Here is a 456,416-nt window from a genome sequence, read left to right on the forward strand (position 1 = left end):
CCGTGAACACGGTGGAACAGCACCTACGCGTCCAGGGCCAGTACTTCGATGCCAAAGCTGCAACGAACAACCTTTGAAATAAAAAACCTCACCAAGCGGCCTAGTCTCAAACCCCCTCTCACCTAACCCGCCCCAACGTCTCCCCCGGGCACTCCAGAAACAACTCCCGATACGCCTGCGCAAACCTACCCAAGTGCCAAAACGAATAGCTCATCGCAACTTCGGCCACGGTGGTATCCCCCGGCCCCGCTGCCAGCAGCGCTTGGCGCGCCAGGTTGAGCCTGCGCATCCGCAGCCACACTGTAGGCGGCATGCCTACGCATTCGGCGAAGGCCAGGCGTAGTTGCTGGAAAGAGGCGCCGGCGGTTTCGGCCAGTTCCACCGCGCTGAACTGTTCGGTGGGGTAAGCGCTTACACGGTCGAACACCTGCTGCACGATGCGCCTGTGCTTTCGCACCCGGTGGATGGTCGAGGACTGCTGCGCCTGGGCGGATTGTTCCAGTACGAACAAGCAGTCGTCCGCCAATTGCTCGGCGAGGAGCGCGCTGGTCTCGGCGTTTTCGTCGGCGGTGGCGGCGATACGCCCGAGCATGGCGCTGAGCCAACCCATGAACACGGCGCCATGGCTGGATTTGAGCGGGGTGAGCAGCAGGTCTTCGAAGGTGCGGTGCAGGTTGAGCGCGCGTAGCTGGCCCGTGGGCACTACCACTGCGATTTCCCGGTAATTCTCCGGCGTGATCCACAGGTTCTGGGTGCTGGCATCGAGCAGGTACAGCGCGGCATCGGCCATGTCGAAGCTGAACACCAAGGCATCGCCGGGTGCCTTGTAGTACTGCTCGATGCGGGTGTTCATGTGCTCTTCGTATACCTGAACGCCGCCGAGTTCGGCTTCGATCAGGCGGCCCTTGAACTGGCCCGCCGACATCTGCGCGTAGTGCAGGTGCCAGCCGGTGTTGGAGGCGCCTTGTTGGTCCGCGGCAACGGTATCTACGACCTTGACCGACATGGAGACACATTTTGTATTGAGAGGGGAGGCTGCCACCGTAGCAGCCGGGCTTGCCCGCGACAAGGTGTTACCCACCGCTAAGCGGACAACGGCAAGTGCTCCATATGGCGCACTAAAAAAGGGCGAACGCAAACGGCGAAAGTGGATAGACCGCTTGCGCGCCCATCCCCCAGCATGGCCTCAGCGAACCGGCAGCGCGCCGGCGCACCCGCACAATCGCCTAGAAGATGGCAGAGGCCACATGAACAGCAGCGTCAAAGCCCCCCTCACCGAGTGGTTAAGAACTTACGGCATCACCGAAGTGGAATGCGTGGTCAGCGACCTGACCGGCATTGCCCGCGGCAAGATCCTGCCCACCAACAAGTTTCTCGATGAGCACGGCATGCGCTTGCCTGAAAGCGTGCTGCTGCAAACGGTGACCGGCGACTATGTCGACGACGACATCTATTACAGCCTGCTGGACCCGGCCGACATCGACATGACCTGCCGTCCCGATCCGCAGGCCGCGTATGTGTTGCCTTGGGCCATCGAGCCGACCGCGATGGTGATCCACGACACCTTCGACCGTTATGGCAACCCCATTGAGCTGTCGCCGCGCAACGTGTTGAAAAAGGTATTGGCGCTTTACGCCGAGCAAGGCTGGCGCCCGGTGGTGGCCCCGGAGATGGAGTTCTACCTTACACAGCGTTGCGATGACCCGGACTTGCCGCTGCAAGTGCCGTTGGGCCGTTCTGGCCGGCCGGAAAGCGGGCGGCAGTCCTTCTCGATCGAGGCGGCCAACGAGTTCGACCCGTTGTTCGAAGACGTCTACGACTGGTGCGAAGCCCAGGGCCTGGACCTGGACACGCTGATCCACGAAGACGGCCCGGCGCAGATGGAGATCAACTTCCGTCACGGCGATGCCCTCGACCTTGCGGACCAGATCACCGTGTTCAAGCGCACCATGCGTGAGGCCGCGCTCAAGCACAACGTTGCCGCTACCTTTATGGCCAAGCCGATCACCGACGAGCCGGGCAGCGCCATGCACATCCACCAGAGCGTGGTAGACATCAACACCGGTGAAAGCGTGTTCAGCACCGCTGAAGGCGAGGCCAGCGCCCTGTTCCTTCACCACATTGGTGGCCTGCAACGCTACATCCCTGAAGTGCTGCCGCTGTTCGCGCCGAACGCCAACTCGTTCCGCCGCTTCCTGCCGGATACGTCTGCCCCGGTGAACGTGGAGTGGGGTGAGGAAAACCGCACCGTGGGCCTGCGCGTGCCGGGCTCTACGCCACAGGCGCGCCGGGTAGAAAACCGCTTGCCGGGCGCCGATGCCAACCCCTACCTGGCGATTGCAGCCAGCTTGCTGTGTGGCTACTTGGGCATGATGGAAGGCTGCGAGCCGAGCGCGCCTGTGCAAGGCCGAGGCTATGAGCGCCGCAACCTGCGCCTGCCGCTGACCATCGAAGACGCCCTGGAGCGCATGGAAGGCAGCGCCGCGCTAAGCCGCGTACTAGGGGCTAAATTCGTTCAGGGCTACGCCGCGGTAAAGCGCGCGGAGCACGAAAACTACAAGCGGGTCATCAGTTCGTGGGAGCGTGAGTTCCTGATGATGAGTGTTTGACCGGGCCCACCTTCCTACCCTTGTTGGAGGCACCATGAAGTCAGTTGTTGCTGCGTTTTGTTTACCGGCGGTATTGATCGGCGCCATTGCCCAGGCCCATGCCGAGGGCGGCACCGTGAAGATTTACAACTGGACGGACTACATTGGCCCGACCACCCTCGAAGACTTCGAGAAAGCCACCGGCATCAAGCCAACCTACGACGTGTTCGACTCCAACGAAACCCTCGAGGGTAAGTTGGTGACCGGGCACACCGGCTATGACGTGGTGGTGCCGTCCAACCACTTCCTGGGGCGGCAGATCAAGGCCGGCGCCTTCCAGAAGCTGGACCGCAGCAAACTGCCCAACTGGAAAAACCTCGACCCGCAGTTGATGAAGCAACTGGAAGCCAACGACCCGGGCAACCAGTACGCCGTGCCTTACCTTTGGGGCACCAACGGCATCGGTTACAACGTGGACAAGGTGAAGAAGGTACTGGGCGTCGACAAGATCGACTCCTGGGCCGTGCTGTTCGAGCCCGAGAACATCAAGAAGCTGAAGCAGTGTGGCGTGTCCTTCATGGACTCCCCGGATGAGCTGTTCCCGGCCATGCTCAATTACATGGGCATGGACCCGCGCAGCGAATCGCCTGCCGATTACAAACGCGCGGCGGAAAAACTCAAAACCGTTGCGCCTTACGTGACCTACTTCCACTCGTCCAAGTACGTGAGCGACCTGGCCACCGGCGACATTTGCGTGGCGTTCGGTTATTCCGGCGACGTGATACAGGCTGCGAACCGCGCCAAGGAAGCGAACAACGGGGTGAACGTGGCCTACGCCGTGCCCAAGGAAGGCGGCAACGTATGGTTCGACATGCTGGCCGTGCCCAAGGACGCCGAGCACCCGGACCAGGCCATGGCGTTCATCAACTACGTGCTAGACCCGAAAGTGATCGCCAACATCAGCGAAACCGTGGGCTATGCCAACCCCAACCTGGCCTCAAATCCCCTGATGGGCGAAGAGATTACCGGCAACCCGGGTATTTACCCGCCGCCTGAAGTGATGGCCAAGTTGTATATCTCGAAAGAACTCCCCAAGGACGTCATGCGCTTGATGACCCGTGAGTGGATCGACGTCAAACGCACGGGCCGTTGAAGGAATTGCTCATGTCTACCGCATTGCCGCACACCGGCTCTTATTACGCGGCGTCCGTGCCGCCAGCAGCGCCGCGTGCGGCTTTGCAAAACCACGTCACTGCCGATGTCTGCGTGATCGGCGGCGGCTTTACCGGCGTGAACACCGCGTTGGAGCTTGCCGAGCGTGGCTTGTCGGTGGTGCTGCTGGAGGCTCAGCGAATCGGCTGGGGCGCCAGTGGCCGCAACGGCGGGCAACTGATCCGCGGCCTGGGCCACGATGTGAGCCGCTTCTCCGATTTACTCGGCCAGGACGGCATACGCTTCCTGCACGATGCTGGCGCGGTGTCGGTGGACATCGTGCGCCAGCGCGTGGAGCGTAATGGCCTGGCCTGTGACTTGCGCTGGGGCTATTGCGACCTCGCGAACACCGCGCGCCATTGGCAGGGGCTGCAAGAGGAACTGAATGACCTTCAGGCGCAGGGTTATCCACATGCCCTGCGGCTGGTGGAAAAGCGCGACTTGCACGAAGTGGTGGCCTCCGAGGTTTACGAAGGCGGGCTGATCGACATGGGCTCGGGCCATTTGCACCCGCTCAAGCTGATCCAGGCCGAGGCGGCGCTGGCCGAGAAGCAGGGTGTGCGCATCTACGAAGGCAGCTTCGTGCGCCGTATCGAAAAAGGCCCGAAGGTTCAGGTGTTCACCGACCACGGCCAGGTTACGGCCAGCCACTTGGTACTGGGCTGTGACGCATTCCTTGAGAACCTTGAGCCGGCCCTCGAAGGCAAGCTGTTGCCGGCAGGTAGCTATGTGATTGCCACCGAGCCTTTGGGTGAGGAACGTGCAAGGGCGTTGATTCCGCAGAACATGGCGCTGTGCGACCAGCGTGTTGCGCTCGATTACTACCGGCTTACCGCAGACCATCGGCTTCTGTTTGGCGGGGCGTGCCATTACTCGGGGCGTGACCCGGCGAACATCGCCGATTACATGCGGCCGAAGATGGAGCGGGTGTTCCCGCAGCTCAAGGGCGTAGGTATCGAATTCGATTGGGGCGGCATGATCGGCATCAGCGCTAACCGCTTCCCGCAGATTGGCCGATTGCCGAGCGCGCCGAACGTGTATTACGCGCAGGGCTATTCGGGGCACGGCCTTAATGTGACGCACTTTGCCGCGCGGATCATTGCCCAGGCCATCGCCGAGCAGGAAAACCGCGCGGTCGACCTGTTCGGGCGCGTGCCGCACCGGACGTTCCCTGGGGGTAAACGGCTGCGCTCGCCACTGTTGGCGCTTGGGATGCTGTGGTACCGCTGCAAAGAGCTGATCTAACAGCAGGCATGACCCCGTGCATTTCATGCAGCAATGAACTGCATCCGGAGGGAATAGTGCGCTTGGTGCGTAGCAATCATGCTGTCGGTCTCACTCAACAGGAGCCGACTCATGGCCACCGTCATTACGTTCTCCGCTCCGGGCGGGCCTGAAGTACTCGAAGCCCGCGAACAGGACCTTCCCGCACCAGGCCCGGGCCAGGTGCGGATTGACCAACAGGCGATCGGTATCAACTACCTGGACGTCACCCAGCGCAACGGCGCCGTGCCGGTACCCCTGCCTTCGGGCCTGGGGCTGGAGGGCGCGGGCGTGGTCGCCGCAGTGGGCGAGGGCGTAACCTCCACCAAGGTGGGCGATAGAGTGGCCTATGCCACCGGCCCCCTGGGCGCCTACGCCCGCAGCCGGGTACTGCCGGCGGAAAAGCTGGTGCCGTTGCCGGCCTCGGTCAGTTACGAAGACGCCGCCGCCGTGCTGTTCAAGGGCATTACCTCGCAGTACCTGCTCAAGAGCACGTATCCCGTTGGCCCCGGTACCGTCATGGTGCTGTACGGCGTGGCCGGTGGCCTTGGGGCAATCATGGCCTCATGGGCCAAACATCTGGGGGCGACCGTGATCGGGGTGGTTTCCCGCGAAGCGAGCGTGGCCAAGGCCAAGGCGCTGGGTTGCGACCAGGTGCTGGTATTCGATGCCGCGTCGCTCGCCGAGCAGGTGGCGGCGTTCACTCAGGGCCAAAAGGCCGATGTGGTGTACGACCCGATCGGCCGCGACACCTTTGCAGCGTCGCTGGATTGCCTCAAGCCACGCGGCCTGATGGTGTCGTTCGGGGCGTCTTCTGGCGCGCCGGCGGCGGTGGAAGTCAGCACCTTGAACGCCAAGGGCTCGCTATTTCTCACCCGGCCCTCCATCGTGGCCCATACGGCAACCCCGGCCGAATATCAGGCTCGCGCCCAGGACGTGCTCGCGGCCTTGGAGGCAGGGATCATCCAGCCCCGCGTTTGCCGGACCTACCCACTGCGTGAGGCAGCACAAGCCCATGCCGATCTGGAAAGCGGGCGCACGTCGGGGACGCTGCTGCTGATCCCGTGAGTGGGGCTGGGGTATAGTCCGCCAGCTCCCACTTGGTAAGGAACCGCCTGTGCTCACGCCCGACAGCCGCCATACGGATGAAATCGCCGCGCTGCTCGCGGTGGCGGCGCAGGGCTCGTTCGTGGCCGCCGGCCGCCACTTGCAACGGCACGCAACCATTGTGTCCAAGCGCGTGGCCTCCATGGAGGCGCGGCTGGGCGTTCGGTTGGTTGAACGCAGCACTCGTCAGGTTCACCTCACCGATGCCGGCGCACGGCTGGTGGCACGCTTGCGGCTGGCCACCGAGCTGATGGTCGAAGCGCAGCAGGAAGCCGCCAGTGGCGCCGCGCAGGTGGGTGGCCATTTGCGCCTGGCCGTGCCTGCGGCCATGGGGCGGCTTTGGCTGGCGCCTCGGTTGCCGGCTTTTCTTGCCGCGCACCCCGGGGTGACGGTGACGGTGGATTACAGCGAGCGCTTTGTGGATGTGATTGGCGAAGGCTTTGACCTGGCCATTCGTATCGGCGACCTGGACGATAACCGCCTGGTGGCCCGCCGGGTTGGCGAGCACCGTCGCATTCTCTGCGCAGCCCCTTCCTATATCGAGCGCCACGGCTGGCCGCACACGCCGGCCGCGCTGGCGGAACATAACTGCCTGGCATTCAGCGGGCTTGCAGCCTACCCCGACTGGCAACTGTTCAACGGCGCCGAGCGCTGTGTGGTGCGGCCGCAAGGCTCGTTGGTGTCCAACGACAGTGAATCGCTGCTCAGCGCGGCATTGGCCGGTACAGGCATCCTTGGCGCGGGCGCCTGGCTGTTCAGCCGGGGGCTGGCCAGCAAGGCGCTGGTCAGGGTGTTACCGGAGTGGGAGTTGGGCGCCCGGGGCGGGATCTACCTCGTGCGGCCATCGGCCAAGTTCGCCTCTGCCGCTACGCTTGCCCTGAAAGCGTGGCTTGAGGGTCAGTTCGGTAGTGCGGGCGATTGGTAAACGCGGCACGCCGGGGCAGGCGCTGGAAAATCCAGGCACGCCGCTACACCCGGGTTCGCTGCCTCGAAACGCAGCGTACCGTTCAGTTGGCGGCTGAGCGAACGCATGATGGTCATGCCCAGCGAACGCCCCTTGCGAGGGTCGAGGCCCTGGGGCAGGCCTGGCCCGTAATCGCGCACCTGCAAGCAGAAACCCCCTTCGGCCGCCAACAGTGAAACATCCACCACCCCCGCAAGTGCGTCGGGGTACGCGTACTTCAACGCATTGGTGATCATCTCGTTGGCGATCAGGGCCAAGGGCGTGGCGTTGTCCAGCGACAGCGGCAGGGGTTGCGCCTGAAGGTTGAACGCCACCTGAGGGGCCGTCGCCCTGGCGCTCTCGATCACGCCTTCAATGTAGGCGGCGGCATCCACGGCCTCGGCTTCGTCTGCGCGGTACAGCTTTTCATGCACGCTGGCGATACTGGCGATCCGCGCGGACATGTCCAGCAGCGCCGAACGGGTTTCCGCGTGGGTTGCGCGGCGCTGTTGAAGCTGGATCAGGCTGCTGATCAATTGCAGGTTGTTCTTGGTGCGGTGGTTCACCTCGGCCAGCAAGGTTTCGTTACGCCGCAGCACGTCTGCCTGTACCCGCAGCGTGCGGCGTAGCTCCAGCTGGGTCATCACCTGGTTGGCCAAGGTTTTCAAGGCAAAGCGTTGGTCGTCGGTAAGCTCACGCGCAACGGTATCGAGGATGCACAGCGTGCCGATGCCATACCCCTCCGAGGTTTCCAGCAGGCAGCCCGCGTAAAAACGCAGGCCGGCTTCGGCCGTTACCAGTGGATTTTCACGCATGCGTGGGTCTTCGCGCAGGTCGCGGATTACCGTAACGCCTGGTTGCAGCAACACATGACGGCAGATGGAAACATCCAGCGGGGTTTCGCGAATGCCAAGGCCCACTTCGGCCTTGAACCACTGGCGGTGCTCTTCAATCAGGTTCACTACCGAAATGGGCGCGGCGCAGATGCGGGATGCGAGGGCCACCAGATCGTCGAAATCGGCTTCGCGCGGCGTATCCAGAATACCGAAGCCACGAAGCGCGGCGAGCCTGGCCTGTTCAGCGTGCTGAATTTCAGCACCCAGCATTGCGGACATCATGAACCTCGGCACAACTGTGGTGTGCATGGCGGTGAAGTGAACCCTGGAATCAAAGCCTCCACGGCGCTTGGCCCGGGATTGTTTCACAGCCAGGAGGTCGCGTATCGGGGTTGCCGCCCAAAGGCCTACGGCTCGTCGGAGGGCAGCGTCCGGTGCTATTAAAAGGCCTTGAGTCGCCGATACAGCGAAGAGACCACGTGGTGCCCGCTATGATTCGAAAAATTTCAGTCACCGAGCTGACCGTCGGCATGTTTTTACATGAGGCCGCGGGCAGTGGCATTACCCAGTCGCTGTGGAAGGTAGGCTTCAAGGTCCAACACCCTGTGGACCTGGAGCGTATTCTCGCCAGCGGTATCGCCCAGGTGTACATCGACACGTCCAAAGGCCTGGATGTGGCAGCGTGCGTGGCAGCCGTGTCGCCGGCGCCTGCGCCCGCCGTTGGGCTGCAGGCTGAAGTGGACCAGGCGCTCGCCGTGTGTGCCAGGGCCAAGCGGGCAGTGGCCAGCATGTTCAACGATGCCCGCCTGGGGCACGCCATCAGTAACGAGGCGGCCGTTGCGGTCGTCGAGGAAATTGCCGCCTCGGTCATGCGCCACCCTCATGCGTTGATCAGCCTCGCCCGCCTGAAGACGGCGGACGAATACACCTACATGCACTCGGTGGCCGTGTGCGGCCTGATGGTGGCTCTGGCCCGCCAGCTTGGGCAGGCCGATGCGGATGTGCTCGAAGCCGGCACCGCTGGCCTGTTGCATGACATCGGCAAGATGGCCATCCCGCTGGATATTCTCAACAAGCCCGGCCGCCTCACGGACGAAGAGTTCCAGGTCATTCGCGCGCACCCCTTGGGTGGGCTGGACATTTTGCGCCGTAGTGGCTTTTTGAGCGTGGCAGCGATCGACGTCTGCTTGCATCACCACGAGAAATACGACGGCACCGGCTACCCCCATGGGCTGCAAGGGGAGGCCATCAGCCCGATGGCGCGGATGGCGGCCATTTGTGACGTGTACGACGCGGTAACCTCCGCCCGGCCGTACAAAAAACCCTGGGGGCCGGCGCATTCGCTCAAAGAGATGGCCTCCTGGAAGGGGCACTTCGATACCCACCTGTTCCAGGCCTTTGTGCGCACTGTTGGGATTTACCCGGTGGGCGCCCTGGTGCGGCTGGCCAGTGATCGCCTGGCCGTAGTGGCGGAGCAGAACGACGGCGCCCTGCTGGCACCCCGTGTGGTACTGCTGCTGGACTGCAAACGGCGGCAATTGCTGGCGCCGCAAAGCATCGACCTCACCACCGGCGAAGACCGTATCGTGCGGATCGAAACCGCGGAAGCCTGGGGCCTGCCAGAGCTGGATCGAGCCTGGTCGGGCCTTGCCGCGCAGCGCTACCCCTTGTTCGAGTGAAGAAGGGAAGGGGAAACTTGCGCCGCAAGGGTGACTAACGTGCGATAAACCCGCAAAATGGTCAGTCTTTTCGTGGCCCTGGCCATGCTGAACCCTTCGGATTGGACCTGTTGACTCTATGCGAATGCGCCTAATGCTGTTGGGCGGCGGTAGCGCCCTTGGTCAAGCGCTGATTCGCCAAGGGGCGGAGGAAGACATCGGCTTCCTTGCCCCGCGCCCACCGGACACCGGCTGGGACGCCCCGAGCCTGACCCAACTGCTCGACGACACCCGCCCGGATGCACTGGTTAACCTTGCCTATTATTTCGACTGGTTCCAGGCGGGCGAAGTAAGCGAAGCCCGGCTGGCTGGCCAGGAACGGGCCGTGGAGCGGCTGGCCGAACTCTGCCAGCACCACGGTATCGTGCTGGTGCAGCCGTCGAGCTACCGCGTGTTCGACGGCTCGCGCGCCACGGCCTACAGCGAAAAGGACGAGCCCTTGCCTCTGGGTACCCGTGGGCAGGCCTTGTGGCGTATCGAGCAAAGCGTACGCGCCATTTGCCCGCAGCATGTGTTGTTGCGCTTCGGCTGGTTGCTCGATGACAGCCCCGACGGCTTGCTCGGCCGCTTCCTCAGCCGCGCCGAAACCGCTTCGCAGGTGTTGCTGGCCGATGACCGCCGCGGTAACCCGACGCCGGTGGACGATGCCGCCCGCGTCATTCTGTCGGTGCTCAAGCAACTCGATTGCGCCGCGCCGCTATGGGGTACCTATCACTACGCCGGTAACGAGGCTACCACTGCAGTGGCGCTGGGCCAGGCCATTCTGGCGGAAGCCGCTGGTATGCGGCAGTTGAGCGTTCAGGCACCCACCCCGCAAGCGCATGCCGCCCGGGCCGACGCCGCGGACGAGCCGCAGCATGCGGTGCTGGCCTGCAAGAAAATCCTCCATACCTTTGGTATCAAGCCCCGCGCCTGGCGCGCCGGTTTGCACACCTTGCTGGACCGGTATTACCGCCATGGCTGAACGCCCCATACTGATCACTGGCGGTGCCGGTTTCATCGGCTCGCACCTGGTAGATGCACTGCTTGCACGTGGGCACGCCGTGCGAGTGCTCGATAACCTGTCCACTGGCAAGCGCGAAAACCTGCCCATGGGCCATCCCGGCCTGCAACTGTGCGTAGGTGACGCGGCCGATCCCGCCTTGCTCGCCGAGGCCGCCAAGGGTTGCAGCGCCGCCGTGCATCTGGCCGCAGTAGCGTCGGTCCAGGCCTCGGTAGAGGATCCGGTCGGCACCCACCGAAGCAACTTCATGGCCACGCTCAACCTGTGCGAAGCCCTGCGCGCAAACGGCGTCCGCCGGGTGCTTTTTGCGTCCAGCGCGGCGGTGTACGGCAATAACGGTGAAGGCCAGGCCATCAGCGAAGCAGTGCCCAAGGCGCCGCTAACCCCCTACGCCGCGGACAAACTGGCAAGCGAGCATTACCTGGACTTCTACCGGCGCGAGCATGGGCTGGAGCCGGTGGTGTTTCGCTTCTTCAACATCTACGGCCCGCGGCAAGACCCTTCCTCGCCTTATTCAGGCGTGATCAGCATCTTCGCGGAACGGGCCCGGGCCGGCTTACCGATCACCTTGTTCGGCGATGGCGAGCAAACCCGGGATTTCTTCTATGTAGAAGACCTGGTTGGCCTGTTGGTGCAGGCCCTTGAAGGCGAATACGTGGAAAGCGGGCCGTTCAATGTGGGGCTGAACCAAGCCACGTCGCTCAACCGCCTGCTCGAAGCCCTTGGCTCAGTGCTGGGCAGTTTGCCTCCCGTGAGCCACCTCGCCCCGCGGGCTGGCGATATCAAGCATTCGCGGGCGGACAACTCAAGGCTGCTGGCGCATTTCCAGCTGGGCAGCGTTACCCCGCTGGAAACCGGCCTGCGCCGCCTGTTGGGCGATCAGAATTTGTAGCCCAGCCCCACCATGTACACCCAAGGGTCAACGTCCACGTTGACCTTGGTACGGCCCACCCCAAGGGCCGTGGGGCCGTCAACGCTCGCCTTGGTATTGATGTCGGCGTACCACACAGCGGCGTTGAACATCACATGGTCGGTCAGCATGTAATCCACGCCCACCTGGCCGGCCAGGCCGATGGAATCCTGCAGCTTGAAGTGGCTGAAGCCCTGAGCTTTTCGTTCGCTGCTCAAGTCTTCGTCGAAGAACAGCGTGTAGTTCACACCGATACCGGCATAGGGCTGCAAGCGTGAGGTGGGCGCCATCGGGTAGTACTGCAGCGAGAGGGTAGGCGGCAATTGGCGGATATCCCCCAGCTTGCCATCCAGCCCGTCGATGCCGGTGGCCGCGCTGATGCCTTTCACGCCTACACGGTGCTGGAACGGCGTGGCCGCCAACAGCTCCACGCCGATATGGTCCGTGAGCATATAGGCGAAGGCCAGGCCCAGCTGAGTGTCGCCATCCAGTGTGGCGCGGGTGCCACTGATCCGCGCGCCATCGAGCTTCAGCTCGCCGCTGTCCTCGTTGGGCGATACTTTCGCGGCACCGGCGCGGATGATGAAGTCCCCCGCCTGGTGGGCGAACGCGGCGGGGGCAGCCAGTGCCAGGGCAAGGGTAGCGGCACCGAATACAGACGTTTTCATGAAAGCTCCATTGGCAGACGAATGCGTTCAATCCTGAACGCCCGCCGCAGAGCAACCATTGATCCAGCTCAATAAACGCCCGCCGCGCCCCTGCGACAGGGTGCCGCACCGGGCGGTTCAGTCCGGCAGTTCGTAGGCGAAAATCTTCTGCGCTTCCATCTGGTACCCCGCTTCGGCCAGCTCGCTGCTGGTGGTTTTTACCTGCATGGCGCCTTCCACCCAATACGGCTGATACAGCTCTTCCACCTTCACACCCAGCTCGGTCACCACGTGCACGATCTGGTTGGAGGGCGGCGGTGGCACATGGATGCAGGCGCCGTAATACGGCACCAGCAGAAAGTCCGTGGTGCGGCCGTCCTCGTTCACCTCCAGCGGTACGATATAACCGGGAAGCCGCACCTGCTGGCCGTCCAGCGCCTTCACCACCGGCGCATGGGTCGCCAACTGGTGCGCGGCCGGGGCGGCTTCGGCCAGGCCGGTGCCGAGGGTCGACAGGTCGTGCATCGGTGTCATTACCGGGGCGATCTTCGGCGCATCGGGCGGCACCAGTGCTTCCCATGTAAGTACGCGGGTGGCTTCGGCATGGGCGGTACTCGCAACCACCAGCATCAAGGCTAACAACAGGCGCATGAGCGCTCCTGAACAATCAAAAACTACAGGTGGACAGTAAGGCCGTCGGCCAGGGACTGCCGATAGGCGCGCCAGGCGGGAATCGCACCGATCAACACTGCCGCTGCGAATACCAGCCCCAGCAGGGACCATTCATAAGCGCTGGGCAGCGCCAGTGGCAGATACAAACCGTAGCTGGCCTGCACGAAGCCTTGCGCGCTGGCGATGCCCACATACAACAGTGCCACCCCGGCCACGATGCCCGCCAACGCGAGGGCGCCTGCTTCGGCAATCAACAGCAGCGCGATCTGCCAGGGCCGAGCCCCGACCGAGCGCAGGATCGCCATTTCCCGCCGCCGTTCGTTGAGGCTGGTGAGGATAGCGGTCAGCATGCCGATCAATCCGGTAAGCACCACGAACAACGACACCACGAACAGTGCCTGTTCCGCCGTGCCCATCAGGCTCCACAGTTCCTGCAAGGCCACGCCGGGCAGGATCGCCAACAGCGGCTCGTCCAGGTATTCGTTGATTTCCCGCTGCAAGGCGAAGGTGGTCACACGGTTATTCAGGCCCACCAACATGGCGGTAATCGCCCTGGGGGTGAGGTCCATCGCCCGGGCCTGGTCGGCACTGACGCGCTCGGCGCCGCGGGCCGGCATGCCGTTGTGCCAGTCCACATGGATCGCTTCCATGCCCGCCAGGCTGATGTGCAGCGTGCGGTCCACAGGTGTGCCTGTGCGCTTGAGAATCCCCACCACGGTAAAGGGCTTGTCGTCGTGCTTCACCAGGCTGATGGTGGCAACCCCATGGGCCAGCACCAGTTGATCGCCCAGCTTGTAATGCAGTGCTTGCGCCACTTCTGCGCCCAGCACCACTTCGAAAGGGTCGCTGGCGAAGGGGCGGCCCTGCGCCAGCTCCAGCGCCTGGCCGTGGCCGTAGTGGTAGTGCTCGAAGTAATTGTGGTCCGTGCCCATCACTCGGTAGCCGCGGTGGGAATCCCCAAGCGAGATGGGAATGGCCCATTTCACGCGGGGGTCTTGGGCGTAATGCTCGTAACTGGTCCACCGGATATTGTTGGTGGCGTTGCCAATCCTGAATACCGAATACAGCAGCAGGTTGATCGAGCCCGAGCGGGCGCCGATGACCAGGTCGGTGCCGCTGATAGTGCTGGCAAAACTGGCGCGTGCCTCGGTTCGCACGCGCTCCACGGCAAGTAGCAGGCATACCGAAACCGCAATGGCAAAGGCCGTGAGCGCGGCAGTGAAGCGGCGGTTGGCGAGGCTGGCCAACGCAAGGCGTAACAAGGGCATCAAGCCTCCGAAGGGCGCGCGGCGCGGTTGAGGTCAAGGAGCGATTCGGCGCGGTCGAACAAGGGCGCCAGGCTTTGGTCATGGCTCACAAACAGCAGCCCCGAACCCGCGGCCTGGCATTCCTCGAACAGCAACCGTAAAAATGCCTCGCGGGCGTCGCTGTCCAGGGCAGAAGTGGGCTCGTCCGCGATCACTAGTTCGGGTTGCCCGATCAGGGCGCGGGCGGCGGCCACCCGCTGCTGCTGGCCGATGGACAAGGCATCGGCGCGGCGGTCGTACAGCGCTGCGGGCAGGCCCAGATGGCCGAGCAGGGTGTCAGCGGCCTGGTCCAGGCTTCCGTGGCGCTGTTGGGCGCGAGCCAGGCGCAAGGGAGAGAACCTGCACGGCAACCGCACGTTGTCCCTCACCGACAGAAACGGCAGCAGGTTGAACTGCTGGAAGATGTAACCCGTGTGATCTACCCGAAACCGGTCCCGTGCCCCTTGGCGCAGTTGCGCCAGGTCTTGCCCCAACAACCGAACCTGCCCGCGGCCAGGCAGCTGTACGCCACCCAGCAGGCCAAGCAACGTGGTTTTGCCGCTGCCGCTCGGCCCGCGCAGGAACAGGCTTTCGCCGGCATCAAGGCGCAGGGCAGGGAGGTCGAGCAATTCGGGCTGGCCTGGCCAGGCAAAGCCCAGGCCCTGCAGTTCGATCAGTGGCGCCGCCACGTTCAGAACGCCAGCTTGCTGTTGTCCGGCGTGGCGTCTAGCCCCGCCTGCCCATTAGGTGTGATGGCCTGCACCATGATCTTGTGGGTCGCCGGGAAGGTTGCGAAGAACGTGCTCAGGTCCAGCCCATCGAGCGCGCCGGGGTTTTCACAGGTGAACTGGAAATGGCCGTCCACATCGCTGTGCTCATGATGGGGCTCATCGCCGTCGTCGTGTTCGTCGTGCCCGGCGGGTTCGGCGGCAGCATTGCCGAACAATGGGCTGATCAGTTCCTGATGGGTCACGCTGCAATGGGCCGCGGCGGGCAGGCTGAACAGTTGCAGCGGGGCGGCCAGTTGCTCGCGCGCCCGGGCGATAGCCGCGCGGTCCGCATCGCTTCCAGGCGCATGCTCGAAGCCCACCAGGTTCATGCCGGGGCTGTCTAGGTCCAGTGCGAGGGTTTTGCCGTCCAAGGCCACATCAAGCCGGGCCGTGCCATGTTCGTGAGCGCCCAGGCTGCCGTGTGCATGAGCAGGCTCTACGGCCGCTTGGGCAAGCACGGCAAAAGGCAGGAGCGAGAACGAAAGGGCAAGCAGTGCGTGGCGCATGGCATCAACGTCCAGGAAAATTGTTTCGTTATGTTATAACGAATTTTTCCGGTCAACCAGCCCTGATTGAAGCCTGCTGAATCAACCGGGCCGGTGCGCCCATGATAAGGTCACGGCCTACCTGACGAGGTGAAGGGATGATCAGAATCACGGGCACCATCGGCCAATGGCCGGTAGACCTCAACATCGAATTGGACGACAGCGACTGGGCCCGCCTGCGAACGAGCGTCGAACACTCGTCGATCGCAGCGGCCATTGAGGATTCCGCCCCAGCGGCAGCGCCTGCTTCAAGGCCCGCGCCTAACGATGCGCTATGGCAAAACGCCCTGGCGCTGGTACGCACCAGCGGGCAGATCAGCGGGCCGGCATTGTTCGATCAACTGGAAGGCCTGGCGGGCAGCCCGGCGGCGGGCAAGCGCTTATTGGTGCGCTTGCGCCACTGTGATCAGGTGCGCGTGGTGAGCGGCGGCGATGCACCGCTCTACACCTGGGCAGGTCAGTAAAGCGCGGCGAACAGCTTGCGACGGTACGTGGTCACCAGTGGGTGATCGTTGCCCAGCAAGTCGAACACCTGCAGCAGGGTTTTGTGGGGCAAGCCCTCGTTGTAGCCACGGTTGCGCTGGAACAGCTTCAGCAGGCCATCGAGCGCGGCTTCGTATTGCTGGCGTGCCAGTTGACGCACCGCCAACTGATAGGCGGCTTCGTCGTCGCCGGGGTTTTGCGCCAGGCGGGTTTTCAGGTCTGCGGCATCGGGCAGGTCGCCAGATTGGCGCAGGAAGGTCAGCTGGGCCTTGGCACCTGCCAGTGCAGCCTTGTGTTCGTCACCGGTAACGGCATTGAGCACGGTTTCGGCTTCGGTCAACGCGTTGCGTTCAGCCAGGCAACGGGCGTAAAGGATCAGCGCCCCAGCGTTGCTGTTGTCCACGCTGAGCAGCGCTTGCAGCACCCCCTCCGCTTCACCGTAGCGGCCTTCGGCAAACAAGGCTTGCGCCTGTTCATACGGGTCCGCTGCGGCGGGCGCAGGTTCTGCGACATGCGGGGCGAGCAGGGCGCGAATGGCCGATTCCGGTTGGGCGCCAGCGAAGCCATCCACCGGTTGGCCATCTTTGAACAGCACCACGGTCGGCAGGCTGCGTACGCCGAACATGGCGACCACTTGCTGCTCCACGTCGCAGTTCACCTTGGCCAGCAGCAGCTCGCCCTGATAGCCCTCGGTAATCTTCTGCAAGATCGGCATCAACGCCTTGCAGGGCGCGCACCAGTCGGCCCAGAAGTCCACCAGTACCGGCTTGTGGAACGAGTTCTCGATAACCACTTGCTGAAAATTGGCATCGGTGGCGTCGAAAATGTACGGGGTGTCCTGACTCATGGTGAATCTCGAAAGAAGACAAGGTTGGCAACACTATAAAGGCTGCGCTGTCGGGCCGAAAGTCACTGGCGCCGCCCATGGTACAGGCTCACGTGGCGAAATTCGTCCGGTTCGGCCAGGTCCGGCAGGGTGAGGCCCTGAAGTCGTGCCAGTCGGGTGTACCGGGGATGGTGGAAGTCCCGCACCCGCGAATCTGCCACCAGCGCCTCGGCGGCGCGCTCGAAGAAGGCGTCGAGCAGCGGCAGGTTTTCCCGGTCGTACAAAACATCCGCCACCAGCACCAGGTCGAAATCACCGGGTACGCCGAAGAAGTCGTCACAGTAACTTAGCGTGACGTTGTTCAGCGCCGCGTTGGCGCGACAGGCGCTCAGCGCCAGCGGGTCCAGGTCGCAGGCCATCACCTCAGCCGCACCCGCGCGGGCTGCGGCAATCGCCACCACGCCCGAGCCGGCGCCGAAATCCAGCACGCGCTTGCCTTGCACCCAGTGAGGCTGCTCCGCGAGAAAGCTAGCCATCGCAAGGCCACTGGCCCAGCAAAAGCTCCAATACGGCGGCGTGTCGAGAATGCGCCGGGTTTCGTCGCTGCTGAAGGGGCGTGCCATGTGGGCGGGGTCCAGCAGCCATAGGCTCAAGTCGCTTCCGGGCAACGCCGTCGGCGCCAACCGCGCGTCCCCCAGCAGCTCACCCAGTGCGGCATGCAGGTGTTCCAGCGGCATGGGTCAGGGCGCCTTGGTCATTTCCAGCGTACCGAGCGCCTGAGTGGTAGGCCCACCGATCTGCCGCGGCGTGAGGTGCAGGATCAACTGCCCGGACTGGCTTGCCCGGCCGCGCAGCTCCACGCGCGCGTCCTGGGGAAAGGCGTCGGGGTTGAAGCGCAGGCGGAATGGCAGCGGTCGGCCGGTACCGGCCAGCGTGGTATTGGCCAGCAACTGTTGTGGTCGGCCGCGTTCATCGACTACCAGCAACGCGAGTTCCACTTCGGCTCCGCCGGGGATCGCGGTAAGGTTGCCGCTGAGTTCACGCTGGTAGGCAGGCAGCGGGCGGAGGGGTTCGGGATCGCGAATGTCCGGCGCCGCGGCCTTGGCCACGGGTGCTGGCGCGGGTTGTGGCTTGGGCGGCTCGCCGGCGCAGGCGGCAAGCAGGCCGAGGCAGCAGAGCAAGGCAAGTGAACGTACTGTCATGGGAAGCCTGTTCCTGTAGGCATGGGGCAATCGCATCATCGCGCATGGCCTGTATACCGCAAAGGCCTGTCGCTGTCTTGCGGCCAAGGCTGTGTCTTGGGCGGGCGATGCGCTAACATTGGCGTCCATTTCAGAACATGCCGGCCACCATGCACTGTCCCTTCTGCGGTGCCAACGACACCAAAGTCATCGATTCCCGCCTGGTCGCCGAAGGCGAACAAGTGCGGCGCCGTCGCGAATGCCTTGCCTGTGGCGAACGGTTCACCACCTTCGAAACCGCCGAGCTGGTACTGCCTCGGCTGATCAAGCAAGACGGCAGCCGCCAGCCTTTCGACGAAGAGAAACTGCGCGCCGGCATGCAGCGCGCGCTGGAAAAGCGCCCGGTCAGCATCGAGCGGCTGGAGGCGGCGCTGGGCCATATCAAGGGCCAGCTGCGCGCCACCGGCGAGCGCGAGGTCAAGTCTCTGGTAGTCGGGGAGCTGGTGATGGCCGAGCTGCGCAAGCTCGACGAAGTCGCCTACATCCGCTTTGCCTCGGTATACCGGCGCTTTCAGGCACTGGACGAGTTCCGCGAAGAGCTCGATCGCCTCGCACGGGAACCCGCCATCAAATGAGCAACGCCGCGCAGGACGCCCTCGATCACCGCTTCATGGCCCGCGCGCTGGAATTGGCCGAGCAGGGGCTGTACTCCACCGATCCCAACCCGCGTGTGGGCTGTGTCATCGTCCAGGGCGAGCAGGTCGTGGGCGAAGGTTGGCACATGCGCGCCGGCGAGCCCCATGCCGAGGTTCATGCCTTGCGCCAGGCCGGCGAAGCTGCTCGTGGCGCCACGGCGTACGTGACGCTGGAGCCCTGCAGCCATCATGGGCGCACCCCGCCCTGTGCCGACGCCTTGCTGGCCGCCGGGGTAGGGCGCGTGGTCGCGGCCATGCAGGACCCTAACCCTCAAGTGGCCGGCCAAGGCCTGGCCCGCCTGGCAGCGGCGGGTATTGCGGTGCGCGCGGGTGTGCTTGAAGCGCAGGCGCGGGCGCTCAACCCGGGGTTCATCAAGCGCATGGAGCACGGTTTGCCGTTTGTGCGGGTAAAACTGGCGATGAGCCTGGATGGCCGTACCGCCATGGCCAGTGGCGAAAGCCAGTGGATCACTGGCCCCGACGCTCGCCGTGCGGTACAGCGGTTGCGGGCCCGCTCCAGCGTGGTGCTCAGCGCGGCCGATACGGTACTCACCGATGCGGCGCGGCTCACTGTGCGCCCGGGCGAGCTGGGCCTGCCAGAACCCATGGCCACGCTGGCCGCCGGCCGGCTGCCGTTGCGCGTGCTGGTTGACGGCCGTTTGCGTGTGCCCACTACCGCTGCCTTCTTCGCTGCAGGCCCCTCGCTGGTGGTATGCGCTCAGGCTCCCGCCAGCCCGGAAGGTTACGAAGCGGTGGCTGCCGATACTCTGTTGCTTCCCGGTGCCAACGGCCAGGTCGATCTGCCTGGGCTGCTGCGCGAGCTCGCCCGTCGTGGCGCGAACGAAGTGCTTGTGGAGGCCGGCCCGCGCCTGGCGGGTGCCTTCGCCCAGGCAGGGCTGGTGGATGAGTACCGCTTGTTCGTAGCTGGTTTGTTCATGGGCTCCAGTGCTCGGCCCTTGCTGGACTGGCCCTTGGCCACAATGGCCGAGGCGCCAGCGCTGAAAATCGTTCAAATGCGTGCGGTGGGCGACGACTGGCAGGTCATTGCCGTGCCAGCGCCTGCTCGCCCCGTATAATTCCCCGTTTTCCGGAGGTCCTCCATGTTCACCGGCATCATCGAATCCATTGGCAGTATCCGCGCGCTCACGCCCAAGGGCGGTGACGTGCGTGTGTATGTGAGCACCGGGAAGCTGGACCTCACCGACGTGAAACTTGGCGACAGCATTGCGGTGAACGGTGTGTGCCTCACTGCCGTGGAATTGCCGGGCGATGGGTTTTGGGCGGACGTTAGCCGCGAAACCCTGGACTGCACCGCTTTCAACGACCTGAAAACCGGCAGCCCGGTGAACCTCGAAAAGGCCCTCACGCCCAGCAGCCGCCTGGGTGGCCACCTGGTCAGCGGCCACGTGGATGGCGTGGGTGAAGTGGTGGCCCGCAGCGAGAATGCCCGCGCCGTGCAGTTCACCCTGCGGGCGCCGGCTGAACTGGCCCGCTACATCGCTCACAAGGGCTCGATTACCGTAGACGGCACCAGCCTCACGGTGAACGCGGTAAACGGCGCGGAGTTCGAGCTCACCATCGTGCCCCACACCCTTGCCGAAACCATCATGGCCAGCTACCAGCCCGGCCGGCGGGTGAACCTGGAGGTCGACCTCCTGGCCCGCTACCTGGAGCGCCTGCTACTCGGCGACAAGGCCGCCAACCCGGGGCAGGGCGGCATCACCGAAAGCTTCCTGGCCGCCAACGGCTACCTCAAATAATACGCAAGGGGGTGCCGCGTGGCGCTCAACACGATCGAAGAGCTGGTTGAAGACATCCGCCAGGGCAAGATGGTCATTCTCATGGATGACGAAGACCGCGAGAACGAAGGCGACCTGATCATGGCCGCCGAATGCTGCCAGGCCGAGCACATTAACTTCATGGCGCGCTTCGCCCGTGGCCTGATCTGCATGCCGATGACCCGCGAACGCTGCGAGGCGCTGAAGCTGCCGTTGATGGCGCCGCGTAACGGTTCCGGCTTCGGCACCAAGTTCACGGTGTCCATCGAAGCGGCCGAAGGCGTGACCACCGGTATCTCCGCGGCGGATCGCGCGCGCACCGTCCAGGCTGCAGCTGCGAAGGAGGCGGTGGCCGAAGACATCGTCAGCCCCGGGCATATCTTCCCGCTGATGGCTCAGCCGGGCGGTACCCTGGCCCGCGCAGGGCACACCGAGGCCGCCTGCGACCTGGCGCGCATGGCCGGCTTCGAGCCTGCCGGCGTGATCTGTGAAGTGATGAACGACGACGGCACCATGTCGCGCCGTACCGAACTGGAAGCGTTCGCCGCCGAACATGGGATCAAGATCGGCACCATCGCCGATCTCATTCACTACCGCATGATCCACGAGCGCACCGTAGCCCGCGTTTCCGAGCAGCCGCTCGATACCGACCTGGGCCAGTTCAACCTGGTGACCTACCGGGATTCGGTCGAAGGCGACGTGCACATGGCGCTTACCCTGGGCAAGGTTCAGCCCGACGAGCCTACCCTGGTAAGGGTGCACAACATGGACCCGCTGCGCGACCTGTTGATGGTGCGCCAGCCTGGCCGCTGGAGCCTTCGCGCCGCCATGACACACGTGGCCGAAGCGGGCGCCGGTGTGGTGCTGCTGCTGGGTCACCCGCTGGATGGCGACCAGTTGCTGGCGCACATCCGCGAAGTGGCCGAGCACGTGCCGCCGAAAAAGCCCAATACCTACAGCATCGTAGGGGCCGGCTCGCAGATTCTCCGGGACCTGGGCGTGCGCAAGATGCGCCTCATGAGTTCGCCGATGAAGTTCAATGCGATATCCGGATTCGACCTGGAAGTTGTAGAATACGTGCCCTCCGAATAAACAGGCCGCGGCGTCTGCTTTTCGACTTAACTTACCTACAGGCCGCCGTGTGCGGCCTGGCTCTTTAAATACGAGAACACCGAATGACCCTGAAGACCATCGAAGGTACCTTCATTGCCCCCAAAGGGCGCTATGCGCTGGTGGTTGGCCGCTTCAACAGCTTCGTCGTGGAAAGCCTGGTCAGCGGCGCCGTCGATGCCCTGGTTCGCCACGGTATCAACGAAAGCGACATCACCGTGATTCGCGCGCCGGGTGCGTTCGAAATCCCGCTGGTTGCCCAGAAAGTCGCTCAGCGCAGTGAGTTCGACGCAATCATCGCGCTGGGCGCGGTCATCCGTGGCGGCACCCCTCACTTCGAATACGTTGCAGGCGAATGCACCAAGGGCCTGTCCCAGGTGTCCATGGAGTTTGGCGTGCCAGTCGCCTTCGGCGTACTGACCGTCGACACCATCGAACAGGCCATCGAGCGTTCCGGTACCAAGGCCGGTAACAAGGGTGCCGAAGCCGCCCTGAGCGCGCTCGAGATGGTCAGCCTGCTGTCGCAGTTGGAGGCCAAGTGATCAACGACGAAAACGAGCGTTTCAACCCTCGCGAGCCCAAGGACCCAGCCACCGCCAAGAGCAAGAGCGCCAAGCGGCGTGAAGCTCGGAAAATGGCTACCCAGGCCCTGTATCAGTGGCATATCGCGAAGCACTCGCTGAACGAGATCGAAGCGCAGTTCCGTGTGGACAACGACTTCAGCGACGTGGACGGTGCCTACTTCCGCGAACTGCTGCACGGCGTAGCCGCGAACAAGACCGAGATCGACGATCAGCTCAAGCCCTGCATGGAGCTGACCCTCGACGAGCTGGACCCGGTCGAGTTGTCCGTGTTGCGCCTGTCCACGTTCGAGCTGCTCAAGCGGGTGGATGTGCCTTACAAGGTGGTCATCAACGAGGGCATCGAGCTGGCGAAAATCTACGGCGCAACCGACGGGCACAAGTTCGTGAACGGTGTGCTGGACAAGCTGGCGCCGCGCCTGCGCGCGCCGGAAGTCAACGCAAACAAGCGCTGAGTGGCCGTGGCGCTCGGTGAGTTCGAGCTGATCCGTCGCTATTTCGCGGCGGCGGTATGCGCGCGCGCCAGCGACGGGGTGGCGTTGGGTATCGGTGACGATTGCGCCCTGCTTGCCCTTGCGCCGGGCGAGCAGATGGCGGTCTCCACCGACACGCTGGTAGAAGGCGTGCACTTCCCTCATGGCGCGCCGCCTCGCCTGCTGGGGCAGCGCTCGCTCGCCGTCGCCGCCAGTGACCTTGCCGCCATGGGCGCATTGCCGCTCGGTTTTACCCTGGCCCTTACCTTGCCCGAAGTGTCCCCCGCATGGCTGCGCGATTTCGCCGATGGCCTGGACGCCATGGCTGCTACCTGTGGGTTGCGGCTGGTGGGCGGTGACACTACCCGTGGGCCTCTTAGCCTCACGGTCACGGTGTTCGGAACAGTGCCCGCGGGGCAGGCGTTGACCCGAGCTGGCGCCCGGCCGGGCGACCTACTGTGCGTAGGCGGCAACCTGGGTAACGCCGCCGGGGCGCTGCCACTGGTACTTGGCCAGCGCACCGCCAGCCCCGAGCACAGCGAGCCGTTGCTCGACCATTACTGGGCGCCACGCCCCCAATTCAGCCTGGGGTTGGCGCTGCGCGGCCTGGCCTCCGCCGCCCTGGATATTTCTGACGGCCTGCTGGCTGACTGCGGGCATATCGCGCGCGCTTCAGGGGTGGCATTGCATATCGAACAATCGAGCGTCCCGCTGTCAGATGCCTTGCAAGGTTTTGCGGGCGGTCAGGCCGCGATGGAGGCCGCCTTGAGCGGAGGCGACGATTATGTGCTCGCCTTCACCCTGGCGCCTCATCATCTGTCGCCGCTGCGCCAGCGTGGCCATGAACCTGTGGTGATTGGCCATGTGGCAGAGGGTCAAGGCGTGTACGTGCTGGATGACCAGGGCCAGGACATCACGCCCAGGCAGCGCGGCTATCAACATTTTCAGGAGCAACCGTGACAGACCATCCGAACCAGGTGCCCGCAGAGTTCGTACCGCCATCGGTGTGGCGTAACCCGTGGCACTTCATCGCGTTCGGGTTTGGTTCGGGCACCCTCCCGAAGGCCCCAGGTACGTGGGGCTCGATCGTGGCCGTGCCGTTCATCCCGTTATGGCAGATGCTGCCCGACTGGGGTTACTGGCTGATGCTGGGCGTCACCATGCTGTTCGGCTTCTGGCTGTGCGGCAAGGTGGCCGACGACCTTCGGGTACACGACCATGAAGGTATCGTGTGGGACGAAATGGTGGGCATGTGGATTACCCTGTGGCTGGTACCTGAAGGTTGGTACTGGCTGCTTGCAGGGTTCCTCGTGTTCCGCTTCTTCGACATTCTGAAACCGTGGCCGATTCGCTGGATTGACCGGCATGTACACGGGGGTATCGGGATCATGCTGGACGACGTACTGGCGGGCGTATTCGCCTGGCTGGCGATGCAAGGGCTGGTGGTGCTGTTCACCTGAACCATCGGCAAACATGAATTGCGCCAAACGGAGGGGGCAATGTTCAAGTGGGTATCGCCATTGTTGTGTGGCTTGCTGGCTGGCTGGCTGGGTACTGCCCAGGCTGCCAAGCCCGAACCGGGCACCGTCGCCATTGTCAGCGAAGCCTGGAACGACTACACCGGCGCCGACGGTACCGGACTTGGCTGGGACCTGATGCGGATCATTTTCGAGCCCGCCGGTTACAAGCTGGTATGGCGGATAGAGCCCTATCTGCGCTCGGTGGGGCTGGTGCAGCGCGGCGAAGCCGACGCTTGGGTCGGTTCCTACAAGGATGAGCAAACCTCGCTCTATCCGCGTTGGCATTACGATACCGATCATATCTACGCGCTTAGCCTGGCCCGCCTTCCGGTACCTACCCAGGCCAACCTGGGTGACTATCGCCTGGCATGGGTGCGTGGATACGAATTCCAGCGTTACCTGCCGGCCGCCAAGCAATATGAAGAAGTGCGCCGACGCGACGGTATCCTGGAAATGCTCAAGCGTGGGCATGCCGACTACTACATTGATGCCGAGCAGGAAATGGACTATATCCGGGAGCACGCTACGGACTTCTCCCCATTTCGGCTGACGCACCTGATCGACCTGCCGCTGTATCTGGGCTTTGCCAACAATGCGCGTGGGCAGGAGCTGCGTGATGTGTTCGACAAGCGCATGGATCAGCTGGTCGCCAGCGGGGAATTACGGCCCCTCTACAGGCGGTGGAAAATGCCCTATCCGTTCGATCATGAGCCCGCTTCGAAGGCGCCTTGATAGAACCACTCGATAGGTAAGGTCGAAAATTCGAGCTGAGTCAGCGCAAAGCACAGATGTTACAATGTGACATCTCCGGCGCCGCGGCCTGCGCCCATTGCCAGGCCACAGCGCACGTTTTCGGCTTTAACACAGATAGGAGCACAAGGTGCCCGTCGCTTTTGTCGCCGCTTCCAAGCTGCCCACGCCATTCGCCACCTTCATCATGCACGGCTTTCTCGAGAAGGCGACCGGGCGCGAACATGTAATCCTGAGCCTGGGCGATGTTGCCGACGGGCAGCCCGTGCTGGGGCGGGTTCATTCCGAATGCCTCACGGGTGATGCCTTGTTCAGCCAGCGCTGCGACTGCGGCTCGCAACTGGAGGCTGCGCTCCAGGCGATCGCGCGCGAAGGGCGGGGCGTGCTGTTGTATCTGCGCCAGGAAGGGCGAGGCATTGGCCTGTTGAACAAGATCCGCGCGTACGAGCTTCAGGATGAGGGCGCAGATACCGTGGAAGCCAACGAGCGGCTGGGCTTTGCCGCCGACCAGCGGGATTACTCCATTTGCCAGCCGATGCTCGAACACTTGGGTGTGAAATCGCTGCGGCTGATGACCAACAACCCGCGCAAGGTTAAGGCCATGACCGAAATGGGCATCGCCGTGGCTGAGCGAGTGCCACTGCACACCGGGCACAACCCTCACAACAAGTATTACCTGGCAACCAAGGCCGGCAAGCTTGGGCATATGATGGGCAGCTGAAGGGCGGGAGCGAAGCGAAAACCCTTCGCCCGCCACTTACAGCCGTATCATGAACGGTGCGCGGCTACGCCAGCCGCGCCCTGATCGCTGCTTCGATCCCTGCTTCGTCCAACCCGCATTCGGCAAGCATCTGCGCTGGTTTGGCGTGTTCCACATAGGTATCCGGCAGGCCCAGATGCAACAGCGGCACGGCGGTGCCTTCGCTGGCCAGGAACTCGCCCACGGCCGACCCGGCGCCGCCCATGATGGCATTTTCTTCGAGCGTGACCAGCAACCCGTGGTTGCTCGCCATCTCACGCACCAGGCTTTCATCCAGCGGCTTAACGAAGCGCATGTCCACCACGGTAGCGTTCAACCGCTCGGCCACGGCCAGCGCTTCGGTCAGTTGCACGCCGAATACCAGGATGGCCACGCCTTCGCCACGGCGGCGGATCACGCCCTTGCCCACTTCCACGGTACCCAGGCCCGGGGCCAGAGGCGCGTTGGGCCCGGTGCCACGGGGATAGCGCACGGCCGCCGGCCCTGAATAGTGGAACCCGGTGCTCAGCAGCAGGCGCAGTTCGTTCTCGTCGCTGGGCGCCATGATCACCAGCCCTGGCACGCAGCGAAGGTAGGAGAGATCGAAGCTGCCCGCGTGAGTGGGGCCATCCTCACCCACAAGGCCCGCGCGGTCGATGGCAAACAGCACATCCAGACCCTGCACGGCCACATCGTGGATCAACTGATCGTAGCCGCGCTGCAGGAAGGTGGAGTAGATCGCAACCACCGGCTTGATACCGTCACACGCCAGGCCAGCCGCCAGGGTGACCGCATGCTGCTCGGCGATCGCCACGTCGAAGTAACGGTTCGGGAAACGCTCGCTGAACGCGACCAGGTCCGAGCCTTCCTTCATGGCAGGCGTAATGCCCACCAGGCGCTCGTCCGCGGCGGCCATGTCACACAACCACTGGCCAAACACGCTGGAGTATTTCGGCCCGCTGGGCTTTTTCACCGGCACCGCGGCAGGCGCGGCGGGTTCCAGCTTGGTAATGGCATGGTAGCCAATAGGGTCGACTTCGGCGGGCGCGAAGCCCTTGCCCTTTTTGGTGACCACGTGCAGGAATTGCGGGCCCTTGAGGTCACGCATGTTGCGCAAGGTGGCAATCAGCGTAGGCAGGTCATGGCCGTCGATGGGGCCGATATAGTTCCAGCCCAGCTCTTCGAACAGGGTGCCGGGCACCAGCATGCCCTTGGCGTACTCTTCGGTGCGGCGGGCGATTTCCCAGGCGCCCGGCAGGCGCGACAACACCTTTTTGCTACCTTCGCGCATGCTTGCGTAGGTGCGGCTGGAAAGGATCTTGGCCAGGTAGTTGGACAGCCCGCCCACGTTCCTCGAAATAGACATGTCGTTGTCGTTGAGGATAACCAGCATGTCGGCGTTTACTTCCGGCGCGTGGTTGAGCGCCTCGAATGCCATGCCCGCGGTCAGCGCGCCGTCGCCGATTACCGCGATTGCCTTGCGGTCACTGCCTTGCAGGCGGGCGGCGATGGCCATGCCGAGCGCCGCGCTGATGGACGTGCTGGAGTGCCCTACACCGAAGGTATCGTAGGGGCTTTCGCTGCGGCGCGGGAAGGCGGCCAGGCCGTCTTTCTGGCGCAGGCTGTGCATACGCTCGCGGCGCCCGGTGAGGATCTTGTGTGGGTAGGCCTGATGGCCCACGTCCCACACAAGGCGATCCTCGGGTGTATCGAATACATAGTGGAGCGCGATCGTAAGCTCGATCACCCCCAGGCCGGCGCCGAAATGCCCCCCGGTCTGCCCAACGCTGTAGAGCAGTTCCAGGCGCAGTTCATCGGCAAGGCTTTCCAGCTCGGCCTCGCCCAGCCGGCGCAGCCCGGCCGGCGTGTCGGCACGGTCCAGCAGCGGGGTCAGCGGGCGCTCGCGGGGGATCTCTTGGAACGTCGTAGGCATCAGGCAAATCGTTTTGGAAGCCATAAAGGACAAGAGTTTACCCTATGGCGCCGAGCTGTAGGAGCCTGGCTTTCCGCTGATGGCATATCGGCGGCAAGCCAGGCGTCAGTTGCGGCGTTCAACGATATAGCGGGCCAGCTCGCGCAGCGGCTCGGCGCTGGCGTTGAAGGGGCGCAAGGCGTGAAGTGCCTGGTCACACAATTCCTGTGCATAGGCTTTGGCCGCGTCCATGCCCAGCAGCGCCGGGTAGGTCGGCTTGTCCCGGGCGATGTCGGCGCCCTGGCGCTTGCCGAGGGTAGCGGTGTCGCTTTCCACGTCCAGGATGTCGTCCTGCACCTGGAACGCAAGCCCCACGGCGCGGGCGTAAACCTTCAGCGCCTTGAGATCATCAGGGCCGGCCCGTTCGCTGGCCAGCGCGCCGAGCACCACACTGGCTTCGATCAACGCGCCGGTCTTGTGCCGGTGCATTTGCTCCAGCGCGGCCTGGTCGAGCTTGAGCCCCACCGAGCCGAGGTCAATGGCCTGGCCGCCGACCATGCCGGCCGGGCCCGCCCCGGCAGCGAGCGCGCGCACCATGTGCAGCCGTGTGCTGTCACTCAGCGTGTCTGCGCTGGCATCGCTCAGTGCGCTGAACGCCATCGCTTGCAGGCCATCACCGGCCAGGATCGCGCAGGCTTCATCGAAGGCCTTGTGCGTCGTGGGCTGGCCGCGGCGCAGGTCATCGTCATCCATGGCAGGCAGGTCGTCATGCACCAGTGAATACGCGTGGATAAGCTCCACTGCGCAGGCGGCGCCGTCGGCGTTCGCCGCCTGGCCTCCCAAGGCTTCGCAAGCGGCATACACCAGCAATGGCCGCACCCGCTTGCCGCCGTTCATCACGCTGTAGCGCATGGCTTCGTACAGCCTTGCCGCTTCGGCCAAGTGAGGGCGGAACAGATGCTCCAGGGCCGCATCCACGCGGGCCTGGCACTGCGCTTGGTAGCTGGCGATCATTCGGTTTCGTCCACGTCCAGCGGCGCTTCGACAAGTTGGCCGTCACGTTCAAGCAGCTGCTGCACCTTTACCTCTGCCGCTGCGAGGGCATCCTGGCAATCGCGGGTCAGGCGAATCCCCTGCTCGAAGGCGGTCAGCGAATCTTCCAGGGACAGCTGGCCGTTCTCCAGACGCTCTACCAGCGTTTGAAGGTCTGTGAGCGATTGCTCGAAGTCCAGAGCGGTTTTTTTTCGGGCCATGGCGGCATTCTCGGCAGTCTTGATCAACCGCGCGACGTTAGCAGAGCGGGGCAAGGTGGGCAAACCGGGGCAAGGCAGCGCGTCAGTTCTTGATGATCGAAATGCTGCCGTTGCGTTCGAGGATGGCGTAGCGGATGTCCTCCATGCGCTCTACGCCCTGGTTCGACCGCGCGGTTTCCATGATGTCGGCTTCGGTAAGCCGCGCCTTCTCCAGCCGCTTGCCGAGCGGGCGGCCGTTCTCGACGAGGATCATGGCCCCGTCATCCAGTAACCGGGACAAACTGTTGAAGCGCTGTTTGGCCAATGAAAAGCCCACGTCCATGGCGATAAGCGTCGCGATCACCAGCACGGCATTGGTGAAGGAGAAGTCGTCACCCAGCAGCGCTTGTTGAGTGGCTTCGCCAATGATCAGCAGCAGTACGAAGTCGAAGGTAGTGAGGTCGACCAGCGAGCGGCGTCCGGCAATCTTGAACAGGATGATCAGCGCGATATACATCGCACCTGCACGCAAGGCAGCGTCCATGGCAGCTCCGGGGTCAGGGGTAGATAAACTTGGGTACCGCCACATGGGCGCCGGTGGAAAGGGCGATGTCCGCACGGTAAAGCCAGGCGCCATCGCTGCGCAGGGTGAGGTAGAGCGTGGCTGTACCGTTTCCATCGGTGCGCAGTGGAACCACCAGGTCCCTGCCGCGGCTGTGGGCCGGGCCGCTTTCAGGGTACAGCGCTTCGATGCTTACCCCTTCCAGCAGCCTTGCGCCCAGCGTGACTTCAAGCGACTGACCGGGTTGGCCCTTGGCCGTGATCACCATGTTGTCCTGTGCGCCGTTGCGGCTGAAGCGCTCGTACTCTACCCGCAACGTACCGTCAGCACTGGCAACATCCATCGAGGACAACGGGCCCTTGGAGAACAGCCCCAGCAAGGTCAACAGCACAATCAGCATCAGCAGGTACCAGCCGATATGCTCGATGGCCCAGGCGCGGCGTTGCCTGCCCATGTCCTCGACAATGGGGTAGGTACGGTTGGCAAAGTCGTCGTTGTCCATAGTTGCCGGCGTCCTCGGATTTGCCCTTTGAGCCACGCGGAGGGGAAACCGTTCCGCATCCGCGAACACGCAAGCCACTCGTCAGATGTCGCCGCCTGGTTTCGGAACCATCGCGCGTCTTGAGTACCGACAGTAGTAACGGACGACAGGGGTCGCCCGCGCTTTCAGCAATGAGGGATACAACCATGGACTCATTACTTTCCGGGCTGATAGGCCTCGTGATTCTGCTGGCCGACATCTGGGCGATTGTCAGCGTATGGCGCAGTGACAAAGCCTCCGGCACCAAAGTGGGCTGGACCGTGCTTATCTTTATCCTGCCGGTGGTAGGCCTGGTGATCTGGGGCATCATGGGGCCGCGTGCGCTGCACCCCGCGCCTTCCTCTCCAACACACAGCAAGGGCTGACTGCTGCGGTTCACGCCAGCGCTGCACCGGTTGCGAAAGCGCTGGCTACTTCATCGATAACGGCGCGCACCCGGGCGCTGTGGCGCAGGTCCGCATGGGTCACCAGCCACAAGTCGTAGCCGGGTTCCGCGCTGCGGTCGGGCCATACGCGCACCAGGCCGGCCTGCTCCGCAGGTATCACAGGCAGCTCGCCAAGCCCCATGCCCAGCGCAACACACCGACGTACCAGCAGGCTGGAGTTTACGGTGGCTACAAGCTGGCCGTGATCAATGGGCTCACCTACCAGGGTGGCGCCGCCGGCTCGCTCCAGGTAAGGCTGATACATCACCAGTTGATGGCCGGCGAAACGGCTACCGGACGCCGGTTCACCCTGCCGCTCCAAATACTCCGCCGAGGCAAACAAGCCAACCGGCCAGGTGGTCAGCCGCCTGGCAATGAGGTCGGGGTTGTCAGGCTTGACGTTGCGGATGGCCACATCCGTTTCCCGTCGGCTCAGGCTAACGATCCGCGTCGAAGCATCCAGCTGTACCCGTAGCGCGGGATGCCGCGTTGCCAGGCGCGCCATGGCCGGGATCAACACGTCCATGGCCATGGTCTCGGTGCAGGCTACCCGCACCACGCCCTGTAACCGCTCATCCAGCCCTTCCACCTGCCGTTGCAGTGCGAGGGCAGCGTTTTCCATGCTGCGTGCAGCTTCCAACGCAACCTCGCCAGAGGGCGTCAATACGTAGCCTTGAGAGGTGCGCAGGAACAGCGTGGTGTTCAAAGCCTGCTCGAGAGCGGCCAGGCGCCGACCAATCGTGGCCTGGTCCACCTTCAGTGCACGGGCCGCTGCCCGCAGCGTGCCGTGACGGCTGAGCGCCAATAACACCCGAGTGTCATCCCAGTTCATGAGGTGAGAGCGCCGATGAAACCGCTGTGCATAGTGAAGGCTTGTGTGTTGGGCAAGCCGTGAGCCTACGGCGTGCACCGCGCGAACGCCACATAGGCGTGAAGATCCCGGCACGGGCATTCCATGCAGGCACGCCTGTTCAAGCCGCAGGCTCGCCGAGCCGCGATGCTGATCACTATTTCGATGGCGACCTTTAGTGAGGCAATTTCAATGCGTGCGCATCCCTTCCCCTATCCGGCCATTGGCCTGCTGGCGTTGGCCGTTGCAGGGTTGGTTCAAGCCCAACCGGTACCGCCGGTAAAAACTCAGGTGCCGGGGTATTTCCGGCTGGCAGTGGGCGATTACGAGGTAACCGCCCTGTTCGATGGCTATAACGATTTGTCCCCTGACCTGTTGCAGGGCCTGGACAAGGCGCGCATCCGTGAACTGCTGGCTCGCCAGAGCATGGGCGGGCAGGGCATGCGTACACACTTCAATGCGTTTCTGGTGAACACCGGCACGCACCTGGTACTGGTGGATACCGGCGCTGGCCAATGTATCGGTGAAACTGCGGGTAGCCTGGTAAGCAACCTCAAGGCCGCCGGATATGAACCTGCCCAGGTAGACACCATTCTCCTGACCCACTTGCACCTGGACCATGTATGCGGGCTGGTGGATAAAGAGGGTGCCGCCGTGTTTCCGCAGGCGACCGTGCATGTGGAGCAGGCCGAAGCTGACTATTGGCTGAGCCCTGCGGTGATGGCCAAGGCGCCTGCCGCTGCGCAGGAATACTTCAAGGTGGCGCAGCGCTCGGTAGCGCCCTATCAGGCCGCCGGTCGGTTGCAAACCTTCACCCCGCCCGCGAACCCCGTGCCCGAAGTGCAGGCCCGTCTCGAAGCGGGGCATACACCCGGCAGTGCCATCTACCGGTTTACCTCGGGCGGGCAATCCATCGTGTTCATCGGAGACCTGGTGCATAGCCTGGCCGTGCAGTTCGAACACCCTGAGGCGGGGATTCGTTTCGACGTGAGCGGCCCGGAGGCGGTCAAGGCGCGCAATGCGGTGTTTGGCCAATTGGCAGACGAGCACGTGTGGGTTGCCGCGGCGCACTTGCCGTTCCCGGGTACAGGCCACATCACCCGGGCGGGCAAAGTGTTCCATTGGGCGCCAGTGCTCTACGGGCCTTACCAGCCCGCCGCCAAGGTGCCGTTGCTCAAGTAGCGCTCACTGGCCACGCACCTGGCTGGCCGTGCCTGGCGGCACATCGCTGGCCCGCACTGGCCAGCGCGTCGCCACTTCCTGAGCCAGCCACGCCAGTACCAATACGGCACTGGCAATCCCAAACAGCACGCGGTACTGGCCGCCCGTTGCGTTGAATATCACCGAGTAGGTGATACCCGACAGTGCCTGGAAGCTGGCGAAGCTTACCGTCGCGCGGCTCCATGCCACTTGTTGCTGGGCATGAGTGGGGCACAGCTCGTGTACCCGGGCCAGCGCCAGCGGCACGATGCCCGGTGGGAAGGAGCCGATGACGACGGCCACGATGGCCAATAACCAGAACGCCTGCGCCAGGGTCAACACGGCTACGGCGGCCGCTTGGGCAATCAGCACCAGCCGGATCGCCGGGCGAGCCCCCACGTGGTCGGCGAGCGCGCCATACACCATCGGCCCAACAATGGCCCCAAGGCCATAGAACACCCACACAAGCGCCGCTTCGTGAGTACCGCCACCTAGCCCCCGAGCGATGTAATCCACCAGAAACACCATGGCCGGTACCAGCCCTGCGGCCATCAGTGCGTATTGCCCGAACAGCAGGCGCAGCGCCGGGTTGCCGGGCATACGTACATGGCTGGCGGCCGCCTCGCGGTGCGCCGCTGGCCAGCCGAACCAGCTCGAGGCAGTCAGCAGCATTGCCAACCCTCCCAGGCCCAGCCAGGTCGCCTGCAACCCGAATTGAAGCAAGGCAGGCACCAGCGTGCCGGAGGCGGCGATGCCTACGCCTACTCCCATGAAAATCGCACCACTGGCCAGCCCCCTGCGTGCGGCCGGCACATGCGGCAGCACTGTGGCGGCTACCAGCACCATGATCGCGCCACCGGCAATCCCGGACAGCAGCCGCCAGGCAAAAAACCATGGGGTGGAAATCGGCCAGGCACAGGCGAAGAACGACAAGGTTACGCCCACCAGCATCCAGCGCAGCACGGTAGTGTTGGACCAGCGCCTGGCCAGCGGATGGCCCACCAGCGCACCGATCAGGTAGCCCGCCAGGTTGGCCGCGCCCAGGTACACCACTTGGGCCTCGGCGAACCAGTGCGCCTCGATCAGCGATGGAATCAGTGGGGTATACGCGAAGCGCGCCAGGCCGATGCTGACCAGGCTCGCGCAGAGCCCGGCGAAAATGGCCAGCCATGGCGTAACGGGGGCTGTGTGTGGGGAAGAGGCGTGCATGTTCGAACCCTGTCGGAGGAACGGCCCAGGCGACCGTAATGGCTCCATCCTAGGCCTCGAAGCGCAGGGTTTCGCGCAGCGATTTCTCACGCCAGTGCTGCAAAACTGCAGCAGGCGCCGCCGTCATCGCAGACGGCGACGCTCGGGCCCTCAGCGAGAGGTGAGGACGGTGTAGCTGTTCATCAGGTTACGGTAGTTCGGCAGGCGCTCGGAAAGCAGGTTGCCCAGCCCTTCGATATCGTTGCGCCAGTCGCGGTGCAGCTCGCAGGCAACCGAGAACCAGTTCATCAACTGTGCCCCGGCAGCGGTCATGCGAGCCCAGGCCGCCTGCTGCACGGTTTCGTTGAAGGTGCCCGAGGCGTCAGTGACCACGAACACATCAAAGCCTTCGGCGATGGCCGACAGCGTCGGGAAGGCCACGCACACGTCGGTTACAACGCCTGCGATGATCAACTGTTTGCGGCCGGTGGCCTTGATCGCCTTGACGAAATCTTCGTTGTCCCAGGCATTGATCTGGCCAGGGCGAGGGATGTAGGGCGCATCCGGGAAGGCAGCTTTCAGTTCCGGTACCAGCGGGCCGTTGGGGCCCTGTTCGAAGCTGGTGGTGAGGATGGTCGGCAGGTTGAAGAACTTGGCCAGGTCTGCCAGGGCCAGCACGTTGTTCTTGAACTCGTTCGGGGAGAAATCCTGTACCAGCGAGATGAGGCCGGTCTGGTGGTCCACCAGCAATACTACGGCATCATCCTTGTTCAGGCGCTTGTAGGGGGTCGTCATGGTGTTGCTCCTCGGAGTAGTTAAAAAGGGGCGCAAAGGCACGCCCTAGAACGCGAAACACGAGCAGCCGAACGCCCCCCAGAACTCCTGGAAGCGGCTGACAGGTACATTGGAAAGCCTGGCGCGGTCGTGGCTATGAGCGTGCACTGCGCAAGCCCCCTGGCATTGGTGAACAGCCGCCATCGGTGCCGAAGCGGGGCGATAATGGCCCGGTACGAGCGTTACCGGGGACCACTCTGGCACCACCGGGATCGCTGGCGGCGACAGCTCGCGGAAATCACCATCGGCATACACCACCTTGCCGCCAACCACGGTAAGCACTGACTCGATCCACTTGATGGCTTCAGGGTCCACGCTGAAGAAGTCCGCCGAGAGCACCGCCAGGTCGGCCAGTTGCCCGACCTTGATCTGGCCCTTCTTGCCTTGTTCGGACGAGAACCACGCGCTGCCGTGGGTAAACAGCTCCAGCGCGGTGGACCGTGGCAGCCCTTCGGGATACAACTCGAGCCCGCCAACGGTGCGGCCGCTGACCATCCAGTACAGTGAAGTCCAGGGGTTATAGCTGGAAACGCGCGTGGCATCGGTCCCGGCGCCAACCGGTACACCCTCGGCGAGCATACGTTTGATCGGCGGCGTGGCCTCGGCCGCAGACGCACCGTAGCGGTCCACGAAGTACTCGCCCTGGAACGCCATGCGGTCCTGGATGGCGATGCCACCGCCCAGCGCCCGTACGCGCTCTATGTTCTGAGGGGTAATGGTTTCGGCGTGATCGAAGAACCACGGCAAGCCATTGAACGGAATGTCCCGGTTCACCTTCTCGAAAACATCGAGCATGCGCGAAATGGACTCGTTGTAGGTGGCGTGAAGGCGGAAGGGCCAGCGGTGCTCCACCAAGTGGCGCACCACCGGCTCCAGTTCGTCTTCCATGCTCTGCGGCAAGTCCGGGCGTGGTTCGAGGAAGTCCTCGAAATCGGCCGCGGAAAACACCAGCATTTCACCGGCGCCGTTGTGACGCAGGAAGTCGTCGCCCTGGTGCAGCTTCACGCTGCCGGTCCAGTGCTTGAAGTCAGCCAGCTCTTCCTTGGGCTTTTGGGTAAACAGGTTGTAGGCGATACGTACGGTCAGCTGCTGCTCGCTTGCGAGGGTCTGGATAACTTCGTAATCGTCCGGGTAGTTCTGGAAGCCACCACCCGCGTCGATGCAACTCGTCAGCCCTAGCCGATTCAGCTCCCGCATGAACTGGCGGGTGGAGTTCACCTGGTACTCCAGCGGCAGCTTGGGCCCTTTGGCCAGGGTGGCGTAGAGGATCATCGCGTTCGGCCGCGCGATCAGCATGCCAGTGGGCTCACCCCGGCTGTCGCGAACGATTTCACCCCCGGGCGGGTTTGGCGTGTCCTTGGTATACCCGACCACACGCAGCGCGGCGCGGTTGAGCAGCGCGCGGTCGTAGAGGTGCAGCACAAACACAGGGGTGTCTGGCGCGGCCTGGTTCAGCTCTTCGAGCGTGGGCATGCGCTTCTCGGCGAACTGGAATTCGTTCCATCCGCCCACCACACGAACCCATTGAGGCGACGGCGTGCGGTCTGCCTGGGTCTTGAGCATGCGCAAGGCATCGGCCACCGATGGCACCCCTTCCCAGCGCAGTTCCAGGTTGTAGTTCAGGCCGCCCCGGATCAAGTGCAGGTGGGAGTCGTTCAGGCCTGGGATGGCGGTGCGGCCCTTGAGGTCGATGATCTGGGTGGCATCGGTACGTAGGGCCAGCACTTCGGCTTCGCTGCCTACGGCAACGAACTTGCCGCCGCTGATCGCGACCGCGCTTGCGGTTGGCTGTTGGCGGTCGACGGTATGGAAACTGCCGTTGAGGAGAATCAGTTCTGCGGACATGGGCGTTCCTGTAGAGCGGTTGAACGGTTGGCGGCAGGCCCCGGGCCAGAGCACGCGCAGGCCGCCGGGGAGGATAAGGTCATGTTCCGTGAGCCTTCAGCGGGTGGCTTGCATCGGTGTGCTTTGTTTCGGCAGGGACCAGGGGCCGACCGTATCCCTGAAGGTATTATCCCCAGGGGTAACACTCCCGGTGCGCTGGCGCGGCGCCGCGGATATCGAGCCGGCCTGGGCCTGACGCCAGTTCAGCGGGGTACAGCCCGCCAGGCGGCTGAACGTACGGGTAAAGTGGGATTGATCGGCGAAACCACACTCTTCACCGATCTGGGCAATCGGCAGGGGGCTGCTAGCCAGTAGTTGCTTGGCGCGGTCTACCCGGGCGCCTAACAGCCAATCCCGCGGGGACACCCCGGTATTCTTTTTGAAGGCCCGGGAAAAATGGCTGCGCGAGAGGGCACAGGCCTGGGCTACCTCGGCAATGGACAGTGGCGTGGCCATACCCTGGGTCATCAGCTCCTTTGCCTTGCGCTCTTGCCACGGAGCCAGGGCAACCTTGGCCGGAGCCTCGACGGCAGGTGCCGCGTATTGGGCGAGCAAGTGTGCGCACAGCTTCAAACCCTTCTGGTACACGGCCTGTGGCGCGCCGTCGTCCGGTGTGCACAAGGCTTCGCGGAGAGACTCGATGAGGCGGTAGGACACCGCGTCGAGGGTGAGGGTCGACGGCTGCGTAAATGCATTCATGCCCGGGGCTCCTGGCTAGGGGTACGAAGCCAGTGTGGCGGGAGGGGAAGGAAGTACTTTAGAGAACCTTAATTGAGCGGCAAGCTACAAGCCGCGCATGGCTGGCCGCCTCAGTCTTCTTGACGCTTGCCGCTTGCCGCTTGAAGCTTGCGGCTCAGGCCCGGCCCTGGACGGCGGCTTCGATGGCGTTCAACAGTGCCTCGCCGGTGAAGGGCTTGGCGAGAAAGCACACCGCGCCTTCAGCGAGCGAGCGAGCATCGGCGTCGTTGCCATTGGCCGAGATGCACACTACAGGCAGCGCGTTGCCCCGTGCGCGCAGCGCCTGTTGTACCTGATGGCCGGAGAGCCCGGGCATGCACAGGTCAAGTACCAGGCACGCTGCAGTATCCACGGAAGGCGAGGCGAGAAAAGCCTCGCCACTGTCGTAACACAGTGCTTGGTAACCTGCGGACTTGAGCAGGTTGGCGAGGCTTTTTCGCACGGAAAAATCGTCGTCGACGACGCACACCACATGCATGGGCAGGGCTCTTTGCGGCAAGAGGGGGCAGCGGCGGGGGGCCACTCGGTGTGTGCGTCGCGAGCGTTCAGATCAACTCAAGCTCGGCGACGTCAGGCACCATGCCGAGCATTGTGCATAGGTTCACCAACTCGACCAACGTGCGAGCGCGCATTTTGGCCATTACGTGCTTTTTGTGGACCTTGACCGTCACTTCCCGGGTGCCGAGGAGCGCTGCGATCTGCTTGCTTTGCCGGCCCTTGATGAGCCATTCGAGCACTTCCCGCTCGCGTGAGGTCAGCGACGTCAGCCTCTGTGCGACCTGGGAATGGCGGCGGCGTCGCGTCAACGCCTGTCGGGCCTGTTCAATGGCGCTACGTACCACATCCAGCAGGCGGTCATCATTGAAAGGTTTGGTCAGAAACTCCTCGGCGCCCGCTTTCATGGCTTTTACTGACATCGCGATGGTGCCGTAGCCGGTCATGAAAATGATCGGCAGGCAGGCGCCGCGCTTCAGCAGCGCATCCTGCACGTCAAAGCCCGTGCCCTGGGTGAGGTTCACGTCCAGCAGCACGCAACCTGGGCGCTCGCCAGCCCCTTGCCGCAAAAAAGCGGCGGCATCGGTATAGCTCGCCGCTTCAAGCCCTTCGGACCGGAGCAAGCGTGTAATGGCAGCACACACGGCAGGATCGTCGTCGACGATATGTACCAATGGGATCAGGCCATGATCGTCATCGGTCGTGGCCGGCAGGGGCAGGGCCTGTGCAGGGCTCGAGGTCGTTACCGGTACTTGCGACAGGTTCAAGCGATAACCGCGTCGAGGGACCGTTTCGATGACCTGGGTACCTACCTGCAGAACCTTCCGCAGCGTGCAGATGTGCACCTGAACGTTGTTTTCTTCCACCACCATGCCGGGCCACACCTGCTCCAGCAGTTCGTCTTTGGTCACCAGCCGCCCAGGCGCCTGAAGCAGCAGTGCAAGGATGTCGAAGGCGCGGCCTCCCAGGCGCAGGGCCTGGCCATCGAGGAAAGCCTCGCGGCGCTCAAGCGAAATCGACGCATTACCGAGCTGGATCATGGGTTTTCCGCGTTATGCGATTCATTCGGGAGAAGTTCGTTCAATCCCGTGAACGGTAGTGCATGAACTTCGCGGCGGCAATCATACTCAGGGATGACGGCAGGCTTATCAGCAGGCAAATGAGCACAGCCGTGCAAGAAGTCTCAGGGCAGCGTCGGCCATAGTCAGCGCCATTGCAGTTTTCCCTCTGCCGGAGCCCGTCATGCCCTCCAAGGTCACCGCCACTTCCGCCTCCGTGCCTTATCAGGTAACCCTGTCGGACGGCGCCCACCAATGGCTTGCCGACATTGCACAGGAAGGCACTGAAGACGCAGGCCCAGGGCCTCATGAATTGCTGTTGTCCTCTCTGGGTGCCTGCACGGCGATTACGCTGGGCTTGTACGCCCGGCGAAAGCAGCTACCACTTGAAAGCATTCACGTTGCGCTGGAAATCACAGTCGAAGATCCCGCCGCCGGCCTTACTCGGATCGAACGCCAGATCTCGCTGCAGGGTGACCTCGACGATACTCAGCGCCAGCGCCTGCTGCAGGTGGCCAATGCCTGCCCGATCCACCGGCTGCTCAGTGGCACGGTAGACATACATTCGGAGCTGGCTCCCGTTTAAACCGTAAACCACGCACTGGAGGCAAGACGTATGAGCACCTTTACCACCGCTGATGGCACCGAGATCTACTTCAAGGACTGGGGCCAGGGCAAGGCCGTACTGTTCAGCCACGGTTGGCCGCTGGACGCGGACATGTGGGACTCGCAAATGCATTACCTGGCCTCCCGGGGCTACCGCACCATCGCCTTCGACCGCCGTGGGTTCGGCCGCTCCAGTCAACCGTGGACCGGTTATGACTACGACACCTTCGCCGAAGACATTCACCAGTTGATCGAGCACCTGGGCCTAGAGAGCGTAACGCTGGTCGGGTTCTCCATGGGCGGCGGCGACATCAGCCGATACATCGGCCGCCACGGCACGGCCAAAGTGGCTGGGCTGGTGCTGCTTGGCGCGGTAACGCCCATCTTCGGTAAAACCGAAAGCTTCCCTGAGGGCGTGCCCAAGGGCGTGTTCGACGGTATCAAGGCCGGCCTGCTGAAGGATCGCGCGCAGTTCATCAGCGACTTCGCCGCGCCGTTCTATGGCACCAACAAAAACCAGACCGTCTCCGAAGGCGTGCTCACGCAAACCTTGAATATCGCGCTGCTGGCCTCGCTCAAAGGCACCGTGGATTGCGTTACCGCGTTCTCCGGGACTGACTTCCGCGCGGACCTGGCCAAGGTCGACGTACCCACGCTGGTGATCCACGGCGACGCGGACCAGATCGTGCCCTTCGAGACTACGGGCAAGCTGGCGGCCAAGGCGGTGCCCGGCGCCGAACTGAAAGTGTACGAAGGCGCACCCCATGGCTTCGCCGTCACCCATCAGGAACAGCTGAACGAAGACCTGTTAGCGTTCCTGAACAAGTAAGCCCCGCTACAGGTCAAAACGGCCCGCGAACGGTCTGTTCGCGCGCCGATTGCGCTTTGAACCCTAGTGCAAAAATTTTTTCCCCCGCTGTGACGGCTGTCACAATTACCCGAAGCCACGGAAACCGGGGCTTCGGTTCCTGTTTCCGGATTTGCCGGTCCCGCCCGATCCGGACTATTCGCCTGACCCGCATGGTAGAGCGCTCAAGGGTGGGCTACAGTGCTCCTTAACAATAAGAAAACTGTAGAAGGAAGTTTGCCATGCTTGACTATAAGAAAACCCATCGCTGCCTTCTTGCTGACGTAGCCTCCGGTCAATCTACCCATCGCGGGCAGTTGACGCAGACCTTGCAAGCCTTGGTGCTTGCGGGCTTTCTTCGCAGTGAACGCGTGTACAACCCGGATCGGGCCATCGTGTTCAGGCTTACGTTAACCGCTGCCGGTCATGAGTACCTGGCAGGGTTATGGCATTGAAGGTAATCCCCCGGGCCGGCAGGACGCCGGCCCATCGCTGCTTTTCCTCCCCTCTCTCGTAGAAAAGCCTCTGTTGGTAACCTCTGCTCACATAGTCAGCCCGCGTGTTCTTGGGCTCGCTTCGGTGTTGATTTAAGGTAGGCACCTTCTACCTGCGCGAGCAACGGCATGAGCGACACTTCTGTTAGCCCCGGCCTGCCTCCTGAAGGCTACAGCGCCTGGCTTGCCGACCTCAAAAACCGCATTCATGGCGCCCAGCAGCGGGCAACCCTAGCGGTAAACCGCGAGCTGGTACTGCTTTATTGGCACATCGGCCGCGATATCCTTGGCCGTCAGGCCGAGCAGGGCTGGGGTACCAAGGTAATCGACCGGCTGGCACGCGACCTGCGTGCGGCGTTCCCGGACATGAAAGGGTTTTCGCCCCGCAACCTCAAATATATGCGCGCGTTTGCCGAGGCCTGGCCCGACGCGGAGTTTGTGCAACAAGCTGCTGCCCAATTGCCTTGGGGGCATAACCTCGTGTTGCTGGGCAAACTCCCTGGCCCTGAAACGCGACGCTGGTATGCCGCCAAGGCTATCGAACACAACTGGTCGCGAAACGTACTGGTGATGCAGATCGAAGCCCGCCTTCTGGAGCGCACGGGCCAGGCCGTAAGTAACTTCGACAGCCGCCTGCCCAGGGCGCAATCCGACCTGGCCCGGGAGTCTCTGAAAGATCCGTACCGTTTCGACTTCCTCGGCTTGACGGTCGAGGCCCAGGAGCGCGATATCGAAAGCGCGCTCGTTCGGCATGTCACCGACTTTCTGCTGGAGCTGGGCGCGGGTTTCGCCTTCGTTGGCAAGCAGGTACTGCTGGATGTCGGCGGGGACGAGTTCTTCATCGACCTGCTGTTCTACCACCTCAAGCTGCGCTGCTATGTGGTGATCGAGCTCAAGGCTGGTAAGTTCAAGCCCGAGCACCTTGGCCAGTTGAGCTTCTACCTCACCGCAGTGGACGCCCAGCTCAAGCATCCCCAGGACGGCCCCACCATCGGCTTGCTGTTGTGCAAGAGCAAGAACAAGGTGGTGGCGGAATACGCCCTGCGAGACAGCGCCCGCCCCATGGGGGTTGCCGAATATCAACCGGTAGAGGCGTTGCCTGCCGAGCTGCAGGCCAGCCTGCCCAGCATCGAGCAGATCGAGCGGGAGCTGGCCGGTGAGAGCAACCCTGCGGCTTAAGCATCCGCCGAAGGCATCATTGCGATGCCTTCGGCAGCGCGTAGGCCATGATGTAGTCCCCCGCCCGCGTACCCAGCCCACCGTGCCCACCGGCCGCGATCACCACGTATTGCCGGCCATCGGCGCCCTGATAGGTCATGGGCGTGGCCTGGCCACCCGCAGGCAGGCGCTGGAGCCACAGCTCACGGCCGCTGCCGGCTTCGAACGCCCGCAGGTAGTCATCGGCGGTGGCACCCATGAACACCAGGCCGCTGGCGGTGTTCAGGTTGCCGCCGATATTGAAGATGCCCGTGGACAGCGGCAGGTTGAAATGGGTCTTGAACAGGCCCATGTCCCGGGTGGTGCCCACGTCGCGCCGCCACAACAGCTGGCGGGTTTTCAGGTCGATCGAAGCCAGTTGCCCCCATGGCGGTGCCTTGCAGGGCGCGCCCAATACGCCCAGCCAGGGTTCCACGGTGACTACATAAGGTGTGCCGTATTGCGGGTTCACCGCGAACTCTTTGGGGCGAGGCGGTTGGCCTACGCCGTTCCACGGTTCAACGCTGCCATCGGCTTCCGCCTGTTCGCGGGGTACTACCTTGGCCGTGAACGGGATGTAGCTCAGGTTCGCGTACAGGCGCTGCCGCTGCGGGTCCACACTCGCGCCGTGCCAGTCGATCACGCCGTCGAACGCCGGATACACCAGGGTTTTACGCTCTAGGGAGAAGGGCGTGAACGCGCCCTGGTAGTTCAGCCGCTTGAAGTCCAGCCGGCACAGCAATTGGTCCACCGGGGTGATGCCCCACGCATCCTTCTCCTGTACCGGCGGCGGCGCGAAGCTGGGCAGGCCTGCCGAGTAGGGTTGTGTGGGTGCGGTTGGATCATCCGGCAGTCCACCCTGAGGCGCTGGGCGCTCCTCAACCGGAACGATCGGCTCGCCAGTGAGGCGGTTGAGCACAAACAGCTCGCCACGTTTCGTGGTTTGCACCAACGCGGGAATGGGTTCACCTCCAGCACCGGGAATGTCCAGCAGGGAAGGGCCGATAGGCACGTCCATATCCCACAAATCATGGTGCAGCGTCTGGAAGTGCCAGCGCGGTGCGCCGGTATCGATGTCCACAGCCACTACGGAACTGGAGTAGCGCTCATCGAAAGGCCGCCGCTTGGCCCCATAGTAATCCGGCACGGCGTTGCCCGTGGGCAAGTACACCAGCCCATGTTCCACGTCTGCGGTATATACGCCCCAGGCGTTGGGCGTGCCGGGCGTGAACTGTTCGTCCGCCGACGGGTGCTGGACCGCTTCCTCCGGCCGGCCTACATCCCAGGCCCAAAGCAGCTCGCCCGTGACAGGGTCGAACGCTCTCACCGCGCCAGACGGTTCGTTGGTTTTCTGGCCGTCGTAGATCCAGCCGCCAAGTAGCAATTTGCCCTTCGCCACCAGCGGCGGCGAGGTGATGAAGTGGAAGCCCTTGGGGACGTCCCCGAGATGCGCTCGAAGGTTCACGAAGCCGTGATCGCCAAAGCCTTCGCACAGCGCACCAGTGGTGGCATCCAGCGCGAACAGGCGGGCATCCGCGGTCGTAGAAATGATCCGTTGCGGGCAAGGAGTGCCGGTCGGCGCCTGGTAATAGGCAACGCCGCGGCAGGCCAGGTAGGCATTGTTGGAGGTGTCGTTCTGCGGCGTGAAGCGCCACCGCTGCGCCCCTGTCACGGCATCGAGCGCGATGACTTTCCGATGCGGCGTGCAGAGGTAGAGGCTATCGCCCACCTTGAGCGGGGTGACCTCGAAATTGAATTCATACCCGTGGCTGTTCTCGCCTTGCCTGGGCAGGTCGCCTGTTCGGAAGCTCCAGGCCAGCTGCAGGTTATCCACATTGGCCGGGGTGATCTGCCCCAGCGGTGACCAGCGATCACCCGCCGGCGTGCCGCCGTAATAGCGCCAGTCCTGGCCGTCCTGGTTCGCGCCGGTGAAGCCCGCCATTACCTCAGGCAAGCCTCTGGCGGCCGGTTCTGAAGGTTTGTAGGCCACAAGCGCCGCCACCAGCGCCACGCCACATAGTGGTACCCAGACGTAACGCCGGTTGCTCACCGGCCCGCTGCGGTCGAGCCCGCGCTGAACGAAAGGCAGCAGCAGGTATAACCCCAACAAGGTCGGTACCAGTACCCGCGGGAGCAACCCCCAGACATCCAGCCCTACCTCCCAGAAGGCCCAGATAACCGTAAGCAGCCACAGCGTGCCATACAACCGCACACCCAGCCGCCGGCCACACCACAGCAGCGCGCCACTGGCCGCCAGGCCGATACCGGCAAGCACGTAATACCAGGAGCCCCCCAGCGCCGCCAACCAGCCCCCCGCCCCGAGCATCAACAAACCAAACAGGATAAACAGCGCGGCAGTAATGCGCGGAGGAGAGGCGGCCTGGATGCGCATGGCAGACGGCTCCGGTCAAAGGCGTGAGGGTTGGAGGCGCCTGCGAGCGGGAAGGTTCTGAGGGGTTGCTTAATGTGAGCTGAAGCTAGTGAAGTGAATCCCCGTGGCTGGGCAACGCCAATTCGGTAGGAAGCGTTCCAGAGGCCAAATTGCGGACATTAAAAAGCCGGCTTGTGGCCGGCTTCTCGTCGATAAGTCTGGCCTATTTTTGGTAGGCCGTACCTATCTGCAAAAGGTAGGGTGCTGTTGCATCAAGCAATAGCAGGCGGGCTGGCGGGTAGCTGGCTCGCCGGGTACTGGCCCGAAGGCCGGTACCGAAGTGGCGCCATGGTAGCGGCGCAGGCAGGGGTTGGGTAGGGGTAATCGGGCCAGCGGTCGCAAAAAAGCTGCTGCGGCCACGGCCACGGCCTGCCACAAGAACACGTCGAACACTGTAGCAGCACGCCTTGGCGGCGACCCGCCCAGCAGGGCGGCGGATTCGGACACCCCGAATGAGAAAGCCCCGGCACAAGGCCAGGGCTTCTTTTCACTCAACCACGTACTTACTCTTTGTAAGCCGCTACGGATTTGGTGATTTCGGCGCGGGCAGCGTCAGCGTTGCCCCACTCCTTGAGTTTTACCCACTTGCCAGGCTCCAGGGCCTTGTAGTTCTCGAAGAAGTGCTGGATCTGTTGCAGCAGCAGCGGCGGCAGATCGGTGTATTCCTTCACGTCCTTGTACAGCGCGCTCAGCTTGTCATGAGGCACGGCCAGGACCTTGGCGTCGCCGCCACCTTCGTCGTCCATCATCAGCACGCCAACCGGGCGGGCACGAATGACCGAGCCAGGCACAACCGGGTATGGGGTCACTACCAGCACGTCCAGCGGGTCGCCATCATCGGCCAGGGTGTTGGGGATGTAGCCATAGTTGGCCGGGTAGAACATTGGGGTAGCGACAAAGCGGTCAACGAAGAGCGCGTCGCTGTCCTTGTCCACTTCGTACTTGATCGGCGCGTGGTTGGCCGGGATCTCGATAACGACATGGATGTCGTTCGGCAGGTCCTTGCCGGCTGGGATCTTGCTGTAGCTCATCAATAGTGCTCCCGTTAACAGTCGGATCGTTGAGGCCAGTTTTTGGCAAAAGTGGCGGGATTATAGGCATATCGCGAATACGGCGCCACGGTAGGACCGCCATGCGAGCGGTCGGTTGCACGGCCCTCAGGCAAGCGGTTCGGCGGCAGTGGGCACTGCTTGCGACGCGTGCAGGCGATCCAGGGGATCTTGCCGGTAGAACGCCTGAAGTTGCTGGTAAACCTGAGGGTAAGCGGCTACCAGCAGGTCGGGCGCGCTGAAGAAATATTCGCTGGCAACGGCAAAGAATTCCGCCGGGTTTTCCGCTGCGTACGGGTCAATGGCGGTTTCGGCGTTTTCGTCCGCATCCAGCTGGGCATTAAGGTCATCGAAAGCGAGCTGCATGGCCTCGGCCCAATCCTTCACCTGCATGCCCCGGTGCAGTGGAGGCAGACCGTTGGCGTCGCCGTTGAGCATGTCCAGCTTGTGTGCCAGCTCGTGAATCACCAGGTTGTAGCCATCCCACCCACCGCTGGAGCTCACGCCGGGCCAGGCAAGAATGACCGGGCCTTGCTGCCACGCCTCGCCACTGTGCTCGGCGTCCCATTCATGTTCGATCCCGCTGGCGTCGCGATGGCGCTGCGGGCTGCGAAAGTCGTCCGGGTACAGCACGATTTCGTGAAAGCCGTTGTACCAGCCCAGCTCGTCCAGCCCCAGCAGCGGCAGCTGCGCCTGGGCGGCAAGCAGCAGGCAGCCGTGGTCGGTCAGCTCGAGGCCGGGGAGGGTGGTCAGGGTTTTGTCAGCGAGAAACAGCAGGCTACGCTCGCGCAGCGTGTGGTCGTCTTCCGGGCTGATGCCATCGAGTATTGGCAGGGCCTGGCGTACAGCGGCCCACTGAGCCTCGCTGATCGCATGCCGACGCAAGGTGCGCTGGCGTTTCCAGGCCTGCCAGCTCCACATCAGCGGCTGGCAGCCTTCGCCGCGCTGCCTGTGCGGGCGCGGACCAGACCGATGATCATCGGCAGCAACGACAGCCCCACAATGAACAGCACCATCACGGTGAGGTTCTGTTTGATGAACGGAACGTTGCCGAAGAAATAACCCAAGGTGATCAGCCCGCCCACCCAGGCCACGGTACCGGCCACGCTGAAGGCCACGAAGCGCAGGTAGGGCATGTGAGCCACACCTGCCACGAAGGGGGCGAAGGTGCGGATGATGGGCAGGCAGCGCGCCAGGGTGACGGTTTTGCCGCCGTGGCGGTCGTAGAACGCTTGAGTGCGCTGCAGGTAATCCCGGCGGAATACACGAGAATGCGGATTGGCGAACAGCCTTTCGCCAATCGTACGGCCTACCACATAGTTGGTGCTGTCACCCAGGATCGCCGCCGCCATCAATAGCCCGGCGAGCATTACAGGGTCCATGCCGCCGCCGGCCGCTACGGCACCCGCAATGAACAGCAACGAGTCGCCCGGCAAAAACGGCAGCACTACCAGCCCGGTTTCGCAGAAGATCACGGCGAACAAAATAAGGTAAATCCAGCTTCCGTACTGGGTCACCAGCTGGTTCAGGTACACGTCCAGGTGAAGAATGAGGTCCAGCGGGTTGAAGTCCATATACGCCACCTGTGTGCGGCCCGGCAGGGCAAAAGCGGCCATTATACGGGCGATTACCACCGATGTTCAGTCGGTGATCGGCAACACATAGTTCTTGAACTCGTGGTCTTCGACAAACCCGATGGATTCGTACACACGGTGCGCCACTTCATTGTTCACACTGCTGGACACGCGCATACGGACCGAATTGCTGTCACGGGCCAGCTTCCTGGCCGTGCGCATGAGGTTGTCCGCCACCAACATACGTCGTGCATCTTCGGCCACATAGATATCGTTGAGTATCCACACGCGCTTCAAGGCGAGCGAGGAAAAGCTGGGATACAGCTGGCAGAAGCCCAGCAAGCGTTGACTGTCAGCGTCTGGGAATGCGAGGAAAATCACAGACTCCTTGCGCCGCAATCGCTTCTCCAGAAACGTTCGGGAAGCCTCTGGGAACGACAGCTCCCCGTAAAACTCCCGATATTTAACGAACAGTGGGGCAATCAGGTCCAGGTGGTCCAGTGTGGCTTGGATGATATGCATCAGTGCCTCGTCGGTCAGGTTGCGCAGAAACGCAGGGCAATGGCAGGTACGGCGAAGCACCGTGGCAATCGGGCAATGAGCAATAGATAGCGCACCGTGGGCGAAGGGCAAGCCCACCCGGCTGGAAACAGACGGCAGGCGCCCGGGAAGGCGCCCGCCAGAGGGTGGTCAGAAGAAGCCGAGCGGGTTGATGTCGTAGCTCACCAACAGGTTCTTGGTTTGCTGGTAGTGGTCGAGCATCATCTTGTGGGTTTCACGGCCTACGCCGGACTTCTTGTAGCCACCGAAGGCCGCATGCGCGGGATAGAGGTGGTAGCAGTTGGTCCACACGCGGCCGGCCTTGATGCCCCGGCCCATGCGATAGGCGCGGTTGATATCGCGGGTCCACACCCCGGCGCCCAGGCCGAACTCGGTATCGTTGGCGATCGCCAGCGCTTCGGCCTCATCCTTGAAGGTGGTCACGCTGACCACCGGCCCGAAGATTTCCTCCTGGAACACCCGCATGCGGTTGTTGCCTTTGAGCAGGGTAGGCTGGATGTAATAGCCCGTGGACAGGTCGCCCTCTAGCTTTTCCACTTGGCCACCGGCCAGCAGCTCGGCGCCTTCATCCTTGGCGATCTGCAGATAGGAAAGGATTTTGTCGAACTGCTGTTGCGAAGCCTGGGCGCCGATCATGGTGTCGGTGTCCAGTGGGTCGCCACGCTTGATCTGCTCGACCTTCTTCATCACCTCTTGCATGAACGCGCCATAGATCGACTCCTGAACCAGCACGCGGGACGGGCAGGTGCACACCTCACCTTGGTTGAAGAACGCCAGTACCACACCTTCGGCTGCTTTTTCGATGAACGAAGGCTCGGCCTGCATGATGTCTTCGAAGAAAATGTTCGGCGACTTGCCGCCCAGCTCTACGGTGCTGGGGATGATGTTCTCCGCCGCACACTTCATGATGTGCGAACCCACCGGTGTAGACCCGGTGAACGCAATCTTGGCGATACGCTTGCTGGTGGCCAGGGCCTCACCCGCTTCCTTGCCATAGCCTTGCACAACGTTGAGCACGCCCGGTGGCAGCAGGTCGCCGATCACTTCCAGCAGCACCGAGATGCCCAGCGGGGTCTGCTCGGCGGGCTTGAGCACCACGCAGTTGCCTGCCGCCAGCGCTGGGGCCAGCTTCCACGCAGCCATCAGGATCGGGAAGTTCCAAGGGATGATCTGGCCAACCACGCCCAGGGGCTCATGGATGTGATAAGCCACGGTATTGCCGTCGATCTCGGCCGCGCTGCCTTCCTGGGCGCGCAAGGCCCCGGCGAAGTAGCGGAAGTGGTCCGCCGCCAGCGGGATATCAGCATTCAGCGTTTCGCGAATGGCCTTGCCGTTGTCCCAGGTTTCGGTAATGGCCAGCAGTTCGAGATTCTGCTCGATGCGATCGGCAATCTTCAGCAGCACCAGTGAGCGCGCCTGTGCCGAGGTGCGGCCCCAATCGTCAGCTGCCGCATGTGCAGCGTCCAATGCCTTGTCGATGTCTTCGGCGGTTGAGCGAGGGAACTCGGCAATGGGCTGGCCATTGATCGGGGAGGTATTGGTGAAGTACTGCCCTTTCACCGGTTCTACGAAACGGCCACCAATGTAGTTGCCATAGCGTTCCTTGTAGGAAACGGTGGCGCCTTCGGTGCCGGGGTGTGCGTATCGCATGGGTGTCTCCTGGGCTTTTATTGTTGGCGGAACACGCGCGTTAGCGTCTGTAGAGCGTAGAGCAAAGCCCGCGCCACTGCGCTGTGGCCGCCTGTTTCAGGGGTTTCCAGCCTTCGCAGCGCAGCGGTTGTACCGGTTTTTACACGGCCAGGTGACAACGTTGTGCCATATTCGATACACCCGAGGCGCGCATTAGCTGCGGCGTTGCATTGCCGGCAGGGCTGGAGGATGCTGATGCTCCCCCGGCAAGGGAGTACAACAACAATGCACAGCGATCCATCCAACCGCCATGTGCGGCACGTCATCAGCGCTGCCCGAAGCCTGGCCCAGTCACCGGGGCCGGCCGCCGAGTTGGCGGTCACCCGTTCGTGGTTGCGCTGCCTGGATGACTACAAGCTGGACCCTGCCACCCTGGCCGCGCCTTGCGTGGTAGAGCACAGCCGTGTGCTCGACGGTCGCGAGCGCCTCAGGCAGGTGCTTGGCGTGGCAGATGGTGAGATGAATGACCTGCACCGGCAGCTAGGGGGCGCCGGGCACGCGGTGTTACTTACCGATGCCAGTGGTGTGATCCTCAGCTGTGTGACAGCTAGCCCGGAGCGCCGGGTATTCGAGCAGGCTGGTTTGTGGCTGGGTGCGGATTGGAGTGAGGGCTGCGAAGGCACCAATGGCATCGGTACCTGCCTGGTGGAACGCCAGCCCTTGACCATCCACGGTAACGAACACTTCCGCAGCCGCCACACCGGGCTTACCTGCTCTGCCAGCCCGGTGTTCGATCCCAGTGGCGAGTTACTCGCGGTGCTGGACGTTTCTGCCGTGGCCGATGGCAGCCGGCAGAGCCAGTTTCATACCGTAGCCTTGGTAAACCTGACGGCGAGGAGCATCGAAAACGCCTACTTCCTGCGCCAATACCAAAACCAGTGGCTGCTGCGCTTGCAGGTGCGACCCGGGCCGGCCGGTGCATTTTCGGATGGACTACTAGCGTTTGGCGAAGACGGCCGGATAAGGGCGGCGAACCAGAGCGCGATAAAGCTGCTTGGGCAGGCTGGGCTAAAAGGGCGAACGCTGCACGAATTGTTCGACTGCACAGAGGCGGCTTTCTTCGACCGCTCCCGACACGTCACTTCGGCAACCTGGCCATTACGCTGCCGCGACGGCAGGGCGTTGTTCGCGTCTGTCTCCGGCGCGCCCGCCCCGCTATCAAGGGTGACATCGGCGCGCGTGCCGGCGGCGAACGCCAAAGCCGGCATGCCTGCCCAGGCTGGCCCTTGCCTCGAAGACCCTGCCCTTGCCGAGGCGTTTCGCCGGGCCTGCCGGGTTGTGGAGCGCGACGTGCCGCTGCTGCTCAGCGGCGAAACCGGCTCAGGCAAGGAGGCCTTCGCAAGGGCTGTACACTCGGCGAGCAGCCGCGCCAGCCAGCCGTTCGTGGCGCTCAATTGTGCATCCATTCCCGAAGGTTTGATCGAGAGCGAGCTGTTCGGCTATCGCCCCGGCAGTTTCACCGGCGCGAGCAAGGATGGGCAGCGGGGCAAGTTACGGCAGGCACACGGTGGCACCCTGTTGCTGGACGAAATCGGCGACATGCCGCTTGGCCTGCAGACCCGCTTGTTGCGGGTGCTGGAAGCCAGAGAAGTGGAGCCCATCGGCGGTGAGCCGGAGGCACTGGATGTGTGCATCATCAGCGCAAGCCATCGGAACCTGCTGGAGCGTGTAAGGGAAGGTACCTTCCGTGAAGACCTCTATTACCGGTTGGCCGGCCTGACCATTGATTTGCCGCCCCTGCGCGACCGTACCGACAAATCGCAACTGCTCGATCACTTGCTCGCGGTGGAAGCGCCGGATGGCGATATCTGGCTGAGCGCCGAGGCCCGCGCATGCCTGCTCGCCCATTCCTGGCCGGGCAACGTACGGCAATTGCGAACAGTGTTGCGAACGCTGGCTGCCTTGGCGGACGGCGGGGTGATCGACCTCGAAGCACTGCCTGTAGAGTTCAGGCGTGAACCGAGCGTGGCGGCGCCATTGGCCGACGCCGAGCGGGAGGCCCTGCTGACAGCGCTCAAGGCGCAACAATGGCATGTGACCCGTACCGCCGAGGCGCTTGGCCTCAGCCGCAACACGCTGTATCGCAAGATGCGCCGTCACGGCCTGGCCCGGGATCACTGATACCCGCTTCGCCGCGGGTGAAATTCTTCTTGGCCTGGGCTACCCTGCCTCGACGTTTTTCGAGGTCGATCATGCATATCCACATTCTTGGCATCTGCGGTACTTTCATGGGCTCGCTGGCGGTTCTCGCCAAGGAATCGGGGCACCGGGTAACCGGCTCCGACGCCAATGTGTACCCACCCATGAGCACGCAGCTTCAAGCCCAGGGCATCGAGCTAACCCAAGGGTATGACCCCGCTCAGTTGGACCCGGCCCCGGACCTGGTGGTGATCGGCAACGCGTTGTCGCGCGGCAACCCTGCCGTGGAATATGTGCTGAACAAAGGTTTGCCGTACGTCTCCGGCCCGCAATGGCTGGCCGATCACGTGCTGCAAGGGCGCTGGGTGCTCGCGGTCGCGGGCACTCACGGCAAAACCACCACAAGCAGCATGCTGGCGTGGGTGCTGGAGCATGCAGGCATGGCGCCAGGGTTCCTGATCGGCGGCATTCCGCAGAATTTCGAGGTTTCCGCGCGGCTGGGTGACACGCCCTTTTTTGTTGTGGAGGCGGACGAATACGACAGTGCGTTCTTCGACAAGCGCTCCAAGTTCGTCCACTACCGCCCTCGTACCGCCATTCTGAATAACCTTGAATTCGATCATGCAGACATCTTCCCTGACCTGGCAGCGATCGAGCGGCAGTTCCATCACCTGGTACGGACTATTCCGGGCGAGGGGCTGATCATCCATCCACAGAGCGAAAAGGCTTTGGCTCGCGTGGTGGACATGGGCTGCTGGACGCCAGTGCAAACCACCGGCGAAGGCGGGCAATGGCAGGCGCGGCTATTGGCCGAGGACGGCTCCCGGTTTGAAGTGATGTTCGCTGGAAACGCCGAAGGCGTGGTGGAGTGGCCGCTTACCGGGCAGCATAATGTGGCCAACGCTCTGGCATGCCTGGCGGCAGCGCGGCACGTAGGCGTGGTACCGGCGCTGGGAATTGAAGCGCTGTCCCGTTTCCGCAACGTGAAGCGGCGCATGGAAGTTGTAGCCCAAGTAAAGGGTATTACGGTGTATGACGACTTCGCCCACCATCCCACCGCCATTGCTACCACCCTTGACGGTTTGCGCAAGCGCGTAGGGTCCGCACCCATCATTGCCATCGTCGAGCCGCGCTCCAATTCCATGAAGCTGGGCGCTCACCGCGACGGGCTGCCAGCCAGTGTCGCTCAGGCGGACCAGGTGATCTGGTATGCGCCGCCAAACCTGGGTTGGGACCTGGCGGCTACCGCGGCCCAGTGCACGGTATCGAGCACCGTAGCCGATAACCTCGACGCGATCATCGCTCAGGTAAAGGCCCAGGCCACGCTTGGCACCCATGTGGTGATCATGAGCAACGGCGGTTTCGGCGGCCTTCATGGCAAACTGGCTGAGGCGTTGAAATGAGTGGCCCGGAACGTATTACCCTGGCAATGACCGGCGCGTCGGGCGCCCAATACGGCCTGCGGCTGCTGGATTGCCTGGTGCGCGAAGATCGCGAGGTGCATTTCCTGATTTCCAAAGCGGCGCAGTTGGTACTCGCCACGGAAACCGACGTTACCCTGCCGGCCAAGCCCCAGGCGATGCAGGCATTCCTTACCGAATATACCGGTGCCAGTGCTGGCCAGGTGAAGGTTTACGGCAAGGAAGACTGGATGGCCCCGGTAGCGTCTGGCTCCGGAGCGCCCGGCGCCATGGTGGTGGTGCCATGCTCTACCGGCACGCTGTCGGCCATTGCCACCGGCGCCTGCAACAACCTGATCGAACGCGCCGCAGACGTTACCCTGAAGGAACGCCGCCCGTTGATCCTGGTGCCTCGCGAAGCACCGTATTCCACCCTGCACCTGGAAAACATGCTCAAACTGTCCCGGATCGGCGCGATCATCGTGCCGGCTTCTCCAGGCTTTTATCATCAGCCACAGACCATCGACGACCTGGTGGACTTCGTGGTGGCGCGCATTCTCAACCTGCTGGACATCCCCCAGGACATGCTCCCACGGTGGGGTGAGTACCACGTGGGCAATGATGAATAAGACCTCGCTGTTATTGATGCTGGCGCTGGCCACCGGTTGCGCCAGCGTCAAGACCCTGGACGCCGCCAAGCCGGGCGCGCCGCTGGTGTATGCCGGTACGCGGCTGGACCTGTATGCACTGAACGGCGGCTGCTGCGCAATGGACCGCTTTGGCACGGAGCCGCCGGCTTGGCCTGCCGCTGATTTGCCGGCCAGCGCCCTGCTGGATACGGTGCTGTTGCCGTTTTCTCTGCTGGCAACGCTCGGTATCGGCTACCAGGCTCAGGGCGGGCTGTAACCTCGCCCCCGTCTATCGGCCCAGCTTGCGCAGCTCGTCCGATTCCACCACCCGCACGCCGTTGTCTTCCTCCAGCGCCAGCCGCCACAGGGCGCGGGCCAGGTGGCAGGCTTCGATCCCATGGTATTTACCCGGAATCAGCCTGGAGAGCGGGGCGGCGATCTGTTCCGCCAGGCGGGGTTCGCTACGGTTGCCGATCAGGATCGAAGGGCGTGCCAAGGTCAGTTGTGGCCAGTCCTGCTCTCTGAGCGCCAGCTCCAGCTCACCCTTCACCCGGCTGTAGAACACGGACGACGTTGGGTCCGCATCGATGGCGCTAACCACCAGCAGGTGCCGGGCGCCGAGCTCACGGGCCCGCTGGGCGAATGCGATCACCAGGTCGTGGTCGATCGCGCGGAACGCTTCCTGTGAGCCGGCTTGCTTGATAGTCGTGCCCAGGCACGAAAATGCGATATCCACAGGGCCTTCAAGGCGGGGCAAGAGAGCCCCCAACTCACCCACCGGGTTCTCCAGCCGGGCATGTTCCGCCAGAGGGCGACGGGTTGGCGCCAGTACCCGGCTCACCGTTGGCTCGTTCAGTAGCCGATCCAGCAAATGCTCACCCGTAAGGCCGGTGGCCCCCGCCATAAGGATATTTTGCGGTGTGAGGTACATGGTGCCTCCTGCGCTATCAGTGGCTGGCCGCCGGTTGTGATTGCGTGCCATGGTCGGCGCCGCTATGAAGCGCGGCGCTGGCCTGTTGCTGGCGTAACCGGTGCCAGTGGGTCAGAACGCCCTTGGGCGCCCACATCTGGGGCTCCGAGGGCTCGAAATTCTCGGCCTGCTCGCGTTGCGCCACGATGGCGCTGGCCTGATCGAAAGCCGCTTGCAGGTCATCGGTTTCGGTCAAGGCCTGAGCGAACAACGCATCGCCGAAGTAGGTGAAATCGGCCTCTTCGGAACAGCCGAAGGACACTCGGTCTGGCCGGGAGGCGGTGATCACCAGAGTGCGGTCGTTTTTGAGCGGTTCAATGAACCCCCCGGAATAACAGGCAGACACCACGACGATCTTGTCCCTGTCTTTCAAAGGGGCCATCAACACGGCGAGGTCCTGGGCAGAAAGGTCACCCAGTTGCAGCCGGGGTTGCTCCAGCACCAACTCATGCTCCGGCGTGCCGTGGCTGGTGAGGTAGATGAACACCAGGTCTTCCGGGCCGCTGCGTTGGGCTATGGTTTGCACTGCGCGGGCCAGGGTTTCCCGGGTGGCCATCACCCGGTCCACCATATGGTCCCGGTGGTTCACAAGTGTTAATCCACCTACCGCGCCAAAGCGGCTGGCCAGCAGGTCATGCACATAATCCGCTTCTCGCATGAACACGCTTTGTTCCCCATCGCCGCCCACCGTCAAACTATAGAGCTCAACGGTGGGGCTGGAGTTCGGCACCCGCGCCAGGGCACGTTCCAGCAGGCCGCCCTGGGCGAGCATTCCTTGTTCCAGCGGGTCGGGCAGGGCACGGTCATGCTCATCACGTACCCGCCGGCCTTCCAGCCAGTAGCCTTCCTGGCGGTTGCCGTTCGCGAGCACCAAAATGCCCTTGCCTTGATAGGCGTCATTGATGAAGCCCCCGGTGTAGAGGCTGCCGTCCGCGGAAGCCAACTGGCCCTCGCCATGGAAATGCCAGTCGGCAAATTCACCCTGGTAATGGCTACCGTCGTTGGCGAAGAGATCACCCGCCCCGTTGGGTGCACCCTCCTTGAACTGGCCGATCCACACATCCCCCGCCTGGGTTTCGTAACGGCCACGCCCCTCCAGGCGCCCATGGTGAAAGTCGCCGATGTACTGGTCCCCGTCGCCGTTGCTGAAGGTGCCGTGCCCTTCCAGTTGGCCGCCCACGAAGTGCCCGCTGAACTGGTTACCGTCGGCGTCGGTACGCACACCTTCACCATTGGGCTGGCCACGTTCGAAATCGCCCTGATAGGTGCTGCCATCATCCAGGTCGAGATGGCCCGCGCCGGCATACTGGTCATTCAGGAAGCCGCCGCGGTAGCTACGCCCCGGCTCTTTCAAAAAACCTTCACCTTCGCGCTTGCCCCGCTTGAAGGCGCCTGTATAGGTGGTTGCGCCCGTGGTCAGTGTGCCTTGGCCATCGAACAACCCTTGGCTGAACTCGCCGCGATAGATTTCACCGTTCGGCCCATGCCATTCCCCGGTGCCGTTCCACTGGCCATCCTTGAAGGTGCCGGCGTACCAGCTGCCGTTGGGGTAATCCACCCGGCCCTGGCCCTGAAGCACACCATCGACTACATCCCCCCGGTATTGCCCGCCGTCGGGCAGGCGGGCGTCGGCAGGCAGCAGCGGTTTACCTTCGCCGCAAGCGGCAAGGAACAGGCACAGGGCAAGTGGAACGAGTGAGCGCATGACAGGGTCCGGGCAATCGAAGCGCCGAGTATGCCGCACAAGCCATTGTCGCATATAGCCTTTGCCGCCCTTACACGCGCCTGCTCAGACGAAACACAGTGAAAGCGGCTCGGCTACATACGCAGGCTTCTCCTGGCCTTCAATCTCCAGCGTGGCCCGGGCGCGCAGCAACCATTGGCCTGGTCGCTTCTCGCTGGCCTCTACCAGCGCAAGGCGCAAGCGCACACGGGAATTCACCGGCACCGGCTGCATGAAGCGCACCGCTTCAAGCCCATAGTTGACGACCATCTTCAGGCCTTCCGGTAGCACCATGATGCCCTCTAGCAGATGCGGGATCAGCGACAGGGTGAGAAAGCCGTGGGCGATCGTAGTGCCGAAGGGTGTGGCGGCGGCGCGCACGGGGTCGGTGTGGATGAACTGGTGGTCGCCTGTCGCCTCGGCGAACAGATCGATCCGGGCCTGGTCGATAGTCAGCCAGTCGGAGCAGCCTAGCTCCTGGCCAATATGGTCCGCCAGACGGTCGGCGGGTACGTAGCGCATGGTTGAATCCCGAAGGCAAGACAGGGTTGGCAACCACCGCAGCTCATCATGCGGTCGTTGGCACGGTCAAGCGAAGGCTGGCCCAATCCACTCCATGAATACCCGATGCCGTGGCTATAATGCCCGCCGAATCACGGGCTGCCGCATAACGGAGAGAGCGATGTTGTTGAGAGGGCTGACCTGGCTGATCGTATTCCAGTTGTTTGGCACGGCCATCCACGAATTGTTCCTGCCCCTGCTGCCCGGGCCAATCATTGGCTTGCTGTGCCTGCTGGGGTGGCTGATCTACCAGGGCGAAGTACCGGAGCCGGTCGAGCTGGCGGCCTCCAGCCTGCTGCGCTACCTGCCATTGCTGCTGGTGCCGCCGGCGGTTGGTGTAATGGTCTACGCGTCGCTGATCGCTCAACACTTCTGGGCCATTATCGGCGCGCTTGGTATTTCCGTCGTCGCCTCGCTGGGGCTTACAGGCTGGCTGATGAACCGGCTGATCGCCGCCAAGGCGCGTCGCGCTGAGCGAGGCCTTGGCCATGATGCTTGATTGGCAGGGCGCGGCCACGGCCGTTACCCACCATCCCTTGTTCGGGATGGGCGTTACCCTTGCGGCTTACCAACTGGCCATGGCGCTCTACGAGCGGACGCGGCTGGTGTTTCTGCAACCGGTGCTGCTGTCCATGGTGATGGTGGTGGCGGTGCTGCTGCTCTGTGGCTTGAGTTATGCCCAGTACCGGGAAGGTACTGAGATCTTCGCCACCCTGCTGGGCCCGGCCACTGTGGCCCTGGCGGTGCCGCTTTTCCTCAATTTGCGGCGCATTCGACAATTGCTCTGGCCCACGCTTGTCACGCTTGTGGTGGGCGGCGTGGTGGCAACGGCTTCCGGCGTATGGCTGGGGTGGTGCTTCGGAGCGGATCACGAAACCCTCATGACCATGGCGCCGAAGTCCGCTACATCCCCCATCGCAATGCTGGTAGCCGACCAGATTGGCGGGGTACCTGCCCTTGCGGCGGTGTTCGTTCTGGCCACCGGGGTGATCGGCGGGATCTTCGGGCCGGGAATTCTTCGGCTATTGAAGGTCGAAGCACCCGAAGCCCGCGGCATGGCGCTGGGGCTTACATCCCATGCGGTCGGCACGTCGGTGGCCCTGCAGGAAGGCGAAACCTGTGGCGGGTTCGCCGCGCTGGGCATGAGCTTGATGGGTTTGGCCACGGCGGTATTCCTGCCCCTGGCCGTTAGCCTGTTCGTATAGAGGAAAGCCTGATGACGCTGCCGTTATTTCCGCTCAACACCGTATTGTTTCCGGGGTGTACGCTCGACCTGCAGATTTTTGAAGCGCGTTACCTGGACATGATCGGCCGATGCATGAAGCAAGGCGAAGGCTTTGGCATCGTGTGCATCCTGGAGGGCAGGGAGGTCGGCGAAGCGGCCAGCGCCTATGCTGAAATCGGCTGTGAGGCCCGGGTGCTGGACTTCCAGCGCCAGGACAACGGCCTGCTCGGCATCCGTATCGAGGGCGGGCGCCGCTTTCAGGTAGAAAGCGTTGAGGTGCAGCGGGATCAGTTGATCCTGGCGCAGGTGAGTTGGCTGCAGGAGCACCCCGATGTGCCGCTGCAGGAAGAAGACCAGGACCTGCTCGCGCTATTGGCTGCGCTGGCCGACCACCCACTCGTGGCTGCGCTGGACCTCGGTGGCACGCCTACCGGGCGGCAGGGCCTGGCCAACCGCCTGGCGTACCTGCTTCCGTTCGACGAACGGGACAAGCTCGACCTGCTTGAGATGACCGACCCTACCATTCGCCTGGCGATGGTCCAGGAGCTGCTCGAGCGCATGCAGGGTGACCTTCAGGCGTGACCGGCGCTGCGCTTGCGAGCCAATGGCTCAGTACGCATAGCGTGCCAGGGCATCGGCCAGGTCATGCCAGGTAAACCAGGCAAACAGCAGCAGGCATGGAACCAGCAGCAGCACCCAGGTGCGCCAGCCCAAAGGCTCGAGGCGGTGCACCCGTAGTGTGATGGCCAGCCCTGCAGCGCACACGAACACCGCCAGCAGGGCGCCCGCCAGCACGTCGGTCGGCCAGTGGGCACCCAGGTACACCCGCGACAATGCGATCGACAAAGCGGGAATGCACGCCATCAATACCCAGGTGAGGCGCATGCGTGGCGGTTGCCCACGGCTGGCCAGTACCGCCAGTACCAGGAAGAAAGCAAACGACGCGGAGCTGTGCCCACTGGGCATGCTGTAGGTACTCAGGGGTGTGCTGAGCACCTCTGGCCGCGTGCGTGCAAACAGCCACTTCAGCGTGCCATTGCCCAGCGCCGTGCACAGCAGCACGCCGCCGGCAAAGAGTGCATGCCGCCAGTGCCGGGCCACCAGCAGCAGGCTGGTGAGCAGCACGCCTACGCAGAGCTGGGTGCGGAAATCCCCTAGGCGAGTGACCGCCACCACGATGCGGTCGAGCAGTTCGCTGCGGTGCTCCTGCACCAGCGTGACCAGGCCCTCATCGAAATGAGTCAGGTAAGGCCAGCCCAAAAACACCGAAAGCATGAGTACGAAGCTTGCCGCGCTGGTGACGACCGTGGCGCCGGGCTGGCGCCGCAGGCTGCTGTTCACCGCCAGGCCGATAAGCACCACCAGGCCGATCACTACCACCGCCGCCTGCGGCCAGAAGCCCGGCGGCAGCGGCAAGCGTACGGCGGCGCCAGTCATCCAGCCGGGCAGCAGATATGCCACGGACCACCCCGCGGCCGCCACCAGGCTTACCAGAATGAACCGCGGCAGTGGCATTTCGAGCATGCCCGCGACCATCGGCAGCATGGGGCGCAACGGGCCGATGAAGCGGCCTACCAGCAAGCTCGCCACGCCGTACCGCTGAATGAAGGTCTCGGCACCGCCCAGCCACTGAGGGTGGCTGCGCAGGCCAGGCAAGCGCCGGATGTTCTCGTGCATGCCTCGGCCGATGGCATAGGACAACCCGTCCCCCAACAGCCCACCGGCGTAGCCGAGCAGCAAGGTGTCACCCAGGCCGAGCGCGCCACCCCCGGCCAGCGCCGAGACTGCGAACAGCGCGACAGTGCCCGGCACTATAAGCCCGGCCACGGCCAGGCATTCGATACAAGCCACGATAAAAATCGTCGCGCCCAGCCACTGGGGGTTGGCGCCCAGCCATTGGTTCAGTTCGGCCAGCCAGGCGTGCATGGTCAGTGTCCTTGAGTAATCAGCTGATAGTCGCGACCTTCGACTTGCCCCCGTCGCAGCGGGTTCCGGGTACAGAAGCGAGCGTATTGGGCGTCCACGAAGCGGTAGGGCAAATGCTCGTCCCGGCCAAGGGGGATTCCCAGGCGCGTGGTCTGGACCACCACCGGTACCTGGTTGCCGACGTGTTCCACGTAAAGGCCCTGAGGATCGAACCGTCGAGCGTTCCACATGGGAACCTTCAGCCCCAAGGCCCGGCATAGCAAGGTTTGCCCCGCGCATAACCGTTCGGGTGGCCGAGGCTGGCCGCTGGCATCGGGATTGTTGAGGGTCATGCGTGCAAGCGCGTTTTCATCGCTGATGTCATCCACCCAGGGAAAACCCGATTTGATCAGTACGGCGTTGCCGGGGCCATGGGCACTGAGGTTCAGCGAGTCACCGCCCCGGGCGTAGTACATGTAAATGTGACCGCCGTCGAGAAACATGGCCCTGCGGCTTTCGGTGTAGCCCAGGGAGGAATGGCTGCCTTTTTCGGCCTGATAGTAAGCCTCGGTCTCGATGATGCGTGCGGCCAGCCAGTGATCGCCCTGGCGATGACGGATGACCTTGCCCAGCAGCTCGCGGGCTACAAGCTGTGCATCGCGGTCGAAGAACGAGTCGGGCAAAGGAGCGTGAGAGGGCATATCACCAGTACGGCCGATGGAATGAACCCAGATGATAGCAAGCCCGTGGGAAAGGTTTCAGCGCCCCGAGGACGGTTGTTTGTAACCATCTGCCCGGCGCCGCTGTTAGTCGCTATCCGTCGCAGCTATAATCAGCGGCTTTCCTCTTTTCCAAGCCGTGGAATCATGACTGAGCCCGTCCTCGACTACATGCAACGCCTCGGGCACGCCGCGCGCGACGCTGCGCGGGTCATCGCGCGCGCGAGCACTCGCCAGAAAAACCAGGCACTGCTCGCTACCGCCGACGCGCTGCACGCCGCCCGCGAGTCGCTGGCCACGGCCAATCAGCTGGATCTGGACGCCGCCCGTGCCAGTGGGCTGGAACCCGCGCTGGTCGACCGTCTCGCGCTCACGCCGGCCCGCATCGACGGCATGATCGCCGGGTTGCGCCAGGTCGCGGCACTGCCCGACCCGGTCGGCGCCATTCGTGACATGAGCTATCGGCCATCGGGTATTCAGGTCGGCAAGATGCGTGTGCCGCTGGGTGTGGTAGGGATCATCTATGAATCCCGCCCCAACGTGACCATCGATGCCGCCAGCCTGTGCCTGAAGTCGGGCAACGCGACCATTCTGCGCGGCGGCTCCGAAGCCATCCATTCCAACCGGGCCATCGCCGCCTGCGTCAGCCAGGGGCTGGAAGCTGCCGACCTTCCCGCGGCAGTGGTGCAGGTAGTGGAGACCACCGACCGCGCCGCCGTCGGCGCGCTCATCACCATGCCCGAGTACGTGGACATCATCGTCCCCCGTGGCGGCCGCGGCCTGATCGAGCGCATCAGCCGCGACGCCCGCGTGCCGGTCATCAAGCACCTGGACGGCATCTGCCATGTGTATGTCGCCGCCCACGCCGACCTGGCCAAGGCGCAGCGCATCGCCTTCAATGCCAAGACGTATCGTTATGGCATCTGTGGCGCGATGGAAACGTTGCTGGTGGATGCCACCGTTGCCGGCGCGTTTCTCCCGGCCATGGGCGCGCAATTGCGCGAAAAGGGCGTGGAGTTGCGTGGCTGCGAGCGTACCCGCGCCCTGATCGACGCACTGCCTGCCACCGAGCAGGACTGGCAAACCGAATACCTGGCGCCCATTCTTTCGATTCGGGTCGTCAACGGGCTGGATCAGGCCATCGAGCATATCAACCACTACGGTTCGCACCACACCGATGCCATTGTCACCGAGCACCAGGGCGAATCCCGCCGGTTCATGGCCGAGGTGGATTCGGCGTCGGTCATGCTCAACGCGCCAACCTGCTTTGCCGACGGCTTCGAATATGGCCTTGGCGCGGAAATCGGCATTTCCACCGATAAGCTGCATGCCCGTGGCCCGGTGGGCCTCGAAGGGCTCACCTGCGAAAAATACGTAGTGATTGGCGATGGCCAGTTGCGTGGCGAGTCGAACGCCCATTGAGTGACAAGGCACAGGGCGCAAGCCCCCGCCGGATCGGGTTGCTGGGAGGCACGTTCGATCCTGTACATATCGGCCATCTGCGCAGTGCGCTCGAGGTGGCCGACATGCTGGCGCTGAGCGAGTTGAGGCTGGTGCCCAATGCCCGCCCACCGCACCGCGATCGGCCTCAGGTCAGCCCCGAGCAACGGCTGGCCATGGTGCAACAGGCGGTGCAGGGTGTCGCTACGCTACAGGTGGATGGTCGAGAGCTGCTGCGTGAGCGGCCGTCCTATACCATCGAAACCCTGGAAGCCGTGCGCGCCGAGCTTGCCACCGGTGATCAGCTGTTTCTGCTGGTGGGCTGGGATGCCTTTTGCGGGCTACCGGGCTGGCACCGTTGGGAGGAGCTGCTCTGGCACTGCCACATTATTGTGTTGCAGCGCCCGGACGCCGACAGCGAACCGCCCGACGCCTTGCGTAACCTGCTGGCCGCCCGCGCGGTCAGCGCCCCATCCGGCCTCGAGGGCCCGGCGGGAAGCATTGCTTTCGTCTGGCAGACACCCCTGGCGGTGTCCGCTACCCAGATCCGTCAGCTGCTGGCCAGCGGCAAGTCGGTTCGTTATCTGGTGCCAGACGCGGTATTGGCCTACATCGAGGCGCACGGGCTGTACCGTGCGCCCAATTGACCGGGCAGCGACGGAATACTCCGCGCCCCGACCACACGAGTTGATGAGTTTTATATGAAGAAGCACACAATGAAGAGCGAAGACCTGGTCCAGTTGGCGACCGCCGCGCTGGAAGACATCAAGGCCCAGGACATCCTCAGCATCGATGTGAAGGACAAGACCAGCATTACCGATTACATGCTGATCGCGACCGGTACCTCCAACCGCCACGTCAATTCCATGGTCGAGCACGTCCGGGAAAAGGTGAAGGCGCAAGGTGTTCAGCCGTTGAGCGAAGAAGGCAAGGGCGACAGCGACTGGGTGCTGCTGGACCTCGGCGATGTGGTAGTGCATGTCATGACTTCGGCAGCCCGCCAGTTCTATGACCTGGAGCGCCTGTGGCAAGGTGCCGAGCAAAGCCGCGCCCAGCACGCGCCCGACCCGCACGCTGCCGACCAGGAATAAGTACCGCTGTGCGTCTGCGTCTGATCGCGGTCGGCTCGCGCATGCCGAAATGGGTGGAAGAGGGCTGGCAGGAGTACGCTCGGCGCTTGCCGGCGGAACTGCCGCTTGAGCTGGTGGAAATTGCGCTCAATACCCGCGGCAAGAATGCCGATGTGGCCCGCCTGATCCGTCAGGAAGGCGAAGCGATGCTGGCCAAGGTTCAGCCTGGCGAACGCGTGGTTACCCTGGAAGTGCACGGCAAGCCCTGGAGCACCGAGCAGCTGGCTACCGAACTGGACCGCTGGCGCCTGGATGCGCGCACCGTGAACTTCATGGTGGGCGGGCCCGAGGGCTTGGCGCCCGAGGTGTGCGCAAGGGCGGACCAACGCTGGTCGTTGTCGGCGCTTACCCTGCCGCATCCGCTGGTGCGCATTCTGATCGGCGAGCAGGTCTATCGGGCGTGGACGGTATTGTCCGGCCATCCCTACCATAAATAAGCCTTACAAAGCCCTCTTCGATGTCCCAGCCGATCCGCCTCAAGGACCACGAAAAAGACGCCCGCCTTGTGCGTGGGCGCGTGGTCGTGGGCGCGATAGCGGTGGTGGTGCTGATTGCCGTGCTGGTGGCGCGGCTGTATTTCCTGCAGGTGGTGCAGTACGAGTACCACTCCACCCTGTCGGAGAACAACCGCGTCCACGTACAGCCGATCCCGCCAAGCCGGGGCCTGATCTACGACCGTAACGGGGTGATCATTGCCAACAACCGGCCCAGCTTCAACCTGAGCGTGACCCGCGAACGCGCCGGGGATTGGGAAGGCATTCTCGACCTGATCGTGGAAGTACTGGAGCTCACCCCCGAGGACCGTACGCTGTTCGAGAAGCGTATGCGGCAGGGCCGGCGGCCGTTCGAGCCGGTGCCTGTGATGCAGGAACTGACCGAAGAGCAGATTGCGCGCATTGCGGTGAACCAGTTCCGCCTGCCTGGCGTGGAGGTAGTCGCCCAGCTCACCCGGCATTATCCGCAGGGGGCGCATTTTGCACACTCCGTGGGGTACATGGGCCGCATCAACGAGAAAGAGCTCAAGGTGCTCGATCCGGTCAATTACAGCGGCACCCATCAGATCGGCAAAACCGGTATAGAGCGCTTCTACGAACCCGAGCTGCATGGGCAGGTAGGTTATGAAGAGGTAGAAACCAACGCCCGCGGGCGGGTGCTGCGGGTGCTCAAGCGCACCGACCCCGTGCCTGGCAAGGACATCGTGCTTACGCTGGATATCCAGCTGCAAGAGGCTGCCGAGGCGGCGCTTGGCGGGCGCCGCGGGGCCATCGTCGCGCTGGACCCGAGCAATGGCGAGGTGCTCGCCATGGTCAGTCAGCCCAGTTTCGATCCTAACCTGTTCGTCACTGGCATTCCGTTCAAGACCTACGCCGAGCTGCGCGACTCTATCGACCGCCCGCTGTTCAACCGCGTGCTGCGAGGCCTTTACCCGCCCGGCTCGACCATCAAGCCTGCGGTGGCCATCGCCGGGCTCGACAGCGGCGTGATCACACCTTCCAGCCGCGTGTTCGATCCCGGCTATTACACCCTGCCCAACTATGACCACAAGTACCGTAACTGGAACCGCAGCGGTGACGGCTTCGTCGACCTCGACACCGCGATCATGCGCTCCAACGACACCTATTTTTATGACCTGGCGCACAAGCTGGGCATCGACCGCCTGGGCGACTACCTGTCTCGCTTCGGCATAGGCCAAAAGGTTTCCCTGGACATGTTCGAAGAATCGCCCGGGCTAATGCCTTCGCGTGAATGGAAACGCATCACCCGCCGGCAGGCGTGGTTCCCCGGTGAAACCCTCATCCTGGGGATCGGCCAGGGCTACATGCAGGCCACGCCGTTGCAACTTGCCCAGGCGACCGCGTTGATCGCCAACAAGGGCCGGTGGAACCGCCCACACCTGGCGCGGACCATCGAGAATCAGCCGCCGAAAGATCCTTCACCCATGCCCGATATCGTACTGCGCGACCCAAGCGACTGGGCACGCGTTACACACGGTATGGAGCAGGTGATGCAGGGCGCCCGGGGTACCGCGCGCAAGGCGGCGATAGGCTCGGTGTACCGCATTGCCGGCAAGAGCGGTACCGCTCAGGTGGTCGCGATCCGCCAGGGCGAGCGCTATGACCGCAACAAACTCCAGGAACGGCATCGCGACCACGCGCTGTTCGTGGGCTTCGCGCCAGCAGACAACCCCAAAATCGTTGTGGCCGTGATGGTGGAAAACGGCGAGTCGGGCTCTGGCGTGGCGGCCCCGGTGGTGCGCCAGGTAATGGACGCCTGGCTGCTCGGCCCGGACGGTCGGTTGAAACCGCAGTACGCCAGCGCGTCGGCACCTGAGGTAACCGCCCGTGAAGAATAATTTCGACCGTATTCTGTCCAGCGAAGACGTGATGCGCCGCCGCGCCACCTTCCTGCAGCGTATCCACGTGGATGGCCCCTTGCTGATCCTGCTGCTTACCCTGGCCAGCGGCAGCCTGTTCGTGCTGTATTCAGCCAGCGGGAAAAGCTGGGACCTGCTGATCAAACAGGCCACGTCCTTCGGGATCGGCCTGGTGTCCATGTTCGTCATCGCCCAACTGGAGCCCAGGTTCATGGCGCGATGGGTGCCGCTCGCCTATGTGATCGGGGTGGTGCTACTGGTGGTGGTAGACGTAATGGGCCATAACGCCATGGGAGCCACACGCTGGATCAACATTCCGGGGGTGATACGCTTTCAGCCCTCGGAGTTCATGAAAATCATCATGCCGGCAACCATTGCCTGGTACCTCTCCAAGAGAACCCTGCCGCCGCACCTTAAACATGTTGCAATCAGCCTCGCCTTGATCGGCGTGCCATTCGTGCTTATTGTGCGCCAGCCCGACCTGGGCACCTCCTTGCTGATCCTTGCTTCGGGTGCATTCGTGCTGTTCATGGCCGGCCTGCGGTGGCGCTGGATACTCAGCGTGATTGCAGCCGCGGTGCCCGTTGCAGTCGCCATGTGGTTCTTCATCATGCACGACTACCAGAAGCAGCGGATTCTCACGTTCCTCGATCCCGAAAGCGATCCGCTGGGTACGGGCTGGAACATCATCCAGTCCAAGGCTGCGATCGGCTCGGGTGGGGTGTTTGGCAAGGGCTGGCTGCTGGGTACCCAGTCGCACCTGGATTTTTTGCCTGAAAGCCACACGGACTTTATCATCGCGGTCCTCGGCGAAGAGTTCGGCCTTGTGGGCATCTGTGCCTTGCTGCTGATCTATCTGCTGCTCATTGGCCGTGGGCTGGTGATCACCGCTCAGGCGCAAACCCTCTACGGCAAGCTGCTGGCGGGTAGCCTGACAATGACGTTCTTCGTTTATGTGTTCGTGAACATCGGCATGGTAAGTGGCCTTCTTCCAGTGGTTGGCGTGCCCTTGCCCTTCATTAGTTACGGCGGAACTTCGCTCGTGACGCTACTGTCAGCGTTTGGGGTTTTGATGTCGATCCATACCCATCGCAAGTGGATCGCTCAGGTTTGAATAAGGTGAAGATTTCAATGCAAGCAATGCGCGGCTGGGTCGCTCGATACGCTCCTTGGGTCGGCCTGGCTGGCATCCTTGGTACGCCCGCCTCGTCTGTGGCAGGTGACTACGAAGGGTCGCCGCAGGTGGCGGAGTTCGTAGGCGAGATGACCCGGGACTATGGCTTTGCCGGTGAACAACTGATGGGCGTGTTCCGCGAAGTGGAGCGCAAGCAGGCAATCCTCGACGCCATTTCCAGGCCCGCCGAGCGCGTGAAACCCTGGAAAGACTATCGCCCTATCTTCATCACCGATGCCCGTATCGCCCGGGGCGTGGACTTCTGGCGCCAACACGAAGCCGCGCTGGCCCGCGCCGAGCAGGAATACGGCGTGCCCGCCCAGGTGATCGTTGCGATCATCGGCGTGGAAACCTTCTTCGGCCGTAACACCGGCAACTATCGGGTGATCGATGCGTTGTCCACCCTGGGCTTCGACTATCCTCCACGCGCCGACTTCTTCCGCAAGGAGCTACGCGAGTTCCTGCTGTTGGCCCGTGACGAACAGGTCGACCCAATGACGCTCAAGGGCTCATATGCCGGAGCGATGGGCCTGCCGCAGTTCATGCCCAGCAGCTTCCGCGCCTACGCCGTGGATTTCGACGGTGACGGCCACATCAATATCTGGAGCGATCCCACCGACGCTATCGGCAGCGTGGCCAGCTATTTCTCCCGGCATGGCTGGGTGGCCGGCGAGCCTGTGGTCAGCCGCGCCGACGTACGAGGCGCTCGTGCCGATGAAGGGCTGAGCCCTGGCCTGGACCCTACGAAAACCGTTGGAGAGTTGCGAGGGCTGGGCTGGTCGAGTCATGATGCGCTCCGCGATGACTTGCCAGTCGTTGCGTTCAAGCTGGATGGAGAGGCCGGGCCGGAGTACTGGATGGGCCTGAAGAACTTCTACGTCATCACGCGCTACAACCGCAGCGCGATGTACGCGATGGCGGTTCACCAACTGTCGCAAATGCTGGTTCAAGCACGGGGCACCAAGTAATGCGGGCTTTGCCGTTTCGCACATCACTGAAACTGGCGCTCTATGGAGCGGTGGCACTGCTGGTGGCCAGCTGCTCCAGCAGCCGTTCGCCCGAGCCTACCTATACGGTGCGTGCGCAACCCGGCCTGGACATCAACCGTGCCCACAAGGACGGCGCCCCCTGGTGGGACGTGGATGTTTCCCGTATTCCCGATGCGATTCCTACGCTGCACACCGGGCCGTACAAGGCCAACCCTTATACCGTGCTGGGCAAGACCTACTTCCCTATACCGGATGCCAGCAACTATGTGGCTGTAGGCACGGCGTCCTGGTATGGCACCAAGTTTCACGGGCAGAACACCGCCAATGGTGAGGTGTACGACCTCTACGGCATGAGCGCGGCCCACAAAACGCTGCCGCTGCCCAGCTACGTGCGTGTGACCAACCTGGATAACAACCGCAGCGTGATCCTGCGCGTTAACGACCGCGGGCCGTTCTACTCTGATCGCATCATCGACCTGTCCTATGCCGCGGCGAAAAAGCTCGGCTATGCCGAAACCGGTACGGCCCGGGTGAAGGTAGAAGGGATCGACCCACAGCAATGGTGGGCCCAGCGCGGCCGGCCGGCGCCCATGGTGCTGCAGCAGCCAGCGATACAAGTGGCCCAGGCGCGTCCGGCGCTTACCCCGGCCACCGGCACCATCGAACAATATACCCCGCCACCGCAGCAACACGCCTCGGCGGCTGCTCCGGTCGCAATCGACCCAAAAAAAAACGCTTCTGCGCAGGCAACTGGCCTCTATCTCCAGGTGGGAGCCTTCGCCAACCCGGACGCTGCCGAGCTGCTACGGTCGAAGCTGAGTACCATGGTCAAGGCCCCGGCCTTTACCAGCCCTACGGTTCGCAACCAGCAAACGCTCTATCGCGTTCGGCTGGGGCCGATCGGAACCCAGGATGAAGCCCAGCAGGTGCAGAACAGCATTCGCCTGGCCAACCTCGGCTCGCCGAGCATGGTCACGGCGGACTGACCCGCCACCTGTATTGCTTCATGCTCCCTGCGAGCGTGCGCCATGGACGGCACCCACGTAAGCCCTGACAAGGCTTTGAAAAGATTTGCCCACAGGGCCTGTGCCATCAGTAATCTCGAGAGACGGATGAACATCACCAACTTTGCCAAACGCCTGTGCCTGCTTGTTCCCTTGCTGCTTTCCCCCACCGCGTGGGCTGCCGACCAGATGGTACCTGCCGCGCCTCAACTGGCGGCGCGCGCCTATGTGCTGATGGAGGCGTCCAGCGGCAACGTTCTGATCGACAGCAATGGCGATGAGCGGCTGCCTCCGGCCAGCCTGACCAAATTGATGTCGGCTTATATCGCTACGCTGGAAATTCGCCGCGGGCAAATCGGCGAGAACGATCTGGTGACCGTCAGCGAGAACGCCTGGCGCACCGGCGGTTCGCGGATGTTCATCAAGGTGGGGTCGCAGGTGACCGTGAGTGACCTGCTCCACGGGATCATCATCCAGTCGGGCAACGATGCCACAGTCGCCCTGGCCGAGCACATCGCGGGCAGCGAAGATGCCTTCGCCGACATGATGAACGCCACGGCCAAGAAGCTGGGCATGGACAACAGCCACTTCATGAACCCGACCGGCCTGCCGAACCCGGATCACTACGCCTCGGCGCATGACATGGCCATCCTGGCCCGCGCGATCATTCATGAAGACCCTGCTCACTACGCGATCTACTCGCAGAAAGAGTTCTTCTGGAACAACATCAAGCAACCTAACCGCAACCTGCTGCTGTGGCGCGACAAGACCGTGGATGGTCTGAAAACCGGCCATACCCAGGAAGCCGGCTATTGCATGGTGGCTTCGGCGGTACGCGACGGCACCCGCCTGATTGCCGTGGTGTTCGGTACCAACAGTGAGCAGGCCCGCGCGGCCGAGACCCAGAAGCTCCTGACGTACGGTTTCCGCTTCTTCGAAACCCAGACCTTCTACAAGGCAGGCACCGAGTTGAACAAGGCGCCGGTCTGGAAAGGCACCACCAATGAAGTGAAGGCTGGCTTGGCCGAAGACCTCACCATGACCCTGCCACGCGGCCAGTTGAAGAACCTGCAAGCGAGCATGACCATGAACCCGCAGCTCACCGCGCCTATCGAAAAAGGCCAGGTGATCGGCAAGGTGGAAGTGAAGAACGGCGACAAGGTAGTTGAAACCAAGGACCTGATTGCCCTGGACTCCGTCGAGGAGGGTGGCATCTTCCGTCGGTTGTGGGATAGCATTCGTCTATTCTTCTACGGCTTGTTCAACTGACGAACCGTCGGTTACCCCTCCCCAGCCTCCGGCTGCGGGAGGGGTAGCTTTTTTCCACGGCTTGATGAGGCCGTCACTGCCATGACAGACACAGATGTAAAGTCTCATATCATTGAGTTTCCTTGCCCCGACTACCCGATCAAGGTGATCGGCGACACCGTCGTGGGGTTCAAGGATGCGGTCATCGAGATCCTCGCCAAATATGCCAAGGTGGACATAAAAACCCTGGCGGAGCGGCAAAGCAGCAATGGCAAGTACACCACGGTGCAGCTGCATATCATTGCTACCGGCCAGGAGCAGCTGCGCGACATCAACAGCGCGTTGCGGGCCACCGGCTTCGTGCACATGGTGCTTTGATGCCCGGTTGCCTGGGCTTTCGCGAGCTCGGCCTGAAACCCTACCAGCCCGTGTGGCAGGCGATGCGCCGGGTCACCGACGAAGCCCGCGAGCGTAATGTGGGCGACGAGGTGTGGCTGGTGCAACACCCACCGGTGTTCACACAAGGTCAGGCTGGCAAGGCCGAGCATCTGTTGCTGCCGGGGGATATCCCGGTGGTGCAGGTCGACCGTGGAGGCCAGGTGACCTACCACGGCCCCGGCCAGTTGGTCGCCTACTTGTTGCTTGACCTGCGCGAGCGGGGCTTCGGGGTGCGGGAACTCGTTACCCGGATCGAAAACGCGCTCGTGGCGTTGCTCCACAGTTACGGTGTAACCGCCGCGGCGAAGCCGGACGCGCCCGGTGTGTATGTGAATGGGGCGAAGATTGCCTCGTTGGGGTTGCGCATCCGCCACGGTCGTTCGTTCCATGGCCTGGCGCTGAACGTTGACATGGACCTGCGCCCCTTCCAGAGAATCAATCCGTGCGGCTACGCCGGCCTTGCCATGACGCAACTGGCCGACCATGCGCCCGGTGCAGAACTTTCCGAGGTAAGTGCCCGGCTGCGCGCGCAGCTCGTCGAACACCTCGATTATGCTGAGCAGACGACCCTCACGGGCGGAATCGACTGATATGACTACTGCGCAAGACACCGTCGCCAGCCCAGAGGCCGCGATTCAAAAGGCTTCGGCGCCGAAAAAGGTAGAGGCGGGCGTGAAGCTGCGAGGCGCCGACAAGGTGGCCCGCATCCCGGTGAAGATCATCCCCACCGAAGAACTTCCAAAAAAACCGGACTGGATTCGCGTACGCATTCCTGTTTCGCCGGAAGTCGACCGTATCAAGCAACTGCTGCGCAAGCACAAGCTGCACAGCGTGTGCGAAGAAGCTTCGTGCCCGAACCTGGGTGAATGTTTCTCCGGCGGCACCGCCACCTTCATGATCATGGGCGACATCTGTACCCGCCGCTGCCCCTTCTGCGATGTGGGCCACGGCCGGCCAAAGCCATTGGATGTGGACGAACCTCATAACCTGGCCGTCGCCATTGCCGACCTGCGCCTGAAGTATGTGGTGATCACCTCGGTAGACCGCGATGACCTTCGCGATGGCGGTGCACAGCATTTCGCTGACTGCCTGCGCGAAATCCGCAAGCTCTCTCCAGGTATCCAGCTGGAAACCCTGGTGCCTGACTATCGCGGCCGCATGGACGTTGCGCTGGACATCACCGCGCAGGAACCGCCAGACGTGTTCAACCACAATTTGGAAACCGTACCGCGCCTTTACCGCGCCGCCCGCCCGGGTTCGGACTACGAATGGTCCCTGGACCTGCTGCAGAAGTTCAAGCAGCGCGTGCCCACGGTACCGACCAAATCCGGCCTGATGCTCGGCCTGGGCGAGACGGACGAGGAAGTGATCGAAGTCATGCACAAGATGCGCGAGCATGACATCGACATGTTGACGCTTGGCCAGTACCTGCAGCCTTCCCGTAGCCACTTGCCAGTGCAGCGTTTCGTGCACCCGGACACCTTCGCCTGGTTCGCCGAGGAAGGGTACCGCCTGGGCTTCAAGAACGTGGCTTCCGGGCCATTGGTACGCTCTTCGTACCATGCGGACCAGCAAGCTCACGAGGCGAAGATCAAGCTTTGACCGGCGCCTTCGGCCAGCCGGTACCGGCGCTGCTCCCTGGCGATTGCCTGGGGCTGATCGCACCGGCCGGCCCTGCAGAGTTCGACCACGGCGCCGCCCATGCCTGGGCGGAGCGCCATGGTTACCGCCTCAAGATTTTTCCTGGCGTACCCCAGGCCACGGGTTACCTCGCTGGCAGCGATGCCGTGCGGCTCGACGACCTGCATGCAGCCTTTGCCGACCCCGACATTGCAGCCATCCTGTGCGTTCGCGGGGGGTATGGCAGCCCTCGCTTGCTCGACCAGATTGATTACTCCCTGATCGCGAACAACCCCAAACCGTTCGTGGGGTACAGTGACCTTACCGCCCTGCACCAGGCGATTCTGCTCGAAACCGGCTGTATCACCTTCCATGGCCCCATGATGCGCCCGGACCTGCTTACCCCCCGCCTGGCACCGACTGAAACACTGCTGCTGCAGATGCTGCGGGGCGAACTGGGGGAGGGGGATTGCATTCATCACCCGCTGGACTGGCCTTTGACCACGCTTCACCCCGGCGTAGCCGAGGGCCGCTTGGTGGGTGGCAACCTCACGATGATCGGCGCTTCGCTAGGCACGCCCTGGCCGATCGGTACCGACGGCGCGGTGCTGTTTATCGAAGACGTGAACGAGCCCCTGTTCCGCATCGACCGCACGCTGAATCAGCTGCGGCTGGCGGGCAAGTTCGTTGGGCTGCGCGGTGTGCTGCTGGGCGATGTGGCCAAGGTCGAGCTTGGCCCGCTGTTCAAGTTGGTAAAGGCGACCTTTGCCGAACTGGAGATACCGATACTGGCTGGCTGGCGCAGTGGCCATTGCAATCCCAACCTCACCCTGCCCCTGGGGGCACGGGTGGTGCTGGATGCCGATAGCCAGCGGCTTACCCTGGCGCAATCGATTACCCGCTAACCTCCACATTTTAAGCTTCGGGAAGGTCGCGACCAGGCATTAGCGCCTATGTTCGCGGGCTTCGCCGCGCTCACATGCCGCGCAGGCTTTCCAGCAGCTTATGCGTGGGGTAGCCATCCGCGGGCCAGCCACGTGCCTGCTGGGCGGCGCGTATGGCTTTGCGGGTATTGCTGCCGATGATGCCGTCAGGTGTGCCCGCGTCGTATTGAGCTGCGCTCAGCAGGGTTTGCAACTCGATACGCTCGGAACGGCTGAGCGGCAGGTCATCCTTGGGCCAGCTGCCTTGAACGAAACCACCCCCCTCGAAGCGCTGCGATAGCAAGCCTACGCCGAGCGCGTAGGACGACGAATTGTTGTATCTGAGGATGGCTCGGAAGTTGTCTAGCACCAGGAAAGCGGGGCCGCGGTAGCCCGCTGGCAACAACAGGTTAGCCTGGGCCTGGCCAAGGGTAGGCGGCAAGGAGGTGCCGGGCGCGAGCTTCACGCCTTGAGCAAGCCATTCAGCGATAGGCTTGCGCAGGCTGCCATCCGCTTGGGCGTAGTCGAACCCGCTGGGAACCTGCACTTCCAGGCCCCAGGGCTGACCATGCTGCCAGCCGGAGGCTTGCAGGTATTGCGCAGTCGAGGCCAGGGCGTCCACCGCGCTGTTCCAGATGTCGCGCCGGCCATCACCGTCGAAGTCCACGGCATGGGCGTTATAGGTGGTGGGAATGAACTGGGTCTGGCCCATAGCCCCGGCCCAGGACCCCAGCATATGCGCGGGGTCGATGTCGCCGTTTTGCAGGATCTGCAACGCCGCTACCAGCTGCTCCTGAGCGAAACCTGGCCGCCGGCCTTCATAACCCAGGGTAGCCAGCGAGCGAATCACCGACTTGTCACCCTGGAACTGGCCGAAGCTGCTTTCCATGCCCCACACAGCAACAAGTGCCTCCCGGTCAACGCCATAGCGTTGCTCGATGCGCTGCAGCACGTCGGCATATTGGGTAAGAAGTGCCTGGCCCTTGCGTACCCGTATAGGCGAAATGGCGCTGTCGAGGTATTCCCACACCGGCCGGGTGAATTCCGGCTGGCTTCGATCTGCCGTAATCACCGACGGGTCTGGGCTTACGCCGGTGAAGGCGCTGTCGAAAACCTCTGTACGAATGCCGGACTGAAGCGCATGGGCACGAAATGCCGCCTGCCACTGCTCGAAGGACTGCGCGGGCTCTGCATCAGCGGCAACGGCAACGACGCCGGTGGCTGGGCTGGTTGGCAGCGCATCGGCGGCGGTGGGGGTTTCCGAGCAGGCGGCGAGAACAAACAGGCTGGAGGCAGCAATGATCCGGCTGGAGCGACGACGGCAGATACGGCGAAAAAACATGCAATTGCCCAGGCATATGTAAGTGTTGGAAAACCTTAACACGCCGAGGCTGGGGGCCGCCAAGGGGCTATTGCGCGGGCAGTGCGAAACGTTGACCGGCCATCAGTAGCGTGAGCCGGGAAAGCCCTGTCCACACCGAGCCCGGCGCCTGCCCTTTGATCTGCGCGTCCAGGCCTTGGGCATCTTGTAACAGAAGGTTCCACCGTGCCGCCGGGTAACGTTGCATGGCCTTGCCCACGAGTGCGCGGCGTTTGTCCCACACAGGCGGTTTCATCTGGCTGAAGGCTTTATCCAGTGGCACACCCTGGCTGGATAGTTGCGCTACCCCGCCGAGCGTGCGGAGTTCGCGGGCCAGCGCCCAGAGGATGACCGGCGCTTCCACGCCTTCGCCCCGCAGCCCTTCAAGGATGCGCAGCGCATGCGTGGCGTCACCGGCCAGCACCGCGTCCACCAGCCCGAATACATCGAAGCGCGCACTGTCAGCGACCGCCGCCTGCACGGTTTCGAGGGTTACCTGATTGCCGTCGGCAAGCAGCTTCAGCTTTTCCACTTCCTGGGCGGCAGCGAGCAGGTTGCCTTCCACCCTGGCAGCGATCAGCTCTACCGCATCGGGATGCGCCGACAGGCCAGCCTGCGCCAGGCGCTGGTTGATCCATTGGGGCAGCTGGTTCGCATCCACCGGCCACACCTGGATGAACTGCGAGTGGGGAGCATTGATAAGGGCCGACGCCCATTTGCTTTTCTGTGTGCTGCCGTCCAGCTTGGGCAGGCTGATCAACAGCAGCGTGTTCTCGGCAGGGCGTGCCGCATATTCGAGCAGTGCTGCCGAGCCTTTGTCACCGGGCTTGCCGCCAGGCAGGCGAAGCTCGAGCAGACGTTTTTCGGCGAAAAGGGAGAGGCTGGCGCCAGCCTGGAGCAGGCCGCCCCAATCGAAGCTGGCATCGGCATTGAATACCTGCCGCTCATCGAAGCCATGCTTGCGGGCCGCGGCCCGGATGGCATCGGCAACCTCCTGGCATAGCAGCGGTTCGTCACCACTGACTACGTAGATGGATGCCAGAGGGCCCTGCAAGTGCTTGCCCAGCTGGGCCGGAGGCAGTTTCAACGCAGGGGCCTCCGGGAGCTGGCAACCAGGATCACTTGGTGGGCATTTCCATCGGGGACTGTTGCGGGGTTTCGTCGCGGATGCGCTGCGCTTCAGCTTCTGCAGCGGCATCGGCGTCGGCCTTGGCATCCGCCTGGGCCTGACGCTTTTGCAGCTCGGCCGGCGTGAGCTGGCTCAGGCGCAGCATCATGCGCTGGATCAGCTCCCGTCGCATTTCGGTGCGTACACGGGTGGCTTCCTGATCCGAACCGGTCAGGTTGTTACTGTCATGCACGTAGATCTTCTGCACATCCATGTGGTCGTCCAGCAGTACACGCTGCTGGCTGCCGGTAATGGTGTAATCCACCCGCAGGGTCATCTCCACTTCCGAGGTGCGCGCCGAGCCGCTGTAGGTGGCGCTACGGTTTTCTTCCTGCTCGTCGGTAAGCGTCAACGTATAGGGCGCGCCGGCCACGACTTGAACACCGCTGCGCTCGAGTGCGGCACGCAGGTCGGTAATGGTAGTGCCGTAAGCATCGCGAGCCTTGACGTTCAGCTCCTTGATGCCCATTTCATTGGTGCCGGTGCCGCGCAGCTGGAAACCGCAGGCGCTCAGCAGCGTGGCGAGCCCCAGTACCAGCAGGTTACGTACGATCATGGTTGTTGCTCCTTCAAACCTTTTTAGCCGACGCGCCTCGGGGCGCATGGCGCCCGCGAGGCCGGGGATCAGTTGGCGACGATATTGACCAGCTTGCCTGGCACCACGATGACCTTGCGAATGGTCTGGCCTTCGGTAAAGCGCAGTACATTCTCGTTGCTGCGCGCGGCGGCCTCGATCTCTTCGCGGCTTGCACCGGCCGGCATATCGATCTGGCCCCGCAGCTTGCCGTTCACCTGAATCACCAGCGTGAGGGTGTCCTGCACCAGTGCTTCTTCGTCATGGGCAGGCCAGGCGGCGTCGATTATGGCTTGCGCATGGCCCAGGTGATGCCACAGGTCATGTGAAAGGTGAGGTGTGATCGGCGCGAGCAACAGAACCACGGCTTCAAGCCCTTCCTGGAGCAACGCTCGATCCTGCGCATCGGCCTGTGGGGCTTTTTCGAGCACGTTCATCAGCGTCATTACCTGAGCAATGGCCGTGTTGAACTTGTGGTGCTGGCCTACGTCCTGGCTGGCTTGGCGGATGGCCAGGTGGGTGGCCCGGCGCACGATTTTCTGGCCATCGTTGAGCCCGGCGGTGTCCAGCGGCCCTGGCAAGCCCTGTGCCACATGTGCCTGAGCCAGGCGCCATACGCGACGCAGGAAGCGGTTGGCGCCCTCTACGCCCGCATCGGACCATTCGGCGCTCATGTCAGGCGGCGAAGCGAACATCATGAAGAGGCGGCAGGTATCGGCGCCGAATTGGTCGATCATCGACTGAGGATCGACGCCGTTGTTCTTGGACTTGGACATCTTCTCGGTGCCGCCGATCTCCACCGGCAGTCCATCGCTGCGCAGTGTGGCGGCGATGACCTTGGCCTTGGCATCGCGCTCAAGATCCACATCCGCCGGGTTGAACCAGGTTTTGCCGCCGTTGGCTTCGGTGCGGAAGTAGGTTTCGGCGATCACCATGCCCTGGGTGAGCAGGTTCTTGAAGGGCTCGTCCGAGGTGACCAGGCCTTCGTCGCGCATCAGCTTGTGGAAGAAGCGCGCGTACAGCAGGTGCAGGATGGCGTGCTCGATGCCCCCGATGTACTGATCGACCGGCAACCAGTGATTGGCCGCGGCTGGGTCCACCATGCCGCCGGTATAGTTCGGCGAGGCATAGCGCGCGAAGTACCAGGACGACTCTACAAAGGTGTCCATGGTGTCGGTTTCACGACGGGCAGCCTGGCCGCAGCGCGGGCAGGTGCACTCGTAGAACTCGGGCATGCGAGCCAAGGGTGAACCGGCGCCGTCGGGTACCACGTTTTCAGGCAGAACCACGGGCAACTGGTCTTCGGGGACGGGAACGTCGCCGCAGCCGTCGCAATGGATGATCGGGATCGGGCAGCCCCAGTAGCGCTGGCGGCTGATACCCCAGTCACGCAGGCGGTACTGCACCCGGGATTGGCCAAGTTCTTTTTTCAGCAGCGCGACTTCGATTGCATCGAACGCGCCCTCGAAGTCCAGCCCGTCGAACTCGCCAGAGTTGATCAGCTGGCCATGCTCGCCATAGGCGGACTGCCAAGGGGCAGGGGTAGTGTCCCCGGCGCTGGTGCGCACCACGGCCTTGATCGGAAGGTTGTACTTGGTGGCGAACTCGAAATCGCGTTCGTCGTGGGCCGGCACTGCCATCACGGCGCCGTCGCCATAATGCATCAGTACATAGTTGGCCACCCATACAGGGAGTTTCTCGCCGGTAAGCGGGTGTTCCACGAACAACGCGGTGGCACGGCCTTTTTTCTCCTGGGTGGCGACGTCAGCCTCGGCGACGCTACCGGCCTTGCATTCAGCGATGAAGGCCTGCAGTTCAGGGTCGTTCTGCGCGGCGAGGGTGGCCAGCGGGTGCTCGGCGGCCACGGCGACATAGGTCGCGCCCATCAAGGTGTCGGGGCGGGTGGTGAACACCTTGAGCACGCCAGCTTCGCCGATGGAGGCCTGATCATAGGGGAAGCGTACTTCCATGCCCTTGGACTTGCCGATCCAGTTGCGCTGCATGGTCTTGACCTGCTCGGGCCAGCCCGGCAGGTCGTCCAGGCCTTGCAGCAGCTCTTCGGCGTAGGCGGTGATCTTGAAGTAGTACATCGGGATTTCCCGCTTCTCGATCACAGCCCCGGAACGCCAGCCGCGGCCGTCGATGACCTGCTCGTTGGCGAGCACGGTCTGGTCGACCGGGTCCCAGTTCACGGTCCCGTTGCGGCGGTAGATCACGCCCTTTTCGAACAGGCGGGTGAACAGCCACTGTTCCCAGCGGTAGTAGTCCGGCTTGCAGGTAGTGACTTCGCGCGACCAGTCGATCGCCAGGCCCAGGCTTTTGAGCTGGGTTTTCATGTAGGCGATGTTTTCGTAGGTCCATTTGGCAGGCGCGACGTTGTTCTTCATCGCCGCGTTTTCTGCCGGCATGCCGAAGGCGTCCCAGCCCATGGGCTGCAGCACGTTCTTGCCCAGCATGCGCTGATAGCGAGCGATCACATCGCCAATGGTGTAGTTGCGCACATGCCCCATGTGTAGCTTGCCGCTGGGGTAAGGGAACATGGACAGGCAGTAGTAGGTCGGCTTGCCGGGCTCTTCACTGACTTCAAAGGACTTTTGCGCATCCCAGAAAGCCTGGGCGGCGGCTTCGATTTCGCGAGGCTGGTAGTGTTCGTGCATGGCTACTTTTTGCTGGGGAAGTGAGTGACGAGCTGACGTGCGCAGCGGCCAACGATCCAGTGTCTTGATGAACGCCGTAGCATACATGACCCCCGGGGGGCCGTGAAACGCTGATTGCGCCTGAGCCTCCGTTGGTCGCGGCGCCAAGCTGGCGGGGCGGGTGACGCTAAGCTGTTGTGTGGGGCAAGAAGTTTCGTCAGCAGAGAGGTGAGCGGATGGTGGAAACACATCTCACAGCCATTAAACCGGAGCTTTACGAACGCTTGATCGACCGCCTGGGCCTGGCGCTGGACGCTGCGCGCACCTCGGTTCACCTGCGCAAGGAAGTGCCGGCCGAGCTCGAGCTCAAAGGCCTGAGCCGCGCTGAATTCGATTGGCTCAGTGCCTATCTGCATGCAAGCGCCGCCAGCGTGCAATCCGCGCCGGCCCGCCCGATCGTCGAGCGGGCCAGCAACGTGGCGTGGCTCAAGGACAGGCGCCGGCGGGGCAACCGGGGCAGCGCCCAGGCGATGACGTTCGAGTAGATCCTGTTACGATTCGGGCACCCAACCAGCGAGCGGTGCCCGATGTTTTTGCGTTACTTCCTCAAACAACTCTTTTACCCGCCGTGCCTGCTGATCATCCTGTTGCTGCTGGGTTGGCTGCTTCGCCGCCGCGCGCCGCGCCTGGCAACAGGGTGTTTTGCGGCAGGCCTGCTGGGGCTGATCGCCATGAGCCTGCCGGTGGTGACCCAAACGGCAGCAGGTGTGCTTGAGACAGAGCCCGTCTTGCCGATAGCTGCCTGGGCAAACCTGGCACAGCAGGGTGAAGTGATCGTGGTGCTGGGCGCCGGGCGGGAGCGTGGCGACCCGGCTTGGGACGGTGAAGACCAGCCCACCGGGATCGCGCTTGAACGCATGCGCTACGCGGCAACGTTGGCCCGGGCCAGCGGCCTGCCCCTCATGACCTCGGGCGGCCTTCATTACGGCGAGCCACCGAGCGAGGCCGAGATCATGGCCAGGTCGCTCAAGCGTGATTTCGGCATGAGCACACGCTGGCTCGAGCCACAGAGCCGTACCACTTGGGAGAACGCTACCTTCAGTGCTGCGCTGCTCAAGGCGCAGGGCATCAGCAAGGTAGTGGTAGTCACCCAGGCCTGGCACATGGCGCGGGCGCGTTGGAGCTTCGAGCGCGCCGGCCTGCAAGTGGTCAGCGCGCCGGTAGGCTTTCTGAGCCGCAGCACCGGGCGCCCCTTCGGGGGGTGGGTGCCCGATGCCAAGGCGTTCTGGCAGAACAGCCAGCTATTGAACGAGGCGATCGGCCAGTTGGGCTACCGCCTGTTTTATTGAGCCGGTGTGGTGGTAAACACCTGCCGGCGCGCCCTGGAACGCTGCCACAGTGCCCAACCGAAGATGAGCGTGCAGAGGCAGATCAGCGGCCATGAACGCCAGTGAAGGTAAGGGGTAAGCCCGCTCATGGGCACAACGTCCCCATACATTACGCCTGGTTCAAACGACGGCAGCTGCTCGGTGATCCGGCCTTGAGGATCGATCAACGCAGTGACACCGCTGTTGGTGGCCCGGATCATCCACCGTCCGGCCTCCAGTGCGCGCATCCGGGCCATCTGCAAGTGCTGGAGGGGGCCGATCGAGGTGCCGAACCAGGTGTCATTACTGATCGTCAGCAACAGGTCACTGCGTGCAGCCATACCTGCGGCAAACTCGGGATACACCACCTCATAGCAAATGAACGGAGCGATTTCGTAGCCCTTGGCCTGCAGCAATGGCTGATCCGCCGGGCCGCGGGCAAAGTCGGACATCGGCAGGTCAAAGAACGCAATCAGGCCCCTGAGCAGGTCCTGCAATGGGACATATTCGCCGAATGGCACGAGTTTCTGTTTGAGGTAGGTCCCTTCGCCCGCGCCCACCACGGTGATTCCATTGAAATAGCGGCGTTCGTGCCGTACTTCTTGGCGAATCGGTACACCCGTGATCAAGGCCGACTGCCGACTGGTGGCGAAATCACCCAGGCGGTCCAGGTAACCTCTGGCATTGTCCAATAACACTGGCACTGCCGTTTCCGGCCAGATGATCAAGTCGGTACGGCGCGCCTTCAGCGTGAGGTCCTGATAGAGCGCCAATTGGTCGTCGATCTGCGCCGGGTCCCATTTGAGGCTTTGTGCAATGTTGCCTTGCAGCGCGGCAACGCTCAGAGGCTTGCCTGCAGGCGCTGTCCAGGCATGGCCTTGAAGGCTGTAGGCGGCCAGCCAGGGGGACACAAGCAGCACCAGAGCGGTAACCAGAGCGGCCTTGTATTGACGCATGCGCGCAAGGTTGCAAAGGATCGCGGCGGTCAGTGCCAGGCAGAACGACACCAGCCACAAGCCGCCGACAGGCGCCAACCCTCCCAGCGGCCCATCCAGCTGGCTATATCCCGCGTACAGCCAGGGAAAACCAGTAAGGAACCAGCCCCGGAAGGCCTCTTGGGCGACCCACAGCGCCGCAAACCCCAGTGAGTCAGCCAGAGGAGCGTAGGTGCGACGCAGCAGCCGCGCCCACAGCCAGGCGGGCAAGGCAAAAAACAATGCTACCCCGGCAATGAAGCCGAACATCAACAAACCCGCCAGCAGTGCCGAAGCCCCGCCATAGGTATGAATGCTGACGTAGATCCAGCTGGTACCCGCGGCGAAGGTGCCAAACCCGTAGCACCAGCCGCGCAGAAGCGCCTGGCGAGGGCTGAGCTCGCGCAGGCCCAGGTAGAACAGCGCCAGCGACAGCACCGCCAGCGGCCAGATATCGAACGGGGCCAGGGCCAGAGTGGTCAGGCTGCCGGCCACCGCGGCCAGCAGGTTACCGGGCCAGCCGGGGTGGGTAATCCAGCGCATGAAGGTCCTTAGCGGTTGATCGGGGTAATACGCAGCAAGTGAATTCGCCGGCTGTCGGCGTTGAGGATGCGGAAACGGTACTCACCGATCACGGTGGTTTCGTTGCGCTTGGGCAGGTGTCCAAAAGCACTCATGACCAGGCCGCCCACGGTGTCGAACTCATCATCGGAGAATTCGCTGTCGAAAAACTCGTTGAAGTTTTCGATCGGTGTCAGTGCCTTGACGAGGAAGTCACCGCTGGGCAGCGGCTTGATGTAGCTGTCTTCTTCAACGTCATGCTCGTCTTCAATATCACCGACGATCTGCTCAAGCACGTCTTCGATGGTCACCAGGCCTGCCACGCCGCCGTATTCGTCAATCACGATCGCCATGTGGTTATGGTTGGCGCGAAACTCGCGAAGCAGCACGTTCAGGCGCTTGGACTCGGGCACGAACGTGGCAGGGCGCAGCAGGTCCTTGATGTTGAAGCCTTCGGTACTGCCCTGGAGGATAAGCGGCAACAGGTCCTTGGCCAGCAATACCCCGAGCACTTCGTCATGGTTCTCGCCCATGACCGGGTAGCGCGAGTGGGCCGCATCGATGACCGAAGGCAGGAAGTCCTTTGGCGTTTGCACGGCCTTGATGGTGATCATTTGCGAGCGCGGAACCATGATGTCCCGTACTTGCAGGTCGGCGACCTGGATGGCGCCTTCAACGATGCTCAAGGCTTCGCTGTCCAGCAGCTTGTTGCTGTGGGCTTCGCGCAGAAGCTCTAGCAGCTCCTGACGATTCTTGGGCTCATGGACAAAAGCCTGGGTGATTTTTTCCAGCCAGGACCTTTGCCCGTTGCTCGATCGATCTTCGCTCATGGCGTTGTTTACTCGTGTTCCTTGGATACAGCGGATTAGGGGGTAGGGGGCGCAGTGACGGTTTCAGCATACGGATCCGGGTGCCCGAGTTCTGCAAGCAACTCCCGTTCCAGGCTTTCCATCTCTTCAGCCTCTTCATCGTCGATGTGATCGTAGCCCAGCAGGTGCAGGCAGCCGTGGATCACCATATGGGCCCAATGAGCCTCTGGCGCCTTGGCTTGTTCCGATGCCTCACGCTCTACCACTGCGGCGCAGATGACCAGGTCGCCGAGCAGTGGAATGTCCAGCATGTCGTCAGGCACGTCCGCCGGGAACGAGAGTACGTTGGTGGCGTAGTCCCGCTGGCGGTATGTGCGGTTCAACATCTGCCCTTCCGCTTCGTCAACGAGGCGGATCGTGAGTTCCGAATCCGCCGTGCGCTGGCGTAGCGCAAGGTCGCACCATTGGCGGAATTTCGCCTCGCTGGGCACCGGGATTGAAGTGGCCTGCTGAAGGTCGAGCTCAACCATGGGGTGTGGTGTCCCGCGGCTTCGGCTCGTCGAACCGCTCGTAGGCCTCGACGATTCGCTGTACCAGCGGATGGCGGACCACATCCTTGGGTTTGAAGTGGGTGAAACTGATGCCCGGTACGTCCTTGAGCACTTCGATCACGTGTGCCAGGCCCGAGCGAGTGCCCTTGGGCAGGTCGACCTGGGTGATGTCCCCCGTGATGACCGCAGTGGAGCCGAAGCCGATCCGGGTCAGGAACATCTTCATCTGTTCGGTGGTGGTGTTCTGGCTTTCATCGAGGATGATGAAACTGTTGTTCAGCGTTCGGCCACGCATGTAGGCCAGCGGAGCGATTTCGATCACCTGGCGCTCGATGAGCTTGGCCACGTGTTCGAAGCCCAGCATTTCATACAAGGCATCGTAGAGGGGCCGAAGGTAGGGGTCGATCTTTTGTGCGAGATCCCCTGGCAGGAAGCCGAGCTTTTCGCCGGCTTCAACCGCAGGCCTTACCAGCAGAATGCGGCGCACCTGTTCGCGCTCAAGCGCATCCACCGCGCACGCCACCGCCAGATACGTCTTGCCGGTGCCCGCCGGGCCGATACCGAAGTTGATATCGTTGGCCAGCACGGCCTTCACATAGCGCTGCTGATTCAGCCCGCGGGGGCGGATCATGCCCTTGCGGGTACGCAGGGTGACCGCGACCTCGTTGTTGGCCGGGTCGTCCAGCTGCTCAACGGCCGATTCCTGCAGGAACAGGTGAACCAGGTCCGGCGAAAGCTCGGTGGCCTTGGTTTCCCGATACAAGCGGCGCAGAAGAAGCTCGGCGGAGTGGGTATGCCCGGGGTCGCCGATCAGCTCGAACTGGTTGCCCCGGTTGCGGATTTCCACATCCAGGCGTTGCTCAAGCAGGCGCAAATGCTCGTCGAATTGGCCACACAGGTTGGCGAAACGGCGAGCTTCGAAGGGCTCCAGGGTGAAGCGATGGGGTTCTATGGGTGCGTTCAAGGTCGTTTTATGGCCGCTCTACGGCTGAGAAGTTGGGCTCAAGGATAACCCCAGAGCCGGGAAGGGGAAAGCGCAACGCGTGGCGCGCTCGACCGGGGGTGCAATGGGTCACGGTAGTTGCGTGAGCGCTTCGCGGCAAGCACCCAGCGGTGGAATCGGGCAGAGGGCAGCGTGGTATGATCGGCGCCCTTTTTCTTTCCAGCTGTTACTCCTGCCTACGATGACCAAGCGCGAAGAACCTATTTACAAAGTGATCTTCCTTAACCAGGGCCAAGTGTTCGAAATGTATGCCCGGCATATTTACCAGAGCGACCTGTGGGGCTTTCTCGAGGTAGAAGAGTTCGTGTTCGGCGAACGTACCCAGATGATCGTTGATCCGGGCGAAGAAAAGCTTAAAGCTCAGTTCGAAGGCGTTACCCGCAGCTTTGTGCCGGTGCATTCGATCGTGCGGATCGATGAAGTGGAGCGGCTGGGCACCGCAAAGATTTCCGACGCAAAAATGACCGGCAACGTGATGCCGTTCCCAGTGCCCCTGCCCGAAAAATAGCCTACGGAAGCGGAGCGAAGGGGGTGCGCCCGTCCGCGGTCTGCAGCTCAAGCAGGTATTTGCGGAAAATCTGCCCCAGCACCTCGGTAGCGCGTTCGAGGTCTTCGTGGCTCATGCTAGCCGACACCTCGTCGGCGGAGTCCAGTGCATCTTCGGCTCCGTTCACGGCCGCCATTTTCAGCACGATATAGGCCTGGATATTGTTGGCCGGCACCCCTTCGCCCCGGAAAAACATCAACCCCAGGTGATACTGAGCGTCGGCATTGCCCTGCAACGAAGCCTGCTCGAAATAATTCAAGGCCTGATTGAGGTCGCGCTCGGTCTGCTTGCCGTCGTAATAGAACCGGCCGAGTTCGTACTGCGCCTGGGCGTCCCCACCTGCCGCCGCCTGCTGGCATGCCGTAACGGCTTGGGCGAGCGAAGCAGGAGCGGTATCAAGGGTACAGCGGCTGGGGGCAGGCACCAGCAACGAATTGCCGTCAGCTTGAGCCAGCAGCGGACCGAGAAGCAACAGGCAGCCCATGGCGAGGGCGCGGCCGGTGCGGTTCATGGGGATCGATTTACCTCTGAGCGGGCGGGCGGTGCCACCCTCGGGATAACAATGTGCGCATTATGAAATAAGCCGGTCACACCTTACAAAGTCTTTACTCGGATTTTTCCGTGATAGCCACACGCCATAGGGGCGCGTGGCTCGGCGTTGCCCCTTACAGCTGGGCAAAGGCCCGCTCCGCAGCCTCCAAAGTGATCTTCATTTCCGCTTCGCCATGAGCAATGGAGGTGAAGCCCGCTTCGAACGCGCTAGGCGCGAGATAGACGCCACCGTCAAGCATGAGATGGAAGAACCGCTTGAATCGTTCCGCGTCGCTGGCCATCACATCCTGGAACGTGACGATATCGTCGGCACCGCTGAAATAGAGCCCGAACATGCCGCCCGCCTGGGTGGTTACGAAGGGGATCTGTGCCGCGTCGGCGCGCTGCTGCAGGCCGTCCAGCATCGCACTGGTGTAGGCCGTCAATTCGTCATGGAACCCCGGGCGGCTGATCAGCTTGAGGGTAGTCAGCCCCGCAGCCATGGCCAGAGGATTACCTGAAAGCGTACCGGCCTGGTACACCGGGCCCAGCGGTGCGATGTGGGACATGATCTCGCGCTTGCCGCCGAAACAGCCCACCGGCATCCCGCCGCCGATGATCTTGCCGAAGGTGGACAGGTCTGGCGTGACGCCGTAATACGCTTGGGCACCGCCGAGCGCCACGCGGAAGCCGGTCATCACTTCGTCGAAGATCAGTACCACGCCGTGGCGGTCACACAGCGTGCGCAAGCCTTCCAGGAAGCCCGGCGCTGGCGGCACGCAGTTCATGTTCCCGGCCACCGGCTCAACGATGATGCAGGCGACTTCCGAGCCCGACTCGGCGAGGGTTTTTTCAACTTCGTCCAGGTCGTTGAAGGGCAGAGTGAGCGTGTGGCGTGCGAAGGCGGCCGGCACCCCCGGTGAACTTGGCACGCCCAGGGTGAGCGCCCCGCTACCGGCCTTTACCAGCAGGCTATCGGAGTGGCCGTGGTAGCAGCCTTCGAACTTGATGATGCTGTCGCGCCCGGTGAAGCCTCGGGCAAGCCGAATGGCGCTCATGGTGGCTTCGGTGCCGGAGCTGACCATCCGCACCATTTCCATGGAGGGCACCAGCGAGCACACCAGCTCGGCCATGTGGGTTTCCATCTCGGTGGGCGCGCCGTAGGAAAGGCCATGCTCGAGCTGATCCCGTACGGCTTGAAGCACGTCTGGGTGGCTGTGCCCCAGGATCATCGGGCCCCACGAGCCTACGTAGTCCACATAGCGTTTGTCGTCTTCGTCGGTCACGTACGCGCCGGCCGCATGCTTGAAGAACAGGGGCGTACCGCCAACGCTCTTGAACGCGCGGACAGGTGAATTCACGCCGCCGGGGATGTGTTTCTGGGCGGCGGCGAACAGGTTTTCAGAGCGGGACATGGGACAATTCTCTCGATCGGTTCAGGCGCCGAACAGCGCATTGAAAGCGCGGGCGCGGCGGGTGACTTCATTTGCGGTATCGGCGGCGAACAGCGAATGCACGACCGCCAGCAGGTCGGCGCCGCGTTCAAGCAGCAGGGGCGCGTTGTCCAGCGTAATGCCGCCGATGACGCAGATCGGCAGCTTGAGCTGGCGCCGGGCATCGGCCAGCAGGTCGAGGCTGGCCGGCGGCGCTTCCGGTTTGGTGGTGGAGTTGAAAAAGCGGCCGAAGGCAACATAGCTCGCGCCATTGGCGGCGGCTTCACGCGCCAGCTCGAGGTTGGCGTGGCAGGTGGCGCCGATGATCGCGTTGCGGCCAAGCAGGCTGCGCGCCGGAGGCAACGGGCCGTCGGTCTGCCCCAGATGAACGCCAACACCAAGGCGGGCGGCCAGCTCGGCGTCGTCGTTGATGATGAGTTGGGTCTTGTAGCCTTCGCAAAGGCGCTTAAGTGTTTCGGCTTCGCGCAGGCGGCGGGCATCCTCCTGACGTTTGTCTCGATACTGCAGCAGTGTTACGCCGCCATCCAGGGCCGCTTTCACGTAATCGAGAAAATGGCCACTGAGCAACTTGTGGTCGGTGATGGCGTAAAGGCCGCGTAGTTTCATGTCAAACCTCTTGGGGCGTCGAGGAGCGTCCTGCGCCTGGCGTCGCGGATCATCAGGAGCAGAAGTCGAGCGGCAGCCGCCGTGGGACGTACTGCCCCTGGCCCAGGCGTTCTGCGTCACGCAGTGTGCGCCAGGTGTAGTCAAGCGCCGAACGCGCCGCGCTGGGCAGGGTTTCGCCCAGCGCCAGACGGCCGGCCAAGGCGCTGGCCAGGGTGCACCCAGACCCATGGTAGCTGCCAGGCAGTCGCTGGCAAGTGCGTGTTTCTCGCAGGCCGTTACGGCCGTACAGCCGGTTATGGATTTCCTGTTCGTCGCCATGGCCGCCCGTGATCAACACATGGGCGCAGTGCTGGAGCAGCCGTTCGGCACAGGCCTCGGCGCTGCCGTCCGGCAGCTCGGCCAGGATGCGTGCCTCGGGAAGGTTAGGCGTGGTGATGGTGGCCAGCGGCAAGATCCGCTCGCGGATGGCATAGCCCACTTCATCCTTGCCCAGCCGCCCACCCCCGCCCGCGCGCAGCACCGGATCGCAGACCACCGCAACGCCTGGGTTGGCGAGGATCAGCTCGGCGACGGTATCGACCATTTCCAGCGAGCCGAGCATGCCCAGCTTGATTGCGGCGATAGGCGAATCGGCCATGACCGCCTGCGCCTGGGCCAGCACCCAGGCGCGGTCCAGCACGCGGAAGTCGATGACGTCCACGGTGTTCTGCACCGTAAGGGCCGTCACCGCGGGCGCGGCGTGACAACCTTGCGCAAGCAGGGCTTCGATATCGGCCTGCAGGCCGGCACCACCACTCGGGTCATGGCCCGAGAGGCATAGAACAACAGGGCGAGAGGTATAGGTATTCATGGTGCGCGAGCTTACCACCAAACCCGCCGTGCGGCTCGCGAGGGGGCGTACCTGATTTGAAGCCTCTGAGCCCCTGTTCCCGGGCAGCGGCGGTGCATCACAGAGCGGCTGTCGGCAATTGTTGCAAGCAGGATGCAGACGCCGAAGGCTATGGTAGGATGCGGCAAAATTGATAACAGGTTGCCAGCACGTCGACTCAAAGGGAACTGGGGAGGCTTCCCGATGCTGCAGGCGCCTGAACTGGGGCTGTATGCGCTACATTCTCTTTCTGATGCTGTGTTGGTTGCCATCGCTTGCGACCGCCGTCGACTTTGACGACAGTACCCGCAACCTGCCGCTGGGCCGGGAGCTGTCGTACTTCGAAGATAAAACCGGCACCGCGACCCTTGAACAGGTGTTGTCCCAGCCCTTCACGCCCAACACCACCCAGGTGTTGAATGCCGGTTATTCCAGCTCTGCCTTCTGGCTGAAGATCCCGCTGCGCTACCTGCCACGCCAGGATGACAGCGGCGCGCGTACGTGGCTGCTGGAGCTTGCGTACCCGCCGATGGACCACGTCGATCTTTACCTCCAGGATGGCCGCGGCAGCTGGCACCTGGAGGCGAAAACCGGCGATGAACTACCGTGGGACAGCCGCCCCATTCGCCAGAACAACTATGTGTTCAATGTGCCGCTCAAACCCGGCGAAGCACGCACGGCCTTGGTTCGGGTGCAGAGCGAGGGATCGGTGCAGGTGCCGTTGTCGCTGTGGTCCGCCGAAGCCTTTCTGGAGGCCCAGCCCGAACGGCTCTACGTATTCGGTCTGATCTACGGCGTGCTGCTGGTGATGCTGGTCTACAACCTGTTCATTTATTTGAGCGTGCGCGATACCAGCTACCTGTACTACATCCTTTATATAGGCTCGTTCGGCCTGTACCAGGTATCGGTGAACGGGGCGGGTATTCAGTTCTTCTGGCCGAACAACCCATGGTGGGCCAACGCGGCCACCCCTTTCCTGATCGGTGCCGCCGCCTTCTTTGGCTGCCAGTTTTCCCGGCACTTCCTCCGCACGGCGGGCCACGCACGCTGGCTGGATTGGCTGCTCAAGCTGTTGATGGGCGCGGGGGTCGGGGTGATGGCAATCTCCCTGATGGCGAGCTATGGGCTGGCTTTGCGCCTGGCTACCGGGCTGGCGCTGGTGTTCACCGTGGTGATCTTCAGCGCGGGGATCATCGCCTGGTTCAAGGGGCAGCGGCAGGCGCGTTATTTCATGATCGCCTGGTCGGCGTTTCTAGTGGGCGGCATCGTCAACACTTTGATGGTGCTCGGGCTGCTGCCTAACGTGTTTCTCACCATGTACGCCAGCCAGTTGGGCTCGGCGCTGGAAGTGGCGCTGCTGTCGCTGGCCTTGGCGGATCGCATCAACGTGATGCGTGAGCAACAGGCGCAGGTGCTGCTGGATGCCGGCCATAAGCTTGAAGCCCTCAACCAGCGGCTGTCTCAGAGTAATCGCCTGAAGGACGAGTTCCTGGCTACGGTTACCCATGAACTGCGCACGCCAATGAACGGTGTGATCGGGTCCCTTGAGCTGATGCAGACCGTGCCGATGAACGGCGAGCTCAGTTCATATCAGCAAACCGCCACCCGCTCGGCCCGCGACATGATGCGCATGGTCGACGACATTCTGATACTTACCGAGCTGCAAGCTGGCCGGCTGGCGCCGCGGGTGGAACCCTTCCGCCTGCAGGTGTTGCTCGACAGCCTGCACATGCAGTTTGTGGCGCAAGCGAACGAAAAAGGCCTGGCGCTGCGTACCGAAGTGGTCCCAGGCGTGCCTGGGGTTCTGCAGGGCGATTTGAAGAAAATGGCACTGTGCCTGGCCCGTCTGCTGGATAACGCCATCAAATTCACCCGCGAAGGCGGCGTTACCTTGATGGTAGAGGCCGTGGAACAGCATTACAGCGAAGTGCGCGTGGTGTTTCGGGTGATCGACACCGGCATCGGCTTCAGCCTGGACAGCGATGCGTTGTATCAGCAGTTCTACCAGGTGGATGGTTCGATGACTCGCGAGCACGGCGGCCTTGGAATTGGCCTGGCGATCTGTCGACAGCTGGCGACGCTGGTGGGCGGAACCCTGAGCCACCAGTCCACGCCGGGTGAAGGCAGCTGCTTTGAATTGACCCTGAGCCTGGGCGTGGACGCACCGCCCGCCGCCCAACCCGTACGCCCCCGTACTGTTGATAGCGAAGGCGCGATGCGGCGGCCGGGCGATTGCCTGGTGGTAATGATCGAAAGTGAGCGGGTGGATCAACTGTTCACGCGTGGCATGCTGCTGCGGCTTGGTTATGAGGTGCGCACGGTAGAAGGCGAAGCTGCGGCGCTCGAAGCCTTGGCTGCTCACCCTTCAGCCGCATTGTTGCTGGACGGCAACGGCCCGTTGGAACCTCTGGTGGAACAGGCGCGGCGGTTACAGCAAATGGCGAGCAATGCCCAATGGAAACTGTTGGCGGTGATCGATAGCGCCGTGGGCACTGATCGCCAACGCTGCCGCGACGCCGGCATCAGCGGCGTCATCGCCCGGCCGGTACGCTTCGAGGCACTGCAGGCCCTGTTCAGCGAGGTATTGCTGGAAGATGGACGTGCCGCAGAAAGCGGCCAGCAGTATGGCGGGGCGGCGGGGGGGATGGCTTGACTGCGGGTCTGAGTGAGGATCTACGCAGCAGGCCTTCTGCACTTAAAAAGAAGTGAAAAGACCTTCCTCGTCACACGCTCTCATTCCTCGGCTTCACCTTGGCGCCGAGGAACGTCATTGATCCAGGCATAACTTGAACCCTGGTGCCCAAGACGTTTTGCGGCTTGAACCCGCACGAACGTTTCGAGTGCCTTCTGAAACAGCTCGGTTGGCTCCATATCGGGCTCGGCAGCTTCGAGGGCGCTTTTATAAAGAGCGTCATCAATAAATACGCTGATTTTCATTCATTCCTCTACTGCTGGCTCACCCGTAGCTGGCGTTTCACGCACTTTATCGCTCATGGCAGGTCGAGGAAACCATCGAGCAGCGGCGACAACTCGTGCTTCACTGAACAAGCACAGCCAATGCCGCGGAGCCTTCCATGAGCCTGCAACGATTCGCCGAAACCCACGAGGTGACCAATCAGCCGCCGGGCCTGGAGGGCGCCAACCTTTATCGCCTGGACATGCCATTGCAGGAGTGGTCGCGCCGCTTCGGTGCGGGTTGGGCGCAGCCGCGGATCGATGCCTATGGGGCCTTGGCGGGCGGGCCGCTGATGGCGGCTGGGTTTCTCGCCAATGAGCACCCGCCGGGCTTTCATAGCCATGATCGCTACGGCAACCGGATCGACCTTATAGAATTCCACCCGGCCTACCATCAACTCATGGCCGCTGCCATCGAGCATGGCCTGCCGTCGTTGCCCTGGCGGGAGCCACAGCCGGGCGCTCATGTGGCGCGGGCGTCGATGACGTATCTGCATACCCAGGCCGAAGCCGGCAGTGGCTGCCCCCTTACCATGACCTTCGCCAGCGTGCCTGCGTTGCGCTTGCAGCCAGACCTAGCCGAGCGCTGGCTGCCCAAGGTGCTTTCCACCGAATACGACCCGCGCAATATCGAGATCAGCCAGAAGGCCGGTGCGACCATCGGCATGGCCATGACCGAGAAGCAGGGCGGCACGGATGTGCGCGCCAACACCACCCGGGCGTTCGCCGTAGGCCAGCCAGGGCCAGGGCAGCCGTATGAACTGCTGGGCCACAAGTGGTTCTGCTCGGCGCCCATGTGCGACGCCTTCCTTACCCTGGCGTATACCGACGAAGGCTTGAGCTGCTTTTTACTGCCGCGCCATCGGCCGGATGGTAGTCGGAACGCGTTTTATATTCAGCGGCTGAAACACAAGTTGGGCAACCAGTCCAACGCCTCCAGTGAGGTGGAATACCGTGGCGCGCTGGCCTGGATGGTGGGCGAGCCCGGTCGGGGAGTGCCGACGATCATCGAAATGGTCGCCATGACCCGTTTTGATTGCATGGTGGGCTCCAGCGCGCTGATGCGTCAGGCCCTCACCCAGGCGATTCACCATTGCGCGCACCGCAGCGTGGGCGGCCGGCCGCTGGTGCAGCAGCCCTTGATGCAGAACGTACTGGCAGACCTGGCGCTGGAGAGCGAAGCCGCCCTGGCCTTGAGCCTGCGCATGGGCCAGGCACTGGACCGGCTGGATAACCCCGGCGAAGCCTTGTTCGCCCGCTTGGTTACAGCGGTGGGTAAATACTGGATCTGCAAGCGAGCGCCGGGAATGATCAACGAAGCGGCTGAATGCCTGGGCGGCGCAGGGTATGTTGAAGACAGCATCCTTCCCCGTCTGTACCGCGAGGCTCCGGTGAATTCAACCTGGGAAGGCTCGGGCAATGTGCAATGCCTGGACGTGCTGCGGGCGCTATCGAAAGAGGCCGGCGTGCTGGATGCCCTGTTCGCCGAATTGGGAGACGGCCACGGCGACCGTCGGCTTGCTACGGCCATTGAACAATTGAAGGGCGATTTGCGCGATACCGCCGAGCTGCCTTATCGAGCCAGGCAACTCACCGAAAACATCGCCCTCACGCTTCAAGCCAGGCTGTTGCTGGAAGCAGGCAACAGCGTTGTCAGCGATGCTTTTATTGCCAGCCGGCTGGAGCAAAAGGCCGGCGCTTATGGCGCCTTGCCCCGGGGTATCGCCGTCGAGCAACTGATCCAGCGATCCCTCCCTGGCCTGTAGGAGGGGGCAAAGCCCCCGAATGGACTGCGCTGCGGTCCCACAGGCTATCCGAGAACCCGCGGATCAACCTCCCGCCACGCCCCGGGAGGGAGGCCTTCCAGATCGAACGGCCCGATCCGCACCCGCACCAGGCGCAACGTCGGCAGGCCTACCGCGGCGGTCATGCGCCTCACCTGGCGGTTGCGGCCTTCGCGGATGGTAAGTTCCAGCCAGGCCGTGGGCACGCTCTTGCGAAAACGCACCGGCGGGTTTCGTGGCCACAGGTCGGGCTCGGCGAGCAGCCGCGCCTCGGCGGGGAGTGTGGGGCCGTCGTTCAACACCACGCCTGCCCGTAGCTGGGCCAGTTGGGCCTCCTCGGGCTCGCCTTCTACCTGCACCCAGTAGGTTTTCGCCAGCTTGTGCTTAGGGTCGGCAATACGCGCCTGAAGGCGACCGTCGTTGGTCAGCAGCAGCAAGCCTTCGCTGTCCCGGTCCAGGCGGCCGGCGGGGTATACACCCGGCATGTCGAGGTAGTTCTTGAGCGTGTCCCGGCCCTGATCGTCATTGAACTGGGTGAGCACATCGTAGGGTTTGTTGAGCACCACGAGGCGAGGCGCAACAGGCGGGGCCTTGGCAACGCGGCGTGGCGGGGGGCGGCGAGGGGGGGCAGGCATGAAGGTCAACCAATTGCAGCGGGGCCGATAGCATACCAGCCCCGCCGCGGTCGATCAGCGGAAGGGCGGCTCGTCGAAGCTGCGCAGTTTGCGCGAGTGAAGGGCATTCAGCTGCGTGCGCAACAGGTCAAGCGCGGCAATCCCGATGGTAAGGTGCTGGCTCACGGCGCGGTTATAGAACGCATTCGCCGAGCCGGGCAGCTTGATCTCGCTGTGCAGGGGCTTGTCCGATACACACAGTAGCGTCCCGTAAGGCACGCGCAGCCGGTAGCCCTGGGCGGCGATGGTGCCGCTTTCCATGTCCACGGCCACCGCCCGGGACAGGTTGATCAACGGCCGCTCCTGCGCCCAGCGCAGCTCCCAGTTCCGATCGTCGTAGGTCAATACAGTGCCGGTGCGCAGCCGCTTCTTCAGCTCGTCGCCCCGCTCGCCGGTCACCTGGGCGGCGGCTTCCTGAAGGGCCAGTTGCACCTCCGCCAGGGCGGGGATCGGAATATGTGGTGGTACCAGACGGTCCAGAATGCCGTCCCGGCGCATGTAAGCATGGGCCAGCACATAGTCGCCGATCGTCTGCGAGGCACGCAGGCCGCCGCAATGGCCGATCATCAGCCAGCAGTGGGGGCGCAGTACGGCCAAGTGGTCAGTGATGTTCTTGGCATTGGACGGCCCCACCCCGATGTTCACCAGCGTGATGCCGTCGCCATCGGCGGCAATCAGGTGGTACGCCGGCATCTGATAGCGATGCCACACCACGCTGGCCACCAGCGCCTGAGCTTCGCCATGGTCCATGCCTTTTTCGATCACTACGTTGCCCGGCATGACCATGCGCACGAAGCGGGGGTCGCTTTGCAGTTGCTCCAGGCCGTGTGCCACGAACTGGTCCACATAACGGTGGTAGTTGGTGAGCAGAATCCAGGGTTGCACGTGGCGCCAGTCGCTGCCGGTGTAGTGCACCAGCCGGCGAAGGCTGAAGTCCACGCGCGCGGCGTCGAACAGTGCCAGCGGCAGGGGATCGGCGTTGGCCCAGTCGTACAGCCCATCAGCGATGCCATCGGTGGCGGCGGACAGGTCGGTGCTGGGGAATACCCGCGCCAGGGCAGCGGCGGTTACGCCCGTGCCGGCCAGCTCATCGCCCTGTTCAACTACGTAGGGGTAGGGGATGTTCTGTTGGCTGGCGCCTACTTCCAGCACCACGTCGAAGTCCCGCATCAGCGGCACCAGCTGTTCCAACAGGTATTTGCGGAAGGCTTCTGGCTGGGTCACGGTGACCGAGTAGGTGCCTGGCAGCTGCAATTTGGCATAAGCACGCGTGGTGCTGGGCACTTCGCCGTGGGACTGATAGGTGAGCCGCAGTTCGGGGTAACGAAACTGGGCGCGCTCTTCGGCGGTAGGCTCGGTGCGGTCTTTGAGGTAGCGCTTGAGGGCCTGGCTGAGCGCGCCAGTCGCACGGTCATGTAGCCAGGCCAGGCGATCCACAACCTGTTCGGGTGTGTTCAAGGTTACGAATGCATCGGCATCGGTGCTCACAGGCGGATCCTTCTCTTCTGGCAAGTCACTATCTTGCCTGTTCCAAAACGTTTTAACAGTACCGCGCGACACAGGCATGACGGTGCTCAGGGGCGAAGGTGCGCCAACGGCAGCTCGGAGCTCGCCAATACCTGGTTGAGCACAAAGCTGGACCGCACGCTGGTGACGCCTTCAATGCGGGTGAGGTGCCCCAGCAGCAATTGCTGGTAATGGTCCATGTCTTGCACCACCACCTTGAGCTGGTAGTCCGCTTCCATTCCGGTGACCAGGCTGCACTCGAGCACCTGCGGAAGGTTGCGCACGGCGGCCTCGAAATTCTCGAAACGCTCCGGCGTATGCCGGTCCATCCCGATCAGCACGTAGGCAGTAAGGTTCAAGCCCAGCTTTTTTCGGTCCAGCAGTGCCACCTGGCGGGTGATATAGCCGTCGTCTTCCAGCTGCTTCACCCGGCGGGAGCAGGGCGAAGGGGACAAGCCGATCCGCTCGGCCAGCTCCTGATTGGAGATGCGGGCATCGCGCTGTAGCTCGGCGAGGATACTCAGATCGTAACGGTCCAACTTGCCCATGGCACCCACCTGCATTAGTAGAATTGCGGAAGATTATCTGCGCAGGATTTTAAATTGCGCAATAGTCATATTGAAGGGCAATCTTCGCAATCTTCTGCCGCCGGTGGCGCGATAAGCTTTACCCCATGATCACCGCCCGGACATGAGTCCACTGCGAGCCGCCCAATCAGGCCGCTTGCGGCCACCGCCCCCACAGGGTCGAGCTGGCCACCGGGTTGACGCTGGCTCAATCAGGCCGGCCGTAGTGAGCCGCCGCCACAAGCGACGCGCCTGGACGCAGTTCATCAAGGGAGGCCTCGGGGCCTCCTTTTTTTATGGGTGCGATACAGGCGGGCGAGCAGCGGGCGCCATTCATGAAATAAGCGTCACGGCCGATAGCACAACCGAAGCGGCTGTTAGCATGGCCACGAACCGCCCTCGGTTTTCTCAGTCAAACGCTGGTGCACCGCACATAATGAGGATACCCATGAACACCCGCCCGTGGTGCCTTGCCAGTGCTTGCGCACTGAGCCTGTGCCTGGCTTCGCCGACTTTCGCGGACAACAGTTCCAGCGCCCAGGACCAATTGCGCGGCTCGGCGCCCAGTCGTCAGGACCATGGCGGTTATCAGGGCCAGGGCCCTTCGCGAAATCAGGAGCGCCCGTCCGGCTCCAATCCGGGGCAAGGCCCTCAGCGCCCACCGCAGCAGGGCTACACGCGGCCAGATAATGATCGGCCAATGAACACTCGGCCAGACGCTCGACCAGACCCACGGCCAACCAATCGCCCGGATCCTCGCCCCGATAGTGGTCGGCCAGGCCAGAGTTGGCAGAGCAACCCCAATGGGAACGACCGGCCGCAACCTCAGCGCCCGGACAACACGCCCCCTATCCACGGCAAGCCTGGTGAAGTGTGGCAAACCCAGTCGCCCCTGCGCGGCAGCTATCCCGACCTGCCCCGGCAGAACGGCAATCGCCAATGGCAAGCCGGGGGTGACCGCGACCGTGATCCGCGCTGGCACAACGACGGCTGGGGGCCCGGCCCTCAGTATCGCCCTGGGCAGCGCATAGACCGCTTCCCCGGTGACCACTACCGAGTTCCATACCGTGGGGGCGACTACTTCTATTCCAGCGGATACTGGTACCGGCCCAATGGTCCGGGTTACGTGGTGGTAGCACCACCGCGTGGGATTCGGGTGCGCTACCTGCCAGACTACGCCACCCGCCTGTGGATCGGCGGTGGCATGTTCTTCCTGGCGGCGGGCACCTACTACCAGTGGGTCAATGAAACCCAGGAGTACGTGGTGGTCGACGCGCCTGCCGCGCCCATCCAGTCGCAGCCGCAACCCGTACCACAGCCTGCGGCGGCACCGAGCGGGTATGACGTTGCGTTCTACCCCGCCAACGGCCAGACGCCTTCGCAAATGGAGCGGGATCGGTACGACTGCCAGCGTTGGGCCGCACAGCAGACCGGCTTCGACCCCGCCACTGCCACCTACGCGCCTTCCGATCAGGTGGTGTATCTGTTCCGGCAGAACATGGCCAATTGTTTGAGCAGCCGCGGTTACGGCCTCAACTGAGCGGGGTGAACGGCTTCTTCAGGGTCGGCGTGAACCAGCACTTCGGCCTTGGGGAATTTTGCGATGATCGCGGCTTCGGCCTGTTCGCACAGCGCATGGGCTGCAGACAGTGACAGCTGCCCGGGAAGCTCCAGGTGCAGCTGAACGAACCAGTGCTGGCCTGACATCCGCGTGCGCAGGTCATGGGCGCCCAGCACGCCCGGGACTGCACACGCGAGCACAAGCATCTGTTCGCCAACGTCGGGATCAAGCTCCTGATCCATCAGGATGGCCGAGCTCTCCTTGGCGATCTGATAGGCGCTCCACAGGATATAAATCGAGATAGCCAGGCCGAACAGCGCATCCACCTGCGGATACCCCCAGCCGGCAAGCACCAGTGCCAGCAGGATGCTGCCGTTGAGCATCAGGTCGGACCGGTAATGCAGGGAATCGGCGCGCACAGCGGTAGAGCCGGTTTCCTTTACCACTTTGTGCTGGAGAATCAGCAGCCCCACCGTGAGCACCAGTGACAGCACCATCACGGCAATGCCTATTCCGGCCTCGCCGATGGGCTCTGGCGTGCGCAAACGTTCAGCTGCCTGGATAGCGATGAATACCGCGCTCACGCCAATGAACAGTGCCTGGCCCATGCCGGCGAGGGCCTCGGCCTTGCCATGCCCGTAGCGGTGGTCGTCGTCTGCGGGGCGCAGCGAATAGTGAACCGCCAGCAAGTTAAGGAAGGACGCCGCCCCATCCAGCACCGAGTCGGTCAGCCCGGCCAGCAGGCTGACCGAGCCGCTCAAGTACCAGGCAATGGCTTTGCACAGGATAAGCACCGTTGCCACCCCCAGCGACGCGCGGGTTGCCAGGCGTAGCAGGCGGCGATGGCGGGGGGCGACGACCATGCGATCAGGCTGCCGGGCGCAGGCCGTACGCCGCCAGTTGCTCGACGCTGCCGTGGTGTTGGATCAGGCGCGGGTCGTCCAGCGGCAAGTGCTTGCCCAGCTGGCTTTCCAGAATGGCTTGCAAGCGCTTGTTGTCCACGCTGCCATCGGGCTTGACCGCGCCTTTGAGCAGATCAGGGTCGACCTGCGCGTGGGTGCCGCCCGGAAGGTAGATCGCGCCGGTGGCGAAGTCCACGCCAAAGGCGATCAGGCCTGGAATCACATAGAACAGAATGCCGATGGCATCGAGGGCGGCGACTACCGGGTCGATCTTGCCTTCGATCTGCCCACGGCGGTCAGGCCAGAACAAAGTGCCGCACGCGGTGAGCTGAGTGAACACCGAAATAACCAGAACACTGCCGATCATACGAGTAGGGAAACGCATGAATTTCTCCTGGGGTTAAAAGGCTCGGCCATTCGCATAAATGGCCGCTACCGACAACTACGACCGTGGTCGGGCCGTTGCGGTTCGCCGTTATACCTTGCGGCTTGGTGGGGGGCCAGTGACGTGTGCTTGCCGATGGGAGCGGGAGGGTTGGAGGCAAGTCTCCCTGCTGGTGTGGGGTACAGGAAGATTGTAGGGCGCAGAGCGGGGCGACAAAGCGTATCGCCAGAAAAGAGGAGGCCCCGCAGAGCGGGGCCGTCACATAACCTAGTCTCTTCACCGTTTCGTGTAGCACGGGAGTGGAGGTTCCTAGGGCTGCATGCGTAGGTTACCAGCGTCAACCTGCACGTCAATCCCCTTGCAGCATAGAGCCCTGCCTGTACTATCGCGGGCTTGTTTCGTGACGCTAAAGGGAGGTTGCGAGTAGATGGTCTGGCACACATTGGAGGCTAAGCTCTCTGTTCAATCGCCGCGCCTTTCCCGAGATATCCAAACCTCTGATGAAGGTTTTCCACCATTGTCCTAAGCATTTTAAAAACGCGAGTAATATTCGCAGCCGCCTTAACAAGGCCCGAGATCTGCGGAACCGCTGCTTTCATCACGAGCCGCTTTTATGGCAACCGCTTTTTGATCTGCATCAAGACATCAAGGAGGTCATCCAGTGGATTGATCCGGATTTATGCACTTGGATCAAAAGCCATGACCGGGTTCCGACCGCCTTGCTCGATTGGAATACCTGGAGAGAGGCTGCAAAACGGCAACCCCTTGAGTCCGCATCAAGTACCAAGGAAAACGAAGCTTCATAGCCTTCGCCTGATACCGGAAACACCATGACCCCGCTGCCCATCGACACCGTATTACCCGATCTACGCAGCGCCCTGCGTACCCGCCACGAAGCCGTGCTCGAAGCCCCGCCCGGCGCGGGTAAAACCACCCGGGTACCCTTGGCGTTGCTGGAGGAAACGTGGCTGAGCGGCCAGACCATCCTCATGCTCGAGCCTCGCCGCCTGGCCGCGCGCGCCGCAGCGGAGAGGTTGGCCAGTGAGTTGGGTGAGAAGGTGGGCGAGACGGTGGGCTACCGCATCCGCCTCGAAAGCCGGGTTGGCCCGCGCACCCGCATCGAGGTGGTGACTGAGGGCATCCTGGCGCGGCGGCTGCAGGATGACCCGGCGCTCGAGGGGGTTGGGCTGGTTATCTTCGATGAATTTCACGAACGCAGCCTCGATGCGGACCTGGCCCTGGCGTTGGTGCTTAACGGGCGTGATCTGTTGCGCGATGAGCCGCCACTGAAGGTGCTGCTGATGTCTGCCACCCTGGAAGGAGAACGGCTTTCAGCGCTCCTGGAAGACGCCCCGGTGATCAGCAGCCAGGGCCGTGCATATCCGGTGGAGGTGCGATGGGGCCGCGCGCCGCAGCAAGGGGAATACCTGGATGCCAGGGTAGAAAGCGTGGTGCTCCAGGCACTGGACGAGCAGGCGGGCAGCGTGCTGGTGTTCCTGCCGGGGCAGGCCGAGATCCGTCGGGTGGAGCAGCGCCTGGAAAGCGCCTTGGACAGCTACCCCGGCGTTCGGCTGTGCCCTTTGCATGGTGAACTCGATCTGGCTGCCCAGCGCGCCGCCATCGAGCCTGCGCTTGCCGGGGAGCGCAAGGTGGTGCTCGCCACTAATATCGCTGAAACCAGCCTCACTATCGAAGGCGTTCGTGTGGTGGTAGACAGCGGGCTGGCTCGCGTGCCGCGCTTCGACCCCGGCACGGGCATGACCCGCCTCGATACCCAGCGTGTTTCCCGTGCCAGCGCTACCCAGCGCGCCGGCCGGGCAGGGCGGCTGGAGCCAGGGGTGTGTTACCGGCTGTGGTCCGAAACCCAGCATGAGCAACTGGCGGCTTATGACAGCGCCGAGATACTCCAGGCCGACCTGGCGCCGCTGGCGCTGCAGCTACACCGCTGGGGCGCAACGCCGGATCAGCTGCGTTGGCTCGATATGCCGCCGCCCGCTGCGATGTCCCAGGCCGATGATCTGCTTGCCCGCCTCGGCGCCCTTGCTGCGGACGGTCGGCTGACGGCGCACGGCCAAGCGATGGCTGGCCTGCCGGCGCATCCGCGAATCACCCACCTGCTGCTGCGAGCCAAAGCCCTTGGGCTGGAGACCATGGGATGCGACCTCGCCGCCTTGCTGGGTGAGCGCGACATCGTGCGTGACCGTGGCGCCGACTTGCACAGCCGTTTGGCCATGCTCCACAGCGGGGCCCGTGCCTCCCAGCGCATCAAGCAACTGGCCAGGCAGTACCAGGGCCTGCTGCGCGGTCAACCCAATGCAGCACGCCCTGTCGAAGACCCCCAGGCCGACCGCTGGCTTGGCATGTTGCTCGCCCTGGCGTACCCCGACCGGGTTGCCCAGCAACGCCGTGCCGGCGGGGCTGAGTACCGCCTGGCCAACGGCCGCGCGGCCCAGTTCGGTGAGCCAGACGCGCTGATGAAACATGAATGGCTGGTGGTGGCGGACTTGGGCAGCCGCCAAGGCCAGCGCGAGGAGCGGATATACCTTGCCGCAGACCTGGACCCTCTGTTGTTCGATACCGTATTGGCCGAGCAGGTACAGCGCCGGGACGTGCTGGAATGGGATGACAAGGAAGGCACGCTGCGCGCTGAAGCTCAGTGGCGGGTCGGTGACCTGGTGCTGCGTCGCGAGCCGCTTTCAGGCTTGGACGAGGCCGCGCGCGGGCAGGCGCTAGTCGACCTGGTACGACGCAAGGGGCTGGCTCTGCTGCCCTTCACTCCTGAACTGCGACAGTGGCAGGCGCGCGTGCAGCTACTGCGCGATCTGGACCTTGCCAGCGGCCAGACCGAATGGCCGGACGTCTGCGATGAAGGCTTGCTGGTAAGCTTGGAAACCTGGTTGATGCCTTACCTGGGCAAGGTCACCCGGCTGGCTCATTTCAGCCAACTGGACCTCTCCAGCATTCTGCACAATCTGCTGCCCTGGCCATTACCCCAGCGCCTGAACGAATTGGCACCCACCCACCTGAACGTGCCGTCGGGCTCGTCCATCCGGCTCGACTACAGTGAGCATCCGCCAGTACTGGCGGTGCGGCTGCAAGAGCTGTTCGGCCTGGCCGACACTCCGCGCATCGCCGGCAACCGGGTGCAAGTAAAACTGCATTTGCTGTCCCCGGCACGGCGGCCGGTGCAGGTCACCCAGGACTTGGCCAACTTCTGGCGCAGCACCTACAGCGAGGTGAAGAAGGACCTGAAGGGCCGGTACCCCAAACACTACTGGCCGGATGACCCGCTAGTGGCCGAAGCCACCGCGCGGGCGAAACCGAGAGGTACCTGACCCCTGGCGCTGGGTGCACGTTTGCGCCCTAAGTCCCCGGCACTTTCCCCGGCAGCAAAAACCGCCCCATCAACGGCAAATGATCGGAAATCCCAAGGGTGTCTTCCTGCCGCACGTGGGCCTCGAGTTGGCGCACGCGGGGGCTGTGTACGAGGTAGTCCAGGGTGCGATCCGGGCCGTTGGCCGTGGGCGGGAAGTGGGTGAACCAGTCCGCTCGATCGGGGCCGCCGGCTTGCGCGTTGCTGGGGATCAGCGGGTAGCGATCCCATAGCAGGTGCAAATCGTCGGCGGGGGAATAATCTGCCTGCTCACCAGGCTCTAGCCGTCGGTATTGGCCCAGGGGTAGGAGGTTGAAGTCGCCCCCGAGTAGCCAAGGCGTGCCCAGGCTTTCCAGATGGTCTACCCGGTCGGCCACCGCTTGCAGTTGCCGGGCCTGGGCGTCGTTGCCGCGCTTGTAGGGCTCCAGGCGAGTATTGAGCACAGCCAAGTGGCCGCTGCCATCGGTGACGGGCAAATAGGCGCCCAGCATCACCTGCTGAGGGTGGAACCAGCTGAAGCGGCTTACAGGGCGAGGCAATTGCCAGCGTTCGGCCTGGTCAATGCGATAACGGCTAAGCGTGGCGAGCTTGCGCCCCACGCTGCCGAATATGCGCGTATCCGGTACGAACTCGGCTTTCCAGTCAAAGGCTTCCACGCTGCAGGGGTACAGGTCCACCAGGCGCTCTTGCAGCAGGGCGAGCTGGTTCTGGTAACCGGTGGCCTTGGCGCCATCGTCCAGTTCCTGCAATAGCACCACATCAGGCTGCTCGTCGCGGATTACCCGTACTACTTCGTCCAAGTCATGAGCGATGTCCTCGACGCTTGGGCGGTCGTCGTGGCTCTGGCCTTCAGGGGCGCCGTACCAGAAGAGGTACCGCTTGCCGGCCAGGAACTGCACGTTCCACGTCATCACCTTCAGCGGCTGGCCCGGCACCAATGTAGGCGGGTTGCCTCGGCACACTGGCGCTACGGCGGCATGGGGCGCCGGGTGCCACGACAGGTGCCAGGCCAGCGCAGCGAGGGCGGCGGCTATCAGCACAAGGATCAGGAAAGCGTTACGCAGTCGTCGAATCATCGGCTCGGCTACGGCAGCAGGAAGTTCCTGAGCATAACCGAGGCCGCGCGTTGGCCCAAGTCAGCGGCGGGGTTCGCGCAGGGTTGGGTCCGTGACCAACATGAACAGCCGGAACAGCACCACTGTAGTGAGCAATTGCACCAATCCATTGGCGCAGCCCAGCACAAGAGAAATCGCCATGTTGTCGTCATCGGGCAGCACGGCAGCGCTGGCGAAGTCGATCAGCCATAGCGGCACCAGCACTGCCAGCACGCAAGCCAGCACCTGCCAGAAAGGCGCGCGGGTGAGCTCGAAGCTTTGCTTGATCGCTGCCAGCGGAGTCAACCCACGCAACACCAGCAGGTACTCGGCAAATGCCAGACGGGCCATCAGCCACAGCCCCGGCAAAAGGTACAGGGCCATGCCCAGCAGGATCGCCAACGAACAAATGGCCGCGAGTAGCGCAAAGCGCGGCCACAGCCGCAGGCCCATGCCGAGCAGCAGTTTGAGAGGTGGATGCTCCCCATTGCTGCGCGAGTCGAGATACAGAATCAGGGCCGCGGTATAGATGGGGTAGAACAGCAACCCGATGAGGATGTCGAACGCACCACGGGCCTCGGTGGCCACGCTGTGGTCTACCAGCTGTTCGGCCAGTGACTGCAGGGCAACCAGCGGCAAGCACAGCCGCACGATGGCCCACAGGTGAGTGCGGAAGAAATAGAGAGAATCTTTGAGGATGCTGAGCGGGTTCATCACGCCAATGTCTTGGGCCAGGCAGGCCCACCACTGTACCGGATGGGCCCCGCAGGGCAAACGCCTGGCACGCGATTAACAATGTTTCATCCCGGCCAGCCGTTGAATACCCGGGTGTGGCCCCCATAATGGGTTCATCAGGCCCCTTTGGGGCCAGTCAAATTCGGCAATTGAGAGGTCGCCATGAACAGCGAAGAGCAAAGCCTGATCGACGGACTCTTTTCCCGCCTCAAGCAAGCGGAAGCAGACGGCGGCCCACGCGACGTACAAGCAGATCAGCGCATCCGCGAACACGTGGCCAACCAGCCCGCTGCCGCCTATTACATGGCCCAAGCGATTCTGGTTCAGGAAGCGGCGGTCAAACGCCTGGATGAGATGAACCGGCAGCTCAAGGCCGAACTGGAGCAAGCCAAGGCCGCAGTCAGCAAGGCACCGGCTCAGAGTGGCGGGTTCCTTTCCGGGCTGTTCGGTGGCGGCTCGCGCGATCAAGCGCCGGCCCCGGTGCAGCAAGCGCCCAGTGGCGGCGGTTGGCGGGAACCGGCGCGCGGCTATGCACCGCCGCCCGCACCGCCTCAGTACGGCGGTGGCCAGCCGGGTTATCAGCCTGGCTATGCCCAGCCCCAGGCAGCGGGTGGTGGCTTCATGCGTGGTGCGTTGCAAACCGCTGCGGGCGTGGCCGGTGGCATGATGCTGGCGGAAGGGCTGAGCAGCCTGTTCCATCACAACAATGCGCCGCAGGAAATCGTCGAGATCATTCGCGAGGAGCCGGCACCCGCCGCCGATCAAGGCGGGAATTGGGGCGAGGACAACAGCCAGCAGCTGGTGAGCGACAACAGCGACTGGAACAACGACCGCGGGGGCTTCTCGGACGCCGACTACAGCGGCGACAGCGGAGGGTTCCTCTCGGATGACGACGACTACGTCTGAGCCAACGAGCGAGCCCTCGGAGCGTCGGCGGATTGCCCTGTTCGCCGACGTTCAGAACCTCTATTACACCGTGCGCCAAGTGCACGGTTGTCACTTCAATTACGCCGCGCTCTGGTCCCAGGTGGCCGGGCGCGGCGACATTGCGGTGGCGTATGCCTACGCTATCGACCGCGGCGATCCCAAGCAGCAGCAGTTCCAGCGCATCCTCCGCCAGCTCGGCTTCGAGGTGAAGCTCAAACCGTATATCCAGCGCAGCGACGGCTCGGCCAAAGGCGACTGGGACGTGGGCATCACCATCGACGTGCTGGAAGCCGCCGCCGAGGTGGACGAAGTGGTCCTGGCGTCCGGCGATGGCGATTTCGATCTGCTGCTGCAGCGCGTGCACCAGCGTTATGGCGTGCAAACCAGCGTGTACGGAACACCGGGCCTTACCGCAGGTTCCCTGATACGCGCCGCTTCGCGCTATGTCCCTATCGAAGGCGAGCTGTTGCTTCGGCATTGAGCTGGACGGGATCCGTTTCACTCGTACAATGGGCGCCTTTCTCGATTTCGAGCGCCTGCCATGCCTTCCCGTCCTGTGCCTGCCCTGCTGGTCGGCGCCTTTGTGGCGCTGTACCTGGTGTGGGGCTCCACTTATCTGTTCATCCGCATCGGGGTTGAATCCTGGCCACCGCTGACCATGGCAGGCATCCGGTTCCTGGTGGCCGGCGCGATCCTCTACGCCTGGCTGCGGTTGCGGGGGGCGCCGAGGCCCACCGCGCTACAATGGCGTGCTGGCGGGTGGGTCGGGCTATTACTGCTGGGGTGCGGCAACGGTGGGGTGACGCTGGCCGAACATGCCGGTATCGCGTCCGGCGTTGCCGCGCTGGTGGTGGCAACCATGCCCTTGTTCACTCTGCTGTTCGGGTTGCTTTGGGGCCAGCGCAACTCGTGGTTGGAGTGGAGCGGCATCCTGCTGGGCATTGCCGGCATCGCCTTGCTTAACCTTGGCGCCAACCTGCAAGCCAGCCCCGGCGGGGCGGCGGTATTGCTGTTCGCAGCGGCCGCCTGGGCGTTTGGCTCGGTGTGGAGCCGTTACCTGCCGCTGCCCGCTGGCGGCATGGCCAGCGCCGTGGAAATGCTCATCGCCGGCGCAGCCTTGCTGGCTACCGGGTTGATCAGCGGCGAGCGCATGACCAGTTGGCCGCCGCTTTCTGGGTGGTTTGCGCTGGCGTATCTGGTGTTCTTCGGCTCCATCCTGGCCTTCAACGCTTATATGTACCTGCTCAAGCACGTGCGGCCGGCTGCAGCAACCAGCTATGCGTACGTGAATCCTGTGGTGGCGGTACTGCTGGGCGTGCTGTTCGCAGGCGAGCGGATTGGCCCATGGGAGATGCTGGCCATGCTGGTGATCGTCGGTGCGGTGATACTGATCGGCTTGCCGCAATGGCGGCGGCGCTGATCCGGGGTAAACTGCGCGCCTTGCCAGTTCATTTTCAGGTACACCCCGATGACTTTCGCTTCACTGGGCTTGATCGAGCCGCTGTTGAATCGGCTGCAAAGCCTTGGCTACGACAAGCCTACCCCGGTCCAGGAAAAGGCGATTCCCGCCGTGCTGGCCGGCCGCGACCTGATGGCCGCTGCCCAGACCGGCACCGGCAAAACAGCCGCCTTTGCCTTGCCGGTGCTGCAGCGCCTTACCCTGCAAGGCAGCCAGGTAGCGAGCAACAGCGTGCGCGCCCTGGTCCTGGTACCCACCCGCGAACTGGCCGAGCAAGTGCACGCCAACATCAAGGCCTACGCCGCTGATCTGCCGTTGCGCACCTACGCTGTGTACGGCGGAGTGAGCATCAACCCGCAGATGATGGCCTTGCGCAAGGGCGTGGACGTGCTGGTAGCCACGCCCGGCCGGCTGCTTGATTTGCACCGGCAAAACGCGGTCAAGTTCAGCCAGGTCGAAACCCTGGTGCTGGACGAAGCCGACCGCATGTTGGACCTGGGTTTTGCCGAAGAACTGCGGGACGTCTATGCCGCGCTACCCAAGCGCCGCCAGACCCTGCTGTTCTCCGCGACCTTCTCGGATGACATCCGCCTGCTGGCCGGGAACATGCTCGACGAGCCACTGACTCTTGAAATAAGCCCACGCAACCAGGCCGCCACCAGTGTTCGACAGTCTGTGGTGCCTGTGGATAAGAAACGCAAGCCGGAACTGTTCTGCCACCTGTTGCGCCAGCGCCGCTGGAAGCACGTGCTGGTGTTCGCCAAAACCCGTAACGGTGTGGACCAACTGGTCGAGCGGCTGCAGGGCCAGGGCGTAGCGGCTGAAGGCATTCATGGCGACAAACCCCAGGCTACCCGCCAACGTGCGCTGGACAGCTTCAAGGCCGGCGAGCTGACCGTATTGGTGGCCACGGACGTGGCTGCGCGCGGGCTGGATATTCAGGACCTGCCCCTGGTGGTAAACCTGGACCTGCCCATCGTCGCCGAAGATTATGTGCACCGCATCGGCCGCACCGGCCGCGCAGGCGCCACGGGCGAGGCCATTTCGCTGGTATGTGCCGACGAAGTGGAGCAGCTGGCAGCTATCGAAGCCATGACGCGGCAAACCCTCAAGCGTGTCGAAGAGCCGGACTTCGAGCCGGAGCACCGCGTGCCGGAAACCACGGCAGGCGGGCAGATTCTGAAGAAGCCCAAAAAGCCGAAGAAGCCGAAGACCACTGGCGGTAAGGCTACGCTCGGCCGCTGGACCGAAAGCCGCGACGCCGCGGTAGCCGAACCGGCTATCAAGCCCGTGCGCAAGGTGCCGGCGTTCAACACCGGGCCTCGCAAGCGCAAGCCGTAGCGCCCGTTCAACCCAGGTACCGCAAAACCCCCTCGGCGGCGCGGCGGCCGCTGGCAAAACAGGCGGTCAGCAGGTAGCCGCCGGTGGGTGCTTCCCAGTCGAGCATCTCACCGGCACAGAACACGCCCGGTTGGGCTGCGAGCATCAGGTCGTCGGTCAGGGCCGAACGCATCACCCCACCCGCGCTGCTGATAGCCTCGGCCAGTGGGCGAGGGCGCAGCAGGGTCAATGGCAGCGCCTTGATTGCCTGGGCCAGCCGAGGCAAGTCCTGATACACCGAGGCGTCGGTCAACTCTCGCAGCAATGCTGCCTTCACGCCCTCCAGCCGCAGTTGGCCTTGCAGGTGCCGGGCCATGGAGCGAGTTCCGCGCGGTTTGTTCAGCGCCGTTTCAACCTGCGCCAGGCTTCGGTCGGGCAGCAGGTCGATGAGCACCTCGCAGTGCCCATCCCGATTGATCGCCTCTCGTATCGGGGCGGAGAGGGCATACACCAGGCTGCCTTCCAGGCCGCCTTCGGTCACTACGCATTCCCCTTTACGAGGCGCGCAGCCAGCGAGCGAGAGGGCGATGTTTTTCAAGGGCGCACCCGCGAAGCGCTCCTTCAGTACAGCGCTCCAGCCGCTCACTTCGAACCCGCAATTGGCCGGCTGCAGGGGCGCGATGCGCACGCCGCGCTGAGCCAGCCACGGCAGCCAGGCGCCGTCCGAGCCCAGCCGCGGCCAGCTTCCACCGCCCAGCGCCAGCACTGTCGCGCGGGGCTGGATAACCGTTTGGCCGTCAGGATGCTCGACCAGCAAACAACCGCAGGGCGCCCAGCCTAGCCAACGGTGGCGGGTGTGGATAACTACGCCGTTCTCTCGCAGGCGTTTGAGCCAGGCACGTAATAGCGGGGCGGCTTTCATGTCGGTGGGGAAAACCCGGCCGGAACTGCCCACAAAGGTCTCGATGCCCAGGCCGTGTATCCAGGCTCGCAGGGTGTCGGCATCAAACTCGGCCAGCCAGTCGCTTACCCAAGCGGCCTGTTCGGCATAGCGGCAGATGAAGGCAGGCTTGGGCTCGGCATGAGTAATGTTCATGCCGCCTACACCCGCCAACAGGAATTTGCGCCCCACTGAAGGCATGCTGTCGTACACCGTCACGGCATGGCCGGCCTGGCTCAATACCTCAGCCGCCATCAGGCCGGCCGGCCCGCCACCCATGATCGCCACCGTGGGGGTAGCGGAAATCAACGCCATGAACATTCGCCAGAATCATAAAGGGTGGTAGTGTAACCAAGGCGCCTGTCAAATGCCTGCCCGCTGCTGATCAAAAAACAACCAGCTGCCTCGCAGCCTGCGTACAGAAGGCGCCTCGACGTTTTCACTCAGGTTATCCACAGGCGGTTCCACAGCGAATGTGGGTAATTTGCGAAGCAGCGTGGCCCTATCTGATGTCTGCGTCCCACACGCGTGCCGCCACTGTGTGCAAAATGCCGTGCCGCTTCGCCAATGCGTGCCGGTCCTTGCTGTAGCCACCACCGATCACGCCCATCACCGGGATGCCGCGGCCCAGGCAGTGCCGCAGCACGCGCTCATCCCTTGCAGCCACGCCTGCATCGGTAAGTTGCAAATAGCCCAGGGCGTCATCCTTGTGCACATCTACGCCGGCGTCATACAGCACGAGGTCGGGCTTATAAAGCGGTAGCAAGTAATTCAGCGCATCATCCACCACCTGTAGATAAGCGTCGTTTCCCATGCCCCGGGCCAAGGGGATATCCCAGTCGCTCTGTGCCTTGCGCACAGGGAAGTTCTGCTCGCAGTGAAGGGAAACGGTAATGGCATCGGCGGTATCAGCCAGAATGCGTGCGGTACCGTCGCCCTGATGCACATCACAGTCGAAGATCAATACCCGGTTCACCCGGCCGGCTTCCAGCAGATAGCGGCTGACTACGGCCAAGTCATTGAAGATGCAAAACCCTGCAGGGTAATCGTAGTGGGCGTGGTGGGTGCCGCCGGCCAGGTGGCAGGCCAGCCCATGTTGTAGCGCAAGTTGGGCAGTGAGCAACGAGCCGCCCACCGCGCGGATCGTCCGGCGGGCGAGGGGTTCGCTCCAAGGTAAACCCAGCCGCCGCTGGTCCTCCCGGGACAACTCACCGGCCATGTAGCGCTCTATGTAGTCGGGAGCATGCGCAAGCGCCAGTACATCCGCCGGGCAGAGTTCCGGCCGATGCAGGGTTTCGGGATAAGCGATGTCCGTGGCGACCAAGTGATCATGAAGCAGGCGAAACTTCTCCATCGGGAACCGATGTTCAAGCGGGAAGGGCGGGCTGTAGTCTTCGTGATAAACCAGAGGTAAGCGCATGATCCACCGCACGGCACGAAAGCTGCGAGTGTGCCAGCTTTCGCCCGTTGATAACAAAGGAGCCCGGGCATGACTGATCTGCTGACGCTCGAGAGCCCGCGCCTGCGGTTGCGCTTGTGGGAAGATGAAGACCTGGCGCCATTCTCCGCGCTCAGCGCCGACCCTGCCGTGATGCGCTACTTTCCCAAACCGCTCAGCCGCCTTGAGAGCGCGGCCTTCATTGGCCGCGTGCGTGGCCATTTTGCCGAATACGGTTACGGCTTGTGGGCGCTGGAGCGCAAGGATGATGGCGCTTTCATTGGCTTCACCGGATTGTGGAACGTGCGGTTCAAAGCCCCGTTCACGCCCGCCGTTGAAATCTGTTGGCGGCTGGCGCGGGATTACTGGGGGCTGGGTTACGCCAGCGAGGCGGCCTTCACCAGCCTGGGATGCGCCTTCGAACAGCTCGGCCTGAAAGAGGTAGTGGCGTTCACGTCCGAAGTGAACCTGCCCTCGCAAAAGGTGATGCAAGCGATTGGCATGCAGCGCCACGACGCCGAGGATTTTGACCACCCCGCGCTGGACGAAGCCAGCCCGTTGCGCAGGCATTACCTGTACCGCATAGACCGCGCAGGCTGGTTGAAGGCCATGCACGGGTAGCCGGTTGGCTTGCACATCAAGGTATGATGCCCGCTCATGGTATTTGTAAGCCGAGGTAACCCTGAATGAGCCACGTCCTCGACGATCTGGTCGACCTGTTAAGCCTTGAACCCATCGAGGAAAACCTCTTCCGCGGGCGTAGCCAGGACCTGGGCTTTCGCCAGCTGTTCGGTGGCCAGGTGCTGGGCCAGTCCTTGTCGGCCGCCAGCCAGACGGTAGAAGAAGAGCGGCATGTACATTCCTTGCATGGTTATTTCCTGCGCCCGGGCGATGCGTCGCTGCCGGTGGTTTATATGGTTGATCGGGTACGGGACGGCGGCAGTTTCTCTACTCGACGCGTGACGGCGGTGCAGAAGGGGAAAACCATCTTCACCTGCTCGGCGTCCTTCCAGTACGACGAAGAAGGCTTCTCCCACCAAAGCAAGATGCCGGATGTCGTCGGCCCGGAAAACCTGCCCACCGAACTGGAGCTCATGCGCCTGGGCGAGGCACTGATCCCGGAGCACCTGCGCGAGAAACTGCTGTGCCCCAAGCCCATCGAGATGCGCCCGGTGACCGAGCGCGACCCGTACAACCCCACCCCGGGCGACCCGGTCAAATACGTGTGGTTCCGGGCGGACGGCGCCCTGGCGGATACGCCAGCCCTGCACAAGTACGTCATGGCCTATGCGTCGGACTTCAACCTGTTGACTACCTCGCTGCTGCCACATGGCAAGAGCGTGTGGCACCGGGATATGCAGATGGCCAGCCTGGACCACGCGCTTTGGTTCCATGGCAACCTGATCGCGGACGATTGGCTGCTGTATGCACTCGATAGCCCCTGGGCCGGGAACTCCCGCGGCTTCTCCCGAGGCAGCGTGTACAACCGCGCCGGCCAGTTGGTCGCATCTTCGGCGCAGGAAGGGTTGATTCGCCACCGCAAGGATTGGGCGTGATGCTCGGGCATATCCGGCACTGGGTGTTCGATATGGACGGCACACTCACCGTGGCCGCCCACGACTTCGCCGCCATCCGCACCGCGCTGAGAATCCCGGCCGAGGACGACATCCTGCACCACCTGGCGGCCTTGCCTGCCGACGAAGCCGCCGCCAAACACGCCTGGCTGCTTGAGCATGAGCGCGAACTCGCGATCGCCTCCCAGCCTGCGCCCGGCGCGGTAACCCTGGTGCGCACACTGGCGGACCGCGGCTACCGGCTGGGCGTGCTGACCCGCAATGCTCGCGAATTGGCCCATATCACGCTGGCCGCCATTGGCATTGATGACTGCTTCGACCCGAACGATGTGCTCGGCCGCGACGAAGCGGCCTTCAAGCCCAACCCCGAGGGCCTGCTCAAGCTCGCCGCAGCGTGGCAGGTAGCGCCTGCCGAAATGGTGATGGTGGGCGATTACCAATTCGACCTGGCCGCCGGCCGCGCCGCCGGTACCCGTACCGTGCTGGTGAACATGCCGGCCAACCCCTGGTCGGAGCTGACCGACTGGCATGCGGTGGATTGTGCGGCGTTATTGGACGCTCTGTAGACCGGCGGGGGTGGAGGCCTCCTACAGGTGCCGCATTTAGAGCTTTTGCGCGGCGAACGTATCGCACTGCTCCAGCTTGCCGCCCTCGAAACCGGCCTTGAACCAGCGCACTCGCTGCGCTGAGGTGCCATGGGTGAAGGAGTCAGGCACTACCCGGCCCTGGCCCTGTTGTTGAAGGCGGTCATCGCCGATGGCATTGGCGGCGTTGAGCGCTTCTTCCACGTCGCCGGGTTCCAGCCAGTTCAAGCGTTGCTGGGCATGGTTGGCCCAGATACCGGCAAAGCAGTCCGCTTGCAGTTCCTGGCGAACGAGCAGGCCATTGTCACCTTCCAGTTTTTGCCCGCGCTGGCGCGCGGCATCGACCTTGGTGGAAATGCCCAGCAGCGTTTGCACGTGATGGCCTACTTCATGTGCGATCACATAAGCCTGAGCAAAATCGCCTGCCGCTTGGAAGCGCTGGCTCATTTCAGTGAAGAATGTGGTGTCCAGGTACACCTTGTGGTCACCCGGGCAGTAGAACGGGCCCACGGCGGAGGAGGCCAGGCCGCAGGCTGAATTTACCCGGCCACCGAACAGCACGAGGGTTGGGTCTTCATATTGGCGGCCGCCTTCCTTGAAGATGGCCTGCCAGGTGTCTTCAGTGTCTCCCAGAATGGCTTTCACGAATTCTGTCTGCTCATCGTTACCGGCGGGCCTGGTGCGCTGTTGGGTGGGCGCTGGCGCGGTGGCCTGGCCTGTGAGTTGGCCGAGTATCTGAAGCGGATCCTGCCCGGTCAGTAGCCCGAACCCAACGATCAGCACTACCGCACCCAGGCTCAAGCCCTTGCCGCCCACGCGGAACCCGCCGCCTCCGTAACCGCCGCCATTGCCGCCCTCGCCGCGGGCATCGACCACGTTGTCACTGCGCCGGCCTTTTTTCCACAGCATGCTGGTGTCTCCTTGAGGTTTTTTCATAACCATATGGTTATGACGGAACTGCACATTTTCAGTGGTCGCACCGCCCGCTTTGGCGGAAACTGAAGCCAGCGTATTTATCTATGCGACCTTATAAATCCAATAACAGGAGATCGACATGTCTGAACAAGACACCAGTCGCTTCATTATCCGTGACCGCAACTGGCATCCCAAGGCGTTGACCCCCGACTACAAAACGTCGGTACCGCGTTCGCCTCGCCAGGCCTTGGTGAGCATTCCGCAAACCGCAAGCGAAAGCACCGGCCCGAATTTCTCGCACCTCAAGCTCGGAAAGTTCGACAACGATCTTCTGCTGAATTTCAATAATGGCGGCCTGCCGGTGGGTGAGCGCATCGTGCTCGCCGGCCGTGTGATCGATCAATTCGGCAAGCCGGTGCCGCATACCCTCGTGGAAATGTGGCAGGCCAACGCGGGCGGCCGCTATCGCCACAAGAATGACCGCTACCTGGCACCGCTGGACCCGAACTTCGGTGGGGTAGGCCGCACGCTTACCAACAGTGAGGGCTACTACACCTTCCGTACCATCAAGCCGGGCCCGTATCCATGGCGCAATGGCCCGAACGACTGGCGCCCGGCGCACATCCACGTGTCCATCAGTGGCCCGTCGATCGCGACCAAGCTCATTACCCAGCTGTACTTCGAGGGCGATCCGCTGATTCCGATGTGCCCGATCGTAAAATCCATCACCAACCCCGAAGCGGTGCAAAGCCTGATCGCACGGCTGGACATGACCAACGCCAACCCGATGGATTGCCTGGCCTACCGCTTCGATATCGTGCTGCGCGGCCAACGCCAGACCCACTTCGAAAACTGCTGAGAGGAGTGACGCACATGCCTGTTCAATTCCTGCCCGAAACTCCCTCGCAGACCGCTGGGCCCTACGTGCACATCGGCCTTGCCCTGGGCGTGGCCGGTAACCCCACCCGCGACCAGGAAATCTGGAACGAGATGGCCAAGCCGGGCGCACCGGGCGAGCACATCCTGTTGCTAGGTAACGTGTATGACGGCAATGGCCACCTGATCCGCGACTCCTTCCTGGAGTTCTGGCAGGCGGACCACCAAGGCCGCTATGACACCGAGTACAACCTGGAAAAGCCGTTCAACAGTTTCGGCCGCACCGCCACAACCTTCGATGCCGGTGAGTGGACCTTGCACACCATCAAACCGGGCGTGGTAACCACCACGGCGGGCATCCCGATGGCGCCGCACATCAACGTGAGCCTGTTTGCACGGGGGATCAACATCCACCTGCAAACCCGGATCTACTTCGATGACGAAGCCGACGCAAACGCGAAGTGCCCGATCCTCAATCTGATCGAACAACCGCAGCGCCGTGAAACCTTGATTGCACGCCGCTGCGAAGTGGATGGCAAAACCGCCTACCGGTTCGACATTCGCGTGCAAGGCGAAGGCGAGACGGTGTTCTTCGACTTCTGATTCAAGGTCGGGCTCAATCCCACTTGGGAGCGAAGTCCGGGTTCACCAGGCGCTGATCCTTGGCCAGGCCAGCGATCAGCGCACGGTCCTCGTCGTCTAGCTGCACCTTGAGCGAGTCCAGGTTGCTCTGCTGATTCTTCACGCTGGCAGCTTTGGGAACGGCGGCAACGCCGTCCTGATCGAGCAGCCATTTGAGCGCCACCTGGGTGGGCAGCACGCCGTGCTTTTCGGCGATCTGCTTGAGCTCAGGGATGTTCGATACCTTGTTGCGTGCCAACGGGCTATAGGCAGTCAGCGCCAACCCATGCTGACGGCAGAAGTCGAGCAGCGGCTGTTGATCCAGGCTTACGTGGTATTCCACCTGCAACGCTGCCAGCGGTACCTTCAATTCCTCCACTGCGCGACGCATCAGAGGCAGTGGAAAGTTCGCCACGCCAATGGCTCTGGCCTTGCCGCTTTCGTATACCGCCGTCAGCGCCGCCAGGCTACGGTCCATGTCCCAACCCTCGCGCCCCGGCCAGTGGATCAGGAACAGGTCCACGTAATCAGTTTGCAATGCGTTCAGGCTGGCATCGAAGGAGGCCTGCAGGTCGGCTGGGGCCAGCTTGTCCCACCACACCTTGGTCGTCACATGTATCGCTTCGCGTTCCACTGAGGTAGCGCGCAATGCCTCACCCACCGCCGCTTCGTTGTTGTAGGCCGTTGCGGTATCAATGTGCCGATAGCCGAGGTCCAGCGCGCTGAGCACCGCGTCGGTGCACTCCTTGTCGAGCATGGGCCAGGTACCCAGGCCCAGCTTGGGCATCTTCAGGCCGTACGAATTGTCGATGGTTTGCATGTGAGCCTCCTTGGTTGAATTCATTCGCTCTGCGTAACGCCAGCGGCATGGCGCCCGGCGATGTAGCCGAAGGTCATGGCCGGCCCCAGGTTGATACCACCCGCCGGGTAAAAGCCGCCCATGATGCTGGCCATGTCTGTGCCTACGGCATACAAGCCAGCGATCGCTTCGCCGTTGCTATCCAGCACGCAGGCGTTGGCATCGGTTTTCAAACCGGCGAAGGTGCCAAAGCTGCCCGGCCTTACCTCCACCGCATAGAACGGCGGTGTGACCAACGGCGCCACGCAGGGGTTGGGCCCATGACGCGGGTCGCCCTGTTTGCGGTTGTACAGGGTGCGCCCGCGGCCGAACGCTGGGTCTTCGCCGCGCTGGGCGTGCAGGTTCCATTCGGCCAGCGTGTGCGCCAAGCCATCGGAGTCGATGCCACAATTACGCGCCAGTTCTTCTATGGTCGCGCCCCGCTTGAGATAGCTCGAGCGCACGGCCGGTTCAACCGGGAGCGGGAAGGGCCGGGCGATACCCAGGCCATAACGGCGCTGGAAGGCATGGTCGCAGATCAGCCACGACACCACGTTGGTGCCTGGGGCCTTGTCGACCATTGCCTTCGCATAGTCGTAATAGCCGTCGGCCTCGTTCACGAAGCGCTTGCCATCGGCCAATACCCCGAAGATCCCCGGCTTGCCCCGCTCGATGATGTGAGGGAAATGCCCTTGGCTGCCGTCTGCGTAGGGCACCTTTGATACCGGGCACCAGGCGGCCGCGCTGGCAAGATCGGTAGCCACCACGCCGCCCACGCTTTCCCCCAGGCGCAGCCCATCGCCAGTGACCGAGGGCGGCGGCAGCGGCAGGTGCTCCTCGCCGGTCGGCGTGCGCGGAAACAGCGCCTTGCGCCGCTCCGTGTCATGGGCAAAGCCCCCGGTGGCCAGCACCACGCCGCGGCGGGCATGGATTCGTACCTTGCCCTTGGCGGTGTCGATTTCAGCGCCTGCCACCCGTTCGTTCTGTTGCACCAGCCGCACCGCCGCTGCGCTGGGCCACAGCGATACGCCCAGGTCTTCGGCGGACTTTGCCAGCCGCGCGATCAGCGCCACACCATTCACCAAATGTGTCGCTCGGCCTTTGAGCGCGAGGCCAAGCAAATGCGCGCCAAAGCGCCGGGCCACATGGAGCGCCGAACGCCACGAACGGGTGACGCTGAGAAAGGCCGAGAGGTCTGCGCCCGCCATGATCGGCATGCCGAGCACGGAGGTTTCTCGCATCGTCCGCCGCAGGCGGGGCAGGAGCTTGCCCAGGGTGTAGGCGCTGATCGGCGCGGCAATGACCGAGCGGCCGCCCGTACCCGCGGCCGGCGTATCGCCATGGATGTCGGCGATACCATTGCCATCGGCGAATTGCAGCGCGGTGTGCTGCTCGAAAAAGGAAACCATCTCGGGCGCTGCTTTCAGGAAAGCGTCAATCCGGGCGGGATCAAAGCGATCGCCCAGCTCATGCTCCAGATAGCGGCGAGGCTCGCTTGGGGCTTCCACGATGCCCGCGCGGCGTGCCAAGGGGTTGCAGGGTACCCACATCCAACCGCCGGACCACGCACTGGCGCCGCCAAAGACGTCGTCTTTTTCCACCACGATCACGTTCAGGCCATGCCACGCCGCTGTTACCGCTGCAGCCAGCCCGCCCGCGCCGGAACCGATTACCAGCAGGTCGCATTCCACAACGGGAACGGGGTGGGGAAGGCTTGGCATAAGATGCTCCACAGACTTGTTATTTATTGGAACCTTGTTCCAGAATTCTATTGGCGAGTTATCCAAAGGCCAAGTATCGTGCTGAATAAACCGGGCGAAGATCGCACGCTCCGCACAGCCTCACTACAATCGCCACTTTATTTGCAAAGGGCCCACCATGGCCGGAAGTCAGATCGAACGCGCCTTCAGCTTGCTGGAGCAACTTACCCGAGCGCCAGGCGGCCTGCCGCTGCAGGCATTGGCGGATGAAACCGGTATGCCCAAAAGCGCGGCGCACAGAATGCTCGCCGAGCTCGTGCGGCTGGGGTATGTACGACAGAACCCCGAAAGCCTGCGGTACCTGCTGACGACTCGGCTGGTGGCTCAAGGGTTCCGCTATCTGGGCCATAGCGGTGTGGATATCGTGCAGCCGATCCTGGATCGCCTGGCCGAGCATACGGGCGAGCTGATCCGCCTGGGCGTGGTGGAAGGCCGGCGGCTGACTTGGCTGGCGAAGGCTCAAGGTGCCCGCGCTGGCTTGCGCTACGACCCGGACATGGGCCGCGAGGCGCCGCTGTTCTACACCGCGTCCGGGCACGCCTGGCTGGCTACCTTGCCTGACGAAGAGGCGCTCGCACTGGTGAAGGCGCAGGGCATCGCCGCGGCTGAAGGCTTCGGCCCCAACGCGCCGCGCAGCCTCGAGGCGCTGCTGGAGCGCCTTCGCCTGGCCCGTACGTTGGGCTACGCCTGGGTAATGGAGAGCTCGGCTGTTGGCATGTCCGCTCTAGGCGTCGCCGTCCGGCACCCTGGCAGCCAGGCTACCTTGGGTGTACTGAGTGTGGCGGGCCCTACGGCACGCTTGCCTGAAGCCCGGCTTCACGAAATCGCTCCCGCAGCCATGGCCGCCGCGGTCGAGCTGGCCGAAGCAAGCCCGGCTTCCGAATGGTTTCAGTAATATCAGGGCTTGAATTGAAACTGGAACTGGGTTCTAAATAAATAAAACAGGCAACGGGTGGCTCGACCATGACTCAACGCAGCTTTTCCCTGGCAGCCCTTACGGTTTTGGAGCTGTCACCCGTCGAAATGATCGAAGTGGCCGCTCGGGCCGGTTATAGCCATGTGGGGTTGCGTACCGAGCCTGCCACCGCCGAGGAGCATCATTTCCCTCTACTGGCAGACACCGGCCTGCGCCAGGCAACGCTCAAGCGGCTGCGGGACAGCGGAATCAAAGTGCTGGATATCGAAATTCTGCGATTGAAGCCCGGCACAAACGTGGCCGGCTTCGAGCCGCATCTCGCGTTCGCCGCCGAATGCGGCGCCACGGAGCTGCTGGTGGCGGGCAACGATCCGGACTTGTCACGCTGTGCTCAGCGCTTCGCTGAATTGTGTGAGCTGGGCCAACACTACGGTATACACCCCCACCTGGAGTTCATGCCCTGGACCGACGTTCCCGACCTGTCCACCGCAGTGAAGGTGGTCGAGCAGGCCGGGCAGTCCAATGGCTGCATTCTGGTAGATGCCTTTCACTTCAACCGCTCCCGCTCACAGCTGTCGCAACTGGAACAGTTATCCCCAGGCCGTTTGCGCTACGCTCAACTGTGTGACGTTGCCGGGCCGGTGCCGGCCGATATCGAGCGAATCCTCTTCGAGGCGCGGCACGAGCGCTGCCTGCCCGGGGAGGGCGACTGCGATCTGGTGGGGCTGCTCAAGGCCTTGCCGCCTGATATTCCGCTGAGCCTGGAAATACCCACTCGCCGCCTGATGGAGCAAGGGGTAAGCGCGCTGGAGCGTGCCACGCGCGCATTGGAAGCCACTTACCGCGTACTGGAACGCCTTTGACCCATGACTAATGCCAACCTGTCGCTGACCGGCACCAGCCAACCGCTCAAGGGGATGGCGCTGATCGTGGTAGCGACGCTGCTGTTCGCCAGCCACGACGTATTGTCAAAATACCTTTCGGGCTTTTATCCAGTGATGCTGGTGATCTGGGTTCGGTACTTTGTGCATACCTTGCTGATGATGGGGATTTTCCTCCCGCAATCGGGGCTGCGTATCCTGCGCACGCGCAGGCCCTGGCTGCAGGTCGCCCGCGCCCTGTGCCTGTTGGGCACCAGCCTGCTGTTTGTTTCCGGCCTGCAGCATATTCCGCTGGCCGAAGCCACCGCGGTCAACTTCCTCGCGCCGCTGCTGGTCACCGCGCTGTCGGTACCGCTGCTGGGCGAGCGGGTCACCTTTGGCCAGTGGGCAGCGGTGCTGGTCGGCTTTTGCGGTGTGGTGACCATCGTGCACCCCGGGGGCGAACTGTTTACCCCGGCAATCCTGTTCCCCTTTGGCTCGGCGCTGTGCTTTTGCTTCTACCAGTTGCTTACGCGCAAGGTCGCGGAAGTGGACAGCCCCACCACCAGCAACTTTTTCGCGGGCATCTTCAATACCGTGCTGATGTCCGCCGTGGTGCCTTTTTTCTGGCAATGGCCCAGCGTGCTCGACGGGATCTTCATGATCGCCTTGGGCGCTTGTGGGATGACCGCGCACCTTCTGCTCACTCAAGCCTTCCGCCATGCGCCTCCGGCGCTGCTGGCGCCGCTGGGCTATTGCCAGATCGTATTCGCTGGCATTTATGGCTTCCTGGTGTTCAACCACAGCCCTACGACAACTACCATCGTGGGCATTGTGGTGATTTGTGGCAGTGGCATTGCCGCCGCCTGGCTGCAACGTCGGCCGAAAGTGGTGGAACCCTTGGTGGCTGCGTCGGCCCAACCTTCAGCCACGGTGAGTAGCGCGCCGCCCGCGAAGACTGCCTGAGCCCAGAGCAGCGAAGCGGGCGATAATCGAACACAAAACTAACCGGTTGGTACGCTTGCACGGCAGGGTTTTCAGGTATAAACCCTTCCGACAAACCCAAGAATTTCCGGCTGCAGCCAGGCCGGTCAGTAGTGTGCGGGCCACCGGGTCACGGGGCTTTGCTCGCGCCCTCAGGAGTGAACCATGCACCGTTCGATCGCCACCGTATCCCTCAGCGGCACCCTGCCGGAAAAACTCGAAGCCATTGCCGCCGCCGGCTTCGACGGGGTGGAGATCTTCGAAAACGATCTTCTCTATTACGATGGCAGCCCGCGGGAAGTGCGCCAGATGTGCGCCGACCTGGGCATCGCGATCACGCTGTTCCAGCCGTTCCGCGATTTTGAAGGCGTGCCCCGCAATCGCCTGGCCCGCAACCTCGACCGTGCGGAGCGCAAGTTCGAGTTGATGCAAGAGCTAGGCACCGACCTGGTGCTGGTGTGCAGCAACGTGGCCGCCGATTCCGTTGGTGACCACAACTTGCTCGTGGACGACATGCGCCTGCTGGCCGAACGGGCCGCAGTCCACAACCTGCGTATCGGCTACGAAGCGCTGGCTTGGGGCCGGCATGTAAATACCTGGCAGCAAGTGTGGGACATCGTGCGGGAAGCGGACCATCCCAATCTGGGGATGATCCTCGACAGCTTCCACACCCTCTCGCTGCGCGGCGACCCTTCGGGCATCGCACAGGTGCCGGGCGACAAGATCTTCTTCGTGCAAATGGCCGATGCGCCTTTGCTGGCCATGGATGTACTGGAGTGGAGCCGTCACTTCCGTAACTTCCCAGGCCAGGGTGATTTCGACCTGCCGAACTTCCTCGCGCCTATCCTCAAGACCGGCTACCAGGGGCCGTTGTCGCTGGAGATCTTCAATGATGATTTCCGCGCCGCGCCACCCCGTGCCAACGCCGCCGACGGCTTGCGCTCGCTGCTCTACCTTGAGGAAAAAACCCGCGAACTGCTGGCCCGTGAGGCCAACACCAGCGCCAACCTCGATCACTTGTTCGCCACCCCGCCTGCGGCGCCCTATGGCGGTGTCGAGTTTCTGGAATTTGCGGTGGACGAAACCACCGGTGCCAAGCTCAAGCATTGGCTGGGCCAACTGGGCTTCGCCGAGGCCGGGCAACATCGCTCCAAGAGCGTTACCCTGCTGCGGCAGAACGATATCAACCTGATCCTCAACTCCGAGCCCTATTCGTTCGCCCATAACTTCTTCGAAGCGCATGGGCCGTCGCTGTGTGCCACCGCGATCCGCGTAGACAACAGCGCTGCTGCGCTGGAGCGGGCCGTAGACTACAAGGCCCAGCCTTATCGCGGATTGGTAGGGCCTAACGAGCGCGAGCTTGCGGCAGTGCGTGCGCCCGACGGCAGCCTGCTGTACCTGGTAGACCAGGACGCCCAAGGGCGGACCATTTACGACACGGACTTCAACATCAAGCCGGTGCCCGCTACTTCGCCTGTAGGGCTCAAGCGGATCGACCACATGGCGATGGCGCTGCCACCGGACGCATTGGATACCTGGGTGCTGTTCTACAAGACCGTGCTCGACTTTACCGCCGACGACGAGGTGGTACTGCCCGACCCTTATGGCCTGGTAAAAAGCCGCGCCATTCGTAGCCGTTGCAGCGCGGTCCGGCTGCCGCTGAACATCTCCGAAAACCGCGGCACAGCGATTTCCCACGCGTTGTCGTCATATAGGGGGTCCGGGGTTCACCACATCGCCTTTGACTGCGATGACATCTTTGCGGCAGTCACCCAGGCCAAGGAGGCGGGGCTCGCGCTGCTGGAAATACCGCTCAATTACTATGACGACCTGGCGGCGCGTTTCGACTTCGACGACGAATTCCTGAGCGAGCTGGCGTATTTCAACGTGCTGTACGACCGCGACGCCAATGGCGGTGAGCTGTTCCACGTGTACACCGAGCCGTTCGAAAACCGCTTCTTCTTTGAAGTGCTGCAGCGGCGTGGCGGCTATGCCGGTTACGGTGCCGCGAACGTCGCCGTACGCCTGGCGGCCATGGCCAAGGCCCGTAGCGGCGCCGCCCGACACGCCCGGCTGTAATGGCCGGTTTGAAGCCGTTTCGCCTGGAGCGGCTTCCTTCCCAAGGCGGGGCGGCTCATAATTACCGCTGACCCATACAGGCCAAGAGCCCATGACAATAACATCTGACGTGCCCGCTACCAGCGCGCCACGCCGTACCCGAAAGAACAACCCCGAGAAAACCCGCGAAAACATCCTCCAGGCCGCGATCACCGAATTTGTCGCCCAAGGCTTGGCTGGCGCACGCGTGGACGCTATCGCCGAGCGCACGCAAACCTCCAAACGGATGATTTACTACTACTTCAACAGCAAGGAACAGCTGTATGTGGAGGTGCTGGAAAAGCTCTACGGTGATATCCGGCATACCGAAAGCAGCATGCATCTCACCGAACTGGAGCCTTTGGAGGGATTGAAGCGGCTGGTGGAGTTCACCTTCGATCACCACGATCGCAACGTGGACTTCGTGCGGATCGTGTGCAACGAGAACATCCACCAGGGCGAGTACATCAAGCAGTCGCGTTCGATTCGCAGCATGAACCAGACCGTTCTTCTGCAACTGGAGGCGTTGCTGGAGAAGGGCGTGGCCAGCGGTGTGTTCCGCAAAGGCCTCGACGCCATGGATGTACACATGCTGATCAGTTCATTCTGCTTCTACCGGGTGTCCAACAAGCACACCTTCGGCGAAATCTTCCAGGTGAACTTCGACGACCCGGCAACCAGGCAGCACCATCGAAAGATGATCGTCGAAGCGCTGGAGCGTTTCGTCAAAGCCTGACCGGCTCCCCCGCTGCTTTTGTAGAGACGGGGGGCCGGCCATCCGGCGAAGCCACAAGCGTAGCTCGCGAACTGGCGCCCGAATCCTGCTTTCTACCAGCCGGTGCAGCTAGCCATTCATGCTGTGGAAATGCGCGGTCATGCGCTCGGCATCGGCTTGGCGGCCAGTGAACAGTTCGAACGCCTTCACGGCCTGGAAAACCGCCATGGTGCTACCATCCAGCGTACGGCACCCCAGGGCGCGCGCATCGCGCAGGAACTCGGTTTCCAGTGGGAAGTACACAATTTCGGCTACCCACAGGTCAGCGCGCAGCAGTTCCTTCGGCACCGGCGTGCCCGGCAGCTTGGCCATGCCCATCGGCGTGGTGTTCACGATGCCGTCCGCCTGTGCCACGGTGGCGGGAAGGTCGGTGCCCACTTGGGCTGGCTCGCCCGGGAAGTGCGCATTGAGGTTATCCACCAGTGTGCGTGCGCTTTGCGGGTTCACATCGAATACCGTGAGTTGCTTTACGCCTTCCATCAGCAGCGCGTGCGCCACCGCCGAGCCTGCGCCACCTGCGCCCATCTGGATCACCCGGTTGCGCCCGGCATCGGCCAGGCCCCGGCGGAAGCCTTCGGCAAAGCCCAGGCAGTCAGTGTTGTGGCCCACCCGCTTGCCGTCCTTCAGCACCACGGTGTTCACCGCGCCGATCCCTTTGGCTTCTGGCGAAAGCTCGTCTAGGTAAGGGATGATCGCCTGCTTGCTGGGGAAGGTAACGTTCAACCCTGTGAAACCCATGCGCTGCGCGGCGGTGAGCAGCTCCTCCAACGCCTGGTTATCGAGCTTGAGCACGTCCAGGTCGATCAACCGATAAACGTAGCCCAGCCCTTGTGCCTTGCCTTCTTGTTCGTGCATGGAAGGGGTACGGGACAGCTGGATGCCTGAACCAATCAGCCCGGCGAGGATGCTGTTATGAGGGGTCGCAATCATGGTGAAGCTCCATTGTTATTCTTGACCGAAGTCGCTGGCGTTAAATTGTACCAGCCGGTTACTTAGGTCAATCGCTTTACCTGTATTGGACCCCGCCAGTGCTTGGAAATTGGGCGGCAATCGGTCAGCGCTGGCCAGATACCCGTGCGCCTGCATCCCGTGGAAGCTTCCATACATCTATCGCGGCGGCCAGCGTGAGTATCGCCACCGCCACGAACGCCACATGGAAGGCCTGTTCATTGTCGCCCTCAAGGCCCAGCAAGGTTTGCGCGCCGCGCAGCAGAATCACCGCCAGCGCGATCCCCAGGCCGAACGCCAGCTGCTGGGTCATGCTGAACAGCGTATTGGCTGATGTCATCAAGGGTGCGGGCATGTCGGCAAACGCCAGGCTGTGATAGGCCGTGAAGCCCATCGACCGGGCCATGCCGGACACTACCAGCACTGGCACGATCAGCCACACTGGCGTGGCTGCCGTCATGCAAGCGCACGCGAGCGCAGTGGCGGCAAGTACGCCGATGCTTCCCAGCAACGTGGCGCGAAAGCCGAAGCGCCGAAGGATTGCCGACGTCATGGGTTTCATGCCGATATTCCCGGCGAACAGGGCCAGCACCAGCAAGCCCGAGACGAACGGATCGAGCCCGAACGAGAGCTGAAACATCAATGGCAGCAAAAACGGCGCGGTGCTGACCATGGCCCGGTATAGCGAGCCGCCGCGAATGGTGACCGCATAGGTTTGTATATGCAGCGCCTCGAGCCGCAGCAGTGGCGCGGCCGAGCCCCGTAAATGCCGATGGAACCCCCATAGCACCACGCCGCTGGCGGCCAGCCACAGATAGCCGCCCAGCGCTTCAGGTTGTTTGCCGAGCTGCTCCAGGCCATGCACCAGCGCTCCGCAGCCCAGGGCGCAATACGCGAAGCCCTTCAGGTCGAAAGCAGGCGGGGTGGTGTGTGCTTGCGCTTGTGGCATCAATCGCCAGGCGAATGCCAGCGCCAGCATCCCCAACGGCAGGTTGAGAAGAAATATCCAGTGCCAGGAGGCGTAGCGGGTGATGAAGCCGCCCAGGGGAGGGCCTAGCACGGGCGCTACCAGCCCGGGCCAGGTGATCAGCGCGATCGCACCCAGCAGATGCTGCTTTTCCGTGTTTCGCAATACCGCCAGCCGCCCCACTGGCACCATCATCGCCCCACCGACGGCCTGAAGCGCACGCGCCAGAACAAATTGCCAGAGCGTTTGAGCGCCGGCGCACAGCACCGACGCCAAGGTGAAGATCACCAGCGCCGCCATGAATACGCGACGATGGCCGAAGCGCTCGGCCACCCAGCCGCTGGCCGGGATAAATACTGCCAGGGTAAGCACATACACCGTAATGCCGACGTTCACGTCCACGGCGCTTACGCCAAAGGACCGCGCCATGGCCGGCAACGCGGTAACGATCACCGTGGCATCCAGGTTGTCCATGAAAAACGCGGCGGCCACCAGCAGGGCCAGCAACCGTGCCCGGGAAGGCGATAAAACGAAAGCGGATGATGTAGTCACAGGCCCTCCGGTTCAGAGGGCCGATATAACGGGTGCGTGGCTGCGCTTGTCAACCAGCGGCGGCAAGGCCGTGGCAGCTTTGGAACAGGTCCAGCGCCGGTTTGTACACCTGAGTGTGTACGTTGAACAACCCTAGTACCGAGTGGAATACGAAGTCGTGGCTCAGGTCGGCTTCATCCCGTTTAGCCGCCAAGCATGGCCGGGACACGCCGGCATCGCTCAGGGTGTTTTGCCCGAACCACAGCACCATGGGTACATGTTTCTGCGCTTCGGGGGCGATTGCATAAGGTGCCGCGTGCAGGTACAGGCCGTTCTCGCCGAGTGATTCGCCGTGGTCCGACACATACCACATGGCCGTGTCGAATCGGCTTTGATTGGCCTTCAACAAGCCGATCACCCGGGCCAGGAAGTGGTCCGTGTAGAGGATGGTGTCGTCGTACACGTTGTTGAGCGACTCGTTGCTGCAGCTGCCCAGTTGGTTGGTGTGGCACACAGGCGCAAAGCGCGTCATCGCCTGTGGGTAACGCTCGTAGTATTCCGGGCCGTGGCTGCCATCGGAATGAAGGAAAATCGCCGTGTCGCCGTCGAGCTTGTCGATGTCCGCCTGCAGGCCTTCAAGCAAGGACTCATCCAGGCAGGTATGGCCGTCGCAGTATGGGCTGGGCTGGTTTTTCGGGATGTCCCGGTGAGGGCTGCGCAGGCAGGTACCCTTGCAGTCACTGTTGTTCTCTACCCACAACACGTTCACCCCGGCGTGCTGGAGCACATCCAGCAGGCTTTCCACGGTTTTGCCTTTCTTGTCGGTGTAATCCTTGCGGCCAAACATCGAGAACATGCACGGCACCGACACGGCCGTGGACGTACCGCACGAATGTACCTGGCTGTAATCAAGCACATCGAGCTGGCTGAGCTCGGGGTTGGTGTCGCGGCTGTAGCCGTTGAGCGAAAAGTGGTCGGCGCGTGCTGTTTCACCTACCACGAAAATCATCAACCGTTTGCGCGGCGCCTGGGCTACCTGCACCGCATCGGTGCCGATAGGCTGAACCTCTGTGTGCTGCTGCAAGCCCAGCCGCTCCTTGCCGAGCTTGGCGCCTGCGTAAATGAAATTGGTAGGGTTGATGAAGTGCGTGAGCTGATCGTGCTGGCGCAGCAGCGGCCCGTAGGTGGAGTAGAACGCCGCCACCGTGGCCAGCAGCAAGCCAGCCGCCAGTGCCGCGGTCGCGAGCTTGTGCAGCAGCCCGCGCCAGGGCGGGGCGTACCGAACCGGCCACGCCCAGATCAGCACCGCCGGCACCACGCCAAGGCCGAGCAGATACGCCAACATCTTCAGGCTGACCAGGCCCGCGACTTCGCCGGGGTTGGTCTCGACCACGTTCTGTATCATCACGGTGTCGATCGCTACACCGTATTCATTCATGAAATACGCGGCGCCCGCAGCGCCCAGTGCCGCCAGGCTCAGTACCGGCTTGAGCAACGGGCGGAACGAAAAGCCAATGAACAGCAGCGTAAACGCCGACCAGAGGAACACCCCGAATGAGGCTTCGAAGGCCAGGCGCTTGAAGCCCTCCAGCTGAATGAGGCTGGCCAGGGCATGCCAGCTGGCAAGGTTGCAGGCGAGAACGAGAAAGGCGGAAAACAGCATCACCAGGCGGGAAGCGCCAAGGGTGGGAAGGTAGCGCGCGAGGGTCATGAATACTCTGCCACAGAGCATGAATCGGCCCGGGACCGGGGTCGGCGCTGAGGGTAGGCTTGGAGTTGTACGGCAACGGTGAGCAGGAAGTGAAAAAAACGTGAAACCCCGGGGCCGTGACCCCGGGGTTCAGGCTGGGTTCAGCGGCGGACCAGCAGTACCCCAGCTTCCATGTGGTGCGTATAGGGGAACTGATCGAACAAGGCGCAGCGTTCTATGCGATGGCTACTGTTCAGCTGTTCGAGGTTGACCGCGAGGGTTTCGGGATTGCACGAGATGTACAAGATGTTATCGAAGCGCCGCGTGAGCTCGCAGGTGTCCGGGTCCATGCCAGCGCGCGGCGGGTCGACGAATACCGTACCGAAGGCATAGCTGGAAAGGTCCACGCCCTGCAGGCGGCGGAACTCACGCACACCGTTGAGGGCCTGGGTCAGCTCTTCCGCCGACAAGCGCACCAGCTCCACGTTGTTCACGCCGTTGTCAGCGAGGTTATGCAAGGCCGCCGCCACGCTGGTTTTGCTGATTTCGGTGGCCAGTGCCTTACGTACTCGGGTCGCCAGCGGCAGGGTAAAATTGCCATTGCCGCAATACAGTTCGAGCAAGTCGTCATCGCGCTCACCCAATGCCTCATAGGCCCAGCCGAGCATGTGCTCGCACACGGTACCGTTGGGCTGGGTGAAGGCACCTTCGGGTTGGCGGTACGTGAAAGTGCGGCCAGCTACCGTGAGGGCTTCGGTCACGTAGTCACGGCCGATCACCAGGCGTTGCCCGCGGGAGCGCCCGATCAGGCTTACACCCAGCGAAGCGGCCAGCTCGCCTGCCGCAGCTTCCCACTCGGCGCCCAGTGGGCGGTGATAGCACAGCGTGATCAGCGCATCGCCGGCAAGTGTGGTGAGAAACTCCACCTGGAACAACTTGTGCCCCAGCGCTTCGTCGGCCTGCCAGGCGGCCTTGAGCAGCGGCATCAACGCATTGATGCGCTCGCTGGCCACAGGAAACTGCTCGATGAGGATAGGCGTGCGGTTATCACCGGGGGCGAACATCGCGTAATGCCGCTGGCCGCCCTCGCGCCACAGCCTGAACTCCGCGCGTAGCCTGTAGTGCTCGCGCGGGGACTCGAATACTTGCGGCGCGGGAGCATCGAAGGGCGCCAGCAAGGCCTCAAGCCGCGCCACCTTGGCCTGAAGTTGCTCGGCGTACTGTGCCGGGTTGATGGCCGTCATGCGTTGAACCAGCCCAGCTTGATCACGAACAGTACCGACAGGATGATCAGCGCCGGATTGAGGTCGCGGGCGCGGCCGGACACCAGCTTCACGGCGGTCCAGGTGATGAACCCGAAGGCAATGCCGTTGGCGATGGAGTAGGTGAGTGGCATGGCCAGGGCGGTGACAACCACTGGCGCGGCTTCGGTGAGGTCGTCCCAGTTGATTTCGGCCAGGCCCGAAGCCATCAGTACGGCCACGAATAGAAGGGCAGGGGCCGTGGCGTAGGCCGGCACGCTACCGGCCAACGGGGCGAAGAACAGCGCCAGCAGGAACAGTACGGCCACCACGATAGCGGTAAGCCCGGTGCGCCCACCGGCACTCACGCCCGCGGCCGACTCGATGTAGCTGGTGGTGGTAGAAGTGCCCAGCAGCGAACCGGCCATGGCCGCCGTACTGTCGGCGATCAACGCCCGGCCCATTTTCGGCATGTGGCCATCCTTGCCCATCAGCCCGGCGCGCTTGGCCACGCCGATGAGGGTGCCGGAGTTGTCGAAGAGGTCCACGAACAGGAAGGCAAAGATCACGCTCACCAGGCCGATATCCAGCGCGCCGGCGATGTCCAGCTGCAGGAAGGTAGGAGCGAGAGAGGGCGGCATCGACACCAGGCCACCGAAGGGGCTGAAGCCGAACAGGATCGATACCACGGTCACGGCCAGGATGCCGATCAGCACGGCGCCACGCACCTTCAGGGCTTCCAGCCCGACAATCAGGATAAAGCCCAGCGCAGCCAGAATGGCCCCCGGCTGCTTGAGGTCGCCCAGGCCCACCAAAGTAGCGGGGTTGTCCACTACGATGCCGGCATTCTGCAAGGCGATGAGGGCCAGGAACAGGCCGATACCGGCGGCGATGGCGCTGCGCAGGGGCAAGGGGATGCTGTTCACGATCCACTCCCGCACCTTGAAGATCGACAGCAGGAAGAAGCACACGGCAGAAATAAACACCGCGCCCAACGCCACCTGCCAGGTGTGGCCCATGTGCAGCACCACGGTATAAGTGAAGAAAGCGTTGAGGCCCATGCCTGGGGCCAGTGCGATCGGGTAGTTGGCGATCAACCCCATCACGGCCGAGCCGATGGCAGCGGCCAGGCAGGTGGCGACGAACACCGCGCCCTTGTCCATGCCCGTGCTGCCCAGAATGCTCGGGTTCACGAACAGGATATAGGCCATGGCGAGGAAGGTCGTGACCCCTGCCAGGATTTCTGTGCGTACGTTAGTGTTGTGTGCCTTTAACTGAAACAGCCTTTCCAGCATGCCCGCTCCCCGAGGCGCATTAGAAGCGCCGTGAATGATGGCCCATAAGCAAAGCACAATCGTGCCAGTTGGGCCCAAAAAAGCCGCGCATCATACCAGTGTCACGTTGCCACGGTGAACGAGAGATACGGTTTTAAAGGCCTGCGCGACGTTAACGGCGATCAGCGGTTGCCTTCCGGCGCTTCCTTCCTGCACTTCACATTTCACGGTAGCGCCATATCTGTAGTACTTGTATAAATACGGAGTGGCCGTGATCACATTTTCACCGGTCATCTTCCTGGTAATTTTCTGTCATAACGGTCCGACGTGCCTTTTAAAACCTCTTTGGTAATACCTGTTACAGCGCTTCATCCCGGTGTTGAAGGCGCAATTCGTGGTCCTGTGCTGCCCTCGGCCGAGGCCGGTGTAGTGCTATGTCGCCTCGAGTTCAGCGACGGCTCGCTCGCCAACGGTTCTCTCCTTGCCGTGGAGGAGAACGGCTGGTTGCTTTTGGTACATGAATACACCACCACTCAGGGGCGCAGTATTCCTGCAAGAGCCTGGGCACTCGAGCAGCCGACCGGGAATGACCAGGAACAGCCAGTGACTAGCTTCCGCGTGCGCTCGATGCTGCCCGCCGGGCCGGTGTCCGCCACCTGATGCGCTCTGAGCGCCGCGCGGTCTTACTCCTCGCATCGGGCTGAACGAACCCTCTTCACGCAAAGTCGTACTACGAGACGCAGGCACACAGACTTGCGCAGACGACCGTGAGGCTTTCCCGATGAGTGCTCTTTCTTCCAGCGCTGGCGTGGAGTGCTACGCCAGCCATTCGATAAACATCACGCTTAACGGCCAGCCGCGGTCGCTCGATGTCTTGCCCTGGACCACCCTGCTCGACCTGCTGCGCGAGCGCCTGGACCTGGTAGGCAGCAAGAAGGGCTGCGATCACGGCCAGTGCGGCGCCTGCACGGTGTTGGTCAACGAAAAGCGCGTGAACGCGTGTCTGACTCTGGCCGTGATGTGCGATGGCGCAAGCGTTACCACCGTGGAGGGGCTGGCCGACGGCGGTAGCCTGCACCCTCTGCAGGCGGCGTTCATCAAGCACGACGCCTTCCAATGCGGTTATTGCACGCCAGGCCAACTATGCTCGGCGGCGGGTTTATTGAAAGAGGGCCGTGTGAACTCGGCCGATGATATTCGCGAACAAATGAGCGGTAACCTTTGCCGCTGCGGCGCCTACGGCAACATCTTGGCGGCGATCGAAGAGGTGATCCAGGCACCCGGGGAGGGCGACGCATGAACCCCTTCAACTATGCGCGTGCCAGCGACGTCAACGAAGCGCTGGAACTCTATCAACCGGGCAGCCGGTTTATCGCCGGCGGTACCAACCTGCTGGACCTGATGAAGGAAAACATCACCCGCCCGCAGAGGCTGATCGACATTACCCGGCTACCGCTGCATGAGATTACCGAGCTGCCGAATGACCGTATTCGTGTGGGTGCGTTAGTCAGCAATGCGGACCTGGCCCATGATCCACTCATCCAGGCGCGTTATCCCCTCCTTAGCCAGGCCATCCTCGCCGGTGCCTCGCCCCAGTTGCGTAATATGGCGACCACAGGGGGTAACCTCCTGCAACGCACCCGCTGCTACTACTACTATGATGCCGGGGTGCCGTGCAACAAGCGCGAGCCTGGCACGGGTTGCCCGGCCCGCACCGGGCTCAATCGCATTCATGCGATTTTCGGGGCGAGTGACCAGTGTGTTGCCACGCACCCGTCAGACATGTGCGTGGCCTTGGCGGCACTAGGCGCCACCGTAGAGGTGCAAGGCAAGCAAGGTACCCGGGTTATTGAGTTCGCGGATTTCCACCGCCTGCCGGGTGATCAGCCTGAGCGGGATAACCACCTGGCCGAAGATGAGCTGATCGTGGCGATCGAGCTGCCTGCCGAAGGCTTCGCCCCGCATAGCCATTACCTGAAGGTCCGCGATCGGGCTTCGTATGCGTTTGCCTTGGTGTCGGTGGCGGCGGCGTTGAAACTGGAGGGCGATATGATCAAGGAGGCTCGCCTTGCCCTTGGCGGCGTGGCCCACAAGCCGTGGCGCAATACGGCGGTGGAGGCGGCGCTGGTGGGCCAGCCCGTGAGCCATGAAACGTTCACCGCTGCGGCGGAAGCCTTGGTCAAGGACGCCCAGCCACTGGCGGGCAATGCGTTCAAAGTCAAGCTGGCCCGGCGCGCCATCGTGCGGGCGCTGGATGAAGCTACATTGGGAGGGGCACGGCCATGACAGTACTTGGACAACCCATGGACCGTGTGGACGGCGTGCTGAAGGTCACCGGTCAGGCCCGCTACGCGGGTGAATATCCCGAGCAGGGCTTGCTGTATGGGAGCGTGGTGTCCAGCACCATTACCTCGGGGCGGGTGCTACGCATCGATGCCAGCGCGGCCCTGGCACTGCCGGGCGTTGTAGAGGTGATGGACCACGGCAATCGACCGCCCATGGCCGGGGATGACGAAAAATATTCCGATGCCGACGCAGCTGACGGCAAACCCTTCCGGCCTCTGTATAACGACCGCGTGCTCTATAACGGGCAACCCCTGGCGTTGGTAGTCGCCGAAAACCTGGAGCTGGCCCGGCATGCGGCTTCTCTGGTGCGCGTCGAATACGTGGAGCACCCATGGTGTTCCGACCTGCGTGCAGAGCTAGGCAACGCCACGCCCGCGCCCGCCGAGCTGCCCGAGCCACGCGGCGACTTTGACAACGCCTATTCGGCTGCGGCGTACAAGGTGGACTCCACCTATGAAACGCCCATCGAGCATCACAACCCCATGGAGCCGCATGCCAGCACTGTGATCTACAAGGCCGACGGTAGCCTTGAAGTGCATGACAAAACCCAAGGTACGCAGAACTGCCAGAACTACCTGTGCCAGACCCTCGGGTTGGAGAAGGACAAAGTACGTGTGCTGGCGGCCTTCGTTGGCGGTGCATTCGGTTCCGGGCTGCGGCCTCAGTATCAGCTGCCTCTGGCGGCAATGGCCGCGCTCAAACTGCGGCGTTCGGTGCGGGTAACGCTCACCCGGCAACAGATGTTCACCTTCGGCTACCGCCCCCGCACGATCCAGCGCCTTCAACTGGCCAGTGATGCTGGCGGCAAGCTTATGGCTGTCTCCCATCACGCCACGGGCGTGACGTCACGCTTCGAGAAATTCACCGAGCACGTGGTTGAATGGAGCGGCATGCTCTACCACTGCGACAACGTGAAGCTGAGCTACGACCTGGTACCGGTGGACCTGTACACACCTCTGGACATGCGCGCCCCTGGGGCGGCGCTGGGGTTGATCGGGCTGGAATGCGCCATGGACGAGCTGGCCGAACGGCTGCACATGGACCCGGTCACTTTCCGTGAGCTTAACTTCGCCGATAGCAATATGAACGAGGGCAAGCCTTATTCGAGCAAGGCGCTCATTGCCTGCTACAACGAGGGCAAGGCGCGCTTCGGGTGGGACCGCCGCAAGGCCGAGCCGCGTAGCCTGCGCAACGGGCGCAAGCTGGTGGGGCTGGGCATGGCGGGTGGCGTATGGGAAGCCATGCAAATGCCAGCCAGCGCCAAGGCCAGCCTGGGCAAGGACGGGATGTTGACCGTCAGCACCGCAACCACGGATATCGGCACAGGCACCTACACGGCGCTAACGCAGATCGCTGCTCAGGCCGCTGGCCTGCCGCCGTCACTGGTGAAGATCAAGCTGGGGGACTCGTCTCTCCCAATGGCGCCGCTTCAGGGCGGTTCATTCACCATTTCGTCCGTGGGCACCGCCGTGCAACAGGCTTGCGAGGCTCTGCATAAGCAGCTATTGACCGCTGCGGCCAGTATCGACCCGGACTTTGCGACGGTTACGCTTACCCAGGTGAGCTTCACTGAAAGCGCGTTGGTGTGGGGAGATAAGCAGTTGGCGTTTACCGACCTGGTTCATGCCAGCGGTTCAGACGCGATTGAGGTGCAGGTAGATGCACAGCCAGACGAGAAGCGGGAGCAGTACGCCACGGCAACGCACTCGGCAGTGTTCGTGGAAGTGGAAGTTGATGAAGACCTGGGTACGGTGCATGTGACCCGCGCGGTGAATGCCGTGGCGGCGGGCAGGGTGGTGAACCCGAAAACCGCCCGCAGCCAGATTCTGGGTGGCGTGGTGTGGGGCATCGGCATGGCGCTGCATGAGGAAACGCTGACCGACCACGCGTTGGGCCGGCACATGAACCATAACCTGGCGGAGTATCACATTCCTGTTCAGGCGGACATCGGACCTATCGACGTGGTGTTCGTCGAGGAGCAGGACTCGGTGGTCAATGCGCTGGGTTCTAAAGGGGTCGGTGAAATCGGCCTGGTAGGCGTGGCGGCAGCGGTGGCCAACGCCATTTATAACGCCACCGGCAAGCGCGTGCGCGATTTCCCCATTACCTTGGACAAACTGCTGGATAACCCCGCGTAGCATCGCGAATGCAGCCGGGCCGGCGCTACGCCGGCTTTGCCGCCTCTCGCTCGGGCGCTTGCATATGGTCCCGGTTAGCAAGGCTTGGGAAGAGTTTTATCCACACCCCAGTCACCACCAGCGTGCCACCCCCGCCGATCACCACGGCGGGGACGGTGCCGAACCAGTGAGCGGTAAGCCCGGATTCGAATTCCCCGAGCTGATTCGACGCGCCGATGAACAGCCCATTGACCGCACTGACCCGGCCGCGCATTTCGTCTGGCGTTTCCAGCTGTACGAAGGCCCCGCGGATGACCATGCTGATCATGTCTGCCGCACCCAGCACCGCCAGGGTTGCCAGCGAGAACCAGAACGAAGTCGATAGCCCGAACGCGATGGTCGCGACCCCGAATATGCCTACGCCGGCGAACATGGTGCGGCCCACCTTGCGTTCGATCGGGAAGCGCGACAACCAGAACGACATCAGCAGCGCCCCTACCGCTGGCGCCGAGCGGAGCAGCCCCAGGCCCCAAGGGCCGGTGAGCAGAATGTCCCGCGCAAACACAGGCAACAGGGCGGTCGCGCCTCCCAGCAACACGGCGAACAAGTCTAGGGAAATCGCGCCGAGGATGTCCGAGCGGCTACGAATGAAACGAATCCCCGCCATGAGCGAATGCAACGTGGCTCGGCCGGTAGGCAGCGGTGTTTCACGTTTCGGCAGGCTGAGCATCAGGCTGAGCGCCAATAGGTAAAGCACGACCGTTGGCCCGTACACCCACACGCTGCCGAACGCATACAGAAAGCCGCCCAGCGCCGGCGCCACGATGGTCGCGGTTTGCATCGCCGAAGCTGACGCCGCCACGGCCCGGGGGAACAGGCCCGCCGGGACGATATTAGGAAGCAGCGCCTGGGTAGTCGGCATTTCAAAGGCGCGGGCGCCACCGAGGCAGAACGCAAGCACAAAGATCATCTCCCGGCTCACGTTATCCGTGCTGCTACCCACCACCAGGGCCAAAGCCACAATGGCCTGTAGCGTCTGGCAGATAGCCGCGACCTTGCGGCGGTCATAGCGGTCCGCCACATGACCGGTGTGCAGCATGAACAGCACGCGGGGCGCGAATTCGACCAGGCCCACCAGGCCCAGGTCCAGCACACTGCCAGTGAGCTGGTAAAGGTGCCAGCCAATGGCTACGGTCAACATCTGGAAGCCACTTGCCGTGCACACCCGTGCCAGCCAGAACGCAAGGAAGGGGCGGTGGTGACGCAACAGCCGGGGCGCTTCGGTAGCCATGAACGACCAGTGACCTCAGGGAGCAGAAGAGGTTAGCAGCCTATCATTTCCCTGTAACAAACGGTTGCAACTTCACGCGGGCGCTTGCATGAAGCCTGCCGGTTCCCAGGGGTGGGGCAATTGGTCACGCGGCACTGCACCACAGCGTCGACACGCGGGAACGAGGCTACGCTATGCAAGGTCATTGATTTGGATCAATGCCGTGCTCCGTGCCGCCTGTCAGAGGAAACCCTATGTTCGGTTCAGAGGCGCTAGACCTCGCCCGCATCCAGTTTGCGTTCACTGTGTCGTTCCACATTCTTTTCCCAGCCATCACTATCGGGCTGGCGAGCTACCTTGCGGTGCTCGAAGGCTTGTGGCTGAAAAGCGGCAACAGCGTATACCGCGAGCTGTACCATTTCTGGTCGAAAATATTCGCCGTGAACTTCGGCATGGGCGTGGTCTCCGGCTTGGTAATGGCCTACCAGTTCGGTACCAACTGGAGCCGGTTCTCGGACTTTGCCGGTGCGATCACCGGGCCATTGCTCACCTATGAGGTGCTGACGGCGTTCTTCCTCGAGGCAGGCTTCCTTGGCGTGATGCTCTTCGGCTGGAACCGCGTAGGCCGCGGGCTGCACTTCTTCGCGACGGTGATGGTAGCGATCGGCACATTGATCTCCACCTTCTGGATTCTGGCGTCCAACAGCTGGATGCACACCCCTCAGGGCTACCAGATCGTGGACGGCCGGGTGATTCCTGTGGACTGGTTCGCGGTGATCTTCAACCCGTCGTTCCCTTACCGCCTGGCCCACATGGCAACTGCTGCCTTTGTGGCGACTGCGTTTTTCGTTGGCGCCTCCGCTGCCTGGCACTTGCTGCGCGGCCGCAACAACCCGGCCGTGCGCAAGATGTTCTCCATGGCGATGTGGATGGCGTTGGTGGTAGCGCCGGTGCAGGCCATGCTGGGCGACATGCACGGCCTGAATACCCTCGAGCATCAGCCGGCAAAAATCGCCGCCATCGAGGGCCACTGGGAGAACACCAACAACGAGCCTACGCCGCTGGTGCTGTTCGGCTGGCCCGACATGGAAGCCGAGAAAACCCGCTTCGCCGTGGAAATTCCGTATCTGGGCAGCCTGATCCTGACCCACAGCCTGGACAAGCAGATCCCCGCCCTTAAAAGCTTCCCACCGGAAGACCGCCCTAACTCGACCATCATCTTCTGGTCGTTCCGTGTCATGGCCGGCCTGGGCATGCTGATGGTCGCGGTGGGCTTGTGGAGCCTCTGGCTGCGCTGGCGCGGCAAACTGTATGACTCGCCGCTGTTCCTGCGCGTTGCATTGTTCATGGGGCCGTCCGGGCTGATCGCGATCCTCGCGGGCTGGTTCACCACCGAGATCGGCCGTCAGCCGTGGGTGGTGTACGGCCTGATGCGTACCGCCAACGCCTCATCCAACCACGACGTGGGCCAGATGGGCTTCACTCTGGCGCTGTTCGTGCTGGTGTACTTCGCCGTGTTCGGCGTGGGCTTTGGCTACATGATGCGCCTGGTGCGCAAAGGGCCGGCCATTGCCGAGCCGCATAGTCACGGCGGCCCCGGCCAGAAACGCACTCCGGCACGGCCGTTGTCCGCCGCTCACGAAGAAACCGCCGAAGACCACCACGCCACGCCGAGCGAGAGGAACTGACCATGGGCATCGATCTATCGTTGATCTGGGCCATCATCATTATTTTCGGCGTGATGATGTATGTGGTGATGGATGGGTTCGATCTGGGTATCGGCATCCTGTTCCCGTTCACGCCCAAGGAACACGACCGCGACGTGATGATGAACACGGTTGCGCCGGTGTGGGACGGTAACGAGACCTGGCTGGTACTAGGTGGTGCTGGCTTGTTCGCGGCCTTCCCGCTGGCCTACGCCGTGGTGCTGTCTGCCTTGTATATCCCGCTAATCCTGATGTTGATTGGCCTTATCTTCCGCGGTGTGGCATTCGAGTTCCGCTTCAAGGCCAAGGTGGACAAGCGCCACATCTGGGACAAGGCGTTCATTGGCGGTTCGCTGCTGGCCACCTTCTCCCAGGGCGTTGCGCTGGGCGCTTACATTGACGGTATCAAGGTGGCCGAGCGCGCCTATGCCGGTGGCCCGTTCGATTGGCTTACCCCGTTCTCGCTGTTCTGCGGCCTGGGCTTGATCGCGGCTTACGCCATGCTCGGCTGCACCTGGTTGATCATGAAAACCGAGGGTGAGCTGCAGGAGCGCATGCATCAGCTCGGCAAGCCGCTGACTTTCGTGCTGCTGGCGTTCGTTGCCATCGTGAGTGTTTGGACGCCGCTGGCCCACAGCGACATTGCCGCTCGGTGGTTCACCTTGCCGAACCTCTTCTGGTTCATGCCGGTGCCGATTCTGGTGGTGGTGGCGACCTACGGGCTCATCAAAGCGGTGGCGCGCAAGGCGCACTACATGCCGTTCCTGCTTACGCTGTTGCTGATCTTCCTGGGCTATAGCGGCCTTGGTATCAGCCTGTGGCCCAACATCATCCCGCCTGCCGTGAGCATCTGGGATGCCGCGTCTCCGCCACAAAGCCAAGGCTTCGTATTGGTGGGCACGCTGTTCATTCTGCCGTTCATCCTTGGTTACACCTTCTGGAGCTACTACGTGTTCCGCGGCAAGGTGACCACCGAAGATGGCTACCACTAGAGAGGTGCGCCCAGTGATCAAGCCGGTTGAAACGAAAAAGCCCCTCTGGCAACGCCTCGGCTGGCTGGTACTGATCTGGGCTGCCAGCGTGGTCAGCCTCGGCCTGGTGGCCGGGCTGCTCCGGCTGCTGATGGCCGCGGCCGGCATGCGCAGCCACTGACAGGTTTTCCCTTTTTTACGCCCGCGCTCCAGCGGGCTTTTTTATGGGCGCAATTATGAATCGTCAACTTTGAAACTTGGCTACTACCTCGTAGAACTGGGTTGTGAGGGAGAGCACCCGTATGCCGTCTTCGCTCACATACAGGTCGTTCGCTGCACTAAGAGAAGGGTCCTGAATAGCGAAACCTTCATCGCCAAACTTCATATCCCGGCTACCATCGGGAAGCAAACGTACCACCTCCAGCCGGAATGCAATGAAGGGCCCTTCCGCCTCTTTGTCCTGCCTGGTGCCCGCCAGAATCACTCGCCCTTGCGAGTCCAGCTTCAGGTGATCGAGGCGCAGCATCGGGTTGTCGGGATCCTTCCACAACAGCATCAGCGCATTTCCTCCATTGAATTCGGCGCAGGGGCTGCCGTTTTCATTGAAGCAATACACAATGGTGGGATGAAGGCTAAAGTTGCCTGAGCTAGAGAGCCAGATTCTTCCTTTCCTATCGGTGGCCATACCGAAGTTGTTGCCCCGCACCGGGAACGCTTTATAACCTCTGCCATCCAAACGAGCGTCTAGCTCGCCCTCGGCGGTACAGCGCATCAGGACGATTTCATCGCCCGCCAGGCCCAAAACCAGAAAACTGCCGTCGTCGTGAAATTCCACCCGATAGGGTATGACGTTTGATTCGTTGATGCGAGGTAGCGCCCGCAAGCCTTTGGTGGGCGGCAGTTCTCCAGTGTCGGGGTCCAGGAGTGCCAAGTAGGTTGTGTAAGTCAGGCTCTGGGCGGTTTCTCGGATCCCCTGGAAAATCACCCTGATCAGCCCATTGGCGAATCCGGCTTTGGCGGCACCGCGATAGTCAGTGGCCAGGGGCTCAGCGTTGGGCTTTATTTCAAAGGGCTTGATGTCGCTAACGGCGTCCGTCTCGGCCTCAGGTGGTGGAAGAACTGCAAAGCCGTTGTCGCCGAAGTTGCCCCAAGGCTGGAAGTTGCGGTCCAGCTTCGCTACGGCGAGGTGGTAGATGTTTTCTTTTGGGCGCTGATAGACAGGCCGCGATACGGCAAGGTAGCCGTCTCTCCCGCCCTGATGGATTGGCACAATGGCCTCGAAATTGTTCACCAGCTCGATGGTTGCCTCCGGCACAGGCGGCAGAACATGCCCGGTCGCCTCATCCCATCGCCCGTCAGAGAAAAGCCGGGTGAATCGGAAATCTGTAAGCAGCCCATCGGCAGAGGCGTACCCGCCGCAAACGAAGCTGCCATCGCTATCCAGGGTCGCTGCGCGTACCTGCAGTGTTTCGCTGGAGCGTATTGGCAGCAAGTCCGGTATGGGCGCAATACCCTCGCTGCCAAAAAGCGGGTCGAGTGTGCCTGGGTTATATTGAGCCATGAGCCTGATCTCCGGTGTAGGTTTGATAACACTACCTCCGGGCGCAGGCGGGCATAACTGACAGTCTGCCAGGTGGGAGTGCAACAGGCATGCGCAGACTCCCTTTTTATGCCTGTGCTCCAACGGGCGTTCTGTCTTTTCCGGTCGGGACTATAGGCTGTAGGAAGCGGGCGAAGCTCGCGAACAACTTAACGCCGGCTCTACCATCGCTTCCCAAGTTTGTAGCACGAGCAGGCCAAAAGTTCTTCGCGAGCTTCGCCCGCTTCCTGCAAGTTGATCGGTAATAGCGCCTACTTCCTCGCCCGCAACACCACAAACTTGGGGTTCGCCGCCACTTGCTCTACACCCCGGAACAGCCGCGCCAGTTTGGTGTGGTAGCCCAAGTGGCGGTTGCCCACGATGTACAGTGCGCCGCCGGTAACCAGTGCTTCGCGGGCCTGTTGGAACATGCGCCACGCCAGGAAATCACCCACCACCTGTTGCTGGTGGAAGGGGGGATTGCACAGCACCACGTCCAGCGAGCTTGCCGGTTGGCCCGCCAGGCCGTCTCCGGGCTGGATGTTCGCTTCACGCTCGCCGAGGGCCGCGTGCCAGTTCTCTCGCGCCGACTGCACGGCCATGTACGACTCGTCGACCAAAGTGTAATGAGCATCGGGGTTGCTCAAGGCGCTGGCGATGCCGAGCACGCCGTTCCCGCATCCCAGATCCGCCACGCGAGCACTGCCCAGGTTGCGCGGCAGATGGGGGAGGAAGGCGCGGGTACCGATGTCTAGCCCGTCGCGGCAGAAGACATTGGCGTGGTTGACGAGCTCCAGCGCCGGCGTGTCCAGCTGGTAACGGGTAGGGTAGGGCGAGCGGGCCGGTTCACGATGCTGATAGGTCGCCGTGAGCAAGCGGGCTTTCTTTACCGCCAGCGAAGCCTGCACAGGCCCGATGTACTTTTCCAGCAAATCCCCCGCAGCGCGAGGCAGGTGCTTGATCATCGCGCCGGCCACCACTTGCACCCCGTCGCGCAGGTGCGGCTGCAGCCGGATCAACTGTTCTTCCAGCAGTGCCAAGGTTTTGGGAACGCGCACCAGTACATGGTCGAAGGCGCCTTCGAAGGGCTCGCTCGACGGTAGCAGGTTAAGCGCGTCGTAAGCGTGCCCGTTGCTCGCCAGGTTCTTGACCAGCGCCAACGCGCCCAGATGCGAGTCCCCGCTGGTCACCACATCGAAGCGCCCCAGCAAGCTGATGGCCAACGCACCGAAGCCGTCGTTCAACACCAATACGCGTGCTGCGGACGGAAGCTGTTGCTCTGCCAGATGAGCGAGCAGGTAGTCATCGGCGGCATCGAAGGCATACAACGGTTCGTTGGCCATTTCCGGCTGGCGAACCAGGTCGAGTTGGGCGAAGGCGTTGTCGAAGCGGGGCATGTGCAGGCTCGGGCAGGTAAAAAAAGGGCGATTCTACGGGGTTTCCACACGCACCGTCGGTGTTTGTCCGCGCGCAATTGCGCCAAACTACGCGGTATTAAACGTGGAGGCCCCATGACCGACGAGAAGTTCACCCGCCAGCGCCTGCTGGCCGTGCACACCTTGACCCCCAACTTGTTCACCCTGCGCACCACGCGTGATGCAGGCTTTCGCTTTCAGGCAGGGCAGTTTGCGCGCCTGGGCGTAACCAAGCCGGACGGCACCGTCGCCTGGCGGGCCTACTCCATGGTGTCCTCGCCGTACGACGAGTTTCTTGAATTCTTCTCGGTGGTAGTGCCTGGCGGCGAGTTCACCAGCGAACTGTCGCGCTTGCAAGTGGGCGACGAGCTTTTGATAGAGCGTCAGGCATTCGGTTACCTCACACTGGACCGCTTCGCCGATGGCCGCGACCTTTGGCTGTTGGCCACAGGCACAGGCCTTGCTCCCTTCCTTTCCATCTTGCAGGGCTTTGAAGCGTGGGAGCGTTTCGAGCGTATTGTGCTGGTGTACAGCGCTCGGCATGGCCGCGACCTCGCTTATGGAGAGCTGATCGCGGACCTGGAGAAACGTGAGTACCTCGCCGAGTATGCCGGCAAGCTCACCTTCGTTCCCTTGGTAAGTCGGGAGGCCTGGCCAGGTGCCCTGCAGGGGCGTATCACCGACCTGATCGCCAACGGCGAGCTGGAGCGCGCGGCGGGTATCGAACTCACCCCTGAGCATTCCCGGGTAATGATTTGTGGTAATCCGGAAATGATCGACGACACCCGCAAGCTGCTGAAAAGCCGCGACATGAACCTTAGCCTCAGCCGCCGGCCAGGTGCAGTCGCGGTGGAAACCTACTGGTGATTACACCACTGGCGGTTGTACCGATACCGCCGGGGCTGGCTTGCCATTCTGTTCTTTCAGAATGTCGCGGATCTCGCCCAGCAATACCTCTTCCTTGGTAGGCACCGGCGGCAGGCTGGGTGCCCTGGCCTCTTCGCGCTTGAGCCGATTGATCGCCTTCACACCAATGAAGATAGCGAAGGCCACGATGATGAAGTCGACCACGGTTTGAATGAATTTACCGTAGGCCAGCACCACCGCCGGTGAAGCCCCCTCGGCGGGGCGTAGCGTGACGGCAAGGTCGGTGAAGTTGATGCCACCGATCAGCAAGCCGAGCGGCGGCATGATGATATCGCCCACGAAGGACGACACGATCTTGCCGAAGGCCGCGCCGATGATGATACCCACGGCCAGGTCGACCACGTTGCCTTTGACTGCGAAGGCCTTGAACTCTTTAAGCAAGCTCATTGAGTGCATCCTTTTTCAAGTTGAAGAAACGGGTAAGTTTTTTAACCAAATGCTTGAAAATCAGCGCCTTGGCATTCGGGTTACTGTTTTACCAGACCGGCAGCCCACCGATTAGTTTTGTTTCGGCAAGCCCCGGCTGGCCGAGCCGAGGGGTATGATAAGCGCCCTTTCGTTCGATGGAGGCACCATGGCCAAGGCCAAGCGCATGTACGGCTGCACCGAGTGTGGCGCAACTTTCCCCAAGTGGGCGGGGCAGTGCGCCGAATGCGGTGCCTGGAACACGCTGGTGGAAACCATGGTGGAGAACACGCCGGCCGCCAGCAGCAACAGCCGTACCGGCTGGGCGGGCGAGCAGGCCACGGTAAAAACCCTCGCAGAAGTGAGCGTGGAGGAAATTCCACGGTTTTCCACCGCCTCTACCGAACTGGACCGCGTGCTGGGCGGCGGCCTGGTTGACGGGTCGGTGGTGCTGATCGGCGGCGACCCGGGTATTGGTAAGTCCACTATCTTGCTGCAAACCCTGTGCAACCTGGCCGAGCGCATGCCGGCCCTGTATGTGACTGGGGAAGAATCGCAGCAGCAAGTGGCCATGCGCGCGCGCCGGCTTGGCCTTCCGCAGGACAAGCTCAAGGTGATGACCGAAACCTCGATCGAAAGCATCATCGCCACCGCCCGCAGGGAAAATCCCAAGGTGATGGTGATCGACTCGATCCAGACCATCTTTACCGAACAGCTGCAATCCGCGCCGGGTGGCGTAGCGCAGGTGCGCGAAAGCGCGGCCCTGTTGGTGCGCTTTGCCAAGCAGAGCGGCACGGCGATATTCCTGGTGGGGCATGTCACCAAGGAGGGTTCCCTGGCGGGGCCTCGGGTGCTCGAGCATATGGTCGATACCGTGCTGTATTTCGAAGGTGAGTCCGACGGCCGCTTGCGCCTGCTGCGGGCGGTAAAGAACCGTTTCGGCGCGGTGAACGAGCTGGGCGTGTTCGGCATGACCGATCGTGGCCTGAAGGAAGTGTCCAACCCTTCGGCGATCTTCCTCAGCCGCGCCCAGGAAGAAATCGCGGGTAGCGTGGTGATGGCGACCTGGGAAGGTACCCGGCCGATGCTGGTGGAGGTGCAGGCTCTGGTCGATGACAGCCACCTGGCCAACCCTCGGCGGGTGACGCTGGGCCTGGACCAGAACCGCCTGGCGATGCTGCTGGCGGTACTGCATCGGCACGGGGGCATTCCCACCCACGACCAGGACGTGTTCCTTAACGTGGTGGGCGGGGTGAAGGTGCTCGAAACCGCGTCGGACCTTGCACTGATGGCGGCGGTGATGTCCAGCCTGCGAAACCGCCCGCTGCCTCATGGCTTGCTGGTATTCGGCGAGGTAGGGCTGTCGGGTGAGGTGCGGCCTGTGCCCAGCGGGCAGGAGCGGCTCAAGGAAGCGGCCAAGCACGGGTTCAAGCGGGCCATCGTGCCCAAGGGCAATGCACCGAAGGAAGCCCCGGCAGGCCTTGAGATCGTAGCGGTAACCCGTCTGGAGCAGGCCCTCGACGCCCTTTTCGAGTAGCGTTGCAGCTTGACCTGAAGCACTCGCCCGGAGTATCACCTTCTTTTAAGCCGAGCGAGATTTCCCATGGTGAGCGCTTCAACCTCCGCACCGCAGGTAAAGGCTGTGATTTTCGACATGGATGGCCTGCTGCTCGACACCGAGGGCATCTACACCGAAGTCACCCAGTCCATTGCCCAGCGCTATGGCAAAACCTTCGACTGGAGCCACAAGCAGCACATCATCGGCCGTGGCGCGCGAGACCTGGCCACGTATGTGGTGGAAGCCCTGGAGCTTCCAATCACCGTGGACGAATTCCTGGAGATTCGCGCGCCCTTGATGACCGCGCGCTTCCCCGAAGCCTTGGGCATGGCGGGGGCGGAGGCTCTGGTGCGGCACTTGAAGGCCAACGGCATTCCGATCGCGGTAGGCACCAGTTCTTCGAGCACCTACTTCAAGCTCAAGACCCAGCAGCACGAAGCATGGTTTTCGCTCTTTGATACGATCGTGACGGCCGATGACCCGGAAGTGGGCGCTGCCAAGCCTGCCCCTGATATCTTTCTGGTAGCGGCCCGCCGCCTGGGTGTGGCACCGGCAGACTGCCTCGTGTTCGAAGATTCACCCTTCGGCGTGACCGCTGCCAAGGCGGCGGGCATGTACGCCCTGGCCGTGCCGGATTCGGCCATGGACCCAGAGAAGTACACCCACGCCGACGGCCGCCTCGGCAGCCTGCTCGAGTTCGAGCCCAGCGGATGGGGGCTGCCGGCGTTCCCGTAAGGGATCAGCCCACCAGTGCGCCTAGTTCCCGCTCCAGCTCCGCCTCGTCGCCCAGGTTCAGCTCCACCAGGCGGCGCAGATGGCTGATGGAATCCAGGTCGATGTGGGTGCACTGGAAGCCCAGCTGGCCATCGTTGTCGTGCTTGAGCTCGGTTTCCATCTTCACTGGGGCGTCTTCACCCAGCTGCACAGTCACCTGGAACGGTGCGGCAGGGTCGCCTTGCCAGCCGGCTGGCCGTTCAACAAGCAGCCCCTTCAGGGACAGGTCGAGCAGTTTGACCTCCCAGCGATTGTCACCTTGGGTAAGCTCGGTGCGGGCATCGAAGGCAATACGTTTGAAGCGACGACGTTCTTCAGTCATGGGTACTTCCTCAATGAGGCCCGTCAGCGCGGGTCGCTCTCTATGCTGCCGTGCCATGGCGTAGCCGGCAATGCTTGTATACAGGTTTTGCCGAGTGCCTCGCGAAACCGCAAAGGCCAGCCGACAATGGCACAAAACCCCGCGCCATCGACCTTTGTGGGGGGTGTGCTTCCCCGCAAGTGTAGCTAGACTGGAGCCGGGTTTGTTCCGTTGCCATTCGCTGGAATATAAAACATGAAAAACAATAATAGTCTGGCCCGCCATCTGCCATGGCTCGCGCTGGCCGTCATTGGCGCCTGGGCGCTCGGGGTTGTCGCGCTGCGTCGCGGCGAAAGCATCAACGCGCTCTGGATCGTGGTCGCCTCGGTGGCGATCTACCTGGTCGCATATCGTTACTACAGCCTGTTCATCGCTGAGAAAGTGATGCAGCTCGATCCTCGTCGAGCCACCCCTGCCGTGCTCAACAACGATGGGCTGGATTACGTTCCCACCAACAAACATATCCTGTTCGGCCACCATTTCGCGGCTATCGCCGGGGCTGGCCCGCTGGTGGGCCCGGTGCTCGCCGCGCAAATGGGCTACCTGCCTGGCACCCTCTGGCTGATCGCCGGCGTAGTACTGGCCGGCGCCGTGCAGGACTTCATGGTGCTGTTCCTTTCTACCCGCCGTAACGGCCGCTCGCTGGGCGACATGGTGCGCGAAGAGATGGGCCGCGTCCCGGGCACCATCGCACTGTTTGGCTGCTTCCTGATCATGATCATTATCCTCGCCGTACTGGCGCTGATCGTGGTCAAGGCGTTGGCTGAAAGCCCATGGGGCGTGTTCACCGTGATGGCGACCATTCCTATCGCGGTGTTCATGGGCGTGTACATGCGCTTTATCCGCCCGGGCCGCATCGGTGAAATCTCGCTCATTGGCGTAGCACTGTTGCTGGCCTCCATCTGGGCTGGCGGTCAAGTGGCTGCCGACCCGGTATGGGCCAAGGCCTTTACCTTCACGGGCGTGCAGATCACCTGGATGCTTATCGGCTACGGCTTCGTGGCTGCGGTAATGCCGGTGTGGCTGATCCTCGCACCGCGAGACTACCTGTCTACGTTCCTGAAAATCGGCACTATCATCGCCCTGGCCATCGGCATTCTGGTCACCATGCCAGAACTGAAAATGCCCGCGCTCACGCAGTTCACCGACGGCACCGGGCCGGTGTGGAAAGGCACGCTGTTCCCGTTCCTGTTCATTACCATCGCCTGCGGCGCGGTATCGGGCTTCCATTCGCTGATTTCCTCGGGCACCACGCCCAAGCTGCTGGATAACGAAGTGAACGCCCGGTACATCGGCTATGGCGCGATGCTGATGGAGTCGTTCGTAGCCATCATGGCCATGGTTGCCGCCTCGGTCATCGAACCTGGCGTGTACTTCGCGATGAACAGCCCGGCTGCTGTAGTGGGTGGCGACATCAACGCCGTGGCAGCTGCGGTCAGTGGCTGGGGCTTTGCGATCACACCCGAAACCCTACAGGCAGTCGCCCATGACATTGGTGAAAACACCATCCTGGCCCGCGCCGGTGGTGCGCCCACGCTGGCAGTAGGTATCGCGCAGATTCTGCACACGGTACTGCCAGGCGAAAATACCATGGCGTTCTGGTACCACTTCGCGATCCTGTTCGAGGCGCTGTTCATCCTTACCGCTGTAGACGCCGGTACCCGCGCGGGCCGCTTCATGCTGCAAGACCTGCTCGGCAGCTTCGTGCCTTCGCTCAAGCGTACTGAATCGTGGGGCGCCAACATGATTGGCACCGGTGGTTGCGTGGCGTTGTGGGGTTACCTGCTGTATCAAGGCGTGGTTGACCCACTGGGCGGCATCAATACTTTGTGGCCTCTGTTCGGCATCTCCAACCAGATGCTGGCCGGTATCGCGCTGATGCTCGGCACCGTGGTGCTGATCAAGATGAAGCGCCAGCGCTACATCTGGGTCACCCTGTTGCCGGCGGCATGGCTGTTGATTTGCACCACCACCGCGGGCCTCATCAAGTTGTTCGACCCCAGCCCGGCGGTAGGCTTCCTGGCATTGGCGAAAAAGTACAACGATGCGCTGGCGGCAGGGCAGGTGCTTGCTCCGGCCAAGAGTATCGAGCAGATGCAGGCGGTGATCTTCAACGCCTACACCAACGCCACACTCACCGTGCTGTTCCTGTTCGTGGTGCTGGCAGTACTGGTGTTCGCGGTCAAGGTCGGCTACGCGGCGCTGGGCAAGCGCGACCGCACCGACAAGGAAGCGCCATTCCAGGCGCTGCCAGACGCATGAGGACCTGAGCCATGTTCAATGACCTGAGCCGGTTGGGCAAATACCTGGGGCAGGCGGCGCGCCTGATGGTCGGCATGCCGGACTACGACAATTATGTGGAACACATGCGAAAGACCCACCCGGACCAGCCGGTGATGGATTACGAAGCCTTCTTCCGTGAGCGGCAGGAGGCCCGCTACGGCGGCGGCAAGGGATCGCCCCGCTGTTGCTGAACCCTGCCTCGGCCTGATTCGCGAGCGGCCCCCGGCCTTCCGGGGGCATGCGATTCAGGTGCCCGAACCTGATCCGGAGACGTACGTGCCCACCCCTGTTCCTGTAACGGTGCTGACCGGTTTTCTCGGCGCCGGCAAAACCACCTTGCTTCGCTACATGCTTCAGGCCGAGCACGGGCTGAAGTTGGCGGTGATCGAGAACGAATTCAGCGACGCCGGTATCGACACCGAGCTGTTGGGCGACGAGCCCGTGCAGGTGGTAACGCTGGCTAACGGTTGCGTGTGCTGCAGCATCCATACGGACCTCACCAAAGCGTTGTTCCTGTTGCTGGAACGGCTCGATTCGGGAGAAATCGCCTTTGATCGGCTGGTGATCGAGTGCACCGGCCTGGCCGACCCTGCGCCGGTTGCTCAAACATTTTTCATGGAAGAAGAGCTGCGTGACCGTTATGTGCTCGATGGCATTGTGACCCTTGTTGACGCGGCCCACGCTGGCGAGCATCTGAAGCAAACCATTGCCCAGGCCCAAGTGGGGTTTGCCGACCGGCTACTGGTGAGCAAGACCGATCTGGTCACTCCAGAAGCGTTCGAAGCACTCAGTAAACGGTTAGCCCGCATCAATAACCGCGCCTCGATTCGCGTGGTGGACCACGGTGAGATCGACCTGGCGGAGCTGCTGGACATTCGAGGGTTTAACCTCAATGCCGAACTGGGCGCGGGGTTCCGCCCACGGCCAATGGTCATCGGCAAAAGCTCAGATCGTATAACCAGCATGGTGCTGCGCACGGATATGCCGCTGGACATCGACCGCCTCAGCGATTTCATGAACACGCTACTGGAAGAGCACGGCCGGCAATTGTTGCGCTACAAGGGCGTGCTAAGTATCGCTGGCGATCCCCGCAGGCTGGTGTTCCAGGGTGTGCTCAAGCTCTATGGCTTTGACTGGGACACCGCCTGGGAGGAGGGCGAGGCACGCGAGAGCGTGATGGTGTTCATTGCCGATGACTTGCCAGAAGAGGCGATCCGGGAAGCGTTCAAGCGTATGCAGGCTTGCGAGGGCCGGTGAAGTTACTGCTCACCCGGCTCGCTGAGCCATGGGGCACTCACGTTACGCTCAATGATCAATAGCTTCCATATTTGAGCATTCGGATGCTCAACGCCCAGATATTGGTAGCCGGAATGAGCTCGACGGCGTGGGGTAATGGCAGCGCCTTCAGTGCTTAACTTGATGGCGTACTGGCTTGCAGAAACATCTGTCGGATCGAATGGTCGCTCACTGAGGCAGTTCAGCTCTAACAAGGCAGGGGCTCGTTGGTCGGCGGGCAAGACACCAAGAAAACCTCCTTCATCGAGCGCCACCCCTCTGCTGAAATACTTGCCTGGGGAACGCACATACAGTTGGTAGCCTTCGGTTGTCCATTGGAAGTAGAACGCCATGGGCTTGGGCGTTACGCCCGCTTGGCAACTGAGCAAGTGTGAATCATTGCGCACAGTGCTCGCCAGGTGCGGCGCAAGACCTGCCAGGCTTGGGAGGCGGTTGGCCCAGGCGGCTTTACCTAATAATGCGCTTAGTGTGTTGAGTGGGTGGCCATTGAGCCATAAGGCTCCTACAAAGGATTGCTGCTTGACGGTAGGCATGGTTGATACTCCTGCAACTTGCGTGAAGGCCCGTTCGGGCCAGGAGACGGCACCTTAAGTGCGGTCCGCAGGTGGCTGGAAAGTGGAAGCGTTTCTCGAACCCATAAAAAAACCCGGCACGTGGCCGGGTTCTCGTTTACGCCTGACGGATCAGTTGCCGTACACCGGCAGCCGCGCGCAGATAGCCTTGACCTTCTCGCGAACGGCATCGATCACCGCTTCGTTGTTCAGGTCGGCCAGGATGTCGCAGATCCAGCCTGCCAGCTCGCGGCAGTCAGCTTCGTTGAAGCCACGGGTGGTCACGGCTGGGGTGCCGAAACGCAGGCCGGAAGTCACGAACGGCGAGCGCGGATCATTCGGTACCGAGTTCTTGTTGACGGTGATGAACGCGCGGCCCAGGGCAGCGTCGGCATCTTTGCCCGAAATGTCCTGCTTGATCAGGGACAGCAGGAACAGGTGGTTCTGGGTGCCACCGGAAACGACGTCGAAGCCGCGCTCGATGAACACTTCGGCCATGGCCTGAGCGTTTTTCACCACTTGCTGCTGGTAGGCCTTGAATTCAGGCTGCAGTGCTTCCTTGAAGCATACGGCCTTGGCGGCGATAACGTGTTCCAGTGGGCCACCCTGGGCGCCCGGGAACACGGCCGAATTCAGCTTCTTCTCGATCTCGGGATTGCTGCGCGCCAGGATCAGCCCACCGCGCGGGCCACGAAGCGTTTTGTGGGTGGTGGTAGTAACCACGTCGGCGAACGGAACGGGGTTAGGGTACACGCCAGCGGCAACCAGGCCAGCCACGTGCGCCATGTCCACGAACAGGTAAGCACCGACCTTGTCCGCGATGGCGCGGAAGCGGGCGAAGTCCAGCACCTGAGAGTAGGCGGAGAAACCGGCCACGATCATTTTCGGCTTGTGCTCTACCGCCAGGCGCTCCACTTCGTCGTAGTCGATCAGGCCATTGCCGTCGATCCCGTACTGAACGGCGTTGTACAGCTTGCCGGAGGAAGACACCGAAGCACCATGGGTAAGGTGGCCGCCGTGGGCGAGGCTCATGCCCAGAATGGTATCGCCCGCTTGCAACAGCGCCAGGTACACCGCAGCGTTAGCCTGCGAGCCCGCGTGGGGCTGGACGTTGGCGTAGTCGGCGCCGAACAGCTCCTTGGCGCGATCGATGGCCAGTTGCTCAACCACATCCACGTACTCGCAGCCGCCGTAGTAGCGCTTGCCCGGATAGCCTTCTGCGTACTTGTTGGTGAGCACCGAGCCTTGAGCTTCCATGACCGCCGGGCTGGTGTAGTTCTCCGAGGCGATCAGCTCGATGTGCTCTTCCTGACGCAGGGCTTCTTGCTCCATCGCGGCAAAGAGGTCGGCGTCAAACTTGGCAAGGGTCAAATCACGGCTGAACATTGGCGGTCCTCGAGGATCGGCAGAGAGAAAGCCGCCATTCTACCGCATCCACCGGAGGCTGGCACATGAGCGCCCGTCATCCTGGGGATGACCGGGGTTCAGCTGAGGGCCGCGAGCGGCCAGCTGCAGGCCATTGAGCTGCAAGCTGCAAGCCACAAGCTTAAAGGCGCCGCGAACCTTCTTGCCGCTTGTAGCTTGAAGCTCGCCGCTGCGGATCAGTCGAACATGAACAACGCGTCGTTGCTGAATTGCGCTTCGAACCGGTTGGCTTGCATGGGCCGGCCGAACAGATAGCCTTGCACTTCATCGCAGCCGTGTTCGCGGAGGAAGTCCAGCTGGTCGTGGGTTTCGACGCCTTCGGCGATCACCGAGAGGTTGAGGCTGTGGGCCATGGCAATGATTGCGCGGGCGATCTGTGCATCCTGTTCGCCCTCAGGTAGCCCATCCACGAAGGTACGGTCGATCTTCAGCACGTCGATCGGGAACTGCTTCAGGTAGTTGAGCGAGGAGTAGCCCGTGCCGAAGTCGTCAACGGCAATGCTCAGGCCGAGCATTTTCAGGCTGTCGAGGATCTGCATGGCCTCGTTCACGTCCCTCATCAGGATACTCTCGGTCAGCTCCAGCTCAAGGCACGCAGGCGGTACGCCGGTTTCCGCGAGGATGCTCGCAATGCGCTTGCCCAGCTGGCCGTCGGAGAACTGCCGCGCCGATATGTTCACCGACACCTTGGGCACCCGTACCCGGGCCTGATGCCACGCTTTCAACTGGCGGCAGGCTTCGGTCAGTACCCAGTCGCCCACATCTACCACCAGCCCAAGCTCTTCGAGCACGGGGATGAAATCCTGAGGCGGGACCAGCCCTCGCCTCGGGTGGCGCCAGCGCAGCAAGGCCTCGGCGCCAGTAAGCCGTTTTCCATCCCCGCTGAGCTGGGGTTGGTAGTACAGCACGAACTCTTCCTGCTCCAGGGCGTGGCGCAAATCGCTTTCGAGTTCCAGCCGCTCCAGCGCACTGGCATTCATGTCCGCCTGATAGAACTGGAAGTTGTTCTTGCCGCGTTCCTTGGCGTGATACATCGCGGTGTCGGCGTTTTTCATCAGCTGGCTCAGCTCGCTACCGTCCTGCGGGCTAAGGGCAATGCCGATGCTGGCCGTGACGAAGAACTCCCGGTTCTCGAGCACGAAAGGCGCGTGGAGATTACCGAGGATCTCCTCCGCCACGTGGATAGCTCGGGTAAGCGCCGCTTCGCGGCTGCCGCGCGGCTGCAACAACAGGGTGAACTCGTCACCGCCCATGCGCGCGACTGTGTCGTCTTCATCCACGCAGGCCAGCAAGCGCATGGCCATATCCTTGAGCATGCGGTCGCCCGCTGCATGGCCCAGCGAGTCATTGATGGGCTTGAAACGGTCGAGATCCAGGAACATCAACACCACCCAGGCCTTCTGCCGTTCGGCTTGCTGCAACGCGGTAAACAGGCGGTCCTGGAACAATGTGCGGTTGGGCAGGTGGGTGAGGGCGTCGTAGTAGGCGAGCCGGTGGATACGCTGCTCGCTGGCCTTGCGCTCGCTGATATCGCTGAAGAAACAGACATAGCTGGCCAGGTCGCCTTCTTCATCCAGTACCGCAGTGATGCCTACCCAAGCCGGGTAGTGTTCGCCGTCACGCCGTTTAAGGCGTATTTCCCCTTCCCAGCTGCCATTGAGGTGAAGCTGCTTGACCACGTATTGCAGGTGGGCTTCCTGCTGTTCGATGACCGTGAGCAGTGTGGGTAACTGGTCCAGCACGTCTGCGGGCTGATAACCGGTGACGCGGCTGAACGCTTCGTTCACCTGCACGATATAGCCGGCCGGGTCGGTGATGAGGATCGCGGAGGTGGAGTGCTGGAACACCGTAGCCGCCATGCGCAGGTCTTTCTCGGCCCGCCGCTGTTGGCTTACGTCGCGGCCTACGCCGAGGATCCCTTCGAAGTTGTCGTGTTCGTCCCAGATCAATACCAGGCGCAGCTCGATGGGGATCTTGCGGCCATCCGCGCGCAGGCAGTCGAGCATGAACGTCTGGCTTCGCACCTGCGTACGCAATTCTGCCAGCAAAGCCGGCTCGCCCAGGGCGGCGCGTACCCGTTCGAGCAGCGCCTCCAGGCCTGTGACCTGGCTGGGCGTGGCGATGGTGGATTGCCAGCCGTTATCGAACACCGATTGCACGTCATAGCCGAGCACGGTTTGAACGGAGGGGCTGACGTAGTTGAGCCTCAGGCGGCTGTCGGTCGAAAAGATCACGTCACTGATGCTTTCAGCGAGCATTCGATAACGCTGTTCACTGTCTCGTAGCGATTGGCTCGCCTCGATCTGCTCGGTAACGTCCTTGGCCACGCCGATGATCCGCGTTACCCGCCCGGCAGTATCCTCGGTGAGGCTTTGCTCGCGGATGTCGAAACGCCGCCAGCTGCCATCCCTGTGCTGGAAGCGCAGCTGGCATTGCAATTGACCGGCATAACTGGTGTCCCGCTGGTACTGGCGCAGGGCACGGTATTGCTCGGCATCCACCGGATGCATGAGGGCTTCCCAGAACTGGTCGCCCAAGTCCTGAACTTCGCTATGGGTGTAGCCCAGCGTCATGCCCAGGTGATGGTTGCTGTAGAGCATCTTGCGCTGGAGCACGTCGGCCACATAAAGATGATCCGGCACCGCCCGTACCACGTCCGACCAGAACCGCTCGCGCTCTACCAGCGATACCTGGGCCTGCTTGCGTTGCGTGACGTCGTTGAGGCTTAGAATCACTTCATCCACGCTGCCATCTTCAGGCACGCGGATCTGTGCCCACACATGGCGGGCAGCGCCGTCGGAGCCAGGCAGCGAAAACTCGAGTTCCACCGTGGCAGGCGCGAGCAGCGCGACCAGCAATTCGTAGGGAAGGCTCTGGGGCACCAACGTGCTGCTGCCAACCAGCCGCGCCCATACCGCGCTGGCGTCCTGAAGCTGCAGCAGGTTTAGTGCAACCTGGTTGGCTTCGGTCAGGTGCATGGCTTCGCGCAACACCCGATGCTGGGCTGGGTGTGCTTCGAGCCATGGCAGGATGTCCTCGATGCGCCGCAAGCCGGCGAGCGTGACCAATTGGCGCAGGTCCCGCAGGTCGAACACGCAAAGGCCAACCCCGGCACCTTCGAAAATATCCTGATAGCGACGCCGTTGTGCTTGCACTTCCTGCTGCCTGCGGCGCAAGTCACGCAGTACCAGCAAGGGCAGAATGGTGCAGGCGAGCCCTAGCGCAAGCTTGCTGAACAGGCCGGGAAGTAGCGGCAGCCGCGCAAGCTGCGGATCAAACAGCCCATCCAGGCGCCAGCCGCTGCCCGGCAGCGAGTAACTGGCGACGCTGGTACGTTGCTCCTCGGCGGACGATGCCAGAACCGGAGCAGGGGAGGTACCTGCGGTTGCCTCACCCGAGGCCCGGTAGATCGGTCGGCCTTCGGCATCCTTGACCAGCCACTGGGACCAACCGTGGTCGCCCAGGTGGGGCGCCAAAAGGCCATAAAACGACGGAGCGAAGCGTAATACCCAGAAGCCTTGGCTGCGAGGGTCACGCAGGGCTAGCCAGGTTTCAGTGCCGTCCGGGCTGTTGCTGTACCAGTAGCGGGTGTTGCTGGCGTGCTGCGTCAGCTCGGGCAGCGCATTGGATAACGCCGCTGAAGGGCGCTCGCCGGGCAGGGGCTGGCCATTGGCACCCAGATGCACCGTGCCGATCAGCCCGGCCTGCACACCCTGTCCACCCGGCGGCGTTCCCAGCAGCAGCGCGTTGAGGCTGCTCTCGGCAAACAATGCCATGTTCAGGCCCAGGCGATCCGCCAGGCTGGCGCTATGCTCTACGGCAGCGGCGCGTTGCTCATCCTGATTGCGGTGATATTCGTTCAGCACCTGCCACACCAGCAGGCCGAAGAGGAGCAACACCAGCACGGCAAGCGCGCTTTTCAGCGAGCCGGAAAAAGAACCACTGGCCGCAGGGGTTCGCTGGCGCAGGGACGACGACTGATCGAGGTTGCTCAAACTGAAATCCTGCGGTGTTGCGCCGAGACCGCCAGTGGCGCTGCGCGCGTGCCATGGGCCGCGAAAGGCCCATGATAACAGGCGCTGCTGCCGTTGACAGGCTAGCATGCCGCCATGTCTGGCAAAGTGCCAGCCCTCGGGCTGCAAGTTTGCCCTCAATCACGCATTCCGGTAGTTTTGACCGTCTACCGAAACGCGCTTTTCATCTGTGCGCGCCATCATCGTTACCAGTCAGGTTTACCCATGGCCCAATACGTCTACACCATGCATCGGCTGAGCAAGGTTGTTCCGCCGAAGCGGGAAATCCTAAAGAACATTTCCCTGTCTTTCTTCCCTGGCGCCAAGATTGGCGTGCTGGGCCTGAACGGCTCGGGTAAATCCACGCTACTGCGGATCATGGCCGGGGTAGACAAAGAGTTCGACGGCGAAGCCCGTCCGATGCCCGAGCTGAATGTGGGTTACCTGCCTCAGGAGCCCGAGCTGGACCCGAACAAGAACGTTCGTGAAGTGGTGGAAGAGGCCGTGTCCGCCATCAAGGACGCCCAGGCGCGCCTTGATGAGGTGTACGCCGCCTACGCCGAGCCGGATGCCGATTTCGACAAGCTGGCCGCCGAGCAGGCCAAGCTCGAATCCATCCTGCAGGCCTCCGACGGGCATAATCTCGAGCGCCAGCTGGAAGTGGCCGCCGATGCCCTGCGGCTGCCGCCATGGGATGCCCGTATCGAACACCTTTCCGGTGGTGAAAAACGCCGTGTCGCGCTGTGCCGCCTGCTGCTTTCGGCCCCTGACATGCTGCTGCTCGACGAACCCACCAACCACCTGGACGCGGATTCGGTGGCCTGGCTGGAGCGTTTCCTCCATGACTTCCAGGGCACCGTGGTAGCCATTACCCACGACCGTTACTTCCTGGACAACGTTGCCGGCTGGATCCTGGAGCTGGACCGTGGCCACGGCATTCCATACGAAGGTAACTATTCCGGCTGGCTCGAAGCGAAGTCCGAGCGGTTGGCGCAGGAATCCAAGCAACAGTCCGCTCATGAGAAGGCGCTCAAGGAAGAACTGGAGTGGGTGCGCAAGGGCGCCAAGGCGCGGCAGTCCAAATCCAAGGCCCGCCTGCAGCGCTTCGAAGAACTGCAGTCGCAGGAATTCCAGAAGCGCAGCGAAACCAACGAGATCTACATCCCGGTGGGCCCGCGCCTGGGCGACAAGGTGATCGAGTTCAACAACGTCACCAAGAGCTATGGCGACCGGGTGCTGATCGACAACCTTTCGTTCGCTATGCCCAAGGGCGCGATCGTGGGCGTGATCGGCGGCAACGGCGCGGGTAAATCCACGCTCTTCCGCATGATCATGGGCAAGGAGCAACCGGATTCGGGCACCATCGACATCGGCGATACCGTGCAATTGGCATGCGTGGACCAGAGCCGCGAGGACCTGGACGGCAGCAAGACAGTGTTCCAGCAGATCTCCGACGGCTCGGACCAGATTCGCATCGGCAACTATGAAGTGCCGTCCCGCACCTATGTGGGCCGGTTCAACTTCAAGGGTGGGGACCAGCAGAAGTTCGTGAAGGACCTCTCCGGTGGTGAGCGCGGCCGCTTGCACCTGGCATTGACTCTGAAGGAAGGCGGCAACGTGTTGCTGCTCGACGAACCGTCCAACGACCTCGACGTAGAAACCCTTCGTTCGCTGGAAGAAGCGCTGCTGGACTTCCCGGGCGCCGCCATTGTGATCTCCCACGACCGGTGGTTCCTGGACCGTGTAGCCACGCACATCCTGGCCTACGAAGACGACTCCCAGATCGTCTTCTTCGAAGGCAACTACACCGAGTACGAAGCCGATCGCAAGAAGCGCCTGGGCGAAGCCGCGGCGCAACCGCACCGGGTCAAGTACCGCAAGCTGGCGTAACGGAGCACCGCTGCTAGAGGTGTCATCTGTAGCAGCGAGGCTTGCCCGCGACCTGCGACCTGCGCTCAGTCAGGCGTAGCGGAGATAGCCAGTACTTCCAGCACATGTTCACCCGCCGGGCGGCGCCATACCACTTCGTCGCCCACTTTCGCGCCCATCAGGGCGCGGCCGAGCGGAGAGGCCCAGTTGATCAGGCCAACACCTACGTCAGCCTGATCCTCTCCCACCAGGCACACTTGCCGGTGCATGTTGTGCTCATCCACATAACTGACCCAACTGCCGATCTGTACCGTGTCGGTCGCTTGAACCGGCGGCACGACCTTCGCTGTCTGCAAGCGTTGATGGTAGTAGCGCAGGTCACGCTCCAAATCCGCCAGCGCCTGGCGGTCGGCGCGTTCGCCCAAGGCACTCTGCTCCAGGTGTAGCGCCCGGAGCTCATCGGCCCGGGCGCGTAACTGCACCAGGCCCGACTCGGTCACGTAGTTGGGAAGGGTGCTTACCATCCGCTCCACCGGTTGGCTGGCGTGGGCGGCTGCCTGATCTTCATTGACGAATGCGCGGCTCATGAATGTCCCTCCTGGTACGTCTCCTTTGAATAGGCAATAGCTGACCGCCTGGAGTTTCCATTCAATGCCCAACAGTGATCAATTGGAGTGGTAGGCCCGCGCCTTGCCGTTGTCCACGTCGCGCTGCCAGTCCCGATCGCGGTCGTTCAACACTTTGTCGTGAAGATCCTGCCGTTCCTGGTTGGCCAGCGCAGCCTGACATTGACGGAACCCATCGTCCCAGCCGCTGCTGTAGAGTTTGTCGGACAAATAGCGAGGCACGTTCTTGGTATAGGTGCCTGTGATGGAGCCGGCGGCGCCGCGGCCGCTGCCACATCCGTCCTGGTAACCGTCGGCGAAGCCCGGCGGATAACCCTGCTGCAGCAACTGTTCGTGAGTCGTCGTACAGCCGGCGAGCATGATTACGCCGAAGACCACACACCACTGCATCTTCATGTTGGATACCTCAGGCGCCAGGCCAGCTGCCCGGCATAGGTATCAGTTTAGGTGTGTTTTTGTAGATTAAATGTCAATCGTCGGTCAGCGTTTGGTCGGTGCGTCAATAGTGGTACCACTTGAGCTCCAGCAGCACTTCGTTCACCGGCCCGCCGAGGTGGCTGAAGTCTCTCTGCGCCGCGAGCCGCACGCCGAGAGTAGGGCTTAACTCCCATTGCTGGGCCAGGCTCAGCTGGCGCCGCGCTTCACCATTGGTGAAGTAATCGCCCTTGGCTTCCAGGCGCAGATTGCCCAGGCCGTTGCGCCACAACAGCCCGGTGTCAAAGCCTGCCGCTGGCGCCGCGAACGCCGCGAAGTCATTGTTGTGCTCTACCCGCAGCGTACCCAGGGCAAAGCCCAGTACATCCGGCGCGAGCTGCCAGGTTCCTCCCGCGCCACCATTCAAGTGCGTGACCAGCACGTTATCGCCATGTTTGCCCAGCACGCGCTCCAGGCCACCGCTGACTTGCCACGACCAGGGTTTGAGCAGGTCGTTGCGCGGGGACAGTGAGCGGATCGTTGCAAGGTTGAACTGTTGCAACTGCCACTCGCCACCTTCGTACTGGCGAACTTTCAGCCCACCGAGTTCGATCTGCGCGCCCAGCGGGAAGCCGTAGGCGTTGTCCTGCAGGTCGTGATACGCCATGCGCAATCCATATTCGGCAAACGCGCGATCATCGCGGGTACCCAGCCCCAGCTCCCAGGTTCGAGAGGGGTGACCTTCTTCTGGCAACCCCGGGCGTTCTACTGCCAAGGCAGGCGGAGGGTTGCGGTTGATAGCCTGCAACAAGGCGAAGCTGCGCTGGCTTCGCTCGGCATCCCGGGGCTGGCCGGTTGCCTCGTAGCGCTGCAGCCGGTAGGCCGTGTCGAGCACCAGGGCCTGTTGCGCGCGGGGCAGGGCGTTGAACGTTGGGTCGGCCGCAGCCGCTGGCGTATCGGCCATGCGTTTGGCAAGCGCCTGCTCCGAGGCGCTCAAGGGTGTGGCACGGGCCAACAACTCCCGTTCGCGGGAGGGCCTGTAGTCGGTGCGCTGTACCAGCCCGGCGGCTTTTACCGCTTTCACCGTATCGGTGGGGATTGCCGCCAGAGGGAATTGCTCGGTCAGCTGCAAGCCGGGCCGCGCCACTTGCAGGAGTTCCAACAGCCGGTACGAACAGTTTTCGTCGAAAAAGTAGTAATCGAAACGTATCTGCTGCAGCTCCCACACATGCTCTACCAGCCGGCCGGTTTCTTCCGGGGTGAGGTTAAGCTGGTATTCCCACAGGTCCCGATTTTCCAGGCTGCGGTATTCGGCCAGTTTCTGTTGATACGGCACCAGCGAGAACAGCCCGGGGTAGCCACCGGCCAGCCCTTTCCAGGCATAGAGCATGCTGTTGTCACTGCCTTCTACATAGGCGCCGAAGTTGATCGCATAGCTGAGCAGCGCCGTCTGGTCGGCCTGGGTGTCGGCCTGATCGATGCGCAGCAAGGTATGCCCGAACATCGAGGAAGGGCTGTTGAGGTAGGCCGCCGGGAACACCAGCACGGTCGAATGAGGCGAAATGTCGCCGTACCAGTGCTGGAAGTCCGGGCAATCCACCTGGGGCAAATCGTCAAGGTTCAAGCGGGCGCGCAGCCACCGCGTACGTGCAGGAAATACACACTGGGCATGCCGGTTGCCCAGGTTGGCCGGGGCATACAGCGCCCGGAGCGTGGCGGCCAATTCATCGGCCGGGCTGTAGCGGCCGTTTTCTGCCAGGAAAAAACGGCGATCATCCACGTAGCTGTGCCAGCCACGCAGGCGTTTGTATTCGTAATGCCCCAAGGCGATCCAGTTCGGGTCTTGAGCCAGGCGATCCAGGGTGGCGGGGGCTATGGACGGAGCGGCGTTGAGCGAGGTGCAGGCCAACAGGGCCAGCCATAGAAAGCGGGTGAGCATCCCTTGCATCCGGCAAATGACAGAACCCGCCCCAAGCGGGGCGGGGACACGCAGCGACCTTACGCCTGGGTGGCGTACTTGGCCAGACGTGGATCGTTTTTCAGTACATTGAGGGTGTTGGCGTGAACGTCTTCAGCCGTCACGTCAGCGGTTTTGAAAATGTCATTGAAGTGCTGGTGGGTCACGCTGGAGAAGTAAGCGCGGTCTTCAGGTTTTACGCCCAGTACCACTGCATAGGTGGTCAGCGCTTCGCCTTGGCCTTGCGCCATGTCTTCGGACAGTTCGTTCATCATGCCATTCATGGCAATCCACGACTTGCCGCCATAGGTCAGCGCGCCGCTGGTGTTGCAACCGTTGGTTCCGGAGGTCATCCCGAACGTGGCGTTCCCGGAAGTGCCGTTGGTGGTAGAAGCCAGGAAGTGAGCCGGGGTGCCGCGCTGGCCTTCAAACAGCATGTTGCCCCACCCGCAGTCCGGGCCACCGGGGGCCTGGGCAAATGCCTGGAGGGAAGCGACGGTAAACAGGGAGCCAAGCAGAATCCGTTTCATAGCATTGTTCTCGCATGTCGATCAAAATGGCCTGTGCCCTTTCGAGCACCAGGTGCACGCCTGCCGTTGGGCTGGGCGCGCATGTTGGAGTTTAGGCAGGGTTTGCGGTTCCGTCGGCCTTGCTACGCATTTAGCGCACACCGCGCACGCCTTGTGCTTGTCTAGGCAGCGCTCCCTTGCCAGCCGCGCCTTGCGAGCGCCAGAATGCTCAAAGTTTGTAAACCTAAGGAAGCCTGATGCCCGATTCCGTTGCCGCCCGCCTGCGTCTCGCACCTGAAGCCCTGGCGCGGCCGTTCACTGCCGAGCAGTTCAGTTTCGCCAGCACCGAGGACCTGGAGCCCTTCCGCGGTGTGTTGGGGCAGGAACGCGCTGTGGAGGCCTTGCAGTTCGGTGTGGCCATGCCCCGCCCGGGTTATAACGTATTCGTGATGGGCGAGCCGGGTACCGGTCGCTTTTCTTTCGCCAAGCGTTACCTCAAGACTGAAGCCAAGCGCATGCAAACGCCTTGCGACTGGGTGTACGTCAATAATTTCGATGAGCCGCGCAACCCGCGCGCGCTGGAAATGCCGCCAGGCAGCGCTGGTGCGTTCATCAGCGATATCGGCGGGCTTATCGACAACCTGCTGGCGACGTTTCCCGCAGTGTTCGAGCATCCTTCCTACCAGCAGAAAAAAAGCGCCATCGACCGCGCCTTCAACCATCGCTACGACCGTGCGCTGGATGTGATCGAGCGTGCGGCGCTCGAGAAGGACGTGGCCCTGTACCGGGACAGCAGCAATATCGCCTTCACTCCGATGCTCGAGGGCAAGGCGCTGGACGAAGCGGAATTCGCCGGGCTGCCCGAGGCGGATCGCGATCGCTTCCATAGCGACATTGCAGCCCTCGAGGAGCGCCTCAACGAGGAGCTCGCCAGCCTGCCGCAATGGAAACGCGAGTCCAGTAACCAGCTGCGCCAGCTCAATGAAGAAACCATCACCATTGCGCTCCAGCCTTTGCTAGGCCCCTTGTCCGAACGGTATTCGGAGCAGGCCGGGGTATGTGCCTATTTGCAGGCTATGCAAGTGCACTTGCTGCGCACGGTGGTAGAGCAGCTGGTCGACGACCCCAAGGGCGATGCCATCGCTCGCAAGATGCTTGAAGAACAGTACGCGCCCAACCTGGTGATCGGGCACCACGCCAGCGGGGGCGCGCCTGTCGTCTTCGAGCCGCACCCCACCTACGACAACCTGTTTGGCCGCATCGAATACAGCACGGACCAAGGCGCGCTGTACACCAACTACCGCCAGCTGCGGTCGGGTGCGCTGCACCGGGCCAATGGCGGTTTCCTCATACTCGAAGCCGAGAAGATGCTAGGTGAGCCGTTCGTGTGGGATGCGCTCAAGCGTTCCTTGCAATCGCGCCGCCTGAAGATGGAATCCCCGTTGGGCGAGTATGGCCGGCTGGCGACAGTAACCCTGGCGCCGCAGATGATCCCGCTCAATGTGAAGGTGGTGATCATCGGCTCCCGTCAGCTGTATTACGCGCTGCAAGACCACGATCCGGACTTCCAGGAGATGTTCCGGGTACTGGTGGACTTCGACGAAGACATCCCTATGGACGGGGACAGCCTGGAGCAGTTTGCCCAGCTGCTTAAAACCCGTACCTCCGAAGAGGGTATGGCCGCCCTCAGCGCCGATGCAGTGGCCCGGCTGGCGACGTACAGCGCTCGCCTGGCCGAGCACCAGGGGCGTCTGTCCGCCAGGATCGGCGACCTTTTCCAGCTGGTGAGCGAGGCGGATTTCATTCGCCAGGTGGCGGGCGACCCGGTGACCGATTCGGGCCACATCGAGCGCGCGCTCAAGGCCAAGGCCACCCGTACGGGCCGAGTGTCGGCACGCATCCTCGACGACATGCTCGCGGGCATCGTGCTGATCGACACCTCCGGCGCCGCCGTGGGCAAATGCAACGGGCTCACGGTACTGGCAGTGGGCGACTCGGCGTTTGGCGTTCCCGCGCGTATTTCCGCCACGGTGTACCCCGGCAGCAGCGGCATCGTGGACATCGAACGCGAGGTCAACCTGGGGCAGCCCATTCACTCCAAAGGCGTGATGATCCTCACGGGCTACCTGGGCAGCCGCTATGCCCAGGAGTTTCCGTTGGCAATCTCCGCCAGCATCGCGCTGGAGCAATCCTATGGCTACGTGGATGGCGACAGTGCTTCGCTCGGCGAAGCATGCACGCTCATCTCGGCACTGTCGCGCAAGCCGCTCAAGCAGTGCTTCGCCATCACCGGCTCGATCAATCAGTTCGGTGAAGTGCAGGCCGTAGGCGGGGTGAACGAGAAGATCGAGGGCTTCTTCCGGCTGTGCGAAGCGCGTGGGCTTACCGGCGAGCAGGGCGCGATCATCCCCAAGGCCAACGTGGCCACGCTCATGCTCGACGAGCGTGTGGTGAAAGCTGTGCGCGACGGCACCTTCCACGTGTATGCGGTCAGCCAGGCGGATGAAGCGCTCAGCTTGCTGGTCGGCGAAGAAGCAGGCGAGCCCGATGCGAACGGCAACTTCCCGGAAGGCAGCGTGAATGCATTGGTGGTGGATCGCTTGCGGGCCATCGCCGAGGTCATCAGCGAAGAGGAACTGCGTGAAGCCGAGCGAGAGCACAAGGTAGAAGCGCTGGCCGAGGTCAAGCCCTGTTCCTGAGCCATTGGCGCCGGGCGCGATGACCGCTCGGCGCTCATCTGCCCGGTGTACGGATCTTTTTGCGTGGTTGCGGTCTGAGGAGAATCCACCCAGCGGAGGGACCGCAGCATGGATCATTCGCTTAGCCTCACTCGCCAATGCCTTGGGCTCGAAACCCGCATCGAGTGCATCATCCGCCCTGTGGCTGGGAATGTGGGCCACTGGACCCTGCTGTTCGCGGCCGGAATGGCGGGCGAGCAGCCCACGGCAATCAAGGCACAAGGTCCGTTCTACGGGGCCAAAGCCGCGGAATCGGTACTGGATGCCATCGTCGATAGCCTGACGCTACACGGCTACCAGCTACGGCACGACCCGCAAATCTGGGACATTCACTTGCACGGCCAATTGCGCAAGATCAACGCCGAGCGCGGTCGTCACCTGGGCGATCACCTGGCCCGGCCAGACGCCTGAACTTATCTGATAGCGAGCGTGCAATCTCTTGGGGCATTCGACCGCATCCCGCGGCCGGGCCGACATTGGTATACTCACGGCCGATTTTTAAGCTACCTGTGAGTTGCAATGGAACGTCTGATCGAAAGAACCATGTACGCCTCGCGCTGGCTGCTGGCACCGATTTACTTTGGCTTGTCCTTGGGTTTGCTGGCCCTGGCGTTGAAGTTTTTCGAAGAAATCTTCCATATCCTGCCCAATGTGTTCGCCCTCGCGGAGTCCGAGCTGATCCTGGTGCTGTTGTCGCTGATCGACATGGCGCTCGTGGGCGGGCTGCTGGTGATGGTGATGATCTCGGGCTACGAAAACTTCGTGTCGCAGCTGGACATCGACGAAGGGTCGGAAAAGCTCAGCTGGCTCGGAAAAATGGACTCCTCGTCGCTCAAGATGAAAGTCGCGGCTTCCATCGTCGCCATTTCCTCTATCCATTTGCTGCGCGTGTTCATGGACGCCCAGAACATCGGTGCCGACCACTTGATGTGGTATGTGATCATTCACATGACCTTCGTGATTTCGGCGTTCGCCATGGGCTACCTGGATAAGCTCACCAAGCATTGATGTGCTAGGCTGCTCCCCTTTTTGGCTGGCCGGCTTGCCGGCCTTCAACGGAGCAGTGCAATGCCTGAATTGAACTTCACTACTGACGAAACCCGCGTCAGCTATGGCATCGGCCGCCAGCTTGGCGACCAGATCCGCAGCAACCCGCCACCCGGCGTAAGCCTGGACGCGCTGATCGCTGGCCTCACGGATGCTTTCCAGGGCGAGCCTAGCCGTGTGGCACCGGAAGAGCTGAACAACGCCTTCCGCGCCATTCGCGAAGTCATGCAGGAGCAGGAGCGCATGAAGGCCGAAGCCGCCGCAGGCGAAGGCCTGGCGTACCTGGCCGAGAACGGCAAGCGTGAAGGCGTTACTACGCTGGCGTCCGGCCTGCAGTTCGAAGTGCTGACCGCTGGTGAAGGTGCCAAACCTACCCGCGAAAGCACCGTGCGCACCCACTACCACGGCACGCTGATCGACGGCACTGTGTTCGACAGCTCCTACGATCGCGGCCAGCCGGCTGAATTCCCCGTTGGCGGCGTGATCGCTGGCTGGACCGAAGCGTTGCAGCTGATGAACACCGGCAGCAAATGGCGCCTGTACGTACCGAGCGAGCTGGCCTACGGTGCGCAAGGCGTGGGGTCGATCCCGCCGCACAGCGTGCTGGTATTCGATGTAGAGCTGCTCGAAATTTTGTAAGTTCGCGGGCGGACCTGGTCGCGGGCAAGCCCGGCTGCTACGGGCCGGCGTGGCTTGCCGGCGACCCGGTAAACACCGGGTTCAGGCTTGCCCCGATCGGGGCCTCAATGCAACTCACCCGCCGGGCGCAATGCCCGTGCGTAGCAGAACAGGAACAGATTGCGCACCAGCTCCTTCTGTACATGCGGTTCGATAGAGTTCAGCCCCTCGTAATCCAGCTCACCCTGCTCTCGCAGCTCGTCCAGGGCGTCTTCGTGCAGCACCGCGCACACTTCGCCGGTTTCCCGATGGAGAATGCGCAGGTAGGGATGAGTACGGTCGAGCCAGGCGTCGATGAGGTAGGTCACGATCATTCTCCTTGATGGGGTTCAGTGAGAATAATTCGTATTTGCAGTTTTGCAAAGGCCGGTCTCGCCCGGCTGTCGTTACGCCTTGCGAACGAACTCGGACTTGAGCTTCATCGCGCCGATACCGTCGATCTTGCAATCGATGTCGTGGTCGCCATCGCACAAGCGGATGTTCCGCACCTTGGTCCCCACCTTCACCACCAGCGAAGTGCCCTTGACCTTCAGGTCCTTGATCACGGTTACGCTGTCGCCGTCCTGGAGCAGGTTGCCAACCGAATCTTTCACCACGCGTGCGTCATCGTCGCTGCTGGCGGCTTCGCCCGCTGTCCATTCGTGTGCGCATTCCGGGCAGATCAGCTGTGCGCCGTCTTCGTAGACGAACTCGGAGGCGCATTGAGGGCAGGGTGGCAAAGACATGTGGGTTCCTCGAGGTAATGGCGCACGCGGCTGTTACCTCGCCAGCCTGTCAGGCAGGCAGGTAACGCCACTGGGGGGGAGGGTATCAGTAGGTGCGAGCGACGGCGAATTCGCTCAGCTCCACCAGCGCATCACGGTATTCGCTGGCGGGAAGAGCGTCCAGGCAAGCAATGGCGCGGCTGGCGTAACCTTGTGCCATCTGGGCCGTATAGGCTAGGGCGCCGGAAGCCTCGACGGCTTCGCGAATGCGTTCGAGGTCTTCGATACCGCCTTTCTGGATCGCCTGCCGGACCAGGGCCGCCTGCTCGGCGGTGCCTTCGCGCATGGTGTAGATGAGGGGCAGGGTAGGCTTGCCCTCGGCGAGGTCGTCGCCCACGTTCTTGCCGAGGGTGTCAGCGTCGCCCTTGTAGTCGAGCAGGTCGTCCACCAGCTGGAACGCCACCCCAAGGTGGTCGCCGAACTGGCGCAATGCTTCTCGGGCCTGGTCGCTGGCGCCGGCCAGGGCAGCCGCGCTGTGGGTAGCAGCTTCGAACAGCATCGCGGTTTTGCCGCGAATGACCTCCATGTAGGTTTCTTCGGTCGTGCTGGCGTCCCGCACCTTGGACAGCTGCAGCACCTCGCCCTCGGCGATGATGCGCGTGGCCTGGGAGAGGATCTGCATGACCGGCATGGAGCCCAGCTCGACCATCATTTCGAAGGAACGGGAATAAAGGAAGTCGCCCACCAGCACGCTAGGCGCGTTGCCCCACATGGCGTTCGCCGTGGACCGGCCGCGGCGCATGCCGGACATATCCACTACGTCGTCGTGAAGCAGGGTGGCGGTATGCAGGAACTCGATGGTTGCGGCCAATAGCCGCAGGTTGCCCCCCTCGTAGCCCAGGGCTTTGCCGCCCAGAAGCACCAGCAGCGGGCGGAGGCGCTTGCCGCCAGCGGAGATGATATAGTCGCCGATCTTCGATACCAGCGGCACCCGCGAGGTCAGCTGCTGCTTGATGATCTCGTCGACGGCGGTGAAATCTTCCGCCACCACACGATAAAAGGCTTGGGGTTGCATCAGCGACTAACGCTCCATAAAGGTTGCGCGGCATGCTAGGTGTCAGGTCCCGGCCTGTCAAGGCGGCGCCCCCGCGCCACGGGGCCCGGGAGCGCAGGGCAGGGTGCTTCGCTCGTCCAGCGGCCCTTGCGCGGCTACCTTGCGTTGCGTACAATCGCGCACCCTGAACTTCCTGGGCATCACCTGCCTTACGCAATTGCAGTTGGGTCCCCTTGGGGTTTCCCGCCCGCTGCAGCCATGCCAGCCGAGACCTCTTCCTATAAAGCGCTGGGTGAGCAGGATTAACGGAGAAATATCATGTACGCAGTAATCGTTACCGGTGGCAAGCAATACAAGGTCGCCGAAGGTGAATACCTGAAGATCGAAAAACTGGAAGTCGCCACTGGCGAATCCGTTACCTTCGATCGCGTTCTGTTGGTTGCCAATGGCGACGACGTGAGCATCGGCGCACCTGTTGTAGAAGGCGCCAAAGTGGTTGCAGAAGTAATCGCCCAAGGCCGTCACGACAAGATCCGGATCATCAAATTCCGTCGTCGTAAGCACCACATGAAGCGTATGGGCCACCGCCAGTGGTTCACCGAGATCAAAATCACCGGTATCCAGGCCTGATTTTTCCAGCCTGATCCGCACATTGGAGTATTGAACTCATGGCACACAAAAAAGCTGGTGGTAGTACCCGCAACGGTCGCGATTCCGAAAGTAAACGCCTTGGCGTGAAAATGTTCGGCGGCCAGGTCATCAAGGCCGGCAACATCATCGTGCGTCAGCGCGGCACCCAGTTCCACGCCGGCTACGGCGTTGGCATCGGCAAGGACCACACCCTCTTCGCTAAAGTCGAAGGCGTTGTGAAGTTCGAAGTCAAAGGTGCGTTCGGCCGTCGTTACGTAAGCGTCGTCGCAGCCTGATCGCGACCCCGCTGAAAAGCCCTGTCTCGCGACGGGGCTTTTTTGTTTGTAGTGAGTCTCTTGCAAAGCTGTCTGCTTGAGCTCCAGCGCTGTTCTACTCGGTCGTTGATTGGGGCGCTGCGCTCATTTTTGCAAGAGCCTTATGTTTTCTGGCTTATAGGCTCGCCCTGGTGGCGAGAGGCATGATTTATGAAGTTTGTAGATGAAGTATCCATCCGCGTGAAGGCGGGTGACGGTGGTAACGGTTGCATGAGCTTCCGTCGTGAAAAGTTCATCGAGAACGGTGGCCCGAACGGCGGCGACGGTGGCGATGGCGGCTCGGTGTTCCTGGTGGCCGACGAGAACCTCAATACGCTGGTGGACTATCGCTACACCCGCCATTTCGACGCGCAGCGCGGCGAGAATGGCGGCAGCACCGATTGCACCGGCGCCAAGGGTGAGGAGCTGGTATTGCGTGTGCCCGTGGGCACCACGGTGATCGACGCCAGTACCCAGGAAGTGATCGGCGACCTGGTAAAGCCAGGGCAGCGCCTGATGGTCGCCCAAGGTGGCTGGCACGGCCTGGGGAACACCCGCTTCAAGTCCAGTACCAACCGCGCGCCACGCCAGACCACGCCAGGCAAGCCTGGGGAGCAGCGTGACCTCAAGCTGGAAATGAAAGTGCTGGCAGACGTTGGCCTGCTGGGTTTGCCGAACGCTGGCAAAAGCACGTTCATTCGCTCCGTTTCGGCCGCCAAGCCGAAGGTAGCCGACTACCCGTTCACAACCCTGGTGCCAAACCTGGGCGTGGTCAGCGTAGACCGTTGGAAGAGCTTCGTGATCGCCGACATCCCCGGCCTCATCGAAGGTGCTTCGGATGGCGCTGGGCTGGGGATTCGCTTCCTCAAGCACTTGGCGCGCACACGCCTGCTGTTGCATCTCGTGGACATGGCGCCGTTCGATGGCAGCAGTGCCGCCGATGCCGCCGAAGTGATCGTGAACGAGCTGGTGAAATTCAGCCCCTCCCTGGCTGAGCGCGATCGCTGGCTTGTGCTGAACAAGTGCGACCAGTTGCTCGAGGAAGAGCACGAAGCCGCCGTGAAGGAAGTGGTCGACCGCTTGCAGTGGGAAGGCCCGGTATACGTGATCTCCGCGCTGGCAAAGGAAGGCACCGAGCGCCTCAGCCGCGACATCATGCGCTATCTGGAACTGCGCGCCGAGCGTATCGCCCAGGAAGAAGGCTTTGCCGAAGAAGTGGCCGAGCTGGATCAGCGCATCGAGGACGAAGCCCGGGCGCAGCTGCAAGCCCTGGACGATGCCCGTGCCCTTCGCCGTACCGGCGTGAAGAGCGTGCACGACATCGGCGACGATGATGACTGGGACGACGAAGACGACGAGGACGGTCCGGAAATCATTTACGTGCGCGACTGATTGGTTGCAGTACACTACAGCGCCCCGGTTCCGGGCGGGCAGGCAGGCTGAATGGCCCTGGCTCCCGATCGGGCCGGGGCGTTGTCGTTTGTGATTTTTCTGGGTTGGGCAGGCAAGGACAGGAAAGATGCGAAGCAAGGTAACGGGTGCGCAGCGCTGGGTTGTAAAGATCGGCAGCGCGTTACTGACCGCGGATGGCAAAGGCCTCGACCGCAGGGCCATGGCGGTGTGGGTGGAGCAAATGGTTGCCTTGCACGAAGCGGGCGTAGAGCTGGTGCTGGTGTCTTCAGGCGCGGTGGCCGCCGGCATGAGCCGCCTGGGCTGGGCTCAGCGCCCCACCGCAATGCATGAGCTGCAGGCCGCCGCCGCGATCGGTCAGATGGGGCTGGTGCAGGCCTGGGAATCCAGTTTCGCTCAGCATGAGCGCCGCACGGCGCAGATCCTGCTCACTCATGACGACCTTTCGGACCGCAAGCGATACCTGAACGCTCGCAGCACGCTTCGCGCGTTGGTAGAACTGGGCGTGATCCCGGTGATCAACGAGAACGACACCGTGGTCACCGACGAAATTCGCTTCGGCGACAACGACACCCTGGCGGCACTGGTCGCGAACCTGGTCGAAGCTGACCTGCTGGTGATTCTCACCGACCGCGACGGCATGTTCGACGCAGACCCCCGAAACAACCCCGACGCCAAACTCATCTACGAAGCCCGAGCCGATGACCCAAGCCTGGACGCCGTAGCCGGCGGTACGGGTGGGGCGCTGGGGCGCGGAGGTATGCAAACCAAGCTGCGTGCCGCCCGCCTCGCCGCCCGTTCCGGCGCTCATACATTGATCGTGGGAGGGCGCATCGAGCGCGTGCTAGATCGGCTCAAGGCCGGTGAGCGCCTCGGCACGCTGCTGTCGCCAGAGCGCGGCATGCTGGCGGCACGCAAGCAGTGGCTTGCCGGGCATTTGCAAACCCGCGGCACGCTTCAGTTGGACGAGGGCGCCGTGCAGGCACTGCGAGCAGCCAGCAAAAGCCTTCTCCCGGTGGGTGTGAAAGCGGTGCAGGGTGGCTTCCGCCGGGGTGAAATGGTGGTGTGCCTGGCGCCCGATGGTTCGGAAGTGGCCCGAGGCCTTACCAATTACAGTGCCGCGGAGGCCCAGAAGATCATCGGCCAACCGTCGGACGCGATTCATGGGGTGCTGGGCTATATGGCCGAGCCCGAACTGATCCACCGCGATAACCTGATCCTGGTATGAGGGCACACATGAGCGTACTGCGAACCGCGCTGCTGGGGCTGGCTTTTTTGCCCCTGCTGGCTACGGCTGACACCATTGGTGAAGTGTCCACGGTATTCAAGTTTCTCGGGCCCAACGATCGGATCGTGGTCGAGGCATTCGACGACCCCAAGGTCGAGGGTGTGACGTGCTACCTCTCACGCGCCAAGACGGGCGGCGTGAAGGGTGGCCTGGGGCTGGCTGAAGATCGCGCCGAGGCGTCCATTGCGTGCCGACAGGTGGGGCCCATCCGCTTTGCGCAGCCCTTGAAGGATGGCGAAGAGGTATTCAAGGAAAGAACCTCCCTGGTGTTCAAGACCATGCAGGTAGTGCGCTTCTTCGATGAGAAGCGCAACACCCTGGTGTACCTGGTGTACAGCGATCGCATAATCGAAGGCAGCCCGCAGAACGCGGTAACGGCCATCCCGATCCTTCCATGGCCCGTGGGCAGCGGGCGCTAGCTCGCGAATTCGGGGTAAAAGCCAGGCAACAAAAAACCGGCCACATGGGCCGGTTTTTCTTGAAGCGCGTCGCTTAGGCAGCGGCAGCGGTCTTCAGGGCCTTGATGTGGCCATTCAGACGGCTCTTGTGGCGAGCGGCCTTGTTCTTGTGGATGATGCCCTTGTCGGCCATACGGTCGATTACAGGCACAGCCAGGGTGTAGGCAGCTTGCGCTTTCTCGGCGTCTTTGGTGTCGATCGCTTTGACTACGTTCTTGATGTAGGTACGAACCATCGAACGCAGGCTGGCGTTGTGGCTGCGACGCTTCTCAGCCTGTTTTGCACGTTTTTTGGCGGAAGGTGAGTTGGCCACCGTCGAGCTCCTCGAAAGACTTGGGTAATAGCAAACAAATAAGGCCGCGAATCATGCCGATGCGCGGGTTCAATGTCAAGGGAAAGTGCCTTGCATTGCGTGCCTTTTCAGGACGAACGGCAGTGTACAGAAAACCTTCCCTTCCGCCACGTGGGCTGTACACTTTCGGCTTTTTGGCTTGGCGGCATCTCCACCATGAACCTGCTCAAATCCCTCGCTGCGGTCAGTTCGATCACCATGATTTCGCGCGTGCTGGGTTTTGTACGCGATACGCTCGTGGCACGGATTTTTGGTGCCGGCATGGCCACGGACGCCTTTTTCATCGCGTTCAAGCTGCCCAACCTGCTGCGCCGGATCTTCGCCGAGGGGGCATTCTCGCAGGCATTCGTGCCTATTCTTGCCGAATACCGCCAGCAGCAGGGCGATGAGGCCGCCCGCACCTTCACCGCCTATGTGGCGGGTTTGCTCACGCTTGCGCTGGCCGTGGTCACGGTACTGGGCATGCTGGCGGCCCCTTGGGTGATCTGGGCCACCGCGCCCGGGTTTGCCGATACGCCTGAAAAGTTCGAGCTCACCAGTTCGCTACTGCGGGTAACCTTCCCCTATATATTGCTGATCTCGTTGTCGTCCCTGGCGGGTGCGATCCTCAATACCTGGAACCGTTTCTCCGTCCCGGCGTTCACGCCTACGTTGCTCAACGTGGCGATGATCGGCTTTGCGCTCTTTCTCACGCCGTTCTTTCATCCCCCGGTGATGGCACTGGCGTGGTCTGTGTTGGCGGGTGGGCTGGCGCAATTACTCTATCAACTGCCGCACTTGAAAAAGATCGGCATGCTTGTACTGCCCCGGCTGAGCCTGCGCCACAGCGGTGCCCTGCGTGTGCTCAAGCAGATGGGGCCAGCGATCCTTGGTGTGTCAGTGAGCCAGATCTCCCTCATCATCAACACCATCTTCGCGTCCTTCCTCGTGGCCGGTTCGGTTTCCTGGATGTACTACGCCGATCGCCTGATGGAGCTGCCCTCCGGCGTGCTCGGGGTGGCGCTGGGGACCATCCTTTTACCTACGCTGGCCCGTACCTATGCCAACAAGGATCGTCACGAATACTCGCGCATCCTCGATTGGGGACTGCGCCTGTGCTTCCTGCTCGTGCTGCCATGTGCGGTGGCGCTAGGCTTGCTGGCCGAGCCGCTGACTGTCGCGCTGTTCCAGTACGGGCGATTCGATGCCTTCGATGCCGCGATGACCCAGCGTGCACTGGTCGCTTATGCCGTGGGTTTGCTCGGTATCATTCTGATCAAGGTGCTGGCGCCCGGCTTCTACGCCCAGCAGAACCTGCGCACGCCAGTGAAAATCGCTATCGCCACCTTGCTGGCGACCCAGCTGTTCAACCTGGCGTTGATCGGCCCGCTCAAGCACGCCGGCCTGGCGCTGGCGATCAGCGGCGGTGCCACCCTCAATGCTGCGCTGTTGTACTGGCAACTGCGCCGCCAGCAAATGTTCCAGCCCCAGCCCGGTTGGCTGGGCTTCTTCGCCCGCCTGGGGCTGGCAGTGATTGCCATGAGCGGCGTATTGCTGGGCCTGATGGCTGTAATGCCGCCGTGGGCAGAGGGTGACATGCTGGCGCGGTTCCTGCGGCTGGGTGCGCTGGTGATCGCTGGCGCAGCGACCTATTTCCTGGTGCTACTGGCAACCGGCATGCGCCTTCATCAGTTCGCCCGTCGGGGCCTGCATTGAAATTTCTGCCGGTTGGCCGAATATCGGTTTCATCCACCTGTGGCCCACTGCCTGCGCTGTTGCCTGTCGTCGGCGCCCGGGTGTGGTTATAATCGACGACTTTATGAGCAAGAAGCGCGCTATGCAGCTGGTTCGAGGCCTTCACAACCTGCGCCCCCGTCACCGGGGCTGCGTTGCCACCATTGGCAATTTCGACGGAGTGCATCGGGGGCATCAAGCCATCCTCAAGCGCTTGCGCGAGCGTGCCCAGGAACTTGGCGTGCCCAGTTGCGTGGTGATCTTCGAGCCACAGCCGCGTGAGTATTTCACGCCAGAAACCGCCCCGGCCCGGCTCACGCGGCTGCGGGACAAGCTCGAACTGCTTGCGGCCGAAGGCATCGACCGCGTGTTGTGCCTGGCCTTCAATCAGCGGCTGCGCAGCCTGAGCGCCAGCGAGTTCGTTGAAACCATCCTGATCGACGGGCTGGGTGTGAAACACCTCGAAGTGGGGGATGATTTCCGGTTTGGCTGTGACCGCCTGGGGGATTTCGACTTTCTGGTCGAAGCCGGGCGCCGCCATGGTTTCACCCTGGAGGCGGCAAACACCGTAGAAGAAGAGGGCGCTCGCGTGAGCAGCACCCAGGTGCGCCAGGCGCTGGCTTCGGGGGATTTTGCCCAGGCCGAACGCCTGCTGGGCCGCCCTTATCGCATCAGTGGTCGGGTGTTGCATGGCCAGAAGCTGGCGCGGCAGCTGGGCTGGCCCACCGCCAACGTTCAGTTGAAGCGGCGCCGCGTGCCGTTTACCGGCGTTTACCTGGTGAGCACCACGGTAAACGGCCAAACCTGGCCCGGCGTTGCCAATATAGGGGTTCGCCCCACTGTTGCCGGCGATGGCCGGCCACACCTCGAAATACACCTGCTGGACTTCGCTGGCGATCTGTACGGCCGGCATTTGTCGGTGGAATTCCACCAGAAGCTGCGTGATGAGCAGCGTTTCGCCTCACTGGAGGCGTTGAAGTCGGCGATCGACGCGGACGTCGCCGCCGCCCGTGCCCATTGGCAGGGCTAACCGCCTAATGAAGAGCCTGAAATGACCGATTACAAAGCCACGCTAAACCTTCCGGACACCGCCTTCCCGATGAAGGCCGGCCTGCCCCAGCGCGAGCCGCAGATACTGCAGCGCTGGGACAGCATTGGCCTGTACCAGAAGCTGCGCGAAATTGGCAAGGATCGGCCCAAGTTCGTGCTGCACGATGGCCCGCCCTACGCCAACGGCAGCATTCATATCGGTCACGCGGTCAACAAGATCCTCAAGGACATGATCATCCGCTCGCGTACGCTGGCGGGCTTTGATGCGCCCTACGTACCGGGCTGGGATTGCCATGGCCTGCCGATCGAGCACAAGGTCGAGGTCACCCACGGCAAGGGCCTGCCTGCGGATAAAACCCGCGAGCTGTGCCGGGCTTACGCCGCCGAGCAGATCGAAGAGCAAAAGGCAGGCTTCATCCGCCTGGGCGTGCTGGGCGACTGGGGCAACCCCTACAAAACCATGAGCTTCGTCAACGAGGCCGGGGAAATCCGCGCCCTGGCCGAGATGGTTCGGGGCGGTTTCGTGTTCAAGGGCCTCAAGCCCGTGAACTGGTGCTTCGACTGTGGCTCGGCGCTGGCTGAAGCCGAAGTGGAATACGCCGACAAGAAGTCCACCACCATCGACGTGGCCTTCCCGATCGCCGACCAGGCCTCCCTGGCCGATGCCTTTGGCCTGCCGGGCCTGGAAAAGCCCGCCGCCATCGTGATCTGGACCACTACCCCGTGGACCATCCCGGCGAACCAGGCGCTCAACGTGCACCCCGAGTTCACCTACGCGCTCGTCGATATCGGCGACCGCCTGCTGGTGCTGGCCGAAGAACTGGTGGAAAGCTGCCTGCAGCGCTACGGCCGCGAAGGCCACATCATCGCTCGTGCCCCGGGCGCCGCGCTGGAAAACATCAACTTCCATCACCCGTTCTACGAGCGCCTGTCGCCTGTTTACCTGGCCGAGTACGTGGAGCTGGGCGCGGGCACCGGTATCGTTCACTCTGCGCCGGCCTACGGCGAGGACGACTTCGTTACCTGCAAACGCTACGGCATGCACAACGACGACATCCTCACGCCTGTCCAGAGCAATGGTGTGTACGTGGACAGCCTGCCGTTCTTCGGGGGCCAGTTCATCTGGAAGGCCGGCGCCGCCATCGTCGACAAGCTGGCTGAAGTCGGCGCGCTGATGCACACCGAAACCATCACCCACAGCTACATGCACTGCTGGCGCCATAAAACCCCCCTGATCTACCGCGCCACCGCGCAGTGGTTCGTAGGCATGGACAAGCAGCCGGTGACCGGCGATACCCTGCGCCAACGTGCGCTAAAGGCCATCGAACAAACCCACTTCGTCCCGGACTGGGGCCAGGCGCGCCTGCATTCGATGATCGCCAACCGGCCCGACTGGTGCATCTCGCGCCAGCGCAACTGGGGCGTGCCGATCCCGTTCTTCCTGCACAAGCAGAGCGGCGAACTGCACCCGCGTACCGTTGAACTGATGGAAGAAGTGGCCCAGCGCGTGGAACAGGAAGGTATCGAAGCCTGGTTCAAGCTGGACGCCGCCGAGCTGCTGGGCGCCGAAGCCGCCGATTACGAGAAGATCAGCGACACGCTGGACGTGTGGTTCGACTCGGGCACCACCCACTGGCACGTGCTGCGCGGTTCGCACCCGATGGGCCACGAACAGGGGCCGCGCGCGGACCTGTACCTGGAAGGCAGCGACCAGCACCGTGGCTGGTTCCACTCGTCCTTGCTCACCGGCTGCGCCATCGACGATCACGCGCCCTACCGTGAACTGCTCACCCACGGCTTCACCGTGGACGAGAACGGCCGCAAGATGTCCAAATCGCTGGGCAACACTGTGGCGCCGCAAAAGGTCAGCGACACCCTCGGCGCCGACATCATGCGCCTGTGGGTTGCCTCCACGGACTATTCCGGCGAGATGGCGGTTTCCGAGCAGATCCTGCAGCGCAGCGCCGACGCCTACCGGCGTATCCGCAATACCGCGCGCTTCCTGCTTTCCAACCTCAGCGGCTTCGACCCTGCGCGGGACCTTCTCCCGCCGGATCAGATGCTGGCGCTCGACCGCTGGGCGGTGGACCGTGCCTTGCTGCTGCAGCGTGAACTGGAAGAGCACTACCAGGCGTACCGTTTCTGGAACATCTACTCCAAGGTGCACAACTTCTGCGTGCAGGAGCTGGGCGGCTTCTACCTGGACATCATCAAGGACCGCCAGTACACCACCCCGGCCGACAGCGTCGCCCGCCGTTCCTGCCAGACCGCGCTGTTCCACATCGCCGAAGCGCTGGTGCGCTGGATCGCCCCGATCCTGGCCTTCACCGCCGACGAGATCTGGAGCTACCTGCCAGGCGAACGCAACGAGTCGGTGATGCTCAACACGGCCTACACCGGCCTGAGCGAGCTGCCGGAAGGCTTCGAACTGAACCGCGCATTTTGGGACAGCGTGATGGCCGTGAAGGCCTCGGTGAACAAGGAACTTGAAAACCAGCGTACGGCCAAGGCCATCGGTGGCAACCTGCAAGCCGAAGTCACCTTGTATGCGGACGAGGCCGTGCAGGCCGACCTGGGCAAGCTGGGCAATGAGCTGCGCTTTGTACTGATCACCTCCAAGGCAACCCTGGCACCGTTCGCTGCGGCACCGGCCGATGCGGTGGTGACCGAAGTGGCTGGCCTGAAGCTCAAGGTGGTCAAGTCCAGCCACGCCAAGTGCGCCCGTTGCTGGCACTTCGTGGAAGACGTGGGCGCCAATCCGGCCCATCCGGAAATCTGCGGCCGCTGCGTGACCAACATCACCACCGGTGGCGAGGAGCGTCACTATGCCTGACATGGCGGGGCGCTTCGGGCGCCTGGCTTGGCTATGGCTGAGTGTGCTGGTGGTGGTACTGGACCAGGCCAGCAAGTGGTACTTTGAAAGCACGCTGGAGCTGTATCAGCAGATCGTGGTGATACCCCGCTACTTCAGCTGGACGCTGGCCTACAACACCGGCGCGGCTTTTAGCTTCCTGGCCGACAGTTCCGGTTGGCAGCGCTGGTTGTTCGCGCTTATCGCCGTGGTGGTGAGCGCCGTGCTGATCATCTGGCTCAAGCGGCTGGGCCGCGCCGACACCTGGCTGGCCATCGCGCTGGCTCTGGTGCTCGGCGGCGCCATCGGCAACCTGTACGATCGTATCGTCCTCGGCCATGTGATCGACTTCGTGCTGGTGCATTGGGACCGGCAGTGGTACTTCCCGGCCTTCAACCTCGCCGATAGCGCCATTACCGTTGGCGCGATCATGCTGGCCCTGGATATGTTCAAGAGCAAGAAAAGCGGAGAAGCGGTTCATGAGTGATGTTCGGATCGGCCAGCACACCGAGGTGACGCTTCACTTCGCGTTGCACCTGGAAGACGGCAATACCGTGGACAGCACCTTCGACAAGGCGCCGGCCACGTTCAAGGTAGGTGACGGCAACCTGTTGCCCGGGTTCGAGAATGCACTGTTCGGCCTCAAGGCCGGCGACAAGCGCGACCTTACCGTGCCGCCGGAGAACGCGTTCGGCCAGCCTAACCCGCAGAACCTGCAGGTGATGCCGCGCAAACAGTTCGAGGGCATGGAGCTGGCCGAAGGCCTGCTGGTGATCTTCAACGACGCCGCCAATGCCGAGTTGCCGGGCATTGTGAAAGCGTTCGATGATCAGCAGGTCACCGTCGACTTCAATCACCCATTGTCTGGCAAGACCCTGCGTTTCGAAGTCCAGATCCTCGACGTTCGGGCGCTTTGAGCCCACCCAACCGGCGCAGCGCCTCGGAGCCCAGCATGCACATCAAACTCGCCAACCCCCGCGGCTTCTGCGCGGGCGTGGACCGAGCCATCGAGATCGTGAACCGCGCCCTCGAGGTGTTCGGCCCGCCGATCTACGTGCGCCACGAAGTGGTTCACAACAAGTTCGTGGTCGAAGACCTGCGCAGCCGTGGCGCCATTTTCGTCGAAGAACTCGATCAAGTGCCGGATAACGTGATCGTGATCTTCAGCGCCCATGGCGTTTCCCAAGCCGTGCGCCAGGAAGCGGCCGGCCGCGGGCTGAAAGTGTTCGATGCCACCTGCCCGTTGGTGACCAAGGTGCATATCGAGGTCGCGCGCTACAGCCGCGATGGCCGCGAAACCATCCTGATCGGCCATGAAGGCCACCCGGAAGTCGAAGGCACCATGGGGCAGTACGACGCCAGCAATGGCGGCGCCATCTACCTCGTGGAGGATGAAGCCGACGTGGCCACGCTCGCCGTGCGCAACCCGGACAACCTTGCCTTCGTCACCCAGACCACACTGTCGATGGACGACACCAGCCGGGTGATCGATGCCCTGCGCGGGCGCTTCCCGAACATCGGCGGACCGCGCAAGGACGACATCTGTTACGCCACGCAAAACCGCCAGGACGCGGTCAAGCAACTGGCCGACGAGTGCGACGTGGTATTGGTGGTCGGCAGCCCCAACAGCTCCAACTCCAACCGCCTGCGCGAGCTCGCCGAGCGCATGGGTACCCCGGCGTACCTCATCGACGGCGCCGAGGACATGGAGCAAGGCTGGTTCGACGGGGTAGGGCGGATCGGCATCACTGCCGGTGCCTCCGCGCCGGAAGTGCTGGTGCGCGGTGTCATCCAGCAACTTCAGGCCTGGGGCGCCACAGGTGCTGATGAATTGGCCGGGCGCGAAGAGAACATCACCTTCTCCATGCCCAAGGAACTGCGGGTCAAGACGTTGGTGTAGCGGGGCACAGCGGTGTGGGCGGCGGCGACGTGGCTACCCGCACGCGGCCGGAGCGGGCAAGCACTACACGTCGATGGCGATCACTACCTTTCGGGTCGCAAAAGTGTATCGAACCGTTAAGCGCCGCGTGGCTGCTCGACCGTGGAATCCCTAGATAGTTGAATGCGACCTGAGCTTGCATGTTCTTTGTGGCAACAGCCTGTATGCGGGCGTTGCCCCGGCGAATGACAAGGGTGGGATTGTTCGAATCGGCCGACCCTTTTCCGGTTTCATCCACGATGATTCTCCAGCCCTTCGCCCAGTCTTCCTCCATGGCCTGGACGATGACAGTTCTGTTTCGGTTGATGGCTTCCATGCGCGCGGCCCGCAGGCTACTGGACAATTCGTCAGCCAGAAGCTGCCGTTCATGCGTCGCGATAAGTATCCTGAAATTTGGCACGGCAAGCCCTGCGATGGCGACAAGCACAGCAATGGCTACCAAAAGCTCCAGCAACGAATAGCCAAGGCTGGCGGTGTCTTGAGGGTGCATGGCGATCATCCTTGAAATATTCCTCCACAGCGCTTCCTTGCGCTGATTAGTGGGAAATAACCGTATATGCTTTGCTGAGTGGTCCGGCGCCGAAGCTGGTTTATAGTCGGTGCGTCGAGGGGGAGCGTCCAATGCGGCACGGTAACAAGGGATTTACGCTGGTCGAGTTGCTGATTACGGTGGCCGTCCTGATTATCGGCGTGACCATGGTGGTACCTGGCTTCACTACCCTGATCGCCCGCAACCGCAGCGAGGCTGATGCTGCGGAAATCGCTCGGGCACTGAGCTATGCACGCCTCGAAGCGATCAATCGTGGGCTGCGGGTGCGTGTGGCACCGGTCAATACCGGGATATGGACGGGTGACCTGGCCGTACAGGCCATCAGCACCTCTGTAACCGAGTTGCGCCGGTTGCCCGGGCTCGGCGGCAGCCCTACGCTCACCATTGCCGCCGGCACTGTGACTCCTGACTACATTGAGTTCAATAGCCTAGGGGCGCTTGCCGTCCCCACCGCCCAAACCTTGCTTACCTACAAGAATGGCACGATTGTGCGAACCATTCTGGTCTGCGTGAACGGGCGGGTTGTACCCAACGGAGCGGCCTCCGGATGCTGAGCAGGCAGCAGTCAGGTATTTCCCTGATCGAGGTGCTTATTGCCCTGTTGATCATGACGGTGGCACTCCTCGGCGCTGCTGCGTTGCAGATCAATGCCTTGAAATACACGGACAGCGCCGACCTGCGCACCAAAGTCAGTTTCGTTGCCTATGACATGATGGACCGAATCCGGGCTAACCCGAGTGGAAAATACGCCCTTACCAGCCTGGCGGCCGCGCCGACCGGAACCACCTCCCCTACGGTGGCCACCCAGGACCTGATGGATTTCAGGCAAAACGTGACCGACCTCGGCGGCACTAATGCCACCATCGTACTTACCGACACCGTGGTCTACACCATTACCATTACCTGGGACGATTCTCGTGCCGGCAAACAGGTAACGGCCAATGGCTCGGTGGTTGACAGTTCAACGGCCCAGACCTTCGTGCTACGCAGCCGGGTTGCCACAGGTGGAGTGACAACCCAATGACCGGCCGCAGCCAGAGTGGGCTCACCCTTATCGAGCTGATGGTCGCCTTGGTGCTTGGCTTGATCATCGTACTTGGCGTGACCCAGACGTTTATCTCCGCCAAAAATACCTACCTGACCCAAAACGCCGCCTCCGCCATGCAGGAGGACGCCCGCTACCTGCTTTCACGGATGAGCCAGGAAATCCGCATGACGGGAATGTTCGGATGTTTGAGTACAGACAGCATCACATTGCCGGCTACCAGCCCCGCCCTGTTTACTGCTGCCTTGGCGACGCCGATCAGCTGGACGGTGGACGGCACCAACGGTAACCGCCTGCAAATGGTGACCGCTGACGTGGGCACTGCTGGCACAGCCCCAACATGGACCATTCTCACTGACTGTCGAAGCGTCGCGACCGCGACCAACGGTGCGGCCGTGGTGCCCAGCGGGCAAATAGCCTTTCCGTTACGTCAGGTGACATATTCCTTCAAAGATAGCCAGATCCTCACCGGAGCTGTCGGCGCCCAGCAGCCTCTCATCAGTAATGTGAAGGACTTCCAGGTACGCTTTGGCCTGTCGGGCAGTGCCAGCGATACCACGGTCACCAGCTACGTGACAACGGTAACGGCTGCCCAGATGGAGAGGATCCGGACCGTGCGGTTGACCCTTGTGCTGACGGACACAGCGAACCGAACCCGCGACCGTACGTATTCGGTAGTGGCTGCGCTGCGGAACCGCCTGCAATGAGCGGCGCGCGCAAGCAGGGCTCGCCGGTGGCCCCATCCCGCCGCGAACAAGGTATGGCACTGATCGTGGCCTTGGTTTTTCTTTTGCTGCTCACGCTTATTGGTCTGAGCTCCATCCAGAATTCAACCCTTCAGGAAAAAATGAGTAGCAGCGTGCAGTTCCGTAACCAGTCCTTCCAAGTGGCGGAAGCCGCTTTACGCGTTGGGGAAACGGCAGTCAGCAAGGCTACCTATGTGCTCGCCGCCTGTGGCAGCGTAGCCGCCTGCGCGCCACCTTCCGACTCCGCCACGCGAGAAACAGCAGGGCAGGGGGTGAATGCACTTTGGGTGCAGGCGGGTACCGGTGGGCTATATGCTGTGCAGCAGTTGGGGCTTGCCAAAACCGCACTGGGCTGTACCACGGCTGGCTCCGACAATGAATCTCAAACGCTTTATCGCATTACGAGTATCGGCATGGTTGGCAACGCCCGCACTGCGCTGGAGAGCATTTATGCAAAAAACTGCAACTAGGCCGCAGCCCTTCAGCTGGCGCGCCGCGCTTGCTGGCGTGCTATTAGGGCTTTATGCCTCCGTACCCGCGTATGCTGCGTTTACACCGGCAAGTGCCCCGTTGTTGAGCTCCGCCGCAGTCGCGCCGAATGTGATGCTGCTCGTAGACGACTCCGGGAGTATGAACAACATTATACGGGCGACGGCCTTCGACCAGTCTGTCACTCGTACTCAGTTGTACACCTGTACCCGAGATGATAACTGCAGCAATATCGCTGCCCAGGACATGGACAACGAAAACCTATTGCTGAGCAGCCTGTACAAGGGGGGCTGTAGCACTGGGTACTATGGTTTTTATCGATACAGTCTCGGCAGCCGTATCTGCCTCAAGTTGCCCGATCCGGTGGGTAGCGAGGGTACCCGCTATTCAACGCGGTACATTGCCTATCTGATAGGTTTGTTGTCGAACTCAACCACCAGCAAAGACTATACAGACGGCAGCATCCCCACGGACTATCGCATCAACGTCGCCCGTACCGTATCTGCCTCGCTGGTTACCGCCAACCGCGCGTTGCGCATGGGCCTGGCGACCTTCAACTCGCCAACCAACTCCGACCGTGGGCCTGGCGGATACATTGTGCGGTCCATTACAGACCTGCAGGCCACCACGAGCACCACCAGCTCCCAAGCCACGACCAACTACAACAACCTTGTAAGTTCTATCAACGCACTAGGTGCGGTAGCCAACACGCCGCTAGCGGAAAGCTACTACGAAGTCACTCGCTATTTCCGGTCAATGGCCCCGTATTACAACAGCTCACCGAGCACCTACACCAGCCCGATACAGTACCGATGCCAGAAGAATTTCGGGGTGGTCATCACTGACGGCTTGCCCACCTATGACCGTAGTTTCCCGACCAATGATCCGGCAATAACGTCTGCGAACAAACTGCCCAATTGGGATAACGTAAGCAACGACGGCGACAACCCCACCAGCGGGGATGCCGAGGGCGATTCGCTCTACCTCGATGACATCGCCAAGTTCGGGTATGACATAGACCTTCGCACCGCGACCAACACCAGTAACGGTACTGACCTTTCTGGCAAAAGCTGGGACGCCACGGATTTTCCCAAGCAAAACTTGGTGACCTATACCGTCGGATTTACTGCGGCAAACCAAATGTTGTCCGATGCGGCCACCTATGGTTATGGCAAGTACTACCAAGCCACTGACAGCGCTACCCTTACAGCGGTATTAACCCAGGCTTTGAACGATATCAGCTCACGCTCGGGCTCTGGGGGCGGTGGCACCACTGCGTCGTCTACCACCTATAACGCCAACTATTATTACCAGAGCCTCTACGACCCCACGGACTGGCGGGGCACCATCCGGGCGTTCGCCTTCGCCAGCGATAGCACCTTGAACACCACCGGCACACCGGCATGGACCACCAATACCACGATGGCTGCTGGCACCACCGGGGGCAGTTTCGAGTCGTGGAATACGGCTACCAACGCCGCCGTAACCTTGGCCTATGCCAACCTCGCCACAACCCAACAGGCATCTTTAACGACAAGCTTGTCTAGCTTGAGTACGCGGAGCAGTACGGGCGCAAGCGTGACGGGCTCCGATTTGATCGAGTGGGTCAAAGGCACCAGCAGCAAGGCGGGGCTGAAGGTTCGCAGCGTGTTACTCGGGGATATTGTCGACTCCCCCGTGGTGCTGGCCGCACCCACGGACCAGACCGCCACCGATGCAACAGGTGAGTACACCTACAGCAGCTACCTCCCCACCAAGGCCGCTAACATGACAAGCAGCCTGATCGTGAACGCTAACGATGGCTTGACCAACGTGCTGAATGCTAATACGGGCGCACGGCGCTATGGCTTCTTGCCGTCCCCGGCCTTGCCAGGGTTAGTCACCGTTGCTGACCCGACGTACATCAACGGCACCACCCACAAGTTCCTGAACGACGGCCAACTGGCTGTGTTCGATGTAAAGCCCGGCAGCACCTGGAAAACCGTCGCGTTCGGCGGTATGGGGGGGGCAGGCAAGGCCTTCTATGCGATCCAGCTGTTTGATGCAACCGCCGGTAATGCGCTGAAAGCACTGTGGGAGATTCGCGCGCCTGCCGCTGCTAGTGCTACTGACAGTTGGAACGACCTTGGCTACGCCTATGCCAAGCCAGAGGTCGCGCGCTTGGCTGACGGGACTTGGGCAGCCTTTATTTCCAACGGCTACGGCAGTAACAGTGGAGTTGCTGCGCTCTATGTTGTGAATGTGGCGGACGGATCGCTAATCCGCAAGATCGTGATCAATACCAGCGAAACGGACAATGGCTTGTCGTCGGTCAAGCTCGTGGTCAATGCCAACAATGTGGTTCAGGCTGCCTATGCTGGCGACCTTAAAGGCCGGATGTGGAAGTTCGACCTGACTAGTACCAATCCGTCCAGCTGGAAGACGGCGTTTTCCGGCAACCCGCTGTTCACCGCCCCCGGCGGCGCAGCCCAGCCTATCACCGCACCACCCTTGGTGACGACCTACAGCGGCAAAGGCTACATGGTGTATTTCGGCACGGGCAAACTTCTTGAAACCAGCGACAAAACCACCACCGCCACTCAAAGCTTCTACGCGGTGCTCGATGCCACCAGCGCTTCGGGGAACCTGACCGTCAGTAACCTTCAGGCCCAATCCATCACCGGGTCGTTCAGCGCAACCGGGGGGCAGTACCTTACCGTGTCCCAGAACTCGGTCGATTACACCACGAAGAGCGGGTGGTACCTGCCATTAAGCTACAACAACACCTTGGTCGGAGAGCGCGTGATCTACCAGGCTGGTTATACACGCGGGCGAATCCTGTTCACCACTGCAGGGGTCGATACCACCGACCCCTGTGCCAGTCAAGGCTTTGGCAGGCTGGTAGAGCTCTCGGCGCTTACCGGGAATATGTTGACCTATGCTGTGATCGATACCAACGGCGACGGCGTGGTTGATAGCTCCGACGCCATCTCCGCAGGCATGATCTTCGGGGCGGGCATTCCCACGCTGAATGGCGTGGTGGAAGATGCTGCCGGAAATCCGGACACCAAAGTTGTCAACTCCTCCTCCGGATCAGTCACCACGCTCAAGGAAAAGGGACCCCGCAATCCGGCAGATGACCCTAACCCCCCTCCCGACGATGGCGACGGTACCAGCAGCCCCAACAGGCGCATCATGTGGCGACAGATACAGTAAGAGGTAAACATGAAAGGCTCATTGAAGGGTTTTACGTTGATTGAGCTGATGATTGCCGTTGCGATCATCGGCATCCTCGCGGCGATCGCTTACCCGAGCTACACCAAATATGTGCGAAAGACGCACCGGGCGGAAATCGTCCAATTGCTGACGGAATCTGCCCAGACGTTGGAACGGCATTATTCCAAGGCTGGGCAATACAGCAACACCGACAGCATCACCACCGCGAACCCTACCGGAAACGCTTGGTACAACATTGCGGTTGCCCGGGATAAAACCACGTTTACCCTTACCGCAACGCCCGTCAACAACACCATGATGGCGACTGATGTCTGCGGGTCTTTCCAGCTTACCAATACTGGCCAACGGACCAATCCCGGCGCCACGACAGGCGTTACAACCGCCTTCTGCTGGGGCCGCTAAGGTAACGCAAGCCTGATGAGCGAAGAACACATCCTGATCGTAGGCGCCGGCGTGATCGGCCTGCTCACTGCCCTGAACCTGGCCAGCGCAGGCGCGCGCGTGACCGTGCTGGACCGTCAGCAGGCGGGAAAGGAAGCGTCCTGGGCCGGGGGCGGGATAGTCTCGCCGTTGTATCCGTGGCGCTACAGCCCGGCGGTAACTGCGCTGGCCCATTGGTCTCAGGATTTTTATCCACAGCTGGGCGACCACTTGTTCGGGCGTACCGGCGTGGACCCTGAGGTTCACGTCACCGGCCTGTACTGGCTGGACCTCGACGATGAAGCGCAAGCCCTCGACTGGGCGCGGGCTCAGGCCCGGCCGCTGAGCCAGGTACCGATAGAGGAGATTTACCGCAAGGTTCCCGTGCTCGGGCCAGGCTTCAGCCGCGGCATCCATATGGCAGATGTAGCCAATGTGCGTAACCCCAGATTGGTGAAGGCCCTGCGGGCGGCACTGGAGGCGTTGCCCAATGTCACGCTCCGGGAACATGTGCCCGTTACCGGCTTTATCGAGGAGCAGGGGCGCATTGGCGGTGTGCTCACCGATGAGGGTGAGCTGCGCGGCGATCAGGTGGTGCTTACGGCGGGCGCCTGGAGCGGCAAGCTTCTGGGTACGCTGGGGCTGGCGCTGCCCGTTCAGCCGGTAAAAGGCCAGATGATCCTGTTCAAGTGTGCTGAAGATTTTCTGCCAGCCATGGTGCTCGCCCGCACGCGGTATGCGATCCCTCGGCGGGATGGGCACATTCTGGTGGGCAGTACGCTGGAGCATGCGGGGTTCGACAAAACGCCGACGGAGCAGGCGCTGGCTAGCCTCAAAGCCTCGGCAGAGGAGTTGCTGCCCGCGCTACGGGGTGCTGAAGTGGTTGGCCATTGGGCGGGGCTGCGGCCCGGATCACCCGAGGGCATTCCGTTTATTGGCCCGGTCGCCAGCCACCCTGGGCTGTGGCTCAACTGTGGGCATTACCGGAATGGATTGGTGCTGGCGCCGGCGTCCTGTCAGTTGCTGGCGGACCTGATGCTGGGCCGAACGCCGATTGTTGACCCGGCGCCCTATGCGCCGCGATGAGCTTACCCTGTTCGCGAGCTTCGCTCACTCTCATGGAAAAACACTGTTCTGGCGGCGACAGCGGACCCTTGTGGGAAGCGGGCGCCAGCTCGCGAATGGTCATTTTTTCGCGAGCTGGCGCCCGCTTCCCACAAGGGTGGAGGCCTCCTACATATAGCGCCGGTTTCGTCGGCCGGTGTAGGAGCCAGCGAAGCTGGCGAACGGCGTCGCGGCTATTCGAGGCCCAATTTCTTCAACCGATAGCGCATCGACCGAAACGACATGTTCAACCGCTGGGCGGCGGCGGTGCGGTTCCAGCGGGTTTCTTCCAGGGCCTGAAGGATCAGCGTGCGCTCGATGTTCTCCAGGTAATCCTCGAGGTTGTCCACCTCGGCGAGGCTGTGCTCGCCGTTTTCACGGAGGGGGGCGGTGTCTTCCAGGCGAAGGTCGGCCGCTTCGATGATGTCGTTCTCACACAGCGTATAGGCACGTTCGAGCATGTTTTCCAGCTCTCGCACGTTGCCAGGAAAGCGGTACTGACGCAGCGTGGCCTGGGCGTCCGGGGCTAGCCGGGCAGGGGGCAGGCCGCTGCTGGCGGCGAGGCGCTTGAGCACGCATTGGGCAATAAGGTCGATGTCTTCGCGCCGCTCGCGCAAAGGGGGTACCCGCAGCTCGATCACGTTAAGCCGGTAATACAGGTCCTGGCGGAAACGCCCGGCCTGCACTTCCTGGGCGAGGTCTTTATGGGTGGCGCACAGTACCCGCACGTCCACGATCACTTCGCTTTGCCCGCCTACGCTGCGAATGGCTTTTTCTTGGATGGCCCGTAGCAACTTCACCTGCATCGCCAAGGGGAGGTCGGCCACTTCATCGAGGAACAGCGTGCCGCCGTCTGCTGCCTGAAATAGCCCGGGCTTATCCTCCATGGCACCACTGAAGCTGCCTTTGCGGTGGCCGAAGAACTCGCTTTCCATCAATTCGGTGGGGATCGCGCCGCAGTTCACTGGTACGAATGGCCGGTCGCAGCGGGGGCCTTGGTCGTGGATTTGCCGGGCGACCAGCTCTTTGCCGGTGCCGGATTCGCCGCTGATATACACCGGCGCCTGGCTGCGGGCCAGTCGGGCGATCTGCTTGCGCAGGGCCTGCATGGGAGGCGACTGGCCGAGCAACCGGTCGTCGGCCGTAGCTGCTTCGGTGGCACGGTTGACCAAGCGCAGGGCGGTTGCCACCAGCTCTCGCAAGCGGGGCAGGTCCACGGGCTTGGTGAGGAAGTCGAAGGCGCCGGCCTTCAGCGCATTGATGGCGGTGTCCACGTTGCCATAGGCGGTAATCATGGCCACCGGCAGGTTGGGGTGGCGCTGTTGCATGTACTGCACCAGCTCAAGCCCCGTGCCGTCGGGCAGGCGCATGTCGGTGAGGCACAGGTCGAAGGCTTCCTTGCTCAACCAGTCGCGGGCCTCTTTGAGGTTTCGAGCGCCACGCGTATCCAGCTTCATGCGGCCGAGTGTGATCTCGAGCAGTTCGCGGATGTCCGGTTCGTCATCGACGATTAGAATCTTTTGCCGTGCCGTCATGTTCAGGCCTGTCTTCGAGCGTGAGCGAAGGTAATACGCATGCAACTGCCGCCCTGTGCGCCTGGCCGATAATCGAGGTGAGCGCGGTTGCCTTCGCACAACTCCCGAGAAATATACAGACCCAGGCCGGTACCTTTTGTTTCGGTGGTGAAGAACGGCTCGAAGATGTGCTGGAGCTTTTCCGGGGCGATTCCCGGGCCGTCATCCACTACATCCAGTATCGGCAAACCGCTGGCGCGTTCTACTCCCAACTTTAGCCACACCTGCGCCTGCGTGTGATTGAGGCCACTGTAACGCAAGCCGTTCTGAACCAGGTTGGTGACAACCTGAGTGAGGTGGTGCGGGTCCATGCGGGTTTCGATCAAGCCTTCGGAAATGTGCGCATGCAGCCGATGATGGCTGGGCGCCGTTGCCATGAATTCGGTCACGAAGGCGCTCAACCAGGCGGAGAGGTCGAGCATCTCGGGCTCGGCCGGGCGCCGCCTTGATAGCTGCAGTACGTTTTCGATCACCAGGTTCATGCGCTTGGACTGGTCCAGGATGATCTGCACCAACCGCCGGTCGGGGTCGTTCAGTGCGTCTGATTCCTGCAACAGTTGGCCGGCGTGGCTGATAGCACCCAGTGGGTTGCGCACCTCATGGGCGATACCGGCGGTGAGGCGACCCAGCGCGGCCAGCTTCAGCTGCTGGGCCTGCTGGGCGATCTGAGACAGGTCCTCGAGAAAAACCAGCGTCTGCTGGCCGGCCCCCCGGCTTAGCGCGATGAAACTGACCTGCACGGGCGGGCCGTCCGATTGAAGCTTGATGCTCTTCACCCGCAAGGCAGGGTTTACGCGCCATTGCAGCAGGCGCTCGATCAGATCCGGGGCGTGCACGCTGATCAATTGGCCGCTGAGCACCGGCTTGCCAAACAGCGCCAACGCCCCCTGGTTCGCCAGTTGCACGCGGTGCTGCGCGTCCAGCACAAGAATGCCCGTGCGCATGCGCTGCAAGATAAGCGCGTTCAGTTCTTCAAGGTTGGTAACGTCGCTGGCCCGCTGCTCGGCCAGGGTTTCGCTGGTGCGCAGCAGGTGGCTGAGGCCTTGCACGATCAACGCCACGGCAAAGCACAGCACGCCCAGCGAGCCGGCCTGAACGTAATCATTGGCGGCCGAAGGGCGGGTGAAGCTCAGGTAGAACGTCAGGTAGATGATACCGATGGAGGCCAGCGCCGCAATCAGCAGCCCGAGGCGACCGCGCAGCAACAGGTTACTCATCGCCACCGAGGCGATCATCAGGTTGCCAATGCCACTGGCGGTGCCGCCGCCTGCATAGAACAACCCGGCGAGCAGAATCACATCCGCCGCCGACAAGCTGAATACCTTGGCCGAACGGGTAGCGTTGCCGAAGGTAAGGGCTACCAGCAGGTTGAATATCAGATACAGCCAACTGCCTGCGCGGAAGAGTTGGCCGTTGGCGAGCTCCAGCAAGCGGTTGTCCATGTCACTGGAAATAAGCAGCACCAGGCTGATGCCGATCACCAGCCGATACAGGTGGTACAGCCGCAGCATCCGCCGCGCCTGGGCCCTGCCGCTGGCGGAAGCCTCAGTGGTCACGCCGGGCGGGCCCTTGCTCCAGGTGGGCACGGCTGCAATACCAGTTTGGGCCGCTGGCCAGTGCTCGGTCGCTGGGCAGGTGCACGCCGCACTGGGCGCAGCGCACCATTGGCAACGTGTTGCCCGAAGCGCGTGGTGGTTGAGCCTTGGGCGCCTTGAAGGTACGCCATGCCCACACGGCGACGGCGATGATGGCGATCCAGAAGAGCAGGCGAATCATGATGGCGGGGCTTCTGCAAGAAGGAGCGCGCAGTGTAGCCAAGGGAAGCGGGGGAGAGCCAGCGCGGTCGCTCCCGTTGCAGGAGCGACCGTTACATCGGTGATCAGTCGAACAGGCCGAAGGTCAGCCGGCTGAGCCACGAACGGTGCGGCGTGGGCTCGGCGTTTTCGACCGGTGGCTCGTCGGCGGTACCGCCTTCGTCCGCAGGGCGCAGTTCAGCCGGGATATTGTCCTTCGCGTCCTGGTACTGCTTGGCCAGCTCCTGGTTGGCGCGGCTTTCGCTCGGCGGCGGCGGGGTGTTGTCACCCTCGATCAGGCCCAGGGTTGCCTTGGACAGCCACGAACGGTTGTCTGCCTCTTCCTTGAGCGGCGTGAACTGGCCGTCCTGCAGGCTAGGGTGGTCCGGGTAGTTGTACTTCAGGGTTTGCAGGCTGGTGTCGGCGAGGTCGTCCAGGTGCAGGTGCTGGTAGCTTTCGACCATTACCGCCAGGCCATCGCCCACGGCGGGGGTTTCCTGGAAGTTTTCCACCACGTACCGGCCACGGTTGGCGGCAGCCACGTAGGCCTGGCGAGTGATGTAGTAGTGGGCTACGTGAATTTCGTAGGCTGCCAGCAGGTTGCGCAGGTAGATCATGCGCTGCTTGGCGTCCGGCGAGTAGCGGCTGCTCGGGTAGCGGCTGGTGAGCTGGGCGAACTCGTTGTACGAATCGCGAGCGGCGCCCGGGTCACGCTTGGTCATGTCCAGCGGCAGGAAACGGGCCACGATGCCGCGGTCCTGGTCAAAGGACGTAAGGCCCTTGAGGTAGTAGGCGTAATCGACGTTCGGGTGCTGGGGGTGCAGGCGAATGAAACGCTCGGCGGCGGACTTGGCAGCCTCGGGCTCGGCGTTCTTGTAGTTCGCGTAGATGAGCTCCAGCTGCGCCTGGTCGGCGTAGCGGCCGAACGGATAGCGGGATTCGAGCGCCTTGAGCTTGGCCGTTGCGCTGGTATAACTGTGGTTATCCAGGTCGGTCTGGGCCTGCTGGTACAGCTCGGCTTCGCTCAGGTTCTCGTCGACCACTTCCTTGTTCGACGAACAGGCGGCGGTAAGGCCGACAATGGCGATCAGCAGCAGGTGTTTCACTTGCATGGCGGCTTGCGTCCCTTAACGGCCGCTGTCTTGGGCGCGGCCGTCCTGTTATGATGAGCGCCCCGCGAACCTCCGGGGCGAAAGACGCCGTATTTAACCACAAGCGCGCAGCTGAAACCAAAGGCTGTGCGGTCGCGCTGTTTCCCTGTGTAGCCAAGCATGTCTGAGATCATCCGGCTTAGCGCCGAAGTCACCCCCGACCTGGGAGGCCAGCGCCTCGATCAGGTTGCCGCGCAACTGTTCGCGGAATTTTCCCGTTCACGCCTGTCCGCCTGGATCAAGGAAGGCCGCCTGACCGTTGACGGCGCCGTGTTGCGCCCGCGTGACGTAGTCCATGGCGGCGCCGTGCTGGCCCTCGAAGCCGAGCAGGAAGCCCAAGGCGAATGGGTCGCCCAGGACATCGAACTGGACATCGTCTATGAAGACGACCAGATCCTGGTCATCAACAAGCCTGCGGGCCTGGTGGTTCACCCGGCCGCTGGCCACGCCGATGGCACCTTGCTCAATGCCCTGTTGCACCACGTGCCGGACATCGTCAACGTGCCGCGCGCGGGCATCGTGCACCGGCTCGACAAGGACACCACTGGCCTGATGGTCGTCGCCAAAACGCTGCAGGCGCAGACGCAACTGGTCGCCCAGCTGCAAAAGCGCAGCGTCAGCCGCATCTATGAATGCGTGGTGGTGGGCGTAGTTACCGCCGGTGGCAAAATCAATGCCCCTATCGGCCGTCATGGTACCCAGCGCCAGCGCATGGGCGTGATGGACAACGGCAAGCCCGCCGTCAGCCATTACCGCGTGCTGGACCGTTATCGCTCGCACACTCATGTGCGGGTGAAGCTGGAAACCGGCCGTACCCATCAAATCCGCGTGCACATGGCGCATGTGGGCTTCCCGCTGGTGGGGGACCCGACCTATGGCGGCCGCTTCCGCATTCCGCCGGCGGCGAGCGCCAGCCTGGTCGATGCGTTGAAAACCTTCCCGCGCCAGGCGCTGCATGCCCGCTTCCTCGAGCTGGACCATCCGACCACCGGTGAGCGCATGGGCTGGGAGTCGCCGTTGCCTGACGACTTCGTATGGCTTACGTCCCTGCTCAAGCAGGACCGCGAGGCCTTCGTCGGATGACCGACCTTTCCGGCAGCCTGCTTCTGCCGGACTGGCCCGCGCCAGCGAACGTGCGGGCCTGCGTTACTACTCGCGCTGGCGGGGTTAGCCAGGCCCCGTTCGATAGCCTGAACCTGGGCGACCATGTGGGTGACCACCCCGCTGCGGTGGTCGAAAACCGTCGGCGGCTGGCTGAGCTGTACGGCATTCGCCCCGCCTGGCTGCGGCAGGTGCACAGCACTGACGTGGTAGAGGCCGACCCCACCCGGCAGCCAGAGGCCGATGCGAGTTGGTCAGCCACCCCTGGCATTGCCTGCACCGCCATGACCGCCGATTGCCTGCCAGCGCTGTTCACCAACCGCGCGGGTACACAGGTCGCTGCCGCGCACGCGGGCTGGCGCGGCCTGGCCAATGGCGTGTTGGAGGCAACCGTGGCCAGTTTCGACGTGTCGCCCAGCGATATTCTCGTATGGCTCGGCCCGGCCATTGGCCCGGGCGCGTTCGAAGTGGGGGAGGAAGTGCGCGACGCCTTCACCTCCCAGCACTCAGAGGCTGCCGCCGCGTTCGTGTCGGGTGCGCAGCCCGGAAAGCTGATGGCCGACATCTACGCCCTCGCGCGCCTGCGCCTGTCGAGTGCTGGCGTGCAAGCCGTGTATGGCGGCGGGTTGTGCACCGTGACCGACCCGCGTTGGTTCTCTTACCGTCGTGCGGCGCGTACAGGGCGGTTTGCTTCGTTGGTGTGGTTGGCTGGCGAAGGAACTGGAGCCGCGTAACTCTTTGATATACATGCACTACTGATTCCGCCCAGGCTTGCTGACAAACTCCTTGCCTCTCGGCGCCTGCGAAGGCAGAATTCATTTCAACAACTAACCCTCATGACCAGCGTGGCTTGGCCATCAGGTTGGAGGGGGAAAAAGCCGGCGAAAGCCGGTTTTTTCGTTTCTGGAGTAACCCCATGCAAGGAGCGCGGATAGTTAAGCCCCTGCGCACGCGGGTTTATGTAGATGGTTACAACCTGTACTACGGCTGCCTGAAGGGAACACCCTATAAATGGTTGGACCTGGTTTCGCTCTTTGAGCGCCGGATACTACCTTCGGTGTACCTCACCGATGCCCAAGGTTGCCCTGGTTCGTTTTGTCTGGCAGCCCCTCCCGCCATCGAGTTTTTTACTGCGAAGATTCTTCAAAATGTTGCTCGTAGCTCGGATTCGGTGTCATCTCAGGCGCGATACCACACCGCCCTTCGCAAGACATACCCTGACCGAGTCGAAGTGATAGAGGGCTATTACGCCCTTAATCGAATGAAAGTCCGCGTAGTAGACCCAGCCGCTTTGCACCGTGCACCACGCGATTGTGAGGAGGTTCAAGCCTGGAAAGTCGAGGAGAAACAGAGCGACGTCAATCTGGCCCTACATGCGTTCCATGACGCTGTGGTTGGTAATGTCGACCAAGCCGTAATTGTCACGAACGATACAGATATCGCCCCTGCCTTGAAGATGATTCGGGACTTAACGAGCGTTCGCATCGGTTTGGTCGTCCCTACTTCTCGCCATCAGCGGGTACCCAACACGGAGCTGGCCAGCTTCGCTCACTGGGTACGCACCCACATCACCCAGGCAGAACTGTCGGATTGCCAGCTACCTCGGGTCATCCCGGGGCGGCGGCCAACGGTGAAGCCTGAAAGCTGGTACGCGAGGCCAGACCTTTTGGAAAAGGTCTTGATGGCCGCGATACCCATTTGTGGGGATCGCGGCAAAGCTTTCAAATGGCTTGAGACGGTCAACCAGCATTTTGGCAATAAACGGCCCTTGGACCTTTTGGACACCGAGACCGGTATGCTGGAGGTCGTGGGCTATATTCATCGCTGGCTGAATGCGAGAAGCCCAGCGTGAGTGCACGTCGCCCTCAGCAAGCACTGTTCGAATCTCCAGCCGGTCCGCCATGCTCACGGGCCAGGCCCCTTCCTGCAGCCAGTGTTCGGCGCCTGCTGCTTGAATCTTGAACAATCGCCCCTATCTAACCGGTATCTCGGGCAGGTTGTCTCGTCATCTATGCGGAGTTGGTTATCGCTCCGGCCTGCCTTTATCAGGAAGGACTTTCCATGCGTATAGACCGTTTGACCAGTAAGTTGCAGTTGGCGCTGTCCGACTCCCAATCCCTGGCGGTGGGCCTGGACCATCCCGCCATCGAGCCTGCGCACCTGTTGCAGGCGTTGATTGACCAGCAGGGCGGTTCGATCAAGCCGCTGCTGATGCAGGTAGGCTTCGATGTGGCTGGCTTGCGTAAAGAGCTCGCCAAGGAGCTGGACCGCTTGCCGAAGATCCAGAACCCCACCGGCGATGTGAACATGTCGCCGGAGATGGCGCGCCTGCTTAACCAGGCCGATCGCCTGGCGCAGCAGAAAGGTGACCAGTTCATTTCCAGTGAGCTGGTGCTGCTTGCCGCCATGGACGAGAACACCAAGGCAGGCAAGGTGTTGCTCGGGCAGGGCGTGAGCAAGAAGGCCCTGGAAAACGCCATCAATAACCTGCGCGGCGGCGAAGCGGTGAACGACCCCAACGCCGAGGAGTCGCGCAAGGCGCTGGAAAAATACACCGTCGACCTCACTCGCCGTGCCGAAGAAGGCAAGCTGGACCCGGTGATCGGCCGGGACGACGAGATCCGCCGCACCATACAAGTGTTGCAGCGCCGTACCAAGAACAACCCCGTGCTGATCGGTGAGCCTGGCGTGGGCAAAACCGCCATTGCCGAAGGCCTGGCCCAGCGCATCATCAATGGCGAAGTGCCGGATGGGCTCAAGGGCAAGCGCCTGCTGTCGCTGGACATGGGCTCGCTGATCGCTGGTGCCAAATTCCGCGGGGAGTTCGAAGAGCGCCTCAAGTCCGTGCTCAATGAACTGTCCAAGCAGGAAGGGCAGGTCATCCTGTTCATCGATGAGCTGCACACCATGGTCGGTGCCGGCAAAGGCGAAGGCTCGATGGACGCCGGCAACATGCTCAAGCCCGCACTGGCCCGTGGCGAGCTGCACTGCGTAGGCGCCACCACGCTCAATGAATACCGGCAATACATCGAGAAAGACGCAGCCCTCGAGCGGCGCTTCCAGAAGGTGCTGGTGGACGAGCCGAGCGAGGAAGATACCATCGCCATCCTGCGTGGCCTCAAGGAGCGATACGAGGTGCACCATAAGGTAGCGATCACCGATGGCGCCATCATTGCCGCAGCCAAGCTCAGCCATCGCTATATCACCGATCGCCAGCTGCCAGACAAGGCCATCGACCTCATCGACGAAGCGGCCAGCCGTATTCGTATGGAGATCGACTCCAAGCCCGAGCAGCTCGACCGCCTGGAGCGCCGCCTGATTCAGCTGAAGGTGGAATCCCAGGCGTTGAAGAAGGAAGAAGACGAGGCCGCTCGCAAGCGCCTCGAAAAACTCACCGAGGATATTGCCCGGCTGGAGCGCGAATACGCCGACCTTGAGGAAGTGTGGCTGTCTGAAAAGGCCGAGGTGCAGGGCTCTGCGCAAATCCAACAGAAGATCGAACAGTCCCGGCAAGAGCTGGAAGCGGCGCGCCGCCGTGGCGACCTGAGCCGTATGGCCGAACTGCAGTACGGGATCATCCCGGACCTGGAGCGCAGCCTGCAGATGGTCGACCAGCACGGCAAGACCGAGAACCAGTTGCTGCGCAGCAAGGTAACCGAAGAAGAGATTGCCGAGGTCGTGTCCAAGTGGACCGGCATTCCAGTGTCCAAGATGCTGGAAGGCGAGCGGGACAAGCTGCTGAAGATGGAAAGCCTGCTGCACAAGCGAGTGATCGGCCAGAACGAGGCCGTGGTTGCGGTTTCCAACGCCGTGCGCCGCTCCCGCGCGGGGCTGTCCGACCCGAACCGCCCCAGTGGCTCGTTCATGTTCCTGGGCCCGACCGGCGTGGGCAAGACGGAACTGTGCAAGGCGCTGGCCGAGTTCCTGTTCGACACCGAAGAAGCCATGGTGCGGATCGACATGTCCGAGTTCATGGAGAAACATTCGGTTGCCCGGCTGATCGGCGCGCCTCCAGGGTATGTGGGTTATGAAGAAGGTGGCTACCTGACCGAGGCCGTGCGTCGCAAGCCGTATTCGGTAGTGCTGCTGGACGAGGTGGAGAAGGCGCACCCTGATGTGTTCAACATCCTGCTGCAGGTGCTTGAGGATGGCCGGCTCACAGACAGCCACGGGCGCACTGTGGACTTCCGCAACACGGTAGTAGTGATGACCTCCAACCTGGGCTCGGCGCGCATCCAGGAGCTGGTAGGGGATCGTGAAGCGCAACGGGCGGCGGTGATGGATGCCCTCAGCTCGCACTTCCGGCCGGAATTCATCAACCGTGTGGACGAAGTGGTGATCTTCGAGCCACTGGGCCGCGAGCAGATCGCCGGTATCACGCAGATCCAGCTGGGGCGCTTGCGCAGCAGGCTGGCCGAGCGCGACCTGGCGCTGGAGCTGAGCGACGAAGCCTTGGATAAGCTGATCGCGATTGGCTACGACCCGGTATACGGGGCGCGGCCGCTGAAGCGAGCAATTCAGCGCTGGATCGAAAACCCGCTGGCGCAGCTGATTCTGAGCGGGGCTTTCCTGCCTGGCAGCTCGATTCACGCCAAGGTGGAAGGCGAGGAAATCGTGTTCGCGTAAGGTAAATAACGCCAGTGCGTGCAGACCCCTTGCACGCGCTGGCGATGTTATATATCATGCGCCCCGCTCCAGACGTCCTTGGGTAAGCCGGTTTTACCGGTGGCAGAAAAAAGATGGAAATCAGCATCTTACTGCTAAAACAGGGGTTGACAGGGTAAAACGAAGGTGTAGAATGGCGCGCCTCAGACAAGCGAACGTAGCGATACGCGACGCAGGTTGAGATGAAGGCCGAACCCTTCGGAAGCAACAAACGTAGTCCCAGTTGTACCGTTGTATGTAGTTCCGCGATAGCTCAGTCGGTAGAGCAAATGACTGTTAATCATTGGGTCCCTGGTTCGAGTCCAGGTCGCGGAGCCAACTTCGGGGTGTAGCGCAGTCCGGTAGCGCGCCTGCTTTGGGAGCAGGATGTCAGGAGTTCGAATCCCCTCACCCCGACCATTTTTGGGTCGTTAGCTCAGTTGGTAGAGCAGTTGGCTTTTAACCAATTGGTCGTAGGTTCGAATCCTACACGACCCACCATGTAAAGAAAGGCACCCAATAGGGTGCCTTTTTTTCGTCTGCAGATTTTCATTGCCTTATTGTAGGCCCGCGTTCACACGGTGAACGCGAGCACGTCACCTAAGCCATGAAATACCGCCCCACCAACATCACCCCCGATGCCAGCACCACCAGGTTGATCACCTTCAGAAACTGTTCCCGCGACATGTTCAGGGTAATGCGGCGCCCCAAGGTTATGCCTGCGATCATCCCCGGGGCCAACAGCAGCGCCAGCCATAGCAGGCTGGTGTCCAGGTACACGCCCGCCAGCGCGAACAGCACCACGCGGGTGAGTGTGCTGAAGCCGATCAAGGTAGTTTGGGTGAGCCGCACCGAGGTCTTGTCCTGAATGCGGCCGCTCAAATAGATGATGTACACAAACCCGCCACTGCCAAAGAGCGCGCTGAACACGCCGCCTATCAACCCGAAGGGCACCGCGGCCCGCGGTGTGAACTGATGCTGGGGCTTCACGCCGCTTAGTGAATACAGCGCATAGCCGATCGCGAACACGCCCAGGGCCAACAGCAGGATGGCAGGGTGGGCGTGCAACAGGATCGCCGCCCCTGCCAGGCTGCCTATCACCATCAACGGCAGCAGCCTGCGCAGCTCCCGCCAGTTCGCCTTGCGGCCGTCGCGGCCCACGTTCACCACCGCCGCGCAGAAATCCAGCAACGCCAGCAGCGGCACGATTTTCGGAACGGGCACATACAGCGCCAGTACCGGGCTTACGATCAGGGCAGTGCCGAACCCGGCGATACCGAAAATCACGTAGCCGCAGGTGAGCGTAATGAAAATAACCAGGTAACTGGTAAGGCCCATCCCTGTAAGGTCTAACAACGGGTCGCTCCTTGAAGTGCGGGTTTTTTACATGTCCAACCGGCCTTTTTGCCACGCCCGGCAAAGCGCGGCCTACCTATACTCTGGCCAACCTTGATCACACAACAACAATAAGCAGGCCTTTTCCATGCACGCATCCGCATCGCTTTCGCCAGCCTTGGCGCCGGCCGCCGCCTTCATTCAGGCCCGGGATCTATTGTTGCGCCATCGCACCGACTACGACGCCGCCGTCGCTGAATTCCAATGGCCCACGTTGGGCCGCTTCAACTGGGCGCTGGATTACTTCGATGAGATGGCCCTTAACAACCCGGCCCCGGCGCTTCGTATCGTCGATGAACACGGCAACGATCACACCCATAGCTACGCCCAGCTGCGTGCGCGCTCGAATCAGGTCGCCAATTACCTGCGCTCGCTTGGCGTGAAGCGTGGGGAGCGGGTGTTGCTGATGCTGGGTAATGAGGTGGCGCTGTGGGAGGTGATGCTGGCGGCGGCGAAGCTTGGCGCCGTGGTGGTGCCTGCCACCGCCTTGCTCGCCCGGGAGGATCTGGAAGACCGGCTGACCCGTGGGCGCATCCGCCATATCGTCGCGGCCGAGGCGCACACGGCCAAGTTCGACGGCCTTGGGGAGCACTGTACCCGGATTGGAGTAGGAAGCGTGTCACCAGGCTGGCACACGTTCGAACAGGCCTATGCATTGAGCAAGGCGTTCGAGCCGGATGGCCCGACCGAGGCGACAGACTCCTTGCTGCTGTATTTCACTTCCGGGACCACTTCCAAACCGAAAATGGTTTTACACAGCCATCAAAGTTACCCCGTGGGCCACCTGTCCACCATGTACTGGATCGGCCTGCAGCCAGGGGACCTGCACCTGAACATTTCCTCGCCCGGTTGGGCCAAGCATGCGTGGAGTTGCTTCTTCGCACCGTGGAACGCTGGTGCCTGTGTGTTTATCCACAACGTGGAGCGGTTCAGTGCCAAAGGCTTGCTGGCGGTATTGCAGGCTTACCCGATCACCAGCCTGTGCGCGCCTCCCACGGTGTGGCGCATGTTGATCCAAGAGGATTTATCAACTGTAAGGGAAGGGTTGTCGCTGCGAGAACTCGTAGGGGCTGGCGAACCTTTGAACCCGGAAATTCTCGAGCAGGTGTACAACGCCTGGGGGCTGTGGTTGCGAGATGGCTTCGGGCAGTCCGAAACCACGGCGATCATCGGCAATACGCCGGGGCAGGTATTAAAGCCCGGTTCCATGGCCGGCCGCTGCCGGGCTATCGCTTGAGCCTGCTCGATGCCGATGGCGAACTGGCTACCGAGGGCGAAGTGGCGCTGCCGCTGGAGCCTTCGCCGCTGGGCTTGATGTTGGGGTATGCCGACGCACCGGAGAAAACCGCCGAAGCGATGCGCGACGGCTACTACCGCACCGGCGATACGGCCCAGCGTGACAGCGACGGCTATGTGACCTTCGTGGGCCGCGCCGATGATGTATTCAAGTGCTCGGATTACCGCATCAGCCCGTTCGAACTGGAAAGCGCGCTAATCGAGCACCCTGCTGTGGTAGAAGTGGCCGTGGTGCCCAGCCCGGATCCGCTACGCCTGAATGTGCCCAAGGCGTACCTCATCATCGCCGCCGATCACGTGGCTGACGTCACGCTCGCCGAAGCCATCTTCGCTTTTGCCCGCGAGCAATTGGCGCCTTACAAGCGGGTGCGGCGAATCGAGTTCGTGAACGAACTGCCCAAGACAATATCCGGAAAAATCCGCAGGGTAGAGCTGCGCCAGCGCGAACAGCGGTGCCAGGCGCAGGGGCGGAGTGCGTTGGAATTTTACGAGGAGGATTTCGCCCCGGCGCGCGTGGCCGTGCCAGGGGCTTGATCAGAATTGCTGTGGGACCGGCGGTCCCACAGACCCTTCAAACGCGGCGGTTACGCCACGAAATCGCTCTGGTGCAGCTCCTTCACACCCACCAATGAGATCTCGAACTCGGCGCTGGCGTCGGCGTTCACGCTGCCATACAAAATGCCGTTCTCGAAGCGCAGCTGGCCGGCGGCGTTGGTGCTGTCGAAGGCCTGGCTACCGATGAAGGTGAAGCTTTCCTTGGCTTCGGTGGAGGCGTTGGCGTCGATGCCGGTCAAGTCCAGTTTGTCCCCCTCGGTGGTCTTGAACCCTGAAATCACATCCCGCAGGCTACCCAGCCCCAGGTCGCCAAGGGCTTTGAACAGGTAGGTGTCCGCACCCGTGCCGCCGGTAAGCGAGTCGGTGCCCGCGCCGCCGATCAGGATGTCGTCACCGCCGCCGCCCACCAAGGTGTCGTCGCCGTCGCCTCCGTCGATCACGTTCGCGGCACTGTTGCCGGTCAAGGTGTCGGCGAAGTGGCTGCCCGTCACATTCTCGATGGCCTTGAGGGTATCGAGGCCCGAACCGAGGGTGTCCTGCTGCGCCGAGGTATTCAGCGCAATGGTCACCCCCGCCGTGGCATACAGGTAGGACGCGGTGTCAGAACCGGTGCGGCCGTCGAGCAGGTTATTGCCACTGCCCGCGAACAGCGTGTTGTCCAGGCTGTTACCCACGGCATTGGCGGCGCCATCGGTATTGATCACCAGGTTTTCCACGTTGCTGCCCAGGGTAAAGGTCGCCAGGCTGCTGTACACCGTGTCGATGCCGCCGATGTCGCTGTCGCTGTTTTTCTCCACCACGGTGTCGTCGATGTTATCCACGTAGTACGTGTCGGAGCCGTTGCCACCGGTCATGCTGTCGGCGCCGGTACCACCGTCCAGTACGTTGGCGGCATCGTTACCGGTCAGGAAGTTGCGCAAGCCGTTACCGGTACCGTCGATGGCGGAATAACCGGTAAGCACCAGGTATTCCACGTTATCCCCAAGGGTCCAGCTGACCGAGGACTTCACGGTGTCGACCTGCGTGGCCGCAGCGTTGGTTTCGATCACCACGTCGAACGCATTGTCGACGATGTACACATCCTTGCCGCCCCCGCCACTCATGGTGTCAGCGCCAAGGTCGCCGTCCAGAGTGTCGTTGTAGGCGCTGCCTACCAGGGTGTCGTCCTGGTCGGTACCCAGGATATAGCCGCCTCTCTGGCTGGCCACTTCGTCATACACATCCTGCGCGGTACGGTTGTCGGTCGGGTCGCCCTGGAAGCCCAGGTCACCGGCGATGTAATCGGCCAGGCGCTGGCCCACGATCTCGGCAGACTCTTCGTGCAAGTGCCACACGTCATCGGGGTAGGTGACAGGGTCGGCTTCCTGGCGCAGCGGCAGGTCGTTGTAGTCGGCAGCCAGGTCCACATCGGCGCGTTCGGCGGCGATGGCTTCCTGTACGGCGCGAACGGCGACCACGCCGTTCTGGATCGAGGCGATCTTGGCCTCGTCGTAGCCACGTACCCGCGCGGCATCGGCGTCGTAGTGGCCGGTTTCCATGATGTACACCTTGAAATCGCCCAGCTGCGCGTGCAGGTAGTCGAACACTTTCAGGGTGTCGGCCTTGTATTTTTCGGCGTAGGCGACAGGGTCGGCGGCGCGGCCGATTTCCTGCGCGGCTTCTTCGCCCTGGCCCCAGATGATGCCCATGGTCACGTTATCGATGGCCTTGAGCGAGGCCAGTTGTTCTTGCAGCAGGCCAACGGCGCGCAGCAGCGCAGGGCCTGGCTGGTTGGTGTCGGTCAGCCACCAGCACAGCCGCAGCTCCTCGGGGGTGCCCGTGGACAAACCACTGACGGTGCTGCCGCCTACCGCCACGTCAATGCCATTGTCATCGGCGTCGGTGAACTGGCTGCGTACGTCGTAATCGGTGTACTTGCTCAGGTCCTTCACCATCTCGGTGATACCGGACTGGTCGTCGTCCTCGGTCATGCGCATCAGGCGAGCGTTGGACTGGCCAAGGGTAGGCAGGAACAGAATGTCTTGCTGGGCCCGCTCGGCGAAAACAAAGTCACTGGCGCTCAAGGTGCTGCCGTAGTTGCCCTGCAGCGCAATTTCGAAGCGGTTGCCGTCACTGTCGGCTTCGGCGGATTTGACGTAGGTTTTGCTGCCGTCGTCGCTGGTGGTGATGTACAGCGTGTGGTTGCTGCCGTTACCCAGCCCCAGAATGCCGAGCGCGCTGACGTCGATCTTGTCCACGCCCACGGTAAAGTCAGTGATGGTATCGCTGGCGGTGATGCCACCGGTGTCGTAGTCCCGGTAGCTGTCGCTCAGCGCGGTGTAGCGGAAGGTGTCCGAGCCGGCGCCACCGGTGAGATTGTCACGGCCAGCGCCGCCGTCGAGCACATCCGAGCCACCGCCGCCGTTGATTGTGTCGGCGCCCCCAAGGCCCAGGATGAGGTCGCTGTGGCTGGTGCCGGTGAGGGTTTCACCTGCATCGGTACCAGTGACGGTAGTGGGCGGGGCATCGGCGACAGTGAGCGCAAAAACATCGCTGGCCGAGGCGCCCTTGGTATCGGTCGCGGTAACCAAGAAGTTATACACGCCCGCAGCGTCGTCGTCCGGTGTGCCGCTGAAGGTACGGGTGGCGGGGTCGAAGGTCAGCCAGGAGGGCAGGGGCGTGCCGTCCTGCAGCGTGGCAGTGAAGGTGAGCGCATCGCCATCGACGTCAGTGAAGGCGTTCTGGGCGATGGTGTAAGTGAACGGCGTATTTTCAGTGGCGTTGTTATCCAGCAGCGGGTCGGTGACGACCGGCGCGTTGTTGAGCGGGATCGTTTCGGAGCTGAAGACGAAGTTCGATGCCTTGAGCGTGCTCAGGTAATTGCCCTGCAAGGCCAGCTCGAAGCGGTTGCCGTTTACATCAGCGTCGCGATCCTTGATGTAGGTGCGGTCGGTGCTGCTGTTGTACGAAATGTTCAAGGTGCCGCTGTAGCCGTTGCCCAGGCCGGTGAAGCCGAGAGTGGAGACGTCGATCTTGTCGGCGGCAACGTCGAAATCGGTGATCAGGTCAGTGGAACTGGTGGTATCGGTGCGGTAGCTGTCCAGGGTGGAGGTAAAGCGGAACACGTCCGCGCCCGCGCCCCCGGTAAGCTTGTCCGCCCCCGTGCCGCCTACCAGTATGTCGTTGCCCGCGCCACCATTGAGCGTGTCCGCGCCACCCAGGCCGAACAGCTGTTCATTGGCGGCGGTACCGGTCAGGGTGTCCTTGCCGGAGGTACCGTTGATCACGCCGTTGCCCTGTGGCACATCTTTCACCGCCAGGGTAAAGGTGTCGCTGGCGGTTCCAGCCTTGCCATCGCTGGCGGTGACAGTCACGTTGAAGGTGCCCGACGCCGTGCTGCCAGGGGTGCCACTGAAGGTGCGCGTGGCGGCGTCGAAGGTCAGCCAGGAGGGCAGGGCGCTGCCGTCCGCCAGCTTGGCGGTATAGGTGAGGCTGTCGTTGTCCGAATCGCTGAAGCTTGTAGCCGGCACTACATACGAGAACGGGGTGTTCTCACTGGCGTTCTGGTCGACCAGAGGGGTGGCGACCACCGGCGCGTGGTTCACAGGGGTAACCGTGGAAAAAACAAAGTTGGCCGCGGTGAGGCTGGTGGTGTAATTGCCGTTCAAGGCGATTTCGAAACGGTTGCCCGAAGCATCGGCCTCAAGGGATTTGATGTAGGTCTTGGTACCAGCGCTGTTGAGCGTGAGGTACACCGTGCCGTTCTTGCCGTCGCCCAGGCCTGTGAAGCCCAGCGCCGAGAGGTCGATCTTGTCGTTGGCGACATCGAAGTCCGTGACCAGGTCGGTCACGGTATCGCCACCGGTGTTGTAGTTGCGGTAGCTGTCCAGCCGGCTGGTATAGATGAAGGTATCGGCCCCAGCACCGCCAGTGAGGGTGTCCGCGCCCGCGCCGCCATTGATGCGGTCGTTGCCGGCGCCAGCATTGATGCTGTCCGCCCCCGCCAGGCCGTTGAGGGTATCGGCGCCACTGGTCCCGGTGAGGGAGTCACTGCCGCCGGTGCCTTCGATTACCCGTTGGAACACGAAGTTACTGGCCTTGAGGGTGGTGGCCAGGTTGCCTTCCAGAGAGAGCTCGAAGCGGTTGCCATTGGCATCGCCGTCGTAGCTTTTGATGTAGGTGCGGTTGGTGCTGCTGTTGTATTGCACCAACAACGTGCCGTTGTAGCCGTTGCCCAAGCCTTTGAAACCCAAGTCCGCTACATCGATGGTGTCCTTGGTTACGTCAAAATCAGTGATCTGATCGCTGAAGGTGGCGCTGGCGGTACGGTAGCTGTCGGTCAGGGCCGTGAAACGGAAGGTATCCGCACCGGCCCCGCCGGTGAGTTTGTCCGCCCCCGCGCCACCGACCAGAATGTCGTCGCCCGCTCCGGCGTTGATAGTGTCCTTGCCCGCGCCAGCCAGGAACAGCTCGTTGCCAGCCGTACCGGTCAGCGTGTCCGCCCCGCTGGTACCTTCGACGGTCAGGGTGGGCAAGGTTGCGCCTACATAGGTACCGTCGCCATAGGTCAGTGTGGAGCCCTTGGTGGTCTGGCTGATTGCATTGCCCACGATGGTGTTGTGATCGGTGCCGTCTTCATTACGCTCGGCCACTCCATAGGTGGAATTGGCGCCGCCGGTGATGGTGTTGCCCAGTATCTGGTTGTCGCTGCCGGGGAAGAATTTGCCGGACACACCGGTGGTGTCGTCATAGCTCTGGATGATCACTTCCGGCACGGGGGCGTTCAGTGCGTTGTTGGTCAGGGTATTGTTGCTGACCACCACGCCGGTGCTGCCATAGATGCGCACGCCAGCGCCGCCGTTGTCGTGGATATCTACCCCGGTCACGGTCACGTCACTGGACAGTTTCACCAACACGCCTTCGGCGCCGTTGCCGTACACGCTGCCGCCTTCGATGGTGACGTCGTACGGTGAGGGAATGTTCTCGCTGCCCCGCTGCACCACGATACCGTTGCCGCCGTTGCCGTAGGCCACGTTGCCGGTCATGGTGAAGTCGTTGGTGCTGGTGACGATGTTGAACCCGTGGCGGTCGTTGTCGTACGCCACGTTGTTCACATATTTGGTGTCGATCATGTAGTCCGCGACAAAGCCGTCGAGGCCGTTGCCATGGGACACACAATTCTCGATCAGCATGTTGATCGTTTGCTCGTGGGGGTCGAAGCCGTAGCCCGAGCAGTCCTTGATTTCCACGCCGCTGAGGGTAACGTTGCTGTCGTGGCCGTCCTTCCCAGGGATGTAGCCGTTGAACCAACCGTCGATCTTGCCGGTGGTGTTGTCCCGGTTGCCGTCGATGGTCAGGTTACTAAGGCCGAAGTCGTGGGTTTCCTCGCCATAGGCCGAGCGGATCACCCCGGTGATCTTGGTGTCGGAGCCATCCGCTACCTTCACCGTGGTTTTGCCGGCACCGGCGCCTTCCATGTATACGTTGCTTTTGAGCATCAAGCAGCCGTCCGAGGGTTCTTCCCCGGCCGAGACGATAAAGGTCCCGGTTGGCACAAATACCGTTCCGCCCCCAGCTGCGGCTGCTGCGTCAATAGTTGCCTGGATAGCGGCTGTATCGTCCGTGACACCGTCACCGACAGCGCCAAAATCCTTTACGTTGAAAATCATGATGTTGCTCCGGTCCTGGGAAGGGAATTGGTATCAATGCCAATAACTCAGCGCGTGGTACCGGATTTGTATGACACAGTTCACATATCTCAATTCGCCCTTCCATCGACTGCCGTCGAAGAAAGTGAAAATTTCGTAAAAACGTCAGTTTCCTGTCGATTTGTTGGCGACGGCTCCTTTGTAAGCACCCTGATACAGCGCGTTGCGTCAAATAAACCTATGCGGGCTTATTCTTTTTTTGGCGCATTTGGGTCGGCGGAAAGCGAAGCGCTATGCCAAGGCGTGAGGAGGTCAAGCGCGGGGAATAAGAGGATTTCATGAGGGTACGCGAGCCGCTGCAAGGCAAGCGGAAGCGGAGGCGGAGGCCTAGAAGGCCCCCGCCGCTTTATAGTCAGAAAATTGAAGATCGGTAGGTTGGCGAAATTCTGTCAGGGGTTACAAACACGTTGCCAAAGGACTGTCACTCGGCGGTCACGCCTGCCCGGCCTAGCAAGGCTTCGCAGCGCTGGGAGAGGTTGATGAGCTGCACGTCGCGCCCCAAGGTTCGGTAACGCGCCAGTAGCGCTTCGAGCGCAGCAATGCCGGAGTGGTCGGCTACCCTGAGCCCGGCGCAGTCGATCACCACCCGCGCCGGGTCGGCCGCTGGTGTGAACAGGGTCTGGAAGCGGGTGGTGGAGGCAAAGAACAGCGTGCCGTACAGGCGGTAGTAACGTTCTTCCCCGCCATCGGCGAACTCTGCCCGAATTTCGTGGGCATGCTGCCAGGCGAACCCGAGCGCACTGATCACCACCCCGCACAGCACGGCGGTGGCGAGGTCGGTGAACACGGTAATGAGGGTCACGGCCACTACCACCACGGCGTCTTGCCGGGGGATTTTGCCCAGCACTCGCAACGAGCCCCAGGCGAAGGTTTGTTGGGCAACCACGAACATTACGCCTACCAGCGCGGCCAGCGGGATCTGCTCGATCCACGAAGACAGGAATAGGATGAACATCAGGATCATCAGGCCGCTGACCACCCCAGACAACCGACCGCGCCCACCCGAAGACAGGTTGATCATGGTTTGGCCGATCATGGCGCAACCGCCCATGCCGCCGAACAGCCCTGACGCCAGGTTCGCCGCGCCCAGGGCAACGCATTCACGGTCCGGTTGGCCCCGTGTTTCAGTGATCTCGTCGGTGAGGTTAAGCGTAAGCAGGGTTTCCAGCAGGCCTACCGCCGCCATCAGTACGGCGTAGGGCAGCACGATGCGCAAGGTTTCCAAGGTCAAAGGCACGTCCGGGAAATGCCATTGCGGCAGGCCGGCGGCAATGTGGGCCATGTCGCCCAGCGTGCGCGTTGGCAGGCCAAGCCATACCGTCAGCACGCCCACGCTCACGATAGCCACAAGCGCGGGTGGCACCGCACGGGTGAGGCGAGGCAGCAGCCACACAACCGCCATGGTGACCGCCACCAGCCCTATCATCACCCACAGCGCAGTGCCCTGCAGCCAGTGCTCGCCCTCCTTGAAGTGCTCCAGCTGGGCAAGGGCGATCACGATCGCCAGGCCATTCACGAAGCCCAGCATCACAGGGTGCGGAACCATGCGTATCAGCTTGCCCAGGCGCAGCGCGCCGAACAGCATCATCAGCCCGCCGCCCAGCATCACCGTGGCTAGCAGGTACTGCGCCCCATGCTGCACAACCAGGGCCACGATCACCACGGCCATGGAACCCGCCGCCCCGGAAATCATGCCCGGGCGCCCGCCGAGCAGGGCAGTGAGCGTACAAATAAAGAAAGCGCCGTAAAGGCCCATCAGCGGATTGAGATGCGCAACCAGCGCGAAGGCGATGCATTCGGGAACCAGCGCGAACGCCGTGGTTAGCCCGGCCAATGCGTCGCGACGCAGGGAAGTGAAAGCCATAAAACCCCATCAAGCAAAAGGCACAAAGCCCCCGTGCACCGCTGGGAGGCCAGGGCGAAAGGAGGCTTTTGTTGGAATGCCCGCACTATAGGGAAAGGCGCGCAGCTTGAACAGCGCTTCAGCCCTCGAACGGGCCCGCCGCGACGAAGGCGCCGCCTTGGTAAATACGCAGCGGGTCGCCTTCAGCCAAGGCCGGTTGCGCTTCGATAGCGGCACGCCACGGCTCGGAGCTGTCCTTTGGATGGTAGGCCAGGTGCTCGGCGTAGCGGTTGTCCCACCACACATTCTTGTTCGCCGAGGCGCCATACACGAGGGTATGGCCGACGTTCTCGGCATACAGGCCGCGCTCGATCAACTGAACCAAGTCATCATAGCTCAGCCAGCTGTCCAGCATTCGACGGTTTTGCGGTTCGGGGAACGACGAGCCGATACGGATGCTCACGGTCTCGACGCCATACCGGTCGAAGTAGAAGGTGGCCATGTCCTCGCCAAACGCTTTCGACAAACCGTAATAGCTGTCGGGCCGGCGAGGGCTGCGCGCATCCAGGCGCTCGCTCTGCTTGTAGAAGCCGATCACGTGGTTGGAGCTGGCAAAGATCACGCGTTTCACGTTATGGCGGCGCGCGGCTTCGTAAAGATGGAACACCCCGCAGATGTTCGCGCCGAGGATGGCTTCAAACGCATGTTCGGTGGACACCCCGCCAAAATGGAGGATGGCATCGCAGCCTTCCACCAGGCGATCTACCGCAGCCTTGTCCGCAAGGTCGCACGTTACAACCTCTTCGTGTGGGCCGGTCGCTGCTGGCATGTCGCAGATGTCAGACAGCCGTAGCACTTCAGTGAACAGTTGTATCCTCTCACGCAGCACCTTCCCTAGCCCACCGGCAGCGCCTGTCAAGAGGATGCGGTTGAAGGTTTGCCGCTCGGATGTGCTGGTTTGGGCCATGGGATGTGCTCTCGATTATTTTTTTAATATCGCGGTAGGTCGTCGTACAACTCGGTTAGATTATCAAAGTGCGGTTGCCGCGTGTCAATGATTCCGCGCCATGGTCAAGGCAAACCACCGCTTTTGCGGCGTTTCATCGCTCCCTTGCCTCAATCATGAAATCGTACAGGCGGTAGCGCCGCAGGCCCAATATCCGTTTGACACCCTTGCGGGTTAGCCCTATAAAATGCCGACAAGTACGACGACATATGTCGTTACGCTTTATCTCGACAAAAACAATACAAAGAGTGTCAGCCTATGAAAATCAAAGGCATCCGTTGGTGGATGGTCGGCCTGGTGACGGCCGGGCTTATCGTCAACTACCTCGCCCGTAATACCCTCTCGGTGGCCGCGCCCACCTTGATGAAAGAACTCACTATTTCTACCGAGCAATACGCCCATATCGTGGTGGCGTGGCAGCTGTGCTATGCCTTCATGCAGCCGGTGGCGGGTTACATCATTGATGCCATCGGCACCAAGATGGGCTTCTTCACCTTTGCCCTGGCCTGGTCGGCCGCGTGTGCCGCAGCGGCTCTGGCCACTGGCTGGCAGAGCATGGCGTTCCTGCGCGGGTTACTGGGCCTTACCGAGGCCGCGGGCTTGCCGGCTGGTGTCAAGGCCACCACCGAGTGGTTCCCCGCCAAGGAGCGCTCGGTCGCCATTGGTTGGTTCAACATCGGTTCGTCCGTGGGTGCCTTGCTCGCGCCGCCGCTGGTGGTGTGGGCCATTCTGCAAAGCGGCTGGCAGCTGGCGTTCCTTATTGTTGGCGGGCTGGGCATTGTGTGGAGCTTCCTCTGGCTGGTGCTTTATAAGCACCCTAGAGATCAGCGCCGGCTGGCCGACTCGGAGCGTGACTACATCCTTTCTGGCCAGGAAGCACACTTCAAGGACACACCCGCGCAGAAAGGTAGCTGGAAAAAGATCATCAGCAGCCGCAACTTCTACGCGATCGCTTCGGCACGGATTCTGTCCGAGCCGGCCTGGCAGACCTTCAACGCCTGGATTCCGCTGTACCTGATGACCGAGCGCCACATGAACATCAAGGAAATCGCGATGTTCGCCTGGTTGCCGTTCCTCGCCGCAGACCTTGGCTGCGTGCTCGGCGGTTACCTGAGCCCGTTCTTCCACAAGCATTGCAACGTGTCCTTGTTCACTTCTCGCAAGCTGGTGCTGCTGTTCGGCGCGTCCTGCATGATCGGCCCTGCCTGCATTGGCCTGGTGGAAAGCCCGTACACAGCCATCCTGCTGCTGTGCATCGGTGGCTTCGCTCACCAGACCCTCTCCGGAGCGCTGTACTCCATCACGTCCGACTCCTTCGGCAAAAACGAAGTGGCCACCGCCACCGGGATGGGCGGCATGTTCGGCTACCTGGGCGCCGCGGCGTTCACTATGGTGTTCGGTGTACTGGTGACCAAGATCGGCTACAGCCCTCTGTTCGTGGTGCTGGCCGTGTTCGACATCGTCGCCGCCATCATCGTCTGGACCGTAGCCCGCGAACTGGTGCGGCCTCCGGAGCCTACCGTGCACACCGACGTTGAAGGGCGCCCTGCTGTCGCCTGACTGTATGCCGGGGCAAGGCGCGTTCTGTGCCTTGACCCCGGCGAACCGCTGTGAACTAATTCCCCTCGCACACGGCTTCGGCCAACCAAAATCACTAGAATGCCACCGAGCGTCGGTCAGGCAAGGCGGAGCCAGGCGAGGAAGCGGAGTTGACTGACTGTCAATGAGCATTCCGAGCCTGGCTCCAACACAGCATTACCGGCGCCCGGGGGTATTTTTCCCCTGAGGTGGATATGTTCGAACACTTGCCCCTGTACGCTGGCGACCCGATTCTGGGGCTGATGGGGGAGTTTGCTGAAGACCCACGGCCCAACAAGGTCAACCTGGGTGTCGGCATCTATTACGACGAATTGGGCCGCGTGCCGCTGTTGCCCTCGGTGCAGCGCGCCGAAGAGCTGCTCGTTGCCGAACATCAGCCACGCAGCTATCTGCCCATGGAGGGCGGCCCGGCTTATCGTCGAGTGGTCGAGCAACTGCTGTTCGCGGGTAGCGTGGACGCCAGCCGCCATAGCGTCGCGATCATCCAGACCGTAGGCGGCTCCGGCGCGCTGAAGGTAGGCGCCGACTTCCTGAAAACCGCCTGGCCCGATTCTCAAGTATGGGTATCGGACCCCACCTGGGATAACCACCTGGGTATCTTCCAGGGCGCCGGTTTCAAGGTGAACCGCTACCCGTACTTCGAGCCCAACCGCAAGCTGTTCGACTTCGAGGGTGCGGTAGAGGCGCTAGAGAAGGTGCCGGCCAAGACCATCGTGTTGCTACACCCGTGCTGCCATAACCCTACCGGCATCCAGCCAGAGCGCGAGCATTGGGTAAAAATCCTCGACGTGCTGCAGGCGCGAGACGCCATTCCGTTCCTCGACATCGCATATCAGGGGTTCGGCAAAGGCTTGGACGACGATGCCTGGCTGATTCGCGAATGCGCGCGCCGTGGCATGGAATTCCTCGTATCCAGTTCGTTCTCCAAAACGTTCTCGCTGTACGGCGAACGCGTGGGCGCGTTGAGCGTGCACACGGCTCGCGACAGCCATGCCCAAGTGTTCGGCCAGCTCAAGCTGCATGTCCGTCGCAACTACTCCAGCCCGCCGATGTTCGGCGCCAGCATCGTGGCCCGTGTGCTGGGCGACGAAGCGCTGAACAAGCAATGGCAAGGGGAGTTGGCGCAAATGCGCGAGCGCATCACAGCCATGCGCGCTGCGTTGGTGGAGGGTTTGACCAAGCGCCTGCCAGAGCGGGACTTCGGCTTCCTTGCTCACCAGGAAGGCATGTTCGCCTACACCGGCCTGAGCGCGGACCAGGTGCGCAAGCTCAAGGCCGAGCATGGCGTGTACGCCGTGGAAACCGGCCGCATCTGCATTGCAGGGTTGAGCCCGAGCAACCTTGACCATGTGATCGAGGCGTTCGCCGCGGTGATGTAAACCGCACCCACCAAAAAGGCGCCCGCGGGCGCCTTTTTCGTATCCGGTCGAAATCAGTCGACCTTCACGATCCAGCCTTGTGGGCCTTCGATTTCGCCGGTCTGGATGCCGGTCAGTTCCTTGTACAGGCGCTGAGTGACCGGGCCGACTTCCGTTTCGCTGTGGAACACGTGCAGCTTGCCTTTGTACTCGATGCCGCCGATGGGCGAGATCACCGCAGCGGTACCACAGGCACCCGCTTCGGCGAAGCGGTCGAGCTGGTCGATGTGCACGTCACCTTCTACCACTTCCAGGCCCAGGCGGCTGGCCGCGAGTTCCAGCAGTGACAGGCGGGTGATGCCTGGCAATACCGAGCTGGATTTCGGGGTAACGAACTGCTTGCCGTCTTTGGTGATACCAAAGAAGTTGGCCGAGCCCACTTCTTCGATCTTGCTGTGAGTTTGCGGGTCGAGGTAGATGCAGTCGGCGAAGTTATGCTTCTTCGCTTCAGCGCCGGGCATCAGGCTGGCGGCATAGTTGCCACCTACCTTGGCCGCGCCGGTACCGTTGGGTGCGGCGCGGTCATAGCCGGAAATCACGAAGTTATGAGGCTTCATGCCACCTTTGAAGTACGGGCCGACCGGGACGGCAAAGACCGCGAAGATAAACTCCGGCGCGGTGCGCACGCCGATGTTGTCGCCCACGCCGATCACGAACGGACGCAGGTAGAGCGCGCCGCCAGTGCCGAACGGAGGGATGAACCGCTCGTTGGCCTTCACCACCTGCTGGCAAGCGTTGATGAACTGCTCGGTGGACACTTCCGGCATGAGCAGGCGCTGGCAGCTGCGCTGCATGCGCAGGGCGTTCTGATCCGGGCGGAACAGGTTGATGGTGCCGTCTTTGGCGCGGTAGGCCTTCAGGCCTTCGAAGCATTGCTGGCCATAATGCAAGGCCGTGGAGCCTTCACTGATGTGCAGCACGTTGTCTTCGGTGAGCTCGCCGGGCTGCCAGGCACCGTCGCGCCAGTAGGAGAGGTAGCGCAGATCAGTCTTGATGTACTCGAAACCCAGCTTGTCCCAGTTGATGCTTTCGTTGCCCATGACACCCTCGATCGACTATTTCGGCCCGCTCACCACTGGCCGTTCTTCACCTTGGGATAATAATGATTTCTACGGATTTGTCCGAAGCTTTCGCACGCCAATCGGGCGATTGGCGCGGCTATCGAACCGAACCTGGGTCATTCGCCCCGTGATAGCGCCTGCGCGCGTTCGGCGGCGGCAGTAGCAGCACGCTGTACCAGTGAGCGCAGGGCGCCATCGGCTTCGAAAACGTCAATGGCCGCAGCGGTAGTGCCATTGGGTGAGGTAACGGCTTGGCGCAGGGCGGCCAGGTCGGCATCGGGCTGACGTTGCAAGGTGGCAGCGCCGAAGGCCGTATCTACCGCGAGGCGTTTGGCCAGCTCTGCATCCAGCCCCAGGGCTACGCCTGCCGCGGCCAGTGCTTCACTGAACAGGTGGTAATACGCCGGGCCGCTGCCGCTCAGGGCGGTCACGGCATCCAGCTGATGCTCCTTTTCTACCCACCAGGCACTGCCCACGGCCTGGAACAGTTGGCTGACAAGTGCTCGCTTCGCTTCCGGCAGCCCAGCCTCGGCAAACAGCCCGGTGCAGCCAGCGCCCAGCAACACCGGCGTATTGGGCATTGCCCGCACTAGGTCGCAGCTATCGCCTACGGCGCTACGCAAAGTTGGCAGCGTGACCCCGGCCGCTACCGATACCACGACCGAGCCAGTGAGCAAGTGCTTGGGGAGCGCCTCCAGTACGGTGGCGGCCAGCGCCGGCTTCACGGCAAGAATGATGCAGTCGACCGATACCTCGCCCAGCTCGGCTGCGTTGCTCACCACTACGGCTTGCTCGCTGGCAGGAAGGCTGGGGTCCACAGCGTACACATGGCTGGCCAGCCCTGTCCCAAGCCACGCTTCACCCATTGCGCTACCCATACGGCCATAGCCTAGAAACAACACTTTCATTGCTGATCTCCAACGGCCTGTAGCCGTATTTTTTATCAGCCTATAAGTAAATACCGATAAGATGCAACCCGGTTGCTCGCCTTGATTTCGGCTTAATCCATTCAGCTTTTATGAACCGTTTTGGTGCTCTTTAGGCTTAAAACGTGAATTAATGGTTTGTAACAGTGCATAAACCTATAAATTTCGCTTATTTTAAAAATATTTTCAGGACTATCGTTCCAGCCTCTTGCGGCCACTACAAATGGGTGAATACCATCGGCGCCCTCGGGTGCAACTGGATAAGCAGTATGGGTTGCTCCTCGGGTATTACTAATAACAATCCGGAGTGTTCCATGGCCTTACCCAATTCGAGAGCCGCCCCTGCGGGCGGAGGGCGTGCATTGATCGCCAGCCTTACAGGCAGCTCGATCGAATGGTTCGACTACTTTCTCTACGGCACTGCCGCCGCCCTGGTCTTCAACAAGCTGTTCTTCCCAAGCTTCGAGCCGGTAGTGGCGTTGTTGCTCTCATACCTCACGTTCTCCCTCACCTTCTTCATCCGCCCTATTGGCGGGGTAGTGTTCGCCCACATCGGCGACCGCATCGGCCGCAAGAAAACCCTGGTACTCACGCTCTCGCTCATGGGTGGGGCAACTGTGGCGATCGGCCTGCTGCCTACGTATTCGGCCATCGGTATCGCGGCACCTATTCTGCTGGTCACGCTGCGCGTGATTCAGGGGCTTGGCATCGGGGGCGAGTGGGGCGGGGCGCTGTTGCTGGCATATGAATATGCACCAGCGCACCGCAAAGGCTTGTTTGGCAGCATTCCGCAGGTGGGGGTAACCATCGGCATGCTGCTGGCGACCTTGGCGGTCAGCCTGATGGCGCTGTTGCCCGAAGAGGATTTTCTAAGCTGGGGCTGGCGCGTGCCGTTTCTGTTGAGCGCCGGCCTGGTGTTTCTTGGCCTGTGGATTCGCTCGGGCATCGGCGAAACCCCGGATTTCGAAGCTGCGAAGGCCACGGGCAATGTGGCCAAAATGCCTATCGTCGAAACCCTGCGCAATCACTGGCGTGAAGTACTGATCGCCGCTGGTTTGAAGGTGGTGGAAACCGCGCCGTTCTATATCTTCTCGACGTTCGTGGTCAGCTACGCCACTGGCAACCTTGGCTACAGCAAGGTCGATGCGCTGCATGCGGTGATGTGCGCGGCAGTGGTCGCCTCCGTGATGATCCCTGTGATGGGCTGGCTGTCCGATAAGCTGGGCCGCCGCACGGTGTATACGCTGGGCATCGTGCTTAGCGCCGCCTTCATCTACCCGTATTTCATGCTGCTCGATACCCGAAGCGTGTGGGGCATCACCACGGCTACGGTCATCGCCCTCGGGTTGCTGTGGGCGCCGATCACTGCGGTATTGGGTACCTTGTCTTCGGAAATCTTCAGCACCCGTGTGCGCTATACGGGCATCACGCTCGGCTATCAACTGGGGGCGGCGCTGGCCGGCGGCACGGCGCCGCTGATCGCAACCTGGCTGCTGGGCAAGTACCAGGGCGCCTGGCAACCGGTCGCGATTTACCTGCTGGTGACTGCGGCTATCTCGTTGGTTGCTGTGATGTCGGTGCGTAAACGCAAGGCCGAGCCGGCGGCGGTTCGCGTGCCAGCCCGGTAAGCGTCAGGCGTTATACAACCGCCCCACCGGCATCCACGCCTCGAAGGCGCCGCCTTCGACCCAGGCTCGGGCGCAGGCGATGTCGGGAGCAAAGTAGCGGTCTTCGTGGTAATGGTCCACTTGCGAGCGGATCAACTCCATCACGGCCTTAAGCTGGGGCGAGGTTTTCAGGGGGGCCAGCAGGTCGATGCCCTGGGCTGCGCCGAGCAGCTCGATGGCCACCACCGCGCTGCTATTGCCGGCCATGTCCTGCAACCGGCGAGCAGCGAAGGTGGCCATGGACACGTGGTCTTCCTGGTTGGCGGAGGTAGGCAGGCTGTCCACCGAGGCGGGGTGAGCCAGGGTCTTGTTCTCCGACGCCAGCGCCGCGGCGGTTACCTGAGCGATCATGAAGCCGGAATTCAGGCCGCCTTCTTTCACCAGGAAGGCTGGCAACCCGGACAGCGCAGGGTCTACCAACTGAGCGGTACGGCGCTCTGACAATGCGCCGATTTCCGAGATGGCCAGCGCCAGTACGTCCGCCGCCATGGCTACGGGCTCGGCGTGGAAGTTACCGCCCGACAGCACGTCGCCGTCCGCGCTGAACACCAGCGGGTTATCTGACACAGCGTTCGCTTCGCGCAGGAATACGCTGGCGGCGAAGCGCATGTGGTCCAGGCAAGCGCCCATCACCTGTGGCTGGCAACGCAACGAGTACGGGTCCTGCACGCGCGGGCAATCCCGATGGGATTCCCGGATTTCGCTGCTCGCCAGCAATTCCCGGTAAAACGCGGCTACGTCGATCTGCCCTGGCTGGCCGCGCACGGCCTGGATGCGTGGGTCGAACGGCACGTCCGAACCTCTGAGCGCTTCAACAGTGAGGCTCCCAGCCACCACCGCCGCGCTGAACAGGCGCTCGGCCGCGAACAAACCACGCAGTGCCAGGGCCGTGGAAACTTGTGTGCCGTTGATCAGGGCCAGGCCTTCCTTCGGGCCAAGCTCCAGCGGTTTCAGGCCGGCAATGGCCAGGCCTTCGGTGGCGTCCATTTCACGACCTTCATGCCGTACCCGGCCCACGCCGATCAGCACAGCGGCCAAGTGCGCCAACGGTGCAAGGTCCCCCGAAGCACCTACCGAGCCTTGCGACGGCACGCAGGGGTAAACCTGCGCGTTATAGAGTGCGCTCAGCCCTTCGATCACCTGCCAGCGCACGCCCGAAAAGCCCCGCGCCAGCGAAGCGACCTTCAATGCGAGTATCAGGCCAACGGTTGCATCATCCAGCAGCGGGCCCGTCCCGGTGCAATGGCTGAGCAGCAGGTTGCGCTGCAGCTTGGTCAGGGATTCTTCCGGGATGGAAGTACGCGCCAGCAGCCCAAACCCTGTATTGATGCCATACACCGTACGCTTGCTGGCAATGATCCGGGTGACCGTCGCCGCCGCTTCGTCCACGGTTGCCCGGGCGCCCGGATCAAGCTCGAAAGGCACCCGGGAATGGTAGATGTCACGCAGTTGAGCGAGGTCGAACGAGCCGGGCTGGATGGTGAGGGGCGCAGGCATGGAGAAGTATCCTGGTACGTGGGCAATGCCTGTTATCTAAACCTGTATATACAGGTATGGCAAGCGGCATTTTTCCAGCTGGATACCACATGATGTAGGAGTCGGCGAAGCCGGCGAACAGCACGCTCCTGGTTGCAAGGCGGGCACGTTCGCCGGCTACGTCGGCTGCTACATCTCAGTGCAGCTTGAGCCGTGGCTCGGTGCCGCGCCCCAGGCGGCTGCCCAGCATGGACATGGCAGTACGGAACGGGCCATACAGCGCCATCTGGTGCATGCGGTACAGCGACACGTAGAACATCCGCGCCAGCCAGCCTTCCAGCATCACGCTGCCGGTAAGGTTGCCCATCAGGTTACCCACCGCCGAGAAACGGCTGAGGGAAATGAGCGAACCGTAGTCGGTGTAGCGATATTCGGGCAGCGTGCCGCCTTCGAGCCGAGCCTTGAGTGACTTCACCAGCAGCGAGGCTTGCTGGTGCGCGGCCTGGGCCCGTGGCGGTACGTTACGGTCGCTGCCGGGCTGCGGGCAGGCGGCGCAGTCACCGAAGGCGAAGATATTGTCATCCAGCGTGGTTTGCAGGGTAGGGCGCACCTGCAACTGGTTGATGCGGTTGGTTTCCAGGCCGCCGAGGTTTTCCAGGAAGGCTGGGGCACGAATGCCTGCCGCCCACACCTTCAGCCGCGCCGGAATCACCTTGCCGTCGGTGGTGTGCAGGCTGTCGGCGGTCACCTCGCTTACGGCGGCACCGGTGAGTACCGTTACGCCCAGTTTTTCCAGGGTGCGGTGCACCGGTGTGCTGATCCGCTCAGGCAAGGCAGGCAATACCCGTGGGCCTGCCTCGATTACGGTGATGCGCATGTTTTCCGGGCGAATACGGCCCAGGCCATAGGCGGCCAGCTCGTGGGCGGCATGGTGCAGTTCGGCGGCGAGTTCTACGCCAGTTGCGCCCGCGCCGACGATGGCCACGGTGATCTCTTCCTGATGCGAGTCTTCCTGCGCGTGGGCCCGCAGGTAGGCGTTCAGCAGCTGCTGGTGGAAGCGCTCGGCCTGCTTGCGGGTGTCCAGGAACAGGCAATGCTCGGCCGCGCCCTTGGTGCCGAAATCGTTGGTGGTGCTGCCCACGGCGATCACCAGCGTGTCGTAGGCCAGTTCACGCTCCGGTACCAGCTCGGTGCCGCTGTCGTCCAGCGTAGCGGCCAGGGTGATCCGCTGGTTGGCGCGGTCCAGCCCACTCATACGGCCCAGCTGGAACTCGAAGTGGTTCCACTTGGCCTGGGCGAGGTAATTGAGCTCGTCGCCGGACGAGTTCAAGGAGCCCGCCGCCACTTCGTGCAGCAGGGGTTTCCAGATGTGGGTCAGGTTGGCATCCACCAGGGTAACGCTGGCCTTGCCGCGTTTGCCCAGGGTTTTACCCAGGCGGGTCGCCAGTTCCAGGCCGCCGGCGCCGCCGCCAACGATCACGATGCGATGTTTCATGGAGGTATCTCGTAAGGTTGAAAAATCCGTGCTCCCTGGCCGCAATGGGCGGCGAGGGCGACTGGACGGGGCGAGCGCAAGGCAGCTTCGAGCGCCCATCCAGGCTGAGGCAGTGTTCAGGTTGCGCGAATAGACCGCGGCGCCGGGCAAAATGTTGCACGCAGCGAGCTGGCATTTTTCCAGGGCTGGAAGAGGAGGGCAGCGGTGCGGTAAGGCGAGGGGCGGGCATTCGACAGGCCGGCAGGTGTACGCAATGCGCTAGTTTTAACACTGTCCCGGGCGCGGCGCCATGGGCGCGGTTGTCACAGGGTTATCCCCACGTCGAACAGAATGCTTCGGCCCAGGTTCGCCCGCAGAAAGTCGGGCGCATCCGGGTGGGCGAACAGCACCCGCGCAAAGTTGGGCCCCACCAGCGACAACGACCGCCAGCCCTGGCGCAGGTACTCTGTGGGTGGGGGGAAATGGCTGTTGAGGTTGAGCACGTCGCGCTTGAGGCTGGCGAAGGCGATCATGTCCAGCTCGCCCAGGTCCAGGCCTCGTTCCAGGTAGTTGTGGGCTTTCTTGCGCAAGGTAGGCCCCAGCCGCGTCAGCAGCTCCGGGGCGCGGATGCGTTTGGGCCGAGCTTCCCGGCGTACTAGCTGGCTGAGGGAGAAGGCGCTGCGGCGGCGTTGCAACTCCTCGCGCCACTCATCATTGAGGCGGCGGCCTTCGTCCAGCACAAAGAACACTTCGAAGTTGGCGTCGCGAAACAGCACGTCGGGCGGCTCCTGGCCTACCGGCAGGAACTCCTCCGTGCTGTAGGCGATGTTCAGGCCTTGCAGCAGCCGCTGGCACACCCAACGCTCGCGCTCCCACTTGCGCGCATTGGAGAGCAGCGCGTTCGCTTCTTCGGCCTGGGTGGTCAACAGGCGCAGGTAGTCGGAATCGTCCATGGCCTTGCCTCATGTGCGGCTTGGGCTATTCGTAACAGCCATGGCGAAGGACGACAAGCCCTGAACAGCAGGCTTAGTGATGGCTGGGCGGCAAATCGCCGGAAAACAGCTCATCCTCGGACTCTTCGCGGCCGGCAATCTTGTGCTCTTCGGACGCCCAGGCGCCCAGGTCGATCAGCTTGCAGCGGTCCGAACAGAAGGGCCGGTTGGGGGAGGCACTGCTCCATTCCACAGGGGCCCCACAGGTGGGGCAATTGACGAGGGTGGGTTGGGTCATGAATGCATTCCAGCTAAAGACAAGTAAACAAGGTGCAGGCGGTCTACCTCCGCCTGGAGGTGTTCGAGGGTATTGTCGTTGAGAATAACGTCATCGGCCAAGGCCCGGCGGTCCTCCCGGGTGGCCTGGGCGGCCAGTATGGCGTCGATCTGCGTCTGGCTGCTGCCGTCCCGCCGTAAGGTTCGTTCGACCTGAAGCTCCCGCGGGGCGTCGATCACCAGCAGGCGGTTGGCCAGGCGGTACTGCCCGGACTCGATCATCAATGGCGAAACAAACACGGCATACGGCGATTTCGCCGCCTGCAGGCGCTGGGCAATTTCCGTGGCAATCAATGGGTGCAGCAGCTTTTCTACCCACAGGCGCTCGTCGGTGCTTTCGAAGATGCGCTTGCGCAGCTCGGCGCGGTGCAAGGTGCCGTCCGCCTGCACAATGCCCTCGCCAAAGTGCTCTGCCAACGCCGCCAGCGCCGGCCGGCCGGGTTCTACCACCCAGCGCGAGGCCTGGTCGGCGTCTACCACTTCCAGCCCCAGCTGGGCGAAGCGGTCCGCCGCCGCGCTTTTGCCGCTGCCGATACCGCCCGTAAGGCCTAGCACCCAAGGGTGCGATTTGCTTGCGCTCATTGGCCGAACCCCGCGAGCTGAAGATAGGACGTGGTTATTTCATCACCCCAGATCAGCGCGATCCAGCCGGCAACCGCCAGGTAGGGCCCGAAAGGGATGGGCGCGGCATGGCTGGCACCCCGGGCGCGCAGCATGAGCGTGCCCAGCACGGCGCCCACCGCACTGGAAAGCAGTATGGTCAGCGGCAGCACTTGCCAGCCACCCCAGGCGCCAATCAGCGACAGCAGCTTGAAGTCCCCATAACCCATGCCTTCTTTGCCAGTAAGCAGGCGGAATACCCAGAACACCAGCCACAGGCTGAGGTAGCCGGCCACGGCCCCCCACAGCGCATCCGCCAGCGGCACGAACAGCCCAAGGGCATTCACGATCAGGCCCAGCCACAACAACGGCAGCACCAAGGTATCAGGCAGCAGCTGGTGATCCACGTCGATCATGCTCATCGCCAGCAAGCCCCACGTGAGCAGCGACATGGCCGCCCCCTGCCAGGTAGCGCCGAAGTGCCAGGCGATAAAGGCCGACAGCAGCCCGCACGCCAGTTCTACCAGCGGGTAACGGCGTGGGATGTGTGCCTGGCAGCCCGAGCAACGTCCGCGCAGCCAGAGGTAACTCACAATGGGGATGTTTTCCACAGCGCTGATGCGATGGCCGCACTGCGGGCAGGCCGAGCGCGGCACCATCAGGTTATACACAGGCCCTGGGGTTTCCTCTTCAAGCTTGAGGTATTCCCGGGCCTGCTTGCGCCAGTCGGCGTTCATCATGATGGGCAAGCGGTGAATCACCACATTGAGGAAGCTGCCCACTAGCAGGCCCAACAACAGCGCGCAGAGGGAGGTGGCCAGCGGTGAGCTGGCCAGAAGGTCGAAAGCAGGCATTTAAACGACAGAACCGAGCTGGAAGATGGGAAGGTACATGGCGATCACCAACCCGCCGACGAGTACGCCGAGCACAGCCATGATCATGGGTTCCATGAGGGTGGTGAGGTTGTCGACGGAATTATCCACCTCGCCTTCAAAATAACTGGCAACCTTGTCCAGCATGCCGTCCAGCGCGCCGGACTCTTCGCCGATGGACGTCATCTGGATTGCCATGCTGGGGAACGCTCCGGTGTTTCGCATCGAGACATTGAGTTGCATGCCCGTGGAAACATCCTGGCGGATTTGATAAACCGCGCGCTTGAACACCACGTTGCCCGTGGCCCCAGCGACAGAATCCAGTGCCTCAACCAAGGGTACGCCCGCTGCGAACGTAGTCGATAGGGTGCGAGCGAAGCGGGCCACTGACGATTTGTAGAGAATGCCGCCCACGATAGGGATCTTCAGAAGGAACCTGTCCACACTATCGCGGAACCGCTGGTTGGTTTTATGCAAACGGCGGAACACGTATATCACCCCAACGATTCCCGCCAGGACGATATACCACCACGCCTGCAAGGCCTCGGATAGGTTGATGACCATCTGCGTAAACGCCGGGAGTTCAGCCCCGAACCCTTCGAATACACTTTTAAACTGCGGAACCACCTTGATCAGCAGGATCGCCGAAACCACACAGGCAACAACGAGAACGGCGATAGGGTAGGTCATCGCTTTCTTGATCTTGGCCTTCAATGCCTCGGTCTTTTCCTTGTAGGTCGCCACCCGGTCCAGCAGCGTTTCCAGCGCACCGGCCTGTTCGCCGGCATTTACCAGGTTGCAATACAAATCGTCGAAGTATTCGGGCTTGCGCCGCAGAGAGTTGGCGAAACTGTTACCCGCCGCAACTTCCTGCTTCAGTTCGTCGACCAGCTTCTTCATGTTGGGGTTATCCACCCCCTCGATGATGATGTCGAAGGACTGCAGCATGGGCACGCCGGCTCGCATCATCGTCGCCATTTGGCGAGTAAAGAAGGCGATGTCCAGCGGCTTGATCTTTTTGCCTTTGCCGAACAGTGACGTTGCTTGTTTTTTAACCTTGCCGGGATTGATGCCCTGGCGCCGCAGTTGCGCTTTCACAAGGGCAACGCTGGCCGCAGACATCTGCCCACTGACCTTCGCACCCTTGCGGTCGACACCCTGCCAGCTGAATACGGACGGCTTGATTGGCTTTACTGCTTTTACGGCCATGGCTTAGTCCTTGGTCACCCGGTTGACTTCTTCCAGGCTGGTTACACCCTGTATCACCTTCGCTAACCCGGACTGGCGCAGGTCGCTGAAACCTTCAGCCCGCATTTGCACGGCAATATCGATGGAGTTCGCAGCTTCCATGATCAGCCGTTGTAGCGCCGGGGTGTTTTTCACCACCTCATAGATACCCTGTCGGCCGCGGTAACCATTGTTGCACTGGTCACACCCTTTGGGCTCATACACCTTGAACGTGCCGATGCTTTCCGGCGGGAAGCCTTCCTCGATCAATACGTCACGGGGGATATCCGCCTCTTGCTTGCAGTGCGGGCACAACTTGCGCGCCAGCCGCTGGGCGATGATCAAGTTCACCGAGGTTGCGATGTTAAAGCCGGCCACACCCATGTTCTGCAAGCGGGTGAGGGTTTCCGCCGCGCTGTTGGTGTGCAGGGTGGACAGTACAAGGTGGCCGGTTTGCGCCGCCTTGATGGCGATTTCGGCGGTTTCCAGGTCGCGGATTTCCCCCACCATGATCACGTCAGGGTCTTGCCGGAGGAACGAGCGCAGCGCCGAGGCGAAGTCCATCCCCTGCCGCGGGTTCACGTTCACCTGATTGATGCCTTCCATGTTGATTTCCACCGGGTCCTCGGCCGTGGAGATATTGATGTCCACCGTATTGAGGATGTTAAGGCCGGTGTACAGCGACACGGTTTTACCCGAACCGGTAGGCCCGGTTACCAGGATCATCCCTTGAGGCTGGCTGAGCGCGTCCAGATACAACTGCTTCTGGTTTTCCTCATACCCCAGTGCGTCGATACCCAGCTGGGCGCTGGTGGGGTCCAGGATACGCATCACGATCTTCTCGCCCCACAGCGTGGGCAAGGTGTTGACCCGGAAGTCGATGGCCTTGCTCTTGGAAATGCGCATCTTGATGCGCCCGTCCTGGGGCTTGCGGCGCTCGGAAATATCCAGGCTGGCCATCACCTTCAGGCGCGCGGCAATCCGCCCCGCCAGGCTGATAGGGGGTCGGGCAATCTCCCGCAGCATGCCGTCGGTACGGAAGCGCACCCGATAGGCCCGTTCGTAAGGCTCGAAGTGAAGGTCGGATGAGCCGCTGCGGATCGCATCCAACAGCATCTTGTTCACGAAGCGAACCACCGGTGCGTCGTCGGCGTCCCCACCCGGCGCGTCGTCGCGCTTGTCATCGGTGGATTCGATATCCAGGCCATCGAGGTCCACATCGGCCAGGTCCTCAAGGCCAGTGTTGCTCTCGAAGAAGCGGTCAATCGCGTCGCTGAGCTTGTCGTCCTCTACCAGAATGGCTTCTGCGTTCAGCCCGGTGTTGAACTGGATGTCTGTGATGGCTTGCTGGTTGGTAGGGTCCGACAGAGCAATGAACAGCTTGTTGCCCCGGCGCCACAGCGGCAAGGCCCGATGCTGGCGTACCAGCCGCTCGTTGACTACACCTTGCGGGAACGCGTCCTTGTCGATGGTGGAAATATCCAGCACCGCCATGCCGAACTGGTCCGCCGCCAGCTCCGCGATGTCCCGCCCACGCACCAGCTTCGTTTGCACGAGGTAATGCACCAGCGGGATCTTGTTGCGTTGGGCCTGCTGGAACGCCTGCTGGGCGTTTTTCTCGTTCAACAGTTCTGCAACGACCAACTGCTTGGCCAGGCCGGTTAGGGCGATGTCATTCATGGGTAGCCAGACTCCTTCGGTCGCTCGTTTATAGCCTAGTCCACCTGCGGGTGCCAAATGATTGGGGCAAAGTGACAAAAAACGTCAGTTAGCGACGAAGCGGAGGTATGGGCAAAATGATGGCCATTGCCGGTGTTGGGCCGGAAACGTTGCCCTCTGGCGCTTGGCATGGCGGTTGCTCCATGGCTTTCAGGTCACAAGGCCTTGTCGCATTAGGAGAACGAGTATGAAGAATCAGAAGGGTTTTACCCTTATTGAATTGATGATCGTGGTTGCGATCATCGGTATTTTGGCGGCGATTGCTATTCCGGCTTATTCGAAGTATCAGGCGCGGGCAAAAGTCTCGGCTGGGTTTGCCGAAATTTCTGCCATGAAAACTAACTTCGAAGATCTGCTGAATAACGGAGCAACAAGTGCCGACGCGGCAGCGTTAGGCGTAGCAGCTTCGTCCGCGAACTGTACTTATGGGATCACTTTCAGCCAAACGGGAACGCTCACTTGCACGCTGCTTAACGCTCCAGCTGCAGTTGCAGGCGGTACTATAACGCTTACCCGTACTGCGGCGGCGGGTTGGACCTGTGCTACCAACACCAGCATCGCTGAAGAATACAGGCCTAAAGGCTGCACCGGCAGCTAACTGGCAGATATCAAGGCTCGTTTCCGGGCCTTGATTCTTTGCAGGGAGCGCAGCCGTGAAAAGCGCAAAAGGCTTTACCCTGATCGAGTTGATGGTCGTAGTAGCGATAATCGGCATACTCGCGGCGATCGCGATTCCCGCATATACGTCTTACCAAGCCCGAGCCAAGGTGTTGGCAGGCGTGGCGGAAACGTCCGCGCTCAAAGCCGGTTTCCAGGACCGTCTCGAATCGGGCAGCAACGTAACCGCCCCAGGCGAGATCGGTGGCCAGGCGTCGACCGGAACCTGCGGCACTATTGCAGCGAGCGGTACGGCCGCCACTGGCCTTGGCACTATTGTCTGCACCATTACCAATGCCCCCGCTTCGGTGGATGGCCAAACCATCACCTGGACACGGGACGCAACGCCGGCCTGGACCTGCGCCACCACTGCCCCAGCCGCCTACGCCCCGAAATCCTGCCCGGGCGCCTGAAAAAGCCAGCTTCTACAAAGGCTTGCCCGTGCGCCCGAGCGGTGATAGCGTACACACCCGAAACACGCCGGTGTAGCTCAGTCGGTAGAGCAGCGCACTCGTAACGCGAAGGTCGCAGGTTCGATTCCTGTCTCCGGCACCATCTCCCCCGCGGCCTCGCCCGCAATCGCAACGCCCAACCTCACTCCACCACCAGCTCCGCAAACGGAATCACCTCGCCCGGCGGCGTAGCCCCATTCAAAGCTCTGCGCCAATACCCTACGTCATGCCATTTGCCGTGCTTGAACCCGACTTCCGGGTAGGTGCCGATGTGCACGAAGCCTAGCGCTTCATGCAGCCCGATGCTCCCAGCATTCGGCAGGGCAATACCCGCGTAGGCCGCATGAAACCCTTGGCGTTCCAGCAAGGGCAGCAAGCGCTGGTAGAGTGCACGGCCGATGCCTTTACGGTGGGCGTTTGACGCAACGTACACCGTGACATCCACAGACCACCGATACGCGAGCCTCGCCCGGTGCGCGCTGGCATAGGCATACCCCATCACCTGGCCATCCTCTTCGGCAACCAGGTACGGAAACATCGGCAACGTAGCCGTGATCCGCTGCGCGATCTCTTCGACAGAGGGCGGCGCCAGTTCAAAGGAGATCGCCGTGTGTTCCACCACGGGCGCATAGATCGCCTGGATGGCCGCAGCGTCTGAAGGGGTGGCTACGCGGATCTGGCAATCAATGGCCATGGTTATAACGCCCCAATCCGATCCAGCGCCTGCTTCAAGTCGGCTGCGCTCATGCTTGCGAAGTCCAGCGCAAAGAACGCCTCGAAGCGTCGGCGAATATGCGCCACGGTGTCATCGAACGCCGCCTGCACCTGCTCATCATCTCCGGCTACCTCGGAAGGGTCTTCCAATCCCCAATGGCTTTTTACCGCTGGGCCAAAGTAAACAGGGCAGGGCTCGCCGCTGGCCTTGTCGCACACGGTAATCACGATGTCGGGCGGGTTGTGCTCAAAGCTGTCCGAGCCCTTGCTGTACAACGGGGCCGTGTCCACGCCCAGCGCCCGCAACGTGCTGATGGCGCGCGGGTTCAGCCGGCCGCTGGGAAAGCTGCCCGAACTCACGGCGGTCATGCCGGAGGGCGCCAGGTGATTGAACAGCCCTTCGGAGAGCACGCTCCGGCAGCTGTTGGCGGTGCACATGAACAGAATTTTCATCGCTTGCTCTCAGGGGTGGATGCTCAGCCGCAGCGCCAGCGCAGCCAGGGTAACCAGTAAAATGGGGAGGGTAAGTACGCTGCCAACCTTGAAGTAATAACCCCAGGTAATGCGGATGTCCTTCTTCGCCAATACGTGAAGCCATAGCAGCGTGGCGAGGCTGCCGATGGGCGTGATTTTCGGGCCGAGATCGCAGCCGATGACGTTGGCGTACACCATGGCCTGATGCACTACACCGGTGGCATGGCTGCCCTGAATCGAAAGGGCGCCGATCAGTACGCTGGGCAGGTTGTTCATCACCGAGGACAGCAGCGCGGCGATCATGCCGGTACCTAGCGTGGCCGCCCACAACCCCTGTTTGCCCAGCGCGTCGAGCACCGAGGCCAGGGCGTCGGTAAGGCCGGCGTTACGCAGCCCGTACACCACCAGGTACATGCCCAGCGAGAACACCACGATATGCCAGGGCGCGTGCCTGATCACCTTACGGGTGGAAATGCGGTGCCCTTTGCCGGCAATCAACAGCAGTATCACCGCACACACCGCAGCCACCGCACTCACGGGCACACCGAGCGGTTCCAGTGCGAACAGGCCCAACAGCAATAGCGCCAGTACCCACCAGCCGGCCACGAATGTGGCGCGGTCATGGATAGCTTCAGCGGGTTTGCGCAGTGCTTCCGACGCGTACCGGGCCGGGATGTCCTTTCGGTAGAACACCCACAGCATCAGCAAGGTGGCCGCCACGCTCACCACATTCACTGGCCACATCACGGAGGCGTATTCGCCGAACCCGACCTTGAAGAAGTCCGCCGACACGATATTTACCAGGTTGGACACCACCATGGGCAGGCTTGCCGTGTCCGAGATAAACCCCGCCGCCATCACGAACGCCAGCGTAGCCGCCGGGCTGAAGCGCAGCGCGGTGAGCATGGCGATCACGATCGGGGTAAGGATCAGCGCGGCGCCATCGTTGGCGAATACCGCGGACACGGCCGCGCCGAGCAGCACCATCAGCGCAAACAAACGGCTGCCGTTGCCCCGGCCCCAGCGGGCCACGTGCAAGGCAATCCACTCGAAGAACCCCGCTTCATCCAGCAACAGGCTGATGATAATGATCGCAATGAACGTGGCCGTGGCGTTCCACACCACATGCCACACCGCCGGCACATCGCCCAGGCTCACCACCCCTGTCACCAGCGCCAGCACGGCGCCGCCCGCCGCACTCCAACCTACCCCCAGCCCCTTGGGCTGCCAGATCACCAGCACCAGGGTGAACACGAAAATCGCTACGGCAATCAGCATTGTCAAACCTCAGCAACAGGACGTCTGGCGAACGGGGCGGCTTTGCATCGAGGCAAGCCTGTGAGCGTCATGGTCGATCCAGCCGTGATTGGCCTTTAGCGTTACAGCCAGCACTTCCCGCACCCAGTCGGGTAGTTGTGAGTGCAGCTGATAGTAGATCCACTGCCCTTGGCGGCGATCTTCAAGCAAGCCGCAATTACGCAGCTGCGCGAGGTGGCGGGAGACCTTTGGCTGGCTATCGTCCAGCGCCCAGATCAGCTCGCACACGCAAAGCTCGCCTTGGGCCAACAGCATCAGCATGATCCGCGCCCGGGTTTCGTCTCCCAGGCATTTGAAAACAGTGGAAGGGGAGAGGCTCACGGGGGATTCCTGTATCTGCTAATTCGTATATTCGAATTTACGCATATTAAGGTCGAAACGAAATCCCTGCTATCTGCTCGCCGCTTTCTATTGCTGAAAAAACTATCGCTCCGCCTCACACCTCAAACCGCCCGATCGACGCCTGCATGGCCGCAGCTGCCGCGTTCAGCTGCGCAGCCGTTTCCTGCAACAGGTGCATCGAAGCGCTATAGCTGCGGGAGCGCTCGGCGATGGCAGTCACCCGGCGCGCCATCTCATCGCTGGCCGTGCTTTGCTCGCTGATGGTGCTGGATATGTCTTCAACGCGCTCGGCGGCGTTATGGGCGCCGCTTCTTATCTCGTTGATCGACACCCCCGCTTCCTGTGCCAGGGCAACGCCTTCGTCTACGCGGGCCACGCAGGCCTGCATATTGGTGGCGGCGTCCCGGGCGCTGCCACGCAGGCGCTCGATCATGGCGGTGATTTCCTGCGTGGACTTGGAGGTGCGCGCCGCCAGCCCGCGTACTTCGTCCGCAACCACGGCAAAACCTCGCCCTGCTTCGCCTGCCCGGGCTGCCTCGATCGCGGCGTTGAGCGCCAGCAAGTTGGTTTGCTCGGCAATGCTTTTGATCACCTGGATGATCGAATGGATTTCCTCGGAGGACGCGTCGAGCGAAACAATGCTGTTGGATGACTGGCTGACCACCTCGGCGATGCGCGTCATGCTGCCCACCACCCCGAGGATGACCTGGCCTCCGCTGCCAGCCAACGCCTCCGATTGCGCCGACAAGCCGCGGGCAGTGTCGGCATGGTCCGCCACCTGGGTGATGTTCGCCATCATCTGTTCCATGCTGGCCGCCACGCTGGTGGCGTTATCGGCCTGTTCGTCCGCGCTGGCCACCACGTCTTCCGCCGTTTGCCCCAGCTGGCGCGAGGCGCTAAGCAGCGCCTGGCTCTCATGCCGAACCGTGCCGATCATTTCCCGCAGACTGCCCTGCATCTCTGCAATGGCTTGCAACAGGTCGCCCATTTCGTCCCGGCTGGCGTGGCGCGGCGGCGCCTGCCGGAGGTCACCGCCGGCAATGGCTTTGGCCGAGGTAATGATGCCGGCCAGCGGGCGCAGTACGCCGCTGAGTACCTGGCGGCAGAGAAAGCCCAGCGCCACCACAATCATCACAACGCACAGCGCCAGCCAGCGTGCCGCGGCCAGCAGGGTGGCGGTCTGTCGCTCACTGCTGGCGCTGGCATTGGCCTCGATCAAATCGCTGAGTTTTTCGTTGCTGGCTTCCATCGCCTCAAACGCCGCGTTGAAAGCCGGGCGCAGTGGTTGAGCACGTGCGGGGTCTGAAACCGCTACGTCGATCAATGCGCTAGCGCTCTGGATATATCGCTCGGCCTGCGCGGGCAATGATTGAAGCGCGGTGGAAAGTTCACCTGGGAGGGGCGCCTGGGCATTGGCGCGGGTGGAATCGCGCATGCTTTGCGCATGTTCGTTGAAGCCTTCGCGCACCGCCGCCGCGCCTTGGTTATCCCCGGGTGCGGTGAGCAGCGCGGCCAGCACGTCGCCGCGGATGGCGTCATGCATCATGTCCGCCTGCATATGCTGCCGTATCGCCAACAGGCTGGTTTCGTTCTCTTTCAGCGCGGCCACGATCTGCTGATAGCACAGCGTGCCGATCACCGACAGCAACACTACCGAGAACAAGGTGATCAAGCCTGAAGCGATGATCTTTGTGCGGATCTTCACGCGTGCCAGCCCTCGATTTACTGCATGTGGGGGAAGTCTAGCCGCCCGGCCCGCCGCCGCCAGCGTTCGCGGCGGCAGGGCCGGCCGGGATCAATTACCCAGGCGTGCCGTCAGGGCATTCAGTTGCCCAGACAAGTCATGCAGCCGCCCACTGGCGCCCTCCGTATCCTGCACGCTTTGCTGGTTGGCCACGGCGATGGTCGTGATCTCGGTGAGGTTGCGCGAGATGTCCTCGGCCACCGCAGTCTGCTCTTCGGCGGCTGTGGCGATCTGCTGGTTCATGCCGCGGATCGCTTCGATGGCGGAGGTAATACGCTGCAACATCGCCCCGGTCTTGTTCACGTGCTCCACGCTTTGCTCGCTGCGCTGTTTGCCGCTCTCGATCGCCCGCGCCGCATCGGTGGTTCCCAGTTGAACGGCATCGATAATCTGGTTGATCTCGCTGATCGAAGAGGACGTACGCTGGGCCAGGCTGCGCACTTCATCCGCCACCACCGCGAAGCCGCGCCCAGCCTCTCCGGCGCGTGCCGCTTCGATCGCAGCGTTCAACGCCAACAGGTTGGTTTGTTCAGCGATCCCGCGAATCACCTCAAGCACCTTGCCCACCCGGCCGCTGTCGTTTTCCAGCTTGCGGATCACCGACGCCGTGGTTTCGATTTCCACCCGCATATGGTCGATTGCCTCGATGGTCGCCTGCATCACCTCACCGCCCTGGTGAGCGGAGTGGTCCGCATCTTCCGCAGCCCGAGCGGCTTCCTGCGCATGGTGGGCCACTTCCTGGGCGGTGGCGGACATCTCATGCATGGCCGTGGCGACCTGGTCGGTACGAGTAAACTGCTCCTCGGTGCCGGTGGCCATCTGCCGGGCGATCTGGTGGAGCGCGGAGCTGGCGCCGTCGAGCTCGCTGGCGTTGCGCTTGAGCCGGGTAAACGTTTCGTCGAGGAAATCGCGCAAGGTGTTGGCGGCTATCGCCAGCTGGCCCAATTCATCCTGGCGATCGTTATGAACGCGTTCCGCGAATTTGCCTTTGCTCAGGTCGGCCACGTACGCGATCAACCGGGTAACCGGCGCTACCAGCCGACGGGTCACCAGCCACAGGCTCAGGCAGGCGACCAACAGCGTGGACACAACAAGAATCGACAGGCCAAGCCAGAGGATTTGCTCGGCCCGGGCGCTGATGAGGGTGGCCTGGGTGCGGGCATCCTTGCTCATGTCCTCAGCCAGCTGGCTGAGCTGATCGGTCAGTGCCCGGTCGACCCCTTGCACGGCGCGGTCGCCGGCTACCGGGTCGGCACCCGTGGCAACAAACGCATCGCGGCCCTTACTGTAGGCCGCCAACAAGGCCTGATGCCCCTCGCGCACCTGGGTAGCGCGCTGCTTCAACGCTGCGGGCATATCGGGCTCGGCAATCAGCTCGGCGAGCAGCCCCTGAACGGCACGGTGGCGATCTTCGAACTGCCCCCAGTACTTGGCCAGATCAGCCGGTTGCTTGCCGCGCAGCAGTACGTTTTTCCATTCCTGCACCTGCACCTTGAACTGCAGGTTGGTTTCTTCCACAAGCTGGGCGGCCCGCACGGGGCCATCCACCAGGGCGCGGTAATCCTGTACGGCGTGAGACAGGAATTGGAAACAGCCCAACGCAATCAACAGGATCGCTAACAAACTGCTGCCAATCAGCAGCAACATTTGGGCCTTCAGGGAGGTCTTCAAAGACATGGTGGTTTCTCGCGCGGAGCATGGGCCGGTTTCGTGTAGTCGGACCCTCCTTGTCCCTCGCTATCCACATCGGCCACAGGATGTTTCGCTTTAATACGACAGCCCCCGCTTGTCGGGCGGCATGCAAGAACTTGCGGCTGCGGCCGAGAAAGCTGAACGCAGGCGGGCAAGCTTTTAGCGCCCTAGGGGCTCGCCAAGATGATGCCTAAGTGACACTATTGAACGATTGTATCTGGAGGAACATATGGCCAGGCCCCTATTCGAACAGCCTTTCGTGCCGGTCGGGTGCGCACAGTGTCGTGCGCTCGAGAAGCTCGATTTCGAGTTCACAATGGCGTTTCAGCCCATTCTGGACGTTCCCCGCGGGGTCCCGTTTGCCTACGAAGCCCTGGTTCGTGGCGTGCGGGGCGAGGGCGCAGGGCAAATACTGGCGCAGGTGAACGACACCAACCTTTATCGGTTCGACCAGGCATGCAGGGTCAAGGCCATTGAACAGGCGGCCAGCTTGCGCCTGCAGGACCTCCCTGATTGCAAGCTGAGCATCAATTTCTTTCCCAACGCCGTGTACCGCCCGGAAACCTGCATCCGTGCCACGGTCGAGGCCTCGCGCCAGTTCGGCTTCCCGTTGAACAGGTTGATGTTCGAGGTGATGGAAGGCGAGCGGGTGGAGGAGCCTGATCATCTGAAAGGTATCTTCGCCGAGTACGAACGCCAGGGCTTTACCACGGCCATCGACGATTTCGGTTCGGGGTACTCTGGCCTGAACCTGCTGGCAACCTTCCAGCCCCACGTGATCAAGCTGGATATGGTGCTCACCCGCAGCATCGATACCGACAAGGTTCGTCAGGCAATTGTGGGTGGGATCATTCTGGCAGCCGGCCAGCTGAACATCCGGATCGTTGCCGAAGGCGTGGAAACCGAAGCCGAGCGCGACACCTTGCTCGGCCTGGGTATCGAATTGATGCAGGGCTACCTGTTCGCGAAGCCGGAAATCGGGCGGTTGCCGCTGGCCAACTTCTGACCCGCGGCCGCGCTCAGAAGTTGGCCGGGGTATTGGCGCTGATGATCTCGGCTTCGTCCGGCCCGATGTTCTTGAAGCTGTGGGGCAGGGTGGTAGGGAAGTAGTAACCATCCCCTGGCTGCAGAATGCTCACCTCGCCATTGATGGTGAGTTCGATGGTGCCTCGCGTTACCAGCCCGCATTCCTCCCCCTCAGGGTGAACGATGGGCTCGCCGCTGTCTGCGCCAGGTGCGTACAGCTCGCGCAACATGCGCATTTCCCGATTCTTCACGGTTGCACCCACCAGCAGCAGGCGTACGCCATGGCGGCCGAGGTCTGGCTGGGTGGCTGCACGGAAGATATGCGGGTTTTCCACCGGCACTTCATCAGCCGTGAAAAAGTCCGCCAGCGACATGGGAATGCCTTCGAGCAGCTTTTTCAGCGAGCTGACCGAAGGGCTGACGCGGTTCTGTTCGATCAGCGAAATCGTGGCGTTGGTAACGCCGCTGCGCCGGGCCAGTTCTCGCTGGGAGAGCTGGTGGCGTTCACGCACCATTTTCAGTCGTGGCCCGATGTCCATAGCACCCTTATCGATGGGAAAGAAAACGCGGCCGGGGCCGCTTACAGGCTCAGGCGCATCGACAGGTCGACCGCCTTCACATCCTTGGTGAGGGTGCCGATGGAGATGTAATCCACCCCCGTTTCCGCCACCTCACGCAACGTGCTGTCGTTGATGCCGCCGCTGGCTTCGAGCTTGGCTTTGCCTGCGACAAGGCGCACGGCCTCGCGCATGTCGGCCAGGCTCAGCTCATCGAGCATGATGATGTCCGCGCCGCCCGCCAATGCCTGGTTCAGCTCATCGAGGCTTTCTACCTCGACCTCTACCGGTTTGCCTGGCGCGATGGCACGGGCGGCGGTAATGGCAGCAGCAATACCGCCACAGGCGGCAATGTGGTTTTCCTTGATGAGGAAAGCATCATAGAGGCCGATCCGGTGGTTATCACAGCCCCCGCAGGTAATGGCGTACTTTTGCGCCAGACGCAACCCAGGCAGGGTTTTGCGTGTGTCGAGCAGGCGCACCTGCGTGTGAGCGACCTGATCGGCATAGTGCCGTGCGCGCGTAGCCACCCCAGACAGCAACTGAAGGAAGTTCAGCGCCGAGCGCTCGCCGGTCAGCAACGAACGGGCAGGGCCTTCTACACTGAACAACACCTGGCCCGGCAGGGCGCGGTCGCCGTCGACTACTTGCCAGTGCACCGCAACGCGCGGGTCCAGTTGGCGAAACACCGCATCGACCCAAGCCGTACCGGCTACCGTGCAGGCCTCGCGAGTGATCACGCTGGCACGCGCCAGGCGCTCGGCGGGAATCAGCTGCGCGGTGATGTCGCCGGCACCTACGTCTTCAAGCAGTGCTCGCCGCACATTGGCTTCGATTTCCGCAACCAGGTCAGCGATCCGTACGTTCGGCATGAAACACTCCGGGGGCAAATTCGGGGGCGATTATAGGGCAGTGCCTTGCTGCTGCGTACCCCGCAAGCAGGCGGAGCGGCAATTTGGTTTTTTTAGGAGGTGGCTGGGAGCTTTTCCCATTCAGCGCGGTCTATGCGTCATTGAGCCATTGGTGAATCAGCGCCCTCTTCGGCATTCGGGATCTAGTTCACAACACAGCACGTCTGGTAATTGACGTCACAACTTTGGCGCTTCATGCTCATGGTAGCTGAGTTCGGCAGGCATCTTTCTTTACAGCCACGCCGCAATGAGTCTGCCAGGGGCAGTGCATTGGACAATTTTGTATATCGAGTGCCCGACCTTTCTTACCAGGAGCCCGCCATGCCCACAGATGGCAAAGTGGTACCCCTCAAGGTACCTGCCGACCAGGCGGCGGTAACCCCTCTTGCCCGCTTGCCGGTCGTACTGTTGCAGGTGCGCGATAAAGCCGCGCAGCAACTCAAGGACGGCCTGCAGGCGTTGTTTGATAACGCGGATGACACCTTGTTCGAAATGGCTGACAAGGCCCAGAACAATGTGGACCAAAACACCTTTTTCGAAGCCATGCGTGACCTTCGTCTCAAGCGCAAGAATATTGAGCGCGGGTTTCTGGAAAAATTCTATGAATCGTTCGTGCGCATCGGCCAGTACGAAGTAGGGGACATACCTTCACCTACGGTGGCCTATGACAAGCTGGCGCTGGTCCCCCATGACGAACTCGAGCGTACGGTGGCGCTGGATGCCATGGTGGGCAAGGTGCTGGCCCGCGATGGCCTGGCCCTCGGGCAGCTCACTACTCGCCTCAATACCCTGGTGCCACGCAAGCTGAACGACGAGAGCAACCCGCTGGGCCCTGCCATGTTGTGTGAGTTTTTCCTGCAAGCCGGGCGCAGCCTGGGCGTGGAAATCAAGGTCAAGCTGATCATTCTCAAGCTGTTCGACAAGTATGTGCTCAGCGACACCGATCATCTCTACGCCGACGCCAACCAGTTGCTGATCGCCACGGGTATTCTTCCAGAGCTGAAGGCCGCACCCAGCCGTCGCGCCGAAGACCGCCCGGCCAGTGCCCGAAAGCGGGAGGCGGATGCATCGCCCCACGCTCCAGTCGGCCGCCAGCCCGCGCACACCCAGGCGCCGCTGGATGAGAGCGTTCGGGAGGTGTTTTCTGCCCTTCAAGACCTGTTGCACGCTGTGCGCGGCAGCGTCGCTCCCAAGCTCGATACCCCGGTAGAGGCGCAGCCTATCTCCACCAACGACCTGCTTCGGCTGTTGTCGCACTTGCAGCAATACGTGCCTACCCACCCCACCAGCCACGAAGACTACGACCTGCGCTACCAGTTGGAGCAGCTGCTTACGCGGGTAAGTGTAAAAAGCGGCAAGTTCCGAGTGGTTGGGGGCGTGGATGAGGACGTCATCAATCTGGTAGCAATGTTGTTCGAGTTCATTCTCGACGACCGTAACCTGCCGGATTCGCTTAAAGCCCTGATCGGCCGCCTGCAAATCCCCATGCTCAAGGTAGCGGTGCTCGACAAAAGCTTCTTCAGCCGTGGTGCTCACCCGGCAAGGCGCTTGTTGAACGAGATCGCCAGTGCCGCCATGGGCTGGAGTACCCGGGACGAATCACAGCGCGATGCACTGCATGCCCGCATCGAGCAGATTGTGCAACGCCTGCTCAACGATTTTGTCGACGACCCGGCGCTGTTCTCCGAGCTGCTGGTGGACTTCCTTGCGTTCACCGGCGAAGAGCGCCGCCGCAGTGAGTTGCTGGAGCAGCGCACTCGCGATGCCGAGGAAGGCAGGGCGAGGGCCGAAATGGCCCGGATGCAGGTGCAACACGAATTGAACCGCCGGCTGATGGGCAAGACCCTGCCGCAGATGGTGGTGAGCTTGCTGGAAGAGGCGTGGAGCAAGTTCCTGCTGCTGACCTGGCTCAAGCACGGGGCGGATTCGGAAGAATGGAAAGCTGGCCTGGCCACCATGGACCAGCTTATCTGGAGCGTGGCACCCCACGACGACCCCCAAAGCCGCCTGCGCTTGCTGGAGCTGGTGCCGGGGCTGCTCAAGTCGCTGCGTGAAGGCCTTACCAGCTCGGCGTTCGACCCCTTTGCCACCAGCCAGTTTTTCAGCCAGCTCGAAAGCCTCCATGTACAAGCGTTCCAGCGCGAAACGCTCGGCGCCAGCCTTCCGGACCCGGCCAACGATCCGTCCATGGTGCAAGTGGTGGACGAGATCGTGCTGGGGGGCAGTGAGCCTTCCGCCCCCCGGGAGGTGGATACGCAAGTAGCCGAGGGTGACCCGGCGCTGCAACAGGTAGACGCGCTGCGGCCGGGCCTGTGGGTAGAGCTGGAGGAAGAGGACGATGCCCGCTTGCGCTGCAAGCTCACGGCAATCATCGAAAGCACGGGCAAGTACGTGTTCGTCAACCGCACCGGTATGAAGGTGCTGGAAAAGACCCGCATGGGGCTGGCGCTGGAGTTCCAGCAAGGCCGCATTCGCGTGCTCGATGACAACCTGCTCTTCGACCGCGCCCTGGATGCCGTGGTAGGGAAGTTGCGTCAGCTGAAAAGTTGACGCCTCGCCTGGTCGGCGCGCTGCGCTCATTGCCCGAACAAGGCATACTGCGCGCCTGAACCAAGCCTGCAAGGAACCCTTATGCGTCTCGATGAGGTCCGTCTGGATCCCGTCACCGGGTGGTGCGATGGCGTGCGCCATTGCCCCTCGCCCAACTTCAACACGCGGCCCTGCGATGAAGTGTCGCTGCTGGTCATCCACAACATCAGCTTGCCGCCGGGGGAGTTCGGCACGGGCAAGGTGGTCGAGTTCTTCCAGAACCAGCTGAACCCTACCGAGCACCCCTATTTCGAAAGCATTGCCGCGATGACGGTCTCGGCGCACTTCCTGATCGAACGCTGCGGCGCGATCACGCAGTTCGTCTCGTGCCGGGACCGTGCCTGGCATGCGGGCGTGTCGACGTTCGACGGCCGCGAGGGCTGTAATGATTTTTCCTTGGGGATCGAACTGGAAGGCACGGACGACCAGCCCTACACCGATGTCCAATACGCCAGCCTGCAGCACCTGAGCGAGCAGTTGCTGAGTGTGTACCCGGCCATCCTGCCTTCGCGTATCCAGGGCCACTGCCACATCGCGCCGGGCCGCAAGACCGATCCGGGGCCGGCTTTCGACTGGCCCCGTTACCTTTCCTGCCTGTCACCTGTCGAGGAGGGGCGCGCGTGAGCTTTCTGGTATTGCTGATCGTTGTATGGGTCGAGAAGTTTTCTGCCTGGCGCTCGCGCATTCAGCGTGATGGCTGGCTGATACGTGAACTGAAAGCACGGGAGCGCCAGCCGAAGGCTGAGCAACGGCCCTGGTGGCTGCTGGCATTGCTGGTAGGCCTGCCGGTGGCGTTGATAGCCGTGTTGCTGTGGGCGCTCAGCATGATTGCTTATGGCTGGCTGGCATTGCCGGTGCACTTGCTGGTGCTGCTTTACAGCCTGGGCCGGGGTGAGCCCAAGGCCGCCATGGGGCCGCTGCGTGACGCCTGGCGCCGCGGCGACGCCCAGGCGGCCTTGCATGTGGCCGAACGTGATCTGGGCGTAAGCGCGCAAAGCCCGCAGGGGCTGTCCGAGCAGGTGGAGGGATGGCTGCTGTGGCAGGCGTTTCAAAGCTTCTTCGCGGTGGTGTTCTGGTACAGCCTGCTCGGGCCTGCGCTGGCATTGGCGTATCGGCTGACGGCACTGGTTGCCGAGCACAGCGAAACGCCGGCCCTGACAGAGCGGGCCCGGTTGCTGCGGCATGCCCTGGACTGGCTACCGGCCCGCCTGTTGGCCGCAAGCTTCGCGCTGGTGGGCAACTTTGTAGCGGTGTGCCGCTGGATGCTCCATGAGCTATTGGACTGGCACGGCGCGGCTTCGCGGTTTGTAGCGCACACCGGCCGGTTGGCCGCAGACCTCGCTACGCCCGTCAGCGATGCCGAGCCGGTGGCCGGCCTCGATGCGCTCTGGGCCTTGCTGCAACGGGCGGCGGTGTTGTGGTACGCGCTGTTCGCGCTGTGGACGTTGTTGTATCGAGGGTAGAACTCTACCGCGCCCAGCCCAACACCTCATAGGCATTGCGGCTGCTGGCGTCGGCCAATTGTTCAGGGCTGATCCCGAGCAATTCGGCGAGCGCCCGGCAGATGTCCGGCAAATGCACAGGGCTGTTCCGCACGCCGGCGTGCATGCTCGGCGCCATGTCGGGGGCGTCGGTTTCCAGCACGATGCTGTCCAGCGGTAACCGGGGCACTACCTTGCGCAGGCGCAACGCCTGGGGCCAGGTAGGCGCGCCGCCAAGCCCGAGCTTGAACCCCAGCTTCAGATACTCGCGCGCCTCTTCCCAGCTGCCGGCGAATGCATGTATCACACCGCGCCGGGGCAGCTTGTAGCGCTTGAGCGTGGCGATCACCGCCGCGTGGCAATGCCGAACGTGAAGCAACACCGGCAGGTTGAAATCCACCGCCATCTGCAGTTGCGCCTCGAACAGCCATTGCTGGCGCTCCCGGTCCAGGTCCTTGAGGTAATAATCCAGCCCGAACTCACCCAGCGCACACAGGCGCTGGTTCCCGGCAAGCCGCTCAAGCCATGCTCGCAATTCATCCACATGCGCCTGGGTATGTTCATTGAGAAATACCGGGTGCAGCCCCAGCGCCGCATACAAGCGTGGGTCTTGCGTTGCCATGTGCCATACCCGGTCCCAGTTGGCGCGATGAACCCCCAGCACCACCACTCGCTGCACGCCCGCCGCTTGCGCGGCATCCAGCAGCGCGCCACGGTCGGCGTCGAAATCCGGAAAATCCAGATGCGTGTGAGTGTCCACCAGGTTCACAGGCTACTCGTCGATGCGTTTCTTGAAGGTACGAGGAATGGCATGCAAGCCGGGCCGATACTGCTTTTCTTCCAGTGCCGTAAGTGCGACGTCCAACGCACGGGTGGCAATCAGTTCGTGCTGTTGGGCCATGGCATTGATCGGCAGCGGTAGAAAATCCAGCAACTGAGTGTCACCGAAGGTGCCCAGGCGCAAGGCGCGCTCGGCGGGGGCTCGCTCTTTGAGAACATCGAACACCCCCTGAAGCAAAACATACGAGGTGGTCACCAAGGCGTCCGGCAGGCCACCGAGCTCAGCGATCAGTTCGTTCATCAGGCGCTGCCCGCATTCCCGGCTGAAGGCTTCGCCCTCACGCACCAGCACCTTGCCCGAAAAGTCGGCCAGCGCCTCCCTGAACCCACCCGCGCGCTCCTCGCTGATGCTCAGCTCCGGCCGAGCGCCAATCAGCGCGATATGCCGGGGCGCAGGCTTGAGCAGGCTTGCGGTGAGCAAGCGCGAAGCTTCGCGATCATCACTGATCACCGAGCAGAACTGGGCGGGGTCCATCTGCCGGTCGATGGCAATCACCGGCGTGCCGCGGCTTTGAATTTCCCGGTAGCAGCCATCGTTGGCCGGCAGGCAACTGGCCACGAACAATGCGTCGCAACGGCGCGCGCGGAACAGCTTCTGCAGCTGGCGCTCGCTGTCCGGGTCGTCGTCAGAGCTGGCAATCAGCAACTGATACCCACGGGCACGCGCCTGTTGCTCCAGAATCTTGGCAATGCGTGCATAGCTGGGGTTCTCGAGGTCTGGCAGGATGAAGCCCAGCGTGCGCGTGCGTTGGCTACGCAGGCCGGCGGCTTGCGGGTTGGGTGTGAAGCCGTGCTCATCCACGACGGCGCGCACCCGGGCAACGGTCGTCTGGCTGATGCGCTGCTGCACCGCCTTGCCGTTTATGACGTAGCTTGCGGTGGTCACCGAGACCCCGGCCAGCCGAGCAATATCGCTGAGTTTCAAGCAAAGGTTCCTTGTATGACGGCCCCGGCACCCCTGTGCTCAAAAGCCAGAGCCAGACCGCATTGTCGCCGATCCTGGCCCGGAGCGGCAGGGCCACGTATTCGATACTGCCCGACGGCGGGCTTTCCATTGCTGAGCGAATTCGAGTAACGTTCGCTGCTTGATAGATTAAACGTTTCAGCTTGAGCGTCCGCGATGAAATGCTGTCCTGCGGGTCTCAACTTTAGCGGCACGCCGCAGCGGTAGGGCGGGGCATTGCTCACCAATGAGAATAGCCTCGCGAACTGAAACACTCACAACAATACCTGAGCGCCCGTCCAGCGGCGCATGAAAGGAGTCAGGCATGCTCGAGCTCACCTCAGAGCAGATTTCCATGGGGCAGGCTGCCGCCGATAAACCTGCCGCGTTGCGCCTGCTGGCCGAGCGGCTGGTCGCCGATGGGCTGGTTGCTGAAGGTTACCTGCAAGGCCTGCAAGACCGGGAGGCGCAAGGTTCGACCTACCTGGGCCAAGGCATCGCCATTCCCCATGGCACACCCGCTACGCGTGATCAGGTATTCACCACCGGCGTGCGGCTGTTGCAGTTCCCCGAAGGGGTGGAGTGGGGCGACGGCCAGCAGGTGTACCTGGCGATCGGTATCGCGGCCAAGTCGGATGAACACCTGCGCCTGCTGCAACTGCTCACCCGCGCGTTAGGTGAAACCGACCTGGGTGAAGCGCTGCGCCGTGCGAGTACGCCTGAAGCACTGCTCAAGCTGCTGCAGGGCGCGCCCCAGGCCCTGGCCCTGGATGCCCAGATGGTAGGGCTGAGCGTGCCCGTCGAGGATTTCGAAGAGCTGGTATGGCGCGGCGCTCGCTTGCTTCGCCAGGCCGATTGCGTGAGCTCAGGCTTTGCTGGCGTATTGCAACAGCTGGCGCCTTTGCCGCTGGGCGAGGGCCTGTGGTGGCTGCATAGTGAGCAAGGTGTGAGCCGCCCCGGCCTTGCGTTTGTGACCCCGGAGCGGCCGCTGGCCTACGAAGGGCAACCGGTGAATGGGCTGTTCTGTCTCGCCAGCCTGGGTGAGGCCCATGAGGCGCTGCTTGAGCGGCTATGCGCCCTCTTGATTGCCGGTAGAGGTGAAGAGCTTTTCCATGCCGCCAACAGCCGCGCCGTGCTCGAAGTGTTGGGCGGCGATGTTCCACCGGATTGGCCCAGCGTGCAGGCAACCCTGGCCAATGCCCATGGCCTGCACGCGCGCCCCGCAAAAGAACTCGCACAGTTGGCCAAAGGCTTCGAAGGCGAAATACACGTGCGCCTGGTAGGCAGTGGCGAAGCGGCTGTGTCGGCCAAAAGCCTCAGCCGCCTGCTGAGCCTGGGTGCCCGTCGCGGGCAGGTACTTGAACTGGCGGCCGAACCTTCCATTGCCGCCGATGCCTTGCCTGCGTTGTTGGCAGCCATCGAGCAAGGGCTGGGCGAAGAGGTGGAACCCTTGCCGGTTGCCACGCCCGACGCGTTGGAAGCAGCCCCGAGTGCGCGCGTCGATGTTCCTGCCCCTGCGGCGGGCTCCATCCTCCGCGCCGTGGCCGCGGCGCCCGGCATCGCCATCGGCCCCGCCCACGTGGACGTGCCACAACACTTTGACTATGCACTCCGCGGCGCGTCCCCGGCCGCTGAACAACAGCGGCTGGAAGGCGCTGTCGGCGCGGTGCGTACAGACATTCAACAGCTGGTTGAGCGCGGCGCGGCGCAGTCGATCCGCGATATTTTCATTACCCACCTGGAAATGCTCGATGACCCGGCCCTGACTGAGGAGGTTGCCCAGCACTTGCGCCAGGGGGACAGCGCCGAGGCCGCGTGGGTAACCGTGATCGAAACGGCCGCCAAGCGCCAGGAGGCCTTGCACGATGCGTTACTGGCCGAGCGCGCCGCCGACCTGCGCGACATCGGCCGGCGGGTACTCGCCCAACTGTGCGGGGTAGAAGCCCGCCGGGCCCCGGATGAGCCGTATGTGTTGGTGATGGACGAAGTAGGGCCATCCGACGTCGCCCGCCTGGACCCTGCCCGAGTGGCGGGCATCCTCACCGCCCGTGGCGGCGCGACCGCCCACAGCGCCATTGTTGCCCGCGCCCTGGGCATTCCCGCGGTGGTGGGTGCGGGCGAAACCGTACTGCGCATCGCCCCGGGCACCACGCTATTGCTTGACGGCCAGCGCGGCCTGGCGACCGTGGCCCCGGCCGAAGCGGTGCTGGTGCGTGCCCGTACCGAGCGTGACGAACGTGCTGCCCGGTTGGCGGCGGCGGCCGAGCGCCGGCATGAACCGGCGGTCACGCAGGACGGCCATGCCGTGGAAGTGTTCGCCAACATTGGCGAGGCGTCGGCCGTGGCCAAGGCGGTGGAGCAGGGGGCGGAAGGTATTGGCCTGCTGCGCACCGAGCTGATTTTCATGGCGCACCCGCAAGCGCCGGACGAAGCGACTCAGCGCGCCGAATACCTGCGCGTGCTCGAAGGCCTGGAAGGGCGCCCGCTGGTGGTGCGCACCCTGGACGTAGGCGGCGACAAGCCGTTGCCTTACTGGCCTATCGCGGCGGAAGAAAACCCCTTCCTGGGCGTGCGCGGCATACGGCTCACGCTACAACGCCCGGATGTGATGGAAACACAACTGCGTGCCCTGCTGCAGGCCGGGCAAGGCCGCCCGCTGCGCATCATGTTCCCGATGGTGGCCACCACTGAAGAGTGGCGCCAGGGGCGGGCCATGGTGGAGCGCCTGCGCCTCGAACATCCGGTCGAGGATTTGCAGGTGGGCATCATGATCGAAGTGCCTTCGGCCGCGCTGCTGGCGCCCGTGCTGGCCGCCGAAGTGGACTTCTTCAGCATTGGTACCAATGACCTTACCCAATACACCCTGGCCATGGACCGCGGCCACCCTACGCTGTCTGCCCAGGCGGATGGGCTGCACCCTGCCGTGTTGCAACTGATCGACATTACCGTGCGCGCCGCCCATGCCCATGGCAAGTGGGTAGGCGTGTGCGGCGAGCTGGCCGCCGACCCCGTGGCGGTACCGCTGCTGGTGGGGCTTGGTGTGGACGAGTTAAGCGTGTCGGCGCGCAGCATCGCCGAAGTGAAGGCAGGCGTACGCGCCCTGACCCTGACCAAGGCGCAAGCGCTGGCGCGGCAGGCACTGACAGCCGCGAGCGCGGGCGACGTACGTGCCCTGGTGGAGAATGCATGATGGCAAGGATACTGACGATTACCCTCAACCCCGCCCTGGACCTCACCGTGGAGTTGGCAACCCTGCGAGTTGGCGAGGTGAACCGTGGCGACGCACTGCATGTGCACGCTGCCGGCAAAGGCCTGAATGTGGCACAGGTATTGGCGGACCTCGGCCATGAACTCACCGTGACCGGCTTTCTGGGCGATGACAACAGCGCACGCTTCGAAACGCTGTTCCGCGAGCGCGGCTTTACCGATGCCTTCGTTCGAGTGCCCGGCGAAACCCGTCGCAACATCAAGCTGGCCGAACGCGACGGGCGCGTGACCGATGTGAACGGCACCGGTCCTGACGTATCCCTGGAGGCCCAGGCGCACTTGCTGGCACGGTTGCCCGATATTGCCAAAGGGCATGATCTGGCGATCGTGGCCGGCAGCCTGCCGCGCGGCGTGAGCGTGCAATGGTTGCAGCAACTGCTCGACACTTTGCGCGGGCTGAATATCCGGGTAGCGCTGGACACCAGCGGCAGCGCGCTGAAAGCAGGCCTGGCGTGCCAGCCCTGGCTGGTCAAACCCAACACGGAAGAGCTAACCGAAGCGCTTGGCGCCTGCGTCGAGAACCTCGCCCATCAGGGCACTGCCGCCAAGGCGCTGCATGCCCGCGGTATCGAGCACGTGGTGATTTCCCAGGGCGCCCAGGGCGTGAGCTGGTTCCGGCCTGGCCTTGCCCTGCACGCCTTGCCACCCACGGTGGCGGTAGCGAGCACGGTAGGGGCCGGGGATTCGCTGTTGGCGGGGATGGTCCATGGCCTGTTGACCGAGGCTAGCGCAGAGAACACGCTGCGCACCGCTACCGCCATTGCCGCCATGGCCGTGACCCAGATCGGGTTCGGCATTGCTGACCGCGCTGCGTTGGCCGGGCTGGAAAGCGGGGTGAGCGTTCGCCCCCTGGCAACTGTCGAGGAGGTGTCGCCATGAAGCTCGCCATTATCACGGCCTGCCCGAACGGGCGTATTTCCAGCGTGCTCAGCGCTCGCCTGCTCGATGGCGCCGCCCAGCGCAGGGGCTGGAGCACCTGCGTGGAAATCTACGACCCGCAGCATCCGGAACGGCACCTTTCGCCGCTCAACATCGAGGAAGCGGACTGGGTGCTGGTGGTGAATACCGGCCCGGTGGACCTCGGCCGACTGCGCGGCAAACGCGTATTTCAAAGCACGCCGGCTGAAGCGCTGGGCAATGTGGACGTCTTCCTCGACCGTGCGATGGCCGAGGCAAGGCCCTTTGAGCCTGGCGCCGAAGCCCCTGCGGCCAGCGCCGCCGAGCAGCCTCGGCTGGTCGCGATCACCGCGTGCCCCACCGGCGTAGCGCATACGTTCATGGCCGCCGAGGCACTGCAACAGGCGGCAACGCAGCTGGGCTATTCACTGAAGGTTGAAACCCAGGGCTCGGTGGGCGCGCGTAACCCGCTCAGCGCCGAGGATATAGCGGCGGCGGACGTGGTGCTGCTGGCCTGTGATATCGAGGTGGCCACGGAGCGTTTCGCCGGCAAGCGGATTTTCCGCTGTGGTACCGGTATCGCCCTCAAGCAATCCAAGGCCATGCTGGACAAGGCCCTGGCCGAAGCGCGGGTGGAAGGTACCGCAGCGGCGGGTGGCGCCGCGCCTGCCAGCCAGGAAAAACGCGGCGTGTACAAACACCTGCTCACGGGCGTGTCCTTCATGCTGCCGATGGTGGTGGCCGGTGGCCTGTTGATCGCGCTGTCGTTCGTGTTCGGGATCGAGGCCTTCAAGCAGCCGGGTACGCTTCCGGCAGCCCTGAAACAGATCGGCGATGCCGCGTTCACGCTTATGGTGCCGTTGCTGGCGGGCTACATCGCATGGTCCATTGCGGACCGCCCCGGCCTTGCCCCTGGCCTTATCGGTGGGCTATTGGCGAGCACGCTCGGCGCTGGCTTCATCGGCGGCATTCTGGCGGGCTTTATTGCCGGGTACAGCGCCAAGGGGATCACCCGGGCGGCGCGCCTGCCGGCCAGCCTGGAATCGCTCAAGCCCATTTTGATCATCCCCTTGCTGGCGAGCCTGTTTACCGGCCTGGTCATGATCTACGTAGTGGGCGCGCCGGTGGCCGGTATGCTCCATGCCCTCACAGACTTCCTCAACAGCATGGGCACCACCAACGCGGTGCTGCTGGGCATTCTGCTGGGCGGCATGATGTGCGTGGACCTCGGCGGCCCGATCAACAAGGCCGCGTATGCGTTCTCCGTGGGGCTGCTGGCCGGGCAGACCACCGGCCCGATGGCAGCGACCATGGCCGCCGGGATGGTGCCGCCGATTGGCCTGGGCCTTGCCAGCCTGCTGGCGCGCAGCAAGTTCGCCCAGGCTGAAAGAGAAGCGGGCAAAGCGGCGGTCATTCTGGGGCTGTGCTTCATTTCCGAAGGCGCCATCCCGTTTGCCGCCAAGGACCCTCTGCGGGTTATCCCGGCTTCGATGCTGGGCGGGGCCCTTACCGGCGCGCTGTCGATGTACTTCGGTTGCAAGTTGGTAGCGCCGCATGGCGGTTTGTTCGTGCTGTTGATTCCCAACGCTATCAACCACGCCCTGCTGTACCTGCTGGCAATCGTGGCGGGCAGCCTGCTGACCGCAGTGGTGTACGCGTTGCTCAAGAAAGCCGAAACGGCCCCCTTGGTAGTACCTGAAGCTGCATGAACCACGGCCGGCCTGGGCGAGCCTGGGCCGGCCGTACATGTTGCTGTCATCTTTGTGCCGTTAATTAGGCTCCTTCATACCCCAGGAAGGAGCGCCCCATGAGTGAATTCCCCATTGCCCGCCGTCGCCTTCTCCAAGGCGTGGGCGCAGGCTTGCTGCTGCCTGGCCTCGCACCGGCGGTGCTGGCATCGGTCAAGGATCGGCCGCAGCTGACCGATGGGGTGCAGTCGGGCGACCCGCTCGGTGACCGGGCCATGATCTGGAGCCGCTGCGACCGCCCCGCCAAACTCGTGGTGGAGTGGGATACCCGCAGCGTGTTCAGCCAGCCGAGGCGGGTGACCTCGGCGTTGGTAGATGCCAGCAGCGACTTCACTGGCCGCGTGGAATTGACCGGCCTGCCGGCGGGGCAGGCGATTTTCTACAGGGTGTGGTTCGAAGATGGCAACACGGGTGTAGCCAGCGAGCCATGGTTCGGGCACTTGCGCAGCGTGCCTGCCCAGCCGCGAAACATTCGCTTCGTGTGGAGCGGCGATACCGTGGGGCAGGGCTTCGGCATCAACCCGGACATCGGCGGCATGCGCATTTATGAGGCCATGCGCCTGCGCCTGCCGGATTTCTTTATCCACAGCGGCGACACCATTTACGCTGATGGGCCCGTACCGGCGCAGCTCACCACCGAAGACGGGCGCATCTGGCGCAATCTCACCAGCGAAGCCAAGAGCAAGGTGGCCGAAACGCTGGGCGATTACCGCGGCAACTATCGCTACAACCTGATGGACAAGAACGTGCGCCGCTTCAACGCCGAGGTGCCGCAGATCTGGCAGTGGGACGACCACGAAGTGGTGAATAACTGGTCGCCTAGCAAGCAACTGGATGAACGTTACCGCACGCGCGACATCCAGCAGCTGGTGGCGCCGGCACGCCAGGCCTGGCTGGAATATTCACCGATGCGCCCGCAGCAGGGCGACGGCGGACGGCGGGTTTACCGGCGTATCCCGTACGGGCCTACGCTGGACGTATTCGTTCTGGACATGCGCAGCTACCGTGGCGGCAACGATGCCAACCTGGGAGAAACCCTGAATGCTGACAGCGCGTTCATGGGGCGCGAGCAACTGGATTGGCTCAAGGCAGAATTGGCCGCATCCCGCGCACAATGGAAGGTGATCGCCGCCGACATGCCGATTGGCCTGGGTGTGCCTGATGGTGAGGTAAGCCCCGGGGTAGGGCGCTGGGAAGCGATCGCCAACGGTGACAACGGGCCGGCCAAGGGGCGAGAGCTGGAGATGGCCGAACTGCTCGGCCACCTGCGCCAACAGCAGGTGAAGAACACCGTATGGCTGACGGCCGACGTGCACTACTGCGCCGCCCACCACTACCACCCCGATCGCGCGGCGTTCCAGGATTTCGACCCGTTCTGGGAGTTCGTGGCGGGCCCGTTGAACGCTGGCAGCTTCGGCCCCAACCCGCTGGACCTCACCTTCGGCCCTGAAGTGGTGTTTCAGAAGGCACCTGCGAAACAAAACGCCTCGCCCTTTGCCGGGTACCAGTTTTTCGGCGAAGTAAACATCGAAGCCCAGAGCGGCGAGCTTACGGTCACCCTGCGCGACCTGGACGGCGTGGCAGTGTTCGAGCAGAGATTGCAACCCGCGTGAATCAGTAGCCTCCCTGATTGCGCAGCTGGATGCAGCGTCGACCGCCTGTAAAGGCGGAAGATCCCACTCCCACAGCGCTCCAAAACCACCTACGGCCCAAGCTTGTAGCGCCGAGTCTGTTCCCAAATCACTGTCTCAATTTTCTAGAAAATTGAAATGCTATGCCTTACGCTGTCTCAAACCGAGGGATTTTTGAGATGAGCTTGATCAAATCGCCACCACCGCCGCTGGGTAACCCCTTCAGTGTGCTTCTGGAAAAGTATCCGGGCCGGCTAGGGGAGTACATGGAATTTAGCCATCCCCTTGACTCAAAGGGTCGGTATCTTCATTTCGACAGATTTAGGTTCAAGGTCAAGAAGGATATCGATGTAGAGCTTGCTTGGTCTATTACGAAGATGGCTAGGCGGCAACAGCTTTCACCGATATTAGAGCTGGGTGAGCCTCCTCGGATGTGTAATTTTTTATATACTCCCGCTACTCATATGGCTATATCGGCATGCGACCAGCATACAACCACAGCCGCTTTGGAATGGATGTGCTCTAATATTGATGAACGCAAGCATATACAATATTTGTTGAACGATCTCGTTGAGGACGAAGCTATAAGTAGTAGTCAGCTTGAAGGCGCCGCAACTACAACAAAGGCGGCCAAGGATCTACTAAAAAGAACGAAAGGGCCTAGAACTCCTGACGAGAAAATGATCCTGGGAAATTTCAAAATGATGAACTGCGCATGGGAGGCGCGTAACAAAGATCTTACGTTGGAATTGATAGCCGAGTTTCATCAGACGGGGGTGGAAGGCATTGATGATGAGAAATACCATCCGGGAGAATTCAAGACTGACGATGATGTGGTCGTTGGGGATGGGAGCGGGGGTATCGCTCATCAACCGCCACCGGTGTCGAACCTTGACGGCCGCTTGGCTGCGGTCATTGAGTGGATAAATTTCAATCATACGGATATGAACACCAAGCATTACATTCACCCTTTGGTGAAGGCAATCGTCATCCACTTCATTATTGGCTACGAGCACCCATTTAATGACGGTAATGGCCGCGTAGCGCGAGCACTTTTTTATTGGTATTTGTTCAAGAGTGGCTTTGGTGCTTTCAGGTACATCGCTATCAGTTCGTTGTTAAAGTCTGCGCCGATACAGTATGGAAAGAGTTATCTATATACCGAAACCGACGACATGGATCTGACCTATTTTATAGATTACCAATGTAGGATTATCGTCAGAGCGGTAACGCAATTCCGAACTGCATATGAGAAGGCAGTTGAAAGCATGGCGAATTTCAATGCGTTTCTCTATCAGTCCGGGCTGTATTCAAAACTTTCTGAGAAGCAGAGGGTGGTATTCAATGTCGCGAAATCAGGAGTTGCGCAGGAATTTACCATAACAAATGTAAAAGAAAATCTGGGGTGCGCCTATAATACGGCGGCCACGGTGCTGAATGGCCTTGTTGACCTGAAGCTTTTTAGCAAGAAGAAATATGGTAATGAGTGGGTGTTTTCAATGAACGATGCTAGCCAGATTGTTAGCGGTTGGAAAACCGTATGAGGGCCAGCAGCAACCTACTCCGATCATTCGTTGCAGGCCCGGCCAAAGGCTGCATGCCTTAGGCCCTGTAAGTGGTATGTCAAGCAAGCACCGCCCCTATACTCCAGCCTACCCAGTTCTAGGGCAGTGCCTGCTTCTCAGAGGCAGGTATCAGTACACATCCCGCCGATACCGCCCACTGGCGATGAGCGCATCTGCCTCGGCGTCGCCCAGTACTTCACGCAGGGCGGCGTCCACGCCCTGGGCCATGCCTTCCAGGCTGCCGCATACATAGATCGAGGCGCCGTCTGCTACCCAATGGCGAAGGCCGGTGGCGGCCTCTCGCACCACATGCTGCACGTAGCGTTTCTGCGCTTGATCGCGGGAGAACACTGTGTCCAGGCGAGCCAGGTCGCCACTGGCGTGCCAGCCCTTGAGCTGGGCCTCATGGAAGAAATCCGTGGCGCTGTTGCGCTCGCCGAAGATCAGCCAGGTGCGCCGCTGGGCAGCCTCCATACGCGCCTTGAGCAGGCCCAGCAAACCGGCCAGCCCGCTGCCGTTACCGATCAGGATCACCGGCCGGTCATCCTCTGGTAGGTGGAAATTGCTATTGCGCCGTACCCGGGCCTCTATCACGGCGCCCAAAGGCGCTGCTGTGGTGAGCCAACCGGAGCACACGCCCAGGCGGCCGTCGCTCAGGCTATGCTGGCGCACCAGCAGTCGCACGCAGCCTTCGCTCGGCAACGACGCAATGGAATAGGCCCGGGGTTGGGTAGCAAGCGCCTGGCCTGGCGGCAGGATTTCCACTACGTCACCGGCCTGCCATGTGGCTTGCGCAGGCGGCGCGAGTTCCAGTTCGAACAGCGGGGCGCCCGCACTGCCGGGGTTAAGCAATGTGCGCTGGGCCAGCCGCCACTGTCGCCATGGGGCCGGCCCTGTTTGTGTGGCGTCGGCCGCGCAATACGCCGCCAGGTTAGTGCTCCATTGCTCCAGGTTCGCGGGGCTGCCGCTGTCCACCTCAACCGTTGGGAACAGCGCCCGCGCGCCTTGGGCGTCGAGCCAGCCTGCGAGCCTGCGGCCAAAACCGCAGAAGTTTTGGTAACCCCGGTCGCCGAGCGCCAACAGGGCATATTCCAGTTGCGGCAACGGCCATTGGCGTACCGCCAACTGCTTTTCGAATAGCCGAGCCGAGTCCGGGGCCTCGCCGTCGCCGAATGTGCTCACTACAAACAACGCCCGTTGCGCGTTTTTGAGGTCGCTCTCGCTTACGGCCGCCAGTGCTACAACGCGTGCGCCCTGGCCTCCGGCCTGCAGCCTGGCGGCGGCCTGCCATGCGAGCTGTTCGGCGAAGCCACTCTGGCTGGCAAACACAACAAGCCAGCCTTCCCGGTGGCCGCCCAGCCCTTGCTGGCTGAGGCGGATGTGGCGCTTGTTGCGTCGGCGGTCCAGGTACAGCAGCCAGCCGGTGATGAAAAACAGCGGCATGCACAGGCTGGCCGCGGTCATCAGCAGGCGGCCGGGCAGGCCGAAGAACGCGCCGGTGTGTACCGCGTAGTTGCTCGAAAACAACTGCTCCCCAAGTGGTTTGTCCGCATAGCGTTCATGCTTGAGCACCGCGCCGGTGACCGGGTTGAGCACCATCTGGTTGAAGGCACGGTCATGGGGTGAAGTCGTCAACAGATAGAAGCCATTCGCGGGCTGGCCGGGCGCTGCCGGCAGGCGCAGGTTGATGCTGCTTGTGTGGGGGCCACCGGCCTGCTGGATCGAAGCCCAAATCGCATCCCAATTCACTTGTGGCGCGGGGCCCGGGGCAGGGCGGCCTCGGGCTTCGCCACCGCGTTGCGCTATCACCGTACCGGTCAGCACGCGGGAGGCCCCATCGCGGAACCAGTCGTAAGACCAGATCAACCCGGTAACAGCGGCTATTAGATAGAACAGCAAACACCAGGTGCCCGCCACGGCGTGCAGGTCCCAGTTGAAGGCCCGGCCCTTTTTCGCCCAGTTGAACGTGAGCCAGGTACGCCAGCGCAGCGGGTTTTTCGGCCAGCGCAGGTACAACCCGGAGAGGCAAAAGAACAGCAGCATCAGCGTGCAGGCCGCGGTGATTTGCTTGCCGGTTTCACCGATGGCAAGGAAGCGATGCAGCTGCAGTACAAAGCCGAAGAAACCTTGGCCCACTACGCGGCCTTGCAGCTCGCCGGTGTAAGGGTCGAAATACCGCATGGGCCCGCGCCGCTGGCCGGGCGCCGGGGCATAGAAGGCCTGTGACGCTTTGCCGGTGCCGATATGCACCCACATGCCGGTGACCTTGCCGGCGCCCTCGGCTTCAAGCCGCTGCACCAGTTCGGAAGCGGGCAATAGGCCTGTTTCCCGCTCCTGTACTTGCGAGGTATCAGGGTTCAGCGCCTGCAGTATCTCTTCCTGGAAGGAATACAACGCGCCGGTGAGGCCCATCAGTGAAAGCACCAGGCCTGCGGTAATACCGAATAGCCAGTGAAGTTGAAAAATGGTTTTCTTGAACACGACGCCTGCCTGCTGGCTGCAATTTGCGAATGGCCCGAACAGCAAAAACCCCGCTGACCGAAGTGAGCGGGGTGGTTCGCCGGGTTGGCTTAGAAGTGGAAGTTGGCGCTCATCAGCGCTGCCCGGCCCGGTGCAACGTGAGCATAGTGCGTGGAGAATACCTGGTCGAAGTAACGCTTGTCGGTCAGGTTCTGCACGTTCAGTTGCAGGTCTACATTTTTGGTCACGCGGTATTTAGCCATTGCGTCGTAGCGCCAGTAGGACGGGACTTCCACGGAGTTCGCTTCGTTACCGAACCGTGAATCCACGAAGGTCGCGCCGGCACCAATGGTCAGTTCCGGCATGATGTCGTACGTGGACCACAGGTTGAACGAATTACGTGGCGTGCTAGGCATATGGTTGCCCTCGTCGGCCTCGTTCGTGGTTTTTACCAACTCGCTACGCATGTAGGTATAGCCGCCATACACCTTCCACTGCTCGGTCAGTTTGCCGCTATAGGTCAGCTCGATGCCGTCCACCCGTTGCTTGCCGTCCAGCACTTGGTAAGTCGTGTTGTCGGGGTCGGTGACTCGGGCATTGGTTTTATCGGTGCGGAACAACGCGGCCGTCAGCGACAGGTTGTCGTCGAACAGGTCCCACTTGGTGCCGATCTCGTAATTGCGGTTACGTTCCGGATCGAGATTGCTGTTCGCGGTGCTCAACTCCAGCCCACCGTTACCGCTGGTTTCGCCTGCCGGGTTGCTGGAAGTGGACCAGGCGGCATAGATGCTGCCGTTAGGCATCACGTTGTAAACCACGCCCAGTTGGTAGTTCCAGAGGTGGGTCTTGTTCTCGCGCGAGAAGGTGCCCGCCGGAGAACCCCGACCGCCTGTAGAGTAACCGCTGGATTTGGTTTCGTAGTCGTCGTAGCGCAGGCCCGCGTTGACCGACCATTGCTCGTTGAACTTCAAGGTATCGAACACATAGGCCGCAGACGTTTTGGTGTCTGTATCGGTGTACGCCGCGCTGTCGGTGATGGTCCCGTTCCAGGCATCGTTCGGCGAGGGATTGTTCAAACTGGTGCAATCGCCCGCTGGGATAACACCCGTTCGGCAGTTCGAAGTGTTTGAAACCACATACGCGCGGTTATGGGTGTCCTGATAGCTCACTTCCACACCGCTGTTCAGTGTGTGCTCGATAGTGCCGGTGTTGAAGCGCAGCGTCATGTCCGTCTGGTTCACAAACCCTTCAGACGTGGAGTTACGGCTTTTCGGCGAACGCGATACCAGGCCCGCAGCGACGTTGCCACGGCTGTCATCGGGGTTGGTGACGATGTAGTCGAGGGTGGAGCGCGACATGCGGAAGCTGTTACCGATGGTCACGTTTTCATTGAGGTCATGCTCGATGCGAACGGTACCGCTGTCGTTGGTGCTCTTCTTGTAGTCCCGGTCGTCGAGCCCGTAGAAGTTGCTTTTGCTTACATCCGCAGGCTTGTCGACGTGGTACTTGGAACGGTTGGCGCTCGAGGTCAACGGAATGCCGTAGTCGGGCATGTCGTCCGTGGACAAGTGGTAGTAGCCCACGGTCAGGCGGGTGTCAGTCCCCAGGCCAAACGCGAACGAAGGCGCAAAGCCCCAGCGGCTGACATCCACATCATCGCGGCCAGCCACGTTGGCCTCATGCTTCATGAGGTTCAAGCGAAACGCCGAGGTGTCGGTCAGCTGCTTGTTGACATCGAGCACAGTGCGCTTGGTCTGGTCCGAGCCCCAAGTGAAGCCGCCGTTATAGGCGTCGCCGAGCTTCGCGGATTTGGTAATCAGGTTAAGGCTGCCGCCGGTAGAGCCTGCGCCGGTATAAGCCGAACCTGGCCCCTTGCTCACTTCCACGGACTCTACGTTGAAGATCTCACGGCTTTGCGCGGCTACGTCGCGCATGCCGTCCACGAACACGTCACTTTCCGCGCTGAAGCCACGAATGATCGGGCGGTCGGCTGCGGGGTTGCCGCCTTCACCGGCCCCGAAGGTAATCCCGGGGGTGGTTCGCAACGCCTCGGTCAGTGAGGTAGCGGCAGTGTCTTCGATGACTTGGCGAGGAATCACCGTGACGCTTTTAGGGGTTTCGCGCAGGGGAGCGGTGTATTTGTTCGAAGCCGAGGTCTCGGTTTTGTACGAGGTTGTATCCGCCTTCTCGGTAACCGAGGTAGCGCCCAGGGTGACCGCGTTGTCTTCAGTTTCCGCGGCTTGCGCCATTTGCGCGGCGGAAAGGGACGTAATAGCGACCCCGACTGCGGAGGCAATCAGCCGTGGCGAGCCTTGGAATGGTTTAAAATGGCGTGACATTGGATTCCCTCCCCGGGTCTTGAGGCGGCGGAGGATAGGTCAAATGATTATTTGTAACAATTGAGAAACGATATTGTTTGTCAAAAATTTACATTCTTTACATTTTGAGCAGAAACCTCCGAAACGCTTCACCCTGCGAGACCGCTTGCGGTTGTGAACTGGGAATCAATATCATTGCGCCCTGTTCGTACGAGGCGTCGCCATGCTGATCCAGATCCCTGCCGTTTTTGCCCCGGATGAGGTCGCCCGCATCCGCGAGGCGCTTGCCGCCACCGATTGGGCGGATGGCAAGCTCACGGCCGGGTACCAGTCTGCCAAGGCCAAGCACAACCTTCAGTTGCCCGAAGACCATCCATTGTCGCGGGAGATAGGCGCCGCCTTGCTGGAACGGCTGTGGGCCCATCCGCTGTTCCTGTCCGCGGCGTTGCCCCACAAGATTTTCCCGCCGCTGATCAACTGTTACCGAGATGGCGGCAGTTTCGGTTTCCACATTGATAACGCCGTGCGCCAGCCGCGAGGCGGTGGCGAGCGCCTGCGTACCGACCTGTCCTCCACGTTGTTTTTAAGCGACCCCGCCGACTACGACGGCGGCGAGCTGGAAATACAGGACACCTTCGGTACCCAAGCCATCAAGCTGGCGGCCGGGGACATGCTGTTGTATCCCGGTACCAGTTTGCACAAGGTTCGGCCGGTGACCCGAGGCGCGCGCTATGCGGCGTTCTTCTGGACGCAAAGCCTGGTGCGCGAAGATGCCCAGCGGGCATTGCTGTTCGAGATGGACGGCGCAATCCAGTCCCTGACCGCCGACGTGCCGGACCATCCCGCGTTGCTTCGGCTCACTGGCAGCTATCACAACCTGCTGCGCCGCTGGGTGGACGTGTGAGCGGCTGGACGCTTCGCCGCGAAAACACCCTCGATGCCGCGCAGTTGAAAGACCAGTTAGCGGATACACCTGCCCGGGCGGCACAGGCCATCCTGGCTGCGGCGAGTGCGGGTGCCGTGGAAGCGCAAGCGCTATTGGGGCAGATCCTGCTAGACGGCCGTGGCATCGAGCGTGACCCCGCCCTGGCGCTGCGTTGGTTCCAGATCGCCGCCGATGCTGGACACCTGATGGCCATGAACATGTTGGGGCGCTGCTATGAGCACGGCTGGGGCTGCGAGCCAAACCTGACCCGGGCGGCAGCGGGGTACCGCGCCTGTGCTGAAAAAGGGCTGGATTGGGGGCTTTATAACCTCGCCAACCTGCTGGCCACCGGGCGCGGTGTGCTTAAAGACGAAGCCGCCGCCGTGGCGTGTTACCGCCGCGCGGCCGAGCTAGGGCATGCCAAGTCCATGAACCTGTATGGCCGGTATCTTGAAGAAGGGGATGCACTGCCTCGGGACGTTGCAGCCGCCCATCGCTGGTATCAGCGTTCGGCCGAGCATGGGGATTTTCGCGGGCAGTTCAGCCATGCCGGTGTGCTGATCTCCCAAGGCAGGCTGGAAGAGGGGATGGCCTGGCTGGAAAAGGCCCGCCTCGGTGGTCACGAACGGTTTCGCCGCACAGCCGCCGAAGCGTTGGCCCAGGCGCGCCAGCCGGAAATCCGGGCGTTGGCGGCGCGCTGGGCCGAAGCTGCTGCGAGCGAAGCTTAGAGGTAGTAGGACTTCAGCGGCGGGAAGCCATTGAATTCCACGGCGCTGTAGCTGGTGGTGTAGGCACCAGTGGACAGCCAGTACAAGCGGTCGCCGCTGGCCAGGTTCAGCGGCAGGCCGTACTTGTAATGCTCGTACATGATGTCGGCGCTGTCGCAGGTTGGCCCGGCGATCACCACTTCTTCCACTTCGCCCTTTTTCTCCACCCAGATCGGGAACTTGATGGATTCGTCGGTGGTTTCGATCAGGCCCGAGAACTTGCCCACGTCCGTGTACACCCAACGCTCCACCGCGGTACGCGACTTGCGGGCCACCAGCACCACTTCGCTCACCAGGATACCGGCGTTGGCAATCAGCGAACGGCCCGGCTCCAGAATGATTTCCGGCAGGTCATCGCCGAAGTCTTCCTTGAGGAAGCGAATGATTTCCTCGGCATAGGTTTCCAGGCTGTTGGTGCGGGTGATGTAGTTGGCCGGGAAGCCACCGCCCATGTTGATCAGCTTGAGTTCGATGCCGTCTTCTTCTTTCAGGCGCTCGAAAATCACTTTTACCTTGGCGATCGCGGCATCCCATACGCTGATGTCACGTTGCTGCGAGCCTACATGGAACGACACGCCATAAGGCACCAGGCCCAGGTCGCGCGCGAGGATCAACAGGTCCATCGCCATGTCGGTCTGGCAGCCGAACTTGCGCGAGAGTGGCCAGTCCGCCGTGGTGGAGCCTTCGGTCAGGATGCGTACGTACACTTTCGAGCCCGGCGCGGCCTTGGCGATATTGCGCAGGTCGGCTTCAGAGTCGGTGGCATACAGGCGCACGCCCTTCTCGTAGAAGTAGCGAATGTCCTTGGCTTTCTTGATGGTATTGCCGTAGCTGATGCGCTCCGGGCCCACGCCGCGGCCCATCACCTTGTCCAGCTCGTAGATCGAGGCGATGTCGAAGCTCGAGCCCTTGTCGCGCAGCAGGTCGATGATCTCCACGGCCGGGTTGGCCTTGACCGCGTAGTACACCTTGGCGAATTCGAAACCCGCGCGCAGGTCGTCGTAAGCCTGGCTGATGATCTGGGTATCGATCAGTACGAACGGGGTTTCCTGAGTGTCGGCGAAGGCCTTCATTTTCTGGAAGGTTTCGCGAGGGTAGTAATCTTCAACGTTGATCGACATGGAGACTCCTCGGGGGAAGCGTGAATGAAAGTGGCTGTACTGAACGCCCTCCGTATCCCCACTTTGGTTCGCCTACTTCCCAAGGCATGTCGCCGAAAGCAAAAAGGTCACCCCTGGAAGCGGCTGAGCCTGGCCTTGTGTGGCCTGCGCTCGCCGGCTTCCGAAATAAGGAAGTGACCTTGCTGTCTCGTCGTCAGTACTTGAGCCGGATGGATCGTTTCCAGCATGGACGTTCGGCGCGCACTGTAGGGCGTAAGGGAAGTGAGATCAACTGAAAATGTCGCGTTTAAATAAATTCAACGCCGCATTTAAATAAATTAAACAGCTCTGAGGCTTTGTTGTTACGACTGCGATCACAAGAGGGTGTTCTTGGTATCCGACCCAAGCGCCCTTTCCTACACCCAGGGGTGGCTTACCAGTCTTCGAGCAGTGACGCGGCGGCGTGCAGACTTTGCGGCTCCACACATACAAGGAGGTTTTCCTGTGTTTATCAAAGACCCGAGCCGTTCATTCATTGCCACTGTTGCCACGCAAGCCTTGGGCAACCCTGGCTGGTGGGATTGCCGCGATGTGCAGATCGTCGGCGAGAAGGTCGCCTATACGGCCGTTCCCTGGCTTACCGTGCTGGATGCCCCGGGAGCCGAGCCCGCCAAGTTTCGTTTCGACTATTACCGGGACCCGGACACCGGCAAATGGGGTTACGAGGTGCTGTCTTGGGATTTCCTGCATGGAAGGGGCTTCGCATCCCTGGGTGTCAAGTTCGGCCTGAGCGTCAACAACTATGTGGGGCTTTACCCGGCCTCCCGTGAAGTCGGCGGACTGTGGAAACTGTTTGGTGCCGACGGCCACGGGTTCGATCAGGTACCGGCACTTGGGCCCCTTTCTGGCATGCACCTGCGCTCGCCGCGCAAACGAATGCTCGGCGCTCATGGCTGTGTTGCGGTAGGTGACCATTGGCTAAGCTATGTGGTCGATGACAGCGGCGTGCCGATGGACTTGACCCTGGATGTGGTGCTGGTGGGTGAGGAACCGATCGACGATCACTAGTGCGCTCAACAAGGTCGCCCGGCCCGCCCGGGCGACCTCACAGCCTCACCCTACCGCCTGCTCCGCCGGCGACACGATGGAAGTCTTCATCCTGCGCGAACGCCCGGAGCTGAGGTAGGCGGCAATGGACTCTTGCGTGACCTCGCCCTGGAACACCTGCTCGGCGTTCATTACCGGCAACCACGAGCGGTTGAACTCGTACATGCGCGACAGCAGGATGCGACAGTTCTCCTCGGAAGCCGCCGTGGCCGTGAACGGGCGCAGGAAGCTTTCGCACTGCCCTTGCTGGCGGTGCAAGTCGCGGCGGCGCACGTAACCCAGGCCGCGGTTCTGCGCGTCGGTGACCACCACGTAGCGGCGATCGTGTTCGTCCATCAGCTCCAGGGCGTCGGCCACCGGGGTATCCGGGCTTACGGATGGCGCGTTGTCGGCCGCTTCTTCGGCCTTCACCAACAGCAAGCGCTTGAGGGTGCTGTCCTGGCCCACAAAGTTGCTGACGAAATCGTCCACCGGGTGGGCGAGCAGGGTGTCGGGGTGGTCCAGCTGCAACAGCTTGCCCGCGCGGAATATCGCGATCTTGTCGCCCAGCTTCAACGCTTCGTCGATGTCGTGGCTGACCATGATCACGGTCTTGTTCAGGGCCCGCTGCATCTCGAAGAATTCGTTCTGGATCATCTCGCGGTTGATCGGGTCCACGGCGCCGAAGGGCTCATCCATCAGCAGCAGGGGCGCATCCGCCGCCAAGGCACGAATTACCCCGATGCGCTGCTGCTGGCCGCCAGACAGTTCGCGCGGGTAGCGGCTCAGGTACTGCTTGGGCTCGAGCTTGATCATGCTCATCAGCTCCCGGGCACGCTCGCGGCAGCGGTCCTTGTCCCAGCCCAGCAGGCGCGGTACCACGGTAATGTTCTCTTCGATGGTCATGTTCGGGAACAGGCCGATCTGCTGGATCACATAGCCGATCTTGCGGCGCAGTGTCACTTCATCCAGCGAGCTGGTGTCCTCGCCATTGATCAGCACTTTCCCGGAGGTGGGCTCGATCAGCCGGTTGATCATCTTCAAGGTGGTGCTTTTGCCGCAACCGGAGGGGCCCAGGAATACGCAGATCTCGCCCTCGTTCACGGTCAGGCTCACGGCGTCCACGGCGCGTACGTCCTTGCCGTTGCTGTTGAACGTCTTGGTCAGGTTCTGGAGTTCGATCATTTGAGCAATCCTTTTGGTGTCAGCGAGCGTTGCAGCCATTGCAGGAAGAGGTCGGCGACGATGGCGAGCAGGCTCACCAATACCGCGCCCACGACCAGCATCGACATGTCGCTGCGGCTGATGGAAGTCAGGATAAGTACCCCGAGGCCGCCGGCCCCGATGGTGGCGGCGATGGTCATTACGCCGATGTTCATCACTACGGCGGTACGCACCCCGGCCAGGATCACCGGTACCGCAATTGGCAGTTCCACCATGCGCAAACGCTGGCCGAAGGTCATGCCGATGCCCTTGGCCGCTTCTCGGATGCCAGGCTCCACGCTGGTAAGCGCCAGGTAGGTATTGCGCAGGATCGGCAGCAGTGAATAAAGGAACACGGCGGTGATCGCTGGCAGCGGGCCGAGGCCTTGGCCGAACTTCGAATAAAACGGCAACAGCAGGCCGAAGAGGGCGATGGACGGGATGGTCAGCAACACCGTGGCGGCCGCCTGTAGCGGGCCAGCCAGTACGGGGAAGCGCGTCATCAGGATACCCAGCGGTACGCCGATCAGGATGGCCAGGCTTACGGCTATCCCTACAAGCATCACGTGCTGGCCGGTGAGGTGCAGCACCTGCTGCCAGTCGATGTGCTGGAAGGTCGCGAGCATGTTCATTTCGCCTCCTTCAGTTCAGGGTGCTGGGCGAGGAACGCATCGGCCACCGCGCCGGGGTTTTCATGGTCCACGTCCACGCGCGCGTTCAACTGGCGCATGGTGGCGTTGTCCAGCAGTTCGGCCAGCGGCTTGAGCAGCGTTGCCAGCTGCGGGTACTGGTCCAGCACGGCCTTGCGCACCACGGGCGCGGCGGTGTAGTCGGGGAAGTAATGGCGGTCGTCTTCCAGCACTTTCAGCTTGAAGGCATCCAGCCGTCCATCGGTGGTGTACACCAGGCCGGTGAACACCTGGCCGTTGCGCAGGGCGGTGTACACCAGGCCGGCATCCATCTGGCGAATGTCGCGGCGGTCGAACGCCAGGCCGTAGGCCTGGGTAAGGCCCACCAGCCCGTCCGGGCGGTTGGCGAACTCGGTGTCCAGTGCAAGCACGTGGTCCTCGTCCTTCTCGCGGTTCACCAGCTCGTTCAGCTGGCTGATGGTGTTCACTTCGGGGTAGCGCTGGGCAACCTTGTCGGGGAACGCCAGGGCGTAGGTGTTGTTGAACTTCGAGGGCGCCAGCCACACCAGGCCCTTTTGCGCGTCCAATGCTTTTACACGCGCATAGGTAGCGTTGCTGTCGAGCTTTTCGTTGACGTGGTTATAGGACACCAGCGACACCCCGGTGTATTCCCACAGCAGGTCGAGCTGCCCGCTTTCCTGGGCGCTGCGGGCGATATTGCTGCCCAGGCCGCCGGTGATTTCAGTACGGAAGCCCTTGGTGGCCAGGTACTTGGAAGTGAGCGTGGCCAGTACGGTCTGCTCGGTAAATACCCGTGCGCCGATGCGCAGCAGGGGTTGTTCGTCCGCCGCCTGGGCAATGCCCGAGAACAGCAGGGCTGCCGCCAGCAGCCAGCCTGATTTGGTCATGTACGTGTCCTTGTGTCAGCGGGCAGGGGCGAGGCCGCGTTCCAGCCAGGTACGGCTGATCACCAGCACCAGGCCATCGAGCACCAGTGCCAGCAGCGCGGTACAGGCCGCGCCCAGCACCAGCTGAGGCTGATTGTTCAGCGCAATGCCAGGGAATATCAGGCTGCCGAGGCTGTTGGCGCCGATCAGGAACGACAACGGCGCGGTGCCCACATTGAGCGCCAGCGCTACCCGTACCCCACCGATGATGATCGGCACGGCGTTGGGCAGCTCCACTTGCCACAGCACCTGGCGTGGGGTCATGCCGATACCGGTGGCGGCTTCCTTCAGCGAGCCGGGAACGTTCTTCAGGCCTTCATAGGTGTTACGCACGATGGGCAGCAGCGAGGCAAGGAACAGCGCCAGAATGGCCGGGCCGCTGCCAATGCCGAGAATGCCAAGGGCAATGGCGAGCACAGCGAGAGGCGGGACGGTATTGCCGATGTTGAACACTTGCATGAAGCGTTCGGCGTGCCTGGCCATGGCCGGCCGGCTGAGCAGTACACCCGCGGGAATGCCGATCAACAGAGCGGCGAACATGGACACCAGCACAAGCACCAGGTGGGCTTGCAGGTAGAACAGCAGGTCTTGCTGGTAATGCAGCACGGTTTCAACGCCGATCCAGTGGATCAGCAGGGCCAGGACGGCGAGCACAGCGGCGCACCCTACCAGGCCCGTTCCATAGCGTGTGGCCATAGAAACTCCTGTTTATCGGTCTGCGCCAACACGCTCGGCGATGCCCGGGGAGGGATGCGTTCGGGTGTTGGCGCGAAGTGTGGTTCGGGCCTGGGCGGCAAGCGCCTGGCGAACCCTGAGCACGACCCCGTCAGGTCGCGAATTGCCAATATTGCTGCCGCGCAAGCGAAGCGGTTACGGGGCAATGGACGGCTCCAGTGTTTTAAAGGTTCCCATACACAGGCTGGTGTGGGAACCCCGAATGTTGCTGGACGGTTCAGCGCAGGCCCGGTTCTGGGCTATAATCCGTACCCTTTTTTGTTTAGCTCCCGGGCGATTTTCCATGACCCAGCAGGCCGCCGAAGTCGCGAAGCGCCGTACCTTCGCAATCATTTCCCACCCCGACGCCGGTAAAACCACCATCACTGAAAAGCTGTTGCTGATGGGCAAGGCAATCGCGGTGGCCGGTACGGTCAAGTCGCGCAAATCGGACCGCCACGCCACGTCCGACTGGATGGAAATGGAGAAGCAGCGCGGCATCTCCATCACCACGTCCGTGATGCAGTTCCCCTACCGCGATCACATGATCAACCTGCTCGACACCCCGGGCCACGAAGACTTCTCCGAAGACACTTACCGCACCCTCACCGCGGTGGACTCGGCGCTGATGGTGCTCGACGGCGGTAAAGGGGTAGAGCCGCGCACCATCGCCCTGATGGACGTATGTCGCCTGCGTGACACGCCCATCGTGAGCTTTATCAACAAGCTGGACCGCGACATCCGCGACCCGATCGAGCTGCTGGACGAGATCGAGGCGGTATTGAAAATCAAGGCCGCGCCCATCACCTGGCCAATCGGTTGCTACCGGGATTTCAAGGGCGTGTATCACCTCGAAGGCGATTACATCATCGTCTACACCCCTGGCCACGGCCATGAGCGTACCGAAGTGAAAATCATCGAGAAGCTGGATTCGGACGAAGCCCGCGCCCACCTCGGTGACGAATACGATCGGTTCATCGAGCAGCTGGAGCTGGTGCAGGGCGCCTGCCATCCGTTCGACCAGGACGAGTTCATGAATGGCCAGCTCACGCCGGTCTTCTTCGGTACCGCCCTGGGCAACTTCGGTGTGGACCACGTGCTGGACGCGGTCGTGAACTGGGCACCGCGCCCGTTGGCTCGTGTAGCGCACGAGCGTACCGTGGAGCCTGTCGAAGAGAAGTTCACCGGCTTTGTGTTCAAGATCCAGGCGAACATGGACCCCAAACACCGCGACCGTATCGCCTTCATGCGCATCTGCTCGGGCCGCTACGACCAGGGCATGAAGATGCGCCATGTGCGCACCGGCAAGGACATGCGCATCGGCGACGCGCTTACGTTCTTCTCCTCCGAGCGTGAGCAACTGGTAGAAGCCTTCGCGGGCGACATCATCGGGTTGCACAACCACGGCACCATCCAGATCGGCGACACCTTCACCGAAGGCGAAAGCCTTGGCTTTACCGGTATTCCGCACTTCGCTCCGGAGCTGTTCCGCCGCGTGCGCCTGAAGGACCCGCTCAAGTCCAAGCAACTGCGCCAGGGCCTGCAGCAATTGGCCGAGGAGGGCGCCACCCAGGTGTTTTTCCCTCAGCGCAGTAACGACATCATCCTCGGCGCGGTAGGCGTGCTGCAGTTCGACGTAGTGGCCAGCCGCCTCAAGGAAGAATACAAGGTGGAATGCGCCTACGAGCCGATCACCGTGTGGTCGGCCCGCTGGATCGCCTGCGACGACAAGAAGAAGCTCGAGGAATTCGAGGTCAAGGCCATGGAAAACCTGGCCATCGACGGCGGCGGTCACCTGACTTACCTGGCCCCTACGCGGGTGAACCTGTCGGTCATGGAAGAGCGCTGGCCGGACGTGAAATTCCGCGCCACCCGCGAGCACCATTGATTCATCACCAATAGCGCTTATGCTTGGGCCTTTCTCAATGACGAAGGGCCCTCGCATGATCAAGGTTTCCGTTCTCTACCCCAACGCCAACGGCGCCACGTTCGATCACGATTACTACCTGAACAAGCACATGGCCCTGGTGTGCGAACGCCTCGGCCCCAGCCTGCTCTCGTACAGCGTGGATAAAGGCGTGGTGGGTGACGAAGCTGGCACCCCGCCGTTGTACGTGACCCAATGCAACCTGTATTTCGAATCCATGGCCAGCCTGGCCACGGTGATGGGCGCCCATGGCGGCGAGCTGAACGACGACGTGCCCAACTTCACCAACATCACCCCGGTGACACAGGTGAGTGAAGTGTTGGTGGACACCCGGGGGGCATAAGCCTGGCCCCTGTGCGATAGGCCACCCCGCCCGCGACAATGAAGCTGCCCAGCATCAGGAACATCCACGATGCTGGCGCGGCGCCGAGCACCTAGCTACACGCCGTGTGGGTGAGATTAACCGCGGCTGCCCTGTATGCCCTGTCCTGCGTCTACCGGCTCATGCACGCTACCTGAAGTCGCAGGCGCCGGCGGATGCATTTCGATCTCGCCTTTTTCCGTAAAGATCCCGGTGAGCCGCTCGTTGATACTCGGCGCCACGCGGTGCCCCCAGTACGCCAGCTTTGCCTTGTATCCCACCCGGATCTCTTTGATGGGTTCGAGGCAGGCACGAATGATCGCGTTCACTACTTTCTCTGGGCCATCCATGGTTGGCATTCGAGCCTCATGGCCGGTGTAGTTGCCGGCATGCTCCCACAAGGGGGTATCCAGCGCCCAAGGCATCACGGTGCAGACATGAATGTCGCGGCCCTGGGTGAGGCGCAGCTCTTCATTGAGTACCCGGCCCAGCATCAGCACACCGGCCTTGGAGGGCGAATAGGCGCCTTGGTACGCATGGGGGATTTCACTGTCCACCGAGCCAACGTTGATCAAGGTGCCATGCCCTTGGGCGCGGAAGTGCTTCATCGCAAGGTAGCTGCCGATCACCTGGCCCTTGAGGTTGATGTCCAGCAAACGCAGATGGTCTTCGAGAGGGATGTCTTCAAACCGCCCTACGGTGACCACACCTGCGTTGTTGATCCAGCCGTCGATATTCCCGAATCGTTCAATAGCCTGCTCGCAGAGGTGCTGCATCTGTGCGGTATCGCTGACATCGGTCGCCACGGCGAGGGCTGTACCGCCTGCACGCTGGATCTCGGCCGCCAGGCTTTCCAAGGCGTCCAGCCGGCGCGCGGCAAGCACCACATTCGCGCCGCTTCGGCCAAGCTCCAGCGCAGCGCCGCGGCCTACGCCGCTGGAAGCCCCGGTGACGACGAACGTTCTGCCGGCGAGCCTGGCTTTGTCAGCAGGCCGGGGTGGGCGGGTGGTACGGCCGGAAAGCAGAACGGCGGCAGCCGGGAGGGCGAGCAACAGGGGCCAGGCACGCAAGGACATGGGTTTGATCTCTCATGACGGGGGCTATGCATCCTGACCGGCTCGGTTGGGTCGAGTTGTACGGCACGGCGCGATGGGCGACAGGCGGCGGGAGGGCTGGTAGCCCCGTGCTATATCTTCACGCGGCAGGCCACGGCGTTGCTCCCTTTTGGCGCCTCGCTTGTTTCTTTCGCGTGAATTCCTTGGTCTCGCTTGCCTTCATGCCTCGTCAACTGGGCGTTACAGCAGCTGCTGACCAAAATGCGGCGCTGTGGCGCGCTCTTTGCTGAATAGTAATGCTGACTGCGCGGTCATGTTTTCCGCGCGAGCAAAAGCTATAAAGGTCCTGTCATGCAGCTTTGGCGCAAAAGTATTCAGTCCCAATTAACGCTGAGCATGGGCGCTGCCCTGGTGATCAGCAGTTTTATCATCATCGCCATCTACGCCGTTGCGGTGAACCGGCTAACCGACCGCTACTTGCTTCAGCAAGCCATGCCTGCCAGCGTCACGGCGATCCGCAATGATCTGGAGCGCCTGCTGGCGGCGCCGATGACCGCCGCTACGGACATTGCGGACAACACTTTGGTCAGCGAATGGCTTGGCGACGGCGAAGACCCTGCACAGCAGGCCGCCTTCATCCGCTACTTGAGCAAGGTGCAGGCGCGTCATAACGCACTCACTACGTTCATCGTCGCAAGAGAGAGCGGCCATTACTTCACTGACAAAGGCCCGGACCGTACGCTTGCCCGGGGGCCGGCCGAGAACAATTGGTTCTACGGTTTTATCGACAGTGGCAAAGAGCGTTCGCTGGACATCGATATCGACCAAACTACGAAAGTGCCCACCCTGTTCATCAATCAGCGGATCGAGCACAACGGCACTGTTGTAGGCGTCGCCGGTCTGGGCTTCAGCATGACGGCATTGTCGGACATGATCCGCAACTTCCGTTTCGGCAACCAGGGCCGGGTGTATCTCGTGGGGCCGGACGGCAAGGTGAAAGTACACCCTGACGCTCAACTGAACGACGTGGCCACGCTGGCGCAGCTGTCAGGCGCAAGCGCTGCTCAGCACATGTTGGCCCCAAGCAGTTCGGAAAAGGATGCCCTGCGCTTCGATCGTGACGGGGAAACCTGGCTGGCCGTCGCCCAACCTGTGACTTCGCTGGGGTGGACGCTTGTCAGCGAAATTCCGTTGGCGGAAGTTTACGGGCCTGCCCGGGACGCCCTCACACTGATCAGCTTGATCAGCCTCGCGGTGGTGTTGTGTTTTCTCGGTTTTGTAGCCTGGATCGCCCGCGGCATCGTGCGGCCCATTCGCCAAGTGACCGCAGCGCTGGTGGATATTGGCGGTGGCCAGGGCGACCTCAGCCGCCGGCTGGATGATCACCGCGAAAATGAACTCGGCGACCTTGCCCGTGGGTTCAACCGGTTTATTGAAAGCTTGCGACAGTTGATCGGCGACGCACTCAACACGAGCGAGCAATTGCGCCATAGCGTGAAAGATGTGGCGCTGGTGGTAGATAGCACCTCAACGCGCGCCGCGCGCCAGCAGGAAATGACCGACATGGTTGCCACCGCTGTGCACGAAATGGGCCTGACCGTGCAAGAGATTGCCCGCAACGCCGCCGGGGCGGCCGGCGTATCGCGCAACACACGTGACGAAGCCGTTTCCGCCCGAGGTGTGGTGAGCGATTCGATCATCAATATTGAGCACATGTCTGATGGCATCGGCGCGGCCGCCGGCGCGGTGGAACAACTGGCCACGCAGATCGCCACGGTGGATCAGGTGCTGGCCACCATCCGGAGCATTTCCGAACAAACCAACCTGTTGGCGCTGAACGCCGCCATCGAGGCGGCGAGGGCGGGGGAGATGGGCCGCGGCTTCGCCGTGGTTGCCGATGAAGTTCGAACGTTGGCGGGCCGAACCCAAAGCGCGACGGGGGAGATCCAGACGATGATGAGCCAACTCAAATCCGGCGCCGAGCAGGCCGTGGCGTCCATGCGCTCTGGCCAGGCTGCCACAGGCACCGGGGTGGCCTCGAGCCGGCGCACTGGCGAATCATTGGACCAGATCGCCGGTTACGTCGAAGCCTTGGCCGATCGCAATCAGCAGGTAGCTGCTGCCACCGAGGAGCAAAGCAGCGTAACCGAAGAGATCAATCGCAACGTGCAGGGCATCGCGGACCTCGCTCAATCTACCTCTCGGGACGTACAGGCGTGTTATCAGGACTGCCAGGAACTTATCCGATACGCGGAGCACCTTGCCTCGCAGATGGCGCGTTTCAAACTGTGAAGTTCCAATAATCCGGCCAGCACATCATGTCAAAATGCCTTTTTCCCATGTTGCAGAACACCATGGGAAAAGGGGCAACATCCCGCATTTTGCATGATCAACAAATCTCCTTTTGCCGGTAAACCGCTGTTTTTGTTAGCAGGCCCTTATTTGAGGCGCTGGCACGCCCACTGCATTCGCCTTGAGTGACGGACTTATTGCTAACTAAAAAAGGCCTCACTAAATGATCACTTCTGCCGAATATCCATCTGCCGTTTCTGACGGCCCCAACCGCTCGGGAGTCTCCTGGGCAGCCATCTTCGCGGGCGCCGCAGGTGCCGCAGCGTTGACATTGATCCTGGTAGTCGCGGGCGCGGGGTTGGGCTTCGCTGCAACATCACCATGGGCGAACGAGGGGGCCAGCGCGAAAACACTGGGTATTTCCAGCATTCTGTGGCTGCTGGTCACGGCTATCCTCGCTTCTGGGCTGGGCGGCTACCTGGCCGGCCGGTTGCGTGTGAAGTGGGCCAACCTGCATGGGGACGAAGTGTATTTCCGCGATACCGCCCATGGTTTCCTGTCATGGGCCGTCGCCACGCTGGTGACCACGGCGATGATCGTAGGCACTGCCGGTAATATTGCCGGGGCGGGCGCGCAGGCCGGCGCGAGTATGGCATCCGGTGCTGCAACCATGGTAGGAAGCGCCGCTGGTGGCGCAGCTGCCAATGCAAACGGTGGCAACCCGATGGATTACTTCACCGACACCCTGTTCCGTAGCAACGGGCCGGCTTCGGTCAGTGACGATGCTGCAAACGGCGTTGCCGGGCGGATCTTCTCCAAGGCTTTGTCGGGTGACGGCACGCTGAACGCCGATGACCGTACCTACCTGGCGCAACTGGTAGCCCAGCGCACCCGCCTGAGCCAGCCGGAAGCCGAAGCCCGTGTTGACCAGGTGTATGCACAGGTACGCAAAGCGGCAGACGACGCCAAGCTCAAGGCTCAGCAAGCTGCCGATGCTGCTGCCAAGGCCGCCGCCTGGGCTTCCCTGTGGACCTTCATCACCCTGCTGTGTGGTGCCTTCGCTGCCAGCCTGGCGGCACTGTTCGGTGGCCGTCAACGCGATCAGGCCCGCTGGATTGAAGAACGTCACGCTACCCAAACCACCACCGTTCCCGTTCGCTAAGCCAACGGACCGACCAACGAAGGAGAAACATCATGCGCTCCCTACTGCTGTGGTTCCTGGGCATCCCGATCCCGATCATCATTCTGATTGCGCTGTTCGTCCATTGACGCAAATGCGCTGACAAAAGAACGCCGCAATCCTCGATTGCGGCGTTCTTGTTTTGGCGAGCTATGAACGCGCGGGGTTCGCCGCTTGCGCGCGCTCGAGTTCCAGCGCGTCATGGCTGCAGAACATGCGCACCTGCTGATCCGTAGCCAGGGACAGCGCCCGCAAGCGGTTCTGGTTATCAACCCGCTGTTTGTGGTCGTATTCCATCATGCGCTGATAGAAGCGCAGCCCGGGCGTGCATTCCCGCCGATGGTTGCCTATTTCGCCCCGGTAGAAGTACGCATCGCCAGCATGCAGCAGCCAACCCTCCCCGGTGCGTACGGCCACGCCTGCGTGGCCTGGGGTGTGGCCTGCCAGCGGCACCAACAAGATATCGTGGCTGTTGGCGCCTATGAGGGTGCGCACCGCGTCGAAACCATTCCAGCGTTCACCTTGAGGCTGATAGAAAGCCCAGTCGGTCACGCCGGCCCACTGCTTTTCGCGAAACCTGCGGGTGTCGCGCCAGCCTGCCGCCGAACGCGCCGCGTCCATTTCCGTTTGCATCACGTGCACCCGGGCATTGGGGAAGTCTTCAAGGCCACCGGCGTGGTCGAAGTCCAGGTGGGTTAGCACGATATGCCGCACATCCTGGGGATCGAAGCCCAGTTGGCGCACCTGCGCGAGCGCGGTGTAACGGTGCTCGAAACGGATGTTGTTGAAGTAGCGGAAGAAGGTGCTTAGGCGTGCCCCGGGACGGGCGACGTCGGCAGTACCGAAACCGGTATCGACCAGTACCAGGCCGTCCGTGTCGGTTTCGATCAACAGGCAGTGGCAGACCAGCCGGGCCGTAAGGCCACGGCTGAAGCCATCGAACAACGCCCCGCCGAGGGGGCACATGCAGCCGCAGTTAAGGTGATGAACGCGCATAGGGACCTCCGCACAGGGCTATACATCAGCGACTGTGCGGGGCAGGGTGTGATCCCTCAAGGCGATAAGCGGAGCCCGCATCCGGCCCTTCCGGTTGGGCCGGGCATAGCCAGGGAATCAAGCCTTCAGAAACTGCTCCGCATAGTGGCAAGCCACCTGGCGGGTGCCTACCGGGCGGAAGGCAGGCACGTCGGTTACGCATTTTTCCGTGGCATACGGGCAGCGTTTGTGGAACGCGCAGCCCGATGGCGGGTTGAGTGGGTTGGGCAGCTCGCCGGCGATCTTGATCCGGGGCTTGTCCGGGTTGGGCTTGATGGTCGGGGTGGCCGACAGCAGCGCCTGGGTGTAGGGGTGCAGCGGGTTATGGTACAGGTCCTCCTTGGGGCCCATTTCCGCTGGCCGGCCCAGGTACATCACCAGCACGTCATCCGCCACATGGCGCACTACCGCCAGGTTGTGGGAAATGAACACGTAGGCGGTCTGGTACTGCTGCTGCAGGTCCATGAACAGGTTCAGCACCTGTGCCTGGATGGACACGTCCAGCGCGGAGGTGGGTTCGTCCGCCACCAGTACCTTGGGTTGCAGCATCATGGCCCGCGCCAGGGCAATGCGCTGGCGCTGGCCGCCCGAGAACATATGCGGGTAGCGCTGATAGTGCTCAGGGCGCAGGCCCACCTGTTGCATCATCGCCTGCACTTTTTCGCGGCGCTCGGTGCGCGACAGGTTGGTGTTGATCAGCAGGGGCTCGGCCAGCTGGTCGCCGATCTTCTGCCGCGGGTTGAGCGAGGCATAAGGGCTCTGGAACACCATCTGCACGTCACGGCGCAATTGCTTGCGCTGTTCCTTGCTGGCACCCGCCACTTCCTGGCCGGCGATCTTCAGCGAACCCGAGCTGGGTTCTTCAATCAGCGTGAGCTGGCGGGCCAGGGTGGACTTGCCGCAGCCGGATTCGCCGACCACGGCCAGGGTTTTCCCGGCTTCCAGTTCGAACGACACGCCATTGAGCGCTTGCACGGTCGCGTGGGGCTTGAACACCCCTTGGGAAACGTCATAGTGGCGAGTGAGCTCGCGGGCGGTAAGTACGACGCTCATTACGCCACCTCCTGGTTACGCGGGTAGAAGCAGCGGGCCAGGCTCTGGGCTTTCTGATCCAGAGCAGGGCGCTGCTGACGGCAGTTTTCCTGAACATAGGGGCAGCGGGGCGACAGCAGGCAACCGTGTGGACGGTCGTAGCGGCCCGGCACGATACCCGGCAGCGTGGACAGCCGCTCGGCGCCTTCGCTGTGCTCTGGAATCGCCGCCAGCAGTGCTTCGCTGTAAGGGTGCGCGGGTGCGTCGAACAGCTGCGGCACATGGCCCACTTCCACTGCCTGGCCGGCATACATCACGCACACGCGCTGGGCGGTCTCAGCCACCACGGCCAGGTCGTGGGTGATCAGGATCAGGCCCATGTCCTGGTCCTTCTGCAGGGCCAGCAGCAGTTCCATGATCTGCGCCTGAATGGTCACGTCCAGCGCGGTAGTGGGTTCATCCGCGATCAACAGCTTGGGCTCGGCGGCAATGGCCATGGCGATCGCGACGCGCTGGCTCATGCCGCCCGAGAGCTGGTGCGGGTACGCGTCAAGGCGGCTGGCGGCGGCGGGGATCTCTACCTTTTGTAGCAGCTCCAGTGCGCGGGCGCGGGCGGCACGGCCCGACAGGCCAAGGTGCGCGCGCAGCACTTCCTCAATCTGGAAGCCCACGGTGTAGCTGGGGTTCAGGGCAGTCATCGGGTCCTGGAAGATCATCGCCAGGTCTTTGCCCACCACTTGCCGGCGCTGGCGCTTGCTCAGCTTGAGCATGTCATGGCCATCGAAGCGCAGCGCATCGGCGCTGACGATACCGGGCGCCTCTACCAGGCCCATCAGGGCCATCATGGTGACGGACTTGCCGGAGCCGGACTCGCCCACGATGGCCAGTACTTCACCACGGTCCACAGCCAGGTCCAGGCCATCGACCACAGGTACTGCATTGGCGTCGCCGAAGCGCACGCTCAGGTTCTTGATTTCGAGCAGTGACATGTTGGCGTCCTCAAATCGCGTTCTTGAGTTTCGGGTCCAGCGCATCGCGCAGGCCGTCGCCCATCAGGTTGATCGCCAGCACACTGAGCAGAATGGTCAGGCCAGGCAGGCTCACTACCCACCAGGCGCGCTCGATGTAGTCCCGCGCCGAGGCCAGCATGGTGCCCCACTCCGGGGTGGGCGGTTGAACGCCCAGGCCCAGGAAGCCCAGCGCGGCGGCGTCGAGAATGGCAGAGGAGAAGCTCAAGGTGGCCTGCACGATCAACGGTGCCAGGCAGTTGGGCAGCACGGTGATGAACATCAGCCGAGGCAGGCTGGCGCCGGCCAGCTTCGCTGCAGTGACGTAGTCACGGTTCAACTCGCCCATCACGGCGGCGCGGGTAAGGCGCACGTAAGAGGGGAGCGAGACCACCGCGATGGCAATCACGGTATTGATCAGGCCAGCACCCAGGATGGCCACGATGGCCACCGCCAGCAGCAGCGACGGCAGGGCCAGCATGATGTCCATCAGGCGCATGATCGAAGGCCCGAGGATGCGCGGGAAGAACCCGGCTACCAGCCCCATGAGAATGCCCGGGATCAGCGACATCACCACCGAAGACAGGCCGATCAGCAACGACAGCCGTGCGCCGTGGATCAACCGGGACAGCAGGTCGCGGCCCAGTTCATCGGTGCCCAGCAGGTATTGCATCTGGCCACCCTCGGACCAGGACGGCGGCGTAAGCAGCGCGTCGCGGAACTGCTCGCTGGGGTCAAACGGGGCGACCCAGGGCGCGAACAGGGCGCAGAACACCACTACGATCATGAACAGAAGGCCGGCGACCGCGCCCTTGTTGCGGGCGAAGGCCTTCCAGAACTCCTTGAGGGGAGAAGGGTAGAGCAGGCTTTGGTCAGCTGCCACGGGTTGAGCTTGGGTTGTCATGGTAGTGATCTCAGCGCTGGTGACGGATGCGTGGGTTGGCCAGGCCGTAGAGGATGTCCACCACGAAGTTGACCAGGATGATCAGGCAGGCAATCAACAGAATGCCGTTCTGCACCACGGGGTAGTCACGGGCGCCAATGGCTTCGATCAGCCACTTGCCGACGCCCGGCCAGGAAAAGATGGTTTCGGTCAGTACCGCGCCCGCGAGCAGCGTGCCCACTTGCAGCCCGAACACCGTGAGTACCGGGATCAAGGCGTTGCGCAGGCCGTGCACGAACACCACGCGCGTGGGCGAGAGGCCTTTGGCACGTGCGGTGCGAATGTAATCCTCGCGCAGTACTTCAAGCATTGAGGAGCGGGTCATGCGGGCGATCACCGCCAGCGGAATGGTGCCCAGTACGATCGCCGGCAGAATCAGGTGCCGAAGGGCATCCATCCAAGCGCCTTCGTCATCGGTGAACAGGGTGTCGATCAGCATGAAGCCGGTTTTCGGCGGAATGTCGTAGAGCAGGTCGATACGCCCCGACACTGGCGTCCAGCCCAGCGTGACCGAGAAGAACATGATCAGGATCAAGCCCCACCAGAAGATGGGCATCGAATAGCCGGCCAGGGAAATACCCATCACACCATGGTCGAACAAGGAGCCTCGTCGCAGCGCCGCGATCACACCGGCCAGCAGGCCGAGCACGCCGGCGAAGATCAGCGCGGCGATGGACAGCTCCAGGGTGGCAGGGAACAGCGAAGTGAATTCGCTCCACACGCTCTCCCGGGTACGCAACGACTGGCCCAGGTCACCGTGGGCGAGCTGGGCGATGTAGTTGCCGTATTGCACGTACAACGGCTTGTTCAGCCCCAGGCGTTCCATGGCCTGGGCGTGCATTTCGGGGTCGACCCGCCGTTCTCCCATCATCACTTCCACCGGGTCTCCGGGGATGAGGCGTATCAACGCGAACGTCAGTAGGGTGATGCCGAAGAAGGTAGGGATCAGTAATCCCACTCGGCGGGCAATAAAACTCAGCATTTCAGGGTCATACCTCGTCGGCCAGTACGGCCGAGGCGGGCAAAGGATGTCCCTGCCCGCCTCGGAGCCCGCCGCTGGCCAGGATGGGGCCGCGGCAGGTCGGTTTTACTTCACCTGGGTGGTGGCGAAGTTGTTATTGGTCATCGGGCTGATATGGAAGCCCTCGACAGTTTTACGCATCGCCACGAACAGCTTGGGGTAGGCCAGGCTGATCCACGGTTGGTCCTTGTGGAAGATCTCCTGGGCTTGCTCATAGAGCGCCGCCCGTTTGGCCGGTTCCGTCTCGGCCCGTGCCTGCGAAAGCAGGCTGTCGAACGCCTCGTTGCACCAGCGCGCGGCGTTTTCCCCGCTCTTGGCTGCGTCGCAGCTGAGGTTGGGGGTAACGAAATTGTCCGGGTCGCCGTTGTCGCCGGCCCAGCCATAGAAAGCAAGATCGTGCTCGCCAAGCTTGATGCGCTTGACCAGCTCGCCCCACTCAAGAATGCGGATATCCGCGTTCAGGCCTACCTTGGCCATGTCCGCCTGCAGCAACTGCGCGGCCAGCGCCGGGTTGGGGTTGGTCACCCCACCGCCGTTGCGCGTGAACACCGTGAAACGGGTGCCTTCAGGCACGCCAGCTTCCTTCAGCAAGGCCCGTGCCTTTTCAAGGTCGTGCGGGCGGTCGGCGATTCTAGAGTTGAAACCGAGCAACGTCGATGGGTAAGGCCCGGTACCGACCGTTGCGTTGCCCTCGCCGAACAACGTTTTGACCAGGTTGTTCTTGTCCAGCGCCAGGCCAATCGCCTCGCGCACCCGTACATCGCTGAGGTATTTGTGCGAGGTGTTCATGGCCAGGTAGCTGACCACCAGTGCCTCCAGCTCATCGACGCGCACGTTCGGGTCGGCCTTCAGGCCCTTCACGTCATCAGGCTTGGGGTACAGCGCTACCTGGCATTCGTTGGCCTTGAGCTTCTGCAGGCGAACGTTGCTGTCCACGGTAATCGCGAACACCAGTGGGTCTGCTGGCGGCTTGCCCTTGTAATAGTCCGGGTTGGCCTTATACCGGATTTGCGCGTCCTTGTTGTAGCGCGCAAGGATGAACGGTCCGGTGCCGATCGGCTTGGTGTTCAGGTCGTCGGTTTTGCCGGCCTTGAGCAATTGGTCGGCATATTCGGCCGAGTAGATCGACGCAAAGCCCATGGCCAGGTCCCGCAGGAACGGCGCCTCGGGGTGGTTGAGCTCGAACGTCACGGTATGGTCGTCGACCTTGCTCACGTTTTTGAGCAGGTCCTTGAAGCCCATGGCTTCGAAATACGGGAAGCCCATCGAGGATTTTTCATGCCACGGGTGCTTGGGGTCCAGCTGGCGCTGGAAGCTCCACACCACGTCGTCGGCGGTGAATTCGCGGCTGGGCTTGAAGTAATCGGTGGTGTGGAATTTCACGCCTTGGCGCAGGTGGAAGGTGTAGGTCTTGCCGTCTTCGGAGATATCCCAACGTTCCGCCAGGCCGGGCTCGATGTCCGTGCTGCCAGGGGTGAAGTCCACCAGGCGGTTGAATACCGTTTCCGACGACGCGTCAGCCGTGGTGGCCGCGGTGTATTGCACGATGTCGAACCCTTCGGGGCTGGCCTCGGTGCACACCACCAACGGTTTGGCGCTGGCCATCGCGGCCAGGCCGAACAAGGCGGCGCCGATGGCAACGCGCAAGGAATGGCTTTTCATGGAAGACCTCTCGCTATCAATGGCAGCGTAGCCGGGGCAGCGGATTCGTCGAACCCGCCGCCCTGGTTGCCGGGTTTACAGGATGTTGAATGGAACGGTGGTCACGATGCGCAGCTCGTTCAGGCTGCCGTCGGGCTGGAAGGTTTTGTTGGAATCGTCCTTGCTGCCACGGTGGATGGTGTAGGTGGCACGCACGGTGGTCGCTTTAAGCGGGCCGCTTTGCACGGCATAGGAGGTCCCCACGCCATATTCCTGGTGGTGTTCGCCGTCCATATAGTTCAGGTCACCGTAACCGGTGCTGCGATAGTGAGTGCCGTCGATGCCCCAGCCGCGAGCGCTGTATGCACTGAATTTCAAGCCAGGCACGCCGTACTTGGCCATGTCCACGCCGTAGGCGATCTGGAAGGATTTCTCGTTCGGGGCGTTGAAGTCCGACAGCAGGGAGTTGGCCAGGAAGATGCCGTTGGTTTCGTGCAGGTAATCGAAGTACTCGTTGCCGTTCACTTCCTGATAGGCCAGGGTCAGGCTGTGGGCACCGTGGGTGCCGGTGAAGCTCAGGCTGTAGGTGTCGTTGTCGATGCTGCCCAGCTTGCTGGAGCCTTCGTCCTTGGTTTTGTAGTAGTTCAGGCCAGTGGTAAGTGCAAATACGTCGGCATCACCCAGCTCGTGGGTCAGGCCCAGGTAGTACTGGTTCCACAGGTCTTTGGCCTGGGTGGCGTACAGGCTGGCTTCTACGCTCTTGAACGGCTTGTACACGGCACCAAAGGTGTTCACGTGGTCGGCGCTGACGGAACGGTCGCCGTATTCGCTCACGAACCTGGTGAGGCTTTGTTCGGTCCGTGGCGATACGCGGTCGAAGGTGCCAGCGTCGATGGCCAGGTTGTCGAACTCGGCGCTGTGCAGGCTGATCCCTTCGAAGCTTGAAGGCAGGGCACGGTTGCCGATGGTCGCGACCATGGGCGTGTTCATGCTCTGGCGGCCGGCGGTAAGGGTGGTGTTGGAGTAACGGGCTTTCAGGTTGCCCAGGCCCAGCTTGCTCCACTGGTCCACGGCCTCGCCGTTGTTTTCGGCCAGCGTGCGGTTGCTACCACCGACAATTTGCCCCTTGCCTTGCTCAAGGGCGACTTCGTTATAAAGGGCGCCTTCTACCGCAAAGCCCACGGCGCCTTGGGTAAAGCCCGAGGTGTAGTTGACGATAGTGCCTTGGGTCCAAGTCTTGCGGTCATTGGTCTTTTCGACCACGCCGTTGTTTTTCGGAACCGTGAACTGACCACCGTTGGTGTTCTTGAATTTTTCCTGGGCGAAGAAGTTACGGGTAGTGCCCGACAACGACTGGCCTTCAACGAAGCCAGTGGCTTCGCTTTGCGCGCTGGTGCTCTTCACGGTAAGCGGCACGAACTCCTGGCTGGCGGGTTCGGCGATGGCATAGGTGCTGAGGCTGCCGATGGCAATGGCCAGCAAGGTACGTTGGGTGGTTTTCATTAAGTGGTAGCTCCTGACTGCTTTTTTCCCCGGTAGCCGAAGCTCCGGGTATTTCTTTTGTGATTACGGTGAAGCGAAACCCGACGCTGTGCGGCGTTCGGGCATGGCGTTGCCGCCCCGTTCTGCACGAACAGGTTGGCGAACGGCCGAAACTACGTTCGGTCGTTGAACAGGGAAATGCGAAATATCCGAGAGTGTTGTGGGAATGTTCGGCCTGCTGCGTCAAACAGCGACGCAGCCATCTCTCGCACCGTGGCCGTCCTGGCCACGGTGATCGAGCGATATAGGCTTACTTGGGGTCAGTTCTTGATGCCAACCCCATAGAAGGAGTTGAGGCCGAACGGGCTGATCTTGAAATCCTGCACGCTGGCACGCATCGGCTGGTACACCGTGGAGTGCGCGATGGGGGTCATCGGCACTTGCTGCTTGAGCAGTTGTTGCGCCTGCTTGTACAGCTCGGTGCGTTTGCTCTGATCCGGGGTAGCCTTGGCTGCCTTGATCAGTTTTTCGTAGTCCGGGTTGCAGAACTTGCCGAAGTTGTTGCCGTTCACCGCGTCGCAGCTGAACAGGGTGCCCAGCCAGTTGTCGGGGTCACCGTTGTCACCGCTCCAGCCGATCAGCATGGCGTCGGTTTCACCGTTCTTGGCGCGCTTGATGTATTCGCCCCACTCGTAGCTGACGATCTTGGCCTTGATGCCCACCTTGGCCCAATCCTGCTGAAGCAGTTCGGCCATCAGCTTGGCGTTAGGGTTGTAGGGGCGCTGTACCGGCATGGCCCACAGCTGGATCTCGGTGCCTTCGGCAACGCCGGCTTCCTTGAGCAGCTCTTTGGCTTTTTCCGGGTTGTAGCCGGCATCCTTGATAGTGGTGTCGTAGGACCACTGGGTTGGCGGCATGGCGTTCACGGCCAGCTGGCCAGCGCCCTGGTACACCGCAGTGAGGATGGCCTGCTTGTTGACGGCCATGTCCAGCGCCTGGCGAACCTTGATGTTATCCAGCGGCTTGTGGGTCACGTTGTACGAGATGTAGCCCAGGTTGAAGCCAGCCTGGTTCGGCATCTGCAGGTTCTTGTCCGCTTCCAGCGGCTTGATGTCAGCCGGGCGTGGGTAAGCGGTGATCTGGCACTCGTTTTTCTTCAGCTTCTGCATGCGCACGGAAGCGTCGGTGGTGATGGCGAAGATCAGGTTGTCGACCTTCACGTCTTCAGGCTTCCAGTAGTCCTTGTTGCCCTTGTAGCGGATCTGGGCGTCTTTCTGGTAGCGGCTGAACACGAATGGGCCGGTGCCGATCGGCTGCTGGTTGATGTTCTCTGGCTTGCCTTCCTTGAGCAGCTTGTCGGCGTACTCGGCGGATTGGATCGAAGCGAAGCTCATGGCCAGGTTCTGGATGAACGCGGCGTCCACATCCTTGAGAGTGAAGCGAACGGTAGCGTCGTCCAGCTTCTCTACCTTGGTGATGTTCGCGTCCATGCCCATGTCGGTGAAGTACGGGAACTCGGTGGGGTACGCCTTGCGGAACGGCATGTCTTTGTCGAGCATGCGGTTGAAGGTGAACAGCACGTCGTCCGCGTTGAAATCACGGGTGGGCTTGAAGTAGTCGGTGGTGTGGAACTTCACGCCTTGGCGCAGGTGGAAGGTGTAAGTCAGGTTGTCCGGCGAAACGTCCCAGCTGGTGGCCAGCCCTGGCTCGACCTGGGTACCGCCACGCTGGAACTGCGTGAGGCGGTTGAACATGGTTTCGGCGGAGGCGTCGAAGTCCGTGCCGGTGGTGTATTGGCCTGGGTCGAAGCCTGCCGGGCTCCCTTCCGAGCAAAACACCAGGTTCGAAGCAGCTTGGCTCAGCGGAGTAACGGCGAGCAAGCCTGCGCCAACCAGGAACGGAATGACTGCGTGTTTGAGCATGGGGGCCTCATTGTTGTCTTTTTTTCGAAAAGAGGACGGCCTTGTGAGCCTTCCTGCGGATACTTATGCAGGGGCCATACCGAATGCAATGCCAAAGGGTAAGACAGGTCTGAAAATGCGGTACGAACGTACTCTAATGTCGCATGGATATAAATTTGAGATGAATTAACCAGTTGGTTGGTCATTTTCACCGCCGTTTCGCCATTAGCTCGGGCAGGTTTTCGCCGCCGCGCACACAATTGGTGCGCGGCCTTTCACGGCCAAGGTGCTACTGAAGCTGCAATTCGATGGTGCCGTCGGCGCTCATCGTTACCTCGGTGGTACCTGCCTCCACGTCAGGTGCTACCGCTTCAGCCCTGGCCGCCTTCATCATCATTGCGGGGCGGATATAAGGCTGCGGCACGCCGCTGCTGTTCAGGCTCAGGTTCACGATCTTGTAGCCCTGCGCGCCCATGGCCTGGCGGGCGATTTCCGCCCTGGCCTTGAAGGCCTCGATCGCATCCTTTATGAGTGCGTTTTCGCTCTGCTGCCGGGTCGCGGTGGCAATGCTGAAATCCATCCCGCCCAGCTTGAGGCTTTGCTGCAACTCGCCGGTAAGGCCCGCAAGCGCCGCGAAATCCTGGCTTTCCAGGCGCAGTTCCGCCCGCTCGCGCCACGCTACGATGTTCTGGCCCTTGTCGTCATACACCGGGCTGCTGTTGCGGCTGCCCTGGCGAACGTTCACACCCTTGGCCTGGCGAGCCTTGGCAAGCGCCTCGTTCAGGCTTTTGGTCACGGTTTCGGCAAGCCGGGCGGGGTCGGTGTCCTGGGCTTCGCTGTAGAGGGTCACGCTCATCAGGTCCCGAGCCACTTCGCGGGAGGCCTCGGCGTGCAGTGTTACCTGGTTGTAGCGGGGCTCATCGGCAAGCGCGGGCGCAGAGAGCAGCGCCATGCAAAGGGCGAGGGCAGAATGGCGAAGGCGTGGGGTCATGGGTAATTCCTTGTTCGGTGTGTCTTTGGGACTGAGATCATCAAAGGCGGTTCCGGCGATACCTGGCTGTGGTGGTTTGACGCAGCGCTGCCGAGGGTAGGGGAAGCTCGTTATACTGCGGCCACTGTTCTGAATGCACGCTGGAGAACCATGCTCGCTGCCCCGCCGTTATCCGCCAGCCGCCAGAACCTCTGGCGGCTGACCTTTGTGCGTATTCTCGTACTGGCTGCCCAGGCCGGTTCCGTGGGCTTCGCCTACCTTACCCATTTGCTGCCGCTCCCTTGGTGGCAATTGAGCGTTACCCTGTGCTTCTCGGCCATCTTGTGTGCCCTCACGGCGCTGCGCCTGCGCACCAGCCTGCCGGTGACCGAAGTGGAATACGCGGTGCAGCTGGCCTGCGACCTGCTGATTCACAGCGCCTTGCTGTACTACTCGGGCGGCAGTACCAACCCGTTCGTTTCGTACTATCTGGTGCCGTTGACCATTGCCGCGGTGACCTTGCCATGGCGTTATTCGCTGATGCTGTCTGGCCTGGCGCTCGCCAGCTACACCCTGTTGCTGGTGCGCTTCTACCCGCTCGAAACCTTCCCCGTCGCACGGGAAAACATGCAGATCTACGGCATGTGGCTCAGTTTTGCCCTGGCGGCTGCGGTAATCACGTTCTTCGCCGCGCGCATGGCCGAGGAGTTGCGCCGCCAGCATGAGTGGCGCGCGCAACGCCGCGAAGAAGGCCTGCGCGATCAGCAGTTGCTGGCCGTGGCCACCCAGGCTGCCGGTGCCGCGCATGAACTGGGTACGCCCTTGGCCACCATGAGCGTGTTGATCAAGGAAATGCGCCAGGACCACGCCGACCCAACCCTGCAGGAGGACCTGCAGGTGCTGCAGGATCAGGTACAGCTTTGCAAGCAGACACTGCAGCAGCTGGTGCGCGCCGCCGAAGCGAACCGGCGTCAGGATGTGATCGAGCTGGACGTCACAGCCTGGCTCGACGAAGCGCTCAACCGTTGGCACCTCATGCGCCCGGAGGCCAGCTACCGTTTGCAGCGGCTGGCGCAGGGGGTGCCGCCGCGGCTGGCACCACCGGCCGACCTCACCCAAGCCCTGCTCAACCTGCTGAACAACGCCGCAGACGCGTGCCCCAATGACCTGGAAGTACACCTGGACTGGGACGATGAAAACATCTTCATCAGGATTCGCGACCACGGGCCGGGTGTGCCTCTGGCCATTGCCGAGCAAATCGGTAAACCTTTCTTTACTACAAAGGGCAAGGGCTTCGGCCTGGGCCTGTTCCTGAGCAAGGCCAGCGTTACCCGCGCTGGTGGCTCGGTAAGACTCTATAGTCACGAGGATGGCGGCACGCTCACCGAGCTGCGCCTGCCCCGCGACGCCCGAGGAGATACAGATGACTGACGAAACCCAGGTACCCGAAGGCGAAGAACTGCCGCACTTGCTGCTGGTAGACGATGACGCGACCTTCACCCGCGTGATGGCCCGCGCCATGAGCCGACGCGGCTTTCGGGTGAGCACCGCCGGTTCGGCCGAGGAAGGCTTGGCACTCGCCCAGCAGGACCTGCCTGACTACGCCGTGCTGGACTTGAAGATGGAAGGTGACTCGGGGCTGGTGCTGTTGCCGAAAATGCTCGAGCTGGACCCGGAAATGCGCGTGGTGATCCTCACCGGCTATTCCAGCATCGCCACCGCCGTGGAAGCCATCAAGCGCGGGGCTTGTAACTATCTTTGCAAGCCCGCCGACGCCGATGACGTACTTGCAGCGCTGCTGTCCGAGCATGCGGATCTGGACAGCCTGGTGCCGGACAACCCTATGTCGGTGGACCGGCTGCAGTGGGAGCATATCCAGCGGGTGCTGGCCGAACACGAAGGCAACATCTCGGCCACCGCGCGAGCGCTGGGGATGCACCGGCGGACCTTGCAACGCAAGCTGCAGAAGCGGCCTGTAAGGCGCTAGCCCTTACCTCGAGCCGCCGACCTTTTGTTCTCTGCCCGCCATGCCAGGCGGGCGTCTGGAAGCCTTGAGCGAATTATGACGGATAACGCTGAATACTCTGCAGTGAACGACGCTGTACGCGGGCACTTTTTCCGGCGCGTCTGGGGAATGGTCACGCCGTACTGGCGCAGTGAAGAAAAAGGCAAGGCCTGGCTGCTGCTGATTGCAGTGATCGGGCTGTCGTTGTTCAGCGTGGCAATCTCGGTGCTGTTGAACAACTGGTACCGGGACTTCTACAACGCACTTCAGGAAAAAGACACCGCCGCGTTCAGCCACCTGATTCTGTATTTCGCAGGCATCGCCGCGATAGCGATCCTTGGGGCGGTCTATCGCCTCTACCTTACCCAGATGCTGACCATCCGCTGGCGCCGGTGGCTGACCCACCAACACTTTGCTCGCTGGCTGGGGCACAAGAATTACTATCATCTGGAAGCTGGTGCCTACACTGACAACCCGGACCAGCGCATCAGCGAGGACATCAATAATTTCACCAGTTCCACGCTGTCACTGGGGCTGGGATTGATTCGCACGGTCGTGAGCCTGGTGTCTTTCTCGATCATCCTGTGGGGGGTGTCCGGCAGCATTGAAGTGTTTGGCATTACCGTGCCGGGCTATATGTTCTGGGCTGCGCTGGTCTATGCCGTGGTCGGTAGCTGGCTGACGCACCTGATCGGGCGTAACTTGATCCCGCTGAACAACCGCCAGCAACGCTATGAGGCGGACCTGCGTTTCTCGCTTGTGCGGGTACGGGAGAACGCTGAGAGCATTGCTCTGTATAACGGCGAGGTGAACGAGCAGGCGCGGTTGGTGGATCGCTTCGGGCGGGTATGGGGTAACTTCTGGTCGCTGATGAAGGTGCAAAAGCGCCTCACGTTCTTCACCGCTGGCTACAGCCAGATCGCGATCATTTTCCCGTTCGTGGTGGCAGCGCCGCGTTATTTCGCTGGGAAAATCCAGCTGGGTGAGCTGATGCAGATCAACTCGGCCTTCGGCAATGTGCAAGAAAACCTCAGCTGGTTCGTCGACGCCTATGCTTCCCTGGCCGAATGGCGCGCCACTTGCGACCGTTTGCTCAGTTTCCGCCAGGCCATGGATGAAAACGAAGCAAGGCCTGAGGCTATCGACGTTCGCGAGCAGGGCCATATGCTGCATATCGCCGGCCTGGCGCTGGGGCTGGCCGACGGCCGCACCCTCCTGAGCGGCGCCAACCTGGATGTCGCCCCTACGGAGCGGGTAATGCTCAGCGGCCGTTCGGGCAGTGGTAAAAGTACCTTGCTGCGCGCACTGGGTGGGCTGTGGCCCCGAGGTGGTGGGGAGGTTCGCATGCCAGTGGAGCGTTCACTGTTCCTGCCACAAAAACCTTACCTGCCCATCGGCACCCTGCGTGAGGCGCTGAGCTACCCGTTGCCCGGCGACACTTATACAGATGACCGTTACCGCGAAGCCCTGCAAAGCTGCCGGCTACCGCACCTTGAAAGCCGCCTCGACGAGAGTAACCACTGGCAGCGCCTGCTTTCGCCCGGCGAGCAACAGCGCCTGTCCTTCGCCCGTGCCCTGCTTTACAAACCCCAGTGGCTGTTCCTGGATGAGGCCACCTCGGCCATGGATGAGGAAGACGAAGCGGTGCTCTACCAAAGCCTTATCGATCGGTTGCCGGGCTTGAGCATTATCAGCGTGGGCCATCGCAGCAGCCTGCGCCGCTTCCACCCCCGGTTGTTGCGTATCGAGGGCGGCCATTTGCAGCCGCAAGGGGAGGGCGTGCCTAGCGCAGTCTAAGGTGATCGTACAAGCACCTTTGCGCTATGATGGGGCGTGATCAACCCCGAGACCGGCTTTATCTATGGACAATCAGAGCGCCCCACCACGCGCCCGCAAGAAACCCCGCAGCCTTGCTCAGGAGCTGGTCGCTATCCTGAGCGAGCGCATCCGTAACGGCGAACTCAAGCGTGGCGACAAGCTTCCTACCGAGTCCGCCATCATGGAAGAGCAGGGGGTGAGCCGCACCGTGGTGCGTGAAGCCATTTCCCGCTTGCAGGCCGCCGGTCAGGTCGAAACCCGTCATGGTATCGGCACCTTCGTGCTCGATACCCCCAGCCCGAGCGGGTTCCGCATCGACCCCGCCACCATCGTCACCTTGCGTGACGTGCTGGCGGTGCTGGAGCTGCGTATCAGCCTGGAAGTGGAATCGGCAGGCCTGGCGGCCCACCGGCGCAGCGACGAGCAACTGCTGGCCATGCGTGAAGCGCTCGATGCGCTCAATGAAAGCGCGGCTCACGCCACTGACGCCGTCGCCTCGGATTTCCAGTTCCACCTGCGCATCGCGCTTGCCACGGGGAACCGGTACTTCACCGACATCATGACCCACTTGGGCACCAGCATCATTCCGCGTACACGGCTTAACTCTGCCCGTCTGGCCCATGACGACCAGCAGCATTACATGAACCGGCTGAGCCGCGAGCACGAAGAAATTTTCGACGCTATTGCCCGCCAGGACGCCGACGCGGCCCGCGCCGCCATGCGCTTGCACCTCACCAACAGCCGCGAACGCCTGCGCCAAGCCCACGAAGAAGCGGCTGCCAACCCAGTGTAACGGCAAGGGCCTGCGAATATGCGCAGGCCCCGCTGATCCTTTTGCGACATGAAATCCGGAATCTTTCGCTCGCCCCCCTTGTCGTGTTCTGGATCTGGTTGTACGATGACTTACAACATCGGCACTCGCCGGTTTTCGTCCTACAGCGCACCAGGGTGTTCACAACAATGACTCCACAAGAACTCAAGTCCATCCTTTCCGCCGGCCTGCTGTCTTTCCCGGTTACCGACTTCGATGCCAAGGGCGATTTCAATCGCGCTGGCTACATCAAGCGCCTGGAATGGCTCGCCCCGTACGGCGCCAGCGCACTGTTCGCTGCCGGCGGCACCGGTGAATTCTTCTCCCTGGCTGCCAGCGAGTACTCCGAGGTCATCAAGACCGCCGTTGATACCTGCGCTACCAGCGTGCCAATCCTCGCTGGCGTAGGCGGTGCCACCCGCCAGGCGATCGAATACGCACAAGAAGCCGAGCGCCTGGGTGCCAAGGGCCTGCTGCTGCTGCCGCACTACCTGACCGAAGCCTCCCAGGACGGCGTTGCCGCCCACGTTGAAGCCGTGTGCAAATCGGTCAACATCGGTGTGATCGTCTACAACCGCAACGTTTGCCGCCTCAACGCGCCGCAGCTGGAACAACTCGCCGAGCGCTGCCCTAACCTGATCGGTTACAAGGATGGCCTGGGCGACATCGAACTGATGGTCAGCATCCGCCGCCGTCTGGGCGACCGTTTCAGCTACCTGGGTGGCCTGCCTACCGCTGAAGTTTACGCAGCAGCCTACAAAGCCCTGGGCGTGCCGGTTTACTCCTCGGCCGTGTTCAACTTCGTGCCCAAGCTGGCCATGGACTTCTACCACGCCATTGCCGCGGACGACCATGTAGCCGTTGGCAAGATGATCGATGACTTCTTCCTGCCTTACCTGGACATCCGCAACCGCAAGGCTGGCTATGCCGTGAGCATCGTCAAGGCCGGCGCGAAGATCGCGGGCTACGATGCAGGCCCGGTGCGCACCCCGCTCACCGACCTCACCGGCGAAGAGTACGAAATGCTCGCCGCGCTGATGGACAAGCTCGGGCCGCAGTAACACCGGCTTTGTACGCCTGAAAAGCGCGCCCTTGCGGCGCGCTTTTTCGTTTCGGTGAATTATGATGCAGTACAGACAACCGATAACGGACTGCCCCCCGCATGCTCGGCATTTTCCTCGAAACCCTGAACATCACCGCACCGGTGTTCGCCATGCTGTTCATGGGCTTGCTGCTCAAGCGCGTTCACTGGATCGACGACGGTTTTATCAAGGTCGCGTCCGAACTGGTGTTCAACGTGACCATGCCCTGCCTGCTGTTTCTGGGAATCATCCACGCCAACCTCAATGAAGCCCTGCAGTTGGGGGTAATGGCTTATTTCGCGGTCGCCACCGTTGTAAGCTTCGCGCTGATCTGGCTATGGGCGCGCTGGCATTGCCCGGTGGAAGACCGCGGGATTTACGTACAAGGCGCCTTTCGGGGCAATAACGGGATCATTGGCCTGGCGCTGGCTGCCAGCATGTACGGCGACTACGGGATCGCGGTGGGCTCGATCCTGGCTGCCGTGCTGATCGTGCTCTACAACAGCCTTTCTTCCGTGGTGCTGGCCTATTACAGCCCAACGATGAAATCCGATCCGCTCAGCCTGGCTTTGGGGGTTATCCGCAACCCGCTTATCCTCGGTGTGCTGGCCGCAGTCCCGTTTGCCGCCTGGCGTATTCCGCTGCCGGGCTGGCTCGACCAGTCCGCCCAGTACCTGGCGCACATGACGTTGCCGCTGGCGTTGATCTGCATTGGCGGGACGCTGTCGCTGTCTGCCCTGCGCGCCGGCAGCCGGATGGCTATCAGCGCCAGCCTGGTGAAGATGGTTGCACTGCCATTGGTCGCCACAGCCGGCGCCTGGCTGTGCGGGTTCCGAGGCGCAGACCTGGGCATCCTGTTTCTCTATTTCGGCGCGCCCACGGCGTCAGTCAGCTATGTGATGGCCCGTGCCGCCAATGGCAACTATCGTTTGGCCGCCACCATCGTGGTGGTCACCACCATCGCCGCGATCGTGACCACCAATGCCGGGATATTCCTGTTGCATTGGGGTGGGTGGATCTAAACGCGCCGCCGGTGGCGCCACGCCGCCAGCAGCGCCAGAACTACCAGAGTCGGCAGGGCATAGTGCAGCGCCAGCCGCTCCAGCCGTATCGCAATAGGCATGCCTGTACTGAAGCCGATCAAGTGCAGGGCGAACACGCCGTACAGGGCCAGCAATAATAGGCCTTGCAGCCGGGTGATCCTGTAGCCCAGGCGGAACAAGGGCCACGCCAGCACGGCAGCGCCCAGCAGCGCCGGTAGCTCATACGACAACCCGTTGGGGGAAATGGACAGGCCGCCGGGGCTGGCGAGCACGGTCATAGCAACTACGCCGGTGAGGGTGTAAACGCTGCCGCCGATAACGCTGCCCACAGCCAGCTCCCGCTCCCCCCGCCAAACGGCAAACAGCGCCATCAGTAGCTGGGGCAGCGAGGCGCAGACTGCCACCACGGTGAGCCCGATAACCCGCTCCGACAAACCCAGTTCGTTGGCGAACGTTACCGCTGCGGTCAGCAGCCACTGGCCGCCAACGGTCAGCAAGGTAATGCCGGCAGCCAGCCGGGCAAGGGTAGCCAAAACGGACCTTTGCCGGATTGGAGCGCTGGGAACAGGCCGGCCGGCATGGCGAAACTGCCAGCCTGCGACAGCCAGGTACGCCGCCCCGCAAACAAGCAGCAGCGCGGCTTCCCACACAGCGAGGTGTTGGTCCCAGGCCAGCGCATACAACAGCGCTGCGGCCATCACCACCATGGGCACGTCCAGCTTCACGACCGGGAGTGACACCCGTAGCGGCACCACCAGCGCACACAGGCCCAGCGTCACCAACAAGTTGAACAGCGTGCCCCCGATCAAGCTACCGATGGCCACGTCAGGGGCTCCCGCATCCACGGCGCCCAGGCTGATCGCCAATTGCGGCGCACTGCTCCCCAGCGCCATCAGCAGCAGCCCTACGACCAGCGGGCGAACCCGCGCGCGTAGTGCCAGGCGCAGGGCATTACGCACCATCAGTTCGGCGCCCAGCAGCAGCATCAGCACGCCGGCGGCGAACTGAAGCAGGCTCAAGGGTGGCAGTGAAGCGAGCTCGGCGATACCGGCCTCCGTCAGTCCAGGCGTTCGATACGGACGCGGGCGATGCCGTCGCCGGTCATGCCCAGCCGTTGGGCTGCGCCACGGGACAGGTCGATGATCCGGCTGCGCGCGCGTGGGCCCCGATCATTGACGCGCACGATCACGGCGCGGTCATTGGCCAGGTTGGTAACGCGCACCTCGCTGCCGAAGGGCAGGGTACGATGGGCGGCGGTCAGGCTGTTCTGGTCGAACCGTTCCCCGCTGGCGGTGCGCAGGCCGTGATGCCGCGCACCGTAATACGACGCCATGCCTTCCTCCGCCTGGCCGGGTTCCAGCGCATTACGCTGGCCGGCGCAACCGGCTAGTAACAACAGGCTTAAAGCAGGCAACAACAACAGGCACCGCATGGTTGATCCTTGTGGCGAAGGTGGCCTGGCAGCCGATGAGGCAGCCAGGCGGCTGAAATCTCAGCCTTCGAGCTTACGCTTGAGCAGTTCGTTCACCTGTTGCGGGTTCGCCTTGCCCTTCGACGCTTTCATCGCCTGGCCTACGAAGAAGCCGAACATCTTTCCACGCTTGGCTTCATCGGCGGCGCGGTACTGCTCGACCTGCTCGGCGTTGGCGGCCAGCACGTCGTCCAGTACTTTTTCGATGGCACCGCTGTCGGTCACCTGTTTCAGGCCCCGGGCTTCAATGATCGCATCGGCTGTGCCTTCGCCATTGGCCATGGCTTCGAACACTACCTTGGCGATCTTGCCGGAAATGGTGTTGTCGCGGATGCGCTGCAGCATGCCACCCAGCAGCTCGGCGCTCACCGGGGACTGCTCGATGTCCAGGCCCTGCTTGTTGAGCAGGCTGCCCAGCTCGACCATCACCCAGTTCGCAGCCAGCTTGGCATCGCCGCACAGGGCCGCCACCTGCTCGAAGTAGTCCGCTTGCTCGCGGCTGGAAGCCAGCACCGCGGCGTCATAGGCGGAAAGGCCGTACTGGCTCTGGAAGCGCTCGCGCTTCTGCGGCGGCAGCTCGGGCAGCGAAGCGCGCACGCTGGCCACGAATGCATCCTCGATCACCACGGGCAGCAGGTCCGGGTCGGGGAAGTAGCGGTAGTCGTTCGCTTCTTCCTTGCTGCGCATGGAGCGGGTTTCGTCCTTGTTGGGGTCGTACAGGCGGGTTTCCTGGATAACCTTGCCGCCGTCTTCGATCAGCTCGATCTGCCGCTGGATTTCGCTGTTGATCGCCCGTTCGATGAACCGGAACGAGTTGACGTTCTTGATCTCGCAGCGGGTGCCGAACTCGGCCTGGCCCTTGGGGCGGATCGACACGTTGCAGTCGCAGCGCAGCGAGCCCTCGGCCATGTTGCCGTCACAGATGCCCAGGTAGCGCACCAGCGCGTGCATGGCCTTCACATAGGCCACGGCTTCCTTGGCGCTGCGCATGTCTGGCTCGGACACGATCTCCAGCAGCGGGGTGCCGGCGCGGTTCAGGTCGATGCCTGAAAAGCCCTGGAAATCCTCGTGCAGGCTTTTGCCGGCGTCTTCTTCAAGGTGCGCGCGCGTCACGCCAATGCGCTTGACGGTGCCGTCCTCGAGCGTGATGTCCAGGTGGCCCTTGCCAACGATAGGGTAATCCATCTGGCTGATCTGGTAGCCCTTGGGCAGGTCCGGGTAGAAGTAGTTCTTGCGGGCGAACACGTTCTGCTGGCCGATTTCAGCGTCGATGGCCAGGCCGAACATCACCGCCATGCGTACCGCTTCCTGGTTCAGCACCGGCAACACGCCAGGCATGCCGAGGTCCACCAGGCTGGCCTGGGTGTTCGGTTCAGAGCCGAACGTGGTGGCACTGCCGGAGAAAATCTTCGATTGGGTCGCGAGCTGGGTGTGAATCTCCAGCCCGATCACGACTTCCCATTGCATGGTATTGCTCCTCAGAACCCTTCTGGCGACTGGAGATGCCAGTCGGTTACCTGCTGGTAGCGATGCGCGATGTTGAGCAGCCGCCCTTCCTGGAAGTACGGCGCCAGCAGTTGCGTGCCCACGGGCAGGCCATCGGCGAAGCCCACCGGCATCGACAGCCCCGGAAGGCCGGCCAGGTTGGCGGTGATGGTGTAAACGTCCTCGAGGTAGGCGGCTACCGGGTCGTTGCCCTTGGCGCCCAGCTTCCAGGCCGGGTTGGGCGTGGTAGGCCCGAGGATCACGTCCACCTCCTGGAAGGCGGCCATGAAGTCGTTCTTGATCAGCCGGCGGATACGTTGGGCCTTCAGGTAGTAGGCGTCGTAATAACCGGCGGAGAGCGCGTAGGTGCCCACCATGATGCGACGCTGCACTTCAGGGCCGAAGCCCTCACCGCGCGAGCGCTTGTACAAGTCGGTGAGGTCCACCGGGTTCTCGCAGCGGTAGCCGAAGCGCACGCCGTCGAAGCGGGACAGGTTGGACGAGGCTTCAGCGGGCGCGATCACGTAATACGCCGGGATGGCATGCTGCATGTTCGGCAGGCTGATTTCCTTGATCACCGCGCCCAGCTTCTCCAGCTCGCGAATGCTGGCCTGCACCCGCTCGCCAATGCGAGGGTCAGGCCGGCGCCGAAATACTCCTTCGGTACGCCGATGCGCAGGCCTTCGAGGGAATCGTTGAGCGTGGCGCTGTAATCAGGCACCGCTTCGTCGATGCTGGTGGAATCCTTCGGATCGAAACCGGCCATGCCTTGCAGCAGCAGAGCGCAGTCTTCGGCGGTGCGCGCCAGCGGGCCGGCCTGATCCAGGCTGGACGCGTAGGCGATCATGCCCCAGCGCGAGATGCGGCCATAGGTCGGCTTCAGCCCGGTGAGGTTGGTGAAGGCCGCCGGCTGGCGAATCGAGCCGCCGGTGTCGGTGCCGGTAGTGGCCGGTAGCAGGCGCGCCGCCACGGCGGCCGCCGAGCCACCCGAGGAGCCGCCTGATACGTGGTCCAGCTGCCAGGGGTTTTTCACAGGGCCGTAGTGGCTGTTCTCGTTGGCCGAACCCATGGCGAATTCGTCCATGTTGGTCTTGCCAAGGGTGACGGTGCCGGCAGCGGCAAGTTTCGCTACGACGGTGGCGTCGTAGGGTGCCTCGAAGTTGTCGAGCATGCGCGAGCCGCAGCTGGTACGGATGCCGCGGGTGCAGAAAAGATCCTTGTGAGCGATGGGCGCACCCAGCAACGGGCTGTTTTCACCGGCGGCGCGGCGGGCATCGGCGGCGCGGGCCTGCTCCAGGGCCAGGGCCTCGGTCACGGTGATGAACGCGTTCAGGCGCGGGTCCAGGGCCTGTATGCGGGCGAGGAGGGCGCGGGTCAGCTCTTCGGAGGAGAATTGCTTGGCGGCGAGGCCGCGGGCGATCTCGGCCAGGGTAAGTTGATGCATGGCAGGCGGTTATCCCTTACTCGATGACTTTGGGTACCAGATACAGGCCGCTGTCGACGGCCGGTGCGACAGCCTGATAGGCCTCGCGCTGGTTGTGTTCGGTAACCTGGTCGGGACGCAGGCGCTGGCTGGCTTCCAGCGGGTGGGCCAGGGGCGCGATGTTTTGCGTGTCCACGTTCTGCATCTGGTCTGCCAGGCTCAGAATGCTGTTCAGAGCGTCAAGGGTGCTGGGAAGATCGGCCTCGCGCAGCCCGAGGCGGGCCAGGTGGGCGATCTTTTCCACGTCGGAGCGTTCGAGCGCCATGGGAGATCTCCAGGGGAAAGACAGGCGGAAACGGTCCGCCCGGCGGGGAACACAGCCGCGAAAATGCGGTCACAGAGCCGCGATCGTGGGGCCGTGTGCCCGGAAAAACAGCCAATTTAACATATTGGCGCCTTGCCCAAAATCCCCGCCGTTGTTAGAGTTTGCCGCACTTTTTTACCCACGCGTTGCCAGGGTCACTTCTCCATGTTCAAGAAACTGCGTGGCATGTTTTCCAGCGATCTGTCCATCGACCTGGGAACGGCCAACACCCTTATCTACGTGCGTGAGCGCGGTATCGTCCTGAATGAGCCCTCGGTGGTTGCCATCCGTACGCACGGCAACCAGAAGAGCGTTGTGGCCGTCGGCACCGAAGCCAAGCGCATGCTCGGCCGTACCCCGGGTAATATTGCAGCCATTCGTCCGATGAAGGACGGCGTGATCGCTGACTTCAGCGTCTGCGAAAAAATGCTTCAGTACTTCATCAATAAGGTGCACGAAAACAGCTTCCTGCAGCCCAGCCCGCGAGTGCTGATCTGCGTTCCGTGCAAATCCACCCAGGTGGAGCGCCGTGCCATTCGTGAATCGGCCCTTGGTGCCGGTGCCCGCGAAGTCTTTCTGATCGAGGAGCCCATGGCGGCCGCGATCGGCGCCGGCTTGCCGGTCGAGGAAGCCCGCGGCTCGATGGTTGTCGATATCGGTGGCGGTACCACCGAAATCGCCCTGATCTCCCTCAACGGTGTGGTGTATGCCGAATCCGTGCGGGTGGGCGGTGACCGCTTCGACGAAGCCATCGTGACCTACGTGCGCCGCAACTACGGCAGCCTGATTGGCGAATCCACCGCCGAGCGCATCAAGCAGGAAATCGGCACGGCCTACCCGGGCGGCGAAGTACGTGAAGTCGACGTGCGCGGCCGCAACCTGGCCGAGGGCGTGCCGCGTGCGTTCACGCTCAACTCCAGCGAAGTGCTCGAAGCCTTGCAGGAATCGCTGGCGACCATCGTTCAGGCAGTCAAAAGCGCCCTTGAGCAGTCGCCACCGGAGCTGGCTTCCGACATCGCCGAGCGTGGCCTGGTGCTGACCGGTGGCGGCGCACTGTTGCGTGACCTGGACAAGCTGCTGGCCCAGGAAACCGGCCTGCCGGTCATCGTCGCCGAGGACCCGCTCACCTGCGTGGCCCGTGGCGGTGGCCGGGCGCTGGAAATGATGGACAAGCACACCATGGACCTGCTCTCCAGCGAATGAGCCAGGGTAGCGCCCGGTGGTTTACAGTAGCCCTTTGCCGGGTTGCGGTAACAGCCGGGCGTTTGTGTGTTCCTCCGTTTTTTCCGCGGCGCCGATCCATGACAGACCTTTCGTCCTCTTGCCCAGGAGGAACAGCTCATTAAACCGCTGTTCGCCAAGGCCCCCTCACTGGGTGTGCGCCTGCTGGTGCTGACCGTGCTATCGGTCGCCCTGATGGTGGTCGACGCCCGCTTTACACTGCTCAAGCCAGTGCGCAGCCAGATGTCGCTGGTGCTGATGCAGTCATACTGGATCACCGACCTGCCCCAGCGCCTGTGGCAGGGCGTGGCGAGCCAGTTCGGCAGCCGTACCGAACTGATCGCAGAAAACGAAAAGCTCAAGACCGAAGCCTTGCTGCTGCAGGGGCGCCTGCAGAAGTTGGCGGCCCTGACCGAGCAGAACGTCCGGCTGCGTGAGCTGCTCAACTCTTCCACGCTGGTGAACGAAAAGGTGGAAGTGGCCGAGCTGATCGGCATGGACCCTAACCCCTTCACCCACCGTATCCTGATCAACAAGGGTGAGCGCGATGGCGTGTCCCTGGGCCAGCCGGTGCTCGATGCGCGCGGGCTGATGGGCCAGGTGGTAGAGCTGATGCCGTACACCTCACGGGTTCTGCTGCTCACCGACAGCACCCATAGCATTCCGGTACAGGTCAACCGCAATGGCTTGAGGGCCATCGCGAGCGGCACCGGCAACCCGGAGCGGCTTGAGCTGCGTCATGTGGCCGATACCGCGGACATCAAGGAAGGCGACCTGCTGGTGAGCTCCGGCCTGGGCCAGCGTTTCCCGGCCGGCTACCCGGTGGCCACCGTGAAGGAAGTGATTCACGACTCCGGCCAGCCCTTCGCCATTGTCCGCGCCGTGCCCACGGCCGCGCTGAACCGCAGCCGTTACGTGCTGTTGGTGTTCTCTGACAGCCGCACGCCCGAGCAGCGCGCCGCCGATGCCGCCCAGGCAGAAGACGGCGCGGGGCCGGCTACCGTGCCTGCTAACAGCCCTGCCGTAACACCTGCGACGGTGCCTGCCGTGCCTGCCACCCCTGCGGCTCCGGCTACCACGAATAGCCATGAGCAGCACCCGGCCGCGTCAGGTGGCCACCCCGCAGCCCCGGCGGCCACTCGCCCCGCCGCCACGGCCCCGGCACGGCCTGCCCCGCCGGCCAGCCATCCCGCTCGCACCGCGCCGGCAACACCTGCCACACCGGCCGTGCCGGCTGCGCCTCAAGGAGCCCACTGATGGTCAATACCCGGCGCAACCATGGCTGGATCATCTGGGTGACCTTCCTGATCGGCTTGCTGCTCAGTGTGTCGCCGCTGCCGCAGTTCATGGAAGTGTTGCGCCCGCTCTGGCTGTCACTGCTGTTGGCCTTCTGGTGCCTCAATACCCCGGCCAGGGTCGGCATGACCACGGCCTGGGTACTGGGCCTGGCCGAAGACGTGCTCTACGGCACGCTGCTGGGCCAGAACGCGCTTATCCTCAGCCTGACTACCTTCCTGGTGCTGTCTCTGCAGCAACGCATGCGCATGTTCCCCATGTGGCAGCAAAGCCTGGTGATCTTCGTGGTGCTTGGCGTGATGCAGCTGGTGCAGCTATGGCTGAGCGCACTCACCGGCAATCGCCAGCCTACCCTGGCGCTGGTGCTGCCGGCGGTGGTCAGCGCGTTGCTGTGGCCGTGGGTGAGCTATGGCCTGCGGGGCTTGCGCCGGCGCTTCAATATCAACTGAAGCGCACAATGACAAGGAGCTGTCCCGATGAGTACGCTGTTACTGGCCTCCGGCTCGCCCCGGCGGCGTGAACTGCTGCAGCAGATCGGCGTGCCGTTTACGCAGGTGTCCGCAGATATCGACGAAACACCCTTGCCCCACGAAGCGCCCGAAGCCTACGTGCAGCGCCTGGCTCTGGCCAAGGCTGCCGCCGGGCTTGGCCATGCGAGTGCCGAGGCCGTGGTGCTGGGTGCCGACACTGCGGTAATCCTCGACGGGCAGATCCTTGGCAAGCCGCAGGGCGAGCAAGATGCAGCCCGCATGCTCACGGCCCTGAGCGCAAGCGTGCACGAAGTGTTCACCGCCGTGGCGCTGCACAGCGAGTCGCGCAGCGAAGTGTGCTGCGTGAGCACTCGGGTACGCTTTCGACACATTACCCCGCAGGAAATCCACGCATACTGGGCCAGTGGCGAGCCCGCGGACAAGGCCGGGGGCTATGCCATCCAGGGCCTGGGCGCGGTATTTGTGGAGGCGATAGAGGGCAGTTATTCAGCGGTGGTAGGCCTGCCGCTGTGTGAAACCGCGGCGCTGCTTGCACGCTTCGGGATTGCCTGCTGGCAACCGAGCACTTCCCGGTGAGCGTACGCTGGCGTCGCGCCGCGCCGCCAGTCCGGGCATCATGGGGCAACCATCCTGACGAGAGCCTGTCATGAGCGAAGAGATCCTCATCAACATCACGCCGATGGAATCCCGGGTGGCAGTGGTGGAAAACGGTGTATTGCAGGAAGTGCACGTGGAGCGCACCCAGCGCCGCGGCATCGTCGGGAATATCTACAAGGGCAAGGTGGTTCGAGTGCTGCCGGGTATGCAGGCAGCGTTCATCGACATTGGCCTGGAGCGCGCCGCCTTCATTCACGCCTCGGAAATCTCGCTGCGCGAAGGCTCGGCCGTGGAAACCATCAGCGCCCTGGTGCATGAAGGGCAGAGCCTGGTGGTGCAGGTCACCAAAGACCCCATCGGTTCGAAAGGCGCCAGGCTTACCACACAGCTGTCCATTCCCTCGCGTTACCTGGTGTACATGCCACGCACCAGCCATGTGGGCATTTCGCTGAAGATCGAAGAAGAAGCCGAGCGCGAGCGCCTCAAGCAGATTGTCACCGATTGCGTGGAGAAAGAAGGCATCCAGGAAAGCGGAGGGTTCATCCTGCGCACCGCCGCCGAAGGCGCAAGGGCGGAAGAAATCCTCATGGACATCCGCTACCTTCGCCGGCTTTGGGACCAGATTGCCACGCAGATCAAGACCGCCGGTGCGCCCTCGGTTATTTATGAAGACCTGGGCCTGGCCTTGCGCACGTTGCGAGACCTGGTAAACCCCAAGATTGAAAAGATCCGTATCGACTCGCGGGAAACCTTCCAGAAAACCACCCAGTTCGTGGGCGAGCTCATGCCGGAAATCGCCGACCGGCTGGAGCATTACCCCGGTGAGCGGCCGATCTTCGACCTCTATGCCGTGGAAGACGAAATCCAGCGGGCGCTGGAGCGCAAGGTGCCGCTCAAGTCTGGCGGTTACCTGGTGGTGGACCCAGCCGAAGCCATGACCACCATCGACGTGAACACCGGCGCGTTCGTGGGCCATCGCAACCTCGAAGAAACCATCTTCAAGACCAACCTCGAGGCCGCCACCGCCATCGCGCGGCAACTGCGCCTGCGCAATATCGGCGGCATCATCATCATCGACTTCATCGACATGGAAGACGAGGACCACCAGCGCCAGGTGCTGCGTACGCTGGAAAAGCAGCTCGAGCGCGACCATGCCAAAACCAACATCATCGGCATCACCGAGCTGGGGCTGGTGCAAATGACGCGCAAACGCACCCGGGAAAGCCTCGAGCAAGTACTGTGCGAACCGTGTGCGTGCTGCCTGGGGCGGGGCAAGCTGAAAACCCCCGAGACCGTCTGTTACGAGATTTTCCGGGAAATTCTGCGCGAAGCCCGGGCTTACCAGGCTGAAGGCTATCGTGTGCTCGCCAACCAGAAGGTTGTGGACCGCCTGCTGGACGAAGAATCGGGCAATGTGGCCGAACTCGAAACCTTTATCGGCCGTACCATTCGTTTCCAGGTCGAGAGCATGTACTCCCAGGAACAATACGATGTGGTGCTGCTCTGAGTCATTTGCGTAACCGTACAAGGCCCTCCCCATGGCGCGTTTGACTCAAGTGGCTGGCGCGCTCGTTCGCTGGAGCCTCGGCGCCTGCGCACTGTGCCTGATCCTGCTGGCACTTTATGTAAGCCTCGGGCGGCAGCTGTTGCCCCTGATAGGGGACTATCGCCCCGAACTCGTGACCAAGGCCAGCCAGGCGCTGGGTATGCCCGTAGGCATCGGGCGGTTGGAGGGGGCCTGGAGCGGCTTGGCGCCGGTGCTGGTGGCCGGCGATGTGTCGGTAGGCAGCGGGCCGGGCGCCCTGCATCTGGAACGGGTGCGCGTGGTGCCATCGCTATGGCGCAGCCTGGTGAGCCTGCGCCCGCAGGTCGATACCCTGCAAGTGGAAGGCTTGCAGCTTACCCTGGAGCAGGGCGAAGACGGCCGCTGGGCGCTACAAGGGCTACCGAAGCATCAGGATGACACGCCCTTCGATCCAGGCCGCGCCCTCGCGAGCCTGCGCCAGCTTGGTGAGCTGAATGTGCTCGATAGCCAGCTGACCGTTCGGCCATGGCAGCACGACCCTCTCGCCTTTACCTACCTCAGTGCGAGCTTGCGTTCGATACTGGGGGAACAGCGCCTCGACCTGCGGTTCAGCCTGCCGGACGGCAAGCCCGTGGCGGCTCAGTTGCGCGCGCGGGTGCCGCAGGATCATTGGCAGGGCGCCTCTGGCCAGGCGTGGCTGAGCCTGCCTCAAAGTGATTGGGCGAAGTGGTTGCCTGCAGGCATTGCCGGACAATGGCGCTTTCAAACGCTGCGCGCCGGCGGTGAGGTATGGCTGGACTGGGCCGATCAGCATGTGAGCAGCGCCGTGCTGCGGCTCAATGCTCCGAGGATCGAGGGCGCCGTTGATGGCCGGGCGCTCACTGCGGTAGAGGATGTGGCGTTGAGCGCTTGGCTCCAGCGTAACGACAACGGCTATACCGCTATTGCCCAGCCGCTCTCCATGAGCGTGAGCGGCCAGCGCTGGGATACTCGCCTGAAGGCGGTGCAAGCCGGCAATGAATGGCAGGTACAGGCTGACCGGGTAGACCTGGGGCCCTTGCAGCCTTTGCTGGATGCCTATGCGCCCTGGCCGGAGAAAGCCGCGCTCGCAGTGGACAGCCTCAAGCCCCGCGGCGCCCTGCGCAACCTCGCCCTTACGATAAGGCCCCAGGAAACCGGTGATCGCCGCCTGGCGTTCGCGGCCAACCTGGACCAGGTCGCCTTTGAGCCCTACCACAACGCGCCGGGCGCGGCGAACGTCAGCGGCAGCATCTCCGGCGACCTCGGGCAGGGCGAGTTGCGGCTGGCCACCCAGGATTTCATGTTGCACCTGTGGCCAATCTTCAAACAGCCGTGGCACTACAAGGAAGCCCACGCCCGGCTGGGCTGGCGGCTGAACAGCGAGGGCTTCAGCCTGGTGGCACCGGTAATCCAGGTGCTGGGCGAGGAAGGCAAGATCGCGGCGGATTTCATGATCCGCTTGCCGTTCGGTGAAGGACTGGAACCCTACATGGACCTGCGGGTGGGGCTGCACGAGGGTGACGGGCGCTACACGCCCAAATACCTGCCGGAGGTTCTAAGCCCTCAGGTAGCTGATTGGCTGCGCGCTGCGGTGCAAAAGGGCGCTGTGGACGAGGGCTATTTCCAGTATCAGGGCTCGCTGGCCCATGCTGCGCCCGATCATGCCCGCAGCCTGAGCCTGTTCTTCAAGGTGCACGATGCGACGCTTGCGTTCCAGCCGGGCTGGCCATCGGTAAGCGGCGTGGACGGCAACGTCTACATCCAGGACGGGGATGTGCGCATCGAAGCCAGCCGAGGGCAGTTGCTGGATACGGCTTTAAGCAATGTTCAGGTGAGGGTCCCCCATGCGCCGGAAGGGCAAGTACCTCACCTCACGGTACAGGGCGATTTTGATGGGCCGCTGAGCGACGGCGTAAAGATACTACAGACCGCGCCCATCGGCACGGGTGAGCTGTTCGCGGGCTGGCAGGGCGAAGGTCCGCTTCGCGGCGCGGTGAACCTGGATATCCCGCTCGCCCATGGCCAGGCGCCCAAGGTGGTTGTGGATTTCAATACGTCCGCCGCCCGCCTGAAAATCGCTGAGCCCGCCCTGGAACTCAGCGACCTTAAAGGCGCCTTCCGGTTCGACCTCGACAAGGGGTTGTCTGCCCAGGGCGTGGCCGGGCAGGCCCTGGGCAGGGCGTTCACGGGAAGCCTGGAAGCGGTGGGCGCTAACGACCCGCCGTTGACCCGAGTGAATGTAAATGGCCGCATGGACGTGGCCACCCTTAGCCGCTGGCTTGGCAACCAGCAGCCACTGCCCGCCAGCGGTGAGTTTCCTTACCGCCTGCAGCTGGACCTGGGGCCAGAAAGCCGGCTGGGTATCGACTCGGATCTCACGGGTGCTACCGTGGACCTTCCGGCACCCTATGGCAAGGCAGCGGGGGACAGCCGCCCGACGCGCTTCGAGCTGGGCCTGAAGGGTAACGACCGGCTGATGCGCGTGGCCTACGCGGGGCTTGCAAGCGTTGTGTATCAGCCTGCCAACGGCCAATTCTCCAGCCCGCCAGGCGCTGGCCGTGGCGAGTTGCTGTTAGGCGAGGGCACGGCAAGCCTGCCCGATGCGACAGGTATGCGGGTGCGCGGCGTAATGGATTCGCTGGACCTGAAGGCCTGGCAAGCGGTGAAGGATCGGTACCTGCCCCAAGCCAAGGCGGCGGAGCAAGCGTCGGCCAACGGTTCTTCAACCCCTGCGCCTTTGAGCAGCGCGGACGTAACCATTGCGCACCTCAGCGCATTCGGGCAATCGCTTGAAAACGCCAGGGTGCGTCTCGATCGCGGGCCGGGCAACTGGATGGTGCGGGTGGACAGCCCTCAGCTGACGGGTAAGGCAACGCTGCCTGACCGCTCGGCCGTGCCGCTGGATATCGACCTGCAGGATGTCCATCTCCCCGCCCCGGCGGTACAAGAGGCCACCGCGCAGGACCCGCCCGATACGCCCGACCCGCTGGCGGACGTGGACCCCCACGGCCTGCCGCCAGTTAACGTGCGGATTGCCCGGCTGTGGCAGGGTGACGACCTGGTCGGCGCCTGGTCCCTCAAGTTGCGACCTTCCGAGCGTGGGCTGGCACTGAATGATCTGGACCTGGGCCTGAAGGGGATGCAGTTACAGGGCAACGGTGGCTGGGAAGGCGCCCCCGGCAGCACGGTGAGCTGGTTCAAGGGCAACGTACGCGGTGGTAACCTGGCCGATATCCTCAAGGCCTGGCACTTCGCGCCTTCGGTAACCAGCCATGATTTCGCGCTGGCGGTGGATGGTCGCTGGCCCGGCTCGCCGGCCTGGGCTGCTCCCAAGCGGTATTCAGGTAGCCTGGACGCTACCCTCAACCGCGGCCAGTTCGTGGAAGTGGAAGGCGGCGCCCAGGCGTTGCGAGTGTTCGGGCTGCTGAACTTCAATGCCATCGGCCGCCGGCTGCGGCTGGACTTTTCCGACCTGCTGGGCCGGGGGCTCGGCTATGACAAGGTCAAAGGCCAGCTGGTCGCCAGTGACGGTGTTTACGTGACCCGCACTCCTATCACCGTGACGGGCCCTTCGAGCAATCTTGAGCTTGACGGTACCCTCGACATGGCCGCGGACCGGGTGGACGCTCAACTGCTGGTGACCCTGCCGGTGAGCACCAACCTGCCAATTGCCGCGCTGATCGTCGGCGCTCCCGCCATTGGCGGTGCGTTGTTTCTGGCTGACAAGCTACTGGGCGATCGGGTATCGCGCCTGATGAGCGTCAAATATCGCGTTGAAGGGCCGCTCAAGGACCCGAAGCTGAGCCTCGACCGGCCCTTCGACAAATCCCGTTGATCGACCCGATAGTTAGCCGGGCGTGATCCAGTGGGTTAGGATGCAGGGAACGCGTTCCACGACAGCTTGGAGGAGCCAATGGAGCTGGCGGTGATCCAGATGGTGAGCCAGACAGACCTGGCGGCGAACCTCGAGCGGGCCAGGTATTTGCTGGAGCAGGCGGCCCACGCGGGTGCGCGGCTCGCTGTTCTGCCAGAAAATTTCGCTGCCATGGGCCGTCGTGATGCAGCGGCCATTGCGCGGGCGGAGGCAATGGGCGAAGGGCCGATCCTTCCGGCACTTCGCCGCTGTGCACGGGATTTTGGCCTGTGGCTGGTGGCTGGGACGGTCCCGCTGCCGCCCGACGGGCAACCTGATGGCAAGCCTTGCGCGTGCTCGCTGTTGCTTGATGCTCAGGGCGAAACAGTGGCCCGTTACGACAAGCTCCACCTGTTCGATGTGGACGTGCAGGACAGCCGGGCCCGTTACCGGGAGTCTGATGACTATGCCTATGGTCAAAGGGTAGTCGTGGCGCAAACCCCGGTCGGCCGCCTTGGGCTGAGCGTGTGCTACGACCTGCGTTTTCCCGAGTTGTATACCCAGCTGCGCGAGGCCGGCGCTGAACTGATCAGCGTGCCCTCGGCCTTCACCGCCGTCACCGGTGCGGCCCATTGGGAAGTGCTGATCCGCGCGCGGGCCATAGAAACCCAATGTTATGTGTTGGCCGCTGCCCAAGGGGGCGAACATCCCGGCCCCCGCCATACCCACGGCCAGGCGGCGATAGTAGACCCCTGGGGCCGCATGATAGCCCAGCAGGCCACGGGCGAAGCGGTATTGCTGAGCTCACGCGACAGCGCCGAACAGGCGGCTATCCGTGAGCGTATGCCGGTGCAGGCGCATCGGCGGTTTTCCTCGCAGGGCGCCTTGCGGCCTGCCTCTTTCGCGGAGTGAACATGAGCGAGATGTTATCCACGGTCAGCGCGCAGTTGCTGACCCCTGGCGATTTGAACCTCGACAGCCTCAACAGTGTGCTGGGCGAGCTGGCGGGCCCTGGCATTGACGCCGCAGACCTGTACTTCCAGGCGCAAATTTCGGAGTCCTGGGCCCTCGAAGACGGCATCGTCAAGGAAGGCAGCTTCAATTTCGACCAGGGCGTTGGCGTTCGGGCCCAGGCCGGCGAAAAAACCGGCTTCGCCTACAGCAACACCATCACCCGCGAGGCGCTGGGCCTCGCTGCCCAGGCGGCGCGGTCGATTTCACGGGCCGGCCAGCAAGGGCGTGTGCAGGCGTTCCAGGCACCGACTGTCGAAGCGCTTTACGCACCGGACAATCCCCTGGACGTGATGACCCGCGCAGAGAAAGTGGAACTGCTAAAGCGCATCGACGCCTACACCCGTACCCTCGACCCGCGCATTCAGCAGGTCACCGTCAGCATGGCCGGCGTTTGGGAGCGCATTCTCGTGGCCGCCATGGACGGTAGCCTGGCGGCCGATGTGCGCCCGCTGGTGCGCTTCAATGTAAGCGTGATCGTGGAACAGAACGGCAGGCGCGAGCGTGGCGGCCATGGCGGCGGCGCCCGTACCAGCTATCAATACTTCGTGGACGAAGAGCGCGCCATGGGTTATGCGCGGGAGGCACTGCGCCAGGCGCTGGTCAACCTGGACGCCAAGCCGGCACCGGCGGGTACCTTGCCAGTAGTGCTCGGCTCCGGGTGGTCCGGTGTGCTGTTGCACGAGGCGGTGGGCCATGGCCTGGAAGGGGACTTCAACCGCAAGGGCAGCTCTGCCTACAGCGGCCGCGTTGGCGAGCAGGTGGCCTCCAGCCTCTGCACCATCGTCGATGATGGCACCCTGCAAGGCCGCCGCGGCTCGCTGAGCGTCGATGACGAGGGTACCCGCACCCAATGCACCACCTTGATCGAGAAAGGCATTCTCAAGGGCTACATGCAGGACAAGCTCAATGCCCGGCTGATGGGCGCTGCCGCCACGGGTAACGGGCGGCGTGAGTCCTACGCGCACCTGCCCATGCCGCGCATGACCAACACTTACATGCTGGCCGGGGAGCACGACCCCGAGGAGATCATCAAGTCGGTGAAAAAAGGCCTGTATTGCGCCAACCTCGGCGGTGGCCAGGTGGACATCACCAGCGGCAAGTTCGTGTTCTCCACCAGCGAGGCTTACCTCATCGAGGATGGCAAGATTACCGCCCCGGTAAAGGGCGCTACGCTGATCGGCAACGGCCCGGAATGCATGAGCCGAGTGTCGATGGTAGGTACCGACCTGGCGTTGGACAGTGGGGTAGGGACGTGTGGCAAGGACGGGCAGTCGGTACCGGTGGGCGTAGGCCAGCCCACGCTGAAGATCGATGCAATTACCGTGGGCGGCACCGGCGCGTGAGCCGAGCGCCCATGGGCAAGCTGGCGCGGCCTATCGCAGGCCGCGTTGTTGCTCGTCTATCTCGCGAATGTACTTGAAGATCTTGCGGCTCGCCGAAGGCGGGCGGTTATGCGTGGCTTCGTGCTGCGCATGGCGCACCAGCGAACGCAGTTGCTGGCGATCGGTTTCAGGGTACTGGGTCACGAAGCTGTCCAGCACCGTATCGTCGCCGGCGATCAACCGATCGCGCCAGCGCTCCAGGTTATGGAAGCGCTCGTTGTACTGGCGAGTGGACGCGTCCACCTGGTCGAGCAGTTCCAGGATCGCGTCGGTGTCCTGGTCGCGCATGAGTTTGCCGATGAACTGCCTGTGCCGCTTGAGGGCTGCGTTCGCGGTATGTTTCGGTGCTTCTTCCAGGGCCCGGCGCAGCGGCTCCGTGAGGGGCAACTTGGCGAGCAGGTCCGGCTTGAGCGTGGTCAAGCGCTCGCCGAGCTCGGTCAATGCGTGGAGTTCACGCTTGACCTGTGTCTTGCTTTTTCCCTCGCCGAGGGAATCGTCGTATGAATCAACCATGGGGGCCGTCCGCTGATAAACGCCGCCATGATAACCAGTCGGGGGCCGATTGTCCGGCCCGGCCAGCATCGGCCCTTGCCGCGATCCGTATTTGAAGTGTGGAGAATCCCATGAAAGCAGCCGAAAGCGTTGGCCCTCAGGCCCTGCCGCTCCTGCAGCAACAGGTCGAAGAGATCATTGCCGAAGCCCGTCGCCAGGGTGCCAGCGCCTGCGAAGTGGCGGTGTCCCTCGAACAAGGGCTGTCCACCTCGATTCGCCAGCGTGAGGTGGAAACGGTTGAATTCAACCGTGATCAGGGCTTTGGCATAACGCTCTACCTGGGCCAGCGCAAGGGCTCGGCCAGCACCTCGGCCAGCGGCCCTGACGCGATTCGGGAAACCGTGGCAGCAGCATTGGCCATTGCAAAGCACACGTCGGAGGACGAAGCCGCCGGGCTCGCGGACGCCGCTCTCATGGCCCGCGATCTTCCGGCCCTGGACCTGTATCACCCTTGGGATATCAGCCCTGAAGCGAGTATCGAACTGGCACTGGCTTGTGAAGCGGCAGCTTTCGACGCCAACCCGCTTATCCGCAACGCTGATGGCAGCCAGGTCTCGACCCATCAAGGTTGCCGGGTATACGGAAACAGCCATGGGTTCATCGGCGGCTATGCGTCGACTCGTCACAGCCTCAGCTGCGTGATGATCGCCGAGAAAGATGGCCAGATGCAGCGCGACTACTGGTACGACGTGAACCGCGAAGGCCATTTGCTGGCTTCTCCGGAGGCCATCGGCCGCAAGGCCGCAGAGCGAGCTGCCAGCCGCCTGGGTGCGCGCCCCGTGCCTACCTGCGAAGTGCCAGTGTTGTTCGCCGCAGAGCTGGCGGGAGGGCTGTTCGGCAGCTTCCTGTCGGCGGTATCCGGGGGCAACCTCTACCGCAAGTCTTCCTTCCTGGAAGGCACGCTCGGCCAACAGCTGTTTCCCGAATGGCTGACACTCGATGAGCGGCCGCATATGCCTCGCGCCTTGGGCAGCGCTGGGTTCGACGGCGATGGCCTGGCAACCTACGCCAAGCCCTTCGTCGACGGTGGCCGGCTGGTTTCTTATGTGCTGAGCACGTATTCGGGCCGCAAGCTGGGCATGCCGAGCACCGCCAACTCCGGCGGCGTGCACAACCTCTTCGTGACCCATGGCAACGACGATCAGGCCGCATTGCTGCGCAAGATGGGCCGCGGGTTGCTGGTGACCGAGCTAATGGGGAGCGGGTTGAACATGGTCACCGGTGACTATTCCCGTGGTGCCGCCGGCTATTGGGTGGAAAACGGCGAAATCCAGTTCCCGGTTCAGGAAGTGACTATCGCAGGGAACATGAAGGACATGTTCCGCCAGATTGTGGCCGTAGGTAATGACCTTGAACTGCGCAGCAACGTGCGCACCGGCTCGGTATTGATAGAGCGTATGACAGTGGCAGGAAGCTGAGCTTTTCATAAATATCTGGCCGCTCCGCTTGAAATGAGATTGATTATCAACTAATAGTCAATCTCATGAGGCGCTTTGCCTCCACGTCAGCTATTGAGCGGAGCGGCCATGGACCATTGGAAACAAACCATTCAGCGTGCCAATGCCCTCTTCGAACAGGGGCAGTGGGTAGAGGCGCGAGAGCATTATCTGCAGGCGCTGGCCTTGGCGCAGATCCTCTTCGAGCGTTGGAGCAATGCCGATGAGGCCGTGATGGCCTTTGTGGTCTCGCACCATAACCTGGCGGACCTTCACCTTCATCTGCACCAACCCGAAGAAAGCGCCGAATACTTGTGCGCCGCGCACGAGCATCTGCTCTCCACGGCCCGCCAATCGAACTTGCCTCAACCGCTGCGCGAAGCAGCGCTTCGTCACAGCAATCGCACCTATACGGAACTGCTGGGGTTCATCGCCGTCCATGGCGAATACCCCCGCACCTCGAGCCTGCTCGCTGGTGCCATGGGCCTACAGTCGCGCCACACCGGCGCCCATCCGCGATACGGAGTCCACTGACATGCCCCATACCTTGCCTGCACTGCCTTATGACTACAGCGCGCTTGAGCCGCATATCGACGCGCAAACCATGGAAATCCACTACACCAAGCACCACCAAACCTACATCAACAACCTCAATGCCGCGCTGGAGTCGACCGAGTACGCCGAGTGGCCGGTAGAAAAGCTGCTTGCTGAATACGCCACCCTCGACGAAAAACTGAAAGGCCCCGTGGCCAACAATGGCGGTGGGCATGCGAACCACTCGCTGTTCTGGACCGTGATGGCGCCTGCTAGCGGTGGCCAGCCTTCCGGGAACGTGAAAGATGCGATCGAGAGTGAGTTGGGTGGCTTCGATGCGTTCAAGGAAGCCTTCACCAAGGCTGCGCTGACCCGCTTCGGCAGTGGCTGGGCCTGGTTGAGCGTAACGCCGGAGAAAAAACTGGTGGTTGAAAGCACCGCCAACCAGGACAGCCCGCTGATGAAGGGCAATACGCCGATCCTGGGCCTGGACGTGTGGGAGCACGCGTATTACCTGAAGTACCAGAACCGCCGGCCTGAATACATTGGTGCGTTCTTCAACGTGGTCAACTGGCCTGAAGTCGAAAAACGCTACCAGGCCGCTGTAAACGCGGTGTAACGCCTGCCTTTGTAGGCGGCCTCCTCTGGAAGGTCGAGAGCGCCTACCGTTACTCGCCCTCGTCGAACTTGTCGTTGATCAATCCAACCAACGCGTCGAGGGCTTCCTGTGCTTGCTCGCCCTCGGTGCTGAGGTGGATCTGCGTGCCCTTGCCGGCGGCGAGCATCATGACGGCCATGATGCTTTTGCCGTCTACCAGGCTGGCTTCGGTGCGGCCTACACGAACCTGGCAGGGGAAACGGCCGGCAATGCCGACGAACTTGGCGGCGGCGCGTGCGTGCAAGCCCAGCTTGTTGATGATGGTGATGTCGAGTGCGGGCATTGCGTGGTAAGTCCTTGGGTTCAGGTAAGGTCCCGGTGGCGCACTTGCACGTTTTTCAGGGTACGTTGCAATAGCGCGCCGAGGCGCTCGGTAAGGTAGACCGAGCGATGGTGCCCGCCTGTGCACCCGATGGCAACTGTCACGTAGGCCCGATTGCTCGCGGCGAAGCGAGGCAGCCATTTGAGCAGGTAGGCCGAGATGTCCTGGAACATCTCCTCCACGTCCGGTTGCGTGGCCAGGTAGTCGATAACTGGCTGTTCCAGACCGGAATGCTCTCGCAGCTCGGGCTTCCAGTAGGGGTTGGGGAGGCAACGCACATCGAACACCAGGTCTGCGTCTACCGGCATGCCGCGCTTGAAGCCGAACGACTCCAGCAGGAAGGCGGTCCCCACATCCGGCTTGTTCAGCAGCCGCACCTTGAGGGTGTCACGCAGTTGATAGAGATTGAGATGGGTAGTGTTGATTTTCAGGTCGGCCAGATCTGAAATCGGCCCCAGCAGGTCACTTTCTACCCGGATAGCCTCGGCCAGTGAACGGTTCGCACTGGTGAGTGGGTGCCGCCTGCGCGTTTCCGAAAAGCGCTTGAGGAGCGTTTCTTCATCAGCATCCAGAAACAGCACGTCGCACTGAATGTGCTTCTCTCGCACTTCTTCAAGCAGTTCGGGAAAACGTGAGAGATGGCTCGGCAGGTTACGCGCGTCTATGGAGACGGCGACCAATGGCTGAGCCAGTTCGGTATGGATGATCGCACGCTCTGCCAACTCGGGCAGCAGCCCGGCGGGGAGGTTGTCGATACAGTAAAAGCCATTGTCTTCGAGCACATCGAGGGCGGTACTCTTGCCGGAGCCGGAGCGACCACTGACGATGATCAGGCGCATGCGCAGTTCACGCGCCGCTCTGGGTGCGTACCACCACCTGATACAGCGCTTCGCTGTCGGGGGCGGAACGCAACTGGTCACGCACGTCCTTGCGGTCGAGCATGCTGGCTATCTGGCGGAGTAATTCGAGGTGTGCATCGGTGGCTGCTTCCGGGACCAGCAGCACGAAGATCAGGTCTACCGGGGCGCCGTCGATCGCGTCGAAGTCCACGGGTGCGTCCAGGTGCAACAAGGCACTCATCGGGCCCTGACAATTGGCGAGCCGGCAATGCGGGATGGCAATCCCATTGCCGAAACCAGTGGAGCCAAGCTTTTCACGGGCGATCAGGGCTTCGAACACAACCTGCTGGCTAACCTCGGGAAGGTCCCTGTGAATCAAGGCAGCGATCTGTTCGAGTACGCGTTTTTTACTGCCGCCCGGCACGCTCACGAGGGAGCGGCCGGGGGTCAGGATGTTTTCTAGTCGGATCATTGGGGGTCAGCGGGCGGCCGCACCTTGCAGGTGGCTCTGCTGTTTTTCCTTATACTTGAGCAATTGCCGATCGAGTTTATCAGTGAGAAGGTCGATTGCGGCGTACATGTCGTCGTGTTCAGCCTGAGCTACCACGTCGCACTTGGGAACCCGGAGGGTCGCTTCGACCCGCTGTTTCTGTTTTTCCACTTCCATGATCACCTCTACATTGGTGATCTTGTCGCAGTGCCGCTCAAGCTTGGCAAGTTTTTCGGTCATGTAGCTACGCATGGCTTCGGTCACATCCAGTTGATGCCCACTGATGTTGACTTGCATACCGCTTCTCCTTATTGCCAGTGCATAAAGAGGCAGGCGAAACCTGCCACTGAAACGCTGGTGGCATCCCGAGGTGCGGCGCTGGCTTACATGCCCTGTGCCAGCGACTACGCGCGCTTCGGAACCAGGCTACATCAACCGCTTGCGTTCGCTGGACGGCGCAATCCCGAGGGATTCGCGGTACTTGGCGACAGTGCGGCGTGCTACCTGAATGCCTTGTGCCTCCAGTAAACCAGCGATCTTGCTGTCACTCAACGGCTTTTTCTGATTTTCCGCCGCCACCAGTTTCTTGATGATCGCCCGGATGGCTGTGGACGAGCATTCACCGCCTTCCGAGGTGCTGACGTGGCTGGAGAAAAAGTATTTCAGCTCATATATCCCGCGGGGTGTGTGCATGTACTTCTGTGTCGTTACCCGGGAAATCGTCGATTCGTGCATGCCCACGGCCTCGGCGATGTCATGCAGTACCAGCGGTTTCATGGCCTCGTCGCCGTAGTCGAGGAAGCCTCGCTGATGCTCCACGATCTGGGTGGCCACCTTCATGAGGGTCTCGTTGCGGCTTTGCAGGCTTTTGATGAACCAGCGCGCTTCCTGCAACTGATTGCGCATGAAGGTGTTATCCGCGCTGCTGTCCGCCCGGCGCACAAAACCCGCGTACTGAGGGTTTACCCGCAGTCGCGGTACCGACTCCTGGTTCAGCTCCACCAGCCAGCGATCGCTGTCCTTGCGCACGATGACATCCGGCACCACGTACTCGGGCTCGCTCGACTCGATCTGCGAGCCGGGGCGTGGGTTCAGGCTCTGGATAAGCTCGATCACCTGCCGAAGCTCATCTTCCTTGAGCTTCATCTTGCGCATCAGCTGGCTATAGTCACGGCTACCCAGCAGCTCGATGTAATCGGTGACCAGCCGCTGGGCCTCGGCCAACCAGGGGGTTTTCGCAGGCAGCTGGCGCAGCTGCAACGCCAGGCATTCGCCCAGGTTGCGCGCAGCGATCCCGGCAGGCTCGAACTGTTGGATGCGATGAAGCACGGCTTCGACTTCATCGAGTTCGATGTCCAGTTCGGGGTCGAACGACGCACAGATTTCCTCGAGGGTTTCTTCGAGGTAGCCCTGGTTGTTGATGCAGTCGATCAGGGTGACGGCGATCAGGCGGTCATTGTCGGACATCGGCGCCAGGTTCAGTTGCCACAGCAGGTGGCTCTGCAGGCTTTCTCCAACGGACGTACGGGTGGTGAAATCCCAGTCGTCGTCATCCCCGCTCGGCAGGCTGCTTGCGCTGGTCTGGTAGATGTCTTCCCAGGCCGTGTCCACGGGCAGCTCATCGGGAATCCGCTCACTCCAATCCGCCTCTTCGCCGCCCTCGGGCGCGCTGGAGGTTTCCTGGAAGCTGGTTTCCTGGAAAGGTGTTTCCTGGGGTTCGGCCGGCCCGGAATGTTCGGCCTTGTCGGCCAACGGGTCGGCATTATCGAAGTCGTCGCCGTCTTCCTGGCGTTCGAGCATGGGGTTGGACTCAAGCGCCTCCTGAATCTCCTGCTGGAGGTCCAGGGTGGAAAGCTGGAGAAGGCGGATGGCCTGTTGCAACTGCGGTGTCATCGTCAGTTGCTGGCCCATTTTAAGGACAAGCGATGGTTTCATGGCGTGAGCTTGACACCCTGTTTGCCGGCGCTATGCGCCATCCACAACGGGCGCTCGATTGGAGCGCCTGAACTTAAGCAAATTATATGCCCGAAACTGCCATGTTTGCCTAGGGGTCTTTACACTTGGCGCACTTAAAGCCGGAACTCGTGCCCCAGGTACACTTCCTTCACCAGGTCATTGGCAAGGATAGTGGCCGAATCGCCCTCTGCAATCAATTGGCCATCGTTCACAATATAGGCGATTTCACAGATATCCAGGGTTTCGCGTACGTTGTGGTCGGTGATAAGCACACCGATGCCCTTCGCCTTGAGGTGGTGGATGATCTGCTTGATATCGCCCACGGAGATCGGGTCCACGCCGGCAAAGGGTTCATCGAGCAGGATGAACTTGGGCGCGGTGGCCAGGGCGCGGGCGATTTCCACCCGGCGGCGCTCGCCACCGGACAGGCTCATGCCACGGTTGTCGCGGATATGCGTGATATGGAATTCCTGAAGCAGGCTTTCCAAAGCCTTGCGCCGACCGCTGGCGTCGAGGTCCTTGCGGGTTTCGAGGATCGCCATAATGTTGTCCGCCACTGACAGCTTGCGGAAGATCGAGGCCTCCTGAGGCAGGTAGCCTATACCGGCCTTGGCGCGCCCGTGCATGGGCTGGTGGCTTACGTCGAGGTCGTCGATCAGCACCCGGCCCTGATCGGCCTGCACCAGCCCTACGATCATGTAGAAGCACGTGGTTTTACCGGCCCCGTTCGGCCCAAGCAGGCCAACGATCTGGCCGCTCTCGATGGAGAGGCTGACGTCTCTCACCACTTGCCGGCTTTTGTAGCTCTTGGCCAGATGCTGGGCCTTCAACGTCGCCATTACTGCGCCTTCTGCGGCTGGTCGGTTTTCTTCTTGGGCTGGATCACCATGTCGATGCGCGGGCGTGGCGCGGTGATCTTGGTGCCCGTGGCACGGCCGGCATTTACCACCTGGCGAACCGTGTCGTACACGATTTTCTCGCCTTCGGAGGTGTTTCCGTCGTTGATGACCTTGGCCTTGTCGATCAGCACGATCCGGTCCTGGGACGCGAAGTACTGGATGGTCACGCCGTAGGCCTGCACGATGGGCTTGTCCACGGCAGGCTTCTGCTCGTAGTAGGCCAGGTTGCCGACGGCGGTGAATACATCCACATCACCATTGGCCGCACGTGTGACGGTCACCTTGTTGCCGGTGATCTTCATGGAGCCCTGGGTGATGACCACGCTGCCGGTATAGACCGCTACACCCTGCTTGTCGTCGAGTTGCGCGTCGTCGGACTGGATGTGGATCGGTTGGTCCCTGTCGGTCGGCAGCGCCAAGGCGTTCACGCTTCCCAGTGCCGCGCCCAGGCCAAGCAGGAAGGGGAGGGTTTTAACGAGCCTCATACTGTCCTCTTACAGTGGACAGCAAGTGGATCTTGCTGTCGTTCAAATACGCTTTCATTCCCTTGGCAGTCGTAACGCCACCGGCGCCGTCGATTCTAACGTCTTGGTCGGTTTCCGCATATTGCTTCTGCGGGAAGACCGTGGCGCGCGAGGTGGTGATTACGGTTGTGCGGTTCTTCTGGTCTGTGCGGTTGAGCCGCACGGCGTCGATGAGTTCGACCTGGGTGCCGTCCGGGTTCACCTCGGCACGCTCGCTCACCACATGCCAGGGGAAGGTGGTGCCTCGGTAGACGTCCATGACCGGCTTGGTCACGTGGGTGACTTCACTGGCCTTGAGGTGTTCGACCCTGTCGGCGGTCATTTCATACTGCATCTTGCCGTCGGGCAGGTACTGCACGGTGCGGGCGTTGATCGCATAGTAATCGATGGTACTGGCGTCCACGCTCGCCCGAGGGTTGTCGAGGAACCGCTCGGGGCTGACGTTCCAGTAGCCGATGGCGATGAGCAGCGCCACCACCGGTACCGCAACGGCAAGCGCAAGCAACTTTCGGTTTTGCATGGGCACCTACAGGTATTTGTTCAGCGCGGCGTCCAGGTTTCCCTGGGCGCGCAGGATGAGTTCGCAGTATTCGCGGGCAGCGCCTTCGCCGCCCCTGGCCTGGGTGACCCCATGGGCATGCCGGCGAACGAAATCGGCCGCGTTTGCGACCGCCATGCCCAGGCCTACCCGGCGCATCACTGGGAGGTCGGGAAGATCGTCGCCAAGGTGCGCGACCTGCTCGTATGACAAGCCCAGCTGTTCCAGCAAGCCGTCGAGCACCACGAGCTTGTCCTCGCGGCCCTGAAAGAGATGAGGGATGCCCAGATTGCGGGCTCGGCGCTCGGTGGCCGCGCTGGTGCGGCCGCTGATGATGGCTGTGGTGACGCCCGAGGCCATCAGCATTTTGATGCCCTGGCCGTCCAGCGTATTGAACGCCTTCATTTCGCTGCCGTCTTCAAGAAAGTAGAGGCGTCCATCCGTGAGCACGCCATCGACGTCGAAAATGGCGAGTTTGATCCGGCCAGCTCGCTCAAGCAGTGTGCGGTCCATTACACGACCCCCGCACGGAGGAAGTCATGCATGTTGACCGCGCCCACAGGGCGATCAGTATGGTCTACCACCACCAATGCGCCGATCTTGTGGTCCTCCATGATTTTCAGCGCCTGGGCGGCGAGCATGTCGGCGGTCACCGTCTTGCCATGGGCAGTCATGATCTGCTCGATCGGCGTGGCGTGTACGTCCAGGTTGCGGTCGAGGGTGCGACGCAGGTCACCGTCGGTGAACACGCCGGCAAGCCGGCCGTCCTCCTCCAGCACTACCGTCATGCCAAGGCCTTTTCGGGTCATTTCCATCAGCGCTTCCCGCAGTGGAGTGCCACGCGTCACGGTAGGCAGCGCCGCACCGGTGTGCATCAGTTGTTCCACCTTGAGCAACAGGCGACGCCCCAGCGCGCCTCCCGGGTGGGAGAACGCGAAATCCTCGGCCGTGAAGCCTCGCGCTTCGAGCAGAGCGACCGCCAGGGCATCCCCCAGCACCAGCGCCGCGGTGGTGGAGGAGGTGGGGGCCAGGTTCAGTGGGCAGGCTTCATGTTCTACCCTTGCGTCCAGGCTCGCTTCGGCCGCCTGGGCCAGGGTGGATTCCGGATTGCCCGTGAGGCTGATCAGCCGAATGCCCAGCCGCTTGATCAGCGGCAACAAGGTGAGAATTTCTGCCGTGGTGCCCGAGTTGGACAGGGCCAGCACGATGTCGTCGGGCGTGATCATGCCCATGTCGCCATGACTGGCTTCGGCCGGGTGAACGAAAAATGCCGGCGTGCCAGTGCTGGCCAGTGTGGCTGCGATCTTGCGGCCGATATGGCCGGATTTGCCCATCCCCATCACAACCACCCGCCCGCTGCTGCCCAGGATCATCTCGCAGGCGCGGACGAAGTCTGCATTTATATGCTCGAGCAGTCCTTCCACGGCCTTGATTTCGAGGCCGATGGTGCGCTGTGCCGACTGAATGAGATCGCGGGTCTGGTTCATGCGAGGCAGGTCGATCCGGAGAAAAGGCCGGGATTATATCCGGATTGCACACGTCGCGCACGAATCCCGCCACCCCTCTCGTGGCGGTTGGCGCCCCGCCGCGCGCTGTCACAAGCTGGGGTCGGTGATATAGTGCGCCGCTCGTCGATCCCGTCCGGCATGTGCCCTGGCCTCTGGCCCGCACGTCTGACTGGGGTGCCGCATCGCAAGGAGAACGAATGAGTGCCGAACAAGCCTACGCCGTGGAGCTGAAGGGGTTAACCTTCAAGCGAGGCGCGCGCAGCATTTTCCAGAACGTGGACATTCGCATCCCGCGCGGAAAAGTCACCGGTATCATGGGGCCGTCCGGCTCCGGCAAAACCACCCTCCTGCGGCTGATGGGGGCACAGTTGCGCCCCACGGCCGGCGAAGTGTGGGTCAATGGCCAGAACCTTCCGCGGCTATCGCGCAGTGATCTGTTCGATGCCCGCAAGCACATGGGGGTGCTGTTCCAGAGTGGCGCGCTGTTTACCGACCTGGACGTTTTCGAGAACGTGGCCTTTCCTTTGCGCGTGCACACCGACCTGCCGGAAGAAATGATCCGCGATATCGTGCTGATGAAACTCCAGGCCGTTGGCCTGCGAGGCGCTATCGAGTTGATGCCCGATGAGCTGTCCGGAGGCATGAAACGCAGGGTTGCACTGGCACGGGCCATCGCGATGGACCCGCAGATCCTCATGTACGACGAGCCGTTCGTGGGGCAGGACCCGATCGCCATGGGCATGCTGGTTCGCCTTATTCGCCTGCTCAACGATGCGCTCGGGATCACCAGCATCGTGGTTTCCCATGACCTGGCAGAAACCGCCAGCATCGCCGATTACCTGTACGTGGTCGGAGATGGCCAGGTGCTCGGGCAGGGCACTCCGGCAGAGCTGATGGCCTCGGATAACCCGCGTATCCGCCAGTTCATGAAGGGCCAGCCGGATGGGCCGGTTCCTTTTCATTTTTCCGCGCCAGCCTTGGCCGACGATTTTCTGGGGAAGCGCTGATGCGCCACAGGTCATTATTGGAGCGGGTTCGCTTGCTGGGCAGAACCGTGATCGACGTGGTTGCCGGGCTGGGGCGCGCATCGCTGTTCCTGGGGCATGCGCTGTTCAGCCGTGGCGGGATCTCGGGCGGCTTTGCGCTGCTGGTCCGTCAGCTGTATTCGGTGGGTGTGCTGTCCCTGGCCATTATCATCGTGTCAGGCATTTTCATTGGCGGTGTGCTATCGCTTCAGGGGTTCAGCATCCTTGCCAAGTACGGCTCGGAGCAGGCGGTCGGCCAGATGATCGCCTTGACCTTGCTGCGTGAACTCGGCCCAGTGGTTACCGCGCTCCTGTTCGCCGGGCGGGCCGGCTCCGCGCTGGCGGCCGAAATCGGCAACATGAAGGCGACCGAGCAGCTTTCCAGCCTGGAAATGATCGGCGTCGATCCCCTCAAGTACATCGTTGCGCCACGCTTGTGGGCCGGGTTCATCTCGCTGCCTGTGCTTGCCGCGATGTTCAGCGTGGTGGGCATCTGGGGCGGTTCCTGGGTAGCGGTGGACTGGCTGGGCGTTTATGAGGGCTCGTTCTGGGCAAACATGCAGAACAGCGTCAGCTTCACCGAAGATGTGCTCAATGGCGTGATCAAAAGCGTGGTGTTCGCGTTCGTCGTCACCTGGATTGCCGTGTACCAGGGTTACGACTGCGATCCCACTTCCGAAGGGATCAGCCGAGCTACCACGCGCACCGTTGTTTATGCCTCCCTTGCGGTACTGGGGCTCGATTTCATTCTGACCGCTTTGATGTTTGGAGATTTCTGATGCAAAACCGCACCCTGGAAGTCGGTGTCGGCCTGTTTTTGCTGGCCGGGATCCTCGCCCTGCTGCTGCTGGCCCTTCGTGTCAGCGGGTTGTCGCCGGGCGCGGCACATGACACCTACAAGCTGTATGCCTACTTCGACAATATTGCCGGTTTGACGGTCAGAGCCAAGGTGACCATGGCCGGCGTGACCATTGGCAAGGTGGCTGCAATCGACCTGGACCGCGACACCTTTACCGGCCGGGTAACCCTGCAGCTGGACAAGAGCGTGGACAACCTGCCGGTGGATTCCACCGCGTCCATCCTCACCGCTGGGCTGCTGGGCGAGAAGTACATTGGCGTAAGCGTGGGCGGGGAGAGCGCTGTACTGAAAGACGGTCAGACAATTCACGACACACAATCCTCGCTGGTACTCGAGGACCTGATCGGCAAATTCCTGCTCAATAATGTGAGCAAAGAGGCGAAATAAGGAGTTCCAATGATATCCATTCTGCGTCGAGCCCTGGCCGCCATGTTGCTGGCCGTGCCCTTGCTGGCCACTGCCGCGCCCGCTACACCTGCCCATGATCTGGTGCAGAACACCACCCGTGAGCTGCTGGCTGACCTGAGCGCCAACCGGGAAAGCTATCGCAGCAATCCCTCGGCCTTCTATGACGCACTCAACCGCATCGTAGGTCCGGTGGTGGATGCCGATGGCATTTCCCGCAGCATCATGACCGTGAAGTACTCGCGCAAGGCTACTCCCGAACAAATGGCGCGGTTCCAGGAAAACTTCCGCCGCAGCCTGTTCCAGTTCTATGGCAATGCCTTGCTGGAGTACAACAATCAGGGCATTACCGTAGACCCGCCCAAGGATGAAAGCGGTGACCGTACGTCTGTTGGCATGCAGGTAAAAGGCACCAACGGCGCGGTTTACCCGGTTTCCTACACCTTGGAAAAGGTGAATGGCGAGTGGAAGGTGCGTAACGTGATCGTGAACGGGATCAACATCGGCAAGCTGTTCCGTGATCAGTTCGCCGACGCGATGCAGCGTAACGGCAATAACCTGGACAAGACCATCGACGGTTGGGCCGGGGAAGTGGCCAAGGCCAAGGATGCCGCTGGCGATCAGCCGCTTCAGCAGGGTCAGCAATGACCTTGGCCGCGCTTGAGCTGGCGCAAGGCGAGTTGCGCCTGTCGGGTGTTCTGGACTACCGCACCGGCGCCCGCTTGCGCCAGCAGGGGCAAGCCCTGGTCGGGCAAGTGCCGGGCAATGAGGTGCTGGTGGATTGTTCCGCGGTCGAAAAGGCCAGCAGCGTCGGCGTTTCGTTGTTGCTAGCCTTGAGCCGCGATGCTCGCGCCCTGGGCAAAGGCTTGAAGGTGCGTGGCCTTCCCCACGAGTTATGCCAGATCGCAGACGTGTGCGGCATCGCAGGCTTGCTCGAACGCGCGTAGTCTGTAAAACGAAGCAAAGCCCGCTTGGTCAGCCACCCTCGCAGCCAGCGGGCTTTTTTTGTATCATGGCCGACCCGCGCGCACAGGGCGCCGATCGAGGTTAAGCATGCAGGCCCTAGAAGTTAAAAGCTTCCTTGAAGCGAAGCTGCCCCAGGTCCAGGTGGAAGTAGAAGGCGAAGGCTGCAACTTCCAGTTGAACGTCGTCAGCGACGAGTTGGCCGCGCTGAGCCCGGTCAAGCGTCAGCAACAGATCTACACGCACCTGAACCCGTGGATCGCCGATGGCAGCATCCATGCCGTGACGATGAAATTTTTCACCCGCGCAGCCTGGGCTGAGCGCACCTGAGCCACAGGCTTCGAGAGTGTTATGGACAAACTGATTATTACCGGCGGCGCCCGTATCGATGGCGAAATCCGCATCTCCGGCGCGAAAAACGCTGCCTTGCCGATCCTCGCCGCCACCCTGCTGGCCGATGGCCCGGTCACGGTAGCGAACCTGCCGCACCTGCATGACATCACCACCATGATCGAGCTGTTCGGGCGCATGGGTATCGAGCCTGTGATCAACGAAAAGCTCGCGGTGGAAATCGACCCCCGCACCATCAAAACCCTGGTCGCGCCTTACGAGCTGGTGAAAACCATGCGCGCCTCGATCCTGGTGCTGGGGCCCATGGTGGCCCGCTTCGGTGAGGCCGAAGTGGCTTTGCCCGGAGGCTGTGCCATTGGCTCCCGCCCTGTCGACCTTCACATCCGGGGCCTTGAAGCCATGGGCGCGACCATCGACGTGGAAGGCGGCTACATCAAGGCCAAGGCGCCGGAAGGCGGCCTGCGTGGTGCCAACTTCTTCTTCGATACCGTGAGCGTGACCGGTACCGAGAACATCATGATGGCCGCTGCCCTGGCCAAAGGCCGCACCGTGCTGCAGAACGCCGCGCGTGAGCCGGAAGTGGTCGACCTCGCGCACTTCCTCAATGCCATGGGCGCGAACGTCCAGGGCGCGGGTACCGACACCATCACCATTGATGGCGTCGAGCGTTTGCACTCTGCAACCTACAAGGTCATGCCGGACCGCATCGAGACCGGTACCTACCTCGTAGCGGCTGCTATCACTGGCGGCCGGGTCAAGCTCAAGGACACCGACCCTACCATCCTCGAAGCGGTGCTGGACAAGCTGCGTGAAGCTGGCGCGGAAGTGACCACCGGCAAGGACTGGATCGAGCTGAACATGCATGGCAAGCGCGCGCGGGCGGTCAACCTGCGCACGGCGCCGTACCCTGCATTCCCCACCGACATGCAGGCGCAGTTCATTTCCCTCAACGTGGTGGCAGAAGGCACCGGCGCGGTCATCGAAACCGTATTCGAAAACCGCTTCATGCACGTCTACGAGCTGCTGCGCATGGGCGCTCATATCCTCGTCGAGGGCAATACCGCGGTGGTTACCGGGGTCGACGGCCTCAAGGGCGCCCCGGTGATGGCCACCGACCTGCGGGCTTCGGCAAGCCTGGTGCTGGCTGCACTGGTAGCCCAGGGCGACACGCTCATCGACCGCATCTACCACATCGACCGTGGTTACGAGTGCATCGAGGAAAAACTGCAAATGCTGGGTGCGAAGATCCGTCGCGTACCAGGCTAGGGCTAGACTCCAGGCCGGGTTCGCCCGGCCCATTGTGAATAGGGATTCGCTTCTCCCATGCTGACCATCGCGCTGTCCAAGGGCCGCATTCTCGACGATACCCTGCCGTTGCTTGCCGCGGCCGGTATCGTCCCGACCGAGGATCCGGACAAAAGCCGCAAACTCATCATCCCCACGACCCAGGACGACGTTCGCCTGCTGATCGTGCGTGCCACCGACGTGCCAACCTATGTGGAACATGGCGCCGCCGACCTCGGCGTGGCCGGCAAGGATGTGCTCATGGAATACGGTGGCCAGGGGCTGTACGAGCCGCTGGACCTGAAAATCGCCTGCTGCAAGCTGATGACCGCCGGTGCCATCGGTGCGCCTGCTCCCAAAGGCCGTTTGCGGGTGGCCACCAAGTTCGTCAATGTGGCCAAGCGTTACTACGCCGAACAGGGTCGTCAGGTCGACATTATCAAGCTGTACGGCTCCATGGAGCTGGCGCCGCTGGTGGGCCTGGCCGACAAGATCATCGACGTGGTCGATACCGGCAACACCCTGCGCGCCAACGGCCTGGAACCCCAGGACCTGATTGCCACCATCAGTTCCCGCCTGGTGGTGAACAAGGCATCGATGAAAATGCAGCACGGGCGTATCCAGGCGTTGATCGACAGCCTGCGCCAGGCTGTGGAAGCACGACACCGCAGCTGACACCTTCAGCGCGCCGCTCTGGCGCGCTACGCTATCCGCGCCATAGCCAAAATGCTTAATGGCGGCGCGGTGGCCCTGCTAGATTAATCGTCCCGTTTCATTGCCCACTGTTTGAGGCCACTCATGACCACACCGACCGCCATCCGCCGACTTGACGCCACAACTCCGGACTTTGCGCGGCATCTGGATCATTTGCTGAGCTGGGAAAGCGTGTCTGACGAGTCGGTGAACGGGCGCGTGCTCGACATCATCAAGGCCGTGCGTGAACGCGGCGATGCTGCCGTAGTTGAATTCACCCAGTGCTTCGATGGGCTGCAAGCGGCCGCCATGTCGGAGCTGATCCTCCCCCGCGCACGCCTGGAGCAAGCTCTGGAGCGCATCACCGCCCCGCAGCGCGAAGCGCTCGAAACGGCGGCTGCTCGGGTACGTAGCTATCACGAGAAGCAGAAGCAGGATTCCTGGAGCTACACCGAGGCCGACGGCACTGTGCTGGGCCAACAGGTTACTCCGCTCGACCGTGCTGGCTTGTACGTGCCCGGCGGCAAGGCGAGCTATCCGTCTTCAGTACTGATGAACGCCATTCCGGCCAAAGTGGCCGGCGTGCCTGAAGTGGTGATGGTAGTGCCTACGCCACGTGGCGAGGTGAACGAGCTGGTATTGGCGGCGGCCTGCATCGCTGGCGTGGACCGAGTGTTCACCATTGGCGGCGCCCAGGCGGTTGCCGCCTTGGCGTACGGCACCGAAAGCGTGCCGCGCGTGGACAAGATTGTCGGCCCCGGCAACATCTATGTGGCGACCGCCAAGCGCCATGTGTTCGGTCAGGTGGGCATCGACATGATCGCCGGCCCGTCGGAAATTCTCGTAGTGTGCGATGGTGGCACCGATCCGGACTGGATCGCCATGGACCTGTTCTCCCAAGCCGAACACGATGAAGACGCCCAGGCTATCCTGGTGAGCCCCGACCAGGGCTTCCTGGATCGGGTTGCCGCGAGCATCGACAAGCTGCTGCCCACCATGGAACGGGCCGAAATCATCCGCACATCGCTGACCAACCGTGGTGCCCTGATCAAGGTGGCAGACATGGCCCAGGCCATCGAGGTGGCTAACCGTATTGCGCCGGAACACCTGGAGCTTTCGGTTGAAGAGCCGCGCCAGTGGTTGCCGCAGATTCGCCACGCGGGCGCCATCTTCATGGGCCGCCACACCAGCGAAGCGCTAGGCGACTATTGCGCGGGCCCTAACCACGTATTGCCCACTTCCGGTACAGCGCGCTTCTCCTCGCCGCTGGGCGTGTACGACTTCCAGAAGCGCTCTTCCATTATTTTCTGTTCCGAACAGGGCGCGTCCGAGCTCGGCCGTACCGCCTCGGTACTGGCACGCGGCGAATCGTTGAGCGCGCACGCCCGTAGCGCGGAATACCGGATCAAGGAAGCCTGACCATGAGCAAATTCTGGAGCCCCTTCGTCAAGCAACTGGTGCCTTACGTGCCGGGCGAGCAGCCGAAACTGACCAACCTGGTGAAGCTGAACACCAACGAGAACCCTTATGGCCCTTCGCCTCGCGCGCTGGAAGCCATGCGGGCGGAGATCGGCGACACCTTGCGGCTGTATCCGGACCCGAACGGAGAGCGCTTGAAGCAGGCCGTGGCCGCGTTCTATGGCGTGCAGCCGGCGCAGGTGTTCGTGGGCAACGGCTCGGACGAAGTGCTGGCGCACATTTTCCACGGGCTTTTCCAGCAGGAGCGGCCGCTGCTGTTCCCGGACATCAGCTACAGCTTCTACCCGGTGTACTGCGGCCTGTATGGCATCGACTTCGAGCAGGTGCCTCTGAACGAAGCGTTCCAGATCACTGCGGCCGATTACGCCAAGCCCAACGGTGGCATCATTTTCCCCAACCCGAACGCGCCTACTGGCTGCCTGCTGGCGCTGGATGCGATCGAGGCAATCCTCCAGGCCAGCCCGGATTCGGTTGTGGTAGTGGATGAGGCGTACATCGACTTTGGCGGCGAAACAGCCATTTCCCTGGTCGACCGCTACCCGAACCTGCTGGTGACCCAAACCCTGTCCAAATCCCGCTCTCTCGCGGGCTTGCGGGTAGGCTTGGCGGTGGGCCATCCGGATTTGATCGAAGCGCTGGAGCGGGTGAAGAACAGCTTCAACTCCTACCCGATCGACCGGATCGCGTTGGCAGGCGCCGCCGCGGCATTTGAAGACCGCGCTTGGTTCGACCACACCCGCAATGAAGTGATCGCGAGCCGGGAGGCGCTTGCCGCCGAGCTGCAGCAGCGCGGTTTCGAAGTGCTACCGTCCGGCGCGAACTTTATCTTTGCCCGTCATCCGCAGCGGGACGCCGCAGAGATTGCTGCCCAATTGCGCGAGCGCAGCGTGATCGTGCGGCATTTCAAGCAGCCACGTATCGCTCAGTTTCTGCGCATTACCATCGGCACGCCTGAGCAGAACCAGGCCCTGCTGGATGCCTTGCACAACTAACTCTGTCGCAGGCTTCGCTGGGTGGCCGGCCCCTGGCTTGCGCAAGGGGCCGGGCCGGCTTAATTGCCTTCCTTGGGAGCCGCCGCAGGGGCGGGCGGTGGGCGCAAGCCTACCTCGGCCGTGAGCTTCAGGGTTTTGCCATTGCGCATCACGTCAATGCCGATCCGGTCGCCGGGTTTGGTGCGGGCGACCTGGTTCATGGATTTGCGCCCATCCGCCGCGGGCTCGTTATCGATGCTCAGGATCACGTCACCCAGCTGCAGGCCTGCCTTCTGGGCCGGGCCGTCGCGGAAAATACCTGCCACGACAATGCCGGGCCGATCTTTCAAACCGAAGGATTCAGCCAGGTCTTCGGTCAGCGGCTGCACTTCGATCCCCAGCCAGCCACGAATCACCTGCCCGTGCTCGATGATGGATTTCATCACCTCCAGCGCGAGCTTGGTGGGAATGGCGAAGCCAATGCCCTGGCTGCCGCCGGATTTGGAGAATATCGCGGTGTTGATGCCGGTAAGGTTGCCATTGGCGTCCACCAGCGCGCCGCCGGAGTTACCCGGGTTGATCGCCGCATCGGTCTGGATGAAGTCCTCGTAGGTGTTGAGCCCCAGCTGATTGCGGCCGGTGGCGCTGATGATGCCCATGGTTACCGTTTGCCCGACGCCGAAGGGGTTGCCGATAGCCAATGCCACGTCGCCGATGCGCAGGCTGTCCGAGCTGCCGATGGTGATGGCCGGAAGGTTCTTGAGGTCGATCTTAAGCACTGCCAGGTCTGTTTCCGGGTCGCTGCCAATCACGCGCGCGAGGGTTTCCCGGCCATCCTTGAGGGCTACCACGATCTGGTCCGCTCCGGACGTGACATGGTTGTTGGTGAGCAGGTAGCCCTCCGGGCTCATGATCACCGCCGAACCGAGGCTTGATTCCCAGCGGCGCTGGCGAGGGAGGTTGTCGCCGAAGAAACGGCGAAATTGCGGATCCTCGAACATGGCCTGGGACGATTTGTTCACCACCTTGGTGGTGTAGAGGTTAACCACCGCCGGGGCGGCCAGGGTCACGGCGTCTGCGTAGGAAACGGGGCCCTGCATCACGGTCGCGGACTGCGGCGCCTGCTGCAGGTTGACGTCCTGGCTAGGTAACCCTACCCATTCGGGAAAGCGCAGGATAATCAGCAGTGCGACAAGAATGCCGGTCAGTAACGGCCAGCTGAAATAACGCAAGGCAATCGACATCAGGAGTTCCTAAAAAGGTAACAGCGTTTCCACACGGCCGGGGGGCGGCTCATAATGGCGGCCATTATACGAGCGCCACGCCGCCCGCAAACTGCCTTTATGGAGACTTTTATGGCCGTATCGTTAAGCACCCTCGTGGAGGAGGCCGACCGCTACCTGGGTAGCGCGAAAATCCCCGACTACTGCCCCAACGGCTTGCAGGTAGAAGGGTGCCCACAGGTGCGCAAGATCGTCAGCGGCGTGACGGCCAGCCAGGCTTTGCTCGATGCCGCCGTAGGTGCCGGGGCTGACCTGGTGCTGGTGCATCACGGGTACTTCTGGAAGGGTGAAAACCCCTGCATCACCGGCATGAAGCATCGGCGCCTCAAAACCTTGCTCAGGCACGACATGAGCCTGTTGACTTATCACTTGCCCCTCGATGTTCATCCCGAAGTCGGCAACAACGTGCAGCTTGCCCTGCGCCTGGGCCTGACGGTCGAAGGCCCGCTTGACCCCTCCAATCCCAAGGTGGTCGGCCTGGTTGGCTCGCTGGACGTGCCGCAAACGGCCCTCGAGTTCTCCCGCCGCGTGGCGCAGGTGCTCGGCCGTGAGCCGTTGGTGGTGTGCAGCGGCCAGACCGTGCGGCGGGTAGGGTGGTGCACTGGCGGAGGCCAAGGGTATATCGACACCGCTATCGAAGCGGGGGTAGACCTGTACCTTACCGGCGAGGCCTCGGAGCAAACCTTTCACAGCGCCTGCGAAAACAATGTTTCATTCATTGCGGCTGGGCATCATGCTACTGAGCGGTACGGGGTGCAGGCGCTGGGCGAGTATCTGGCCCAGCGTTTCGCCATCGAGCACGTCTTCATCGACTGCCCAAACCCGGTTTAGGGCTAAAAACCACCAGGCATATGCTCATACCTTTTGGATCTAAGCCGCGGTCCTAATATGCCCGGGCCCTGTGATAGAGTGGCCGGCTCGAACACGGCCCGCTGGCCGTCCCATCTGCAACGCAATCCGTGAGTAGCCATGGTCGATAAACTGACGCACTTGAAACAGCTCGAGGCGGAAAGCATCCACATCATCCGTGAAGTGGCAGCCGAGTTCGACAACCCGGTAATGCTTTACTCCATCGGGAAAGACTCCGCCGTCATGCTGCACTTGGCGCGCAAGGCCTTTTTCCCAGGCAAGCTGCCGTTCCCCGTGATGCACGTGGATACCCAGTGGAAGTTTCAGGAGATGTACAAGTTCCGCGATCGCATGGTCAAGGAAATGGGCCTCGACCTGCTGGTGCACGTGAACCCGGAAGGGGTGGCGCAGGGTATCAACCCTTTCACCCACGGTAGCTCCAAGCACACCGACATCATGAAAACCCAGGGCCTGAAGCAGGCGCTGGACAAGTACGGGTTCGACGCGGCCTTTGGCGGCGCCCGCCGCGATGAAGAGAAGTCCCGGGCCAAGGAACGTGTGTATTCCTTCCGCGACAGCAAGCACCGCTGGGACCCGAAGAACCAGCGCCCCGAGCTGTGGAACCTCTACAACGGCAAGGTGAACAAGGGCGAGTCCATTCGCGTGTTCCCGCTGTCGAACTGGACCGAGCTGGACATCTGGCAGTACATCTACCTGGAACAGATCCCGATCGTGCCGCTGTACTTCGCGGCCGAACGTGACGTGATCGAAAAGAACGGCACGCTGATCATGATCGACGACGATCGTATCCTCGAGCACCTTTCCGATGAAGAAAAGGCCAGGATCGTCAAGAAAAAGGTCCGCTTCCGTACCTTGGGCTGCTACCCGCTTACCGGCGCGGTGGAGTCCGATGCGCAAAGCCTGACCGATATCATCCAGGAAATGCTCCTGACGCGCACATCCGAGCGCCAGGGCCGCGTGATCGACCATGATGGCGCCGGCTCCATGGAAGACAAGAAACGTCAGGGGTATTTTTAAGCTTCAAGTTACAAGCGGCAAGCTGCAAGACAGAAGCGGAAGCGCTTTCACATTTGCAGCTTATAGCTAGTAGCTCGGAGCGTTAGCGACCCAAGAGCGCCTTGTGGATCAACAAAATTTCTAACTAGCCGTACGCTACAAGCTTGCCGCTTGACGCTTATGGCTTGGAGCTCAAGATGAGTCACCAATCCGAATTGATCAGCGAGGACATCCTCGCTTATCTGGCCCAGCACGAACGCAAGGAACTGCTGCGCTTCCTGACCTGCGGGAACGTGGACGACGGCAAGAGCACCCTGATCGGGCGCTTGCTGCACGATTCCAAGATGATCTACGAGGATCACCTCGAAGCCATCACGCGTGACTCCAAGAAGGTCGGTACCACTGGCGAGGAAGTGGACCTGGCCCTGCTGGTAGACGGCTTGCAGGCCGAGCGCGAGCAAGGCATCACCATCGACGTGGCCTACCGCTACTTCTCTACCGCCAAGCGCAAGTTCATCATTGCAGACACCCCCGGCCATGAGCAGTACACGCGGAACATGGCCACGGGTGCTTCTACCTGCGACCTGGCCATCATCCTTGTGGATGCGCGTTATGGGGTGCAAACCCAGACCCGCCGCCATAGCTATATCGCCTCCCTGCTGGGCATCAAGCACATCGTGGTCGCCATCAACAAGATGGACCTCAAAGGCTTCGATGAAGGCGTGTTCGAAAGCATCAAGGCCGATTACCTGCAATTTGCCGAGGCGATCAAGCTGGCGCCCTCGAGCCTGCATTTCGTGCCGATGTCGGCCCTCAAGGGCGACAACGTGGTCAACCGCAGCGAACGTTCGCCGTGGTACACCGGCCCTGCGTTGATGGAAATTCTCGAAACGGTCGAAGTGGCTGCTGACCGCAACCTCACCGACCTGCGCTTCCCCGTGCAGTACGTCAACCGCCCGAACCTTAACTTCCGTGGGTTCGCTGGCACGCTGGCCAGCGGTGTGGTGCACAAGGGCGACGAAGTGGTGGTGCTGCCGTCCGGCAAGAGCAGCCGCGTGAAATCCATCGTCACCTTCGAAGGCGAACTGGAGCAGGCAGGGCCGGGCCAGGCCATTACCTTGACCATGGAAGACGAAATCGATATCTCCCGTGGCGACTTGCTGGTGCATGCCGACAACGTGCCCCCGGTTACCGACCAGTTCGACGCCATGCTGGTGTGGATGTCCGAAGAGCCGATGCTCCCGGGCAAGAAATACGACATCAAGCGCGCTACCAGCTATGTGCCAGGCTCCATCGCCAGCATCACGCACCGCGTGGACGTAAACACGCTCGAAGAGGGCCCGGCGAGCGCCTTGGCGCTGAACGAAATCGGCAAGGTAAAGGTGGCACTGGATTCGTCCATCGCCCTGGACGGTTACGCCAGCAATCGCACTACCGGTGCCTTTATCGTAGTGGATCGCCTTACCAACGGTACCGTTGGCGCGGGCATGATCATCGCGCCGCCTGTGGTGCCTCACGGTACGGCGGGCGCCCATGGTGCGTTGGCTCATGTGAGCGTGGAAGAGCGCGCCCTTCGCTTCGGCCAGAAGCCGGCCACCGTGCTGTTTACCGGGCTTTCCGGGGCTGGCAAGAGCACCCTGGCCTATGCCGTGGAGCGCAAGCTGTTCGACTCCGGCCGCGCCGTGTTCGTACTGGATGGGCAAAACCTGCGTCATGACCTGAACAAGGGCCTGCCGCAGGATCGCGCCGGGCGCACCGAGAACTGGCGCAGGGCGGCTCACGTTGCTCGTCAGTTCAACGAGGCCGGCCTGCTTACCCTGGCGGCATTCGTAGCGCCCGATGGTGAAGGCCGTGCCCAGGCACGGGACCTGATTGGCAGTGATCGGCTGATCACTGTGTACGTTCAGGCGTCGCCCCAGGTATGTGCCGAGCGTGACCCGCAGGGCCTCTACGCAGCCGGGCAGGACAACATTCCTGGCGAGTCCTTCCCCTATGACATTCCGCTGGATGCCGACCTTGTGGTCGATACCCAGGCGGTGTCGGTGGAAGAGGGCGTGAAGCAGGTCATCGAGCTGCTGCGCGCGCGCGGAGCGATCTGAGTTCGGGAAAGCTATTGCCGCAACGAAAAAGGGCCTCATCCGAGGCCCTTTTTCATTACTTGCGTTTCAACCCGTACTGCTCGTCGAGCATGCCCGGCGTGCCGGGCCCTTTGGGCGCGTAGTCCTTCGGAACTTCCTGGTCACGGGGCGGGGTGAGCCGGTCACGTGGCGGCTGGTTGGCGTCCGAATGCAAGGCGGCCAGCAGCCGCTGGCGAGTAAGCTCATCCAGGGCAAGGTGGTTCGCACCCTCGGCCAGATGATCCTGAACTTCCTGATAGCTCTGAGTGAGCTTTTTGACCAGAATGGCGGTGCTGTTGAAATGCGTCACCACCTCGTGCTGGTAGTTGTCGAATTTCTTCTGCAGGTCATCCAGCTGGCGCTGAGTGCCGCCTGGTACGGCATTGGGGGCATGGCGAGCAATGAGGAAGCCCACGATGACACCCACAACCAGAGCCAGGGTGGGGAGCAACCAAACCAAGAGCGAGTGTTCCACGAGTCCTTCCTCTATAAACGGCTTTGCATTACGTTAACGGCTCGCACCCGCGCTGTATACCGCAACGGGCCTTGAAAAGCGCAGCGCCGCGCCGGGCCTTGCCTCAAGGCCTGTGCAGGCACAAACCGATAGCTAGACGAGTCGACCCTCGTGAGGGTCACGGAGTTCATACCCTTGCTGATCCGCGAAAACCCCCTGATGCTCGACGGCCCGGTTGGCCAGCTCGAAGCACTCTACCTCGAAGTTCCCGAGCCACGCGGGCTGGCGCTGCTCTGCCATCCGAACCCGGAGCAGGGTGGCACCATGCTCAACAAGGTCATGTCTACCTTGCAACGTACCGCGCGGGACGCCGGTTACATCACGTTGCGATTCAACTACCGAGGCACGGGCAGCAGCGCCGGCGCCCATGACATGGGCCTGGGCGAGGTGGACGATGCCAACGCGGCCGCCAATTGGCTGCGCATTCGTCATCCGGGCCTGCCGCTCACGCTGCTGGGCTTTTCCTTCGGCGGCTTCGTGGCGGCCACACTCGCTGGCCGCCTGGAGCGCCAGGGTGCGCAGTTGCGGCATTTGTTCATGTGCGCCCCCGCGGTGATGCGCTTGCGAGCCGAAGAACCCCTCCCGGAGCGCTGCCCTATCACGGTGGTTCAGCCGGAAAACGACGAAGTGGTCGACCCGTCGCTGGTCTATCAGTGGTCCGATGCGCTGGAGCGGCCCCACGAACTGTTGAAAGTGGCAGAATGCGGCCACTTCTTTCATGGCAAACTCACAGACCTCAAAGACCTGGTTTCGCCGCGCCTTGCCCCTTGAATGCAGCCTGATAAGCGATCACCCATGACCACCCGTATTCTCACTGGTATCACCACCACCGGCACGCCCCACCTGGGCAACTACGCCGGCGCCATTCGCCCGGCTATCGAGGCCAGCCGTCAGAGCGGTATGGACTCGTACTACTTCCTGGCCGACTACCACGCCCTGATCAAATGCGATGATCCGCTGCGCATCCAGCGCTCGCGCCTGGAAATCGCAGCCACCTGGCTGGCCGGTGGGCTGGATGTGGAGCGCGCCACTTTTTATCGGCAGTCCGATATACCAGAGATCCCGGAGCTGACCTGGCTGCTCACGTGCGTGGCCGCCAAGGGTTTGCTCAACCGCGCCCACGCCTACAAGGCTTCAGTGGACAAGAACCTGGAGGCAGGGGAAGACCCGGACGCCGGGGTGACCATGGGCCTGTACAGCTATCCGGTGCTGATGGCCGCGGACATCCTCATGTTCAATGCCCACAAGGTACCGGTCGGCCGCGATCAGATTCAACACGTTGAAATGGCGCGTGACATCGGCCAGCGCTTCAACCACCTGTTCGGCAAAGGCAAGGAACTGTTCGTACTGCCTGAGGCGGTCATCGAGGAAAGCGTAGCTACGCTGCCTGGCCTGGATGGCCGCAAGATGTCCAAGAGCTACGACAACACCATTCCGTTGTTCAGCAGCCCCAAGCAGCTCAAGGACGCCATCGCCCGGATCGTGACCGACTCCCGCGCCCCAGGCGAGCCGAAAGACCCGGACAACAGCCACCTGTTCACGCTTTACAGCGCGTTCGCTACCCCGGCGCAAACCGAGGAATTCCGCGGCCACCTGCTGGGCGGGCTGGGCTGGGGTGATGCCAAGCAGCGGCTGTTCACCCTGCTTGACAGTGAGCTGGGCGAAGCCCGCGAGCGCTATCATCAGTTGATCGAGCGCCCCGCAGACCTCGAAGACATCCTCCAGGCTGGCGCGATCAAGGCCCGCAAAACCGCCACCCCGTTCCTCGAACAGCTGCGCGAAGCCGTTGGCCTGCGCTCTTTCCGCGCGCAGGTTGTCGGGGCGGGCGAAGCACGCAAGAAAACCGAAAAGGCCGCCCGTTTCGTGAGCTTCCGCGAACAGGACGGCACCTTCCGCTTCCGCCTGCTCAGCGCCGACGGCGAGCAACTGCTGCTGTCCCGGCCATTCGCCGACGGCAAGCAGGCGGGTGCGGCGAGCAAGCGATTGCAGGAAGGCAATCCCGACCTGCGTGCTGACGGCAGCGGCTTCGGCCTATGGCTGGACGACGCCTGCGTGGCGGACAGCCCTGAGTTTGCCGATCAAGCCACCCGCGATCTCGCCATTGATGCCGTCCGTCAGGCGCTTCGCCCGCAAGCCTGAGTGCCCTGGGGGCCGCGGCGATTGGTCGCGGCCTTGATTGCCATCCCGCAGGGCCGCCGTTAAAGTGGCGGCCCGGTTTTAAAGCCTCGCAGACGACTTATGACGCCTCTTGAACGATACCAAGCTGACCTGAAACGTCCTGATTTCTTCCACGATGCGGCGCAGGAAACAGCGGTTCGCCATCTGCAGCGCCTGTATGATGACCTGATCGCCGCCAGCCAGGCCAAGCCGGGGCTGCTGGGCAAGCTGTTCGGCAAGAAAGAAGCAGCGCCGGTCAAGGGCCTGTATTTCTGGGGCGGCGTAGGCCGGGGGAAAACCTACCTGGTCGATACCTTCTTCGAAGCGCTGCCGTTCAAGGAAAAGACCCGCACCCACTTCCACCGCTTCATGAAGCGCGTGCACGAGGAAATGAAAAACCTCAAGGGCGAGAAAAACCCCCTCACTCTCATCGCCAAGCGTTTCGCTGACGAGTCGCGCGTCATCTGTTTCGATGAATTCTTCGTGTCCGATATCACGGACGCCATGATCCTCGGCACCCTGATGGAAGAGCTGTTCAAGCATGGCGTCACGCTGGTCGCTACCTCGAACATCGTGCCGGATGGTCTGTACAAGGACGGTTTGCAGCGCGCCCGTTTCCTGCCCGCGATCGCCCTGATCAAGCAGAACACCGAAGTGGTCAATGTCGACAGCGGCGTCGATTACCGCTTGCGACACCTTGAGCAGGCTGAATTGTTCCATTTCCCACTCGACGAAGCCGCCGAGAAGAGCCTTCGCGACAGCTTCCGTGCGCTCACCCCCGAATGCACGCAAGCGGTCGAGAACGATGTGCTGATGATCGAGAACCGCGAAATCCGCGCCGTGCGTACTTGTGACGATGTGGCCTGGTTCGACTTCCGCGCGCTGTGCGATGGCCCCCGCAGCCAGAACGACTACATCGAGCTGGGCAAGATCTTCCATGCGGTGATCCTGAGCGGCGTGGAGCAGATGGGCGTTGCCACCGACGACATCGCCCGGCGCTTTATCAATATGGTCGACGAGTTCTACGACCGGAACGTGAAGCTGATCATTTCGGCGGAAGTGGAACTCAAGGACCTGTATTCAGGTGGCCGACTGAACTTCGAATTCCAGCGCACGCTCAGCCGCTTGCTGGAAATGCAATCGCATGAGTTCCTTTCCCGGGCGCACAAGCCCTGATACAGCGCTGTCAGGCGGTTTGCGCCACATAGCGCTGGCGGTACTGGTTCGGCGACGCGCCGGTGTGTTGCCGAAATAGCCGCGCGAAGAAGCTGGCGTCGTCATAGCCCACTTCGTAGCTGATGGTCTTGACGCTCTTCGCGCTGCTGGAAAGCAGCCCCTTGGCTGTCTCGATGCGCAAGCGTTGCAGGTAGTGCAGGGGTTTATCGCCCGTGGCGGCCTGGAACCTGCGCATGAAGTTGCGAATGCTCATGCCGTGGTCCCGGGCCAGGTCCTCGAAGCGAAACTTCTTCGCAAAATGCGCCTCCAGCCAGTGCTGTATCTGCAACACCTGCGGATCCTGGTGCAGCTTCTGGCCGCCGAAACCGATACGGCCTGGCGCGTAAGTGCGGCGCACTTCATGGAGTATGTCCCTGGCCACGCCCTGGGCAACCGATGCGCCACAGAACCGTTCGATCAGGTAGATGTACAGATCGGAGGCTGAGGTCAGGCCTGCGGCGCAGTAGAGGTTGTCAGCGTCGGTCAGGTGCTTGTCGCGGGTCAGCTTCACCTGCGGGTACCGTTCGGCGAACCGGTCGAAGAAGCGCCAGTAGGTGGTCGCTTCCTTGCCATTCAACAGCCCTGCCTCGGCCATCCAGAATACCCCGTTCGCCTCGCCGCAGATTACCGCGCCGCGGGCGTGCTGTTCGCGTAGCCAAGGCACTACCTGCGGCGCGCGGGCGAACATCGGGTCGATCCCGTCCGAAAACGCAGGCAGTACGATTACATCGGCGTCTTCCAGCCCGCCATCAACGCTGATAGAGGTGCCACTGAAGGTCATTACCTGCTCGCCGCCTGGGCTGACCAGGCACGTCTCGTAGGCCGGGGTGAGGCCAAGACCCGACTCGCGACCGTATCGAAGGCTGGCAAGATGAAAAAAGTCCTTGGCCTGGGTGAGCGTGGAAGCAAATACCTGGTCGGTGGCGAGGATAGCGACACGGCGCAGCGGAAGAGCGGGCAGTACGGGCATGGATTGTTGTTCTTGTAAGGGGAAACGGTCATTTGTTGGCACTATCGTCTTGGTTTTGCGCCCAGCTGTCCAGCCGGCCATTGCGTTAACACCGACGCTGAAAAAGTTGCTTGATGTTTTCGCCGTAATCCGGATAATTCGCCTGCTCTGCACGCGGAGGAAGTGATGCCCCTCCACGAACAGGCCCTTTGCCGAACCCTGACGCGATGACCCGAGCCCCCAAAAGCGTCTGGATGCGGCTGCCTTTGACCTTGTCAAAGCAAGCACTATTCAGTAAGCTCCGCCGTCTATTTTTGTTGGACGGCCCCTGAGGCTATAAAGAATGAAAACTTTTACTGCTAAACCGGAAACAGTAAAGCGCGACTGGTTTGTCGTCGACGCCGCTGGCCAGACCCTGGGTCGTCTGGCTACTGAAATCGCGAGCCGTCTGCGTGGCAAGCACAAGCCTGAATTCACTCCGCACGTTGACACCGGCGACTACATCGTCGTCATCAACGCCGAGCAGGTTCGTGTAACCGGCGCCAAGTCCACGGACAAGGTGTACTACTCCCACTCCGGTTTCCCGGGCGGTATCAAATCGATCACTTTCGACAAGCTGATCGACAAGGCACCTGAGCGCGTGATCGAGACCGCGGTCAAAGGCATGCTGCCGAAGAACCCGCTGGGTCGCGACATGTACCGTAAGCTGAAAGTCTATGCGGGCGCTGTACACCCTCATACTGCTCAGCAGCCCCAAGAACTGAAGATTTAACGGAATAGTTCACTATGTCGGCGACTCAAAATTACGGCACTGGCCGTCGCAAGACCTCTACCGCTCGCGTTTTCCTGCGTCCGGGTACCGGTAACATCTCCATCAACAACCGCACGCTGGATTCCTTCTTCGGTCGTGAAACCGCGCGCATGGTTGTTCGTCAGCCTCTGGAACTGACCGGCACCGTCGAGAAATTCGACGTGTTCGTGACCGTTTCCGGCGGTGGCGTAAGCGGCCAGGCTGGCGCCATCCGTCACGGTATCACCCGTGCCCTGATGGTGTACGACGAAACCCTGCGTGGCGATCTGCGCCGTGCCGGCTTCGTTACCCGCGATGCCCGTGAAGTTGAGCGTAAGAAGGTTGGTCTGCGTAAAGCGCGTAAGCGTCCGCAGTACTCCAAGCGTTAATTCGCTGCTCAAGCTTCAACAAAAAGCCTGGTTCGAAAGAACCGGGCTTTTTTGTTTTTACCGCTTTTTGCCCGTCCGATGTCGTTCTCGGGCTATGCCACGGCCTGCGCAGTGACCGCGGTCAGCCCCGCTGACAGCAAAATTGTTGTAAGATTCGCAGTTATCGCGCGCCTTGGGGTGTTTCCGTTCGCTGTTGCCTGGCTAGTGCCGGGCCCTGTGCGGGGGAAGTGCCTCGGGCGCGTTCGTTTATCTGTTTCCAGCGAGGAGATCGCCATGGGCGTAACCAACAGGTTGGCCTGCTACTCCGATCCTGCCGACCATTATTCCCATCGCGTGCGTATCGTGTTGGCCGAGAAGGCCGTTACCGTGCAAATCATCGACATTGCCCCGGGGCGCCCGCCGGCGGCGTTGATGGAAGTGAACCCTTACGGCAGCCTTCCCACGCTCGTGGACCGCGATCTGGCGCTGTATGAATCCACCGTAGTGATGGAGTACCTCGACGAGCGCTACCCCCATCCTCCGTTGCTGCCCGCCTACCCGGTGGCTCGCGCCAATGCTCGCCTGCTGATGCACCGTATTCAGCGGGACTGGTGCGGGCATGTGGACCTGCTGCTCGATCCGCGCAGCAAAGAGGCCGCACGGGTCGAGGCGCGCAAGCATCTGCGCGAAAGCCTTACCGGCGTTTCCCCGCTGTTTGCCGAGATGTCCTGCTTCATGAGTGATGAGCAAAGCCTGGTTGACTGCTGTCTATTGCCCATACTCTGGCGGCTCCCGGTGATGGGCGTCGAGTTGCCGCGTGCGGCGAAGCCCTTGCTCGATTACATGGATCGGCAATTTGCTCGAGAAGCGTTCCAGGCCAGCCTCTCGGCTGCCGAACGTGAAATGCGTTAGTTTTAGAGGAGCCCTTGATGAATTCCAGTCGTCCCTATCTGGTCCGCGCCTTGTATGAGTGGATCGTAGATAACGATTGCACGCCCCATATCCTGGTAAATGCCGAGTATCGCGCAGTGCAAGTCCCTGAGGGCTTTGCGACCGATGGTCAGATCGTGCTCAACGTTTCGCCCACTGCGGTGCGTCACCTGCACATGGACAACGAAGCCGTGAGTTTCGAAGGTCGCTTCTCCGGCGTTGCTCATACCCTGTATGTGCCGGTCGGGGCCATCATGGGTATCTATGCGCGCGAGAACGGGCAGGGCATGGTGTTTGACCCTGAAGTGCCTTCGTTGGAGGACGATGAGCTCGACATGGAAGAGGAAGGCCTGGATGACGACCAGCCACCGCCTGGCGGTCAGCCGCCTCGCCCAAGCGGGCGGCCCAGCCTGAAAGTGGTGAAATAAAAAAAGGCGACCATCGTGGTCGCCTTTTTTGTACCTGTGAGGCTGATCAGTCGATGTACTCGAACAGCTTCACGATCTTCTGTACACCGGAAACGCTCTGCACCAGGTTGGTAGCACGGGTCGCTTCCTGCTGGGTTACCAGGCCAAGCAGGTACACGATGCCGTTCTCGGTCACGACCTTGATGCGCGAGCCAGGAATGGTGTTATCCGCAAACATCTGTGTCTTGATCTTGGTGGTCAGTACCGCGTCATTGCTGCGTGCCAGCAAGGAGGACGGCTGAATGACCTGCAGCTCGTTCTCCACCTTTTTTACCCGCTGTACCGAAGCGGCGGCCTGCTCGGCCATGGCTTTGAGGTCTGCCCGCGGCGTTTGGCCGGCCAGTAGTACCACGCCGTTATAGCTGGTGACCACGATGTGCGAGCCTTGGTCCAGGTCCGGGCTGGCTTTGGCAACGTTGACCGCAACCTTGGTTTCGATCAGCGAGTCGTCAATCTTGCTGCCCAGGGTGCGGGTGCCTCGATCATCGTCGATGGGTTTGTCGCGGGTGGCCGTCAGCACGGAGCTGCAGCCGGAGAGGGCAAGGCAAAAGGTGAGGGCCGCAAGGCCGACGCGGGTGGGGCTCATTCTTCACTCCCGAACAGTTGGCTGTCGATCAAATCGCAGAGGCAGTGGATAGCCAGCAAGTGGACTTCCTGAATGCGCGCCGTCACCTGTGACGGCACGCGGATTTCGACATCTTCGGGCAGCAGCAGCGAAGCCATGCCGCCGCCGTCGCGGCCGGTGAGGGCAACTACCGTCATGTCACGGTCATGCGCCGCCTGGATCGCCTGGATCACGTTGGCAGAATTCCCGCTGGTGGAAATGGCCAGCAGCACATCGCCCGCCTGCCCCAGTGCGCGAATCTGCTTGGAGAAGATTTCGTTGTAGCTGTAGTCATTGGCGATGGAGGTGAGCGTTGAGCTGTCGGTTGTGAGCGCAATGGCCGGCAGGCCCGGGCGCTCGCGCTCGAAGCGGTTGAGCATCTCCGACGAGAAATGCTGGGCATCGCCAGCCGAACCGCCATTGCCACAAGCCAACACCTTGCCCTCGCTGAGCATGGCATTGACCATTACCTGGCTGGCCTGCTCGATATGCGGGGCAAGCACTTCCATCGCTTGCTGTTTGGTGTCGATGCTGGCCTGGAAAAGCCGGCGAATCCGGGATTGCATGTCCATCGTTTACCTTAGAAAACCTTGGCCCGCGAAGCGGGAGCGCTACCAGCGAGCTGGCGCGGAACTATCAGAGTGGATCGGCGAGCCGTAAACGGTATTCAACTCGAAAATGCGTCCTTGAGCCAAGTCAGGCCAGGGGCGCTCGGGTCGTTGCCTTCAATGGCGATGATGTCGAAGCGGCACGGGTGATCGGCCCATACAGGCTCTTCGAAGAGGTACCGTTCAGCGGCATTGATCACGCGCGCCTGTTTGCGGCCGTCGATGCTTCCCAGGGCACCGCCCCATTGGCGGTGCCGGCGATAGCGAACTTCGGCGAATACTACTGTATCGCCATCTAGCATGACCAGATCCAGTTCGCTTTCGCGGCAACGCCAGTTGCGCGCCAACAGCCGCAAGCCGTGGTCACACAGGTGCCGCTCCGCCCAGGCCTCGGCTTGCTTGCCGTGTTCCCCGGGTGGCACCGGATTGTTCACTGGCCGCTGGCCGGCAACCGCTCGACCTTGCCATTGTTGAATTGCGCCCACGGCAGCTGCCGTTCGATGCGCTGGGCGTTATTAAGGCTGAGGCTGCCTGACAGGCCGTCGATGCGGTTGTCAGGCAGCGCCTTGAGCTGGCCCAGTCGTGGCGCAAGTGTGTAGGCATCGGCACCCATGGCGTACAGCCGGCCCAGGCTGCTGTTGGCCTGCGGCCACTGGCGCGCGACCTGTTGGCGCAAGCCATTGCTAGTATCCAGCAGCCAGGGGGTTTCACAGAAACGTACCCCGTTGAGGTCGTTGTACTGCGCCTGGTCCCCACTTGCGCTATAGACGTGCGAGGTGGCATAGACTGGCACATCACCGGCGTACTGATAGTTGAGCGTAGGCTTTACCTGCTGGGCCTGTTGGGGTGTGGCCGTCATGTAGATGAAGTCGATGTCCTGGCGGCGGGTGCCCTGGCCACCTGTTCCGGTCTGCCGTACCTGCATCAGCTCGCCGATCTGTTGGGCAAGCGCAACAGGCTGATCGATCTGGATGGCAGCCACCAGTGTGCCGCCACTGGCTTGCCAGTCCTGGCGGAACGCGGCCAGCACACGGTCACCGAATTCGCCTTTGGGAACGATGGCCGCGGCGTGTTGCAGGCCATCGGCATGCGCACGTCGGGCCACCTCACGCGCTTCGTCTTCGGCAGCCAGGCCAAATTGGAACAGTTGCGAAGGGCCGGGCTGGTTGCTGTCGCTGTAATTGAGGGCCAGCGTGATGATTGGCAGCTGGGGGCGGCTGCTCAGTTGTTTGACCAGGTTCTTTTCCAGGGGGCCGACCACCAGCTGAACGCCGGCCGCCTGCGCCTGGCGATAGAAGTCGTCCATGGACGTTACCCTCGAGCTGTCATAGAACTCGATGGCGGGCGCCGGCTGGCCGGCCTGCAGCGCCTGATAGTGCGCCGCCATGAAGCCATCGCGCAGCGCCCGGGCCACGCCCGCCAGTGGGCCTTGCTGGGGCAGCAGCAGCGCGATACGGTCCAGCGGCTGATTGGTTACGGCCATCAGTTGTTGCAATGGCAGAGGCAGCGTACGGGCCGCCGGATGGCTGGCATGCTGGGCACGCCAGGCTTCAATGGCGGCTTTCTGTTGTTCGAGAGTGCCAGGCGTTTTCACCACCTGGGAAAGGCTGAGCCAGCCCGCCAGGTCATCATTGCCGGCTGGCTGCGCCTGATCGGCGGGCAGGCTGGCTACCAGCTTCCAGATTTCCTCATGGTTCGCGGCGGCCGCATCCCCTTGCAGGGTCGGCGCCATGAAAATACGTTCGCGCGCGGCGGCGAGAACCTGGCCGTCTGCTTCAAGGGCCCGGGCGCGTACGGTCTGGGTACGGATCTGTTGATCGAGGGGAAGCTCGCCCAGGTGTTGCAGGCTGGGATGGCCAAGCGCGGTAAGCGCCGCCTTGGGGTCGTTGCGGTTCAGCGCCAGTTCGGCCAGCAACGTGCTGGCGAACACCTGCTGGGCGGGCTTGAGGCGGTTCAGGTCGATGTCGCCGAAGATCTGCGTGGCCTGGGCGTCGTTATGTTGCTCCATTGCCTTGCTGGCGGCTGTGAGCCGCAGGAACGCAGCCTCCTCGGGGGACTGGCTCGCGCTGGCTTGCTGCAGCAGTTCCTCCACGCTGGCGGCAGGCGTTCGCGGCAGTTCGCCCAGGTTCGAGCCAGGCTGGCTGGCGCAGGCCGCAAGTAGCACGGCCATGAATAAGGCGATTAGCGAACGCAGGCAACCGGTCATGTACATCTTCCTGATACGAATCGTTGAACGGGCAATTGTACCCAAGCCCAGTCGCCGGTGCGACGCCACGGCGCGCTGCCCACGGATTCGGCAAAAGCCTGCCGAGGCCGCTACAATGGCCGCTTTCCGGCGTTTCCAAGGTGTGTGCTGTGACCCTCTCAGGCGCGACAGATTCAACTTTCGGCACACTTTATGTGGTCGCCACCCCCATCGGTAATCTCGACGACATGACCCCGCGAGCATTGAATGTGCTCAAGGACGTGGCAATGATCGCCGCTGAAGATACGCGTCACTCCCTGCGCCTGTTACAGCATTTCGGTATCCAGACGCCCTTGGCGGCCTGTCATGAGCACAATGAGCGCGAGGATGGCGGGCGGTTTCTCGGGAAGCTGCAGGCAGGCGAAAGCGTTGCACTGATTTCCGACGCGGGCACGCCGCTGATTTCCGACCCGGGCTATCACCTGGTACGGCAAGCCCGTGCCGCGGGTGTAAAAGTGGTTCCGGTTCCTGGCGCCTGCGCCGTTATCGCTGCATTGTCCGCCGCCGGGTTGCCGTCGGACCGGTTTATCTTCGAAGGCTTTCTCCCGGCCAAGGCCGCCGCCCGTGCGAGCCGGCTGGAAGCGCTGCGCGAAGAGCCGCGTACGCTGATTTTCTATGAAGCGCCCCATCGTATTCTCGAATCCGTGCAGGCGATGGAAGCCGCCTTCGGTGGTGATCGGCCGGCGGTGCTGGCACGGGAGCTGACCAAAGCCTTCGAAACCCTCAAGGGCCTGCCATTGGCAGAGCTTCGCGCGTTCATCGAGTCAGATTCGAACCAGCAGCGCGGTGAATGCGTAGTGCTGGTGGGTGGCTGGATTGCTCCAGTGGGTGAGGACGCGATCAGTGCCGAAGCGCTACGGGTGCTTGATCTGCTGCTCGCCGAGATGCCGCTGAAGAAGGCCGCTGCCCTGGCTGCGCAGATTACCGGCGTGCGCAAGAACCTGCTTTATCAGGTGGCGCTGGAGCGACAGGGTTAAGCGAAACGGCGAAAGTCACGGTGCTTGCGCTCCCGGCCCGGGATATAAAGAAGCTCGCGGGCTGGCGCCGGCTCCTGCCGGTCTGTATCCTTGGCGGCGGAGAGTCGGTTGGACAGTCGCTGCCGTTGCATGCTCGCATGCGCGGGGGAGGAAAGTCCGGGCTCCATAGGGCAGAGTGCCAGGTAATGCCTGGGAGGCGTGAGCCTACGGAAAGTGCCACAGAAAATAACCGCCTAAGCGCTTCGGCGCCGGTAAGGGTGAAAAGGTGCGGTAAGAGCGCACCGCGCGTCTGGCAACAGTTCGTGGTCAAGGTAAACCCCACTCGGAGCAAGACCAAATAGGGTTCCATAGGCGTGGCCCGCGCTGGAACCGGGTAGGTTGCTAAAGGTGTTCAGCGATGACCATCGTAGAGGAATGACTGTCCTCGACAGAACCCGGCTTACAGACCGACTCTCCACCTTTTTCCTCCTTCCCCGTTTCGCTTGATACCCCCTCCTGGCTATACCGAAAAAATCTTAATCCTCACAATCTACTTTAAGTATTTGACGCAATCCCCTGCCTCGGAAGGGTATTCCCAGTCGATTTTGGGCGCTTTTTCACGCATTCCACACCATCTGTGTCGTAAATCACCGATATGTAAAGGAAATCACTGACGGCGCGCCTTGACGGTGCAGGGAGGGGGTTCCTATAGTGTGCGCGAGTGGCGGGAAGTGGCAGGAAGTGGGAAATACAGGCGCATAAGGAACAATAGCGCGGCAGGGTCTTTTTTCGGGGAAGCTCAACAGTGTTTCGTGGAGCCAATGCTATCAGTCTCGACGCAAAGGGCCGTCTCGCCATGCCGAGCCGGTACCGTGACGAGCTGAATACGCGCAGCTCCGGCCAGTTGATCATCACCATCGATACTGTCGACCGTTGCCTTAACGTCTATCCACTCGACGAATGGGAAATCATCGAAACCAAGCTCAAGGCGCTGCCCTCGCTACGTGAAGAGGTCAAGCGCCTGCAACGGCTGCTTATTGGCAATGCCGTGGATCTGGAACTCGATTCGAGTGGCCGCTTTCTGGTGCCGCCGCGCTTGCGCGAATACGCCCGCCTGGACAAACGGGCGATGCTGGTAGGCCAGCTGAACAAGTTTCAATTGTGGGACGAAGACACGTGGAATGCAGTTTCCGCGGCGGACCTCGAAGCTATCCAACAACCGGGCGCCATGCCTGACGAATTGCGTGACCTGATCCTGTGACGACTGACAGCAGCTTCAACCACATTACCGTGTTGCTAAACGAGGCGATCGAGGCCTTGGCCGTGCGCGCGGACGGCTGCTATATAGATGGCACCTTCGGCCGCGGCGGGCATAGCCGCCTGTTGCTGCAACAGCTCGGGCGCGATGGCCGATTACTTGGCTTTGACAAGGACCCTCAAGCGATTGCCACGGGGCAAACGCTGGCGGCCGAAGACGGCCGCTTTGTCATTGTGCAGCGCAGTTTTGCGGAAATGGCCGACGAGGCCGAGCGCCTGGGGTTGAAAGGCAAGGTAAGCGGTATCCTGCTCGACCTCGGTGTGTCGTCGCCGCAGCTGGACGACCCTACCCGCGGCTTCAGCTTTCTCAACGACGGCCCCCTGGACATGCGCATGGACCCTGACCGTGGCGTCAGCGCCGCGCAGTTCATTGCCCAGGCCCCCGAAGAAGAGATCGCTCGCGTATTCAAGGAGTACGGCGAGGAGCGCTTCGCCCGGCGCATGGCGCGTGCGGTGGTAGAGCGCCGCCAGGTTCAGCCCTTCGAGCGCACCGGTGACCTGGCGCAGGTACTCAAGGACGCCAACCCAGCCTGGGAAAAGAACAAACACCCTGCTACCCGGGCATTCCAGGGCTTGCGAATTCACGTGAACAACGAGCTGGCAGACCTGGAAGCCGGGCTGCGGGCTGCAATGGACCTCCTTGAAATAGGCGGGCGGCTGGCAGTGATCAGCTTCCACTCCCTCGAAGACCGCATCGTCAAACTTTTCCTGCGTCGCCTTGAAAAGGGCGAGGTGGACACGCTGCCGCGCAACCTGCCGGTGCAGGTGCAGCGCTTCGACCCGATCGTACGCACCCTGGGCAAGGCACGCTTTGCTTCAGAGGCTGAGCTCAAAGCCAACCCTCGCTCCCGCAGCGCGGTAATGCGGGTCGCGGAGAAGCTGCGGTGAGCAAGCTCTTCTTCAAGCCTCTGCCAACCGGTAGCTTCCTGATGCTGCTGATGTTCGTCGCTGTGCTGGTGTCGGCCATCGCCGTGGCCTACAGCGCGCACCTGAACCGTACGCTGCTCAATGCCCTGTACACCGAACTCAACGAGCGGGACAAGGCGCAGGCTGAATGGGGGCGGTTGATCCTCGAACAAAGTACCTGGACGGCTCATAGCCGAATCGAGGCACTGGCTACCGAGCAGTTGAAGATGCATGTGCCCGATGCCGCCGACGTGCGCATGGTGGCGCCATGATGAAGCTCGACGGCGCACTCTATCCGTGGCGTTTCCGCGTGGTGCTGGGTTTGCTCGGCATCATGGTGGCGGCGATCAGCTGGCGGATCATCGACCTGCAAGTGGTGGACCGGGACTTCCTCAAGGGCCAGGGCGACGCGCGCAGCATGCGGCATATCCCCATTCCCGCGCACCGTGGCCTGATCACCGATCGCAACGGTGAGCCATTGGCGGTAAGTACGCCGGTCAGTACCCTGTGGGCCAACCCCAAGGAGCTGCAGTTGGCCAAGGACCGTTGGCCCGACCTCGCACGCGCCCTTGGCCAGGATCCCGCCCAACTGAGCGAGCGCTTCGAAGCGAACGCCAACAAGGAATTCCTCTACCTGGTGCGCGGCCTTACCCCCGAGCAAGGCCAGGCAGTGCTGGACCTCAAGGTACCGGGCGTTTACGGGCTGGAAGAGTTCCGCCGGTTCTACCCGGCCGGCGATGTCACCGCGCACATGGTTGGTTTCACCGACCTCGACGACCACGGTCGCGAGGGCGTGGAACTGGCCTATGACGAATGGCTGGCGGGCGTGGCAGGGCGGCGTCAGGTGATCAAGGACCGCCGCGGGCGGCTGATCCGTGACGTGCAAGTGACCAAGAACGCCAAGGCCGGGAAAACCCTGGCCTTGTCCATCGACCTGCGCCTGCAGTACCTGGCTACCCGCGAGCTGCGCAAGGCCATCACCGACAACCAGGCCAAGGCGGGCAGCCTGGTGATCATGGATGTAAAAACCGGCGAAGTGCTGGCCATGGTCAACATGCCTACCTACAACCCGAACAACCGTCGCACCATGGTCCCGGCGGCCATGCGTAACCGGGCCATCATCGACGTGTTCGAGCCGGGTTCCACCATGAAGCCGCTGTCCATGAGCGCCGCGCTGGAAACCGGCCGCTGGAAGCCCACCGACAAAGTGGATGTGTATCCCGGCTCGTTGCAGATCGGCCGCTACACCATCAAGGACGTGTCCAAGACCGAAGGCCCGGTGCTGGACCTGACCGGTATCCTGATCAACTCCAGTAACGTGGGTATGAGCAAGGTCGCGTTCGACGTCGGGGGTGAGAACATCTACCGGGTAATGTCGTCGGTTGGCCTGGGCCAGTACTCGGGGCTTGGTTTCCCCGGTGAACGCGTGGGCAACCTGCCCAACCACCGGGAATGGCACAAGGCCGAAACCGCCACGCTGTCCTACGGCTATGGCCTTTCCGTGACTGCTCTGCAGCTGGTGCATGCCTACGCCACATTGGCCAACCACGGCAAGCTGGTGCCGTTGTCGATCCTGAAGGTCGATAACGAGCCCGAAGGCGCGCAAGTGATCCCGCAGAACGTTGCCGCCACCATTCAGGGTATGTTGCAGCAGGTGATCGAAGCGCCGCGCGGCGTTTACCGGGCGCAGGTGCCTGGCTATCACGTAGCCGGCAAGAGTGGTACCGCGCGCAAGGCTACCATCGGCTCGCGCGGTTATACCGAAAACGCCTATCGCTCCCTCTTCGCAGGCTTCGGCCCGGTGGCCAACCCACGCTATGCGGTGGTGGTGGTGATCGACGAGCCGGGTGCCGGCGGTTACTTCGGCGGCCTGGTATCGGCGCCTGTATTCAGCAAGGTGATGTCCGGCACGCTGCGCTTGATGAACGTGCCGCCAGACAACCTTCCCGCTACTCCGCAACAGCAGGCCAACGCTACGCCCGTAGCCCCGCCTGCGCCCGCCAAAGGACGGCAAGGCTGATGAGCATGCCATTGACCCACCTGTTCCCGGACGCCGGGCATGACCCGTTGATCCGCGAACTGGCCCTCGATAGCCGGGACGTGCGCCCCGGCGATCTGTTCCTGGCGGTGCCGGGTACCCGTGTCGATGGCCGCGAGCATATCGCCGACGCCTTGGCGCGAGGCGCCGCCGCCGTAGCCTATGAAGCGGACGGCGCAAGCGTATTGCCACTCACCAGTGCCCCCTTGATCCCGGTGCGTGGCCTGGCTCGGCAGCTATCCAGTATTGCCGGCCGCTTCTACTCGGACCCAGGCCGCCACCTTCGGCTAGTGGGCGTGACCGGCACCAACGGCAAAACCAGCGTTACCCAGCTGATTGCGCAGGCCCTCGACGATTTGGGGTTGCGGTGCGGGCTGATCGGCACGCTGGGCAGCGGTTTTCATGGCGAGCTGAAAAGCGGCCGCCTGACCACCCCCGATGCAGTGGTTGTGCAAGCCACGCTGTCGGACCTGCGCAAAGCCGGCGCCCGTGCAGTGGCGATGGAAGTTTCCTCTCACGCACTGGAGCAGGGGCGGGTCGCCGCGCTGGATTTCTCTATCGCCGTGTTCACCAACCTGTCGCGCGACCATCTCGACTACCACGGCAGCATGCAGGCCTACGCCGAGGCCAAGGCGCGGTTGTTCGCCTGGTCCACGCTCCGTGCACGGGTGATCAATCTGGACGACCCGTTCGGCCAGGACCTGGCTTCCCGCCCCGGCGTATCGCGGGTGATCGGCTATAGCCTGGAAGACCCCACCGCCGCGCTGTATTGCCGCGATGCCCGGTTCGACGATCACGGCGTGAGCGCCACCCTGGTCACCGCGCACGGTACCTTCAGCCTGCGCAGCCGATTGCTGGGCCGCTTCAACCTGAGCAACCTGCTGGCCGCGATTGGCGCGCTGGTGGCGCTTGATTACCCGCTGGATGAAATCCTCAAGGCCGTGCCGAAGCTGCAAGGGCCTCAGGGCCGGGTGCAGCGCCTGGGCGGCGGTGATCGCCCGCTTGTCGTGGTCGACTACGCCCATACGCCAGACGCGCTGGAGAAAGTGCTGCAGGCCCTTCGCCCCCATGCCAGCGGTAACCTGGTGTGCGTATTCGGCTGTGGCGGCGATCGCGACCGCGGCAAGCGCCCGTTGATGGCCCGAGTGGCCGAAGACTTCGCTGACACTGTCATCGTTACCGACGACAACCCCCGTAGCGAAGCACCCGACACGATCTTCGCGGACATTCGCCCCGGTTTCGCCCGGCCCGAGCAGGCCCGGTTCGTGTCTGGCCGTGGCGCCGCCATTGCCCAGGCCATCAGCGAAGCCCGCGCCGGGGATGTAGTGGTGCTGGCAGGCAAGGGCCACGAGGATTACCAGGAAATCCTCGGCGAGCGCCAGCCATTCTCCGATATCCAACAGGCCGAAGCGGCGCTTGCCGCGTGGGAGGCAGACCATGCTTGAGCCTCTGCTCCTCAGCACTGTGGCCCAGCCCCTTGATGGTCGGCTGGTGGGCGGCGACTGCAGTTTCAACGGCGTGAGCATCGATAGCCGGGCTATCCAGCCCGGGCAGTTGTTCATCGCACTCACGGGGCCTCGCTTTGACGGCCATGACTACCTTGCGGACGTTGCCGCCAAAGGTGCGGTGGCCGCACTGGTCGAGCGCGAAGTGCCCGGCGTCAGCTTGCCGCAACTGGTGGTTCGCGATTGCCGCGTGGCCCTTGGAGAGCTGGGCGCGATCAATCGCGCTGCGTTCGAAGGCCCGGTAGCCGCCATTACCGGTTCCAGCGGTAAAACCACCGTGAAAGAAATGCTGGCGGCCATTCTGCGTGTGCGTGGGCCGGCCTTGGCTACCCGTGGCAACCTGAACAACGACCTTGGCGCGCCACTTACTCTGCTGGAGCTGGCACCCGAGTATTGGGCCGCGGCGATCGAGCTGGGCGCGTCGCGCATTGGTGAAATCCGTTACACCGTAGGGCTTACCCGCCCGATGGTCACGCTGATCAACAACGCTGGCACCGCCCACGTTGGCGAATTCGGCGGCCCCGAGAAAATCGTCGAGGCCAAGGGGGAAATCCTCGAAGGCCTGGACGCCACTGGCGTGGCAGTGCTCAACCTTGACGACAAGGCTTTCCCGATCTGGGCAGCCCGGGCAGGTGCCCGCGCGGTGCTCACCTTCGCGCTGGCCAACCCGGACGCCGACTTCCATGCCGGCGCGGTTACCGCCGATGCCCGCGGCTGCCCGGCGTTCGAGCTGCGCTGCAACGACGGTGTAGGGAGCATCCAGCTGAACCTGCTGGGCGAGCACAACGTGCGCAACGCCCTGGCGGCCGCGGCCGTCGCTCGCGCCATGGGCGCCACGCTGCCGGAAATCGCCCGTGGGCTGAACAGCGTGCAGCCCGTCAAGGGCCGCACTGTTGCGCAGGTTACCGCCTCCGGTACTCGTGTTATTGATGATACATACAACGCAAACCCCTCCTCGGTGAGCGCGGCCGTTGATATACTCGCCGGCTTTTCCGGCCGCACCGTCCTGGTGCTTGGAGATATCGGCGAACTGGGTGACTGGGCTATCGAGGGCCACCGCCAAGTGGGTGCCTACGCTCGGGGCAAGGTCAGTGCGCTGTATGCCGTGGGGCCGCTCATGGCTAACGCCGTCGATGCCTTTGGGGAACACGCCCGCCATTTCGAAACTCAGGCTGATCTGATCCAGGCCCTGGCCGTGGAACAGGTGGCCGACACGACCATTTTAATAAAAGGCTCGCGCAGCGCTGCGATGGAACACGTCGTAGCGGCCCTGTGCGGTGCCAGCGGGGAGACACATTAATGCTGCTGCTGTTGGCCGAATTCCTTCAACAGTTCTACAAGGGCTTCGCGGTCTTCCAGTACCTCACCCTGCGTGGGATTCTGGGCGTGCTGACCGCGCTGGTCCTTGCGCTGTGGCTGGGGCCCTGGTTCATTCGTACGCTACAGATCCGCCAGATCGGCCAGGCTGTGCGTAATGACGGTCCGCAATCGCACCTGTCCAAATCCGGCACCCCGACCATGGGCGGCGCGCTGATCCTCTCGGCAATCGGTATCAGCACCTTACTGTGGGCCGACCTCACCAACCGCTATGTGTGGGTAGTGCTGGTGGTCACGTTCGCCTTCGGTGCGATTGGCTGGGTGGACGACTACCGCAAGGTGATCGAAAAGAACTCCCGCGGCCTTCCAAGCCGCTGGAAGTATTTCTGGCAGTCGGTATTCGGCGTCTGCGCCGCAGTGTTCCTGTACACCACCGCCAACAGCCCGATGGAAACCACACTGATCATCCCGATGCTCAAGGATGCCAGCATCCCACTGGGCGCCGGCTTCATGGTGCTGGCGTACCTGGTGATCGTGGGCTCGAGCAACGCGGTCAACCTCACCGACGGGCTGGATGGCCTGGCAATCATGCCAACGGTCATGGTGGGCGGGGCGCTGGGAATCTTCTGCTACCTCTCAGGGAACGTGAAGTTCGCCGACTACTTGCTGATCCCTTATGTGCCGGGCGCCGGCGAGCTGATCGTGTTCTGCGGCGCGCTGATTGGCGCGGGGCTGGGCTTTCTCTGGTTCAACACCTATCCCGCGCAAGTGTTCATGGGTGACGTAGGCGCGCTGGCGTTGGGCGCGGCCCTGGGCACCATTGCGGTGATCGTTCGGCAGGAAATCGTGCTGTTCATCATGGGCGGTGTGTTCGTGATGGAAACCCTTTCAGTGGTGATCCAGGTCGCTTCGTTCAAGCTGACCGGCCGGCGCGTATTCCGCATGGCACCGATCCACCACCATTTCGAACTCAAAGGCTGGCCCGAACCCCGGGTTATCGTGCGCTTCTGGATCATCACGGTGATCCTGGTGCTGATCGGCCTGGCCACGTTGAAGCTGAGGTAGCCCTGTGTCGCTGATCGCTTCCGACCAATTCCGCATCGTTGTCGGCCTCGGCAAGAGCGGCATGTCCCTGGTTCGCTTCCTGGCGAAGCAGGGCGTTGCCTTTGCCGTGGCCGACACGCGCGCGAATCCTCCGGAGCTGGCGACCTTGCAGCGCGATTTCCCTGAAGTGGAAGTGCGTTGCGGCGCGCTCGACGCACAGTTTCTCTGCCGCGCCAGCGAGCTGTACGTTAGCCCTGGCCTGGCCGTGGCAACACCCGCGCTGGCTGAAGCGGCAGCCCAAGGGGTGAAGCTGTCCGGGGACATCGACCTCTTCGCCCGCTACGCCAAGGCACCGATCATCGCGATCACCGGCTCCAACGCCAAAAGCACCGTCACCACACTGGTGGGCGAGATGGCACAGGCAGCTGGCAAGCGGGTGGCGGTCGGCGGGAACCTGGGGACGCCCGCGCTGGACCTTCTGGCCGACGACGTCGAGCTGTACGTGCTCGAACTGTCCAGCTTTCAGCTCGAAACCACCCATCAGCTCAACGCCGAGGTGGCCACGGTGCTCAACCTCAGCGAAGACCACATGGATCGCTACAGCGGGATGCCGGCCTACCATCTGGCCAAGCATCGGATCTTCCGCGGTGCCCGGCAGGTAGTGATCAATCGCCAGGACGCGCTCACCCGGCCGCTTCTGCGTGACGATATCAAGGTTGGTTCATTCGGTCTGAATGCTCCTGATTTCAACGCATTCGGCCTGCGCCAGCAGGGTGAAGCACGCTACCTGGCGTTCGGTCAGGAACTGTTGCTGCCGGTCAGTGAGCTGAAGGTGCGCGGCGCCCATAATCAGGCCAACGCCCTGGCGGCGCTGGCACTAGGGCATGCAGCTGGCTTGCCCATGGCACCGATGCTCGACGCCTTGCGCGCATTCACAGGCCTTGCCCACCGCTGCCAATGGCTGCGCGAGCGCAACGGCGTGGCCTGGTACGACGACTCCAAAGCCACCAACGTGGGCGCCGCCCTGGCTGCGATCGAGGGGCTGGGCAGCGATATCGACGGCAAGCTGGTGCTGGTGGCCGGTGGCGACGGCAAGGGCGCGGATTTTTCAGCCCTGCGTGCTCCGGTAAGCCGCCATTGCCGCGCGGTGGTATTGATTGGGCGGGACGCCGAGCGCGTGGCCACAGCCCTTGATGAACAGGTAAGGAAAGTGCGAGTGAGCGACCTCGATGCGGCTGTAGCCCGTTGCGCCGAACTGGCCCAGCCAGGCGATGCGGTGTTGCTGTCGCCGGCGTGCGCCAGCCTGGACATGTTCCGTAATTATGAAGAGCGCGGGCGCCTGTTCGCTCAGGCTGTGGAGGCGCTGGCATGATTTTCAACGTGATCAAGCCTTATCCATCGCCGCTCATCAGCAACCGTGGGATCGACATCGACTTTCCCATGCTCGCTGGCTGCCTGGCCCTGCTGGGCCTCGGGCTGGTGATGATCACTTCGGCGTCCTCCGAAGTGGCGGCGGCCCAGAGCGGCAATGCGCTGTACAACATGATTCGCCACTTGATCTATCTGGTACTAGGCCTGGGTGCCTGCGGCGTGACCCTGCTGATTCCTATCGCCACCTGGCAGCGTATGGGCTGGATGCTGCTCGTGGCGGCGTTCGGCTTGCTGTTCCTGGTGATTGTGCCCGGGATAGGCCGCGAGGTGAACGGCTCCATGCGCTGGATCGGCTTCGGTGCGTTCAACGTGCAGCCGTCAGAGCTGGCCAAGGTGTTCGTGGTGATCTTCCTGTCCGGGTACCTGGTACGCCGTCAGCAGGAAGTGCGCGAAAGCTGGATGGGCTTTTTCAAGCCGTTCATCGTGCTGCTACCCATGGCTGGCCTGTTGCTGATGGAGCCCGACTTCGGCGCCACCGTCGTGATGATGGGTGCGGCGGCCGCGATGCTGTTCCTGGGCGGGGTAGGGCTGTTCCGCTTTGCACTGATGGTGGTGCTGGCGGTGGCGGCAGTGTTCGTTCTGGTGCAGGCGCAGCCTTATCGTATGGCGCGGCTTATCACCTTCACCGACCCTTGGGCAGACCAGTTCGGCTCCGGCTACCAGCTTACCCAGGCCTTGATCGCCTTCGGCCGCGGCGAGTGGTTCGGGGTTGGGCTGGGCAACAGCGTGCAGAAGCAATTCTACCTGCCCGAAGCGCATACCGACTTCGTGTTCTCAGTGCTGGCTGAAGAGCTGGGTGTGGTGGGCTCGCTGTGCACGGTCGCGCTGTTCGTGTTCGTGTGTATCCGGGGCATGTACATCGGCCTGTGGGCAGAAAAATCCAAGCAGTTCTTCGCCGCCTACATGGCCTACGGCCTGTCGTTCCTGTGGATCGGGCAGTTCCTGATCAACATCGGTGTGAACGTGGGCCTGCTGCCTACCAAGGGCCTCACCTTGCCGTTCCTCAGCTACGGTGGCAGCTCGCTGGTGATCTGCTGCGCCTGTCTCGGGCTGCTGCTGCGCATCGAATGGGAGAGCCGCACGCACCTGGGCAGCGAAGAGGTGGAATTCACCGAGAAGGACTTCGCCGAGGAGCCCTACCATGGCCGGTAACGTGCTGATCATGGCAGGGGGCACCGGGGGGCATGTGTTCCCCGCGTTGGCCTGCGCGAAGGAGTTCCAGGCCCGGGGCTACACCGTGCACTGGCTGGGCACGCCACGCGGCATCGAGAACGAACTCGTGCCAGCGGCGGGCATCACCTTGCATACCATCCAGGCAAGCGGCCTGCGCGGCAAAGGCCGGCTGGCCCTGCTGAAAGCGCCGCTGATGCTGGTGAAATCCGTGCTGCAGGCACGGTCGATCATCAAGCGCCTGCGGCCGGTGTGTGTGGTGGGCTTCGGCGGCTACGTAACGGGCCCCGGCGGCCTGGCTGCGCGCCTGAGCGGCGTTCCGATCGTGGTGCACGAACAGAACGCCGTGGCCGGTACCGCCAATCGGCTGCTGCTGCCGTTGGCTACCCGAGTCTGCGAAGCTTTCCCACAGACCTTCGCCGCCTCCGCCAAATGCCTTACCACCGGCAACCCGGTGCGCAGCGAGTTGTTCCTGGCCACGCCTCGTCAACCCTTGCCGGGCCGCCGCGCCCGCCTGCTGGTGATGGGTGGCAGCCTGGGCGCCGAACCGCTCAACAAGCTGGTACCCCTGGCCTTGGCCAGCCTGCCCGAGGCCCATCGCCCGGAAGTGTTCCACCAGGCTGGCAAGCAACACGATGGCCCTACCGCCGAGCGCTACAAGGCCGCTGGGGTAGAGGCTCAGGTCGCCCCGTTCATTGCCGACATGGCGCAGGCTTATGCCTGGGCAGACCTGGTGATCTGCCGCGCCGGCGCACTGACCGTTAGCGAACTTGCTGCCGCGGGCCTGCCCTCGTTGCTGGTGCCGCTGCCTCATGCCATTGACGACCACCAGAGCCGCAATGCCGAATTTCTGGCCCGCGAAGGCGCTGCTTTCGTCATGCCGCAAGCAACAACCGGCGCCGCCGAACTGGCCGCGCGCCTTGAAGAGGTTTTGATGCAACCGCACAAACTCGTGACCATGGCCGAGACCGCCCGCCGCTTGGCCAAACCCGATGCCACCCGCAGCGTCGTCGATGCTTGCCTGGAGGTGGCTCATGGTTGAAAGCCAACGCGCCATGCCGCAACCGGAAATGCGCCGCATCCGTCGTATCCACTTTGTGGGTATCGGTGGCGTGGGCATGTGCGGTATTGCTGAAGTACTGCTGAACCTTGGGTATCAGGTGTCCGGCTCGGATCTCAAAGCCTCCGGTGTGACCGAGCGCCTTCGTGCCTTCGGCGCCGAAGTGTTCATCGGCCATCGCGCCGAAAACGCCGCCCGTGCCGACGTGCTGGTGGTGTCCAGCGCTGTCAACGTCAGCAACCCGGAAGTTGCCACTGCTCTGGAGCGTCGCATTCCCGTGGTACGCCGCGCCGAAATGCTCGCCGAGTTGATGCGCTACCGCCATGGCATCGCCGTGGCCGGCACCCACGGCAAAACCACCACCACCAGCCTGCTTGCCTCGGTATTCGCCGCGGCTGGCCTGGACCCGACCTTCGTGATCGGTGGGCGCTTGAATGCCGCGGGCACCAATGCCCAGCTGGGCAGCAGCCGCTACCTCATCGCCGAAGCGGACGAAAGCGATGCGAGCTTCCTGCACTTGCAGCCGTTGGTGGCCGTGGTCACCAATATCGACGCCGATCACATGGAAACCTACGAAGGTGACTTCAACAAGCTGAAGAAAACCTTCGTCGAGTTCCTTCACAACCTGCCGTTCTACGGTTTGGCCGTGGTGTGCCTGGACGACGCCGTGGTGCGCGAGATTCTTCCGCAGGTAGCTCGCCCCGTCGTCACCTATGGCGTACACGATGCCGCTGACGTGCGTGCGATCAACATCCGCCAGGCTGGCATGCAAACCTACTTCACCGTATTGCGCCGCGACCGCGAGCCGCTGGACGTGTCGGTGAATATGCCGGGCAATCACAACGTATTGAACGCCTTGGCCACCATCGCCATTGCAACCGACGAAGGCATCAGCGACGACGCCATCGTGCGTGGGCTCTCGTGCTTCCAGGGCGTGGGCCGTCGCTTCCAGGTATACGGCGAGCTGCCGGTAGACGGTGGTTCGGTGATGCTGGTGGACGATTACGGCCATCACCCGCGTGAAGTGTCTGCAGTGATACAGGCCGTGCGCGGTGGCTGGCCGGAGCGCCGCCTGGTCATGCTTTACCAGCCGCACCGTTATAGCCGCACCCGTGACCTCTACGATGATTTCGTGCAGGTACTGGCCGATGCCAACGTGTTGATGCTGATGGAAGTGTACCCGGCGGGCGAAGAGCCGATCCCGGGCGCGGACAGCCGCCAGCTGTGCCGCAGCATCCGCCAGCGTGGCCAGCTGGACCCGATCTATGTGGAACGCGGCACCGACATCGCGCCGGTGGTCAAACCACTGCTACGCCCGGGCGACATCCTGCTCTGCCAGGGCGCCGGTGACGTCGGCGCCATCGCTCCTCAATTATTGAAAAGCCCGCTGTTTGCCGGTGCAGTAGCCACCCCGGGGAAAAGCCAATGAATGCCCGCGCGTATGAAAGCCTGAAGTCCAACGTTGCGCCGAGTGACTTCGGGCGCGTCGCCGTGTTGTACGGTGGCACCAGTGCCGAGCGGGAGGTATCGCTCAAGTCCGGTACGCAGGTGCTGGGTGCATTGCAGGCCGCGGGCGTGGACGCATTCGGCATCGACGTAGGTCCCGACCTCCTGCAGATCCTGCTGCGGGAGAAGATCGACCGCGCGTTCATCATCCTCCATGGCCGCGGCGGCGAAGACGGCAGCATGCAAGGGCTGCTGGAGTGCCTGAACATCCCTTACACCGGCAGCGGCATCCTTGCCTCCGCCTTGGCGATGGACAAGCTGCGCACCAAACAGGTTTGGCAAAGCCAGGGTATTTCCACGCCTCGCCATGCCGTACTGGCCAGCGAAGAAGATTGTGTGAACGCCGTCACGGAACTGGGGCTGCCTTTGATCGTCAAACCCGCCCATGAAGGTTCAAGTATCGGCATGGCGAAGGTGACCAGCAGCAACGAACTGGTCAGTGCCTGGAAAGACGCCAGCGCCTATGACTCGCAAGTGTTGGTTGAACAGTGGATCGATGGCCCGGAATTTACCGTGGCCGTACTGCGTGATCAGGTATTGCCTGCAATCGCGCTCGGCACCCCGCACACGTTCTACGACTACGACGCCAAGTACCTGGCCAATGACACTCAGTACCGCATTCCCTGTGGGCTGTCGCCCGAGAAGGAAGAGGAACTGATGGAATTGAGCCAGCGCGCCTGCGCGGCCATCGGAATCAGCGGCTGGGGCCGCGTGGACGTGATGCAGGACGCCAAGGGTACGTTCTGGCTGCTCGAAGTGAATACCGCCCCCGGCATGACCGACCACAGCCTCGTGCCCATGGCGGCACGCGCTGCCGGGCTGGACTTCCAGGAGCTGGTGCTGTCCATCCTCACCGACTCATTGCAGGCGAGGGGCTGATCATGCGCGGCGCGTCCCTTCGTCATCAGCAGCCCATGCCCGCTCGCAAGGCGCCGCCTCGCGGTGCCAGCCGTATGGTGGCCAAAGAGCCGGTATCGGTGCGCTTGCCGCGTGCCAGCGGCGGGTTTTTCAAGCGGCTCCTGTGGCCGTTGCTGTTGCTCGCCCTGGCCGCAGGTACTTACGAAGGCGCGCAGCGCGCCATGCCTTACCTGGACCGTCCGGTCTCGAAGATCAATGTGCAGGGCGACCTCAGCTACGTGAGCCAGCAGGCCGTGCAGCAGCGGATCGCACCCTACGCCAATGCGCGCTTTTTCAGCATTGACCTCACGGGCATGCGCACCGAACTGGAGCAGATGCCTTGGATCGCGCACGCCGAAGTACGCCGCGTATGGCCTGACCAGGTGGTGATCCGCCTTGAAGAACAACTGCCAGTTGCCCGCTGGGGCGAGGGCCAACTGCTGAATAATCAGGGCCAGGCGTTCGCACCGCGCGAGCTGGCCAATTATGAGCACCTGCCACAGCTGTTTGGCCCGCAGCGTGCTCAGCAACAGGTCATGCAGCAGTATCAAGTGCTCAGCCAGATGCTTCGGCCTCTGGGTTTCTCCATAGCACGGCTTGAATTGCGTGAGCGCGGCAGCTGGTTCCTGACCACCGGCGCAGGAAGCGCCGGGCCAGGGCTCGATTTGCTGCTGGGGCGTGATCATCTGGTGGAAAAGCTGCGCCGGTTCATCGCCATCTACGACAAGACCCTAAAAGACCAGATCACGAATATCGCCCGCGTCGATCTGCGCTATGCCAACGGCCTGGCCGTGGGCTGGCGTGACCCGAACGCGGCGGCGCCAGCGGTACCGACCGTGGCGAAGAATTGACAAGAGGCAGGACATGGCAAACGCGCAAAGCGGCAAAATGATCGTCGGGCTGGATATCGGCACCTCCAAGGTGGTGGCGCTGGTAGGCGAAGTCGCGGCCGATGGCACCCTGGAGATCGTCGGGATCGGCACGCACCCGTCCCGCGGGCTGAAGAAAGGCGTGGTGGTGAACATCGAGTCCACCGTGCAGTCGATCCAGCGCGCGGTAGAGGAAGCCCAGCTCATGGCGGGCTGCCGTATTCACTCCGCCTTCGTGGGCGTGGCGGGCAATCACATTCGTAGCCTGAACTCTCACGGTATCGTGGCTATCCGCGACCGTGAAGTCAGCACCGCCGATCTGGAGCGGGTGCTCGATGCCGCCCAGGCGGTCGCGATCCCGGCAGACCAGCGCGTGCTGCACACCCTGCCGCAAGACTACGTGATCGACAACCAGGAAGGCGTGCGCGAGCCGCTGGGTATGTCGGGCGTTCGCCTGGAAGCCAAGGTGCACGTGGTGACCTGTGCCGTGAACGCCGCGCAGAACATCGAGAAGTGCGTGCGCCGCTGTGGCCTGGAAATCGACGACATCATCCTCGAGCAACTGGCGTCGGCCTATTCAGTGCTCACGGATGACGAAAAGGAGCTGGGCGTTTGCCTGGTGGACATCGGTGGCGGCACTACCGACATCGCCATCTTTACCGAAGGCGCCATTCGCCATACCGCGGTGATCCCGATTGCAGGTGACCAGGTCACCAACGACATCGCCATGGCCCTGCGCACGCCTACCCAGTACGCCGAGGAAATCAAGATCCGTTACGCCTGCTGCCTGGCCAAGCTGGCCGGTGCTGGCGAAACGATCAAGGTGCCAAGTGTGGGTGATCGCCCACCACGTGAGCTGTCGCGTCAGGCGCTGGCCGAGGTGGTCGAGCCGCGCTACGACGAACTTTTCACATTGATTCAGGCGGAATTGCGACGCAGCGGTTACGAAGACCTGATCCCCGCCGGGATCGTGTTGACCGGCGGCACCGCCAAGATGGAAGGCGCGGTAGAGCTGGCTGAAGAAATTTTCCACATGCCGGTGCGCCTCGGCGTACCGCATACGGTTCGGGGGCTGGAAGACGTCATCCGCAACCCGATCTATTCGACAGGCGTGGGTCTGCTGACCTACGGCCTGCAGAAGCAATCCGAAGGCGTGACCTTGACCGGCCTTACTGGCCGCGACAGCAGCTACGGCGACGAGCCCAAGGCGCCGGTACTTGAACGCTTCAAGCGGTGGGTTCAGGGCAATTTCTGATAACGGCAGTAGGCGAAAAAAACTAGAGAATTGAAGGAGAGGGAACATGTTCGAGCTGGTAGACAACATCCCGCAAAGCCCGGTCATCAAGGTGATCGGAGTCGGTGGCGGTGGCGGTAACGCCGTCAATCACATGGTTAAAAGCAACATCGAAGGTGTCGAGTTCATCTGTGCGAACACCGACGCCCAGGCGCTGAAAAACATTGGCGCGCGCACCATCCTGCAACTGGGCACTGGCGTGACCAAAGGCCTGGGTGCTGGTGCCAACCCGGAAGTCGGCCGTCAGGCCGCCATGGAAGACCGCGAGCGCATCGCCGAAGTGCTGCAAGGCACCAACATGGTGTTCATCACCACAGGTATGGGTGGCGGTACCGGTACCGGCGCGGCGCCGATCATTGCCGAAGTAGCCAAGGAAATGGGCATTCTGACCGTGGCGGTCGTGACTCGTCCGTTCCCGTTCGAAGGCCGCAAGCGCATGCAGATCGCCGACGAAGGCATCCGCGCGCTGGCTGACAGCGTTGACTCGCTGATCACCATCCCGAACGAAAAACTGCTCACCATCCTGGGCAAGGATGCCAGCCTGCTGTCTGCCTTTGCCAAGGCGGACGACGTACTGGCAGGTGCCGTTCGCGGTATCTCCGACATCATCAAGCGCCCAGGCATGATCAACGTCGACTTCGCCGACGTGCGCACCGTGATGAGCGAAATGGGCATGGCGATGATGGGTACTGGTTGCGCCAGCGGCCCGAATCGCGCCCGTGAAGCTACCGAGGCAGCCATTCGCAACCCGCTGCTCGAAGACGTCAACCTGCAGGGTGCTCGCGGCATTCTCGTGAACATCACCGCTGGCCCGGACCTGTCGCTGGGTGAATACTCCGATGTGGGTAGCATCATCGAAGCTTTCGCCTCCGACCACGCCATGGTCAAGGTGGGCACCGTGATCGATCCGGACATGCGCGACGAGTTGCACGTCACCGTGGTCGCCACTGGCCTTGGTGCCAAGATCGAGAAGCCTGTGAAGGTCATCGACAACGGCCTGCAAAACGCAGTCGCTCAGCAAACCCCGGCGCCTGCCCCGGTTCGCCACGAGCAAGCCGCGGTCAACTATCGCGACCTGGAGCGCCCGACGGTAATGCGTAACCAGGCTCACGCCGGTGCCGCCGCTGCTGCCAAGCTCAACCCGAACGACGACCTGGACTACCTGGACATCCCGGCATTCCTGCGTCGTCAGGCCGATTAATGGAATTTATCAGGGGTATAAGGGTGATTGGTGTTCAGCAAAGGCCGGGTCTGCTATTATCGCCAGCCTTTGTTGATACCAGTTCGCAACTTGCGCTGAAGCGGCCACTGCCATGATTAAACAACGCACCCTGAAGAACATCATCCGTGCCACCGGTGTCGGTCTGCATTCCGGGGAAAAGGTCTACCTTACCCTCAAGCCCGCGCCGGTGGATGCCGGTATCGTGTTCTGCCGTACCGATCTGGACCCAGTGGTTCAGATTCCCGCGCGTGCGGAAAACGTCGGTGAAACCACCATGTCCACCACCCTTATCCAGGGGGACATCAAGGTAGACACCGTGGAGCATTTGCTTTCGGCCATGGCCGGCCTGGGGATCGATAACGCCTACGTCGAACTCTCCGCGTCGGAAGTGCCGATCATGGATGGCAGCGCCGGTCCCTTCGTATTCCTGATTCAATCGGCTGGCCTGGAAGAACAGGACGCGCCGAAGAAATTCATCCGCATCCTTCGTGAGGTATCTGTGGAGGACGGCGACAAGCGCGCCACCTTCCTGCCTTTCGACGGGTTCAAGGTGAGTTTCGAGATCGATTTCGATCACCCGGTATTCAAGGATCGCACCCAGAGCGCCAGTGTGGATTTCTCCAGCACCTCTTTCGTCAAGGAAGTGAGCCGGGCCCGCACGTTTGGCTTCATGAGCGACATCGAATACCTGCGCAAGCACAACCTGGCGCTCGGTGGCAGCGTGGAGAACGCCATCGTCGTCGACAAGGAAGGCGTACTGAACGAAGACGGTCTTCGTTATGAAGACGAATTCGTCAAGCACAAGATCCTCGACGCTATTGGCGATCTGTACCTGCTGGGCAACAGCCTGATCGGTGAGTTCCGCGGCTTCAAGTCAGGGCACGCCCTGAACAACCGGCTGCTGCGCAAGCTCATCGAACAGAAGGACGCATGGGAAGTGGTGACCTTCGAAGACGCGAGTACCGCGCCGATCTCCTACATGCGCCCGGTTGCGGCGGTTTAAGCTCGAACCTTTTCTCTCTGTTGTTTGAGGCCACCTTAGGGTGGCCTTTTTTATTGGGGGCCGGTTCGATTATTTGCGCCGGTGGCTGGCCAGCCGTTCCAGCGCCGCTCGCAGGTTGGGGTCGGTAATGCCTTCAGCCGTGGCCTGCAGGTTGTCCGCAGCGCTATCGGAGAGGTCCAGCCCTGGCCCTGTTGCGCGTTTTGGACCAACGCTGGGTTGTACCTTGAACAGGATTCGGGTGAGCCCGGCAAATTCAGGCAAACCCTGTAAGCCTTGCTGCAAGCGCCGCTGCTGGTAACGCAAACGCGTGGCCCAATGCCCATCAGTAACCACCAGCAGCAAGCTACCCTCGCGCCAGGCGGCCACGTGGCAGTGCTCGCGAGCGGCGGGCTGAAGCTGGGTATCGAGCAGGCGCTTGATCGTGGCCAGGCGCTGGGCCTGGCTAAGCAAGGCCTTGAGCGGCCGGGCCTCGCGCAGCAGGACAGCGGGCGGGCGCGCCGGGTGAGGACGGAATGCCATGGAACGGGTTTCCTCCGGTGGGCCAGCATGGTAACAGATGGACACAAGCACGAAACCTCACGGTTTTGCCATGACGTTTGCTTCAGGCGCTTGAAGTTGAAAAAAAAGGCCTTATTGTAAACCCGCCCCGTAAAAGCGCTGTGCCAGCATGTGGCGTCGCCACTTTCCTCTCCATCGTTTCCGGGTAGAATGCTCGTTCGCATGCGGCCATGAGGGCTGCACGGGCGACTCCTTGGGGCCGCCCTCCATCCCTAAGTGTGGAAGATCCAGCCGATATGTTTGCGCCTTTGTTGAAAAAACTCTTTGGAAGCAAGAACGAGCGTGAAGTGAAACGCATGCTCAAGACGGTCGGTATCGTCAATGCCCACGAAGAGAAGATGGTCGCGCTCTCGGATGAGCAACTGCGCGCCAAGACCGCAGAGTTCCAGGCTCGCGTCGCCAAAGGTGAAACCCTCGACCAGTTGCTCCCCGAAGCCTTTGCCGTGTGCCGCGAAGCCGGCAAGCGCATCATGGGCATGCGCCACTTCGACGTTCAGTTGATCGGCGGCATGACCCTGCACGAAGGCCAGATCGCGGAAATGCGCACCGGTGAGGGTAAAACCCTGGTGGCCACGTTGGCGGTGTACCTGAATGCGCTGTCGGGCAAGGGCGTGCACGTAGTCACCGTGAACGACTACCTGGCCCGCCGCGACGCCAACTGGATGCGCCCACTGTATGAATTCCTCGGCCTCACGGTCGGCGTGGTCACGCCGTTCCAGCCGCCGGAAGACAAGCGCGCCGCTTACGCCGCTGACATCACCTACGGTACCAACAACGAATTCGGCTTCGATTACCTGCGCGACAACATGGCGTTCAGCCTCGAAGAGAAGTACCAGCGCGAGCTGAACTTCGCGGTGATCGACGAAGTGGACTCGATCCTTATCGACGAAGCCCGTACGCCACTGATCATTTCCGGCCAGGCCGAGGACAGCTCGCGCCTGTACATGGAAATCAACCGCCTGATCCCGCGCCTTACGCAGCACATCGAGGAAGTGGAAGGCGAGGTGACCCAGCAGGGCCATTTCAGCATCGACGAGAAGAGCCGCCAGGTAGAGCTCAACGAAGCGGGCCACCAGTTCATCGAAGAACTGCTCACCCAGGCCGGCTTGCTGGCTGAAGGCGAAAGCCTTTACTCCGCCCATAACCTGGGCCTGTTGACCCACGTCTATGCTGGCCTGCGCGCCCACAAGCTGTTCCACCGCAACGTGGAATATATTGTCCAGGACGGTGGCATCCTGCTGATCGACGAGCACACCGGCCGCACCATGCCAGGCCGTCGCCTGTCCGAAGGCCTGCACCAGGCCATCGAAGCGAAGGAAGGCCTGAAGATCCAGGCAGAGAGCCAGACCCTGGCCTCCACCACCTTCCAGAACTACTTCCGCCTGTACACCAAGCTGTCGGGCATGACCGGTACCGCAGACACCGAAGCGTTCGAATTCCAGCAGATCTACAACCTGCCGGTGGTGGTGATCCCGCCGAACCGCCCCCTCGCGCGCAAGGACTTCAACGACCTGGTGTACCTCACCGCGGAAGAGAAGTACGCGGCGATCATCACCGATATCAAGGAATGCATGGCCGTAGGCCGCCCGGTGCTGGTGGGTACCGCCACCATCGAAACTTCCGAGCACATGTCCAACCTGCTGCAGAAGGAAGGCATCGATCACAAGGTACTGAACGCCAAGTACCACGAGAAGGAAGCCGAGATCATTGCCCAGGCCGGCCGGCCCGGTGCGCTGACCATCGCTACCAACATGGCTGGCCGTGGTACGGACATCCTGCTGGGTGGTAACTGGGAAGTGGAAGTGGCGGCGCTGGAAAACCCCACCGAAGAGCAGATCGCCCAGATCAAGGCCGACTGGCAGAAGCGCCACCAGCAAGTGCTGGAGGCGGGCGGCCTGCACGTGATCGCCTCGGAGCGCCACGAGTCTCGCCGTATCGACAACCAGTTGCGTGGCCGCGCCGGTCGCCAGGGGGACGCCGGTTCCAGCCGCTTCTACCTGTCGCTCGAAGACCCGCTGATGCGTATCTTCGCCTCGGACCGCGTGAAGAACTTCATGAAGGCACTGGGCATGCAGTCCGGCGAGGCCATCGAGCACCGCATGGTCACCAATGCGATCGAGAAGGCCCAGCGCAAGGTCGAGGGTCGCAACTTCGACATCCGCAAGCAATTGCTGGAATTCGACGACGTGTCCAGCGAGCAGCGCAAAGTGATCTACCACATGCGCAACAGCCTGCTGGCCGCCGAGAACATCGGCGACACCATAGCCGAGTTCCGCGAAGACGCGCTGAACACCATCGTTTCGCAGCACATCCCGCCGCAGTCGCTGCCTGAGCAGTGGGATATCGCCGGGCTGGAAGCTGCCCTGCAGGCCGACTTTGGGGTCAGCCTGCCGATCCAGCAGTGGCTCGACGAAGACGAGAAGCTCTACGAGGAAACCCTGCGTGAGCGATTGTTGGCCGAGATTCTCGCGGCTTACAACGAGAAGGAAACCCAGGCAAGCGCCGAGGCTCTGCGTACCTTCGAGAAGCAGATCCTGCTGCGTGTGATCGACGACCTGTGGAAAGACCACCTTTCCACCATGGACCACCTGCGTCACGGGATTCACTTGCGCGGCTATGCGCAGAAGAACCCCAAGCAGGAATACAAGCGCGAGTCCTTCACCCTGTTCCAGGAGCTGCTCGATTCGATCAAGCGCGACACCATCCGTGTGCTGTCGCATGTCCAGGTTCGTCGCGAAGACCCGGCCGAGGAAGAAGCCCGCCTGCGCCGCGAAGCCGAGGAGCTGGCGCAGCGCATGCAGTTCCGCCACGCCGAGGCCCCGGGCCTGGACGAGCCCGAAGTGCTTGAGGAAGGCGCGCAAGGCACGGTGGAAGCGGCACTGGCGCCGCTGCGCAACGAGCAGAAGCTGGGGCGCAACGAAGTGTGCTGGTGTGGCTCGGGCAAGAAGTTCAAGCATTGCCACGGGCGTATTGAATAGCCTGTTGGTTTGCTGTTGAATCACGCCGCGCCGGCTTTGTCGTCGCGGCGTTTATCTTTCAGGGCTCGTCCCTTTTTCAAGGAGTCATCAATGGCTGTCGGTCTCGGTCCCTTGCCCACCCTGCACCCCGTTCCCGGTTTTGAGTTGGGCATCGCTTCGGCGGGCATCAAGCGACCGGGCCGCAAAGATGTGGTGGTGATGCGCTGTGCCGAGGGCGCTACCGTGGCTGGTGTGTTCACCCTTAACGCCTTTTGCGCGGCGCCGGTTATCCTGGCCAGGCAACGCGTGGGCGGGCCAGTACGGTACCTGCTGACCAACACCGGCAATGCCAACGCCGGCACCGGCCAGCCCGGGCTGGAAGCCGCAGCCCGCACCTGTGAAACCCTGGGGCGCCTGGTGGGCGTTGAAGCGGCTGCCGTACTGCCGTTTTCCACTGGTGTGATCGGCGAGCCTCTGCCTGTGGAGAAGATCGAAGGCGCGCTGCAAGCCGCGCTGGACGGCCTGAGCGAAAACAACTGGGCCGAGGCAGCCACTGGCATCATGACCACGGACACCCTGCCCAAGGGCGCCAGCCGGCAATTCACCCACGATGGTGTGACCGTCACCGTTACCGGCATCAGCAAGGGGGCGGGCATGATTCGCCCGAACATGGCCACCATGTTGGGCTACATCGCCACCGACGCCAAGGTGTCCCAGGCGGTATTGCAGGACCTGATCCGCGACGCTGCGAACAAGTCGTTCAACCGCATCACCATCGACGGCGACACGTCCACCAACGACTGCTGCATGCTGATCGCGACCGGCAAGGCGGCGTTGGCGGAAATTACCGAAGCCAACGGCCCGCTGTTCGCTGCCCTGAAAGCAGCGGTATTCGACGTGTGCATGGAAGTGGCGCAGGCCATCGTGCGGGATGGCGAAGGCGCGACCAAATTCGTGACCGTGCAAGTGAATGGCGGCGGCAACCATCAGGAGTGCCTGGACGTGGGGTATGCCGTTGCGCATTCCCCCCTGATCAAGACCGCACTGTTTGCTTCCGACCCCAACTGGGGCCGTATCCTTGCCGCTGTCGGCCGTGCCGGCGTGCCTGAGCTGGATGTGAGCAAGATCGACGTGTACCTGGGCGATGTGTGCATCGCCAGCCAGGGTGGGCGTGCGGCGAGCTACACCGAAGAGCAGGGCGCCGCGGTAATGGCGCAGGCGGAGATCGGCATTCGTATCGAGCTGGGCCGCGGTGGCTGCAGCGAGACCATCTGGACCACCGACCTGTCCCACGAGTACGTGAAAATCAACGCCGAATACCGCACCTGATCGCACGCACTGGCGCGGCATGGAGGATGTATGAAACGGGTTCATGTAGCGGCGGCGGTGATTCGCCGCTCCGATGGCAAGGTGCTGATCGCTCGCCGTAGCGCGGCGCAGCATCAGGGCAACCTGTGGGAATTCCCGGGCGGCAAGCTGGAGGAGGGCGAGTCGGCCCATGCCGGGCTTGCACGTGAACTGGCCGAGGAACTGGGCATCGAGGTCACGGCCGCTCGGCCGCTGATCAAGGTGGCCCACGATTACCCTGACAAGCAGGTGCTGCTGGACGTATGGGAAGTGGACGGCTTCAACGGCGAGCCTCACGGGGCCGAAGGCCAACCGCTTGCCTGGGTAGCACCAAAGGCGCTGGTGAACTATGACTTCCCGGCGGCCAACCTGCCGATTGTCAACGCAGCGCGTTTGCCCTCCACCTACCTGATCACGCCTGAAGGGTTGCCGGGGCCAGAATTGCTCGGTGGCCTGCGTACGGCCATCGCCCAGGGCACGCGACTGGTGCAACTGCGTGCACCTAACCTCTATGACCCGCAGTATCGGGACCTTGCGGTCGATGCCGTGGGGCTGTGTGCCGGCAAGGCGCAGCTGATGCTCAAGGGGCCACTGGAGTGGCTGGGGGACTTTCCTGCCGCAGGCTGGCACCTTACGGCGGCCCAGCTGCGCAAATACGCAGCCAACGGCAGGCCTTTCCCACCGGACCGATGGCTCGCGGCTTCGTGCCACGGCCCCGAGGAGCTCGAGCTTGCCGAGCGCATGGGCGTCGATTTCGTGACCCTGTCACCGGTGCAGCCCACTCAAACTCACCCTGACGCGTCACCCTTGGGTTGGGAGCAGGCCGAAGCGCTGATTGCCGGCTTCAGCAAGCCGGTGTTCCTGCTGGGTGGCGTAGGCCCCGCGGATTGCAAGCGCGCCTGGAGCGCCGGCGCGCAGGGCGTGGCCGGCATCCGTGCCTTCTGGCCTGTGCCAGGCCGATCTGCGGGGTAAGAACGCCTATAGGGGCCTACCTTGGCCCCTGTTGCTGCGCCCACAGCACTTCATCCACTCCTTCCAGCCTGGCGATCATTCGCGCTGCCACGAACAGCAGGTCTGATAGCCGGTTCAGGTAAGCCAGGCCTACGCCTTCCTGCGGTTCCTCACGGTGCAGGTGCTGGCATCGCCGTTCTGCGGTGCGGGCCTGGCTGCGACACAGATGAGCCTGGGCAATGCATACTGAACCCCCCGGCAGGATGAAATTTTTCAACGGGCCCAGCACCTCGTTCCAGCTGTCGATTGCACCCTCCACGCGCTGGATTTCGGTGTCGAACAGGGCGCGATGTCCAGGCATTGCCAGCTCACCGCCCAAGTCGAACAAGCGGTGCTGGCAAGGAGCAAGAACAGTCATCACCTCCGCCAGGGCCGGCTTGTCTGCAAGGTACGCCAACAGCAACCCCAGCTGGCTGTTGAGCGTGTCCACCTCGCCCATGGCTTCCACGCGAGGGTGGTCCTTGGCGACACGGCGGCCGTCACCCAGCCCGGTTTCCCCCGTATCGCCCGTACGGGTGTAGATCTTCGATAGCCTGAATCCCATTTCATGCTCCCAATGCGACGGCGCTGGCCACGGCTGGCTGCACCAGAGGCAGGCGCAGGGTAAAGCAGGTGCCTACACCTTCTTTGGACTGCACTTCCATCTGGCCCTTGTGGTTATTGGTAATGATGAAGTAAGACACGGACAAGCCCAAGCCGGTGCCTTGGCCTACCTCCTTGGTGGTAAAGAAAGGTTCGAACATTCGTTTGCGTACGTTTTCCGGCATGCCCACACCATTGTCCTCGACCTGTAGCTCTGCCCAGCCACCGTTGAGCCTGGTACGCACCACAATGCGCCCCGTTTCGGTGGGGTTTTCGCGCTGATGAATGGCCTGGGCGGCATTTTTGAGCAAGTTGAGCAACACCTGCTCAAGCTCGTTGGCGGTACCGGGCACCGGCCCCAGCCGCGGGTCGAATTGCCGCGTGATCGACTGCCCGCGAAAATCGAAGCCGATGCTCAAGTCGAAGTCACTGCCAGCGATCTCGATCGCCTGGTCGATCAGCGCGGGGAGGTCGCACGGTGCCATCTGGCGATCGCTACGGCGGCTGAAGCTGAGCATGTGCGTCACGATTTTTGCCGCCCGCGCGCCCGCTCCCTGGATGCCATCGAGCAACTGTGGGATTTCCCTCGCTTCCAGGTACTGGGTGATCTTGTCGAACGGCACGCCGACGGTTTCGGCCTGCTCCCGGTTCTTCGGCAACTCTACCGATAGGCGCCGACGGATGTTCTGCACGTTATGCAGGATCGCGCCCAAGGGGTTGTTGATCTCATGGGCCATCCCTGCCGCCAGGCCACCCACTGACAGCATTTTTTCCGACTGCACCATCATTTCTTCAAGGGACAGGCGCTGGGTAATGTCGTCGATGCGGATGACCACGCCCCGCCCCGCGCCACCCGCCAAGGGATAGCAGGTGAGGGCGTAATGATGAGGTACGTCGTCCTTGAGCCAGGTTACGCGCTCCACCTTGACCACCCGATGCTGTTCCACGGTGGTCCTGAGTTGGGACAGGAAGGGTTTGAGGGGCTCGAAGGCCAGAAAGATCGGCTGGTTGAGGGCTTCGTCCAGTGGTGTGCCGGAAAGCGCGCTCGCTTCCTTGTTCCACTGGGTTACGTACAGCTGCTCATCCAACGCGATAAGCGCCGAGGGCATGGAGTCGATGATGCTGTTGAGGTAGTTCTGGAAGCCCGTGAGCTTTTTCTCGATCTTGCTGCGCACCTCCACTTCCAGCTCGAGCTTGCGGTTGGTATGGCGGGTTTCCTCGGCCAGGCCTTGGGCGGCGTCATAGGCCGCCTGGGAGTCGTCCCGGGCGCGCTTGAGCTGCTGCTCGCGGGCTTCCATGCGCGAAAGCATGGTGTTGAACGCTTCGGCCAGGCTGCCGATCTCGTCATGGTTGCCGGGCGCGGCGCGCAGTGAATAGTTTTCTTCGCGGGTTACCTGGCGGGTCAGTTCTTCAAGCTGGTAGATGGGCCGGGTGATCAGGCGGCGAATCTGCCGCGCGATCACCATCCACAGCAGCACGCTGAACACCAGAATGCCCAGGCTGGCGGTGAAAGTGCCGGTATAGAACGCCATGGGCAACTCGCTGCTGGCTACCAGCAACAGGTGCCCGGGCGCGCTGCCTGGCAAGGCCCCGGGGGCAGGTAGCTCGGCCACTTGTATGCTGCGGAACTCAGTGAGGCGCCAGTCATCCAGCGCGTCGAAATGCTTGGGCAGCGACAGCCTGGTGCCATGCTGCAGCTGAGCCAGGCGCTGCCCGTCGGCGCTATACACGGCTGCGGCGCGCAGGGGAGAGTAGCTGTCCAACTCGCGAAGCAGTGCGTTTGCCGCGTCGGCATCGATCGCTGCCCGCTGGGCCAGTTGGGGCTGGCTGACCAGCTTGCCGATGGTTTGCATGGCCTGAGGCGCCATGCTTTCGTGGGAAATCCAGTAGGCGGCAGTGATAAAGGTGAGGTTGGCCACTACCAGCACCGTCACCATCAGCACCAGCAGGGCGGCGAGCAGTTTTTGCCCGACGGGTAGGTTTTCAAGACGCTGTCGCAGAGGCATCGCAGATCCGGCTCACAGGGAACGGGCCGAGTGTAGCAAACAGTGCGCTCAGCCCGTTGGTAGCCCTAGGGTACGCAGCTTGGCCAGCAGCGCCTTGTGCAGGGCATCCAGCGCGGGCACAGGCGTGCCTGCCTGCCGCGCCTGGGCACAGGCATAACCGATCAGGTAGTGAACCTCGGTACGCCGGCCAGCCGCCACGTCCTGATACATGGAGGAGTAGTTCTCGGCTGTCGCCTCGATAACCCTCTCCACGTCTTCGGCCAAGCCGCAGGCTGCGGTTGGCTGGCCAACGGCGTGCAGCAGCACTTCGAGTTCCTGGCACACAACGGCCAGCGTTCGCGGGTGCGCGCGCAAGCCGCCGTTGGGGCACTGATCAAGCACCGTAAGGGGGTTGATGGCACAGTTGATTGCCAGCTTGCGCCACAGGCGCATCAGAATATCGGTTGTCCATTGATGAGGTATCGCCGCGCGAGTCAGGTCATCCAGCCAAACAGGCGCTGGGCCGCTCTGTGGCGTTCCCAGCCATGTCAAACCCTGGCCGGCGAAAACGACCGCGCCATCGGGGCGGGCCCAGGCGCCTTCGGTGGTTGAGGCGAAGATCACCTCAGCCTTTGGCAGCAGGCTGGCCACCGCTTGTTGGCTGCCAAGGCCGTTCTGCAGCAGCACTACCTGTGCGCCATTCGATAACCGATGCCGCACGCTCGCCACTGCCGCTTCTGCATCGTAGGCCTTGCAGGCAACCAACAGGCGTTGGATAGGGCCTGGCGCGTCGGCGGTTTGCGCTGGTAACGCGAAGCCCGTTTCACAGTTGCCTTCTATCAGCCGCAACCCCGGCCCCTGCTGATAGCGGCCAAGGCGCGCGGCATTTCGTAGCAGTAGCCGCACGGGCAACCCGGCGCGGGCGAGCCGGCAGGCCCACAACGTACCTACGCTGCCCACGCCGAGTACGTACCACGGGGCATCGGTCATGAGGTCAGGCTTTGGCAGGCAAGCGCCGGGCGTTCACCAGCCCAGACTGATACGCTTCCTGAAGCAGCCGGCTGGCTTCGCCGAACAGGCTCAGCGGCTCCACCGGCAGGCTTTTCTCATCCAACCCTACCAGGCTGATCCCCGCACGAAGGTCTACCAGGCCTGCGCTGGTCATGAAGCCTTTGAGGTTGAGGCCGTCATGCAGCCGCTTGAAGCTGCTCGGCGCGCACTCCTGCAAGCTGCGGGGGAGGGTGAGCAGGACGAAGTGGTGCTCGTCTACCCGAGCGAGCACATCGAGTGGGCGAACCATTTGTTGCAGCCGACGCCCTACACCTTGCAGCAATTCGTCGTAGAATTCCTCGCCGTATTCGCGCTGAAGTGCGTCGGCGTTCTGCAAGCCAATCAGCAGGTAGCACAGCGCGCCGCCGCGCGCCTGGATCTGCCGCAGGCTGTCTTCGAGCTTTTGCCGCAGGTAGCGGCCGTTGCCCAGGCCGGTGAGCGGGTCCACCAGGTTGCGCTGTTCAAGGCTGGCGATATTGTCGCGTAGCAGGCGGTTTTCCCGGCCGAAGCGCTGCAGCATGCTGTACAGGCGATCACCGGCATGAACTCGCGCCAGCAGCTGCGCGTCGATCAACGAGGGTGGTAACAGGTCATCGATGCCCAGGTCGGCCGTTTCGTCGAGCAACTGCTCGCTCTCACGGGGGTCTACCAGCACCACCCAGGTATGGCTTTCGGTGGCTTCGTCCAGCACCCGCACCTTGGAAGCCAGGCGCAGGCCCTCGTCGCCGGCAGTTACCAGCAAGTCGGCCGAGCGCTGGTCCATTTCGGCCAATGCGCCGGCAACCGCACAAAGGCGCACGTCGGTGTAACCGCCCTGCAACAGCAGCTCGGCTGCGCCATCGCGCAAGCCGGCATCATCGATGGCCAGGAGGATACTCAGGTTGGGGTTCGACATCTAACGCTCGCAATAAAGGAAAGGCCGCTGTGTAACGGAAATAATGCTATCCATGGGCTTGTGACCGATTCGCGAGGAAAGCATGTCGCAATGCTGGCACTCGTTATAATGATCCGCGCTTTTGGTCGTCAAGCCAGGTGAGCAGGTTTATCGTGCTTAACCGACAAAAACACCCTGTAAGCTGCTAATGCGTAACATTTTGGAGAATATTCAATGCCCTCGTTCGACGTAGTGTCCGAGTTGGACAAACACGAAGTCACCAACGCCGTCGACAATGCCGTTAAAGAGTTGGAACGCCGCTATGACCTCAAGGGAAAGGCGCAGATGTCGTTCAACGAGAAGGACAAGACTGTGAACCTGACCGCTGAAGCGGAGTTCCAGCTTGAGGCCACGCTGGAGATCCTGCGCATGGCGCTGGTGAAGCGCAAGATCGACGTTCAGTGCCTGGAAGTAAAGGATCCGTACGCTTCCGGAAAGGAAATGAAGCAGGACGTGGTCTTGCGTGAAGGCCTGGACAAGGAAATGGCCAAGAAAGTGGTGGCCCGCATCAAGGACGCCAAGCTCAAGGTACAGGCTGCCATCCAGGGCGAGCAGGTGCGGGTGACCGGCAAGAAGCGCGACGACCTGCAGGAAGCCATGGCGCTGCTGCGTGGCGAGCAATTCGGCATGCCGCTGCAGTTCAACAACTTCCGCGACTGAGTACCGGGGAACCATCGGGGGCGGCAGGGCGTCGGACGGCTGTTGACTGAGGCGACCGGTTCGCCCCTCTCGGATAGCTGAAACAGGAGACGCCCCATGGATCTGAACGCTGAAGTAGATCACCTCGTCCGCGCCTCGCAGGCATGGATACCCATGATCATGGAATACGGCAGCCGTGTGCTGCTGGCTGTCCTTACGTTGGTCGTCGGCTGGTGGCTGGTGAACAGGGTCACCCGGGAAATCGGCAAGCTGCTCGCGCTGCGCCATGCCGACCTCGCGCTGCAAGGGTTCATCAGCACCCTGGCCAACATCATTCTGAAAATACTGTTACTGGTCAGCGTTGCCTCGATGATCGGTATCGAAACCACGTCCTTCGTTGCCGCCATAGGCGCTGCCGGCCTGGCGGTAGGGTTGGCGCTGCAGGGCAGCCTGTCGAACTTCGCGGGCGGGGTGTTGATTCTGCTATTCCGGCCATTCCGCATTGGTGACTGGATCGAGGCCCAGGGCGTATCCGGTACCGTGGACGCCATCCAGATCTTCCATACGGTACTGCGTACCGGTGACAACAAGACCGTTATCGTGCCTAACGGCAATCTGTCCAACGGCATCATCACCAATACCAACCGCCAGCCTACCCGCAAGATCACACTGGACATTGGCGTGGACTACGACGCGGACCTGCAAAAAGGGCGGGAAGTATTGCTCGACCTGGCCAAGGACCCGCGCGTGCTGGAAACCCCCGCGCCCGAAGCCGTGGTAGCCGCGCTTGGGGACAGTGCGATTACCTTGTCGCTGCGCCTGTGGGTGAACACCGGGGACTATGGCGGCGTGCTGAACATGCTCAATGCCGAGGTTCGAGACCGCTTGCGTGCCGAAGGTATCGATATCCCGTTCCCGCAGCGCGTGGTGCGCGTAGTGCAGGAACAAAGCAACGCCGCGCCCGCGCCTGCCCCGCAGATCCTCACGCAATCCAAGGAGCAGGGCCAGGCCTGACTGGCAGTTCCTACGGCGGCGAGGGCTTATCCTCTTCTGCTTCGGCGATGTTGTGATATCGCCAATGAAGCAGGATGAGGATCAGCGTAGGTACGCCCATCAGCGCGGTAATGAGAAAGAACGTGTGGTAGCCATACTTCTCCACCATTACTCCTGAATAGCCGCCGATCAAGCGCGGCAACAGCAGCATGATCGAGCTCAGCAGGGCATATTGCGTCGCCGAGAACTTGAGGTTGGTGAGGCTGGAAAGGTAAGCCACGAACGCCGAGGTCGCCAGGCCGGAGCTGAGGTTGTCCAGGGAGATGGTCACCATCAGCATTTTCAGGTTCGGCCCCATGTCCGCCAGCATCAGGAACAGGATGTTAGTCGCCGCCGACGCCGCGCCGCCGATGAACAGGATCGGCATGATGCCGAACCGCACGATCAGCAGCCCACCCGCGCCTGCACCCAGTAGCGTCATGACCAGGCCGAACAGTTTGCTCACACTGGCGATCTGGTCCTTGGTGAAGCCCTGGTCGATGTAGAACACGTTGGCCATCACGCCCATGACCGTATCGGACATCCGATACGTGGCGATCAGCCCCAATAGCAGCAGTGCCTGCCAGCGGTAGCGCAGGATGAAATCGTTCACCGGCGTAAGCACCGGCGCCAACCCGCGCCTGCCGAGGGACGAGAGGCACAGCGCGGTGAGAATGGTGTACAGCAGTGCCCGCAGGAAGGCCCGGTCTTCGAGCAGCAGGTCCAGCGGGCTCATGTCACCGCTGAGCACACTGGCGAAATCGGTGTTGTACAGCTGCGTGAACATGGCTGGCACCGACACCAGCAGAATGATCAGCACCACCACCGAGGCCACCTGGTGAATGAACCCGTAACGCGCGGCAGACAGCTGCGTGCGCAGCGGAACCGGGGGCTCGCGCATCAGCAGGGTGGTCACCAGCGCCGGCACCATCATCACGCCGAACAGCAGGTAGGTACCGGCCCAGGCGCGGTGCAGGTAGGCAAAGCCGGTAGACCCGAACCATTCGGCGAAGAACAGCGCCCCGGCGGTTGCCAGAAGCGCGGCGACTCGATAGCCAGCCATATAACTGGCCGCCAGCGCGGCCTGCCGCTGATCGCCGGCGATTTCCAGTCGGTACGCGTCCACGGCGATATCCTGGGTGGCGGAGGCGAACGCAACCACCACGGCAATTGCAATCAGCCACGGCAAGTGCTTTTGCGGATCGCAGAAGCTCATCCCGATCAACCCCAGGATTACCAGGGCCTGGGCGAGCACCAGCCATGAACGCCGCCGGCCCAGGCGCGCGAGCACCGGCAATCGCCATTGGTCGAGCAGCGGCGACCATACCCACTTGAAGGCATAGGCCAGGCCGATGAGGCTGGCATAGCCGATGGTTTCCCGAGCGACCCCGGCTTCACGCAGCCAGACCGAGAGGGTAGAAAACACCAGCATGTAGGGCAGGCCAGAGGCGAAGCCGAGAAGCAACAGCACCAGTGTGGAGGGGCTGGCGTAGGCGGCCAGGGCGGCGCGCCAGGTTTTACCGGGCATGGGCGAAGCTGTGCCTCAAATCTGCAAAAACAAAGCGCGCACTCTAACCGCTGTGCTCGCCCGGGCGCCAGCCATGCCGCCGGATATCCACACGATTCCCGCTAATGGTCAATCCTTCGGCGCGCAAACGAGCCCGTTGCTCATCGCCGCTCGGGCTTCCCGCAGGCAGGCTCAGGCGCCCGCCAGCGGCGATCACACGGTGCCAGGGCAGGCTTGAACCTTCCGGCAGTTGGCTTAACTGGCGCCCTACCCAACGCGCCGCGCGAGCGAGCCCTGCCAGCTCGCCCAGTTGCCCATAGGTCACCACCCGGCCTTCGGGGATGGACGCCAGCGTGGCGTACAGCGCCAGCTTGCGGGTATCTGGTAACGGCTCGGTTACATTATTGCTGGGCATGTGGCGGAACTCGTTTCGCATAATCGGGTCAGTCCTGAGTCCTTCGTTATCGCAGGATAAGGCCGATCTTCCACGAAATAGAGTCCGTAGTTGCCTATGTTCCCCAGAACCCTGTTGTGTGTGGCTGTTACCTGCACCATGTCTTCGGCCTTCGCCGACACCGTCTGGATGAAAAACGGTGACCGCCTCACCGGCACCATCAAGGTGTTCGACGGCGGCAAGCTGATGCTCGACACGCCGTATGGCGGGTCCATCCCGGTGGACATGAAACAGGTGAAAACCCTGGAAACCGACCAGCCCTTGCTGGTGCGTCAGGACGCTTATGACAGCGAAGTGGCCAAGTCGCTCAAGCCCGCCGATGAGGGCAAGGTCATCCTGGCCAATGGCGACGCCCCCAAGACGGTCGAGCTGGCGAGCATCCAGCAGCTGATGAAGCCCAAGCCGCTGGTCCAGGACCTGAGTTGGAAGGGTAACATCGACGCCGCTCTGGACTTCAAGCGCGCCGAAACCAATACCGACGATTACAACATTGCCTTCAAGACCACGGCCCGTCATGGCCGGTGGCGGCACATCGCGGACGGAGAATACAACCGCGAAACCGAAGATGGCGTGACCGGTACCGACAACTGGGCCATGGAGTATTCCCTGGACCGGTTCATCACCGACCAGTGGTTCTGGCAGGGCCGCTTGAACTACAAGCATGACAACATCGAAGACATCCGCCGCCAGCGGACCGTGGGTACCGGCCCGGGTTACCAGTTCTGGGACAACGAGCTGGGCGCCTTCTCGCTCGGTGGCCTGTTGAACCGTACCGATTACCAGTTTGCCGACGATACCAAGGAAAACTTCTACTCGGTGGCCCTGAAGTGGGACTACAACCGGTTCCTGATCGGGAAAACCGTCGAGCTGTTCAGTACCGGCGAGCTGGGCCGCCCTCTGAGCAACGTGGCTGACTACAGCCTGGATGCCGAGGTAGGGCTGCGCTACAAGGTTACCGAATGGGCCTCGCTCAACCTCAAGTATGAGAAAGACCTGATCACCGGCACCAGTGACAATAACGACCTGGACAGCAGCCGTTATACGGCGGGCTTCGGGGTTACCTGGTAAGCGCACAAGGCTCGGGGCAATACCTCGAAACATCTGCGCCAGCCCAAGGCTGGCGCGGCTTGCATGAGTGTTTATCCGCTTTGCGACAAGCACACGCTTGAAATGAAGCGTATCGTCGGCACATATACGGGTGACTTTCGCCGAGGATATTTCAATGCGTGCCTTTCTGTTGCTGCTGCTCCTGTTTCCGGTGCTGGAGCTCTACGTTTTCTTTCGGGTGGGGTTGGCCATCGGCTTTTTCCCGGCCCTGCTGTTGATCATCGCGGGCTCGGCCCTGGGCGTTCTGGTACTGCGCGTGGCGGGCCTGGCCACCGCCTTGCGTGCACGGGAAAGCCTGCGCAGCGGCCAGCTGCCCGCCGAAGATATGCTGAACGGGGCAATGATCGCCGCTGGCGGCCTGTTGTTGCTGTTGCCGGGCTTCATCAGCGACCTGGTTGGCGTGCTGCTCCTGCTTCCGCCAACGCGTAACCTGCTGGCGGGCAAGATCGGTGACCGCATGCAGGCCCAGGCCATGCGTCAGCGTGCGTTCAGCGACGCAGGCCCGGACGTTTCGCCTCCGGGGCCGCGCCGGCCCAATGTGATCGAAGGCGAATACGAACACCGGGATTCCTGAGTACACCTTCCACGCCGCGCCCCCATTTTCGGGGGCGCGCTGCATTCTGCCGGGCCATAAGGCGCAAAAATTTTTTTAGGCCGGCCTTGTAATTGAAGTGCGTGGCCTCATGTATGGGTCACCGCAAGGTTCCGGCCACAGTAGCCGGTCAATAATCCGCGTTGGGCATCTTGCGCAGCGCGCCCGGCGAAAGCCGGACTGCATCAAGTGGCCCGGGCGAACCTGGCCGATGGACAACCATAATTAGGAGAGATCGACAATGAAGCTTCGTCCTCTGCATGACCGCGTCGTCATTCGCCGCAGTGAAGAAGAGTCCAAGACCGCCGGCGGCATCGTTCTGCCTGGCTCCGCCGCCGAGAAGCCAAACCGTGGCGAAGTCGTCGCCGTTGGCACCGGTCGCGTTCTGGACAGCGGTGAAGTGCGCGCCCCGGCCGTGAAGGTAGGCGACAAGGTCGTGTTTGGTCCCTACTCGGGCAGCAACACTGTCAAGGTTGATGGCGAAGACCTGCTGGTAATGAGCGAGAACGAAATCCTCGCCGTTGTCGAAGGCTGATCAGCCCGCTGAGTGCCTCTGATATTCCGTCACGACTTCTGATTCAAGGAAAACGATCATGGCTGCTAAAGAAGTAAAATTCGGCGACTCCGCTCGCAAGAAAATGCTGGTTGGCGTTAACGTCCTGGCTGACGCCGTCAAGGCTACCCTGGGCCCGAAAGGCCGCAACGTGGTGATCGCCAAGAGCTTCGGCGCTCCGACCATCACCAAGGACGGCGTTTCCGTTGCCAAGGAAATCGAACTCAAGGACGCCTTCGAGAACATGGGCGCCCAGCTGCTGAAAGACGTGGCCTCCCGCGCTAACGACGACGCAGGCGACGGTACCACCACCGCTACCGTTCTGGCCCAGGCCATTGTCAACGAAGGCCTGAAGTCGGTCGCCGCTGGCATGAACCCGATGGACCTCAAGCGCGGCATCGACAAGGCGACCATCGCCATCGTCGCCGAGATCAAGAAGCTGTCCAAGCCATGCGCTGACAACAAGGCAATCGCTCAGGTCGGTACCATCTCCGCCAACTCCGACACCGACATCGGCAAGATCATCGCCGAAGCCATGGAAAAAGTCGGTAACGAAGGCGTTATCACCGTTGAAGAAGGCTCGGGCCTGGAAAACGAACTGTCTGTGGTTGAAGGCATGCAGTTCGACCGTGGCTACCTGTCCCCTTACTTCGTGAACAAGCCAGACACCATGGTGGCCGAGCTGGAAAGCCCGCTGCTGCTGCTGGTTGACAAGAAGATCTCCAACATCCGCGAACTGCTGCCAGTACTGGAAGCCGTCGCCAAGTCGGGCCGCCCGCTGGTAATCGTCGCTGAAGACATCGAAGGCGAAGCCCTGGCTACCCTGGTTGTCAACAACATGCGTGGGATCGTCAAGGTTGCCGCTGTCAAGGCGCCTGGCTTCGGCGATCGCCGCAAGGCCATGCTGCAGGACATCGCCATCCTCACCGGCGGTACCGTGATCTCCGAAGAAATCGGCCTCACCCTGGAAACCACCACCCTTGATCACCTGGGTACCGCCAAGCGCGTAACCATGACCAAGGAAAACACCACCATCGTCGATGGTGCCGGTTCCAAGGAAGACATCCTGGCTCGCGTTTCCCAGATCCGCGCCCAGGTTGCCGATACCTCGTCCGACTACGACCGTGAAAAACTGCAAGAGCGCCTGGCCAAGCTGTCCGGCGGTGTTGCTCTGATCAAGGTCGGTGCCGGTACCGAAGTCGAGATGAAAGAGAAGAAAGCCCGCGTTGAAGACGCCCTGCACGCTACCCGCGCAGCCGTCGAAGAAGGCGTGGTGCCTGGCGGTGGTGTTGCGCTGGTTCGTGCACTGCAGGCCATCTCCGAGCTCAAAGGCGAGAACGAAGACCAGAACGTTGGTATCGCGCTGCTGCGTCGCGCTGTTGAAGCACCGCTGCGCCAGATCGTTGCCAACGCTGGCGACGAGCCAAGCGTAGTCGTTGACAAGGTCAAGCAAGGTTCCGGTAACTACGGCTACAACGCCGCTACCGGTGAATACGGCGACATGATCGAAATGGGCATCCTGGACCCAGCGAAAGTGACCCGTTCCGCGCTGCAAGCCGCGACCTCCATCGCCTCGCTGATGATCACCACCGAAGCCATGATCGCTGACCTGCCAGACGACAAGGCTGGTGGCGGCATGCCTGACATGGGCGGCATGGGCGGTATGGGTGGCATGGGCGGCATGATGTAAGCCCGGCTGACCCCAGCCCCTGAAAACCCCCGCCGGTAAAACGGCGGGGTTTTTTTATGGTTTTTTTATCGCTCGGATTGGCTATGAACGGGTTGACAGGCTGGCCGCTAACGCACATGTTGCTGGCCGGCGGTACAGCACCAGCCGGTAGGCGCCCAGGCAGATCCACCAGCAGAACACGGCTGTCCATACGTTGTGCGAAAAGAAGTGCGCGCCCTGCAGCATCCGGCCCACGGAAAACACAATGCCCAACCCCAGGGCAACGCCAAAGGCAGCGCGTGCCAACCGAGGCCGCCGATCCCGGAGCGCAAAATACAAGGCAAACAGGGTAAAGCCGGTAGCGGCGTGGCCACCTGGCCAGCACCGGCCTGGGTGATCGGTTGCCGGGCGGCTTTCGAACACCTTGCTGTAGGTTTCGGTACCCCCGAACTGGGTCAGGCTCCAGGGGCACTGAACTTCGGTCACCGCCTTGAGCGGCGTCACGAAACTGGTGGCCAGTGCCATCGACAGCACCACGCAGCCGAGCTCGCGCCGCCAGGGTTTAAGCCGGGCCAGTACCATCGAGCCGAGAAATGCCGCCACGGCCAGAAGGCCGATCACGATCACCGCTTGCTTGGCGCGGTCATGCAGTACATCTTCCAGAAAGGCGCTGTGCCTTCCCAGGAACTGCCTGGCACGGCTGTCATAGGCCAGCCTGGCCAGCCACATATCCAGGTTGGTGAACTCAAGCAACAGCAGGCCAAATACCAGCAGCGCGGGAATTCCCAGCGCCAGGGGCCAATTGAGCGGGCGTGTGTAGCGGGCAGTCATGAAGCCTCCAAAGCCGGGGCGTGGCCGATGGCGCAGCACTTTCGCAAGCCCGCCGTGGCCCAACCGTCAAGGGCGCGTGAAAATTTTGCGGTGAGGATTTGCGCTAGCACTGGGCCGCGAACAGGGCGTAAGCTGCGCCGGCTTCCGGTCGTGCAGCGTAAACAGAGGAACCATCCATGCGCATTCTCGTGGTCGAAGACAACCGCGACATTCTTGCCAACCTGGCCGATTACCTTGGCCTGAAGGGCTATACGGTGGACTGCGCCCAGGACGGGCTTTCGGGCCTTCACCTGGCCGCCACCGAACACTATGACCTCATCGTGCTCGACGTGATGCTGCCCGGGATCGACGGCTACACCTTGTGCAAGCGCCTGCGCGAGGATGCCCGCCTGGACACGCCGGTGATCATGCTTACGGCCCGTGACCAGTTGGACGACCGCTTGCAAGGCTTTCGCAATGGCGCAGACGACTACCTGGTCAAGCCCTTCGCGCTGTCGGAATTGGCCGCCCGCATCGAGGCGGTAATGCGCCGCGCCCAGGGCGGAGGAAAGCGCACCTTGCAGGTGGGCGACCTGCACTACGATCTGGACACGCTGGAGGTGGTACGTGAGGGCAAGCTGCTCAAGCTTAACCCGGTCGGCCTCAAGCTGTTGGCGGTGCTGATGCAGAAAAGCCCTCACGTGTTGCGGCGCGAAGTGCTTGAAGAAGCGCTCTGGGGGGATGATTGCCCCGACAGCGACAGCTTGCGCAGCCATGTGCACCAGCTGCGCCAGGTCATCGACAAGCCCTTCGCCAAGCCCCTGCTGCAAACGGTGCATGGCGTAGGCTATCGCCTCACCGAGGGCCGGGATGGAGTTTAAGCAAAGCCTTGCACAGCGGATCATCATCGCCTTCGCGCTGATGAGCGCGTTGGTGGCAGGGGCGTTCGCGGTGGGCATCGTAGCGACGGTGCACCTTGTGGAAGAAAAGCTGATTTCTGCCGGGCTGGGTGGGGACCTGCAGCGCCTGTTGCTCATGGACACGATGGACGACTGGAGCCATCGGCCCGAGCCGGACCAGCTGTTCTACTTCAGCAATGGCCGCGGCGATTTCGCACTGCCCAAAGACCTGCGGCACTTGTCCGCGGGTTTTCACGAGGTCTTTCGCGGCGACCTTTCCTACCATGCGATGGTAGAAATCATTGACGGCCGCCGTTACGTGCTGCTGCAGGACCAGAGCGATTTCGAAGAGCGTGAACGTATTCTTTTCGCCGTTGTGGTGGTGGGCTTCGTGCTCAGCCTCGCACTGGCAGCGTTCCTAGGCTGGGTATTGGCCCGTCGCGTAATGGCCCCGGTCATCCGTCTGGCCCGGCAGGTTCGCCATCGTGACCAGTTGCTCGGGCTGGCCCCACCGCTCGCCCCGGACTATGCCGAGGACGAAGTGGGGCAGTTGGCCGTCGCCTTCGACGCCACCCTTGGCCGGCTGCGCCAGGCGCTGACCCGAGAGCGGCTGTTCACCAGCGATGTCAGCCATGAGCTGCGCACACCGCTGATGGTACTGGCGACGTCCTGCGAGCTGTTGCTGGCCAATGACCGCCTTGACGACCGCGCCAGGGCCCAGGCGGAGCGTATCACCCGCGCCAGCGAAGAAATGCGCGATCTGGTACAGACCTTCCTGATGCTTGCGCGCGCCCAACGTAACGAGACCATGGCTGCACAGATCACTTTGGCCGAAGTGGCCGAGGACCTTCTGGCGCAGTGGCGCCAGCCCATCGAGCAAAAGGGCCTGGCGTTGCTGTACGAGCCAGGCGAGGCAACTGATCATCGCTACAACGCTACCTTCCTTCACACGGTGATGAGCAACCTGTTGCGCAATGCGCTGCATTACACGGACAAAGGGTTCATTCGCTTGAGCCTCAACCCGGCGGGCTTCAGCGTCGAAGACACTGGCGTGGGCATCCCTGAAGAAAAACGGGAAGCGATGTTCCAGCCATTCGTGCGCGGGAACGAGAAGCGTGGCGAGGGGCTTGGGCTGGGCCTGTCGCTGGTGCAGCGCATCTGCGATGACCAGGGCTGGACCGTTACGCTCACCACCAATGAGCCTCAGGGCTGTGTGTTCCACGTTGTGCTGGGAGCACCCGGGGGTGCGTAAACCGGGTTTCATCTCCGCCTAGTTGAAACATCTGGCAACGCACCCAGCGCCCTGTTAACGTCTTATTACAGTTTTTTCACATTTAGACGACTCGGTGATTACCTCCTGCGGCCTAAGGTGCCCGGCATGTTCCAGGAGGTTCAAATGAGCGATCCGATCAAGCTCGAGTTTTCCGAAAAGTACGACGAAGCGCATGCGCGGCGTTACTTCCATAAGCACCAGAACGGCTTGTCGCGCCGCCTTTCGCACCTGCGAGATGTGCAATTGGCACGCAAGGCGCTGGAACTGGCGGGCGATCCCAGCCTGGTGCTCGACCTTCCCTGCGGCGCGGGGCGGTTCTGGCCCATGCTTGCCGAGAAAGCGAACCGCGTGATCATCGGTGCCGATAACTCGCCGGACATGGTTGCCACGGCCTGTAAAATGCAGCCGCCGCACGTGGTGGAGCGGGTTCGACCGATGCAGACGTCGGCGTTTGACATTGATTTGCCAGATAGCGCTGTGGATTGCATTTTCTCGATGCGCTTGATGCACCACATCGGCGAGTCGAGTCACCGTGTGGCCATGCTTCGCGAGTTTCATCGCGTGAGCCGGGATTCAGTCATTCTCTCCTTGTGGGTGGATGGCAACTTCAAGGCGTGGAAGCGCCAGCGTTCGGAGCGCAACCGCGCCAAGCGAGGCGAAGCACCGAAGTACCAGAATCGTTTCCTGTTGCCGGTAAACACCGTGGAGGCCGAGTTTGCCAAAGCGGGCTTCCGGATTCAGGAGCGCCTCGACTTTTTGCCGCTGTATGCCATGTGGCGAGTGTATGTATTGCGTAAGGAGTGACCTTGATGGCGGTAGAACAGGCGGGTGAACCCAGCTTTGACAGTAGCCAGGCTGGCTTTGAACGCTATTGGCAGAGCCAGGGTGAGTGGGTGGAAGAACCCAATCGGCGCCGCGGCGGCGAAAGCGGTGTACAGCGGGTGATTCTGCCCGACCACAACATGATCTATGTGAAGCGGCAGGTGGGGCATATCTACCGCTCCCCGCTGCACCCGTTTGGCCGACCAACCGTGTTGCGCGAGCGCGATGCCTTGCAAGGCCTGAGCAAGCTTCAGGTGCGAGTGCCACGGCTACTGTTCTGCGGCGCCCGACGCGACCAGGCAGTGGGTTGGAAAGCCTTGCTGGTGACCGCATCGCTGGACGGGTTCGAGGAAATCACTCACTGGTACGAAAAAGGCGGGCGCGAACGCTATGGCGAAGCGCTGCACGACCAGTTGCTCAAAGACTTCGCTGTCAACCTGGCGCGTATGCATCAAGGGCGTTGGCAGCACAGTTGCCTGTACATCAAGCATGTATTCGTTCGGGTGACCGAAACGGCAAATGGCCCCAAGGCCGAGGTGGCGCTGCTGGATCTGGAGAAGTGCCGGCGCCGGTTTACCGCAGCGGCGGCCTCGCAGCATGACATGAAACAACTGCGCCGCCATTCGTCGTTCAGCGATGCGGACTGGAAGAAACTGCTCTACTTTTATGAGACGGCGTTTGGCAGCGTTGTCAAAGGGTTAGAGCGATGAACCTACAAATTGCACGAAGTTTGTTTTTGTTGGCCTCGTTGGCATTGACCACCGTCGCGGTCGCGGCCTGGGATGAGCCTCGCCCGGGCGTATTACGGGCCGAAGATGGCCAAGGTATTTGCCCCTTCCCCAAGGCGCAAAAGGCCGATACGGATCAGGTTCAGCCGGGCCATAACGCGATGCTGCTTATGTTCGGCCTCGCCCAGGGCCTGCGTTCCGGCGCTTGAGCAAACCTTGTGCACAAAAATCCCGCTTCGGCGGGATTTTTCGTTTCTGGCGCCTGTAGCTAGGGCTGCAACACGTGCAAGTGGTTATCCCAGTAGGCCGACGGCAGTGCCATAGGCGTGCCCAGCCATTGCCCTTTGCGGGCGCTGTAATAACGGCACCGCCCTTGCCCGGACGTGACCACGAATCCCCCTTTTACCGCCGCAACGCCGGCGCAGTCGGGCATGGACGCGTCCACCTTCACCTCGGCCGTGTCCAGGTCCCATACGAAGAAGCGGTTGGCCCGAGGGGCAGTTATTGCCACCAGGCGCAGCGCGTCGTTGATGGCCACACTGGCGGTGTAATTGCCCATGGAAAGTAATTGGTTATCACCGACGGGGAAGGGCACGAAGGCTTGGCCGGGCCGCTTGATGGCCAGCAACTGTGCGACCTCGTCACCACTGCCCATGAACTGCTGGCACGCCGCCACGGTGCCGTCGCCGGCCACAGCCAGGTGGCGAATGCTGTTCATGGGCTGGGCCAGGGTTTCCTGGCTGATCAAGGTGCCGTCCCGGCGCATCAGTACCAGGCTTGGCTCCATGGCATCGAGGTTCATGTCTACCCGGCTCTCTGCTTCCGTGCGGATACCGCCGTTGGCGACCACCAGCGTTTCGCCGTCCGGTAGCCAGGCCACTTCGTGAGGCCCGATGCCGTGAGTGGGCAGCTCGCCGAAGTGCTCCAGCCGCTCGCCGGTGAAGCGGTACACGCCCAGCAGGCCGCGGCCTGGCTGGGTGGTGTCGTTCTCCGTCGCGTATAACCATTCGCCGGCGTGGTGCACGACCGCATGGCCGTAAAAGTGCCGGCCGGGCTGCGAGTGCAGGGTTTGCAGCAGGCGGCCGTCTCGAAGATCCACCAGGTAGCTTTCCGTGCCCGGGCGGCGGGCCACGAACAGCGCTATCGGTTGGTGAGGGTGCTCGATGATGGCGTGGCACCGCTGCGCTACTTGGGTGCTGAAGGCCAAGCTACCGTCGATACGATAACCCACGGCATAGTGGCCGCCGTCGGCGTCATCCCGGGCGGATAACAGCAGCGCGCTTCGGCTACGGTTGCCGATCAGGCGCCAGCCGCCGAGTTTCAGCGAGCCTGCCCACCGTTGAGCCAGTGCCGAAAGCGAGCGTTGCATGTCAGTCACCGTCATTGGCGTTGAAGCCCAGCTGAATGTTCAGCGCGCGGGCCAGTTCGCCTTCGTGGAGGCGGTGCACAGTATTGAGGCGCTCGTAAATCCCGTCCAGCGTTTGCTGACCAGCTGGGTCGGCGAGCAACTCGGTAAGGGTTTTCGGGTTGTCGCTCAAGGCCTGGGCGGCAGCGCCATAGGCGGCGTCGATCTTGTCGGCCAACGGCTTTTGATCGCTTGGCAAAAGCGCGCGCAAGCCTTTTCCGTCTACCCCGTTCCATACGGCTTGGGCGGCGCTCAGGCTAGCCTGAAGGCTTTTGAGCGAGGACTGGCTGCGCCACGCTTCGGCCTGGTACGGCTGGGCAACGCCTTTGCTTTGCCGGCCCATGGGCGCGCCGAGTTTTTTCTTCAGGCTGTCGAGCGCGGTCACCTGGGCCCGCAGTAGGTCGGCAATGGCTTCGTGGGCATCGGCATACCGCTGGTTAGGGAATTTGGTGAGCTGCGCCAGCATGCCGTCATCGCGCTTCCAGGTGGCGAGGATGTCTTCGGCCAGTGCCTTCTGGTGCTCACCGATGGCGACCAGCAGGGGGCAATAGCTCGCCTTGCGGGCTGCGTCGGCAACCTCGGGCTTGCTGTCGAAGAGGATGTACTCATAGGCAGAAAGGCCCTGTACTACCACGCTGGCCTTGCCCAGCGCGGCGGCATCGAGGGCGCCGCCAGTGGCGACGAGCTGTTCCACCTGGCGCCCGACCAGGTTTTTCTTGTCCGGCCAGAACTGCACGGACCACGCGCGGTTGCCCTCGGTCAGCGGCCCGATCAGCAGTGGCTGCAAGGCCGCCCAGGCTTTTTGCGCGGCAAGGAAGTCAGTGCGGGCCTTGTCCAGGCTTTCCGTGCCCTGACAGAACGCCAAGGCACTCTGTGCGAGCTGCCGGTCGGCGTCTACCCACTGGCTGTAGGTGGGCAATATCACCTGGGTAGCCAGTGCGGCGCTGGTCACCGCTTGCGGGTCCTGGGGTGCGCAGGCACCCAGGGCGAGGGCGGCAAGGCTGGTGAACAGCAGCTTGGGACGGAACATGAGGGGCTCCACAGCAAAAGGTCGGGAATGTTATAGGGATTCGAGAAAGGCCAGCAATGCCGATCGCTGATTGGCGTCGAAACGCAACACTTTCGATTTTGCCGCGGCGGCTTCGCCGTCGTGCCACAACACGGCTTCGAGCAGGTTTCGTGCGCGGCCATCATGCAGGTAGCGGCCCCGAGGGTTTACGGTTGCGGACAGGCCGATGCCCCACAACGGTGGCGTTCGCCAGTCCTGGCCACGTGCTTCGAACTCCTCATGGCCATCGGCGAGGCCTGGGCCCATGTCATGCAGCAGAAGGTCCGTATACGGTCGGATCGACTGGTTGGCGAGCTCCGGTTCGGCGGCATCGGCGCGGGTGACGTAGTGCGGCACATGGCAGGCCTGGCAACCGGCCTGATGGAACAGGCTTTTGCCTTCGAGTACCTGCGCGCTTGCCTCGCCGCGCCGCGCCGGCACCCCAAGGTTGCGGCTGTAGAACAACACCAGCCGGCGAATGTTGTCGCTGACCTCAAAGGCCTCGCTCGCGCTCTGGTTGCCGTTGACCGCACCCAGGCACGCGGCCTGTGCCGGCGTGCAATCGTCGGTAGGGTGCAGCGAGGAGGTTATCCCCAGGTCCCCGGCGAAGGCATGGGCGTTCTGCTGGTCCAAGCTTGGCTGGCCGCCTTTCCAGCCGAAGCGCCCCAGCACCGTTTGCCCGCTGGCGTCATCGAACACCTGGTTGGCGCGGCCGTGCACGCCGTCGTCGGCGGCAGCCTGGGCCTTGGCGTTAGCCAGAATGGCGCTTTCTGGGATGGCCTCAAGCAAGCCCAGGCCGATCATCGGCGGGGCGATCCGGGCAGACATCCGCGCCTGCGGATGCAGCGGCCCATAACCCAGCTGATCGATCTGCAGTTCCGGCTTGCGCAGCTCTACCCTGAACCCGTCGGCAAAGGTAATCGGAACTGGGGTATAGCGTACCCGCACACGGCCTTCCGGCTGCACGCCCGGGATGGACATGTCCTGCAATTGCATGCCGTAGGTGGGTTCCGGGGCGAAGCCGAGCCGGCGCACGCTTTCGACTGCTTCACCGGAGTGCGGTACGGACAGCCTCACCAGCATGGACACCGCATTACTGGCCCCCGGCTCGGGCGGTTGGCCACGGCCATCACGAATGTGACAGTTCTGGCAGGCATTGGTATTGAACAGCGGCCCCAGCCCATCCCGCGCGGTGGTGGTGGATGGCGCGATCACCCAGGGGTTGCGAAAGAAGCTGTTGCCCACGCTGAAGTCCACCCGCCGTGCCGCCCCGAGATTGCCCGAAGGCAGGGCATAGGCATTCACATCGCTGCGCTGCACAGTCGCGGAGCCGCCGGAGAGCGCTTCCCCCGGTTCGGCCGCGGTGAAGCGTGGCGCCTGGTCACAGGCCACCAGCCCCAGGCCTATGGCCAAGGCTAGGAATGACCTGTGAACCACCATTGGAAACATCGAAACAACCCACGCTACAGAAATGCAAAAGCGAGCCACTGCAGGGCAGGGCTCGCCATGAAAGAGTCCTCGCTCAACGCAGCATCACCGAGCGCCCTCCCCCTAGAACTCGTGTTCAGCGTTATCCGGATTCAGATCCGTAATCCCCAACTTCCCTGCCGCTTGCTCGATCGCCCCGGTCTGCTTCACCAGCGCCCCGATCGCATCGCGTACGATCTGGTTACCAGCGGTGTTGCCTGAGGCAATCAGCTGGTCGAAGTGCTCGCCTTTGTTGGCGTGATCGACGATCACCTGCATTTTCGCTTCGGTGTCCGCCAGGTCGGCCTTGAGGGCTTCGTCGGTGGCCGGGTCGATCTTCGCCACCAGCGACGACAGGCTTGGGCCGGTCAGGCGGGTGCCGTCGGCGCGCAGGTATTCGCCCAGGTAAACGTTGCGAATGCCCTTGGCATTGAAGAAGGCCGAGTTATGGGTGTTGTCGCTGAAGCAGTCGTGTTCGTCTTCAGGCGAGTTGGCTTCCAGGGCTACCTTCAGGCGCTCGCCGGCCAGTTCGCCCAGCGACAGGCTGCCCATGCCGAACAGCATCTTGCGCAGGCCGCTATCCACAGGCTCGGCTTCCAGGCTGGCGCGGTAGTTGTCGGCCACGCCCGGCTTCCAGTTGCCGACCATCTCCTTCAGGTCGCTGACCAGCAGGTCGGTCGAGGCCTTGAGGTAGGCGCGGCGGCGATCGTTGTGGCCGCCCGTGGCGCCCTTGCCTTGCAGGTAGTCACTGGCGGGGCGGTTGCCGGCTCCCGGGCCCGTGCCGTTGAGGTCCTGGCCCCACAGCAGGAACTCGATGGCGTGGTAACCGGTGGCAACGTTGGCCTCGGAGCCGCCCAGCTCGTTGAGGCTGGCGAGCTTCTCCGGAGTGATGTCCTTCACGTCCACCTTGTCTTCGCCTACCTGGATCTCGGTGTTGGCAATGATGTTGGCGCTGCCGCCCGGGTTACCCAGGGCCGGTTCATACCCCTTGGCCACGTAGTCGATCAGGCCCTCGTCCAGGGGCCAGGCGTTCACCTGGCCTTCCCAGTCGTCGATGATGGTATTGCCGAAGCGGAAGACTTCGCTTTGCAGGTAGGAGGGCCTGGCGGCGAGCCAGGCTTCGCGCGCGGCCTTGAGCGTATTGGCGTCGGGCTTGGCGAGGAAGGCATCCACGGCTTGCTGCAGCGCCGTTGCGGTGGTGAGGGCGTCGCTGAACACCGCATAGACCATTTCGCTGTAATGGCCGACAACGGCCTTGGCCGCCGCCTGGTCCAGAGCAACCGCCGCAGGCGTGGCACTGGCGTTCGCCGCTGTCGGCGCAGGCGTTTGCGCGGCTGCCTTTTCCTTGTCGTTGTCGCCGCAACCGGCGAGCGAAATGGCAATGGCCAGCAGACTGGCAACCAACGGCGTACGGATCATGGGCAATTCCTGCATCAGAAGTGGCGATAGGCGCCCGTGGCGCCGAACGAAGCGGGCCACATGATGCGAAGGATTTGCATTTGATGTAAAGGCCCGGCTGAAAAATAATTCATCCAGGGCCACACCATCAGGAATGGATTACCCGCCCACGCTCGGCCTGCTTGAGGAACGTCAGCAGGTCGCGGGCCGGCAAGGGCCGTGAGTAGTAATAGCCTTGGCCTTCGTGGCATCCCTCGGCAATGATGTAGGCCTCCTGTTCTGCCGTTTCTACGCCTTCGGCGATCACCTGCATGCCCAGGCTCTTGCCCAGCTGAATCACGGCGCGAACGATGGTCGCGTCATCTTCGTCTTCCAGCAGGTCTTTCACGAAGCTCTTGTCGATCTTGATCTTGTCCAGGGGAAGCGAGCGCAGATAGCCCAGGGACGAGTACCCGGTACCGAAGTCGTCAATGGCGATCAAGGCGCCGGACTGGCGCAAGCTCAGCAAGTGCTGGGCGGCCGTGCTGATGTCTTCCATCAGGCCAGTTTCGGTGACTTCCAGCTCGAGGCTGCGCGGTGGCAAGCGGTACATCTGCAAGATGTTGCTCACCACCCGAGGCAGTTCGCTGTGGTGCAACTGTACCGTGGACAGGTTTACCGCCATACGCAAATGGGTGAAGCCTTGGTCATGCCATTCCCGTAGCTGCGCGCAGGCCTGGTCGAGTACCCATTCTCCGATCGAAACGATAGTGCCGTTCTGCTCCGCCAGGGGGATGAACTGATCCGGCGGGATAAACCCGAATTCCGGGTGCTGCCAGCGCAACAGTGCCTCCACGCCCACGATACGATGGTCGCGATAGCTGATCTGGGGTTGATACACCAGGAACAGCTGGTTGTGTGCCAAGGCTTCGCGCAGGGCTTTTTCCAGCTCACGCCGGCGGCGCATCTCGCTGTCCACGCTGGCGACATAAAACTGATAGCGGTTGCGTGACCGGGTCTTGGCCAGTGTCATGGTTTGCTCGGCCTTTTGCAGCAGCTTCTCGGTGCTGTCGCCGTCTTCGGGGAAGAGGGTGATGCCAATAGTGGCGCGCAGGCGGATCTCGCGGGCATCCAGGGCAAAGGGCGCGGCGAGGTCGTCAAGGATGTGCTGGGCCAGCTCCGCCGCCTTGTAGGGCTCCTCGATGTTGGCCTGCACCAGAGCGAACTGGTCACCACCCAGGCGGGCGAGGGCGCCGAGGCGACCGCTGTGGGCCCGAAGCCTGTCGGCGGTGGCCAACAGCAACTGGTCGCCTGCCTGATAGCTGTACTGCTCGTTCACGCCCTTGAAGTCATCCAGGCCCACGCAGATGACCGCCACGCGCCGCTGCATGCGGGCCGCGTCGGTCAGGATCTGGTCCAGTTGCTGCTGCAGTTGCAGCCGGTTGGGCAGGCCTGTGAGGAAGTCGTACTGGGACATGCGCAACAAACTGTCCTCGGCCTCACGCCGTAGCGTGGTATTGCGCTCGATGGACGTGAGCAGCTCGTTCGCGGTGCGCACCCACAAGCCCAGCTCATTCTTTTCATGGCCCTTGGGAAGTGGCAGCTGATGCTGGCCGGGCCGGTCCGGCGTGATCTCGCTCAGGTGTTCCAGCATGCGCGACAGTGGCTTGGTGAGCAGCCAGTGATACACCAGGTACAGCACCAGCCCCATGAGCATGGCGCGCAGCACCCCGGAGACGAACAGCACCCAGGAGTTGCGCACGAACTCTTCACCGTAGGTGGCGGTATCCAGCGTGATATTCAGGTCGCCGTAGTACTCGTTGTAAGGCGGGCGGCCGATCAGCCGAATGCTGAAGGTGCGCTCCTTCTCCAATACAGGGTCGGTGAGCCAGCGGGTAGCGGTGTTCGCCAGCGGGCGCTCGCGCTCGGCAAGCATTTCCTCGCCAGGGTGGCCAATGGAGGCGGCGCGCACGGCCGGGTCCTGGAACAGCCCTTCGATCACCTGCAGGGCCATTTCCTTGTCCAGGCTATAGACGGCCTGGGTGGACGGGTCCTGGAACATCTCGAGGATGCGCTCGGCATCGCGGGCGATCGTGTGTCGGGTCTTGTAGCCGTCGAGAATGATTTGCCCACAGCTGAGCACCACGCCCACCACCAGCGTGGAGAGCAGCACAATCCTCAGCAATCTCAGCGACAAGCTGTGCTTGAGTTCCACCTTCAAAGGAAAATTCCTTGTTCCGAGCACGCGGTAACCGGTTGCCCGAGTATTGGCAAACCCTTAATGACCGTCAAAGGGTTCGAGCAGATTCATGGCACAAGCAGGCCATCGGCTCGAAAAAAATATGCATCGCCTTTATATCGGGGTTGGCGCAGAGAACTTGAATCGGGCTGCCGAGCGGCAAGGAGGGCGCCGGGCCGGTTGGCCCGTTTCCCACAGGATGGATGTGCCCCGTGGGAGCCGGACGGAGCTGCGGGTGCAGCTCGCGGAGTAGCGTTACAGCAAAGCGGGTCAGGCCTTGAAGGCGCTGCCTTCGAACTGCTGGGCCACGAAGTCCCAGTTCACGACATTCCAGAACGCTTCGACGTACTTGGGACGTACGTTGCGGTAGTCGATGTAGTAGGCATGTTCCCACACGTCGCAGGTGAGCAGCGGGGTGTCACCGTTGGTGATAGGGTTGCCAGCGCCGATGGTGCTGGCCAGGGCCAGGGAACCGTCAGCCTTCTTTACCAGCCAGCCCCAGCCGGAGCCGAAGGTGCCGATCGAAGTTTTGCTGAACTCTTCCTTGAACTTCTCGAAGGAACCGAAGGCCTGAGTGATGGCTTCGGCCAGCTTGCCGGTAGGCTCGCCGCCACCGTTGGGCGACAGGCAGTTCCAGTAGAAGGTGTGGTTCCAGACCTGCGCGGCATTGTTGAAGATGCCACCGGAAGACGACTTGACGATCTCTTCGAGGGTTTTGCCTTCGAATTCGGTGCCCGGGATCAGGTTGTTCAGGTTCACGACGTAGGTGTTGTGGTGCTTGTCGTGGTGGAATTCCAGGGTTTCCTTGGAAATGTGCGGCTGCAGGGCATCGTGTGCGTAGGGCAGCGGCGGCAGTTCAAAAGCCATGTGATTCTCCTAATCAGGTCTGGTGCATTATGCGCAAGGCCGATCACGGGCGGCCGTGGCTGCGCCCGCAGGGCGGGCACAAGCCCGGGATCATAGCACCGGGGGCCAGGCTTAACCACGCGGCAACTGTGTGGAATAGACGCTGCGCGCCGGGATAAGCGCAACGGCACTCAGCCCAGAATCAACTGCCTGGCCACGGTGAACATCATCAAGGCCACGGCAAGGTCCAGCACCCTCCATGTGGCGGGGCGCGCCAGCCATGGCGCCAGCCAGGCAGCCCCCAGCGCCAGCGTGAAAAACCACACCGCCGAGGCACTCGCGGCGCCGGCCACATACGCGCCGGGCACTGTCTGGCGGGCACCGAAGCTACCAATAAGCAGCACGGTGTCGAGGTAGACATGGGGGTTGAGCAAGGTCACCGCCAACGCGCTGAGCAGCACTGCCTGGCGCGACCGTGGCGCTTGCCCTTCGGCTGACAATGCCTGCCGGGAAAAGGCCCGGCGCAGTGCGCTGCAGCCATACCACAGCAGGAAAGCCGCGCCTCCCCAGCGCGCGATGCCCAGCAGGGTCGGGCTTTGCGCGAGCAGCGTCGCCAGCCCGAACACGCCCGCGGCCACCAACACCACATCGCACAGTACACACAGCGCCGCTACCGGAAGATGGTGTTCGCGGCGCAGACTCTGGGCCAGCACGAACGCGTTTTGCGCGCCGATGGCCATGATCAGCCCAATGGCAATGAGCAGCCCGTTCAGATAGCTCTGCAGCATGTTGTTCTCCCCTGGAAATACGTGACAGTGTCGCGCTCATGGGGCTATAAGAAAAACAGATCCTGCTCATGGGGCATTAGGAAAACTGATGTTTGACTACAAATTGCTTGTGGCGTTGGCGACAGTGATCGAGCAGGGCGGGTTCGAACGAGCGGCCCAAGCGCTTGGGCTGTCACAGTCGGCGGTGTCCCAGCGCGTGAAGCTGCTCGAAGCTCGCCTCGGGCAACCTGTACTGGTGCGCGAATCCCCTCCCAACCCTACGCCGGTTGGCCGCCAATTGCTCAACCATGTGCAGCAGGTGCGTTTGCTGGAGCGCGACCTGCAGGAGGTGGTCCCCAGCCTGGATGAAAGCCGGGCTCCCGAAAGGCTGCGTGTGGCAATCAACGCCGATAGCCTGGCCACCTGGTGGCCCGCCGCGGTTGCCAGCTTTTGTCAGCAGCGCCAGGTACTGCTCGACCTGGTGGTGGAAGATCAGGACGTAGGCCTGCGCCGCATGCGCGCGGGCGACGTGGCGGCCTGCTTGTGTGGTGAGCCGCGGCCAGTGGCCGGCGCGCGCAGCGAACCGCTCGGGGCCATGCGTTATCGCGCGGTGGCCAGCCAGGCATTTATCGACCGCCACTTCCCCACGGGCTTTACCACGGCCGCACTGGCGCGGGTGCCGGCGCTGGTGTTTGGGCCAGACGATTTGCTGCAACACCGGTTCATGGCATCGCTGGGGCTGGGCGGGGGCTTCGCTCACCATCTGGTGCCGTCCTCCGAAGGCTTTGTACGCATGGCCGAAGCGGGCCTGGGCTGGGGGCTGGTGCCGGAACAACAGGTTCGCGAGCAGTTGGCCAAGGGATCACTCCATCAGTTGCTACCCGGGCACGTGAGCGATGTTCCGCTGTATTGGCACCACTGGCGCAGCGGCGGCAAGCTGTTGAGCGATCTTGGCGCGGAGCTGGTAAAACAGGCGGCCCGTGCCTTGGTGCCTTTGTCGAACGTCCGCAATGGCATTGGCGATAAGTAGTGGGAGGCACATGAACATACTGGTCACTGGCGCAACGGGGTTCATCGGCGCCAGCTTCGTGCGCTACGCCTTGGGGCAAGGGCTGGCGGTGCGTGCCACGGGCCGGCGCGTGGAGCGCCTGGCGGGGCTGGAGCGTCTGGGCGCCGAAGCGGTGGAAGGCGACCTGACTGACCCGGATTTCGCCCGCCGTGTATGCCGTGGCGTGGATGCCGTGGTGCATTGCGCCGGCCGCGGTGGCCACTGGGGGCGCCTGGCGGACTTCCAGCTGGCAAACCTTGGCACCACCGAGAACGTGGTCGAGGCCTGTATCAAGGAACAGGTGCGCCGGCTGGTGTACCTGTCCAGCGCCCAGGTGTATGAGCGGCCGCGCGGCGCACAGCCGGTGCGTGAGGACCAACTTGCCCCGCGCAAGCGCACGTTGCAGGCGCAAACGCGCTTCCGTGCAGAGCAGCGGGTGTTCGGCGCAGAGGAGTTCGGGTTGCAGGTGTTGGCGTTGCGTCCGGCGCCTGTGCTAGGCGAGGGCGAGCCCACGGTGTGGCCCGGCCTGCTCCGCTTATGCGCGCGCAACCGTTTGAAAATCCTGGGCAACGGCCTGAGCAAAGTGGATTTCACTACTCAAGCCAACCTGGACCACGCCTTGCTGTGCGCGCTTTACGCCGATGACGACGCCCTGGGCCGGGTATACAACATCGCCAATGGCGCGCCGGTGCCGTTCTGGGACGTGCTCAACTACGCCCTGCGACAGCTGCAATTGACGCCCTTGCGTACGTATCAAGGCGTGGCCTCGGCTGCTTTTACAGCTGGGCTTTCGGCGTTCGCCCGAGTGTATTGGCCCGGCCAGCCGCGACCGTCGCTGCTGTCGGCGGACATCGCGTGGATGACCGAAGATTTCATCCTCGATATCAACCGCGCGCGGCACTATCTGGGCTACCAGCCTCAGGCTTCGGTATGGGCCGGCATGGATGCGTTGAGCCACGGATGGCGTGCCCAGGATACCTCCGGCAAGTACCGCTGAGGCCATGGGTGCCGCCGCTTCGCAATGGTAGACTCGCACCCCTTCATTCCCCTGAACCGCTCCGGAACGCTTGCCATGCGCAAAGACGCTGCTGACGATTTTGACAACCTGCCAAGCCTCAGGGCCAATGACCTGGATGATGACGAGCCGCTGCGCGAGAATCACCACGGTGCTCGGCACGAGCCGGTGTATTCGCGCACCACGCCAGTGGTCACGGTCAAGGCGCCTGGGCTGGGCGGATTATGGGCGTTGGTGGCGGCACTGGTGATCGCGCTGGCGGGCCTGGGCTGGTGGAGCTTCCAGCAGATATCGCTCATGGAGCAGCAACTGGTGGCCACTCAGGACAGCTTTGCCAAGGTCAGCGAAGAGGCCGCCGGACGGTTACAAGCGATCAGCGGCAAGGTAGCGGATGGCGAGAGCAGCGTGACCAGCGATACCGAAGCGTTGAAGCTGCAGGTACGCCAGTTGCAGGCGCGGCTGGACGACCAGGGGCGCCAGCAGCAGGGCGTGGCGGGGCAGCAGGGTGCTACCGACAAGCGCGTGGAGCAGCTGAACACTCAGCTCACTGCCCAACTGGCTACCGCTGAACAGCTACAGAATCAGCTGAAGGCGTTGAATGGCGACCTGGCCACGCTCAAAGGGGCGCAAGCCGCGCAAGCGGCGGTGGATGCGCAACTCAAGGCACTGAGTAACGACGTGGCGGCGCTGAAGAAGCAAGGCGACCTCAATGGCCGCCTCGAACGCCTGGAGCAGGAATTGATCGTGCTCAAGAGCGAGCAGGATAACCGCCCGGCCGCTCAAGCCAACAATGGCCCTACCAACACTGAGTTCGATGCGTTCCGCGGTCAGACCACCCGCAACATCAACGGGCTGCAGGCGCAGATCCAGAACCTTCAGCAACAGCTCGACCGCAAGGCGCCCTGACCGCCAGGGCGCAACGGCTGGCCGGTATTACAACCGTGGGTAATCGAGGTAACCCACCGCGCCTTCGGCATAGAAGGTTTCGGGGTGCGCTTCATTGAGCGGCGCGTCGGCGGCCAGGCGCGCCGGCAGGTCCGGGTTGGCGATGAAGGGCACGCCAAAGGCAACGGCGTCGGCATCACCCCGGGCGATGGCGGCGTTGGCGCTGGCTTTGGTAAAGCGCTCGTTGGCGATGTACACGCCGCCGAAGGCTTTCTTCAGTTGCGGGCCCAGGCTGTCGTCCGCTTCCTTCTCCCGGGCGCAGATGAACGCAATCCCTCGCTTGCCCAACTCGCTGGCCACATAGGTGAAGGTCTCGGCCCGGTTGGCGTCGCCCATGTCGTGGGAATCGGCACGCGGTGCCAGGTGTACACCCACCCGCCCCGCGCCCCACACGCTGATCGCGGCGTCGGTGACTTCCAGCAACAAGCGTGCGCGATTTTCCAGCGAGCCGCCGTACTGGTCGGTGCGCTGGTTGGTGCTGCTTTGCAGGAACTGGTCCAGCAAGTAACCATTGGCGCCGTGAATCTCCACGCCATCGAAGCCGGCTTTCTTCGCGTTCTCGGCGCCTTGGCGATACGCCTCCACGATGCCGGCGATCTCGGCGGTTTCAAGCGCGCGGGGCGTTGGGAACTCAGTGATCGGGCGCACCAGGCTCACATGGCCTTTGGGCTGGATGGCGCTGGGTGCAACGGGTAGCTCGCCGTCCAGGTAGCTGGGGTGTGAAATACGGCCTACGTGCCACAGCTGCAGGGAGATGCGGCCACCGGCGGCGTGCACCGCCTTGGTGATGTTGGCCCAGCCCGCAACCTGCTCGTCGCTCCAGATGCCTGGGGTGTTGGGGTAGCCCACGCCCATCGGGGTCACGGACGTGGCTTCGGAAAGGATCAGGCCGGCGCTGGCGCGCTGTACGTAGTACTCGGCCATCAAGGCATTGGGCACGCGGCCAGCGCTCGCGCGGCAACGGGTCAGCGGCGCCATCACGATGCGGTTAGGCAGTTCCAGGTCGCCGATGCGGATAGGGTCGAAAAGCGTAGTCATCGAATAGCCTCTTTCAGTTAGTAGCGGGGGCAAGGTCAGCCTTGCCGCCCCGGGAGAAGGTAATCAGGGTGATAACCAGCGCCACGCCGGCCAGGGCGGCTGCGGCGAGTGGTACACGGGTGAGGCCCAGGCCGTGGCCGATCACCGCGCCACCCACCCAGGCGCCGAGCGCGTTGCCGATGTTGAAGGCGCTGATGTTCAGCGTGGACACAAGGTTAGGCGCGGCCTTGCCGAAGCTGACCACGTTCACCTGCAGCGCTGGCACCGCAGCGAAGGCGGCCATTGCCCAGATGAACAGCGTTACTTCGGTGGGTATCAGTGCCGCGCTGGTCCAGGCCAGTGCGGTGCACACCAGCGCCATGGCGATAAAGGCCCCGGCGAGCGTGCCGGCCAGTTGGCGATCGGCCAGCTTGCCGCCCACGATATTGCCCAGGGTCAGCCCAAGGCCGATCAGCAGCAGGGTGAAGGTAATGCCACGGTCTGAAACCCCCGTAACCTCACCCAGCAAGGGCGCGATGTAGGTGAACAGGGCAAACATGGAGGCGGAGAACATCACCGTCATGCTCAGCGATAGCCAGATCCCCGCGCCCTTGAGGCCGGCGAGTTCGGCAGCCATGTGCAGCTTTTGTTCGTCGTGGCGGTTCGGCAAGTAGCGCAACAGGCCGATGAAGGCCACTACGCCAATGAGCGTGACGCCCCAGAACGTGGCCCGCCAGCCAGCGGCCTGGCCAAGCGCAGTACCGAGCGGCACACCTAATACGTTAGCCAGCGTGAGGCCGGTGAACATCAGCGCCACCGCCGAGGCCCGCTTGTTCGGCGCCACCAGGTTGGCGGCGACCACAGAGCCGATACCGAAGAATGCCCCGTGGCACAAGGCGGTCACTACCCGGGCGAACATCAGCACGTTGTAATCGGCCGCCACCGCGCACAACAGGTTGCCCACGATAAACACGCCCATCAGCACCACCAGCGCCAGCTTGCGCGGCAGGTGGGCCGTGGCCATGGCCATGAACGGCGCGCCCAGCGCCACGCCCAAGGCATAGCCGGTGACGAGCCATCCGGCGCCGGGGATGGAAACGCCAAGGTCCTGCGCCACATTGGGCAACAGCCCCATGATCACGAACTCGGTGGTGCCGATGGCGAACGAGCTCAGCGCCAGGATTAACAGGGAAAGCGGCATTGGAGGTGTCCTTTCAGAGCTGATTGCTCAATTGCTCGAGAAACAGCCGCAACTGTTCTTCGTTTCGTTGGAAGTAGTGCCACTGGCCGACCTTGCGGCTGGTAACCAGGCCGGCCCGCTGCAAGGTCGCCAGGTGCGCCGACACCGTGGACTGCGACAAGCCGCAGCGCTGGTCGATCTGCCCCGCGCACACGCCGTAGTCATGGTTGTGGTTCTGGTCGGGAAACTCGCCTTTGGGGTCTTTGAGCCAATGCAGGATGTCGCGCCGCACGGGGTGGGACAGGGCTTTTATTATGTCGTCGAGGTCGAGAGGCATGCTGGCGGTGCTCGAGTGAGATAACGGTATATCGCGATAGGCCGAAATATATATCGGTGTATCGCGATATACAAATATCTTCTGGCGATGGCCATGCAACGCCGGGGTATATGCCCCGTGGCGTGAGTGCTACGCTGGCCTCATGAACTTCCTGGCACACCTTCACCTCGGCGGCCCTTCACCGCAGCAAATGCTCGGCAGCCTCTATGGCGATTTCGTCAAAGGGCCGCTGGACGGCCGCTTCCCACCGCAACTGGAAGCGGGCATTCGCTTGCACCGGGCAATCGACCGCTACACCGACAGCCACCCGCTGGTGCTGGCCGCGTTGGCGCGTTTTCCTCGTGAACGGCGCCGCTATGCAGGGATCATCCTCGACGTATTTTTCGATCACTGCCTGGCGCTCCACTGGGAGCACTACCACCCGCAGCCGTTGCCCGAGTTCACCGGCCGTGTGTACAGCGTGTTGCGCCGCACGCCCGACCTTCCCGGCAGGCTGGCAGCCATCGCGCCCTCGATGATCGAGCATGACTGGCTGGGCTCCTACCAAGAGTTCGAGGTGCTGGGGCGGGTGCTGCAGGGTATCTCGCGGCGCTTGTCCCGGCCGGAGGGCTTGCTGGGTGCGCTTCCCGAACTGCGCGAGCTGTATCCGGCCCTGCTGGACGATTTCCGGGCGTTTTATCCGCAGCTACAAGTGTTCGCCGAACAGTGGAGCGGCGCGCCTCATGCCGCCTCGCTGACCGCAGCAGGGGAAGGGCACAGTACCTGATCGATCGCCTGGCGGGCAGCGCGTGCCAGGCTTGAGCGGTCATGGCCCTGGCTGTCGAGTGGCGCAAGCAGGTGGATTTCCACTACCGCCGCTGGCCGGCCAAGCAGGCGCTTGAGGTGACCCCACAGGTCGTCGTCGCCAATGAATGCCGCCGAAGGGTCGATGGCACCGTCTCGCAGGTATCTCACGGCCACAGGTTGTATGCCTGTTTGTGCTTCGATGGCGGCGCCCAATAGCCGGCCGTGGAAGGTGGCAGTGCCCCTGCCGTCGGTGGTAGTGCCCTCGGGAAATACCGCCAGTGAACCCCCGCGCCGCAGGTGCCGGGCCATCGTGGCCCGCAATTGCCCGCTTTCCCCGCCGCCCCTGCGAATGAACAGCGTACCGCCACGCGTTGCCAACCAGCCCATCAACGGCCAGCGGCGTACATCCGCCTTGGATACAAAGGTCAGTGGCGCGAGCTGGCCCAGCACCACTACGTCGGCCCAGGACACATGGTTGCTCACCCACAGCATCGGTTTCGTGGGTGGCGCGCCGATCACGCGGTAGCGATACGGCAACGCCCTGGCCATGCCGGCCAGCACCCGTTGCGCCCATCGTGCTCGCAGCTGTCTGGCCCCGGGGATCCTCAGGCCTTCCAGCAACGCCAGCGCTAGCGCCAGGCCGATACCTAGCAATAGCGCGGGCGACAGGCGCGCCAATCCCACGGCCAGCCTCATACCGCTGCCTTGAAATGACGCGCGTAGCGGGGGCACAGATGGTCGCGCTGCAGCAAAATGAACAAGTCCGCCGTTTGAAAATGCTCGTCCCAACACGCTTCGCCGCAGATTTTTGCGCCTAGCCGCAGGTAGGCCTTGAGCAGGGGCGGTAGCTCGGCGATCACGTTTGCAGGTAGCTCCAGGGCAGGCAATGGCCTGCGGGGTTCGGCGCGCAGGTTCTGGTTACATAGGTGGCCTTCCCGGATTCTCCGCATCACTGCTTCGGCTTGTACACCACCGTCGCGCATGGATACGCTGGCGCAACCCATCAGGTAGCGGTAGCCGCCGCGGTTGAGCACTTCGGCCAGTTCGCTCCACAGCACGGCGATAGTTCCGCCGTTGCGGTAACCCGGGGCCACGCAGGTACGACCAACTTCGAGGATGGGCCCTTGCAATGCCTGTAGCCCATGAAGGCAGAACTCATCCTCGCTATAGAAACCACCCAGGCGGCCAGCGGCTTCATGGTCCAGCAGGCGCGTGGTGGCGACCAATTCGCCGGTGCTCAGGTCGCGCACGCCGATATGCTGGCAGTCGCTGTCGTAGCTGTCCTGGTCCAGCTGATGCTCGGCGCCCGTCATCCGAGCATCGAAGGTTTCGCTGAACACCCGGTAGCGCAAGGCTTGCGCTTCCTGAACAGCAGGCCCGAACAAATGTTCGGCTTGCAGGCGGCGTGGAAGGTGGCGCGGGCCCGTGGGTACGGTCTGGGTCATGGCGTTCTCCAAGGCATTGCCGGGGTTGCGAGCAAGGGGCTTTGTTCGGCAAGCTCAGCCTAGGCAGCGACGGTGTCAGCACCGTTACGCTTCGATGATGCTCAGATGACCACCAGGCAAACCGGAGGCGCGGCGCATGGGATGGCTTAGGGTGATGCAACAACGCGAGCCTTTTGCTCCGGACGAAAGCCTGACGGAATTGTGGGCTGAAGCGGTGCGCCGCTGGCCGGGTGCTTCGCCCTTCGACCTGGCGGTGTTCGCCGCGCGCGCCGTGCCTTTGCCTGGCCTGGCCTTCGCCATGGGGTATCAGGCCGCGCTGCGTGTGTTGTGGCCGAGCGCGCCGGCGGGGCTGGGCGCGATCTGTGTGACCGAAAATCGCAGCATTCGTCCTTCAGACCTGGCAACCCGGGTGCAGGGAACACGGCTTTCCGGGCGCAAGGATTTCGTGACCGCGGGCGACCAGGCCGAATGGTTGATGGTGGCCGCCCGCTGCGAAAGCTTGGGCCAGCCGCCTCGGTTATCCATGACCGTGGTGTACCCGGGCGAGCCTGGGGTTCGGCTCGAAGCGCTACCGTCAGCGCCGATCATGCCCGAGACCGGCCACGCCCGCGCATGGTTCGAGCATGCGCTGTGCGCGTTGTTACCCGGCGATGGCTGGGACGATTACGTCAAGCCATTCCGCAGCGTGGAAGACCTCTACATCCTGGCGGCACTGGTGTCCTGGCTGCTGGGGATCGCCATCGAAGACCCGTGGCCGCAAACCCTCCAGTTGCGCCTGCTTGCCGTACTTGGCGGTTGCGCCGAAGCCGCTCGGCAACCACCACTGGCTCCGGCGACACATCTGTTGCTGGCTGGCTTGTTCGCTCACTTCGAGGCCCTGGCGCCCGAAGTTGAGCACGCCTTCGACATTTCGCCCCGCGCGCTTGGGCCGGTGTGGCGCCGTGATCGGGCCTTGTTCGAGCTCGCGCGCGGGGCAAGGGAAAAGCGCCTGGCGCGTGCGTTGGCGGTATTAGGGTAGGGCGCTCGAAACGGCTCGCCGGGGTTAGGCGCACAAACCCAGCCTGGGCAACAGGCGCCGCCCTGTAGGAAAATTCCTTCCACGCAGTTAATGTGAGCCGGTCTTTCCTGTGGGCGCCTTACATGTTCAATGGTGTGTGCGTGCAATCCCTTCCTTCCGGCTGGGCAGCCTGAGCCATGGCTGGGCCGATATTCCCCTGGCGTAATCACAACCGTTTCGAGCTGCTGATCGACGGGCCTTCGTTCTTCCCGCGCATGCTGGCTGCTATCGGTGATGCCCGCGAGCAGGTGGACCTTGAGCTGTACCTGGTGGAGGCCGGCCGCTGCGCGGATGCGGTGGTGGCCGCATTGGTAGCGGCCGCCGAGCGTGGCGTGCGGGTGCGGTGCCTGTTCGATGGCTACGGCAGCCTCGCCTTTGGCGCGCCGTCGCGTGACCAGTTGCAAGCGGCCGGCGTGGAGCTGCGGCTGTACAACCCAGTGTCGTGGCGGCGCGGCGGGCGTAACCTGTTCCGTGATCACCGCAAGCTGTTGGTGGTCGATCAGGCGCTGGCAGTGGTGGGCGGCACTGGCGTTACCGACCAGTTCTGGCAGCCGGATGAAAGCCAAAGCGAATGGCACGAGGTGATGGTGGAGATGCATGGCCCGGTTGTGACGGACTGGCAAATGCTCTTCGACCGCCAGTGGCGCGCCAATTTGCGGCGCAGCGCCTGGCGCCCGGCTACACACTTCGGGCTACCGCGCTTGCCTCGCATGCCACCCAGCGGCGAGGGGCTGGCCCGGGTTGCTTACTGCGATGCGCGCCAGCACCGGGACATTCTGCGTTCGCTGGTGCGGGCCATCCACGCAGGCCAGCAGCGTATCTGGCTGGCAACGCCGTATTTTCTGCCAACGTTCAGCGTGCGGCGGTCACTGCGCCGCGCTGCCCAGCGCGGTATCGACGTACGCCTGCTGCTCACCGGCCCTCGCACCGATCACCCCTCGGTGCGCTACGCCGGGCATCGCTACTATCCGCGCCTGCTTCGCGCCGGGGTGAAAATCTACGAGTACCAGCCGTGCTTCCTTCACCTGAAGATGGTGATCGTGGACGACTGGGTGAGCGTTGGCTCGTGCAACTTCGATCATTGGAACCTGCGCTTCAATCTCGAAGCCAACCTCGAAGCGTTGGACCCTACATTTACCACGGCGGTGGCATCAAGTTTTCAGACAGACTTCGCCAATAGCCGTGAAATCACGCTGGAGCAATGGAAGGCGCGACCGCTCTGGCGCAGGGCTCAGCAGCGGCTATGGGGCTGGCTTGACCGCATCGTGGCCAACCTGCTGGACAGCCGCGACTGAGCATCCGCGGCAGTAGCGGCTAGCCTTGAGGGACCGTTGATCCCTCAAGGAACCCCGCTCATGGCCCAGAAACAGATTCTTATGCTGGTAGGCGATTTCGTCGAAGATTACGAAGTGATGGTGCCGTTCCAGGCGCTCACAATGGTGGGGCATCAGGTAGACGCCGTCTGCCCGGACAAGCAAACCGGCGACAAGATCAAAACCGCTATCCACGACTTCGAAGGCGACCAGACCTACAGCGAAAAACCCGGCCACGGCTTCACCCTGAATGCCAGCTTCGACACCGTGCATCCCGATCTATACGACGCGTTGGTGGTCCCCGGCGGCCGCGCCCCGGAATACCTGCGCCTGAACGAACAAGTATTGGCATTGGTGCGCAGCTTCGCCAATGCCAACAAACCCATCGCTGCCATCTGCCACGGCGCGCAGTTGCTCGCTGCGGCGGACGTGCTCAAGGGCCGTACCTGCAGCGCCTACCCCGCCTGCGCGCCGGAGGTGAGGCTGGCCGGCGGCCAATACGCTGACATCGACGTCGCCAGCGCCCATGTGGACGGCAACCTCGTCACCGCCCCCGCCTGGCCCGCGCACCCGGCATGGCTGGCTGAGTTCCTGAAGGTGCTAGGGACGAAGATTGAGTTGTAAGGGGGTTGGTGATTACGATGGCGCGCGGCCAATACTCCTTGCAGCTTGCAGCTTGCAGCTTGCAGCTTGCAGCTTGCAGCTTGCAGCTTGCAGCTTGCAGCTTGAAATCCGCTATGCTCGCTAGCCCCATTGCCTGGAACTGCGCCCGATGCGCCTGCGTCGCCTGGACCTGAACCTGCTGATTGCCCTCGAAGCACTGCTCACCGAGTGCAACGTGAGCCGCGCGGCCGAGCGTTTGCATTTGGGGCAGTCGGCTACCAGTGCGGCGTTGGGGCGGTTGCGTGAGCATTTCGATGACCCGTTGCTGGTGCAGGTTGGGCGTCGGCTGGAGCCCACTGCCAAGGCCTTGGCCCTTTTGCCCAAGGTGCAACAAACCCTCGCCTTGGCGCGGGAGCTGGTGGAGGGGCCTGCGGCATTCGACCCCGCCACCTGCGAGCGTACGTTCACTGTGGCGGCGTCGGACTATGTAATCGCGGTGCTGATGCCGCTGCTGGCGCGCGTGCTGGCCGAGAAGGCACCGAAGGCTCGGCTCAGCCTGCGGGACCTGCCGGTGCCGCGCGAGCAGGATGTGGTGAGCGAAGCGCTGGAGTATCGCCGCTGCGACCTGGTGGTGGTGCCGGAGCGGCGCTGCAATGCAGGCTTTGCGCAGTCGACGCTGCTGGAAGACCAATGGTGCTGCGTGGCCTGGAAAGGGGCGCAGGCTTACCGCGGCGGGATCGGGCTCGATCAATACCGCAACGCCGAACATGTGGTACGAGCGTTTGCCGATGGCCGCAGCCTGGGCATGGACGCCATGCACCTGAACGAGATCGGGCTGGCGCGCAATGTTGCCATTCGTGTGGAGAGCTTTGGGCTGATACCGGAATTCATTGTCGGCACTGAGCGTATTGCTACGCTGTTCCGCCGGCATGCCGAACAAATGGCCCAGCGCTACCCCCTTGCCCTGTGGCCGGCGCCGGTGGACTTCCCCCAGGCGGTACAGGTAATGCAGTGGCACCCCTACCAAGACAGCGACCCCGCGCTGGCATGGCTGCGGGGGGAGCTGTTGGGGATTGTGGCGTCTCTATCAAAATAGACACCCTTATTCGCGAGCTTCGCCTTCGGCTCGCCGGACGGCCGGCCCCCAGCTCCCCCAGCTCCCACAGGTCGGCGCAGAATCCGCGAAAAAGGCCTTTATTTATCCCCGGTATCCGCCACCAGCCCAGCCGCTTGAATTGCCGCCACAGCGCAGATTTCGTCGTTGTCCGAGGTGTCGCCGCTGATGCCCAGGGCGCCGAGGAGGGTGCCCTCGGTATCGCGGATCAGCACGCCACCAGCGACCGGAATCACCTGCCCGCCAGTGAGGCTGTTGAGGGCGTCGAAGAAGGTCGGTACGCCCTGGGCGCGGCGGGCGAGTTCGCGGCCGCCGAAGCCCATGCCCACACAGCCCTTTGCCTTGGCGCTGGCGATCTGCGGGCGCAGGAAGCTGGCATCGGGGTGGCGCAGCACCGCCAAAGGATGGCCATGGGGGTCCAGCACGGCGGCGCCGAGCGGGTGAAAGCCCCGCTCGATACCTTCGGCAATGGCGCGCTGGGCCAAGGTTACTGCGGTATTCAGGTCCAGGCGGCTCATGCGCGCACCTCCCCATTACGCGCGGCAGCCAGGGCCTGCACCCGGTCACGGGTATAGAGGTCCGTCCATTTCAGCGAATTGAAATCCGACACCTGTTTGGGGTTGTAGGCTGTGCGTTCCAGGCTCACCGGTTTGCCCGCCTTGTACACGGCGCGCAGGCAATCGCGGTCGATCAGCCGGCGAATATCCTCCAGCGGCGAGGCGTCGAACACCAGGAAGTCTGCCTGCTGGCCGGCCTTGAGCGTGCCCAGGCTTTCACCGCGCGGCATGCAGCTTGCGCCCACCGCAGTGGCAGCGTGCAACGCTTCGGCGGGGGTGAAGCCCAGGCGGGTGACCAACAGCTCCGCCTCGCGGCCATGCCATTCGCCATAGGGGGTAACCGCAAAGCCGCTGTCACTGCCGCACGCGAAAGGAATGCCCGCGGCCTTGGCGCGGCGCAGCACTTGCGTACCCACCTCCAGCGTTCGCTTGCAGTACCCGGCGTAACCGGTGGTGATGGCAGGGTCGTGAGGTTGGCAGAAGTCCACGGTGTTCTGCGGGAACGTCATGGTAGGGGCCAGGATGCTGCCGCTTTCCAGGATCGCTTCGATGCAGGCGTCGTCCATGTAGAACGCATGGAAAATCAGGTCCACGCCGGCTTTTGCGGCGTACATCACCGCTTCCTGGCCATACGCATGGGTGGCCACTTTGCGGCCCAGCCGGTGGGCTTCTTCTACCATCTCGAAGGTCTCATCAGCGGTGAAGGCCGCGATGATTTCGCCATTCGGGCGGCGGTGGGTACCGTCCATGGCGATCTTGATCAGGTCTACACCGTCTTTGGCCTGGGTGCGGATTTCCGCGATGGCTTCGGCGCGGCTGGTCACCAGGCGTGCGGTGAAGTATTCAGGCGCGCCCACGCGGCTGGGGAACCAGTCGTTGAGGCTTTGCCGGTTGGTGATCACGCGGCTGCTGGCGGCCACGCGCGGGCCCTCGAACAGGCCGGCATTGATGGCATTGCGAACCGAGATACTGAGCTGCCCGCTGTCACCTGGGCATACCATGCTGGTGACCCCGGCCGCGAGGATATGCCGGGCGAAGAACATGCCCCGCAGGGCGCGAAATTCGTCGCTGGTCCACAGGTCGATGTCTTCCTCGCTCTGGGCATTCCCGAAGGCCAGGTGGGTATGCACATCCACCAGCCCAGGCATCACGAAAGGCGCCACGCCTTCCACGCGCTGGTCGCCGGGCCGCGCCGCCGGGGCATTTGCCGTGGGGCCAACGTAGGTGAACAGGCCGTTTTCAATTACCAGGGTGTGGTCTTGCTGCGGGGTGAGGTCGACACTGTCGAAGAGGGTCTGGCAGCGCAGGTGAAGGGCGGACATGGGCTGATCCATTCTTGTTGTTAACGTAACGCTCACCCTACCGGGGGTGGCGCCACGCCAACAGCAGAACGCCTTGATGGCCAGCTATCGATGCTGTCGATACCTCAGGCCGCGCGGGCTTCCTCCTCCAGGTCACCGATGGTGAGGCTGATCTGGTCGCGCAGCCAGGCATGCATCGGGTCGCCTTCGAGGGTGCGATGCCACAGCATGTACTCGCCCATCACCGGGATTTTCACCGGCGGCGCAAGCAGCCGAAGCGGAAGGTGGTCGGCCTGCAAACGCGCCAGGCGGCTATGCATGGTGGCCACGCGGTTGGTGCCTACCACCAGCCGCGCCAGGGTGTTGAAGTCGTTGGTGATCACTTCCATCCGCCTGCTCACGCCATACTGAGCCATGAACCAGTCCTCGATGCTCATGTGGCGGCTGCGGCCGAAACCCACCGACACGTGCCCCAGGCTCAGGTACTGCTCAAGGGTGATGCTATCGCCGACCTGGTCGTTGCCGGCCCATACCACGCACACGTGTTCTTCCTCGAACAGCAGCCGGGAAGGGTGGTCGGGCAGGATGTAGCGCTCGGGCACGATCATCAGGTCGATTTCGCCCCGTGAGAGCAATTCGCCGGAGTTATCCCCGGGGCTGAGCATCTCGAACGTGATATGCGGCGCATAGCGGTGGATCTTCTGAAGTACGTTCGAGAAAAGCACGCTGATCAAGTAATCGGACGTGATAAGCCGGAAATGCCGCTTGCTGGTGGCAGGGTCGAACACCGGTTTGCTGGTGATGGACGAGCGGATTTTCAGTAGCACCTCGCGCACCGGTTCGGCCAGTTGCAGCGCATACGGTGTGGGCTGCATCTTGCGCCCCACCTGCACCAGCAGCTCGTCGTCGAAATACTCGCGCAAACGCCCCAGCACGCCGCTGGTTGCGGATTGGGTCATGTGCAGGCGCTCGGCAGAGCGGGTGATATTGCACTCTTCGAGCAATACGTCGAGAGCGACCAGGAGGTTCAGGTCCAGGTGGTGGAATCGCATGGCACGGTCCCTGCGGGTTGTTGTAGTTATTTTGTCGATACGTTGGGGCGTTGTTGCCGTTCCGTCAAGGGGCTATACGTCGGCAGGCGCCGCGTGAACGGGGCTGGCGCCCTGGCGGTTTTGCTGCTCCAATACGTCTGGCGCGGCATTGTGGACAGGCTTCACAGGGAAGCTGCCATCGCGCGGCAGCCGCTGGGCATCCAGCGAGGATAGGGACATGTTCCAGATCGACCGCAACAGCAAAGTGCTGCTCGTGGACCAGATTCGCCGCGGCGTGCTTGAGCGCATCGAGGCGTTCCAGTGGGTGCAGGGCGCTCGCTTGCCCTCCGTGCGTGCCCTGTCGCGCCAGCTGGGCGTAAGCATATTTACAGTCACCAGCGCTTATGAAGACCTCGTTGCACAGCACGTGGTGGAATCGCGCCCTGGCGCGGGTTATTTCGTACTGCCGGTGAAGCAGGCCAGCGCGGCCAGTGACAGTGACGAGGCCGTGGTGCCCAGCAGCTTGCATGGTGGTTTTCTTTACCGCGCGCTGGACCCTTCCCTCTATGACTTGCCGGTAAGCTCCGGCTATCTGCCGCCTGCGTGGCTGGCCGATGCCGTTCCGCCTTCGGTCACCGGCCGGCTGATCCGCAATGCGCTGTCATGCAGCGTGCCGGCCCCAGCGGCAGGCAGCCAGGACCTGCGCCAGGCCATCTCGCGCAAGTTGCGAGAGGTGCACATTGCCGCCAGCAGCCAGCAGATTGTGGTCACCATGGGCGCCACTCACGCCTTTTCCATGATCCGCAAGCTGATGCTCCAGGAGGGCGATTACTTGCTGGTGGAAGACCCCAGCTACCTGTTGCTGCAGCTCAAGCTGATCAAGCAGCGGGACTTTAACATCATCACTGTGCCCAGGCTCAATGACGGGCCGGACATGGCGGTGTTCGAAACCATGGTGGCGCGCTATCGGCCGCGGCTGTTCCTTACCCAGACACTGGTGCACAACCCCACGGGCGGCAGCACATCGCCGGCCAAGGGCTACAAGATTCTGTCGCTGGCCGAAAAGTATGATTTCCACGTGGTAGAGGACGACGTGTACGGCTCGCTCTCGTCCCAGCAAACCCTTCGCCTGGCCAGCCTCGATGGCTTTACCCGCAGTTTCTACCTGGGTGGTTTCAGCAAGGTGCTCAGCCCCGCGCTGCGCCTGGGCTATGCGGTGGCGCCGCTGCCGTTCGTGGAGCGGCTGGTGGAAGAGAAAATGTCCAGCCTGCTGTGCGGCTCGGCCATCGACGAAACCATTGTGACCGATACCCTGCAATCCGGGCGCTACCAGCACCACCTCGATACGTTGGCGCAGCGGGTGATGCAGGCCAGGGCCACGGCGAGGGAGTGGCTCAGCGCGGCGGGGGTTACCTTCGATGATCACAGCGCCGACGGGATTTTCCTCTGGGGGCGCATGCCGGACTACATCGACCTGCGCCGGCTGATCGAGCAGGCCCACGACGCGCGGATTTTCCTGGCGCCTGGCTCGTTGTTCAGCAACGGCCGGCAGTACGACCAGCACCTGCGTTTCAATGTCACCTACTGCAACGACCCGCAGTTCAAGGCGTTCATTCGCGCGCAGCTGGCCATCGCCCGGGCAGTGGAATCGTAGGCAGTAACGGTTACCCGCCCAGCAGGCTGCCCTGCAACCCCACCGCCGCGCGGTATCGCCGATCCGGCGCGGCACTGCGGCCCAGGCCGTTGCGCCACATCTGGAAGTAATCCTCCAGGGTTGCCACCTCTCCCAGGTGCTCATACGCATACACAAAGCCACTGAGGATATCGATATGGTCAGTGTCGGCCAAGGTAGGGATGTCGGCGTTGTCCAGCACATCGCCGTCGTTCACCACCAGCCCGATGTCGTCGATCCAGTACAGTGGCTGGCCATCACGGCCATTCCACAGGGTTGGGTCGGTGTAGAAGGTCTTGAGCTCCAGGCCCGTGGTTTTGAGTGTCATTTCGTAAGCTCCTGTTGAGCAGCAATCAGCCCGCCGGGCGCAAGGGTTTCACTGCGCGAAAGCGCAGCAGGGTGTAATCCACCGTCCAGCGGCCATCCGGCCTTTGCAGCGTAGCGGCCAGCTCCTCGGTGATTTCGGCGATGAAGCTCGGCCGGCCCTCTACCGGCAACACGGTGAGGTAGGGGCTGGCAAAGGTTTCCAGCCATTCGCCGAGGGGGTAGTCGATCACTATTGGCCGCTCGTACCAGCTGATGTAGCTAAGCTGAAAACCTGCATTTTCCAAGACATGCTGGTATTCGCCCGCTGTGGGCAGGTACCACGGGTCCACGTCCTCGGGGTTGATCCCCCGGCGTATCAGCGCCTTGTTCACGGCCAGGCGGATGCTGGCAATATTATGAGCGCCGGCAAATTCGCCCACGAAGCGCCCGCCAGGCTTGAGCGCTTCAAAAGCCCCCAGCGCCACACGATCGGCCAAGCGCATCCATTCCAGCGCGGCATTGCTGAACACCGCGTCGAATTCCCGATGAAAATACAGCCGCTCGGCGTTCCCCAGGCGCACATCCAGCCCACGCGCCCGGGCGGCGGCGACCAGTTCGGGCTGTAATCGAAACCCACCAGCTCCGCGCCCGCGCGGCACAATCGCTCGGAGAGGTAGCCGTCGCCACAGCCGATGTCCAGCACCCGCTCGCCCGGCTGTACCGCCAGCAGGTCGAGCGCGTCGCTGGCCAAGTGCGCGACGAAACGCGCGTTCACGTGATACTGGTCGGCATCCCACTGCTGTAATTCCGAGGTAGGCCTGAAAAAGCTGACGGATGACATAGTGATCTCCCGCGAAGTGGGGCGGCCCGGCAACGCCCGGCCGCCGGGTGGGATCAGCAGCGCTTGGCCTGCCACACCAGCACGATGACCGCCGCGCACACCACCGGTGTCAGCCAGTTCCAGGCTTCGCCCATCAGGAAGATCGAGAAGCCGAAGGTGAAGAAAGGTTGAAGCAGTTGTAGCTGGCTGATGCGCTGGATGCCGCCCAATGCCAGGGCGCGGTTCCAGGAGAAGAAGCCCAGCAACGAGTTGATCAGCGCCAGGAACAGCAGCGCGCCAAGGCCCTGGCCACTGAGGTGGGAAAGGGTATCGCCGTCGTACAGCCACAGGCTGGCGGGCAGCAGTACCGGCAGGCTGATCACCAGGGTCCAGCACATGACCTGCCAGCCCGGCAGTTCCTTGGACAGCGCGCCGCCCTGGGCATAGCCGAACCCGGCCAGCACTACCGCGCCCAGCAGGGCAAGGTCACCCAGGTACAGGTCCGAGGCGCCGGTCATGAACACCGTGTAGCTCATCACCACCAGGAAGCCCAGGCACGACACCACCCAGAAGGCCTTGGAGGGCCGGGTGCCGGTGATCAGCGTGCCGAAGATCGCCGTGGACAGCGGCAGCGCGGCCAATACCACGCCGCCATGGCTCACCGGCACGTAATGCATGCCCAGCGCTGTGAGGATCGGGAAGCCATACACGATCCCGGTGGAGGTAAGCAGCATGCGTTTGATCTGGGAACGGTTGGGCAGCCGCGCCCGGCCGATCACCAGGAAAGGGATCGCAGCGAAGGCCGCCAGCACCGAGCGGAATATCCCTACCTGCACGGCGCTCAGTTCGCCCGTGAGCATCTTCGCCGCGGGCAGTGTCATGGCGAAGGCCGCCACGGAAATCAGGCCCAGCAGGTACGCCTGCACGTCCTGGTTCTTGGCCTCGGGCTGGGTATGTGGAAGGTTCGCTACGTTGGCTTGCGTCATGCTGTGGTTTCCTTGTCTACGGCGGCGCGGCGCGTTGAGGCGCCGCGCGGTTTTCTCAGATCTGCTTGTTGTGCAGGTTGGGCTTGTGCAGCGGGCTGGTGCTGAGGAAAAACACCAGCGAAGAGCGTTTGCCGCTCTCTACCTTGCGCACCCCATGAGGGATCTCGCAGCGGTTGATCAGCACATCGGCGTAGCCGGTCTTGGTTTCCAGTTCCCCCCCCTGGTACTCCACGAAGAACTCACCCCCGTCGTACTGCTTGCCGAACTGAATTACCACTGAATAGCGGTATTCCAGGTTGCTGTAGGTGTCGATGTGCTTGCCGATGAAGTTGCCGGCTTCCAGCGTGTTGGCCTGGCAGCGGCGGATGTAGCAGGTGTTTTCCATCACCCCGTCGAAGAACGCCCGCGCCTTGCCTGAGGAGAGGATGTCCACTACCTGGCGCCCATAAGGATCGTTGCGGTACACCGGCAGCTGGCCTTTCTGGTCCTCCATGAAGCGCCCCACGGACAGGAAGTTTTCTTCGCCCACGTCGCCGATTTCGATGATGGTCTTGGGGATCACCTGGCAAGCGTCGTCCATGTAGCGCAGCTCGTCTTCAGTGAACAGCAGCGAGGCTTTCAAGGACGCATAAGCGTAGGTGTCAAGTTGATGCTTGGCGGTGTCGATCGCCTGCGCCAGGTCATGCTCGGCCACTAATACTTCGTCAGCGGCAAACGCGGCGCAGGCAGTGGCTGGCAGGTCTTGCTGGGCGGTACGGATAGCGTCTTGCATGTCATGCTCCTTGAATGTCGACCCGCGAACACGGGGCGGTAGTGGCGCTGACGGCCGAGGCCGTTGGGTGAGCTGCAAAGGGTTCGTGAACGCCGCGGCACAGGTGATCGCGGATCACCCGCAGCCCGGCGGTAAAGCCCCACACTTCAAGAAAAGGGCCGTAGGCGGAGGCCGCGCGCTCTACCGTGGCGCGGTAGTTGGCGATGTGCCGGTAATGCACGTTCGGTCGTCGGTGATGGCAGTCGTGGTTGGGCAAATCCTGGGGGTACACATACAAGCGCACCGGCACGTCGCACACCAGGCACTGCACGGCCCACAGGCATTTCGCCCACAGCCCCTGACGTGGCGGGCGGCGCCCCTGAAAGCGGCCCCAGGTAAGCCTGCCGTAATGGGTTTTGTCATCGCGGCCTGATTGGCGCGGGTAAAACCACAAGTGCTCGGTGAACAGCTGGAGCCACATGGCGTGCTCGAACCAGACGGCCCGCGCCGCCAAGTACATCAGGGCAAAGGCCCCCAGGCCATCCGCCGCCCACAGCAGGCTCAGTGCCGCTGCCCAGAACACCCAAGCGGTTTGGCGCTCGGCGGGCGCGGGGCGCACGAAGGTATCCAGCAGCGCGTCGTGCCACTGGCGCAGCAGGTAGCGGGGGCTGAAGGGCGTGGTGCATACCCGCCACCAGTACGCCCGTTCAGGCATGCCGGGGTAAAACCCCTGGCGCTGAATGAACACCTGATCGGGGTCTACGTCAGTGCACAGCACATGGATATTGTGGTGCTCGCGCACATGGGTACGGTTGTAGGTATCCCAGTCGGGGTACAGCAAAGGTGTGGTGAGCAACCAGCGGGCATACCGCCGTGCCCGCTGGCGATCCTTGAGTACCGCGCCATGGGTGAGGTAATGGAAGGTCGCCTGCATGCTGCGCAAGCGATTCACCATCAGCAGCCAGCCCACGCCCAGCAACACCGCGCCACCCGCCACACCGAAACTGCCCGCCAATATGTAGTGCCCCAGCACCACCAGCCCGCCGATTACCGCCCAGGTGAACGCCAGGTGCGCCAGCAGAAAACCTTCGCTGTGGTCCGCCTGGGCCGCCTTTAGCTCGCCATCGGTGAGCGGCAGCCCCTTGCCAGTGAGCCAGGTCCAGAAGGGCTGGCAGGGCAGATGGGTGTAGCTGGCGCGGATGTCCTCGGCGGGCCCGTGCTGGCTATGAAGTACGCGCCCCGGCGCGTGAGGGGCGTTCATCAGTACACCCGGGTGAGGTACAGCACCGGGATCGGCGTGTACAGCCAGTAGAACGGTTGCATGCGGTTGTGATCGGCGCCGATCACGATGGGGTTCTCCCACTGCCGGGCGAACACCTGGCCCATTGCGGCATACTCCGCGCCCTGGGAGTACAGCACCTGCATCAATTGATCGTTGCTGCGGTGCTGGTGCCAGGCCTGATACAGCGGCAGGCGAGCATTGAAGATGGAGCCGTAGTCGAGGTCCCCCTCCACTATATGGCCGTTATCACCGGCGGCCAGCCGTGCGCAGGCATCGGCGGTGAGCGCGTTCCAGGCCGCCTCGCCCCCGGCTGCTTCGGCGATGAACAGGGTTTCAGTATCAGCGCCCAACTGTTCGAGGACCTTGCCCTGGCTGATGCGCAGCTTGCGGGCGAAGCCCTCGCGGGTTTCTTTCAGCCGGGCGAGCGTGCCCGGGTCGAAGCCTTCGAAGTCCCCTGACGCGACGGCCAGCTGGGTACGAATGCCGTGCTTCTCCAGCACCTGTCGAATCACGGGCAGGGTTTTCACCACGCGGCCGGCCACCAGGCCGATGCCTTCGCCCAGTTGCTCGAAGGTGTAACGGAAGCGCCCGTTCTTCGCCTCGTAGCCGTAATCCGGGCACACCGGCGATATCAGCGTCACGGTTTCGCCGGCCAGCCCGCGCAGCAAGGCGTCAGCGAAGCGCGCCATGAAGTGCGGCGCCGGTTGCGCGAACGACAAGGCTTCAAAGGCCAGTTCCAGGTCTTGCACCAGCCCATCCGGCAACGCCTGGGTGGCGGGGTAGCGCACTTTCATCGCAGGCGTGGTGGTGGTGTTGTCGTTCACCGCGCACAGCAACAGGTTGAGCAGCGATGGCCGGCTCTGGTTGATGTAAGGCTTGTCCAGCACCAGCGTTCTACGGCCCTCATGCGTGCGCTCCTGCCACTGGAAACCGGGGAATTTGGACTGGATGAACCGGTAGAACGGCATGTAGCGCGGCAGGCCGACCTGCTCGTCGTCGTGGGCCTGGTACTGGTTGAACACCGCCAGCAGCTCGGCCACTTCGGCCTCGATGCTCAGGGCTTTCACCAGGTCGGCCGGCGGCGGCAGCGAGCGGGAAATCGGTGACAGCACGCGTTTGCTGATCAGCTTGTTGGTGAGTTTGTTACGCACGTAATAGTGGGCAAGGGCGTTCATGGCGGTCACCGGTAGGACAGCGATTGGTCAGCGGGCACCAGCTCGATATGGCTGATGTTCACGTGCAGCGGCTGGGCCAGCGCCCACAACACCGAACGCGCAACATCCTCGGGTTCCAGCGGGGTAAGGGTGCTGTACACCTGATCCGCCCGGGCCTGGTCGCCGTCGTGCTGCACCAAGGCGAACTCGGAGCGGGTTTTGCCAGGCGCCACGTTCGTCATCCGCACCCTGGCACCCACCAGCTCAGCGCGAAGGCAGCGGCTGAAATGCTCCACGAAGGCCTTGCTCGCCGCGTACACATGGCCGCCGATGTAGTGGTGGCTGGCGGCGATGGAGCTGAGGTTCACGATGTGCCCACGCCCGCTTTCGATCAGCTTGGGGAGGAGGGTATGGGTCACGTTCACCAACGCGGCGATATTGGTCTCCACCATGGTGGTGATCTGGGCAGGGGTTACGTCCAGCAACGGCCCGCGGCCCTGTAGCAGCCCGGCGTTGTTGATCAAGGTAGTTACCGCCTGGAATGGCGGCGGAAGGTCCAGCAACAAGCCATTCACTTCATCGGCATCGCGCAGGTCGCACGGCAGCGGCAGAAACTGCGGCCCCAGCTCCTGTTGCAGTGCCGCCAGCCGCGCCTCGCGCCGGCCGATGCCAATCACCTTGCTGCCACGCTCGATCAGCAGCCGGGTGCAGGCCAGGCCCACCCCGGCCGTGGCGCCGGTTACCACAACCGTATCCTCAGTCACCATTGGAACTCCTTGCGTATCGCGATTGCGGGGGACAACCCGGGGGCAAACCGACAGGAGAGGTACTTCAGCACCGGGACAACGCATTCAGGCTACGAGAAGCGGGACGGGCCGTACCGGTACGGTGAGGCGAAGCGGGGCCGAACTGTACTGTTGGCGGACCATGACAGTGGCGAGGGGGTGGGTGGCTTAAAGAGGGCTCAAGGGAATGGAGGTGCTACCGATAGCTTCAGGGGCGGCAATCGGTGGATCCATTCATCAGTATAAAATTGACGTCAAAAATTGAACTATTTACACTTTCTTACAAATGATATCACCAAGGCATCATCGGGACGGTTTTGTGGCTCGCTTCGCTCCTCGCATCACGCTGCTCGGTTGGCTTACCGCTTCAGCATTGTTAACCACTTCCTCCTTCACCTGCGCAGCGCCCACGCCCGGGGAGCAGGACCTGCTTCGTGACCGCCAGCAACGGCTGCTCGAGGAACAGCAGCGCCGGCTCGAAGAGCTCAAAACCTTGCCCGGCAAACAGGCTGAGCCACAAACCTCGAGTGCCCCCGCCGATAGCCGTTGTTTTCCCATTGATACGATCGAGCTCAAGGGTGCAGACGCCCTTACCGAGAGCGAGCGTGCACGCCTGCAGGCGCCTTACCTGAAGCAGTGCCTGGGCGTTGCCCGGCTCAACGAATTACTGAAAGCCATTACCAACCTTTACCTGGAGAAGGGGCTGGTCACCAGCCGCGCCTACCTGCCCCAGCAAGACCTTTCCAAGGGCCAGCTGCAGGTGTTGGTGATCGAAGGCAAGCTGGAAAACCTCAAGCCAGGCGCTGACAGCGGGCTCACCGACCGCCAGCTGTCCATGGCGTTTCCGGGCGAACAGGGCGCGCGGCTGAACCTGCGCGAGATCGAACAGATGGTCGATCAGCTCAATCGCCTGCCATCCAACCAGGCGCAGATGGAGCTGACCCCAGGGCAGGCCGTAGGTGGCAGCGACGTGTTGGTGAAAAACACCGCGCAAAAGCCGTGGCGCGCCAGCCTGTCCCGTAGCAACGACGGGCAATCCGGCACTGGCGAGCAGCAGTGGGGCGCCGGCCTGGAATGGGATAACCCCTTGGGCCTGGCTGACCAACTTACCCTGCGCGGCGGTCACGATGCCGTCAGCGATCACGCCCATGGCTCGCACAACACCTTGCTCGGCTACAGCCTTCCTTGGGGCTGGTGGACGTTCAGCTATAGCTACAGCGAGAGCGACTACCGCTCCCAGGCCCAGGCCAATGGTTTCAATTTCAAGCAAACCGGCGACAGCAGCACCCACCAGCTCCGGGCCGAGCGAGTGATCTACCGCGATGCGGTTAGCAAGACATCGCTGAACGTAGGCGTGTCCCACCTGCGCAGTAACAACTACATCGAAGACAGCCGCCTGGCGTTGAGCAGCAACCGCCTCAGCGAGGTGCAATATGGCCTCAACCATGGCCGCCGCATCGGCTCGGCTTTCGTGAACGTTGACCTTGGCATGCAACAGGGCATCGGTGCCTTCGGCGCGCAGGACAATAACCACCCCGGCCCCGGCGAGGCCGACGCCCGCTACCGCAAGTACACCGGCACCCTGAGCTACCTGCAGCCGTTTCAGCTGTGGGGCGAGCGCTTCGCCTTTACCAGCCTGGCCACCGGCCAGCGCAGCGAAGACGTGTTGTTCAGCCCGCAGCGGATGAGCCTGGGTGGTTCGGCCTCCTTACGCGGCTACAAGGATCAGTTTCTGTCTGGAGACAGCGGCGGCTACTGGCGCAACGAGCTGCGCCTCACCCGCCCGGTCACTCTTGATTGGCTGCGCCCGGCCTTCAGTGAATACGGCGCAGCGGCAGGCTACGACCAAGGCGCGATCCGCAACGATCGCTACAACGGCGATGTGCACGGGCGCCTGACCAGCAATGCCTTCGAAGTGTTCGCCCGGGGCCAGCATGTGGCCGCGTCGGTGACATTCGCCCATTCCCTGGAACGCCCTGCCGGGCTGATCGAGCGTGAATCGCCGATCTACTTCCGCCTCGACCTTTTCCTCTGACGCATCCACGAGAGCCCTGACATGGACGTTCGCTATTTCAACTTCCTCGTGCGCCAGCCCTCTGCCCGCCTCGTGGACCGCCCCACCTTCTGGGGTATGCCCAAACGCGGCATCGCGCTGCTTCTGGTCAATGCGCTGTTCTGGCAGCCGTTCTGGGCCCAGGCCCAAGGCATCGCGGTAAGCGGCGGTACTAACACCACTCTCGGGCAGGCAGGTAATGGCGTACCTATCGTCAACATTGCTGCGCCCAATGCCACTGGCCTGTCCCATAACCAGTACCAGCAGTACAACGTGGGCGCCGAGGGGGTAATCCTCAACAACGCCACCGGCCGCACCCAAAGCACCCAGCTGGGCGGCATTATCGTTGGCAACCCGAACCTCAAGGGCAACGCGGCCAGCACCATCCTCAACGAAGTGACCGGCGCCAACGCCACCCAACTGCAAGGTTATACCGAGGTAGCCGGCCAGGCGGCCCGGGTGATCGTGGCCAACCCCTACGGCATCAGCTGCAATGGGTGCGGCTTTATCAATACGCCGCGGGCTACGCTCACCACCGGCAAGCCGGTGTTGGGCGCCAATGGCCAGCTGGACCATTTGCAGGTTGATGGCGGCAACGTAAGCATCGACGGCAACGGCCTGGATGCCAGCACTGTCGACCAGTTCGAAATCATCACCCGCGCTGCCCAGATCAACGCACAGATCAATGCCAAACAACTGGCCATCGTGGCTGGGCGCAACGACGTCGACGCGCAAACCCTCAACGCCACCGCCCGTGCCGACGACGGCAGCGCAAAGCCCAGCGTAGCCATCGACAGCTCGGCGCTAGGCGGCATGTACGCCGGTGCGATCAAGCTGGTGGGGACCGAAGCGGGGGTAGGCGTACGCCTTGCCGGTGATTTGGCAGCGAGCGCAGGTGATATCCAGATCGACGCCAACGGGCAGTTGAACATTGCTCAGGTGGCGGCCAGTGGTGGGGTGAACGTGAAGGCTGCCAGCCTGGAAAGCACCGGGCCGGTGTATGCCGGCACCTCGCTTACGGCCAGCACCCGTGGCGACATGAACCTCCAGGGCAACACCGCCGCGCGCGACAGCATCACGTTGGCCAGCGGCGGCCAGCTCACCAACGGCGGCATCGTTGAAGCAGGCGTGAACCCGGACAACAGCCGCAACGGCAACGGCGACATCGCCCTCAGCGGGCGCGATGTGCGCAACAGTGGCACCGTAATCGCGAGCCGCGGGCTGACCGCCAGCGCGGGCCAGAGCCTGGATAACGGTAACGGCCAGCTAAGGGCCGGTAATGCCTTGGATATAAACGTTGGCGGCCGCCTTGATAACCAGGGCGGAACCGTGGGAGCCGGCCAATCGTTGCAGGTGCGCTCGGGCAGTATCAATAACCGTGGCGGCAACCTGGTAACTGATGGTGACCTGGGCGTCAGCGTCAGCGGCGACATCGACAACAGCAACAGCGGTCGCGTCCAGGCCCTGGGTGCTGCTGCGCTGGTGGCGCAGGCACTGGACAACCGGGGCGGCTTGCTCGGCAGTGGCGAAGGCCTGACGGTCAACGCCGATACAAGCTTGCTCAACAACCGGGGCACAGTGGACGCAGGCGGCGCATTGCTGATTACGGCCGGAAATGTCGATAACACGGCCGGCCGGGTGATCAGCGACCGCACGGTAGACCTGGGGCTGAGCGGTGCATTGCTTAACGACCAGGGTTTAGTTAGCAGCGAAGGGACTTTGTCTATACGCGCGGGCTCGCTCAGCAACTACAGCGGTAGCGTGTCCAGCGCTGAAACTTTGGCCATCGACACCGCCACTGGAATACTCAACCAGGGCGGTAACCTGGTAAGCGATGGAGGACTGAACCTGCGCAGCGCAAGCCTCGACAACAGTCAAGGCGGCATGGTCAGCGCCAAGGGCCCCGTAGGGCTGCAAACCGGCGGCTTCGACAACAGCCATGGGGGGCAGCTGAACAGCGGTGCAGGCCTGCAATTGACCGCTGCGCAGGTTATAAACCGCGACGGCGGCATGATTGGCAGTGATGGCAACCTGACCGCCAGCGTAAGCGGGCTGAACCAGCAAGGCGGCACCCTATTCAGTAAGGCGGGGCTCACGCTGGACCTGAACCATGGCGAGCTGAACAACACTCGCGGTTTGATCAACACTCCTGGCGCGCTGGTACTGAACAATCTTGCCGTGGTGAATAACCAGAACGGCGAAATCTCCAGCGCCCAAAGCTTCGCCCTCGCCGCTCAAAGCGTGGATAACAGCGGCGGCAAGCTACTGAGCAATCAGTCGCTCGGCCTGAGTGTGGCCCACTCTCTCACCAACCTGGAGGGAATGATCGCTGCGGCCAGCCTTTCCACTACCGCCGGTTCGGTCGATAACAGCGGGGGTACGCTTATCAGTCGCGGGCCCCTCCAGCTCAATGTGGACGGGCTGCTGTCGAACCGAGGCGGCCTTATCAACACCCCGGGGGCTATAGAGCTGACCGCCGGCAGCCTCGATTCGAGCAACGGTGGCGAAGTGTCAGCCAGTGGGGATATCACCCTGTCGCTCGGGGGGCTCACTCAAAATGGCGGCCGTTTGCTGGGCGAGAGCGCGGTGAACCTTACGCTCAACGGCGGCGACCTGAGCAACCGCAACGGCCTGATAAGCGCCAAGGCTGGGCTGAACATTTCTCAACTGCGAGATTTGGATAACCAGGCAGGGGAAATCTCCAGCAGTGAGCGTTTTGGCCTAACCGGAAGAACTCTGAACAACAATAGCGGGAAGTTGGTAAGCAACCGCCAACTCGCCCTCGATGCGACTGAGCTGCTTGACCAAGGTGGGCTGATATCAGGTTGGGAGGGGCTAGCCGTCAAGGCGGGTACCCTGGATAACCGTGACGGGGGCACGCTGTCTAGCCGTAACGGCGACGTGAGCGTGACCGTGAGCGGTGATTTGCTTAATGGCAATGCCGGCGCGCTGGTAAGCCAGAAGGCGTTGAGTGTGACCGCCGCGCATCTTGATAACCGCGGTGGCATCCTCTCGAGCGCAGCCGCCCAATCCTTGAACGTCCTTGGCGTACTGGACAATAGCGAGGATGGCCTGATCGACAGCGGGGCGGCGCTGGCCATTGCTGCCGCAAACCTGAACAACAACGCAGGCACCTTGAACGCGCAGCAGGCGTTAGGCATCACCGGCACTAACCTGAATAACAGCGCCGGTAGCATTGCTGGCAATGGCGATATTACCTTCGACCTTCTAGGCACCCTTAGCAATAACAGCGGCAAGCTCTCCAGCAAGGGTGACCTGTCGCTTCAGCACGCCGGTGAAGTGATCAACCAGGGTGGGCAGTTTGTTAGCCAAGGGTTGCTTAACCTTTTCACTGGCGCCCTGGATAACAGTAATGGCGGCACCGTTGCCGCCAATAGCGCGCTTCGTATCACCGCCACCGGTATGGTGGACAACAGCCACGACGGGCTGATGTATAGCAAAAACGCCACTCTGGATCTCACCGCAGCCAGCCTTGGGAACGCTCAGGGCGTTCTGCAGAGCCAGGGCGCGCTGAACCTCCTGGTAAACGGCGATATTGATACCCAGGCAGGAAGGGTAATTGCCCAGGACGGTGCCTTATCGGTGGCGGCACGCAACCTGAATAACCGCGGCGGTGTGCTCTCAAGCTTGAGCAATACTTTCAGCGCCCGAATTACTGGAGTGCTGAAGAACGGCTATGACCTGGACCGCCACGGCGGACTTATCCAAGCCAAAGGGCTCGACCTCCGCGCACTGGCGGGCATCGACAACTATGGTGGGCGGATCGCCGCGCAAACCGCAAACGCGCTGATCGACACCGGGACTGGCAGCTTCGATAACCGCAACGGTAGCCTCTATGCTGCGCAGCGGGTGAGTGTGACCGGCAACAACTTCGACAATAGCGGTGACAACGATGGCCAGATCGCGGGCTGGCAGATCGCCCTCAGCCTTACCGGCGCGCTGAACAACCGTTTCGGTATTATCGAGAGTGGCTCTACGGTCAGCATCACTGCCGACAACCTTGATAACCAGACCGGCAAGCTGCGTGCCCTTGGCGTGGCTGGCATCAGCCAGTTCAACATTGGCGGCATGTTCGATAACCGCAACGGCACGCTGGAAACAGCTAACACAGACCTTGCACTGGCTGCAGGCGGGCTGCTCAACACGGGCGGCACAATCCTTCACGTAGGCAGCGGTAACTTCGGCTTGTCTACCGCTAACGTCATGAATGCAGGCGGTAGCCTGGTGACCCGTGGCGCCTTGACCCTGAACGCGGACAACTGGACTAACAGCTCTGTAATCCAGGCGGGCACCCTGAATGTGAACGTAGGGACATTTACCCAAACAGCCGCCGGGCAACTACTTGCTACCGATGCATTAATAGGCACCGGAGCGGCTTGGGTGAATGATGGGGTGCTGGCCAGCGACGGAACGCTAAGCCTGAACCTGAGCGGTACCTATGCGGGGGGCGGCCGCCTGAGTAGCTTGGGCAGCCTCGACCTCACCGCCGCGCAGCTGAACCTGAGTAGCGTGGGCAGCCTTGTCGGCGGTGCTTTCACTGGTATCAACCTGAGCGGGGAATTGAGCAATCAGGGGCGCCTGATCTCGTCCCAGGCCCTGCTTATCACGGCGGGGAGCGTGATTAATACGGGCACTCTCGGCGCTGCTGACGCGCTCACATTGAATGCCGATTCGCTGCTCAACGACCACAGCCTGATCTTTAGCGGCCAAGACATGGCCCTGCGGGTTAGAGCTTTCACAAACAGTTACGCCGATGTGTACAGCCTGGCCAAGCTGAGCGTTGATCGCGACGGTGCTGGCGGGCTGGCTGACAGCATCGTCAATAGCTCAGGGTCGATTCAAAGCGACAAACAAATGAGCCTGGCGGCCAGCACCCTCCAGAACGTAAGGGCCATCCTGACCACCAGCGATGCCGGTATCTACACGGCCAAGGTTAGCGAAATCGCCTGCATCGAAGGAGTAAACGCGGGCGACTGCAGCGGTAAGCGCAACCACGTTTGGGAGATGGTGCTGCGGGACAAGCTGGAAGTGACCGCCGCCAGTGCTGCGTCCACCATCACCTCAGGGGGCAGCCTTACGGTTACCGGTGGTGACCTGTCTAACCAAAGCAGCCTGATTTCAGCCGGTGGTGATTTCACCGCCAACCTTAACAATCTTACGAACGCTGGGTTACAAACCTCCGACACTGAGCGGTACCGTATTTTCCGCACCCAGCGCACTTCAAGTGTGGGGGGCTACGCGGCCCTGGCGAATGCTGTAACCGACAAGTATTGGTACGAAAGCAGTGGCTACGATATCAACAACCTCGACAGCATCGAGGACGCTCTTGCCCGCTTCATTGCTTCCACTGAAGCCGAGCTGACGCAATTCAATTCCACTCGCACCTTGTCTTCGGGAGATCAGAGTTACGCCGGGGTCATCCAGGCTGGCGGTTCGGTTCACGTATCGGCGCAGGACAATGTCGACAACAGTGTTGTGCGTGCGGGTTATCACTATGTGGGCAGCGGAACGCGCACAGACACCACAGCCCCGGGGACTCAAACGGCCACGGTCGTCACCCTTAACCCGCAATTGGCTCCAGACCTGGCGCAGCAGCAAGTCAACCCTCTGACACTGCCGGGCTTTAGCTTGCCCACCGGTGAAAATGGGTTGTTCCGCCTGAGCGGCGAAGCAGGCAGTAATGCTCAGTCTCCTGCAGCTACAAACGGAACTCAAGGCTGGTCGATGAGTAGCGGTAATGTCGCCCTCGCTCAGCGCGGGCAGAGCGAGGGCGGGGCGCAGCCGGGATCAGACGGCGCAGACAGCAGTCTTTCGACGCCCGCAACTGGGATCGGCCGAGTACAGGGAGTGCCCAGCAGCGCTGCCAAGGCTAACCCCAACAAATTCCTGATCGAAACTAACCCTGCCCTTACCGACCTCAAGCAGTTCATGAGCTCGGACTACCTATTGTCCGGATTAGGCTACGACCCGGACCAGAGCGCCAAGCGCCTGGGGGATGGGCTTTATGAACAGCGCCTGATCCAGCAGGCCATTACCGCTCGCACGGGTCAGGCCTTTCTCGAAGGGCAAACCTCCAACGAAGCTCAGTTCAAGTACCTGATGAACAACGCCATTTCCAGCAAGGAGGCTCTCGACCTCACAGTTGGCGTGAGCTTGACCTCGGAGCAAGTGGCAGCGCTCACGCACGATATTGTGTGGATGGAAGACACAGTGGTGAATGGCGAGCACGTATTGGTCCCGGTACTGTACCTGGCCAACGCCAATAACCGCTTGGCTGCCAACGGCGCGCTTATTCAAGGCAGCGACGTTACCTTGATCGCCGGTAGAGACCTGACCAACGCAGGAACCCTTCGGGCCAGCAGCAACCTCAGCGCCAATGCCGGTGCGGATGTGGTCAACAGCGGCCTTGTGGAAGCCGGCAATCGCCTTGACCTGCTTGGCGATGACAATGTGACGAACAAGGCCGGCGGCATCATTGCCGGGCGAGACGTCAGCGTGAGCGCAGTCAATGGTGACGTGCTTAACGAGCGCACTGTCACTACGCACCAGAGCGGTGTTGGCACCAGGACCGAACAACGCGATTTTGCCGACAGCGCCGCTCGCATCGAGGCCGCCAATGACCTGAGCGTGTCGGCCGGGCGGGACATCAGCAACCTTGGCAGCGTGCTTCAAACCGGCCGGGACCTCACGCTCAGCGCGGGCCGCGACGTGAACATCGCGTCCACGGAGGTCGCCAACAGCCTGTACCTCAACAGCAAACACAACAGCAGCGACATCACCCAGCTTGGCTCGACGGTAACCGCAGGCCGTGATCTGAGCGTACAAGCCGGGCGCGACCTCAACGTTATTGCCAGCCAGCTGGAGGCCAAGCGCGATATTGCGCTAGCGGCAACCGGGAATCTCGCGATCAGCTCGGCGGCGGATGAAGAGCACTCGTTTTCCAAGAGCAAAAAGGTCACGGCGGAGGAAGACCATGTGAGCCAGGTGGCAAGCACGGTGAAAGCGGGTGGCAATGTCGCCGCCAGTGCCGGTCAAGACCTGACCCTCGTAGCGAGCAAGATCGAAGCAGGTGAAGAAGCCTATGTCTATGCCGGTAATAACATCGAGCTGCTGAGTGCTCAAAACGAGGACTACAGCTACTACCAAAAGACCAAGAAACACAGTGGCACGTTCAGCAGCAGTAGCAAGACTACCGTACGCGAAAGTTCGGCGTCTGTAGCCGAAGGCTCGACGATCGAGGCGGCCGGCGCTGTGACGGTCGGCGCGGTGCAAGACATAAACGCCCAGGGCGCGACGGTTACCAGCACCAATGGGGCTCTGCGGGTTACAGCTGGGCGAGATGTAACAATCGCGGCCGCGCAGAGTGCCTATTCCCAAGCGCAAGGCGTAAGCAAAAGCAAACAGGGCGTACTCTCAGGTTCAGCAAAGGTACAACGTGATGCCAGCCAGCAAACCGTTGCGCAGAGCTCTACCTTCAGCGGTGATACCACCTCCATCCGGGCCGGGCGAGACCTGAGTGTCGAGGGCAGCAGTATCGTCTCGACCCAGCAAACGACGCTGGCGGCTACGGGCAACGTGTTGATTGATGCCGCCACCGAAGCGCAAGACACTCAGCACAGCAAGAGCGTCAAGCGTTCCGGCCTGATGGGCACCGGGGGCATTGGCGTCACCCTTGGCAACTCGCTAAACCAGATTACCCAAACCAGCACCGGCGAAACCCAGAAGCCAAGCACGGTAGGCAGCGTTTTGGGTGATGTAAGCGTTATCGCCGGCAAAGACGTCGTTGTACGTGGCTCGGAACTGGTAGCGGGGAATGACATCAGCCTGACGGGCCGCAATGTCAGCGTTATTGCTGCCCCCAGCCAATCGACCTTCGAGCAAACGCAGAAAAGCCGTTCGAGTGGTCTGACTTTGGCGTTGTCGGGGAAGGTAGGTAGCGCTCTCAATAACGCGGTTCAGGACGTCAATACGGCTCGCAAGCAGGATGCCGGCGATAGCCGCCTGAATGCGTTGCAGGGCATCAAGGCGGGCCTTAGCAGCTACCAGGCCTGGCAGGCGGCTCAATTGGCCGATGCCAACGGCGCCATCGGCGGAGACGGCAGCTATTGGGGCGTCAGCCTTTCGCTGGGCTCGCAGCATTCCCAATCCCAGCAGCTTCAGAAGCAGACGACCAACCAAGCGGGGACGTTGACCGCCGGGCGCGATGTGGCCATTACCGCCACGGGCAATCAGGGGGCTGGCGGGGATATCCTGCTGCAAGGCACGCAAGTGAAAGTAGGGCGCGATATTTCGCTGGATGCGAAGCGTGACGTCCTGCTACTTGCGTCTGCGGACACGCAAACGCTCAGCGGCAAAAACAGCAGTGGCGGCGGCAGTATTGGTGCATCGATAGGGGGAGGTACCGATCGCGCTGGCATTACCGTATTCGCTAACGCCAATGCAGGCAGAGGGACAGAAAAAGGCAATGGCGTCAGCTGGAACGAGACCACCCTGGACGCGGGTCGCCAGGCCAGCCTGAACAGCGGCCGGGACACCGCCCTGGAAGGCGCCCAGGTATCCGCCGACCAGGTAGTCGTAAACGCTGGCCGAGATTTGCTGCTGAGCAGCTCGCAAGACAGCAATGACTACGCCTCGCGGCAACAGAACGTCAGCGGGGGCTTGGGCTTCACCTTCGGCACCATGAACGTGAGCGGCAACATCAGCCTTGCCCAGGACCGCTTGAAGTCCACCTTCGACAGTGTGCAGGAGCAGACCGGCTTGTTTGCCGGGAAAAGCGGCTATCAGGTCACTGTGGCCAACCACACGCAACTTAACGGCGCCGTGATTGGCAGCACCGCCAGCAGCGACAAGAACAGCCTGACCACAGGCACACTCGGCTGGACCAACCTGCACAATCAGGCGGATTTCACAGCCCAACACCAAAGCGTAAGCCTCGGCAGCGGCGGATCACTCGGCAGCCAGTTCGCCGGCAACACGGCCAGTACCCTGCTCGCGGCCGCGAACCACAGCGGCCACGACAGCAGCACTACCCATGCTGCGGTATCGCCTGGTGCCCTGCTACTCACCAAACCGGCGCAGCAAACCCAGAATGTCGCAACGCTCAACACCGATGTGGCACACGCTGCCAATGCGCTGAGCCCCATTTTCGATAAGGAGAAAGAACAGCAGCGCCTGCAACAAGTCCAGCAGATCGCCGACATCGGCAATCAGGTGATGGACGTGATTCGCACGCAGGGCGCTATCGAAGCGGCTAATGCGCGGAAAGACCCGGTGGCACTGGAGGCTGCGCGCCAGGCCCTGGTCAAGGGCGGTAATAACGCACCCACCGCGGATGAGATCGCCGCGAAAGCGGGCAACACCGCCATGCAGCAGTACGGGACAGGAAGCAGCTTGCAACGCGCTGCCCAGGCTGTTACCGCAGCGGTTCAGGGTTTGGCTGGCGGTAACCTGCAGGCGGCCATCAGCGGTGCAGCGGCGCCTTATCTGGCTAACACCATCAAGCAATTGGCGGGTGATAACGACGAAGCCCGGATCATGGCGCAAGCCGTACTCGGGGCGGTGGTCGCCAAGGCACAAGGTAACTCACCCGCGGCAGGCGCGGCGGGCGCCGGGGTCGGTGAGTTGATCGCTGCCGCCTTGTACCCGAACACCAATCATCAAGACCTAACAGAGGGTGAGCGGCAGATCGTTTCCATGCTCTCGACACTTGCAGCGGGTCTGGTCGGCGGCTTGGTGGGCGGAGACGCAGCCGCCGGGATAGCTGGCGCCCAGGCGGGTCAGATCGCCGTTGAGAACAACAACCTGAGCCCTCCTCAGATTTACGCTTGGGCGGCGGATATGAAGGGCTGCGAAGGCAGAAACGACTGCGATCTCGTCATCAAAAAGTACGAGGCACTGAGCACCGCCCAGCAGCTTCAATTGATCAGCGACTGCAATGCCAATCCGGAGATTTGCAAGGAAAAATACGGCGATGTGCTTGCCAACAGCATGGCCGTTAAAAAAGCGATAGAAAGTATTGAAAAAGAAGGCGTTTCCCCCAAGATGGCATACGACATGGGGGTGCTTTTCCTTCAGCAGTCGGAGGTTGATGGGGTCGTCGCAACAGGTACAGTGTCGCTGCAACTGCAGAAGCAGTATGGACTGACTGAAACTCAATCAGGTATTGTCGCTTCACTCATTGCTAGCATGCTGGGTGGGACACCGCGAATAGGTGCAAAAGCTGCAGCAAATGGCAGCGGGCCAGCGAAGGGCTTCTTAGAAGTCAGTGATGCATATTCTTCCTCCAAAGCTGTACAAGGGTTGAGTAATTCAAAACCTATTGATTTCATTTACGATCCGGCTAGTCAACGATTCATTATGGGGCGAAATCAATTTGGGCATGATGGGATATTGGATGCTGGAAAAATCCCTTCATCTGACTCTATCGTTGGCGGTGGGATTTGGAAGGAAAATGGAATTCTTCGAACCTATGAGTGGAGCGGACATTATGGGATGAACTGGACTCCCGAGCTTCGTGAGCAGTTCAAGTCCTTTATGAGCAGCCATGGCGTGGATGTTACCCATACCCCGGGGATATCTAGATGATGGATGAACTGAAAAAAAAGCTATTGATGGAACTCGGTAAGCTAGATGCCCCATGGGGAAAATATATTGAGCACAATTCTGAAGGGGCTAATTTGAGTTGGTTTCCTGTAGCAAAATTGTGTGGGGGGCGTTTTAATTTGGGGCTTACTTCCCAAGGGCTTTGGGCTAGATCGACAGAATCTGGTGTTCAGGCAGTCGGACACAATGAGTATGTATTTTTTCTACCAGTATTGGAGGATCTCCCTGAAGTCGTTCGCTGCAAGATGATTGAAGGGCTTAAGGTTTATGGGCTTTCCGAGGTATTCATAGATTTATTTCCATTTGAGAATATTGTTCTAGAAGGTCTTAAAAGTCAGAGTGAGTACTGGTCTGGCTTGGCATTAAAATGGGCTTTATTCGTCCAGAGATCTAATGATTTAGAAGCGGAGTTAGAGGTGTTGAGTAAAGCTGGAGAGACTCAGCAAATACGTCATTCGGCCAGAAAAATAGTTAAGCAGCTAAAAGCTTTGTGATATAGGTGCAAAAGCAAGGCAAAGCGCTATCAAATGATGTCTTAGTCGAAAAACGTATTGGGTATTATACAAAGTATCAAGGTCGCGGAAATAAAGTAGATCAGATTCTAGATAAACAAGTTTTATTAGGGTTGATGGATAACCACTACCTGTTTTAATCAGAGCTAGAGAGGCCCAATGATCCTTACGCCATCCAAGAGTTTTCATCGACTCCGTTGCGCATGGCTTTCTCGATATTGTGGATAACTATGCAAACAGCGCGACTAAATTTCCTCTCAACAACGGCTCGTCGCTTTACCAAGCATCAGGTAGCTACAGTGGTGTGCTGGGTAGGTTTGAATGGATTGTAGATCCGAAGTTGAGCGGTGTAACATACAGTCTTTGAACGATTTGCCAAGCATGGCTTGACTGACTGGGCCGTTTTGCTTCAGGGCGTCTGTGGTATTCCTAGCCTTTTGGAGCGATTGCCAACGTCTTGTGTAGAATATTTTGCAAACGCCGAACTTGAAAAGGTGGCAGGGAATAATCCCTTGCTCGACGTGATTGCTAGCTTGGGCTAACGATAGTGATCTGCCTGTATCTGAGCTATGCCCGCAGTTGCAAAGAATGAGCGAGTTTCAAAATGCGGATATGCAACGAGCTAGGAGAATATAGCGAGCGGTTGCATTGGAGGAACTGCTAAAAAACCTAGACTCGGACCCGCTCTATGGGTTGATAAAATTTTCTGAATTTTGGTCAAGTTGGGAGTGCCCGGCTGATGCTCCACTGTCGATGATTCCTAGTGCGGGGACTTTGCCGCAGCATCAATACCACTCTGCATCGAACTATGATCACGTTGTTCATGAGCATGAGCAATGGTTGAAAAATGAGCTGGCTGCCTTGAACTATAGAAAAGCTTAAACTTGAGCTGACAATCTCGACACCGGCCTCGCGCTGGTGTTTCAGTGCGCTGTGCCAGGGTTACTTTACCCTCGGTGGGAAAAACCCATTCACGGGCCAGTCGGCGTCAACGAGCGACCGGGTAGGGTACGGTTTAGACCTCGCGCTTCGGCTACTGCCGTTTTTGGCGTTGGAATCGAGCGGTGCGAAGGGAATAGGGGGCGTTACAAACGCCGGTTATGTCTTCACTCAGCAGCGTAATTTTTGGTCAAAAGATCCTATTCTGTTTAATGGGAATAAGGTCTATCAGCGGAATAATTTATTTGATCGTAATTTACAAACTAGTTGGCGTGAAGGTGGCAAGGTCATAACAGGTAGTAATGCCGAGCGTATGGCATCTGGTCGAGCCCCCATCGGGGTAGACGGCAAGTCAGTGAACTGCACCATATGACGCAAACACAGTCAGGACCTATTGCAGAGATGACGGAGAGTTTTCACCAAACGAATAGCGCAATCATTCCTATTAACCCTGGTACAGTTCCTTCTGGTATTAATAGGGCCGCTTTTGATAAGTGGAAGGTGCAGTACTGGCAGCAACGATCTGTAGATTTTAGGAATTGAGAATGAGCAAAGTTACGACGGGTCAAATTGAGAGTTTAGTATCACAGCATCCTGATATCGTGTGCTTTGGTAGTGAGGTCGATCACGTGGGCGAAGATTGGATTAAGAAAGCGGAGCAGAGGCTTGGGCTTGAGCTATCAGACTCATACAAGTGGTTTTTAAAGACGTACGCGGGTGGGGAAATCGGTACTGAAGAAATATATAGTATCTATGGAGTGGATTTTGAGAGTGCCAATGGGGGGGATATTGTCTATCAACATATTGTAGGTGTAAAAAATAATCTGGTAGATGAAAAAAAGCTTGTTATTAGCGAAACCGATACAGGGGAAGTGTTTTTCTTTGATTATTCGGGATTTAAGGATAGTGAATGCACTGTGCGCCTCCGGCTTCCGTCTGGCGAGAATGTCGATTACGCTTCGGACTTTTATGAGTTTTTATATAGACGGATTTCTGCTAATATTTGATAGATATTCTGATTTTATATCGACCTTACGCCGGTGTTTTTGCACCCTGTCGCTGCGCTGAGTTCAGGGATGCTAATGAGTTGTTTTTGAGTAATCCCCGTCTCAAGTCGAGTGATGTCAAGCTTACTTCAGCAAACTATTCCGGTTATTACTGACTTCCCTGATGGTGCTCCTATTCCACCCTTCAAGCCTATTAAGTGGAATTTATGTTCGCAGATCGTATCATTAAGTTTTCACGAAGGTTTGAAGGTTGTTTAGATTCCAACCTTCTTCAAGGGGCTGTGGGTTATGTTGGCTATAACGAAGAAAGTCTAGCTTTTCAGATTTTGCGGTCATGACATAATGGTAAATTAGAAATGTTAAATTTAGTGCATCTTGTATCCCTAGAAGAAAATGAGCTATGGCATGGGAATGTACTCCGGACTCCCGGTAAATATCCCTACGAAAAATACGTGGATTTCATGGTATTTGAGACTAGAGATACAAATTCAACTTATGGTCTGATGGTTACGTCGGGCTATAAAGCAGGAATGATACTGGTTTACCTGCCAGCGCAGAGCTCGGCTCTTGGAGGCGGGGTGAGCAAGGAATGGGTTATATCTAATTGGAATAGGTGGATTTACGAGTCTTCGGTCTCCGAAGTGTATTTTTAGAAAGATATGTTGCTGAAATTTAATCCCGCTGGTAGTCGCAGATGGGGTCCGTTCCTGACATTGGCCAGGCAAGCGGAAAGGAGAAAGACTTCAGTGGCACCGTCACCGTTGGCTTCGCGCTCAGCATCAGCGGATCCGTAGGGTATGGCCGCACCTCCGGCAACAAGAATTGGGTGACTGAACAGACCTCTGTTACCGCAGAAAACCAGCTCGAGATCCATACCGGTGAACATACCCAGCTCAATGGAGCGCTGATCAATTCTGATACCGGCAAGCTCACCCTCGATACACAAACCCTGGGCTTTGCCAGCCTGGCCGGGCTGGACAAGGAGCATAGCTATTACCTGAACGTAGGTGGCAGCTATGGCCTGAGCGGGATTACTGGCGGCGCGCAGGATCCGAGCCAGACAGGCAAGGGCAAACCGGGGGTAAATGGCTGGAGCGTGCAGGGCTATAACGCTAGCACCGACCGGGAACAGGAAGTGCGGGCCACGGTAGGCGCGGGTGAAATCGTAGTACGGGGCGATGCCAAGACAGGTGACGACTCTACAGTTGGGTTGAACCGGGATCCTGATAAGGCTTATGAAATTACCCGAGATGAGCAGCATCGAACGGATGTGTACGCCTCTAGCTCCTCGATCAGCGCAGTAGCACACCCGAGCGAGACGGTAACGCAGTGGGCGCATAACCTTGTTAGCTACGACCAGACTGCCAGGAATAATTTCAACCAAGCGGCACTGATCGTTGGCAACCAGATTGATCGAGTTCAGCACCCTGGGGCAGGGGAAGGTGCTATCGCGGCAGGTGGCGAGAAGCTGGCAGAGCAGACGCTCAGTGCTTTGGTTGAAGCGGGCGTAGGGCGTAGTGATGCGCGTGAGCTGTTAGCGGATAAGGATTTCCAGACCTTGGTTCTCCGAGAGCTCGCCGACATGGCTGCGGCTCAAAACGCCAATCCTTCGGCTATCGCTGAGCTAAAAAACGCTCTGATCGAGCCGTTAACCGGTGAAAAAATATTCTAGTCACGAGAGGGATACCGCGGACGCCTGAGCAGAAGCTTCTCTCTGGTGCGTCGTACATCAATCAATATATCGAGGAAAATCCTGACAAGGCAGAGTTGGTAGAAATTGTCCTGGCAGCCGCGCAAGGGCCCAAAGGCCTCATGATGCTTGCGGCGCAAAAAGCGGCTGGGGAGACCGAGGTTGGAAAGCAGCTGGCAAACTATTCAGCTGAAATCGCACAGTCTGTAGGCAAGACAATCGCGGAGGCCGTTGAGGGTAAGCCGCTTGACTCTTCTAACGACCATTTCGTGATCGGCGGTGGTACCCCGATGGCCATGCTCCTGGTTGGCACGGTTACAGCGGGAGGGGCTAAGCTTGGTGAAGGTGGGGTAGGTGCAAAAGGCGTTGGAAGCGGAGCGAAGTTCGCCGACCAAGCCAAGCTTGATGATCACTTTGCACGTCATGGCAGTGACTTTGGCGCGAAAAATACGCTTGAATATCAAGCACAAGCTGATAAGTTCTTAACAGCCTCGAAGCCTGCGGGCGTGCTTGAAAAAGCAAGACCCAATGGAGATATCGTACGTTATAACCCTAGCACCGATGAGTTTGGCGTCGTATCAAGTGGGGGAAGTATTCGCACGTACTACAAACCTGATCCTGCAGTGCATGGTAAGGGCTCAAATTTGGACTATTTCAATGCCCAATAGTAATCCAACATATGTATGTCCGGTATGCGGATATCCTGATCTTAAGGAACCTGCGTATGACAGTTTCGGCTGTGCCTCGTACAATATTTGCCCATGCTGCGGGACGGAGTTTGGGTATGATGACTCGACAGTCGCTCACACCGATTTGCGCGAAAAGTGGGTTTCTGATGGTATGCAATGGTGGAGTAAGCATCAACTCAAGCCTAATGATTGGGATCCGGTCAGGCAGCTAAAAAATAATTAAATTCTTTATTTTTTGGTGCAAAAGCGACAGGCGAAGTCGTACTTCCCGCGCCTGTTGCTACTTCTGGTACGACTCGGACAGGTGTTGTTCGTACAAATGCCGCAGACTGGAGAGCTGCGTGATAACTGGGATGACCTTGGATATGGTCAAATATTAAGTACTGAAAATCGGGCTGCGATTGCTAAAGGGAAGACTGCGAAAGTCGACGATGCATGGGTTAAGGTTTTTCCTGAAAATGCAGGGCTAAAGGGCGAGAGAATTCCTATGCACCATGTCCAGGGTTCGCCACTTACTGCACCACTTCCTGATAAGCGGCATTTGGACGCGCATATGCCGGAAGGATTTAGATATAATCCGGGTGGTCCAGGGCCAGCTCCCTCGGCATACCCTTCGAAAAAAAGAAGTGGGTAATGCAAACAGACAGTTTGGGCCGCGTCGAAAGTTGAGTCAAATCTTTGGTTGACTAAAAATGATCGGCATACATACCAGCAATGTGAGGCAGGCAAGTGCGGCGTAAGTGGAGGCGACGGTGGGCGCTTGATTACTAATATATTTAACGGGCCTGGGGACAGATTAAACCTCCTCCCATGAATGGAAACTTTAATAAAGATACTTGGAAGTCTATGGAGAATACATGGGCGTCCGCACTTAAGGAGGGCAAGCAGGGTAGCGTAAATATTGAGCCTGTGTATTCTGACAAAAGTATTCGGCGAAATAGCTTTAATGTGGAGTATTCAATAGGCGTTGCTCCTCCAAAAGAGATTGTATTTGATAAATCATCGGGTAGAAATTGATGCGTAGTGATGATGATATCTACAGTGAAATTGGGGTATTTTATTTGAAATTGCTCCCTGCGGGGCCTGTAAAGTTATAATGCGCACGCAGCTATCCCAAGAGCTAGATAGCTGTGAGTATGAGTATGACTACATTGATGAACAAGGTAACATCGCCTGGTTCACGGCAGGCGGGCGAGCCAATAAAGGTATCTTAGACCTTTTGACAGAGCTGCGCAGTTGGTATGTTGAGAATAAAATTACAGGGGGCTGCCAGCATGGAGTGGCTGTGAGGTAAACTTGGACTTAGTTAGGTTTAAGATAAGTATAGACTTTATTTGTCATTGAAAATTAAGCGGCAGGTTTGGATTTAGAAACTTATACTGAATATAGCGCGTATTTGTACACTGTTTGCATCCTTTTCGCAGTCAAGCTGCCACCCCTTTTGCACCCACTCTGACGACTACGACTCAGCTGCTTAATACGCCACTTTTCAGCATGAATTTCACTCCACAATAGAAGTGAAATCCCAATACACAAAATCCACCTCTTGAGAGGTGGGTTTTCTACATGGATTAATTAGTTGTCCGGTTCCAGCCTTCTAGGTAGTGCTATAGGTTTCTCATAAAAATACAGGTTTCGCCCAATAAATACGGATATGCGAGATATAGCTTTTGTAATACACCAGTGTACAGTCTTTCGATCACTCCTTCCCTTGATCTGCGGGCCCTGCTGCACGGGCAATGGCCCCACTACCTGGTGTTTCACAAATCACCGCATCAAGCAGGCCCCGCACCGGTTCTCGATCTTCCACTCGCATGCGTGAAATCGTATCGAACTGGTAACACAATCGATCATCTGACCCGCGTTCGTCAGTTTCGAATAGCAAAGAGTCCGAGGTCTCGTGCAGCGCGATAGCCAGTTTTTCAGTGCATAGGCTGGCACCGATCGCGCCGGCATTACCGTATTCGCTGACGCCAATGCAGGTAAAGGGTCGGAAAAAGGCAACGGCGTCAGTTGGGATGTGACCACCGTGGACGCGGGTCGCCAGGCCAGCCTGAACAGCGGCCGGGATACGACCTTGAAAAGGGCTGAAGTATCCGCCGACTAACCACACGCAACTGACGGCGCCGTCATCGGCAGCACCGTCAACAGCGACAATAACAGCCGAAACAACAACCAAGCTAAGCACCCCCATCGGGCCATCGCCCCGGACCCAGGCCCACTTCCCCCAAAGCACTCGACCACTCCTACTACCGTCATTAGCCGCGCCCAATCCCGCAGCCCACCACCCCCTCAAACAACCCCTCAAACCCAACCCCCCAGCGGATCGAACCCTACCGCCCCAAGGTCCACTATAATGACCCTCCTAGAATTTCTGCGCTGTGTCACGGCTGGCGCACCTTCGAATGGATAGCACCGGCAATGGCAGCAGAATCGGAAAGTACCTCGGAAAAAACGCTGCGCACCAAGGCCAGCGGTTTGCCGTTTCCCTTGGTGGGCATAGGCGCTTCCGCTGGCGGTTTGCAGGCGGTGAAGGCGTTTTTCTCGCAAATGCCGAAGGATCCGGGCATGGCGTTCGCGGTGGTGCTGCACCTATCCCCGCACCACCAGAGCATCGCCGACAGGATCATCCAGGAGGCCACCGGCATGCCGGTGCGGCAGGTCACCGAGCGGGTGCGCATCGAGCCGAGCCACGTGTATGTGATTGCCCCGGCGCAGCACCTGATCATGGTGGATGGTTGCCTTGACGTGCTGCCGTCTCCGCCCCGGCGCGGTGGTCATGTGGCTATCGATCTGTTCTTCCGGGACTTGGCCGAGGCCCACCGGGAAAATGCCTTTTGCATCGTGCTCTCTGGAGCAGGGTCGGACGGTGCGGTGGGGCTTACGCGCATCAAGGAAGAGGGTGGCGTTACTTTTGCCCAAGCACCGGAGGACGCTGAGTACAACGGCATGCCGCGATCAGCCATCGAAACGGGAGCGGTGGATTTCATCCTGCCCGTTGTAGAGATGCCCGAGAAACTGCTGTCGATCTGGAAGAACTCTCAGCAGATCCGTTTGCCCCCGAGTACAGACGCGGACGACCACCCTGTTGTAAAGGGCGAGAGCCCGGATGCTCGCGCGGATGAGCATTTCATTCACGACATTCTGATTCATTTGCGCGCAGCTACCGGCCACGACTTCCGGCACTACAAACGCGCGACCATTTTGCGACGTATCGAGCGGCGCTTGCAGGTTACCGCGCAGCCGAACCTTGAGGCGTATTACAACTTCTTGCTCAACCACGGCGAAGAAGCCAAATCGCTGCTGGGCGACATGCTGATCGGCGTGACCAATTTCTTCCGGGACAGGGAAGCGTTCGAAGCGCTGGAGCGTGACGTGTTGCCCGGCATGATCAAAGCATCGCTCGAAAAGGACCCAGCCGAGGAGCTGCGCATATGGAGTGCGGGGTGCTCCACTGGCGAAGAAGCGTATTCGCTGGCGATGGTTATCACCGACATGATGGAAACGGAAGGGCATGGCGGGAAGATGCAGGTGTTTGCCACTGACATTGACGAGCGCGCCATTTCCATCGCGCGAGGGGCCACCTATCCGGAAGCCATCGTGACCGACGTACCGCCCGCTCAATTGCGGCAGTACTTTTTGAAAGAGGGCGAGCGGTATCGGGTACGCAAGGAAATACGCGAGCGTATTCTGTTTGCCAACCACAGCCTGCTCAGCGATCCCCCGTTCTCGCAGATCGACCTCATCACCTGCCGTAACTTGCTGATCTACCTCAGCCGGGACGTGCAGCGCGAAATTCTCCAAACCTTCCACTTCGCTTTGCGCCCCGGTGGCTATCTGTTCCTCGGTACGTCGGAATCTGCCGATTCCTGCCCGGAGCTGTTCACCCCGGTGGACAAGAAAAACCGCATTTTCCGGGCTCGGCCGGTATCTGGCAGCCTCCGTCGCTCAGCCATCATGCCGCGCTCCGCCTACGTGCGCGCCAATGTGATGCAGGCGTCCGAAGAAGCCCCAGCGCGCCGGCATTTGTTCAAGGACGTTCATCGCCGCGCGGTGGAGAAGTACGCCCCGCCCAGCGTGATCGTGGATACCGGTGGCGAAATCCTTCACATGACCGAAGGCGCGGGGCGCTATTTGCGCCACATAGGCGGAGAGCCAACGCGTAGCCTGTTGCTGCTGATATTGCCTTCGCTGCGTCTCGAACTGCGCACCACGCTGTTCCAGGTTCAGCAAAATCAACAGCCCGTGGTTTCGCGGGCCGTTCGGGTGAGCGAAGCCGGGGAAGACCGGCTCATACAGATCGCCATAGAACCCTACCGGGACGACGAAACCGACGCGGAGTACACGTTTATCCAGTTCCGCCACGCCGAGGCGGTTGAAGATACCTTGCACCTGGCGTCGGCGGATTACGCCGAGAACACCATCATCGCCAACCTGGAGCGCGAACTGCAGCGCACCAAGGGCCAGTTGCAGGAAACGATCGAGCATTCGGAAGTTTCGAGCGAGGAGCTGAAAGCCTCTAACGAAGAGATGCAAGCGGTCAACGAAGAATTGCGCTCCGCCACTGAAGAGCTCGAGACCAGCAAGGAAGAACTGCAGTCGATCAACGAAGAATTGCTGACCGTAAACCATGAACTGAAGATGAAGGTCGAAGAGACTGACAAGGTCAATGACTACCTCACCAACCTCATCGCCTCCACGGATATTGCCACGGTGTTCGTGGACCGCGGCATGCGCATCAAGTGGTTTACTCCTCGGACTACCGATATATTCAGCATGATCCCGGTGGACACCGGGCGGTCCCTGCTGGATATCACCCATCGGCTGAATTACCCGAACCTGGCCGAAGACGCTGAAGAAGTGTTCCGTACGCTCTCCGTCATCGAGCGGGAAGTCAGCAGTTCCGATGACCATTGGTACATCGCACGGTTGCTGCCGTATCGCTCGAGCGAGAACCAGATTCATGGCACGGTTCTGACCTTCATCGACATCACCAAGCGCCGCGCCATCGAGCAGCAGTTCCGCGCGGGTGAAGAACGCCTTCGCCTGGTAGCAGAGAGCACCCGCGATTACGCGATTTTCATCCTGGACGAAAGCGGGGTGGTCACCGACTGGTACCGCGGCGCGGAGCTGATGTTCGGCTATGCACGCAGCGAAGCGGAAGGGCGCTATTTCGACTTTATCTACACGCCTGAGGACCGTGCTGCGGGCGCGCCACAGGCTGAGCTGGCCGCTGCCAGGGCCGATGGCCGTGGCGAGGATGAGCGCTGGCATTTGCGCAAGGACGGCAGCCGCATGTACTGCATCGGTGAAGTCACCTTGCTGCAGGGGGAAAGCCTGCAAGGCTTCGTGAAAATCGCCAAAGACCTCACGGGCCAGCAGCGTGTCAGCGAAGAGCAGAGGCAGATGCTCCAGGAGACCCAACTGAGCAATCAGCTCAAGGACGAGTTTTTCGCGGTGATGTCGCACGAGCTCAAGCACCCGCTGAACCTGATACAGCTCAATATCGACTTGCTGCACCGGCTGGCCGCTAACGAAAACAGCGCAACTGTAAGGGCGATTCGCACGATTCGCGAAGCGGTGAAAGGCCAGGCCAGGATCATCGACGACCTGCTCGATGTTGCCCGGGTACAAACGGGCAAGCTCAACCTCGATTGCAAACCGCTCGACCTGTGCCATGTACTCAAGGACATCCATGCGCTGGCGGCGCGCTCAATCGAAAAGCGCTTCGTGTCGATCGAATGTACGCATGAGCGGTTGATCGTGAACGCAGACATCACCCGGCTGGAGCAGATCATCTGGAACCTGATCAGTAACGCGCTCAAGTTCACCGATGATCACGGGTCGATCAAGCTCGTACTTTCGCGGGACAACGGCAGCGCTCGGCTGCAGGTGATCGACGATGGCATTGGCATCGAACCTGCCAGCCAGGAAAAGATTTTCGACCTGTTTGGCCAAGCCAAAGGGCCACGCGGCTGGCGCGAACGACAGGGGCTAGGTATTGGCTTGTCACTTGTGAGCCAGCTTGCAAGCGCGTTCGGAGGCTCGGTGGCCGTGGACTCGGCAGGCCTTGGCCACGGCGCCACGTTCACCGTGACGCTCCCTTTGGTTGAGCATGAAATTGGGCCTGCCGCTGAGCCCACCTCCAACGAACGTGCCTCGCTGGCAGGTTTGAATGTGTTGCTGGTGGACGACTCATCCGAGGTACTGGATGTGATGCGCGAACTGATAGAGATGGAGGAGGCCACGGTGCAGGCCTTCAGCGAGCCGACTGCGGCCTTGGAATGGGCGCGTACGGCCCAGGCGCACGTGATCATTTCCGACCTCGGCATGCCGGGGCTATCCGGTTACGACCTGCTCAAAGCGTTACGCACCCTGCCTGCCTGGGAATCCACGGTTGCCATTGCCTTGAGCGGATACGGCGAAGCACACGTGCCGGATACCGATGCCGGTGTGGCCTTCGACCACCGGTTAGGCAAGCCCGTGGCGTTCGACCAACTGCTGAGCTTGCTGAGCGAGATTCACCAAGGGCAACGCGAGGAGACGTAATCCGGTAATGGTCCGCAATGCAGTGGCCAGTTTCGTGTAGGAGCCAACGAAGCTGGCGATTCCACTGCCTCGTATCACCGCTGTTCGCGGGCCGGCGCCTGCCGGCTCGCCCGTTCCTACACTGCAGATGAAGCCGCGTTCAGGGCGCGGTTCATGGCGACCAAATCGCTGTGGCGAGGGTTCGGCCCCAACCGCTTGAAATGCTGTGGCAGCTCATCTCGCTTCGCCGCGGCTTGCCCCTTCACCGCCTCAGAAAGTGCACGGCGCATGGTCTCGGCGTTGTAATCGCAGCAATAGCCCGGTGTGCTCGGCTGTTGCCGCCAGGACGCTTCAAGCGAACCGCCATCGACCGGATCAAAGCCCACCTGGTCTACCAGGGCCATTACTGTTTTCTTCGCCTCGGCATCGTCCCCCGCTACCGCGATCGCCAGGCGGTCTGAAGCGCCTGCGGGCCGCCCCAGCTCTGCCAAGGTGTAGGCCAGTACGTTATTGAATGCCTTGATCACAGGTCGCCCAAGCTGTCGGGTTACCCACACGCTTTCCGTCATTCCCTCGTCCAGTTCAGCAATGCGTGGATCACGCAGGCCTGGGTAGTAATTGCTGGTGTCCACAACCGGCACACTCTCGGGCACAGCCTGGAACAGGTCGGCAGGCAGTGCGCTTAACGCCGGTAGAGGTATCGACAGCACGATCACATCCACCGCGCTCACCGCGCCCCGAATATCCACGGGTTCGGCGCCAATCTCCATAGCGAAGGCCCGAACACCCTCCACGCCACGGGAGTTGGCTATCCGGATTTCATGGCCAGCAGCGGCCAGTTTACGAGCGAGCGTGCCCCCGATATTTCCTGTTCCTATGATGCCGATCTTCATGGCTACACCTCATCAGTCGTTTGCTTGCACCGATTTTATGGAGCTGATGTGATAATGGTAAGTACCCACCAAAAGGTGGGTTACTCACAAGCGAGAAAGAAATGGACCGGGAATGGGATTGCGACGATCCGCAAAATCGTCGGAAATGGGCTGAGGCAACCACCGAAACGCTTCGGGTGCTGGAAGGAAAGTGGAAAATCATCATCTTGTGCCAGCTTTTTGCGGCAAAGGGCGCGCTGCGTTTCTCGGACTTGGAAAAGCTGATTGAAGGCATCAACCAGAAGATGCTGATTCAGCAACTGAAGCAGTTGGAGAAAGACGGCATTGTTTCGCGCACGGTGTACCCGCAGGTGCCGCCCAAGGTCGAGTACCAGTTGACGCCTATCGGGCATGCCCTCGGGCCGTCGATCCAGGCACTGATCGAATGGGCGGAGTTGAGGCGCGATCAGGCGTGAGTGTGCGCGAACGCGTATCGCCGGTTATTTCGCCGGGCTGGCGCCCACTCCTACAGGCCTTGGCCAGGCGTGCTCTGTGAAGCACCTTGTCGGGTCTGGTAGGAGCAAGCGCAGCCGCATGCGAAGCTCGCGAACCGATGTAGCTCACCCGATAAACAACCGATACGCCGGGTTGTCGCTCTCGTCGGTAAAGGGGCACCCGCAGTCGCTCAGCAGTTGATCAATGGCTTGCGCATCGCAGCCGTCACCTACTTCCAGCCCTAACAGCACACGGCCAGCGTCCGCGCCATGATTGCGGTAGTGGAACAGCGTGATATTGAGCCGGGGCTCAAGGGCGTTGAGGAACGCGCCGAGGGCGCCGGGGCGTTCGGGGAAGGTCAGCCGGTACAGTCGCTCTTGCAGCCCGACCGGGGCGCGGCCGCCCACGGTATGGCGCAGGTGAAGCTTGGCCAGTTCGTTATCGGTCATGTCCAGCACCGGGTAACCGTGCTCTGCCAGCTGGGTCAATAAGGCCGCGCGGGGCGCCAGGGCCGGGTCGGTTTGTACGCCAAGGAAAATCTGCCCGTTCTCACGCGCCTGGCAGCGGTAATTGAATTCGGTGATCTGGCGCTTGCCCAGTACCTCGCAAAATTCTCGTAAACTTCCGGGTCGCTCCTCGAGGGTGACCGCCAGCAGCGCCTCGCGCCCTTCACCAAGCGCGGCGCGTTCGGCCACGTGGCGCAGGCGGCTGAAGTTGATATTGGCACCGGAGTTGATCGCCACCAACACCTCGCCTCGGCAGCCATCGCGCGCTACATACCGTTTCAGCCCCGCCACTGCCAGCGCGCCGGCAGGCTCGCAGATGGCACGTGTTTCGTCATACACATCTTTGATCGCCGCGCAGATTTCGTCCGCGCTGACAGTGATCACTTCATCGACCAGGTGCTGGCACAGCTCGAAGTTGTGCTCGCCAATCCGTGCCACCGCCACCCCATCCGCGAACAGGCCAACTTCCGGGAGCACCACCGGCTCGCCCGCCGCTAGCGCCTGCTGCAGGCAGTTCGAATCGTGCGGTTCCACGCCAATGATTCGCACGTCCGGCCGCAGGTATTTCACATAGGCCGCCACGCCAGCGATCAAGCTGCCGCCGCCGACCGGTACGAAGATGGCGTCCAGGCGCCCCTGATGCTGACGAAGCATCTCCATCGCGACGGTGCCCTGGCCGGCGATCACATCCGGATCGTCGAACGGCGGCACAAAGGTGTAGCCGTGGGTTTCAGCCAGGTTCAGCGCATGAGCAAGGGCCTGAGGGAATGCATCGCCGTGGAGAATAACTTCCCCGCCACGGCTGCGAACGCCCTCGATCTTTACATCCGGCGTGGTCACCGGCATCACCACTTGGCATTTCACCCCCAGCTTCTGAGCCGCCAGGGCCAGCCCTTGAGCATGGTTACCGGCTGAGGCGGCGATCACGCCCGCCGCTCGCTGCTCCGGGCTCAGGCGAGACAGCCGCGTATAAGCCCCCCGTAGCTTGAAGGAAAACACCGGTTGAAGGTCTTCGCGCTTGAGCAACACCTGATTGCCCAACGCGGCGGAGAGGGCCGGTGCGGCTTGTAGCGGCGTTTCAATAGCCACGTCATACACGGGCGCCGAGAGAATGCGCGTCATGTAGGCACGCAGGAGCGTATCCAGGCTGCCCTGGGTAACGGCGGCAACGGCTTGCTCGGCAGGTGTGCGGGCGGGGCTGTGATTGGAGGCGCTGTGGCTGGGCATGCTGTCTCTCGGTAAGTGGGCCCGGAGACAGTGAACAACCCGCCTCGTGGGCGGGTGGGGTGCAGATGAACGCTAGCCCGCCAGTGCTGGAATGGCGGTAATAATAATGGCGGCGTTCAGGGGAAATGGTTGCATGGCAAGGAATCTAGGCTGCGGCGATATGTTCCGTCAAGCTAAAGAGCGAGCCCGGCACACGGCCGGGCTCATCTTCCTCAACGAACCTCGACCGCCAGGCTTTCAGCGATCTTGTTCTGCCAAATCGCCGGGCCGGTGATGTGCACCGACTCGCCCTGGCTATCGACCGCGACCGTGACAGGCATGTCCTTCACGTCGAACTCGTAGATCGCTTCCATGCCCAGCTCCTCGAAGGCCACCACGCGGGAGCCCTTGATGGCTTGCGCCACCAGGTAGGCAGCGCCGCCCACGGCCATCAGGTACACCGCCTTGTAGTCCTTGATGGCGTCGATCGCGGTAGGGCCACGCTCGGATTTGCCGATCATGCCCAACAGGCCGGTCTGGTCCAGGATCTGCCGGGTGAACTTGTCCATCCGGGTGGCGGTGGTGGGGCCAGCGGGGCCAACCACTTCTTCGCGAACCGGATCGACCGGGCCCACGTAGTAGATGAAGCGGCCCTTGAGGTCCACCGGCAGCGACTCGCCCTTGTTGAGCATGTCGACCATGCGCTTGTGCGCCGCGTCACGCCCGGTGAGCATCTTGCCGTTGAGCAGCAGGGTTTCGCCCGGCTTCCAGCTTTGCACGTCTTCAGGGGTGACGGTGTTCAGGTCTACGCGGCGGGCCGACGGGCCAGCTTCCCAGACGATTTCCGGGTAGGCGTCCAGGGGTGGTGCTTCCAGCGAGGCCGGGCCGGTGCCGTCGAGCACGAAGTGGGCGTGGCGGGTAGCGGCGCAGTTGGGGATCATGCACACCGGCAGCGAGGCTGCGTGGGTGGGGTAATCCATGATCTTCACGTCCAGCACGGTCGTCAGGCCACCGAGGCCCTGGGCGCCGATGCCCAGCTGGTTGACCTTCTCGAACAGCTCCAGGCGCATTTCCTCGAGGCGGTTCTGCGGGCCACGGGCCTTGAGCTCATGGATGTCGATGGGGTCCATCAACACTTCCTTGGCCATGACCGCGGCTTTTTCAGCCGTGCCGCCGATGCCGATGCCCAGCATGCCAGGTGGGCACCAGCCGGCGCCCATGGTGGGAACGGTTTTCAGCACCCAGTCCACGATCGAGTCGGACGGGTTAAGCATGGCCATTTTCGACTTGTTCTCGGAACCGCCGCCCTTGGCTGCTACATCCACTTCAACGGTGTTACCCGGCACGATGGAGTAGTGGATCACCGCCGGGGTGTTGTCCTTGGTGTTCTTGCGGCTGCCGGCCGGGTCGGCCAGGATCGAGGCGCGCAGCACGTTGTCCGGCAGGTTGTAGGCCCTGCGTACACCCTCGTTGATCATGTCGTCCACGCTCATGGTGGCGCCATCCCAACGCACGTCCATGCCCACGCGCACGAATACCGTCACGATGCCGGTGTCCTGGCAGATCGGGCGGTGGCCGGTGGCGCACATGCGGGAGTTGATCAGGATCTGAGCGATGGAATCACGTGCGGCGGGGGATTCCTCGCGCAGGTAGGCTTCGTTCATCGCCTGAATGAAATCAACGGGGTGGTAGTAGGAAATGTACTGCAGGGCATCGGCGACACTCTGAATGAGGTCGTCTTGCTTGATCACGGTCACGGGCGCGCTCCTCTTTGACACGGGAACATTCATAGCCACGCGCGGGGCACGCGGGGCGACCTCTCCAGGCTTTACCCGCAGCTGCGGGTATCCACGAGGGCAGGCGGGGGGCCAATAAAAGGCGCGGCAGTATACCTTGGCCGCGTCGGTGGTACAGCCGTGAATGAATGATCCCGTGCGGTATTCGGCGCTTGTACCGACCAGGGTGCAGGCGAGGTCGATCATCGGGCGGATGAAATTACGGTGGTCATTTTCCGCTCAGATCACTAAAGTGGCACCTTGCCATATCTGTGGTAAGGGATGGGATCCCTATGAGTACGGTGAGTCAACGAGTGACCGAACATAATCTTCAAAAGCTCTTCGTAAAGCGTTTCCTGCTGGCGGCCAGCAGCTATCTCATGATGCTGGTGCTGGTGGGCGTTGCCTTTCTGGGCGGCTATTTCGTGGGCACTACCAAGACCGTGGTAGCGGGCGGTGTGCTTGTGCTGGCGAGCCAGGCGCTGCTGGGTGCGGTGTTCTTTTCCCGCCGTAACCTGCGCTTCGCCGACCCTAGCCTCACCGAGGCGCAGATCTGGCTGGGCATCGCCTGGCAAACCTGGCTGCTCTATCACCTGGACAACGCCCGCGGGCCGTTCATGATGATTTACGTTGTGCCGCTGATGTTTGGCCTGTTCCATTTGCCGCGGGCGGTGTTCCTGCGTTGCGCGGGGTTGGTGTTCCTCAGCTTCATCGGCCTGGCCCTTTACGAGGCAGGCGAGGGAAGGCCGCTGGACCCAGGCCTGGTGGCCATTCAAGCGGCAGTCTTGTTTATCGTGCTGTTCTGGCTTTGCTTATATGCCAACTACGTTCAAGCCTCGCGGCAACGCATGCGCCAGCGGCGGTTTGCGCTGCAGGCTCACCAGGACACCTTGCGTGGAATGATGCGCCAGCTCGAAGACCTGGTCGCTACAGACGAACTGACAGGCCTGTTCAATCGCCGGCATTTCCTGCGCCTTGCCTCCCGGGAGCTGCAGGCGCTGCGCGCTGGCCACACCCACGGCCTGGCCCTGATCGACCTGGACCATTTCAAACGCATCAATGACGTGCATGGCCATGCCGCGGGTGACGCCGTGTTGCAGGGGTTTGCCCAGGTGGCTGCGGCCTGCCTGCGCGAAGGCGATGTACTGGCACGCTACGGTGGCGAAGAGTTCGTGTTGCTGATGCTCGATTCAGATGCCGAGCGCCTTACCCTGTGCTGTGAACGCCTGCGTCTGGCATTCGCCGCCACGCCGCCGGCCGAGGGGGGCGCAACCAGCCTGAGCCTGTGTGCCGGCATGACCCTGCTCACCGAAGGCGACAGGCTGGACGACGCCTTGCACCGCGCCGACAATGCCCTTTATCAGGCCAAGCGCGCCGGGCGTAACCGGTGCGTGGCCGCGTGGGAGTGTGTGGATGCCTGAGCTGACCGTGGGTAACCGGCGTTGGGAAGTCCCGACGGGGGCCTCCTTGCTGGATGCCTTGAACCGCAACGGCGTTGCCGTGCCCTCCAGTTGTCATGCCGGCCATTGCCACACCTGCCGGGTACGTTGCGTGGCCGGCCAGCCCGACGACCAGCGCCCGGACGCGCTGCCAGCTCACGAGCGCGCCATGGGCTGGCGCCTGGCGTGCCAGTGCCGGATGGTGGGCGATCTCGAGGTAGTACCGTATAACCCGAAGGTCGATGGCGTAGAGGCTCGAATCAGTGAAGTGAGCTGGCACGGCGACCTGGTGTTGCGACTGCGGGTGGTGCCGCATCGCGCGGTACGTTACCAGCCTGGCCAGCATGTGGTGCTATGGACCGAAGACGCCATCGCGCGGCCTTATTCGATCGCCAGCTTGCCCCAAGAGGCACCGTGGCTGGAATTCCACATCCAATGCGGCCGGCCCGGCGCATTCGCCGACCGCGCCCGCCAGTTCAAGGAAGGCGACTGCTTGCGGTTGGGAGAAGTGCTGGGCGGGCCGTTGCATTACGACCTGGCGTGGGAAACGCGGCCCCTGTGGTTGGTGGGCAGCGGTACCGGCCTGGCGCCACTGTGGGCCGTGCTGCGGTTTGCCCTGAACCATCATCACCGCGGGCCTATTCACGTGGTGCACATGGCGGGCGAGGGCAGCCACTACCTTTCTGCCGAACTGCACGCACTGGCTGCGCTGCATCCCAACCTTCAGGTGGATTTACGCGACACCGGGGCGCAGCTCACAGATTTGCGCCCCCCCCGGCAGACCATCGCGCTGGCCTGTGGTGCCCCGGCCATGGTCCAGGCAGTTAGCCGACGCTTGTTCATGGCCGGGCTCCCTCGCAATCAGCTGTTTACCGATACCTTCGAAAAAAACCTGAGCTAGCAGGCTCAGTTCAACAGTTCGGCAAACGCCTTATCGGCCTCCAGCACCGCGGGCAGAGCGTCGAACAGCAGGTCCAGGTCCACGCCTTTCATCAGCTCGCCGTTCAGCTCCGCCTTGGCTGCAGGCGTGGGGCCGCCGTATTTCTGCAGCTGATCGCTCACTTCGCCCGCCTGGGCAACCAGCAGCGGCAGCGGAGCGTTGCCAGGGGCCTGCTGCGGCCGAGCCTGGAAGGCGATACCGTCCTGGATCTGCTTTGGAAGGTTCCAGCGCTTGGCCAGCTCGGCGCCCACTTCAGGGTAGCCGAACCCCAGTTGCAAGGTTTCATCCGCGGCATGGGCCGGGGAGGTGGTCAAGCGGCGCGTATTGAGCCGGTCGACCATTTCCGGGGCGCCGGTCTGGATGAGCAATTCCCCGATGTTGTGCATCAAGCCGCAGGTGAAGGCAACTTCCGCATCCTGGCCGCCCTGCTTGGCCAGCACGCGAGCGATACTCGCCACCTGAAAGCTCTTGAGCCAGAACCCCTTGAGGTTGAACGACGGCGGGGCGCTGAACGCACCGGTGACGGCGCTGGCCAGCACCAGGGTACGCATGGTGTTGAAACCCAGGCGCATGGCGGCGTCTTCGATGCTGGTGGATTCCCGCGCGCCCTTGAAGCGCGCTGTATTGGCCAGCCGGAGGATCTTTGCCGAAATGACCGGATCTTTCTCGATGTTGCGCGCGATGGCTTCAAGGCTCGACGATGGATTATCGAACTGAGCGATCAGGTCCTGCGCTACCTTCGGAATACTGGGCAAACTGTGCAGCTGAGCGAACAGCTTTTCGATTTCCATGGCACCCACCTCTTCTACGACGATTCCCACAACGATAGGCAATATTTCACACCTTTGGGTTCGTCCTGTTCAGCGCGTGCGGGTTCAATCCACCTTACAGCCAGGCGCGCAGCCCATAAAACACCGCCATGCCCAGCATTACGCTGGTAAGCACGCTACGGGTGACCAGCATCAGCCCAACCGTACACAGCCCGGCCAGCAGATAGGGATTGGCAAGGGACAGGTTAAGCTGATGCTCGGGCATGAACACAATCGGCCCACAAATGGCGGTGAGCATGCCTGGAACGGCGAAGCCGAGAAAATCCTGCGCACGGCGGCCCAGGCGCACGGGCAGGCGAGGCTCAAGAAACACATAGCGGTTGAAGAACAGCACCGCGCCCATGCCGAAGATGACCATCCACACCATCATTGCCCACGCTCCATGATCTGCTTGCAGGCATACCCGGCCGCCATCGCGCTCAGGCCGGCCAGTACCAAAGCGCTTTCGAGCTGCCACAGGCTGAAAAGCACGGAACACACCAGCGCCACCGCCACACAGACCGCGGCCGGTATCGACCGCACCACGGGTGTGATCAGGGCAATGAAGGTAGCGGCGATGGAAAAGTCCAGCCCCAGGTGTTCCAGGCCAGGGATGCTCTTGCCCAACACGATGCCGGCCAATGTGCAGAGGTTCCAGGCCACATAAAACGTCAACCCCGCACCCAGGGCGTACCAGCGCTGGAAATGCTCCGGCGTTTGCTGGCTGGTCAGCGCAAACAGTTCGTCCGTGAGCAGAAAGCCCAGCCCCATGCGCCACGGCGCCTTCAAGGGCGCCACCCGTGGCCGCATGTGCATCCCATAGAGCAGGTGCTGAGAGGTGAGCAGCAGGGTAGTGATGAGGATCGACAGCGCCCCCGCACCCCCCTTGAACATACCGATGGCAACCAGTTGGGCGGCGCCGGCAAACACGATGGTGGACAACCCTTGGCTTTGCAGCGGCGTGAGGCCGGCATCCACCGCCAGCGAACCGGCCAGCAACCCCCAGGGCAGGCAGGCCAGAGAAAGAGGAAGGACAGCAACGGCGCCGCGCATGAACGCGGGGCGATGGGTGGCGGGCACTGGCATACGAGGCAGTCATGCAAAAAAATGAGCTGCCAAGGATGTCAGTTCCCGGCCGGGTTGTCTCGGCCGGATGAGTGAAGCGTTAGGTTAACGCTCACCTGCGCGCAAGCCCTTCAGGCCTGGCCCGGGGCGATGAAATCGCTGAGCAGGTCATCCCGCAGCCTGATGAAGTTACTGTCGCTGCGGTTGCGCGGGCGGGGCAGGTCGATGTTCAGTACGCGCCGGATGCGCCCCGGGTTGGGCTGCATCACCACCACGCGGTCACCCAGGAATACGGCTTCGTCCACATCGTGTGTCACCAGCACCATGGTGATGCGCTCTTTGGCCCAGATCTTCTCCAGTTCGTTCTGCAAACGGGTGCGGGTCAGGGCGTCGAGCGCGCCGAACGGTTCATCCAGCAACAACACAGACGGGCGGTTTACCAGCCCTCGGGCAATCGCGACCCGTTGCGCCATCCCGCCTGAAATTTGCTGCGGGTAGGCTTCAGCGAACGCTTCCAGGCCCACCAGCTCCAGGTGCTCGCGAACTGCCTCGGCTTTTTCCCCGGCTGACAGCGGCGAGTTCTTCAGCCCTACCGCAATGTTTTGCCTCACGGTCAGCCAGGGGAACAGACGGTGATCCTGGAACACGATGCCGCGCTCCAGGCCTGTGCCGCGAATCGGGCGGCCATCGAGCAGGATCTGCCCCTCAAAGGTGGTCGAGCCCCAGCATCAAACGCAGGAGGGTGGACTTACCGCAGCCGCTCGCCCCCACGATGCTCACGAATTCGCCAGCGCGGATATCCAGATGGATGTTCTCCAGCACCCGCAGCGCCTCGCCGGGGCGTTGCGGATTGTCAAACTGCTTGCTGACGTGGTCCAGGACCAGGCTATTGCTTTGCATCGGGCGTTCCCTCGTTTGAATCACAGATTGCCGAAGCGCCGGCTCAACCGCCGTTCGGCCAACCGGGCCAAGGCATTCAGCGCCCAGCCCACGCTGCCGATCACCACCATGCCGAACAGCACCAGGTCCATGCGAAAGTGCTCGCTGCCATCGATCAGGGTGTTACCAATCCCTTCGCCGGACACCAGCAGGTATTCCGCGCCGATGGTTGCAAGCCATGAATAGATCAAACCCAGGTAAAGGCCGGTAAAGATGGAGGGCAGCGCCGCGGGCAAGCGGACCTCCACCAAGGTTTGCCAGCGGGTATAGCCGTACACACGGGCGACCTCCAGCAGTGCTGGCGACACTTTTCGCAAACCATCCCGGGTGTTCACCGCTACAGGTACCAGCGCGGCAAGGGAAAGGAACACCACCTTGGCCACATCACCCAAGCCAAACCACACCGAAATGAGCGGTATCCATGCAAACAGCGATACCTGCTTGAAGGTATTGAAGCTAGGGCCCACCAAGCGTTGCGCCAAGGCAGAAAGGCCCAGCACGGCGCCCAGCGCCAGCCCGCCGACGGTGCCGATGGCAAAGCCGCTGAGGTCGCGCGCCAGGCTGGCGGCCAAGGCCCTTGCCAGGCGGCCGCTGCTCAGTTCGGCCCACGCCGTGCTGGCAACCTGCTGGGGCGAGACCAGCAAGGGCGAATCGCTCCAGCCTTGGCTACACGCCAGCCACCACAGGCCGATGGCGGCGATAGGCACTACCCAGCCTCGCTGCCTGCCGCTGTTCAAAGGTAATGGCTGCGCCAGGCTGCTCATGTCGGTTGCCCTCGGGTAATACGGCGTTCGAGCACATCGAAACCACGGTCGATCATCAGGCCCACGGCGCCCACCACAACTACGGCGGCCATTACCAGGTCCAGCTGGAACAGCTGGCGGCCGTAGACGATCAGGTAACCCAGGCCTTCGCTGGACGCCACAAGCTCAACCACCACTAGCGACAGCCAGGCTTTGGTAAACCCCAACCGCAGCCCGGTGAACAGCGGCGTCATGGCTGCCGGCAGCACCACATGGAGCACCAGTTGGCGGCGGCTGAAGCCATACGCCTGGCCCACTTCCAGCAGCCGCGGCGGTGCCTGAGCGAAGGCTTGCAGCGTGGCCAGCGTGACCGGTACCAAGGCAGCCTTGGCGATCAATGCATATTTGAGCGGCTCGCCGATCCCGAACAGCAACAGTGCAAAGGGTAACCACCCCAGCACGGGTATCTGCACCAGCAGGTTGAACGTGGGCAGCAGATAGTCGCGCGCGGGCTTCCATAGCCCCATCGCCGCGCCCAGCGACAGCCCAAGCACTGCTCCTGCAGCAAAGCCGACCAACACGCGCTGCAGGCTGGCACTGGCGTTTACCCACAAGTCCCCGCTGCGCACGAGGTCGGCCAGGGTTTCCCAGACGTAACGCGGCGCTGGCAGCACTTGTTCGGACACCCACCCCTGCGTCACGCCCATTTGCCATACCGCCAACAAGGCAATGGGCAACAGCCATGGCAAAGCATGCTGGCCAAGGCGCCATTGGCGTAGGGCACGTGTGGGGCGGCCCAGTGCGCCGGCTGCGGGGAGTTCAGCGGTGTGAACGCTAGCCTGGCTCATGGCTGGCCTCCTTGGGCGCCGGGGCGCTCGCGGTAGCGGCAGTGCTTTCAGCCTGCTTGCCATCTAGCGCCCAGGCCGTCCAGAAGCCTTGCAGCCCCTTGGCTTTCAGGGCCGCGTCGAGGTAACGGGGCTCGAACCAGCCCTCTACGCTTACCGGCCTGCGTATGAGCTTTTCCTTGAAGGCCTGGTCCGCCACGGCCTGGTAGCGGTCCCGTACAAACCCATCGAGCAGCGGTGACAGCCGGGTTTTCACGGACTGCCCACGGTAGTCCGCTTCCCAAGAGGCTAGCGGCGCACCCGATTTGGCCCACTCCTCGAACACCGCTTGCTGATTTTCCGGCTGGCTGGACCAACGCGCAGCGTCCACCAATGTATCCACTACCTTCTGTACTTCGGTGGCGTGCTCCTTCTCGTAAGCGGCGCGTACCAGCAGGGCGGTTTGCCGGGTAAAGCGCGGGTCCTGCTCGGCGTTGTCATAAATGATGTCCACCAGGCCTTGGTCTCGCAGCTTGAACAGCTCAAAGCCACCAAACGCGGCATCCACGCCTTTGGCGGCCAGCGCGGCCTGGGTGCTGCCGTTGTCCAGGTTGATCACTTTCAGGTCCCGCTCGGTGAGGCCCTGGGTGGCTAACACGTTGATCGCTACCAGGTGGCCGTTCGTCCCGCGGAAAATCGCCACCTTCTTGCCCTTGAGGTCCGCCAGCGTATGGATGTCCGAGCCCTTGGGCACGGCCACGTACACGTTGGAGCGCGTTCCGATTGCGGCCAGCAGGTGAGTGTCCAGGCCATTGGCCCGGGCCACCACTTGTGGCAGGTCGCCTTCGTATGCAAAGTCGATCTGCTGGTTGGACAATGCCTCGTTCACCGCCGGCCCTGCACCTTTGAAGAAGAACCACTGCACTTCGGTGCCCGTGCCTTCGAAGGCTTTCTCCAACAGGTTCTGGTTGCGAGCGATGCTCAGGCTGGACGCGCCAAAGGTCACCGGATCGCCGCCCCCCGCGCTGGCCACGCCAATGCGCAATACGTCGGCCTGGGCCATCCCCATGCTCACGCCCATCGCCAGCGCCAGCGCGGTCAAGCGGGACAGTAAACCTGAAGTGTGCGTTGCCATGGTGCGTCCTCCTTGCTTGCGATCAGGCGGCCAGGTGTTTTTTGTCGGCTTCGGTGCGTGGCGAGCGTGCCTGTGGGCTCGGCTTTAGCGCGCGGCTGTGCTGGCCGTCGATGCTGACAGGGATGTCCCCGGCGATGGTGGTGCGGCGCACGATGCGCTGGGCATCGCCGTAATCGTTGACGGCAATGTGCTGAGTGGCGCGGTTGTCCCAGATGGCCACATCGCCGGCCTGCCAGCGCCAGCGCACGGTATTGTTCAGGTCGGTAATGCGTTGATGGAACAGCTCGAACAAATGTTTGGAGTCGGCCTTGCTCACCCCTTTGAAGTGCTTCACGAAGTGCCCCAGCAAGAGGGCCCGTTCGCCGGTTTCGGGATGTACATGCACCAACGGGTGTTCGGTTTCGTATTCCTGGGCGGTAAATTCTTCCCGGTACCGCTTCAGCGCTGCCTCGGTGGCGTGCTGCGGGGCCACGTAGTCGTACAGGTTGCTGTGCACGGCCCAGAGGGTATCCGCCAGTTGCCGCAGCGGGATCGGAAGGGCCTCGTAGGCGGTGGCGGTATTGGCCCACACGGTATCGCCGCCGTAGGGCGGAATCACCACCCCCCGCAGGATTGAGATCTTCGGGAAGTCCGTCACGAAGGTCACGTCGGTGTGCCAGGAATTGGCGCGCGCTTCCTTCGAATCCAGGTTCAGTACGGCGTGGGTGTCGCCGGCGGAGCGCACGGTGGGGTGGGGTACCTGTTCGCCAAACAGGCGGGAAAAGCGTTCTTGCTCGCTGTCGGTCAACGCCTGGTCGCGGAAAAACAACACCTTGTGACGGAGCAGGGCCTGGTGGATTTCACTGAACACCTCTGCGCCCAGATCGCCGCTGAGAGTCACCCCCGAAACCTGTGCGCCAAGCTTGCCTGCAACCGGTTGTATGCTTATAGCCATTTCGTCACTCCTGTGGTGGGTGACCCTAGGTTATATGCATAACAGGATAAGGTTCCAAGGCCGATTGTTCATATCCATATGGCCATGGGCGGTTCTATGGTTAGACCCGGTAGCAGTAATTCGCTGTTACACCGAGGCGCAACCTTGGCACTATTTAACGCTCAGATAAGCGCTGACCCCTAGGTTGCCGCCGTGCACCGCCGCTCACAGGACCCCTTGATGCCTTACCGCCCCCACAGAAGAACCTTTGTCAAAAGCCTCGCGGCCTTGGGCGTGGCCGGATATACCGGCGCATGGCGCACGCCGGGCTGGGCGGCACTGGCCCCCGCTACCGGCCTCACGGAGCTCAGCGGCGATACCTTCGAGCTGTTTATCGAGCAGCAGCAGGTGACCCTGGGCGGTGAGCAGCGCCGCGCGCTCACCATCAACGGCGGCGTGCCTGGGCCGTTGTTGCGCTGGCGCGAAGGGGACACCGTAACCCTGCGGGTGCACAACCGCCTTGACGAACCCACGTCGCTTCACTGGCATGGCATTGTGCTGCCGGCCAACATGGACGGCGTGCCCGGGTTGAGCTTTCACGGCATCGCGCCGGGGGGGATGTACGAATACCGCTTCAAGGTCCGCCAGCACGGCACCTACTGGTACCACAGCCATTCCGAGTTTCAGGAGCAGATCGGCGTGTACGGGCCACTGGTGATCGAGCCTCGGGAGGCTACCCAACCAGCGATTCGAGAACAGGTGATGATGCTCACCGACTGGACCGACCAGGATCCGGCACGCATCTTTGCCCGGTTGAAAAAAGAGCCCGGTTATTACAACCAGAACCAGCGCACCCTGGGTGATTTCATTCACGATGCCGGGCAGCACGGCTTGGGTAATACCCTGCGCGAACGCTGGATGTGGGCGCGGATGCGCATGGACCCTACAGACCTTGCGGACGTTACCGGCCAGGCCTACACCTACCTGGTGAACGGCCGGGCGCCCGACGACAACTTCACCGCCCTGTTCGCCCCTGGCCAGCCGCTGCGGCTGCGCTTTATCAACGGCAGCGCGATGACCTATTTCGACGTGCGCATTCCCGGGCTGAAGATGACCGTGGTGGCGGCCGACGGCCAGCCCGTGCAGCCGGTGAGCGTGGACGAGTTCCGCATCGCCGTGGCCGAAACACTCGACGTACTGGTGCAGCCCGAAGCAGAAGGGCCGTACACCGTGTTCGCCCAGGCCATGGACCGCAGCGGCTATGCCCGTGCAACGCTAGGCACCCGCCCGGGCGTGGCCGCGTCGGTACCAGAACTCGATGCCCCCGTAGTGCTGGGGATGGCAGACATGGGGATGGGCCACGGTGCCATGGCGGGCATGGAGCACGGCGGGCATGCCGGCATGAACATGCCACAGGCTGAGCAACCGCGGCATCCTCCAACCGAGCAGGGCAACCCCTTGGTGGATATGCAAGCCATGACGCCTACCCCTCGGCTGAGCGACCCGGGTATCGGCCTGCGCGACAACGGCCGCCGTGTGCTCACCTACGCAGACCTGCGCAGCACCTTCGCCGACCCGGATGGGCGTGAGCCCAGCCGCACGCTGGAACTGCACCTTACCGGGCACATGGACAAGTTCGTGTGGGCGTTCGATGGCGTAAAGGCAAATGATGCTGAACCCATCCGGCTCAGATACGGCGAGCGCGTGCGCATTGTGCTGGTCAACGACACCATGATGGCGCATCCCATCCACCTTCATGGCATGTGGAGCGACCTTGAAGACGAAGAAGGGGAGTTTCTGGTGCGCAAGCACACCATCGACGTACCCCCCGGCACGCGCCGCAGCTACCGGGTAAGCGCCGATGCGCTGGGCCGCTGGGCCTATCACTGCCACATGCTCTATCACATGGAAGCGGGCATGTTCCGCGAGGTGCGCGTTGATGAATAAGGCCCTGTTTGCGCTGATGCTTGGCCTGTGTGCCGCCCCTGCGCTGGCCATGGAAGACATGCCCGGGATGGACCACCGCAGTATGCAAGGCATGGAGGGTATGGACCACGGCAGCATGAACCATGGTGCGCCGTCGACCGCCACACCAGCCACGCCGCCCACCTTGCCCGCCCCGACCGCCTCAGAGCGCGCCGCGGCCTTTCCCGAAGTAACAGGGCACGCCCTGCACGACAGCGACTTGCACGCCTATTGGCTGTTCGACCGGCTGGAGTACCAGAAGGCCGACGAAGGCACCGCGCTGGCGTGGGATGCCGAAGGTTGGGTAGGGGGCGATATCAACCGCTTGTGGCTGCGCTCCCAGGGCGAACGCACTAACGGCCATACCGAGAATGCCGAACTGCAGGCCTTGTATGGCCACGCGGTGACGCCGTGGTGGACGGTAGTAGGTGGCGTGCGCCAGGATTTCAAACCCGAATCACCGCAAACCTGGGCAGCGTTTGGCATTCAGGGCGAGCCCTTGGCAGACCTGGACACCGAAGCCACCCTGTACCTGGGGGAAAACAGCCAGTCTTCGTTGCGCCTGGAAGGCGATTACGACCTGCCGCTCACCAGCTCGCTCATCCTGCAACCGCGTATGGAAGCGAATTTCTTCAGCCGCAACGACCCGGTGCGCCAACAGGGCAGTGGTTTGTCCACGCTGGAAGCCGGGTTGCGCCTTCGCTACGAAATCATCCCCGAGGTGGCGCCGTACATTGGTGTGAACTGGACCAGGAGCTACGGCCGCACCGCCGATTACGCCCGCGAAGAAGGCGACGACGCCCAGGAAGCCCGCTTGGTGGTAGGCGTGAGGCTGTGGTACTGACCCCACGCTGTGGGAGCCGAAGGCGGAGCTCGCGAATAAGGGCGAAGATCAATGCTTCGTCTGCAACTCGTAATAGGTCACACGGCCGCCTTCGGTGGTGTAGCCGCTGTGGTCAAGGGTGTAGTTGCCGGCCTTGAAGAAGAACGAGTAAGGCTTCCACTTGCTGTCCAGGGTCACCTTGGTAACCACGCCGTTGACGGTCGCGGTGAGCACGCCGGTGTTGGCCATCTGAATGTTGTAGGTGAAAGGCTGGCCCAACGGCACATTCTTGAAGGTGTAGATGATCGGCGATTTGTCGTCGCCCGGTTTGGTGCGCCAGGTGATGTCCACGTTGCCGACGCCCTTGGCGAAGCGGTATTGCAGTTTGAGCAGGGGAGAGTCTGCATCCTTCGCGTGGATCTGCGCAACGATCACCTTGCCTTCCGACGGCACTTGCGTCACCGCAACCTTGCCACTGATGGCGTTGGTGCCGCTGTTCCACTTCCAGTTGCGCTGGCTGCCGCTTTTGTTCACTTCACGCATTTCACTGCGGGGATAGTGGCTGCTGCCCGATTGCGCACCTGTCACAGGTGCCCAGAATACAAGCGTGCCGCCGGTGTTCTGAAAATACGGGTTGCTGAACGTGCTGAGCCTGGCCGCCGCGACCTCCTGAGCCGGGGTACCAACAGGCAGGATAAGGTCCCAAACGCTTAGATCGATCATAGTGGCCATCCGCAGAAAATGAGTGAGTAGGGCCTTTGTCGAATACCGTAGGATCCGAAAGGCGATAACTGGCTATCTGCCGTTAATGGGCCAGCTTGATGACCGTTCGGCGGCTGGGCGAGTTAGCGCAACCGTGGCCGTTACGCGCCTGTGGCAAAGCCAGGCGGTGGGGCTACGCTCTCTGGCACAGCCGCCGTCGCGCGGTACATCTGCCTGAAAAAAGTGCCATTAAATAGCCACTTACTTGACGCTTGGCAGGTATCATTCGCCCCTTGAACCCAGGCGCCAGCTGCCTTCGGGTGCCTGTGAGGGATCACGATGAACGACAGAACCGCGCCCACGCATCCTCAATATGATGCCGAGCAGAAACGTGTGGACGTGCGCCGCGAGCAGCTCGGGTTGCCGCCCGAGGGTCGCAATTGGGCACTGGCGCTGTCGGGTGGCGGTATTCGCAGTGCAACCTTTTCATTGGGCGTACTTCAGGCGCTGACTCGCGCGCCCGCACCAGCCAATCGCTCCAACGGAGCCTCCTCGGGGCCGGCAGCACGCTTGCTCCCTTATTTCGATTACCTCTCGACTGTCAGTGGCGGCGGCTATATCGGCGCATTCTTCACCAGCCTGTTCATCCCCGGCCGGTTGAGCCAGCGGGAGATGGGCAAGGGCGAAAGCAGCCTGCACCCGTCGCAAACCCCCCGGGCAGCAGCGGACCAGGCCTACGAAGTGCTCGAGTTCGAACCGCCGGAGCGCATCCATTCTTCCCGTGACTATGCGCGCGGCCCCGCAGGTAGGGGCCCGCTGGGCTGGCTGCGGGAAAACGGCCGCTACCTGTCGCCTGCAGGGGCAGGGGATATCTTCTACGTGCTCGCCACCACGCTGCGCAACCTGCTGTCGGTGCACTTTGTGATCGGCATGCCCCTGCTGTGCCTGCTGGCCATGGTGGCGCTGCTTAAGCTGGGTATTGCCGGGCCATTGTGCCAATCCCTGGCTATACCGCTGGCCACTGATAGTGGCTTCTGCTCGGCGGTGCTTGCTGATTTGCCGGGGCCTTTCGCGCTGTGCCCCTTGGCCACCGAGGCCCAACTGGTACCGTTGGCGACCTGCCCGGGTGTCGCCACCAGCCATGCGCTGCCGTTGGGGAATGCGCTGTGGTGGCTACCGTTGCTGTGGGCCTTTGCCGCCGTATTGCCGTTGCTGGCGGCCTATTGGCTTGCCTGCCCACGTGACAGCGTGAGCGAGCCGGTGCGCCTGGTGAACTGGGGCAGCGTGGCCATGATGATCGTTGCCGCAGTCACCGGAGGCGTGGCCGCCAGCTCGGCGCCTTTGGGTTGGCCCAGCAGTTTCGGCTCTGCCCTGGGGCTTATCAGCGGTGTGCTGTGGTTATCGCTGCTTGCCTTTGGATTCCAGGCGCTCACGCTGCCCAAGCGTGCGCATAACGATGGCGCCGACAACAGCGTGCGCAACTATCGCATCCAGATTACCCGTAGCCTGGCGCAGCACCTGATTGTTGTGCTCGGGCTGGTGTTATTGGCGACCGTGGACAGCCTCACTGCGGCCGCGTACCGCGCGCTGCTGGGATTGAACCTGGCGCAGCTGTCGCTGGCCGTTGTCGGCCCGGCGTTGATCGCGGTAGTGCGCAAGGTCGCCAGCTTCACCGACGACAAGGCGCTGCCCGGCTGGGTCAGTAAGTTGCCACTGGGGATAATCGCCGGCGTGGCGGGTGTGGCCATCCTGTTGTTCGTCGCGGTGCTCTGGGACTTGATCGTTTATTGGGCACAGGCCGAGGCGCTGCCCTTCGGGTATACCACGGCGGCGTGGTGCCTCGCCGCGCTGGCATTGGGTGCACTGCTGTTGGCCATCTGCACCGGGCAGTTCATGGGGTTCATCAACCTGTCTTCACTTCAAAGCTTTTACTCCAGCCGCCTGGCCCGGACCTACCTGGGCGCGTCCAACGGCCTGCGCTTTCGATACGCGGGCCAGCGTGGCAACCCTTTGCTGAGCGTGACCGATGCGATCAAGGGCGACGACTTGCAGCTGGACGAGTTCTACGCGGCTCATTGCGCGCCGCTGCACCTGATCAACGTTACCTTGAACATTACCGTGGACCCCGCCGAACAACTGGTGCAGCGGGACCGCAAAGGCAAGCCACTGTGCGTGGCGCCCGGCATCCCCGGTGCAAGCCAGGGCGGCGGTGCCAGCTTTATCCTGGATGGCGTGTATCGCCAACGCCTTGCGCCTCGGCCGATACTCAGCGAGCTGAACCAGCCGTTGAGTGTGTCCTATTGGATCGGTACGTCTGGCGCCGCGTTCACCACGGGCCTGGGCCGCGCGACCAGCCTTGGCACATCACTGGCATTGGGGCTGGCCAATATCCGCCTGGGCACCTGGTGGCCCAGCGCGTTCGCCGAACGCACGCCTGGTGGCGAAAACCTCCGCCCGGGGGACGCGCCTGCGCGGCAAACCGCTTCGCTGTGGCTGTCCAGAGGCTTCAAGACCCAGACCTACCTGATGTACGAAATGACCGCCCACTTCCACGGCTTGCGCCGGGAGTACCAGTACTTGTCCGATGGGGGCCACTTCGAAAATACCGCCGTGTACGAATTGCTGCGCACCCGCCGGGACATCGACCTGATCGTAGGCTGCGACAATGGCTGTGATCCCGATTACCGTTTCGATGACCTGGCCAATCTCATCCGCCTGGCGCGCATCGACCAGGCCGTGGAGCTGGAAGTCGATAACCGCGTACGCGACAACGCCATCCTCGCGCCGTACTTTGCCAACCCATGCGACTTCAATAAGCCTGTGGAAGGCCACGATCGTCGCTGTGCGGTGTTGCTCAACGCCTGGCAGGTAGGTGAAGACGGCGAGCGGCGGTTCCAGGCTCGGGTGTTGTTGCTCAAGCCGCGGCTGATTGAAGGCTTGCCGGCGGACGTCTACAACTACGCCGCCCTCAGCCCCACGTTCCCCAACGAAAGCACCGCTGACCAGTTCTTCGACGAGGCCCAGTTCGAAAGCTATCGGCAGTTGGGCCTGCATATTGGCCAAAGCCTGTTTGGTGGGCGAAGCGACACTCAACATTCGGTGGCCAAGGCCTTGTGGGAGTACCTGGGCACGCACCCGAACGCAGGGTAAGGCTGTGGCGGCATCAGGGTTCACACTGCTCGATCACCCGAACCGGCCTAACCCCTGTACATCGGCGCGGCGGCCCGCATAATCGTTCCCCCATTTGTGTTGGAACGTTCTGTTATGCAAGCCGCTAAACCCGTCGATGGTCTGGCCGTTGGGCTGATGGCCGTACTTTGCGCGATCTGGGGCTTTCAGCAGGTCACTCTGAAAGCCGCCGCCCCGGACGTGGCTCCGGTGTTCCAGCTGGCGCTGCGGTCAGGCGGGGCAGCCCTGCTGGTGATACTGCTGATGACGCTGCGGCGTGAATGGCGGTACACCGTGCCTGGGTCGTGGCGGCCCGGCCTGGCAGTGGGCGGGTTGTTCGCGCTGGAGTTTCTGCTGGTCGGGGAGGGGCTGCGCTACACCACGGCCTCTCACATGGTGGTGTTTCTCTATACCGCGCCCATCTTCGCTGCCCTTGGTTTGCATTATTTCCTCCCGCATGAACGGCTCAATGCCGTGCAGTGGCTGGGGATTCTTGTCGCATTCGCCGGCACCGCGGTGGCTTTTTCCGGGAAGCTCTTCGAGAGCGGCGGTGGGCAACAGCTATGGGGCGATGCCCTGGGATTGCTCGGCGCTGTTGCATGGGCGGCTACAACCCTGACTGCGCGCTGCACCCGCTTGGCGACCGCGAGGGTTTCACTGGTGTTGCTGTACCAGCTGGTCGGTGCTTTCGTTCTGTTGTTCGCGGCCAGCCTGTTCTCCGGGCAGGCGCATTTCAACCCTACCCCCATTGCGGTCGCCAGTCTCACGTTCCAAACGCTGGTGGTGTCCTTCGGTAGCTTCCTGGCGTGGTTCTGGTTGCTGGGCAATTACCTGGCGTCCCGGGTGGGCGTATTGTCATTCATGACCCCCCTGTTTGGTGTGGTGTTTGGCGTGGTGCTGCTAGGCGAGCCGCTGGAGCCGGCCTTTGTGGTCGGGGCGGCGCTGGTAATGGCCGGCATCCTGTTGGTGAGTGGTCACGAGTACCTGCGCCGCCGAGCGACCGGCCTGCGCTCAAACATCCGTTAACAAACCCGGCCGAACCGCTGCGGCTCCGTGACAGTCAGGTATGTATCCCCTGAACGGAGCCTCTCTCATGCCGCGGACGTTGCTGAGCCTGGGCAGTATCAATGCTGACTTTCAGGTGCGCTTGTCGCAGGCACCGGGTAGCCAGGAAACACTTCTCGCCGAAGGCCTGCAGCGGCTGAGCGGTGGCAAGGCGGCGAATACGGCGTACCTGGGCGCCTTGTTCGGTCATCGCAGCCTCTTGCTCGGGCGGGTAGGCGCCGATGATCTGGCGGATCAGGCCTTGGGCCCGCTGCGCAAGGCTGGTGTGCTGCTGGACGAGGTTACCCATGCCACCGGTGCGGGCACCGCGGTGTCGATGATCGCGGTGCCTGCGAACGGCAAGAAACAGATCATTCTGGCGAACGAGGCCAACGACGCCTGGGACGAGATGGCGGCACAGCGTGTGTTGTCGGCCATTGCCCAAGCGCCCTCCCAATCCTTGCTGGTACTCGATTACGAAGTGCCTGCCCACATCGTTCGCCTGGCCGTCACCGCGGCGCACGCGCGAACCCTGCCCATAGTGGTCGACCCCTCGTTCCCTGAGCGCCTGGAGCGAGGCCTCATGCCTCAGGTGACAGCGCTTACCCCGAACATGGAAGAAGCCGCCGCGTTGCTGGGCCACGCCATCCTTAACGAGGCGGACGCTGCCAGCGCAGCCGAGGCGTTGAAAGGCCTGGGCGCGCAGATCGGCGTAGTGAAGATGCCCGATGGCGGCTGCCTCGTGGCTTGTGCAGAGGGCGTCTACACCGTGCCTTCCTCCGGCCGGCCCGCCGTTGATGCCACCGGGGCGGGGGATGCGTTCACCGGCACGTTCGCCATTGCGCTGCTCGAAGGCCAGCCAGCGGTCGAGGCGGCACTGTGGGGCAGCGCCGCGGCCAACCTGGCCGTTACAGCCTTCGGTTCGCAACCGGCCTATCAGGGCAGGGAAGCGGTTATGGGATTGGTTCAAACCCTGCGACCACGCATAAGGCGCCTGCATGACTGACATCGTTTTCGAGCATTACGACCCTGCCGACGAGCGCCGTCGCGAAGCGTTATTTACCCTCAGCAACGGCGTATTGAGCCTGCGCGGCGCCGCCCCGGAGCTCGCAGCAATGCAAGCGCCATCGCCCGCCTACCCGGGTTTGTACCTGGCCGGCTTTTACGACAACGCCGAGCGCGAGGTGAATGGCGAGCGCTGCCGGGTGGAGGCGTTGGTAAACCTGCCAGATCCATTGGGCTTGAGCCTTTCTCTGGATCGTCAGCAATGGATGGATAATCCATGCGGCAGTTATCGTCAGGCCTACGAATTGGCTACCTGTGAACTCAGCCGCCAGTTCAGCGCCTCGCTCGGCGCGTATGAGCTACGCATCGAGGAATGCCGTTTCGTAAGTCACGCGGCGCCCGACCTGATCGCATTGCGCTGGTGCATCACCTGCCCATCGCCGCCTTCCGGGGTATGGCTGCGTAGCACCTTGCATCTGCGGGCCAATGAATTGATCGAGCGCAACCACGCTTATGAAGGCTCACGGCTAAGCACCGATGAGCGCTGGCTCAGCGAAGCAGGGCACAGTGCAGTACGCGCGCGTCTGGCGAACGGAGAGGCGGTCACGTTGGCCAGTTACACTGGTGCCAACGTGCCGCTGCGCTGGCAAGGCCCGCCCGATCAGCGCGAAGCCTGGCTCGAATGGCCCCGCAGCGGAGCATTGATCATTGAAAAGCACATCCGGGTGCAGCCCGGTGCGGCGGACCTTGAAGCCTTTAGCCGCTATTTGCCCTCGGGTGATTTCGGCCAGCTGCAAGCCGCGCACCGCGATGCCTGGCAGCAACCCTGGGATGCCGCGCGGGTGTGCGTAGCGCACCCTGAACTGCAGCGGCCACTCGATTTTGCCCTCGCCCATATTCTGCAAACGGTGACGTCACTCAGCCTGGGGCGCGATCTGGGCTTTCCCGCGCGGGGTTGGCAGGAGGGCTATCACGGGCAGATTTTCTGGGACGAACTCTTTGCCTTCCCGTTCCTCGCCAGCCATTTTCCAGACCGCGCTGAAAACCTGCTCGCGTATCGCTATCGTCGGCTGGAAGCCGCCCGCGAGCGCGCCCGGGCGCTTGGCCTCGCGGGTGCGTTGTACCCCTGGCGCAGCGCATCGAGTGGCCAGGAGCAGACACCGCCCTGGCTTTTTTATCCGCTGTCTGGCCACTGGGTAGAAGATCCCACCTGGCGGCAGTACCACATAGGTGCCGCCATCGCTTACGACGCCTGGCTGCTGTTCCTGGCGACCGGGGATCGCGAGCTGCTGGCGGGCATGGCGGGGGGAAAAAACCTCGAGGGGGCGCGTTGCTGGGCCAGCATGGCGCGCTGGGATGTCGCGCGCGGGCGTTACGTGATCGAAGGGGTGATCGGCCCGGATGAATACCACAACCGCTACCCCGATGCGGCTGAAGCTGGGCTGGATAACAACAGCTACACCAACTTGATGGCGGCCTGGACGCTGCAATGCGCTGCGCAGGTGCTGGCCGATTTGGGGCAGGCCGCCGCAACCGACCTGTGCGAGCGGCTGGGGGTCAGTGAGGGTGAGCTTGCACACTGGCATGAGGTAGGTCAGAAACTGTTCTTGCCGGTAATCGCGCCGGGCGTAATTGGGCAGTTCGAAGGCTTCGATCAATTACGCATGCCGCCGTCGGAGTGGCTCGATGGCGAACATCCCCGGCTGGACTGGATGCTTGAAGCCGAGGGCGATAGTACCGACCGTTACCAGATCACCAAGCAGGCGGACACTCTGATGCTGTTGCACCTGTTCCCGCCGCAGGAAATCCGCGAACTGATCGCCCACCTCGGGTACCCGGTGCCCGAGGAGAACGGCCGTGAGGCCGTGGAGTATCACTTGTCGCGAATTTCTCATGAATCCAGCTTGTCCCATACCGTGTGCGCCGGTGCCATGGCGCATGTGGACATGGCG

The 456,416-nt window shown here is 62.2% G+C and carries 414 protein-coding genes, 4 tRNA genes, 1 other RNA gene and 9 pseudogenes (1 of these 428 running past the window's edge); 234 read left to right on the forward strand and 194 right to left on the reverse strand.

Going from position 1 to position 456,416, the window contains the following annotated elements:
• Positions 1-118 precede the first annotated feature (118 nt).
• Positions 119-1,006, reverse strand: a complete 888-nt coding sequence (locus LG385_RS00005; RefSeq protein WP_225771457.1) for a helix-turn-helix domain-containing protein — start codon at positions 1,004-1,006, stop codon at positions 119-121.
• Positions 1,007-1,247: 241 nt separating this feature from the next.
• On the opposite strand from LG385_RS00005, the gene LG385_RS00010 reads away from it, so the two are divergent.
• The 5 genes from LG385_RS00010 (at position 1,248) to LG385_RS00030 (ending at position 7,095) form a co-directional block, all read left to right on the forward strand.
• Complete coding sequence (locus LG385_RS00010; protein ID WP_181117494.1) at positions 1,248-2,609, forward strand: glutamine synthetase family protein; 1,362 nt, start codon at positions 1,248-1,250, stop codon at positions 2,607-2,609.
• Between the two features lie 34 nt (positions 2,610-2,643).
• Positions 2,644-3,741 (forward strand): polyamine ABC transporter substrate-binding protein, encoded by a 1,098-nt coding sequence (locus tag LG385_RS00015; RefSeq protein WP_225771459.1) that lies wholly within the window; start codon positions 2,644-2,646, stop codon positions 3,739-3,741.
• Between the two features lie 11 nt (positions 3,742-3,752).
• Positions 3,753-5,045 carry an NAD(P)/FAD-dependent oxidoreductase gene (locus tag LG385_RS00020; RefSeq protein ID WP_225771461.1) on the forward strand — a complete coding sequence of 431 codons (1,293 nt, stop codon included), beginning with the start codon at positions 3,753-3,755 and terminating at the stop codon, positions 5,043-5,045.
• Positions 5,046-5,156: 111 nt separating this feature from the next.
• Positions 5,157-6,131 carry a quinone oxidoreductase family protein gene (locus LG385_RS00025; RefSeq protein WP_225771463.1) on the forward strand — a complete coding sequence of 325 codons (975 nt, stop codon included), beginning with the start codon at positions 5,157-5,159 and terminating at the stop codon, positions 6,129-6,131.
• 49 nt (positions 6,132-6,180) lie between these two features.
• Entirely contained in the window at positions 6,181-7,095 is a 915-nt protein-coding gene (locus LG385_RS00030; protein ID WP_181122454.1) for a LysR family transcriptional regulator, read from the forward strand.
• On the opposite strand, the gene LG385_RS00035 is transcribed toward LG385_RS00030, so the two are convergent.
• Positions 7,068-8,219, reverse strand: a complete 1,152-nt coding sequence (locus LG385_RS00035; protein ID WP_225771465.1) for a sensor histidine kinase — start codon at positions 8,217-8,219, stop codon at positions 7,068-7,070. The genes LG385_RS00030 and LG385_RS00035 overlap by 28 nt on opposite strands.
• 221 nt (positions 8,220-8,440) lie before the next feature.
• On the opposite strand from LG385_RS00035, the gene LG385_RS00040 reads away from it, so the two are divergent.
• The 3 genes from LG385_RS00040 (at position 8,441) to LG385_RS00050 (ending at position 11,562) form a co-directional block, all read left to right on the forward strand.
• Complete coding sequence (locus tag LG385_RS00040; protein ID WP_225771467.1) at positions 8,441-9,628, forward strand: HD-GYP domain-containing protein; 1,188 nt, start codon at positions 8,441-8,443, stop codon at positions 9,626-9,628.
• A gap of 118 nt (positions 9,629-9,746) precedes the next feature.
• Positions 9,747-10,631, forward strand: coding sequence for a sugar nucleotide-binding protein (locus tag LG385_RS00045; RefSeq protein ID WP_181117487.1), 885 nt, complete (start codon positions 9,747-9,749; stop codon positions 10,629-10,631).
• Entirely contained in the window at positions 10,624-11,562 is a 939-nt protein-coding gene (locus LG385_RS00050; RefSeq protein WP_225771469.1) for an NAD-dependent epimerase/dehydratase family protein, read from the forward strand. Before LG385_RS00045 ends, LG385_RS00050 begins: the two co-directional genes overlap by 8 nt.
• Here the strand turns inward: LG385_RS00050 and LG385_RS00055 are convergent.
• The 5 genes from LG385_RS00055 to LG385_RS00075 form a co-directional block, all read right to left on the reverse strand.
• Positions 11,550-12,248: an OmpW/AlkL family protein gene (locus LG385_RS00055; protein ID WP_225771471.1), complete on the reverse strand. Its 699-nt coding sequence runs from the start codon at positions 12,246-12,248 to the stop codon at positions 11,550-11,552. The two genes, LG385_RS00050 and LG385_RS00055, sit on opposite strands and share 13 nt — an antisense overlap.
• A 117-nt stretch (positions 12,249-12,365) precedes the next feature.
• Complete coding sequence (locus LG385_RS00060) at positions 12,366-12,878, reverse strand: DUF3299 domain-containing protein (RefSeq protein ID WP_225771473.1); 513 nt, start codon at positions 12,876-12,878, stop codon at positions 12,366-12,368.
• 23 nt (positions 12,879-12,901) lie between these two features.
• Positions 12,902-14,167, reverse strand: coding sequence for an ABC transporter permease (locus LG385_RS00065; RefSeq protein ID WP_225771476.1), 1,266 nt, complete (start codon positions 14,165-14,167; stop codon positions 12,902-12,904).
• Positions 14,167-14,874 carry an ATP-binding cassette domain-containing protein gene (locus tag LG385_RS00070; RefSeq protein WP_225771477.1) on the reverse strand — a complete coding sequence of 236 codons (708 nt, stop codon included), beginning with the start codon at positions 14,872-14,874 and terminating at the stop codon, positions 14,167-14,169. Before LG385_RS00070 ends, LG385_RS00065 begins: the two co-directional genes overlap by 1 nt.
• Before the next feature lie 2 nt (positions 14,875-14,876).
• Positions 14,877-15,461: a DUF2796 domain-containing protein gene (locus tag LG385_RS00075; protein ID WP_225771479.1), complete on the reverse strand. Its 585-nt coding sequence runs from the start codon at positions 15,459-15,461 to the stop codon at positions 14,877-14,879.
• 137 nt (positions 15,462-15,598) lie between these two features.
• Here LG385_RS00075 and LG385_RS00080 point away from each other — a divergent pair, with 137 nt between their 5' ends.
• The gene (locus LG385_RS00080) at positions 15,599-15,964 is read left to right on the forward strand and encodes a hypothetical protein (protein WP_225771481.1); all 366 of its coding nucleotides are present in this window, start codon (positions 15,599-15,601) and stop codon (positions 15,962-15,964) included.
• Here LG385_RS00080 and trxA read toward each other — a convergent pair.
• From trxA to LG385_RS00095, 3 genes are all read right to left on the reverse strand, one after another.
• Positions 15,958-16,830: a thioredoxin gene (trxA, locus tag LG385_RS00085; RefSeq protein WP_225771483.1), complete on the reverse strand. Its 873-nt coding sequence runs from the start codon at positions 16,828-16,830 to the stop codon at positions 15,958-15,960. The genes LG385_RS00080 and trxA overlap by 7 nt on opposite strands.
• Positions 16,831-16,892: 62 nt before the next feature.
• The gene (locus tag LG385_RS00090) at positions 16,893-17,546 is read right to left on the reverse strand and encodes a class I SAM-dependent methyltransferase (RefSeq protein WP_225771486.1); all 654 of its coding nucleotides are present in this window, start codon (positions 17,544-17,546) and stop codon (positions 16,893-16,895) included.
• A 3-nt stretch (positions 17,547-17,549) separates the two neighbouring features.
• Positions 17,550-18,011, reverse strand: coding sequence for a YbaY family lipoprotein (locus LG385_RS00095; RefSeq protein ID WP_225771488.1), 462 nt, complete (start codon positions 18,009-18,011; stop codon positions 17,550-17,552).
• Between the two features lie 149 nt (positions 18,012-18,160).
• On the opposite strand from LG385_RS00095, the gene nrdR reads away from it, so the two are divergent.
• The 10 genes from nrdR to ribA all read left to right on the forward strand — a co-directional run bounded on the left by nrdR (position 18,161) and on the right by ribA (position 25,618).
• On the forward strand, positions 18,161-18,625 hold the full coding sequence (gene nrdR / locus LG385_RS00100) for a transcriptional regulator NrdR (RefSeq protein WP_181117476.1): 465 nt from the start codon (positions 18,161-18,163) through the stop codon (positions 18,623-18,625).
• Complete coding sequence (gene ribD, locus LG385_RS00105) at positions 18,622-19,761, forward strand: bifunctional diaminohydroxyphosphoribosylaminopyrimidine deaminase/5-amino-6-(5-phosphoribosylamino)uracil reductase RibD (protein ID WP_225771490.1); 1,140 nt, start codon at positions 18,622-18,624, stop codon at positions 19,759-19,761. The genes nrdR and ribD overlap by 4 nt, the downstream gene beginning before the upstream one ends.
• 24 nt (positions 19,762-19,785) lie before the next feature.
• Positions 19,786-20,445, forward strand: coding sequence for a riboflavin synthase (locus tag LG385_RS00110; RefSeq protein WP_181117474.1), 660 nt, complete (start codon positions 19,786-19,788; stop codon positions 20,443-20,445).
• Positions 20,446-20,463: 18 nt separating this feature from the next.
• The gene (gene ribBA / locus LG385_RS00115; protein ID WP_181117473.1) at positions 20,464-21,555 is read left to right on the forward strand and encodes a bifunctional 3,4-dihydroxy-2-butanone-4-phosphate synthase/GTP cyclohydrolase II; all 1,092 of its coding nucleotides are present in this window, start codon (positions 20,464-20,466) and stop codon (positions 21,553-21,555) included.
• 83 nt (positions 21,556-21,638) lie between these two features.
• Positions 21,639-22,115, forward strand: coding sequence for a 6,7-dimethyl-8-ribityllumazine synthase (gene ribE, locus LG385_RS00120; protein WP_181117472.1), 477 nt, complete (start codon positions 21,639-21,641; stop codon positions 22,113-22,115).
• On the forward strand, positions 22,112-22,609 hold the full coding sequence (gene nusB, locus LG385_RS00125) for a transcription antitermination factor NusB (RefSeq protein ID WP_181117471.1): 498 nt from the start codon (positions 22,112-22,114) through the stop codon (positions 22,607-22,609). Before ribE ends, nusB begins: the two co-directional genes overlap by 4 nt.
• Before the next feature lie 6 nt (positions 22,610-22,615).
• Positions 22,616-23,587 carry a thiamine-phosphate kinase gene (thiL, locus tag LG385_RS00130; protein WP_225776141.1) on the forward strand — a complete coding sequence of 324 codons (972 nt, stop codon included), beginning with the start codon at positions 22,616-22,618 and terminating at the stop codon, positions 23,585-23,587.
• Complete coding sequence (locus LG385_RS00135; protein ID WP_181117470.1) at positions 23,584-24,087, forward strand: phosphatidylglycerophosphatase A; 504 nt, start codon at positions 23,584-23,586, stop codon at positions 24,085-24,087. The genes thiL and LG385_RS00135 overlap by 4 nt, the downstream gene beginning before the upstream one ends.
• 39 nt (positions 24,088-24,126) lie before the next feature.
• Positions 24,127-24,879 carry a substrate-binding periplasmic protein gene (locus tag LG385_RS00140; protein ID WP_225771492.1) on the forward strand — a complete coding sequence of 251 codons (753 nt, stop codon included), beginning with the start codon at positions 24,127-24,129 and terminating at the stop codon, positions 24,877-24,879.
• 148 nt (positions 24,880-25,027) lie between these two features.
• Entirely contained in the window at positions 25,028-25,618 is a 591-nt protein-coding gene (gene ribA, locus LG385_RS00145) for a GTP cyclohydrolase II (protein WP_225771495.1), read from the forward strand.
• Between the two features lie 64 nt (positions 25,619-25,682).
• On the opposite strand, the gene dxs is transcribed toward ribA, so the two are convergent.
• The 5 genes from dxs to LG385_RS00170 all read right to left on the reverse strand — a co-directional run bounded on the left by dxs (position 25,683) and on the right by LG385_RS00170 (position 29,844).
• The gene (dxs, locus tag LG385_RS00150; protein WP_225771496.1) at positions 25,683-27,569 is read right to left on the reverse strand and encodes a 1-deoxy-D-xylulose-5-phosphate synthase; all 1,887 of its coding nucleotides are present in this window, start codon (positions 27,567-27,569) and stop codon (positions 25,683-25,685) included.
• A gap of 105 nt (positions 27,570-27,674) precedes the next feature.
• Positions 27,675-28,562 (reverse strand): (2E,6E)-farnesyl diphosphate synthase, encoded by an 888-nt coding sequence (gene ispA / locus LG385_RS00155; RefSeq protein WP_225771498.1) that lies wholly within the window; start codon positions 28,560-28,562, stop codon positions 27,675-27,677.
• A complete protein-coding gene (locus LG385_RS00160; protein WP_181117558.1) occupies positions 28,559-28,801 on the reverse strand; it encodes an exodeoxyribonuclease VII small subunit in 243 nt (80 codons plus the stop codon). The genes ispA and LG385_RS00160 overlap by 4 nt, the downstream gene beginning before the upstream one ends.
• A gap of 82 nt (positions 28,802-28,883) precedes the next feature.
• Positions 28,884-29,324 carry a DUF421 domain-containing protein gene (locus LG385_RS00165; protein ID WP_225771500.1) on the reverse strand — a complete coding sequence of 147 codons (441 nt, stop codon included), beginning with the start codon at positions 29,322-29,324 and terminating at the stop codon, positions 28,884-28,886.
• Positions 29,325-29,337: 13 nt separating this feature from the next.
• Positions 29,338-29,844, reverse strand: a complete 507-nt coding sequence (locus LG385_RS00170; RefSeq protein ID WP_225771502.1) for a hypothetical protein — start codon at positions 29,842-29,844, stop codon at positions 29,338-29,340.
• 185 nt (positions 29,845-30,029) lie between these two features.
• Here LG385_RS00170 and LG385_RS00175 point away from each other — a divergent pair, with 185 nt between their 5' ends.
• Entirely contained in the window at positions 30,030-30,248 is a 219-nt protein-coding gene (locus tag LG385_RS00175) for a PLD nuclease N-terminal domain-containing protein (protein WP_225771504.1), read from the forward strand.
• A 10-nt stretch (positions 30,249-30,258) separates the two neighbouring features.
• Here the strand turns inward: LG385_RS00175 and LG385_RS00180 are convergent, their stop codons facing one another.
• On the reverse strand, positions 30,259-31,140 hold the full coding sequence (locus LG385_RS00180) for a LysR family transcriptional regulator (RefSeq protein WP_225771506.1): 882 nt from the start codon (positions 31,138-31,140) through the stop codon (positions 30,259-30,261).
• 210 nt (positions 31,141-31,350) lie between these two features.
• Here LG385_RS00180 and LG385_RS00185 point away from each other — a divergent pair, with 210 nt between their 5' ends.
• Positions 31,351-32,340: an MBL fold metallo-hydrolase gene (locus LG385_RS00185; RefSeq protein WP_225771508.1), complete on the forward strand. Its 990-nt coding sequence runs from the start codon at positions 31,351-31,353 to the stop codon at positions 32,338-32,340.
• 3 nt (positions 32,341-32,343) lie between these two features.
• Here LG385_RS00185 and LG385_RS00190 read toward each other — a convergent pair whose 3' ends face one another.
• From LG385_RS00190 to LG385_RS00215, 6 genes are all read right to left on the reverse strand, one after another.
• Positions 32,344-33,567, reverse strand: coding sequence for a YbfB/YjiJ family MFS transporter (locus tag LG385_RS00190; protein WP_225771510.1), 1,224 nt, complete (start codon positions 33,565-33,567; stop codon positions 32,344-32,346).
• A gap of 150 nt (positions 33,568-33,717) precedes the next feature.
• A complete protein-coding gene (gene ycaC, locus LG385_RS00195; RefSeq protein WP_181117460.1) occupies positions 33,718-34,341 on the reverse strand; it encodes an isochorismate family cysteine hydrolase YcaC in 624 nt (207 codons plus the stop codon).
• A gap of 45 nt (positions 34,342-34,386) precedes the next feature.
• Positions 34,387-36,225 carry an amidohydrolase gene (locus LG385_RS00200; RefSeq protein ID WP_225771512.1) on the reverse strand — a complete coding sequence of 613 codons (1,839 nt, stop codon included), beginning with the start codon at positions 36,223-36,225 and terminating at the stop codon, positions 34,387-34,389.
• A 96-nt stretch (positions 36,226-36,321) separates the two neighbouring features.
• Positions 36,322-36,963: an AraC family transcriptional regulator gene (locus LG385_RS00205; protein WP_225771515.1), complete on the reverse strand. Its 642-nt coding sequence runs from the start codon at positions 36,961-36,963 to the stop codon at positions 36,322-36,324.
• 154 nt (positions 36,964-37,117) lie between these two features.
• The gene (locus LG385_RS00210; protein ID WP_225771517.1) at positions 37,118-37,480 is read right to left on the reverse strand and encodes a response regulator transcription factor; all 363 of its coding nucleotides are present in this window, start codon (positions 37,478-37,480) and stop codon (positions 37,118-37,120) included.
• A 67-nt stretch (positions 37,481-37,547) separates the two neighbouring features.
• Complete coding sequence (locus LG385_RS00215; protein WP_225771519.1) at positions 37,548-38,537, reverse strand: response regulator; 990 nt, start codon at positions 38,535-38,537, stop codon at positions 37,548-37,550.
• A 202-nt stretch (positions 38,538-38,739) separates the two neighbouring features.
• Between LG385_RS00215 and LG385_RS00220 the strand changes: the two genes are divergently transcribed.
• From LG385_RS00220 to LG385_RS00235, 4 genes are all read left to right on the forward strand, one after another.
• Positions 38,740-39,141 carry an OsmC family protein gene (locus LG385_RS00220; RefSeq protein WP_225771521.1) on the forward strand — a complete coding sequence of 134 codons (402 nt, stop codon included), beginning with the start codon at positions 38,740-38,742 and terminating at the stop codon, positions 39,139-39,141.
• A 30-nt stretch (positions 39,142-39,171) separates the two neighbouring features.
• Complete coding sequence (locus LG385_RS00225) at positions 39,172-39,990, forward strand: alpha/beta fold hydrolase (RefSeq protein ID WP_225771523.1); 819 nt, start codon at positions 39,172-39,174, stop codon at positions 39,988-39,990.
• A 260-nt stretch (positions 39,991-40,250) separates the two neighbouring features.
• Positions 40,251-40,463 (forward strand): hypothetical protein, encoded by a 213-nt coding sequence (locus LG385_RS00230; protein ID WP_181117453.1) that lies wholly within the window; start codon positions 40,251-40,253, stop codon positions 40,461-40,463.
• A 168-nt stretch (positions 40,464-40,631) separates the two neighbouring features.
• The gene (locus tag LG385_RS00235) at positions 40,632-41,681 is read left to right on the forward strand and encodes a PDDEXK nuclease domain-containing protein (RefSeq protein ID WP_225771525.1); all 1,050 of its coding nucleotides are present in this window, start codon (positions 40,632-40,634) and stop codon (positions 41,679-41,681) included.
• Between the two features lie 16 nt (positions 41,682-41,697).
• On the opposite strand, the gene LG385_RS00240 is transcribed toward LG385_RS00235, so the two are convergent.
• The 6 genes from LG385_RS00240 to LG385_RS00265 all read right to left on the reverse strand — a co-directional run bounded on the left by LG385_RS00240 (position 41,698) and on the right by LG385_RS00265 (position 48,964).
• Entirely contained in the window at positions 41,698-44,091 is a 2,394-nt protein-coding gene (locus LG385_RS00240; RefSeq protein WP_225771526.1) for a membrane-bound PQQ-dependent dehydrogenase, glucose/quinate/shikimate family, read from the reverse strand.
• A gap of 542 nt (positions 44,092-44,633) precedes the next feature.
• Positions 44,634-45,161 (reverse strand): inorganic diphosphatase, encoded by a 528-nt coding sequence (gene ppa, locus LG385_RS00245; protein ID WP_181117450.1) that lies wholly within the window; start codon positions 45,159-45,161, stop codon positions 44,634-44,636.
• A 126-nt stretch (positions 45,162-45,287) separates the two neighbouring features.
• Positions 45,288-46,100, reverse strand: coding sequence for a zinc-dependent peptidase (locus LG385_RS00250; RefSeq protein ID WP_225771528.1), 813 nt, complete (start codon positions 46,098-46,100; stop codon positions 45,288-45,290).
• Positions 46,100-46,753 (reverse strand): DedA family protein, encoded by a 654-nt coding sequence (locus LG385_RS00255; RefSeq protein ID WP_225771530.1) that lies wholly within the window; start codon positions 46,751-46,753, stop codon positions 46,100-46,102. Before LG385_RS00255 ends, LG385_RS00250 begins: the two co-directional genes overlap by 1 nt.
• A gap of 66 nt (positions 46,754-46,819) precedes the next feature.
• Positions 46,820-47,275: a GNAT family N-acetyltransferase gene (locus LG385_RS00260; protein WP_181117447.1), complete on the reverse strand. Its 456-nt coding sequence runs from the start codon at positions 47,273-47,275 to the stop codon at positions 46,820-46,822.
• Positions 47,276-47,443: 168 nt separating this feature from the next.
• Positions 47,444-48,964, reverse strand: a complete 1,521-nt coding sequence (locus LG385_RS00265) for an aldehyde dehydrogenase family protein (RefSeq protein ID WP_181122490.1) — start codon at positions 48,962-48,964, stop codon at positions 47,444-47,446.
• A 264-nt stretch (positions 48,965-49,228) separates the two neighbouring features.
• Between LG385_RS00265 and LG385_RS00270 the strand changes: the two genes are divergently transcribed.
• The 4 genes from LG385_RS00270 (at position 49,229) to LG385_RS00285 (ending at position 53,448) form a co-directional block, all read left to right on the forward strand.
• Entirely contained in the window at positions 49,229-51,124 is a 1,896-nt protein-coding gene (locus LG385_RS00270; protein ID WP_225771533.1) for a sigma-54-dependent Fis family transcriptional regulator, read from the forward strand.
• 71 nt (positions 51,125-51,195) lie between these two features.
• Entirely contained in the window at positions 51,196-52,545 is a 1,350-nt protein-coding gene (gene mpl, locus LG385_RS00275) for a UDP-N-acetylmuramate:L-alanyl-gamma-D-glutamyl-meso-diaminopimelate ligase (RefSeq protein WP_225771536.1), read from the forward strand.
• Positions 52,542-53,171, forward strand: a complete 630-nt coding sequence (ubiX, locus tag LG385_RS00280; protein ID WP_181117443.1) for a flavin prenyltransferase UbiX — start codon at positions 52,542-52,544, stop codon at positions 53,169-53,171. Before mpl ends, ubiX begins: the two co-directional genes overlap by 4 nt.
• Complete coding sequence (locus tag LG385_RS00285; RefSeq protein ID WP_225771538.1) at positions 53,164-53,448, forward strand: YceK/YidQ family lipoprotein; 285 nt, start codon at positions 53,164-53,166, stop codon at positions 53,446-53,448. Before ubiX ends, LG385_RS00285 begins: the two co-directional genes overlap by 8 nt.
• Before the next feature lie 12 nt (positions 53,449-53,460).
• On the opposite strand, the gene LG385_RS00290 is transcribed toward LG385_RS00285, so the two are convergent.
• The 3 genes from LG385_RS00290 to LG385_RS00300 all read right to left on the reverse strand — a co-directional run bounded on the left by LG385_RS00290 (position 53,461) and on the right by LG385_RS00300 (position 56,386).
• Positions 53,461-54,102 carry an oxidoreductase gene (locus LG385_RS00290; RefSeq protein WP_225771540.1) on the reverse strand — a complete coding sequence of 214 codons (642 nt, stop codon included), beginning with the start codon at positions 54,100-54,102 and terminating at the stop codon, positions 53,461-53,463.
• 16 nt (positions 54,103-54,118) lie between these two features.
• The gene (locus tag LG385_RS00295) at positions 54,119-55,846 is read right to left on the reverse strand and encodes a C13 family peptidase (RefSeq protein ID WP_225771542.1); all 1,728 of its coding nucleotides are present in this window, start codon (positions 55,844-55,846) and stop codon (positions 54,119-54,121) included.
• Positions 55,847-55,930: 84 nt separating this feature from the next.
• Positions 55,931-56,386 (reverse strand): MaoC family dehydratase, encoded by a 456-nt coding sequence (locus LG385_RS00300; protein WP_181117439.1) that lies wholly within the window; start codon positions 56,384-56,386, stop codon positions 55,931-55,933.
• A 160-nt stretch (positions 56,387-56,546) separates the two neighbouring features.
• Between LG385_RS00300 and LG385_RS00305 the strand changes: the two genes are divergently transcribed.
• Genes LG385_RS00305 through LG385_RS00315 form a run of 3 tightly spaced genes read left to right on the forward strand, consistent with a single transcriptional unit; the run spans position 56,547 to position 58,232 of the window.
• A complete protein-coding gene (locus LG385_RS00305) occupies positions 56,547-56,924 on the forward strand; it encodes a CidA/LrgA family protein (RefSeq protein WP_181122496.1) in 378 nt (125 codons plus the stop codon).
• A complete protein-coding gene (locus LG385_RS00310) occupies positions 56,914-57,630 on the forward strand; it encodes an LrgB family protein (RefSeq protein WP_225771544.1) in 717 nt (238 codons plus the stop codon). Before LG385_RS00305 ends, LG385_RS00310 begins: the two co-directional genes overlap by 11 nt.
• A gap of 11 nt (positions 57,631-57,641) precedes the next feature.
• Positions 57,642-58,232, forward strand: a complete 591-nt coding sequence (locus tag LG385_RS00315; RefSeq protein ID WP_225771546.1) for an LON peptidase substrate-binding domain-containing protein — start codon at positions 57,642-57,644, stop codon at positions 58,230-58,232.
• A 27-nt stretch (positions 58,233-58,259) separates the two neighbouring features.
• Here the strand turns inward: LG385_RS00315 and LG385_RS00320 are convergent, their stop codons facing one another.
• Positions 58,260-59,576 (reverse strand): bifunctional DedA family/phosphatase PAP2 family protein, encoded by a 1,317-nt coding sequence (locus tag LG385_RS00320; protein ID WP_225771548.1) that lies wholly within the window; start codon positions 59,574-59,576, stop codon positions 58,260-58,262.
• Positions 59,577-59,578: 2 nt separating this feature from the next.
• Positions 59,579-60,256, reverse strand: a complete 678-nt coding sequence (locus LG385_RS00325; protein WP_225771550.1) for a DNA-3-methyladenine glycosylase — start codon at positions 60,254-60,256, stop codon at positions 59,579-59,581.
• Between the two features lie 165 nt (positions 60,257-60,421).
• Here LG385_RS00325 and LG385_RS00330 point away from each other — a divergent pair, with 165 nt between their 5' ends.
• The 13 genes from LG385_RS00330 (at position 60,422) to LG385_RS00390 (ending at position 72,596) form a co-directional block, all read left to right on the forward strand.
• Positions 60,422-61,696 (forward strand): glutamate-5-semialdehyde dehydrogenase, encoded by a 1,275-nt coding sequence (locus tag LG385_RS00330; RefSeq protein ID WP_225771552.1) that lies wholly within the window; start codon positions 60,422-60,424, stop codon positions 61,694-61,696.
• A complete protein-coding gene (nadD, locus tag LG385_RS00335) occupies positions 61,693-62,361 on the forward strand; it encodes a nicotinate-nucleotide adenylyltransferase (RefSeq protein WP_225771554.1) in 669 nt (222 codons plus the stop codon). Before LG385_RS00330 ends, nadD begins: the two co-directional genes overlap by 4 nt.
• Before the next feature lie 54 nt (positions 62,362-62,415).
• Complete coding sequence (gene rsfS / locus LG385_RS00340) at positions 62,416-62,805, forward strand: ribosome silencing factor (protein WP_181117431.1); 390 nt, start codon at positions 62,416-62,418, stop codon at positions 62,803-62,805.
• A gap of 8 nt (positions 62,806-62,813) precedes the next feature.
• On the forward strand, positions 62,814-63,281 hold the full coding sequence (rlmH, locus tag LG385_RS00345; protein WP_225771556.1) for a 23S rRNA (pseudouridine(1915)-N(3))-methyltransferase RlmH: 468 nt from the start codon (positions 62,814-62,816) through the stop codon (positions 63,279-63,281).
• A gap of 20 nt (positions 63,282-63,301) precedes the next feature.
• The gene (gene mrdA, locus LG385_RS00350; protein ID WP_225771558.1) at positions 63,302-65,197 is read left to right on the forward strand and encodes a penicillin-binding protein 2; all 1,896 of its coding nucleotides are present in this window, start codon (positions 63,302-63,304) and stop codon (positions 65,195-65,197) included.
• A 31-nt stretch (positions 65,198-65,228) separates the two neighbouring features.
• A complete protein-coding gene (gene rodA, locus LG385_RS00355) occupies positions 65,229-66,332 on the forward strand; it encodes a rod shape-determining protein RodA (protein WP_181117556.1) in 1,104 nt (367 codons plus the stop codon).
• A gap of 17 nt (positions 66,333-66,349) precedes the next feature.
• Entirely contained in the window at positions 66,350-67,360 is a 1,011-nt protein-coding gene (gene mltB / locus LG385_RS00360) for a lytic murein transglycosylase B (RefSeq protein WP_181117428.1), read from the forward strand.
• On the forward strand, positions 67,360-68,367 hold the full coding sequence (locus LG385_RS00365; RefSeq protein WP_225771560.1) for a septal ring lytic transglycosylase RlpA family protein: 1,008 nt from the start codon (positions 67,360-67,362) through the stop codon (positions 68,365-68,367). Before mltB ends, LG385_RS00365 begins: the two co-directional genes overlap by 1 nt.
• Before the next feature lie 126 nt (positions 68,368-68,493).
• A complete protein-coding gene (locus LG385_RS00370; RefSeq protein WP_181117426.1) occupies positions 68,494-69,654 on the forward strand; it encodes a D-alanyl-D-alanine carboxypeptidase family protein in 1,161 nt (386 codons plus the stop codon).
• Positions 69,655-69,735: 81 nt separating this feature from the next.
• Positions 69,736-70,011 (forward strand): DUF493 domain-containing protein, encoded by a 276-nt coding sequence (locus LG385_RS00375; protein WP_181117425.1) that lies wholly within the window; start codon positions 69,736-69,738, stop codon positions 70,009-70,011.
• On the forward strand, positions 70,011-70,661 hold the full coding sequence (lipB, locus tag LG385_RS00380) for a lipoyl(octanoyl) transferase LipB (protein ID WP_181117424.1): 651 nt from the start codon (positions 70,011-70,013) through the stop codon (positions 70,659-70,661). Before LG385_RS00375 ends, lipB begins: the two co-directional genes overlap by 1 nt.
• Position 70,662: 1 nt before the next feature.
• Positions 70,663-71,673: a lipoyl synthase gene (lipA, locus tag LG385_RS00385; protein WP_225771562.1), complete on the forward strand. Its 1,011-nt coding sequence runs from the start codon at positions 70,663-70,665 to the stop codon at positions 71,671-71,673.
• Entirely contained in the window at positions 71,670-72,596 is a 927-nt protein-coding gene (locus LG385_RS00390; RefSeq protein ID WP_225771564.1) for a S66 peptidase family protein, read from the forward strand. The genes lipA and LG385_RS00390 overlap by 4 nt, the downstream gene beginning before the upstream one ends.
• A 70-nt stretch (positions 72,597-72,666) precedes the next feature.
• On the opposite strand, the gene LG385_RS00395 is transcribed toward LG385_RS00390, so the two are convergent.
• From LG385_RS00395 to leuS, 4 genes are all read right to left on the reverse strand, one after another.
• Positions 72,667-73,956 carry a lytic murein transglycosylase gene (locus tag LG385_RS00395; RefSeq protein ID WP_225771566.1) on the reverse strand — a complete coding sequence of 430 codons (1,290 nt, stop codon included), beginning with the start codon at positions 73,954-73,956 and terminating at the stop codon, positions 72,667-72,669.
• A 67-nt stretch (positions 73,957-74,023) separates the two neighbouring features.
• The gene (gene holA / locus LG385_RS00400) at positions 74,024-75,061 is read right to left on the reverse strand and encodes a DNA polymerase III subunit delta (protein WP_225771568.1); all 1,038 of its coding nucleotides are present in this window, start codon (positions 75,059-75,061) and stop codon (positions 74,024-74,026) included.
• A 31-nt stretch (positions 75,062-75,092) separates the two neighbouring features.
• The gene (gene lptE / locus LG385_RS00405) at positions 75,093-75,698 is read right to left on the reverse strand and encodes an LPS assembly lipoprotein LptE (RefSeq protein WP_225771570.1); all 606 of its coding nucleotides are present in this window, start codon (positions 75,696-75,698) and stop codon (positions 75,093-75,095) included.
• A gap of 68 nt (positions 75,699-75,766) precedes the next feature.
• Positions 75,767-78,373, reverse strand: coding sequence for a leucine--tRNA ligase (leuS, locus tag LG385_RS00410; protein ID WP_225771572.1), 2,607 nt, complete (start codon positions 78,371-78,373; stop codon positions 75,767-75,769).
• 215 nt (positions 78,374-78,588) lie between these two features.
• Here leuS and LG385_RS00415 point away from each other — a divergent pair, with 215 nt between their 5' ends.
• Together LG385_RS00415 and LG385_RS00420 are read left to right on the forward strand one after the other, a co-directional pair.
• Positions 78,589-78,897, forward strand: a complete 309-nt coding sequence (locus tag LG385_RS00415; protein WP_181117417.1) for a hypothetical protein — start codon at positions 78,589-78,591, stop codon at positions 78,895-78,897.
• A 42-nt stretch (positions 78,898-78,939) separates the two neighbouring features.
• Positions 78,940-79,701 (forward strand): YdcF family protein, encoded by a 762-nt coding sequence (locus LG385_RS00420; RefSeq protein WP_225771573.1) that lies wholly within the window; start codon positions 78,940-78,942, stop codon positions 79,699-79,701.
• On the opposite strand, the gene lnt is transcribed toward LG385_RS00420, so the two are convergent.
• The 4 genes from lnt to LG385_RS00440 are packed head-to-tail and all read right to left on the reverse strand — an operon-like array spanning position 79,695 to position 83,578.
• Positions 79,695-81,236 carry an apolipoprotein N-acyltransferase gene (lnt, locus tag LG385_RS00425; protein ID WP_225771574.1) on the reverse strand — a complete coding sequence of 514 codons (1,542 nt, stop codon included), beginning with the start codon at positions 81,234-81,236 and terminating at the stop codon, positions 79,695-79,697. The genes LG385_RS00420 and lnt overlap by 7 nt on opposite strands.
• 8 nt (positions 81,237-81,244) lie before the next feature.
• Complete coding sequence (locus LG385_RS00430; RefSeq protein WP_181117414.1) at positions 81,245-82,084, reverse strand: HlyC/CorC family transporter; 840 nt, start codon at positions 82,082-82,084, stop codon at positions 81,245-81,247.
• 35 nt (positions 82,085-82,119) lie between these two features.
• The gene (gene ybeY, locus LG385_RS00435) at positions 82,120-82,593 is read right to left on the reverse strand and encodes an rRNA maturation RNase YbeY (RefSeq protein WP_225771576.1); all 474 of its coding nucleotides are present in this window, start codon (positions 82,591-82,593) and stop codon (positions 82,120-82,122) included.
• Positions 82,586-83,578 carry a PhoH family protein gene (locus LG385_RS00440; protein WP_181117412.1) on the reverse strand — a complete coding sequence of 331 codons (993 nt, stop codon included), beginning with the start codon at positions 83,576-83,578 and terminating at the stop codon, positions 82,586-82,588. The genes ybeY and LG385_RS00440 overlap by 8 nt, the downstream gene beginning before the upstream one ends.
• Before the next feature lie 220 nt (positions 83,579-83,798).
• Between LG385_RS00440 and LG385_RS00445 the strand changes: the two genes are divergently transcribed.
• Positions 83,799-84,125, forward strand: coding sequence for a DUF1820 family protein (locus LG385_RS00445; RefSeq protein ID WP_181117411.1), 327 nt, complete (start codon positions 83,799-83,801; stop codon positions 84,123-84,125).
• A 1-nt stretch (position 84,126) separates the two neighbouring features.
• Here the strand turns inward: LG385_RS00445 and LG385_RS00450 are convergent, their stop codons facing one another.
• The 4 genes from LG385_RS00450 to LG385_RS00465 all read right to left on the reverse strand — a co-directional run bounded on the left by LG385_RS00450 (position 84,127) and on the right by LG385_RS00465 (position 87,605).
• Positions 84,127-84,675: a tetratricopeptide repeat protein gene (locus LG385_RS00450; protein ID WP_181117410.1), complete on the reverse strand. Its 549-nt coding sequence runs from the start codon at positions 84,673-84,675 to the stop codon at positions 84,127-84,129.
• 154 nt (positions 84,676-84,829) lie between these two features.
• Positions 84,830-86,110, reverse strand: coding sequence for a glutamate-1-semialdehyde 2,1-aminomutase (hemL, locus tag LG385_RS00455; RefSeq protein ID WP_225771579.1), 1,281 nt, complete (start codon positions 86,108-86,110; stop codon positions 84,830-84,832).
• A gap of 21 nt (positions 86,111-86,131) precedes the next feature.
• Complete coding sequence (gene thiE, locus LG385_RS00460; protein WP_225771581.1) at positions 86,132-86,755, reverse strand: thiamine phosphate synthase; 624 nt, start codon at positions 86,753-86,755, stop codon at positions 86,132-86,134.
• A gap of 52 nt (positions 86,756-86,807) precedes the next feature.
• Positions 86,808-87,605 carry a bifunctional hydroxymethylpyrimidine kinase/phosphomethylpyrimidine kinase gene (locus LG385_RS00465; RefSeq protein WP_225771583.1) on the reverse strand — a complete coding sequence of 266 codons (798 nt, stop codon included), beginning with the start codon at positions 87,603-87,605 and terminating at the stop codon, positions 86,808-86,810.
• A 250-nt stretch (positions 87,606-87,855) separates the two neighbouring features.
• On the opposite strand from LG385_RS00465, the gene LG385_RS00470 reads away from it, so the two are divergent.
• Positions 87,856-90,276: a 7TM diverse intracellular signaling domain-containing protein gene (locus tag LG385_RS00470; protein ID WP_225771585.1), complete on the forward strand. Its 2,421-nt coding sequence runs from the start codon at positions 87,856-87,858 to the stop codon at positions 90,274-90,276.
• An 80-nt stretch (positions 90,277-90,356) separates the two neighbouring features.
• Here the strand turns inward: LG385_RS00470 and LG385_RS00475 are convergent, their stop codons facing one another.
• The gene (locus LG385_RS00475) at positions 90,357-90,560 is read right to left on the reverse strand and encodes a type II toxin-antitoxin system VapB family antitoxin (protein ID WP_225771587.1); all 204 of its coding nucleotides are present in this window, start codon (positions 90,558-90,560) and stop codon (positions 90,357-90,359) included.
• A gap of 137 nt (positions 90,561-90,697) precedes the next feature.
• Here LG385_RS00475 and LG385_RS00480 point away from each other — a divergent pair, with 137 nt between their 5' ends.
• Positions 90,698-92,344: an acyl-CoA dehydrogenase family protein gene (locus LG385_RS00480; RefSeq protein ID WP_225771589.1), complete on the forward strand. Its 1,647-nt coding sequence runs from the start codon at positions 90,698-90,700 to the stop codon at positions 92,342-92,344.
• A 44-nt stretch (positions 92,345-92,388) separates the two neighbouring features.
• Here the strand turns inward: LG385_RS00480 and LG385_RS00485 are convergent, their stop codons facing one another.
• The 3 genes from LG385_RS00485 to LG385_RS00495 form a co-directional block, all read right to left on the reverse strand.
• On the reverse strand, positions 92,389-92,997 hold the full coding sequence (locus LG385_RS00485) for a pseudouridine synthase (RefSeq protein WP_225771591.1): 609 nt from the start codon (positions 92,995-92,997) through the stop codon (positions 92,389-92,391).
• A 54-nt stretch (positions 92,998-93,051) separates the two neighbouring features.
• Positions 93,052-94,524, reverse strand: a complete 1,473-nt coding sequence (amn, locus tag LG385_RS00490) for an AMP nucleosidase (RefSeq protein ID WP_413247296.1) — start codon at positions 94,522-94,524, stop codon at positions 93,052-93,054.
• A gap of 86 nt (positions 94,525-94,610) precedes the next feature.
• Positions 94,611-95,090, reverse strand: a complete 480-nt coding sequence (locus LG385_RS00495) for an Lrp/AsnC family transcriptional regulator (protein ID WP_181117402.1) — start codon at positions 95,088-95,090, stop codon at positions 94,611-94,613.
• Between the two features lie 466 nt (positions 95,091-95,556).
• Between LG385_RS00495 and LG385_RS00500 the strand changes: the two genes are divergently transcribed.
• Positions 95,557-96,648, forward strand: coding sequence for a DUF6515 family protein (locus LG385_RS00500; protein WP_225771596.1), 1,092 nt, complete (start codon positions 95,557-95,559; stop codon positions 96,646-96,648).
• Here the strand turns inward: LG385_RS00500 and LG385_RS00505 are convergent.
• Together LG385_RS00505 and LG385_RS00510 are read right to left on the reverse strand one after the other, a co-directional pair.
• A complete protein-coding gene (locus LG385_RS00505) occupies positions 96,633-97,532 on the reverse strand; it encodes a cation diffusion facilitator family transporter (RefSeq protein WP_225771598.1) in 900 nt (299 codons plus the stop codon). The genes LG385_RS00500 and LG385_RS00505 overlap by 16 nt on opposite strands.
• Before the next feature lie 4 nt (positions 97,533-97,536).
• A complete protein-coding gene (locus LG385_RS00510) occupies positions 97,537-97,956 on the reverse strand; it encodes a polyribonucleotide nucleotidyltransferase (protein ID WP_181117399.1) in 420 nt (139 codons plus the stop codon).
• Positions 97,957-98,786: 830 nt separating this feature from the next.
• Between LG385_RS00510 and hrpB the strand changes: the two genes are divergently transcribed.
• Entirely contained in the window at positions 98,787-101,291 is a 2,505-nt protein-coding gene (gene hrpB / locus LG385_RS00515) for an ATP-dependent helicase HrpB (RefSeq protein ID WP_225771600.1), read from the forward strand.
• A 28-nt stretch (positions 101,292-101,319) separates the two neighbouring features.
• Here the strand turns inward: hrpB and LG385_RS00520 are convergent, their stop codons facing one another.
• Both LG385_RS00520 and LG385_RS00525 read right to left on the reverse strand, forming a co-directional pair.
• Positions 101,320-102,405 (reverse strand): endonuclease/exonuclease/phosphatase family protein, encoded by a 1,086-nt coding sequence (locus LG385_RS00520; protein ID WP_225771602.1) that lies wholly within the window; start codon positions 102,403-102,405, stop codon positions 101,320-101,322.
• Between the two features lie 60 nt (positions 102,406-102,465).
• A complete protein-coding gene (locus tag LG385_RS00525) occupies positions 102,466-103,137 on the reverse strand; it encodes a YciC family protein (protein ID WP_225771604.1) in 672 nt (223 codons plus the stop codon).
• Positions 103,138-103,320: 183 nt separating this feature from the next.
• On the opposite strand from LG385_RS00525, the gene LG385_RS00530 reads away from it, so the two are divergent.
• From LG385_RS00530 to LG385_RS00545, 4 genes are read left to right on the forward strand one after another with little or no spacing between them, the layout of a single operon-like run.
• Positions 103,321-104,064, forward strand: coding sequence for a DUF2076 domain-containing protein (locus LG385_RS00530; protein ID WP_225771606.1), 744 nt, complete (start codon positions 103,321-103,323; stop codon positions 104,062-104,064).
• Positions 104,045-104,566 (forward strand): NYN domain-containing protein, encoded by a 522-nt coding sequence (locus tag LG385_RS00535; protein ID WP_181118221.1) that lies wholly within the window; start codon positions 104,045-104,047, stop codon positions 104,564-104,566. Before LG385_RS00530 ends, LG385_RS00535 begins: the two co-directional genes overlap by 20 nt.
• A gap of 60 nt (positions 104,567-104,626) precedes the next feature.
• Entirely contained in the window at positions 104,627-105,505 is an 879-nt protein-coding gene (gene yedA / locus LG385_RS00540) for a drug/metabolite exporter YedA (protein WP_225771608.1), read from the forward strand.
• A 48-nt stretch (positions 105,506-105,553) separates the two neighbouring features.
• A complete protein-coding gene (locus LG385_RS00545) occupies positions 105,554-106,885 on the forward strand; it encodes a DEAD/DEAH box helicase (protein ID WP_225771610.1) in 1,332 nt (443 codons plus the stop codon).
• A 7-nt stretch (positions 106,886-106,892) separates the two neighbouring features.
• On the opposite strand, the gene LG385_RS00550 is transcribed toward LG385_RS00545, so the two are convergent.
• Positions 106,893-108,119, reverse strand: a complete 1,227-nt coding sequence (locus LG385_RS00550) for a TIGR03862 family flavoprotein (RefSeq protein WP_225771612.1) — start codon at positions 108,117-108,119, stop codon at positions 106,893-106,895.
• A gap of 187 nt (positions 108,120-108,306) precedes the next feature.
• Positions 108,307-109,224 (reverse strand): histone deacetylase, encoded by a 918-nt coding sequence (locus tag LG385_RS00555; protein WP_225771614.1) that lies wholly within the window; start codon positions 109,222-109,224, stop codon positions 108,307-108,309.
• Positions 109,225-109,293: 69 nt separating this feature from the next.
• Between LG385_RS00555 and LG385_RS00560 the strand changes: the two genes are divergently transcribed.
• The 3 genes from LG385_RS00560 to LG385_RS00570 all read left to right on the forward strand — a co-directional run bounded on the left by LG385_RS00560 (position 109,294) and on the right by LG385_RS00570 (position 111,382).
• Positions 109,294-109,863 (forward strand): GNAT family N-acetyltransferase, encoded by a 570-nt coding sequence (locus tag LG385_RS00560; protein ID WP_225771616.1) that lies wholly within the window; start codon positions 109,294-109,296, stop codon positions 109,861-109,863.
• 65 nt (positions 109,864-109,928) lie between these two features.
• A complete protein-coding gene (gene tesB / locus LG385_RS00565) occupies positions 109,929-110,798 on the forward strand; it encodes an acyl-CoA thioesterase II (protein ID WP_181118215.1) in 870 nt (289 codons plus the stop codon).
• Positions 110,798-111,382 carry an HAD family hydrolase gene (locus tag LG385_RS00570; RefSeq protein ID WP_413247297.1) on the forward strand — a complete coding sequence of 195 codons (585 nt, stop codon included), beginning with the start codon at positions 110,798-110,800 and terminating at the stop codon, positions 111,380-111,382. The genes tesB and LG385_RS00570 overlap by 1 nt, the downstream gene beginning before the upstream one ends.
• A 36-nt stretch (positions 111,383-111,418) precedes the next feature.
• Here the strand turns inward: LG385_RS00570 and LG385_RS00575 are convergent, their stop codons facing one another.
• Positions 111,419-112,309, reverse strand: coding sequence for a neutral zinc metallopeptidase (locus LG385_RS00575; protein WP_225771620.1), 891 nt, complete (start codon positions 112,307-112,309; stop codon positions 111,419-111,421).
• A 145-nt stretch (positions 112,310-112,454) separates the two neighbouring features.
• Between LG385_RS00575 and pcaH the strand changes: the two genes are divergently transcribed.
• Together pcaH and pcaG are read left to right on the forward strand one after the other, a co-directional pair.
• Complete coding sequence (gene pcaH, locus LG385_RS00580) at positions 112,455-113,174, forward strand: protocatechuate 3,4-dioxygenase subunit beta (protein WP_181119268.1); 720 nt, start codon at positions 112,455-112,457, stop codon at positions 113,172-113,174.
• Between the two features lie 14 nt (positions 113,175-113,188).
• On the forward strand, positions 113,189-113,794 hold the full coding sequence (gene pcaG / locus LG385_RS00585; protein ID WP_225771623.1) for a protocatechuate 3,4-dioxygenase subunit alpha: 606 nt from the start codon (positions 113,189-113,191) through the stop codon (positions 113,792-113,794).
• Positions 113,795-113,807: 13 nt separating this feature from the next.
• Here pcaG and LG385_RS00590 read toward each other — a convergent pair whose 3' ends face one another.
• Positions 113,808-114,632, reverse strand: a complete 825-nt coding sequence (locus tag LG385_RS00590; protein WP_225771625.1) for an aldo/keto reductase — start codon at positions 114,630-114,632, stop codon at positions 113,808-113,810.
• A gap of 20 nt (positions 114,633-114,652) precedes the next feature.
• Entirely contained in the window at positions 114,653-116,371 is a 1,719-nt protein-coding gene (locus LG385_RS00595; protein WP_225771627.1) for an FAD-dependent oxidoreductase, read from the reverse strand.
• Between the two features lie 157 nt (positions 116,372-116,528).
• Between LG385_RS00595 and LG385_RS00600 the strand changes: the two genes are divergently transcribed.
• The 5 genes from LG385_RS00600 (at position 116,529) to LG385_RS00620 (ending at position 122,003) form a co-directional block, all read left to right on the forward strand.
• Positions 116,529-117,305, forward strand: a complete 777-nt coding sequence (locus tag LG385_RS00600; protein WP_225771630.1) for an IclR family transcriptional regulator — start codon at positions 116,529-116,531, stop codon at positions 117,303-117,305.
• Between the two features lie 68 nt (positions 117,306-117,373).
• Positions 117,374-118,189, forward strand: coding sequence for a sugar phosphate isomerase/epimerase family protein (locus LG385_RS00605; protein WP_225771632.1), 816 nt, complete (start codon positions 117,374-117,376; stop codon positions 118,187-118,189).
• Between the two features lie 3 nt (positions 118,190-118,192).
• Positions 118,193-119,152, forward strand: coding sequence for a DMT family transporter (locus LG385_RS00610; RefSeq protein ID WP_225771635.1), 960 nt, complete (start codon positions 118,193-118,195; stop codon positions 119,150-119,152).
• A 183-nt stretch (positions 119,153-119,335) separates the two neighbouring features.
• The gene (quiC, locus tag LG385_RS00615) at positions 119,336-121,249 is read left to right on the forward strand and encodes a 3-dehydroshikimate dehydratase QuiC (protein ID WP_225771638.1); all 1,914 of its coding nucleotides are present in this window, start codon (positions 119,336-119,338) and stop codon (positions 121,247-121,249) included.
• Between the two features lie 91 nt (positions 121,250-121,340).
• Positions 121,341-122,003, forward strand: a complete 663-nt coding sequence (locus LG385_RS00620) for a TetR/AcrR family transcriptional regulator (RefSeq protein WP_225771640.1) — start codon at positions 121,341-121,343, stop codon at positions 122,001-122,003.
• 108 nt (positions 122,004-122,111) lie between these two features.
• On the opposite strand, the gene LG385_RS00625 is transcribed toward LG385_RS00620, so the two are convergent.
• From LG385_RS00625 to LG385_RS00645, 5 genes are all read right to left on the reverse strand, one after another.
• Positions 122,112-122,972, reverse strand: coding sequence for a shikimate dehydrogenase (locus LG385_RS00625; protein ID WP_225771642.1), 861 nt, complete (start codon positions 122,970-122,972; stop codon positions 122,112-122,114).
• Between the two features lie 124 nt (positions 122,973-123,096).
• The gene (locus tag LG385_RS00630; protein WP_225771644.1) at positions 123,097-124,509 is read right to left on the reverse strand and encodes an MFS transporter; all 1,413 of its coding nucleotides are present in this window, start codon (positions 124,507-124,509) and stop codon (positions 123,097-123,099) included.
• A gap of 49 nt (positions 124,510-124,558) precedes the next feature.
• A complete protein-coding gene (locus tag LG385_RS00635) occupies positions 124,559-126,199 on the reverse strand; it encodes a phosphoethanolamine transferase (protein ID WP_225771646.1) in 1,641 nt (546 codons plus the stop codon).
• Between the two features lie 140 nt (positions 126,200-126,339).
• Complete coding sequence (trmA, locus tag LG385_RS00640) at positions 126,340-127,422, reverse strand: tRNA (uridine(54)-C5)-methyltransferase TrmA (protein WP_225771647.1); 1,083 nt, start codon at positions 127,420-127,422, stop codon at positions 126,340-126,342.
• A complete protein-coding gene (locus LG385_RS00645) occupies positions 127,419-128,714 on the reverse strand; it encodes an NCS2 family permease (protein ID WP_225771649.1) in 1,296 nt (431 codons plus the stop codon). Before LG385_RS00645 ends, trmA begins: the two co-directional genes overlap by 4 nt.
• 381 nt (positions 128,715-129,095) lie before the next feature.
• Between LG385_RS00645 and LG385_RS00650 the strand changes: the two genes are divergently transcribed.
• The 4 genes from LG385_RS00650 (at position 129,096) to LG385_RS00665 (ending at position 133,177) form a co-directional block, all read left to right on the forward strand.
• The gene (locus LG385_RS00650) at positions 129,096-129,353 is read left to right on the forward strand and encodes a hypothetical protein (protein WP_181119287.1); all 258 of its coding nucleotides are present in this window, start codon (positions 129,096-129,098) and stop codon (positions 129,351-129,353) included.
• A 121-nt stretch (positions 129,354-129,474) separates the two neighbouring features.
• A complete protein-coding gene (locus tag LG385_RS00655) occupies positions 129,475-129,993 on the forward strand; it encodes a (2Fe-2S)-binding protein (protein WP_181119290.1) in 519 nt (172 codons plus the stop codon).
• Complete coding sequence (locus LG385_RS00660; protein ID WP_225771650.1) at positions 129,990-130,979, forward strand: FAD binding domain-containing protein; 990 nt, start codon at positions 129,990-129,992, stop codon at positions 130,977-130,979. The genes LG385_RS00655 and LG385_RS00660 overlap by 4 nt, the downstream gene beginning before the upstream one ends.
• Positions 130,976-133,177, forward strand: coding sequence for a xanthine dehydrogenase family protein molybdopterin-binding subunit (locus LG385_RS00665; RefSeq protein ID WP_225771652.1), 2,202 nt, complete (start codon positions 130,976-130,978; stop codon positions 133,175-133,177). The genes LG385_RS00660 and LG385_RS00665 overlap by 4 nt, the downstream gene beginning before the upstream one ends.
• Positions 133,178-133,202: 25 nt before the next feature.
• Here LG385_RS00665 and LG385_RS00670 read toward each other — a convergent pair whose 3' ends face one another.
• A complete protein-coding gene (locus tag LG385_RS00670) occupies positions 133,203-134,447 on the reverse strand; it encodes an MFS transporter (protein ID WP_225771655.1) in 1,245 nt (414 codons plus the stop codon).
• Between the two features lie 233 nt (positions 134,448-134,680).
• On the opposite strand from LG385_RS00670, the gene LG385_RS00675 reads away from it, so the two are divergent.
• Genes LG385_RS00675 through LG385_RS00685 form a run of 3 tightly spaced genes read left to right on the forward strand, consistent with a single transcriptional unit; the run spans position 134,681 to position 137,284 of the window.
• Positions 134,681-136,114, forward strand: coding sequence for a cytochrome ubiquinol oxidase subunit I (locus LG385_RS00675; RefSeq protein WP_225771657.1), 1,434 nt, complete (start codon positions 134,681-134,683; stop codon positions 136,112-136,114).
• Positions 136,115-136,116: 2 nt separating this feature from the next.
• Positions 136,117-137,124, forward strand: coding sequence for a cytochrome d ubiquinol oxidase subunit II (gene cydB / locus LG385_RS00680; RefSeq protein ID WP_181118192.1), 1,008 nt, complete (start codon positions 136,117-136,119; stop codon positions 137,122-137,124).
• Positions 137,111-137,284, forward strand: a complete 174-nt coding sequence (locus LG385_RS00685) for a DUF2474 domain-containing protein (RefSeq protein WP_181118191.1) — start codon at positions 137,111-137,113, stop codon at positions 137,282-137,284. Before cydB ends, LG385_RS00685 begins: the two co-directional genes overlap by 14 nt.
• 63 nt (positions 137,285-137,347) lie before the next feature.
• On the opposite strand, the gene LG385_RS00690 is transcribed toward LG385_RS00685, so the two are convergent.
• Positions 137,348-138,664 (reverse strand): hypothetical protein, encoded by a 1,317-nt coding sequence (locus LG385_RS00690; RefSeq protein WP_225771659.1) that lies wholly within the window; start codon positions 138,662-138,664, stop codon positions 137,348-137,350.
• A gap of 290 nt (positions 138,665-138,954) precedes the next feature.
• Complete coding sequence (locus LG385_RS00695; protein ID WP_225771662.1) at positions 138,955-140,079, reverse strand: methyltransferase; 1,125 nt, start codon at positions 140,077-140,079, stop codon at positions 138,955-138,957.
• Positions 140,080-140,193: 114 nt separating this feature from the next.
• Between LG385_RS00695 and LG385_RS00700 the strand changes: the two genes are divergently transcribed.
• Positions 140,194-140,964: a ferredoxin--NADP reductase gene (locus LG385_RS00700; RefSeq protein ID WP_225771664.1), complete on the forward strand. Its 771-nt coding sequence runs from the start codon at positions 140,194-140,196 to the stop codon at positions 140,962-140,964.
• Here LG385_RS00700 and mscL read toward each other — a convergent pair whose 3' ends face one another.
• The gene (gene mscL, locus LG385_RS00705; RefSeq protein WP_225771666.1) at positions 140,965-141,411 is read right to left on the reverse strand and encodes a large-conductance mechanosensitive channel protein MscL; all 447 of its coding nucleotides are present in this window, start codon (positions 141,409-141,411) and stop codon (positions 140,965-140,967) included.
• A gap of 187 nt (positions 141,412-141,598) precedes the next feature.
• Between mscL and radA the strand changes: the two genes are divergently transcribed.
• Together radA and LG385_RS00715 are read left to right on the forward strand one after the other, a co-directional pair.
• Positions 141,599-142,966 (forward strand): DNA repair protein RadA, encoded by a 1,368-nt coding sequence (gene radA / locus LG385_RS00710; RefSeq protein WP_225771668.1) that lies wholly within the window; start codon positions 141,599-141,601, stop codon positions 142,964-142,966.
• A gap of 66 nt (positions 142,967-143,032) precedes the next feature.
• A complete protein-coding gene (locus LG385_RS00715) occupies positions 143,033-143,722 on the forward strand; it encodes an HAD-IA family hydrolase (RefSeq protein ID WP_225771670.1) in 690 nt (229 codons plus the stop codon).
• 4 nt (positions 143,723-143,726) lie between these two features.
• On the opposite strand, the gene LG385_RS00720 is transcribed toward LG385_RS00715, so the two are convergent.
• Positions 143,727-144,083, reverse strand: a complete 357-nt coding sequence (locus tag LG385_RS00720) for a PilZ domain-containing protein (RefSeq protein ID WP_225771672.1) — start codon at positions 144,081-144,083, stop codon at positions 143,727-143,729.
• Positions 144,084-144,317: 234 nt separating this feature from the next.
• Between LG385_RS00720 and LG385_RS00725 the strand changes: the two genes are divergently transcribed.
• The 3 genes from LG385_RS00725 to yjiA all read left to right on the forward strand — a co-directional run bounded on the left by LG385_RS00725 (position 144,318) and on the right by yjiA (position 147,662).
• A complete protein-coding gene (locus tag LG385_RS00725; protein ID WP_225771675.1) occupies positions 144,318-146,384 on the forward strand; it encodes a carbon starvation CstA family protein in 2,067 nt (688 codons plus the stop codon).
• Between the two features lie 11 nt (positions 146,385-146,395).
• Positions 146,396-146,596: a YbdD/YjiX family protein gene (locus LG385_RS00730; RefSeq protein WP_181115730.1), complete on the forward strand. Its 201-nt coding sequence runs from the start codon at positions 146,396-146,398 to the stop codon at positions 146,594-146,596.
• An 85-nt stretch (positions 146,597-146,681) separates the two neighbouring features.
• Complete coding sequence (gene yjiA / locus LG385_RS00735; protein WP_225771677.1) at positions 146,682-147,662, forward strand: GTPase; 981 nt, start codon at positions 146,682-146,684, stop codon at positions 147,660-147,662.
• Positions 147,663-147,664: 2 nt separating this feature from the next.
• On the opposite strand, the gene LG385_RS00740 is transcribed toward yjiA, so the two are convergent.
• The 3 genes from LG385_RS00740 to LG385_RS00750 all read right to left on the reverse strand — a co-directional run bounded on the left by LG385_RS00740 (position 147,665) and on the right by LG385_RS00750 (position 153,672).
• The gene (locus LG385_RS00740; protein ID WP_225771679.1) at positions 147,665-148,234 is read right to left on the reverse strand and encodes a hypothetical protein; all 570 of its coding nucleotides are present in this window, start codon (positions 148,232-148,234) and stop codon (positions 147,665-147,667) included.
• A gap of 150 nt (positions 148,235-148,384) precedes the next feature.
• Entirely contained in the window at positions 148,385-149,638 is a 1,254-nt protein-coding gene (gene glyA / locus LG385_RS00745) for a serine hydroxymethyltransferase (RefSeq protein WP_181115724.1), read from the reverse strand.
• A gap of 215 nt (positions 149,639-149,853) precedes the next feature.
• Positions 149,854-153,672 carry an EAL domain-containing protein gene (locus tag LG385_RS00750; protein ID WP_413247298.1) on the reverse strand — a complete coding sequence of 1,273 codons (3,819 nt, stop codon included), beginning with the start codon at positions 153,670-153,672 and terminating at the stop codon, positions 149,854-149,856.
• 243 nt (positions 153,673-153,915) lie between these two features.
• Between LG385_RS00750 and ettA the strand changes: the two genes are divergently transcribed.
• Positions 153,916-155,580, forward strand: coding sequence for an energy-dependent translational throttle protein EttA (gene ettA, locus LG385_RS00755; RefSeq protein WP_181115719.1), 1,665 nt, complete (start codon positions 153,916-153,918; stop codon positions 155,578-155,580).
• Between the two features lie 65 nt (positions 155,581-155,645).
• Here the strand turns inward: ettA and LG385_RS00760 are convergent, their stop codons facing one another.
• From LG385_RS00760 to LG385_RS00775, 4 genes are all read right to left on the reverse strand, one after another.
• Entirely contained in the window at positions 155,646-156,146 is a 501-nt protein-coding gene (locus LG385_RS00760) for a GreA/GreB family elongation factor (protein ID WP_181115717.1), read from the reverse strand.
• A 78-nt stretch (positions 156,147-156,224) separates the two neighbouring features.
• Positions 156,225-156,581, reverse strand: coding sequence for a hypothetical protein (locus LG385_RS00765; RefSeq protein ID WP_181115715.1), 357 nt, complete (start codon positions 156,579-156,581; stop codon positions 156,225-156,227).
• Positions 156,582-156,684: 103 nt separating this feature from the next.
• Positions 156,685-158,538: a DUF4105 domain-containing protein gene (locus LG385_RS00770; protein ID WP_225771681.1), complete on the reverse strand. Its 1,854-nt coding sequence runs from the start codon at positions 158,536-158,538 to the stop codon at positions 156,685-156,687.
• A gap of 59 nt (positions 158,539-158,597) precedes the next feature.
• Positions 158,598-159,086 carry a DUF3015 domain-containing protein gene (locus LG385_RS00775; RefSeq protein WP_181115711.1) on the reverse strand — a complete coding sequence of 163 codons (489 nt, stop codon included), beginning with the start codon at positions 159,084-159,086 and terminating at the stop codon, positions 158,598-158,600.
• 236 nt (positions 159,087-159,322) lie between these two features.
• Between LG385_RS00775 and LG385_RS00780 the strand changes: the two genes are divergently transcribed.
• From LG385_RS00780 to LG385_RS00795, 4 genes are all read left to right on the forward strand, one after another.
• Complete coding sequence (locus tag LG385_RS00780) at positions 159,323-161,764, forward strand: Lon protease family protein (RefSeq protein WP_225771684.1); 2,442 nt, start codon at positions 159,323-159,325, stop codon at positions 161,762-161,764.
• Between the two features lie 108 nt (positions 161,765-161,872).
• Positions 161,873-162,214: a hypothetical protein gene (locus tag LG385_RS00785; protein ID WP_225771686.1), complete on the forward strand. Its 342-nt coding sequence runs from the start codon at positions 161,873-161,875 to the stop codon at positions 162,212-162,214.
• Positions 162,215-162,322: 108 nt separating this feature from the next.
• Entirely contained in the window at positions 162,323-162,811 is a 489-nt protein-coding gene (locus LG385_RS00790) for a TIGR00645 family protein (RefSeq protein WP_181115705.1), read from the forward strand.
• Positions 162,812-162,871: 60 nt separating this feature from the next.
• Entirely contained in the window at positions 162,872-163,489 is a 618-nt protein-coding gene (locus tag LG385_RS00795) for an FKBP-type peptidyl-prolyl cis-trans isomerase (RefSeq protein WP_225771688.1), read from the forward strand.
• 104 nt (positions 163,490-163,593) lie between these two features.
• Here the strand turns inward: LG385_RS00795 and LG385_RS00800 are convergent, their stop codons facing one another.
• The 3 genes from LG385_RS00800 to LG385_RS00810 form a co-directional block, all read right to left on the reverse strand.
• Positions 163,594-163,836 (reverse strand): hypothetical protein, encoded by a 243-nt coding sequence (locus LG385_RS00800; RefSeq protein WP_225771690.1) that lies wholly within the window; start codon positions 163,834-163,836, stop codon positions 163,594-163,596.
• Between the two features lie 78 nt (positions 163,837-163,914).
• Positions 163,915-164,253 (reverse strand): zinc ribbon domain-containing protein YjdM, encoded by a 339-nt coding sequence (locus LG385_RS00805; RefSeq protein WP_225771692.1) that lies wholly within the window; start codon positions 164,251-164,253, stop codon positions 163,915-163,917.
• 85 nt (positions 164,254-164,338) lie between these two features.
• Entirely contained in the window at positions 164,339-165,307 is a 969-nt protein-coding gene (locus tag LG385_RS00810) for a polyprenyl synthetase family protein (RefSeq protein ID WP_225771694.1), read from the reverse strand.
• Between the two features lie 297 nt (positions 165,308-165,604).
• Here LG385_RS00810 and rplU point away from each other — a divergent pair, with 297 nt between their 5' ends.
• The 5 genes from rplU (at position 165,605) to LG385_RS00835 (ending at position 169,347) form a co-directional block, all read left to right on the forward strand.
• Positions 165,605-165,916 (forward strand): 50S ribosomal protein L21, encoded by a 312-nt coding sequence (gene rplU / locus LG385_RS00815; protein ID WP_181115697.1) that lies wholly within the window; start codon positions 165,605-165,607, stop codon positions 165,914-165,916.
• A 38-nt stretch (positions 165,917-165,954) separates the two neighbouring features.
• Positions 165,955-166,212, forward strand: a complete 258-nt coding sequence (rpmA, locus tag LG385_RS00820) for a 50S ribosomal protein L27 (RefSeq protein ID WP_040261664.1) — start codon at positions 165,955-165,957, stop codon at positions 166,210-166,212.
• 189 nt (positions 166,213-166,401) lie between these two features.
• Positions 166,402-167,622: an Obg family GTPase CgtA gene (gene cgtA, locus LG385_RS00825; RefSeq protein WP_181115695.1), complete on the forward strand. Its 1,221-nt coding sequence runs from the start codon at positions 166,402-166,404 to the stop codon at positions 167,620-167,622.
• A gap of 127 nt (positions 167,623-167,749) precedes the next feature.
• Positions 167,750-168,868, forward strand: a complete 1,119-nt coding sequence (gene proB, locus LG385_RS00830) for a glutamate 5-kinase (protein ID WP_225771696.1) — start codon at positions 167,750-167,752, stop codon at positions 168,866-168,868.
• 8 nt (positions 168,869-168,876) lie between these two features.
• A complete protein-coding gene (locus LG385_RS00835; protein WP_181115683.1) occupies positions 168,877-169,347 on the forward strand; it encodes a CreA family protein in 471 nt (156 codons plus the stop codon).
• 73 nt (positions 169,348-169,420) lie between these two features.
• On the opposite strand, the gene rpsT is transcribed toward LG385_RS00835, so the two are convergent.
• A complete protein-coding gene (gene rpsT, locus LG385_RS00840) occupies positions 169,421-169,699 on the reverse strand; it encodes a 30S ribosomal protein S20 (RefSeq protein ID WP_181115681.1) in 279 nt (92 codons plus the stop codon).
• Positions 169,700-169,894: 195 nt separating this feature from the next.
• Here rpsT and murJ point away from each other — a divergent pair, with 195 nt between their 5' ends.
• From murJ to ispH, 6 genes are all read left to right on the forward strand, one after another.
• Positions 169,895-171,433: a murein biosynthesis integral membrane protein MurJ gene (gene murJ, locus LG385_RS00845; RefSeq protein WP_225771698.1), complete on the forward strand. Its 1,539-nt coding sequence runs from the start codon at positions 169,895-169,897 to the stop codon at positions 171,431-171,433.
• A 121-nt stretch (positions 171,434-171,554) separates the two neighbouring features.
• Positions 171,555-172,481 (forward strand): bifunctional riboflavin kinase/FAD synthetase, encoded by a 927-nt coding sequence (ribF, locus tag LG385_RS00850; protein ID WP_181115771.1) that lies wholly within the window; start codon positions 171,555-171,557, stop codon positions 172,479-172,481.
• A gap of 21 nt (positions 172,482-172,502) precedes the next feature.
• Positions 172,503-175,334 (forward strand): isoleucine--tRNA ligase, encoded by a 2,832-nt coding sequence (gene ileS / locus LG385_RS00855; RefSeq protein ID WP_225771700.1) that lies wholly within the window; start codon positions 172,503-172,505, stop codon positions 175,332-175,334.
• Entirely contained in the window at positions 175,327-175,839 is a 513-nt protein-coding gene (gene lspA / locus LG385_RS00860; protein WP_225771702.1) for a signal peptidase II, read from the forward strand. The genes ileS and lspA overlap by 8 nt, the downstream gene beginning before the upstream one ends.
• Complete coding sequence (gene fkpB, locus LG385_RS00865; protein ID WP_181115674.1) at positions 175,832-176,269, forward strand: FKBP-type peptidyl-prolyl cis-trans isomerase; 438 nt, start codon at positions 175,832-175,834, stop codon at positions 176,267-176,269. The genes lspA and fkpB overlap by 8 nt, the downstream gene beginning before the upstream one ends.
• A 35-nt stretch (positions 176,270-176,304) precedes the next feature.
• Positions 176,305-177,252: a 4-hydroxy-3-methylbut-2-enyl diphosphate reductase gene (gene ispH / locus LG385_RS00870; protein ID WP_225771704.1), complete on the forward strand. Its 948-nt coding sequence runs from the start codon at positions 176,305-176,307 to the stop codon at positions 177,250-177,252.
• Here ispH and LG385_RS00875 read toward each other — a convergent pair.
• Entirely contained in the window at positions 177,236-177,790 is a 555-nt protein-coding gene (locus LG385_RS00875) for a GspH/FimT family pseudopilin (protein WP_225771707.1), read from the reverse strand. The two genes, ispH and LG385_RS00875, sit on opposite strands and share 17 nt — an antisense overlap.
• Before the next feature lie 122 nt (positions 177,791-177,912).
• Between LG385_RS00875 and LG385_RS00880 the strand changes: the two genes are divergently transcribed.
• Genes LG385_RS00880 through thiO form a run of 7 tightly spaced genes read left to right on the forward strand, consistent with a single transcriptional unit; the run spans position 177,913 to position 184,843 of the window.
• Positions 177,913-178,395 (forward strand): GspH/FimT family pseudopilin, encoded by a 483-nt coding sequence (locus LG385_RS00880; RefSeq protein WP_225771709.1) that lies wholly within the window; start codon positions 177,913-177,915, stop codon positions 178,393-178,395.
• Positions 178,389-178,865, forward strand: coding sequence for a type IV pilus modification protein PilV (gene pilV / locus LG385_RS00885; RefSeq protein WP_225771711.1), 477 nt, complete (start codon positions 178,389-178,391; stop codon positions 178,863-178,865). The genes LG385_RS00880 and pilV overlap by 7 nt, the downstream gene beginning before the upstream one ends.
• On the forward strand, positions 178,862-179,593 hold the full coding sequence (locus LG385_RS00890) for a PilW family protein (protein ID WP_225771713.1): 732 nt from the start codon (positions 178,862-178,864) through the stop codon (positions 179,591-179,593). The genes pilV and LG385_RS00890 overlap by 4 nt, the downstream gene beginning before the upstream one ends.
• Entirely contained in the window at positions 179,590-180,102 is a 513-nt protein-coding gene (locus LG385_RS00895; RefSeq protein ID WP_225771716.1) for a PilX N-terminal domain-containing pilus assembly protein, read from the forward strand. The genes LG385_RS00890 and LG385_RS00895 overlap by 4 nt, the downstream gene beginning before the upstream one ends.
• A complete protein-coding gene (locus LG385_RS00900) occupies positions 180,083-183,316 on the forward strand; it encodes a pilus assembly protein (protein WP_225771718.1) in 3,234 nt (1,077 codons plus the stop codon). Before LG385_RS00895 ends, LG385_RS00900 begins: the two co-directional genes overlap by 20 nt.
• Positions 183,317-183,325: 9 nt before the next feature.
• Positions 183,326-183,739 (forward strand): type IV pilin protein, encoded by a 414-nt coding sequence (locus LG385_RS00905; RefSeq protein ID WP_181115660.1) that lies wholly within the window; start codon positions 183,326-183,328, stop codon positions 183,737-183,739.
• A gap of 15 nt (positions 183,740-183,754) precedes the next feature.
• Positions 183,755-184,843 carry a glycine oxidase ThiO gene (gene thiO, locus LG385_RS00910; RefSeq protein ID WP_225771720.1) on the forward strand — a complete coding sequence of 363 codons (1,089 nt, stop codon included), beginning with the start codon at positions 183,755-183,757 and terminating at the stop codon, positions 184,841-184,843.
• Between the two features lie 212 nt (positions 184,844-185,055).
• Here the strand turns inward: thiO and LG385_RS00915 are convergent, their stop codons facing one another.
• The 4 genes from LG385_RS00915 to LG385_RS00930 form a co-directional block, all read right to left on the reverse strand.
• Entirely contained in the window at positions 185,056-186,396 is a 1,341-nt protein-coding gene (locus LG385_RS00915) for a sigma-54-dependent transcriptional regulator (RefSeq protein WP_225771722.1), read from the reverse strand.
• Between the two features lie 2 nt (positions 186,397-186,398).
• A complete protein-coding gene (locus tag LG385_RS00920; protein ID WP_413247345.1) occupies positions 186,399-187,991 on the reverse strand; it encodes a two-component system sensor histidine kinase NtrB in 1,593 nt (530 codons plus the stop codon).
• On the reverse strand, positions 187,981-188,211 hold the full coding sequence (locus LG385_RS00925; protein WP_181119334.1) for a PP0621 family protein: 231 nt from the start codon (positions 188,209-188,211) through the stop codon (positions 187,981-187,983). Before LG385_RS00925 ends, LG385_RS00920 begins: the two co-directional genes overlap by 11 nt.
• Positions 188,212-188,314: 103 nt before the next feature.
• Positions 188,315-189,340, reverse strand: a complete 1,026-nt coding sequence (locus LG385_RS00930) for an outer membrane protein assembly factor BamD (protein WP_181115652.1) — start codon at positions 189,338-189,340, stop codon at positions 188,315-188,317.
• 159 nt (positions 189,341-189,499) lie between these two features.
• Here LG385_RS00930 and rluD point away from each other — a divergent pair, with 159 nt between their 5' ends.
• From rluD to LG385_RS00965, 7 genes are all read left to right on the forward strand, one after another.
• Positions 189,500-190,462: a 23S rRNA pseudouridine(1911/1915/1917) synthase RluD gene (gene rluD / locus LG385_RS00935; protein WP_181115650.1), complete on the forward strand. Its 963-nt coding sequence runs from the start codon at positions 189,500-189,502 to the stop codon at positions 190,460-190,462.
• Complete coding sequence (pgeF, locus tag LG385_RS00940) at positions 190,459-191,214, forward strand: peptidoglycan editing factor PgeF (RefSeq protein ID WP_225771724.1); 756 nt, start codon at positions 190,459-190,461, stop codon at positions 191,212-191,214. Before rluD ends, pgeF begins: the two co-directional genes overlap by 4 nt.
• Before the next feature lie 182 nt (positions 191,215-191,396).
• A complete protein-coding gene (locus LG385_RS00945; protein ID WP_225771726.1) occupies positions 191,397-192,332 on the forward strand; it encodes an antitoxin Xre/MbcA/ParS toxin-binding domain-containing protein in 936 nt (311 codons plus the stop codon).
• Positions 192,333-192,541: 209 nt separating this feature from the next.
• Positions 192,542-195,106, forward strand: a complete 2,565-nt coding sequence (clpB, locus tag LG385_RS00950) for an ATP-dependent chaperone ClpB (protein ID WP_225771728.1) — start codon at positions 192,542-192,544, stop codon at positions 195,104-195,106.
• Between the two features lie 281 nt (positions 195,107-195,387).
• Positions 195,388-195,463 (forward strand) — tRNA-Asn (locus LG385_RS00955).
• A 4-nt stretch (positions 195,464-195,467) separates the two neighbouring features.
• A tRNA-Pro gene (locus LG385_RS00960) sits at positions 195,468-195,544 on the forward strand.
• 5 nt (positions 195,545-195,549) lie between these two features.
• Positions 195,550-195,625: transfer RNA gene (locus tag LG385_RS00965), tRNA-Lys, on the forward strand.
• 99 nt (positions 195,626-195,724) lie between these two features.
• On the opposite strand, the gene LG385_RS00970 is transcribed toward LG385_RS00965, so the two are convergent.
• Complete coding sequence (locus LG385_RS00970) at positions 195,725-196,480, reverse strand: sulfite exporter TauE/SafE family protein (protein WP_225771730.1); 756 nt, start codon at positions 196,478-196,480, stop codon at positions 195,725-195,727.
• A 127-nt stretch (positions 196,481-196,607) separates the two neighbouring features.
• Here LG385_RS00970 and LG385_RS00975 point away from each other — a divergent pair.
• Positions 196,608-198,349, forward strand: a pseudogene (locus LG385_RS00975) (AMP-binding protein).
• Between the two features lie 50 nt (positions 198,350-198,399).
• On the opposite strand, the gene LG385_RS00980 reads toward LG385_RS00975, so the two are convergent.
• The 3 genes from LG385_RS00980 to LG385_RS00990 all read right to left on the reverse strand — a co-directional run bounded on the left by LG385_RS00980 (position 198,400) and on the right by LG385_RS00990 (position 206,867).
• Positions 198,400-204,018, reverse strand: coding sequence for a putative Ig domain-containing protein (locus LG385_RS00980; protein WP_225771732.1), 5,619 nt, complete (start codon positions 204,016-204,018; stop codon positions 198,400-198,402).
• A 460-nt stretch (positions 204,019-204,478) separates the two neighbouring features.
• Positions 204,479-205,921: a SulP family inorganic anion transporter gene (locus tag LG385_RS00985; protein ID WP_225771735.1), complete on the reverse strand. Its 1,443-nt coding sequence runs from the start codon at positions 205,919-205,921 to the stop codon at positions 204,479-204,481.
• A 118-nt stretch (positions 205,922-206,039) separates the two neighbouring features.
• Positions 206,040-206,867, reverse strand: a complete 828-nt coding sequence (locus tag LG385_RS00990; protein WP_225771737.1) for an NAD-dependent epimerase/dehydratase family protein — start codon at positions 206,865-206,867, stop codon at positions 206,040-206,042.
• A gap of 297 nt (positions 206,868-207,164) precedes the next feature.
• Between LG385_RS00990 and LG385_RS00995 the strand changes: the two genes are divergently transcribed.
• Together LG385_RS00995 and LG385_RS01000 are read left to right on the forward strand one after the other, a co-directional pair.
• A complete protein-coding gene (locus tag LG385_RS00995) occupies positions 207,165-208,466 on the forward strand; it encodes an MFS transporter (protein WP_225771739.1) in 1,302 nt (433 codons plus the stop codon).
• A 233-nt stretch (positions 208,467-208,699) separates the two neighbouring features.
• Positions 208,700-209,884, forward strand: a complete 1,185-nt coding sequence (locus LG385_RS01000) for an aromatic amino acid transaminase (protein WP_225771741.1) — start codon at positions 208,700-208,702, stop codon at positions 209,882-209,884.
• 53 nt (positions 209,885-209,937) lie between these two features.
• Here LG385_RS01000 and LG385_RS01005 read toward each other — a convergent pair whose 3' ends face one another.
• On the reverse strand, positions 209,938-210,963 hold the full coding sequence (locus tag LG385_RS01005; protein WP_225771743.1) for a branched-chain amino acid aminotransferase: 1,026 nt from the start codon (positions 210,961-210,963) through the stop codon (positions 209,938-209,940).
• Positions 210,964-211,100: 137 nt separating this feature from the next.
• The gene (gene proC / locus LG385_RS01010; protein ID WP_225771745.1) at positions 211,101-211,892 is read right to left on the reverse strand and encodes a pyrroline-5-carboxylate reductase; all 792 of its coding nucleotides are present in this window, start codon (positions 211,890-211,892) and stop codon (positions 211,101-211,103) included.
• Positions 211,893-212,224: 332 nt separating this feature from the next.
• Between proC and LG385_RS01015 the strand changes: the two genes are divergently transcribed.
• Positions 212,225-213,538 carry an MFS transporter gene (locus tag LG385_RS01015; RefSeq protein ID WP_225771747.1) on the forward strand — a complete coding sequence of 438 codons (1,314 nt, stop codon included), beginning with the start codon at positions 212,225-212,227 and terminating at the stop codon, positions 213,536-213,538.
• 3 nt (positions 213,539-213,541) lie between these two features.
• Here the strand turns inward: LG385_RS01015 and hutH are convergent, their stop codons facing one another.
• The 8 genes from hutH to pilB all read right to left on the reverse strand — a co-directional run bounded on the left by hutH (position 213,542) and on the right by pilB (position 222,174).
• Positions 213,542-215,074, reverse strand: coding sequence for a histidine ammonia-lyase (hutH, locus tag LG385_RS01020; RefSeq protein ID WP_225771749.1), 1,533 nt, complete (start codon positions 215,072-215,074; stop codon positions 213,542-213,544).
• Positions 215,075-215,249: 175 nt separating this feature from the next.
• Positions 215,250-216,548 carry an NAD(P)/FAD-dependent oxidoreductase gene (locus LG385_RS01025; RefSeq protein WP_225771752.1) on the reverse strand — a complete coding sequence of 433 codons (1,299 nt, stop codon included), beginning with the start codon at positions 216,546-216,548 and terminating at the stop codon, positions 215,250-215,252.
• A gap of 302 nt (positions 216,549-216,850) precedes the next feature.
• Complete coding sequence (locus LG385_RS01030) at positions 216,851-217,480, reverse strand: DUF1780 domain-containing protein (RefSeq protein ID WP_181115610.1); 630 nt, start codon at positions 217,478-217,480, stop codon at positions 216,851-216,853.
• Between the two features lie 73 nt (positions 217,481-217,553).
• The gene (gene yacG / locus LG385_RS01035; RefSeq protein WP_181115608.1) at positions 217,554-217,757 is read right to left on the reverse strand and encodes a DNA gyrase inhibitor YacG; all 204 of its coding nucleotides are present in this window, start codon (positions 217,755-217,757) and stop codon (positions 217,554-217,556) included.
• Positions 217,754-218,377, reverse strand: a complete 624-nt coding sequence (coaE, locus tag LG385_RS01040) for a dephospho-CoA kinase (RefSeq protein WP_225771754.1) — start codon at positions 218,375-218,377, stop codon at positions 217,754-217,756. The genes yacG and coaE overlap by 4 nt, the downstream gene beginning before the upstream one ends.
• Positions 218,374-219,249, reverse strand: coding sequence for a prepilin peptidase (locus tag LG385_RS01045; RefSeq protein WP_225771756.1), 876 nt, complete (start codon positions 219,247-219,249; stop codon positions 218,374-218,376). Before LG385_RS01045 ends, coaE begins: the two co-directional genes overlap by 4 nt.
• Positions 219,250-220,476, reverse strand: a complete 1,227-nt coding sequence (locus tag LG385_RS01050; protein ID WP_225771758.1) for a type II secretion system F family protein — start codon at positions 220,474-220,476, stop codon at positions 219,250-219,252.
• 3 nt (positions 220,477-220,479) lie between these two features.
• Positions 220,480-222,174, reverse strand: coding sequence for a type IV-A pilus assembly ATPase PilB (pilB, locus tag LG385_RS01055; RefSeq protein WP_225771760.1), 1,695 nt, complete (start codon positions 222,172-222,174; stop codon positions 220,480-220,482).
• 226 nt (positions 222,175-222,400) lie between these two features.
• On the opposite strand from pilB, the gene LG385_RS01060 reads away from it, so the two are divergent.
• From LG385_RS01060 to LG385_RS01070, 3 genes are all read left to right on the forward strand, one after another.
• Positions 222,401-222,811 (forward strand): pilin, encoded by a 411-nt coding sequence (locus LG385_RS01060; protein WP_181115599.1) that lies wholly within the window; start codon positions 222,401-222,403, stop codon positions 222,809-222,811.
• 55 nt (positions 222,812-222,866) lie between these two features.
• Positions 222,867-223,283, forward strand: coding sequence for a pilin (locus tag LG385_RS01065; RefSeq protein ID WP_225771762.1), 417 nt, complete (start codon positions 222,867-222,869; stop codon positions 223,281-223,283).
• Between the two features lie 66 nt (positions 223,284-223,349).
• Positions 223,350-223,425: transfer RNA gene (locus tag LG385_RS01070), tRNA-Thr, on the forward strand.
• 39 nt (positions 223,426-223,464) lie between these two features.
• Here the strand turns inward: LG385_RS01070 and LG385_RS01075 are convergent.
• From LG385_RS01075 to LG385_RS25585, 8 genes and pseudogenes are all read right to left on the reverse strand, one after another.
• Positions 223,465-224,016 (reverse strand): arsinothricin resistance N-acetyltransferase ArsN1 family B, encoded by a 552-nt coding sequence (locus tag LG385_RS01075; RefSeq protein WP_225771764.1) that lies wholly within the window; start codon positions 224,014-224,016, stop codon positions 223,465-223,467.
• Positions 224,017-224,018: 2 nt separating this feature from the next.
• Positions 224,019-224,489: an arsenate reductase ArsC gene (locus LG385_RS01080; RefSeq protein ID WP_225771766.1), complete on the reverse strand. Its 471-nt coding sequence runs from the start codon at positions 224,487-224,489 to the stop codon at positions 224,019-224,021.
• A 9-nt stretch (positions 224,490-224,498) separates the two neighbouring features.
• Complete coding sequence (locus LG385_RS01085; protein ID WP_225771768.1) at positions 224,499-225,788, reverse strand: arsenic transporter; 1,290 nt, start codon at positions 225,786-225,788, stop codon at positions 224,499-224,501.
• 9 nt (positions 225,789-225,797) lie between these two features.
• Positions 225,798-226,148, reverse strand: a complete 351-nt coding sequence (locus LG385_RS01090) for a metalloregulator ArsR/SmtB family transcription factor (protein WP_225771770.1) — start codon at positions 226,146-226,148, stop codon at positions 225,798-225,800.
• 268 nt (positions 226,149-226,416) lie between these two features.
• Positions 226,417-227,301: pseudogene (locus LG385_RS25570) on the reverse strand (methyl-accepting chemotaxis protein); the annotation flags it as partial.
• Between the two features lie 63 nt (positions 227,302-227,364).
• A pseudogene (locus LG385_RS25575) lies at positions 227,365-227,874 on the reverse strand (MCP four helix bundle domain-containing protein); the annotation flags it as partial.
• A 90-nt stretch (positions 227,875-227,964) separates the two neighbouring features.
• Positions 227,965-228,732, reverse strand: a complete 768-nt coding sequence (locus LG385_RS25580) for a methyl-accepting chemotaxis protein (protein WP_413247346.1) — start codon at positions 228,730-228,732, stop codon at positions 227,965-227,967.
• A gap of 165 nt (positions 228,733-228,897) precedes the next feature.
• A pseudogene (locus tag LG385_RS25585) lies at positions 228,898-229,590 on the reverse strand (methyl-accepting chemotaxis protein); the annotation flags it as partial.
• Positions 229,591-229,834: 244 nt separating this feature from the next.
• Between LG385_RS25585 and LG385_RS01105 the strand changes: the two are divergent.
• Complete coding sequence (locus LG385_RS01105; protein WP_225771776.1) at positions 229,835-230,611, forward strand: EAL domain-containing protein; 777 nt, start codon at positions 229,835-229,837, stop codon at positions 230,609-230,611.
• A gap of 13 nt (positions 230,612-230,624) precedes the next feature.
• On the opposite strand, the gene LG385_RS01110 is transcribed toward LG385_RS01105, so the two are convergent.
• Positions 230,625-231,170 carry a cupin domain-containing protein gene (locus LG385_RS01110; RefSeq protein WP_181115581.1) on the reverse strand — a complete coding sequence of 182 codons (546 nt, stop codon included), beginning with the start codon at positions 231,168-231,170 and terminating at the stop codon, positions 230,625-230,627.
• Between the two features lie 41 nt (positions 231,171-231,211).
• On the reverse strand, positions 231,212-232,060 hold the full coding sequence (gene nadC, locus LG385_RS01115; protein WP_225771779.1) for a carboxylating nicotinate-nucleotide diphosphorylase: 849 nt from the start codon (positions 232,058-232,060) through the stop codon (positions 231,212-231,214).
• 360 nt (positions 232,061-232,420) lie between these two features.
• On the opposite strand from nadC, the gene LG385_RS01120 reads away from it, so the two are divergent.
• The 3 genes from LG385_RS01120 to ampE all read left to right on the forward strand — a co-directional run bounded on the left by LG385_RS01120 (position 232,421) and on the right by ampE (position 236,151).
• The gene (locus tag LG385_RS01120; RefSeq protein ID WP_225771781.1) at positions 232,421-234,649 is read left to right on the forward strand and encodes a DUF1631 domain-containing protein; all 2,229 of its coding nucleotides are present in this window, start codon (positions 232,421-232,423) and stop codon (positions 234,647-234,649) included.
• Positions 234,650-234,730: 81 nt separating this feature from the next.
• Positions 234,731-235,312, forward strand: a complete 582-nt coding sequence (gene ampD, locus LG385_RS01125; protein ID WP_225771783.1) for a 1,6-anhydro-N-acetylmuramyl-L-alanine amidase AmpD — start codon at positions 234,731-234,733, stop codon at positions 235,310-235,312.
• Positions 235,309-236,151 carry a regulatory signaling modulator protein AmpE gene (ampE, locus tag LG385_RS01130; protein ID WP_225771785.1) on the forward strand — a complete coding sequence of 281 codons (843 nt, stop codon included), beginning with the start codon at positions 235,309-235,311 and terminating at the stop codon, positions 236,149-236,151. The genes ampD and ampE overlap by 4 nt, the downstream gene beginning before the upstream one ends.
• Positions 236,152-236,155: 4 nt before the next feature.
• Here the strand turns inward: ampE and LG385_RS01135 are convergent, their stop codons facing one another.
• Positions 236,156-236,938 carry a TatD family hydrolase gene (locus LG385_RS01135; RefSeq protein ID WP_225771787.1) on the reverse strand — a complete coding sequence of 261 codons (783 nt, stop codon included), beginning with the start codon at positions 236,936-236,938 and terminating at the stop codon, positions 236,156-236,158.
• A 3-nt stretch (positions 236,939-236,941) separates the two neighbouring features.
• Entirely contained in the window at positions 236,942-237,934 is a 993-nt protein-coding gene (gene cra / locus LG385_RS01140) for a catabolite repressor/activator (protein ID WP_181115570.1), read from the reverse strand.
• Positions 237,935-238,277: 343 nt separating this feature from the next.
• On the opposite strand from cra, the gene ptsP reads away from it, so the two are divergent.
• From ptsP to LG385_RS01165, 5 genes are all read left to right on the forward strand, one after another.
• Entirely contained in the window at positions 238,278-241,142 is a 2,865-nt protein-coding gene (gene ptsP, locus LG385_RS01145; protein ID WP_225771790.1) for a phosphoenolpyruvate--protein phosphotransferase, read from the forward strand.
• Positions 241,142-242,098, forward strand: coding sequence for a 1-phosphofructokinase (gene pfkB, locus LG385_RS01150; protein ID WP_225776144.1), 957 nt, complete (start codon positions 241,142-241,144; stop codon positions 242,096-242,098). The genes ptsP and pfkB overlap by 1 nt, the downstream gene beginning before the upstream one ends.
• Complete coding sequence (locus LG385_RS01155; RefSeq protein ID WP_225771792.1) at positions 242,095-243,825, forward strand: PTS fructose-like transporter subunit IIB; 1,731 nt, start codon at positions 242,095-242,097, stop codon at positions 243,823-243,825. Before pfkB ends, LG385_RS01155 begins: the two co-directional genes overlap by 4 nt.
• A 98-nt stretch (positions 243,826-243,923) precedes the next feature.
• Positions 243,924-245,477 (forward strand): alkaline phosphatase D family protein, encoded by a 1,554-nt coding sequence (locus tag LG385_RS01160; protein ID WP_225771794.1) that lies wholly within the window; start codon positions 243,924-243,926, stop codon positions 245,475-245,477.
• 203 nt (positions 245,478-245,680) lie between these two features.
• On the forward strand, positions 245,681-247,039 hold the full coding sequence (locus LG385_RS01165) for a Fic family protein (RefSeq protein ID WP_413247347.1): 1,359 nt from the start codon (positions 245,681-245,683) through the stop codon (positions 247,037-247,039).
• A 150-nt stretch (positions 247,040-247,189) separates the two neighbouring features.
• Here the strand turns inward: LG385_RS01165 and LG385_RS01170 are convergent, their stop codons facing one another.
• Both LG385_RS01170 and LG385_RS01175 read right to left on the reverse strand, forming a co-directional pair.
• Positions 247,190-249,541: a PepSY domain-containing protein gene (locus LG385_RS01170; protein WP_225771798.1), complete on the reverse strand. Its 2,352-nt coding sequence runs from the start codon at positions 249,539-249,541 to the stop codon at positions 247,190-247,192.
• A gap of 89 nt (positions 249,542-249,630) precedes the next feature.
• Entirely contained in the window at positions 249,631-251,859 is a 2,229-nt protein-coding gene (locus tag LG385_RS01175) for a TonB-dependent receptor (protein WP_225771800.1), read from the reverse strand.
• Positions 251,860-252,061: 202 nt separating this feature from the next.
• On the opposite strand from LG385_RS01175, the gene LG385_RS01180 reads away from it, so the two are divergent.
• Together LG385_RS01180 and LG385_RS01185 are read left to right on the forward strand one after the other, a co-directional pair.
• A complete protein-coding gene (locus tag LG385_RS01180; RefSeq protein WP_225771802.1) occupies positions 252,062-252,742 on the forward strand; it encodes a Fe2+-dependent dioxygenase in 681 nt (226 codons plus the stop codon).
• Entirely contained in the window at positions 252,739-253,491 is a 753-nt protein-coding gene (locus tag LG385_RS01185) for a tetratricopeptide repeat protein (protein WP_225771804.1), read from the forward strand. The genes LG385_RS01180 and LG385_RS01185 overlap by 4 nt, the downstream gene beginning before the upstream one ends.
• Here the strand turns inward: LG385_RS01185 and LG385_RS01190 are convergent.
• Positions 253,488-254,651, reverse strand: coding sequence for a type III PLP-dependent enzyme (locus LG385_RS01190; protein ID WP_181115551.1), 1,164 nt, complete (start codon positions 254,649-254,651; stop codon positions 253,488-253,490). The two genes, LG385_RS01185 and LG385_RS01190, sit on opposite strands and share 4 nt — an antisense overlap.
• A gap of 483 nt (positions 254,652-255,134) precedes the next feature.
• On the opposite strand from LG385_RS01190, the gene LG385_RS01195 reads away from it, so the two are divergent.
• On the forward strand, positions 255,135-255,698 hold the full coding sequence (locus LG385_RS01195) for a hypothetical protein (RefSeq protein WP_225771806.1): 564 nt from the start codon (positions 255,135-255,137) through the stop codon (positions 255,696-255,698).
• Between the two features lie 45 nt (positions 255,699-255,743).
• Here the strand turns inward: LG385_RS01195 and LG385_RS01200 are convergent, their stop codons facing one another.
• From LG385_RS01200 to LG385_RS01215, 4 genes are read right to left on the reverse strand one after another with little or no spacing between them, the layout of a single operon-like run.
• Positions 255,744-256,901 carry a betaine/proline/choline family ABC transporter ATP-binding protein gene (locus LG385_RS01200; RefSeq protein ID WP_225771808.1) on the reverse strand — a complete coding sequence of 386 codons (1,158 nt, stop codon included), beginning with the start codon at positions 256,899-256,901 and terminating at the stop codon, positions 255,744-255,746.
• Positions 256,898-257,551 (reverse strand): ABC transporter permease, encoded by a 654-nt coding sequence (locus LG385_RS01205; protein ID WP_225771811.1) that lies wholly within the window; start codon positions 257,549-257,551, stop codon positions 256,898-256,900. Before LG385_RS01205 ends, LG385_RS01200 begins: the two co-directional genes overlap by 4 nt.
• Positions 257,548-258,456: a glycine betaine ABC transporter substrate-binding protein gene (locus LG385_RS01210; protein ID WP_225771812.1), complete on the reverse strand. Its 909-nt coding sequence runs from the start codon at positions 258,454-258,456 to the stop codon at positions 257,548-257,550. Before LG385_RS01210 ends, LG385_RS01205 begins: the two co-directional genes overlap by 4 nt.
• A 15-nt stretch (positions 258,457-258,471) precedes the next feature.
• Positions 258,472-259,191: an ABC transporter permease gene (locus LG385_RS01215; RefSeq protein WP_225771814.1), complete on the reverse strand. Its 720-nt coding sequence runs from the start codon at positions 259,189-259,191 to the stop codon at positions 258,472-258,474.
• Between the two features lie 322 nt (positions 259,192-259,513).
• On the opposite strand from LG385_RS01215, the gene LG385_RS01220 reads away from it, so the two are divergent.
• Together LG385_RS01220 and LG385_RS01225 are read left to right on the forward strand one after the other, a co-directional pair.
• Positions 259,514-261,097, forward strand: a complete 1,584-nt coding sequence (locus LG385_RS01220; protein ID WP_225771816.1) for a peptide chain release factor 3 — start codon at positions 259,514-259,516, stop codon at positions 261,095-261,097.
• Between the two features lie 55 nt (positions 261,098-261,152).
• Positions 261,153-261,479: an EthD family reductase gene (locus LG385_RS01225; RefSeq protein ID WP_225771818.1), complete on the forward strand. Its 327-nt coding sequence runs from the start codon at positions 261,153-261,155 to the stop codon at positions 261,477-261,479.
• A 116-nt stretch (positions 261,480-261,595) separates the two neighbouring features.
• On the opposite strand, the gene LG385_RS01230 is transcribed toward LG385_RS01225, so the two are convergent.
• Positions 261,596-262,573: an SDR family NAD(P)-dependent oxidoreductase gene (locus LG385_RS01230; protein ID WP_225771820.1), complete on the reverse strand. Its 978-nt coding sequence runs from the start codon at positions 262,571-262,573 to the stop codon at positions 261,596-261,598.
• Positions 262,574-263,044: 471 nt separating this feature from the next.
• On the opposite strand from LG385_RS01230, the pseudogene LG385_RS25590 reads away from it, so the two are divergent.
• The 3 genes and pseudogenes from LG385_RS25590 to LG385_RS01240 all read left to right on the forward strand — a co-directional run.
• Positions 263,045-263,989, forward strand: a pseudogene (locus LG385_RS25590) (cache domain-containing protein); the annotation flags it as partial.
• 126 nt (positions 263,990-264,115) lie between these two features.
• Positions 264,116-264,844 carry a methyl-accepting chemotaxis protein gene (locus tag LG385_RS25595; RefSeq protein WP_413247348.1) on the forward strand — a complete coding sequence of 243 codons (729 nt, stop codon included), beginning with the start codon at positions 264,116-264,118 and terminating at the stop codon, positions 264,842-264,844.
• A 223-nt stretch (positions 264,845-265,067) separates the two neighbouring features.
• Positions 265,068-266,006: a hypothetical protein gene (locus LG385_RS01240; RefSeq protein WP_225771824.1), complete on the forward strand. Its 939-nt coding sequence runs from the start codon at positions 265,068-265,070 to the stop codon at positions 266,004-266,006.
• Between the two features lie 168 nt (positions 266,007-266,174).
• Here LG385_RS01240 and LG385_RS01245 read toward each other — a convergent pair whose 3' ends face one another.
• The 9 genes from LG385_RS01245 to LG385_RS01285 form a co-directional block, all read right to left on the reverse strand.
• Entirely contained in the window at positions 266,175-267,020 is an 846-nt protein-coding gene (locus LG385_RS01245) for an MBL fold metallo-hydrolase (RefSeq protein WP_225771826.1), read from the reverse strand.
• Between the two features lie 117 nt (positions 267,021-267,137).
• Positions 267,138-268,112, reverse strand: a complete 975-nt coding sequence (locus LG385_RS01250; protein WP_181115521.1) for a peptide ABC transporter ATP-binding protein — start codon at positions 268,110-268,112, stop codon at positions 267,138-267,140.
• Entirely contained in the window at positions 268,112-269,080 is a 969-nt protein-coding gene (locus tag LG385_RS01255; RefSeq protein ID WP_181115519.1) for an ABC transporter ATP-binding protein, read from the reverse strand. Before LG385_RS01255 ends, LG385_RS01250 begins: the two co-directional genes overlap by 1 nt.
• A gap of 10 nt (positions 269,081-269,090) precedes the next feature.
• Entirely contained in the window at positions 269,091-270,002 is a 912-nt protein-coding gene (locus LG385_RS01260) for an ABC transporter permease subunit (protein ID WP_225771828.1), read from the reverse strand.
• 10 nt (positions 270,003-270,012) lie between these two features.
• Positions 270,013-271,023 carry an ABC transporter permease subunit gene (locus LG385_RS01265; protein WP_181115515.1) on the reverse strand — a complete coding sequence of 337 codons (1,011 nt, stop codon included), beginning with the start codon at positions 271,021-271,023 and terminating at the stop codon, positions 270,013-270,015.
• Between the two features lie 105 nt (positions 271,024-271,128).
• On the reverse strand, positions 271,129-272,724 hold the full coding sequence (locus tag LG385_RS01270; protein ID WP_225771830.1) for an ABC transporter substrate-binding protein: 1,596 nt from the start codon (positions 272,722-272,724) through the stop codon (positions 271,129-271,131).
• A 75-nt stretch (positions 272,725-272,799) separates the two neighbouring features.
• The gene (locus LG385_RS01275; protein ID WP_225771832.1) at positions 272,800-274,206 is read right to left on the reverse strand and encodes an OprD family porin; all 1,407 of its coding nucleotides are present in this window, start codon (positions 274,204-274,206) and stop codon (positions 272,800-272,802) included.
• 299 nt (positions 274,207-274,505) lie between these two features.
• Positions 274,506-276,107: an ABC transporter substrate-binding protein gene (locus LG385_RS01280; RefSeq protein ID WP_225771835.1), complete on the reverse strand. Its 1,602-nt coding sequence runs from the start codon at positions 276,105-276,107 to the stop codon at positions 274,506-274,508.
• 268 nt (positions 276,108-276,375) lie between these two features.
• Entirely contained in the window at positions 276,376-277,077 is a 702-nt protein-coding gene (locus LG385_RS01285) for an SIMPL domain-containing protein (protein WP_225771837.1), read from the reverse strand.
• A 150-nt stretch (positions 277,078-277,227) separates the two neighbouring features.
• Between LG385_RS01285 and LG385_RS01290 the strand changes: the two genes are divergently transcribed.
• From LG385_RS01290 to LG385_RS01315, 6 genes are all read left to right on the forward strand, one after another.
• The gene (locus LG385_RS01290; protein WP_225771839.1) at positions 277,228-278,487 is read left to right on the forward strand and encodes an ATP-binding protein; all 1,260 of its coding nucleotides are present in this window, start codon (positions 277,228-277,230) and stop codon (positions 278,485-278,487) included.
• Positions 278,480-279,043, forward strand: a complete 564-nt coding sequence (locus LG385_RS01295) for a response regulator transcription factor (RefSeq protein ID WP_225771841.1) — start codon at positions 278,480-278,482, stop codon at positions 279,041-279,043. Before LG385_RS01290 ends, LG385_RS01295 begins: the two co-directional genes overlap by 8 nt.
• 75 nt (positions 279,044-279,118) lie before the next feature.
• Positions 279,119-280,858, forward strand: a complete 1,740-nt coding sequence (locus LG385_RS01300; protein WP_225771843.1) for an ABC transporter ATP-binding protein/permease — start codon at positions 279,119-279,121, stop codon at positions 280,856-280,858.
• A gap of 64 nt (positions 280,859-280,922) precedes the next feature.
• Entirely contained in the window at positions 280,923-281,672 is a 750-nt protein-coding gene (locus LG385_RS01305; protein ID WP_225771845.1) for a FadR/GntR family transcriptional regulator, read from the forward strand.
• Positions 281,673-281,839: 167 nt separating this feature from the next.
• A complete protein-coding gene (kdgD, locus tag LG385_RS01310; protein ID WP_225771848.1) occupies positions 281,840-282,751 on the forward strand; it encodes a 5-dehydro-4-deoxyglucarate dehydratase in 912 nt (303 codons plus the stop codon).
• A 101-nt stretch (positions 282,752-282,852) separates the two neighbouring features.
• On the forward strand, positions 282,853-283,794 hold the full coding sequence (locus LG385_RS01315) for an AEC family transporter (protein ID WP_225771850.1): 942 nt from the start codon (positions 282,853-282,855) through the stop codon (positions 283,792-283,794).
• Here the strand turns inward: LG385_RS01315 and LG385_RS01320 are convergent.
• The 5 genes and pseudogenes from LG385_RS01320 to gatC form a co-directional block, all read right to left on the reverse strand.
• Positions 283,791-284,834, reverse strand: a complete 1,044-nt coding sequence (locus LG385_RS01320) for a sodium:calcium antiporter (RefSeq protein WP_225771852.1) — start codon at positions 284,832-284,834, stop codon at positions 283,791-283,793. The genes LG385_RS01315 and LG385_RS01320 overlap by 4 nt on opposite strands.
• A gap of 38 nt (positions 284,835-284,872) precedes the next feature.
• Positions 284,873-285,247, reverse strand: a complete 375-nt coding sequence (locus LG385_RS01325; RefSeq protein ID WP_225771854.1) for a septal ring lytic transglycosylase RlpA family protein — start codon at positions 285,245-285,247, stop codon at positions 284,873-284,875.
• 60 nt (positions 285,248-285,307) lie between these two features.
• The gene (gene gatB, locus LG385_RS01330; protein ID WP_263974668.1) at positions 285,308-286,753 is read right to left on the reverse strand and encodes an Asp-tRNA(Asn)/Glu-tRNA(Gln) amidotransferase subunit GatB; all 1,446 of its coding nucleotides are present in this window, start codon (positions 286,751-286,753) and stop codon (positions 285,308-285,310) included.
• 11 nt (positions 286,754-286,764) lie between these two features.
• Positions 286,765-288,215, reverse strand: a pseudogene (gene gatA, locus LG385_RS01335) (Asp-tRNA(Asn)/Glu-tRNA(Gln) amidotransferase subunit GatA).
• Between the two features lie 16 nt (positions 288,216-288,231).
• Positions 288,232-288,519, reverse strand: coding sequence for an Asp-tRNA(Asn)/Glu-tRNA(Gln) amidotransferase subunit GatC (gene gatC, locus LG385_RS01340; protein WP_181115488.1), 288 nt, complete (start codon positions 288,517-288,519; stop codon positions 288,232-288,234).
• 204 nt (positions 288,520-288,723) lie between these two features.
• On the opposite strand from gatC, the gene mreB reads away from it, so the two are divergent.
• The 8 genes from mreB (at position 288,724) to tldD (ending at position 299,919) form a co-directional block, all read left to right on the forward strand.
• On the forward strand, positions 288,724-289,761 hold the full coding sequence (mreB, locus tag LG385_RS01345; protein WP_168083969.1) for a rod shape-determining protein MreB: 1,038 nt from the start codon (positions 288,724-288,726) through the stop codon (positions 289,759-289,761).
• A gap of 174 nt (positions 289,762-289,935) precedes the next feature.
• On the forward strand, positions 289,936-291,036 hold the full coding sequence (mreC, locus tag LG385_RS01350; RefSeq protein WP_413247299.1) for a rod shape-determining protein MreC: 1,101 nt from the start codon (positions 289,936-289,938) through the stop codon (positions 291,034-291,036).
• Positions 291,036-291,524, forward strand: coding sequence for a rod shape-determining protein MreD (gene mreD / locus LG385_RS01355; protein ID WP_181115486.1), 489 nt, complete (start codon positions 291,036-291,038; stop codon positions 291,522-291,524). The genes mreC and mreD overlap by 1 nt, the downstream gene beginning before the upstream one ends.
• A gap of 27 nt (positions 291,525-291,551) precedes the next feature.
• Positions 291,552-292,142 (forward strand): Maf family protein, encoded by a 591-nt coding sequence (locus tag LG385_RS01360; RefSeq protein ID WP_225771856.1) that lies wholly within the window; start codon positions 291,552-291,554, stop codon positions 292,140-292,142.
• Positions 292,143-292,212: 70 nt separating this feature from the next.
• Positions 292,213-293,670, forward strand: coding sequence for a ribonuclease G (rng, locus tag LG385_RS01365; protein WP_181115481.1), 1,458 nt, complete (start codon positions 292,213-292,215; stop codon positions 293,668-293,670).
• Positions 293,671-293,701: 31 nt separating this feature from the next.
• A complete protein-coding gene (locus tag LG385_RS01370; RefSeq protein ID WP_225771858.1) occupies positions 293,702-297,544 on the forward strand; it encodes a YhdP family protein in 3,843 nt (1,280 codons plus the stop codon).
• Between the two features lie 78 nt (positions 297,545-297,622).
• On the forward strand, positions 297,623-298,474 hold the full coding sequence (locus LG385_RS01375; RefSeq protein ID WP_225771860.1) for a carbon-nitrogen hydrolase family protein: 852 nt from the start codon (positions 297,623-297,625) through the stop codon (positions 298,472-298,474).
• Between the two features lie 2 nt (positions 298,475-298,476).
• Positions 298,477-299,919 carry a metalloprotease TldD gene (gene tldD, locus LG385_RS01380; protein WP_225771862.1) on the forward strand — a complete coding sequence of 481 codons (1,443 nt, stop codon included), beginning with the start codon at positions 298,477-298,479 and terminating at the stop codon, positions 299,917-299,919.
• Between the two features lie 30 nt (positions 299,920-299,949).
• Here tldD and yjgA read toward each other — a convergent pair whose 3' ends face one another.
• The gene (gene yjgA, locus LG385_RS01385) at positions 299,950-300,471 is read right to left on the reverse strand and encodes a ribosome biogenesis factor YjgA (RefSeq protein ID WP_181115470.1); all 522 of its coding nucleotides are present in this window, start codon (positions 300,469-300,471) and stop codon (positions 299,950-299,952) included.
• Positions 300,472-300,581: 110 nt separating this feature from the next.
• On the opposite strand from yjgA, the gene pmbA reads away from it, so the two are divergent.
• The 3 genes from pmbA (at position 300,582) to LG385_RS01400 (ending at position 303,099) form a co-directional block, all read left to right on the forward strand.
• Positions 300,582-301,928, forward strand: a complete 1,347-nt coding sequence (gene pmbA, locus LG385_RS01390; protein ID WP_181115467.1) for a metalloprotease PmbA — start codon at positions 300,582-300,584, stop codon at positions 301,926-301,928.
• Positions 301,929-302,036: 108 nt separating this feature from the next.
• Positions 302,037-302,480: a tetratricopeptide repeat protein gene (locus LG385_RS01395; protein WP_181115465.1), complete on the forward strand. Its 444-nt coding sequence runs from the start codon at positions 302,037-302,039 to the stop codon at positions 302,478-302,480.
• Between the two features lies 1 nt (position 302,481).
• Positions 302,482-303,099 (forward strand): superoxide dismutase, encoded by a 618-nt coding sequence (locus LG385_RS01400; protein WP_225771864.1) that lies wholly within the window; start codon positions 302,482-302,484, stop codon positions 303,097-303,099.
• Positions 303,100-303,148: 49 nt separating this feature from the next.
• Here LG385_RS01400 and LG385_RS01405 read toward each other — a convergent pair whose 3' ends face one another.
• The 10 genes from LG385_RS01405 to LG385_RS01450 form a co-directional block, all read right to left on the reverse strand.
• The gene (locus tag LG385_RS01405) at positions 303,149-303,421 is read right to left on the reverse strand and encodes an HPr family phosphocarrier protein (protein WP_181115460.1); all 273 of its coding nucleotides are present in this window, start codon (positions 303,419-303,421) and stop codon (positions 303,149-303,151) included.
• Positions 303,422-303,441: 20 nt separating this feature from the next.
• Positions 303,442-304,299 carry an RNase adapter RapZ gene (rapZ, locus tag LG385_RS01410; RefSeq protein ID WP_225771866.1) on the reverse strand — a complete coding sequence of 286 codons (858 nt, stop codon included), beginning with the start codon at positions 304,297-304,299 and terminating at the stop codon, positions 303,442-303,444.
• A 7-nt stretch (positions 304,300-304,306) separates the two neighbouring features.
• Positions 304,307-304,771, reverse strand: coding sequence for a PTS IIA-like nitrogen regulatory protein PtsN (gene ptsN / locus LG385_RS01415; RefSeq protein ID WP_181115455.1), 465 nt, complete (start codon positions 304,769-304,771; stop codon positions 304,307-304,309).
• A 6-nt stretch (positions 304,772-304,777) separates the two neighbouring features.
• The gene (gene hpf / locus LG385_RS01420; RefSeq protein ID WP_181115453.1) at positions 304,778-305,086 is read right to left on the reverse strand and encodes a ribosome hibernation-promoting factor, HPF/YfiA family; all 309 of its coding nucleotides are present in this window, start codon (positions 305,084-305,086) and stop codon (positions 304,778-304,780) included.
• 129 nt (positions 305,087-305,215) lie between these two features.
• Positions 305,216-306,724: an RNA polymerase factor sigma-54 gene (locus LG385_RS01425; protein ID WP_225771868.1), complete on the reverse strand. Its 1,509-nt coding sequence runs from the start codon at positions 306,722-306,724 to the stop codon at positions 305,216-305,218.
• A 134-nt stretch (positions 306,725-306,858) separates the two neighbouring features.
• A complete protein-coding gene (gene lptB / locus LG385_RS01430) occupies positions 306,859-307,584 on the reverse strand; it encodes an LPS export ABC transporter ATP-binding protein (RefSeq protein ID WP_181115449.1) in 726 nt (241 codons plus the stop codon).
• Positions 307,584-308,129, reverse strand: a complete 546-nt coding sequence (lptA, locus tag LG385_RS01435) for a lipopolysaccharide transport periplasmic protein LptA (RefSeq protein ID WP_181115447.1) — start codon at positions 308,127-308,129, stop codon at positions 307,584-307,586. The genes lptB and lptA overlap by 1 nt, the downstream gene beginning before the upstream one ends.
• Positions 308,116-308,688: an LPS export ABC transporter periplasmic protein LptC gene (lptC, locus tag LG385_RS01440; RefSeq protein WP_181115445.1), complete on the reverse strand. Its 573-nt coding sequence runs from the start codon at positions 308,686-308,688 to the stop codon at positions 308,116-308,118. The genes lptA and lptC overlap by 14 nt, the downstream gene beginning before the upstream one ends.
• 6 nt (positions 308,689-308,694) lie before the next feature.
• A complete protein-coding gene (locus tag LG385_RS01445) occupies positions 308,695-309,219 on the reverse strand; it encodes a KdsC family phosphatase (RefSeq protein ID WP_181115444.1) in 525 nt (174 codons plus the stop codon).
• Positions 309,219-310,193 (reverse strand): KpsF/GutQ family sugar-phosphate isomerase, encoded by a 975-nt coding sequence (locus LG385_RS01450; RefSeq protein WP_181115442.1) that lies wholly within the window; start codon positions 310,191-310,193, stop codon positions 309,219-309,221. The genes LG385_RS01445 and LG385_RS01450 overlap by 1 nt, the downstream gene beginning before the upstream one ends.
• A gap of 218 nt (positions 310,194-310,411) precedes the next feature.
• Between LG385_RS01450 and LG385_RS01455 the strand changes: the two genes are divergently transcribed.
• From LG385_RS01455 to hisC, 10 genes are all read left to right on the forward strand, one after another.
• Complete coding sequence (locus LG385_RS01455) at positions 310,412-311,221, forward strand: ABC transporter ATP-binding protein (protein WP_225771870.1); 810 nt, start codon at positions 310,412-310,414, stop codon at positions 311,219-311,221.
• Entirely contained in the window at positions 311,221-312,018 is a 798-nt protein-coding gene (mlaE, locus tag LG385_RS01460; protein WP_181115438.1) for a lipid asymmetry maintenance ABC transporter permease subunit MlaE, read from the forward strand. Before LG385_RS01455 ends, mlaE begins: the two co-directional genes overlap by 1 nt.
• A complete protein-coding gene (gene mlaD / locus LG385_RS01465; RefSeq protein WP_181115436.1) occupies positions 312,018-312,485 on the forward strand; it encodes an outer membrane lipid asymmetry maintenance protein MlaD in 468 nt (155 codons plus the stop codon). Before mlaE ends, mlaD begins: the two co-directional genes overlap by 1 nt.
• 9 nt (positions 312,486-312,494) lie before the next feature.
• A complete protein-coding gene (locus LG385_RS01470) occupies positions 312,495-313,151 on the forward strand; it encodes a phospholipid-binding protein MlaC (protein ID WP_225771872.1) in 657 nt (218 codons plus the stop codon).
• Entirely contained in the window at positions 313,148-313,450 is a 303-nt protein-coding gene (locus LG385_RS01475) for a lipid asymmetry maintenance protein MlaB (protein ID WP_225771874.1), read from the forward strand. The genes LG385_RS01470 and LG385_RS01475 overlap by 4 nt, the downstream gene beginning before the upstream one ends.
• A gap of 106 nt (positions 313,451-313,556) precedes the next feature.
• Positions 313,557-313,796: a BolA family protein gene (locus LG385_RS01480; protein ID WP_181115430.1), complete on the forward strand. Its 240-nt coding sequence runs from the start codon at positions 313,557-313,559 to the stop codon at positions 313,794-313,796.
• A gap of 21 nt (positions 313,797-313,817) precedes the next feature.
• A complete protein-coding gene (gene murA / locus LG385_RS01485) occupies positions 313,818-315,083 on the forward strand; it encodes a UDP-N-acetylglucosamine 1-carboxyvinyltransferase (protein ID WP_181115427.1) in 1,266 nt (421 codons plus the stop codon).
• A gap of 57 nt (positions 315,084-315,140) precedes the next feature.
• Entirely contained in the window at positions 315,141-315,776 is a 636-nt protein-coding gene (hisG, locus tag LG385_RS01490; RefSeq protein WP_181115425.1) for an ATP phosphoribosyltransferase, read from the forward strand.
• 123 nt (positions 315,777-315,899) lie between these two features.
• Complete coding sequence (hisD, locus tag LG385_RS01495) at positions 315,900-317,213, forward strand: histidinol dehydrogenase (protein WP_225771876.1); 1,314 nt, start codon at positions 315,900-315,902, stop codon at positions 317,211-317,213.
• Positions 317,214-317,215: 2 nt separating this feature from the next.
• On the forward strand, positions 317,216-318,265 hold the full coding sequence (hisC, locus tag LG385_RS01500) for a histidinol-phosphate transaminase (protein ID WP_225771879.1): 1,050 nt from the start codon (positions 317,216-317,218) through the stop codon (positions 318,263-318,265).
• Positions 318,266-318,324: 59 nt separating this feature from the next.
• Here the strand turns inward: hisC and algW are convergent, their stop codons facing one another.
• Positions 318,325-319,488 carry a Do family serine endopeptidase AlgW gene (gene algW / locus LG385_RS01505; protein WP_181115419.1) on the reverse strand — a complete coding sequence of 388 codons (1,164 nt, stop codon included), beginning with the start codon at positions 319,486-319,488 and terminating at the stop codon, positions 318,325-318,327.
• A 111-nt stretch (positions 319,489-319,599) separates the two neighbouring features.
• Between algW and LG385_RS01510 the strand changes: the two genes are divergently transcribed.
• From LG385_RS01510 to cysN, 3 genes are all read left to right on the forward strand, one after another.
• On the forward strand, positions 319,600-320,358 hold the full coding sequence (locus LG385_RS01510; RefSeq protein WP_225771881.1) for a Nif3-like dinuclear metal center hexameric protein: 759 nt from the start codon (positions 319,600-319,602) through the stop codon (positions 320,356-320,358).
• A gap of 138 nt (positions 320,359-320,496) precedes the next feature.
• Positions 320,497-321,414, forward strand: coding sequence for a sulfate adenylyltransferase subunit CysD (cysD, locus tag LG385_RS01515; protein WP_225771883.1), 918 nt, complete (start codon positions 320,497-320,499; stop codon positions 321,412-321,414).
• A 176-nt stretch (positions 321,415-321,590) separates the two neighbouring features.
• On the forward strand, positions 321,591-323,492 hold the full coding sequence (gene cysN / locus LG385_RS01520) for a sulfate adenylyltransferase subunit CysN (protein ID WP_225771886.1): 1,902 nt from the start codon (positions 321,591-321,593) through the stop codon (positions 323,490-323,492).
• Between the two features lie 55 nt (positions 323,493-323,547).
• Here the strand turns inward: cysN and LG385_RS01525 are convergent, their stop codons facing one another.
• On the reverse strand, positions 323,548-323,985 hold the full coding sequence (locus LG385_RS01525; protein WP_181115411.1) for a YhcB family protein: 438 nt from the start codon (positions 323,983-323,985) through the stop codon (positions 323,548-323,550).
• 174 nt (positions 323,986-324,159) lie between these two features.
• Between LG385_RS01525 and LG385_RS01530 the strand changes: the two genes are divergently transcribed.
• The 3 genes from LG385_RS01530 (at position 324,160) to zapE (ending at position 327,357) form a co-directional block, all read left to right on the forward strand.
• Positions 324,160-324,795: an alpha/beta hydrolase gene (locus LG385_RS01530; protein ID WP_181115409.1), complete on the forward strand. Its 636-nt coding sequence runs from the start codon at positions 324,160-324,162 to the stop codon at positions 324,793-324,795.
• Positions 324,796-324,819: 24 nt separating this feature from the next.
• Positions 324,820-326,163, forward strand: a complete 1,344-nt coding sequence (locus LG385_RS01535) for a tryptophan--tRNA ligase (RefSeq protein WP_225771887.1) — start codon at positions 324,820-324,822, stop codon at positions 326,161-326,163.
• Between the two features lie 99 nt (positions 326,164-326,262).
• On the forward strand, positions 326,263-327,357 hold the full coding sequence (gene zapE / locus LG385_RS01540; protein WP_181115404.1) for a cell division protein ZapE: 1,095 nt from the start codon (positions 326,263-326,265) through the stop codon (positions 327,355-327,357).
• Positions 327,358-327,367: 10 nt separating this feature from the next.
• Here the strand turns inward: zapE and LG385_RS01545 are convergent, their stop codons facing one another.
• Positions 327,368-328,366: a GlxA family transcriptional regulator gene (locus LG385_RS01545; protein ID WP_225771889.1), complete on the reverse strand. Its 999-nt coding sequence runs from the start codon at positions 328,364-328,366 to the stop codon at positions 327,368-327,370.
• A 322-nt stretch (positions 328,367-328,688) separates the two neighbouring features.
• Between LG385_RS01545 and rplM the strand changes: the two genes are divergently transcribed.
• The 4 genes from rplM to LG385_RS01565 all read left to right on the forward strand — a co-directional run bounded on the left by rplM (position 328,689) and on the right by LG385_RS01565 (position 330,861).
• Positions 328,689-329,117 (forward strand): 50S ribosomal protein L13, encoded by a 429-nt coding sequence (rplM, locus tag LG385_RS01550; protein ID WP_181115400.1) that lies wholly within the window; start codon positions 328,689-328,691, stop codon positions 329,115-329,117.
• Between the two features lie 14 nt (positions 329,118-329,131).
• On the forward strand, positions 329,132-329,524 hold the full coding sequence (gene rpsI / locus LG385_RS01555) for a 30S ribosomal protein S9 (protein WP_181115398.1): 393 nt from the start codon (positions 329,132-329,134) through the stop codon (positions 329,522-329,524).
• A 273-nt stretch (positions 329,525-329,797) separates the two neighbouring features.
• Entirely contained in the window at positions 329,798-330,415 is a 618-nt protein-coding gene (locus LG385_RS01560; protein ID WP_181115397.1) for a glutathione S-transferase N-terminal domain-containing protein, read from the forward strand.
• Between the two features lie 17 nt (positions 330,416-330,432).
• The gene (locus tag LG385_RS01565) at positions 330,433-330,861 is read left to right on the forward strand and encodes a ClpXP protease specificity-enhancing factor (protein WP_225771891.1); all 429 of its coding nucleotides are present in this window, start codon (positions 330,433-330,435) and stop codon (positions 330,859-330,861) included.
• 46 nt (positions 330,862-330,907) lie between these two features.
• Here LG385_RS01565 and LG385_RS01570 read toward each other — a convergent pair whose 3' ends face one another.
• From LG385_RS01570 to LG385_RS01585, 4 genes are all read right to left on the reverse strand, one after another.
• The gene (locus LG385_RS01570; RefSeq protein ID WP_181115391.1) at positions 330,908-331,486 is read right to left on the reverse strand and encodes a BON domain-containing protein; all 579 of its coding nucleotides are present in this window, start codon (positions 331,484-331,486) and stop codon (positions 330,908-330,910) included.
• Entirely contained in the window at positions 331,483-332,076 is a 594-nt protein-coding gene (locus LG385_RS01575) for a phosphoheptose isomerase (protein ID WP_181115388.1), read from the reverse strand. The genes LG385_RS01570 and LG385_RS01575 overlap by 4 nt, the downstream gene beginning before the upstream one ends.
• A gap of 95 nt (positions 332,077-332,171) precedes the next feature.
• Entirely contained in the window at positions 332,172-332,534 is a 363-nt protein-coding gene (locus LG385_RS01580; RefSeq protein ID WP_413247349.1) for a YraN family protein, read from the reverse strand.
• Between the two features lie 8 nt (positions 332,535-332,542).
• Entirely contained in the window at positions 332,543-334,318 is a 1,776-nt protein-coding gene (locus LG385_RS01585) for a penicillin-binding protein activator (RefSeq protein WP_225771895.1), read from the reverse strand.
• Between the two features lie 149 nt (positions 334,319-334,467).
• On the opposite strand from LG385_RS01585, the gene rsmI reads away from it, so the two are divergent.
• The 18 genes from rsmI (at position 334,468) to lpxC (ending at position 353,892) form a co-directional block, all read left to right on the forward strand.
• Positions 334,468-335,334, forward strand: a complete 867-nt coding sequence (gene rsmI, locus LG385_RS01590; RefSeq protein WP_225771897.1) for a 16S rRNA (cytidine(1402)-2'-O)-methyltransferase — start codon at positions 334,468-334,470, stop codon at positions 335,332-335,334.
• Positions 335,335-335,434: 100 nt separating this feature from the next.
• An RNA gene (gene rnpB, locus LG385_RS01595) (RNase P RNA component class A) lies at positions 335,435-335,792 on the forward strand.
• 326 nt (positions 335,793-336,118) lie between these two features.
• The gene (gene mraZ / locus LG385_RS01600) at positions 336,119-336,574 is read left to right on the forward strand and encodes a division/cell wall cluster transcriptional repressor MraZ (RefSeq protein ID WP_181115377.1); all 456 of its coding nucleotides are present in this window, start codon (positions 336,119-336,121) and stop codon (positions 336,572-336,574) included.
• Positions 336,571-337,518 (forward strand): 16S rRNA (cytosine(1402)-N(4))-methyltransferase RsmH, encoded by a 948-nt coding sequence (rsmH, locus tag LG385_RS01605; RefSeq protein ID WP_181115375.1) that lies wholly within the window; start codon positions 336,571-336,573, stop codon positions 337,516-337,518. Before mraZ ends, rsmH begins: the two co-directional genes overlap by 4 nt.
• The gene (gene ftsL / locus LG385_RS01610; RefSeq protein WP_181115373.1) at positions 337,515-337,808 is read left to right on the forward strand and encodes a cell division protein FtsL; all 294 of its coding nucleotides are present in this window, start codon (positions 337,515-337,517) and stop codon (positions 337,806-337,808) included. The genes rsmH and ftsL overlap by 4 nt, the downstream gene beginning before the upstream one ends.
• Positions 337,808-339,556: a peptidoglycan D,D-transpeptidase FtsI family protein gene (locus LG385_RS01615; RefSeq protein WP_181115750.1), complete on the forward strand. Its 1,749-nt coding sequence runs from the start codon at positions 337,808-337,810 to the stop codon at positions 339,554-339,556. Before ftsL ends, LG385_RS01615 begins: the two co-directional genes overlap by 1 nt.
• Positions 339,556-341,019, forward strand: a complete 1,464-nt coding sequence (locus LG385_RS01620) for a UDP-N-acetylmuramoyl-L-alanyl-D-glutamate--2,6-diaminopimelate ligase (protein WP_225771900.1) — start codon at positions 339,556-339,558, stop codon at positions 341,017-341,019. The genes LG385_RS01615 and LG385_RS01620 overlap by 1 nt, the downstream gene beginning before the upstream one ends.
• Positions 341,012-342,379, forward strand: coding sequence for a UDP-N-acetylmuramoyl-tripeptide--D-alanyl-D-alanine ligase (locus tag LG385_RS01625; protein ID WP_225771902.1), 1,368 nt, complete (start codon positions 341,012-341,014; stop codon positions 342,377-342,379). The genes LG385_RS01620 and LG385_RS01625 overlap by 8 nt, the downstream gene beginning before the upstream one ends.
• On the forward strand, positions 342,379-343,461 hold the full coding sequence (gene mraY / locus LG385_RS01630) for a phospho-N-acetylmuramoyl-pentapeptide-transferase (RefSeq protein WP_225771904.1): 1,083 nt from the start codon (positions 342,379-342,381) through the stop codon (positions 343,459-343,461). Before LG385_RS01625 ends, mraY begins: the two co-directional genes overlap by 1 nt.
• Positions 343,462-343,465: 4 nt before the next feature.
• On the forward strand, positions 343,466-344,812 hold the full coding sequence (murD, locus tag LG385_RS01635) for a UDP-N-acetylmuramoyl-L-alanine--D-glutamate ligase (RefSeq protein ID WP_225771905.1): 1,347 nt from the start codon (positions 343,466-343,468) through the stop codon (positions 344,810-344,812).
• Positions 344,809-346,023 carry a putative lipid II flippase FtsW gene (gene ftsW, locus LG385_RS01640; protein ID WP_413247300.1) on the forward strand — a complete coding sequence of 405 codons (1,215 nt, stop codon included), beginning with the start codon at positions 344,809-344,811 and terminating at the stop codon, positions 346,021-346,023. Before murD ends, ftsW begins: the two co-directional genes overlap by 4 nt.
• The gene (gene murG, locus LG385_RS01645; protein ID WP_225771907.1) at positions 346,013-347,083 is read left to right on the forward strand and encodes an undecaprenyldiphospho-muramoylpentapeptide beta-N-acetylglucosaminyltransferase; all 1,071 of its coding nucleotides are present in this window, start codon (positions 346,013-346,015) and stop codon (positions 347,081-347,083) included. Before ftsW ends, murG begins: the two co-directional genes overlap by 11 nt.
• A complete protein-coding gene (gene murC, locus LG385_RS01650) occupies positions 347,076-348,530 on the forward strand; it encodes a UDP-N-acetylmuramate--L-alanine ligase (RefSeq protein WP_225771909.1) in 1,455 nt (484 codons plus the stop codon). Before murG ends, murC begins: the two co-directional genes overlap by 8 nt.
• On the forward strand, positions 348,527-349,486 hold the full coding sequence (locus LG385_RS01655; protein ID WP_225771911.1) for a D-alanine--D-alanine ligase: 960 nt from the start codon (positions 348,527-348,529) through the stop codon (positions 349,484-349,486). Before murC ends, LG385_RS01655 begins: the two co-directional genes overlap by 4 nt.
• A gap of 2 nt (positions 349,487-349,488) precedes the next feature.
• Positions 349,489-350,355, forward strand: coding sequence for a cell division protein FtsQ/DivIB (locus LG385_RS01660; protein WP_181119458.1), 867 nt, complete (start codon positions 349,489-349,491; stop codon positions 350,353-350,355).
• A 13-nt stretch (positions 350,356-350,368) separates the two neighbouring features.
• Positions 350,369-351,628, forward strand: a complete 1,260-nt coding sequence (ftsA, locus tag LG385_RS01665) for a cell division protein FtsA (protein WP_181115354.1) — start codon at positions 350,369-350,371, stop codon at positions 351,626-351,628.
• Positions 351,629-351,674: 46 nt separating this feature from the next.
• Positions 351,675-352,868: a cell division protein FtsZ gene (ftsZ, locus tag LG385_RS01670; RefSeq protein ID WP_181115352.1), complete on the forward strand. Its 1,194-nt coding sequence runs from the start codon at positions 351,675-351,677 to the stop codon at positions 352,866-352,868.
• A gap of 112 nt (positions 352,869-352,980) precedes the next feature.
• Complete coding sequence (gene lpxC, locus LG385_RS01675) at positions 352,981-353,892, forward strand: UDP-3-O-acyl-N-acetylglucosamine deacetylase (RefSeq protein ID WP_225771913.1); 912 nt, start codon at positions 352,981-352,983, stop codon at positions 353,890-353,892.
• Between the two features lie 69 nt (positions 353,893-353,961).
• Here lpxC and LG385_RS01680 read toward each other — a convergent pair whose 3' ends face one another.
• The gene (locus LG385_RS01680; protein ID WP_181115348.1) at positions 353,962-354,411 is read right to left on the reverse strand and encodes a DUF721 domain-containing protein; all 450 of its coding nucleotides are present in this window, start codon (positions 354,409-354,411) and stop codon (positions 353,962-353,964) included.
• Positions 354,412-354,686: 275 nt separating this feature from the next.
• Between LG385_RS01680 and secA the strand changes: the two genes are divergently transcribed.
• From secA to LG385_RS01695, 3 genes are all read left to right on the forward strand, one after another.
• Complete coding sequence (gene secA / locus LG385_RS01685; RefSeq protein ID WP_225771915.1) at positions 354,687-357,428, forward strand: preprotein translocase subunit SecA; 2,742 nt, start codon at positions 354,687-354,689, stop codon at positions 357,426-357,428.
• A gap of 90 nt (positions 357,429-357,518) precedes the next feature.
• The gene (gene argJ, locus LG385_RS01690; RefSeq protein ID WP_225771917.1) at positions 357,519-358,736 is read left to right on the forward strand and encodes a bifunctional glutamate N-acetyltransferase/amino-acid acetyltransferase ArgJ; all 1,218 of its coding nucleotides are present in this window, start codon (positions 357,519-357,521) and stop codon (positions 358,734-358,736) included.
• 30 nt (positions 358,737-358,766) lie between these two features.
• Entirely contained in the window at positions 358,767-359,726 is a 960-nt protein-coding gene (locus LG385_RS01695) for a Nudix family hydrolase (RefSeq protein WP_225771919.1), read from the forward strand.
• Between the two features lie 16 nt (positions 359,727-359,742).
• On the opposite strand, the gene LG385_RS01700 is transcribed toward LG385_RS01695, so the two are convergent.
• From LG385_RS01700 to LG385_RS01715, 4 genes are read right to left on the reverse strand one after another with little or no spacing between them, the layout of a single operon-like run.
• On the reverse strand, positions 359,743-360,309 hold the full coding sequence (locus tag LG385_RS01700; protein ID WP_181115340.1) for a cob(I)yrinic acid a,c-diamide adenosyltransferase: 567 nt from the start codon (positions 360,307-360,309) through the stop codon (positions 359,743-359,745).
• 1 nt (position 360,310) lies between these two features.
• The gene (locus tag LG385_RS01705; RefSeq protein WP_225771921.1) at positions 360,311-362,353 is read right to left on the reverse strand and encodes an ATP-binding protein; all 2,043 of its coding nucleotides are present in this window, start codon (positions 362,351-362,353) and stop codon (positions 360,311-360,313) included.
• A 48-nt stretch (positions 362,354-362,401) separates the two neighbouring features.
• Positions 362,402-363,322, reverse strand: a complete 921-nt coding sequence (locus LG385_RS01710) for a putative 2-dehydropantoate 2-reductase (protein ID WP_225771923.1) — start codon at positions 363,320-363,322, stop codon at positions 362,402-362,404.
• 4 nt (positions 363,323-363,326) lie between these two features.
• A complete protein-coding gene (locus LG385_RS01715; RefSeq protein ID WP_225771925.1) occupies positions 363,327-364,277 on the reverse strand; it encodes a GGDEF domain-containing protein in 951 nt (316 codons plus the stop codon).
• Between the two features lie 213 nt (positions 364,278-364,490).
• On the opposite strand from LG385_RS01715, the gene LG385_RS01720 reads away from it, so the two are divergent.
• Positions 364,491-364,976, forward strand: coding sequence for a YajQ family cyclic di-GMP-binding protein (locus tag LG385_RS01720; protein ID WP_181115332.1), 486 nt, complete (start codon positions 364,491-364,493; stop codon positions 364,974-364,976).
• Between the two features lie 96 nt (positions 364,977-365,072).
• Positions 365,073-365,969 (forward strand): mechanosensitive ion channel family protein, encoded by an 897-nt coding sequence (locus LG385_RS01725; RefSeq protein ID WP_225771927.1) that lies wholly within the window; start codon positions 365,073-365,075, stop codon positions 365,967-365,969.
• A 10-nt stretch (positions 365,970-365,979) separates the two neighbouring features.
• Here LG385_RS01725 and LG385_RS01730 read toward each other — a convergent pair whose 3' ends face one another.
• Positions 365,980-367,515 carry an AmpG family muropeptide MFS transporter gene (locus LG385_RS01730; protein WP_181115327.1) on the reverse strand — a complete coding sequence of 512 codons (1,536 nt, stop codon included), beginning with the start codon at positions 367,513-367,515 and terminating at the stop codon, positions 365,980-365,982.
• A 43-nt stretch (positions 367,516-367,558) separates the two neighbouring features.
• Positions 367,559-367,909 carry an MGMT family protein gene (locus LG385_RS01735; RefSeq protein WP_225771929.1) on the reverse strand — a complete coding sequence of 117 codons (351 nt, stop codon included), beginning with the start codon at positions 367,907-367,909 and terminating at the stop codon, positions 367,559-367,561.
• A gap of 96 nt (positions 367,910-368,005) precedes the next feature.
• Here LG385_RS01735 and LG385_RS01740 point away from each other — a divergent pair, with 96 nt between their 5' ends.
• The 4 genes from LG385_RS01740 (at position 368,006) to groL (ending at position 371,890) form a co-directional block, all read left to right on the forward strand.
• Positions 368,006-369,016: a DUF481 domain-containing protein gene (locus LG385_RS01740; RefSeq protein WP_225771931.1), complete on the forward strand. Its 1,011-nt coding sequence runs from the start codon at positions 368,006-368,008 to the stop codon at positions 369,014-369,016.
• 154 nt (positions 369,017-369,170) lie between these two features.
• Entirely contained in the window at positions 369,171-369,629 is a 459-nt protein-coding gene (locus LG385_RS01745; protein ID WP_181115319.1) for an FxsA family protein, read from the forward strand.
• A 259-nt stretch (positions 369,630-369,888) separates the two neighbouring features.
• Positions 369,889-370,182 carry a co-chaperone GroES gene (locus LG385_RS01750; RefSeq protein ID WP_181115316.1) on the forward strand — a complete coding sequence of 98 codons (294 nt, stop codon included), beginning with the start codon at positions 369,889-369,891 and terminating at the stop codon, positions 370,180-370,182.
• A 58-nt stretch (positions 370,183-370,240) separates the two neighbouring features.
• A complete protein-coding gene (gene groL, locus LG385_RS01755; RefSeq protein WP_181115314.1) occupies positions 370,241-371,890 on the forward strand; it encodes a chaperonin GroEL in 1,650 nt (549 codons plus the stop codon).
• 81 nt (positions 371,891-371,971) lie between these two features.
• On the opposite strand, the gene LG385_RS01760 is transcribed toward groL, so the two are convergent.
• Positions 371,972-372,700, reverse strand: a complete 729-nt coding sequence (locus LG385_RS01760; RefSeq protein WP_225771933.1) for a phosphatase PAP2 family protein — start codon at positions 372,698-372,700, stop codon at positions 371,972-371,974.
• Between the two features lie 176 nt (positions 372,701-372,876).
• Here LG385_RS01760 and LG385_RS01765 point away from each other — a divergent pair, with 176 nt between their 5' ends.
• The 5 genes from LG385_RS01765 to LG385_RS01785 all read left to right on the forward strand — a co-directional run bounded on the left by LG385_RS01765 (position 372,877) and on the right by LG385_RS01785 (position 376,610).
• Positions 372,877-373,560 (forward strand): response regulator transcription factor, encoded by a 684-nt coding sequence (locus LG385_RS01765; RefSeq protein WP_181115312.1) that lies wholly within the window; start codon positions 372,877-372,879, stop codon positions 373,558-373,560.
• The gene (locus LG385_RS01770; RefSeq protein ID WP_225771935.1) at positions 373,550-374,830 is read left to right on the forward strand and encodes a sensor histidine kinase; all 1,281 of its coding nucleotides are present in this window, start codon (positions 373,550-373,552) and stop codon (positions 374,828-374,830) included. Before LG385_RS01765 ends, LG385_RS01770 begins: the two co-directional genes overlap by 11 nt.
• A gap of 144 nt (positions 374,831-374,974) precedes the next feature.
• Positions 374,975-375,655, forward strand: a complete 681-nt coding sequence (locus LG385_RS01775) for a class I SAM-dependent methyltransferase (RefSeq protein ID WP_225771937.1) — start codon at positions 374,975-374,977, stop codon at positions 375,653-375,655.
• A 5-nt stretch (positions 375,656-375,660) separates the two neighbouring features.
• Positions 375,661-376,383, forward strand: coding sequence for a lipopolysaccharide kinase InaA family protein (locus LG385_RS01780; protein ID WP_181119475.1), 723 nt, complete (start codon positions 375,661-375,663; stop codon positions 376,381-376,383).
• Positions 376,380-376,610: a hypothetical protein gene (locus tag LG385_RS01785; RefSeq protein ID WP_225771939.1), complete on the forward strand. Its 231-nt coding sequence runs from the start codon at positions 376,380-376,382 to the stop codon at positions 376,608-376,610. The genes LG385_RS01780 and LG385_RS01785 overlap by 4 nt, the downstream gene beginning before the upstream one ends.
• Positions 376,611-376,669: 59 nt before the next feature.
• Here LG385_RS01785 and LG385_RS01790 read toward each other — a convergent pair whose 3' ends face one another.
• The 7 genes from LG385_RS01790 to LG385_RS01820 all read right to left on the reverse strand — a co-directional run bounded on the left by LG385_RS01790 (position 376,670) and on the right by LG385_RS01820 (position 385,571).
• A complete protein-coding gene (locus LG385_RS01790; protein ID WP_225771941.1) occupies positions 376,670-377,770 on the reverse strand; it encodes a DUF1513 domain-containing protein in 1,101 nt (366 codons plus the stop codon).
• A gap of 1 nt (position 377,771) precedes the next feature.
• Complete coding sequence (locus tag LG385_RS01795) at positions 377,772-378,836, reverse strand: imelysin family protein (RefSeq protein WP_225771943.1); 1,065 nt, start codon at positions 378,834-378,836, stop codon at positions 377,772-377,774.
• Between the two features lie 30 nt (positions 378,837-378,866).
• Complete coding sequence (locus LG385_RS01800) at positions 378,867-380,294, reverse strand: di-heme oxidoredictase family protein (RefSeq protein WP_225776148.1); 1,428 nt, start codon at positions 380,292-380,294, stop codon at positions 378,867-378,869.
• Between the two features lie 111 nt (positions 380,295-380,405).
• On the reverse strand, positions 380,406-381,740 hold the full coding sequence (locus LG385_RS01805; RefSeq protein ID WP_225771945.1) for an imelysin family protein: 1,335 nt from the start codon (positions 381,738-381,740) through the stop codon (positions 380,406-380,408).
• A 127-nt stretch (positions 381,741-381,867) separates the two neighbouring features.
• The gene (locus LG385_RS01810; RefSeq protein WP_181115300.1) at positions 381,868-383,919 is read right to left on the reverse strand and encodes a putative bifunctional diguanylate cyclase/phosphodiesterase; all 2,052 of its coding nucleotides are present in this window, start codon (positions 383,917-383,919) and stop codon (positions 381,868-381,870) included.
• Positions 383,920-384,207: 288 nt separating this feature from the next.
• Positions 384,208-384,804, reverse strand: coding sequence for a superoxide dismutase (locus LG385_RS01815; RefSeq protein ID WP_181119485.1), 597 nt, complete (start codon positions 384,802-384,804; stop codon positions 384,208-384,210).
• Positions 384,805-384,974: 170 nt separating this feature from the next.
• Positions 384,975-385,571, reverse strand: coding sequence for a LysE/ArgO family amino acid transporter (locus LG385_RS01820; RefSeq protein WP_225771948.1), 597 nt, complete (start codon positions 385,569-385,571; stop codon positions 384,975-384,977).
• Between the two features lie 88 nt (positions 385,572-385,659).
• On the opposite strand from LG385_RS01820, the gene LG385_RS01825 reads away from it, so the two are divergent.
• The 3 genes from LG385_RS01825 (at position 385,660) to LG385_RS01835 (ending at position 388,519) form a co-directional block, all read left to right on the forward strand.
• Positions 385,660-386,580: a LysR family transcriptional regulator ArgP gene (locus tag LG385_RS01825; protein WP_225771949.1), complete on the forward strand. Its 921-nt coding sequence runs from the start codon at positions 385,660-385,662 to the stop codon at positions 386,578-386,580.
• A gap of 10 nt (positions 386,581-386,590) precedes the next feature.
• Complete coding sequence (locus LG385_RS01830) at positions 386,591-387,595, forward strand: NAD-dependent epimerase/dehydratase family protein (RefSeq protein WP_225771951.1); 1,005 nt, start codon at positions 386,591-386,593, stop codon at positions 387,593-387,595.
• Positions 387,596-387,670: 75 nt separating this feature from the next.
• Entirely contained in the window at positions 387,671-388,519 is an 849-nt protein-coding gene (locus LG385_RS01835; protein WP_225771953.1) for an ATPase, read from the forward strand.
• A gap of 27 nt (positions 388,520-388,546) precedes the next feature.
• On the opposite strand, the gene LG385_RS01840 is transcribed toward LG385_RS01835, so the two are convergent.
• The 3 genes from LG385_RS01840 to LG385_RS01850 are packed head-to-tail and all read right to left on the reverse strand — an operon-like array spanning position 388,547 to position 391,092.
• A complete protein-coding gene (locus LG385_RS01840) occupies positions 388,547-389,596 on the reverse strand; it encodes an alkene reductase (RefSeq protein ID WP_181119489.1) in 1,050 nt (349 codons plus the stop codon).
• Between the two features lie 13 nt (positions 389,597-389,609).
• Positions 389,610-390,776, reverse strand: a complete 1,167-nt coding sequence (locus LG385_RS01845; protein ID WP_181115286.1) for an MFS transporter — start codon at positions 390,774-390,776, stop codon at positions 389,610-389,612.
• 13 nt (positions 390,777-390,789) lie between these two features.
• Complete coding sequence (locus LG385_RS01850) at positions 390,790-391,092, reverse strand: ArsR/SmtB family transcription factor (RefSeq protein WP_181115284.1); 303 nt, start codon at positions 391,090-391,092, stop codon at positions 390,790-390,792.
• Between the two features lie 142 nt (positions 391,093-391,234).
• Here LG385_RS01850 and LG385_RS01855 point away from each other — a divergent pair, with 142 nt between their 5' ends.
• Entirely contained in the window at positions 391,235-391,858 is a 624-nt protein-coding gene (locus tag LG385_RS01855) for an ACP phosphodiesterase (protein ID WP_225771956.1), read from the forward strand.
• Here LG385_RS01855 and LG385_RS01860 read toward each other — a convergent pair.
• Positions 391,813-392,574 (reverse strand): lysophospholipid acyltransferase family protein, encoded by a 762-nt coding sequence (locus LG385_RS01860; RefSeq protein ID WP_225771958.1) that lies wholly within the window; start codon positions 392,572-392,574, stop codon positions 391,813-391,815. The two genes, LG385_RS01855 and LG385_RS01860, sit on opposite strands and share 46 nt — an antisense overlap.
• Positions 392,571-393,323, reverse strand: a complete 753-nt coding sequence (locus tag LG385_RS01865; RefSeq protein ID WP_225771960.1) for a GNAT family N-acetyltransferase — start codon at positions 393,321-393,323, stop codon at positions 392,571-392,573. Before LG385_RS01865 ends, LG385_RS01860 begins: the two co-directional genes overlap by 4 nt.
• A 136-nt stretch (positions 393,324-393,459) precedes the next feature.
• Between LG385_RS01865 and LG385_RS01870 the strand changes: the two genes are divergently transcribed.
• From LG385_RS01870 to LG385_RS01885, 4 genes are all read left to right on the forward strand, one after another.
• Complete coding sequence (locus LG385_RS01870) at positions 393,460-394,341, forward strand: acyl-CoA dehydrogenase (protein WP_225771963.1); 882 nt, start codon at positions 393,460-393,462, stop codon at positions 394,339-394,341.
• Between the two features lie 176 nt (positions 394,342-394,517).
• Positions 394,518-395,675 (forward strand): phospholipase D-like domain-containing protein, encoded by a 1,158-nt coding sequence (locus tag LG385_RS01875; RefSeq protein ID WP_225771965.1) that lies wholly within the window; start codon positions 394,518-394,520, stop codon positions 395,673-395,675.
• A 60-nt stretch (positions 395,676-395,735) separates the two neighbouring features.
• Entirely contained in the window at positions 395,736-396,317 is a 582-nt protein-coding gene (locus tag LG385_RS01880; RefSeq protein ID WP_225771966.1) for a DJ-1/PfpI family protein, read from the forward strand.
• A gap of 148 nt (positions 396,318-396,465) precedes the next feature.
• The gene (locus LG385_RS01885) at positions 396,466-397,392 is read left to right on the forward strand and encodes a LysR family transcriptional regulator (RefSeq protein ID WP_225771968.1); all 927 of its coding nucleotides are present in this window, start codon (positions 396,466-396,468) and stop codon (positions 397,390-397,392) included.
• A gap of 98 nt (positions 397,393-397,490) precedes the next feature.
• Here the strand turns inward: LG385_RS01885 and LG385_RS01890 are convergent, their stop codons facing one another.
• The 4 genes from LG385_RS01890 to LG385_RS01905 all read right to left on the reverse strand — a co-directional run bounded on the left by LG385_RS01890 (position 397,491) and on the right by LG385_RS01905 (position 400,539).
• On the reverse strand, positions 397,491-397,928 hold the full coding sequence (locus LG385_RS01890; protein ID WP_225771970.1) for a GlcG/HbpS family heme-binding protein: 438 nt from the start codon (positions 397,926-397,928) through the stop codon (positions 397,491-397,493).
• A complete protein-coding gene (locus tag LG385_RS01895) occupies positions 397,925-399,289 on the reverse strand; it encodes a metal-dependent hydrolase family protein (protein ID WP_225771972.1) in 1,365 nt (454 codons plus the stop codon). Before LG385_RS01895 ends, LG385_RS01890 begins: the two co-directional genes overlap by 4 nt.
• A 104-nt stretch (positions 399,290-399,393) precedes the next feature.
• Entirely contained in the window at positions 399,394-400,320 is a 927-nt protein-coding gene (locus LG385_RS01900; protein ID WP_181115261.1) for a LysR family transcriptional regulator, read from the reverse strand.
• A gap of 72 nt (positions 400,321-400,392) precedes the next feature.
• On the reverse strand, positions 400,393-400,539 hold the full coding sequence (locus LG385_RS01905) for a hypothetical protein (RefSeq protein ID WP_225771974.1): 147 nt from the start codon (positions 400,537-400,539) through the stop codon (positions 400,393-400,395).
• On the opposite strand from LG385_RS01905, the gene LG385_RS01910 reads away from it, so the two are divergent.
• Positions 400,538-401,953 (forward strand): PLP-dependent aminotransferase family protein, encoded by a 1,416-nt coding sequence (locus LG385_RS01910; protein WP_181115258.1) that lies wholly within the window; start codon positions 400,538-400,540, stop codon positions 401,951-401,953. The two genes, LG385_RS01905 and LG385_RS01910, sit on opposite strands and share 2 nt — an antisense overlap.
• Positions 401,954-401,963: 10 nt before the next feature.
• Here LG385_RS01910 and LG385_RS01915 read toward each other — a convergent pair whose 3' ends face one another.
• The 8 genes and pseudogenes from LG385_RS01915 to LG385_RS01950 form a co-directional block, all read right to left on the reverse strand.
• A complete protein-coding gene (locus LG385_RS01915; protein WP_181119507.1) occupies positions 401,964-402,299 on the reverse strand; it encodes a hypothetical protein in 336 nt (111 codons plus the stop codon).
• 25 nt (positions 402,300-402,324) lie between these two features.
• A complete protein-coding gene (locus tag LG385_RS01920; RefSeq protein WP_225771976.1) occupies positions 402,325-402,936 on the reverse strand; it encodes a class I SAM-dependent methyltransferase in 612 nt (203 codons plus the stop codon).
• Positions 402,937-402,950: 14 nt separating this feature from the next.
• Positions 402,951-403,118 (reverse strand): annotated as a pseudogene (locus LG385_RS25600) (hypothetical protein); the annotation flags it as partial.
• A 53-nt stretch (positions 403,119-403,171) separates the two neighbouring features.
• On the reverse strand, positions 403,172-404,083 hold the full coding sequence (locus LG385_RS01930; protein ID WP_181119509.1) for a DMT family transporter: 912 nt from the start codon (positions 404,081-404,083) through the stop codon (positions 403,172-403,174).
• A 55-nt stretch (positions 404,084-404,138) separates the two neighbouring features.
• The gene (locus LG385_RS01935) at positions 404,139-404,855 is read right to left on the reverse strand and encodes a 2OG-Fe(II) oxygenase (RefSeq protein ID WP_225771978.1); all 717 of its coding nucleotides are present in this window, start codon (positions 404,853-404,855) and stop codon (positions 404,139-404,141) included.
• A gap of 1 nt (position 404,856) precedes the next feature.
• Positions 404,857-406,095, reverse strand: coding sequence for a hypothetical protein (locus tag LG385_RS01940; RefSeq protein WP_225771980.1), 1,239 nt, complete (start codon positions 406,093-406,095; stop codon positions 404,857-404,859).
• Positions 406,095-407,291 (reverse strand): hypothetical protein, encoded by a 1,197-nt coding sequence (locus tag LG385_RS01945; RefSeq protein WP_225771982.1) that lies wholly within the window; start codon positions 407,289-407,291, stop codon positions 406,095-406,097. The genes LG385_RS01940 and LG385_RS01945 overlap by 1 nt, the downstream gene beginning before the upstream one ends.
• A 5-nt stretch (positions 407,292-407,296) precedes the next feature.
• A complete protein-coding gene (locus LG385_RS01950; protein ID WP_181115242.1) occupies positions 407,297-408,037 on the reverse strand; it encodes an SDR family NAD(P)-dependent oxidoreductase in 741 nt (246 codons plus the stop codon).
• A gap of 304 nt (positions 408,038-408,341) precedes the next feature.
• Between LG385_RS01950 and LG385_RS01955 the strand changes: the two genes are divergently transcribed.
• From LG385_RS01955 to LG385_RS02020, 14 genes and pseudogenes are all read left to right on the forward strand, one after another.
• Positions 408,342-410,090 carry a ShlB/FhaC/HecB family hemolysin secretion/activation protein gene (locus LG385_RS01955; RefSeq protein WP_413247301.1) on the forward strand — a complete coding sequence of 583 codons (1,749 nt, stop codon included), beginning with the start codon at positions 408,342-408,344 and terminating at the stop codon, positions 410,088-410,090.
• A 21-nt stretch (positions 410,091-410,111) separates the two neighbouring features.
• On the forward strand, positions 410,112-420,713 hold the full coding sequence (locus LG385_RS01960; RefSeq protein WP_225771985.1) for a hemagglutinin repeat-containing protein: 10,602 nt from the start codon (positions 410,112-410,114) through the stop codon (positions 420,711-420,713).
• On the forward strand, positions 420,710-421,225 hold the full coding sequence (locus LG385_RS01965) for a hypothetical protein (protein WP_225771987.1): 516 nt from the start codon (positions 420,710-420,712) through the stop codon (positions 421,223-421,225). The genes LG385_RS01960 and LG385_RS01965 overlap by 4 nt, the downstream gene beginning before the upstream one ends.
• A 711-nt stretch (positions 421,226-421,936) precedes the next feature.
• Positions 421,937-422,125 carry a hypothetical protein gene (locus tag LG385_RS01970; RefSeq protein WP_263974738.1) on the forward strand — a complete coding sequence of 63 codons (189 nt, stop codon included), beginning with the start codon at positions 421,937-421,939 and terminating at the stop codon, positions 422,123-422,125.
• Between the two features lie 459 nt (positions 422,126-422,584).
• Complete coding sequence (locus tag LG385_RS01975) at positions 422,585-422,725, forward strand: HNH/ENDO VII family nuclease (RefSeq protein WP_263974739.1); 141 nt, start codon at positions 422,585-422,587, stop codon at positions 422,723-422,725.
• A gap of 2 nt (positions 422,726-422,727) precedes the next feature.
• Complete coding sequence (locus tag LG385_RS01980) at positions 422,728-423,189, forward strand: SMI1/KNR4 family protein (RefSeq protein WP_225771993.1); 462 nt, start codon at positions 422,728-422,730, stop codon at positions 423,187-423,189.
• 206 nt (positions 423,190-423,395) lie between these two features.
• The gene (locus LG385_RS01985; protein ID WP_225771995.1) at positions 423,396-423,527 is read left to right on the forward strand and encodes a MafI family immunity protein; all 132 of its coding nucleotides are present in this window, start codon (positions 423,396-423,398) and stop codon (positions 423,525-423,527) included.
• Between the two features lie 18 nt (positions 423,528-423,545).
• Positions 423,546-423,842: an Imm45 family immunity protein gene (gene imm45 / locus LG385_RS01990; protein WP_225771997.1), complete on the forward strand. Its 297-nt coding sequence runs from the start codon at positions 423,546-423,548 to the stop codon at positions 423,840-423,842.
• 173 nt (positions 423,843-424,015) lie between these two features.
• Entirely contained in the window at positions 424,016-424,861 is an 846-nt protein-coding gene (locus LG385_RS01995) for a hypothetical protein (RefSeq protein ID WP_225771999.1), read from the forward strand.
• Positions 424,862-425,001: 140 nt separating this feature from the next.
• The gene (locus LG385_RS02000) at positions 425,002-425,547 is read left to right on the forward strand and encodes a hypothetical protein (RefSeq protein WP_225772001.1); all 546 of its coding nucleotides are present in this window, start codon (positions 425,002-425,004) and stop codon (positions 425,545-425,547) included.
• Positions 425,548-425,887: 340 nt separating this feature from the next.
• A complete protein-coding gene (locus LG385_RS25605; RefSeq protein WP_225776150.1) occupies positions 425,888-426,202 on the forward strand; it encodes a hypothetical protein in 315 nt (104 codons plus the stop codon).
• Between the two features lie 36 nt (positions 426,203-426,238).
• A pseudogene (locus tag LG385_RS25610) lies at positions 426,239-426,585 on the forward strand (DNA/RNA non-specific endonuclease); the annotation flags it as partial.
• Between the two features lie 937 nt (positions 426,586-427,522).
• The gene (locus tag LG385_RS25615; RefSeq protein ID WP_225776151.1) at positions 427,523-427,675 is read left to right on the forward strand and encodes a hemagglutinin repeat-containing protein; all 153 of its coding nucleotides are present in this window, start codon (positions 427,523-427,525) and stop codon (positions 427,673-427,675) included.
• A gap of 314 nt (positions 427,676-427,989) precedes the next feature.
• Positions 427,990-432,117: a CheR family methyltransferase gene (locus tag LG385_RS02020; protein ID WP_225772005.1), complete on the forward strand. Its 4,128-nt coding sequence runs from the start codon at positions 427,990-427,992 to the stop codon at positions 432,115-432,117.
• Between the two features lie 116 nt (positions 432,118-432,233).
• On the opposite strand, the gene LG385_RS02025 is transcribed toward LG385_RS02020, so the two are convergent.
• Complete coding sequence (locus tag LG385_RS02025) at positions 432,234-432,989, reverse strand: NADPH-dependent F420 reductase (protein ID WP_225772007.1); 756 nt, start codon at positions 432,987-432,989, stop codon at positions 432,234-432,236.
• A gap of 101 nt (positions 432,990-433,090) precedes the next feature.
• On the opposite strand from LG385_RS02025, the gene LG385_RS02030 reads away from it, so the two are divergent.
• Entirely contained in the window at positions 433,091-433,444 is a 354-nt protein-coding gene (locus LG385_RS02030; RefSeq protein WP_181122905.1) for a winged helix-turn-helix transcriptional regulator, read from the forward strand.
• A 144-nt stretch (positions 433,445-433,588) separates the two neighbouring features.
• Here LG385_RS02030 and ilvA read toward each other — a convergent pair whose 3' ends face one another.
• Both ilvA and LG385_RS02040 read right to left on the reverse strand, forming a co-directional pair.
• Positions 433,589-435,091, reverse strand: a complete 1,503-nt coding sequence (gene ilvA, locus LG385_RS02035; protein ID WP_413247350.1) for a threonine ammonia-lyase, biosynthetic — start codon at positions 435,089-435,091, stop codon at positions 433,589-433,591.
• 317 nt (positions 435,092-435,408) lie between these two features.
• Positions 435,409-436,932, reverse strand: a complete 1,524-nt coding sequence (locus LG385_RS02040) for a fumarate hydratase (protein ID WP_225772011.1) — start codon at positions 436,930-436,932, stop codon at positions 435,409-435,411.
• A 332-nt stretch (positions 436,933-437,264) separates the two neighbouring features.
• Here LG385_RS02040 and LG385_RS02045 point away from each other — a divergent pair, with 332 nt between their 5' ends.
• Entirely contained in the window at positions 437,265-438,371 is a 1,107-nt protein-coding gene (locus LG385_RS02045; protein WP_225772013.1) for a sensor domain-containing diguanylate cyclase, read from the forward strand.
• Positions 438,364-439,290 (forward strand): iron-sulfur-binding ferredoxin reductase, encoded by a 927-nt coding sequence (locus LG385_RS02050; protein ID WP_225772014.1) that lies wholly within the window; start codon positions 438,364-438,366, stop codon positions 439,288-439,290. Before LG385_RS02045 ends, LG385_RS02050 begins: the two co-directional genes overlap by 8 nt.
• 5 nt (positions 439,291-439,295) lie before the next feature.
• Here LG385_RS02050 and LG385_RS02055 read toward each other — a convergent pair whose 3' ends face one another.
• The 8 genes and pseudogenes from LG385_RS02055 to LG385_RS02090 all read right to left on the reverse strand — a co-directional run bounded on the left by LG385_RS02055 (position 439,296) and on the right by LG385_RS02090 (position 445,778).
• On the reverse strand, positions 439,296-440,120 hold the full coding sequence (locus tag LG385_RS02055; RefSeq protein WP_225772017.1) for an HDOD domain-containing protein: 825 nt from the start codon (positions 440,118-440,120) through the stop codon (positions 439,296-439,298).
• 94 nt (positions 440,121-440,214) lie between these two features.
• A complete protein-coding gene (locus LG385_RS02060) occupies positions 440,215-440,526 on the reverse strand; it encodes an AzlD domain-containing protein (RefSeq protein ID WP_181111758.1) in 312 nt (103 codons plus the stop codon).
• Positions 440,526-441,224, reverse strand: a complete 699-nt coding sequence (locus LG385_RS02065; RefSeq protein ID WP_181111306.1) for an AzlC family ABC transporter permease — start codon at positions 441,222-441,224, stop codon at positions 440,526-440,528. The genes LG385_RS02060 and LG385_RS02065 overlap by 1 nt, the downstream gene beginning before the upstream one ends.
• Before the next feature lie 110 nt (positions 441,225-441,334).
• A pseudogene (locus tag LG385_RS02070) lies at positions 441,335-442,103 on the reverse strand (ABC transporter ATP-binding protein).
• 20 nt (positions 442,104-442,123) lie between these two features.
• Positions 442,124-442,906, reverse strand: coding sequence for an ABC transporter permease (locus LG385_RS02075; protein WP_225772018.1), 783 nt, complete (start codon positions 442,904-442,906; stop codon positions 442,124-442,126).
• The gene (locus tag LG385_RS02080; protein WP_225772020.1) at positions 442,903-443,733 is read right to left on the reverse strand and encodes an ABC transporter permease; all 831 of its coding nucleotides are present in this window, start codon (positions 443,731-443,733) and stop codon (positions 442,903-442,905) included. Before LG385_RS02080 ends, LG385_RS02075 begins: the two co-directional genes overlap by 4 nt.
• A complete protein-coding gene (locus LG385_RS02085) occupies positions 443,720-444,844 on the reverse strand; it encodes an ABC transporter substrate-binding protein (protein WP_225772022.1) in 1,125 nt (374 codons plus the stop codon). The genes LG385_RS02080 and LG385_RS02085 overlap by 14 nt, the downstream gene beginning before the upstream one ends.
• Positions 444,845-444,866: 22 nt before the next feature.
• Entirely contained in the window at positions 444,867-445,778 is a 912-nt protein-coding gene (locus tag LG385_RS02090) for a TauD/TfdA dioxygenase family protein (RefSeq protein WP_225772024.1), read from the reverse strand.
• Between the two features lie 219 nt (positions 445,779-445,997).
• Here LG385_RS02090 and LG385_RS02095 point away from each other — a divergent pair, with 219 nt between their 5' ends.
• Together LG385_RS02095 and LG385_RS02100 are read left to right on the forward strand one after the other, a co-directional pair.
• Positions 445,998-447,704, forward strand: a complete 1,707-nt coding sequence (locus LG385_RS02095; protein WP_225772026.1) for a copper resistance system multicopper oxidase — start codon at positions 445,998-446,000, stop codon at positions 447,702-447,704.
• Positions 447,697-448,566: a copper resistance protein B gene (locus LG385_RS02100; protein ID WP_225772028.1), complete on the forward strand. Its 870-nt coding sequence runs from the start codon at positions 447,697-447,699 to the stop codon at positions 448,564-448,566. The genes LG385_RS02095 and LG385_RS02100 overlap by 8 nt, the downstream gene beginning before the upstream one ends.
• 48 nt (positions 448,567-448,614) lie before the next feature.
• Here LG385_RS02100 and LG385_RS02105 read toward each other — a convergent pair whose 3' ends face one another.
• On the reverse strand, positions 448,615-449,268 hold the full coding sequence (locus LG385_RS02105) for a polysaccharide lyase family 7 protein (protein ID WP_225772031.1): 654 nt from the start codon (positions 449,266-449,268) through the stop codon (positions 448,615-448,617).
• 318 nt (positions 449,269-449,586) lie between these two features.
• Here LG385_RS02105 and LG385_RS02110 point away from each other — a divergent pair, with 318 nt between their 5' ends.
• The 4 genes from LG385_RS02110 to LG385_RS02125 all read left to right on the forward strand — a co-directional run.
• Positions 449,587-452,397: a patatin-like phospholipase family protein gene (locus LG385_RS02110; RefSeq protein WP_225772033.1), complete on the forward strand. Its 2,811-nt coding sequence runs from the start codon at positions 449,587-449,589 to the stop codon at positions 452,395-452,397.
• A 114-nt stretch (positions 452,398-452,511) separates the two neighbouring features.
• The gene (locus tag LG385_RS02115) at positions 452,512-453,441 is read left to right on the forward strand and encodes a DMT family transporter (RefSeq protein WP_225772035.1); all 930 of its coding nucleotides are present in this window, start codon (positions 452,512-452,514) and stop codon (positions 453,439-453,441) included.
• A 67-nt stretch (positions 453,442-453,508) separates the two neighbouring features.
• Positions 453,509-454,465 carry a PfkB family carbohydrate kinase gene (locus LG385_RS02120; protein WP_225772037.1) on the forward strand — a complete coding sequence of 319 codons (957 nt, stop codon included), beginning with the start codon at positions 453,509-453,511 and terminating at the stop codon, positions 454,463-454,465.
• On the forward strand, positions 454,458-456,416 hold the 5' portion of the coding sequence (locus LG385_RS02125) for a glycosyl hydrolase family 65 protein (RefSeq protein ID WP_225772039.1). 363 nt of this gene lie beyond the right edge of the window; the window shows 1,959 of its 2,322 coding nt (coding positions 1-1,959); the start codon lies at positions 454,458-454,460; its stop codon lies off the right edge, out of view. Before LG385_RS02120 ends, LG385_RS02125 begins: the two co-directional genes overlap by 8 nt.

Source organism: Pseudomonas sp. Marseille-Q5115, from assembly GCF_916618905.1.
GTDB classification, from domain to species: Bacteria; Pseudomonadota; Gammaproteobacteria; order Pseudomonadales; family Pseudomonadaceae; genus Aquipseudomonas; species Aquipseudomonas japonica_A.

Excerpts from the sequence above, each read along its gene's own strand:
- LG385_RS00005 (WP_225771457.1), bottom strand. The coding sequence starts at position 1,006 with ATGTCGGTCAAGGTCGTAGATACCGTTGCCGCGGACCAACAAGGCGCC.
- LG385_RS00010 (WP_181117494.1), top strand. The coding sequence starts at position 1,248 with ATGAACAGCAGCGTCAAAGCCCCCCTCACCGAGTGGTTAAGAACTTAC.
- LG385_RS00015 (WP_225771459.1), top strand. The coding sequence starts at position 2,644 with ATGAAGTCAGTTGTTGCTGCGTTTTGTTTACCGGCGGTATTGATCGGC.
- LG385_RS00020 (WP_225771461.1), top strand. The coding sequence starts at position 3,753 with ATGTCTACCGCATTGCCGCACACCGGCTCTTATTACGCGGCGTCCGTG.
- LG385_RS00025 (WP_225771463.1), top strand. The coding sequence starts at position 5,157 with ATGGCCACCGTCATTACGTTCTCCGCTCCGGGCGGGCCTGAAGTACTC.
- LG385_RS00035 (WP_225771465.1), bottom strand. The coding sequence starts at position 8,219 with ATGCTGGGTGCTGAAATTCAGCACGCTGAACAGGCCAGGCTCGCCGCG.
- LG385_RS00040 (WP_225771467.1), top strand. The coding sequence starts at position 8,441 with ATGATTCGAAAAATTTCAGTCACCGAGCTGACCGTCGGCATGTTTTTA.
- LG385_RS00045 (WP_181117487.1), top strand. The coding sequence starts at position 9,747 with ATGCGAATGCGCCTAATGCTGTTGGGCGGCGGTAGCGCCCTTGGTCAA.
- LG385_RS00050 (WP_225771469.1), top strand. The coding sequence starts at position 10,624 with ATGGCTGAACGCCCCATACTGATCACTGGCGGTGCCGGTTTCATCGGC.
- LG385_RS00055 (WP_225771471.1), bottom strand. The coding sequence starts at position 12,248 with ATGAAAACGTCTGTATTCGGTGCCGCTACCCTTGCCCTGGCACTGGCT.
- LG385_RS00060 (WP_225771473.1), bottom strand. The coding sequence starts at position 12,878 with ATGCGCCTGTTGTTAGCCTTGATGCTGGTGGTTGCGAGTACCGCCCAT.
- LG385_RS00065 (WP_225771476.1), bottom strand. The coding sequence starts at position 14,167 with ATGCCCTTGTTACGCCTTGCGTTGGCCAGCCTCGCCAACCGCCGCTTC.
- LG385_RS00075 (WP_225771479.1), bottom strand. The coding sequence starts at position 15,461 with ATGCGCCACGCACTGCTTGCCCTTTCGTTCTCGCTCCTGCCTTTTGCC.
- LG385_RS00080 (WP_225771481.1), top strand. The coding sequence starts at position 15,599 with ATGATCAGAATCACGGGCACCATCGGCCAATGGCCGGTAGACCTCAAC.
- trxA (WP_225771483.1), bottom strand. The coding sequence starts at position 16,830 with ATGAGTCAGGACACCCCGTACATTTTCGACGCCACCGATGCCAATTTT.
- LG385_RS00090 (WP_225771486.1), bottom strand. The coding sequence starts at position 17,546 with ATGCCGCTGGAACACCTGCATGCCGCACTGGGTGAGCTGCTGGGGGAC.
- LG385_RS00095 (WP_225771488.1), bottom strand. The coding sequence starts at position 18,011 with ATGACAGTACGTTCACTTGCCTTGCTCTGCTGCCTCGGCCTGCTTGCC.
- nrdR (WP_181117476.1), top strand. The coding sequence starts at position 18,161 with ATGCACTGTCCCTTCTGCGGTGCCAACGACACCAAAGTCATCGATTCC.
- ribD (WP_225771490.1), top strand. The coding sequence starts at position 18,622 with ATGAGCAACGCCGCGCAGGACGCCCTCGATCACCGCTTCATGGCCCGC.
- LG385_RS00110 (WP_181117474.1), top strand. The coding sequence starts at position 19,786 with ATGTTCACCGGCATCATCGAATCCATTGGCAGTATCCGCGCGCTCACG.
- ribE (WP_181117472.1), top strand. The coding sequence starts at position 21,639 with ATGACCCTGAAGACCATCGAAGGTACCTTCATTGCCCCCAAAGGGCGC.
- LG385_RS00140 (WP_225771492.1), top strand. The coding sequence starts at position 24,127 with ATGTTCAAGTGGGTATCGCCATTGTTGTGTGGCTTGCTGGCTGGCTGG.
- dxs (WP_225771496.1), bottom strand. The coding sequence starts at position 27,569 with ATGCCTACGACGTTCCAAGAGATCCCCCGCGAGCGCCCGCTGACCCCG.
- ispA (WP_225771498.1), bottom strand. The coding sequence starts at position 28,562 with ATGATCGCCAGCTACCAAGCGCAGTGCCAGGCCCGCGTGGATGCGGCC.
- LG385_RS00160 (WP_181117558.1), bottom strand. The coding sequence starts at position 28,801 with ATGGCCCGAAAAAAAACCGCTCTGGACTTCGAGCAATCGCTCACAGAC.
- LG385_RS00165 (WP_225771500.1), bottom strand. The coding sequence starts at position 29,324 with ATGGACGCTGCCTTGCGTGCAGGTGCGATGTATATCGCGCTGATCATC.
- LG385_RS00170 (WP_225771502.1), bottom strand. The coding sequence starts at position 29,844 with ATGGACAACGACGACTTTGCCAACCGTACCTACCCCATTGTCGAGGAC.
- LG385_RS00175 (WP_225771504.1), top strand. The coding sequence starts at position 30,030 with ATGGACTCATTACTTTCCGGGCTGATAGGCCTCGTGATTCTGCTGGCC.
- LG385_RS00180 (WP_225771506.1), bottom strand. The coding sequence starts at position 31,140 with ATGAACTGGGATGACACTCGGGTGTTATTGGCGCTCAGCCGTCACGGC.
- LG385_RS00185 (WP_225771508.1), top strand. The coding sequence starts at position 31,351 with ATGCGTGCGCATCCCTTCCCCTATCCGGCCATTGGCCTGCTGGCGTTG.
- LG385_RS00190 (WP_225771510.1), bottom strand. The coding sequence starts at position 33,567 with ATGCACGCCTCTTCCCCACACACAGCCCCCGTTACGCCATGGCTGGCC.
- ycaC (WP_181117460.1), bottom strand. The coding sequence starts at position 34,341 with ATGACGACCCCCTACAAGCGCCTGAACAAGGATGATGCCGTAGTATTG.
- LG385_RS00200 (WP_225771512.1), bottom strand. The coding sequence starts at position 36,225 with ATGTCCGCAGAACTGATTCTCCTCAACGGCAGTTTCCATACCGTCGAC.
- LG385_RS00205 (WP_225771515.1), bottom strand. The coding sequence starts at position 36,963 with ATGAATGCATTTACGCAGCCGTCGACCCTCACCCTCGACGCGGTGTCC.
- LG385_RS00210 (WP_225771517.1), bottom strand. The coding sequence starts at position 37,480 with ATGCATGTGGTGTGCGTCGTCGACGACGATTTTTCCGTGCGAAAAAGC.
- LG385_RS00215 (WP_225771519.1), bottom strand. The coding sequence starts at position 38,537 with ATGATCCAGCTCGGTAATGCGTCGATTTCGCTTGAGCGCCGCGAGGCT.
- LG385_RS00220 (WP_225771521.1), top strand. The coding sequence starts at position 38,740 with ATGCCCTCCAAGGTCACCGCCACTTCCGCCTCCGTGCCTTATCAGGTA.
- LG385_RS00225 (WP_225771523.1), top strand. The coding sequence starts at position 39,172 with ATGAGCACCTTTACCACCGCTGATGGCACCGAGATCTACTTCAAGGAC.
- LG385_RS00230 (WP_181117453.1), top strand. The coding sequence starts at position 40,251 with ATGCTTGACTATAAGAAAACCCATCGCTGCCTTCTTGCTGACGTAGCC.
- LG385_RS00235 (WP_225771525.1), top strand. The coding sequence starts at position 40,632 with ATGAGCGACACTTCTGTTAGCCCCGGCCTGCCTCCTGAAGGCTACAGC.
- LG385_RS00240 (WP_225771526.1), bottom strand. The coding sequence starts at position 44,091 with ATGCGCATCCAGGCCGCCTCTCCTCCGCGCATTACTGCCGCGCTGTTT.
- ppa (WP_181117450.1), bottom strand. The coding sequence starts at position 45,161 with ATGAGCTACAGCAAGATCCCAGCCGGCAAGGACCTGCCGAACGACATC.
- LG385_RS00250 (WP_225771528.1), bottom strand. The coding sequence starts at position 46,100 with ATGTGGAGCTGGCAGGCCTGGAAACGCCAGCGCACCTTGCGTCGGCAT.
- LG385_RS00255 (WP_225771530.1), bottom strand. The coding sequence starts at position 46,753 with ATGGACTTCAACCCGCTGGACCTCATTCTTCACCTGGACGTGTACCTG.
- LG385_RS00260 (WP_181117447.1), bottom strand. The coding sequence starts at position 47,275 with ATGCATATCATCCAAGCCACACTGGACCACCTGGACCTGATTGCCCCA.
- LG385_RS00265 (WP_181122490.1), bottom strand. The coding sequence starts at position 48,964 with ATGCGATACGCACACCCCGGCACCGAAGGCGCCACCGTTTCCTACAAG.
- LG385_RS00270 (WP_225771533.1), top strand. The coding sequence starts at position 49,229 with ATGCACAGCGATCCATCCAACCGCCATGTGCGGCACGTCATCAGCGCT.
- mpl (WP_225771536.1), top strand. The coding sequence starts at position 51,196 with ATGCATATCCACATTCTTGGCATCTGCGGTACTTTCATGGGCTCGCTG.
- ubiX (WP_181117443.1), top strand. The coding sequence starts at position 52,542 with ATGAGTGGCCCGGAACGTATTACCCTGGCAATGACCGGCGCGTCGGGC.
- LG385_RS00285 (WP_225771538.1), top strand. The coding sequence starts at position 53,164 with ATGAATAAGACCTCGCTGTTATTGATGCTGGCGCTGGCCACCGGTTGC.
- LG385_RS00290 (WP_225771540.1), bottom strand. The coding sequence starts at position 54,102 with ATGTACCTCACACCGCAAAATATCCTTATGGCGGGGGCCACCGGCCTT.
- LG385_RS00295 (WP_225771542.1), bottom strand. The coding sequence starts at position 55,846 with ATGCGCTCACTCGTTCCACTTGCCCTGTGCCTGTTCCTTGCCGCTTGC.
- LG385_RS00300 (WP_181117439.1), bottom strand. The coding sequence starts at position 56,386 with ATGCGCTACGTACCCGCCGACCGTCTGGCGGACCATATTGGCCAGGAG.
- LG385_RS00305 (WP_181122496.1), top strand. The coding sequence starts at position 56,547 with ATGTTGTTGAGAGGGCTGACCTGGCTGATCGTATTCCAGTTGTTTGGC.
- LG385_RS00310 (WP_225771544.1), top strand. The coding sequence starts at position 56,914 with ATGATGCTTGATTGGCAGGGCGCGGCCACGGCCGTTACCCACCATCCC.
- LG385_RS00315 (WP_225771546.1), top strand. The coding sequence starts at position 57,642 with ATGACGCTGCCGTTATTTCCGCTCAACACCGTATTGTTTCCGGGGTGT.
- LG385_RS00320 (WP_225771548.1), bottom strand. The coding sequence starts at position 59,576 with ATGCACGCCTGGCTGGCCGAACTGAACCAATGGCTGGGCGCCAACCCC.
- LG385_RS00325 (WP_225771550.1), bottom strand. The coding sequence starts at position 60,256 with ATGCCCTCTCACGCTCCTTTGCCCGACTCGTTCTTCGACCGCGATGCA.
- LG385_RS00330 (WP_225771552.1), top strand. The coding sequence starts at position 60,422 with ATGACTGAGCCCGTCCTCGACTACATGCAACGCCTCGGGCACGCCGCG.
- rsfS (WP_181117431.1), top strand. The coding sequence starts at position 62,416 with ATGAAGAAGCACACAATGAAGAGCGAAGACCTGGTCCAGTTGGCGACC.
- mrdA (WP_225771558.1), top strand. The coding sequence starts at position 63,302 with ATGTCCCAGCCGATCCGCCTCAAGGACCACGAAAAAGACGCCCGCCTT.
- rodA (WP_181117556.1), top strand. The coding sequence starts at position 65,229 with ATGCGCCGCCGCGCCACCTTCCTGCAGCGTATCCACGTGGATGGCCCC.
- mltB (WP_181117428.1), top strand. The coding sequence starts at position 66,350 with ATGCAAGCAATGCGCGGCTGGGTCGCTCGATACGCTCCTTGGGTCGGC.
- LG385_RS00365 (WP_225771560.1), top strand. The coding sequence starts at position 67,360 with ATGCGGGCTTTGCCGTTTCGCACATCACTGAAACTGGCGCTCTATGGA.
- LG385_RS00370 (WP_181117426.1), top strand. The coding sequence starts at position 68,494 with ATGAACATCACCAACTTTGCCAAACGCCTGTGCCTGCTTGTTCCCTTG.
- LG385_RS00375 (WP_181117425.1), top strand. The coding sequence starts at position 69,736 with ATGACAGACACAGATGTAAAGTCTCATATCATTGAGTTTCCTTGCCCC.
- lipB (WP_181117424.1), top strand. The coding sequence starts at position 70,011 with ATGCCCGGTTGCCTGGGCTTTCGCGAGCTCGGCCTGAAACCCTACCAG.
- lipA (WP_225771562.1), top strand. The coding sequence starts at position 70,663 with ATGACTACTGCGCAAGACACCGTCGCCAGCCCAGAGGCCGCGATTCAA.
- LG385_RS00395 (WP_225771566.1), bottom strand. The coding sequence starts at position 73,956 with ATGTTTTTTCGCCGTATCTGCCGTCGTCGCTCCAGCCGGATCATTGCT.
- lptE (WP_225771570.1), bottom strand. The coding sequence starts at position 75,698 with ATGATCGTACGTAACCTGCTGGTACTGGGGCTCGCCACGCTGCTGAGC.
- leuS (WP_225771572.1), bottom strand. The coding sequence starts at position 78,373 with ATGCACGAACACTACCAGCCTCGCGAAATCGAAGCCGCCGCCCAGGCT.
- LG385_RS00415 (WP_181117417.1), top strand. The coding sequence starts at position 78,589 with ATGGTGGAAACACATCTCACAGCCATTAAACCGGAGCTTTACGAACGC.
- LG385_RS00420 (WP_225771573.1), top strand. The coding sequence starts at position 78,940 with ATGTTTTTGCGTTACTTCCTCAAACAACTCTTTTACCCGCCGTGCCTG.
- lnt (WP_225771574.1), bottom strand. The coding sequence starts at position 81,236 with ATGCGCTGGATTACCCACCCCGGCTGGCCCGGTAACCTGCTGGCCGCG.
- LG385_RS00430 (WP_181117414.1), bottom strand. The coding sequence starts at position 82,084 with ATGAGCGAAGATCGATCGAGCAACGGGCAAAGGTCCTGGCTGGAAAAA.
- ybeY (WP_225771576.1), bottom strand. The coding sequence starts at position 82,593 with ATGGTTGAGCTCGACCTTCAGCAGGCCACTTCAATCCCGGTGCCCAGC.
- LG385_RS00445 (WP_181117411.1), top strand. The coding sequence starts at position 83,799 with ATGACCAAGCGCGAAGAACCTATTTACAAAGTGATCTTCCTTAACCAG.
- LG385_RS00450 (WP_181117410.1), bottom strand. The coding sequence starts at position 84,675 with ATGAACCGCACCGGCCGCGCCCTCGCCATGGGCTGCCTGTTGCTTCTC.
- hemL (WP_225771579.1), bottom strand. The coding sequence starts at position 86,110 with ATGTCCCGCTCTGAAAACCTGTTCGCCGCCGCCCAGAAACACATCCCC.
- thiE (WP_225771581.1), bottom strand. The coding sequence starts at position 86,755 with ATGAAACTACGCGGCCTTTACGCCATCACCGACCACAAGTTGCTCAGT.
- LG385_RS00465 (WP_225771583.1), bottom strand. The coding sequence starts at position 87,605 with ATGAATACCTATACCTCTCGCCCTGTTGTTCTATGCCTCTCGGGCCAT.
- LG385_RS00470 (WP_225771585.1), top strand. The coding sequence starts at position 87,856 with ATGCGCTACATTCTCTTTCTGATGCTGTGTTGGTTGCCATCGCTTGCG.
- LG385_RS00475 (WP_225771587.1), bottom strand. The coding sequence starts at position 90,560 with ATGAAAATCAGCGTATTTATTGATGACGCTCTTTATAAAAGCGCCCTC.
- LG385_RS00480 (WP_225771589.1), top strand. The coding sequence starts at position 90,698 with ATGAGCCTGCAACGATTCGCCGAAACCCACGAGGTGACCAATCAGCCG.
- LG385_RS00485 (WP_225771591.1), bottom strand. The coding sequence starts at position 92,997 with ATGCCTGCCCCCCCTCGCCGCCCCCCGCCACGCCGCGTTGCCAAGGCC.
- LG385_RS00495 (WP_181117402.1), bottom strand. The coding sequence starts at position 95,090 with ATGGGCAAGTTGGACCGTTACGATCTGAGTATCCTCGCCGAGCTACAG.
- LG385_RS00500 (WP_225771596.1), top strand. The coding sequence starts at position 95,557 with ATGAACACCCGCCCGTGGTGCCTTGCCAGTGCTTGCGCACTGAGCCTG.
- LG385_RS00505 (WP_225771598.1), bottom strand. The coding sequence starts at position 97,532 with ATGGTCGTCGCCCCCCGCCATCGCCGCCTGCTACGCCTGGCAACCCGC.
- LG385_RS00510 (WP_181117399.1), bottom strand. The coding sequence starts at position 97,956 with ATGCGTTTCCCTACTCGTATGATCGGCAGTGTTCTGGTTATTTCGGTG.
- hrpB (WP_225771600.1), top strand. The coding sequence starts at position 98,787 with ATGACCCCGCTGCCCATCGACACCGTATTACCCGATCTACGCAGCGCC.
- LG385_RS00520 (WP_225771602.1), bottom strand. The coding sequence starts at position 102,405 with ATGATTCGACGACTGCGTAACGCTTTCCTGATCCTTGTGCTGATAGCC.
- LG385_RS00525 (WP_225771604.1), bottom strand. The coding sequence starts at position 103,137 with ATGAACCCGCTCAGCATCCTCAAAGATTCTCTCTATTTCTTCCGCACT.
- LG385_RS00530 (WP_225771606.1), top strand. The coding sequence starts at position 103,321 with ATGAACAGCGAAGAGCAAAGCCTGATCGACGGACTCTTTTCCCGCCTC.
- LG385_RS00535 (WP_181118221.1), top strand. The coding sequence starts at position 104,045 with ATGACGACGACTACGTCTGAGCCAACGAGCGAGCCCTCGGAGCGTCGG.
- yedA (WP_225771608.1), top strand. The coding sequence starts at position 104,627 with ATGCCTTCCCGTCCTGTGCCTGCCCTGCTGGTCGGCGCCTTTGTGGCG.
- LG385_RS00545 (WP_225771610.1), top strand. The coding sequence starts at position 105,554 with ATGACTTTCGCTTCACTGGGCTTGATCGAGCCGCTGTTGAATCGGCTG.
- LG385_RS00550 (WP_225771612.1), bottom strand. The coding sequence starts at position 108,119 with ATGGCGTTGATTTCCGCTACCCCCACGGTGGCGATCATGGGTGGCGGG.
- LG385_RS00555 (WP_225771614.1), bottom strand. The coding sequence starts at position 109,224 with ATGCGCTTACCTCTGGTTTATCACGAAGACTACAGCCCGCCCTTCCCG.
- LG385_RS00560 (WP_225771616.1), top strand. The coding sequence starts at position 109,294 with ATGACTGATCTGCTGACGCTCGAGAGCCCGCGCCTGCGGTTGCGCTTG.
- tesB (WP_181118215.1), top strand. The coding sequence starts at position 109,929 with ATGAGCCACGTCCTCGACGATCTGGTCGACCTGTTAAGCCTTGAACCC.
- LG385_RS00570 (WP_413247297.1), top strand. The coding sequence starts at position 110,798 with ATGCTCGGGCATATCCGGCACTGGGTGTTCGATATGGACGGCACACTC.
- LG385_RS00575 (WP_225771620.1), bottom strand. The coding sequence starts at position 112,309 with ATGCTGTGGAAAAAAGGCCGGCGCAGTGACAACGTGGTCGATGCCCGC.
- pcaH (WP_181119268.1), top strand. The coding sequence starts at position 112,455 with ATGTCTGAACAAGACACCAGTCGCTTCATTATCCGTGACCGCAACTGG.
- pcaG (WP_225771623.1), top strand. The coding sequence starts at position 113,189 with ATGCCTGTTCAATTCCTGCCCGAAACTCCCTCGCAGACCGCTGGGCCC.
- LG385_RS00590 (WP_225771625.1), bottom strand. The coding sequence starts at position 114,632 with ATGCAAACCATCGACAATTCGTACGGCCTGAAGATGCCCAAGCTGGGC.
- LG385_RS00595 (WP_225771627.1), bottom strand. The coding sequence starts at position 116,371 with ATGCCAAGCCTTCCCCACCCCGTTCCCGTTGTGGAATGCGACCTGCTG.
- LG385_RS00600 (WP_225771630.1), top strand. The coding sequence starts at position 116,529 with ATGGCCGGAAGTCAGATCGAACGCGCCTTCAGCTTGCTGGAGCAACTT.
- LG385_RS00605 (WP_225771632.1), top strand. The coding sequence starts at position 117,374 with ATGACTCAACGCAGCTTTTCCCTGGCAGCCCTTACGGTTTTGGAGCTG.
- LG385_RS00610 (WP_225771635.1), top strand. The coding sequence starts at position 118,193 with ATGACTAATGCCAACCTGTCGCTGACCGGCACCAGCCAACCGCTCAAG.
- quiC (WP_225771638.1), top strand. The coding sequence starts at position 119,336 with ATGCACCGTTCGATCGCCACCGTATCCCTCAGCGGCACCCTGCCGGAA.
- LG385_RS00620 (WP_225771640.1), top strand. The coding sequence starts at position 121,341 with ATGACAATAACATCTGACGTGCCCGCTACCAGCGCGCCACGCCGTACC.
- LG385_RS00625 (WP_225771642.1), bottom strand. The coding sequence starts at position 122,972 with ATGATTGCGACCCCTCATAACAGCATCCTCGCCGGGCTGATTGGTTCA.
- LG385_RS00635 (WP_225771646.1), bottom strand. The coding sequence starts at position 126,199 with ATGACCCTCGCGCGCTACCTTCCCACCCTTGGCGCTTCCCGCCTGGTG.
- trmA (WP_225771647.1), bottom strand. The coding sequence starts at position 127,422 with ATGACGGCCATCAACCCGGCACAGTACGCCGAGCAACTTCAGGCCAAG.
- LG385_RS00645 (WP_225771649.1), bottom strand. The coding sequence starts at position 128,714 with ATGCTGGAAAGGCTGTTTCAGTTAAAGGCACACAACACTAACGTACGC.
- LG385_RS00655 (WP_181119290.1), top strand. The coding sequence starts at position 129,475 with ATGAGTGCTCTTTCTTCCAGCGCTGGCGTGGAGTGCTACGCCAGCCAT.
- LG385_RS00660 (WP_225771650.1), top strand. The coding sequence starts at position 129,990 with ATGAACCCCTTCAACTATGCGCGTGCCAGCGACGTCAACGAAGCGCTG.
- LG385_RS00665 (WP_225771652.1), top strand. The coding sequence starts at position 130,976 with ATGACAGTACTTGGACAACCCATGGACCGTGTGGACGGCGTGCTGAAG.
- LG385_RS00670 (WP_225771655.1), bottom strand. The coding sequence starts at position 134,447 with ATGGCTACCGAAGCGCCCCGGCTGTTGCGTCACCACCGCCCCTTCCTT.
- LG385_RS00675 (WP_225771657.1), top strand. The coding sequence starts at position 134,681 with ATGTTCGGTTCAGAGGCGCTAGACCTCGCCCGCATCCAGTTTGCGTTC.
- cydB (WP_181118192.1), top strand. The coding sequence starts at position 136,117 with ATGGGCATCGATCTATCGTTGATCTGGGCCATCATCATTATTTTCGGC.
- LG385_RS00685 (WP_181118191.1), top strand. The coding sequence starts at position 137,111 with ATGGCTACCACTAGAGAGGTGCGCCCAGTGATCAAGCCGGTTGAAACG.
- LG385_RS00690 (WP_225771659.1), bottom strand. The coding sequence starts at position 138,664 with ATGGCTCAATATAACCCAGGCACACTCGACCCGCTTTTTGGCAGCGAG.
- LG385_RS00695 (WP_225771662.1), bottom strand. The coding sequence starts at position 140,079 with ATGCCCCGCTTCGACAACGCCTTCGCCCAACTCGACCTGGTTCGCCAG.
- LG385_RS00700 (WP_225771664.1), top strand. The coding sequence starts at position 140,194 with ATGACCGACGAGAAGTTCACCCGCCAGCGCCTGCTGGCCGTGCACACC.
- mscL (WP_225771666.1), bottom strand. The coding sequence starts at position 141,411 with ATGAGCTTGCTTAAAGAGTTCAAGGCCTTCGCAGTCAAAGGCAACGTG.
- radA (WP_225771668.1), top strand. The coding sequence starts at position 141,599 with ATGGCCAAGGCCAAGCGCATGTACGGCTGCACCGAGTGTGGCGCAACT.
- LG385_RS00715 (WP_225771670.1), top strand. The coding sequence starts at position 143,033 with ATGGTGAGCGCTTCAACCTCCGCACCGCAGGTAAAGGCTGTGATTTTC.
- LG385_RS00720 (WP_225771672.1), bottom strand. The coding sequence starts at position 144,083 with ATGACTGAAGAACGTCGTCGCTTCAAACGTATTGCCTTCGATGCCCGC.
- LG385_RS00725 (WP_225771675.1), top strand. The coding sequence starts at position 144,318 with ATGAAAAACAATAATAGTCTGGCCCGCCATCTGCCATGGCTCGCGCTG.
- LG385_RS00730 (WP_181115730.1), top strand. The coding sequence starts at position 146,396 with ATGTTCAATGACCTGAGCCGGTTGGGCAAATACCTGGGGCAGGCGGCG.
- LG385_RS00740 (WP_225771679.1), bottom strand. The coding sequence starts at position 148,234 with ATGCCTACCGTCAAGCAGCAATCCTTTGTAGGAGCCTTATGGCTCAAT.
- glyA (WP_181115724.1), bottom strand. The coding sequence starts at position 149,638 with ATGTTCAGCCGTGATTTGACCCTTGCCAAGTTTGACGCCGACCTCTTT.
- ettA (WP_181115719.1), top strand. The coding sequence starts at position 153,916 with ATGGCCCAATACGTCTACACCATGCATCGGCTGAGCAAGGTTGTTCCG.
- LG385_RS00760 (WP_181115717.1), bottom strand. The coding sequence starts at position 156,146 with ATGAGCCGCGCATTCGTCAATGAAGATCAGGCAGCCGCCCACGCCAGC.
- LG385_RS00765 (WP_181115715.1), bottom strand. The coding sequence starts at position 156,581 with ATGAAGATGCAGTGGTGTGTGGTCTTCGGCGTAATCATGCTCGCCGGC.
- LG385_RS00770 (WP_225771681.1), bottom strand. The coding sequence starts at position 158,538 with ATGCTCACCCGCTTTCTATGGCTGGCCCTGTTGGCCTGCACCTCGCTC.
- LG385_RS00775 (WP_181115711.1), bottom strand. The coding sequence starts at position 159,086 with ATGAAACGGATTCTGCTTGGCTCCCTGTTTACCGTCGCTTCCCTCCAG.
- LG385_RS00780 (WP_225771684.1), top strand. The coding sequence starts at position 159,323 with ATGCCCGATTCCGTTGCCGCCCGCCTGCGTCTCGCACCTGAAGCCCTG.
- LG385_RS00785 (WP_225771686.1), top strand. The coding sequence starts at position 161,873 with ATGGATCATTCGCTTAGCCTCACTCGCCAATGCCTTGGGCTCGAAACC.
- LG385_RS00790 (WP_181115705.1), top strand. The coding sequence starts at position 162,323 with ATGGAACGTCTGATCGAAAGAACCATGTACGCCTCGCGCTGGCTGCTG.
- LG385_RS00795 (WP_225771688.1), top strand. The coding sequence starts at position 162,872 with ATGCCTGAATTGAACTTCACTACTGACGAAACCCGCGTCAGCTATGGC.
- LG385_RS00805 (WP_225771692.1), bottom strand. The coding sequence starts at position 164,253 with ATGTCTTTGCCACCCTGCCCTCAATGCGCCTCCGAGTTCGTCTACGAA.
- LG385_RS00810 (WP_225771694.1), bottom strand. The coding sequence starts at position 165,307 with ATGCAACCCCAAGCCTTTTATCGTGTGGTGGCGGAAGATTTCACCGCC.
- rplU (WP_181115697.1), top strand. The coding sequence starts at position 165,605 with ATGTACGCAGTAATCGTTACCGGTGGCAAGCAATACAAGGTCGCCGAA.
- rpmA (WP_040261664.1), top strand. The coding sequence starts at position 165,955 with ATGGCACACAAAAAAGCTGGTGGTAGTACCCGCAACGGTCGCGATTCC.
- cgtA (WP_181115695.1), top strand. The coding sequence starts at position 166,402 with ATGAAGTTTGTAGATGAAGTATCCATCCGCGTGAAGGCGGGTGACGGT.
- proB (WP_225771696.1), top strand. The coding sequence starts at position 167,750 with ATGCGAAGCAAGGTAACGGGTGCGCAGCGCTGGGTTGTAAAGATCGGC.
- LG385_RS00835 (WP_181115683.1), top strand. The coding sequence starts at position 168,877 with ATGAGCGTACTGCGAACCGCGCTGCTGGGGCTGGCTTTTTTGCCCCTG.
- murJ (WP_225771698.1), top strand. The coding sequence starts at position 169,895 with ATGAACCTGCTCAAATCCCTCGCTGCGGTCAGTTCGATCACCATGATT.
- ribF (WP_181115771.1), top strand. The coding sequence starts at position 171,555 with ATGCAGCTGGTTCGAGGCCTTCACAACCTGCGCCCCCGTCACCGGGGC.
- ileS (WP_225771700.1), top strand. The coding sequence starts at position 172,503 with ATGACCGATTACAAAGCCACGCTAAACCTTCCGGACACCGCCTTCCCG.
- lspA (WP_225771702.1), top strand. The coding sequence starts at position 175,327 with ATGCCTGACATGGCGGGGCGCTTCGGGCGCCTGGCTTGGCTATGGCTG.
- fkpB (WP_181115674.1), top strand. The coding sequence starts at position 175,832 with ATGAGTGATGTTCGGATCGGCCAGCACACCGAGGTGACGCTTCACTTC.
- ispH (WP_225771704.1), top strand. The coding sequence starts at position 176,305 with ATGCACATCAAACTCGCCAACCCCCGCGGCTTCTGCGCGGGCGTGGAC.
- LG385_RS00875 (WP_225771707.1), bottom strand. The coding sequence starts at position 177,790 with ATGATCGCCATGCACCCTCAAGACACCGCCAGCCTTGGCTATTCGTTG.
- LG385_RS00880 (WP_225771709.1), top strand. The coding sequence starts at position 177,913 with ATGCGGCACGGTAACAAGGGATTTACGCTGGTCGAGTTGCTGATTACG.
- pilV (WP_225771711.1), top strand. The coding sequence starts at position 178,389 with ATGCTGAGCAGGCAGCAGTCAGGTATTTCCCTGATCGAGGTGCTTATT.
- LG385_RS00890 (WP_225771713.1), top strand. The coding sequence starts at position 178,862 with ATGACCGGCCGCAGCCAGAGTGGGCTCACCCTTATCGAGCTGATGGTC.
- LG385_RS00895 (WP_225771716.1), top strand. The coding sequence starts at position 179,590 with ATGAGCGGCGCGCGCAAGCAGGGCTCGCCGGTGGCCCCATCCCGCCGC.
- LG385_RS00900 (WP_225771718.1), top strand. The coding sequence starts at position 180,083 with ATGCAAAAAACTGCAACTAGGCCGCAGCCCTTCAGCTGGCGCGCCGCG.
- LG385_RS00905 (WP_181115660.1), top strand. The coding sequence starts at position 183,326 with ATGAAAGGCTCATTGAAGGGTTTTACGTTGATTGAGCTGATGATTGCC.
- thiO (WP_225771720.1), top strand. The coding sequence starts at position 183,755 with ATGAGCGAAGAACACATCCTGATCGTAGGCGCCGGCGTGATCGGCCTG.
- LG385_RS00915 (WP_225771722.1), bottom strand. The coding sequence starts at position 186,396 with ATGACGGCACGGCAAAAGATTCTAATCGTCGATGACGAACCGGACATC.
- LG385_RS00925 (WP_181119334.1), bottom strand. The coding sequence starts at position 188,211 with ATGATTCGCCTGCTCTTCTGGATCGCCATCATCGCCGTCGCCGTGTGG.
- LG385_RS00930 (WP_181115652.1), bottom strand. The coding sequence starts at position 189,340 with ATGCAAGTGAAACACCTGCTGCTGATCGCCATTGTCGGCCTTACCGCC.
- rluD (WP_181115650.1), top strand. The coding sequence starts at position 189,500 with ATGTCTGAGATCATCCGGCTTAGCGCCGAAGTCACCCCCGACCTGGGA.
- pgeF (WP_225771724.1), top strand. The coding sequence starts at position 190,459 with ATGACCGACCTTTCCGGCAGCCTGCTTCTGCCGGACTGGCCCGCGCCA.
- LG385_RS00945 (WP_225771726.1), top strand. The coding sequence starts at position 191,397 with ATGCAAGGAGCGCGGATAGTTAAGCCCCTGCGCACGCGGGTTTATGTA.
- clpB (WP_225771728.1), top strand. The coding sequence starts at position 192,542 with ATGCGTATAGACCGTTTGACCAGTAAGTTGCAGTTGGCGCTGTCCGAC.
- LG385_RS00980 (WP_225771732.1), bottom strand. The coding sequence starts at position 204,018 with ATGATTTTCAACGTAAAGGATTTTGGCGCTGTCGGTGACGGTGTCACG.
- LG385_RS00985 (WP_225771735.1), bottom strand. The coding sequence starts at position 205,921 with ATGGCTTTCACTTCCCTGCGTCGCGACGCATTGGCCGGGCTAACCACG.
- LG385_RS00990 (WP_225771737.1), bottom strand. The coding sequence starts at position 206,867 with ATGGCCCAAACCAGCACATCCGAGCGGCAAACCTTCAACCGCATCCTC.
- LG385_RS00995 (WP_225771739.1), top strand. The coding sequence starts at position 207,165 with ATGAAAATCAAAGGCATCCGTTGGTGGATGGTCGGCCTGGTGACGGCC.
- LG385_RS01000 (WP_225771741.1), top strand. The coding sequence starts at position 208,700 with ATGTTCGAACACTTGCCCCTGTACGCTGGCGACCCGATTCTGGGGCTG.
- LG385_RS01005 (WP_225771743.1), bottom strand. The coding sequence starts at position 210,963 with ATGGGCAACGAAAGCATCAACTGGGACAAGCTGGGTTTCGAGTACATC.
- proC (WP_225771745.1), bottom strand. The coding sequence starts at position 211,892 with ATGAAAGTGTTGTTTCTAGGCTATGGCCGTATGGGTAGCGCAATGGGT.
- LG385_RS01015 (WP_225771747.1), top strand. The coding sequence starts at position 212,225 with ATGGCCTTACCCAATTCGAGAGCCGCCCCTGCGGGCGGAGGGCGTGCA.
- hutH (WP_225771749.1), bottom strand. The coding sequence starts at position 215,074 with ATGCCTGCGCCCCTCACCATCCAGCCCGGCTCGTTCGACCTCGCTCAA.
- LG385_RS01025 (WP_225771752.1), bottom strand. The coding sequence starts at position 216,548 with ATGAAACATCGCATCGTGATCGTTGGCGGCGGCGCCGGCGGCCTGGAA.
- LG385_RS01030 (WP_181115610.1), bottom strand. The coding sequence starts at position 217,480 with ATGGACGATTCCGACTACCTGCGCCTGTTGACCACCCAGGCCGAAGAA.
- yacG (WP_181115608.1), bottom strand. The coding sequence starts at position 217,757 with ATGACCCAACCCACCCTCGTCAATTGCCCCACCTGTGGGGCCCCTGTG.
- coaE (WP_225771754.1), bottom strand. The coding sequence starts at position 218,377 with ATGAGCGCAAGCAAATCGCACCCTTGGGTGCTAGGCCTTACGGGCGGT.
- LG385_RS01045 (WP_225771756.1), bottom strand. The coding sequence starts at position 219,249 with ATGCCTGCTTTCGACCTTCTGGCCAGCTCACCGCTGGCCACCTCCCTC.
- LG385_RS01050 (WP_225771758.1), bottom strand. The coding sequence starts at position 220,476 with ATGGCCGTAAAAGCAGTAAAGCCAATCAAGCCGTCCGTATTCAGCTGG.
- pilB (WP_225771760.1), bottom strand. The coding sequence starts at position 222,174 with ATGAATGACATCGCCCTAACCGGCCTGGCCAAGCAGTTGGTCGTTGCA.
- LG385_RS01060 (WP_181115599.1), top strand. The coding sequence starts at position 222,401 with ATGAAGAATCAGAAGGGTTTTACCCTTATTGAATTGATGATCGTGGTT.
- LG385_RS01075 (WP_225771764.1), bottom strand. The coding sequence starts at position 224,016 with ATGGCCATTGATTGCCAGATCCGCGTAGCCACCCCTTCAGACGCTGCG.
- LG385_RS01080 (WP_225771766.1), bottom strand. The coding sequence starts at position 224,489 with ATGAAAATTCTGTTCATGTGCACCGCCAACAGCTGCCGGAGCGTGCTC.
- LG385_RS01085 (WP_225771768.1), bottom strand. The coding sequence starts at position 225,788 with ATGCTGATTGCCGTAGCGATTTTCGTGTTCACCCTGGTGCTGGTGATC.
- LG385_RS25580 (WP_413247346.1), bottom strand. The coding sequence starts at position 228,732 with ATGGCCACCGGCACCGAGGAGCAGTTTACTCGTACCGACCAGGTCGCC.
- LG385_RS01105 (WP_225771776.1), top strand. The coding sequence starts at position 229,835 with ATGGCCAGGCCCCTATTCGAACAGCCTTTCGTGCCGGTCGGGTGCGCA.
- LG385_RS01110 (WP_181115581.1), bottom strand. The coding sequence starts at position 231,170 with ATGGACATCGGGCCACGACTGAAAATGGTGCGTGAACGCCACCAGCTC.
- nadC (WP_225771779.1), bottom strand. The coding sequence starts at position 232,060 with ATGCCGAACGTACGGATCGCTGACCTGGTTGCGGAAATCGAAGCCAAT.
- LG385_RS01120 (WP_225771781.1), top strand. The coding sequence starts at position 232,421 with ATGCCCACAGATGGCAAAGTGGTACCCCTCAAGGTACCTGCCGACCAG.
- ampD (WP_225771783.1), top strand. The coding sequence starts at position 234,731 with ATGCGTCTCGATGAGGTCCGTCTGGATCCCGTCACCGGGTGGTGCGAT.
- ptsP (WP_225771790.1), top strand. The coding sequence starts at position 238,278 with ATGCTCGAGCTCACCTCAGAGCAGATTTCCATGGGGCAGGCTGCCGCC.
- pfkB (WP_225776144.1), top strand. The coding sequence starts at position 241,142 with ATGGCAAGGATACTGACGATTACCCTCAACCCCGCCCTGGACCTCACC.
- LG385_RS01155 (WP_225771792.1), top strand. The coding sequence starts at position 242,095 with ATGAAGCTCGCCATTATCACGGCCTGCCCGAACGGGCGTATTTCCAGC.
- LG385_RS01160 (WP_225771794.1), top strand. The coding sequence starts at position 243,924 with ATGAGTGAATTCCCCATTGCCCGCCGTCGCCTTCTCCAAGGCGTGGGC.
- LG385_RS01175 (WP_225771800.1), bottom strand. The coding sequence starts at position 251,859 with ATGTCACGCCATTTTAAACCATTCCAAGGCTCGCCACGGCTGATTGCC.
- LG385_RS01180 (WP_225771802.1), top strand. The coding sequence starts at position 252,062 with ATGCTGATCCAGATCCCTGCCGTTTTTGCCCCGGATGAGGTCGCCCGC.
- LG385_RS01190 (WP_181115551.1), bottom strand. The coding sequence starts at position 254,651 with ATGTCGATCAACGTTGAAGATTACTACCCTCGCGAAACCTTCCAGAAA.
- LG385_RS01200 (WP_225771808.1), bottom strand. The coding sequence starts at position 256,901 with ATGATCGAACTCCAGAACCTGACCAAGACGTTCAACAGCAACGGCAAG.
- LG385_RS01205 (WP_225771811.1), bottom strand. The coding sequence starts at position 257,551 with ATGAACATGCTCGCGACCTTCCAGCACATCGACTGGCAGCAGGTGCTG.
- LG385_RS01210 (WP_225771812.1), bottom strand. The coding sequence starts at position 258,456 with ATGACCAAATCAGGCTGGCTGCTGGCGGCAGCCCTGCTGTTCTCGGGC.
- LG385_RS01215 (WP_225771814.1), bottom strand. The coding sequence starts at position 259,191 with ATGGCCACACGCTATGGAACGGGCCTGGTAGGGTGCGCCGCTGTGCTC.
- LG385_RS01220 (WP_225771816.1), top strand. The coding sequence starts at position 259,514 with ATGACCCAGCAGGCCGCCGAAGTCGCGAAGCGCCGTACCTTCGCAATC.
- LG385_RS01225 (WP_225771818.1), top strand. The coding sequence starts at position 261,153 with ATGATCAAGGTTTCCGTTCTCTACCCCAACGCCAACGGCGCCACGTTC.
- LG385_RS01230 (WP_225771820.1), bottom strand. The coding sequence starts at position 262,573 with ATGTCCTTGCGTGCCTGGCCCCTGTTGCTCGCCCTCCCGGCTGCCGCC.
- LG385_RS25595 (WP_413247348.1), top strand. The coding sequence starts at position 264,116 with ATGGTTGCCACCGCTGTGCACGAAATGGGCCTGACCGTGCAAGAGATT.
- LG385_RS01240 (WP_225771824.1), top strand. The coding sequence starts at position 265,068 with ATGATCACTTCTGCCGAATATCCATCTGCCGTTTCTGACGGCCCCAAC.
- LG385_RS01245 (WP_225771826.1), bottom strand. The coding sequence starts at position 267,020 with ATGCGCGTTCATCACCTTAACTGCGGCTGCATGTGCCCCCTCGGCGGG.
- LG385_RS01250 (WP_181115521.1), bottom strand. The coding sequence starts at position 268,112 with ATGAGCGTCGTACTTACCGCCCGCGAGCTCACTCGCCACTATGACGTT.
- LG385_RS01255 (WP_181115519.1), bottom strand. The coding sequence starts at position 269,080 with ATGTCACTGCTCGAAATCAAGAACCTGAGCGTGCGCTTCGGCGACGCC.
- LG385_RS01260 (WP_225771828.1), bottom strand. The coding sequence starts at position 270,002 with ATGACAACCCAAGCTCAACCCGTGGCAGCTGACCAAAGCCTGCTCTAC.
- LG385_RS01265 (WP_181115515.1), bottom strand. The coding sequence starts at position 271,023 with ATGCTGAGTTTTATTGCCCGCCGAGTGGGATTACTGATCCCTACCTTC.
- LG385_RS01270 (WP_225771830.1), bottom strand. The coding sequence starts at position 272,724 with ATGAAAAGCCATTCCTTGCGCGTTGCCATCGGCGCCGCCTTGTTCGGC.
- LG385_RS01275 (WP_225771832.1), bottom strand. The coding sequence starts at position 274,206 with ATGAAAACCACCCAACGTACCTTGCTGGCCATTGCCATCGGCAGCCTC.
- LG385_RS01280 (WP_225771835.1), bottom strand. The coding sequence starts at position 276,107 with ATGCTCAAACACGCAGTCATTCCGTTCCTGGTTGGCGCAGGCTTGCTC.
- LG385_RS01285 (WP_225771837.1), bottom strand. The coding sequence starts at position 277,077 with ATGACCCCACGCCTTCGCCATTCTGCCCTCGCCCTTTGCATGGCGCTG.
- LG385_RS01290 (WP_225771839.1), top strand. The coding sequence starts at position 277,228 with ATGCTCGCTGCCCCGCCGTTATCCGCCAGCCGCCAGAACCTCTGGCGG.
- LG385_RS01295 (WP_225771841.1), top strand. The coding sequence starts at position 278,480 with ATGACTGACGAAACCCAGGTACCCGAAGGCGAAGAACTGCCGCACTTG.
- LG385_RS01300 (WP_225771843.1), top strand. The coding sequence starts at position 279,119 with ATGACGGATAACGCTGAATACTCTGCAGTGAACGACGCTGTACGCGGG.
- LG385_RS01305 (WP_225771845.1), top strand. The coding sequence starts at position 280,923 with ATGGACAATCAGAGCGCCCCACCACGCGCCCGCAAGAAACCCCGCAGC.
- kdgD (WP_225771848.1), top strand. The coding sequence starts at position 281,840 with ATGACTCCACAAGAACTCAAGTCCATCCTTTCCGCCGGCCTGCTGTCT.
- LG385_RS01315 (WP_225771850.1), top strand. The coding sequence starts at position 282,853 with ATGCTCGGCATTTTCCTCGAAACCCTGAACATCACCGCACCGGTGTTC.
- LG385_RS01325 (WP_225771854.1), bottom strand. The coding sequence starts at position 285,247 with ATGCGGTGCCTGTTGTTGTTGCCTGCTTTAAGCCTGTTGTTACTAGCC.
- gatB (WP_263974668.1), bottom strand. The coding sequence starts at position 286,753 with ATGCAATGGGAAGTCGTGATCGGGCTGGAGATTCACACCCAGCTCGCG.
- gatC (WP_181115488.1), bottom strand. The coding sequence starts at position 288,519 with ATGGCGCTCGAACGCTCCGACGTGGAAAAGATCGCCCACCTGGCCCGC.
- mreB (WP_168083969.1), top strand. The coding sequence starts at position 288,724 with ATGTTCAAGAAACTGCGTGGCATGTTTTCCAGCGATCTGTCCATCGAC.
- mreD (WP_181115486.1), top strand. The coding sequence starts at position 291,036 with ATGGTCAATACCCGGCGCAACCATGGCTGGATCATCTGGGTGACCTTC.
- LG385_RS01360 (WP_225771856.1), top strand. The coding sequence starts at position 291,552 with ATGAGTACGCTGTTACTGGCCTCCGGCTCGCCCCGGCGGCGTGAACTG.
- rng (WP_181115481.1), top strand. The coding sequence starts at position 292,213 with ATGAGCGAAGAGATCCTCATCAACATCACGCCGATGGAATCCCGGGTG.
- LG385_RS01370 (WP_225771858.1), top strand. The coding sequence starts at position 293,702 with ATGGCGCGTTTGACTCAAGTGGCTGGCGCGCTCGTTCGCTGGAGCCTC.
- LG385_RS01375 (WP_225771860.1), top strand. The coding sequence starts at position 297,623 with ATGGAGCTGGCGGTGATCCAGATGGTGAGCCAGACAGACCTGGCGGCG.
- tldD (WP_225771862.1), top strand. The coding sequence starts at position 298,477 with ATGAGCGAGATGTTATCCACGGTCAGCGCGCAGTTGCTGACCCCTGGC.
- yjgA (WP_181115470.1), bottom strand. The coding sequence starts at position 300,471 with ATGGTTGATTCATACGACGATTCCCTCGGCGAGGGAAAAAGCAAGACA.
- pmbA (WP_181115467.1), top strand. The coding sequence starts at position 300,582 with ATGAAAGCAGCCGAAAGCGTTGGCCCTCAGGCCCTGCCGCTCCTGCAG.
- LG385_RS01395 (WP_181115465.1), top strand. The coding sequence starts at position 302,037 with ATGGACCATTGGAAACAAACCATTCAGCGTGCCAATGCCCTCTTCGAA.
- LG385_RS01400 (WP_225771864.1), top strand. The coding sequence starts at position 302,482 with ATGCCCCATACCTTGCCTGCACTGCCTTATGACTACAGCGCGCTTGAG.
- LG385_RS01405 (WP_181115460.1), bottom strand. The coding sequence starts at position 303,421 with ATGCCCGCACTCGACATCACCATCATCAACAAGCTGGGCTTGCACGCA.
- rapZ (WP_225771866.1), bottom strand. The coding sequence starts at position 304,299 with ATGCGCCTGATCATCGTCAGTGGTCGCTCCGGCTCCGGCAAGAGTACC.
- ptsN (WP_181115455.1), bottom strand. The coding sequence starts at position 304,771 with ATGATCCGACTAGAAAACATCCTGACCCCCGGCCGCTCCCTCGTGAGC.
- hpf (WP_181115453.1), bottom strand. The coding sequence starts at position 305,086 with ATGCAAGTCAACATCAGTGGGCATCAACTGGATGTGACCGAAGCCATG.
- LG385_RS01425 (WP_225771868.1), bottom strand. The coding sequence starts at position 306,724 with ATGAAACCATCGCTTGTCCTTAAAATGGGCCAGCAACTGACGATGACA.
- lptB (WP_181115449.1), bottom strand. The coding sequence starts at position 307,584 with ATGGCGACGTTGAAGGCCCAGCATCTGGCCAAGAGCTACAAAAGCCGG.
- lptA (WP_181115447.1), bottom strand. The coding sequence starts at position 308,129 with ATGAGGCTCGTTAAAACCCTCCCCTTCCTGCTTGGCCTGGGCGCGGCA.
- lptC (WP_181115445.1), bottom strand. The coding sequence starts at position 308,688 with ATGCAAAACCGAAAGTTGCTTGCGCTTGCCGTTGCGGTACCGGTGGTG.
- LG385_RS01445 (WP_181115444.1), bottom strand. The coding sequence starts at position 309,219 with ATGGACCGCACACTGCTTGAGCGAGCTGGCCGGATCAAACTCGCCATT.
- LG385_RS01450 (WP_181115442.1), bottom strand. The coding sequence starts at position 310,193 with ATGAACCAGACCCGCGATCTCATTCAGTCGGCACAGCGCACCATCGGC.
- LG385_RS01455 (WP_225771870.1), top strand. The coding sequence starts at position 310,412 with ATGAGTGCCGAACAAGCCTACGCCGTGGAGCTGAAGGGGTTAACCTTC.
- mlaE (WP_181115438.1), top strand. The coding sequence starts at position 311,221 with ATGCGCCACAGGTCATTATTGGAGCGGGTTCGCTTGCTGGGCAGAACC.
- mlaD (WP_181115436.1), top strand. The coding sequence starts at position 312,018 with ATGCAAAACCGCACCCTGGAAGTCGGTGTCGGCCTGTTTTTGCTGGCC.
- LG385_RS01470 (WP_225771872.1), top strand. The coding sequence starts at position 312,495 with ATGATATCCATTCTGCGTCGAGCCCTGGCCGCCATGTTGCTGGCCGTG.
- LG385_RS01475 (WP_225771874.1), top strand. The coding sequence starts at position 313,148 with ATGACCTTGGCCGCGCTTGAGCTGGCGCAAGGCGAGTTGCGCCTGTCG.
- LG385_RS01480 (WP_181115430.1), top strand. The coding sequence starts at position 313,557 with ATGCAGGCCCTAGAAGTTAAAAGCTTCCTTGAAGCGAAGCTGCCCCAG.
- murA (WP_181115427.1), top strand. The coding sequence starts at position 313,818 with ATGGACAAACTGATTATTACCGGCGGCGCCCGTATCGATGGCGAAATC.
- hisG (WP_181115425.1), top strand. The coding sequence starts at position 315,141 with ATGCTGACCATCGCGCTGTCCAAGGGCCGCATTCTCGACGATACCCTG.
- hisD (WP_225771876.1), top strand. The coding sequence starts at position 315,900 with ATGACCACACCGACCGCCATCCGCCGACTTGACGCCACAACTCCGGAC.
- hisC (WP_225771879.1), top strand. The coding sequence starts at position 317,216 with ATGAGCAAATTCTGGAGCCCCTTCGTCAAGCAACTGGTGCCTTACGTG.
- algW (WP_181115419.1), bottom strand. The coding sequence starts at position 319,488 with ATGTCGATTGCCTTGCGTTATTTCAGCTGGCCGTTACTGACCGGCATT.
- LG385_RS01510 (WP_225771881.1), top strand. The coding sequence starts at position 319,600 with ATGGCCGTATCGTTAAGCACCCTCGTGGAGGAGGCCGACCGCTACCTG.
- cysD (WP_225771883.1), top strand. The coding sequence starts at position 320,497 with ATGGTCGATAAACTGACGCACTTGAAACAGCTCGAGGCGGAAAGCATC.
- cysN (WP_225771886.1), top strand. The coding sequence starts at position 321,591 with ATGAGTCACCAATCCGAATTGATCAGCGAGGACATCCTCGCTTATCTG.
- LG385_RS01535 (WP_225771887.1), top strand. The coding sequence starts at position 324,820 with ATGACCACCCGTATTCTCACTGGTATCACCACCACCGGCACGCCCCAC.
- zapE (WP_181115404.1), top strand. The coding sequence starts at position 326,263 with ATGACGCCTCTTGAACGATACCAAGCTGACCTGAAACGTCCTGATTTC.
- LG385_RS01545 (WP_225771889.1), bottom strand. The coding sequence starts at position 328,366 with ATGCCCGTACTGCCCGCTCTTCCGCTGCGCCGTGTCGCTATCCTCGCC.
- rplM (WP_181115400.1), top strand. The coding sequence starts at position 328,689 with ATGAAAACTTTTACTGCTAAACCGGAAACAGTAAAGCGCGACTGGTTT.
- rpsI (WP_181115398.1), top strand. The coding sequence starts at position 329,132 with ATGTCGGCGACTCAAAATTACGGCACTGGCCGTCGCAAGACCTCTACC.
- LG385_RS01560 (WP_181115397.1), top strand. The coding sequence starts at position 329,798 with ATGGGCGTAACCAACAGGTTGGCCTGCTACTCCGATCCTGCCGACCAT.
- LG385_RS01565 (WP_225771891.1), top strand. The coding sequence starts at position 330,433 with ATGAATTCCAGTCGTCCCTATCTGGTCCGCGCCTTGTATGAGTGGATC.
- LG385_RS01570 (WP_181115391.1), bottom strand. The coding sequence starts at position 331,486 with ATGAGCCCCACCCGCGTCGGCCTTGCGGCCCTCACCTTTTGCCTTGCC.
- LG385_RS01575 (WP_181115388.1), bottom strand. The coding sequence starts at position 332,076 with ATGGACATGCAATCCCGGATTCGCCGGCTTTTCCAGGCCAGCATCGAC.
- LG385_RS01585 (WP_225771895.1), bottom strand. The coding sequence starts at position 334,318 with ATGACCGGTTGCCTGCGTTCGCTAATCGCCTTATTCATGGCCGTGCTA.
- LG385_RS01615 (WP_181115750.1), top strand. The coding sequence starts at position 337,808 with ATGAAGCTCGACGGCGCACTCTATCCGTGGCGTTTCCGCGTGGTGCTG.
- LG385_RS01620 (WP_225771900.1), top strand. The coding sequence starts at position 339,556 with ATGAGCATGCCATTGACCCACCTGTTCCCGGACGCCGGGCATGACCCG.
- LG385_RS01625 (WP_225771902.1), top strand. The coding sequence starts at position 341,012 with ATGCTTGAGCCTCTGCTCCTCAGCACTGTGGCCCAGCCCCTTGATGGT.
- mraY (WP_225771904.1), top strand. The coding sequence starts at position 342,379 with ATGCTGCTGCTGTTGGCCGAATTCCTTCAACAGTTCTACAAGGGCTTC.
- ftsW (WP_413247300.1), top strand. The coding sequence starts at position 344,809 with ATGATTTTCAACGTGATCAAGCCTTATCCATCGCCGCTCATCAGCAAC.
- murG (WP_225771907.1), top strand. The coding sequence starts at position 346,013 with ATGGCCGGTAACGTGCTGATCATGGCAGGGGGCACCGGGGGGCATGTG.
- murC (WP_225771909.1), top strand. The coding sequence starts at position 347,076 with ATGGTTGAAAGCCAACGCGCCATGCCGCAACCGGAAATGCGCCGCATC.
- LG385_RS01655 (WP_225771911.1), top strand. The coding sequence starts at position 348,527 with ATGAATGCCCGCGCGTATGAAAGCCTGAAGTCCAACGTTGCGCCGAGT.
- LG385_RS01660 (WP_181119458.1), top strand. The coding sequence starts at position 349,489 with ATGCGCGGCGCGTCCCTTCGTCATCAGCAGCCCATGCCCGCTCGCAAG.
- ftsA (WP_181115354.1), top strand. The coding sequence starts at position 350,369 with ATGGCAAACGCGCAAAGCGGCAAAATGATCGTCGGGCTGGATATCGGC.
- ftsZ (WP_181115352.1), top strand. The coding sequence starts at position 351,675 with ATGTTCGAGCTGGTAGACAACATCCCGCAAAGCCCGGTCATCAAGGTG.
- lpxC (WP_225771913.1), top strand. The coding sequence starts at position 352,981 with ATGATTAAACAACGCACCCTGAAGAACATCATCCGTGCCACCGGTGTC.
- LG385_RS01680 (WP_181115348.1), bottom strand. The coding sequence starts at position 354,411 with ATGGCATTCCGTCCTCACCCGGCGCGCCCGCCCGCTGTCCTGCTGCGC.
- secA (WP_225771915.1), top strand. The coding sequence starts at position 354,687 with ATGTTTGCGCCTTTGTTGAAAAAACTCTTTGGAAGCAAGAACGAGCGT.
- argJ (WP_225771917.1), top strand. The coding sequence starts at position 357,519 with ATGGCTGTCGGTCTCGGTCCCTTGCCCACCCTGCACCCCGTTCCCGGT.
- LG385_RS01695 (WP_225771919.1), top strand. The coding sequence starts at position 358,767 with ATGAAACGGGTTCATGTAGCGGCGGCGGTGATTCGCCGCTCCGATGGC.
- LG385_RS01700 (WP_181115340.1), bottom strand. The coding sequence starts at position 360,309 with ATGGGATTCAGGCTATCGAAGATCTACACCCGTACGGGCGATACGGGG.
- LG385_RS01705 (WP_225771921.1), bottom strand. The coding sequence starts at position 362,353 with ATGCCTCTGCGACAGCGTCTTGAAAACCTACCCGTCGGGCAAAAACTG.
- LG385_RS01710 (WP_225771923.1), bottom strand. The coding sequence starts at position 363,322 with ATGACCGATGCCCCGTGGTACGTACTCGGCGTGGGCAGCGTAGGTACG.
- LG385_RS01715 (WP_225771925.1), bottom strand. The coding sequence starts at position 364,277 with ATGTCGAACCCCAACCTGAGTATCCTCCTGGCCATCGATGATGCCGGC.
- LG385_RS01720 (WP_181115332.1), top strand. The coding sequence starts at position 364,491 with ATGCCCTCGTTCGACGTAGTGTCCGAGTTGGACAAACACGAAGTCACC.
- LG385_RS01725 (WP_225771927.1), top strand. The coding sequence starts at position 365,073 with ATGGATCTGAACGCTGAAGTAGATCACCTCGTCCGCGCCTCGCAGGCA.
- LG385_RS01730 (WP_181115327.1), bottom strand. The coding sequence starts at position 367,515 with ATGCCCGGTAAAACCTGGCGCGCCGCCCTGGCCGCCTACGCCAGCCCC.
- LG385_RS01735 (WP_225771929.1), bottom strand. The coding sequence starts at position 367,909 with ATGCCCAGCAATAATGTAACCGAGCCGTTACCAGATACCCGCAAGCTG.
- LG385_RS01740 (WP_225771931.1), top strand. The coding sequence starts at position 368,006 with ATGTTCCCCAGAACCCTGTTGTGTGTGGCTGTTACCTGCACCATGTCT.
- LG385_RS01745 (WP_181115319.1), top strand. The coding sequence starts at position 369,171 with ATGCGTGCCTTTCTGTTGCTGCTGCTCCTGTTTCCGGTGCTGGAGCTC.
- LG385_RS01750 (WP_181115316.1), top strand. The coding sequence starts at position 369,889 with ATGAAGCTTCGTCCTCTGCATGACCGCGTCGTCATTCGCCGCAGTGAA.
- groL (WP_181115314.1), top strand. The coding sequence starts at position 370,241 with ATGGCTGCTAAAGAAGTAAAATTCGGCGACTCCGCTCGCAAGAAAATG.
- LG385_RS01760 (WP_225771933.1), bottom strand. The coding sequence starts at position 372,700 with ATGACTGCCCGCTACACACGCCCGCTCAATTGGCCCCTGGCGCTGGGA.
- LG385_RS01765 (WP_181115312.1), top strand. The coding sequence starts at position 372,877 with ATGCGCATTCTCGTGGTCGAAGACAACCGCGACATTCTTGCCAACCTG.
- LG385_RS01770 (WP_225771935.1), top strand. The coding sequence starts at position 373,550 with ATGGAGTTTAAGCAAAGCCTTGCACAGCGGATCATCATCGCCTTCGCG.
- LG385_RS01775 (WP_225771937.1), top strand. The coding sequence starts at position 374,975 with ATGAGCGATCCGATCAAGCTCGAGTTTTCCGAAAAGTACGACGAAGCG.
- LG385_RS01780 (WP_181119475.1), top strand. The coding sequence starts at position 375,661 with ATGGCGGTAGAACAGGCGGGTGAACCCAGCTTTGACAGTAGCCAGGCT.
- LG385_RS01785 (WP_225771939.1), top strand. The coding sequence starts at position 376,380 with ATGAACCTACAAATTGCACGAAGTTTGTTTTTGTTGGCCTCGTTGGCA.
- LG385_RS01790 (WP_225771941.1), bottom strand. The coding sequence starts at position 377,770 with ATGCAACGCTCGCTTTCGGCACTGGCTCAACGGTGGGCAGGCTCGCTG.
- LG385_RS01795 (WP_225771943.1), bottom strand. The coding sequence starts at position 378,836 with ATGTTCCGTCCCAAGCTGCTGTTCACCAGCCTTGCCGCCCTCGCCCTG.
- LG385_RS01800 (WP_225776148.1), bottom strand. The coding sequence starts at position 380,294 with ATGGTGGTTCACAGGTCATTCCTAGCCTTGGCCATAGGCCTGGGGCTG.
- LG385_RS01805 (WP_225771945.1), bottom strand. The coding sequence starts at position 381,740 with ATGATCCGTACGCCGTTGGTTGCCAGTCTGCTGGCCATTGCCATTTCG.
- LG385_RS01815 (WP_181119485.1), bottom strand. The coding sequence starts at position 384,804 with ATGGCTTTTGAACTGCCGCCGCTGCCCTACGCACACGATGCCCTGCAG.
- LG385_RS01820 (WP_225771948.1), bottom strand. The coding sequence starts at position 385,571 with ATGCTGCAGAGCTATCTGAACGGGCTGCTCATTGCCATTGGGCTGATC.
- LG385_RS01825 (WP_225771949.1), top strand. The coding sequence starts at position 385,660 with ATGTTTGACTACAAATTGCTTGTGGCGTTGGCGACAGTGATCGAGCAG.
- LG385_RS01830 (WP_225771951.1), top strand. The coding sequence starts at position 386,591 with ATGAACATACTGGTCACTGGCGCAACGGGGTTCATCGGCGCCAGCTTC.
- LG385_RS01835 (WP_225771953.1), top strand. The coding sequence starts at position 387,671 with ATGCGCAAAGACGCTGCTGACGATTTTGACAACCTGCCAAGCCTCAGG.
- LG385_RS01840 (WP_181119489.1), bottom strand. The coding sequence starts at position 389,596 with ATGACTACGCTTTTCGACCCTATCCGCATCGGCGACCTGGAACTGCCT.
- LG385_RS01845 (WP_181115286.1), bottom strand. The coding sequence starts at position 390,776 with ATGCCGCTTTCCCTGTTAATCCTGGCGCTGAGCTCGTTCGCCATCGGC.
- LG385_RS01850 (WP_181115284.1), bottom strand. The coding sequence starts at position 391,092 with ATGCCTCTCGACCTCGACGACATAATAAAAGCCCTGTCCCACCCCGTG.
- LG385_RS01855 (WP_225771956.1), top strand. The coding sequence starts at position 391,235 with ATGAACTTCCTGGCACACCTTCACCTCGGCGGCCCTTCACCGCAGCAA.
- LG385_RS01860 (WP_225771958.1), bottom strand. The coding sequence starts at position 392,574 with ATGAGGCTGGCCGTGGGATTGGCGCGCCTGTCGCCCGCGCTATTGCTA.
- LG385_RS01865 (WP_225771960.1), bottom strand. The coding sequence starts at position 393,323 with ATGACCCAGACCGTACCCACGGGCCCGCGCCACCTTCCACGCCGCCTG.
- LG385_RS01870 (WP_225771963.1), top strand. The coding sequence starts at position 393,460 with ATGGGATGGCTTAGGGTGATGCAACAACGCGAGCCTTTTGCTCCGGAC.
- LG385_RS01875 (WP_225771965.1), top strand. The coding sequence starts at position 394,518 with ATGGCTGGGCCGATATTCCCCTGGCGTAATCACAACCGTTTCGAGCTG.
- LG385_RS01880 (WP_225771966.1), top strand. The coding sequence starts at position 395,736 with ATGGCCCAGAAACAGATTCTTATGCTGGTAGGCGATTTCGTCGAAGAT.
- LG385_RS01885 (WP_225771968.1), top strand. The coding sequence starts at position 396,466 with ATGCGCCTGCGTCGCCTGGACCTGAACCTGCTGATTGCCCTCGAAGCA.
- LG385_RS01890 (WP_225771970.1), bottom strand. The coding sequence starts at position 397,928 with ATGAGCCGCCTGGACCTGAATACCGCAGTAACCTTGGCCCAGCGCGCC.
- LG385_RS01895 (WP_225771972.1), bottom strand. The coding sequence starts at position 399,289 with ATGTCCGCCCTTCACCTGCGCTGCCAGACCCTCTTCGACAGTGTCGAC.
- LG385_RS01900 (WP_181115261.1), bottom strand. The coding sequence starts at position 400,320 with ATGCGATTCCACCACCTGGACCTGAACCTCCTGGTCGCTCTCGACGTA.
- LG385_RS01910 (WP_181115258.1), top strand. The coding sequence starts at position 400,538 with ATGTTCCAGATCGACCGCAACAGCAAAGTGCTGCTCGTGGACCAGATT.
- LG385_RS01905 (WP_225771974.1), bottom strand. The coding sequence starts at position 400,539 with ATGTCCCTATCCTCGCTGGATGCCCAGCGGCTGCCGCGCGATGGCAGC.
- LG385_RS01915 (WP_181119507.1), bottom strand. The coding sequence starts at position 402,299 with ATGACACTCAAAACCACGGGCCTGGAGCTCAAGACCTTCTACACCGAC.
- LG385_RS01930 (WP_181119509.1), bottom strand. The coding sequence starts at position 404,083 with ATGACGCAAGCCAACGTAGCGAACCTTCCACATACCCAGCCCGAGGCC.
- LG385_RS01935 (WP_225771978.1), bottom strand. The coding sequence starts at position 404,855 with ATGCAAGACGCTATCCGTACCGCCCAGCAAGACCTGCCAGCCACTGCC.
- LG385_RS01940 (WP_225771980.1), bottom strand. The coding sequence starts at position 406,095 with ATGAACGCCCCTCACGCGCCGGGGCGCGTACTTCATAGCCAGCACGGG.
- LG385_RS01945 (WP_225771982.1), bottom strand. The coding sequence starts at position 407,291 with ATGAACGCCCTTGCCCACTATTACGTGCGTAACAAACTCACCAACAAG.
- LG385_RS01950 (WP_181115242.1), bottom strand. The coding sequence starts at position 408,037 with ATGGTGACTGAGGATACGGTTGTGGTAACCGGCGCCACGGCCGGGGTG.
- LG385_RS01955 (WP_413247301.1), top strand. The coding sequence starts at position 408,342 with ATGATATCACCAAGGCATCATCGGGACGGTTTTGTGGCTCGCTTCGCT.
- LG385_RS01960 (WP_225771985.1), top strand. The coding sequence starts at position 410,112 with ATGGACGTTCGCTATTTCAACTTCCTCGTGCGCCAGCCCTCTGCCCGC.
- LG385_RS01965 (WP_225771987.1), top strand. The coding sequence starts at position 420,710 with ATGATGGATGAACTGAAAAAAAAGCTATTGATGGAACTCGGTAAGCTA.
- LG385_RS01975 (WP_263974739.1), top strand. The coding sequence starts at position 422,585 with ATGACGGAGAGTTTTCACCAAACGAATAGCGCAATCATTCCTATTAAC.
- LG385_RS01980 (WP_225771993.1), top strand. The coding sequence starts at position 422,728 with ATGAGCAAAGTTACGACGGGTCAAATTGAGAGTTTAGTATCACAGCAT.
- LG385_RS01985 (WP_225771995.1), top strand. The coding sequence starts at position 423,396 with ATGTTCGCAGATCGTATCATTAAGTTTTCACGAAGGTTTGAAGGTTGT.
- imm45 (WP_225771997.1), top strand. The coding sequence starts at position 423,546 with ATGTTAAATTTAGTGCATCTTGTATCCCTAGAAGAAAATGAGCTATGG.
- LG385_RS02000 (WP_225772001.1), top strand. The coding sequence starts at position 425,002 with ATGATGCTTGCGGCGCAAAAAGCGGCTGGGGAGACCGAGGTTGGAAAG.
- LG385_RS25605 (WP_225776150.1), top strand. The coding sequence starts at position 425,888 with ATGCCGCAGACTGGAGAGCTGCGTGATAACTGGGATGACCTTGGATAT.
- LG385_RS02020 (WP_225772005.1), top strand. The coding sequence starts at position 427,990 with ATGGCAGCAGAATCGGAAAGTACCTCGGAAAAAACGCTGCGCACCAAG.
- LG385_RS02025 (WP_225772007.1), bottom strand. The coding sequence starts at position 432,989 with ATGAAGATCGGCATCATAGGAACAGGAAATATCGGGGGCACGCTCGCT.
- LG385_RS02030 (WP_181122905.1), top strand. The coding sequence starts at position 433,091 with ATGGACCGGGAATGGGATTGCGACGATCCGCAAAATCGTCGGAAATGG.
- ilvA (WP_413247350.1), bottom strand. The coding sequence starts at position 435,091 with ATGACGCGCATTCTCTCGGCGCCCGTGTATGACGTGGCTATTGAAACG.
- LG385_RS02050 (WP_225772014.1), top strand. The coding sequence starts at position 438,364 with ATGCCTGAGCTGACCGTGGGTAACCGGCGTTGGGAAGTCCCGACGGGG.
- LG385_RS02055 (WP_225772017.1), bottom strand. The coding sequence starts at position 440,120 with ATGGAAATCGAAAAGCTGTTCGCTCAGCTGCACAGTTTGCCCAGTATT.
- LG385_RS02060 (WP_181111758.1), bottom strand. The coding sequence starts at position 440,526 with ATGGTGTGGATGGTCATCTTCGGCATGGGCGCGGTGCTGTTCTTCAAC.
- LG385_RS02065 (WP_181111306.1), bottom strand. The coding sequence starts at position 441,224 with ATGCCAGTGCCCGCCACCCATCGCCCCGCGTTCATGCGCGGCGCCGTT.
- LG385_RS02075 (WP_225772018.1), bottom strand. The coding sequence starts at position 442,906 with ATGAGCAGCCTGGCGCAGCCATTACCTTTGAACAGCGGCAGGCAGCGA.
- LG385_RS02080 (WP_225772020.1), bottom strand. The coding sequence starts at position 443,733 with ATGAGCCAGGCTAGCGTTCACACCGCTGAACTCCCCGCAGCCGGCGCA.
- LG385_RS02085 (WP_225772022.1), bottom strand. The coding sequence starts at position 444,844 with ATGGCAACGCACACTTCAGGTTTACTGTCCCGCTTGACCGCGCTGGCG.
- LG385_RS02090 (WP_225772024.1), bottom strand. The coding sequence starts at position 445,778 with ATGGCTATAAGCATACAACCGGTTGCAGGCAAGCTTGGCGCACAGGTT.
- LG385_RS02095 (WP_225772026.1), top strand. The coding sequence starts at position 445,998 with ATGCCTTACCGCCCCCACAGAAGAACCTTTGTCAAAAGCCTCGCGGCC.
- LG385_RS02100 (WP_225772028.1), top strand. The coding sequence starts at position 447,697 with ATGAATAAGGCCCTGTTTGCGCTGATGCTTGGCCTGTGTGCCGCCCCT.
- LG385_RS02105 (WP_225772031.1), bottom strand. The coding sequence starts at position 449,268 with ATGATCGATCTAAGCGTTTGGGACCTTATCCTGCCTGTTGGTACCCCG.
- LG385_RS02110 (WP_225772033.1), top strand. The coding sequence starts at position 449,587 with ATGAACGACAGAACCGCGCCCACGCATCCTCAATATGATGCCGAGCAG.
- LG385_RS02115 (WP_225772035.1), top strand. The coding sequence starts at position 452,512 with ATGCAAGCCGCTAAACCCGTCGATGGTCTGGCCGTTGGGCTGATGGCC.
- LG385_RS02120 (WP_225772037.1), top strand. The coding sequence starts at position 453,509 with ATGCCGCGGACGTTGCTGAGCCTGGGCAGTATCAATGCTGACTTTCAG.